Annotated in this window: 321 protein-coding genes, 1 tRNA gene and 6 pseudogenes (1 of these 328 only partly in view); 118 read left to right on the top strand and 210 right to left on the bottom strand. The window is 74.3% G+C overall.

Annotated features, from left to right (window positions below; genetic code table 11):
• Positions 1 to 579: pseudogene (locus NLX85_RS23935) on the top strand (hypothetical protein); the annotation flags it as partial.
• A gap of 80 nt (positions 580 to 659) precedes the next feature.
• Here the strand turns inward: NLX85_RS23935 and pulA are convergent.
• The 3 genes from pulA to NLX85_RS23920 all read right to left on the bottom strand — a co-directional run bounded on the left by pulA (position 660) and on the right by NLX85_RS23920 (position 7,751).
• The gene (gene pulA, locus NLX85_RS23930) at positions 660 to 6,158 is read right to left on the bottom strand and encodes a pullulanase-type alpha-1,6-glucosidase (protein WP_254338674.1); all 5,499 of its coding nucleotides are present in this window, start codon (positions 6,156 to 6,158) and stop codon (positions 660 to 662) included.
• 152 nt (positions 6,159 to 6,310) lie between these two features.
• Positions 6,311 to 6,997 carry a cellulose binding domain-containing protein gene (locus tag NLX85_RS23925; RefSeq protein WP_254338672.1) on the bottom strand — a complete coding sequence of 229 codons (687 nt, stop codon included), beginning with the start codon at positions 6,995 to 6,997 and terminating at the stop codon, positions 6,311 to 6,313.
• An 82-nt stretch (positions 6,998 to 7,079) separates the two neighbouring features.
• Positions 7,080 to 7,751 carry a cellulose binding domain-containing protein gene (locus NLX85_RS23920; protein ID WP_254338670.1) on the bottom strand — a complete coding sequence of 224 codons (672 nt, stop codon included), beginning with the start codon at positions 7,749 to 7,751 and terminating at the stop codon, positions 7,080 to 7,082.
• A gap of 336 nt (positions 7,752 to 8,087) precedes the next feature.
• Here NLX85_RS23920 and NLX85_RS23915 point away from each other — a divergent pair, with 336 nt between their 5' ends.
• The gene (locus tag NLX85_RS23915) at positions 8,088 to 9,548 is read left to right on the top strand and encodes an APC family permease (protein ID WP_254338668.1); all 1,461 of its coding nucleotides are present in this window, start codon (positions 8,088 to 8,090) and stop codon (positions 9,546 to 9,548) included.
• A gap of 56 nt (positions 9,549 to 9,604) precedes the next feature.
• On the opposite strand, the gene NLX85_RS23910 is transcribed toward NLX85_RS23915, so the two are convergent.
• Positions 9,605 to 10,951, bottom strand: coding sequence for a hypothetical protein (locus NLX85_RS23910; RefSeq protein WP_254338824.1), 1,347 nt, complete (start codon positions 10,949 to 10,951; stop codon positions 9,605 to 9,607).
• Positions 10,952 to 11,231: 280 nt separating this feature from the next.
• Here NLX85_RS23910 and NLX85_RS23905 point away from each other — a divergent pair, with 280 nt between their 5' ends.
• The gene (locus NLX85_RS23905) at positions 11,232 to 12,419 is read left to right on the top strand and encodes a histidine decarboxylase (protein ID WP_254338666.1); all 1,188 of its coding nucleotides are present in this window, start codon (positions 11,232 to 11,234) and stop codon (positions 12,417 to 12,419) included.
• A gap of 47 nt (positions 12,420 to 12,466) precedes the next feature.
• Here the strand turns inward: NLX85_RS23905 and NLX85_RS23900 are convergent, their stop codons facing one another.
• Together NLX85_RS23900 and NLX85_RS23895 are read right to left on the bottom strand one after the other, a co-directional pair.
• Positions 12,467 to 12,856 (bottom strand): hypothetical protein, encoded by a 390-nt coding sequence (locus tag NLX85_RS23900; RefSeq protein WP_254338665.1) that lies wholly within the window; start codon positions 12,854 to 12,856, stop codon positions 12,467 to 12,469.
• A 40-nt stretch (positions 12,857 to 12,896) separates the two neighbouring features.
• A complete protein-coding gene (locus NLX85_RS23895) occupies positions 12,897 to 13,559 on the bottom strand; it encodes a hypothetical protein (RefSeq protein ID WP_254338663.1) in 663 nt (220 codons plus the stop codon).
• A gap of 13 nt (positions 13,560 to 13,572) precedes the next feature.
• Between NLX85_RS23895 and NLX85_RS23890 the strand changes: the two genes are divergently transcribed.
• On the top strand, positions 13,573 to 13,752 hold the full coding sequence (locus NLX85_RS23890; RefSeq protein ID WP_091320855.1) for a hypothetical protein: 180 nt from the start codon (positions 13,573 to 13,575) through the stop codon (positions 13,750 to 13,752).
• Positions 13,753 to 13,765: 13 nt separating this feature from the next.
• On the opposite strand, the gene NLX85_RS23885 is transcribed toward NLX85_RS23890, so the two are convergent.
• Entirely contained in the window at positions 13,766 to 14,134 is a 369-nt protein-coding gene (locus NLX85_RS23885; protein WP_091320853.1) for an ArsC/Spx/MgsR family protein, read from the bottom strand.
• Between the two features lie 678 nt (positions 14,135 to 14,812).
• On the opposite strand from NLX85_RS23885, the gene NLX85_RS23880 reads away from it, so the two are divergent.
• Positions 14,813 to 15,466: a C39 family peptidase gene (locus tag NLX85_RS23880; protein WP_254338661.1), complete on the top strand. Its 654-nt coding sequence runs from the start codon at positions 14,813 to 14,815 to the stop codon at positions 15,464 to 15,466.
• Between the two features lie 76 nt (positions 15,467 to 15,542).
• On the opposite strand, the gene NLX85_RS23875 is transcribed toward NLX85_RS23880, so the two are convergent.
• Both NLX85_RS23875 and NLX85_RS23870 read right to left on the bottom strand, forming a co-directional pair.
• A complete protein-coding gene (locus NLX85_RS23875) occupies positions 15,543 to 16,199 on the bottom strand; it encodes a DedA family protein (RefSeq protein ID WP_254338659.1) in 657 nt (218 codons plus the stop codon).
• A gap of 23 nt (positions 16,200 to 16,222) precedes the next feature.
• On the bottom strand, positions 16,223 to 16,579 hold the full coding sequence (locus NLX85_RS23870) for a VOC family protein (RefSeq protein ID WP_254338657.1): 357 nt from the start codon (positions 16,577 to 16,579) through the stop codon (positions 16,223 to 16,225).
• Between the two features lie 156 nt (positions 16,580 to 16,735).
• On the opposite strand from NLX85_RS23870, the gene NLX85_RS23865 reads away from it, so the two are divergent.
• Positions 16,736 to 19,594: an aconitate hydratase gene (locus NLX85_RS23865; RefSeq protein WP_254338655.1), complete on the top strand. Its 2,859-nt coding sequence runs from the start codon at positions 16,736 to 16,738 to the stop codon at positions 19,592 to 19,594.
• A 78-nt stretch (positions 19,595 to 19,672) separates the two neighbouring features.
• Here the strand turns inward: NLX85_RS23865 and NLX85_RS23860 are convergent, their stop codons facing one another.
• Positions 19,673 to 20,104, bottom strand: coding sequence for a hypothetical protein (locus NLX85_RS23860; RefSeq protein ID WP_254338653.1), 432 nt, complete (start codon positions 20,102 to 20,104; stop codon positions 19,673 to 19,675).
• A gap of 113 nt (positions 20,105 to 20,217) precedes the next feature.
• On the opposite strand from NLX85_RS23860, the gene NLX85_RS23855 reads away from it, so the two are divergent.
• The 3 genes from NLX85_RS23855 to NLX85_RS23845 all read left to right on the top strand — a co-directional run bounded on the left by NLX85_RS23855 (position 20,218) and on the right by NLX85_RS23845 (position 21,858).
• Complete coding sequence (locus tag NLX85_RS23855) at positions 20,218 to 20,985, top strand: DUF5753 domain-containing protein (protein ID WP_254338651.1); 768 nt, start codon at positions 20,218 to 20,220, stop codon at positions 20,983 to 20,985.
• Positions 20,976 to 21,164, top strand: coding sequence for a DUF397 domain-containing protein (locus NLX85_RS23850; RefSeq protein ID WP_254338649.1), 189 nt, complete (start codon positions 20,976 to 20,978; stop codon positions 21,162 to 21,164). Before NLX85_RS23855 ends, NLX85_RS23850 begins: the two co-directional genes overlap by 10 nt.
• A 184-nt stretch (positions 21,165 to 21,348) precedes the next feature.
• Positions 21,349 to 21,858 carry a hypothetical protein gene (locus NLX85_RS23845; RefSeq protein ID WP_254338647.1) on the top strand — a complete coding sequence of 170 codons (510 nt, stop codon included), beginning with the start codon at positions 21,349 to 21,351 and terminating at the stop codon, positions 21,856 to 21,858.
• A gap of 30 nt (positions 21,859 to 21,888) precedes the next feature.
• Here NLX85_RS23845 and NLX85_RS23840 read toward each other — a convergent pair whose 3' ends face one another.
• The 9 genes from NLX85_RS23840 to NLX85_RS23800 form a co-directional block, all read right to left on the bottom strand.
• Complete coding sequence (locus NLX85_RS23840) at positions 21,889 to 22,293, bottom strand: SRPBCC family protein (RefSeq protein ID WP_254338645.1); 405 nt, start codon at positions 22,291 to 22,293, stop codon at positions 21,889 to 21,891.
• A 26-nt stretch (positions 22,294 to 22,319) separates the two neighbouring features.
• Positions 22,320 to 24,473 carry an RNA polymerase recycling motor ATPase HelR gene (gene helR, locus NLX85_RS23835; RefSeq protein WP_254338643.1) on the bottom strand — a complete coding sequence of 718 codons (2,154 nt, stop codon included), beginning with the start codon at positions 24,471 to 24,473 and terminating at the stop codon, positions 22,320 to 22,322.
• Positions 24,474 to 24,708: 235 nt separating this feature from the next.
• Positions 24,709 to 25,317 carry an ATP/GTP-binding protein gene (locus tag NLX85_RS23830; protein WP_254338641.1) on the bottom strand — a complete coding sequence of 203 codons (609 nt, stop codon included), beginning with the start codon at positions 25,315 to 25,317 and terminating at the stop codon, positions 24,709 to 24,711.
• On the bottom strand, positions 25,298 to 25,687 hold the full coding sequence (locus NLX85_RS23825; RefSeq protein WP_254338639.1) for a DUF742 domain-containing protein: 390 nt from the start codon (positions 25,685 to 25,687) through the stop codon (positions 25,298 to 25,300). The genes NLX85_RS23830 and NLX85_RS23825 overlap by 20 nt, the downstream gene beginning before the upstream one ends.
• Complete coding sequence (locus tag NLX85_RS23820) at positions 25,684 to 26,109, bottom strand: roadblock/LC7 domain-containing protein (protein WP_091320827.1); 426 nt, start codon at positions 26,107 to 26,109, stop codon at positions 25,684 to 25,686. The genes NLX85_RS23825 and NLX85_RS23820 overlap by 4 nt, the downstream gene beginning before the upstream one ends.
• A gap of 63 nt (positions 26,110 to 26,172) precedes the next feature.
• Positions 26,173 to 28,638, bottom strand: a complete 2,466-nt coding sequence (locus tag NLX85_RS23815) for a nitrate- and nitrite sensing domain-containing protein (protein ID WP_254338636.1) — start codon at positions 28,636 to 28,638, stop codon at positions 26,173 to 26,175.
• 94 nt (positions 28,639 to 28,732) lie between these two features.
• On the bottom strand, positions 28,733 to 30,286 hold the full coding sequence (locus NLX85_RS23810) for a terpene cyclase/mutase family protein (RefSeq protein WP_254338634.1): 1,554 nt from the start codon (positions 30,284 to 30,286) through the stop codon (positions 28,733 to 28,735).
• On the bottom strand, positions 30,283 to 31,158 hold the full coding sequence (locus tag NLX85_RS23805) for a terpene synthase family protein (protein WP_254338632.1): 876 nt from the start codon (positions 31,156 to 31,158) through the stop codon (positions 30,283 to 30,285). Before NLX85_RS23805 ends, NLX85_RS23810 begins: the two co-directional genes overlap by 4 nt.
• Positions 31,155 to 32,468, bottom strand: a complete 1,314-nt coding sequence (locus tag NLX85_RS23800; protein WP_254338816.1) for a cytochrome P450 — start codon at positions 32,466 to 32,468, stop codon at positions 31,155 to 31,157. Before NLX85_RS23800 ends, NLX85_RS23805 begins: the two co-directional genes overlap by 4 nt.
• 445 nt (positions 32,469 to 32,913) lie before the next feature.
• Here NLX85_RS23800 and NLX85_RS23795 point away from each other — a divergent pair, with 445 nt between their 5' ends.
• On the top strand, positions 32,914 to 33,162 hold the full coding sequence (locus tag NLX85_RS23795) for a DUF2630 family protein (RefSeq protein ID WP_254338630.1): 249 nt from the start codon (positions 32,914 to 32,916) through the stop codon (positions 33,160 to 33,162).
• 66 nt (positions 33,163 to 33,228) lie between these two features.
• On the opposite strand, the gene NLX85_RS23790 is transcribed toward NLX85_RS23795, so the two are convergent.
• The 3 genes from NLX85_RS23790 to NLX85_RS23780 all read right to left on the bottom strand — a co-directional run bounded on the left by NLX85_RS23790 (position 33,229) and on the right by NLX85_RS23780 (position 35,875).
• Positions 33,229 to 34,158 carry an RIO1 family regulatory kinase/ATPase gene (locus NLX85_RS23790; RefSeq protein ID WP_254338629.1) on the bottom strand — a complete coding sequence of 310 codons (930 nt, stop codon included), beginning with the start codon at positions 34,156 to 34,158 and terminating at the stop codon, positions 33,229 to 33,231.
• Between the two features lie 161 nt (positions 34,159 to 34,319).
• Positions 34,320 to 34,964 carry an HAD family hydrolase gene (locus tag NLX85_RS23785; protein WP_254338627.1) on the bottom strand — a complete coding sequence of 215 codons (645 nt, stop codon included), beginning with the start codon at positions 34,962 to 34,964 and terminating at the stop codon, positions 34,320 to 34,322.
• A gap of 56 nt (positions 34,965 to 35,020) precedes the next feature.
• Positions 35,021 to 35,875 carry a carbon-nitrogen hydrolase family protein gene (locus NLX85_RS23780; RefSeq protein ID WP_254338625.1) on the bottom strand — a complete coding sequence of 285 codons (855 nt, stop codon included), beginning with the start codon at positions 35,873 to 35,875 and terminating at the stop codon, positions 35,021 to 35,023.
• Between the two features lie 106 nt (positions 35,876 to 35,981).
• On the opposite strand from NLX85_RS23780, the gene NLX85_RS23775 reads away from it, so the two are divergent.
• The 8 genes from NLX85_RS23775 to NLX85_RS23740 all read left to right on the top strand — a co-directional run bounded on the left by NLX85_RS23775 (position 35,982) and on the right by NLX85_RS23740 (position 41,813).
• Positions 35,982 to 36,554: a TetR/AcrR family transcriptional regulator gene (locus NLX85_RS23775; protein ID WP_091320811.1), complete on the top strand. Its 573-nt coding sequence runs from the start codon at positions 35,982 to 35,984 to the stop codon at positions 36,552 to 36,554.
• A 100-nt stretch (positions 36,555 to 36,654) separates the two neighbouring features.
• Complete coding sequence (locus NLX85_RS23770) at positions 36,655 to 37,575, top strand: TIGR04222 domain-containing membrane protein (RefSeq protein WP_254338622.1); 921 nt, start codon at positions 36,655 to 36,657, stop codon at positions 37,573 to 37,575.
• On the top strand, positions 37,572 to 38,393 hold the full coding sequence (locus tag NLX85_RS23765; RefSeq protein WP_254338620.1) for a DUF692 domain-containing protein: 822 nt from the start codon (positions 37,572 to 37,574) through the stop codon (positions 38,391 to 38,393). Before NLX85_RS23770 ends, NLX85_RS23765 begins: the two co-directional genes overlap by 4 nt.
• Complete coding sequence (locus tag NLX85_RS23760) at positions 38,390 to 38,839, top strand: hypothetical protein (protein WP_254338618.1); 450 nt, start codon at positions 38,390 to 38,392, stop codon at positions 38,837 to 38,839. Before NLX85_RS23765 ends, NLX85_RS23760 begins: the two co-directional genes overlap by 4 nt.
• A gap of 43 nt (positions 38,840 to 38,882) precedes the next feature.
• A complete protein-coding gene (locus tag NLX85_RS23755; protein ID WP_189198409.1) occupies positions 38,883 to 39,644 on the top strand; it encodes an SDR family oxidoreductase in 762 nt (253 codons plus the stop codon).
• A 10-nt stretch (positions 39,645 to 39,654) separates the two neighbouring features.
• Positions 39,655 to 40,230 carry a G/U mismatch-specific DNA glycosylase gene (gene mug / locus NLX85_RS23750; RefSeq protein ID WP_254338616.1) on the top strand — a complete coding sequence of 192 codons (576 nt, stop codon included), beginning with the start codon at positions 39,655 to 39,657 and terminating at the stop codon, positions 40,228 to 40,230.
• A 136-nt stretch (positions 40,231 to 40,366) separates the two neighbouring features.
• Complete coding sequence (locus tag NLX85_RS23745) at positions 40,367 to 41,095, top strand: AraC family transcriptional regulator (protein ID WP_254338614.1); 729 nt, start codon at positions 40,367 to 40,369, stop codon at positions 41,093 to 41,095.
• 58 nt (positions 41,096 to 41,153) lie between these two features.
• Positions 41,154 to 41,813 (top strand): dihydrofolate reductase family protein, encoded by a 660-nt coding sequence (locus NLX85_RS23740; protein WP_254338612.1) that lies wholly within the window; start codon positions 41,154 to 41,156, stop codon positions 41,811 to 41,813.
• Between the two features lie 54 nt (positions 41,814 to 41,867).
• Here the strand turns inward: NLX85_RS23740 and NLX85_RS23735 are convergent, their stop codons facing one another.
• The 3 genes from NLX85_RS23735 to NLX85_RS23725 form a co-directional block, all read right to left on the bottom strand.
• Positions 41,868 to 43,850 carry an ABC transporter ATP-binding protein gene (locus NLX85_RS23735; RefSeq protein ID WP_254338814.1) on the bottom strand — a complete coding sequence of 661 codons (1,983 nt, stop codon included), beginning with the start codon at positions 43,848 to 43,850 and terminating at the stop codon, positions 41,868 to 41,870.
• Between the two features lie 114 nt (positions 43,851 to 43,964).
• The gene (locus NLX85_RS23730; protein WP_254338610.1) at positions 43,965 to 44,732 is read right to left on the bottom strand and encodes an enoyl-CoA hydratase/isomerase family protein; all 768 of its coding nucleotides are present in this window, start codon (positions 44,730 to 44,732) and stop codon (positions 43,965 to 43,967) included.
• A 46-nt stretch (positions 44,733 to 44,778) separates the two neighbouring features.
• The gene (locus tag NLX85_RS23725; RefSeq protein ID WP_007462679.1) at positions 44,779 to 45,006 is read right to left on the bottom strand and encodes a helix-turn-helix domain-containing protein; all 228 of its coding nucleotides are present in this window, start codon (positions 45,004 to 45,006) and stop codon (positions 44,779 to 44,781) included.
• A 213-nt stretch (positions 45,007 to 45,219) separates the two neighbouring features.
• Here NLX85_RS23725 and NLX85_RS23720 point away from each other — a divergent pair, with 213 nt between their 5' ends.
• Positions 45,220 to 45,825: a cadmium resistance transporter gene (locus tag NLX85_RS23720; RefSeq protein ID WP_254338609.1), complete on the top strand. Its 606-nt coding sequence runs from the start codon at positions 45,220 to 45,222 to the stop codon at positions 45,823 to 45,825.
• An 81-nt stretch (positions 45,826 to 45,906) separates the two neighbouring features.
• Here NLX85_RS23720 and NLX85_RS23715 read toward each other — a convergent pair whose 3' ends face one another.
• On the bottom strand, positions 45,907 to 47,514 hold the full coding sequence (locus tag NLX85_RS23715) for an ABC-F family ATP-binding cassette domain-containing protein (protein ID WP_254338607.1): 1,608 nt from the start codon (positions 47,512 to 47,514) through the stop codon (positions 45,907 to 45,909).
• A 248-nt stretch (positions 47,515 to 47,762) separates the two neighbouring features.
• On the opposite strand from NLX85_RS23715, the gene NLX85_RS23710 reads away from it, so the two are divergent.
• Complete coding sequence (locus NLX85_RS23710; RefSeq protein WP_254338812.1) at positions 47,763 to 48,677, top strand: neutral zinc metallopeptidase; 915 nt, start codon at positions 47,763 to 47,765, stop codon at positions 48,675 to 48,677.
• Positions 48,678 to 48,784: 107 nt separating this feature from the next.
• Here the strand turns inward: NLX85_RS23710 and NLX85_RS23705 are convergent, their stop codons facing one another.
• From NLX85_RS23705 to NLX85_RS23655, 11 genes are all read right to left on the bottom strand, one after another.
• Complete coding sequence (locus NLX85_RS23705) at positions 48,785 to 50,002, bottom strand: hypothetical protein (protein WP_254338605.1); 1,218 nt, start codon at positions 50,000 to 50,002, stop codon at positions 48,785 to 48,787.
• Positions 50,003 to 50,161: 159 nt separating this feature from the next.
• The gene (locus tag NLX85_RS23700; protein WP_254338603.1) at positions 50,162 to 50,800 is read right to left on the bottom strand and encodes an acVLRF1 family peptidyl-tRNA hydrolase; all 639 of its coding nucleotides are present in this window, start codon (positions 50,798 to 50,800) and stop codon (positions 50,162 to 50,164) included.
• 33 nt (positions 50,801 to 50,833) lie between these two features.
• Positions 50,834 to 51,466 (bottom strand): LysE family transporter, encoded by a 633-nt coding sequence (locus NLX85_RS23695; protein ID WP_254338601.1) that lies wholly within the window; start codon positions 51,464 to 51,466, stop codon positions 50,834 to 50,836.
• Between the two features lie 300 nt (positions 51,467 to 51,766).
• A complete protein-coding gene (locus NLX85_RS23690; RefSeq protein ID WP_254338599.1) occupies positions 51,767 to 52,198 on the bottom strand; it encodes a metal-sulfur cluster assembly factor in 432 nt (143 codons plus the stop codon).
• A complete protein-coding gene (gene sufU, locus NLX85_RS23685; RefSeq protein WP_254338597.1) occupies positions 52,195 to 52,668 on the bottom strand; it encodes a Fe-S cluster assembly sulfur transfer protein SufU in 474 nt (157 codons plus the stop codon). Before sufU ends, NLX85_RS23690 begins: the two co-directional genes overlap by 4 nt.
• The gene (locus NLX85_RS23680; protein ID WP_189198418.1) at positions 52,668 to 53,972 is read right to left on the bottom strand and encodes a cysteine desulfurase; all 1,305 of its coding nucleotides are present in this window, start codon (positions 53,970 to 53,972) and stop codon (positions 52,668 to 52,670) included. Before NLX85_RS23680 ends, sufU begins: the two co-directional genes overlap by 1 nt.
• A 6-nt stretch (positions 53,973 to 53,978) precedes the next feature.
• Positions 53,979 to 54,752, bottom strand: a complete 774-nt coding sequence (gene sufC, locus NLX85_RS23675; protein WP_254338595.1) for a Fe-S cluster assembly ATPase SufC — start codon at positions 54,750 to 54,752, stop codon at positions 53,979 to 53,981.
• Positions 54,752 to 55,078 carry a non-heme iron oxygenase ferredoxin subunit gene (locus tag NLX85_RS23670; protein ID WP_254338593.1) on the bottom strand — a complete coding sequence of 109 codons (327 nt, stop codon included), beginning with the start codon at positions 55,076 to 55,078 and terminating at the stop codon, positions 54,752 to 54,754. The genes sufC and NLX85_RS23670 overlap by 1 nt, the downstream gene beginning before the upstream one ends.
• Positions 55,078 to 56,220, bottom strand: a complete 1,143-nt coding sequence (sufD, locus tag NLX85_RS23665) for a Fe-S cluster assembly protein SufD (protein WP_254338591.1) — start codon at positions 56,218 to 56,220, stop codon at positions 55,078 to 55,080. The genes NLX85_RS23670 and sufD overlap by 1 nt, the downstream gene beginning before the upstream one ends.
• A 56-nt stretch (positions 56,221 to 56,276) precedes the next feature.
• Positions 56,277 to 57,707, bottom strand: coding sequence for a Fe-S cluster assembly protein SufB (gene sufB / locus NLX85_RS23660; RefSeq protein ID WP_107075697.1), 1,431 nt, complete (start codon positions 57,705 to 57,707; stop codon positions 56,277 to 56,279).
• Positions 57,704 to 58,456: a metalloregulator ArsR/SmtB family transcription factor gene (locus tag NLX85_RS23655; RefSeq protein ID WP_254338589.1), complete on the bottom strand. Its 753-nt coding sequence runs from the start codon at positions 58,454 to 58,456 to the stop codon at positions 57,704 to 57,706. Before NLX85_RS23655 ends, sufB begins: the two co-directional genes overlap by 4 nt.
• Before the next feature lie 98 nt (positions 58,457 to 58,554).
• On the opposite strand from NLX85_RS23655, the gene NLX85_RS23650 reads away from it, so the two are divergent.
• Positions 58,555 to 59,526 carry a heme A synthase gene (locus tag NLX85_RS23650; RefSeq protein ID WP_254338588.1) on the top strand — a complete coding sequence of 324 codons (972 nt, stop codon included), beginning with the start codon at positions 58,555 to 58,557 and terminating at the stop codon, positions 59,524 to 59,526.
• 112 nt (positions 59,527 to 59,638) lie between these two features.
• Positions 59,639 to 61,306 (top strand): right-handed parallel beta-helix repeat-containing protein, encoded by a 1,668-nt coding sequence (locus NLX85_RS23645; RefSeq protein ID WP_254338586.1) that lies wholly within the window; start codon positions 59,639 to 59,641, stop codon positions 61,304 to 61,306.
• A gap of 40 nt (positions 61,307 to 61,346) precedes the next feature.
• On the opposite strand, the gene NLX85_RS23640 is transcribed toward NLX85_RS23645, so the two are convergent.
• From NLX85_RS23640 to NLX85_RS23630, 3 genes are all read right to left on the bottom strand, one after another.
• Positions 61,347 to 62,267 carry a RimK family alpha-L-glutamate ligase gene (locus NLX85_RS23640; RefSeq protein ID WP_254338584.1) on the bottom strand — a complete coding sequence of 307 codons (921 nt, stop codon included), beginning with the start codon at positions 62,265 to 62,267 and terminating at the stop codon, positions 61,347 to 61,349.
• A gap of 6 nt (positions 62,268 to 62,273) precedes the next feature.
• Complete coding sequence (locus tag NLX85_RS23635) at positions 62,274 to 62,606, bottom strand: hypothetical protein (protein WP_254338582.1); 333 nt, start codon at positions 62,604 to 62,606, stop codon at positions 62,274 to 62,276.
• Between the two features lie 251 nt (positions 62,607 to 62,857).
• Positions 62,858 to 63,817 carry a heme o synthase gene (locus NLX85_RS23630; RefSeq protein WP_254338581.1) on the bottom strand — a complete coding sequence of 320 codons (960 nt, stop codon included), beginning with the start codon at positions 63,815 to 63,817 and terminating at the stop codon, positions 62,858 to 62,860.
• 265 nt (positions 63,818 to 64,082) lie between these two features.
• Between NLX85_RS23630 and tkt the strand changes: the two genes are divergently transcribed.
• The 6 genes from tkt (at position 64,083) to pgl (ending at position 72,659) form a co-directional block, all read left to right on the top strand.
• Complete coding sequence (gene tkt, locus NLX85_RS23625) at positions 64,083 to 66,221, top strand: transketolase (protein ID WP_254338578.1); 2,139 nt, start codon at positions 64,083 to 64,085, stop codon at positions 66,219 to 66,221.
• A gap of 15 nt (positions 66,222 to 66,236) precedes the next feature.
• Positions 66,237 to 67,415, top strand: coding sequence for a transaldolase (gene tal / locus NLX85_RS23620; protein WP_254338576.1), 1,179 nt, complete (start codon positions 66,237 to 66,239; stop codon positions 67,413 to 67,415).
• A gap of 93 nt (positions 67,416 to 67,508) precedes the next feature.
• Positions 67,509 to 69,149, top strand: coding sequence for a glucose-6-phosphate isomerase (locus NLX85_RS23615; RefSeq protein ID WP_254338575.1), 1,641 nt, complete (start codon positions 67,509 to 67,511; stop codon positions 69,147 to 69,149).
• 2 nt (positions 69,150 to 69,151) lie between these two features.
• A complete protein-coding gene (gene zwf / locus NLX85_RS23610) occupies positions 69,152 to 70,762 on the top strand; it encodes a glucose-6-phosphate dehydrogenase (RefSeq protein ID WP_254338573.1) in 1,611 nt (536 codons plus the stop codon).
• Positions 70,763 to 70,793: 31 nt separating this feature from the next.
• Positions 70,794 to 71,810 carry a glucose-6-phosphate dehydrogenase assembly protein OpcA gene (locus tag NLX85_RS23605; RefSeq protein WP_254338571.1) on the top strand — a complete coding sequence of 339 codons (1,017 nt, stop codon included), beginning with the start codon at positions 70,794 to 70,796 and terminating at the stop codon, positions 71,808 to 71,810.
• Between the two features lie 78 nt (positions 71,811 to 71,888).
• A complete protein-coding gene (gene pgl, locus NLX85_RS23600) occupies positions 71,889 to 72,659 on the top strand; it encodes a 6-phosphogluconolactonase (protein ID WP_254338569.1) in 771 nt (256 codons plus the stop codon).
• Positions 72,660 to 72,704: 45 nt separating this feature from the next.
• Here pgl and NLX85_RS23595 read toward each other — a convergent pair whose 3' ends face one another.
• The 8 genes from NLX85_RS23595 to rapZ all read right to left on the bottom strand — a co-directional run bounded on the left by NLX85_RS23595 (position 72,705) and on the right by rapZ (position 79,759).
• Positions 72,705 to 73,049: an RNA polymerase-binding protein RbpA gene (locus tag NLX85_RS23595; protein WP_254338567.1), complete on the bottom strand. Its 345-nt coding sequence runs from the start codon at positions 73,047 to 73,049 to the stop codon at positions 72,705 to 72,707.
• Positions 73,050 to 73,168: 119 nt separating this feature from the next.
• Positions 73,169 to 73,429 (bottom strand): preprotein translocase subunit SecG, encoded by a 261-nt coding sequence (gene secG, locus NLX85_RS23590; protein WP_254338811.1) that lies wholly within the window; start codon positions 73,427 to 73,429, stop codon positions 73,169 to 73,171.
• Positions 73,430 to 73,524: 95 nt separating this feature from the next.
• Entirely contained in the window at positions 73,525 to 74,316 is a 792-nt protein-coding gene (gene tpiA / locus NLX85_RS23585; protein WP_254338565.1) for a triose-phosphate isomerase, read from the bottom strand.
• Positions 74,317 to 75,516, bottom strand: a complete 1,200-nt coding sequence (gene pgk, locus NLX85_RS23580) for a phosphoglycerate kinase (RefSeq protein ID WP_254338563.1) — start codon at positions 75,514 to 75,516, stop codon at positions 74,317 to 74,319.
• Between the two features lie 52 nt (positions 75,517 to 75,568).
• Positions 75,569 to 76,573 carry a type I glyceraldehyde-3-phosphate dehydrogenase gene (gene gap / locus NLX85_RS23575; protein ID WP_254338561.1) on the bottom strand — a complete coding sequence of 335 codons (1,005 nt, stop codon included), beginning with the start codon at positions 76,571 to 76,573 and terminating at the stop codon, positions 75,569 to 75,571.
• Between the two features lie 263 nt (positions 76,574 to 76,836).
• Complete coding sequence (gene whiA / locus NLX85_RS23570) at positions 76,837 to 77,817, bottom strand: DNA-binding protein WhiA (RefSeq protein ID WP_088999356.1); 981 nt, start codon at positions 77,815 to 77,817, stop codon at positions 76,837 to 76,839.
• 56 nt (positions 77,818 to 77,873) lie between these two features.
• A complete protein-coding gene (gene yvcK, locus NLX85_RS23565) occupies positions 77,874 to 78,854 on the bottom strand; it encodes a uridine diphosphate-N-acetylglucosamine-binding protein YvcK (RefSeq protein WP_254338559.1) in 981 nt (326 codons plus the stop codon).
• Positions 78,851 to 79,759, bottom strand: coding sequence for an RNase adapter RapZ (gene rapZ / locus NLX85_RS23560; protein WP_091322417.1), 909 nt, complete (start codon positions 79,757 to 79,759; stop codon positions 78,851 to 78,853). The genes yvcK and rapZ overlap by 4 nt, the downstream gene beginning before the upstream one ends.
• A gap of 248 nt (positions 79,760 to 80,007) precedes the next feature.
• On the opposite strand from rapZ, the gene recQ reads away from it, so the two are divergent.
• Positions 80,008 to 81,849, top strand: a complete 1,842-nt coding sequence (recQ, locus tag NLX85_RS23555) for a DNA helicase RecQ (RefSeq protein WP_254338557.1) — start codon at positions 80,008 to 80,010, stop codon at positions 81,847 to 81,849.
• Positions 81,850 to 81,918: 69 nt separating this feature from the next.
• Here the strand turns inward: recQ and NLX85_RS23550 are convergent, their stop codons facing one another.
• From NLX85_RS23550 to rsgA, 5 genes are all read right to left on the bottom strand, one after another.
• On the bottom strand, positions 81,919 to 82,569 hold the full coding sequence (locus NLX85_RS23550) for a C39 family peptidase (RefSeq protein WP_254338555.1): 651 nt from the start codon (positions 82,567 to 82,569) through the stop codon (positions 81,919 to 81,921).
• 1,371 nt (positions 82,570 to 83,940) lie between these two features.
• Entirely contained in the window at positions 83,941 to 85,881 is a 1,941-nt protein-coding gene (gene uvrC, locus NLX85_RS23545; RefSeq protein WP_254338553.1) for an excinuclease ABC subunit UvrC, read from the bottom strand.
• Between the two features lie 92 nt (positions 85,882 to 85,973).
• Positions 85,974 to 86,462 carry a Rieske (2Fe-2S) protein gene (locus NLX85_RS23540; protein WP_254338551.1) on the bottom strand — a complete coding sequence of 163 codons (489 nt, stop codon included), beginning with the start codon at positions 86,460 to 86,462 and terminating at the stop codon, positions 85,974 to 85,976.
• 164 nt (positions 86,463 to 86,626) lie between these two features.
• Positions 86,627 to 89,572, bottom strand: coding sequence for an excinuclease ABC subunit UvrA (uvrA, locus tag NLX85_RS23535; RefSeq protein WP_254338549.1), 2,946 nt, complete (start codon positions 89,570 to 89,572; stop codon positions 86,627 to 86,629).
• A gap of 206 nt (positions 89,573 to 89,778) precedes the next feature.
• Positions 89,779 to 90,858, bottom strand: a complete 1,080-nt coding sequence (gene rsgA, locus NLX85_RS23530; RefSeq protein WP_254338547.1) for a ribosome small subunit-dependent GTPase A — start codon at positions 90,856 to 90,858, stop codon at positions 89,779 to 89,781.
• A 232-nt stretch (positions 90,859 to 91,090) separates the two neighbouring features.
• On the opposite strand from rsgA, the gene NLX85_RS23525 reads away from it, so the two are divergent.
• Both NLX85_RS23525 and NLX85_RS23520 read left to right on the top strand, forming a co-directional pair.
• Entirely contained in the window at positions 91,091 to 91,807 is a 717-nt protein-coding gene (locus tag NLX85_RS23525) for a maleylpyruvate isomerase family mycothiol-dependent enzyme (protein ID WP_254338545.1), read from the top strand.
• 8 nt (positions 91,808 to 91,815) lie between these two features.
• Positions 91,816 to 92,469, top strand: coding sequence for an MBL fold metallo-hydrolase (locus NLX85_RS23520; protein ID WP_254338543.1), 654 nt, complete (start codon positions 91,816 to 91,818; stop codon positions 92,467 to 92,469).
• On the opposite strand, the pseudogene NLX85_RS23515 reads toward NLX85_RS23520, so the two are convergent.
• Together NLX85_RS23515 and NLX85_RS23510 are read right to left on the bottom strand one after the other, a co-directional pair.
• A pseudogene (locus NLX85_RS23515) lies at positions 92,440 to 93,108 on the bottom strand (DedA family protein); the annotation flags it as partial. The gene NLX85_RS23520 and the pseudogene NLX85_RS23515 sit on opposite strands and share 30 nt — an antisense overlap.
• A 91-nt stretch (positions 93,109 to 93,199) precedes the next feature.
• Complete coding sequence (locus NLX85_RS23510; RefSeq protein WP_254338541.1) at positions 93,200 to 93,886, bottom strand: methyltransferase; 687 nt, start codon at positions 93,884 to 93,886, stop codon at positions 93,200 to 93,202.
• 165 nt (positions 93,887 to 94,051) lie between these two features.
• Between NLX85_RS23510 and NLX85_RS23505 the strand changes: the two genes are divergently transcribed.
• Positions 94,052 to 94,255, top strand: coding sequence for a cold-shock protein (locus NLX85_RS23505; protein ID WP_091059998.1), 204 nt, complete (start codon positions 94,052 to 94,054; stop codon positions 94,253 to 94,255).
• A gap of 51 nt (positions 94,256 to 94,306) precedes the next feature.
• Here the strand turns inward: NLX85_RS23505 and NLX85_RS23500 are convergent, their stop codons facing one another.
• The 5 genes from NLX85_RS23500 to NLX85_RS23480 all read right to left on the bottom strand — a co-directional run bounded on the left by NLX85_RS23500 (position 94,307) and on the right by NLX85_RS23480 (position 99,587).
• Positions 94,307 to 95,587 carry an MFS transporter gene (locus NLX85_RS23500; RefSeq protein ID WP_254338540.1) on the bottom strand — a complete coding sequence of 427 codons (1,281 nt, stop codon included), beginning with the start codon at positions 95,585 to 95,587 and terminating at the stop codon, positions 94,307 to 94,309.
• Between the two features lie 56 nt (positions 95,588 to 95,643).
• Positions 95,644 to 96,219, bottom strand: coding sequence for a helix-turn-helix transcriptional regulator (locus tag NLX85_RS23495; RefSeq protein ID WP_254338538.1), 576 nt, complete (start codon positions 96,217 to 96,219; stop codon positions 95,644 to 95,646).
• Positions 96,220 to 96,327: 108 nt separating this feature from the next.
• Positions 96,328 to 97,236 (bottom strand): hypothetical protein, encoded by a 909-nt coding sequence (locus NLX85_RS23490; protein WP_254338535.1) that lies wholly within the window; start codon positions 97,234 to 97,236, stop codon positions 96,328 to 96,330.
• Between the two features lie 165 nt (positions 97,237 to 97,401).
• Positions 97,402 to 99,057, bottom strand: a complete 1,656-nt coding sequence (locus tag NLX85_RS23485; protein WP_254338533.1) for a CocE/NonD family hydrolase — start codon at positions 99,055 to 99,057, stop codon at positions 97,402 to 97,404.
• A 2-nt stretch (positions 99,058 to 99,059) separates the two neighbouring features.
• Positions 99,060 to 99,587 carry a MarR family winged helix-turn-helix transcriptional regulator gene (locus tag NLX85_RS23480; protein ID WP_254338531.1) on the bottom strand — a complete coding sequence of 176 codons (528 nt, stop codon included), beginning with the start codon at positions 99,585 to 99,587 and terminating at the stop codon, positions 99,060 to 99,062.
• Positions 99,588 to 99,725: 138 nt separating this feature from the next.
• On the opposite strand from NLX85_RS23480, the gene NLX85_RS23475 reads away from it, so the two are divergent.
• Complete coding sequence (locus tag NLX85_RS23475; protein ID WP_254338529.1) at positions 99,726 to 101,861, top strand: MMPL family transporter; 2,136 nt, start codon at positions 99,726 to 99,728, stop codon at positions 101,859 to 101,861.
• Between the two features lie 49 nt (positions 101,862 to 101,910).
• Here NLX85_RS23475 and NLX85_RS23470 read toward each other — a convergent pair whose 3' ends face one another.
• On the bottom strand, positions 101,911 to 102,786 hold the full coding sequence (locus NLX85_RS23470; RefSeq protein WP_254338527.1) for a transglycosylase SLT domain-containing protein: 876 nt from the start codon (positions 102,784 to 102,786) through the stop codon (positions 101,911 to 101,913).
• A gap of 30 nt (positions 102,787 to 102,816) precedes the next feature.
• A complete protein-coding gene (locus NLX85_RS23465; protein ID WP_254338525.1) occupies positions 102,817 to 104,268 on the bottom strand; it encodes a DedA family protein in 1,452 nt (483 codons plus the stop codon).
• Positions 104,269 to 104,400: 132 nt separating this feature from the next.
• Between NLX85_RS23465 and typA the strand changes: the two genes are divergently transcribed.
• Positions 104,401 to 106,269, top strand: a complete 1,869-nt coding sequence (typA, locus tag NLX85_RS23460) for a translational GTPase TypA (protein ID WP_254338523.1) — start codon at positions 104,401 to 104,403, stop codon at positions 106,267 to 106,269.
• A gap of 72 nt (positions 106,270 to 106,341) precedes the next feature.
• On the opposite strand, the gene NLX85_RS23455 is transcribed toward typA, so the two are convergent.
• The gene (locus tag NLX85_RS23455) at positions 106,342 to 107,004 is read right to left on the bottom strand and encodes a class I SAM-dependent methyltransferase (RefSeq protein ID WP_254338521.1); all 663 of its coding nucleotides are present in this window, start codon (positions 107,002 to 107,004) and stop codon (positions 106,342 to 106,344) included.
• Positions 107,005 to 107,076: 72 nt separating this feature from the next.
• On the opposite strand from NLX85_RS23455, the gene NLX85_RS23450 reads away from it, so the two are divergent.
• Positions 107,077 to 107,943, top strand: coding sequence for a serine hydrolase (locus NLX85_RS23450; protein WP_254338519.1), 867 nt, complete (start codon positions 107,077 to 107,079; stop codon positions 107,941 to 107,943).
• A 4-nt stretch (positions 107,944 to 107,947) separates the two neighbouring features.
• On the opposite strand, the gene NLX85_RS23445 is transcribed toward NLX85_RS23450, so the two are convergent.
• Positions 107,948 to 108,745 carry a tyrosine-protein phosphatase gene (locus NLX85_RS23445; RefSeq protein WP_254338517.1) on the bottom strand — a complete coding sequence of 266 codons (798 nt, stop codon included), beginning with the start codon at positions 108,743 to 108,745 and terminating at the stop codon, positions 107,948 to 107,950.
• A 44-nt stretch (positions 108,746 to 108,789) separates the two neighbouring features.
• Between NLX85_RS23445 and NLX85_RS23440 the strand changes: the two genes are divergently transcribed.
• Together NLX85_RS23440 and NLX85_RS23435 are read left to right on the top strand one after the other, a co-directional pair.
• A complete protein-coding gene (locus NLX85_RS23440; protein ID WP_254338515.1) occupies positions 108,790 to 109,887 on the top strand; it encodes a mandelate racemase/muconate lactonizing enzyme family protein in 1,098 nt (365 codons plus the stop codon).
• A gap of 55 nt (positions 109,888 to 109,942) precedes the next feature.
• Positions 109,943 to 110,860 (top strand): NlpC/P60 family protein, encoded by a 918-nt coding sequence (locus tag NLX85_RS23435; RefSeq protein ID WP_254338513.1) that lies wholly within the window; start codon positions 109,943 to 109,945, stop codon positions 110,858 to 110,860.
• 61 nt (positions 110,861 to 110,921) lie between these two features.
• Here NLX85_RS23435 and NLX85_RS23430 read toward each other — a convergent pair whose 3' ends face one another.
• From NLX85_RS23430 to pnuC, 3 genes are all read right to left on the bottom strand, one after another.
• Entirely contained in the window at positions 110,922 to 111,920 is a 999-nt protein-coding gene (locus NLX85_RS23430; RefSeq protein WP_254338510.1) for a TerC family protein, read from the bottom strand.
• 315 nt (positions 111,921 to 112,235) lie between these two features.
• A complete protein-coding gene (locus NLX85_RS23425) occupies positions 112,236 to 113,366 on the bottom strand; it encodes an AAA family ATPase (RefSeq protein ID WP_254338508.1) in 1,131 nt (376 codons plus the stop codon).
• The gene (pnuC, locus tag NLX85_RS23420; protein WP_254338506.1) at positions 113,363 to 114,016 is read right to left on the bottom strand and encodes a nicotinamide riboside transporter PnuC; all 654 of its coding nucleotides are present in this window, start codon (positions 114,014 to 114,016) and stop codon (positions 113,363 to 113,365) included. The genes NLX85_RS23425 and pnuC overlap by 4 nt, the downstream gene beginning before the upstream one ends.
• 103 nt (positions 114,017 to 114,119) lie before the next feature.
• Between pnuC and NLX85_RS23415 the strand changes: the two genes are divergently transcribed.
• Positions 114,120 to 114,413: an antibiotic biosynthesis monooxygenase gene (locus NLX85_RS23415; protein WP_254338504.1), complete on the top strand. Its 294-nt coding sequence runs from the start codon at positions 114,120 to 114,122 to the stop codon at positions 114,411 to 114,413.
• A gap of 174 nt (positions 114,414 to 114,587) precedes the next feature.
• Here the strand turns inward: NLX85_RS23415 and NLX85_RS23410 are convergent, their stop codons facing one another.
• The 4 genes from NLX85_RS23410 to uvrB all read right to left on the bottom strand — a co-directional run bounded on the left by NLX85_RS23410 (position 114,588) and on the right by uvrB (position 118,940).
• Positions 114,588 to 115,478 (bottom strand): DUF5753 domain-containing protein, encoded by an 891-nt coding sequence (locus NLX85_RS23410; protein ID WP_254338502.1) that lies wholly within the window; start codon positions 115,476 to 115,478, stop codon positions 114,588 to 114,590.
• 80 nt (positions 115,479 to 115,558) lie between these two features.
• Positions 115,559 to 115,927 carry a VOC family protein gene (locus NLX85_RS23405; protein WP_254338500.1) on the bottom strand — a complete coding sequence of 123 codons (369 nt, stop codon included), beginning with the start codon at positions 115,925 to 115,927 and terminating at the stop codon, positions 115,559 to 115,561.
• Positions 115,928 to 115,952: 25 nt separating this feature from the next.
• Positions 115,953 to 116,807 carry an AraC family transcriptional regulator gene (locus NLX85_RS23400; protein ID WP_254338498.1) on the bottom strand — a complete coding sequence of 285 codons (855 nt, stop codon included), beginning with the start codon at positions 116,805 to 116,807 and terminating at the stop codon, positions 115,953 to 115,955.
• 24 nt (positions 116,808 to 116,831) lie between these two features.
• Complete coding sequence (gene uvrB / locus NLX85_RS23395; protein WP_254338496.1) at positions 116,832 to 118,940, bottom strand: excinuclease ABC subunit UvrB; 2,109 nt, start codon at positions 118,938 to 118,940, stop codon at positions 116,832 to 116,834.
• A 595-nt stretch (positions 118,941 to 119,535) separates the two neighbouring features.
• On the opposite strand from uvrB, the gene NLX85_RS23390 reads away from it, so the two are divergent.
• Positions 119,536 to 121,257 carry a hypothetical protein gene (locus NLX85_RS23390; RefSeq protein WP_254338494.1) on the top strand — a complete coding sequence of 574 codons (1,722 nt, stop codon included), beginning with the start codon at positions 119,536 to 119,538 and terminating at the stop codon, positions 121,255 to 121,257.
• Between the two features lie 6 nt (positions 121,258 to 121,263).
• On the opposite strand, the gene coaE is transcribed toward NLX85_RS23390, so the two are convergent.
• Both coaE and rpsA read right to left on the bottom strand, forming a co-directional pair.
• Complete coding sequence (coaE, locus tag NLX85_RS23385) at positions 121,264 to 122,442, bottom strand: dephospho-CoA kinase (RefSeq protein WP_254338809.1); 1,179 nt, start codon at positions 122,440 to 122,442, stop codon at positions 121,264 to 121,266.
• A 161-nt stretch (positions 122,443 to 122,603) separates the two neighbouring features.
• Complete coding sequence (gene rpsA / locus NLX85_RS23380) at positions 122,604 to 124,088, bottom strand: 30S ribosomal protein S1 (RefSeq protein WP_254338492.1); 1,485 nt, start codon at positions 124,086 to 124,088, stop codon at positions 122,604 to 122,606.
• A gap of 360 nt (positions 124,089 to 124,448) precedes the next feature.
• Between rpsA and NLX85_RS23375 the strand changes: the two genes are divergently transcribed.
• The 5 genes from NLX85_RS23375 (at position 124,449) to NLX85_RS23355 (ending at position 127,222) form a co-directional block, all read left to right on the top strand.
• On the top strand, positions 124,449 to 125,255 hold the full coding sequence (locus tag NLX85_RS23375) for a class I SAM-dependent methyltransferase (protein WP_254338490.1): 807 nt from the start codon (positions 124,449 to 124,451) through the stop codon (positions 125,253 to 125,255).
• A gap of 39 nt (positions 125,256 to 125,294) precedes the next feature.
• Complete coding sequence (locus tag NLX85_RS23370; RefSeq protein ID WP_254338488.1) at positions 125,295 to 125,516, top strand: DUF2945 domain-containing protein; 222 nt, start codon at positions 125,295 to 125,297, stop codon at positions 125,514 to 125,516.
• A complete protein-coding gene (locus tag NLX85_RS23365) occupies positions 125,503 to 125,931 on the top strand; it encodes a DUF3140 domain-containing protein (protein WP_254338485.1) in 429 nt (142 codons plus the stop codon). The genes NLX85_RS23370 and NLX85_RS23365 overlap by 14 nt, the downstream gene beginning before the upstream one ends.
• 104 nt (positions 125,932 to 126,035) lie before the next feature.
• Positions 126,036 to 126,785 (top strand): SDR family NAD(P)-dependent oxidoreductase, encoded by a 750-nt coding sequence (locus tag NLX85_RS23360; protein WP_254338483.1) that lies wholly within the window; start codon positions 126,036 to 126,038, stop codon positions 126,783 to 126,785.
• A 32-nt stretch (positions 126,786 to 126,817) separates the two neighbouring features.
• On the top strand, positions 126,818 to 127,222 hold the full coding sequence (locus tag NLX85_RS23355; protein ID WP_254338481.1) for a MerR family transcriptional regulator: 405 nt from the start codon (positions 126,818 to 126,820) through the stop codon (positions 127,220 to 127,222).
• Positions 127,223 to 127,290: 68 nt separating this feature from the next.
• Here the strand turns inward: NLX85_RS23355 and polA are convergent, their stop codons facing one another.
• The 8 genes from polA to NLX85_RS23315 form a co-directional block, all read right to left on the bottom strand.
• Positions 127,291 to 129,990, bottom strand: coding sequence for a DNA polymerase I (gene polA, locus NLX85_RS23350; protein WP_254338479.1), 2,700 nt, complete (start codon positions 129,988 to 129,990; stop codon positions 127,291 to 127,293).
• Positions 129,991 to 130,097: 107 nt separating this feature from the next.
• Complete coding sequence (locus tag NLX85_RS23345) at positions 130,098 to 130,808, bottom strand: ABC transporter ATP-binding protein (RefSeq protein ID WP_254338478.1); 711 nt, start codon at positions 130,806 to 130,808, stop codon at positions 130,098 to 130,100.
• Positions 130,798 to 131,718 carry an ABC transporter ATP-binding protein gene (locus tag NLX85_RS23340; RefSeq protein ID WP_254338476.1) on the bottom strand — a complete coding sequence of 307 codons (921 nt, stop codon included), beginning with the start codon at positions 131,716 to 131,718 and terminating at the stop codon, positions 130,798 to 130,800. Before NLX85_RS23340 ends, NLX85_RS23345 begins: the two co-directional genes overlap by 11 nt.
• Positions 131,711 to 132,865 carry a branched-chain amino acid ABC transporter permease gene (locus tag NLX85_RS23335; protein WP_254338474.1) on the bottom strand — a complete coding sequence of 385 codons (1,155 nt, stop codon included), beginning with the start codon at positions 132,863 to 132,865 and terminating at the stop codon, positions 131,711 to 131,713. Before NLX85_RS23335 ends, NLX85_RS23340 begins: the two co-directional genes overlap by 8 nt.
• The gene (locus NLX85_RS23330; RefSeq protein WP_254338472.1) at positions 132,862 to 133,812 is read right to left on the bottom strand and encodes a branched-chain amino acid ABC transporter permease; all 951 of its coding nucleotides are present in this window, start codon (positions 133,810 to 133,812) and stop codon (positions 132,862 to 132,864) included. Before NLX85_RS23330 ends, NLX85_RS23335 begins: the two co-directional genes overlap by 4 nt.
• Before the next feature lie 93 nt (positions 133,813 to 133,905).
• A complete protein-coding gene (locus NLX85_RS23325) occupies positions 133,906 to 135,069 on the bottom strand; it encodes a branched-chain amino acid ABC transporter substrate-binding protein (protein ID WP_254338470.1) in 1,164 nt (387 codons plus the stop codon).
• A gap of 262 nt (positions 135,070 to 135,331) precedes the next feature.
• Positions 135,332 to 136,495 (bottom strand): hypothetical protein, encoded by a 1,164-nt coding sequence (locus NLX85_RS23320; RefSeq protein WP_254338468.1) that lies wholly within the window; start codon positions 136,493 to 136,495, stop codon positions 135,332 to 135,334.
• Positions 136,496 to 136,662: 167 nt separating this feature from the next.
• On the bottom strand, positions 136,663 to 137,283 hold the full coding sequence (locus NLX85_RS23315) for an ANTAR domain-containing response regulator (RefSeq protein WP_091320605.1): 621 nt from the start codon (positions 137,281 to 137,283) through the stop codon (positions 136,663 to 136,665).
• Positions 137,284 to 137,378: 95 nt separating this feature from the next.
• Between NLX85_RS23315 and NLX85_RS23310 the strand changes: the two genes are divergently transcribed.
• Together NLX85_RS23310 and NLX85_RS23305 are read left to right on the top strand one after the other, a co-directional pair.
• Positions 137,379 to 137,462 (top strand) — tRNA-Leu (locus NLX85_RS23310).
• Positions 137,463 to 137,495: 33 nt separating this feature from the next.
• The gene (locus tag NLX85_RS23305) at positions 137,496 to 138,245 is read left to right on the top strand and encodes a transcriptional regulator (protein ID WP_254338466.1); all 750 of its coding nucleotides are present in this window, start codon (positions 137,496 to 137,498) and stop codon (positions 138,243 to 138,245) included.
• Positions 138,246 to 138,251: 6 nt separating this feature from the next.
• On the opposite strand, the gene NLX85_RS23300 is transcribed toward NLX85_RS23305, so the two are convergent.
• Positions 138,252 to 139,427, bottom strand: coding sequence for a PLP-dependent aspartate aminotransferase family protein (locus NLX85_RS23300; protein ID WP_254338464.1), 1,176 nt, complete (start codon positions 139,425 to 139,427; stop codon positions 138,252 to 138,254).
• Between the two features lie 83 nt (positions 139,428 to 139,510).
• Between NLX85_RS23300 and NLX85_RS23295 the strand changes: the two genes are divergently transcribed.
• Both NLX85_RS23295 and NLX85_RS23290 read left to right on the top strand, forming a co-directional pair.
• A complete protein-coding gene (locus NLX85_RS23295; RefSeq protein WP_254338462.1) occupies positions 139,511 to 139,990 on the top strand; it encodes an Lrp/AsnC family transcriptional regulator in 480 nt (159 codons plus the stop codon).
• Between the two features lie 45 nt (positions 139,991 to 140,035).
• On the top strand, positions 140,036 to 141,046 hold the full coding sequence (locus tag NLX85_RS23290) for an LLM class flavin-dependent oxidoreductase (protein ID WP_254338460.1): 1,011 nt from the start codon (positions 140,036 to 140,038) through the stop codon (positions 141,044 to 141,046).
• Between the two features lie 170 nt (positions 141,047 to 141,216).
• On the opposite strand, the gene NLX85_RS23285 is transcribed toward NLX85_RS23290, so the two are convergent.
• The 7 genes from NLX85_RS23285 to NLX85_RS23255 form a co-directional block, all read right to left on the bottom strand.
• A complete protein-coding gene (locus NLX85_RS23285; protein ID WP_254338458.1) occupies positions 141,217 to 143,463 on the bottom strand; it encodes a cellulose binding domain-containing protein in 2,247 nt (748 codons plus the stop codon).
• Positions 143,464 to 143,769: 306 nt separating this feature from the next.
• Entirely contained in the window at positions 143,770 to 144,771 is a 1,002-nt protein-coding gene (locus NLX85_RS23280) for a sulfite exporter TauE/SafE family protein (protein ID WP_254338457.1), read from the bottom strand.
• Between the two features lie 152 nt (positions 144,772 to 144,923).
• Positions 144,924 to 145,394 (bottom strand): Rrf2 family transcriptional regulator, encoded by a 471-nt coding sequence (locus tag NLX85_RS23275; protein WP_254338456.1) that lies wholly within the window; start codon positions 145,392 to 145,394, stop codon positions 144,924 to 144,926.
• Positions 145,395 to 145,465: 71 nt separating this feature from the next.
• Entirely contained in the window at positions 145,466 to 146,350 is an 885-nt protein-coding gene (locus NLX85_RS23270) for an acyl-CoA thioesterase II (protein WP_254338455.1), read from the bottom strand.
• Positions 146,347 to 147,795 (bottom strand): pyruvate kinase, encoded by a 1,449-nt coding sequence (gene pyk, locus NLX85_RS23265; RefSeq protein ID WP_254338454.1) that lies wholly within the window; start codon positions 147,793 to 147,795, stop codon positions 146,347 to 146,349. Before pyk ends, NLX85_RS23270 begins: the two co-directional genes overlap by 4 nt.
• Before the next feature lie 169 nt (positions 147,796 to 147,964).
• Entirely contained in the window at positions 147,965 to 149,413 is a 1,449-nt protein-coding gene (locus NLX85_RS23260) for an FAD-binding oxidoreductase (protein ID WP_254338453.1), read from the bottom strand.
• Between the two features lie 108 nt (positions 149,414 to 149,521).
• Entirely contained in the window at positions 149,522 to 149,887 is a 366-nt protein-coding gene (locus tag NLX85_RS23255) for a YciI family protein (protein ID WP_254338452.1), read from the bottom strand.
• Between the two features lie 256 nt (positions 149,888 to 150,143).
• Here NLX85_RS23255 and NLX85_RS23250 point away from each other — a divergent pair, with 256 nt between their 5' ends.
• Positions 150,144 to 151,010 (top strand): aldo/keto reductase, encoded by an 867-nt coding sequence (locus NLX85_RS23250; protein ID WP_254338451.1) that lies wholly within the window; start codon positions 150,144 to 150,146, stop codon positions 151,008 to 151,010.
• Positions 151,011 to 151,090: 80 nt separating this feature from the next.
• Complete coding sequence (locus NLX85_RS33515; RefSeq protein ID WP_254338450.1) at positions 151,091 to 152,650, top strand: GMC family oxidoreductase; 1,560 nt, start codon at positions 151,091 to 151,093, stop codon at positions 152,648 to 152,650.
• 82 nt (positions 152,651 to 152,732) lie between these two features.
• Here NLX85_RS33515 and NLX85_RS23240 read toward each other — a convergent pair whose 3' ends face one another.
• The gene (locus tag NLX85_RS23240; RefSeq protein ID WP_254338449.1) at positions 152,733 to 153,530 is read right to left on the bottom strand and encodes a triacylglycerol lipase; all 798 of its coding nucleotides are present in this window, start codon (positions 153,528 to 153,530) and stop codon (positions 152,733 to 152,735) included.
• Positions 153,531 to 153,731: 201 nt separating this feature from the next.
• Between NLX85_RS23240 and NLX85_RS33510 the strand changes: the two genes are divergently transcribed.
• Positions 153,732 to 155,078: a pentapeptide repeat-containing protein gene (locus NLX85_RS33510; protein WP_254338448.1), complete on the top strand. Its 1,347-nt coding sequence runs from the start codon at positions 153,732 to 153,734 to the stop codon at positions 155,076 to 155,078.
• Positions 155,079 to 155,110: 32 nt separating this feature from the next.
• On the opposite strand, the gene NLX85_RS23230 is transcribed toward NLX85_RS33510, so the two are convergent.
• Together NLX85_RS23230 and NLX85_RS23225 are read right to left on the bottom strand one after the other, a co-directional pair.
• A complete protein-coding gene (locus NLX85_RS23230; protein WP_254338446.1) occupies positions 155,111 to 155,374 on the bottom strand; it encodes a DUF6244 family protein in 264 nt (87 codons plus the stop codon).
• Between the two features lie 37 nt (positions 155,375 to 155,411).
• A complete protein-coding gene (locus NLX85_RS23225) occupies positions 155,412 to 155,630 on the bottom strand; it encodes a winged helix-turn-helix domain-containing protein (protein WP_254338444.1) in 219 nt (72 codons plus the stop codon).
• Between the two features lie 246 nt (positions 155,631 to 155,876).
• Here NLX85_RS23225 and NLX85_RS23220 point away from each other — a divergent pair, with 246 nt between their 5' ends.
• Positions 155,877 to 156,143 carry a hypothetical protein gene (locus NLX85_RS23220; protein WP_254338442.1) on the top strand — a complete coding sequence of 89 codons (267 nt, stop codon included), beginning with the start codon at positions 155,877 to 155,879 and terminating at the stop codon, positions 156,141 to 156,143.
• Here NLX85_RS23220 and NLX85_RS23215 read toward each other — a convergent pair whose 3' ends face one another.
• Both NLX85_RS23215 and NLX85_RS23210 read right to left on the bottom strand, forming a co-directional pair.
• Complete coding sequence (locus NLX85_RS23215) at positions 156,144 to 157,058, bottom strand: hypothetical protein (RefSeq protein ID WP_254338440.1); 915 nt, start codon at positions 157,056 to 157,058, stop codon at positions 156,144 to 156,146.
• Positions 157,055 to 159,622, bottom strand: a complete 2,568-nt coding sequence (locus NLX85_RS23210; RefSeq protein WP_254338438.1) for an FtsK/SpoIIIE domain-containing protein — start codon at positions 159,620 to 159,622, stop codon at positions 157,055 to 157,057. Before NLX85_RS23210 ends, NLX85_RS23215 begins: the two co-directional genes overlap by 4 nt.
• A 192-nt stretch (positions 159,623 to 159,814) precedes the next feature.
• On the opposite strand from NLX85_RS23210, the gene NLX85_RS23205 reads away from it, so the two are divergent.
• Complete coding sequence (locus NLX85_RS23205) at positions 159,815 to 161,236, top strand: alkaline phosphatase PhoX (RefSeq protein ID WP_254338436.1); 1,422 nt, start codon at positions 159,815 to 159,817, stop codon at positions 161,234 to 161,236.
• Between the two features lie 50 nt (positions 161,237 to 161,286).
• Here NLX85_RS23205 and NLX85_RS23200 read toward each other — a convergent pair whose 3' ends face one another.
• Together NLX85_RS23200 and NLX85_RS23195 are read right to left on the bottom strand one after the other, a co-directional pair.
• Positions 161,287 to 163,980, bottom strand: coding sequence for a hypothetical protein (locus NLX85_RS23200; protein WP_254338434.1), 2,694 nt, complete (start codon positions 163,978 to 163,980; stop codon positions 161,287 to 161,289).
• A gap of 133 nt (positions 163,981 to 164,113) precedes the next feature.
• A complete protein-coding gene (locus NLX85_RS23195) occupies positions 164,114 to 164,707 on the bottom strand; it encodes a TetR/AcrR family transcriptional regulator (protein WP_254338432.1) in 594 nt (197 codons plus the stop codon).
• 262 nt (positions 164,708 to 164,969) lie between these two features.
• Here NLX85_RS23195 and NLX85_RS23190 point away from each other — a divergent pair, with 262 nt between their 5' ends.
• The gene (locus tag NLX85_RS23190; RefSeq protein WP_254338431.1) at positions 164,970 to 166,430 is read left to right on the top strand and encodes an MFS transporter; all 1,461 of its coding nucleotides are present in this window, start codon (positions 164,970 to 164,972) and stop codon (positions 166,428 to 166,430) included.
• Positions 166,431 to 166,495: 65 nt separating this feature from the next.
• Here the strand turns inward: NLX85_RS23190 and NLX85_RS23185 are convergent, their stop codons facing one another.
• Positions 166,496 to 167,281, bottom strand: a complete 786-nt coding sequence (locus tag NLX85_RS23185; protein ID WP_254338429.1) for an SGNH/GDSL hydrolase family protein — start codon at positions 167,279 to 167,281, stop codon at positions 166,496 to 166,498.
• 200 nt (positions 167,282 to 167,481) lie between these two features.
• Between NLX85_RS23185 and NLX85_RS23180 the strand changes: the two genes are divergently transcribed.
• Positions 167,482 to 169,020, top strand: coding sequence for a M1 family metallopeptidase (locus NLX85_RS23180; RefSeq protein ID WP_254338427.1), 1,539 nt, complete (start codon positions 167,482 to 167,484; stop codon positions 169,018 to 169,020).
• Positions 169,021 to 169,071: 51 nt separating this feature from the next.
• Here the strand turns inward: NLX85_RS23180 and NLX85_RS23175 are convergent, their stop codons facing one another.
• The 4 genes from NLX85_RS23175 to gltB all read right to left on the bottom strand — a co-directional run bounded on the left by NLX85_RS23175 (position 169,072) and on the right by gltB (position 177,641).
• On the bottom strand, positions 169,072 to 169,584 hold the full coding sequence (locus NLX85_RS23175) for a hypothetical protein (protein WP_254338425.1): 513 nt from the start codon (positions 169,582 to 169,584) through the stop codon (positions 169,072 to 169,074).
• Between the two features lie 94 nt (positions 169,585 to 169,678).
• Complete coding sequence (locus NLX85_RS23170; RefSeq protein WP_254338423.1) at positions 169,679 to 171,271, bottom strand: MFS transporter; 1,593 nt, start codon at positions 171,269 to 171,271, stop codon at positions 169,679 to 169,681.
• A gap of 204 nt (positions 171,272 to 171,475) precedes the next feature.
• Positions 171,476 to 172,984 (bottom strand): glutamate synthase subunit beta, encoded by a 1,509-nt coding sequence (locus NLX85_RS23165; RefSeq protein ID WP_254338421.1) that lies wholly within the window; start codon positions 172,982 to 172,984, stop codon positions 171,476 to 171,478.
• Entirely contained in the window at positions 172,977 to 177,641 is a 4,665-nt protein-coding gene (gltB, locus tag NLX85_RS23160) for a glutamate synthase large subunit (protein ID WP_254338419.1), read from the bottom strand. The genes NLX85_RS23165 and gltB overlap by 8 nt, the downstream gene beginning before the upstream one ends.
• 146 nt (positions 177,642 to 177,787) lie before the next feature.
• Between gltB and NLX85_RS23155 the strand changes: the two genes are divergently transcribed.
• Positions 177,788 to 178,633 (top strand): GNAT family N-acetyltransferase, encoded by an 846-nt coding sequence (locus NLX85_RS23155; RefSeq protein WP_254338417.1) that lies wholly within the window; start codon positions 177,788 to 177,790, stop codon positions 178,631 to 178,633.
• 60 nt (positions 178,634 to 178,693) lie between these two features.
• On the opposite strand, the gene NLX85_RS23150 is transcribed toward NLX85_RS23155, so the two are convergent.
• Positions 178,694 to 179,881 carry an NAD(P)/FAD-dependent oxidoreductase gene (locus NLX85_RS23150; RefSeq protein ID WP_254338415.1) on the bottom strand — a complete coding sequence of 396 codons (1,188 nt, stop codon included), beginning with the start codon at positions 179,879 to 179,881 and terminating at the stop codon, positions 178,694 to 178,696.
• Between the two features lie 11 nt (positions 179,882 to 179,892).
• Positions 179,893 to 181,098, bottom strand: coding sequence for a prolipoprotein diacylglyceryl transferase (gene lgt / locus NLX85_RS23145; protein WP_254338413.1), 1,206 nt, complete (start codon positions 181,096 to 181,098; stop codon positions 179,893 to 179,895).
• A 102-nt stretch (positions 181,099 to 181,200) separates the two neighbouring features.
• Here lgt and NLX85_RS23140 point away from each other — a divergent pair, with 102 nt between their 5' ends.
• Positions 181,201 to 181,725: an NUDIX hydrolase gene (locus tag NLX85_RS23140; protein ID WP_254338411.1), complete on the top strand. Its 525-nt coding sequence runs from the start codon at positions 181,201 to 181,203 to the stop codon at positions 181,723 to 181,725.
• A gap of 35 nt (positions 181,726 to 181,760) precedes the next feature.
• Here NLX85_RS23140 and trpA read toward each other — a convergent pair whose 3' ends face one another.
• From trpA to trpC, 3 genes are read right to left on the bottom strand one after another with little or no spacing between them, the layout of a single operon-like run.
• Complete coding sequence (gene trpA, locus NLX85_RS23135) at positions 181,761 to 182,564, bottom strand: tryptophan synthase subunit alpha (protein WP_254338409.1); 804 nt, start codon at positions 182,562 to 182,564, stop codon at positions 181,761 to 181,763.
• 4 nt (positions 182,565 to 182,568) lie between these two features.
• On the bottom strand, positions 182,569 to 183,801 hold the full coding sequence (gene trpB / locus NLX85_RS23130; protein WP_254338408.1) for a tryptophan synthase subunit beta: 1,233 nt from the start codon (positions 183,799 to 183,801) through the stop codon (positions 182,569 to 182,571).
• 42 nt (positions 183,802 to 183,843) lie between these two features.
• Positions 183,844 to 184,647 carry an indole-3-glycerol phosphate synthase TrpC gene (gene trpC / locus NLX85_RS23125; protein WP_210406325.1) on the bottom strand — a complete coding sequence of 268 codons (804 nt, stop codon included), beginning with the start codon at positions 184,645 to 184,647 and terminating at the stop codon, positions 183,844 to 183,846.
• 489 nt (positions 184,648 to 185,136) lie between these two features.
• On the opposite strand from trpC, the gene NLX85_RS23120 reads away from it, so the two are divergent.
• Complete coding sequence (locus tag NLX85_RS23120) at positions 185,137 to 185,421, top strand: hypothetical protein (protein ID WP_091322413.1); 285 nt, start codon at positions 185,137 to 185,139, stop codon at positions 185,419 to 185,421.
• Between the two features lie 104 nt (positions 185,422 to 185,525).
• Here NLX85_RS23120 and NLX85_RS23115 read toward each other — a convergent pair whose 3' ends face one another.
• The 6 genes and pseudogenes from NLX85_RS23115 to NLX85_RS23090 form a co-directional block, all read right to left on the bottom strand.
• The gene (locus NLX85_RS23115) at positions 185,526 to 186,080 is read right to left on the bottom strand and encodes a Trp biosynthesis-associated membrane protein (protein WP_254338406.1); all 555 of its coding nucleotides are present in this window, start codon (positions 186,078 to 186,080) and stop codon (positions 185,526 to 185,528) included.
• Positions 186,077 to 187,630 (bottom strand): anthranilate synthase component I, encoded by a 1,554-nt coding sequence (locus tag NLX85_RS23110; protein ID WP_254338404.1) that lies wholly within the window; start codon positions 187,628 to 187,630, stop codon positions 186,077 to 186,079. Before NLX85_RS23110 ends, NLX85_RS23115 begins: the two co-directional genes overlap by 4 nt.
• Positions 187,627 to 188,061 (bottom strand): phosphoribosyl-AMP cyclohydrolase, encoded by a 435-nt coding sequence (hisI, locus tag NLX85_RS23105; protein WP_091322412.1) that lies wholly within the window; start codon positions 188,059 to 188,061, stop codon positions 187,627 to 187,629. The genes NLX85_RS23110 and hisI overlap by 4 nt, the downstream gene beginning before the upstream one ends.
• 180 nt (positions 188,062 to 188,241) lie before the next feature.
• A pseudogene (locus NLX85_RS23100) lies at positions 188,242 to 188,895 on the bottom strand (phosphoribosyl-AMP cyclohydrolase); the annotation flags it as partial.
• 215 nt (positions 188,896 to 189,110) lie between these two features.
• Positions 189,111 to 190,115: an aldo/keto reductase gene (locus tag NLX85_RS23095; protein WP_254338402.1), complete on the bottom strand. Its 1,005-nt coding sequence runs from the start codon at positions 190,113 to 190,115 to the stop codon at positions 189,111 to 189,113.
• Positions 190,112 to 190,501 (bottom strand): MerR family transcriptional regulator, encoded by a 390-nt coding sequence (locus tag NLX85_RS23090; RefSeq protein WP_254338400.1) that lies wholly within the window; start codon positions 190,499 to 190,501, stop codon positions 190,112 to 190,114. Before NLX85_RS23090 ends, NLX85_RS23095 begins: the two co-directional genes overlap by 4 nt.
• A gap of 104 nt (positions 190,502 to 190,605) precedes the next feature.
• On the opposite strand from NLX85_RS23090, the gene NLX85_RS23085 reads away from it, so the two are divergent.
• From NLX85_RS23085 to NLX85_RS23075, 3 genes are read left to right on the top strand one after another with little or no spacing between them, the layout of a single operon-like run.
• Positions 190,606 to 191,331, top strand: coding sequence for an ABC transporter ATP-binding protein (locus tag NLX85_RS23085; RefSeq protein ID WP_254338398.1), 726 nt, complete (start codon positions 190,606 to 190,608; stop codon positions 191,329 to 191,331).
• A complete protein-coding gene (locus NLX85_RS23080) occupies positions 191,328 to 192,083 on the top strand; it encodes an ABC transporter permease (protein ID WP_254338396.1) in 756 nt (251 codons plus the stop codon). The genes NLX85_RS23085 and NLX85_RS23080 overlap by 4 nt, the downstream gene beginning before the upstream one ends.
• Positions 192,083 to 192,676: a TetR family transcriptional regulator gene (locus tag NLX85_RS23075; protein WP_254338395.1), complete on the top strand. Its 594-nt coding sequence runs from the start codon at positions 192,083 to 192,085 to the stop codon at positions 192,674 to 192,676. The genes NLX85_RS23080 and NLX85_RS23075 overlap by 1 nt, the downstream gene beginning before the upstream one ends.
• Positions 192,677 to 192,691: 15 nt before the next feature.
• Here NLX85_RS23075 and NLX85_RS23070 read toward each other — a convergent pair whose 3' ends face one another.
• Both NLX85_RS23070 and NLX85_RS23065 read right to left on the bottom strand, forming a co-directional pair.
• Positions 192,692 to 194,479, bottom strand: a complete 1,788-nt coding sequence (locus NLX85_RS23070; RefSeq protein WP_254338393.1) for an ATP-binding cassette domain-containing protein — start codon at positions 194,477 to 194,479, stop codon at positions 192,692 to 192,694.
• 56 nt (positions 194,480 to 194,535) lie between these two features.
• The gene (locus NLX85_RS23065; protein ID WP_254338391.1) at positions 194,536 to 196,410 is read right to left on the bottom strand and encodes an ABC transporter ATP-binding protein; all 1,875 of its coding nucleotides are present in this window, start codon (positions 196,408 to 196,410) and stop codon (positions 194,536 to 194,538) included.
• 217 nt (positions 196,411 to 196,627) lie between these two features.
• Between NLX85_RS23065 and NLX85_RS23060 the strand changes: the two genes are divergently transcribed.
• From NLX85_RS23060 to NLX85_RS23050, 3 genes are all read left to right on the top strand, one after another.
• Positions 196,628 to 197,257 (top strand): TIGR03085 family metal-binding protein, encoded by a 630-nt coding sequence (locus tag NLX85_RS23060; protein ID WP_254338389.1) that lies wholly within the window; start codon positions 196,628 to 196,630, stop codon positions 197,255 to 197,257.
• 124 nt (positions 197,258 to 197,381) lie between these two features.
• On the top strand, positions 197,382 to 198,332 hold the full coding sequence (locus NLX85_RS23055; RefSeq protein ID WP_254338387.1) for a terpene synthase: 951 nt from the start codon (positions 197,382 to 197,384) through the stop codon (positions 198,330 to 198,332).
• 139 nt (positions 198,333 to 198,471) lie between these two features.
• Positions 198,472 to 200,298, top strand: a complete 1,827-nt coding sequence (locus NLX85_RS23050) for a long-chain fatty acid--CoA ligase (RefSeq protein WP_254338385.1) — start codon at positions 198,472 to 198,474, stop codon at positions 200,296 to 200,298.
• Positions 200,299 to 200,365: 67 nt separating this feature from the next.
• Here the strand turns inward: NLX85_RS23050 and NLX85_RS23045 are convergent, their stop codons facing one another.
• The 3 genes from NLX85_RS23045 to NLX85_RS23035 all read right to left on the bottom strand — a co-directional run bounded on the left by NLX85_RS23045 (position 200,366) and on the right by NLX85_RS23035 (position 204,543).
• Positions 200,366 to 201,673 carry a low temperature requirement protein A gene (locus NLX85_RS23045; protein ID WP_254338383.1) on the bottom strand — a complete coding sequence of 436 codons (1,308 nt, stop codon included), beginning with the start codon at positions 201,671 to 201,673 and terminating at the stop codon, positions 200,366 to 200,368.
• Positions 201,674 to 201,738: 65 nt separating this feature from the next.
• Complete coding sequence (locus NLX85_RS23040; protein ID WP_254338381.1) at positions 201,739 to 203,016, bottom strand: low temperature requirement protein A; 1,278 nt, start codon at positions 203,014 to 203,016, stop codon at positions 201,739 to 201,741.
• Between the two features lie 69 nt (positions 203,017 to 203,085).
• Positions 203,086 to 204,543 carry a PLP-dependent aminotransferase family protein gene (locus NLX85_RS23035; RefSeq protein WP_254338379.1) on the bottom strand — a complete coding sequence of 486 codons (1,458 nt, stop codon included), beginning with the start codon at positions 204,541 to 204,543 and terminating at the stop codon, positions 203,086 to 203,088.
• A gap of 58 nt (positions 204,544 to 204,601) precedes the next feature.
• On the opposite strand from NLX85_RS23035, the gene NLX85_RS23030 reads away from it, so the two are divergent.
• A complete protein-coding gene (locus NLX85_RS23030) occupies positions 204,602 to 205,267 on the top strand; it encodes a YitT family protein (RefSeq protein WP_254338376.1) in 666 nt (221 codons plus the stop codon).
• Between the two features lie 141 nt (positions 205,268 to 205,408).
• On the top strand, positions 205,409 to 205,870 hold the full coding sequence (locus NLX85_RS23025) for a hypothetical protein (protein ID WP_091320431.1): 462 nt from the start codon (positions 205,409 to 205,411) through the stop codon (positions 205,868 to 205,870).
• Positions 205,871 to 205,941: 71 nt separating this feature from the next.
• Here the strand turns inward: NLX85_RS23025 and hisF are convergent, their stop codons facing one another.
• The 12 genes from hisF to hisD all read right to left on the bottom strand — a co-directional run bounded on the left by hisF (position 205,942) and on the right by hisD (position 214,149).
• Complete coding sequence (gene hisF / locus NLX85_RS23020) at positions 205,942 to 206,709, bottom strand: imidazole glycerol phosphate synthase subunit HisF (RefSeq protein ID WP_254338375.1); 768 nt, start codon at positions 206,707 to 206,709, stop codon at positions 205,942 to 205,944.
• 73 nt (positions 206,710 to 206,782) lie between these two features.
• Complete coding sequence (locus tag NLX85_RS23015; protein ID WP_254338373.1) at positions 206,783 to 207,781, bottom strand: NADP-dependent oxidoreductase; 999 nt, start codon at positions 207,779 to 207,781, stop codon at positions 206,783 to 206,785.
• Positions 207,778 to 208,203, bottom strand: a complete 426-nt coding sequence (locus NLX85_RS23010) for an organic hydroperoxide resistance protein (protein WP_256567418.1) — start codon at positions 208,201 to 208,203, stop codon at positions 207,778 to 207,780. Before NLX85_RS23010 ends, NLX85_RS23015 begins: the two co-directional genes overlap by 4 nt.
• Positions 208,204 to 208,208: 5 nt before the next feature.
• Positions 208,209 to 208,655: a MarR family transcriptional regulator gene (locus tag NLX85_RS23005; RefSeq protein ID WP_254338369.1), complete on the bottom strand. Its 447-nt coding sequence runs from the start codon at positions 208,653 to 208,655 to the stop codon at positions 208,209 to 208,211.
• Between the two features lie 80 nt (positions 208,656 to 208,735).
• On the bottom strand, positions 208,736 to 209,170 hold the full coding sequence (locus NLX85_RS23000) for a RidA family protein (RefSeq protein ID WP_254338366.1): 435 nt from the start codon (positions 209,168 to 209,170) through the stop codon (positions 208,736 to 208,738).
• Positions 209,167 to 209,895, bottom strand: coding sequence for a bifunctional 1-(5-phosphoribosyl)-5-((5-phosphoribosylamino)methylideneamino)imidazole-4-carboxamide isomerase/phosphoribosylanthranilate isomerase PriA (gene priA / locus NLX85_RS22995; RefSeq protein WP_091320418.1), 729 nt, complete (start codon positions 209,893 to 209,895; stop codon positions 209,167 to 209,169). Before priA ends, NLX85_RS23000 begins: the two co-directional genes overlap by 4 nt.
• Positions 209,896 to 209,911: 16 nt before the next feature.
• On the bottom strand, positions 209,912 to 210,235 hold the full coding sequence (locus NLX85_RS22990) for a hypothetical protein (RefSeq protein WP_091320415.1): 324 nt from the start codon (positions 210,233 to 210,235) through the stop codon (positions 209,912 to 209,914).
• Between the two features lie 120 nt (positions 210,236 to 210,355).
• On the bottom strand, positions 210,356 to 210,979 hold the full coding sequence (gene hisH / locus NLX85_RS22985) for an imidazole glycerol phosphate synthase subunit HisH (RefSeq protein WP_254338364.1): 624 nt from the start codon (positions 210,977 to 210,979) through the stop codon (positions 210,356 to 210,358).
• Positions 210,976 to 211,149, bottom strand: coding sequence for a hypothetical protein (locus tag NLX85_RS22980; protein WP_167544604.1), 174 nt, complete (start codon positions 211,147 to 211,149; stop codon positions 210,976 to 210,978). Before NLX85_RS22980 ends, hisH begins: the two co-directional genes overlap by 4 nt.
• A complete protein-coding gene (hisB, locus tag NLX85_RS22975; protein WP_254338362.1) occupies positions 211,149 to 211,760 on the bottom strand; it encodes an imidazoleglycerol-phosphate dehydratase HisB in 612 nt (203 codons plus the stop codon). Before hisB ends, NLX85_RS22980 begins: the two co-directional genes overlap by 1 nt.
• Positions 211,757 to 212,830, bottom strand: coding sequence for a histidinol-phosphate transaminase (locus NLX85_RS22970; protein WP_254338360.1), 1,074 nt, complete (start codon positions 212,828 to 212,830; stop codon positions 211,757 to 211,759). Before NLX85_RS22970 ends, hisB begins: the two co-directional genes overlap by 4 nt.
• Entirely contained in the window at positions 212,827 to 214,149 is a 1,323-nt protein-coding gene (gene hisD / locus NLX85_RS22965) for a histidinol dehydrogenase (RefSeq protein ID WP_254338358.1), read from the bottom strand. Before hisD ends, NLX85_RS22970 begins: the two co-directional genes overlap by 4 nt.
• 107 nt (positions 214,150 to 214,256) lie before the next feature.
• Between hisD and NLX85_RS22960 the strand changes: the two genes are divergently transcribed.
• Positions 214,257 to 214,961 carry an LON peptidase substrate-binding domain-containing protein gene (locus NLX85_RS22960; RefSeq protein WP_254338356.1) on the top strand — a complete coding sequence of 235 codons (705 nt, stop codon included), beginning with the start codon at positions 214,257 to 214,259 and terminating at the stop codon, positions 214,959 to 214,961.
• Here the strand turns inward: NLX85_RS22960 and NLX85_RS22955 are convergent.
• The 25 genes from NLX85_RS22955 to mraZ all read right to left on the bottom strand — a co-directional run bounded on the left by NLX85_RS22955 (position 214,927) and on the right by mraZ (position 241,156).
• Entirely contained in the window at positions 214,927 to 215,826 is a 900-nt protein-coding gene (locus NLX85_RS22955; RefSeq protein ID WP_308210791.1) for a DUF2567 domain-containing protein, read from the bottom strand. The two genes, NLX85_RS22960 and NLX85_RS22955, sit on opposite strands and share 35 nt — an antisense overlap.
• Positions 215,827 to 215,873: 47 nt before the next feature.
• On the bottom strand, positions 215,874 to 217,313 hold the full coding sequence (locus NLX85_RS22950) for an AAA family ATPase (RefSeq protein WP_374628252.1): 1,440 nt from the start codon (positions 217,311 to 217,313) through the stop codon (positions 215,874 to 215,876).
• Between the two features lie 141 nt (positions 217,314 to 217,454).
• The gene (locus tag NLX85_RS22945; protein WP_254338352.1) at positions 217,455 to 218,315 is read right to left on the bottom strand and encodes a hypothetical protein; all 861 of its coding nucleotides are present in this window, start codon (positions 218,313 to 218,315) and stop codon (positions 217,455 to 217,457) included.
• Positions 218,316 to 218,322: 7 nt separating this feature from the next.
• Complete coding sequence (locus NLX85_RS22940) at positions 218,323 to 219,267, bottom strand: RluA family pseudouridine synthase (protein WP_254338351.1); 945 nt, start codon at positions 219,265 to 219,267, stop codon at positions 218,323 to 218,325.
• A complete protein-coding gene (gene lspA, locus NLX85_RS22935) occupies positions 219,264 to 219,866 on the bottom strand; it encodes a signal peptidase II (protein WP_254338349.1) in 603 nt (200 codons plus the stop codon). The genes NLX85_RS22940 and lspA overlap by 4 nt, the downstream gene beginning before the upstream one ends.
• Positions 219,867 to 219,933: 67 nt before the next feature.
• A complete protein-coding gene (locus tag NLX85_RS22930; RefSeq protein ID WP_091268039.1) occupies positions 219,934 to 220,353 on the bottom strand; it encodes a TraR/DksA C4-type zinc finger protein in 420 nt (139 codons plus the stop codon).
• Positions 220,354 to 220,575: 222 nt separating this feature from the next.
• Complete coding sequence (locus tag NLX85_RS22925) at positions 220,576 to 222,081, bottom strand: potassium/proton antiporter (RefSeq protein WP_254338347.1); 1,506 nt, start codon at positions 222,079 to 222,081, stop codon at positions 220,576 to 220,578.
• Between the two features lie 22 nt (positions 222,082 to 222,103).
• Positions 222,104 to 222,412, bottom strand: a complete 309-nt coding sequence (locus NLX85_RS22920; protein ID WP_374628248.1) for a DUF167 domain-containing protein — start codon at positions 222,410 to 222,412, stop codon at positions 222,104 to 222,106.
• Positions 222,413 to 222,414: 2 nt separating this feature from the next.
• A complete protein-coding gene (locus NLX85_RS22915; protein WP_254338345.1) occupies positions 222,415 to 223,122 on the bottom strand; it encodes a hypothetical protein in 708 nt (235 codons plus the stop codon).
• Between the two features lie 73 nt (positions 223,123 to 223,195).
• The gene (locus NLX85_RS22910) at positions 223,196 to 224,002 is read right to left on the bottom strand and encodes a DivIVA domain-containing protein (protein ID WP_254338344.1); all 807 of its coding nucleotides are present in this window, start codon (positions 224,000 to 224,002) and stop codon (positions 223,196 to 223,198) included.
• A gap of 41 nt (positions 224,003 to 224,043) precedes the next feature.
• On the bottom strand, positions 224,044 to 224,349 hold the full coding sequence (locus NLX85_RS22905; protein WP_091320368.1) for a YggT family protein: 306 nt from the start codon (positions 224,347 to 224,349) through the stop codon (positions 224,044 to 224,046).
• A 28-nt stretch (positions 224,350 to 224,377) separates the two neighbouring features.
• On the bottom strand, positions 224,378 to 225,073 hold the full coding sequence (locus NLX85_RS22900) for a cell division protein SepF (protein WP_254338343.1): 696 nt from the start codon (positions 225,071 to 225,073) through the stop codon (positions 224,378 to 224,380).
• 194 nt (positions 225,074 to 225,267) lie between these two features.
• Positions 225,268 to 226,014 (bottom strand): YggS family pyridoxal phosphate-dependent enzyme, encoded by a 747-nt coding sequence (locus NLX85_RS22895; RefSeq protein WP_254338342.1) that lies wholly within the window; start codon positions 226,012 to 226,014, stop codon positions 225,268 to 225,270.
• Positions 226,015 to 226,023: 9 nt separating this feature from the next.
• Positions 226,024 to 227,142 (bottom strand): cell division protein FtsZ, encoded by a 1,119-nt coding sequence (gene ftsZ, locus NLX85_RS22890; RefSeq protein ID WP_254338341.1) that lies wholly within the window; start codon positions 227,140 to 227,142, stop codon positions 226,024 to 226,026.
• Positions 227,143 to 227,380: 238 nt separating this feature from the next.
• Positions 227,381 to 228,199 carry a cell division protein FtsQ/DivIB gene (locus NLX85_RS22885; RefSeq protein ID WP_254338340.1) on the bottom strand — a complete coding sequence of 273 codons (819 nt, stop codon included), beginning with the start codon at positions 228,197 to 228,199 and terminating at the stop codon, positions 227,381 to 227,383.
• Entirely contained in the window at positions 228,196 to 229,677 is a 1,482-nt protein-coding gene (gene murC, locus NLX85_RS22880) for a UDP-N-acetylmuramate--L-alanine ligase (RefSeq protein ID WP_254338339.1), read from the bottom strand. The genes NLX85_RS22885 and murC overlap by 4 nt, the downstream gene beginning before the upstream one ends.
• Before the next feature lie 31 nt (positions 229,678 to 229,708).
• Positions 229,709 to 230,815 (bottom strand): undecaprenyldiphospho-muramoylpentapeptide beta-N-acetylglucosaminyltransferase, encoded by a 1,107-nt coding sequence (gene murG, locus NLX85_RS22875; RefSeq protein ID WP_254338338.1) that lies wholly within the window; start codon positions 230,813 to 230,815, stop codon positions 229,709 to 229,711.
• Positions 230,815 to 232,230 carry an FtsW/RodA/SpoVE family cell cycle protein gene (locus NLX85_RS22870; protein ID WP_254338805.1) on the bottom strand — a complete coding sequence of 472 codons (1,416 nt, stop codon included), beginning with the start codon at positions 232,228 to 232,230 and terminating at the stop codon, positions 230,815 to 230,817. The genes murG and NLX85_RS22870 overlap by 1 nt, the downstream gene beginning before the upstream one ends.
• A 242-nt stretch (positions 232,231 to 232,472) precedes the next feature.
• Positions 232,473 to 233,597, bottom strand: a complete 1,125-nt coding sequence (gene mraY, locus NLX85_RS22865; protein ID WP_254338336.1) for a phospho-N-acetylmuramoyl-pentapeptide-transferase — start codon at positions 233,595 to 233,597, stop codon at positions 232,473 to 232,475.
• Positions 233,594 to 234,991 carry a UDP-N-acetylmuramoyl-tripeptide--D-alanyl-D-alanine ligase gene (murF, locus tag NLX85_RS22860; RefSeq protein WP_254338334.1) on the bottom strand — a complete coding sequence of 466 codons (1,398 nt, stop codon included), beginning with the start codon at positions 234,989 to 234,991 and terminating at the stop codon, positions 233,594 to 233,596. The genes mraY and murF overlap by 4 nt, the downstream gene beginning before the upstream one ends.
• Entirely contained in the window at positions 234,988 to 236,550 is a 1,563-nt protein-coding gene (locus tag NLX85_RS22855) for a UDP-N-acetylmuramoyl-L-alanyl-D-glutamate--2,6-diaminopimelate ligase (RefSeq protein ID WP_254338332.1), read from the bottom strand. The genes murF and NLX85_RS22855 overlap by 4 nt, the downstream gene beginning before the upstream one ends.
• 52 nt (positions 236,551 to 236,602) lie before the next feature.
• On the bottom strand, positions 236,603 to 238,810 hold the full coding sequence (locus NLX85_RS22850; protein ID WP_254338330.1) for a penicillin-binding protein 2: 2,208 nt from the start codon (positions 238,808 to 238,810) through the stop codon (positions 236,603 to 236,605).
• Between the two features lie 3 nt (positions 238,811 to 238,813).
• Positions 238,814 to 239,413, bottom strand: a complete 600-nt coding sequence (locus NLX85_RS22845; RefSeq protein ID WP_254338328.1) for a hypothetical protein — start codon at positions 239,411 to 239,413, stop codon at positions 238,814 to 238,816.
• On the bottom strand, positions 239,410 to 240,519 hold the full coding sequence (gene rsmH / locus NLX85_RS22840) for a 16S rRNA (cytosine(1402)-N(4))-methyltransferase RsmH (protein WP_254338326.1): 1,110 nt from the start codon (positions 240,517 to 240,519) through the stop codon (positions 239,410 to 239,412). Before rsmH ends, NLX85_RS22845 begins: the two co-directional genes overlap by 4 nt.
• A 205-nt stretch (positions 240,520 to 240,724) precedes the next feature.
• A complete protein-coding gene (mraZ, locus tag NLX85_RS22835; RefSeq protein ID WP_073831045.1) occupies positions 240,725 to 241,156 on the bottom strand; it encodes a division/cell wall cluster transcriptional repressor MraZ in 432 nt (143 codons plus the stop codon).
• 355 nt (positions 241,157 to 241,511) lie between these two features.
• Here mraZ and NLX85_RS22830 point away from each other — a divergent pair, with 355 nt between their 5' ends.
• The 5 genes and pseudogenes from NLX85_RS22830 to NLX85_RS22815 all read left to right on the top strand — a co-directional run bounded on the left by NLX85_RS22830 (position 241,512) and on the right by NLX85_RS22815 (position 244,955).
• The gene (locus NLX85_RS22830) at positions 241,512 to 242,759 is read left to right on the top strand and encodes a MurT ligase domain-containing protein (protein WP_254338802.1); all 1,248 of its coding nucleotides are present in this window, start codon (positions 241,512 to 241,514) and stop codon (positions 242,757 to 242,759) included.
• A complete protein-coding gene (locus NLX85_RS22825) occupies positions 242,749 to 243,471 on the top strand; it encodes a type 1 glutamine amidotransferase (RefSeq protein ID WP_189195128.1) in 723 nt (240 codons plus the stop codon). The genes NLX85_RS22830 and NLX85_RS22825 overlap by 11 nt, the downstream gene beginning before the upstream one ends.
• Positions 243,468 to 244,181, top strand: a complete 714-nt coding sequence (locus tag NLX85_RS22820) for a TVP38/TMEM64 family protein (protein ID WP_254338324.1) — start codon at positions 243,468 to 243,470, stop codon at positions 244,179 to 244,181. The genes NLX85_RS22825 and NLX85_RS22820 overlap by 4 nt, the downstream gene beginning before the upstream one ends.
• 1 nt (position 244,182) lies before the next feature.
• A pseudogene (locus tag NLX85_RS33770) lies at positions 244,183 to 244,581 on the top strand (hypothetical protein); the annotation flags it as partial.
• 59 nt (positions 244,582 to 244,640) lie between these two features.
• A complete protein-coding gene (locus NLX85_RS22815) occupies positions 244,641 to 244,955 on the top strand; it encodes a hypothetical protein (RefSeq protein ID WP_254338322.1) in 315 nt (104 codons plus the stop codon).
• Positions 244,956 to 244,998: 43 nt separating this feature from the next.
• Here NLX85_RS22815 and leuS read toward each other — a convergent pair whose 3' ends face one another.
• Positions 244,999 to 247,839, bottom strand: a complete 2,841-nt coding sequence (leuS, locus tag NLX85_RS22810; RefSeq protein ID WP_254338320.1) for a leucine--tRNA ligase — start codon at positions 247,837 to 247,839, stop codon at positions 244,999 to 245,001.
• A gap of 219 nt (positions 247,840 to 248,058) precedes the next feature.
• The gene (locus NLX85_RS22805) at positions 248,059 to 248,238 is read right to left on the bottom strand and encodes a hypothetical protein (RefSeq protein ID WP_254338317.1); all 180 of its coding nucleotides are present in this window, start codon (positions 248,236 to 248,238) and stop codon (positions 248,059 to 248,061) included.
• A gap of 263 nt (positions 248,239 to 248,501) precedes the next feature.
• Here NLX85_RS22805 and NLX85_RS22800 point away from each other — a divergent pair, with 263 nt between their 5' ends.
• Genes NLX85_RS22800 through NLX85_RS22790 form a run of 3 tightly spaced genes read left to right on the top strand, consistent with a single transcriptional unit; the run spans position 248,502 to position 253,345 of the window.
• Positions 248,502 to 249,557, top strand: a complete 1,056-nt coding sequence (locus tag NLX85_RS22800) for a MoxR family ATPase (protein ID WP_254338315.1) — start codon at positions 248,502 to 248,504, stop codon at positions 249,555 to 249,557.
• A 1-nt stretch (position 249,558) separates the two neighbouring features.
• A complete protein-coding gene (locus NLX85_RS22795; protein ID WP_254338313.1) occupies positions 249,559 to 250,857 on the top strand; it encodes a DUF58 domain-containing protein in 1,299 nt (432 codons plus the stop codon).
• Between the two features lie 16 nt (positions 250,858 to 250,873).
• A complete protein-coding gene (locus tag NLX85_RS22790; RefSeq protein WP_254338311.1) occupies positions 250,874 to 253,345 on the top strand; it encodes a DUF3488 and transglutaminase-like domain-containing protein in 2,472 nt (823 codons plus the stop codon).
• A 346-nt stretch (positions 253,346 to 253,691) separates the two neighbouring features.
• Here the strand turns inward: NLX85_RS22790 and NLX85_RS22785 are convergent, their stop codons facing one another.
• The 10 genes and pseudogenes from NLX85_RS22785 to NLX85_RS22745 all read right to left on the bottom strand — a co-directional run bounded on the left by NLX85_RS22785 (position 253,692) and on the right by NLX85_RS22745 (position 264,398).
• Positions 253,692 to 254,087, bottom strand: a complete 396-nt coding sequence (locus tag NLX85_RS22785) for a DUF3040 domain-containing protein (RefSeq protein WP_254338309.1) — start codon at positions 254,085 to 254,087, stop codon at positions 253,692 to 253,694.
• 115 nt (positions 254,088 to 254,202) lie between these two features.
• Positions 254,203 to 255,462: a DNA polymerase IV gene (locus NLX85_RS22780; RefSeq protein ID WP_254338307.1), complete on the bottom strand. Its 1,260-nt coding sequence runs from the start codon at positions 255,460 to 255,462 to the stop codon at positions 254,203 to 254,205.
• A gap of 56 nt (positions 255,463 to 255,518) precedes the next feature.
• Positions 255,519 to 256,682 (bottom strand): alkaline phosphatase family protein, encoded by a 1,164-nt coding sequence (locus tag NLX85_RS22775; protein ID WP_254338305.1) that lies wholly within the window; start codon positions 256,680 to 256,682, stop codon positions 255,519 to 255,521.
• The gene (locus NLX85_RS22770) at positions 256,679 to 257,428 is read right to left on the bottom strand and encodes a methyltransferase domain-containing protein (RefSeq protein WP_254338303.1); all 750 of its coding nucleotides are present in this window, start codon (positions 257,426 to 257,428) and stop codon (positions 256,679 to 256,681) included. The genes NLX85_RS22775 and NLX85_RS22770 overlap by 4 nt, the downstream gene beginning before the upstream one ends.
• A gap of 14 nt (positions 257,429 to 257,442) precedes the next feature.
• Positions 257,443 to 257,622, bottom strand: coding sequence for a hypothetical protein (locus NLX85_RS22765; protein WP_254338301.1), 180 nt, complete (start codon positions 257,620 to 257,622; stop codon positions 257,443 to 257,445).
• Positions 257,623 to 257,720: 98 nt separating this feature from the next.
• Positions 257,721 to 261,098 (bottom strand): error-prone DNA polymerase, encoded by a 3,378-nt coding sequence (locus NLX85_RS22760; protein ID WP_254338299.1) that lies wholly within the window; start codon positions 261,096 to 261,098, stop codon positions 257,721 to 257,723.
• A gap of 138 nt (positions 261,099 to 261,236) precedes the next feature.
• Positions 261,237 to 261,563 (bottom strand): annotated as a pseudogene (locus tag NLX85_RS33765) (DNA polymerase Y family protein); the annotation flags it as partial.
• Positions 261,564 to 261,683: 120 nt separating this feature from the next.
• Positions 261,684 to 262,967: pseudogene (locus NLX85_RS22755) on the bottom strand (DNA polymerase Y family protein); the annotation flags it as partial.
• A complete protein-coding gene (locus NLX85_RS22750) occupies positions 262,964 to 263,728 on the bottom strand; it encodes a hypothetical protein (RefSeq protein WP_254338295.1) in 765 nt (254 codons plus the stop codon). The pseudogene NLX85_RS22755 and the gene NLX85_RS22750, both read right to left, overlap by 4 nt.
• A gap of 166 nt (positions 263,729 to 263,894) precedes the next feature.
• On the bottom strand, positions 263,895 to 264,398 hold the full coding sequence (locus NLX85_RS22745) for an SAV_6107 family HEPN domain-containing protein (RefSeq protein ID WP_254338293.1): 504 nt from the start codon (positions 264,396 to 264,398) through the stop codon (positions 263,895 to 263,897).
• A 514-nt stretch (positions 264,399 to 264,912) separates the two neighbouring features.
• On the opposite strand from NLX85_RS22745, the gene NLX85_RS22740 reads away from it, so the two are divergent.
• Genes NLX85_RS22740 through NLX85_RS22730 form a run of 3 tightly spaced genes read left to right on the top strand, consistent with a single transcriptional unit; the run spans position 264,913 to position 267,666 of the window.
• A complete protein-coding gene (locus NLX85_RS22740; RefSeq protein ID WP_254338291.1) occupies positions 264,913 to 266,310 on the top strand; it encodes a ferric reductase-like transmembrane domain-containing protein in 1,398 nt (465 codons plus the stop codon).
• Between the two features lie 20 nt (positions 266,311 to 266,330).
• Entirely contained in the window at positions 266,331 to 266,849 is a 519-nt protein-coding gene (locus NLX85_RS22735; RefSeq protein WP_254338289.1) for an FMN-binding protein, read from the top strand.
• 7 nt (positions 266,850 to 266,856) lie between these two features.
• Positions 266,857 to 267,666: an FAD:protein FMN transferase gene (locus NLX85_RS22730; RefSeq protein WP_254338287.1), complete on the top strand. Its 810-nt coding sequence runs from the start codon at positions 266,857 to 266,859 to the stop codon at positions 267,664 to 267,666.
• On the opposite strand, the gene NLX85_RS22725 is transcribed toward NLX85_RS22730, so the two are convergent.
• The gene (locus tag NLX85_RS22725) at positions 267,648 to 268,838 is read right to left on the bottom strand and encodes an FAD-dependent monooxygenase (protein WP_254338285.1); all 1,191 of its coding nucleotides are present in this window, start codon (positions 268,836 to 268,838) and stop codon (positions 267,648 to 267,650) included. The two genes, NLX85_RS22730 and NLX85_RS22725, sit on opposite strands and share 19 nt — an antisense overlap.
• A gap of 76 nt (positions 268,839 to 268,914) precedes the next feature.
• Here NLX85_RS22725 and NLX85_RS22720 point away from each other — a divergent pair, with 76 nt between their 5' ends.
• The 7 genes from NLX85_RS22720 to NLX85_RS22690 all read left to right on the top strand — a co-directional run bounded on the left by NLX85_RS22720 (position 268,915) and on the right by NLX85_RS22690 (position 274,995).
• The gene (locus tag NLX85_RS22720) at positions 268,915 to 269,640 is read left to right on the top strand and encodes a TetR/AcrR family transcriptional regulator (RefSeq protein WP_254338283.1); all 726 of its coding nucleotides are present in this window, start codon (positions 268,915 to 268,917) and stop codon (positions 269,638 to 269,640) included.
• Positions 269,641 to 269,745: 105 nt separating this feature from the next.
• The gene (locus NLX85_RS22715) at positions 269,746 to 270,234 is read left to right on the top strand and encodes a YbaK/EbsC family protein (protein WP_254338281.1); all 489 of its coding nucleotides are present in this window, start codon (positions 269,746 to 269,748) and stop codon (positions 270,232 to 270,234) included.
• Positions 270,231 to 270,962 carry a monooxygenase gene (locus NLX85_RS22710; protein ID WP_254338279.1) on the top strand — a complete coding sequence of 244 codons (732 nt, stop codon included), beginning with the start codon at positions 270,231 to 270,233 and terminating at the stop codon, positions 270,960 to 270,962. The genes NLX85_RS22715 and NLX85_RS22710 overlap by 4 nt, the downstream gene beginning before the upstream one ends.
• Positions 270,959 to 271,537: a GNAT family N-acetyltransferase gene (locus tag NLX85_RS22705; protein WP_254338277.1), complete on the top strand. Its 579-nt coding sequence runs from the start codon at positions 270,959 to 270,961 to the stop codon at positions 271,535 to 271,537. The genes NLX85_RS22710 and NLX85_RS22705 overlap by 4 nt, the downstream gene beginning before the upstream one ends.
• A 22-nt stretch (positions 271,538 to 271,559) precedes the next feature.
• Positions 271,560 to 272,372 carry a carotenoid biosynthesis protein gene (locus NLX85_RS22700; protein WP_254338275.1) on the top strand — a complete coding sequence of 271 codons (813 nt, stop codon included), beginning with the start codon at positions 271,560 to 271,562 and terminating at the stop codon, positions 272,370 to 272,372.
• Entirely contained in the window at positions 272,369 to 273,496 is a 1,128-nt protein-coding gene (locus NLX85_RS22695; RefSeq protein ID WP_254338274.1) for a glycosyltransferase family 2 protein, read from the top strand. Before NLX85_RS22700 ends, NLX85_RS22695 begins: the two co-directional genes overlap by 4 nt.
• 11 nt (positions 273,497 to 273,507) lie before the next feature.
• On the top strand, positions 273,508 to 274,995 hold the full coding sequence (locus NLX85_RS22690; RefSeq protein WP_254338271.1) for an NAD(P)/FAD-dependent oxidoreductase: 1,488 nt from the start codon (positions 273,508 to 273,510) through the stop codon (positions 274,993 to 274,995).
• 17 nt (positions 274,996 to 275,012) lie between these two features.
• Here NLX85_RS22690 and NLX85_RS22685 read toward each other — a convergent pair whose 3' ends face one another.
• A complete protein-coding gene (locus NLX85_RS22685) occupies positions 275,013 to 275,702 on the bottom strand; it encodes a CDP-alcohol phosphatidyltransferase family protein (protein ID WP_254338269.1) in 690 nt (229 codons plus the stop codon).
• Between the two features lie 45 nt (positions 275,703 to 275,747).
• Complete coding sequence (gene metF / locus NLX85_RS22680) at positions 275,748 to 276,665, bottom strand: methylenetetrahydrofolate reductase [NAD(P)H] (RefSeq protein ID WP_254338267.1); 918 nt, start codon at positions 276,663 to 276,665, stop codon at positions 275,748 to 275,750.
• A 225-nt stretch (positions 276,666 to 276,890) separates the two neighbouring features.
• On the opposite strand from metF, the gene NLX85_RS22675 reads away from it, so the two are divergent.
• Both NLX85_RS22675 and NLX85_RS22670 read left to right on the top strand, forming a co-directional pair.
• Positions 276,891 to 277,430 carry a helix-turn-helix domain-containing protein gene (locus tag NLX85_RS22675; protein ID WP_254338265.1) on the top strand — a complete coding sequence of 180 codons (540 nt, stop codon included), beginning with the start codon at positions 276,891 to 276,893 and terminating at the stop codon, positions 277,428 to 277,430.
• A 117-nt stretch (positions 277,431 to 277,547) separates the two neighbouring features.
• Positions 277,548 to 278,630, top strand: a complete 1,083-nt coding sequence (locus tag NLX85_RS22670) for a polyprenyl synthetase family protein (RefSeq protein WP_254338263.1) — start codon at positions 277,548 to 277,550, stop codon at positions 278,628 to 278,630.
• Positions 278,631 to 278,765: 135 nt separating this feature from the next.
• On the opposite strand, the gene NLX85_RS22665 is transcribed toward NLX85_RS22670, so the two are convergent.
• Positions 278,766 to 279,158: an Rv2175c family DNA-binding protein gene (locus NLX85_RS22665; protein WP_374628237.1), complete on the bottom strand. Its 393-nt coding sequence runs from the start codon at positions 279,156 to 279,158 to the stop codon at positions 278,766 to 278,768.
• A 144-nt stretch (positions 279,159 to 279,302) separates the two neighbouring features.
• Here NLX85_RS22665 and pknB point away from each other — a divergent pair, with 144 nt between their 5' ends.
• Together pknB and NLX85_RS22655 are read left to right on the top strand one after the other, a co-directional pair.
• Positions 279,303 to 281,285, top strand: coding sequence for a Stk1 family PASTA domain-containing Ser/Thr kinase (gene pknB / locus NLX85_RS22660; protein WP_254338261.1), 1,983 nt, complete (start codon positions 279,303 to 279,305; stop codon positions 281,283 to 281,285).
• The gene (locus NLX85_RS22655) at positions 281,282 to 282,142 is read left to right on the top strand and encodes a deoxyribonuclease IV (protein WP_254338258.1); all 861 of its coding nucleotides are present in this window, start codon (positions 281,282 to 281,284) and stop codon (positions 282,140 to 282,142) included. Before pknB ends, NLX85_RS22655 begins: the two co-directional genes overlap by 4 nt.
• A 109-nt stretch (positions 282,143 to 282,251) precedes the next feature.
• Here the strand turns inward: NLX85_RS22655 and NLX85_RS22650 are convergent, their stop codons facing one another.
• The 4 genes from NLX85_RS22650 to NLX85_RS22635 all read right to left on the bottom strand — a co-directional run bounded on the left by NLX85_RS22650 (position 282,252) and on the right by NLX85_RS22635 (position 287,299).
• Positions 282,252 to 283,226 carry a low specificity L-threonine aldolase gene (locus NLX85_RS22650; RefSeq protein WP_254338801.1) on the bottom strand — a complete coding sequence of 325 codons (975 nt, stop codon included), beginning with the start codon at positions 283,224 to 283,226 and terminating at the stop codon, positions 282,252 to 282,254.
• A gap of 162 nt (positions 283,227 to 283,388) precedes the next feature.
• Positions 283,389 to 284,795, bottom strand: a complete 1,407-nt coding sequence (locus NLX85_RS22645) for a class II 3-deoxy-7-phosphoheptulonate synthase (RefSeq protein ID WP_254338256.1) — start codon at positions 284,793 to 284,795, stop codon at positions 283,389 to 283,391.
• 114 nt (positions 284,796 to 284,909) lie between these two features.
• Positions 284,910 to 285,404 (bottom strand): hypothetical protein, encoded by a 495-nt coding sequence (locus NLX85_RS22640; RefSeq protein WP_254338254.1) that lies wholly within the window; start codon positions 285,402 to 285,404, stop codon positions 284,910 to 284,912.
• A gap of 248 nt (positions 285,405 to 285,652) precedes the next feature.
• Positions 285,653 to 287,299 (bottom strand): glycosyl hydrolase family 18 protein, encoded by a 1,647-nt coding sequence (locus NLX85_RS22635; protein ID WP_254338252.1) that lies wholly within the window; start codon positions 287,297 to 287,299, stop codon positions 285,653 to 285,655.
• Positions 287,300 to 287,442: 143 nt separating this feature from the next.
• Here NLX85_RS22635 and NLX85_RS22630 point away from each other — a divergent pair, with 143 nt between their 5' ends.
• Positions 287,443 to 287,931: a glutathione peroxidase gene (locus tag NLX85_RS22630; protein WP_254338250.1), complete on the top strand. Its 489-nt coding sequence runs from the start codon at positions 287,443 to 287,445 to the stop codon at positions 287,929 to 287,931.
• Positions 287,932 to 287,989: 58 nt separating this feature from the next.
• Here the strand turns inward: NLX85_RS22630 and NLX85_RS22625 are convergent, their stop codons facing one another.
• Together NLX85_RS22625 and NLX85_RS22620 are read right to left on the bottom strand one after the other, a co-directional pair.
• Positions 287,990 to 288,409 carry a DUF4259 domain-containing protein gene (locus NLX85_RS22625; protein WP_254338248.1) on the bottom strand — a complete coding sequence of 140 codons (420 nt, stop codon included), beginning with the start codon at positions 288,407 to 288,409 and terminating at the stop codon, positions 287,990 to 287,992.
• Positions 288,410 to 288,523: 114 nt separating this feature from the next.
• Positions 288,524 to 289,330, bottom strand: coding sequence for an SGNH/GDSL hydrolase family protein (locus tag NLX85_RS22620; RefSeq protein ID WP_254338246.1), 807 nt, complete (start codon positions 289,328 to 289,330; stop codon positions 288,524 to 288,526).
• A 177-nt stretch (positions 289,331 to 289,507) separates the two neighbouring features.
• On the opposite strand from NLX85_RS22620, the gene NLX85_RS22615 reads away from it, so the two are divergent.
• Entirely contained in the window at positions 289,508 to 290,455 is a 948-nt protein-coding gene (locus NLX85_RS22615; RefSeq protein ID WP_254338245.1) for a threonine/serine dehydratase, read from the top strand.
• A gap of 123 nt (positions 290,456 to 290,578) precedes the next feature.
• On the opposite strand, the gene NLX85_RS22610 is transcribed toward NLX85_RS22615, so the two are convergent.
• From NLX85_RS22610 to NLX85_RS22590, 5 genes are all read right to left on the bottom strand, one after another.
• On the bottom strand, positions 290,579 to 290,929 hold the full coding sequence (locus tag NLX85_RS22610; protein WP_254338243.1) for a DUF2203 domain-containing protein: 351 nt from the start codon (positions 290,927 to 290,929) through the stop codon (positions 290,579 to 290,581).
• A 45-nt stretch (positions 290,930 to 290,974) separates the two neighbouring features.
• Entirely contained in the window at positions 290,975 to 291,793 is an 819-nt protein-coding gene (proC, locus tag NLX85_RS22605) for a pyrroline-5-carboxylate reductase (RefSeq protein WP_254338241.1), read from the bottom strand.
• Between the two features lie 73 nt (positions 291,794 to 291,866).
• A complete protein-coding gene (locus NLX85_RS22600; RefSeq protein WP_107076612.1) occupies positions 291,867 to 292,895 on the bottom strand; it encodes a 6-phosphofructokinase in 1,029 nt (342 codons plus the stop codon).
• A gap of 179 nt (positions 292,896 to 293,074) precedes the next feature.
• Positions 293,075 to 293,578, bottom strand: coding sequence for a pyridoxamine 5'-phosphate oxidase family protein (locus NLX85_RS22595; RefSeq protein ID WP_254338239.1), 504 nt, complete (start codon positions 293,576 to 293,578; stop codon positions 293,075 to 293,077).
• Positions 293,579 to 293,648: 70 nt separating this feature from the next.
• Positions 293,649 to 294,146, bottom strand: a complete 498-nt coding sequence (locus NLX85_RS22590; RefSeq protein WP_254338237.1) for a polyadenylate-specific 3'-exoribonuclease AS — start codon at positions 294,144 to 294,146, stop codon at positions 293,649 to 293,651.
• 246 nt (positions 294,147 to 294,392) lie between these two features.
• Here NLX85_RS22590 and NLX85_RS22585 point away from each other — a divergent pair, with 246 nt between their 5' ends.
• Positions 294,393 to 295,085, top strand: a complete 693-nt coding sequence (locus tag NLX85_RS22585; protein ID WP_091268212.1) for a Crp/Fnr family transcriptional regulator — start codon at positions 294,393 to 294,395, stop codon at positions 295,083 to 295,085.
• A 501-nt stretch (positions 295,086 to 295,586) separates the two neighbouring features.
• Positions 295,587 to 296,801: an MFS transporter gene (locus tag NLX85_RS22580; RefSeq protein ID WP_254338235.1), complete on the top strand. Its 1,215-nt coding sequence runs from the start codon at positions 295,587 to 295,589 to the stop codon at positions 296,799 to 296,801.
• A gap of 57 nt (positions 296,802 to 296,858) precedes the next feature.
• Here the strand turns inward: NLX85_RS22580 and NLX85_RS22575 are convergent, their stop codons facing one another.
• Complete coding sequence (locus tag NLX85_RS22575; protein ID WP_091320164.1) at positions 296,859 to 297,095, bottom strand: hypothetical protein; 237 nt, start codon at positions 297,093 to 297,095, stop codon at positions 296,859 to 296,861.
• A gap of 52 nt (positions 297,096 to 297,147) precedes the next feature.
• Here NLX85_RS22575 and NLX85_RS22570 point away from each other — a divergent pair, with 52 nt between their 5' ends.
• Positions 297,148 to 300,711, top strand: coding sequence for an AAA family ATPase (locus tag NLX85_RS22570; RefSeq protein WP_374628313.1), 3,564 nt, complete (start codon positions 297,148 to 297,150; stop codon positions 300,709 to 300,711).
• 2 nt (positions 300,712 to 300,713) lie between these two features.
• On the opposite strand, the gene NLX85_RS22565 is transcribed toward NLX85_RS22570, so the two are convergent.
• On the bottom strand, positions 300,714 to 301,406 hold the full coding sequence (locus NLX85_RS22565) for a 1-acyl-sn-glycerol-3-phosphate acyltransferase (RefSeq protein WP_254338233.1): 693 nt from the start codon (positions 301,404 to 301,406) through the stop codon (positions 300,714 to 300,716).
• Between the two features lie 205 nt (positions 301,407 to 301,611).
• Between NLX85_RS22565 and NLX85_RS22560 the strand changes: the two genes are divergently transcribed.
• Positions 301,612 to 302,469 (top strand): DUF308 domain-containing protein, encoded by an 858-nt coding sequence (locus tag NLX85_RS22560; RefSeq protein ID WP_254338231.1) that lies wholly within the window; start codon positions 301,612 to 301,614, stop codon positions 302,467 to 302,469.
• A 176-nt stretch (positions 302,470 to 302,645) separates the two neighbouring features.
• Complete coding sequence (locus tag NLX85_RS22555) at positions 302,646 to 304,064, top strand: trehalose-6-phosphate synthase (RefSeq protein ID WP_254338229.1); 1,419 nt, start codon at positions 302,646 to 302,648, stop codon at positions 304,062 to 304,064.
• A 9-nt stretch (positions 304,065 to 304,073) separates the two neighbouring features.
• Here NLX85_RS22555 and NLX85_RS22550 read toward each other — a convergent pair whose 3' ends face one another.
• The 6 genes from NLX85_RS22550 to NLX85_RS22525 form a co-directional block, all read right to left on the bottom strand.
• On the bottom strand, positions 304,074 to 304,898 hold the full coding sequence (locus NLX85_RS22550; RefSeq protein WP_254338227.1) for an alpha/beta hydrolase: 825 nt from the start codon (positions 304,896 to 304,898) through the stop codon (positions 304,074 to 304,076).
• On the bottom strand, positions 304,895 to 306,298 hold the full coding sequence (locus NLX85_RS22545) for an NAD(P)/FAD-dependent oxidoreductase (RefSeq protein WP_254338225.1): 1,404 nt from the start codon (positions 306,296 to 306,298) through the stop codon (positions 304,895 to 304,897). The genes NLX85_RS22550 and NLX85_RS22545 overlap by 4 nt, the downstream gene beginning before the upstream one ends.
• Before the next feature lie 106 nt (positions 306,299 to 306,404).
• Positions 306,405 to 307,106, bottom strand: a complete 702-nt coding sequence (locus NLX85_RS22540; RefSeq protein ID WP_254338224.1) for an endonuclease/exonuclease/phosphatase family protein — start codon at positions 307,104 to 307,106, stop codon at positions 306,405 to 306,407.
• Between the two features lies 1 nt (position 307,107).
• Positions 307,108 to 308,055: an ROK family glucokinase gene (locus NLX85_RS22535; protein WP_254338222.1), complete on the bottom strand. Its 948-nt coding sequence runs from the start codon at positions 308,053 to 308,055 to the stop codon at positions 307,108 to 307,110.
• Positions 308,056 to 308,128: 73 nt separating this feature from the next.
• Positions 308,129 to 308,785, bottom strand: a complete 657-nt coding sequence (locus NLX85_RS22530) for a hypothetical protein (RefSeq protein ID WP_254338219.1) — start codon at positions 308,783 to 308,785, stop codon at positions 308,129 to 308,131.
• A gap of 41 nt (positions 308,786 to 308,826) precedes the next feature.
• Positions 308,827 to 309,282, bottom strand: coding sequence for an SRPBCC family protein (locus NLX85_RS22525; protein WP_254338217.1), 456 nt, complete (start codon positions 309,280 to 309,282; stop codon positions 308,827 to 308,829).
• A 179-nt stretch (positions 309,283 to 309,461) separates the two neighbouring features.
• On the opposite strand from NLX85_RS22525, the gene NLX85_RS22520 reads away from it, so the two are divergent.
• From NLX85_RS22520 to NLX85_RS22500, 5 genes are all read left to right on the top strand, one after another.
• Positions 309,462 to 311,267: a long-chain fatty acid--CoA ligase gene (locus NLX85_RS22520; protein ID WP_254338216.1), complete on the top strand. Its 1,806-nt coding sequence runs from the start codon at positions 309,462 to 309,464 to the stop codon at positions 311,265 to 311,267.
• Between the two features lie 14 nt (positions 311,268 to 311,281).
• A complete protein-coding gene (locus tag NLX85_RS22515) occupies positions 311,282 to 312,973 on the top strand; it encodes a GAF domain-containing sensor histidine kinase (RefSeq protein WP_254338214.1) in 1,692 nt (563 codons plus the stop codon).
• Between the two features lie 7 nt (positions 312,974 to 312,980).
• A complete protein-coding gene (locus NLX85_RS22510; protein ID WP_007072219.1) occupies positions 312,981 to 313,649 on the top strand; it encodes a response regulator transcription factor in 669 nt (222 codons plus the stop codon).
• 209 nt (positions 313,650 to 313,858) lie between these two features.
• Positions 313,859 to 314,671, top strand: a complete 813-nt coding sequence (locus NLX85_RS22505; protein WP_254338212.1) for an SAM-dependent methyltransferase — start codon at positions 313,859 to 313,861, stop codon at positions 314,669 to 314,671.
• Between the two features lie 88 nt (positions 314,672 to 314,759).
• A complete protein-coding gene (locus NLX85_RS22500) occupies positions 314,760 to 316,448 on the top strand; it encodes a bifunctional diguanylate cyclase/phosphodiesterase (protein WP_254338797.1) in 1,689 nt (562 codons plus the stop codon).
• 6 nt (positions 316,449 to 316,454) lie between these two features.
• Here NLX85_RS22500 and NLX85_RS22495 read toward each other — a convergent pair whose 3' ends face one another.
• Complete coding sequence (locus NLX85_RS22495) at positions 316,455 to 317,129, bottom strand: response regulator transcription factor (protein ID WP_091320122.1); 675 nt, start codon at positions 317,127 to 317,129, stop codon at positions 316,455 to 316,457.
• Positions 317,081 to 318,379, bottom strand: coding sequence for a histidine kinase (locus NLX85_RS22490; protein WP_254338210.1), 1,299 nt, complete (start codon positions 318,377 to 318,379; stop codon positions 317,081 to 317,083). The genes NLX85_RS22495 and NLX85_RS22490 overlap by 49 nt, the downstream gene beginning before the upstream one ends.
• A 151-nt stretch (positions 318,380 to 318,530) precedes the next feature.
• On the opposite strand from NLX85_RS22490, the gene NLX85_RS22485 reads away from it, so the two are divergent.
• Positions 318,531 to 320,639, top strand: coding sequence for an MMPL family transporter (locus NLX85_RS22485; RefSeq protein WP_254338208.1), 2,109 nt, complete (start codon positions 318,531 to 318,533; stop codon positions 320,637 to 320,639).
• 92 nt (positions 320,640 to 320,731) lie between these two features.
• On the opposite strand, the gene NLX85_RS22480 is transcribed toward NLX85_RS22485, so the two are convergent.
• The 4 genes from NLX85_RS22480 to NLX85_RS22465 all read right to left on the bottom strand — a co-directional run bounded on the left by NLX85_RS22480 (position 320,732) and on the right by NLX85_RS22465 (position 324,958).
• A complete protein-coding gene (locus tag NLX85_RS22480) occupies positions 320,732 to 321,856 on the bottom strand; it encodes a glycosyltransferase family 4 protein (protein ID WP_254338206.1) in 1,125 nt (374 codons plus the stop codon).
• The gene (locus NLX85_RS22475; protein WP_254338204.1) at positions 321,853 to 323,112 is read right to left on the bottom strand and encodes a M48 family metallopeptidase; all 1,260 of its coding nucleotides are present in this window, start codon (positions 323,110 to 323,112) and stop codon (positions 321,853 to 321,855) included. The genes NLX85_RS22480 and NLX85_RS22475 overlap by 4 nt, the downstream gene beginning before the upstream one ends.
• Before the next feature lie 99 nt (positions 323,113 to 323,211).
• Complete coding sequence (locus NLX85_RS22470; protein WP_091320108.1) at positions 323,212 to 323,424, bottom strand: hypothetical protein; 213 nt, start codon at positions 323,422 to 323,424, stop codon at positions 323,212 to 323,214.
• Positions 323,425 to 323,557: 133 nt separating this feature from the next.
• Positions 323,558 to 324,958, bottom strand: coding sequence for an NYN domain-containing protein (locus NLX85_RS22465; protein ID WP_254338202.1), 1,401 nt, complete (start codon positions 324,956 to 324,958; stop codon positions 323,558 to 323,560).
• Positions 324,959 to 325,085: 127 nt separating this feature from the next.
• Between NLX85_RS22465 and NLX85_RS22460 the strand changes: the two genes are divergently transcribed.
• From NLX85_RS22460 to NLX85_RS22440, 5 genes are all read left to right on the top strand, one after another.
• A complete protein-coding gene (locus tag NLX85_RS22460; RefSeq protein WP_254338200.1) occupies positions 325,086 to 326,843 on the top strand; it encodes a DEDD exonuclease domain-containing protein in 1,758 nt (585 codons plus the stop codon).
• 127 nt (positions 326,844 to 326,970) lie between these two features.
• On the top strand, positions 326,971 to 328,758 hold the full coding sequence (locus tag NLX85_RS22455) for a bifunctional (p)ppGpp synthetase/guanosine-3',5'-bis(diphosphate) 3'-pyrophosphohydrolase (RefSeq protein ID WP_254338198.1): 1,788 nt from the start codon (positions 326,971 to 326,973) through the stop codon (positions 328,756 to 328,758).
• Between the two features lie 48 nt (positions 328,759 to 328,806).
• Positions 328,807 to 329,346: an NUDIX hydrolase gene (locus NLX85_RS22450; RefSeq protein ID WP_189195069.1), complete on the top strand. Its 540-nt coding sequence runs from the start codon at positions 328,807 to 328,809 to the stop codon at positions 329,344 to 329,346.
• Positions 329,343 to 330,221 carry a sugar phosphate nucleotidyltransferase gene (locus NLX85_RS22445; RefSeq protein ID WP_254338196.1) on the top strand — a complete coding sequence of 293 codons (879 nt, stop codon included), beginning with the start codon at positions 329,343 to 329,345 and terminating at the stop codon, positions 330,219 to 330,221. Before NLX85_RS22450 ends, NLX85_RS22445 begins: the two co-directional genes overlap by 4 nt.
• A 52-nt stretch (positions 330,222 to 330,273) precedes the next feature.
• Positions 330,274 to 330,561 (top strand): Lrp/AsnC family transcriptional regulator, encoded by a 288-nt coding sequence (locus tag NLX85_RS22440; protein WP_091122500.1) that lies wholly within the window; start codon positions 330,274 to 330,276, stop codon positions 330,559 to 330,561.
• A 61-nt stretch (positions 330,562 to 330,622) separates the two neighbouring features.
• Here NLX85_RS22440 and NLX85_RS22435 read toward each other — a convergent pair whose 3' ends face one another.
• The 5 genes from NLX85_RS22435 to NLX85_RS22415 all read right to left on the bottom strand — a co-directional run bounded on the left by NLX85_RS22435 (position 330,623) and on the right by NLX85_RS22415 (position 335,809).
• Positions 330,623 to 331,309, bottom strand: coding sequence for a DUF4142 domain-containing protein (locus tag NLX85_RS22435; RefSeq protein ID WP_254338194.1), 687 nt, complete (start codon positions 331,307 to 331,309; stop codon positions 330,623 to 330,625).
• A gap of 210 nt (positions 331,310 to 331,519) precedes the next feature.
• Complete coding sequence (locus NLX85_RS22430) at positions 331,520 to 333,151, bottom strand: cytochrome b N-terminal domain-containing protein (protein WP_254338192.1); 1,632 nt, start codon at positions 333,149 to 333,151, stop codon at positions 331,520 to 331,522.
• Positions 333,148 to 334,236, bottom strand: coding sequence for a ubiquinol-cytochrome c reductase iron-sulfur subunit (locus NLX85_RS22425; protein WP_254338189.1), 1,089 nt, complete (start codon positions 334,234 to 334,236; stop codon positions 333,148 to 333,150). Before NLX85_RS22425 ends, NLX85_RS22430 begins: the two co-directional genes overlap by 4 nt.
• A gap of 67 nt (positions 334,237 to 334,303) precedes the next feature.
• Positions 334,304 to 335,137 (bottom strand): c-type cytochrome, encoded by an 834-nt coding sequence (locus NLX85_RS22420; protein ID WP_254338188.1) that lies wholly within the window; start codon positions 335,135 to 335,137, stop codon positions 334,304 to 334,306.
• A gap of 72 nt (positions 335,138 to 335,209) precedes the next feature.
• Entirely contained in the window at positions 335,210 to 335,809 is a 600-nt protein-coding gene (locus tag NLX85_RS22415) for a heme-copper oxidase subunit III (protein ID WP_091320077.1), read from the bottom strand.
• 108 nt (positions 335,810 to 335,917) lie between these two features.
• Here NLX85_RS22415 and NLX85_RS22410 point away from each other — a divergent pair, with 108 nt between their 5' ends.
• From NLX85_RS22410 to NLX85_RS22395, 4 genes are all read left to right on the top strand, one after another.
• The gene (locus NLX85_RS22410) at positions 335,918 to 336,871 is read left to right on the top strand and encodes a cytochrome c oxidase assembly protein (RefSeq protein ID WP_254338186.1); all 954 of its coding nucleotides are present in this window, start codon (positions 335,918 to 335,920) and stop codon (positions 336,869 to 336,871) included.
• Between the two features lie 134 nt (positions 336,872 to 337,005).
• Positions 337,006 to 337,404: a hypothetical protein gene (locus NLX85_RS22405; RefSeq protein WP_107077533.1), complete on the top strand. Its 399-nt coding sequence runs from the start codon at positions 337,006 to 337,008 to the stop codon at positions 337,402 to 337,404.
• Positions 337,405 to 337,649: 245 nt separating this feature from the next.
• A complete protein-coding gene (gene trpD / locus NLX85_RS22400) occupies positions 337,650 to 338,696 on the top strand; it encodes an anthranilate phosphoribosyltransferase (RefSeq protein ID WP_254338184.1) in 1,047 nt (348 codons plus the stop codon).
• Positions 338,697 to 338,814: 118 nt separating this feature from the next.
• On the top strand, positions 338,815 to 339,024 hold the full coding sequence (locus tag NLX85_RS22395; RefSeq protein WP_254338182.1) for a hypothetical protein: 210 nt from the start codon (positions 338,815 to 338,817) through the stop codon (positions 339,022 to 339,024).
• Between the two features lie 120 nt (positions 339,025 to 339,144).
• Here NLX85_RS22395 and NLX85_RS22390 read toward each other — a convergent pair whose 3' ends face one another.
• Together NLX85_RS22390 and coxB are read right to left on the bottom strand one after the other, a co-directional pair.
• Positions 339,145 to 339,570 (bottom strand): cytochrome c oxidase subunit 4, encoded by a 426-nt coding sequence (locus NLX85_RS22390; protein ID WP_254338180.1) that lies wholly within the window; start codon positions 339,568 to 339,570, stop codon positions 339,145 to 339,147.
• 10 nt (positions 339,571 to 339,580) lie between these two features.
• Positions 339,581 to 340,552 (bottom strand): cytochrome c oxidase subunit II, encoded by a 972-nt coding sequence (gene coxB / locus NLX85_RS22385; protein ID WP_254338178.1) that lies wholly within the window; start codon positions 340,550 to 340,552, stop codon positions 339,581 to 339,583.
• Between the two features lie 171 nt (positions 340,553 to 340,723).
• Between coxB and NLX85_RS22380 the strand changes: the two genes are divergently transcribed.
• Positions 340,724 to 341,875, top strand: a complete 1,152-nt coding sequence (locus NLX85_RS22380; RefSeq protein WP_254338176.1) for an aminotransferase class V-fold PLP-dependent enzyme — start codon at positions 340,724 to 340,726, stop codon at positions 341,873 to 341,875.
• A gap of 55 nt (positions 341,876 to 341,930) precedes the next feature.
• Entirely contained in the window at positions 341,931 to 342,158 is a 228-nt protein-coding gene (locus NLX85_RS22375; protein ID WP_254338174.1) for a sulfurtransferase TusA family protein, read from the top strand.
• 60 nt (positions 342,159 to 342,218) lie between these two features.
• Here the strand turns inward: NLX85_RS22375 and NLX85_RS22370 are convergent, their stop codons facing one another.
• The 3 genes from NLX85_RS22370 to NLX85_RS22360 form a co-directional block, all read right to left on the bottom strand.
• Positions 342,219 to 343,193, bottom strand: a complete 975-nt coding sequence (locus NLX85_RS22370) for a carbohydrate kinase family protein (protein WP_254338172.1) — start codon at positions 343,191 to 343,193, stop codon at positions 342,219 to 342,221.
• Positions 343,194 to 343,417: 224 nt separating this feature from the next.
• The gene (gene erpA, locus NLX85_RS22365) at positions 343,418 to 343,786 is read right to left on the bottom strand and encodes an iron-sulfur cluster insertion protein ErpA (RefSeq protein WP_107079767.1); all 369 of its coding nucleotides are present in this window, start codon (positions 343,784 to 343,786) and stop codon (positions 343,418 to 343,420) included.
• A 209-nt stretch (positions 343,787 to 343,995) separates the two neighbouring features.
• Positions 343,996 to 345,156: a glycerate kinase gene (locus NLX85_RS22360; protein ID WP_254338170.1), complete on the bottom strand. Its 1,161-nt coding sequence runs from the start codon at positions 345,154 to 345,156 to the stop codon at positions 343,996 to 343,998.
• Positions 345,157 to 345,200: 44 nt separating this feature from the next.
• Between NLX85_RS22360 and nadA the strand changes: the two genes are divergently transcribed.
• The 3 genes from nadA to NLX85_RS22345 all read left to right on the top strand — a co-directional run bounded on the left by nadA (position 345,201) and on the right by NLX85_RS22345 (position 348,675).
• Positions 345,201 to 346,376, top strand: a complete 1,176-nt coding sequence (gene nadA, locus NLX85_RS22355) for a quinolinate synthase NadA (RefSeq protein ID WP_254338168.1) — start codon at positions 345,201 to 345,203, stop codon at positions 346,374 to 346,376.
• A gap of 214 nt (positions 346,377 to 346,590) precedes the next feature.
• On the top strand, positions 346,591 to 347,946 hold the full coding sequence (murA, locus tag NLX85_RS22350) for a UDP-N-acetylglucosamine 1-carboxyvinyltransferase (protein WP_308210790.1): 1,356 nt from the start codon (positions 346,591 to 346,593) through the stop codon (positions 347,944 to 347,946).
• 129 nt (positions 347,947 to 348,075) lie between these two features.
• On the top strand, positions 348,076 to 348,675 hold the full coding sequence (locus NLX85_RS22345; RefSeq protein ID WP_254338165.1) for a DUF3043 domain-containing protein: 600 nt from the start codon (positions 348,076 to 348,078) through the stop codon (positions 348,673 to 348,675).
• Positions 348,676 to 348,747: 72 nt separating this feature from the next.
• Here NLX85_RS22345 and NLX85_RS22340 read toward each other — a convergent pair whose 3' ends face one another.
• Complete coding sequence (locus tag NLX85_RS22340; protein ID WP_254338163.1) at positions 348,748 to 349,056, bottom strand: AzlD domain-containing protein; 309 nt, start codon at positions 349,054 to 349,056, stop codon at positions 348,748 to 348,750.
• Positions 349,050 to 349,850: an AzlC family ABC transporter permease gene (locus tag NLX85_RS22335; RefSeq protein WP_254338161.1), complete on the bottom strand. Its 801-nt coding sequence runs from the start codon at positions 349,848 to 349,850 to the stop codon at positions 349,050 to 349,052. Before NLX85_RS22335 ends, NLX85_RS22340 begins: the two co-directional genes overlap by 7 nt.
• 68 nt (positions 349,851 to 349,918) lie before the next feature.
• Between NLX85_RS22335 and NLX85_RS22330 the strand changes: the two genes are divergently transcribed.
• The gene (locus NLX85_RS22330) at positions 349,919 to 350,479 is read left to right on the top strand and encodes a helix-turn-helix domain-containing protein (RefSeq protein WP_254338159.1); all 561 of its coding nucleotides are present in this window, start codon (positions 349,919 to 349,921) and stop codon (positions 350,477 to 350,479) included.
• A gap of 10 nt (positions 350,480 to 350,489) precedes the next feature.
• On the opposite strand, the gene NLX85_RS22325 is transcribed toward NLX85_RS22330, so the two are convergent.
• The 3 genes from NLX85_RS22325 to NLX85_RS22315 are packed head-to-tail and all read right to left on the bottom strand — an operon-like array spanning position 350,490 to position 353,114.
• Positions 350,490 to 351,458, bottom strand: a complete 969-nt coding sequence (locus NLX85_RS22325) for an ATP-binding cassette domain-containing protein (RefSeq protein ID WP_254338157.1) — start codon at positions 351,456 to 351,458, stop codon at positions 350,490 to 350,492.
• Complete coding sequence (locus NLX85_RS22320; RefSeq protein WP_254338155.1) at positions 351,455 to 352,270, bottom strand: ABC transporter permease; 816 nt, start codon at positions 352,268 to 352,270, stop codon at positions 351,455 to 351,457. Before NLX85_RS22320 ends, NLX85_RS22325 begins: the two co-directional genes overlap by 4 nt.
• Positions 352,263 to 353,114 (bottom strand): ABC-2 family transporter protein, encoded by an 852-nt coding sequence (locus NLX85_RS22315; RefSeq protein ID WP_308210789.1) that lies wholly within the window; start codon positions 353,112 to 353,114, stop codon positions 352,263 to 352,265. Before NLX85_RS22315 ends, NLX85_RS22320 begins: the two co-directional genes overlap by 8 nt.
• Positions 353,115 to 353,276: 162 nt before the next feature.
• Between NLX85_RS22315 and NLX85_RS33290 the strand changes: the two genes are divergently transcribed.
• Positions 353,277 to 357,159, top strand: partial view of a WG repeat-containing protein gene (locus tag NLX85_RS33290; protein ID WP_305885054.1) — the 5' portion only. It continues 1,898 nt past the right edge of the window; 3,883 of the gene's 5,781 nt are visible here — the first part of the coding sequence; the start codon lies at positions 353,277 to 353,279; its stop codon lies beyond the right edge, outside the window.

Raw genomic sequence — 357,159 nt, 5'->3', positions numbered from 1 at the left:
ACCATCAGCTTCACCGCCATCACCGGCAACACCGCCTGCGAGAACGGCGGCGGCATCTACGCCGAGAACACCGAACTTAAGCTCGACCACGTCCTCGTCGCCCGCAACCACGCCGACGGAAACGGCGGCGGCATCGTCAACACCGGCGGCAAGCACTGGGGCTACCCCAACGACAAGCAGGACGCCACCGCCACCATCTCCGACAGCACCATCGTCGAGAACACCGCCAACCGCTTCGGCGGCGGCATCTTCAACGGCGAATGGCTCGTCAAGGTCGAGGACGGCTTCACCGAGCACGACGGCAGGGACAAGGACGACAACGCCACCCTCACCCTGCGCGACACCGAAATCAAGAAGAACACCGCCCTCAACGGCGGCGGCATCTTCAACAACAAGGGCAAGGTCACCCTGACCAACACCCACGTCACCAAGAACACCGCCACCGACACCGCCAAGCTCCACCGCGTCGCCGGCGGCGTCCTCAACAACGAGGGCAAGGTCAAGCTCGACGACAAGTCCACCATCACCAACAACGACCCCACCAACTGCGCCAACACCGTCGAAGACTGCTTCAACTGAGCAACGGTCGACGTACGGCTCGACGCAAAGGGTCCGGCCCCCTGCCACTTCGTGGCAGGGGGCCGGACCGGCGTTCGGTGTCAGCTCTGGACGAAGACCGCCACGCTGCGCGCCGGCACGGTGAACGTGCCGCCGGCCCGGTCGAAGGACGCGGTCCGGAGCACCGGGTCGGCCGAGTTCCGCAGCACCGGGTGCAGCGCCACGTTCGCCCCGCGCAGGCCGCTGACGGTCTGCTTCGCGGTCTCCGGGGTGCCGTTGAAGACCACCGTGACCGACTTCCACTTCCCGTCCAGCCCGCGGGCGTCCAGGGTCATGGTGATCACGCCCGGGGTCTCCCGGTCGCCGGAGAGCGGGAAGGCGACCCGCTTCTGCACCTGGTCGGCGGTGGTCAGCCCGAAGACCGGCGAGGAGCGCCGGATGGTGAGCAGCTCCGCGTACCGGGCGTCGGCCAGGTCGATCGCCGCGCAGTCCGGCACCAGCTTCGGGTCGGCCAGCAGCGGCTTGGCGTACGGCCACTTGTCCTTGTTGTCCTGCTCCGGCGGGAGGCCGGCGCCGAAGCCGTTGCCCTGGGCGCAGTCCCAGCGGATCTGGTTGAACCAGTCACCGGAGTTGAACGAGTTGCGGTCCAGCGACTTCGAGCGCAGCCGCTCCGAGCCGGCCGTCACGAACCCGGTCCCCTGCCCCATCACCACGGTGCTGAGCGCGAGCACCTGCATCCGCGCCCGGTCCTGCGCCGAGGTGCCCTGCGGCAGCTTGTACGCCAGCGCGTCGTACAGGATCTCGTTGTCGTGCGCGTCGACGTACGTGACCGCCTCGCCGGGCGCCGCCGTGTAGCCGGCCGGCGAGCCGTTGTAGTCCACCTGCGCGCCGGTCACCGGCCGCCCCGACGAGTCGGTGAACCGGTAACCGCGCAGGTTGCCGGTGAGCCCCACCTTGATGAGGTCCTGCTGGTGCAACAGCCGGGCCTTCTGCTCGGCGGCCGAGCCGTTGACGTCGTCACCGTTCGGGTCGGTGAAGAGCCCGGACGCGAAGCCCTGGATCCGCGGGTTGCCGTCGAAGGGCCCGCCACCCCGGACCGCGTCGCGGAGCCGGTCGTTGAAGGTGCCGATGCCGGTGCCGGCCATGTTGGCCTGCGTGGCCTGCACGAACCGGGCGTCGTCGGCGACCTCGCCGAAGTTCCAGCCCTCGCCGTAGAGCAGGATCTTCTTCCCGTCCACGCCGTCGCGGGCCACGGTCAGCCCGTCCAGCGCGGCGCGGACGGCCAGGATGTTCGCCTTCGGGTGGTGGCCCATCAGGTCGAACCGGAACCCGTCCACCTTGTACGCCTTCGCCCAGGTGACCAGCGAGTCCACCACGAGCTTGCCCATCATGGCGTGCTCCGGGGCGGTGTTGGCGCAGCAGGTCGAGTTGGCCACGCTGCCGTCGGGCAGCAGCCGCTGGTAGTAGCCGGGCACCACCTGGTCGAGCACCGACTTCGGGTCGGTGCCGGCGGCCGAGGTGTGGTTGTAGACGACGTCCATCACCACGCGCAGGCCGGCCTGGTTGATCCCGGCGACCATCTGCCGGAACTCGGTGGTCCGCTTCGCCCCGGCCGGGTCGACGGCGTACCCGCCCTCCGGCACCGTGTAGTGCAGCGGGTCGTACCCCCAGTTGTAGCCGTCCTTGCCGGCCACCGCGGCGACGCACTTCTGCTGCTCGTCGGAGTCCGGGGGCAGCGCGGCCAGGTCGCAGGCGGGCTGCGCCTGGTCGGCTCGCTTCTCGGGGATGGTCGCGAAGTCGAACGCCGGCAGCAGGTGCAGGTAGTTGACCCCGGCGTCGCCGAGCGCCTTCAGGTGCTTCATCCCGGCGGTGCCCGGGTCGGTGAAGGCCAGGTAGGTGCCCCGCCGATCGGCCGGCACCGTGGTGTCGGCGATGGAGAAGTCGCGGACCGACACCTCCTGGATCTGGGCCTTCGCCGACGGCACGGCCTTCGGCTTGCGCAGGTTCGCCCAGCCGGCCGGGGCCAGCGCCGGGTCGGCCAGGTCGACGATCTGGCTGTGCGTCGAGTCCGGCGCGAGGGCCAGCGAGTACGGGTCGGTCACGGCGGCCGTGACCACCTTCTGCGCCGCCGGCTGCCACGCCTCGACCTGGTAGCGGTAGTACTTGCCGGTCCAGCCCTTCGTGCCGCGCACGGACCAGACGCCGGTGGTGTCGTTGCGGCTCATCGACACGCTCGTCGGCTCGGCCGCCGGAGAGTCGAAGAGCTGGAGCGAGACCTTCCGGGCGGTGGGCGCCCAGACGGCCAGGGTGGGCACCTTGCCGGCGAACGTCGGGCCGAGCTTCGCGCCGGTGGCGGCCCGGTAGACGTCGTCGAGGACACCCGGGATCTGCACGCCGGTGGCGCCGAGCAGGTGGCCCTCGGCGTCCCGCTCGGTCACCACGAGCTGGCCGCGCAGCGCCACGGGCACCTTGGCCAGGTCGGCGCGGTCCAGCGTGAACGCCCGGTAGGCCCAGAGCTGGGGGTACGCCTGCCGCTGGGCCTCGGTCAGCCCGTTGCGCCCCGCCCGCAGCGGCAGCGTGGTGTACGTCCCGGTCAGCTCGCCGTCGGCGATGCCGAGCCCGCCGGCGGGGGCGGCCACCAGGGCGTACCGCTTGCCGTCGGTCGGCCCGGTCTGCCACGCCACGGTGGACCGGTCGATCCACTGCGCGTTCTGCTTGGTGATGTCGAGGTCCTTCGCGACGCCGGACGAGGTCGGCGGCAGCAGCCGGCCCTTGACCCCGGCCAGCAGCCAGATCTCGTGCCCGGCGGTGGCGAAGTCCAGCCGCTGGTCGTCGGGCTGGTCCTTCTCGTCGCCGGAGTGCACGATGTAGTTCAACCCGGTGGCCCCGGCCGCGAGCGGCACCCGGAACACCGCGCCGTACGCGTCGATCTTCTCCGGCTTCAGCGGGTTGCCCCAGTCGGTCGGGTTGGCGGCGCCGTCCCACAGGTGCAGGCCCCAGCCGTCGTAGTTACCGTCCGCCTTGCGCCAGTGGATGACCGCGGTGCTCTGGTCGACCGGCGGGTCGGGCTCGCCGGTGGCGGCCTGCCGGGTCGGGTAGAGGGCGCTGTCGCCCTGCTTGACCCAGACCTCGCCGGTCTGCGTCACGTCGATGGTGCGGTCGTTCGCGACGTCCTTGTTCCCGTCCTTGTCGACCACGAGGAACCCGACCGACTTGGCGCCAGGCTTCAGCTTGACCCAGGCGAACCGGCCGTAGGAGTCCTCACCCGCGAACGGCTGCCCCTTGGGCCACTCCGTCTGGTAGGCGGGGTCGATGTCGCCCCAGGTGTAGAGGCCCCAGTCGGCGTACCCCCCGGCGGGACGCTGGTAGTGCACGACCGCCCAGTCCCGTGAGGCGCTCTGCGCCGGGGTGCCGACCACGCCGGTGGTGCGCGCGGCGGCCACGCGGCCCTTGCCGTCGCGGACCACCGCCTTGTACTCCACCTTCGTCCCGCCGGCCAGGCCGGTCAGGTCGTGGTGGACGGTGTACGGCGCCCGGTGCGCGCTGCCCAGCAGCGTCCACTTGCCGCCGGGGACCCGGGCGGCGAAGGTGACGGTCGCGAGGGGGTCGCCGGTGACCTGGGCGGTGACGGCGGCCTTGGTGGCGACCGGGGCGTCGCCCGGCTCGGTGAGGGTGATCGTCGGGGCCGCGCCGGCCTGCGGGATCGCCCGGTCGGCCTTGAGCACGACGGCCGACATGGCGGGCACGGTCACGCCCAGCTTGCCGTCCGCGCCGGCGCTCGCGGTGGTCGCGCCGCCGTACACGCCGGTGAAGGTGGCGCCGGCCGACCACGTGTCCACGGTGACGGTCTGCGCGGTCGCGGCGTTGTTCACCGCGACGACGTACTCGGTGCGGTCCTTCGGCAGGACGCGGGAGAAGGCGAAGACGCCGGGACCGTCGGCCGCGTACCGGGTGACCTGGACGCCGTCCCGCAGCGCGGGGTGGGCCTGCCGCAGCTCGCCCAGCTCGGCGATGGTCCGGTAGAGCGGGTGGGTGGTGTCGTACTGGTCGCTGGCGTGGGTGCGGGTGGTGCCGATCAGGTCGTCGTCGAGGTAGTCCGCCGTCCTGCTGGCGAACATGTCCTGCCGGGCGTCCTTGTCCCCGCCGGGCCCGGTGAAGCCCTGCTCGTCACCGGAGTAGACGACCGGCTGGCCGCGGGTGAGGAACATCAGCTGGTGGGCGAGCTGGTCGCGGCGGAGCTGGCTGGTGTCGTCCCCGCCGGCGGCCGCGATGAACGAGCCGATCCGGCCCATGTCGTGGTTGCCGAGGAAGGTGGTCAGCCGGTTGGCGTCGGTGTCCCGCGCGGCGTAGAGGTCGTCCTTGGCGTACAGGTCCGCGAGGGCCTTGGCCGAGCCGTCGGCGGCGGTGTAGCTCCGCGCGGCCTCCTGGAAGGAGAAGTCGAGGGTGGCCGGCAGGCCGCCCTGCCGCACGTAGGTCGACTCGATCTCCTGGTCGGCGCTGTAGACCTCGCCGAACATGAAGAAGTCCGGCTTGCCGGCCTTGGCCGCGGCGGCGTCGATGCCGCGGGTGAACTGCGGCCAGAAGTCCAGGTTGGCGTGCTTGACCGTGTCGAGGCGGAAGCCGTCGACGCCGGCCTTGCCGATCCACTGCGCGTAGATGTCGGTCATGCCGCGGACCACCTCGGGACGCTCGGTCCACAGGTCGTCGAGGCCGAAGAAGTCGCCGTACTCGCTGTTCTCACCGGCGAAGGTGGAGTCGCCCCGGTTGTGGTACATGGTCGGGTCGTTCAGCCACGCCGGCACCTTGACCTTGGCGTCGGCCGCGCTGGCGAAGGTCGGGGTGTACGGGAAGGACTCCTTGTTCACCTGCGGGAACGCCCGGGTGCCGTCGGCGTAGTTGCGGTCCTCGAAGGCCCGCCCCTGCGCGTCGGTGTAGGGGGACGTCTTCTTGTCGACGTAGCCGTACTTGTCCTCGGCGTAGCGGATGACGTCCGCGGTGTGGTTGACGATGATGTCCAGGTAGACCTTGATGCCCCGCTGGTGGGCGAGGCCGACCAGATTCTTCAGCTCGGCGTTGGTGCCGAAGTGCGGGTCGACCTGGGTGAAGTCGGTGATCCAGTAGCCGTGGTAGCCGGCGGACACGTCCGCGCCGGTGCCCTGCACGGGCCGGTTCTTGAAGATCGGGGCGAGCCAGATGGCCGTGGTGCCGAGGCCCTCGATGTAGTCCATCTTGTCGATGACCCCCTTGAGGTCACCGCCGTGGTAGAAGCCCTTGTCCGCGGGGTCCAGGCCGGTGCTGAGCCGGTCGCCGGCCAGCCCGCCGGTGTCGTTGCGCTTGTCGCCGTTGGCGAAGCGGTCCGGTAGGACGAAGTAGAACTGCTCGGCCTTCGCGCTGTTGCTGCCGGCCTTGAGCAGCGCCTCGGCGGACGGCTCCCGGCTCCACTGCGGGGCGCCCGCGGCGGCCAGCACGTCGGGGGTGGCGCGGCGGTCGCTGCCGTCGGCACCCAGCTGGTGGAGGGCCACCGGCACGCCGACGAGGGTGAGCACGAGGGAGGAGGCCAGGGCGGCCAGGGCCTTGCGGGATATCGGCGGGGGTTTCATCGACGGCCTTTCTCTGGTCGCTGATTCGCCCGCACGCTAGCTCCCGCCGAAACATTCTGCAATACCTTGCAAACGAAGTCGCAACAAAGCAGCCGTCTTGCGAAACACGGCAGCGCGTGGTGGTCGCCGAGGGTGACGCGGGAGGCCGGGGATCAGAGCCCGGAGCAGTCGGCGCCGTCGACCGCGCAGCTCGTCGGCCGGGTCGTCCCCGTCTGCTCGAAGTGGAACTGCAGCGCCACCGACGCGCCGGGCGCCAGGGCCACTCCGCTGCGGTAGGTGAAGACGCCGTCGGTGAAGTCGCCGCTGCCCTGCTCGGCGCCGCTCACCCAGGCGGTCACGAGACGACCCCGCGGAAAGGTCAGCCGCACGGTCCAGCCCCGCGCCGTGTCGGCGGCGTTGACCAGCCGCACCTCACCGATGAAGCCGCCGTCGAAGCTGTTCACCACCCCGTACCGGCCGGTCACCGGCGGGGCGGCCGGCGCGGGCGCGGGCGGGCCGCCGGGGCGGGCCGTGCCGGTGCCGGCCGGCGGGCTCGGCGTGGGCCGGGCGGGCAGCACAGTCGACCGGGGGGAGAGCCCGGGGACCACCGGACCGGCGGCGGACGTGGGCGGCCGGGCGGCCTGGCCGGAGGTGGTGGGGGTGGTGGTGGCCGCCAACTCGGGCAGCGACATCGTCGGGGCCGGCGGCGGGGACTCGGCGAACGTCCGCCGCCCGCGCACCGAGCCCAGCGCCACGACCAGCAGCACCACCATGACGATCACGCCGATCGACACGATGATCCAGGGCGAGGAGACGATTGCGGCGCCGGGTGACGGGCGTACGCGTCGTGTGCCGGACATGCCCCTCCCCTGTCGGTCCCCGTCGGGCGAGCGTAACGACCTCGAGCGTCGCCCGCCCGGGGGAGCCGCGGCCGGTGCCGCCTCAGGCGATCACGCAGTCCGCGCCGTTGACCGTGCACTGGCCCGGCTGGTCACCGGTGCCCGTGCGGCCGAACCGCATCCGCACCGTGGTGGTCTGCCCGGCCGGCAGCGGCCCGGTGCCGCGCAGCACGAACACCCCGCCGCCCTGGGTGCTGACCGACACCCCGGAGCTGGACGAGGCCTCGATGCTCTTCACGTTGCCGGTGAAGAGCAGCCGGACCTCCCAGCCCTGCCCGCCGCCGGAGCCGTTGACCACGGTCAGCCGGGCCTCGAACCCGTCCCGGTCGCTCGCGGTGGCCTCGTACCGCGCGGTCACCGCACCCTGGGTGGCCACCCGGGTCGAGGCGCTGGGCCGCGGCGTCGCCGACCGGGACGCTCCGGCCGAGGGCGAGGCGGTCGCGCTGGGCGACGGCGTCGCCGATCCGGTGGGCGTGCCGGTGGCACCGCCCGTCGGCGGCGCGGAGGTGGGGGGGTCCACGCCGAGGGTCGGCAGGTACATCGGCGGGGCGGGCGCCGGCACCGGCTGGCGTTCCTGCCCGCGCAGCGAGAACAGGGCGATCACCAGCAGGCCGACGATCAGACCGACGCCGAGCACCACCACGACCCACGGCACCGATGCGAGCACCCGCGGCGCCGCCGGCGCCTCGGCCGGCTCGGCTGGCCCGCCGCTCATCACATGCCCCCCTCGTGGTACCCGACGCGCCAGCGTAGCCATGGTGCGTCGCGTCCCGCAGCACGGGCGGGCCGATCCGACCGTCCGGGCACCCGCGACGCGCGGAACGGACGATCACGTGCGGCGGATCGGCCCCGTCGGCCGACCCACGAACACGACCTGCACGCAACACGTCGCACCGCGTCGTCGGCTACGCTGTCCGGGCTCAGCTATCGGAGCTCCTAAATGGCTCAGATCCGGGCAAGGACGCGCACATCCGCCCGCACTGTCCATCATGGAGAGCCGTTCCGACGGACACCCGCCCCGACAACCCCCTCCCCCACTCGGAGCAGCTCCATGCAGATTGCCAGCGCGCCAACCGGGCTCATCCGCAAGTCCCTCGGCACCGGCGCCCTGTTGGTGTTCAGCGCCACCGCCTCCTCCCCGATGGCCGTGCTCGCCGGCGCGATCGTCGCCACGTACGCCTCGACCGGCGTCACCGGCACACCGCTCGGCTTCCTCGTGATCGCGGCCGCCCTGCTCTTCTTCTCCGTCGGCTACCTGGCCATGGCTCGCTACGTCTCCAGCGCCGGCGTCTTCTACGCGGCCCTGGCGGCCGGCTTCGGGCGGTTCTGGGGCGTCGTCGCCGCGCCCGTCGTGCTGCTCGGCTACAACGCCATCCAGATCTGCCTGTACGGGCTGCTCGGCGCGGTCGTCAGCGGCAGCCTCGGCGGCGCCTGGTGGGCCTGGGCGCTGCTCGCCTGGGCCGGGGTCGCCCTGATCGGCGTGCTGAAGGCGCGGATCAGCGTCGGCCTGCTCGGCGCGGTGCTGGCCGTCGAGGTCGCGGTGATCCTGCTCTTCGTGCTCACCTCGTTCACCCACCCGGCCGGCGGTTCGGTGAGCTTCGCGCCGCTGGACCCCGGCAACCTGCTGGTCCCCGGCATCGGCGGCGTGGTCGCCTTCTGCGCGGCCTCGTTCGTGGGCTACGAGTCGGCCGCCGTCTACTCCGAGGAGTCCCGGTCGCCGGAGGCGGTGTCCCGGGCGGCCTACTCGGCGCTGATCCTGCTGGGCGTCCTCTACGCGCTCGCCGCCTGGGCCATGGCCGTGGCCGTGGGCCCGGACCAGGTGGTCGACCGGTCCCGCGACCCGAACGCCGGGCTGCCGTTCTCGATCCTGGAGGCGAACGCCAGTCCCGTGCTCGGCAGCGTCGCCACCATCCTGGTGGTGACCAGCGTCTTCGCCGCGATGATCAGCTTCCACAACTCGATCGCCCGGTACGCCTTCAGCCTCGGCCGGGAGCGGGTGCTGCCGGCGGTGTTCGAGCGGGTCGGCCGGGGCGGCGCGCCCGTCGCCGGGTCCGTGCTCCAGTCGGCGATCGCCCTGCCGGTCATCCTGGTCTTCGCGCTGACCGGCGCCGACCCGGTCGCCATCATGTTCAGCTGGCTCTCGGGCGTCGCGGCCATCGCGGTGCTGCTCATGATGGCGGTCACCTCCATCGCCACGATCGCCTTCTTCCGCCGGGGCGGCGGCGGCGACGAGAGCACGTGGCAGCGCGCGGTCGCGCCGGCCATCGGTGCGGCGCTGGTCGGCGCGGCCCTGCTCACCACGCTTGTCAACCTCTCCGCCGTGCTCGGGGCGCCACCGGAGTCCACCACGAAGTGGCTGGTCCCCGGCGCGGTGGCGGCCGCCGCGGCGGTGGGGCTGGTCTGGGCGGCGGTCATCCGGGCCACCCGCCCCGAGGTGCTGGAGAACGTCGGGCAGGGCCAGCCGCGCCCGCTCGCGGTCATCGAGCAGGACCTGGTCGGCCGCTCCCTGTAGGCGGCCCGGACACGCGACGGCCCGCCCCCGACAGCCGGGGCGGGCCGTCGGCCTGTTCAGCGCCGGCGCCGGCCGGCGACCGTCCCGGCCATCGCGGCCTTGCGTTCCTGCCCGGTCATCACCAGCTGGTTGAGGTGCTGCAACCAGCGCCAGGCCGGGTGGACCTGATGCTCCGGGCTGAGCGGGAGCCAGCTGCGGTACTCCACGCCCCCGCCGCTGTAGTGCGGGGAGGTGGAGTGCACCACGACCTGCTCGTGCGCCCGCGCCGGGCGTTCGACCACCAGCAGGTTGTCGTCGGACATGACCACCAGGTTGCGCCCGGGGATGCCCATTCCGCCGCTGCCGGGCTGCGCGGCGCCGGTCTCGTCGCCGGCGCCGAGCAGGGTCGACACGGAGACCCCGACGTAGCGCGCCTCGGCCGGCATCGGCTCGCCGGCCTGGGTCATCTGGGCCACCGGGTCGAAGACCCCGCCGCCGGCCAGGTAGCCCTCGGCGATCTCGCACAGCTCGGCGAGCAGCGCCGGCAGGTCCTGCACCTCGCTGCCGTCGCGGAACAGGCGGGAGGCCGCCTTGATCTCGTAGTAGGGCCGGCGCGGGTCGGCGAACCGGGGGTCCGGGCAGGCGTAGAGGAAGACCAGGGCGTGCGGCCCGACCGGCTTGGTCCGCCGCAGGTCCCAGTAGTGCGAGGCGTGCAGCGCGTTCGCGTACTGCACCCGGTGCACCACCGCCTGCCGGATCTGGTGGTAGACGGCCTGGTTCGAGTAGCCGTCGACGTTCGCCTCGGACGCGTCGGCCCCGGACCAGCTCGCCGGGGCCGGCCCGGCCGCGCCGTAGCCGGGGGCGCCCGGCGCGCCGTAGCCGCCCGGCGTTCCCGGTTGCGCCGAGGCGGGGGCGCCGTAGCCCGGCGTCGCGGGGGCCGCGTAGGCCGGCGTCGCGGGAACGCCGTAGCCCGGCGCCGCGGGGGCCTCGTAGGCCGGCGTCGCGGGAGCGCCGTAGCCCGGCGCCGCGGTGCCCAGCCCCGACCAGTGGGGGGCGGCGCCGTGGCCCGGGGGCTCCGGCGGGGCGAACCGGGGTGCGGAGGCCGGGGCGCCGTATGTGGGGCCGAAGCCGCCGCCACCGACCGGGTCGGGGTAGCCGGGAGCGGGAGGAGCACCGAAGCCGCCGGCGGCGCCCGGGACGCCGTAGCCGTGCGCCGGTGCGGCGGGAGCGCCGTGGGCCGGGCTCGCCGGGACGCCGTGGTCGGGCCCGCCCGGGGCCGGCGCGCCACCGGAGAGCCGGCGGCTCCCCCACCGGGCGGGCGGCCGGACCGGTGGTGCCGGCGGGTGCGCCGGCCGGTCGGGGCCGCCCCCGCGCAGGTCCTCATAGGACGGACGCGGCAGCGGCGACCGGTGTTCATGCGACACGTGGCAGCTCCTGGCTAGCGGGAATTCGCCCGGCCGATGATTTCACTGAGTGCACACGTTATCAACTGTCCGCGAGCATTCTCTGGGGCGTCCGACGCTGACTGCGCGCTCAGTCGGTAGCACCGGCCGGCGGCGGCAGGTGCCGGATGACCAGCGGTTATCACCCGACCAGTACGTCGATTATGGACAATTGGTGGCCAATTTCGTAACGCTTGCCCGCTCTCCGTGACTCATGGTCCACTCTGTGCGCTGTGCACCGTGACGACGAGGGAGCGCCGTGTTGTCAGCCGACCCAGGCCGTGACGGTTCCGTCACCCGCCCCGAGGAACTCCTCGCCGAACTCGCCGCGGTGCGCTCGGCCGCGGTGGCCGGGCGGGAGACGCACGTCGGTTTCCCCGTCGCCACCGACATCGACTACAGCCCGCTGGCGCCGCTGTTCGGCTCGTTGCTCAACAACATCGGTGACCCGTGGAGCGACCCGGCCGGCGCCAACCACACGAAGCGCTACGAGCGGGAGGTGCTCGACTGGTTCGCCGACCTGTTCCAGGCGCCTGTCGACGACCGCTGGGGCTACCTCACCTCCGGCGGCACCGAGGGCAACCTCTACGCGCTCTACCTGGCCCGGGCCCGCTTCCCCAAGGCGCTGGTCTACCACTCCGCCGACGCCCACTACTCGCTGCCCAAGTGCGTCGACATCCTCGGCCTGGACTCGGTGGTGGTCCGCACCGACGAGCGCGGCGAGATGGACTACGACGACCTGGCCCGGATGGTCGACCGGCACCGGGACCGGCCGGCCATCGTGGTGGCCACCTGCGGCACCACGATGACCGAGGCCGCCGACGACGTGCCGCGGATCCGGCGCCTGCTGGCCCGCACGCCGGTCCGCCACCACCTGCACGTCGACGGCGCGCTGGCCGGGGTCCCGCTGGCGCTGGCCGACGGGCGGACCACGCTGCGACTCGACGCCACCGTGGACAGCATCTCCATCTCCGGCTACAAGTTCCTCGGCACCCCGGTGCCGTGCGGGGTGGTGCTGACCCGCCGCACCCTCCAGCAGCAGCTCGCCCAGTCCCCCAACTACACCGGCACGGTGGACACCACGATCAGCGGCTCGCGCAGCGGCCACCCGGCGCTGCTGCTGTGGTACGCGATCCGCAGCCTCGGCCACGACGGCCTGCGGGAGCGTGCCGAGCGGGCCCGCGAGCTGGCCGCGTACGCGGTGGAGCGGCTCAACGAGGTGGGCTGGCCGGCCTGGCGGCACGAGCACGCCTTCACCGTGGTCTTCCCCACCCCGTCCCCGGCCGTGACGGCGAAGTGGGTGCTGGCCAGCAGCGCCGGCCACAGCCACCTGATCTGCATGCCCGGCGTCACCCGGGAGGCGGTCGACGCCTTCGTGGCCGACGTGGCGACCGGCGCGCTTGTCGACGCGCTGCCCCGGCAGCGGGAACGGCAGGCCCTGGTCCGCTGAGCCGCCGGCACCGGGCCGCCGGCGTGGGAGCGCGAGGAGACGCCCGGTCAGGCGGTGCGGATGACGGTGCAGATGGCCGGGCCGTCCTCGGTGGCCCGCAGCAGGTAGCGGTAACGCTCGCCGGGCACCGCCCGGCCCTGGCTGTCCAGGAACTCCCAGCGCACCGCCACCTCGGTGAGCAGCGCCGAGACCTGCTGCACGTCCTCGATCTGCGCGTTGGCCGCGACCAGCTCCCGCTCCTGGTAGTCGGGGGCCGCGCCGACGAAGCTGAGCGCCACGGCAGCCGGCGAGGTGAACGAGAAGCTGTACGTGTCGGCGACCACCAGCCCCGGCAGCGCGTAGCAGCCGGCGATGGCGGGCACGTCGGCGGTGGTCAGCGCCACGCCGTACCGGTCGAAGAAGTCGGTGAGCGTGTCGAGGTCCGTGGAAGCCGTCACGCCGCTCTCCATTACCGGACGGCGGGCGCGGCAAACCTGGTCAGCGGGGCGGGATGCTTACCTCGATCTCCGCTCCGAGCTGGGCGCCGCCGGTGAGGTCGAGGTCGTCGCCGCTCCAGAACCGGCCCGGGTCGTACCAGTTGGGGCGCCGGCCGGCGGGCAGCAACCCCATCGCCTCGTAGGTCACGGCCACCACCTCCGCGCAGTACGCGGTCTCCAGCGCCCGGTCCCGGACCGGCACACCGCCACCGTCGGCGATGGAGGGTCGACCCCGGCGCAGGTTCGGCACCCGCCCGCGTGCCCAGCGCCAGGCGAGCTGCGCCGTGGACGGGAACGGGGTGCCGTCGAGGCGCGCCACGGTTCGCAGCACCGCCTCCTCCATCGCGGTGTCCGCCGGCGGTTCGAGCTGGCGCAGCCAGGCCCGCTGGCCGTACCGGTTGGCCCAGATGCAGACCGCGTCCCGCAGGTCGTGCAGCTGCACGCCGCGCTGGTGGCTGCCGGTCCACATGTCCGGCAGCGAGCGGCCCAGCTCGGCGTGCCACATGAGCGGCGGCATGTCGTCGAGCACCACGGCCATGCCCACGTGGTTGACTGGGCTGTTGGTAGTGAGCTGGATGGCGCGGTCCGGCACGCTGCGCCCACGGAACACCCACAGGTCTCCGGTGCGGGTCAGCTCCACCGCCTCGTCCAGACTGATGCTCATGGAGGATCACCCTATGCCGAAGCGGCAACGGATGCGGTGGTGGAAGCTGCTCGGCCTGGCCGGCCTCGCCGGGGTCGCGGCGACCGGCGTGGTCGTGGCGCGGGCGGAGCGGCGGCGCCGGGCGTACACCCCGGAGGAGATCCGGGACCGGTTGCGCGAGCGGCACGCGAAGGCCGGCGACCGGCCCTCCTGAACCGGCCGCGGGCTCACCGGTCCGTGCGGCGCACCGCTTCGTCCAGGGCCTCGGGGGTACGCCCGACGAGCGCGCTGCCGTCGTCCAGCAGCAGGATCGGGCGCTGGATCAGCTCGGGGTGCGCGACCATCGCGGCGACCCAGCGCGGCTCCGTGGCGTCGTCGCGGGGCCAGTCCGCCATGCCCAGCTCGGTCGCGGCCGGCTCGCCGGTGCGGCAGATGTCCCACGCCCGCGCGTCCAGCCGGCGCAGCACCTCGGTCAACTCCTCCGCGCTCGGCGGCTCCGCCAGGTACGCCCGCAACCGGTAGGGCACCCGCGCCTCGTCCAGGGAGGCCCGGGCCGTGGCGCATTTCGAGCAGGACGGGTTGTGCCAGATCTCCATGCCCGACATGGTGGCACGCCCACTGTGGAACCCGACGGGACCGGTCGACCTCACCCACGGGTGGAACGCCATGGTGGTTTCCGCACACCGGAGACCTCCATGACGTTCCACCCACCACCGCCCGGTCCGAACGCCCACGGAGCCCACCTCGGCGAGATGTCCGTTATGCCCATCTGAGCGACCGTCGCCCAATCCTGGGGCCTCGGCCCACGCCTGTCCGGTTGCGGTGACGGGTTCAGGGTGCGGTGTCCGGTTTGGGTGGGTGGCCGGCGCCACCCTGGCAGCGGAATGCTGGCGGGGGTGGGGTCGTTGTACATGGCAGACCGCGCAGGACCCCGCCGAGAGCGAGGCCGCCGGTCGTTTCCACCCCGAGCACGATGCCGGGCTGGCCGTGGGAATGACCCCCGGGCCCCGGTCGTTACATCTCCCGGACCGCGCACCACCGGTCCGGAGCCGGTGAGCCAGGGAATGATCCCCGAGCCCCGGTCGTTACATCTCCCCGGGACATCGGATCAGGTCGAGGGAATCGCTACCCGCCGCCGATGGTTACATCCCCGGGCCGCCCGAGCAGGTCACCCCCCTTTGATCGCCGGGCACCCCACAGACTTCCCCCTTACAGCGGCATCGCATCCCCCTGCGCGTGCCGCTGGAACCCCCGAACGGAAGGCGTTGATCACCATGCGTACCAACACCATGCTGCGCAACACCGTCCTGACCGCTGCCGGTATCGCCGCCACCGCCGGTGGGATCGCCGGCCCCGCGATCGCCGCGCACGCCGCCCCCGCCGAGAACACCACCAAGGTCGCCGCCGACCGCAAGGGCCACGGCGAGCGGGAGCTGGACGTCCGCTACGAGGCCCAGCCCAACTTCTACTACTGCGGCCCCGCCGCCGCCCGCAACGCCATCAGCGTGCTCGGCAAGAACATCGACGTCGACGCCATGGCCAAGGAGATGGGCACCACCGAGAACGGCACCAACAGCATCAACGACATCACCCCCGTCCTGAACAAGGAGACCGGCAAGACCTACCGGTCGGTGGAGATCAAGGACGGCAAGGCCGACGACAAGCAGACCGACACCCTGCGCTCCGACATCGTCCGCACCGTCGACGACGGCCGCGCCGTGGTCGCCAACATCGCCGGCACCGCCACCGACACCGACGGCAACACCCACTCCTTCGAAGGCGGCCACTACATCAGCGTCGTCGGCTACCAGGACAACGGCAAGACCGTCACCATCGCCGACAGCGCCAACCCGAACACCGCCTCCTACCGCATCAGCGTCGACAACCTCGCCGACTGGATCGCCACCCGCGGCTACAGCGCCTCCTGACGATCCGCCCGGTAGCAGGACAGCAACACGAAAGGGCCCGACCCCACGAGGGGTCGGGCCCTTTCGGCGTCCCGGTCTAGCGGTCGCCGGCCGGCACGCGCTCGTCGGCCTCGTCGGGCACGTCGGCCGACTCCAGGTGCCGGGCACGGCGGCGCAGCCACCAGGTGCTGGCCAGGCCGGCGAGCACCGCGAGGGCCAGCCCGGCCCAGGAGATGTCCTTGAGCCAGTGCTCGGCCGCCCGGCCCACCGAGAAGAGCAGGTAGGTGGTGCCGAACGCCCAGACCAGGCCGCCGGCCGCGTTGGCCAGCAGGAACCGGCGGTACGGCACGTGCAGTGCCCCGGCGAGGGGGCCGGCGAGGATGCGGAGCAGGGCGACGAACCGCCCGAAGAAGACCGCCCAGACACCGTGCCGGGCGAAGCTCTGTTCGGCGCGGGCGAGCTGCGCCGGGCCGAGGTGCTTGGGGAACCGCCGGCCCAGCCGTTGGAGCAGCGGCCGCCCGCCGCGGCGGCCCACGGCGTATCCGACGGAGTCGCCGATGATGGCGCCGGCGGCGGCCGCGGTGGCCACCCACTCGGGCTCGACCACCCCGGTGGCGGCGAGCAGTGCGGAGCTGACCAGCACGATCTCGCCGGGGAGCGGGATGCCCATGCTCTCCACGCCGATGACCCCGGCGACGATCAGGTAGAGCACGCCCGGGGGCAGCGCGGAGAGCCAGTGCTGCACGTCGACCACCCCCGAACCCTACCCGCGGAGGCTCAGTCCACGGGGGCGAGGAACTCCAGACGGTTGCCGTGCGGGTCGTACGTGTGGAACCGCCGCATGCCGGGAATCTCGTCGTCGCCCCAGGTCACAGGGTGCCCGGCAGCGTCGAGCCGGGCGGCCAGCCCGTCCAGGTCGGGGCGGAGCAGGGCCGGGTGCGCCTTGCGGGCGGGCCGGAAGTCGTCCTCGACGCCGAGGTGCAGTTCGGCGCCGTACCCGGTGAACCAGCAACCACCGCGGGCGGCGAGGGCCGGCGGTTTGGGCTTCTCGACCAGGCCGAGCAGGCCGGCGTAGAACGCCCGCGAGGTTTCCTCGGAGCCGCGCGGGCAGGCGAGCAGGACGTGATGGATCATGGTGGCACCTCCTCGTCCCGAACCCTGGCACGAGGTTGCGCGAATAGCAAGACGGACGTACGGTTTTGTTGAGACCGACGCGGGTAAGTGTTGCCTAACCACGGCGGCGCCCCGGCCGGTGCGACAAACTGCTCAGGACTACTCACGGTCGCTGGTGTGAAGGAGTACGACGTGGCGAGCCTCGACACCTTCGGTGCGAAGACCCAGCTACGCGTCGGAGACGCGAGCTACGAGATTCTCAGGATCGACAAGGTGGAGGGCCACGACCGGCTGCCCTACAGCTTGAAGATCCTGCTGGAGAACCTGCTGCGGACCGAGGACGGCGCGAACATCACCGCCGACCACATCCAGCAGCTCGGCGCGTGGGACCCCACCGCCGACCCGAGCGTGGAGATCCAGTTCACCCCGGCCCGGGTGCTGATGCAGGACTTCACCGGCGTGCCCTGCGTCGTCGACCTGGCCACCATGCGCGAGGCCGTCCGCGACCTCGGCGGCGACGCCACCAAGGTGAACCCGCTCGCCCCGGCCGAGCTGGTCATCGACCACTCGGTCATCGCCGACCTGTTCGGCCGCGAGGACGCCTTCGAGCGCAACGTCGAGCTGGAGTACCAGCGCAACAAGGAGCGCTACCAGTTCCTGCGCTGGGGCCAGACCGCGTTCAACGAGTTCAAGGTCGTCCCGCCGGGCACCGGCATCGTGCACCAGGTCAACATCGAGTACCTGGCCCGCACGGTCATGGAGCGCAACGGCCAGGCGTACCCGGACACCGTGGTCGGCACCGACTCGCACACCACCATGGTCAACGGCCTGGGCGTGCTGGGCTGGGGCGTCGGCGGCATCGAGGCCGAGGCCGCGATGCTCGGCCAGCCGGTCAGCATGCTGATCCCGCGGGTCGTCGGCTTCAAGCTCTCCGGCGAGATGCCGGCCGGCACCACCGCCACCGACCTGGTGCTCACCATCACCGAGATGCTCCGCAAGCACGGCGTGGTCGGCAAGTTCGTCGAGTTCTACGGCCCGGGCGTGAGCGCGGTGCCGCTGGCCAACCGGGCCACCATCGGCAACATGTCCCCGGAGTACGGCTCCACCGTCGCGATCTTCCCGATCGACGCCGAGACCGTCCGCTACCTGGAGCTGACCGGCCGCGACCCGCAGCAGGTCGCGCTGGTCGAGGCGTACGCCAAGGAGCAGGGCCTCTGGCACGACCCGAACCATGAGCCGGAGTACTCGGAGCGGCTGGAGCTGGACCTCGGCACCATCGAGCCGTCCCTGGCCGGCCCGAAGCGCCCGCAGGACCGGGTGCCGCTGGGCTCCGCCAAGACGCTGTTCCGCTCGGCGCTCGCCGACTACGTGGCCGCCGACGACCTGGGCGGCGCGGAAAAGCAGATCAAGCCGGGCGTGGCCCGCGAGGAACTGCCCCGCGGCGCGAACGGCCCGGCCGACGAGGCCAGCGCCGAGTCCTTCCCGGCCAGCGACCCGCCGGCCAACGAGTTCAGCGACCCGGCCGACGAGCCGCGCGACCTGGAGACCGCCGCGGCGGGCGCCGGTGGCCGCGCCACCAACCCGGTCCGGGTGACCGGCGCCGACGGCGTCGAGTACGAGCTGGACCACGGCGCCGTGGTGATCGCCGCGATCACCTCCTGCACCAACACCTCGAACCCGCAGGTCATGATCGGTGCCGCGCTGCTGGCCCGGAACGCCGTGGACAAGGGCCTGGCCCGCAAGCCGTGGGTGAAGACCACCCTGGCCCCGGGCTCCAAGGTCGTCATGGACTACTACAACCGCGCCGGCCTCACGCCCTACCTGGAGAAGCTCGGCTTCAACCTGGTCGGCTACGGCTGCACCACCTGCATCGGCAACTCCGGCCCGCTGCCGGAGGAGGTCTCCGCCGCGGTCAACGACGGCGACCTGGCCGTCGTCTCGGTGCTCTCCGGCAACCGCAACTTCGAGGGCCGGATCAACCCGGACGTCAAGATGAACTACCTGGCGTCCCCGCCGCTGGTGGTCGCGTACGCACTCGCCGGCACCATGGACATCGACCTGGCCAACGAGCCGATCGGTGAGGACTCCGAGGGCAACCCGGTGTTCCTGCGGGAGATCTGGCCGAACAGCGCCGAGATCCAGGACGTCATCGCCTCGGCGATCGGCGCCACGGGCTTCAGCGCCGCCTACGCGGACGTGTTCGCCGGTGACGAGCGCTGGCAGTCGCTGCCGACCCCGACCGGCGACACCTTCGCCTGGGCCGGCGACTCCACCTACGTGCGCAAGCCCCCGTACTTCGAGGGCATGGCGAAGGACCCCCAGCCGGTGCAGGACATCGCCGGCGCCCGGGTGCTGGCCAAGCTGGGCGACTCGGTGACCACCGACCACATCTCCCCCGCCGGCTCGATCAAGGCGGACTCCCCGGCCGGCAAGTACCTGGCCGAGCACGGCGTGGCGCGGCACGAGTTCAACTCGTACGGCTCCCGCCGGGGCAACCACGAGGTGATGATCCGGGGCACCTTCGCCAACATCCGGCTGCGCAACCAGCTCGTCCCGGGTGTCGAGGGCGGCTTCACGGTCAACCACCTGACCGGCGAGCAGACCTCGATCTACGACGCCTCGATGGCGTACCAGGACGCGGGCGTCCCGCTGGTCATCCTGGCCGGCAAGGAGTACGGCTCCGGCTCGTCCCGCGACTGGGCGGCCAAGGGCACCATGCTCCTCGGGGTGAAGGCCGTCATCGCCGAGTCGTACGAGCGGATCCACCGCTCGAACCTGATCGGCATGGGCGTCCTGCCGCTGCAGTTCCCGGTCGACACCACCGCCGAGTCGCTGGGCCTGACCGGCACGGAGACCTTCTCGATCAGCGGCGTCACCGCGCTCAACGACGGCGACACCCCGCGCACCGTGAAGGTCACCACCGACACCGGCGTGGAGTTCGACGCCGTGGTCCGCATCGACACCCCCGGTGAGGCGGACTACTACCGGCACGGCGGCATCCTGCAGTACGTGCTGCGTCGCATGATCGCCAGCTGACGTCGTACAGCTGAGGAGGGCCCCTTCCCGCGAGCGCGGGGAGGGGCCCTCCGGCGTTTCCCGCTCCGGGCCCGACCCTCACCGCAGCCTCAGCGCGACCGCGCGGGCCTCCTCGTCGGTCAGCGGCAGGAACCAGAGGAACCGCCGGACGACGGCCACCGGGTCCGGGCCCCCGGGCCGGCCGCGGAGGTCGCGGATCGCCTGGCGGGTGATCCGGGAGTACTCGGGGATCAGCGTCGCGCGCCGGGCGGCGTCCGTCGGGGTCGCACGCAGCGCCGGACAGGGCCAGTCCCGACCGCATGCGTCGCACGTCCAGGACGGGCCGCGGGCGGTGTGCGCGACGCGCGGGCCGCACCGGGACCGCCAGCGCGTCGCGGGCGGGACGTTCGTCACCCGGCCGGGACCACGGTACGGAGGAAAGAGCGGCCCGATCGGTCCGGGCACGACCGGGCGGGCCGGCGGCCGGTCGTTCTTCGGCTCCGGTGCCGGCTTCGGCTTCTCCTCGGGCATCGCCATCCCTCCTCGGCGTCGTCTGCACAGCACCTTTCCGAGGGTTGCCGGACAATCACACAGCGTTGTCTAATCTCCTTCGGACGGTTGTTTTGTTCCTGAGAGGAACAGGGATGAACCACGCCTTTGTTGCCGCGCTGGCCGACGCGGGCCACACGGCCGAAAGCCTGGCGGGTCGCCTCGGTGTGCATCCGAAGACCGTCGCGCGGTGGGCAAACCCTGGGCACATCCCGCAGAGCCGGCACCGTGCCACCGTCGCAAACATGCTCGGCCGGCCTGTCGACGCGCTCTGGCCTGACGTGGTGAAGCGCCGCGAGCCCGTGTGGTTCCGGCCGTGGGTCGACATCGAGCGCGAGGCGGTCGCGCTGCGCTCATTCGAGCTGGCCTGGGTGCCGGGGCTGCTCCAGACGGAGGCATACGCCCGCGCCACGTTCATCGGTCAGCCCTTCACGCCGGCCGAGGTCGCCGATCTGGTCGCGGCGCGGCTGGACCGGCAGGCGATCCTGACCCGGGAGCGGGGGCCGCTGTTCGTCGCGGTGGTCGACGAGCAGGTCCTGCGCCGCCCCGCCGCCGGCGATCGACAGCTCATGGCCGCACAACTGTCCCACCTCGTGGCCTGCGCCGAGCTGCCCACCGTCCAGCTCCACATTGTTCCGCGTGACACCTCGACGTATCCCGGGCTGGACGGGCCCTTCACGCTGGCGGAACTGCCGGACGGGACGCGGGTCACCCACGTCGACAGCCAGGCCCGCGCGCAGATCATCGACCAGGCATCCGAGATTGCTACGCTTGAGCGTCGGTGGGAACGCATCCGGGGCGAGGCTCTTCCCCGCGGGCGGTCCCTGGATCTCCTGAGAGAAGCGGCGACAGCATGGACCTGATCGGTGCCCGGTGGCGCAAGAGCACCAGGAGCGGCGGCAACGGCGGCAACTGTGTCGAGGTCGCGGACAACCTCGCGGGCGTCGTCGCCGTACGTGACTCGAAGGACCCGGCCGGGCCGGTCCTCACCTTCGACCCGGCCGCCTGGACGCGGTTCGTGGCGACGGCCAAGCGCGGCTGACCCGTACCCCTGAAGGCCCTCGGCGACGCGCCGGGGGCCTTCGGTGTGTCTCCGGCGCGGACGGCGCCCGCTTGTGGCGTCACTCGGGCGGAGCGTGCGGCGGAAGCGGAAGCCGGCGAGATCCGGGCGCGATCACGGGCGATCGGGCCTGACACGCCGGCCGCGGACGGCGCACAATCTGAACGTGTTCAAAAACTCCTGGGCCGGCACCTGGCTGCTGATCGGTCTGGTCGGATCGGTGCTGCTTCGCGGCATCCTGTGGCTGCTCACGATCTTGAACTTCGGGCCACTCCTCGGGCCCGCCGACCTGATGCTCATCGACGCGACCGACCACACCGTCGGCACCGCGATCTGGCTCGGCGACATCGTCGCGTCGTTCCTGTGCGCCATCGCGACGGGCGTCGCCTGCGGGGGACTGCGCCGCGACCACGACTGGGCGTACCGGCTGGGACGGGGGCTGGCCCGGTTCTACGTGGCGGTGAACGCGGCGACCGCCACCGCATGTGGCGTACTGATGGCGACGGAAAGCCCGTCGGTGTGGAGCCTGACGGACTGGAGCTTCGTGGGCCTCCCGTTCGTGCTGTACGTCGTCTCGATCGTCGTCGCCGTCCTGGCGCTTCGCCAGCTCGCGGCGCCTCGCCCGTCCCAGCCGGCGCCGAGCCGGTCCGAGCTGGACCCGGTGCGGGACACCTGACGACGGGTGCTGGCCCGTCAGGACCGCTCCTCAGGCCGACGGGGTTCCCAGGATCTTCTTGAGCAGGGCGAGGTCGGCACTGACGAGCCCGGCGTCCCGGTCGAACTCGGCGTCGGTCATCCCCGGCGAGCGGCGCACCGTGAAGACCACCTCGCAGCCGTCGCCGTCCGCGATGGCCCGCAGCGGCACGTACACCGTCTCGCCGGAGGGCGTCACCACCTCGTGGTCGAGCACGCCGTACTCGTTGCGCGGGGCGAAGGTGAAGCGCGCCCGGCCCTCCGGTGTCTCGACGAACCACTCGCCGTCCTCGCGCACCACGGAGCTGCCCAGGCCGGGCGCCCAGCGGGACAGGTTGCGGGGGTCGGCGACGAACGCGTAGACCTCGGCGACCGGCCGGTCGATGTGCACGCTCAGGTGCCGCGATTCCGTGGACATCACCCCATCATGGCAGTGCGGCGTGGTCAGGCGCTCGTGAGAATGGCGAGTTGCCGGGTCGCGCGGGTCATCGCGACGTAGCGGTCGACCGCGCCCTCGATGCCGGTCCCGAACGCCTCCGGGTCGACGAGGACGACCAGGTCGAATTCGAGCCCCTTGGCCAGTTCCGGGGTCAGCGACCGGACCCGGGACGTCGCCGGGAAGGTGGGATCGCCGATGACGCAGGCCGTCCCCTCGGCGTGCGCGGCGAGCCAGGTGTCGAGGATCGAACCCAGTTCGGAGACCGACCCGTGTACGACGGGGACGTCGCCGCCGCGGATGGAGGTCGGCACGTTGGCGTCCGGCAGCACGGCCCGGATGACCGGCTCGGCTTCCGCCATGACCTCCTTCGGCGTCCGGTAGTTGACGGTCAGGGAGGCCAGGTCGATCCGGTCGAGCCCGATCCGCTCCAGCCGTTCCCGCCACGACTCGGTGAACCCGTGCCGGGCCTGGGCGCGGTCGCCCACGATGGTGAAGCTCCGGGACGGGCAGCGGAGCAGCAGCATCTGCCACTCGGCGTCGGTCAGTTCCTGGGCCTCGTCCACGACGATGTGCGCGAACGGGCCGGCGAGCTGGTCCGGGTCGGCGCTGGGCAGCGCGGCCTCGTCGACCAGGGCGTCCCGCAGGTCCTGCTGGCGCAGCATGGTCAGCAGGCCCTCACCGTCGTCGTAGACGTCGGCCGCGATGAGGTCGTCGACGACTGTGGCCATCCGGGCGCGTTCGGCGGCGACGGTGGCCTCGTGCCGGCGGTTGCGCCGTGACGTCTCCGGGTCGCCGAGCCGCTGCCGTGCCGCGTCCAGCAGCGGCAGGTCGGACACGGTCCAGGCCCGCGGATCGTCGCGCTGGAGCTTCCGGACCTCGTCAAGACTGAGCCAGGGGGCGCACCTGCGCAGGTACGCGGGGACCGACCACAGGTCCGCGACCACGTCGGTCGCTTCGAGCAGCGGCCAGGCGCGGTGGAGGGTCGTCCGCAGTTCCCGGTTCTGCTCCAGCGACCGGCGGACCAGGTCCTCCGGCTCGTCGCCGTCGTACCTCTCCAGCAGGATCGTGAGCAGTTCCGTCCAGATCTCGTCGCGCGCCTCGTTGTGCGGGGTGCCGGGTCCCGGCGCCGCGAACGCCTCGGCCCAGTCGTCGGCGCTGAGCCGGATGTCGGTGTCGCCCGCCGTGACGGTCGTCCCCTTGGCCGGCGGCTCCTCATAGAACCGGACGGCCGCCTCGATCGCCCCCACCAGGTCCGCGGACGACTTCAGGCGCGCCACCTCCGGGTCCGTCTCGGTGCCCGCCCCGGCTCCCTCGGGAACGAGGTCCCGCAGGGTGCAGGTCTGCACGTCCTCCTCGCCGAGGCTGGGCAGGACGTCGGCGACGTAGGCCAGGTAGGGCTGGTGCGGACCGACGAACAGCACGCCGCCCTGGCGGTGACCGAGGCGCGGGTCGGAGTAGAGCAGGTAGGCGGTGCGGTGCAGGGCGACGACGGTCTTCCCGGTGCCCGGTCCGCCGTCGACGACGAGAGCGCCCCGGGAGCCCGCCCGGATGATGGCGTCCTGGTCGGCCTGGATGGTGCCGAGCACGTCCCGCATCCGGTTCGACCGGCTGCCGCCCAGGCTGGCGATGAAGGCGGACTGGTCGTCGAGCGCGGCGTGCCCCTCCAGACCGTCCGGGGTGAACACCTCGTCCCAGTAGTCGATGACGCGGCCCCGGGTCCAGCGGTACCGGCGGCGGCTGGCCAGACCCATCGGGTTGGCGTGGGTCGCGCCGAAGAACGGCTCGGCCGCGGGGGAACGCCAGTCGACCAGCAGCCGCCGACCCGTGGTGTCCGTGAGGCCGTGCCGTCCGACGTACACGGGCTCGGGGTTGTCGGCACCGACCATGCGCCCGAGGCACAGGTCCAGGCCGAAGCGGCGCAGGGCGCGCAGGCGACCGGTCAGCCGGCGGATCTCCATGTCCCGGTCCGACGCCCGGCGGCCGATGCCGCCGGGCGCCCGGCGCTCGGCGTCGAGGCGGTCGGACAGGTCGGCGCGCAACTGCTCCAGGGTTTCCGCGATGGCCGCGAAGTGCTGCTCGTCGCCGGCGATCAAGGTCGGGTCGGCCTTGGCGGACAGGTGGTCGGGAAGGTCGAACGCGCTGGTGGTCTGAGAATTCAATTCATCAAATCCGATCTGAAGTCGCACGTCGCGACTCCCCCGATGTGCGCGGGCACTGGCCTCGGCCAGCGATTCTGCGTCACGAACCGGGTCTTGCCGCAAGACCCCCCTTGCGGTATACCTTGAAAGTGGAGGGGTTCATGCCTTCCTTCAGGCGTGATCGACACCGGCCCCAAAGGGGCGGGAGCCGCCGATCCGCCGTCGGATCCGGGCAGCTCCCGCCGATCCCGTGAGGTCAGTCGGTGGCGGCGCGCCGGCGCTCCTCGCGCAGCTTCATGGCGTACTCCAGCAGCGTGATCAGCACTTCCTTGACCGACTCCCGCTTCCGCGCGTCGCAGAGCACCACCGGCACCTCCGGGTCGAGGTCGAGCGCTCCCTGCACCTCGTCCAGCCGGTACTGCTTGGCGCCCTCGAAGCAGTTCACCGCCACCACGAAGGGCGTGCCCCGCCCCTCGAAGTAGTCGATCGAGGGGAAGCAGTCGGCCAGCCGCCGCGTGTCGGCCAGCACCACCGCCCCGATCGCGCCCAGCGCCAGCTCGTCCCAGACGAACCAGAACCGGTCCTGCCCGGGGGTGCCGAACAGGTAGAGCACCAGGTCGTCGCTGAGGGTGATCCGGCCGAAGTCCATCGCCACGGTGGTGGTGGTCTTCTCCTCCACCCCGGACAGGTCGTCGATGCCGATCCCGGTCTCGGTCAGCACCTCCTCCGTCCGCAGCGGTTTGGTCTCGCTGACCGCGCCGACCAGGGTGGTCTTGCCGACGCCGAAACCGCCGGCGATCAGGATCTTGATCGCGGTGGGCAGCGGCGCCGCTCCCGCCGGCCGCTCAGAGCGCCCGTAGTCCATTGATAACCGCCTCGAAAACACTGTCGTCGGGAAGGCCGGCGGGGGTCGCGCGCGGCTCACGGACCTGCACCAGGCTGCGGGCCGCCAGATCACCCAGGAGGACCCGTACGGTGCCCACCGGCAGGTCGAGATGGGCGGCGATCTCGGCGACGGACTGGATCCGCTGGCAGAGGCCGACGATCGCCACGTGCTCCGGGCCGAGCCCGGACTCCGACCCCACCTCGGCCCGGGTCGCCGTGACCAGGGAGATCAGGTCGAACGTGCCGGTCACCGGGCGGGCCCGGCCACCGGTCACCGCGTAGGGGCGCACCACCGGACCGGCGTGGTCGTCCACCCACTCGTGCTCCGCGGACTCCCCCCGGCCGCTCATCGCGCCGGATTCTCGCCGAGGGGCTGTTCCCGTGTCGGTGAGGCGACGAACCGGCCGACCCGGGTGACCAGCATGGCCATCTCGTACGCGATCAGGCCGACGTCGGCGTCCTCGGACGCCAGCACGGCCAGGCAGGCGTTGCGGCCGGCCGCGGTCACGAACAGGAACGACGACTGCATCTCGATGATGGTCTGCTGCACCTGACCACCGCCGAACCGCTTGCCCGCGCCCCGCGCCAGGCTCTGGATGCCCGCCGCCATCGCCGCCAGGTGCTCGCCGTCGTCCCGGCTCAACCCGCGCGACGAGGCCATCAGCAGTCCGTCGGTGGAGAGCGCCACGGCGTGTTCCGCCTGCTTGACCCGGCCGACCAGGTCGTCCAGCAACCACGTCAGGTCCGCGCTCGAAGCCGTCTTCTGCGCCACTCGTCGTCCTCTTCTCCCCCGGCTGGTGTGCCGTGCTCGTCCGGGACCGCGGATCGGCGGTCCCTAGGTCGCCTGACCGTCGCCGGTGTCCGGCGCGCCGGCCTCGTGCGCCCCGCCGAGCAGCCGGGCCGCGTCGGTCCGGCCGCGTCGGGTGCCGCTCTGGTAGGAGCTCATCATGCGGCGCACCTGCTCCGGCGGGCGCACCACGTCGTCGTCACCGTCGTCGTCCGGAGTGGACGAATCGTGCCGCAGCTCCGGCGCCAGGCTCGCCTGGCGGACCCGGACCGGCAGGCCGCCGTCGGTCCGGGCCGGCGCCGCGTCGTCGGCCGGCCGGCCGTCGGCGGGCGCGGCATCCACCGTCGACCCCACCGCGGCCTCCGCCGGCGCGGGCTGCCTCTTCCGGGTACGCGCCGGTAGCCCCGACGGGGTGAGCCGGGGCTCGGCCGGTTCGGCCTCCGGCGCCGGGGCGGGCTGGTCCACGCCGTCCTCGGCGGCCTCCGCCGTGCCGGTGCTCTCGGCCACCGCCACGGGGGCGGCGGGCCGCTCGCCGGAGGGCCGGGCCGCGCCGTCCGATCCGGCGGGGACGGGCGTGGCCGGGGCGGGCTGCCCGGTGCCGACCGGGAAGCCGCCGGAGGTGCTCGGGTCCGGCCCGTCCTGGGTGACCAGCTCGAGCGGGATCAGCACCACCGCCGTCGTCCCGCCGTACGCCGATTCCTTGAGCTGCACCTTCACCCCGTGCCGCTCGGTGAGCCGGCTGACCACGAAGAGGCCGAGCCGGGCGGCGTTGGCCAGGTTCAGCTCGGACCGGTCCACGATGCGCCGGTTCGCGGCGGCCAGCTCCTCGGCGCCCATGCCGAGGCCGCGGTCCTCGATCTCGATGGCGAAGCCGTTGGCCACCATCTGGCCGCGGACCTCGACGGTGGTGTGCGGCGGCGAGAAGGAGAGGCCGTTCTCGATCAGCTCGGCCAGCAGGTGGATGACGTCGCCGACGGCCCGGCCGGTCAGCGCGACCGGGCCGAGCGGCCGTACGGTCACCCGGGTGTAGTCCTCGACCTCGGCGACCGCGCCGCGCACCACGTCGACCATCGGCACGTTGCGCCGCCAGGCCCGGCCCGGCGTCGAGCCGGAGAGGACGATCAGGTTCTCCGCGTTGCGCCGCATCCGGGTGGCCAGGTGGTCGACGCGGAACAGGTCCTCCAGCTCCTCGGCGTCGTGCTCCCGGCGTTCCATGGCGTCGAGCAGGGTGAGCTGGCGGTGCACCAGCGCCTGGGTGCGCCGGGCCAGGCTGAGGAAGACCTCGCGGACGTTGCGGCGCAGCTCGGCCTGCTCGACGGCGGTCCGGATGGCGGTCTCCTGCACGGCGTTGAACGCCTTGCCGACCTGCCCGATCTCGTCGTCACCGGTCTGCAGCGGCGGCGCCTCGCGGGCGACGTCGACCTCCTCGCCGTGGCCCAACCGCTCCACCACGCTGGGCAGCCGCTCGTTCGCCAGCCGGAACGCCGCCTCGCGCAGCCGTTCGAGCTGCCGGACCAACGCCCGGGCGGTGGTGATGGACACGACGACGGACGCGATGACGGCGATCAGGCCGAGGCCGGCGGCGAGCACCAGCCGGACGATGACGCCGACGGCGACCGGGGTGGCCCGCGAGACGATGTCCTCACCGCCGGCGAGGATCACCCCGCGCAGGTCCTCCATCGACCGGCTGACGGCGGCCTGCCAGGCCGCCGCGGTGACCGGCGGCCGCACGTCGTTGCCCTTCGCGGCGAGCACCCGGTCCTGGAGGGCGCGCAGCTGCTGGAACGCCTCGCCCTCGGTCATCTGCTGGTAGCGGGCCCGGTCGGTCGGGGCGAGGTCGCGGGCGGTCCGGTCGGCGAGGAACCACTGGGCGCCGACCAGCCGGGCGAAGGCGGCCTGCTCGGACACGGTCATCCGGTTGGCCGCCACCGCGCCGGTCAGCAGCGCGTCCTGCTGGGACAGCAGCTCCCGGGCCCGGTTCAGGTCGATGAGCGCGGCCGTGTCGCGGGCGATCTCGTCGTCGTCCAGGCCGCCGAGCGCGTCGAAGACCCCGAAGATGGCGTCGACCGCCTCGTTGTACGCGGCCAGCGTCGCGGTCCGGTCGATGGTCTTGCGGCCCACCTCGGCGCGTACCTCGCCGAGCTGCCCGACCTGGGTCTTCAGCTCGGCGATCCGCTGCTCCAGCTCGGCGCTGGCCGGGATCTCGGTGCGCCAGTCCTGCGCGGAGCGCCACAGCGCCGCGGCGCTGTCGTCCGTGCGCTGGCGCTGCGCGACCAGCTCCTGCAACTGGTCCGGGTCGGACTGTCCCAGGTACAGCAGCGACAGCCGCCGCTCGTTCTGGAGCTGGAGCAGCAGCGGGTCGCTCGGCTCGAAGACCCGCGCGTTGAGCGCCTGCACACCGAGCAGGTTGAAGCCGTCGCGCACGGTCACCCAGGCCGCGAAGGCCCAGAGCGCGATCAGGGACGCCAGCAGCGCGATGATCTTCGTACGGAGATTCGTACTGCGGGAACCCATCACACCGTCCTGGCCCGGTATTCGATCAGTCCGAAATCCGATCGACTCCGGCGCACGCTAGCAGCCGTCGTGAACTCCATTCAAGCGATCCTGATCATGGTGTCGTCGCCCGGCTGGCCGTGGCGCCGGCCGACCACGACGCGGCCAGCACCGCGGCGCGCACGATCAGCGTCGGACGGTAGAGATCCTTGTCGTGCCACAGGGCGGGCCCGTCCGCGGATCCGTCCCACTCGGACAGTCGACGCCGTCCGCGTACCAGCGCGGCGGCCACCCGGAGGTCCCCCGGCCGCCCGGCGCCGGCCAGTGCGAGCACCGCGTACGCGGTCTCCTCGGCGGTGCCGCTCCACCGCCCCCAGGAGCCGTCCGCGCGCTGGGTCTCCAGCAACCAGCCGACCCCCCGGTCGACGGCGGCCCGCGCCGTGGCCCCGGGGGCGTGGTCGGCCAGTGCGAGCAGCACGCAGTACGTCGCGTAGTACGCCGACGCGTGCCAGCGGTCGCCCCACCGCCCGTCCGGCTCCTGCCGCTCGACCAGCCAGCCGGTGACCCGGTCCACGGTGGCCGCGACGCCGGGGTGGGCGGGGTGCTGTCCGAGGGCGTCGAGCACGTGCGCGTTCGTGGTCACCGACGCCCCGTCCTCCCCCGGCCAGGTGCAGAAGTGCCGCCCGGTGTCGTACGGGTCGAGCCGGGACACGTCGAGCGGCCGGCCCAGCCGGGCGAGCGCGTACAGGGTCACCGCGGTGGTGTCGGCGTCGGCGGGCAGCCCGGGCCCGGTGGCCGCGCCGGACACGCCCACGGCCGCCCGCAGCTCGGTCACGAGCGACCCCGGAACGGTCAGCGGCGCCCCGGCCCGGGCCAGGATGGCGAGCACCCAGGCCCGCTCGAAGACGGTGATGGGGCTGGCGCAGGGCACCGGGCCGCGCCGGCCGACCGCGTGCAGGTAGTCCAGGGCGGGGCCGGGTTCGGGGTGACCGAGCCAGGCGGCCGTCGCGGCGGGCGAGGCCCCGACCGCGCCCGCCTCGCCGGGCCGCACCCCGGCCGCCCGGCGGGCCCGGTCGCCGCCCACCTCCAGGGCGTGCGCCAGCTTCTCGGGGACCGGCCGGCCGGCGGCCAGCAGGCCGCGTACCCGGGTCAGCCGGCCCGGGTCGAGACCGGCCGGCAGCGGCAGGCGCCTCCCGGCCCAGCCGGCCAGCCCGGCCGGGGGCTGCGCGAGGTGCCGGTCGACGGCCTCCCGCAGCGCCGGCACGATCAGGTCGGTGGCGGGCAGGTCGGGCGGGGCCCCGGCGTCGAGGGCGCCGGCCAGGAAGGTCAGCCCCCGGTGCGCGGCGCCGGCCAGCCTTCCGGCCGGACCCCGGCCGCCCCGGCTCAGCACGGTCAGCAGGGCCTCCGTGGCGCTCAGCGTGGGCACCACGGCGTACCCGCCGGGGCCGCCCCAACCGCCGTCGCCGCGCTGCCGGTCGAGCAGCCAGGAGACGCGGACGTCGTGGCCGGGCAGCCAGGGCGCCAGGGCGACCAGCCGGCCGGTCTCGTAGACCGAGGCGGAGGTCTCCCCCGCCGGGTTGTCCACCATGGCCGCGACCAGGTCCCGGGCCTGCGCGGCGCGCGCGTCGCCGGGGTGGGTGACCGGCGCAGGCCCCGCGGTGAGGCTCACTGGGCGCCCCAGAAGTCGGTGAGCCGGTAGAAGCCGCTGGTGAAGCCGAGCTGCCGGGCGAGGAAGTCGGCCTGCCGGGGGCAGGCGGGGGCGAGGTCGGCCAGCAGCCGCCGGCAGTGGTCGACCTGCTCCGCCAGCCGCCGCTCGATCTCCGCGGGGTCGTCCACCAGCATCAGCGCGTTGAGGTCGCCCCACTCCCGGTCGCGCCGGTGGGTGCCGAGGTCGTTGACCAGCCGCAGGGCCCGCTGCACCTCGTCGCTCACCGCGACGAGCCGGGGCAGCGAGCGGTGCGTGCCGGCGTCCCCGGTGTGGATCCAGTGGGCCACGTTCACCACGGTGGCGGCGAGGTTGTCGGCGTTCGCCAGGTAGTCGGCGAGAGTGGGGCGGCCGGTCTGCTTCCATTCCCACTCGCGGGCCATCGCGTCGAGGGTGCGTTCCATCGCGTCCCGCCACGACCCGCGCAGCTCCGCGTAGGCGGGGGTGGCGGCCAGGTCGTCGCGCAGCTCGGCGAGGAACCGGCCCAGCGGGTCGTCGGGCACGCCGCCGTCGACCACGGTGAGACAGGTCTTGACGATCCGGTCGACCTCCGACCGGGACTGCGCCAGGTGGTCGACCTGCCAGTCGACCGCGAAGCCCCAGAGCACGGCCCGGTTGGTCAGCGCCAGCTCGTCGGCGGTGCACCAGGGCGCGCTGAACGCCATGGCGAGGGCGATGCTGCTGAACAGCGTCGCGTCGAACGGCCGGCCGGGGAACAGCTCGGCGTGCCCGGCGGCGCAGCGCGCCAGGTCACGCTGGCCCTTGGCGGCGAGCGCGCAGATCCGCCCCTGCTCCGCGGCCGCGGCGACCGGATCCGGCGCGTCCGCGCCGGTCATGCCGGTTCCGCCCGCCGGTCGGCGGCGAGCAGGGTCAGCTCGACCCGTCCCCGGGGCCGCAGCGCCGCGGCCAGCCGCAACCCGGGTACGCCGGGACGGCGCAGCCGGAAGCGGTAGCGGCTGAGCATCGTGGCGAGGATGAGCTGCGCCTCCAGGTAGAACAGGTACATCCCGAGACACTGGTGCGGGCCGCCGCCGAAGGGGAAGTGCGCGTACCGGTGCCGGGCGCGGACGCGCTCGGGCCGGAACCGTTCCGGGTCGAACTCGTCCGGCCGGTCCCAGAACTGCCGCATCCGCTGGGTGATCAGCGGGCTGGCCACCACGGTCGCCCCGGCCTCGATGGGCACTCCGTCGATGACGTCGGCGGCCACGGCGCGGCGCGGGATGATCCAGCCGATCGGGTAGAGCCGGAGCAGCTCGTCCAGGACCATCCGGGTGTAGGTCAGCTCGGCGAGGTGTTCGCGGCGTACCGGTTCGCCGCCCACCACCCGGTCGATCTCGGCGTAGAGCCGGTCGGCGATGTCGGGCCGCTGCTCCAGGTGGGGCCAGGCCCAGGTGAGCACGTTGATGGTGGTCTCGGTGGTGGCCGCGAACATGGCCACGGTGTCGTTGCGGACCTGCCGCTCGTCGAGCTGCCGGCCGTCGTCGGTGCGGGCCCGCCAGAGCGTGGAGATGATGTCGTCGCCCTGGTCGGCCACGGCCCGGGTCTCCCGGACGATCGGCACCAGCACCTCGTCGACGACGCGGACCGCGCGGCGGAACGGGCGGTCGCCCGGCATCGGCAGGGAGAGCGGGGCGAACGGCACGACGATCCGGGGGATCACCGCGGTGGCGATGACGTCCTGGGCGTCGATCACCCGCAGCGCGTCCGGCACGGAGATCTTGTCGGCGAAGAGCACGCGCATGATCGCCCGGCTGACGATCCGGGCCTGCTCGGTGCCGATGTCGACGGCACGCCCGGCGCGGAACGGCTCGTCCAGCTCGTCGACGGCGTCCCGGATGGCGTCGGCCATGCCGTCGATCAGCGCCTCCACCCGCTTGGCGGTGAACATCGGCTGGAGCATCCGGCGGCTGGCCGACCAGATCTGCCCCTCGCCGAGGATGCCCTCGCCGAACAGCCGCTTGACCGGGCGCCAGAACAGTCCGTCGCCGGCCCGCTCGTAGTTGTCCGCCCGGTCGCGGAGCACGTGCTGGACGTGCCGGGGGTGGGTGACCAGGTAGGGGCGGAACGATCCCAGGTTCAGCCGGACGAGGTCACCCCCGGTCCGGTTGCCCACGTCGATCAGCGCGCGGGCCGGGTCGCGGAGCATGCCGGGCAGGATCTGACGCAGGGGAACGGGGTGGGGCCGCCCGGTGGGCCGGGGCGCGATCGGCGACTCGTCCACGTGGATGGCTCCCTCAGTTCTACCCAGGGTCGCGACAACGTCATGACCCGTGACGTTGCCCGCGAGCATGCCATCCTGAACGACGGATAAAAAGGCGGACGGGAAAATATCTCACTGAACAACAGTCCCGCCGTCGACAATGGAGCGCGTGGGATATGCGCCGCGCCGGAAGGCTTCCGGCGCGGGCCGCTTTCCATCGTGGACAGTGCCGCCGGCCTCCGGCGCAGGTCCGGCCGGCACCGCCCGTCGAACCCGCCGGCCGCCGCCGGCCGAGCCGGCCCTGCCGCCCGGCGGCCGGCTCGATCAACTCCTGCCCGGCCGACTGGGGAGAACGCGGGCGCGTGCCCGCCCCCTGTGCCAAGCTTCGGGCATGGACGACAAGACCATCCTGAGCCGGATCTCCGAACTCGTCGACGAGGAGCACCGGCTGCGCGCGTCTGCGCAGGAGCACGAGGCCGGCACCGACGACGAGGCCAAGGAGCGGCTACGGGCCCTGGAGGAGTCCCTCGACCAGTGCTGGGACCTGCTCCGCCGCCGCCGGGCGGCCCGCCAGGCACACGGCGACCCGGATGCCCAGGGCCAGCGCCCGGTGACCGAGGTCGAGCGCTACATGCAGTGACGCCGGGCCGGCGGCCCACGTGCCGGCGTCCCGGGCGGGCATCGGCCCGCCCGGGACGCGACGCGCTCAGCGGAGGCCTGCCTCCCGCAGCAGCACCTCGGTCAGCGCCTCCGGGTCGGTGTCCGCGGCCGGCAGGCCCCGGGCGGTGAACCAGGCACCGACCACCCGGACGTCCCGGGCCAGGAACTCCGCACCCTGCGGGTTGGCCACCACGTCGACCACCTGCGGCAGGTCGATCATGACCAGGCGCCCGGCGTGCACCAGCAGGTTGTACGGCGACAGGTCGCCGTGGGCGTACCCGGCGCGGGCCAGCACCACGAGGGCGTCGACCAGCTGCTCCCAGAGGTCGCGCAGTTCGGCGCCCTCGGGGCGGAGCTGGGCCAGCCGGGGCGCGGCCTCGCCCGCCTCGGCGTCCCCCACGAACTCCAGCATCAACTCGGTGCCGAGCAGCTGCACCGGGTAGGGCACGGCGATCCGCCCGGAGGCGGCGCCGATCTCCCAGAGCCGGGCGAGCGCGGCGAACTCCGCCGCCGCCCACTGCCCGGCGATCATCTGCCGGCCGAACGAGGTCCGGCCGGCCATCGCCCGCATCTCCCGGGACCGGCGCACCCGGCGCCCCTCCAGGTAGCCGGCGTCGCGGTGGAAGAGGCGGTGCTGGGGGTCCCGGTAGCGCTTGGCGGCCAGCAGGCAGCCGCGGCCGGTGTCCCGCACGGCCCGGCGGACCAGGTGAACGTCCGCCTCCTTGCCGGTCTTCAGCACACCCAGCTCGGTGTCCTTCGCGGCCAGCTCGGTAACCAGCCAGTCCGGGTGGGGTTCAGGCCCGTGCACGGCCTGGTCCCAGGAGGACCAGCGGTCCTCCCCGTCCGGCTCGGCGTCGGGGTCGGCGAGAGCCGGCTCGGTGTGCCGGCCCCGCTTCAGGAAGTGGGACTCGTCGTCGTCGAAGCGGCTCTTGCCGCGGCCACGGCGCTGCGGCGCCGGGAAGTCGTGATCACGCACGGGTGGATCGGTCCTTCGATCGAGGCTGGTGGAGGCAGGTGGAACGACCCTGCAAAGACGGCCATGACCGACCTCCTCTCCTCGACCGGGACCCGCCCGGCTGCGCCCTCGCGCCGCACCATGGTCACGGGCGGCCCCGGACGGGTCAACCGAATTACCGCTCAGCCGGCCAGGACCGCGGCCACCGCGGCGATCAGCCCGTCCGCCGTGCGGGTGGGCGCGAACCGCGTGTCCGACCAGCGGCGGCCGCGGTGCAGCCAGACGCTGGGCAGCCCGACGGCGGTCGCGCCGCCGATGTCCGCCTCCGGGCTGTCGCCGATCACCCAGGCGCCGCGCAGCGGCATCCGGGCCCGCTGGGCGGCCAGCGCGAAGATGCGCGGGTTGGGCTTGCTGACCCCGGCCTCCTCGGAGATCACCCAGTCCGCGACGTACCGGTCCAGCCCGGTCTGCCGGATCTTGGCGTCCTGCTGCCGGGACGTGCCGTTGGTGACCACCACCGGCACCCAGCCGGCGTCGTCCGCGATCCGCAGCGCGCAGGCGACCAGCGGGTCCAGCCGGGTGAACGCCACCACCCCGTCGTGCAGCTCCTCGACCAGGTCGATGGAGGGGACGCGCAGCCCGTACCGGTCCCGGATGGCGTCCGCGACGTCCCACCGGTCGGTCAGGCCGTCGGCGTCGACGGAGAGCAACCAGTCGATGTCGGTGGGCGGAGCGCCGATGCTGTCCAGGAACCGCTCACCCCAGGCGCGGAACGGCACCTCGCGGTCGAGCAGGGTGTTGTCCAGATCGAGCAGGAGCAACGGCACTCGGGCACCCTACGGGACCGGGGTGCGCCACCGACAGGCCCGAGGGCACCAGGCCCTCAGCCGACGAGCGTCGTCCGGGCGAGCCCCTGGTCGGGCAGGCGGTCGGTGAGCATGGTGTGCGCCGCCCGGGTGGCGCCGAGGGCCGCCGGGTCGAGGGTTGCCACCAGCACGTCCTCGCCGGTGTCCGCGCCCCGGACCAGCGCCCGGCCCTCCGGCTCGTAGACCGCCGCCCCGCCGTTGAACCGCCACGGGTCGGCGCCGTCGACGGAGTTGGCGAAGACCACGTACATGGTGTTGTCCAGGGCGCGCGCGGCGTAGTACAGGTCGCGGCGGTGCTCGGAGCCGGCCAGGTAGCCGCTCGGGCAGAGGTAGCCGTGCGCGCCGTCGTCGGCGGCCGCCCGGCCGTGCTCGGGGAAGCAGCCGTCGTAGCAGATGCCGAGGCCGAACCGCCAGTCGTCGACCAGCAGCGTGGCGCCCCGCGGGCCGGGCACGAACAGCTCGCGCTCGCCGCTCCAGAGCTGCTGCTTGTCGTAGCCGACGGTGACCGCGCCGGTCGGGTCGACCACCAGCGAGGAGATGGTGCGCCGCCGGTCCGGGTGGCGGACGGCCGCGCCGATCACCACGCTCGTCGCGCCGTCGCGGGCGGCCGCGCGCAGCGGGTCCAGCCGCGGGTCGCCGACCCGGCCGTCGACGTCGGCGGCCACGTCGGTGCCGGCCGGGTCGGCGCCCAGGATCGGCGGGTGGTACGCGGGCAGGAACAGCTCCGGCAGCACCACCACCCGGGCGCCGGCGGCCCGGCCGACGAGGCGGGCGGCGGTGGTGGCGTTGCCGGCGACGTCACCGGGGACGGGCTCGGCCTGCACGGTGGCCACGGTCAGCGGGCGGGTGGGGAGGGGCACGGCCTGGGTCACCGGAGGATGGTAACCGGCGGGGCCGACCGGGCGGATCATGCGAAAACCGCATCTCAAGCCGTACGTACGGTTTGCATCGGCCGGGTCCACCTGCAACGATCGTGACGTGCCCAGAGTAAGCCAGGACCAGCTCGACGCGCGCCGGCAGGAGATCCTCGGCGCCGCGCGGGCGTGTTTCGCCCGGCACGGCTACGAGGGTGCCACCGTCCGCCGGCTGGAGGAGGCCACCGGGCTGTCCCGGGGCGCGATCTTCCACCACTTCCGGGACAAGGACTCGCTCTTCCTCGCCGTGGCCGAGGACGACGCCGCCGTCATGGTGGAGACCGTGGCCCGCAACGGCCTGGTCCAGGTGATGCGGGACCTGCTCGCCCGGGCCATCTCCCCGGACACCACCGGCTGGCTCGGCAGCCAGCTCGAGGTCTCCCGGCGGCTGCGCACCGACCCGGCGTTCGCCAAGCGCTGGGCGGAACGCTCGGCGGCGATCGCCGAGGCCACCCGGGAACGCCTGCTGCGCCAGCGGGAGGCCGGGGTGCTCCGCGACGACGTGCCGATCGACGTGCTGGCCCAGTTCCTGGAGCTGGCGTACGACGGGCTCGTGCTGCACCTGGCGATGGGCCGTCCCGCCGGTGACCTGGGCCGGGTGCTCGACCTGGTCGAGGAGGCCGTCCGCCGGCACTGACCGGCCCGGGTCTCGGTCCGGTAACTCGACCCGCCGGGAAGATCACCGCTGGCGCACCTGCTCCACAATGAGCCGCGACCCCTCGCGACAGGAGCAGAGCATGACCGTCCTCGCGGGCGACACCTGGGGCATCCCCGGCCCCGTCTTCCTCCGCTGGTACCTCGTGGCGGCCGTCGTGCTGGTCGCCGGTGCCCTGGTGTACCGCCGGCGCGCGCTGGCCGGCACCCCCGTGCAGGGGGACGGGCCGCTCGGGCCGCAGCAGGCCGCGTACCTGAACGGGGGCGAGCAGCTCGCCGTCTGGACCGCGCTCGGCGGGCTGCGCCGCGCCGGCGCGGTCGGCGTGCGCCCCGACCGGCGGCTCACCACCGGCGGCCCGCTGCCCGCCGGGGTCACCCCCCTGGACCAGGCGATCCACCACGCGGCGAGCCGGGGCCTGCGCTCCCGGGAGCTGGGCCGTGACGAGTGGGTCCGGCGCGCCCTCGACGAGCTGCGCGACGGTCTCGTGCGCCGGGGCCTGGCGCTGGACAAGGAGCGGCGGGCGACGCTGCGCCGCGGCGCGCTGCTGGTCGGCGCACTGCTGCCGCTCGGCCTCGTCCGGGCCTTCGCCGGCATCTCCAACGGCCGGCCCGCCGGCTGGCTGCTGCTCACCATGGTGCCGCTCTTCATCGCGTTCCTGCTGCTCAACCGGGTTCCGTGGCGCACCCGGGCGGCCAACCAGGCGCTGCGCGAGCTGCGCCGCCAGCACACCTGGCTGCGCCCCTCCGCCGCACCGGCGTACGCCACCTACGGCCCGTCCGACACGGCGATGGGTGTGGCGCTGTTCGGCACCGCCACCCTCTGGAGCATGGACCCGGGCTTCGCCGAGCAGGCCGAGATCCAGCGCCACGCGATGGGGGCGAGCGGCAGCTCGGGCAGCTCGTGCGGCGGCGGCAGCTCCTGCGGGGGCGGCAGCTCCTGCGGCGGGGGCAGCTCCTGCGGGGGCGGTGGCGGCTGCGGCGGCGGTGGCGGGTGCGGCGGATGACCACCGGCCCGTCCGGAGTGGGCATCGGGTGGCGGCCGGAGATCGCCGGCTTCGTGGCCGGCCTGCCCGGGCTCCGCTTCGTCGAGGTGGTCGCGGAGACGGTCGCCCCGGCCGGGCCACTCCCCGACGGCCTGGCCGAGCTGCGGGGGCGCGGCGTCACCGTCGTACCCCACGGCGTGAAGCTCTCCCTCGGCGGCGCGGAACCGGTGGACCCGGCCCGGGTGGCGCACCTGGCCGGTGTGGCCGCGGCGCTGGACGCGCCGCTGGTGAGCGAACACATCGCGTTCGTCCGGGCCGGCGGCCTGGAGGCCGGTCACCTGCTGCCGCTGCCGCGCAGCCGGGAGGCCGTGGCCGCCGTGGTGGCCAACGTCCGGCGGGCGCAGGCGGAGCTGCCGGTGCCGCTGGCCCTGGAGCCGATCGCCGCCCTCTTCGACTGGCCGGACGACGAGCTGGACGAGGCCGACTTCCTCACCGAGATCCTCGACGCCACCGGGGCGCTGCTGCTGCTCGACGTCGCCAACGTGCACGCCAACGCCCGCAACCGGGGCGGCGACCCGGCCGCCCTGCTGGACCGGCTGCCGCTGGACCGGATCGCCTACGTGCACGTGGCCGGCGGCGCCGAGCGGGGCGGCTTCTACCACGACACGCACACCGACCCGGTCCCCGCCGAGGTGCTCGACCTGGTCCGCGAGCTGTGCGGCCGGCGCCGGCCCCCGGCGCTGCTGCTGGAACGCGACGGCCACTACCCGCCCGCCGCCGAGCTGCGCGGCGAGCTGGACGCCCTGGCCGCCGCCTCCGGGTACCCGGTGGTCACGTGAGCGGCGGGGACCTGGCCGCGCGCCAGGCGGAGCTGGTGGCGGCGCTGGTGGCCGGCGGGCCGCTGCCGGCCGGGTTCGCCCCCGCGCCGGTCGAGGCGGCCCGGCGGGCGCTGCTGCGCAAGCGGGCCGGCGACGTGGCCCGGCACTGGCCGCTGCTGGCGGCCGGCCTCGGCGACGCGTGGCCGGCCACCTTCGCCGGCTGGGCGGCCGGCCGGCCCACCAACGGCTCGCTGCGCGACGGCTGGGACCTGGCCCGGGAGCTGCGCGACCGGGGCACGCTGCCGCCGCTGGGCGCCGAGGAGCTGGCCGCCCGCGAGGCGGCCACCCGCTACGACGGCCGCTCGGCCCCCCGGCCGCGCCGGCTGCCGGCCGTCGTCCGGGCCGGCGGCGCCGTCGCGGCCCAGCTCGCCGGCCGGGTACGCCTGCTCCGACCGGCGTCGCGCTGAGAGCGGGTGGCAGGCCCACCCGGGGTACGGCAGGATCGGCCTCATGGATCTCGGACTCGCCGACCGGGTGTACGTGCTGACCGGCGCCTCGGACGGCCTCGGCTTCGCCACCGCCGAGCAGCTCGTGGCCGACGGCGCCCGGGTGGTGATCTCGTCCCGCGCCCCCGAGCGGGTGGCCGCCGCTGTCGAGGCGCTCGGCGGGCCGGAGCGCGCGATCGGGCTGACCGCCGACCTCACCGACCCGGGCACCCCGGAGCGCCTGGTCGCGGCGGCGCGCGAGCAGTTCGGCCGGCTCGACGGGGCGCTGATCTCGGTGGGCGGCCCGCCCCGGGGCACCGCCGCCCAGATCACCGACGAGCAGTGGCGGGAGTCCTTCGAGACGGTCTTCCTGGGCAGCGTCCGCACCGCGCGCACGGTGGCCGCCGCGCTCACCGGTGGCGGCGCCATCGGGCTGGTGCTCTCCACCTCGGTCCGCGGCCCGCTGCCCGGGCTCGGCATCTCCAACGGTCTGCGCCCCGGCCTGGCCGGCGTGGCCAAGGACCTGGCCGACGAGTACGGCCCGCGCGGCGTACGGGTGGTCAGCCTCCTGCCGGGGCGGATCATGACCGCCCGGAACCGGGAACTCCTGGCCGCCGCCGGCGACCCGGAACGGGCCCGGGCCGAGGCCGAGGCGTCGATCCCGCTGGGCCGGATCGGTGACCCCGCCGAGTTCGGCCGGGTGGCCGCCTTCCTGCTCTCCCCCGCCGCCGGCTACGTCACCGGAGTGACCGTGCCGGTCGACGGCGGCGCGCTGCGCGGCCTGTGACGGCGAGCCGGTGACGGGGCGAAGCCGGCCCGGGGGGCGGTATCCCCGGCCGACGAAGGAGCAGCTCGCGGCGGCGGCCGACAAGCTGCTGCCGGACGTGATCGCCCCGGGGCTGGACGTGCTCTTCGTCGGGATCAACCCCGGCCTGTGGTCGGCGGCCACCGGCTGGCACTTCGCCCGCCCGGGCAACCGGTTCTGGCCGGCGCTGCACCGGGGCGGCTTCACCCCGCGCCAGTTGCACCCCAGCGAGCAGGACGAGCTGCCCGGCCTGGGGCTGGGCATCACCAACATGGTGGCGCGGGCCAGCGCCCGCGCCGACGAGCTGACCGCCGAGGAACTGGTCGAGGGCGCGCGGGAGCTGGCCGCCAAGGTGGCGCGCTACCGGCCGCGCTGGGTGGCGGTGGTCGGGGTGACCGCGTACCGGATCGGGTTCGCCCGGCCGAAGGCCGCCTTCGGGCCGCAGCCGGAACCGCTCGCGGCGGCCCGGCTCTGGGTGCTGCCCAACCCGAGCGGGCTGAACGCCCACTTCACCCCGGAGACGCTCGGCGCGGCCTTCGGCGAGCTGCGGGCCGCGGTCGCCGGTTAGCCGGTCAGCCGGCTTCGGCACGGCGACACCGACGGCGTTGAGATGGGCCCCCGTTGCGCTGTGGACGTGTCGGTCGTGCTCGTCGACGTCGCTACCCTCGGGAGGGAACCTCGGCAGATTGGCGAAGGGGCAGGTCATGGCCTTGCGTTTCGAGCATCGCGACACCGAGATCGACGTGAGCCTCGTCGACCGCGTGTGGCGCACCCGCTCCGACGCGGAGGAGACGATGACCTCCGCGGCACGCACCTCCTGGCATCTGATCCTCTCGCGGGCGCCGGGACGCCTGCTCGCCGGCCTGCGCGGGCCGGAGACGAGGGCGACGACGGCGCCGGTCCCGCCGGGCACCGAGTTCCTGGGGGTCCGGTTCGCATTCGGCGCGGTTCTCCGGCCGCATCCCGCAGCCTCGATCGTCGATGGGTACGTGCCGTTCCCGGTGACGGAATCGGGCCGGATCGTCATCGGCGGCGAGAGCTGGGAGGCGCCGACGTTCGAGAACGTCGAGCACTTCGTCCGGCGGTTGCAGCAGGCGGATCTGCTGGTGCGATCGCAGCTCGGGGACGAGGAGCGGGTGCCCGGGCATCGCGAGGCCAGCCCGACCGAGCGAACCCGGCAGCGTCGCCACCGCGCGATCGTCGGACTGTCGCAGACCGCCGTGAGGCAGATCGACCGCGCGAACGCCGCAGCCACGATGCTGCTCGACGGCCTTGACTGGCGCACGGTCGTCGAGACGTTGGGGTACTTCGACCAGGCCCACCTCGCGCATGCGCTGCGTCGCTACGTCGGGCGCACCGCACGGGAGCTGCGGGCGGGCCACGTCGCCGCGATGTCGTTCCTGTACAAGACCCACCCCGGGCCCGGCAGCTAGCGTCCGCCTGCCAGCCAAACCTGGCCGGCCGTCCGCGACCCGAGTTCCGAGGAGAACCGTGCTGCTCAGCGTCAACACCTTCGTCAGTCTCGACGGCGTCATGCAGGGACCCGGAAACCCCGACGAGGACCGCTCCGGCGGCTTCGACCGCGGCGGGTGGCTCGTTCCGCACGCCTCGACGCACACCAACGAGGTCGTCGAGAGCTGGTTCCGTGCGGCCGACGCGTTCCTGTTCGGCCGCACCAGCTTCGGCCTGCTCGGCGGGTACTGGCCGAAGGTCACCGAACCTGACGACCTGATCGCCACCAAGCTCAACACGCTGCCGAAGTATGTCGTCAGCTCCACGCTGACCGACGATCAAGCCGATTGGAGCCCGACGACGGTCCTCCGCGGTGACCTGGCCGACGAGGTACGCCGCCTCAAGGAGCTTCCCGGCCGGGAACTCCAGGTTCACGGAAGCTGGAAACTCGTCCAGGCGCTGCACCAGGCAGGACTCGTCGATGTCTACCGGCTGCTCCAGTACCCGGTCATCGTCGGCACGGGGAAGCGCCTGTTCCCGGACGGATCGACGCCCGCGACGTTCGCAGCCGTCGAGGAGAACTCGCGGGTGCTGCCCGGCGGCGTCGTCTCGCTGACCCTCCAGCCCACGAGCCTCGGCGCGATCTCCGCGGGCGCGTACACGGTGGACGAAGGGCGCTCGGCGACGGTCCTCGACTGACACCGGCGCCCGACCGGCGTCGAAGCGGCCTCTGTCCCGGCTCAGCAGGCCGCCCTAGTTGGCGGCGGCCGGGGGCAGCGCCTCCTGGGCCACGTAGGTGCCGACGGGCACCGTGGTGACCACCGGCTCCGGCTGCTCCTGCTCCGCGTACGGGGCCGGCGAGTCGGTGACGGCGAACTGGGTGCGGTAGAGCTCGGCGTAGAGGCCGCCCACCGCGACCAGCTCGTCGTGCCGGCCGCGCTCGACGATCCGCCCCTCGTCGAGGACGAGGATCTGGTCGGCGTCGCGGACGGTGGAGAGCCGGTGCGCGATCACCAGCGCGGTACGCCCGGTCAGCGCCACCGACAGCGCCCGCTGCACCGCCGCCTCGCTCTCCGAGTCGAGGTGCGCGGTGGCCTCGTCGAGGATCACGATCGACGGCGCCTTGAGCAGCAGCCGGGCGATGGCGATGCGCTGCTTCTCGCCGCCGGAGAAGCGGTAGCCGCGCTCGCCGACCGTCGTGTCCAGCCCGTCGGGCAGGGCGCGGACCAGGTCGGCGACCTGCGCGCCGGCCAGCGCTGCCCAGATCTCGTCGTCGGTGGCGTCCGGCTTGGCGTAGCGCAGGTTCTCCCGGATGGTCTCGTGGAACAGGTGGGAGTCCTGGGTGACCACGCCGACCTCGTCGCGCAGCGAGGCGAGCGTGGCGTCGCGGACGTCGACGCCGCCGACCAGCACCTGGCCGTCGCTCACGTCGTAGATCCGGGAGATCAGCATGGAGAGCGTCGACTTGCCGGCGCCGGAGGGACCGACCAGGGCCACCATCTGGCCCGGCTCGACGGCGAACGAGACGCCCTTGAGCACCGGCTCGTTGACCGTCCGGTCGAGGGCGGCGACCTCCTCCAGGGAGGCCAGCGAGACCTCGGCGGCGCTCGGGTAGCGGAACCGCACGTCGCGGAACTCGACCCGGCCGTTGCCCCGGGGCACCGGCACGGCGTCGGGCTTCTCCTCGATGCCGGGGCGCAGGTCGAGCACCTCGAAGACCCGGTCGAAGGAGACCAGCGCGCTCATCACGTCGACCCGGACGTTGGAGAGCGCGGTGAGGGGGCCGTAGAGGCGGGTGAGCAGCAGGGCCAGCTTGACCACGGTGCCCGCGCTGACCGCACCGGCGACGGCGAGCCAGCCGCCCAGACCGTAGGTGAGTGCCTGGGCGAGGGAGGCGACCAGCAGCATGGCCACGAAGAAGGTGCGCGAGTACATGGCCGACTGGATGCCGATGTCGCGGACCCGCTCGGCCCGGCCGGCGAACCGCGTCGCCTCCACCTCGGGCGAGCCGAAGAGCTTGACCAGCAGGGCGCCCGAGACGTTGAACCGCTCGGTCATCGTCGCGTTCATCTTGGCGTCGAGGTTGTAGGACTCGCGGGTGATCTCGGCCAGTCGCCGCCCGACCCGGCGGGCCGGGATGATGAAGATCGGTAGCAGCACCAGCGCCAGCACGGTGATCTGCCAGGACAGCACGAGCATCGCCCCGGCCGTGAGCACGAGCTGGATGACGTTGCTGACCACGCCGGACAGCGTCGAGGTGAACGCCCGCTGGGCGCCCAGCACGTCGTTGTTGAGCCGGCTGACCAGCGCGCCGGTCTGGGTCCGGGTGAAGAACTGCAGCGGCATCCGCTGGACGTGGTCGTAGACCCGGGTCCGCAGGTCGAGGATGATGCCCTCGCCGATCCGCGCCGAATACCAGCGCTGGGCCAGCGAGAAGAGCGCGTCGGCCACGGCCAGCACGGCGATGATCAGGGCGAGCCGGACCACCGTCGCGCCCGCGTCGGAGCCGCCGCCGGCGATCGCGTCGATCACGTCACCGGCGAGCAGCGGGGTGGCCACCCCGATCACCGCGGCGATCACCACGGTGATCAGGAAGACGATGATGTCCCGCCGGTAGGGCTGGGCGAACGCGACGATCCGCTTGGCGGTGCCGCGCTTGAGCTGGTGGGTGGAGATCTCGTCGCGGTTGCGCATCGACCGGAGCATGCTCCAGCCGCCCATGCCGCCACCGGCCATCGGGTTGGACACTCGTCACCTCCGGGTCGTCGGCAGCCGTGGACCGTCGGGGTCAATTCTCCCGACGACTACGACAACCTCGCGAGTAACCCGGATCTTCCCGAACGGTCCTTACTATTCGCCCCGGCCGGCCAGGTCGCGGATCCGCCGGGTCTGCGCCTCCCGCTCCGCCCGCTGCTGCTCGGCGTGGGTACGCCCGCCGGCCCCGGCGAGCAGCGCCTTGATCTCCACGATCGCGTCCCGGTTGTTGGCCAGCAGGCCCGCGGTCAGGTCGCGCACCGCGCCGTCCAGCTCGGCGCCCGGCACGACCAGGGTGGCCAGGCCGATCCGGTCCGCCTCGGCGGCGTCCATCCGGCGGCCGGTGGCGCAGATCTCCAGCGCTCGGGAGTAGCCGACCAGTTCGGCGAGGCGCTTGGTGCCGGCCAGGTCGGGGACCAGGCCGAGCGTCACCTCGGCCATGGAGAGCCTGGCGTCCTCGGCGAGCACCCGCAGGTCGCAGGCGAGGGCGAGTTGGAAGCCGGCGCCGATGGCGTGGCCCTGCACGGCGGCGATCGAGATCACGTCCGGCCGGTGCAGCCAGGTGAAGCCGCCCTGGTATTCGGCGATCCGGTCGGCGCACTCCTGCTCGGGCAGGGTGGACAGCTCGGCGAAGGAACCCGGGCCGGAGGAGCCGGCGACCGACAGGTCGAGGCCGGCGGAGAAGGCCCGCCCCTCACCGCGCACCACGACGACGCGGACGTCGCCGGGCAGATCCCGGGAGAAGTCGCTCATCGCGCGCCACATCGCCGGGGTTTGGGCGTTGAGCACGTCGGGCCGGCACAACGTCACCGTCGCGACCGGCCCGTCGCAGTCGAGTCGCACTCCGGTCGTCTCGGCGGTCACCGGACCACCCGGAGCACGGCGCTGATGGACGACGCTGGGGGGCGGGTCACGCCTTCTTCCGGCGCCGGGCGCCGCCGCGCTGCCGCAGCTGCACCCCGGACTCGGTGAGCACCCGGTGGATGAACCCGTAGGAACGGCCGGTCGAGGCCGCGAGCGCACGGATGCTCTCACCCGAGGTGTACCGCTTTACCAGGTCCTTGGCGAGCGTCTGGCGCTCGGCCCCGACGATCCGGCGACCCTTCTCAGTGCTGGTGGCTGTGCCGGTGGCTGCCATGCTGATTCCTCACGTCCCAGACTGTGCGGTTCGGATACGGTCCCACCTATTAGACCGCCTCGGACGATCATGCGCCAGATATCAACTATTCGCCAACCGACACGCTATGCAATGTCAGCTTCCCGATAGAGTGATCCTTCTGACCGGTCGGTCGGCGCCGTCCGGCTGGATCATGAGGGGCGGCCCGCCCGGCCGACCCGTACGCTGCCTCGCGTGATCGACCTGCTCGCCCCGGCGGCGGCCGCCGCCGGGGTCTTCGCCGCCACCAACATCGACGACATCGTCGTGCTCACCGTGTTCTTCGTGGCGGCCCGCGGCACCGGCCGGCCCCGCCCCTGGCAGATCGTCGCCGGCCAGTACGCCGGCATCGGCGCCCTGGTCGCGGTCGCGGTGGTGGTCGCCGCCGGGCTGCTCGTGGTGCCCGACCCGTGGACCGGCCTGCTCGGGCTGCTGCCCATCGCGCTGGGCGTCCGCGCCCTGCTGGCCCGCGACGGCGACGACGACGAGCCCCCGGCCGTGGTCGGCACCCTGCTCGGCGTCGCCGGGGTGACGGTGGCCAACGGCGCCGACAACATCGCCGTCTACGTGCCGGTGTTCCGCTCGCTCGACCCGGCCGCCGGCCTGGTCTGGCTGCTGGTCTTCGCCGCCCTGGTGGCGCTCTGGTGCGCGGTCGCCGCCGCGCTGGGCGGCCACCCCCGGGTGGTCGCCCTGGTCGGCCGCGCCGGCCACTGGCTGGTCCCGACCGTCTTCATCGCCCTCGGCCTGGTCATCCTGACCACCTCCGGCGTCCTCCCCCACCTGGCCGCCCTCCTGCCTTGATCATGAAGTTGTCGCCGCGACACGCCGTGTCCGGCGGCAACAACTTCATGATCGACCCGCGCGGGGCCGGGGCCTGGGCGGTCAGGCCAGTTCGACCAGTTCCAGGAGGTCGTCGGACCAGGCGTCCTCGTCGCCGTCGGGGAGGAGGATGGCACGGTCGGGCTTCAGCGCCAGCACGGCTCCCGGGTCGTGGGTGACCAGGACGATGGCGCCCGGGTAGCGGGCGATCGCGTCGAGCACCTGCTCGCGGCTGACCGGGTCGAGGTTGTTCGTCGGCTCGTCCAGCAGCAGCACGTTCGCGCCGGAGCACACCAGGGTGGCCAGCGCCAGCCGGGTCTTCTCGCCGCCGGAGAGCACCCCGGCCGGCTTGTCCACGTCCTCGCCGGAGAAGAGGAACGCGCCGAGGATCTTGCGCAGGTCGGTGTCGGTCTGATCCGCCGCGGCGCTGCGCATGTGCTCCAGGATGGTCCGCTCCACGTCCAGCGTCTCGTGCTCCTGGGCGTAGTAGCCGAGCCGCAGGCCGTGCCCGGGGCGCACCTCGCCGGTGTCCGGCTCCAACAGGCCGCCGAGCATCCGCAGCAGGGTGGTCTTGCCGGCGCCGTTGAGGCCCAGGATGGCCACCCGGGAGCCGCGGTCCACCGCCACGTCGACGTCGGTGAAGATCTCCAGCGACCCGTACGACTTGGACAGGCCGGAGGCGGTGAGCGGCGTCTTGCCGCACGGCGCCGGGGTGGGGAAGCGCACCTTCGCCACCTTGTCGGCGACCCGGACGTCCTCCAGGCCGGACAGCAGTTTCTCGGCCCGGCGGGCCATGTTCTGCGCGGCGACGGTCTTGGTGGCCTTGGCCCGCATCTTGTCCGCCTGTGCCTTCAGCGCGCCGGCCTTCTTCTCGGCGTTGGCGCGCTCCCGGCGGCGGCGCCGCTCGTCGGTCTCCCGCGCCTCCAGGTACGCCTTCCAACCCAGGTTGTAGACGTCGACCACGGAACGGGTGGCGTCCAGGAACCAGACCTTGTTCACGACCGCCTCCAGCAGGGACGCGTCGTGGGAGATCACGATCAGGCCGCCCTTGTGGTTGCCGAGGAAGCCGCGCAGCCAGGTGATCGAGTCGGCGTCGAGGTGGTTGGTCGGCTCGTCGAGCAGCAGGATGCCGCCGCCGTTCTCGCCGGCGTCGCGGAACAGGATCCGGGCCAGCTCGATGCGGCGGCGCTGGCCGCCGGAGAGGGTGCCGATGGTCTGCGCCAGGGCCCGGTCGGGCAGGCCCAGGTTGGCGCAGATCCGGGCCGCCTCGGCCTCGGCCGCGTAGCCGCCGAGGGAGGCGAACTGGTCCTCCAGCGCGCCGTAGCGGCGGACCAGCTTCTCGTCGTCGGCGCCCTCGGCGAGCTTCGCCTCCAGCTCCGTCATCTGCGCCATGAGCACGTCCAGCCCACGGGCGGAGAGCACCCGGTCCCGCCCGGTCACCTCCAGGTCGCCGGTCCGCGGGTCCTGCGGCAGGTAGCCGATGGCGCTGCGCCGGTCGATCTGCCCGCCGTACGGCTGCCCCTCCCCCGCCAGCACCTTGAGGGTGGTGGTCTTGCCGGCGCCGTTGCGGCCGACCAGGCCGATCCGGTCACCGGGCTGCACCCGCAGCGTGGTGTCGGACAGCAGGATCCGGGAACCGGCGCGCAGCTCCAGGCCGGTGGCAGTGATCATTTCGAGGTACTCGCTCTCGGGGTTCGGCGAAGGCTGACTCAGGGCACGCGAAAGCGCCGGCGGGTCATCACTTCCCGTCGGCGCGGGGCCGTTCAGCCTTCGCAGCGCAGCACGGGCCAAGTGTACCGGGCGGCTCCCGGACGGCCCGCCGGATTACCGCGCAAGATCATCGGGTACCGGAAACCTCGTCCGGACCCGGTCCGGTACCGCAACCACCACATACGGATTATTCGGTGATCGGGGTCAACATGGAGCTGAACGAGAACGCGCGGGTCGACACCAGCCAGGTGGAGGATCGGCGAGGGTCCGGCGGAGGCGGCGGGATGGGCATACCGATCCCGATCGGCGGCGGCCGGGGCGGCATCGTGGGCATCATCATCGCCGTCCTGATCGCCCTGGTGGGCGGCGGCTTCGGGCTGAACGCGGCCACCAACGGCGGCGGCTCCGAGCAGGGCGACAACACCTCGCTGGACCAGAAGTGCTCGGCGCAGGACGCGCTGAAGCAGCTCGACTGCCGCAACACCCTCTACGTCAACTCGATCCAGGCGTACTGGCGGACCGCCATGCCGGAGGTGTTCGGCGAGCAGTACAAGCCGTCGAAGACGGTGTTCTTCAGCCAGAACGTCAGCACCGGCTGCGGCGCCGCCGACTCCGGCGTGGGCCCGTTCTACTGCCCCGCGGACGACCTGGTCTACATCGACCTCACCTTCTACCGCCTGCTCGCCGACCAGCTCGGCGCCGAGGGCGAGTTCGCCCAGCCGTACGTGCTGGCCCACGAGTACGGGCACCACGTGCAGGACCTGCTCGGCACCGAGGCGCAGATGCGCCGCCAGCAGCAGCGCGACCCGCAGAACGCCAACGCGCTGTCGGTGAAGCTGGAACTCCAGGCCGACTGCTACGCGGGCGCCTGGGCGAAGAACGCCACCGGCACCTCCGACGAGCAGGGCCAGAAGATCTTCAAGAGCATCACCGACCAGGACATCCAGCAGGCGATCGACACCGCCGAGAAGATCGGCGACGACGCGATCCAGCAGCGCTCCGGCCGGCCGGTGAACCCGGACGAGTTCACCCACGGCACCTCCGAGCAGCGCAAGCAGTGGTTCACGAAGGGCTTCTCCACGGGCGACCCGAAGGCCTGCGACACCTTCGGCGGCCAGCAGTGAGCGCGGACGCCGGCTGACCGGCTCCACGACACCGGGCCGCCGGCCTGGACCCCTGGCACCCGCCAGCGGTCAGGCCGGCGGCCCGTGTCGTGCTCGGTGCCGCCGGTTCAGCCCAGCAGGGTCACCTGGGCCGGGGTGGACCGCTGGGTGGTGGTGCCGTCGCCCAACTGCCCCCCGCTGTTGTCGCCCCAGCACCAGAGGCTGCCATCGGTGCGTACGTCGCAGTTGTGGTCGGTGACGTCGACGCCGCCGGTCCAGACGGTGGCGGCGCCGACCCGGGTGGGCGTGAACCGGTGGGTGGTGGTGCCGTCCCCCACCTGCCCCGTCGTGTTCCTGCCCCAGCACCACAGGCTGCCGTCGGTCCGGACCGCGCACGACGTGTCGCCGCTCCCGCCGACCCCGCTCCAGGTGGTGGTCGCGTCGACCTGGACCGGCGTGGTCCGGAAGCTGCCGCTCACGCCCAACTGCCCGTACCCGTTCTCACCCCAGCACCACAGGGTGCCGGACCGGACCCCGCAGGTGTGGGCGTACCCGGCCGTCACGCCGGTCCAGGTGGTCGCGGTGCCGACCTGCGCCGGTGTGGTCTGAGAGCCCAGGGCGCCGAGACCGAGCTGCCCGTCGGAGCTGTAGCCCCAGCACCAGAGCGTCCCATCGGTGCGGACACCGCAGGTGTGCGCGAAGCCGGTCGTGACGCTCGCCCAGTTGGTCGCCGTGCCGACCTGCAGCGGGGTGGTCGCGACATAGGGCGAAGAGCCGACGCCCAACTGGGAGGTCCGGTTGAAGCCCCAGCACCAGAGGGTGCCGTCGGTCCGCACGGCGCAGGTGTGCGCGGGGCCGGCGCTGACCCGGGCCCAGGTGGTGGCGGTGCCGACCCGCACCGGGGTCCTCCGGCTCGTGGTGGTGCCGTCACCGAGCTGGCCCCGGTAGTTCGAGCCCCAGCACCACAGCGTCCCGTCCGTCTGCACCCCGCAGGTGTGGCCGGAGCCGGCGTCGACATCGAGCCAGGTGGCGGTGCCGACCCGCGCCGGGGTGCTCCGGTTCGTCGTGGTCCCGTCACCGAGCTGGCCGCTGTAGTTCGAACCCCAGCACCACAGCCCCCCGTCGGCGAGGACCGCACAGGTGTGTGCGCCGCCCGCGGTGACGCTGCTGACCGCCGGGGCGGCCAGCGCGGCGCGCTGGGCGGGGCTGACGCCGGCGGCCGCGGAGCCCGTCGTCAGTACGACGGCGAGTCCGGCGCTTCCGGTCACCATCGCCGCCGCCGCGGCGAGGAGCCGCGTCGCACGGCGCCACCGGGTCCGCAGCCGGCCGTCCTGATATCCGCTCATGTACTGCTTTCTCCCAACCTTGTCGATGCCATGACGGAGGCGGCGCTGCCCGATGGGTCGCCCGGAAGACCCAGCGCTCGACAGCGAGCCTATGCATCGGTTTCCTTCGATGCACAATCGACGGGTTGGATTGACCGTCTTGATGGGGATCTTTCCCCCTCAACGGACCAGGATGTGGACCGCTCGGGCGGCGGAGACGGCGGCGACCAGAACGGCTTGCCGGGGTTCGGGCACGTCGAGGAGGCGACCGGCGCGCAACGCGGCGAGCGGGGCCAGCCGGCGGTCGGCCAGCACGGTGTCCACCGCCTTCCGGTCCCCGCCGCAAACCAGGGCCGTGAGGGTGGACGCCGCGGGCAACAGCAGGCGTACGGCCAGTTCGGCCGCGTCGCCCAGCGCCGCCTTCGCCTGGTTGTCCCGCCGCCGGGCGAAGCGCTGCTGGGACCAGCCGCCGGCGGCGGTGCGCCCCTGCACGTACCGGGTGTCCACCTTGGAGACGACCAGGTCGGGGCCGTCGGCGACACCGACCGCCACGGCGCCCTTGCGGGCCAGCAGCAGGCCCAGCCGACGACGCGCGCCGGCCGCGGCCACGAACCCGGGCACGTCGGCGGTGGCCGGGGCGCCCGGCGGCGTGTGCAGCTGGGCGGTGGCGCCGTCCGGGGCGGTGAGCAGCAGCCCGTACCCCTCGACGGTCGTGGTGGGCGGGCCGTGCCGGTCGGCGAAGCCCTCGACCCAGCGGGCGACGCGGCCCGGGTCGACCTCGACCCACCGGCCGCCCCCGGCTGCGGGTCGGCTGGTCACCGCCCGACCGTACGACACCGGCCCCGGCGTCGCTCAGTCGGGCAGCAGGGTGGCGACGGCCAGGGCGGCGATCAGGGCGCTGGAGACCAGACCGGTGATCAGGCGGCCGCGCGGCCCGGCCAGGGCCCGACCGACCATGGTGCCGCCCCCGGCGACGACCAGTTGCCAGCTCGCCGACGCCAGGAACGCGCCGGCCACGAAGAGCGCGGCGGTCGCGCCGTCCGGGTCGGCGGTGTCCTGACGGCCGAGCACCAGCGCGGCGAAGTAGAGCACCGTGGCCGGGTTCAGCAGGGTGAGGCCGAGCAGCGCCGCGTACGCCCGCCCCGGGGTGTCCAGCCCGCGCCCGACCGGTGCCGCCGCGACCTCCCGGGTCCGCCGGGCGGACCAGGTGCGCCACAGCCCGTGACCGGCGAGCCCGAGCAGGACCAGGGCGGCCACCACCCGCAACGGCCCGGCGACCGGCGCGATGATCCCGGCCAGGCCGGCGCCGCCGAGGGCGGCCACCGCCGCGTAGAGCCCGTCGGCGGTGGCCACGGCGAGCGCCGCGGCCGCGCCGACCCGGAACGAGGTACGGGCGCTGAGCCCGAGGATGAGGATCGCGATCGCGCCGACCGGGACGGCGACGCCGTAGCCGGCCACCAGACCGGCGAGGAACGCCCCGGTCACGACGGTGGGCGGCGGGTCGATGCGGCCGGCGGCAGGGTGCGCTGTCGGCGCGCGACGGTGGCCGCACGGACAGGAACCTGCTTCGGGTACGCCTCGATCACGCGCCCATCCTGCACTCCACTCCCCCACCCCGCCACCCGATTTCCGCGGAGCGGATCTCCGGTGCGACCCCTACAAGATCTTGGACGGAAATGGCCCCTACAGGGGCCGTTTGCGACCAAGATCTACTGCGGCAGGCTTCTGAGACGAATCGAGCGCGGCACCCGACGGGTGCCGCGCTCGACCGGGACCGCGGAGCGGTCAGACGTTGAAGCCGAGGGAGCGGAGCTGGTCCCGGCCCTCGTCGGTGATCTTGTCGGGGCCCCACGGCGGCAGCCAGACCCAGTTGATCCGGATGTCGTCGACCAGGCCGCCGCCCGGGCCGGTGGTCAGCGCCTGCCGGGCCTGGTCCTCGATCACGTCGGTGAGGGGGCACGCCGCCGAGGTCAGCGTCATGTCCAGGGTGGCGACGTTCTGGTCGTCGACGTGGATGCCGTACACCAGGCCGAGGTCGACCACGTTGATGCCCAGCTCCGGGTCGACGACGTCCTTCATCGCCTCCTCGATGTCGTCGATGGCGGCCTTGCCGCCGGCCGCACCGGCACCGTTGGCCGGAGCGTCGCCGGCCGGGGCCGCGCCGTCGGTCGCCACCGCGCCGGTCTCCGGCGTCGAGGTGGTCTCTTCGCTGCTCATGCCTTCACCTCCGGGCTCACGCCCACCCCGGCGCGTGCCGCGGCGTCCTTGAACGCCATCCACGACAGCAGCGCGCATTTCACCCGGGCCGGGTAGCGCGCGACACCCGCGAACGCCACCCCGTCTCCGAGCACGTCCTCGTCCGGCGTGACCTGGCCACGCCCGGACATCAACTCGACGAACGCCTCGTGCACCGCGGCGGCGTCGTCGGCGGCCCGGCCGCGCAGCAGCTCGTGCAGCACGCTGGCCGACGCCTGGCTGATCGAGCAGCCCATCCCGTCGTACGAGATGTCGGTGAACACCTTGCCGTCGGTGGACACCCGCACGGTGATCTCGTCGCCGCAGGTCGGGTTGACGTGGTGCGCCTCGCCGACCCGGGCGGCCGGGTCCGTCGCGTCCCGCAGGCCACGGCCGTGCGGGTGCTTGTAGTGGTCCAGGATGATCTCCTGGTAGAGCTGGTCGAGCTGCATCAGTCGAACACCTTCCGCACCTGCTCGAGACCGGCCACCAACGCGTCGATCTCCTCGGTCGTGGTGTACAGGTAGAACGAGGCCCGGGTCATGGCCGGCACGCCGAACCGGGTGCACACCGGCTTGGCGCAGTGGTGCCCCACCCGGACCTGCACGCCGAGCGAGTCGAGCACCTGCCCGACGTCGTGCGGGTGCACGTCGCCGAGCGCGAAGGAGATGGTGCCGCCCCTGCCGACCGGCACGTTCGGGCCGAAGATCCGCAGGCCCGGCACGGTGGCGAGGGCGTCCAGCGCGTACGCCGTCAGCTCCTTCTCGTGCCACTGGATGGCCCGCATGCCGATCCCGGTGAGGTAGTCGACCGCCGCGCCGAGCGCGACCGCCTCGGCGATCGGCGGGGTGCCCGCCTCGAACCGGGCCGGCGGCGCGGCGAACGTGGAGCGCGCCATCGACACGGTCTCGATCATCGAGCCGCCGCCGAGCACCGGGGGCATCGCGGCGAGCAGTTCGCCCCGGCCCCAGAGCACGCCGATGCCGGTCGGGCCGCACATCTTGTGCCCGGTGAAGACGATGAAGTCGGCGTCGTAGTCGACCACGTCCATGGGCATGTGCGGCACCGACTGCGAGCAGTCGAGCAGCAGCAGGGCGCCCACCTCGCGGACCCGCTGGGTGATCCGCGCGGTGGCGTTGACCGTGCCCAGGATGTTGGACATGTGCACCAGCGAGACGATCTTCGTCCGCTCGGTGACCAGGTCGTCCAGCCCGGACTCGTCGAGCCGGCCGTGGTCGGTGACCGGGAACCAGCGCAGGGTCGCGCCGGTGCGCTCGGCGAGGAGCTGCCACGGGACGATGTTCGAGTGGTGCTCCATCTCGGAGATGACGATCTCGTCACCGGGCCCGATCCGGAAGCGCGGGTCGGCGTCCGGGCGCAGCGAGGCGTTGGAGAAGGCGTACGCCACCAGGTTGATCGCCTCGGTGGAGTTCTTGGTGAACACCACCTCGTCCACGCTGGGCGCGTTGATGAAGGCGGCGATCTTCGCCCGGGCCCCCTCGTACGCCTCGGTCGCCTCGGTGCCCAGCGTGTGCACCGAGCGCGACACGTTGGCGTTGTGCATCGCGTAGTGCTCGGCGAGCACGTCGAGCACCTGCCGCGGCTTGTGCGAGGTGTTGGCGCTGTCGAGGTAGACCAGCGGGTGCCCGTTGACCTCCCGGTCCAGGATCGGGAAGTCGGCCCGCACCCGCGCCACGTCGAAGCGGGGCACGTCGTCGTACTGCGGCATGCCCGACGGGATCGCGATGGAGGTCATCGGAGGTCAGGCCCGCGCCGAACCGGCCCCGGCGACGTACCGCTCGTAGCCCTCTTCCTCGAGCTTGTCGGCCAGCTCCGGGCCGCCCTGCTCGACGATCCGGCCGGCCACGAAGACGTGCACGAAGTCGGGCTTGATGTAGCGCAGGATCCGCGTGTAGTGGGTGATCAGCAGCAGGCCGGTGTCACCGGTGTCGCGCACCCGGTTGACGCCCTCGCTGACCACGCGCAGCGCGTCCACGTCGAGGCCGGAGTCGGTCTCGTCGAGGATGGCAATCCGCGGCTTGAGCAGCTCCAGCTGCACGATCTCGTGCCGCTTCTTCTCGCCGCCGGAGAAGCCCTCGTTGACGTTGCGCTGGGCGAACGCCGGGTCCATCTGGAGCTTCTCCATGGCGCCGCGCAGCTCGCCGGCCCAGGTGCGCAGCTTCGGCGCCTCGCCGTCGATGGCGGTCTTGGCGGTGCGCAGGAAGTTGGCCACCGAGACGCCGGGGACCTCGACCGGGTACTGCATGGCCAGGAAGAGGCCGGCGCGGGCCCGCTCGTCGACGGACATGGCCAGCACGTCCTCGCCGTCGAGGGTCACCGAGCCGCCGGTGATCTCGTACTTGGGGTGACCGGCGATCGAGTACGCCAGGGTCGACTTGCCGGAGCCGTTGGGGCCCATGATGGCGTGGGTCTCGCCCGACTTCACGGTCAGGTCGACACCGGCCAGGATCGGCTTGAGCTCACCCTCGGGCAGCTTGACCGACACCTTCAGGTCGCGGATCTCCAGGGTGCTCATTATCGGGTCACTCCATTGCTCGGCGTCAGGCTGACGTAGATGTCGCCGTCGCGGACTTCGACGGGGTAGACGGGAACGGGTTCGGTCGCGGGCAGCCCGGTGGGCTCGCCGGTCCGTAGGTCGAAACGGGATCCGTGCAGCCAGCATTCCAGCGTGCAGCCGTCGACCTCGCCCTCGGAGAGGGCCACCGCGGCGTGCGAGCACTCGTCGTACACGGCGTAGAAGTTGTCGTCCTCGCCGTGCACGACGGCGATCTGCGTGCCGTCGACGTCGGCGCTGATCGCGGTGCCCTTCGACACGTCCTCGGTGGAGCAGATCCTGATCATCAGGCGCCGGCCTTGGTGAGGCGGGCCTCGATCGCGTCGCCGAGCCGCTCGCGCAGCTCCTCGACCGGGATCTTGTTGATCAGCTCGGCGAAGAAGCCGCGGACCACCAGGCGGCGGGCCTCGCCCTCCGGGATGCCCCGGGCCATCAGGTAGAAGAGCTGCTCGTCGTCGAACCGCCCGGTCGCGCTCGCGTGCCCGGCGCCGGCGATCTCGCCGGTCTCGATCTCCAGGTTCGGCACCGAGTCCGCCCGGGCCCCGTCGGTGAGCAGCAGGTTCCGGTTGATCTCGTAGGTGTCGGTGCCGGTCGCCTCGGCCCGGATCAGCACGTCACCCACCCAGATGGTGTGCGCGCTCTCGCCCTGGAGGGCGCCCCGGTAGCCGACGTAGCTGCGGCAGTCCGGCACCGTGTGGTCGACCAGCTGGCGGTGCTCCAGGTGCTGCCCGGAGTCGGCGAAGTAGACGCCGTACAGCTCGGCCTCGCCGCCGCGCTGGGTGTACTCCACCGAGGTGTACTGCCGGACCAGGTCGCCGCCGAGGCTCACCTGGACGTGCACCACCTTGGCGTCGCGGCCCAGCTTCACCCTGAGGTGCTGCGCCTGCACCGCGTCGTCGGCCCAGTCGGCGACCGTGACCAGGGTCAGCTTCGCGCCGTCGGCCACCGCCACCTCGACGTTGTCGGCCAGGGTGGCGGACCCGACGTGCTCCAGCACCAGGGTCACCTCGGCGAACCGGCCCACCTCGACGAAGGTGTGGGCCAGGGCGAGCGCGTCCGCGCCCTGACCGACCACCCGCAGGCTCACCGGGGCCCCGACAACGGCGTCCCGGGCGACCTGCACCAGCAGGGCCTCGTCGACCCCGCCGTACGCCAGCGCGCTGACCCGGTCGAACGGGGTGAGCACGCTGCCCACCCGCGGGTCGTCCTTGCCGATCCGGCCGACGGTGACGCCCTCGGGCAGGTCGCCGTGCTCGTGGCGGACCGTGCCGGTGGCGGCCTGCGCGCCACCGGCCAGGCCACGGAGGCGCTTGAGCGGGGTGAAGCGCCACTCCTCCTCCAGGCCCGTGAGGGCCGGGAAGTCGGCGACGTCGTACGAGCGGAGCGCCTGCGACTTGGTCGCGGGCGGCGCGGAAGCCTGGGTAGTCATCTCTTCCTTGGTCTGTTCTGACGACGTTGTCTGATGCTGGGCGAGCGGCCGGCGGATCAGCCGACCGCGCCCTCCATCTGGAGCTCGATCAGGCGGTTGAGCTCCAGGGCGTACTCCATCGGGAGCTCCTTGGCGATCGGCTCGATGAAGCCGCGCACGATCATCGCCATCGCCTCGTCCTCGCTCAGGCCCCGGCTCATCAGGTAGAAGAGCTGGTCGTCGCTGATCTTGGAGACGGTCGCCTCGTGCCCCATCGACACGTCGTCCTCGCGGATGTCGACGTAGGGGTAGGTGTCGGAACGGGAGATGGTGTCGACCAGCAGCGCGTCGCACTTGACCGTGCTGCGGCTGCTGTGCGAGCCCTCCAGCACCTGCACCAGGCCCCGGTAGGAGGTGCGGCCGCCGCCCCGGGCGATCGACTTCGACACGATGGTCGAGGAGGTGTGCGGCGCGGCGTGCACCATCTTGGCGCCCGCGTCCTGGTGCTGCCCCTCGCCGGCCATGGCCACCGAGAGCACCTCGCCCTTGGCGTGCTCGCCGGTCATGTAGACCGCCGGGTACTTCATGGTCACCTTGGAGCCGATGTTGCCGTCGACCCACTCCATGGTCGCGCCCTCGTGGCAGACGGCGCGCTTGGTGACCAGGTTGTAGACGTTGTTCGACCAGTTCTGGATGGTCGTGTAGCGGCACCGGGCGTTCTTCTTGACGATGATCTCCACGACCGCGCTGTGCAGCGAGTCCGAGGAGTAGAGGGGCGCGGTGCAGCCCTCGACGTAGTGCACGTACGCGCCCTCGTCGACGATGATCAGCGTCCGCTCGAACTGGCCCATGTTCTCCGTGTTGATCCGGAAGTAGGCCTGCAGCGGGATCTCCACGTGCACGCCCTTCGGCACGTAGATGAACGAGCCACCGGACCAGACGGAGGTGTTCAGCGCGGCGAACTTGTTGTCGCCGACCGGGATCACCGTGCCGAAGTACTCCTTGAAGATGTCCTCGTGCTCGCGCAGCGCGGTGTCGGTGTCCAGGAAGATGACACCCTGCTCCTCGAGGTCCTCACGGATCTTGTGGTAGACGACCTCGGACTCGTACTGCGCCGCGACACCGGCGACCAGCCGCTGCTTCTCCGCCTCGGGGATGCCCAGCCGGTCGTAGGTGTTCTTGATGTCCTCGGGCAGGTCCTCCCAGCTGGTGGCCTGCTTCTCGGTGGACCGCACGAAGTACTTGATGTTGTCGAAGTCGATCCCGGTGAGGTCCGCGCCCCAGGCCGGCATCGGCTTGCGGCCGAACAGCCGCAGGCCCTTCAGGCGCAGGTCGAGCATCCAGGCCGGCTCGTTCTTCTTGGCCGAGATGTCCCGCACCACCGCCTCGTTGAGGCCGCGCTGGGCGGCCGCCCCCGCGACGTCGGGGTCGGCCCAGCCGTACTCGTAGCGACCGAGGGCGGCGAGCTGCTCCTCCTGGGTCAGGGGCTGGACGATCTGCTCGGTCATCTATCTGTCCTCACAGTGGTGACGGTGTTACCGGACTGGGCACGCGGCTGGGTGGGGATGTGCGTGGTGCACACCCCGTCGCCGTGCGCGATGGTGGCCAGGCGCTGCACGTGGGTGCCGACCAGACGGGAGATCACCGCGGTCTCGGCCTCGCACAGCTGGGGGAACTCGGCGGCCACGTGCGCCACCGGGCAGTGGTGCTGGCACAGCTGGCCGCCGGAGGCGATCGTGGACGCGTTGGCAGCGTAACCCTCGGCCGTCAGCGCCCCCGCGAGCGCCTCCGCCCGGGCGAGGGGGTCGTCGCCGGCGTCCTCCATGGCGGCGCGGCAGCGCTCCTCCAGGGCGGTCACCTGCTCGGTGGCGAACGCCTCGACGGCGTGCGAGCCGCCGGTGCGGGCGATCCAGCGCAGCGCGGCCGTGGCGATGTTGTCGTAGTGGTGGGTGCCGCAGCGGACGCGGGCCGCCTCGGTGAGCACGAAGACCTTGGCCGGTCGGCCCCGGCCCCGGCTGCCCCGGACTACCTGCTCGCGGGCCTCCACGTCGCCGTCGGCGAGCATCGCGTCGAGGTGCCGGCGGATCGCGGCCGGGCTGAGCCCGAGCGCCGAGCCGAGCTGGGCCGCGGTGGTCGCGCCCCGCTCCAGCAGCAGCTGGGTGACCCGGTCGCGGGTGGAAAGATCGGTGGACGCGGAAGCGCCGACAGCCGGGCCGGCCGCCGGCTGGTGCCCGGAGAGCGCCGCCGCGTTTTTCACAACGCCAACGTTACGTAATTCGCCGGAGGGCCGCAAACCCGGGGTCCGGTGATCCCGACCACCGGTGCGGCGGAGTCACCCGATCGGGATCCACTACGGTGCGTAGGATTCGCTCCGTGAAGGCTTCCGTCCGGTTCCCGGTCTCCCCCACGCTGCTGCGTCGCCTCGCGTACACCTCGATCATCGCGAACGTGGCGATCGTGGTCACCGGCGGGGCCGTCCGGCTCACCGCGTCCGGTCTCGGCTGCCCCACCTGGCCCCGGTGCACCGACGAGTCGTACCACACGACGGCCGAGATGGGCGTGCACGGGGTGATCGAGTTCGGCAACCGGCTGCTCACCTTCGCGGTGGGGATCATCGCGCTGGCCGTGGTGCTCGCCGTGCTGGCCCAGCGGACCCGCGCGCGCGGGCTGCTGCCCCTGGCGATCGGCGTGCTGTTCGGCATCCCCGCCCAGGCCGTGATCGGCGGCGTCACCGTGCTCACCAACCTCAACCCGTGGGTGGTCGGGCTGCACTTCCTCGCCTCGATGGTGGTGATCGCCGCCGCGTACGCCCTCTGGCGGCGCACCGTCGAGCCGGACGGGCCGGTCCACCCGACCGTGCCGGCGCCGCTGCGTACCCTCGCGCTGCTCACCACCGTGGTCAGCGCGGCCGTGCTCGTGGTCGGCACCTGGGTGACCGGCAGCGGGCCGCACGCCGGCGACCAGGGCGCGGCCCGCAACGGCCTGGACCCGGAGGCGATCTCCCAGGTGCACGCCGACGGGGTGTTCCTGCTCATCGGCCTCTCGGTGGCGCTGCTCTTCGCGTTCCGCGCGGTGGGCGCCGCCCGGCCCGCCCGGGCGGCCGGGGTGCTGGTCGCGGTCGAGCTGGGCCAGGGCCTGATCGGCTTCGTGCAGTACTTCACCCACCTGCCCGCGGTGCTGGTCGCCGCGCACATGCTCGGCTCCTGCCTGGTGCTGCTGGCCACCCTGGGCGTGCTCTGGGCCACCCGGGAGCGGCGTCCGGCCGCCCCGCCGGCCCCGGCCACCGCCACCACCCCGGCCGACCAGCCGGTCACCGCCGCCGCCTGAGGCCCGGTCGGGCGGGCCGGTAGCCGGCCCCCGAGGCGCGACCGGCGTTATGCCTCGCCGGCAGCGGGAAAGCAGTCCGGGCCACGGACCGTCCGCCCGAGGGGAGCCGCCGGTGTCGCGCAAGGGCCTGGCCACGACCGTCCCGCAGCGGCTCACGCCGGTGGCCGGCGCGCCGCTGTGGTGCGACGCCCACGAGTTCGGGCTCACCGGCGACGGCGTGACCAACGACCAGCCGGCGCTGGCCGCCCTGGTGGACCGGCTGGGTGAGGGGTACGACGCCGACGGCCGGGCGCGGGTGATCTACTGCCCGCCCGGCATCTACTCGATCCGGGACGCCGGCACCGTCTGGCGCAGCGGCGTCTCGCTGATCGGTGCGGGATCGGCGGCGACCCGGTTCCTGCTCAGCAACGAGGGCAACCGGGACGATCCCGTCCCGCTGGCGTACTGGACCACCGTGCAGCACGGCGCGGACCGGGACCGGCACATCGCCGACTGCACCTTCGCCGACTTCGAGATCGACGGTTCCGGCGTCGGCATGGCCCGGTACAACTACCTCGCCAAGGGCCTCGGACTCCAGTACGTGGTGCGCGGCGTGTTCCGCAACCTGTACATCCACCACACCGGGGCGACCGGTCTGGGCTGCGACTTCCTCCAGGACAGCCTGATCGACGGGGTGGTCGTGGTGGGCTGCGGCCGGCTGGACAACGGCGAGCAGATGGGCGGCGCGGGCATCGGCGTCGGCATCGGCGGCTGGGGCGACGTGGAGCGGCTCACCATCGCCAACTGCACCACCCTCGGCAACGGGACCAACGGGATCTTCCTGGAGCTGCAGAAGGACTACTGGGCCCCGCCGCGCGGCTTCCGCATCGTCGGGTGCCACAGCCAGGCCAACCGGTTCGGCATCTCCGACTGGGGCGCCGACGGGCTGGTCGTCTCGGCCTGCACGCTGACGAACAACTTGGAGGCGGGCTTCGACGTCTCGGCCAACGGCACGGCCGGGGTCGCCGGGCGCGGCGGGCTGCTCACCGACTGCGTGATCGACCGCAACGTGGGCGACGGGATCAGCATGGGCAACACCCCCGGCCCGTACGCGATCCGGGGCAACCGGATCAGCCGCAACGGCGGCTACGGCCACCACGAGCACGACCTGGGCCACGGGTACCGGGGCGCGGCGGCGGACGTGGTGATCGAGGGCAACGACATCTGGGAGAACGCGCTGGACGGGATCCGAATCGACCGGCCGATGATCGACGCCGCGGTGGTGGGCAACCGGATCCGGGACAACGGGCGCCGGTCCGCGCCGGAATGCCGCGGTTCCGGCGCGACCGTGCGGTACGCCCCGCGCCGGGTCACCGACGGGGCGGCGGACTGGCCGCCCGGCGGCCACCGGGGCAAGGTCGTGCACGTCGACTCGCGGACCGCGGTGGTGGCCGACAACACCGGCACGGAGCTGTCCCTGGCCGAGGTGCGGCCCGACGGCGCCACCGGCTGGAACGAGGCCACCCCGGCGCCCGGCACGCCGTACGAGCTGCCGGCCGGGCCGCCGGAGCGCGCCGGGATCGCGGTCAACGCCCCGTTCGACTCGGCCACCCTGCGGGGCAACCGCATCTGGCACCGGGACGAGCACACCCAGACCTACGGGTTCTGGGTCACCGGCGCGGGCAGTTGCGTCTCGTGCCGGGTGGAGGACAACGACTTCGCCGGGAACGAGGCCGCCGTACGGCTGGACACCCCGCCGATCGGCGGCCGCTGGGACCGCAACCACCACGACGGGGAGTGACACCGGCTCCGGCCCGCTCGGGCGCGGGCCGGAGCGCGGGTCAGGACCGCCGGGCCAGGTGGGTGGTGACCGCCTCGGCGAGCCGGTCCGGGGCGCCGTCGGCGTGCCCGACGAAGAGGCTCGGCTCGGTCAGCTCCAGCTCGACCAGGACGGGCGCCCCGTCCGGGCCGGGGATGACGTCCACCCGGGCGTAGAGCAGCCGGTCGGTGCCGCCGGGCACGACCGCCAGGGTCTTCTCCGCCGTGTCGAGCTGCTCCGGGGTGGCCGTCCGGGCGTCGATCCGCTCCTCCTTGTAGAGCTCGGCCACGCCGCGGTCGGGGCCGGTCAGCATCGGCCCCTTGCGGATCGCGTGGCTGAACGCCAGGCCGTCGGGCCCGGCCAGGAAGAGCAGCGCGGTCTCCCCGTCGCTGTCCACCCCGCGGAGGTACGGCTGCACCATGGTGACCCGGCCGGCGGCGGAGAGCCGCCGGACGTGCGCCACGGCCAGCTCCCGGTGCTCCGGGTCGGCCAGGTCGTACCGGCCGGTGTCCTGGCTGCCGGCGCTGACCGCCGGCTTGATCACGTACTCGCCGGTGTCGACGGGCGGGCGCCAGTCCGCGCCCGGCTCGACCCAGGCGGTCGGCACCGTGGGCACGCCGGCCGCGGACAGCTCGGCCAGGTAGCGCTTGTCGGTGTTCCAGGCGACCACGTCGGCCGGGTTGACCAGGGTCGGCACGGTGCGCGCCCAGGCGACGAACTCGTCGCGGCGCAACGCGTAGTCCCAGGGCGAGCGGAGCACGACCAGGTCGTAGCCGGACCAGTCCACGGCCGGGTCGTCCCAGACCACCGCCTCGGCGGCGACGCCGCGGGCGGCGAGCGGGGCGAGCGCGAGCCGGTCGTCCGGGTCGAGGTCGGGCAGGGCCGTGCAGGTGACGAGAGCGACCCGGGGTTCCCCCCGGGTCGGCTGGTGGTGGTTGGTCAATTTATGTCAACGGGCCATCGTGCGCCGGGCCATCGACCGCCAGAGGTCGTTGCTCGGACGCATCTGGTCCATCAGCTCACGCTCCCAGGCGTTCTCGACGTCGACCCCTGCGGTGGCGCAGGCCTGCCGCGCGACGTCGGTGCCGTCGGCGAACTGGTCGGCCCACGCCCCGTCGGAACCCACGAGGACGATGCGTGCGCCGCGCTTGCCGACGTACTCGATGACCGCCTTGGCCCCGCCGTGTCCGGCGGCGAACGACTTGATGCCGGCGACCAGGCCGTTGGGGGCCTGCTCGGAGGTCTTGTCAGCCGTGAGCGTCGTATCGGAACCATCTGCCATGACGCGAAGCCTAAGCAGACATCCACCCGGATGTGCGAGAACGATGAACTGAATGTGATGCCAATTACCTACTGGTTTAAGGAAGACCACAGGTAATTTGCCCGGACATATCGCCTATGCACGGGCAAACCGGGCGGGGAAGATCGTCACAGTCTGTCCGGGTTGAGCCCGTCCGACTCAGGCCGAAAAAAATTCTGATGAAATCCCGCACAGGCGGGAAAGCATCCACTCCGGTCAGTGCCGATCACGCACTAGAGCAGGGCGTCGAGGGCGACGGCCGCGAAGAGGATCGTGAGGTAGGTGGTGGACCAGTGGAACAGCCGCATCGGCTTGACCGCCTCACCCCGCGCCGCCCGCCGGCAGAGCTTGTGCGCCTCGACGACGAAGATGCCGCCGACCACCAGCGCGGTGACCCCGTAGATGGGGCTCATCCCGAGCGGCCACACGGCCAGCGACGAGAGCAGGGTCAGCCAGGAGAAGAGGATGATCTCCGCGTTGACCCGGCGGACCGAGGCCACCACCGGCAGCATCGGGATGCCGGCCCGGGCGTAGTCGGCCTTGTACTTGATGGCCAACGCGTAGAAGTGCGGCATCTGCCAGAAGAACACCACCGCGAACAGGCCCCACGCGGCCGGAGCGAGGGAGCCGGTGACCGCCGCCCAGCCGATCAGCACCGGCGCGGCCCCGCAGGCGCCGCCCCAGAAGGTGTTGGCGGCCGTGGTGCGCTTCAGCCAGAGCGTGTAGACCAGGTCGTAGTAGGCGATCGCGGCCAGTGTCAGCCCGGCCGCCAGCCAGTTGGTGGTGACGGCCATCAGCGCCACCGAGACCGCGGCGAGGACCAGGCCGAAGACCAGCGCGCTGCGCGGCGACACGGTGTGCGCCGGCAGCGGCCGGCGCTTGGTGCGCCGCATCAACTGGTCGATGTCCCGGTCGATGTAGCAGTTGAGCACGCTGGCCGCGCCGGCGGCGAGCGAGCCGCCGACCAGCACCACGGCCACCAGCCAGAGCGACGGCAGGCCGCCGTCGGCCAGCATCATCGCCGGCACGGTGGTGACCAGCAGCAGCTCGACGATCCGGGGCTTGGTGAGCGCCACGTACGCGGCCACCACGGCCCGTACGTCCCGCCGACCGGTCGCCGACACCTCCGTCACCGTGCGCACCGGCGGCTGCCCGGCAGAGTCGCTGACGGGGCGCTCGGTGATCATGCTCACGGATTGCCACCTTCCGGCTTCGGCAGGGGAGGTCGGGGTCGGCCCGGACCCCTCGGGGTCCACACACCGCCCCACACACTACGCGTCGTCGTTTTGGCTGCCCCGGAGACCCGGCAACGGTGCGGGCCGTCACATCCCGAGGTGAACGACCGATCCCGTCGGACACGTACAGAAGAGCATGCAGAGATCCCCGGGCGGACGTTTAGGGCCGCTCGATAGGGTCATCAGTGAGGGTTCCGCCCATCTGCCGAGGAGCACAACCATCGTGGCTGCCAACCGACCCGAGCTTCCCGCTCTCAACTGGTCCGACCTCGACCGCAGGGCCGTCGACACGGTCCGCGTGCTGGCCATGGACGCCGTGGAGAAATCCGGCAACGGCCACCCGGGCACGGCCATGAGCCTCGCCCCGGCGGCGTACCTGCTCTTCAACCGGGTCATGCGCCACAACCCGGCCGACCCGAACTGGCCCGGCCGGGACCGGTTCGTGCTGTCCGCCGGGCACTCCAGCCTGACCCTCTACATCCAGCTCTTCCTCTCCGGCTACCCGCTGGCCCTGGACGACCTCAAGGCGCTGCGCCAGTGGGACTCGCTCACCCCGGGCCACCCGGAGCACGGCCACACCCCGGGCGTGGAGACCACCACCGGCCCCCTCGGCCAGGGCCTCGGCAACGCGGTCGGCATGGCGATGGCGGCGCGCCGCGAGCGCGGCCTGTTCGACCCGGAGCCGGACCGCGCCGACTCCCCGTTCCGCCACGACATCTGGTGCATCGCCTCGGACGGTGACATCGAGGAGGGCATCAGCCACGAGGTGAGCTCCCTCGCCGGCCACCAGCAGCTCGGCAACCTCTGCGTGATCTACGACGACAACGAGATCTCGATCGAGGACGACACCCGGATCGCCAAGAGCGAGGACGTGGCCGCCCGCTACGAGGCGTACGGCTGGCACGTCCAGACGGTCGACTGGCGCCGCGGCGACGCCGACCAGGGCGACTACCACGAGGACGTGGAAGCCCTCTACGAGGCGCTGCTGGCCGCCCGGGCGGAGACCGCCCGTCCCTCCTTCATCGCGCTGCGCACCATCATCGGCTGGCCCGCCCCGAACAAGCAGAACACCGGCAAGATCCACGGCTCGGCGCTCGGCGGCGACGAGGTGAAGGCCACCAAGCGGATCCTCGGCTTCGACCCGGAGCGCACCTTCGAGGTCGACGACGAGGTGCTCAAGCACGCCCGCCAGGTCATGGATCGGGGCGCCGAGGCGCAGGCGGCGTGGACCACCACGTTCGACGCGTGGGCGAAGGCCAACCCGGAGCGCAAGGCGCTGTGGGAGCGGATGTCGACCCGCACCCTGCCGACGGGCTGGACCGACGCGCTGCCGACCTTCCCGGCCGACGCCAAGGGCGTGGCCACCCGGGCCGCCTCCGGCAAGGTCCTGGAGGCCCTCGCCCCGGTGCTGCCCGAGCTGTGGGGCGGCTCCGCCGACCTCGCGGAGAGCAACAACACGACCATGAAGGGCGAGCCGTCCTTCGTCCCGGCCGAGCACGCCACCAAGGACTTCCCGGGCGACGAGTACGGCCGCACCCTGCACTTCGGCATCCGCGAGCACGCCATGGGCGCGATCCTCAACGGCATCGCCCTGCACGGCGGCACCCGCCCGTACGGCGGCACGTTCCTGGTGTTCAGCGACTACATGCGCCCCTCCGTCCGGCTCGCCGCGCTGATGAAGCTCCCGGTGGTCTACGTCTGGACGCACGACTCGATCGGCCTCGGCGAGGACGGCCCCACCCACCAGCCGGTGGAGCACCTGACCGCGCTGCGCGCCATCCCCGGCCTGGACGTGGTCCGCCCGGCCGACGCCAACGAGACCGCCTGGGCCTGGCGGCAGGCCCTGGAGCACACCGACCGGCCCACCGCGCTGGCGCTCAGCCGGCAGGCGCTGCCGACCCTCGACCGCACCGACCTGGCCGGCGCCGAGGGCACCGCGAAGGGCGGCTACGTGCTGGCCGAGGCGTCCGGCGGCAAGCCGCAGGTGATCATCGTGGGCACCGGCTCCGAGGTGCAGCTCTGCCTCACCGCCCGGGAGCGGCTGGAGGCCGACGGCACCCCCACCCGGGTCGTCTCCATGCCCTGCCAGGAATGGTTCTTCGCGCAGGACGAGGCGTACCGGGAGTCGGTCCTGCCGCGCGGGGTAAAGGCACGGGTGAGCGTGGAGGCGGGCATCGGCATGTCCTGGCGGGCGATCGTCGGCGACAGCGGCGAGAGCGTGAGCCTGGAGCACTACGGGGCGAGCGCGCCGCACTCCGTGCTCTTCGAGCAGTTCGGGTTCACCCCCGACCGGATCGTGGCCGCCGCGCACGCGGCGCTGACCCGGGTGGGCGACATCACCGGTTTCACGACCGGCAACTGAGGGGAGCGGGACGGCATGACGGACAGGCTGAGCGAGCTCCAGGCCGCTGGTGTGGCGATCTGGCTCGACGATCTTTCCCGGGTGCGACTCAGCTCCGGCGGGCTGGACAAGCTCCGCCGGGAGCAGCACGTGGCCGGTGTGACCACCAACCCGACGATCTTCGCGAAGGCGCTGAGCGACGCCGACGAGTACAACTGGCAGCTGCGTGACCTCGCCACCCGCGGCCTGGAGTTCGAAGAGGCGGTCCGCATGCTCACCACGTACGACGTGCGGTGGGCCTGCGACGTGATGCGCCCGTCGTACGACAAGAGCGCCGGGGTGGACGGCCGGGTGTCGATCGAGGTCGACCCGCGGCTGGCCCACGAGTCCGACCGGACCGTCGCCGAGGCCAAGGCGCTCTGGTGGCTGGTCGACCGGCCGAACCTGTTCATCAAGATCCCCGCCACCGAGGCGGGCCTGCCGGCGATCACCGCGACCCTGGCCGAGGGGATCAGCGTGAACGTCACGCTGATCTTCGGCCTGGACCGGTACTCGCAGGTCATGGAGGCGTTCCTGGCCGGTCTGGAGCAGGCGAAGGCGAACGGGCACGACCTGTCGAAGATCGGCTCGGTCGCCTCGTTCTTCGTCTCCCGGGTCGACACCGAGGTGGACAAGCGGCTGGACAAGCTCGGCTCCGACGAGGCCAAGGCGCTGCGCGGCAAGGCGGCCGTCGCCAACGCCCAGCTGGCGTACGAGCGGTACAGCGAGGTCTTCGGCTCCGACCGGTGGAAGAAGCTGGCCGACGCGGGCGCCCACCCGCAGCGCCCGCTGTGGGCCTCCACCTCGACCAAGAACCCGGACTACCGGGACGTCATCTACGTCGAGGAGCTGATCGCGCCCGGCACGGTCAACACCATGCCGGAGGCGGTCATCCACGCCTACGCCGACCACGGTGAGACCCGCAAGGACACCATCACCGGCTCGTACGACGCGGCCCGCAAGGTGTTCACCGACCTGGAGGCGGTCGGCGTGGACATGGCCGACGTGATCGACACCCTCGAGCGGGAGGGCGTGGAGAAGTTCGAGGCGAGCTGGCTCGAGCTGCTCGACGGGGTCAAGAAGTCCCTCGCCGAGGCGGGCAAGGGCACCGGGCAGCCCAACCGGGCCGCGAAGGGCAACGCGCAGGCCGCCGAACAGGCCGGGGGCAACGCGTGACGGACGGCGCCGGACGCGTCCCGGGGCGGCGCCTCGGGACGCGCCACGCCACGCGTCCCGGGACCGGGCACGCCACGAGGACGGGGTGGTGAGGTGAGCGACCTGCTGGCCGGCCGGGCGGACATCGCCGCCGGGCTGGCCGTGCACGGCGCGGACGCGGTCGACGGGTCCGCACCCGCGTCCGTGCGGGCCGCGCTGGTCGCCGCGGACCTCCCCGCCCGGCTCGCCGCCAAGGACCCGACCCTGTGGGGGCCGGACGCCGAGGCGACGGCGCGCACCCGGCTGGGCTGGCTGGACACCCACGCGCGCAGCCGCGAACTGCTCCCCCAGCTCGCCGAGCTGGCCGAGGAGCTGGCCGACCTGGACCACGTGGTGCTGGCCGGCATGGGCGGCTCCTCGCTCGCCCCGGAGGTGCTCGCCCGGACCCTCGGCCGGCCGCTGACCGTGCTGGACACCACCGACCCCGGCCAGCTCCGCGCGGCCCTGGCCGACCGGCTGGAGCGCACCGTGGTGGTGGTCGCCAGCAAGTCGGGCGACACGGTGGAGACCGACAGCGTCCGGCGGGCGTACCTCCAGGCGTTCCTGGACGCCGGGTTGACCGAGGCGGAGGCCGCCCGGCACTTCGTCGTGGTCACCGACCCGGGCTCGCCGCTGGAGGCGGTCGCCGACGAGATGGGCGTGGTGGTGATCCAGTCCGACCCGGAGGTCGGCGGCCGCTACGCGGCGCTCACCGCGTTCGGGCTGACCCCCGCGGCGCTGGCCGGCGTGCCGGTCGCCGACCTGCTGGACGACGCCGAGGCCCTCGCCGGCGCGCTCGGCCGGGACCGGGACAACCCGGGCCTGGCCCTCGGGGCGGCGCTCGGCGCGGCGGCGACCAGCGGCCGGGCCACCGTCGCGCTGGTGTCCGACGGCACCGGGCTCGACGGGCTGGGCGACTGGGTCGAGCAACTGCTCGCCGAGTCCACCGGCAAGGCCGGCCGGGGCATCCTGCCGGTGGTGGTGGAGTCCCCGGACGCACCCGGCGCCACCGGCCCGGGCGTGCTGACCGTGAGCTACGGCGGCGCCCTCGGCCCGGGCGTCGCGCCCGGCCCCGCCGACGTGGCGGTCAACGGCCCGCTCGGCGCACAGTTCCTGACCTGGGAGTACGCCACCGCTGCCGCCGCCGCGGTGCTCGACGTCGACCCGTTCGACCAGCCGGACGTGGCCGGGAGCAAGGAGCACACCGCCCGGCTGCTCGCCGCCGGCCCGCCGGCGGAGTCGCCCTCGGCCACCGAGGGCGCCGTCGAGGTGTACGCCCCGGCCGGCGCCCCCGCCGACCTGGCCGGCGCGCTGCGCTGGCTGCTCGACGGGCTGGGCGACGACGGCTACCTGGCGGTGTCCGCGTACCTCGACCGGTGGGCCGACGCGGCGGTGGCCGGGCTGCGCCCGCTGCTGGCGCGGGCCACCCCGCGACCGGTCACCTTCGGGTGGGGGCCGCGTCACCTGCACTCGACCGGGCAGTACCACAAGGGCGGCCCGCGGGCCGGCAGCCACCTCCAGGTGACCGGCGCGGTCACCGACGACCTGCCGGTGCCCGGCCGCCCGTACACCTTCGGAGACCTTCAGGCGGCCCAGGCCGCTGGCGACCGGCGGGCCCTCGCCGATCGCGGGCGGCCGGTGCTGCGCCTGCACCTGACCGAGCGGGCGGCGGGCGTCGCCCAGCTACTGGATGCGGCCGGACGGACACTGACGTGACGATGAATGACGTGACATCGGCGGAGCGAGGAGGCACCGTGAGCGCGAGGAGTGAGCCGGTCCTGCGAGCCCCGCAGTCGCGAACCGAGGACGGCGCAGGGAACCCGCTGCGCGATCCTCAGGACCGCCGGCTGCCACGGATCCCGGAGCCGTGCGCTCTGGTGATCTTCGGCGTGACCGGCGACCTGGCCCGCAAGAAGCTCCTGCCGGCGGTCTACGACCTGGCGAACCGGGGGCTGCTGCCGCCCGGTTTCGTGGTCCTGGGCTTCGCCCGGCGGGACTGGGGCGACGGCGACTTCGAGGGGCTGGCCCACGACGCGGCCAAGAAGCACGCCCGCACCCCGTGGCGGGAGGAGGTCTGGGCCCGGCTCGCCGGCAACATCAAGTTCGTCGGCGGCTCGTTCGACGACGACGCCGCCTTCGACCACCTCGCCGCCACCCTCGACGAGCTGCGCGGCACCCACGGCATCCCCGGCAACGCCGCCTTCTACTTCTCCATCCCCCCGGCGGCCTTCCCCGTGGTGCTCAAGCAGCTCGCCCGCACCGGCATGGCCGACAACGCCAAGTCCGGCGGCTGGCGCCGCGTGGTGGTGGAGAAGCCGTTCGGCAACGACCTGCCCTCGGCGAAGTCGCTCAACGACCTGGTCGACGACGTCTTCACCCGGCAGGACGTGTTCCGGATCGACCACTACCTGGGCAAGGAGACGGTCCAGAACATCCTGGCCCTGCGGTTCGCCAACAACCTGTTCGAGCCGCTGTGGAACTCCAAGTACGTCGACTCGGTGCAGATCACCATGGCCGAGGACGTCGGCATCGGCAGCCGGGCCGCCTTCTACGACTCGGTCGGCACCGCCCGGGACGTGCTCCAGAACCACCTGCTCCAGCTGCTCGCCCTGGTGGCCATGGAGGAGCCGACCAGCTTCGACGCCGACGAGATCCGCACCGAGAAGCTCAAGGTGCTCAAGGCCATCACGGTGCCGCACGACGTCGTCCAGGACACCGTCCGCGGCCAGTACCTGCCCGGCTGGGTGGGTGGCGAGCGCGCCGTCGGCTACCTCGACGAGGAGGGCGTCCCGCCGGACTCCACCACCGAGACGTACGTGGCGGTGAAGCTCGGCATCCAGAACCGGCGCTGGGCCGGGGTGCCGTTCTACATCCGGGCCGGCAAGCGGCTGCCCCGGCGGGTCACCGAGGTCGCCATCGTGTTCAAGAAGGCGCCGCACCTGCCGTTCGACCAGGCCGACATGGAGTCGCTCGGCCCCAACCAGCTCGTCATCCGGGTCCAGCCGGACGAGGGCGTGGTGCTGAAGTTCGGCTCCAAGGTGCCGGGCACCACCATGGAGGTCCGCGACATCGCGATGGACTTCCAGTACGGCGAGGCGTTCACCGAGTCCAGCCCCGAGGCGTACGAGCGGCTCGTGCTGGACGTGCTGATCGGCGACCGGACGCTGTTCCCGGACGCCGCCGAGGTCGAGCAGAGCTGGCAGGTGGTGGACCCGCTGGAGCACGCCTGGGCGGGCACGAAGCCGGAGCCGTACCGGGCCGGCGAGTGGGGCCCCCGGGCCGCCGACGAGATGCTGGCCCGCGAGGGCCGGTCCTGGCGGAGAGCGTGAGCGAGCACTGCGAGCGAACCAGGAGGTTCCGTTGATCGGCTTGTGGGACACCACCGGCAACGAGGTGGTCAAGGCGCTCGCCGCCGAGCGGCGCAGCGCGGGCGGGGTGGCCAGCGGCATGGCGCTCACGCTGATCGTGGTGGTCGACGAGAAGCGGGTCCGGGAGGCCGAGGCGGCGGCGACCATCGCGGCCGCCGCCCACCCGTGCCGGCTGCTCGTGGTGGTCCGCTCCGACGTCGAACGGGAGCGCAACCGGCTGGACGCGGAGATCGTCGTCGGCGGCCGGCTCGGCCCGTGCGAGGCCGTGGTGACCCGGATGTACGGCCGGCTCGCGCTGCACGCCGAGTCGGTGGTCATGCCGCTGCTGGTGCCGGACGTGCCGGTGGTGACCTGGTGGCACGGCGAGCCGCCGGAGGAGATCGCCACCGACTTCCTCGGCGTGGTGGCCGACCGGCGGATCACCGACTCGGCGCAGGCCGCCGACCCGATCGCCGCGCTGCGGCAGCGGGCCGCAGACTACGCCCCGGGCGACACCGACCTGGCCTGGACCCGGATCACCCCGTGGCGCACCCTGGTCGCCGGGGCGTTCGACACCACCCAGGCCCGGGTCACCGAGGCGACCGTGGTGGCGCCGCGGACCGACCCGACGGCGGCGCTCATGCGCGGCTGGCTGGCCGCCCGGCTCGGCATCGACCCGGTGTGGGAGCACACCGGCGAGTTCCCCCGGATGCGCGAGGTGCAGCTGCGCTGCGCCAACGGCGACCGGCTGACGCTGACCCGGGACGACAGCGTGGCCATCTTCCGGCGTACCGGGCAGGAGGACCGGACGCTGCCGCTGGTCCGCCGGCCGCTCGGCGACGAGCTGGCCGAGGAGCTACGCCGGCTCGACGCCGACCAGGTCTACGCCGAGACGCTCGGCGCGACCGCCGGGCTGACGGGGCTCGACCAGCGGCCCGCCCAGCGGGTGCACGTGTGGAAGGATCCGGCGACCGCCCAGCGGGCCGAGGCCGGGGTCACCGCGCACGCCGGCGCGACCGCCAACGAGTGAGTCGAGCGCACGGACCGCTCGGCGGTCGGACAGCACAGGTGACCGCCGTGGGGCGGTCGGAACACGAAGGCGCGATGGATGAGTGAGGCGAGTGTCGCCGTACACGCCGACCCCGACCTGCTGGCGCAGGCGGTGGCGGCCCGGCTGGTGGTGAAGCTGCTCGACGCGCAGGCCGAGCGGGGCCAGGCGTCGGTGGTGCTGACCGGCGGGCGGATCGCCGCGGCGGTCTACCGGGCGGTGGCCCAGCTGCCGGCCCGCGACGCCGTCGACTGGTCCCGGGTCGACGTCTGGTGGGGCGACGAGCGGTTCCTGCCCGCCGGTGACCCGGAGCGCAACGAGACCCAGGCCCGTGCGGCGCTGCTGGACGTGGTCCCGCTGGACCCGGCCCGCATCCACCCGATGCCGGCCTCGGACGGGCCGGCCGGCAACGACCCGGAGGCGGCCGCCGCCGGGTACGCGCAGGAGCTGGCCCGGGCCGCCCGGCCGGGGACCGCCGCCCTCCCCCACTTCGACGTGCTGATGCTCGGTGTCGGCGAGGACGGGCACGTGGCCTCGGTCTTCCCCGAGCACCCGGTGCACCATGACAACCGCCCGGTCAGCGCGGTGCGCGGCAGCCCCAAGCCGCCACCCGTGCGGACCACGCTGACCCTGCCGGCGATCAACACGGCCGAGGAGGTCTGGCTGGTGGCCGCCGGGGCGGACAAGGCGCGGGCGGTGGGGATGGCCCTCGCCGGGGCCGGGCCGGTGCAGCTGCCGGCGGCCGGGGTGCGCGGGGTGTCCCGTACCCTCTGGCTGCTGGACCGGGCGGCGGCGGCCGACGTGCCGCCCCGCCTGCGCAGCCTGCGCTGAACGACGGCGGAGCCCCGGCCCGGGCGGGTCGGGGCTCCCGCGTGTTCAGGCCCGCCCGCGCCGCCGGCGCAGCGTCTCCAGGGCCTCCGCGAGCAGCGCCTCGCCCTGCTCCGGGGTGCGCCGCTCCTGCACGTAAGCCAGGTGGGTCTTGTAGGGCTCGGCCCGGGCCCGGCCGGGCGGGTTGCCCGGGTCGGGGCCGGCCGGCTCGCCGCAGCGCGGGCAGTCCCAGGTCTCCGGGGCCTCCGCCTCGGCGGCGATGAGGAACTGGACGCGGTGGGCGTTGACACACCAGTAGGTGACCGGCCGGCGGGGCGCCGGCTCGACGCGCTGGTCGAAGCGCTCGGGGGCGGACCCGATCCGGGTGCCGCGGATGACGTTGCCACTGGACACGGCTGCTCGCTCCTGTCGTCGGAGGGGACCGCCGCCTGGGCGGCGGGCGACGCGTGGAGAAACAAACTGCGCGCGGTCCGTGACGGACCGCGCGCAGATTGTACGACTCGGAGCGCCGCTCAGGCGCCGCTGCCCATCTGGAGCCGGAGCCAGAGCCCGATCCCGACGATGCACGCGAACCAGATGATCCCGACCAGAACCGTGTAGCGGTCGAGGTTCTTCTCGGCCACCGAGGAGCCGGCCAGGCTGGAGCTGACGCCGCCGCCGAACATGCTCGACAACCCGCCACCCTTACCACGGTGCAGGAGGATCAGCAGGGTGAGCAGGATGCTCGTGATGACCAGCAACACGATCATCGTGTAGGCGAACCAGATCGGCATGGCGGGGGTCAGTCCTCTCGTTGCGAACACTGCCCGGTCCTGTCGGGCACGGCGGCACCGACCGGTGGGCGGGCAGCGTCAAGGATAGCGAGCGATCAGCGGGCGATGTGCTCCGGGAACCGGCAGATCTGCGCGAATTCCTCGGCGTCCAGGCTGGCGCCGCCGACCAGGGCCCCGTCCACGTCCGGCTGGGCCATGATCGCGGCGACGTTCGACGACTTCACCGACCCGCCGTAGAGGATCCGGACCTGGTCCGCGGTGCCCTGGCCGAAGGTCTCCACGAGGCGCTTGCGCACCTCGCCGCAGACCTCCTGGGCGTCGTCCGGGGTCGCCGTCTTGCCGGTGCCGATCGCCCAGACCGGCTCGTACGCCACGACGACCTTGGTGACCTGCTCCGGGGTGAGCCCCCGCAGCGCGCCGTCGAGCTGGTCGCAGCAGTGCGGCACGTGCCTGAGCTGCTCGCGGATCTCCAGCCCCTCGCCGATGCAGAGGATCGGGGTGAGCCCGTTCGCCAGCGCGGCGGCCACCTTGGCATTGACCAGCGCGTCGTCCTCGTGGTGGTACTGCCGCCGCTCGGAGTGGCCGACCACCACGTAGGTGCAGCCCAGCTTGGCGAGCATCGGCCCGGCGATGTCCCCGGTGTACGCGCCCGACTGGTACGGCGACAGGTCCTGCGCGCCGTAGCCGATCAGCAGCTTGTCGCCGTCCACCGCGGTCTGCACGGTGCGCAGGTCGGTGAAGGGCGGCAGGACCACCGTCTCGACCTCGGTGAGCTGCTTCTCGTTGAGGCTCGCGGCCAGCTTCTGCACCAGCAGGTTCGCCTCGAGGTGGTTCAGGTTCATCTTCCAGTTGCCGGCCATCAGCGGCCGGCGGGTGGTGCTCGCCATTCAGTTCTCCAGGGCCGCGATGCCGGGGAGGGTCTTGCCCTCGAGGTATTCCAGGGAGGCGCCGCCGCCCGTGGAGATGTGGCCGAAGGACGACTCGTCCAGCCCGAGCGCCCGCACCGCGGCGGCGGAGTCACCGCCACCGACCACGCTGAACGCGTCGGCCTTGGTGATCGCCTCGGCGACGCCCCGGGTGCCGGCCGCGAAGGCGGCCATCTCGAACACGCCCATGGGGCCGTTCCAGAAGATGGTCTTCGCCTGCGACAGCGCGGCGGCGAAGCCGGCCACCGTCTCCGGGCCGATGTCCAGGCCCAGGCGGTGGCTCGGGATGCCGTCGGCGGGCACCACGTCGTGCGCGGCGTCCGGCGCGAACGCGTCCGCCGCCACCACGTCGACCGGCAGCATGATCTTGCCCCCGGAGCGCTCCAGGAGGTTGCCGCAGGTCTCGACCATCTCCTTCTCGAGCAGCGACGTGCCCACCTCGTGGCCCTGGGCCTTGAGGAAGGTGAAGCACATGCCACCGCCGATGAGCAGTCGGTCGACCTTCGGCAGCAGGGCCTCGATCACGGCCAGCTTGTCGGAGACCTTGGAGCCGCCCAGCACCACCACGTACGGCCGCTCCGGGTCGCCGGTCAGCTTGCCGAGCACCTCCACCTCGCGCAGCACGAGGCGGCCGGCCACGTGCGGCAGCCGGGCCGGCACGTCGTGGACGCTGGCGTGCTTGCGGTGCACGGCGCCGAAGGCGTCGTCGACGTACGCGTCGCCGAAGGCGGCGAGCTGGTCGGCGAAGGCGCCCCGCTCGGCGTCGTCCTTGCTGGTCTCACCCTTGTTGAAGCGCAGGTTCTCCAGCAGGGCCACCTGGCCGTCGGCCAGTCCCTCCACGGTGGAGCGGGCCGGGTCGCCGACGGTGTCCTCGGCGAAGTGCACCGGCGCGCCGAGCAGCTCACCGAGCCGCCCGGCGACCGGGCGGAGGCTGAACTGCGGGTCCGGCGCGCCCTTCGGGCGGCCCAGGTGCGAGCAGACGACCACCTTGGCGCCGGCCTGGACCAGCGCGCTGAGGGTCGGCAGCACGGCGCGGATGCGGCCGTCGTCGGTGATCTCACCGCTCTGCTTGTCGAGCGGGACGTTCAGGTCGGCGCGCACCAGCACGCGCCGACCCGACACCCCCTCGGCGAGCAGGTCGTCGAGGTTGCGGATGCTCACAGAGCTAGCCCTCCGTTCGTGACTGCGGGGCTCGCAAGCTCACTCCTCGCACTCACAGGGAGCTGCCCACCAGCTTCACGAGGTCGACGAGGCGGTTCGAGTAGCCCCACTCGTTGTCGTACCAGCCGACGACCTTGACCTGGTTGCCGATCACCTTGGTCAGCGGCGCGTCGAAGATGCAGGACGACGGGTCGGTGACGATGTCGGCGGAGACGATCGGGTCCTCGTTGTAGGTGAGGATGCCCCGCAGCGGGCCCTCGGCGGCGGCCTTCAGTGCGGCGTTGACCTCGTCCACGGTGGTCTCCCGGCCGACCTCGACGGTCAGGTCGGTGGCCGAGCCGGTCGGGATCGGCACCCGCAGCGCGTACCCGTCGAGCTTGCCCTTCAGCTCCGGCAGCACCAGGCCGATCGCCTTCGCGGCGCCGGTGGAGGTCGGCACGATGTTCAGCGCGGCGGCACGGGCCCGGCGCAGGTCCTTGTGCGGCGCGTCCTGCAGGTTCTGGTCCTGCGTGTACGCGTGGATGGTGGTCATCAGACCCTTGGTGATGCCGAACGTGTCCTGCAGGACCTTCGCCATCGGGGCGAGGCAGTTGGTGGTGCAGGACGCGTTCGAGATGATGTTGTGCTTGGCCGGGTCGTACTGGTCCTGGTTGACGCCCATGACCACGGTGACGTCCTCGTTCTTCGCCGGAGCGGAGATGATGACCTTCTTGGCCCCGCCGTCGATGTGCGCCTTCGCCTTGGTGGCGTCGGTGAAGAACCCGGTGGACTCGATGACGACGTCGACGCCGACCTCACCCCAGGGCAGCTTGCCGGGGTCCTTCTCCTCGAACACCCGGATGGCCTTGCCGCCCACGGTGATCTCGTCGGCGCTCGCCTTCACCTCGTGCGGCAGGCGGCCCAGGATGCTGTCGTACTTGACAAGGTGGGCGAGCGTCGCGTTGTCGGTCAGGTCGTTGACCGCCACGACCTCGATGTCAGCGCCGGACGCCAGCACTGCCCGGAAGAAGTTGCGGCCGATCCGGCCGAAGCCGTTGATGCCAACCCGGATGGTCACAGGTCCCATCTCCTCGCGTTCTGGTCCGCCGGCGTCAGACCCGGCCGGCGGAGATTGTTCGCCGACCGGTGGAGCCGGCCGTTGACGGTTCATCTCGGCCACCCCGCCGCGGTCCCAGGAGACCAGACCGCCCGAGGCGGTGAGCACGGCTAGGGGTGCCTTTGCCGGCCCCCTTGCCGTACGCAGCGACCTTATCCGAGCGCGCGCCGCCGCGCTGCGGCGGGTGGTGATCCCCCTCGCAGCTCGACGCCTCACTGGTCCTATCAGACCACGAGCATGTCGGGCGTGACGGCCGCTTCGGTATCAGGGATGCCCAGGTCGCGGGCCCGCTTGTCGGCCAGCGCGAGCAGCCGGCGGATCCGGCCGGCGATGGCGTCCTTGGTCAGCGGCGGGTCGGCCAACGCGCCGAGTTCCTCCAGCGAGGCCTGCCGGTGCTCCAGCCGCAGCCGTCCCGCCGAGGTCAGGTGGTTGGGGGCGTCCTCGGCGAGGATCTCCAGCGCCCGGGTGACCCGGGCGGCGGCGGCCACCGCGGCGCGGGCCGAGCGGCGCAGGTTGGCGTCGTCGAAGTTGGCCAGGCGGTTCGCGGTGGCCCGGACCTCGCGGCGCACCCGCCGCTCCTCCCAGGCGAGCACACTGGAGTGGGCGCCGATGCGGGTGAGCAGCGCGGCGATCGCGTCGCCGTCCTTGACCACCACCCGGTCCACCCCGCGCACCTCGCGGTTCTTGGCGGTGATGCCGATCCGGCGGGCCGCGCCCACCAGGGCCAGCGCGGACTCCGGACCCGGGCAGGTGATCTCCAGGGCGCTGGAGCGGCCCGGCTCGGTCAGCGAGCCGTGCGCCATGAACGCGCCCCGCCAGGCGGAGACCGCGCAGCAGACGTTGGCGGCCACGACGTGCGGCGGCAGGCCACGCACCGGGCGGCCCCGGACGTCCAGCAGGCCGGTCTGCCGGGCGAGGGCCTCGCCGTCCTTGACCACCCGCACGATGAAGTGGCTGCCCTTGCGCAGGCCGCCGGAGGCGAGCACGTGGATCTCGCTCGGGTAGCCGTAGACCTCGGCGATCTCCCGGCGAAGCCGCCGGGCCACCGCGCCGGTGTCCAGCTCCGCCTCGACCACGACGCGACCCGACACGATGTGCAGCCCGCCCGCGAACCGGAGCAGGGCGGCCATCTCCGCCCGCCGGCAGCAGGGCTTGGGCACGTCGACCCGACTCAGCTCGTCCTTGACCGCAGCCGTCATCGCCATGTTGCGCGCCCCCTCACGGACCGGTTCCGGCGTGTCGCCGGTGATTACGTACGTGTCTAACGATCGGCGCCCAGGACAGGCACCAGCGCGGCGCCCAGGGCGGCCGGATCATGACGGGGCGTGCCGTCGGTGACGGCGACGGGCGCGAGGACCAGCCGGGCACCCAGCGATTCTGCCGCACGTTCCACCGCCACGGGATCACCCACCGCCTTGGAGTCGGCCAACACCATGTCCACCTTCAACTCAGGCAGATAGCGCCGGAGGGTGTCCAGATGGTCGGGAAGGGAGAGCCCGAGGGTCTCCTTCTCCGCCACGAGGTTGAGGGTCACCAGCCGACGCGCCGGGCTGGAGACGATCGCATCGGCCAGGCCCGGCACCAGAAGGTGCGGCAGCACGCTGGTGTACCAGCTGCCCGGCCCGAAGATCAGCCAGTCGGCCGCGCGCACCGCGGTCACCGCCTCCGCGCAGGCGGCCGGCGCCGCCGGGGTCAGCCGCAGCGACTCGACGGTGCCGGAGGTGACCGCCACCTGGTGCTGGCCGCGCACCGTGCGGACCTCGTCGGGGCGGTCGGGGTCGGCGCCGCGTACCCGGGCCTCGATGCCGACCGGCTGCCGGGACATGGGCAGCACCCGGCCGACCGCGCCGAGCATCGCGCCGGCGTGGTCGAGCGCGACCACCGGGTCGCCGAGCAGCTCGGTCAGCCCGTGCAGCAGCAGGTTGCCGACCGCGTGGCCGGCGAGCGGATCGGCTCCTCCCCCGCTCCGCTCCGCCACCGCGGCGAAGCGGTGCTGGAAGAGCGCCGCGCTGCGCCGGGTGGCCGGGTGGTCGCCGGCCAGGGCGACGAGCGCCTGCCGCAGGTCGCCCGGGGGCAGGCCGCCGCGCTCCGCGCGCAGCCGCCCGCTGGAGCCGCCATCGTCGCCGACGGTGACCACCGCGGTGATGTCCAGGTCCAGTCCGGGTACGCAGTGCCGCAGCGCCCGCAGCGACGCCGACAGCCCGTGCCCGCCGCCGAAGGCGACCACCCTGGTCGGGGTCATTCCCGCCCCAGGTCCCGGTGCTGGGCGTTGGCGGCGATGCCGGAGCGGCGCAGCCGGGCGGCCAGCTCCTCGGCGATCGCCACGCTCCGGTGCTTGCCCCCGGTGCAGCCGACGGCCACGGTCAGGTAGCGCTTGCCCTCCCGCTCGAAACCGGCGGTGGTGGCGTTGACCAGGTCCGCGTACCCGGCCACGAAGGCGTCCGCGCCCTCCTGGCCCAGCACGTACGCGCTGACCGCCTCCTCGCGCCCGGTGTGCTCGCGCAGCTCCGGCACCCAGTACGGGTTCGGCAGGAACCGGGCGTCCATCACGAAGTCGGCGTCCGGCGGGAGGCCGTACTTGAAGCCGAAGGAGAGCACGGTGATCCGCAGCCGGCGGGAGTCCTCCCCGCCGAACAGCTCCTCGACCCGGCGCCGGAGCTGGTTCACGTTGAGGTGGCTGGTGTCGATGATCACGTCGGCCTGGTCGCGGGCCTCCTCCAGCAGGGCCCGCTCCACGGCGATCCCGTCGGCCAGCCGCCCGTCGCCCTGCAACGGGTGCGAGCGGCGCACGCTCTCGAAGCGGCGGATCAGCACCTCGTCGTCGGCGTCGACGAAGACCACCCGGGGCTGGAAGCCGCGCTCGCGCAGCTCCCGGATCGCCCCGGCCAGGTCGGTGGAGAAGGCCCGCGAGCGGACGTCCAGCACCATGGCCGTGCGCCGGGCCGCGCCGCCGGCCTTGAACGCCAGCTCGGCCATGTCCAGCATGAGCGCCTGGGGCAGGTTGTCCACCACGTAGTAGCCGACGTTCTCCAGCGCCCGGGCCACCGTGCTGCGGCCACCGCCGGACAGGCCGGTCACCACCACGAGGGTGGTGTCCGCCTCGGCCGGCGCCGGCCGCCCGAGAGCTGTCTCCGCGTTGGTCGGCACCAGGTCTCCCGCCGTCCGCGCCTCGCTCACCCGCTACCCCCAGCCGTGGCGCCGCGGCCGGTCGGCCGCGCATGGTCAGTCAGCGACTCTAACGGCTGCGACCCCGCCCGGGATTCCACGGGGTGACGACCGGAACAGGTGCTTGTCCGTTTTGTCGAGGTCCGGTTGCCCCTCCGCGGAGGTCCCGGTTCCCGCCACGCGCCCCTTCGGGGCGGGGCGCTGTCGGCGGGCGCTCGTAGACTGCGCGGATGGTCTCCCCCACCGATGAGCGGACCGAGGACGCCCTGCGGGTGCTCCGCCGGGTGTTCGGCTACGACGCCTTCCGCGGCTTCCAGCACGAGGTCGTCGAGCACGTGGTGGCCGGCGGCGACGCGCTGGTGCTGATGCCGACCGGGGGCGGCAAGTCGCTCTGCTACCAGATCCCGGCGCTGGTCCGCGACGGCGTGGCGGTGGTCGTCTCGCCGTTGATCGCGCTCATGCAGGACCAGGTCGACGCGCTCACCGCGGTCGGCGTCCGGGCCGGGTTCCTCAACTCGACCCAGGACCTGACCGAGCGGCGGCGGGTCGAGGCGGCGTTCCTCGCCGGCGAGCTGGACCTGCTCTACCTCGCCCCGGAGGGGCTGGCGACGCGCTCCACGGTCGCGCTGCTGGAACGCGGGCGGATCGCGCTCTTCGCGATCGACGAGGCGCACTGCGTCTCGCAGTGGGGGCACGACTTCCGCCCCGACTACCTCAACCTGTCGATGCTGCACGAGCGCTGGCCCGGGGTGCCGCGGATCGCGCTGACCGCGACCGCCACCGCGGCCACCCGCACGGAGATCGCCACCCGGCTCAAGCTCACCGACGCCCGGCACTTCGTGGCCAGCTTCGACCGGCCCAACATCCAGTACCGGATCGTGCCCAAGCGGGAGCCGCGCAAGCAACTGCTCGCCCTGCTGCGCGACGAGCACCCGGGCGACGCCGGCATCGTCTACTGCCTCTCCCGCGCCTCCGTGGAGAAGACCGCCGAGTTCCTGGTCGCCAACGGCATCCCGGCGCTGCCCTACCACGCCGGGCTGGACGCCGCGACCCGAGCCGCCAACCAGCAGCGCTTCCTGCGCGAGGACGGGCTCGTCATGGTCGCCACCATCGCCTTCGGCATGGGCATCGACAAGCCCGACGTCCGCTTCGTCGCCCACCTCGACCTGCCCAAGTCGGTCGAGGGCTACTACCAGGAGACCGGGCGCGCCGGGCGGGACGGGCTGCCGTCGACGGCCTGGCTGGCGTACGGGCTCCAGGACGTGGTGCAGCAGCGCAAGATGATCGAGACGTCGGAGGGCGACCTGGCCCACCGGCGCAACCTGGCCGCCCACCTCGACGCCATGCTGGCGCTCTGCGAGACGGTCCGCTGCCGCCGCGCGCAACTCCTCGAATACTTCGGCGAGGGCGGCACCGCCAACTGCGGCAACTGCGACACCTGCCTGGAGCCGCCGGAGTCCTGGGACGGCACGGTCGCCGCGCAGAAACTGCTCTCCACCGTCTACCGCCTCGACCGCGAACGCAACCAGCGGTTCGGCGCCGGGCACTGCGTGGACATCCTGCTCGGCAGGCACACCGACAAGATCGACCAGCACGGTCACGACTCGCTGAGCACCTTCGGCATCGGCAGCGACCTGCGCGAGACCGAGTGGCGGGGCGTGGTGCGGCAACTGCTCGCCGAGGGCCTGCTCGCCGTCGAGGGCGACTACGGCACGCTGGCCCTGACCGAGGCGAGCGCCGAGGTGCTGGGCCGCCGGCGGACCGTCACCATGCGGCGGGAGCCGGAACGGCCCGCGTCCGGCCGGTCCGCCAAGCCGCGGGGCTCGGCCACCGTGGTGGCCGACCTCGCCCCGGCCGCCGTCCCGGTGTTCGAGCGGCTCCGCGCCTGGCGGGCGGCCACCGCCAAGGAACAGGGCGTCCCGGCGTACGTGGTCTTCCACGACGCCACCCTGCGGCAGATCGCCACCGAGGCGCCGACCTCGCTTGCCGAGCTGTCCCGGATCAGCGGCGTCGGCGACAACAAGCTGACCAAGTACGGCGAGGGGATCCTCGCCGTGCTCACCGAGTCCTGAGACACGACGAAGGGCCGGCCCCTTGTGGGGGCCGGCCCTTCGTGCTCGCTCCTGTCAGCGGATGGCCGGTCAGGAGGCGCTGTAGCCGCGGGTGGCGATCCAGTCGGCGAGGTTGTCGACGCTGATGCGGTAGGAGGCGGTGTTCGGGTTGGCGCTGTCGGCGATGGTGACGGTCTTGCCGTTGTCCTGGTAGCCGACGACGCTGATGTAGTGGCCGCCTTCGAAGGAGTGGGTGTTGCCGTCGGTGTCGGTGGCGGTGCCGGCGATGTTAGCGACCACGGCGCGGCCGTCGTCGACGGTGCGGACGATGTCGGAGCGCAGGGTGTCGGTCTGCTTGTCGTCGGCCTTGCCGTCCTTGATCTCCACCGACCGGTAGGTCTTGCCGGTCTCCTTGTTCAGGACGGGGGTGATGTCGTTGATGCTGTTGGTGCCGTTCTCGGTGGTGCCCATCTCCTTGGCCATGGCGTCGACGTCGATGTTCTTGCCGAGCACGCTGATGGCGTTGCGGGCGGCGGCGGGGCCGCAGTAGTAGAAGTTGGGCTGGGCCTCGTAGCGGACGTCCAGCTCCCGCTCGCCGTGGCCCTTGCGGTCGGTGCTGACCTGGGTCTTGTTGGCGGGGGCGGCGTGCGCGGCGATCGCGGGGCCGGCGATCCCACCGGCGGTGGCGGCGATACCGGCAGCGGTCAGGACGGTGTTGCGCAGCATGGTGTTGGTACGCATGGTGATCAACGCCTTCCGTTCGGGGGTTCAGCGGCACGCGCAGGGGGATGCGATGCCGCTGTAAGGGGGGAAGTCTGTGGGGTGCCCGGCGATCAAAGGGGGGTGACCTGCTCGGGCGGCCCGGGGATGTAACCATCGGCGGCGGGTAGCGATTCCCTCGACCTGATCCGATGTCCCGGGGAGATGTAACGACCGGGGCCGGGACGTCATTCCCACGGCTGACCGGCTCCGGACCGGTGGTGCGCGGTCCGGGAGATGTAACGACCGGGGCCCGGGGGTCATTCCCTGGCTCACCGGCTCCGGACCGGTGGTGCGCGGTCCGGGAGATATAACGACCGGGGCCCGGGGGTCATTCCCACGGCCAGCCCGGCGGTGACGCTGGGGTGGATCGACCGGGCGGAGCCGGTCATTCCGACCGGCGGCCTCGCTCTCGGCGGGGTCCTGCGCGGTCTGCCATGTACAACGACCCCACCCCCGCCGGCATTCCGCCGCCGGGGTGGCGCCGGCCACGACACACTGTGGTCGAAACCGGACACCGGCCCCAGACCGGGCCGCATGAAAGCCGACATTCACCCCAGGGCGCGCCGGCTCGCCCAACCCGCCGGAGCGCAGGGGCCGCGGGGCAGCGTCGGTGGAACGCTGTGGAGGTCACCGGTGCCCGGAAACCTACCTGCCGTTCCACTGGAGCCTGCCCGTCGCCGCGATCACGTCCCCGTGGTGGCGCTCGGGAGGAGAGTCGCCGGAAACGGACACACGCCACGGGCAGGCCTCGAACCGAACGCCACCCACAGGCGGCCCGCCGGCATCATCACCCCCCGGCCTCGGGCGCTCGGCATCACGCAGTCGGAGCAAGCACCACGCGTCCGGGACATTCCGGATCCGCACCCGTCCGCCGCACGCCAAGGCACCGGGCGTTCCGCATCGCACATTAAGGATCTTGGCGAGTTCCCGTTCGCAGCGAACGGTAAGTCTCCAAGATCTGCGCAGGGGCCGGCATGGTGATCCTCGTCGGCGGCTCCGCAAAGGGGAAGCAAGCGGGCATTCCGCCCAGCAGCGCCCAGCAGCGCTCGGCCGCGCGGACGGGAACCACTGGTGAGTGGAACGTCATGGGTGTCTCGGCGGCCCGGAGACACCCATGGCGTTCCATCGAGCCCACGCCCGCAGCGGCGGGCGCCGAGCGGTGGCGGGCGCCGAGCGGTGGCGGGCGCCGAGCGGTGGCGGGCGCCGAGCGGTGGCGGTTGGCCGAAAGCGGGTGGAACGCGCTGGCCACCGGGCTGGTCCGCGTTCACCAGTGCGGTGACCGCCACGACCCTGGAAGCCCCTACCGCTCCGGCCGACGGCAAGGTGCGCGGTCAGGCGCACGGTGCGCGGTCAGGCGCTCGGGGTGCGTTGGGCGCCTTCGTCGAGGGCGGCCAGGATCGCCTCGGCGGTCCGCTTGCCCACCCCCGGCACCTCGGTGATCTCCTCCACGGTCGCGGCGGACAGCCGCTTCAGCGAGCCGAAGTGCCGCAGGAGCGCCTTGCGGCGTACCTCGCCGAGGCCGGGGATGTTGTCCAGCGCCGACTCGGTCATCCGCTTGGAGCGCCGCTGGCGGTGGAAGGTGATGGCGAAGCGGTGCGCCTCGTCGCGTACCCGCTGGAGCAGGTAGAGCGCCTCGGAGGTGCGCGGGAGGATGACCGGGAACTCGTCGTCGGGCAGCCAGACCTCCTCCAGCCGCTTGGCCAGCCCGCAGAGCGCCACGTCGTCGATGCCCAGCTCGGCGAGGGCCTGCGCGGCGGCCGCCACCTGCGGCGGGCCGCCGTCGACCACGACGAGCTGCGGCGGGTAGGCGAACTTGCGCGGCCGCCCGGTGGTCGGGTCGATGCCGGGCCGGTCCGGGTCGCCGGCGGTCTCCTCGCCGATCTCACCGGTCTCGGCGCGGGCGTCGAGGTAGCGGGCGAAGCGCCGGCGCAGCACCTCGGACATGGCGGAGAGGTCGTCGGTGGCGCCCCGCACGATGAACCGGCGGTACTCGCTCTTGCGGGGCAGGCCGTCCTCGAAAACGACCATGCTGGCCACCACGTCGGTGCCCTGGATCTGGGAGACGTCGAAGCACTCGATGCGCAGCGGGGAGGTGCGCATGCCGAGCGCGTCGGCGATCTCGTCGAGGGCCTGGCTGCGGGTGGTGAGGTCGCCGGCCCGCTTGAGCTTGTGCCGGGCGAGGGCGTCCTTGGCGTTGCGCTCGACGGTCTCCAGCAGCGACCGCTTGTCGCCGCGCTGCGGCACGCGCAGCGACACCCGGCTGCCGCGCCGGGCGGAGAGCCAGTCGGCGAGCGCGTCGACGTCGCCGGGAAGCTCGGGGACGAGCAGCTCACGCGGGACGTCGGCCTCGCCCTGCTCGCCGCCGTAGACCTGGGTGCAGAAGTGGTGCACCAGGTCGCCGGTGGTCAGCTCCTCGGTCTTCTCCACCACCCAGCCGCGCTGGCCGCGGACCCGGCCGTCGCGGACGTGGAAGACCTGGACCGCGGCCTCCAGGGGGTCGTCGGCGAAGGCCACCACGTCGGCGTCGGTGCCGTCGCCGAGCACCACGGTCTGCTTCTCCATGGCCCGGCGCAGCGCCGCCACGTCGTCGCGCAGCCGCGCGGCCCGCTCGAACTCGAGCTGCTCGCTGGCCTCCAGCATCTCCTTCTCGAGCCGACGGACCATGGTGTCGGTGCGGCCCGCCATGAAGTCGCAGAAGCCGTTGACGATCTCCCGGTGCCCCTCGGCCGTGACGCTGCCGACGCAGGGCGCGGAGCACTTGCCGATGTAGCCGAGCAGGCAGGGCCGGCCGACCTGGCCGGCCCGCTTGAACACCCCGGAGGAGCAGGTCCGCGCCGGGAAGACGCGGAGCAGCAGGTCCAGCGTCTCGCGGATGGCCCAGGCGTGCGAGTACGGCCCGAAGTAGCGCACCCCCTTGCGCTTCGCGCCGCGCATCACCTGCAGCCGCGGGTATTCCTCGTCGAGGGTGACCGCCAGGTAGGGGTAGGACTTGTCGTCGCGGTAGCGGACGTTGAACCGGGGGTCGTACTGCTTGATCCAGGTGTATTCCTGCTGGAGCGCCTCGACCTCGGTGGCGACGGTGATCCAGTCCACCGACTCGGCGGTGAAGACCATCTGCCGGGTGCGCTGGTGCAAATTGACCGGGTCGGCGAAGTAGGAGTTGAGCCGGCTGCGCAGGTTGCGCGCCTTGCCGACGTAGATCACCCGGCCGGTGCCGTCGCGGAAGCGGTAGACCCCTGGCGACTCCGGGATGGTGCCAGGTGCGGGACGGTAGGTCGAGGGGTCAGCCACGCGCCAAGCCTAGTCCGCACCCCCGACACCCGGCCGTCGCCGCGCGTCCCCCGCCGCCGGGGCGGGGGCGGGGGACGCACGCGCCGGGACGGTCAGGCCAGGGCGATCTGCTCGCCGGTGACCTTGATGTTCTTCGGCGCGAGCGGCTTGGTGGCCGGGCCCTGCTTCACCGAGCCGTCGGTGATCGAGAACCGGCTGTTGTGGCAGGTGCAGTTGATGGTGCCGCCGTCGACGTTCGACACCGGGCAGCCCTGGTGGGTGCAGATCGGGTCGAACGCCTTGAACTGGCCGGCCTCGGGCTGGGTGATCACGACGCCCTTGCTGGCGAAGACCGCCCCGCCGCCGACCGGGATGTCGGTGGTCCGGGCGAGCGGACCGGTGCTGTCCCGGTTGCCGCCCTCGGCGTCGCCGGCGCCTGTCGCGCCCGGGCCACCGCTGGTCGGCGCCGGGGCTCCCGAGCCGGTTTCGTCGTCGCCGCCGCAGCCCGCCAGCACCACGGCCGCGCCGACCGCGCCGGCGCCCGCGAGCAGGGCGCGGCGCGTCTGCGTACCCGGCCCGGTCAGCACCTGATCATCACTCATGTCCGGCCTCCCTCTCGCCTGTCGCCACCCCGTCATGATCCGTGGCCACTCTTCGAAACACGGACCAGGGTGCCGCACGGTTCATACTGGCGCGTCACCAATCGGATATCTGGACAGAGAACGGGCGGACCGGGTCACCCCGGCCCGCCCGTCGTACACCTCGCTCAGCGCGCCCCGGCCGGCACCTTGCGGGTGCGCGACTTCACCGCGCTTCCGTTGGCCTTGGCCGCCCGGGTGGTGGCCGCCTTGGCGCCCTTCGCCGCGCCGTCGAGCTTGAGGATCGGCCGCAGGAACTGGCCGGTGTGGCTCTCCGGCACCTCGGCGACCTCCTCCGGCGTGCCGGTGGCGAGCACCGTGCCGCCCCGGTGGCCACCCTCGGGGCCCATGTCGATGATCCAGTCGGCGGACTTGATCACGTCGAGGTTGTGCTCGATGGTGATCACCGTGTTGCCCTTCTCGACCAGGCCTTCGAGCACCATGAGCAGCTTGCGGATGTCCTCGAAGTGCAGGCCTGTGGTGGGCTCGTCGAGCACGTAGACCGTGCGGCCGGTGGAGCGCTTCTGCAACTCGGAGGCGAGCTTGACGCGCTGCGCCTCGCCGCCGGACAGCGTCGGCGCGGGCTGGCCGAGACGCACGTAGCCGAGGCCGACGTCGACGAGGGTCTTGAGGTGCCGGTGGATGGCCGGGATCGCGGAGAAGAACTCGGCCGCCTCCTCGATCGGCATGTCCAGGACCTCGGCGACCGTCCTGCCCTTGTAGTGCACCTCCAGGGTCTCCCGGTTGTAGCGGGCGCCCTTGCAGACCTCGCAGGGGACGTAGACGTCCGGGAGGAAGTTCATCTCGATCTTGATGGTGCCGTCGCCGGAGCACGCCTCGCAGCGCCCGCCCTTGACGTTGAACGAGAACCGGCCCGGCCCGTACCCCCGGACCTTGGCCTCGGTGGTCTCGGCGAAGAGCTTGCGGATGTGGTCCCAGACCCCGGTGTAGGTGGCCGGGTTGGAGCGCGGGGTACGCCCGATCGGCGACTGGTCGACGCCGACCACCTTGTCGACGTGCTCCAGCCCGGTGACCCGGGTGTGCCGGCCGGGGACCAGCCGGGCGCCGTTGATCTGGTTGGCCAGCACGGCGTGCAGGATGTCGTTGACAAGCGTCGACTTGCCGGACCCGCTGACCCCGGTGACCGCGATGAGCTGGCCGAGCGGGAAGCCCACGGTGAGGTTGCGCAGGTTGTGCTCGCGCGCCCCGTGCACCACCAGCTCGCGGCCGGGGGTCTGCGGCCGGCGCAGGACCGGCGTCGGGATCGACTTGCGCCCCGACAGGTACGCCCCGGTGACCGACTCCTCGTTCTCCAGCAGGGCCGGCACCGACCCGCTGTGCACGATCTTGCCGCCGTGCTCGCCGGCGCCCGGGCCGATGTCGACGATCCAGTCGGCGACCCGGATGGTGTCCTCGTCGTGCTCGACCACGATCAGGGTGTTGCCGAGCCCGCGCAGCCGCAGCAGGGTCTCGATGAGCCGGTGGTTGTCCCGCTGGTGCAGGCCGATGGAGGGCTCGTCCAGCACGTAGAGCACGCCGACCAGACCGGAGCCGATCTGGGTGGCGAGCCGGATGCGCTGCGCCTCGCCGCCGGAGAGGGTGCCCGCCGGGCGGTCCAGGGAGAGGTAGTCGAGCCCGACGTCGAGCAGGAACTTCAGCCGGGCGTTGATCTCCTTGAGCACCCGCTCGGCGATCATCTTCTGCCGGTCGGTCAGCTCGATGCCGGCGAGCAGGTCGGCGGCCTCGCCCACGGAGAGGTTGCAGACCTCGGCGATGCTCTTGCCGGCCAGGGTGACCGCGAGCACCTCGGGCTTGAGCCGGGTGCCGCCGCAGGCCGCGCAGGGCACGTCCCGCATGTAGCCCTCGTACTTGTCCCGCGACCACTCCGACTCGGTGTCGGTGTGCCGGCGCTCGATCCACTGCACCACGCCCTCGAAGCCGGTGTAGTAGGAGCGCTCGCGGCCGTACTTGTTGCGGTAGCGGACGTGCACCTGGTCGTCGGAGCCGTGCAGGATCGTCTTCTGCGCCCGGGACGGCAGCGCCCGCCACGGGGTGTCGACGTCGAAGTGCTGGGCCTCGCCGAGCGCCTCCAGCAGGCGCAGGAAGTATTCGAGGTTGTGCCCGGTGGCCCAGGGCTGGATGGCGCCCTCCCGCAGGGTGCGCTCCGGGTCCGGGATGACCAGCTCCGGGTCGACCTCCTTCTTGGTGCCCAGGCCGGTGCACTCCGGGCAGGCGCCGTAGGGCGCGTTGAAGGAGAAGACCCGGGGCTCCAGGTCCTCGATGGCGAGAGGGTGGTCGTTGGGGCAGGCCAGGTGCTCGGAGTAGCGCCGCTCCCGGGCCGGGTCGTCCTCGGCGAGGTCGACGAAGTCGAGCAGCACCAGGCCGCCGGAGAGGCCGAGCGCCGCCTCGACCGAGTCGGTCAGCCGCTGCTTGGCGCTGGGCTTGACGCTGAGCCGGTCGATGACCACCTCGATGGTGTGCTTTTCCTGCTTCTTGAGCTTGGGCGGCTCGGTCAGCGGGTGCACCACGCCGTCGACCCGGGCCCGGGCGTAGCCCTTGGCCTGGAGCTCGGCGAAGAGGTCGACGTATTCGCCCTTGCGGCCGCGCACCACCGGGGCGAGCACCATGAACCGGGTGCCCTCGGCCATGGCCAGCACCCGGTCGACGATCTGCTGCGGGCTCTGCTTGGAGATCCGCTCGCCGCAGATCGGGCAGTGCGGCTCGCCGATGCGGGCGAAGAGCAGGCGGAGGTAGTCGTAGACCTCGGTGATGGTGCCGACGGTCGAGCGCGGGTTGCGCGAGGTGGACTTCTGGTCGATGGAGACCGCGGGGCTGAGGCCCTCGATGAAGTCGACGTCGGGCTTGTCCATCTGGCCGAGGAACTGCCGGGCGTACGACGACAGCGACTCGACGTAGCGGCGCTGGCCCTCGGCGAAGATGGTGTCGAACGCCAGGCTCGACTTGCCCGAACCGGAGAGCCCGGTGAAGACGATCAGGGCGTCCCGGGGCAGGTCGAGACTGACGTCACGCAGGTTGTGCTCGCGCGCGCCACGGATGATCAGTCGGTCGGCCACGGTGCGTGTGCTCCCGGAAGAAGAATGTGAGGCGGATCTGTCCGCCCGACGCGGGGTCCGGGCGGTTTTCGAGGGTTGTCGAGGCGCAGGGAAGACGCCTCGGCAACTTTAGCCCCGAGGTATGACAAGTTCCGTCGCGCGGACATTCCTCCAGCTCAGCACGGTCGGGCGGGAAGCCACGCAGCCCGCCCGACCGCCCGGCACCCCTAGAGTGCCCCGGGTCCGGGCGGGGTCGCCGGACGCCCGGTCCGCCGCCGGCCGCCACGCCAGCCGCCCCGGCGCTCGGAGGCCAGCCGGACCTCCCGGCGCCGGCTCTCGAACGCCACCTCGCGCTGGAGCCGGCGCCAGTTCTCCCAGCGCCGGACGGGCAGCTCGCCGCTGTCCAGCGCCGCCCGCACCGCGCAGGCCGGCTCGGCCTCGTGGGCGCAGTCGGCGTACCGGCAGCCGGCGGCGAGCTCGGCGATGTCGGCGAACGCCAGGTCCAGGCCGGCCGAACCGTCCAGCAGGCCGACCGCCCGCACGCCGGGGGTGTCCAGCACCGCTCCCCCGCCGGGGATCGGCACCAGCGCCCGCCAGGTGGTGGTGTGCCGGCCCTTGCCGTCGGACCGGCGGATCGCCTGGGTGCGCATCACGTCGGCCCCGGCCAGGGCGTTGACCAGGCTCGACTTGCCCGCGCCGGAGGGCCCGAGCAGGCCGAGGGTGCGCCCCGGGGCGACGTACCGGCGCAGCGGCTCCAGCCCGGCGCCGCGCTCGGCGCTGACCGGCAGCACCGGCACCCCGGGCGCGAGAGCGGCGAGCTGCCGGGCCACCGCCGCCGGGTCGGGGGCCAGGTCGGCCTTGGTGAGCACGACGAGCGGCTCGGCGCCGGACTCGTGCGCCAGGGAGAGCAGCCGCTCGATGCGGGCGGCGTCCGGCGCGGGGTGCACCGGCTCGACCACCGCGGCGGCGTCGAGGTTGGCGGCCAGCACCTGGCCGCTGGCGTCCTTGCCGGCGGTGCGCCGGATCAGCGCGGTGCGGCGGGGCAGCACGGTCTCCACCGTGACCGGTCCGTCCGGCCAGGTGGCCAGCAGCACCCAGTCGCCGGCGCAGGGCAGCGCGGTCAGGTCGCGGGCCGCGGCGGCCAGCACCCCGCCGCCCAGGCTGGCCCGGACGGGCCCCTCGGGGCGGAGCACGGTGCAGACGCCGCGGTCGACGCGGGCCACCCGGCCCGGCCGGTGGTCGCCGCGTGGATTCAGGTACGCCGCCCGGTCGGCGTCCCAGCCGAGGGCGGTCAGATCGATGGTCATGATGTCCTATCGGTGTCGATGGGGGTGGTGGCGGAACACGCGTGCTGCGACCGGCATGCTCACCACCTCCGCTCCGACTCCCGGTGCCCGCGTCCTGCGACGGCGTCGGCCCGGCGGGTCTGACACCGCGCCGTTACCTGAAGCCGTCGGCCCCGACGGTAGGGGTCGCGCCGACGCGCCGAAAGCGATTTCCGCGGCGACGCGGCGGCGGCGTACCGCTAGGGTCCAAGGCGTGACGAGCGATCCCCTCCTGCTGACCGGCGAGCTGGACGAGGCGACCGCGCGGCTGCTGCGTACCGTGGCGGCCCTGGGCGCCGACGACGTCGCCGCGCCGTCCCTGCTGCCGGGCTGGACCCGCGGCCACGTCCTGACCCACCTGGCCCGCAACGCCGACGGGTTCGTGAACCTGCTCACCTCCGCCCGCACGGGCGAGGACATCCCGATGTACGCCAGCCCCGAGGCGCGGTCCGCCGACATCGAGGCCGGGGCCGGCCGGGGGCCGGCGGACCTCGTGGACGACCTGCGCCGCAGCGCGCAGCGGTTCACCGCGGCGGTCGCCGAGATGCCGGTCGAGGCGTGGGGTGCCACCGTGCAGACCCGGCGCGGCCCGTGGCCGGCGGCGATGCTGGTCTGGGGCCGGCTGCGCGAGGTCGAGGTGCACCACGTCGACCTGGGCGCCGGCTACCGGCCCGCCGACTGGCCGGACGCGTTCGCCCAGCGGCTGCTGCACGAGGTGGCGGCCGGCCTGGCCGGCAACCCCGCGGCGCCGGCCATGGTGCTGCGCTTCGACGGCGTCCGGCACGAACTCGTCGTGGGTGATCCCGAGGGGGCGCCCATGGTCACCGGCCCCGCGCCGGAACTCGCCGCCTGGCTGACCGGCCGCAGCGCGGGCGAGGTGCTCACCGTCACTCCCGACGGTCCCCTGCCGACTCCACCGGAATGGATCTGAACGCCGTCATGACCTACAGCGGAGATGTCACGCCCGGCGGTGCGCCGGCCGTGCGCGAGCTCGACCGGCTCACCATCAGCAAGGTGTCGGTGGGCCCCATGGACAACAACGCCTACCTGCTGCGCTGCCGGGAGACCGGCGAGCAGGTGCTGATCGACGCGGCGAACGAGGCGCCCCGCCTGCTCGACCTGATCGGCGACGGCGGGCTGGCCGCGGTCGTCACGACCCACCGGCACATGGACCACTGGGTCGCCCTGGAGGAGGTGGTCGCCAAGACCGGGGCCCGCCCGCTGGTGCACGCCGACGACGCCGAGGGCCTGCCCATCGACGCCGAGCCGCTGCGCGAGGGCGACACCGTGCCGGTCGGCGACTGCGCGCTGGAGGTGATCCACCTCAAGGGGCACACCCCGGGTTCGATCGCGCTGCTCTACCGCGACCCGTCCGGCGTGCCGCACCTGTTCACCGGGGATTCGCTCTTCCCCGGCGGGGTCGGCAACACGGAGCAGGACCCGGAGCGGTTCGGCCAGCTCATCGACGACGTGGAGCGGAAGCTCTTCGACGGGCTGCCGGACGAGACCTGGTTCTACCCGGGTCACGGCAAGGACAGCACGCTCGGCGCCGAGCGACCCGCGCTGCCGCAGTGGCGGGCCCGCGGCTGGTGAGCGCGGCGGGCCGGCCGGCTCGCCGGCGTTCGCGCCGGTCACCGCGCGCAGCCGGTGCCGGGTGCCGAGCAGCACCGGGCCGGCGAGCAGCAGGCCGACCGCCATGGTGAGCACGGTCGGGTTCAGCGCGCCGGGCAGCAGCCCGCTCAGCGCCCGCGCCGTGATGCCGAGGGCCACGTAGAGGCCGGCCCAGAGCGTGGCGCCGAGCGCCGCGCAGGCCACGAACCGCCGGTAGGACATCCGCAGCCCGCCGGCGGCCAGCGGCAGCAGCGCGTTGAACACCGGCAGGAACGGAGCCACCAGCACCATCCGCCCGCCGCCGCGGCGCAGCAGCGCCTCGGCGGCGGCCCAGCGCGGCTCGCCGATCCAGCCACCCAGGCGGCTGTGCCGCAGCCGCTCGCCCCAGCGCCGCCCGGCCAGGAAGCTCAGCGACCAGCCGGCGAGGCAGCCGGCCACCACCGCCACGACGGTCGCCAGGCCGGTGGCCGGCCGGCCCGCGCCGACCGCGGCGAGGACCGCGGCGTCGCCGGGCACCAGCACCCCGAGCAGGGGTACGGCGTCGGCGAGCATGACCATGCCCAGCATCCCCATCAGGAGGGTGGTGGGCAGCTCCCCGACCTGGGCCAGCAGATCCGTCATGCTCCGTACGCTAGGGCCCCGGGGCGACCCACCACATCGGGCATGATCCCCCACCGGTCCCCTAGTGCGGCTCCGGATGATCCCTGAGGGGTCAGCGGGGACGGAGGACCTGGACCCGGCGGACCGGGGAGTCGACCGAGGGCTCCGTGACGGGCACCGGGTACGCCGCCACCAGCTCCAGCCGGTCCGACGGCAGGTGCCCCCGGTCCGGGTCGCCGACCAGCACCTGCACGCCCCGGTCGGCGGCCCGTTGCAGGTACGGCAGCACCCGTGCGGCCAGCGCGGCGTCGTAGAGGACGTCACCGGCCAGCACGAGATCGGCGCTGGCGGTGCCGTCGAGCAGGTCGTCCCCGGTGGCGGCCACGGTCACCCGGTTGGCCCGGGCGTTGACCGTCACGGCCGCCACCGCCCAGGGGTCGACGTCGTTGGCGACGACCCGGTCGGCGCCGGCGAGCGCGGCGGCGATGGCGACCAGCCCGGATCCGGCGGCCAGGTCGAGCACCCGCCGCCCGGCGGCCAGGTCGGGGTGGTCGAGCAGGTGACGGGCGAGCGCCTGCCCGCCGGCCCAGACGGAGGCCCAGTACGGCGGCGGCAGCGACCGGCCGGCCGCGGCCTCCATCCGGGCCCACCAGAGGATGGCGTCCTCGGCGAGGTGCAGGCGGACCTCCGGCACGAACGGCGCGTCGACCAGCCGGAGCCGGTCCAGGCCGTTGCCGGGCGCCGTGATCTCCCGTTCCAGGTCGGCCAGCGGCGTCTGTGTCCTCACCGGGGCAAGCATGCCCCCCGACACGCCGGGCCGGAGGGATTTTCTCGCTGACGGCGTATTCGTGAGCCACGCCGGCACTTCCGGCAGCGAATCGCGGTTCGGGCGGTTACTGTCGGGAAGGTACAGGGGGATCACCGGCCGCGACCGGTGCTTCCCGCATTGAACAGGGAGAGACGCATGGCAACCGGCACGGTCAAGTGGTTCAACTCGGAAAAGGGCTTCGGCTTCATCGAGCAGGACGGCGGAGGCCCGGACGTGTTCGTCCACTACTCGGCAATCCAATCCGGCGGCTACCGCGAGCTGAACGAGGGCCAGAAGGTCGAGTTCGAGGTGACCCAGGGGCAGAAGGGCCCGCAGGCGGACAACGTCCGTCCGATGTAGCTTCGTGCCGGTGGCGGCGGTCGGTGGTCCGACCGCCGCCGCAGCGCATTCTCACACCGGGGCAGCCGGCAGGTCCCGGCGCCGCCGCAGCGGCCCGGCCAGCAGGATGAGCGGGGTCAGCGCGAGCCAGGCGGTCATCGCCCGGATCGCCCCGGCCGGCCCCCACGCGGCGCCCAGCGCCCCGGCCAGCAGGGCGGCGAGCGGGATGGTGCCGTAGTTCAGCAGGTGCATGCTCACGGTCACGCGCCCGAGCAGCCGGTGCGGCGTGTACGTCTGCCGGAAGCTCGCCTTCACCACGTTGCCCACCGCGACGCCGAGGCTGACCAGCGCGCCGCCGAGCACCAGCCAGGCCACCCGGCCGCCCGGGCCGGCCAGCGGGATGAGCAGCGCCGGCGGGCCGGCGAGCGCGCCCGCGACGAGCAGGGCACGGGCCGAGCCGAGCCGCCGGGCGAGCCCGGCGGCCAGGGCGGCGCCGATGAGCCCGCCGACGCTGGCCAGTCCGATGAGGAGCCCGACCAGCCCGGCCGGCAGGCCGGCGGAGCGGACCAGGAAGACCACCAGCAGCGCCTGGTAGCCGGTGAGCCCGATGTTGCTGGCCGCGCCGAAGACCGTGAGCACCCGCAGGTACGGGTCCCGGACCACGAAGCGCAGCCCGTCGGCGACCTCCCGGCGGAGTGAGGGCGACCCGGCGGGGCGACCCGGCCGGGGCTCGACGGCCCGGATGCGGCTCAGGCACGCGGCGGAGACCAGGAAGCTCACCGCGTCGAGCAGGACCGCGGTGACCGCACCGGCCAGCTGGGCGATCAGGCCGGCCAGGCCGGGCCCGACGAGGTAACTGGCGGTCTGCGTGGCGTGCAGCTTGGCGTTGCCCTCCGGCACCTGTTCGGGCCGTAGCAGGGTGGGCAGGTAGACCTGGTCGGCGGTCTCGAAGAACACCCGGGCCAGGCCGGCGCCGAGGGCGACGACCAGGAGCTGACCGACCGTGAGCAGGTCGAGCAGGGCGGCCACCGGGACGGTGGCGAACAGCGCCGCCGAGACCAGGTCCGCGGCGATCATCACGGGGCGCCGGCGGGCCCGGTCGACCCACGCTCCGGCGGGCAGGCCGGCCAGCAGCCAGGGCAGCCAGGCCGCGGCGGTGAGCACCGCCACCTGGAACGTGGTCGCGTCGAGCACGGCCACCGCGACCAGGGGCAGCGCCACGGCGGTCACGTTGCTGCCGACGGCGCTGACCGTCTGCCCGGCCCAGAGCAGCCGGAAGTCCCGGTGCCGGAGCAGTCCCCCGGGCGGCCGGGACGCGGTGGCCGGGTCGGCGGTGCGGACCGGGGCGGTCACTGTGCCAAGGTTCGTTCGCGACTGCGGGGCTCGCAAACCCGGCTCACTCCCCGCGCTCACGGCTGGCCCGGAACGCCGTGCGCGAACAGGAAGACCGGCTCGCGTCGCTGTCCGTCGTCGGGGGCGGGACGGTCGGCCCAGCGGGCGAAGAGGTCGGTGACCTCACGGCTGAGCTGGGCCAGCTCAGCCGGGGTCAGGTGCAGCCACTTGTCGGTGCTGAACGGGCCGTCCCCCCAGGCGGCGTGGGCCTCGTCGGGGGCGGCGTGCCAGGCCCGGACCAGGGCGACGTGCCGGTCCAGGTTCAGCGAGCTGGCCGCGTCGGCCACCGCCCGGGCGGCGGGGTCGGCGTCGAAGTCGGTGTTGGACCAGCGCACCGCCGGGTCCCGCAGTCGCCACCAGCGCTCCCGGCGGTCCCGGGCCAGTTCGGGCGCCTCCAGCACCAGGTCGGCGGCGGCCAGCACCTTGAGGTGGTGGCTGACGTTGGCCGGGGCCTGGCCGGTGCGCTCGGCGAGCAGGCCGACGGGGCACGGCCCGTACACCTTGAGGACGTCCATGAGGCGGCGGCGCAGCGGATGGGCGAGCGCGGCCAGGACGCGGGAGTCGGTGACGTGCCGGACGGTGGGCTTCTCCATGGGGAGAGCCTGACATCCGCAAGACGTGTTGCGCAATACTTGTTGCCGGCTTTCCCGTCGTCTCGGGCCCGGGCCGCGGCGCGGCACTCGCCGCGGGACCGGGCCCGGTCAGGCGGTCAGTCGCCGGGACAACTCGTCGGCCACGTCCCGGGCGATCTGCGGCGGGATCGCCTCGGCGATCTTCTCCGGCGGCAGTCCGGCGAGCACCCCGGTGACGATCTGCTGCTCGTCCGTGAAGTCCCTGCCGGACAGCGCGGTCACCTGCGCGACGAGCGCCGGCCAGGCCCGCGCCATGTCCAACATCTGCTGCAGCGGCGAGTTCGCCGGGGGCGGGCCGACCACTCCGGTGGTGGTGCCCGGCGAGTAGAGCCAGTTGCGCAGGTTCGCCAGGTCGGCCAGGACGTCGCCGACGGTCCGGGTGGGGGATCCGGTGTTCTTGATGAGCTTGTCGGTCTGTTCCATGTCGGTCTCCGGTTTCGGTGGGGCGATCAGGCCGATCGCGGTGAGGTAGCGACGGAACAGCGGGGTCTGGTCCCGGCCCGCCTTGGTGGAGTCACGGAAGAAGCTGAAGTGGGTGTGGAACAGGTGGCTGCTGTCCCCGCTGGTGCGCTTGCCCAACCGGTCCCAGCGCCGCACCGTCGTGCCGTCCGGGGAGTAGATGATCTCCCGGATGTCCCTGGCGTCCCCGGCGCCCGCGGCGCACTGCGACACGCACCAGGTCGAGAAGGTGCGCAGGTTGTGGGTGACGCCGCCGGAGGAGACGGAGAACAGTCCGACGTCCAGCGCGGACGCGTGCAGGGTCAGCCCCGAGGAGTCCCGGGTGGACTCCACCACCGAGTAGTCGTTGGGCACCACGCGGTCGGATCCGCAGTGGTAACCGCCCCTGTGGTTGGGGTCGCCGACGATGCCGACCTCGGCCGGCTCCAGGTCCTGACTCCGTACGGTGTCCTTGTCGACGTTGAGGTAGGTGAGCAACAGGTTGCGGACGGCCAACAGGTTCGCCGGAGCCGACGTCATGGGATCTCCCCTCCGGATCGGTTGCCGACGGGGCACGACAATCACCACGCGTGAAGGCGCCTGATCCGGGGACGCACCCCGCCGGATAGCTGCACGGCACCGGGCACTTGCCCCGAGGATATCCACGCGGGGAAGTGAATTCCCAGCTCAGAGCACTATCTGGAACTATGGGGCGGCGGTGGACGGCGCCGGGACGACGGGCAGCACCAGAGCCGAAGGATGCTCGGGATCGTGCAGGATCTCGCGCCACCCAGCACGAAGAGTGACGGCGGTGCCGAGCGGCTCGCCGGTGCCCGGGTTCCGCGCGTAGCGCGGGTGGGCACCGCCGGAGACCTGCACGCGGAGCCGGTGCCCGGGCGCGAAGCGGTGCGCGGCCGGCCAGAGGGTGACCGGCACCCGGACCACACCGGACGGATCGCGCGGGAAGCGCCCGGGGGCGACCCGGACCAGGCCGTCGCAGACGTTCCAGGACCGCCCGCGCCGGTCGACGTCGCAGAGCCGCACGAAGACGTCCAGGTAGGACAGCTCGCTGCGGACGTGTATCTCCGCGCGTACCGGGCCGACCACCTCGACCGCCCCGGCCAGCGGCGCGCTGGTGTACGTGAGCACGTCCGGCCGGGCCTCCACCGGCCGGTTGTCCACGGCGCCGGCCCGCTGGGCGACCAGCAGCGGGCCGCCGAGCGACGGCGTGGGGTCGGCCGGGTCGTAGCGGAAACGGTCGGGCGCGGAGCCGGCCGGCGGCGCGGGGGCGAGCGCCCGGCCGGCGTGCAGGTGCCAGCGGGCCGGCTCGGCCGGCGGGGGCCAGTCGGGCAGGTCACGCCAGCCGCCGCCGGCGCCGCCGACGTGCACCCGGACCGGCGCGCGCCCCGGCGCCGGGCGCCCGGCCAGGTGCGTGTCGAGCCAGTCGAGCCCCTCGCGCAGGGCCGCCACGAGCAGCCCGGGGCTGCCGTGGGTCCACGGACCGACGGTCAGCCGGGGGCGGGCGCCGGTCGCCCGGAGCCGGACGTAGTCGTCGAGCTGGGCGGGGAGGAAGATGTCCTGCCAGCCGCTGACCATCGCCACCGGCGCGCGGACCTCGGCGATCCGGTCGCCGAAGATCCGGGTCCGCCAGTAGTCGGCGTCCGGGGTGTGGTGGCGCAGCCACTCCTGGAAGAACGGCACGGTCACCCCGGTGGCGACCTCGTCCGCCTCGACCAGCGGCAGGTGGGCCAGCGCCCGGGTGAGCCGGGGCTGCCCGCGCTTGAGCTCCCACTGCCGGGCCAGCCAGGGCACGGTCTGCGCCTGGAGCAGCTCCGCCCAGGTGAGCACCGTGTCCAGGGCGAACGACTCCCCCGCGTACGTCGAGTCCCGGGTGGCCGACGCGGTGACCACGGCGACCATGGCGCGCAGCTCGTCGGCGGCCTCGGCGGCGACCGCCCACTGGACGAACCCCTGGTAGCTGGCGCCGAACATGCCGAACGCGCCGGTCCACCAGGGCTGCCGGCGCAGCCAGTCGAGGGTGTCCAGGCCGTCGTCGCGCTCGTGCACGAGCGGGGCGAACTCGCCGCCGGAGCCGTACGTGCCCCGGCAGGACTGGATGACCACGTGGTAGCCGCGCTCGGCGAGGAGGCGGCCGAGCACCCGGACCGGACCGCCCCGCCCGTACGGGGTGCGGATCAGCACACAGGGCGCCCCGGGCAGGTCCGGGGCGTAGTGGTCGGTGCGCAGGGTCACCCCGTCGCGGACCCGGACCGGGAGGTGCCGGGTGACCGTGATGCGCCGGGTCCGGGCGGCGGGCAGCCGCAGCGCCGCCGCGGCGAGCCGGGTGACCAGCGGCTGCACGCTCAGTCCGCGGCGCGTTCCGTCGCGCCGCGGCGCGGCTCGCCCCGGGCGGCGCGCACGGCGTCGCGGTGCTCGCGCATCGAGACCACCATCTCGGCCATGAACCGGTGCACGACGGCCAGCTCGTCGTCGCTGAACCGGCCCATCACGTCGTCGGTGCGCCGGCCGAGGGGGCCGAAGAAGTCGCGGGCCAGGGTGGCGCCCCGGTCGGCGTAGTGCAGGAACACCTTGCGCCGGTCGGCGGTGTCCCGGTCGCGCCGGATGTGCCCGCCCCGTTCGAGGCGGTCGACGAGCGCGGTCACCGAGCCGGAGGAGAGGTTGAGCACCTCCCCCAGCCGCCCGGGGGTGATCGGGTCACCGACCAGTTCGGCGTCCATCACCGCGATGAGCGCGTGCAGGTCGGTGGCGTTGAGCCCGTGCAGGCCGGCGAACGCGTGCCCGACGTGCTGCGCCTCCGTCGAGTAGCGGCGCAGGTCGTTGGTGATGTCCGCGACCATCTGCCCGCGCCGGTCGTCCCGCCGCCGGTACATGCCCTGCGCTCCCACGTCTCGCCGCCACCCCCCGTCCGAACCGTCCGGTTGCAGCATAGAGCCTCTGCCGATAATCTCGCTTATCAAGATACTTGTTTTGCGAGACTCATCATCGACACGATTTCGCGAGGCTTCCCGATGTCACTGTTCACCCGCGTCGCCCGGGGCCGGCTGGCCGCCTGGCTCACCGTGGTAGCCGCACTCGTCGTCGGCGCGGTCGTCTTCGGCCTACCCCGGCCCGACAACCCCGCTCCCGTCTCCGCCACCGGCCTGTCCGTGCAGTGGCAGTCGACGCAGGTCGAACGCCTCCAGGACCAGCTCCCCGACAGCGACGTGCAGCCCGCCGTCGTGGTGGTCAGCCGCGCCGACCGGGCCCCGCTGGCCGAACCCGACCGGGCCGCCCTCGACGGCGTGTCCGCCGCGCTGGGCCGGCTCGCCGCCGGCGGCCGGGTCGCGCCGGCCCAGTTCTCCCCCGACGGCACGGTGGCGCTTGTCGCCGTGCCGCTGTCCACCGCCGGCGGCCAGGAGGCCGTCGTGGACGAGGTGGCCGGCCTCCGCGCGGCGCTGGCCGACCTGCCCGACGCGCTGACCGTCGAGGTGACCGGCGCGCCCGCGTTCACCGCCGACCTCACCAAGGTCTTCGACGGCGCGGACATCACCCTGCTCGCGGTCACCGCCGGCGTCGTGGCGCTGCTGCTGCTCATCACCTACCGCAGCCCGTTCCTGTGGATCGTGCCGCTTCTGGTGGTCGCCGCGGCCGAGCAGCTCACCCTGCGCGCCGTCGACACGATCGTGCCCGCGCTCGGCATCCACCTCCAGGAGGGCCAGGTCACCGGCATCGCCAGCGTGCTGGTCTTCGGCGCCGCGACCGACTACGCGCTGCTGCTGATCGCCCGCTACCGGGAGGAGCTGCGCCGCGAGGAGAACCGGTTCGCCGCCATGCGGGCCGCGCTGCGCCGGACCGCCGAGCCGATCCTCGCCAGCGGCGGCACCGTGGTGCTCGGCGTGCTCACCCTGCTGCTGTCCGAGCAGGAGACCAACCGGGCGCTCGCGGTGGCCTGCGCCACCGGCGTCGTCCTCGCCATGGCGTCCGCGCTCTTCGTGCTCCCGGCCGTCCTGGTGCTCTTCGGCCGAGGGCTGTTCTGGCCGTTCGTGCCGCGGGTCGGTGCCGCGGCGCGGGAGGGCCGCCTCTGGGGCCGGCTCGGCGCCGCCGTCGAACGCCGGCCGCTGCCGGTCGCGGTCCTGGCCACCCTGCTCCTCGCCGCCCTCGCCCTGGGCGGCCTGGGCATCCGCACCGGCCTGTCGGAGACCGAGCAGTTCCGGGTGAAGCCCGAGGCGGTGGCCGGCGCGGAGACCCTGGCCCGCGCCTTCCCCGCCGGCACCACCCAGCCGGTCGCCGTGCTCACCAACCCGGGCGCGGCCCCGGCGGTGCTGGCCGCCGCCGGCGCGGTCGACGGGGTCGCCTCCGCCCGCCCCGGCGCGGCCGGCGACCGGGTCGCCCAGGTCGACGTGGTGCTGGCGGCCGAGCCGGGCACCGCCGCCTCGGACCGCGCCGTCGAGGCGCTGCGCGACGCCGTCGCCGCCGTGCCGGACTCCGCGCCGCCCGCGGTCGCCGGCGCCGACGCCGCCGAGGGCGCGCTGGTCGGCGGCACGGTGGCCGCCACCTACGACTCGGACCGGGCGAACACGAAGGACCTGTGGCTGATCTTGCCGATCATCCTGCTGCTGGTCGGGGCGGTGCTGGTCCTGCTGCTGCGGGGCCTGCTGGCCCCTGTGCTGCTGGTGCTGACGGTCATCGCCTCGTTCTTCGCCAGCCTCGGCGCGGCCTGGCTGCTCTTCGACCACGTGCTGGACTTCCCGGCGCTGGACAGCGGGGTGTTGCTGCTCGCCTTCGTGTTCCTGGTGGCGCTCGGCGTGGACTACAACATCTTCCTGGTCACCCGGGCCAGGGAGGACGCCCGCCGGCTCGGCACCCGGGACGGGATGCTGTCCGCGCTGCGGGTCACCGGCGGGGTCATCACCAGCGCGGGCGTGCTGCTCGCGGCCGTCTTCGCCGTGCTCGGCGTGCTGCCGCTGATCACCCTCACCCAGATCGGGATCATCGTCTGCGTCGGCGTCCTGCTGGACACGCTGCTGGTCCGCACGGTGCTGGTGCCGGCGCTGGCGTTCCTGCTCGGCGACCGGTTCTGGTGGCCGGGGCGGATCGCCCGTGAACCCGACGCCACGGCGGAGACGTCGCCGGCACCCGTCGCGCCGGCCGGCGCGCGGGACTGAGACGGGCGGGGCCCCGGCGGTCGTCCGCCGGGGCCCCGCACTCGTCGGCTCAGTAGCTGAGGCAGACGCACTCGGTCATCAGCGCCCGCACGTTGCGCACGTACTGCGGGTTCGGGATGGCCAGGGGCTCGCCCTCCCGCGCCACCGCGCCGTGCCCGTAGTTGTACGCCGCGATCACGGCGTTGAGCAGGCAGGAGTTCAGCTCCGAGGTGCAGAGCGCGGCGTCCAGCCGGTAGTCCGACTCGAAGTACATGTCGCCGATGTACTTGGTGAGCCAGGCCAGGTAGGTGCCGCCCAGGTAGGCGTTGTCCTGGTAGTCGTCGATGTCGTACGACTGGCCGAACCGCTGGTTCATCCAGTCCGCGGTGGCGGGCATGACCTGCATGAGCCCGATGCCGCCGTCGCAGGCCACGATGTTCGACTGCCAGCCGCTCTCCTGCCAGGCGGTCGCCTTCATGAGGGTCAGCGGGATCTTGATGTCGGGTGCGGAGGTCGGCCAGTAGGTCCGCGCCGCGGCGTCGGACAGCGCCGACTTCACCTGGCTGCGGGTCGCCTGGGTGCCGCGGTAGCTGGGCGTGCAGCCGCTCGGAGCCGGCTTCGGCGGGGGCGGCGGCACCTGCGTCTCGGTGGGCGGCTTCGGCGTGGCGAGCGGCGCCGTGGTGGTGCGGGTCGGCTTGGGCTTCGGCTTCGGCGACGCGCTCGCGCTCGGCTTGGCGCCGGGCTTCGCGCCCATGGCCGCGACCGCCGGAGGCTCGTCGCTGGGCAGGTCGGCGGGGCCGTCCGCGGGCGCCTCGACGGGCACCTCGCCGGTCGCCTCCACCGCCACCTCGCGGGTCGGCTCCTCGGTGCCGCACCCGGTGACCGCGCCCGCCGCCAGCAGCGCGGCGACCGCCGCCGTGGCCCAGCGGCCCACTCCTCGACGCATCTGACCTCCCCCGTGGTCGTCCGCCGCACCCTAGCAGGGACCGACGGGGCCGCGGGGTACCCGCGAAGCCGCCCCGGAGGCCCGCGGCCGCGGCGGTCCGTCCCCTGTGGCCGGTCCACCCGGGCCCGGCGGGTCGTCGCCGCCCACCGCGTGGTCCCGGGTGGCCCAGGCGACCACGAACACAGTGACCCAGGCCGCACCGAGCAGCACCGACGTGGCGGTGCCGCTGGCCGTGCTCCAGCCCAGGTAGAGCCGCGCGCCGGTGACGGCGACCACGCCGGCCAGCGCGCCCGTCCAGACCGCCACCGCCACCGGCCAGCGGGCGCCCCGGGACAGCAGCCACGCGAGGGTGCCGAAGCTCGCCGTGACCACCGCGTTCTGGGTGGGCAGCAGGTCCGGGGCCCCGTCCGGGCCGCCCGGCCCGGTCAGGCCGGCGACCGCCACCAGCACCACGAGCGGCACGAACGCCCCCACGGTGCCGAGCACGCTGAGCAGGTCGGTCCGCCAGGGCCGGTTCCGCCAGGCCACCACCGCCGCCACCAGGGCCACCGCGGCGATCAGCACCCAGCCGCGCAGCACCGAGACCGCGGCCAGCGCCGGGTCGACCACCCCGGGGGTACGCCGGGCGGCGAACCAGTCCGCGACCAGCCCGTCGACCACGCCGAGCCCGCTGTGCCGGACCACCGCCTCCAGCACCGCCGCGACGGCCAGCCCGGCGGCGAAGAGCAGCAGCAGGCCGGCCCCGAGGTTGATCAGCAGCGTGCCGGCCGGCCCGAACCGCATGGCGACCAGGAAGAACAGCACTCCGTAGCGGGCGCGCAGCCAGCGCAGCGGAGGCAGGGCGGCGGCCCGGGCGGCCAGCGCCCGCACCGGGTCCGGGTTGCGGCCCAGCCAGCGGCCGGCCAGCACCACCCCGACCAGGCAGACCAGCAGCACGAGCACCGCACCGGTGGCCCGGCCCAGGAGCTTGGACACCCGCTCGTACGACTCGCCGGCGGCGTAGCCGGCCAGCACGGAGGCGCCCACCCAGCTCGCCACCCCGGCCGCGTTCCACGGAGCGAACCGCCGGTAGGGCAGCCCGGCCGCCCCGGCCAGGCGGGGCGCCAAGGTGCGGGCGAAGGCCACCCAGCGGGCGGCCAGCACGCCCCGGCCGCCGAGCCGGTCGAGCAGCGAGTCGGCGCGCCGCCACCGGTGCGGCCCGATCCGGGCACCGAGGCCGGAGGCACGCAGTTTCGGCCCGTACCGCCGGCCGGCCCGGTAGGCGAGTGTGTCTCCGATCACGGCGGCCGCCGTCATGGCCAGCAGCGCCGGAATAATCCGCAGCGTCCCCGCGTAGGCTAAGAAGCCGACCAGCAACAGGGTCGCCTCGCCCGGCACCAGCAGTCCGAAGATCACCGCGGTCTCGCCCGCGACGATCGTCGCGGCGACCAGGTAGATCAGCAGGGGCGGCAGCCCCTGCAGCCAGTTCAGCAGGTCAGGCATCCGGTCCCCCGCACGGGAGCCAGCATGCCAGTCGCTGGAACGGTCGGGACAGCACTTTCCGCAGAGATCCGGGCGATCTCGGGGTGACCCCCGAGGCGTGCCCCGGCAACCGCAGACAGGAGTATGGAGGGTATGCAGCTACGCACCGACCTCCGCAACGTCGCCATCATCGCCCACGTCGACCACGGCAAGACGACCCTGGTCGACGCCATGTTGCGGCAGGCCGGCGCCTACGGCGCCCGTGGTGAGACCACCGAGCGGGTCATGGACTCGATGGACCTCGAGCGGGAAAAGGGCATCACCATCCTCGCCAAGAACACCGGCGTGCGGTACCTGCCGGCGGACGGCTCCGACCCGGTCACCATCAACATCATCGACACCCCCGGCCACGCCGACTTCGGTGGTGAGGTCGAGCGCGGCCTGACCATGGTCGACGGGGTGGTGCTGCTGGTCGACGCCAGCGAGGGACCGCTGCCGCAGACCCGCTTCGTGCTCCGCAAGGCCCTCAAGGCCCGGATGCCGATCATCCTGGTGATCAACAAGGTGGACCGGCCGGACGCCCGGATCAAGGAGGTCGTGGACGACACCTACGAGCTCTTCCTCGACCTGGACGCCGACGAGGAGCAGATCGACTTCCCGATCGTCTACGCCTGCGCCCGTGACGGCATCGCCTCGCTGACCCAGCCCGCCGACGGCTCGGTGCCCGACGACAGCCACAGCCTGGAGCCGCTGTTCCGCACCCTGCTGGACACCATCCCGGCCCCCGCGTACGACGAGGACGCGCCGCTGCAGGCGCACGTCACGAACCTCGACGCCTCGCCGTTCCTCGGCCGCCTCGCGCTGTGCCGGGTCCGGCAGGGCACCATCCGCAAGGGCGAAACGGTCGCCTGGTGCCGCACCGACGGCAGCACCCAGCGGGTCCGCATCTCCGAGCTGCTGATGACCGAGGGCCTGGAGCGCAAGCCGGCCGACTCGGCGGGCCCCGGCGACATCATCGCGGTCGCCGGCATCCCGGAGATCATGATCGGCGAGACCCTGGCCGACGCGGAAAACCCCCTGCCGCTGCCGCTGATCACTGTCGACGAGCCGGCCATCTCGATGACCATCGGCACCAACACCTCGCCGCTGGTCGGCCGGGTCAAGGGCGCCAAGGTCACCGCGCGGATGGTCAAGGACCGGCTCGACAAGGAGCTGGTCGGCAACGTCTCGCTGCGGGTGCTGCCCACCGAGCGGCCGGACGCCTGGGAGGTGCAGGGCCGCGGCGAGCTGGCCCTGGCCATCCTGGTGGAGCAGATGCGCCGCGAGTCCTACGAGCTGACCGTCGGCAAGCCGCAGGTGGTCACCAAGGAGATCGACGGGAAGACCTGCGAGCCGGTCGAGCGACTGACCATCGACGCCCCGGAGGAGTACCTGGGCGCGATCACCCAGCTCCTCGCCACCCGCAAGGGCCGGATGGAGCAGCTGGTCAACCACGGCACCGGCTGGATCCGGATGGAGTGGCTGGTCCCGGCGCGCGGCCTGATCGGCTTCCGCACCGAGTTCCTCACCGACACCCGCGGCACCGGCATCCTGCACCACGTCTTCGAGTCGTACGAGCCGTGGTTCGGCGAGCTGCGCACCCGCCAGAACGGCTCCCTGGTCGCCGACCGGGCCGGCGCGGTGACCTCGTTCGCCATGATCAATCTGCAGGAGCGCGGCCAGCTCTTCGTCGAGCCGACCACTGAGGTGTACGAGGGCATGATCGTCGGGGAGAACTCCCGCTCCGACGACATGGACGTCAACATCACCAAGGAGAAGAAGCTCACCAACATGCGCGCGTCGACCTCGGACGAGACCGAGAAGCTGATCCCGCCGCGCAAGCTGTCGCTGGAGCAGGCCCTCGAGTTCTGCCGCGAGGACGAGTGCGTCGAGGTGACCCCGGCCGCGGTGCGCATCCGCAAGGTGGTGCTGGACCAGACCCAGCGCGGCCGGATGGCCGCCCGCCGCAAGCACGCCGGCTGACCTGGTAACCCGTCCGGAGCCCGGGCCGCCCATCGGCGGCCCGGGCTCCGCCGTTTCCGAGGCCGTGCGGGGTCAGGGTTTGACGGCCGTCAGGGCCAGGATGTCGGGGACGGGGCCGGAGCCGGATTCCCGGACGGCGGTCAGCGTCAGGCCGGCGGCGGTGACCGCGTTGAGCAGGTCGGCCAGCGGCAGGTGCCAGGCGCCGACGCGGGCCCGCACGCCGACCGTGTTCCAGGAGCGGAAGCTGCGCTCCCGCTCGGCGTACCCGCCGTCGATGACGGCCCGGCCCGGCTCGGAACGGTCGGCGAACGCCCCGACGAAACAGGGGTGCACGCCGACGTGGACGAGCCGCCCGCCGGGCGCCAGCACCCGCGCCGCCTCCGCGATCGCCGCCGGGTAGTCCGGCATGTCCGTGTGCGCCAGTACGCAGGCCACGGCCGGCACCGCGCCGTCCGGCAGGGGCAGCGCGGTGGCGTCGGCCCGCGCCACCGGCAGCCGCGCCCCGGCATGGCGCAGCTGCCCCGCGGACAGGTCCACCCCGACCGGCCGCCACCCCAGCCGGCGCAGCTCAGCGGCGTGCGCCCCGGTGCCGCAGCACAGGTCCAGGCAGCGCCCGCGTCCCGCACCGAGCAGCTCGGCCAGCACCGACCGGACCCGCTCGCTGTAGTCGGTTGCCGTCGTCGTGACGTACTCGTCGTACCAGTCGGCGATGGCGTCGTACGCGGCGGTCGTCATCCCCGCACGCTAGACCCGGCACCGGCCGGGCCGCAGCCCCGCGCGCCGCGAAGATCCGCTACGGTCACCGGCATGACGTGGGAGGATCTCGACGCGCACCTGGACAAGGTTCCCGGCACCGTCTCGGCGTACGTGGGGCGGCTGGACGCCCCGCCCACCTGGACCCGGGAGGCCGACGCCACCCACTACGCGGCCAGCACCATGAAGGTGGCCGTGCTGGTGGCGCTGCACCGCGCCGCCGAGGCCGGCCGGCTCGACCTGGACGGCCCGATCCCGGTGCGCAACGCGTTCGACTCCGCCCTGCCCGGCGCGCCCCGGTTCGCCAACGCCCAGCACTACGACAACGACGACGACGTCTGGGCGCGGGTGGGCGGCGAGGCGCCGCTGCGCTGGCTCGCCGAACGGATGATCGTCCGCTCCAGCAACCTGGCCACCAACATCTGCATCGGCCAGGTCGGGCTGCCCGCCGTGGCCGAGGCGTGGAGCCTCGCCGGTGCCCGGCACAGCGTCACCGGCCGGGGCATCGAGGACTTCGCGGCCCGCGACGCCGGCATCGACAACCTGGTCACCGCCGCCGACCTGGCCGCCCTGCTCGGCGGGCTGGCGCTCGGCGCGCGCCGGCCCGGCCCGCTCGCCTCGCCGGCCGGCTGCGCGGCCATGTTGGACACGCTGTTCGCCCAGGAGCACCGCGAGGACCTCGCCGCCGGGCTGCCCGAGGGGACCCGGATCGCGCACAAGAACGGCTGGGTACGCGGCGTCCGGCACGGCGCCGGGGTGGTCTTCCCCACCGACGCGCCGCCCTACGCCGTCGTCGTCTGCACCACCACCGACCTGGCCGACGGTGGCCCGAGCGGCGAGGAGGTCGAGGACGACGCCTGCCGCCTGATCGCGCACGTCTCCGAGCGGGTCTGGGCGGCCCGGCACGACCTGGCCGGGTGACCGTTCACTCCAGCAGGTTCGCCCGCAGCGCCGCGAGGGTCCCGTCGGTCACCCCCAGGCCGTCGCGCAGGTACGCGTCGAACGAGCCGTGCACCCGGCGCACCTCGTCGTAGGCGGCGTCCAGGTACTCCGGCCGCACCTCCAGCAGTGGCCGGGCGACGGTCGGGTCCAGGTCCGGCCGGCGGCGGGTCATGGCGGCCAGCAGCACCTCGCGCAGGCTCTCGGTCAGCTCGTTGTGCCGCAGGTAGTCGGCCCGGATCGCCGGCTCCTCCACACCGAGCGCGGTGAGCAGCACCACCGACAGCCAGCCGGTGCGGTCCTTGCCGGCCGAGCAGTGGAACAGCAGCGGCAGGCTCCCCGCGTCGGCGGCCAGCCGCACCGCCGCCCCGAACCCCGCCCGCGCCGACTCGCCGGTGACGAACCAGCGGTAGATCGCCGCCATCGCCCCCGGCATGCCCTCTCGGGCCAGCTCCTCGTACGCGTCCAGGTCGTGGCCGAGCAGCACCGCCGAGACGTAGGTGAACACCGGGTGGGCCGCGTCGTAGACCGGCAGGTGCACCAGCCGGGGCTCGCCGACCAGGCGGTCCGGCGGGGCGACCGCCTGCTCGGTGGCGTGCCGCAGGTCCACCACGCAGGCCGGGGCCAGCTTGCCCAGCACCGGCAGGTCCTCGTCGGCGAGCCGCCCGAGCGCGGCGGTGCGGATGAGCCGGCCGGCGCGTACCCGCCGGCCGTCGAAGGTCGGCATCCCGCCCAGGTCACGGGCGTTCGGCGCGCCCACCAGCTCCCAGTCCCGCCTGGTCATCGGCCCTCCCCTGATCGCCGCCAGCTCCATATAGGGTGCCCCACATGACGATCGCCGCGGTACGCACCCACCGGCTCTCGGCCCCCTTACACACCCCGTTCGTCACCGCGCTGCGCCGCACCACCACCGTGGACACCCTGGTCGTGGAGGTGGTGGACACCGACGGGCGGTCGGGTTTCGGCGAGGCCCCGCAGGTCTGGCAGGTGACCGGCGCGTCGATCGCCGGCGCCGAGGCATGCGTCCAGCAGCTGCTCGGGCCGCTGCTGACCGGGCGGGACGCCGACGACCTCCAGGCCCGCTGCGCCGAGGTACGCCGCGCGGTGGCGGGCAACGAGTCGGCCCGGGCCGCCGTCGACGTGGCCCTGCACGACCTGGCCGCGCGGCGCCTCGGCGTACCCCTGGTGCGGTTGCTCGGCGGCACCACGCTGCGCGTCCCGACGGACGTCACCCTGGCCGCCGGCGACGCGGTGGACCTCGCCGCGGCGGCCACCCGGCGCCGGGCCGAGGGCTTCACCGTGCTGAAGCTCAAGGTCGGCACCGACGCGCGGGGCGACCTGGACCGGGTCCGCGCGGTCCGCGCCGCGGTGGGGCCGGACGTGCGGATCCGGCTGGACGCCAACCAGGGCTGGACGCCGCGCGAGGCGGTGCGGGTGATCCGCGGCATCGAGGACGCCGGGCTCGACGTCGAGCTGGTCGAGCAGCCGGTGCACCGCCGGGACCTGGACGGGCTGGCCTGGGTCAGCGACCGGGTGGAGCTGCCGATCCTCGCCGACGAGTCGGTCTTCGACCTGCGCGACCTGGTCGAGGTGATCCGCCGCCGGGCGGCCGACATGGTCAACGTCAAGCTGGCCAAGTGCGGCGGCCTGCACACCGCCCGGTCGCTGCTCGACCTGGCGGCCGCGCACGGCATGGGCACGATCGTCGGCTCGATGATGGAGAGCCAGGTCGGCCTGGGCGCGGCCGCGAGCCTGGTCGCCGCCTGCGGCACCACGGCCGTGTCGGACCTCGACGCCGCCTGGTGGCTGGCCTGGTCGCCGGTCGCCGGGGGCATCCGGTACGACGGCGCCACCGTCGTGCTGCCGGACGCTCCGGGGCTCGGCATCGCGAACGTGAGTGAAGTAAAGATTCAGTCGCGCGGTTGAGTGCCGTTGGAATTTTTCATAGGGTCGCCCGAAGAGGCGCGACGTGGGGGTGGACGTGGAGCTGCAAACGGGCCGCGAGGCCGTCGTCCGGGTCCCGGTGGCGACCCTCTGGACCGCGCCCGACGCGGTCCGTCCGGTCGACCGACCCGCGCTGTCCGACACGCCTGACACCGCCGCCTGGATCGCCGGCATGGACCGCGACCAGCAGGTCGGCGACTGCGTCCTGACCCAACTGCTGCTCGGCGAGCGGGTGCTGGTCACCGAGCTCCGCGCGGACGGCTGGGCGCACGTGGTCGCCCTCGCGCAGCCCGCCGCCAAGCTCGACGTCCGCGGCTATCCCGGCTGGCTGCCCACCGCCCAGCTCACCGCCCCGGCGGAGCCCGGCCCGCCGGCCACCCCGCTCGTGGTGGACGCCGGCCACACGACGCTGCGCGCCACCCCCGACGGTCCCCCGGCCGTGACCGGCGTGGTCCTCGGCACCCTCCTCGCCCCCGCCGGGCGGCCGGTGGACGGCTGGCGGCCGGTCCTCGCGCCCGGCCGGGCCGACCCGCTCTGGGCGCCCGAGGGCGACCTGGTCCCGCTGCCGGCCGAACGGCCGGAGGCCAAGGAGGTGCTGGCCGTCGCCGAGCGGCTGCGCGACCTCGTCTACGTCTGGGGCGGGCTGTCCACCTACGGCATCGACTGCTCGGGCCTGGTGCACCTGGCCTGGCGCCGGTACGGCATCACGCTGCCCCGGGACGCCGACGACCAGGCCGAGGCCACCACTCCCCTGGCGCTCGACCAGGAACGCCCCGGCGACCTCTACTTCTTCGCCCGGCCCGGCCGGCGGATCCACCACGTCGGCATCGTCAGCACCGAGCCGCACGGCGGGACACGGCGGATGCTGCACGCCTGCTACGTGAAACGCCGGGTCGTGGAGGAGCAGCTCCCCCCGGAGCGGGAGGCCACCCTGGTCGGCGCGCACCGGATCTGACCCGCGTACGCCGAAAGGGGCGCTCCCGACCGCGGGAGCGCCCCTTTTCCGACGGGTCCGGTCAGCGGCGGGCCTCCGCCAGCTCGCGGCGCCGGTCGCGGGACGACTTGAAAAGGCTGGCCGCGGTGGCCGCGGCGAGGGTGCCCAGGATGACCGTGAGCGACAGCCAGATCGGGATGTGCGGGGCCCAGGCCACGTGCTCGCCGCCGTTGATGAACGGCAGGTTGTTGTCGGCGAGGGCCTCCAGGACCAGCTTGACCCCGATGAAGCCGAGCACCACGGCCAGGCCGTAGCTGAGGTATATCAGCCGGTCCAGCAGGCCGCCCAGCAGGAAGTAGAGCTGTCGGAGCCCCATCAGCGCGAACACGTTCGCGGTGAAGACCAGGTAGGGCTCCTGGGTGATGCCGAAGATCGCCGGGATCGAGTCGAGGGCGAAGATCAGGTCGGTGGTGCCGATCGCGATCATCACGATCAGCATCGGGGTGAACAACCGCCGGCCGTTCTCGTGGGTGGTCATCCGCGCCCCGTCGAAGGTGCGGGACAGCGGCAGCGCCTTGCGGCTCCACCGGATCAGCAGGTTCTCGCTGAACTCGTCCTCGTCCGGCTCGCCCTGGCGGGCCAGGTTGACCGCCGTGTAGATCAGGAACGCGCCGAAGATGTAGAAGACCCAGGAGAACTGGGCGATCAGCGCGGCGCCGGCGGCGATGAAACCGCCGCGCATGACCAGCGCCAGCAGGATGCCGATGAGCAGCACCTTCTGCTGGTACTGCCGGGGCACCCCGAACCGGGCCATGATGATCACGAAGACGAAGAGGTTGTCCACCGAGAGGCTGTACTCGGTGAGCCACCCGGTGTAGAACTGGCCGGCCACGCTGGGGCCTGAGGTGAGCCACAGCCCTGCCCCGAAGAGCAGGGCCAGTGCCACGTAGAAGCCGACCCACAGGCTCGACTCGCGGACGCTGGGTTCGTGGGGGCGGCGACCGATGATGAACAGGTCGACCAACAGGACCGCGGTCATCGCGACCAGGGTCCCCGCCCACACCACTCCGGACACGTTCAAATCCATCCTCCGGCAGACACACAGCGTCGGGCACACCGTACGCCGGGTGAGGGGCCGGGGTGCGTCGACGCTGACTCTGGTGACTGTCGGAGGTCTCTTCCGCCACCGACCCGGAAACGGGTCACTGACCGACGGAGCCGGGTCGTGCGACCGGGGGGCCGGCGCTCTTCCGTGCTGACGACTCCGTCACGGGGGAATACTCCCCTCCTCGGCCGCCATTGTTCACCATCAGGCCCGGTCGGCGCATCTTCGGGGGCGTCGTTTGCCAGGGTCGTCACGTTCCGGTGTGCGACAGGTCTCCTCGCGTAGGGCGTCCTAGGAGGCTAGGTGCCCGATTGCCGGGCTCCCGCTGGCCCCTGGGACCAGCGGCTCGGCGAAGGACCAGCCCGCCGCCAGCAGGGCGTCGCAGGCGGCGACGGCGACCGCCAGCCGCTCCTCGTGCGACCCCCGCAGCTCGACCACCGGCGCCCCGCAGCCGGCCAGCTCCGCCCGGAACCGCCCGGTCATCCAGGCCCGCAGGTGCTCCCCGTCCCGCAGGCCGTCGTCGGCGAACGGCACCCCGTCGTGGTCGGTCAGCAGGTACAGCGCCGGCCGGCGGGCCGCCGCCCGGACCGCCTCCGACGACGACCCGAGATAACGCTCCTCCCAGATCGCGGTGGCCCGAGCGTCGGTGTCGCAGAACAGCAGCGGACCGCTGACCCGGGCCGCCGCGTCCTCGGCGGCCTGCTGCTCGCGGACCACCCCCAGGAAGTCGTCCCGGTCCCACGTCACGTCGAAGACCGTCGCGTCCGGTCGGACACCCCGCAGCCCGGCGAGCTTGCGCTCGGTCAGCTCGCGGCCGTACTCCGGGACCCAGGCGGTGCCGTAGTGGGCGGCGAGCGCCTCCGCCATCGTCGTGGTGCCGGTGGACTCCGCCCCGACCACCACGACCCGGCGGACCAGCCAGGCCCGCACCGGCGGGCCCAGCCGACGCCAGTGCGCCGCCGGGTCCGCGCGCACGGCGGTGCCGGAAACCGGGACGGCACGCCGGTCCGGGTCCACGCAGACCGCGACCGCGTCGAAACGACGGGCCAACTCCTCGCCGTACGCCTCCGAGGAGAACACCGCGTCCACCGGCTCCCCGCCGAGCGCGTCGGCGAACACCGCGCAGTGCAGGTCCCAGACCGCCGGGTCGGCGTAGTCGACCGGGTGGTCGTCGTACCGGCCGACGAACCGCACCCACGGCGTGGCGGCGTGCGCCTCCCGCAGCCAGGCGACCCGCAGGTCCAGCGGGATCGACTCCCGCCGGGACGGGGCGACCACCACGGTGACCGCCGCGCAGCGGGCGGCGGCCGCCTCGATGAGCGCGTGGTGCCCGGCGTGCGGCGGGTAGAACTTGCCCACCACCAGGCCGTGCCGGAACTCCCGGCTCCGACTCTCGACCCCGGGCGCCAGCGCGGCGCTCACGCGGCGACCGGGGCCGGGCCGGGCGGCACCGGGGTCGCCGCCGCGCGCCGACGCAGGTCCGCCCGCCATTCCCGCAGCCCCACCACGCAGAGCGCCAGGAAGATGAGGTAGAGGCCGCCGGTCAGCCACAGTCCCTTGTACGCGTACAGCGGGATGTAGACGAGGTCGGCCGCGATCCACAGCCACCAGCTCTCCACCAGCTTGCGCGTCTGGCCGTAGGTGGCGAGCAGCGACAGCGCGGTGGTGACCGCGTCGGCCAGCGGCACCGTGGAATCGGTGGCCCGGTCCAGCAGCGCCCAGAGCCCGACGGTGAGCACCACCCCGGCCACGCCGAGCGCCCACCACTCCGGCCGGCTGGTCCGGGCCACGGTCAGCCGGCTGCGCCGCTCCCCGCCGAACAGCCAGTGCCACCAGCCGTAGAGCCCGAGGAGCACGTAGACGACCTGGAGGCCGGCGTCCGCGTACAGGCCGGCGGTCCAGAACAGCAGCATCAGCAGCAGCACGTTGGCGATGCCGATCGGCCAGTTGGCGATGTGCTGCCGGGCCACCAGCCAGACGTTGACCACACCGGTGGCGAAGCCGAGCAGCTCCGCCCAGGTGGTGCCGGCGCCCAGCACGGTGAACGCCGTGGCGGTGAGCCAGTCGAGCATGTGTTCCTCCCCCGTTCCCGAGCGCCCACCCTAGAGGCGGGTGTGGCGCGCGGAACAGCCCCCGGGGCGTACCGGACGGCGGCCGGCGTGCGAGGCTTCCGGCATGGTTCTTGAGGTCGCGCTGATCGACGTGACGCCCGGACACGAGGACGACTTCGCCGCCGCCTACGCGAAGGCGCGCCCGATCCTCGCCGGCACCGAGGGCTGCCGCTCGGTGCGGATGACCCGCGGCATCGAGTCGCCGTCCCGGTTCGTGCTGCTGGTGGAGTGGGACTCCGTCGAGGCGCACGACGTCAACTTCCGGCAGAGCGAGCGCTTCGGGCAGTGGCGGGAGCTCATCGGGCCGCACTTCGCCGGCCCGCCGCTGGTCGAGCACTTCCTCGACGTGCCGGCCTGAGCTGTCGTACCCCTGCCATAGCCTGCGCTCGACGCGCCGGCCACCGATCCCGACGGACATCGGGGGCGCCGGGCCCGGTGGCCGCGCGCCGAACGCCGCGCCGGGCAGAACAACCGGCCCCGACGGACATCGGAGCGCCGGGCCCGGTGGCCGCGCGCCGAACGAGCGGCCCGCTCAGTCGGGCTCGCGCGGCCGTGGCACCGGCGCGGGGCCGAGCCGCCGGCCCAGCAGCTCCACCGTCTCCTCCTCCGGCAACGCCGCGGCCAGCAGCCAGTCGACCAGCCGCTCATAGCGGGCCACGTCCGCCTCGGCGACCAGCCGCAGGTCGGTGGTGAGCGTCTCCACCAGCACGGTGCGCGGGTCGTCCGGGTCCGGATACGCGTAGTACGAGAACGGCGCGAGTGGGTGCAGGTCGCCGTAGGGGGAGGCGCTCCGGGGCAGCAGCCGGATGGTGACGTGCGGCCGTTCGGCGAGGACGACCAGGTGCCGGAGCTGGTCCCGCCAGACCTCGGCGGGAAGGCCGGCCGGGTCGCAGGCCCGCTCGTCGATCAGCGCGGTGTAGTGCGGAGGCTCGGGCCGGCACAGCACCTCCTGGCGCACCGCGCGGGCGCGCACGTCGGCCTCGACGTCCACGTCGTCGGCGAGCATCGCGCCGGCCGACACCCGCAGCCGGGCGTACTCGGGGATCTGGAGCAGCCCGGGCACCAGCACCGGCTGGTAGTCCACGATGCGGACCGCGCCCGCCTCCAGTTCCGCGTACGCCCGCTGCCGCTCCCCCATCTCGCCCAGCGCCTTGGACCAGCCGCGGCCGGTGGCGGCGTCCCGGGCGATGACGATCAGCTCGTCCCGCTGGTGGGGCGGCACCGCGTAGACGTCGAGCAGGTCGAGCACGTCGGCCAGGTCGGGCCGGCTCTGCCCCAGCTCGATGCGGGACAGCTTCGATGTGGACGCCCAGCCGAGCCGGCCGCAGACCTGCTCCAGGGTGAGCGACTCCCGGCGGCGCAGCCGGCGCAGCTCCGCGCCGAGCCGCACCCGCCGGACCACAGGACTTGCTGACAACGGCATGCGCGCCTCCCCACCGAGGGAGAGTACGCATGACCATCACGCAGGGCAATACCTTGCTCGCGCAGAGCTATCGCCGGGCGTCAGGGGCGGTAGGTGCCGAAGGACCAGACAAGGCCGGCCAGATCGCGGGCGGCGTAGTCACGGGAGCCGTAGTCGGTGTCGAAGGGCGGCCGGACGATCTCCGCCCCGGCCGCCCGGGCCCGCTCGTGGTGCGCGTCGACGTCGTCGACGGCCACGTAGACGCGGTAGTCGTCGTCGGCCGGCCGGCTCGCCGGGGCCGACCCCGGGCCGAGCATGACGAGGTCGTCGCCGTAGCCCAGCTGGGCGTGCCGCACCGTGCCGTCGGGTCCCTCGTGCACCTCGTGGACGGTGAGGCCGAACGCGGACCGGAGGAAGTCGATGGCGGCGCGGGCGTCGGGGTACCGGAGGACCGGGTAGATGCTTCGCATGGCTCCGAGTCTGCCGGTGGGCGGGTCAGCCGGGATTGGACGGATGCGATCCGGGCCGGGCCAGCGTCGCGGGTGTGGCCCCGGCGAACTCGCGGAATTCCCGGATCAGGTGCGACTGGTCGTAGTAGCCGCACCGCGCCGCCAGCTCCGCCCATCCGCCGCCGCCCGGGCCGGCCGCCGGGTGCGCGTCGCCGACCGGCGGGGTGACCAGAGTGCGGCCCACCATGGCGTACGCCCGTTGGAAGCGGAGCAGCCGGGCGACGGTCTTCGGCGGCAGGCCGAACTCCCGCCGGAACCGGACCGCCAGGTGGCGACGGCTCCAGCCGACCTCCTCGGCCAGCGCGCCGACGCCCAGCCCGCCGCCGCTGCCGTCGAGCAGCCGCCAGGCCCGCAGCAGGCGCGCGTCGACCGGCCCGGTCACCGCCAGCCGGGCCGCGAGGGCGGCGTCGAGCCGGGCGAACCGGCCCGCCCAGTCGGGCAGACCGGCCAGCTCGTCGCGGAGCCGGGCCAACCAGCCGCCGAGCCGGTCGACCGGGACCGCCCGGTTGGCCAGCTCACCCAGAGGCAGCCCGAGCAGCCGGCGAGCGGCCGGGGCGGTCAGCAGCACCTGCACACCGGCGCCCTCGCCGGCGGTACGCGTCGCGCACCAGCCGTCGAACGGCCCCGCCAGGAAGGCGTTCGTCGCGTGCGCGCCCCGGTCGGCGGCGCGCGGATCGGTCACGTCCAGCCCGGCGCCCCAGCCGAGGATCAGCACCACGAAGGCGCCGGCCGCCTCCCGGCGCACCAGCGGGGCGGCCGCCCGCTCCCGGTAGCCGAGGTAGCGGTCGACGTAGCGGCGCAGCCGGGGGTCGGGGAGCCCGAACACGGCCTCGGTCAGCACGGCGCCTCCCCCGACCCCGGTGCGTCACTTCACCCCGGCGGCGTCCATCCCGCGGAGTTCCTTCTTCAGGTCGGCGACCTCGTCGCGGATCCGGGCGGCCAGCTCGAACTGCAGCTCCCGCGCGGCGGCGAGCATCTGGTCGTTGAGCTCCTGGATGAGGTTGGCCAGGTCGGCTCGGGCCATCCCCTCCCGCGACGGCGTCGCCGCGCCGCCCCGGCCCCGGCTGCGGGTCTCCTTGACCGGCGCCTTGCCCCGGGACAGCTGCCGGACGGCCCCGCCGACCCGACTGTTCTCGGTGTCCTCCGCCTCGCGGTAGATGTCGTCGAGGATGTCGTGGATCTTCTTACGCAGCGGCTCCGGGCTGATCCCGTTGGCCTCGTTGTGCGCGATCTGCTTGGCCCGGCGCCGGTTGGTCTCCTCGATCGCCTGGGCCATCGACGGGGTGATCTTGTCGGCGTACATGTGGACCTGGCCCGAGACGTTACGGGCCGCGCGGCCGATGGTCTGGATCAGCGACCGGCCGCTGCGCAGGAAGCCCTCCTTGTCGGCGTCGAGGATCGCCACCAGGGAGACCTCGGGCAGGTCGAGGCCCTCGCGGAGCAGGTTGATGCCGACCAGCACGTCGTAGTCGCCCTTGCGCAGCTCGCGCAGCAGCTCCACCCGGCGCAGCGTGTCGACCTCGGAGTGCAGGTAGCGCACCCGGATGCCGTTCTCCAGCAGGTAGTCGGAGAGATCCTCGGCCATCTTCTTGGTCAGCGTGGTGACCAGGACCCGCTCGTCCCGCTCGGTCCGCAGCTTGATCTCGTGCATCAGGTCGTCGATCTGGCCCTTCGTGGGCTTCACGACGACCTCGGGGTCGATCAGGCCGGTGGGGCGGATCACCTGCTCGACGAACTCGCCCTGAGCCTGCTCCAGCTCCCACGGACCGGGGGTGGCGGAGAGGAAGACCATCTGGCCGACCCGCTCCAGGTACTCGTCGAAGCGCAGCGGCCGGTTGTCGGCCGCGCTGGGCAGCCGGAAGCCGTGGTCGATCAGCATCCGCTTGCGGGAGGCGTCGCCCTCGTACATGCCGCCGATCTGCGGAATCGTCACGTGCGACTCGTCGACCACGGTCAGGAAGTCGTCGGGGAAGTAGTCGAGCAGGCAGTGCGGCGGGCTGCCGGGCAGCCGGCCGTCGATGTGCATCGAGTAGTTCTCGATGCCGGAGCAGAAGCCGACCTGGCGCATCATCTCGATGTCGTAGGTGGTGCGCATCCGCAGCCGCTGCGCCTCCAGCAGCTTGCCCTGCCGCTCCAGCTCGGCCAGCCGCTCGCCCAGCTCGACCTCGATGTCGCGGATCGCCCGCTCCATCCGCTCCGGCCCGGCCGCGTAGTGCGTGGCCGGGAAGATCATCAGGCTGTCGACCTCGCGGACCACGTCGCCGGTCAGCGGGTTGAGGTAGTAGAGCTTCTCGATCTCGTCGCCGAACAGCTCGATCCGGACGGCCAGCTCCTCGTAGGCCGGGATGATCTCCAGCGTGTCGCCCCGGACCCGGAAGGTGCCCCGCTGGAAGGCCATGTCGTTGCGGGTGTACTGGATGTCGACCAGCCGGCGCAGCAGCTGGTCGCGGTCGAGCTCCTGCCCGACGGCGACCCGGACGGCCCGGTCCAGGTATTCCTCCGGGGTGCCCAGGCCGTAGATCGCCGACACCGTGGCCACCACGATCACGTCGCGCCGGGTGAGCAGCGACATGGTCGCCGAGTGCCGCAGCCGCTCGACCTCCTCGTTGATCGAGGAGTCCTTCTCGATGTAGGTGTCGGTCTGCGGGATGTAGGCCTCGGGCTGGTAGTAGTCGTAGTAGGAGACGAAGTATTCGACCGCGTTCTGCGGCAGCAGCTCGCTGAACTCCTTGGCGAGCTGGGCGGCGAGGGTCTTGTTGGGCGCGAGCACCAGGGTCGGCCGCTGGAGCCGCTCGACCAGCCACGCCGTGGTGGCGCTCTTGCCGGTGCCGGTCGCGCCGAGCAGCACCGTGTTACGGTCGCCACGTCGCACACGACGCTCAAGCTCGTCGATGGCTGCCGGCTGGTCGCCGGCCGGCTTGAACTCGCTGACGACCTGGAAACGGCCGTCGAGCCGGGGAATGTCGAGCGCCATGACATCAACGGTACGCCCGAGGTCCGACACTTCCGGGCCGAGCACGCACCGTCCCTGATCGGCTTCGATATTCCCATTGTGTGGCTCATCTCACCGGACTACCCTCGTACCGTAGGCCGCTCGCGGCGGCCGACCGGGCCGGTGGCCGCCCCTCCGGGGCCCGGCCGCCCCCGGCACCGGGGGTCGCAGCACCCGAGAAACCGGCGTGCGCACCCGAGGTGGTCGCGCTCGAGGCGCTGACCGGCCGCCGCGAGCGCCCCTGCTCGTCACCGAAACCCGGCAGCCGCGTTGTGCACTCGTGGAGACCTCTCCCGGACGCCGGCCGCGACGCGCTCGCACCCGCGACACCGGCCCGCTCCCCGCCGACGAAGCCCGCCCCTCCCCACCCGAGCCCCGCCCACCCGCCGCCCCGCAGGCGGGCGAGCCCACCGCGACCGACGCAGACGGAGGACCCGGCGGACCGGGCCCTGCCGGCCGGGCAGAAAGTGCTGTCCCGCCTCCGGGCGAACCGCCCACGGCAGCCGACCGGAACGGCCTCACCGCTTCCCGCCCGGCTTCGCCCGCCGAGGCCAACCCCGAGCCGGCCGCCCACGCTGTGCCCGCCGCTTCCGAGCCGACAGCCCGCCCCACGGGCTCCCGCCCCGCTTCGCCCGCTGACGCCACCGCCCCCGAGCCAGCCGCGGATCTTGGCGACTCACCGTCCGCTCCCAACGACAACTCGCCAAGATCACGGAGGTGGCGGCGCGGAGCGGTCCACGCCACCGACATCCCCACGGCCACCGACCCCGGTGCCACGGCCCTCCCCCGCGAGCCGGGCCGCGGCCACCACCGCGCCGCCACGACCGCGAGCCGACCCGTCGGCGACGCCGCCCGCCGCCCGCGCGTCGATCCGCCGGTCGGCCGACGCCCGGCCGCCCCGGTCGGGCCGCCCGGCGGCCCCGAGCTGGACGGGACGGACGACCCACCCGAGCAACCGACCCACCGCCGCGCCGCCCTGGTCGCGCTCGCGGCGGCCGCCACGGCCTCGGCGGCCGCCCTGGTCGCCGGCCTGCTGAGCTGGTCGCCCGAGCCGGCCGACCCCGCCGAGACAGCCCGTCCGCTCACCGCCGCCGAGGCCGAGCGGCTGGCCGCCCTGCGGGTAACCAACCAGCGGGACGTCCGCGCCGGCGTACGGGTCACCCTGGGTGCGGGCGGCGGCCGTACCGAGCTTGTCGGGTGGGTCGACTGGGCCAGGCCACTGGTCTACCTGGACGTGGGCGGTCCCGGCGCGGGCGCCGAGCGGGGGCTGGTCCAGGGGACCGCGTCGGCGCTGCTGGTCCGGCCCGATCCCGCCGCGACGCCCACCCCGGCGCCGCCGCCGCTGGTGCCGCCGGACGACCGGTGGCGGCTGCGGGAGCTGCCGGCCGGGCGCGGCCTGCCCGCGGTGCGGGACCTGCTGCTCGGGCTTGGCACGGCCCGGGTGGACCCGCCCCGCCCCGAGGCGCGCTGGCTGCGCCGGGAGACCGTCGACGGCGTCCCGGTGGACGTGCTCCAGGCCCCTCTTCCCGCGCTCGAAAGTGCCGGGTCGGCGCCGGACCGGCGGCCCCGGCTCTGGGTGGACCGGGACGCCCGGCTGCACCGGCTGGCCGGCTGGCTGCCGGACGGCACCCCGGTCACCGTCGAGCTGGCCCGCAGCGACCGCCCCACGCTGCGGCCGGTGGACGCGCTCGGCGGGCGTCCGGGGCTGCCCCGGGCGCTCTCCGACGCCGAGGCGGACCGGTTGGCCCGGCTGCCCGCCCGGCTGCGCGCGGCCGGCGGCGCCACGCTGACCGTGACCGCCCCGTCCGCCGACCTGCGCGGCAGCGGCTGGGTGAGCTGGGCGGGCTCCGCGGCGTACCTCTCGATCGTGGCGGCCGACGACGCCGGACGGCGCACGCTGGTGCGGGCGCGGCCGGGCAGCGTGGCCCGGCTCGTGGTGCCGGCGGAGGGCGCGGCGGCCCCGCCGCTGCCGGCGCCGGCCGGGCTGGTCCGGGCGGTCGGGCGGCCGCCGGGCGACGACGTGGAGCGGCTTGTCGACGCGGCGCTGCGGGGCACCGCCAGCGCCGTGCCGGCCGCCGCGGCGGTCCGGATCCGCGACGACCGGGTGGCGGACCGGACCGTGGACGTCATCGAGGTACGCGGCCGGCTGCGCTGGTGGATCGACCGGAGCGGGCTGCCGCGCCGGCTGGAGCTGCGGACCGCGCGGGGCGTCTGGGTTCAGCTGGACCTCGCCCCCGGGCGGGTGCCGGTGCTACCCGGCGCCGAGCGTCCCGTCAGGAAGCCGGCGAAACGCCGCTGAGCGGGCTCACGGCCGCCACCCGGTCTGCGCGGCCCACTCCTCGGCCCGCAGGTGCTCCTCGTCGAACCAGGGGTCCTTCAGCGTCCCGTACGTGGCGCTGTCCGGCGCGGACGCGGCCAGCTCCCGCTTCAGCTGCAGGTACGCGGACCGCTGCCCCGGGTCGGCGCGCAGGTGGTCGCGCGTCAGCAGGGCGTAGCGCCAGCCGGGCGAGTCGGCCACCCGCAGGTGCAGGTGCACGGGGCGGCCCGGGTCTGCGCTGCCGTGCAGCCGCTTCTCCCAGTGCCGGCTGCCGGGCGGGCGGGGGGTGTCCCGCCAGTCGCCGGGCAGCCGGGGGAAGCCCGCCTCGGCGAGCCGGTCGGCGAGCGGCCCGTCCGCGTCGGCCAGGGACGGCACGGTGAGCTGGATGTCGATGACGTCCTTGGCGGCCAGTCCGGGCACCGCCGTCGAGCCGATGTGGTCGACCCGCAGGTCGGCGCCGGCCGCGTGGCGGATCCGGGCGGCCAGCCGGGCGTACTGCTGGGGCCAGGTCGGGTCGGGTTCGGTGAGCACCACCTGCTCGGGCCGGACCGCGCGGCGTTCGCGGACGTTGCGCTCGTAGGGCCGCAGGCGCTCGTGCCAGAGGGCGTCCACGGCGGCGTGCAGGTCGGCCAGCGTGCCGTCGTTGCCGAGCAGGACGTCCGCCGCGGCCTGCCGGCGGGCGTCGTCGGCCTGCGCGGCGATCCGCCGCTCGGCCTCCGCCCGGTCCATGCCGCGGTCGCGGGCCAGCCGCTCCAGCCGGGTGGCCACCGCCGCCTGCACCACGAGCACCAGGTGGTACGTGGGCGCGAGCCCCACCTCGACCAGCAGCGGCACATCGTTGACCACGACGGCGTCGGGGGGCGCCGCGGCGACCAGCGCGGCGGTGCGGGCGCGGACCCGCGGGTGGGTGATCGACTCCAGCCGCCGGCGGGCGCCCTCGTCACCGAAGACCACGGCCCCCAGGGCGGCCCGGTCCAGCGCCCCGTCGGCGTCGAGGACCCGGTCGGAGAAGGCCGCGACGATCTCGGCGAGGCCCTCGCTGCCCGGCGCGACCACCTCGCGGGCGATCCGGTCCGCGTCGACGATCACCGCGCCGAGCGCGGCCAGCCGGCTGGACACCGCGCTCTTGCCCGACCCGATCCCGCCGGTCAACCCCACCTTCAGCACCGGAACAGTCAACCCGATCATCGTTTCCGGCGCCAACTTGCCCCGGACACGGCGAAGGCCCCGCCCCCGGCGACCCGGTGGTGCCGGATCGCGGGGACGGGGCCCCTCGTCGTCAGCGACTACGTCAGCGTCGGCCTCGCCGAGCTGGACTCGTCACCGGGTCACTTGCCGCCGGCGAGCTTCTCCCGCAGAGCGGCGAGCGCCTCGTCGGTGGCCAGCGTGCCGGCCGGCTCCTCGGCCTGACGGCTCGGGGCCGTCGTCGAGGTGGTGGTGCCGGTGACGGCCGGAGCCGGGTTGGCAGCGGCCTCGGCGTCGGCGGCCCGGGAGGTCTGCACCTGCTTGGTGTGGGCCTCCCAGCGCTGGCGCGCCTCGGCGTACTGCTGCTCCCAGGTCTCGCGCTGCTTGTCGTAGCCCTCGAGCCACTCGCCCGTCTCCGGGTCGAAGCCCTCCGGGTAGATGTAGTTGCCCTGATCGTCGTAGGTCGCGGCCATGCCGTAGAGGGTCGGGTCGAAGTGCTCCTCGCCCTCGACGAAGCCCTCGTTGGCCTGCTTGAGCGACAGCGAGATCCGGCGCCGCTCCAGGTCGATGTCGATGACCTTGACCATGACCTCGGAGCCGACCTGCACGACCTGCTCCGGGATCTCCACGTGGCGCTCGGCCAGCTCGGAGATGTGGACCAGGCCCTCGATGCCGTCGTCCACCCGGACGAAGGCGCCGAACGGCACGAGCTTCGTGACCTTACCCGGCACGATCTGCTGGATCGCGTGGGTGCGGGCGAACTGCCGCCACGGGTCCTCCTGGGTCGCCTTCAGCGACAGCGAGACCCGCTCGCGGTCCAGGTCGACGTCCAGGACCTCGACCTCGACCTCCTGGCCCACCTCGACGACCTCGGACGGGTGGTCGATGTGCTTCCAGGAGAGCTCGGAGACGTGCACCAGGCCGTCCACGCCGCCCAGGTCGACGAACGCGCCGAAGTTGACGATCGAGGACACGACGCCCTTGCGGACCTGGCCCTTCTGCAGCTTGTTGAGGAACTCGGTGCGCACCTCGGACTGCGTCTGCTCCAGCCAGGCCCGGCGGGACAGCACCACGTTGTTGCGGTTCTTGTCCAGCTCGATGATCTTGGCCTCGAGCTCGCGACCGACGTACGGCTGCAGGTCACGCACCCGCCGCATCTCGACCAGCGACGCGGGCAGGAAGCCGCGCAGGCCGATGTCGAGGATGAGACCACCCTTGACGACCTCGATGACCGAGCCGCGGACGACGCCGTCCTCGTCCTTGATCTTCTCGATCGTGCCCCAGGCCCGCTCGTACTGCGCCCGCTTCTTGGAGAGGATCAGACGCCCCTCCTTGTCCTCCTTCTGGAGGACAAGGGCCTCGATGTGGTCACCGACCGAGACGACCTCGGCGGGGTCCACGTCGTGCTTGATCGACAACTCCCGAGAGGGGATGACGCCCTCGGTCTTGTAGCCGATGTCGAGCAGGACCTCGTCCCGATCGACCTTGACGACGGTGCCTTCGACAATGTCGCCGTCGTTGAAGTACTTGATGGTCTCGTCGATCGCGGCGAGGAAAGCCTCCTCGGAACCGAGATCGTCGTGCGTGACCTTGTTGGCGCTCGAGGGGGCCTCGATGCTGCTCGTCATGTGGGCGGTTGCTCCGGTCGGATGGGTTGTCACAGCAGGCGTGGCGTCGCAGTGACCTGTCCGCGCCAGCGGATCCGTCGCCGGGCACACCGAACGATCGCCATGAGAAGATCATTAGTGGCTCCGGTGACCGCACACCTGCTCCCTGCCGAGGCACACGATCCGCGAGCGCATCGTCTAGCCTACCCGCTGCATTACCACAGCGTGCAAGCCCTCCCAGGTCTCCTCGGGCGCGTCAGCTGCGAAAGCGGAGATTTCGCGCGGTAAGGTGCCACAGCTGTCTCATCCGTCACACCTGCCCCACCCGCCACACGGCCGCCCGGCCGTCGTGCGCGGCACCCGGGGGCCTAGCGTGAGCGGGTGGACGACGACAGGGTGACCCGGCGCCGGGTGGGCGCGGCCGAGGTCCGCCGGGCCAACCGGGGCTGGTGGGACACCGACGCCGACGCCTACCAGGCCGAGCACGGCGCGTTCCTCGGCGAGGTGGACTTCGTCTGGTGTCCCGAAGGGCTGCGCGAGGCCGACGCCCGGCTGCTCGGCGAGGTGGCCGGCCGCCGGATCCTGGAACTCGGCTGCGGCGCGGCCGCCGCCGCCCGCTGGCTCGCCGCGCAGGGCGCCCGGCCGGTCGCCCTGGACCTCTCCGCCGGCATGTTGCGGCACGCCGCCGAGGCCGCCGCCCGGACCGGCGTACGCGTGCCGCTCGTGCAGGCCGACGCGCTCGCCCTGCCGTTCGCCGACGCGGCCTTCGACACGGTCTGCACGGCGTTCGGCGCGATCCCGTTCGTGGACGACTCGGCGGCGGCCATGCGGGAGGTGGCCCGGGTGCTGCGCCCCGGCGGCCGGTGGGTCTTCTCGGTCACCCACCCCATGCGCTGGATCTTCCTGGACGACCCGGGCGAGGGCGGGCTCACCGCCGTGCACTCGTACTTCGACCGCTCCCCCTACGTCGAGCAGGACGAGCACGGGATGGCCACGTACGTCGAACAGCACCGCACCCTCGGCGACCGGATCCGGGAGCTGGTCGGCGCCGGGTTCCGGCTGGTGGACCTCGTGGAGCCGGAGTGGCCGGCGGGACACGAGGGGATCTGGGGGCAGTGGAGCCCGCTGCGCGGCCGGCTCTTCCCCGGCACCGCCATCTTCGTCGCGGAGAAGCCGGCCGCCGGCTGACGCGTCGTTTCCGGCCGGCGGCCCCGGGTAACCGCGCGCATGGCCGAGAAGGAGGAGTTCCGCCGGGGCGACCACGTCTCCTGGGCCAGCCACAGCGGCCGGGCGTACGGCGTCGTCAAGGAGAAGCTGATCGACCGGACGCACATCCGCGGGCACGCCGTGAACGCCACGCCGGAGGAGCCCCAGTACCGGATCCGCAACGACGACTCGGGCCGGGACGTCGCCCACCGACCGGAGGTGCTGCGTCATGAGCCGAAGTGACGATCCGCAGCAGACGTACCGGGAGTTCACCGACGCGGTGAACATGAAGCCGGGCGAACTCCAGAAGTGGCTGGAGACCGACGAGTCCAAGCACGTGGGCTGGCGGAAGGGCACCCCGGGCGGCGAGTCGGTGGGCCACGAGTCGGGCCGGAGGATCATCGACCTGCTGCGCCGCAAGCGCGACCAGCTCACCGCCGCCGACTACAAGCACATGCGCAAGGTCGTCGGGTACGTCCGGCGGCACATGGCCCAGCGGCCGAGCGGCGACGTGCGCCGCACCCGCTGGCGGTACTCGCTGATGAACTGGGGCCACGACCCGGTCAAGGCGCCGCTCCCGCCGCCGGGCGGCCCGTCCCGCAAAGCCCTGCAGCGGCACGGCGCCCCGCCGAAGGAACGCCGCGGGCCGGGCCGCTGAACAGGGGGGACGGCGGCCCGCCGCGGCAGCGGGTTCGCCGCGGCGAGGAGGCCGACCCGCGCGCTTGACCCTGCCGCTGACGGCAGGGTCGGACGATCGGCGGCATGAACGACGAACAGCAGCGGACCGTGGTGGTCACCGGCGCGGGCACCGGCATCGGCCGGGCCACCGCCCGCGCCTTCGCCACCGCCGGCGCCCGCGTCCTCGCCGTCGGCCGGCGCGCCACGCCACTGGCGGAGACGGCCACCGGTCACCCCCTGATCACCCCGGTCGTCGCCGACGTGACCGACGCCGACGCGCCGGCCCGGGTGGTCGGCGCCGCCCTTGCGAAGTACGGCCGGCTCGACGTCCTGGTCAACAACGCCGGGATCGCCGGCGGCGGCCCCCTGGCCGGGTTGGACGAGCCGGCGGCCCGTCGTCAGCTCGACACGAACCTGCTCGCGCCGATCCGGCTGGCGCACGCCGCGGTCGAGCCGCTGACCGCGAGCCGCGGCGTGATCGTCAACGTCACCACCACCGTCGGCCAGCGCGCCTGGCCGGGCAGCTCGGTGTACGCGGCCGGCAAGGCCGCCCTCGACTCGCTGACCCGCAGCTGGGCGGTGGAGCTGGCCCCGCGCGGCGTCCGGGTCGTGGCGGTGGCCCCCGGCGCGATCGACACGCCCATCGGCGAACACCAGGGCCTCTCCCCCGACCAGCGCGCCGCGGTACGCCGCTGGCAGCTCGACCACACTCCCCTGGGGCGGATCGGCCGGCCCGAGGACATAGCCTGGGCCATCCTGCGGCTCAGCGACCCGGCGGCGGCCTTCGTCACGGGTGTGGTGCTGCCGGTCGACGGCGGAGCGCTGGTCGCCTGACGGCCGGGTCGACACGGGACGGAGGCACGCGGGTGCGGATCGGCGAGTTGGCACGGGTGACCGGCTGCACGCCGCGTGCCCTGCGGCACTACGAGGAGCAGGGCCTGATCGCGGCGACGCGGGCGGCGAACGGCTACCGCGAGTACGACGGCTCGACGGTCGCCCGGGTCCGCAACATCCGGCATCTGCTCGGCGCCGGGCTGACGCTGGACGACGTCCAGGTCTTCCTGCCCTGCCTGGACGGGGACGTGGCTGCCGCGCCGCCGTCACCGGCCGGGCTGCGCGTCGGGCGGGAGCGGCTGGCCGTGCTGGAGGCCCGGATCGCCGCCCAGCTCGCGGTCCGGGACCGGCTCGCCGCCGCCCTGCGCGACGCCGCCGCGGCCCTCGGCGGCGGGGACAACCGGCCCCGAGCCTCGTCGACCAGCCCGGCGCGCTAGCAGTCTCGGAACAGGTGCCGTTGGCGCCGAACGGCAACGGTCCGAGATTGCGGGTCCCGCCGGGTCGGTCAGTGGTCGGCGCTGTTCCAGTCGCGGCCCTCGCCGACGGAGACCTCCAGCGGCACCGAGAGCGGGTACGCCTCACCCATCTCCTTGCGGACCAGCGCCTCCAGGGCCTCCCGCTCGCCGGGGGCGACCTCGAAGACCAGCTCGTCGTGCACCTGGAGCAGCATCCGGGAGCGCAGCCCGGCGTCGCGCAGCGCGGAGTCGACGTGCAGCATGGCGACCTTGATGATGTCGGCCGCGGAGCCCTGGATCGGGGCGTTGAGCGCCATCCGCTCGGCCATCTCCCGGCGCTGCCGGTTGTCGCTGACCAGGTCGGGCAGGTAGCGGCGGCGGCCCAGGATGGTGGAGGTGTAGCCGTCCTGCCGGGCCCGGGCCACCACCTCCTGGAGGTAGTCGCGCACCCCGCCGAAGCCGGCGAAGTAGTTCTCCATCAGGCCGCGGGCCTCCTCGGCGGTGATCCCGAGCTGCTGGGACAGGCCGAACGCGCTGAGCCCGTACGCCAGGCCGTAGTTCATCGCCTTGATCTTGCGGCGCTGGTCGGCGGTGACCTGGTCCACCTCGACGGTGAAGACCGAGGAGGCGGTGGCGGCGTGGAAGTCGTGCCCGGAGTTGAACGCCTCGATCAGCGCGTCGTCGGAGGACAGGTGCGCCATGATCCGCATCTCGATCTGGCTGTAGTCGGCGGTGAGCAGGCACTCGTAGCCCTCGCCGACCACGAAGGCCCGCCGGATCCGCCGCCCCTCCTCGGTGCGGATCGGGATGTTCTGCAGGTTGGGCTCGGTCGAGGAGAGCCGGCCGGTGGCGGCCACCGTCTGGTTGAACGTGGTGTGGATCCGGCCGTCGTCGGAGACCGACTTGAGCAGCCCGTCGACGGTCATCTTGAGCTTGGCGACGTCGCGGTGGCGCAGCAGGTGTTCGAGCACCGGGTGCGGGTTCTGGGCGTAGAGCCACTGGAGGGCGTCGGCGTCGGTGGTGTAGCCGGTCTTGATCTTCTTGGTCTTGGGCAGGCCCAGCTCACCGAAGAGGATCTCCTGGAGCTGCTTGGGCGAACCCAGGTTGAACTCCCGCCCGACCGCCGCGTAGGCGCCCTGGGCGGCGGCCTTCACCTCGGCGGCGAAGTGCGCCTCCAGCTCGGACAGGTAGTGGGTGTCGGCGGCGATGCCGGTGCGCTCCATGGTGGCCAGCACCCGCATGAGCGGCAGCTCGACGCCGGCCATCAGCCGGGCGGACTGCTCGCCGTCGCGGGACAGCTCGGCGTCGATCGCGTCGGCCAGGTCGAGGGTGGCCCGGGCCTGGAGCATCAGGTTCTGCTCGGCCGCGCCGTCGTCGCCGAGCCCGTCGAGGGTGAGCTGGCCGCTCTCCGGCGCGTCGACCCGCAGCTCCCGGTGCAGGTAGCGCAGCGCCAGGTCGGTGAGGTCGTAGGAGCGCTGGTCGGGGCGGGCCAGGTAGGCGGCGATCTGCGTGTCGCGGGAGATGCCCTGCAGGTCCCAGCCGTGGGCGGCGAACGCGAGCACGGCGGGCTTGCTGTCGTGCAGCACCTTGGGGCGGGCCTCGTCGGCCAGCCAGCCGGCCAGCGCGCCCTCGTCCTCGGGGTCGAGCGTGGCCGGATCGAACCAGGCGCCCGCGCCGCCGGCGGTGGCCAGCGCCATCCCGGTCACGGCGGCGGTGTGCCGCCGGTTGGGGCCGGTGTCGAGCTTCGCCGCCACGCCGACCGGGGCGCCGGCCGGGGCGTGCTCGGCCAGCCAGCCGGCGAGCGCGCCGGGCTCGGTGAGCACCTGCCCGGCCAGCTCGAAGCCGGCCTCGGCCTCCGGCTCGACGGCCTCCAGGTACTGGTAGAGCCGGTCGCGCAGGATGCGGAACTGGAGGGTGTCGAAGACCTGGTGCACGGCCTCCCGGTCCCAGCCCTGCCAGCGGGCGTCCTCCGGGCGCACCGGCAGCTCCAGGTCGGTGACCAGGCAGTTGATCTCGTAGTTGCGGATCACGTCGGCGAGCCGCTCGCGCAGGCTGTCGCCGGCCTTGCCCTTGATCTCGTCGGCCCGGGCCACGACGCCCTCGACGCCCTCGTAGAGGTTGATCCACTTGGCGGCGGTCTTCGGGCCGACGCCGGGCACGCCGGGCAGGTTGTCGCTGGTCTCGCCGACCAGGGCGGCCAGGTCGCGGTAGCGGCCGGGACCGACGCCGTACTTCGCCTCGACGGCGGCCGGGTCCATCCGGGCCAGGTCGGAGACGCCCTTGCGCGGGTAGAGCACGGTGACCTGGTCGCCGACGAGCTGGAACGCGTCCCGGTCGCCGGTGGTGATCAGCACGTCCATGCCCTGGTCGCGCGCCTGGCAGGCGAGGGTGGCGATGACGTCGTCGGCCTCGTAGCCCTCCTTCTCCACGACCGGGATGCGCAGCGCCGCGAGGACCTCCTTGACGAGGCTGACCTGGCCTTTGAAGTCGGTCGGGGTCTCGCTGCGGCCGGCCTTGTACTCCGCGTACTTCTCGGTGCGGAAGGAGCGGCGGGAGACGTCGAAGGCGACCACGATGTGGCTGGGCTGCTCGTCGCGGAGCACGTTGATCAGCATCGAGGTGAAGCCGTAGACGGCGTTGGTCGGCTGCCCCGTGGTGGTGGAGAAGTTCTCCACCGGCAGGGCGAAGAACGCCCGGTATGCCAGGGAGTGTCCGTCGACGAGGAGCAGGCGCGGCGTCGTAGCTGTCACGGCAGCGACTCTAGCCCGTGGGCCCGACAACCCGGCGGACGGCGGCACCGCGAAAAGCGGCGGCCGGCCGCCCCGGGTGGGGACGGCCGGCCGCCGGCGGGTACGACTCAGGCGACGCCGAGGTACGCCTCCTTGACCGCCGGGTCGTGCAGCAGGTCCCGGCCGGTGCCCTCCTTGACGATCCGGCCGGTCTCCAGCACGTAGCCCCGGTGGGCCCGGGAGAGCGCCTGCTGGGCGTTCTGCTCCACCAGCAGGATGGTGGTGCCCTGCTCGTTGATCCGGGTGATGATCTCGAAGATCTGCTGGATCAGCATCGGCGCGAGCCCCATCGAGGGCTCGTCGAGCAGCAGCAGCTTCGGGCGGGCCATCAGGGCCCGGCCCACCGCCAGCATCTGCTGCTCGCCGCCGGAGAGCGTGCCACCGGCCTGCTTGCGCCGCTCGTGCAGCCGGGGGAAGAGGTCCAGGACCATCTTCATGTCCTCGGCGATGCCCGACCGGTCCCGGCGGGTGTACGCGCCCATCTCCAGGTTCTCCACGACGGTCATCCCGGGGAACACGCCCCGGCCCTCGGGCGCCTGCCCGATGCCCCGGACCACCCGCAGGTCGGCCCGCATCCGGGTGACGTCGGTCCCGTCGAAGACGATCGAGCCGGAGGCCACCGGGCGCAGCCCGGAGATCGCCCGCATCGTGGTGGTCTTGCCGGCGCCGTTCGCGCCGATCAGAGCCACCACCTCACCCTCGTCGACGTGCAGGCTGATCCCGTGCAGCGCCTGGATCCGCCCGTACAGCAGGGTCAGGTCGTTGATCTCAAGCAGCATCGGTCGGCACCCCCAGGTACGCGGCGATCACCTTCGGGTCCTCCCGGACCTCGGCCGGCAGGCCCTCGGCGATCTTCTTGCCGAACTCCAGCACCACGATGCGGTCGGTCACGCCCATGACGAGTCGCATGTCGTGCTCGATCAGAAGGATCGTCGTGCCATTGTCGCGGATCTTCCGGATCAGGCCGTTCAGTTCCTCCTTCTCCGCCGGGGTGAAGCCGGCGGCCGGCTCGTCCAGGCAGAGCAGGGTCGGATCCGTGGCCAGGGCCCGGGCGATCTCCAGCCGGCGCTGCTCGCCGTACGAGAGGTTGCGGGCCAGGTCCCCGGCGCGGCGCTCGATGCCGACGAAGCGCAGCAGCTCGTACGCCCTCTCGCGGCCCTGCCGCTCCTCCCGCCAGTGCCGCGGCAGCCGCAGCATCGCGGAGATCACGCTGGTCTTGTGGTGGGCGTCGGCGCCCACCATCACGTTCTCCAGCGCGGTCATCTCCGGGAAGAGCCGGATGTTCTGGAACGTCCGGGCGATGCCGGCCTTGGTGATCCAGCTCCGGCGCTTGCCGTTGATCCGCTGCCCGGCGAACCGGATCTCGCCCTCGGTGGGCCGGTAGACGCCCGTCATCGCGTTGAAGCAGGTCGTCTTGCCGGCGCCGTTCGGGCCGATCAGGCCGAGGATCTCACCCTTGTACAGGGTGAAGGCGACGTCGTTGAGGGCGACCACACCGCCGAAGCGGAGGGTGACGTGGTCGACCTCCAGCAGCGGCTCCCGCCCGGCCGGGGCGGTGTCGCCCGGCGTGGGCTCGACCGGCGTGTCCGCGCCCTTCTCGGGCGGGGTGCCGACCGTGCTGCGACCGTCGTCGGCGATGTCCCGCTCGCTGGTCTGGTCGCGCTCGCTGTGCATCTGCGGCTCACTCATTGGGCACCGTCTCCTGGGGAACCGCTTCCTTGCGCCGGTCGGCGAACTCCGCCGCCCGCCGCCGGTTGGGCACGAGACCCTGCGGCCGGAAGATCATCATGACGATGACGACCAGGCCGAAGACCAGGATCCGGTACTCGGCGGCGTCGAACTCCACCCCGATGAGGTCGCCGACGCCGCGCAGCCACTCCGGCAGGTACCAGGTGACCGCGCCGCCGACGATGGCGCCCTTGATGTTGCCGGCGCCGCCGAGGATCACCGCGGCGAGCACCAGGATAGAGCTCTCCAGCACGAACTGGTCGGAGTTGATGAACGTCTGCTTGCCGGCGAAGACCGCGCCGGTCAGGCCGGCCACGGCCGCGCCGATGGCGAACGCCCACAGCTTGTACTTGAACGTCGGCACGCCCATGATCTCGGCGGCGTCCTCGTCCTCGCGGATCGCCACCCAGGCCCGGCCGACCCGGCTGTTGGCCAGGTTCCGGATCAGCAGCAGCACGACGAGGATCAGCGTCAGCATCAGCCAGTAGTACGGCCGGGCGTCGACCACCCCGAACAGCGGCTTGCCGTCCGTGCCGGTGCCCGGCGGGTGCGGGATCGCGGGGATGCCCCGCTGGCCCTGGAGGAGACCGTCCTGGCGGGCGGCGTAGAGCCGGATCATCTCGGCGAAGCCGAGGGTCACGATCGCCAGGTAGTCACCGCGCAGGCGCAGCGTCGGGCCACCGAGGATCACGCCGGAGACCATCGCCACCATCACGGCGAGGGGCACCGCCGCCAGCCACGGCCAGTTCGTGCCGAACCGGCTCTCCGGCGAGGTGAGCAACGCGACCGTGTACGCGCCGAGCGCGTAGAAGCCGAAGTAGCCCAGGTCGAGCAGGCCGGCGAAGCCGACCACCACGTTGAGCCCGACGGCCAGCAGCACGAACACCGCGGTGTCGAAGAGCACGCCCGCGAAGTCCGAGCGGGTCGTGTAGAAGGCGAAGTAGTCGCTGCCGATCGGGAAGCCGAGGTACTCGTAGAACCACTTGTTGGGCAGGATGTAGAGCAGGACGATCAGCGCGGCGATCGCCGCCCAGCGCACCTGCTTGGGCATCGCCGCCCAGCGGCTCTTGAAGCCCGCGGTCCGCTTCTTGTCCACGGTGGCGGTCATGCGCGCGCCCTCCCGAGAGATTCGCCGAGCAGACCGGTCGGGCGGAACATCAGCAGCACGATCAGCAGCACGAAGCCGGTGAAGTCCTTCCAGTCGCCGCCGAAGAGGCCGGCCGCGTAGTTCTCCACCACCCCGAGCAGCAGGCCGCCGAGCAGCGCGCCGCGCAGGTTGCCGATGCCGCCGAGCACCGCGGCCGAGAACGCCTTGAGCCCGATCAGGAAGCCGACGTTGAACTTGGTGTAGCCGAACCGGATGTCCCACAGCAGGGCGCCCACACCGGCCATCAGGCCGCCGAGCACGAAGACCAGGAGGATGACCCGGTTCTTGTTGACGCCCATGAGCGCGGCGGTGTCCGCGTCCTGGGCGACGGCCCGGATGCCGCGGCCCAGGCGGCTGCGGTTCACGAACTGGTCCAGCGCGATCATCATGATCAGCGTGACGGCGAGGATGAGCAGCTGGACGTTGGTCACCGCGGCGCCGAAGAGGGTGAAGACCGTCTTCTGCGGGAGCAGGTCCGGCATGCCGAACGGGGCCCGGTTGGTGCCGATGCCGAACGACTCGGCGAGCACGAACGAGGCGCCGATCGCGGTGATGAGGAAGGCCAGCGGCGGCGCGTTGCGGCGGCGCAGCGGCCGGTAGGCGACCAGTTCGACCGTGACCGCGGTGACCGCCGAGGCGGCCATGGCCACCACGAGACCGGCGACGATCGCCAGGATCAGCGGGCCGATGGCCGGGGCGGCCGAGTTCTGGTCGTAGCCGAGGGCCTGCCAGGTCCACAGGGCGGTGAAGGTACCGACCATGAAGACCTCGGAGTGAGCAAAGTTGATCAGGCGCAGAACGCCGTACACCAGGGTGTAGCCGAGGGCGATCAGCGCGTAGATCGCGCCCTGCTCCAGGCCGGTGATGGTCAGCGCCGGGAAATTCCCGAAGAGCTCATCGAAGTTCAAGTGGGGGCTCCAACTGTGCGGCCAAGCGGTGCGGCCGGGAGGAAATCTCCCGGCCGCACGCCTGGTGTCCCTTGCCGGGACCGGACGAACCGGTCAGGACTTGGGGATCTCGATGTCGGGGACGACCTTGCCCGCGTTCACCTTGAACGCCCAGACCAGCACCTGAGCGGGGTCAAGCTCGCCGTTGGACTCGAACTTGTAGGTGACGCCGGTGGCGCCGCCGGTGCCGTTGTAGGAGTTCACGAAGCTGAGCAGGTCGGCCCGCGAGGACTTACCGCTCTTGATGCCCTCGAGGAAGATCTTCGTGATGTCGTACGACACGTCGGCGTAGGTGCCCGGCTCGGCGTTGTCGAACGCCGCCTTGTAGTCGGTCACGAAGGTGCCCTTGGCCGCGGTGGCCGGGGCGCACGGGCAGGTCAGGATCGTGCCCTCGGCGACCTGCTCGCCGGCGACCTTGATGAAGTTGGCGTCGTTGACACCGTCACCGGCGACCATCGTGCCCTTCCAGCCCGCGCCCTTGAGCTGCTTGAGCAGCAGGCCGGCCTCGGTGTAGTAGCCACCGAAGAAGAGGACGTTCGCGCCGCTGCTCTGGATCTTGGTGACCACGGCGGAGAAGTTGGTCTGCTTGACCTGGATCTTGTCCTCGCCCGCGACCGAGCCGAGAACCTTCTTCACCTCGTCGACCAGGCCCTGGCCGTACGCCGACTGGTCGTCGACCACGTAGACCTTGTCGGCCTTCAGGACGTTCTTGATGTACCGGCCGGCGGCCGGGCCCTGCGAGGTGTCGTTACCGACGCCCCGGTGGAAGATCTTCCAGTTCTTGGTGCTCAGGCTCGGACGGGTCGCCGACGGGGTGATGGCGGGCAGGCCGGCCTCGTCGAAGATCGGGTTGCCCACCTCGGACTCACCCGAGAAGGCCGGGCCGATGATGCCGACGACCTTGGTGTCGCCGACCGCCTTCTGCGCCAGGGCGGGCGCCTTGGCCGGGTCGCCCTGGGAGTCGTACTCCTCCAGGTTGACCTTGCAGTCCGCGTTGTCCTTGTTGTACTGGTCGATGGCCAGCTTGGTGCCGTTGCGCATGTGGATACCGAGACCCGCGGCGTCACCGGTCAGCGGGCCGAAGAAGCCGATCTTCAGGTCGCAGGCGGCCTTGCTGCCACCCGCATCACTACCACTGTCAGCCTTGCAGGCCGCGCCACTGAAAACGAGCGCGCCGATGGCCACGCCACCCAGCACCCGTGCGAGCTTCTGCCTCACGGCTCGTACCCTCCTCCGTCCGATGGCCCGGAAACCACCCACCGCGAATTGGACCTTGCAGGGGGCGGGCCGGACCGACCGCGATCCCGGTCTGGGCCGGGACGTTATCCCACCAGCAGGGGGCGAAGGTAGACCTGGGAAGCGGGGTTGACCTAACCGTTACGTTGAGTGGCCGGATTCACAGAAGTGCTGTAACACACGGGGCCGCGTGTCGAGAAAATCGGACATCCGACACGGACCGGAAACACGCTGGTGGGAAGGCTCAAACGGGCCGCCACGGCCCCCGCGCCGCCCACACCCCGGCTCGCGTGCCGTCGTCCACCAACAGCAGCGCCACCTCACCCGCTGCGGTCACGGCCACCGTCCGCTCACTACCCGCCGGCACGGCCACCGGCAGCGCCACCGGCGACCACCGCACACCGTCCGCCGAGAACCAGCCCGCGCGCTCCGCCGACCCGGCCACCACGGCCCACACGCCGTCGCCCCGCGCGGCCAGCCCCCACACCCGGCCCGGCCGGTCCGTGCCGGCGCCGCCCAGGCCCCCGCCCGGCCGCCACGCGTCGCCCTCACCGAGCCAGGCGCCCAGACCCTCGCCGCGCCGGCCGACCGCCACCGTCCGGTCCCCCGCCCGCACCACCCGCTGAAGGTCCTCGTCCGCGCCACCGGCCGGCAGCACCGCGCGCCGCCAGGCCGACCCGTCCGCCGAGGTCCACACCACGGCCCGGGATCCGGTACGCCCCGACGCCAGCACCGAGCCCACCATGAGCCAGCCCGACGCCGTCGCCGCGCCGTCCGCCACCCAGGGCCGGCCCGTCGCGTCCGCGGCCAGCCCCGGCACCGCGCTCACCAGCCGGAACTCCGACCCGTCCGGGGACACCCAGGCCGCCGCGCCGGTCGCCCGGTTGCCGGAGAGCAGCCAGCCGCGCGGACCGCCCGCGATCCGGCCCACGTTCACCGCGTCGGCGCCACCGAACACCTCGAACTCGGCCGGCACCTCGACCAGCGAACCGTCCGCCACCTGCCGCCAGGTGCTGATCCGCGGATTGCCGTGCACCCCGCCGCTCTTGCCGCCCACCGCGCCCAGCCGGCCGTCCCGGCAGCCCGCCGCCGTCAACACGTTCTCCACGCCGTACGGGCTGCGCGGCACCGGCCGCAGCGCAGTCCAGGTGGCCGCGTCGGCGCTCGACCAGGCCGCCGGGTGCGTCACCCCGGCGGCGTCCACCACCGCGCCCACCACGAACCAGCGGCCGGCGCAGGAGGCCACGTCGCGCAGCGCCAACCGGCCGGACAGGCCGGACGGCATCGGCAGGCTGACCGGCTGCCAGGCCGGCCGCAGCGGCTCGGGCGCGGGCTCGGCCCGGCCGGACGAACGGCAGGCAGCGAGCAGCACCACGAGCAGGCCGAGCACCGCCAGCGGACGCCGCATGGCGGCGATCGTATCGACCGGACCCGACACCGGGAACCCGGCGAGCCGCGTGCCGCGCGATGTCCCGGGCCCCCTGGGCGGCGTTCCGCTCCGGCGTGCCCGTCGGCTCACGGGGACGTGCGGGGGCGGCCCGACCAGGCGGCGGCGGGCGGTCGGCGGGTCGGGGATCAGGAGGCCGGCTGCGCCACCTCGCCGCCGGCGGTCTCGGCGAGGATCCGCTCGGCGACCTCCTTCATGGTCATCCGGTGGTCCATGGCGGTGCGCTGGATCCACTTGAACGCCTGCGGCTCGGTCATCCCGTACGTCGTCATGAGCGCGCCCTTGGCCCGCTCGACGGTCTTGCGAATCTCCAGCCGGTCGGTGAGGCCCGCGACCTCCGCCTCGAGCGCCGCGATCTCCGAGTAGCGGGACAGCGCGATCTCCACGGCCGGCACCAGGTCGCTCTTCTGGAACGGCTTGACGAGGTAGGCCATCGCACCCGCCGCGCGGGCACGCTCCACCAGGTCGCGCTGGCTGAACGCGGTCAGGATGATGACCGGGGCGATCCGGGCGCCGGCGATCCGCTCGGCGGCGGCCAGCCCGTCCATGATCGGCATCTTGATGTCGAGGATGACCAGGTCGGGCTTCAGCTCCTCGGCGAGCTTGACGGCGGTCTCGCCGTCACCGGCCTCGCCGACCACCTCGTAGCCCTCTTCCACGAGCATCTCGGCCAGGTCCAGCCGGATGAGCGCCTCGTCCTCGGCGATCAGAACGCGCTTGCGCTCGGCATCCGTCTGCATCTCGGCCACGAGCCACTCCCACCATCGATCTCGGCACGGTCACCACCCATGCTCCCGCATGAGACTAGTCGGGTACAGTGAGCCACACCCTCCGCAGGGGTGACGCCGGGATGGAGGAATCGGCAGACTCGGATGCCTCAAAAGCATCTGCCCGAAAGGGCGTGCGGGTTCAAGTCCCGCTCCCGGCACTTTCTGTCATACACCTGTTCGATGATGCTGGTGTGCATCCTCCCGAAATGCGGGCGCGGGCCCGCGCTCTCCGCGCCCGGGGCCACAACATCCGGTCGGTAGCCCGCAGTCTCTCCCTGCCCTACACCACCGTCTGGCACTGGTGCGTCGACCGGCCCGAGCCGGCGATGCCCGGCAGCGCCGTCCGGTGCTTCCGCTGCCGCCCCGACCCGGAAAATCCGCCCGATCCGGCGGCCTACGCCTACCTGCTCGGGCTGTATCTGGGCGACGGACATCTGGTCACGACCGACCGGGTGCCGGTCCTCCGCGTCTACTGCGCCGATGCCTGGCCGGACCTGATCGACCTGTGCGACGCGGCCATGCGGGCGGTCCTCGCGAACAAGGTCCAGCGGATCCAGAAGCGCGGCTGCGTCGCCGTGCAGAGCACCGCCCGCCACTGGCCCTGCCTGTTCCCCCAGCACGGCCCGGGCAGGAAGCACGAGCGGCCGATCGTGCTCGCGGACTGGCAGCGGGAGATCCTGACCGCGAACGCGGGCCACTTCCTGCGGGGCCTGTTCCACTCCGACGGCAGCCGGTTCGCCAACCGGGTCACCGTCCGCGGCCGGCACTACGTCTATCCCCGCTACATGTTCTCCAACCGGTCCGCCGACATCATGGCGCTCTGCCAGTGGGCCCTCGACCTGCTCGGCATCGCCTGGCGGATGAACTCGCGCTGGTCACTGTCGGTGGCGCGGCGGGACGCCGTGGCGGCGCTGGACCGCCACGTCGGCCCGAAGGCCTGACCCTCCTCAGAGCACCGCGAGCGCCTGCGCCAGGTCGGCGCGCAGGTCCTCCGGGTCCTCCAGCCCGACGGACAGGCGCAGCAGCCCGCCGCACGGCTTGGCGTCGCCCTCGACCGGCCGGTGGGTGAGCGAGGCCGGGTGCTGGATCAGCGTGTCGACGCCGCCGAGCGACACGGCGTGCGTGATGAGCCGGCAGGCCCCGGCGACGGCGGCCGCGGCGGGGGCGCCGCCGCGTACCTCGAAGGCGAGCAGGCTGCCGGGGCCGGCCATCTGCCGGCCGACGAGCCCGGTCGGGTCGCCGACGCTGGGGTGGTGCACCCGGGCGACGGCAGGGTGGTCGGAGAGCCAGGCGGCGATCTTCTCGGCGCCGGCCTGCTGGGCGCGGACCCGCAGCGGCAGGGTCTGGAGGCCGCGGTGCAGGAGGTAGGCGCCGAGCGGGTGCAGGACGGCGCCGGTGACGGCGCGGACCTGGCGCAGCCGGGCGGCCCAGTCGGGGGCGCAGGCGACGACGCCGGCGAGGACGTCGCCGTGGCCGCCGATGCTCTTGGTGGCGCTGTGCAGCACGAGGGCGGCGCCGTGCCGGGCGGGCTGCTGGAGCACCGGGGTGGCGACGGTGTTGTCGACGAGCAGCGGGGCGTCGCCGGCGGCGGTGGCGAGGGCGGCGATGTCGACCAGGTCGAGGGTGGGGTTGGCCGGGGTCTCGACGACGACCAGGGCGGTGTCGGGGCGGATCGCGGCGGCGACCTCGTCGGGGCGGGCCCAGGTGACCTCGGTGCCGAGCAGGCCGGTGGCGAGCACGTGGTCGGTGCCGCCGTAGAGGGGGCGGACGGCGACGACGTGCCGCTTGCCGTCGCGGGTGGCGGCGAGCAGGGTGGCCGTGAGGGCGGCCATGCCGCTGGCGAAGGCGACGGCCTCGGCGGTGCCCTCGAGCTGGGCGAGGGCGGTCTCGAAGCGGGCCACGGTGGGGTTCCAGAGCCGCTGGTAGACGGCGCTGCCGCCGGCCGGGAGGGTGCCACCGGTGGCGAGGGTCTCGTAGGCGTCGCCGCCGCCGGCCACGGAGGGCAGCGGGTTGGTGGTGGAGAAGTCGATGGGCGGCACGTGGACGCCGAGAGCCGCGAGGTCCTCGCGTCCCGCGTGCACGGCTGCGGTGTCCACGGCGGTCATGCCGGAAGCGTCGAACATGAGCGTGCCATCCGGCAAGAGAAGCGAAGATGATTCTGCACCGACCCCTTCCGGGCGGGGGAAGTTCGGGGAAGGATGCTCACATGCCTGTCGCACCGAATGATGTACGGCCCTTCGCGGCGCTGGACGAGACCGACCGCGCGATCCTGGCCGAGCTGGCGGCGGACGGCCGGCTGCCGAACAACGCCCTCGCCGAGCGGGTGGGGGTGGCGCCGTCGACGTGCCTGACGCGGACCCGGGCCCTACGCGAGTGCGGGGCGATCCGCGGGTTCCACGCGGAGGTGGACCCGGCGGCCGTGGGGCTGCCCTTGCAGGCGCTGGTGTCGGTGCGGCTGGCGGCGCACGAGCGGGCGGCCGTGGACGCGTTCCGGGCCCGGTCGGTGCGGCTGCCGGGGGTGGTGTCGGTGTTCCACGTGGCCGGCGCGGAGGACTACGTGCTGCACGTGCGGGCGGCGTCGGGGGACGCGCTGCGGGACTTCGTGCTGGACCATCTGGCGGTGGATCCGGCGGTGCAGCACACCCAGACGAGTCTGATCTTCGAGCAGGCGCGCGGTATGGGCTGACCCACCGGGGGAACAAATCCGGCGCGCGACGGGTTGATCAATGTCGTGATCGACGTACCTATGTCTGTTCTTGATCTTGCCCCGGTGGCCGCCACCGGCAGCGCTGGCGAGGCGCTGCGGCACACGACCGAGCTGGCGCGCCGCACCGAGGAGCTGGGCTACCGCCGGTTCTGGGTGGCCGAGCACCACAACATGCCGGCGATCGCCAGTTCCGCGCCGGCGGTGCTGCTGGCGCACCTGGCCGCGCACACCTCGACGATCCGGCTGGGCTCCGGCGGCGTGATGCTGCCCAACCACGCGCCGCTGGTGGTGGCGGAGCAGTTCGGCACCCTGGAGGCGCTGCACCCGGGCCGGATCGACCTGGGCATCGGCCGCGCGCCCGGCACCGACCAGGTGACCGCCCTCGCGCTGCGCCGGACCATGGAGGGGCTGTCGGCGGAGCACTTCCCGCGCGAGCTGGCCGACCTCATGAACTACTTCAGTGGCGCGGAGCCGGGCCCGATCACCGCGACACCGGGCCGGGGGCAGTCGCCGGCGGTGTGGCTGCTCGGGTCGAGCGGCTTCAGCGCCCAGCTGGCCGGGCTGCTCGGGCTGCCGTTCTCGTTCGCGCACCACTTCAGCGCGCAGAACACCATCCCCGCGCTCCAGCTCTACCGGCAGAGCTTCCGGCCGTCGCAGTGGCTGGAGCAGCCGTACGCCATGGTGGCGGTCAACGCGGTGTGCGCGGAGACCGACGAGCGGGCCGAGTGGCTCGCCGGCCCCGCCGGGTTGTCCTTCCTGAAGCTGCGGTCGGGGCGGCCGGAGCCGCTGGTCAGCCCCGAGGAGGCGGCGGCCTACCCGTACTCGGAGTTCGAGCGCGAGTTCGTGGCGCAGCGCCGGGAGGGCCAGGCGACCGGGTCGCCGGAGACGGTGGCCCGGCAGCTCGGCGCGCTGCTGGAGCGCACCGGCGCCGACGAGCTGATGCTGACCACGATGGTCTACGACGTGGCCGACCGGGTCCGCTCGTTCGAGCTGATCGCCGAGACGGTGGCCGGTGGCCTGCGCCGGAAGGGCTGAAACACGCTCTTCATAGCCACGTCACCCCACCGTCGCGCGGACCGCCTAACTTTGGTTCCGGTGGTGGTACGGCATTCCCGGTCGGGACGGGTCGGGAGTGCCGCGGTGTGGTGCACCGGGTCGCCGGCGGAGCGGGTTCCGCGGCCGGCGACCCGGTGCCTTACCACCGGTCAGCGCAGGTAGATGTTCGGCGCGGGCGGGGAGCTCATGCCGTCGCCCAGGTGGAAGCCCGGGTGCGGCGGCTGGTTGTAGGCGGTGTTCTGCCAGGCGACGGCGACCCGGTACTGCGGGTCGTGCATGAGGGTCGGCAGGCGCAGGCTCGTCGTTGTGGGCGTGCTGTAGATGCGCAACGCCGTGCTGTCGGCGGTCCGCCAGACCACCTCCTCCCGCCAGTCGCCGAGGATGTCGCCGGAGAGCGCCGGGGTGGACTTGGTGCCGTTGTTCGACGCGATGCCGCTGCCGGTGAGCAGCCGGGTGTCGCCGCCGGTGCCGTACTTGTCGATCCGGGTGCCGTCGAGCAGTTCGCGCACCGGGTCGCCGTCCCACCAGGCGAGGAAGTTCGCCGAGGAGGGCTTGCGGCCGACGTTCTGGCCCCGGGTGTTGAGCAGACCGTCGACGGCGGAGGACCACGACTCGGCGCCGGGGCTGCCGGCCCACACGTCGTCGGAGACGCCGCGGCCGTTGTCGCCGTTCGGGGCGGTCTGCCAGAGCAGCTGGCCGGTGCGCGCGTCGGCCATCCAGGAGCTGGGCTTGCTGCCGTCCTCGTCGACCTTGAAGACCTCCAGCCCGGCGCGGCCCGGGTCGAGGTCGCCGACGTGCATCGCGTCGCCGTGGCCGTTGCCGGTGGACCAGAGCAGCCGGCCGTTGTCGTCGATGGCGGCGGCGCCGTACACGATCTCCTGGCGGCCGTCGCCGTCCACGTCGGCCACCGAGAGGTTGTGGTTGCCCTGGCCGGCGGCGGCGCCGTTGCCGCTGGTGTTCGAGTCGAAGGTCCACCGCTTGCGCAGGGTGCCGTCGCGGAAGTCCCAGGCGGCGATCACCGCGCGGGTGTAGTAGCCGCGGGCCATGACCAGCGAGGGGCGCTGCCCGTCCAGGTAGGCGGTGGCGGCGAGGAACCGGTCGACGCGGTTGCCGTAGGAGTCGCCCCACGAGGAGACGGTGCCGCGCGGCGGGTCGTAGTCGACTGTGGACAGGGCGGCGCCGGTGCGGCCGTCGAACATGGTCAGGTACTCGGGTCCGGCGAGCACGTAGCCGCTGGAGTTGCGGTGGTCGGCCGACGACGAGCCGATCACCTGGCCGGTGCCGGAGCGGGTGCCGTCGGCGGTCTTCGCGGCCACCTCGGCGTCGCCGTCGCCGTCGTAGTCGTACACCTGGAACTGGGTGTAGTGGGCGCCCGCGCGGATGTTGCGACCCAGGTCGACGCGCCACAGCCGGGCGCCGGTGAGGGTGTAGGCGTCGAGGTAGACGTTGCCGGTGTAGCCGGACTGGGAGTTGTCCTTGCTGTTGGACGGGTCCCACTTGAGCACGAACTCGTAGCGGCCGTCGCCGTCGAGGTCGCCGACGCTGGCGTCGTTCGCCGAGTAGGTGTAGGCCTCCCCGGTCGGGGTGGTGCCGCCGGGCGGGGCCTGGATCGGCACGTCCAGGTAGCCGTTCGGGAACTGGAGCGCCGGGGCGGACGCCGCCTGCTCGGCGCCGTTCACCACGGCCCGCACCGTGTACGCCGACCCGACGGCCGCGCCGCTGTCGAGCCAACTGGTGGCGCCGGTGATCGGGGTGCTGTTGACCCGGGTGCCGCCGCGGTAGAGGTTGAACGTCACGCCGGAGGTCTCGGTGCCGAGCAGCCGCCAGGAGACCAGGTTCCCGCTGCCCGAGCGGACGCTGACCAGGCCCCGGTCGAGCTTCTCCATCTGCTTCGCGCCGGTGGGCGGGGTGGTGGTCGTCGGCGTCGGGGTCGGGCTCGCCGAGGTGGGCGGCGGCGCGCTGGTGGGGGTGGTCGCGCCGGTGCAGGTGGCGCCGTTGAGCGCGAAGCTGGTCGGGGCCGGGTTGCTGGTGTCGTTCCAGGAGGCGTTGAAGCCGAAGGTGGCGGTGCCGCCGGCGCCGATGGCGGCGTTGTAACCGGTGTCCCGGGCGGTGACCTGGGCGCCGGACTGGCTGACCGTGGCGTTCCAGAACTGGGTGACCTGCTGCCCGGCGGCGTAGCTCCAGGTGAGCGTCCAGCCGTTCACCGGGTCGCCGAGGTTCGTGACGGTGACGTCGGCGCCGAAGCCGCCGCCCCACTGGTTGGTGATGCGGTAGTCGACGCGGCAGCCGGCGGCCGCCGCGGCGGCGGTCACCGTGGTGAGCGCGCCGGCGAGGAGGGTGGCCACCGAGGCCGCGGCGAGCAGCGCGGTCCGGCGACGCGGGATGAAGGGGTGCACGGGGATGCCTTTCGCGGAGGTCAGGCACGCGACGGCCGCGCCGGCCTGCCCGGACCGGCGGAGAGGGGTACGCCGCGCTGACGTGAAGATCGACGTCGGTGACTGGCTCCGCGCCCCGTCAGACTAGGACAACGCTTTCCCGCCGCACAACCGCCTCCCCCGCTCCTGACGACGGGGACGGGGTGGGCCGGCGCCCGCCTCCCCAGCGATCCTGCCGTTGCTGCCCTGGCGAACGGGGTGACAGCCTCGGCACACGGGCACAACGTGCAAGATCGCGAGTTGGGGGCCGGGCGGGCCGGCGGGGCGTCAGCCCTCGACGGCGGCGGCGAGCCGGCGGGGCTCCTCCGGCGCGGTGGCCGGGGCGGCCGGGGCGGCCGGGTTGGTGGGCGGCGCGGTGACCGTGGTCTCGGTGGACTGGGCGGCGAGAGCGGCCTCGGCGACGGCGCGGGCCCGGCGGGTGCGGCGCAGCGCCCGCGCCGCCAGCACCAGGGCGACCAGCCAGCCGGCGCCGAGCACCGCGTAGGCGAGGGCGGGGACCGGGCCGCCCAGCTCGCCGGCGCGCAGCAGGGTGCGGGTGTTGGTCAGCACGATCACCCCGCCGATGACGGCGCCGAGCAGCTGGGCGGGGACGATGCGGACGAGCCAGGCGGCGATCGGCGCGGCGATCAGGCCGCCGACCAGCAGCGCGGCCACGGTGGGCAGCAGGAAGCCGTCGGAGCCGAGGCCGATCAGGAAGCCGAGGCTGGCCGCGCCGGCCACCAGGAACTCGGAGGTGTCCACCGAGCCGATCACCTTGCGCGGCTCCATCCGGCCGGAGACCAGCAGCGCCGGGGTGGCGACCGGACCCCAGCCGCCCCCGCCGGTGGCGTCGACGAAGCCGGCGAACAGGCCGAGCGGGGCCAGGAAGCGGCTGCGCAGCCGGCCGCCGGCCCGGTTGGCGCGCAGCGGCCGGGAGAACCGGACCAGCAGGTAGGCGCCGAGGCTGAACAGGATGGCGGCCATCCACGGGGCGGCCGACTCGGTGGAGATGGAGCTGAGGAAGGTGGCGCCGGCGAAGGAGCCGACCGCGCCGGGCAGCGCGATCCGGCCCACCACCCGCCAGTCGACGTTGCCGAACCGCCAGTGCGAGACGCCGGCGGCGAGGGTGGTGCCGATCTCGGCCAGGTGCACCGAGGCGGACGCGGCGGCCGGCGCCACCCCGGCGAAGAGCAGCAGGGTCGAGGAGGTCAGCCCGTACGCCATGCCGAGCGCGCCGTCGACCAGTTGCGCGGCGAGCCCGACGAGGGCGAGGACCAGCAGCTTGCGCACGAGCGCCCCCTGACTTTTCGGTATCTCCTATCGACTTGGTCGACAATGCGGCACGGAGGCGCTCCAGGTCAAGTCCTCCATCCGGTTGATGGGACGCGCCGGACGGCGCGGCGGGCGCGCGGGACGGCGGCCCCGGGACACCGAGGGGAGCGTCAGGTCCAGGCCCGCGGGTCGGCGGCCAGCTCGTTGACCCGGCCGGGCAGGCTGCCGCCGGCCACGTCGGCGATCGTGACCAGTTCGAGGATCTCCCGCTCGCTGGCCCGCAGCGCGATCCACACGTCCTGAAGGGCGCGGGCGGCGCCCTGGTAGCCGAGCTGCTCCGGGCGCTGGCCGCGCACGTGGGCGAGGGGGCCGTCGATCACCCGGATGACCTCGGCCAGGGAGATCTCCGACGCGGGCCGGGCCAGCCAGTAGCCGCCCTCGGGACCACGCTGGGCGTGCACGATGCCACCCCGGCGCAGCTGGAGCAGGATGCTCTCCAGGAACTTCGGCGGGATCTCCTGGGCGCGGGCGATCTGCTCGGCGGTCACCGGCCGGCTCCGCCCGGCTGTCGCGCCGTCGGCGACCGAGGCCAGTTCGGCGGCCGCGCGGAGGGCGTAGTCGACCCGGGCGGAGAGGCGCATGCCGGCAAGGTTAGTCGCCTGGTCAGCCGCCCGGACTCCCGACCCTCGGCCGAACGGTCACGGTTGCCCGGTCACGCGCCGACGCGGCGCAGCAGACCCTCCTGCACGGCGCTGGCGATGTGCCGGCCGTCGGTGGTGAACATCCGGCCGGTGGCCAGGCCCCGGGCGCCGGACGCGGACGGGCTCCAGCAGTCGTAGAGGAACCACTCGTCGGCGCGGAACGACCGGTGGAACCACAGCGCGTGGTCGAGGCTGGCGCCCACCACTCCCCCGGGCCCCCACACCTCGCCGTGCACCGACAGCACCGAGTCGAGCAGCGTCAGGTCGGAGGCGTACGCGAGGGCGCAGGCGTGCAGCAGCGGATCGTCGGGGAGCTTGCCGTCGAGGCGCATCCAGACCCGCTGGTGCGGCTCGGCGGGACGGTCGCCGGGGCGCACCCAGCCGGGCTCGCCGACGTAGCGGACGTCGATGGGGCGCGGGATCTGGCCCCAGATGCCGAGCCGCTCCGGGTAGCGGGAGAGCCGGTCGGTCATGGTCGGGACCTGCTCCGGGGCGGGCACGTCGGGCGGGACCGGCGCATGGTGGTCCAGGCCCTCCTCCTGCCGCTGGAACGAGGCCGACATGAAGAAGATCGGCTTGTCGTGCTGGAGCGCCACGGACCGGCGGACCGAGAACGAGCGGCCGTCCCGGACGTTCTCCACCTGGTATTCGATCGGCTCGGCGGGGTCGCCGGGGCGGACGAAGTAGCCGTGCAGGGAGTGCACGAAACGCTCCGGGTCGACGGTGCGCCCGGCGGCGACCAGGGCCTGGCCGGCGACCTGGCCGCCGTACACCCGCTGCGGACCCACCGGCGGGCTCATCCCGCGGAAGGTCATCTCGCCGGTGTGGTCGAGGTCCAGCACCTCCAGGAGCTGGTCGACCGCGGCCTGCCCGGTCGCCGCCGGACTCCCGCTCATTGAAGAGCCCGGGCCGAGGCCGCGTCGACCAGCGACCCGAGCTGGTGCACGCGCAGGGTGTTGGTGGAGCCGGGGGTGCCGGGCGGGCTGCCCGCCACGATCACCACGTAGTCGCCCGGGTTGGCCCGGTTGAGGCCGAGCAGCGCCTGGTCGACCTGGCGGAACATGTCGTCGGTGTGCTCCACGAACGGCATGAGGAAGGTCTCCACGCCCCAGGAGAGGGCCAGCTGGTTACGCACCTCGGGCACCGGGGTGAAGGCCAGCAGCGGGAGGTCGCAGTGCAGCCGGGCCAGCCGCTTGACGGTGTCGCCGGTCTGCGAGAAGGCGACCATGGCCTTGGCGCCGATGGCCCGGGCGATCGAGGAGGCGGCCACGGTGAGCGCGCCACCGTGCGTACGCGGGTCGTGCTGCAGCCGCGGCACGCCGATCGAGCCGGCCTCGGTGGTGGTGATGATCTTCGCCATGGTGCTGACCGTGAGCACCGGGTACTTGCCGACGCTGGTCTCGCCGGAGAGCATCACCGCGTCCGCGCCGTCGAGCACCGCGTTGGCCACGTCGGAGGCCTCGGCGCGGGTGGGGCGCGAGTTCTCGATCATGGAGTCGAGCATCTGGGTGGCCACGATGACCGGCTTGGCGTTCTCCCGGCAGAGCTGCACGGCGCGCTTCTGCACCAGGGGCACCTGGTCCAGCGGCAGTTCGACGCCGAGGTCGCCGCGGGCCACCATGACCCCGTCGAAGGAGAGCACGATGGCCTCGAGGTGGTCGACCGCCTCGGGCTTCTCCACCTTGGCCAGCACCGGGCGGACGACGCCCTCCTCGGCCATGATCGAGTGGACGAGCTTGATGTCCTCGGGCGAGCGGACGAAGGAGAGCGCGATGAGGTCGACGCCCAGGCCGAGGGCGAAGCGCAGGTCGTCGGCGTCCTTGTCCGACAGGGCCGGGACGCTGACCGCCACGTTCGGCAGCGAGACGCCCTTGTTGTTGGAGACCGGCCCGCCCTCGGTGACCAGGACGCGGATGTCGTTGCCGGTGACGTCGCTGACCTCGACCGCCACCCGGCCGTCGTCGATCAGCAGCCGGTCGCCCGGCTTCACCTCCTGCGGCAGCTTGCGGTAGGTGCAGGAGACCCGCTCCTTGGTGCCGACGATGTCGTCGCCGGTGATGACCACCGAGTCGCCGGTGCGCCACTCGTGCGGGCCGTCGGCGAACTTGCCGAGGCGGATCTTGGGACCCTGGAGGTCGGCGAGCACGGCGACCGGCTGCCCGGCCGCGTCGGCCGCCTCACGGACCAGCCGGTAGACCGATTCGTGGTCCTCGTGACTGCCGTGGCTGAAGTTGAGCCTCGCCACGTTCATGCCCGCCTCGACAAGGCCCCGGATGCGCTCGGGGGACGAGGTGGCGGGGCCGAGAGTGCAGACGATCTTCGCGCGGCGTGTCACGCCCATCAGGCTAGTCTCTCCTCCGGGTCGACCTGCCGGCCGACCCCTTTCGGACTGCGGAACAGTTGTCCAACGACGCGCGATACCCGCGCCGGCGGGCGGTGTGGCACCGCACCGGGGACGTCGTGTGTGGCGGGCATCGGCGACCGCGCGGCGGAAATCGTACCGCTCGCGTTCATCCCTCGGCGGAGCGCTCCCGGAGATCGACCGGCGCCACCCCGGCGCCGGCGTCCGCCGCCGGGACCCGGGGCGCGGGCGGCGTGGCCGGGGGCAGGGTCGGCACCGCGGAGAACGTCCCGCGCGGGTCGTAGCGGAGCTTGGCCCGGCGCAGCCGGTCCCAGTTGCTGCCGTAGGCGAGGCGGACCCGGTCGGTCTCCTCCGGGGCGAGAAGGTTCGGGTAGCCACCGGGAAGCGCGTGCGGGGCGAGCGCGGCGGAGGTCCGCTCGGCCCACGCCCGGTGCGGCGCCGGGTCCTCGCCGGGCGTCCAGACCGCGATGATCTCGGCCAGCAGGTGCGCGTCGCGCAGCCCGAAGGCGGTCTCCGCGACACCGACCCGGGTCGCCGCGCCGTGGAAGTGGTGCAGGGCGATCGCCGAGTACGGCGAGGTGACGGCCCGGGCCGCCGCCACCAGCTCGGCCACCACCGGCCCGGACACCCCGGGCAGCCAGCGGGTGCGCAGCAGGTAGTGGTTGCCGTCGGCCATCCCGCCGTCGAACATCCGCAGCACGTCCTCGTACGGCAGCGGGGCGACCTGGTCGACCAGCGGGGTGCCGAGCGCCCGCAGCCGGTCCACCGCCGGGCGGCCCGCGTCCGGGTCGTCGCCGGTGAAGACCGGGGCGAGGAAGACCACCGGCTCCCCCGCCGGGCCGGGCAGGAACCCGGCCATCACGGTCAGCTCGTCCGGCGCCTCGCGCACCGCCGCGCCGTAGCCACCCAGCACCGCCGCCGCCTGGTCGAGCGGGAAGAGCAGCATGCCGGCCAGCGCCGCGGGCAGCCGGTGGGTGCGGAAACGCAGCGCGGTGACCACACCGAAGTTGCCGCCGCCGCCGCGCAGCGCCCAGAACAGCTCGGCCTCGTGCGCCGGGTCGGCGGTGACCCGCCGCCCGTCGGCGAGCACCACCTCCGCGCCGAGCAGGTTGTCCAGCGCCAGCCCGCGCCGGCCGCAGAGCGGGCCGTACCCGCCGGCCAGGGTCAGCCCGGCCAGCCCGACGGCGCGCACCACGCCGGTGGCCACCACCCGGTCGTACGGTCGCAGGGCCGCCAGCACGTCGGCGGCCGTCGCCCCGCCGCCCACGGTGACCACCCCGGTGCCGGGGTCGAGGTCGACCTGGCGCAGGGCGGTGAGGTCGACGACCAGCCCGCCGTCGCGCAGCGCCCGGCCGGCCCAGTCGTGGCCGCCGGCGCGGACCGACAGCGGCAGCCGGCAGCGCCCGGCGACCCGGACCGCGAGGGCGACCTCGCCGGCGTCCCGGACGCGGGCGACGAGCGCGGGCCTGCCGGCGGGCGCGCCGTTCCAGAGCCGGACGGCGGCGGGGAACCCGGTGTCGGCCGGGGTGAGCAGGCGGTCGCCCAGCGCCTCGCGGAGCAGGCCGGTGGCGCGCGGCAGGTCGGGGTCGGCGGTCATGGCGACTCCTCGTCGGCCCCGGGCCGGCGGCGCCGGCCGCGCCGGGGTCCTCACTTGCGCGGGACCGTAGCACCGCGCGGGGCGGCCGCGCGGTCGCCCGGACGACAGTCAGCTCTGCGCCTTGACGAGGGGGAACTCCAGCGAGCCGGCCGGGCAGAGGAAGGTGAGCACCTCGACCCGGTAGAGCCCCGCCTGCACGGCCGGGTCGGCCTCCATCACGCTGCGGACGTCGTCGACCGAGCCGGTGCGGGCCAGCCCGAACCCGATCGGCGGGTCCGGCTCGCGGGCCGGGCCGTCCACCGACCCGTCGACCAGGACGATGCCCCGCCGTTGCAGCGCCTGCATGTGCTGGATGTGCTCGGCCTGGAGCCGTTGCACGGTCTCCTCGGGCAGGGCCCGGCCCGACGGTCCCGGGTAGAGCACGATGCACTCGTACGTGTCAAGCGCGAAGTCGAGCCGTGGCGTCGCGGCCATGCGCACCTCCAGACCACCGTCCCGCCCAGCGTCGCACGGCGGTCGGCGCCGCCGGGGCCGCTCGCCGCAACTGCCGGCCCGGCCGGCCGGGTTGCCGACCCGCTGGGCCGTTCGTCCCGTGCCGGGAGAGCCGGCGCCGCCGAACCGGTGGGGGCCGAAACACACGACCCGGGACGTTGGCGACGGCGATTCCCGGGAAAGAGTTCCGGTCGCGGGCGGCGACCGCCGCCGACGACGACGCAACAGGAGGACCGCCATGACGACCAGCACCCGGCCCGCGAAGGCCTCGGGCACCTACCGGATCGGCGGGGACCTCCAGGTCGACCGGCTCGGCTACGGGGCCATGCAGCTCACCGGCCCCGGGGTCTGGGGTGATCCCAAGGACCCGGCCGAGGCGGTCCGGGTGCTGCGCCGGGCGTACGAGCTGGGCGTGACCTTCATCGACACCGCCGACTCCTACGGCCCCTTCGTCAGCGAGCTGCTGATCAAGGAGGCGCTGCACCCGTACGCCGACGACCTGGTGATCGCGACCAAGGCCGGGCTGACCCGCTCCGGTCCGGGCGACTGGCGGCCGGTGGGCCGCCCCGAGTACCTGCGCCAGCAGTGCGAGCTGAGCCTGCGCCACCTGGGCCTGGACTGCATCCCGCTCTACCAGCTGCACCGGATCGACGAGAAGGTGCCGCTGGAGGACCAGCTCGGCGAGCTGGCGCTGCTCAAGCAGGAGGGGAAGGTGCGGCACATCGGGCTCTCCGAGGTGACCGTGGAGCAGATCGAGGCGGCGCGGCGGATCACCCCGATCGTCTCGGTGCAGAACCTCTACAACCTGGCCGACCGCAGCGCCGAGGAGGTGCTGGACCACTGCGAGCGCAACGACCTGGCGTTCATCCCGTGGTTCCCGATCGCCACCGGCAACCTGGCCCGGCCGGGCGGCCCGCTGGACGCGATCTCCACCGAGCACGGCGCGACGCCCGCGCAGCTCGCCCTCGCCTGGCTGTTGCGGCGGTCGCCGGTCATGCTCCCCATTCCGGGTACGTCCTCCGTGGCGCACCTGGAGGAGAACGTCGCCGCGGCCGAGGTGGGGCTCAGCGACGACGAGTTCGAGGCGCTCGCCAAGGCCGCCTGAGCCGGCCCACCCTTTCCGTAGGGTGATCGAACCGCTACCGTCAGAGGGATTCTCACGCCCGGGACGAGTGGGGGTCCGGAGTGGACGGTTTCGACTACGTCGTCGTCGGTGCCGGTGCGGCCGGGTGCGTGCTGGCCAACCGGCTCACCGAGGACCCGGGCACCCGGGTGCTGCTCATCGAGGCGGGCGGCTGGGACCGCAGCCCGTACGTCCGCGTACCCAAGGCGTTCTCCCGGCTGATGGACGACCCGCGCACCGCCTGGCACTACCCGGCGGCCATCGGGCCGGGGCGGCGCGAGACCTGGCAGCGCGGCCGGATGGTCGGCGGCTCGACCTCGATCAACGGCATGATCTGGAGTCGCGGCGCGGCGGCGGACTGGGACGCGCTGGCGCACCTCGGCTGGGGCTGGTCCACCATGGGGCCGGTCGTCGCGCGACTGGCGGAGCACCCGGTGCGCCTGTCCGTCGCCACCGGCACCGACCCGCTCTGTGAGGAGATGGTCGAGACCGGGGCGGAGCTGGGCTGGCGCCGGGTCGACGACCTCGACGCCGGCGACGGCGAGCGGATCGGCTACGTCACGGCCACCATCCACGCCGGGCGCCGGGTCACCGCCGCCGACGCCTTCCTGCATCCGGTGCGCGACCGGCCGAACCTGACCGTCGCCGTCGACACCGTCGCGCTGCGCGTGCTGGTCGAGGACGGCCGGGCGGTCGGCGTACGGGTCGCGCACCGGGGCCGGGAGGCCGAGCACCGGGCGGCCGCCGAGGTGATCCTCGCGGCGGGCGCCCTGGCCACCCCGCAACTGCTGCAGGTCTCCGGCATCGGGCCGGCCGACACCCTGCGCGCCGCCGGCGTCCGGGTGCTGCTCGACCGGCCCCGGGTGGGCGCGGGCCTGCGGGAACACCGGCCGATCCCGCTGCAGTACCGGCTCACCGGGCCGGGCGGCTACAACGCCGCGCTGGGCAGCCCGCTGGGGCAGGCCCGCGCCGCCCTGCGCTACCTGCTCACCCGCCGGGGCCCGCTGGCCCTGCCGGTGATGGACGTCGCGGCCCACGTGAAGTCCCGTCCGGAGCTGGACCGCCCGGACGTGCACCTGCTGATGGCGCCCTTCTCGGCCGCGCCGGCACGCCCCGGCCGGGCCCTGGAACTGGAGCGGGAGCCGGGCCTCATCTGCCTGGGCACGGTGACCCGCCCCGACAGCGAGGGCAGCCTCGCCATCACCGGCCCGGACCCCCGCACGCCGCCTGCGATCGTGGCGAACTACTTCGCCACGGCGCACGACCGCCGGGTGGCGGTGGACGCGTTCCGCCGGATGCGGGAGCTCTTCGCCACCGGGCCGATCGCCAAGCGGATCGCGGCGGAGACCCTGCCGGGGGCGGCCGTCCAGACCGACGAGGAGATCGTCGAGGCGGCCCGGACGCACGGCTACTGCGGCTACCACGCCATCGGCACCTGCGCCCTGGGCCCCGACGAGGAGCACGTCGTCGACCCGCAACTGCGGGTACGCGGGGTGACCGGGCTGCGGGTGGTCGACGCCTCGGTGCTGCCCGTGATGGTGTCGGGCTGGACCAGCGCGCCGGTGACCGCGCTGGCCTGGCGGGCGGCCGACCTGATCCTCGGCCGGACCACCACGGCCTGACCGGCGGGCGGCACCCGGCGCGCCCGGTGCACGGTCAGGGGCTCGACGGCCGCACGCGCGACCGCCGAGCCCGGACACGGGTTCAGACGGCGAAGCAGTTGGGCCGGATCGCGGCGCCGGCGAGCACCTGCCGCACGACGCTGTAGGTGGTGCCGTCGAGGACCAGGCCCAGGTGGCCGACGATCCGCAGCGGGCACCACGCCTGCACCAGGACGTTTGTCGCGCCGTCGGCGAGGGCGGCGTTGTCCACCGGGCGGACCAGCTCGTCCTGCCAGGTGCGGACGGTGGTCCAGCGGACCGCGCCCGGGGTGTCGTCGCCGGCGTTGAGATCGGTCAGGAAGCCGGAGCCGATGGACATCTGCTGGCAGGCCACGATGCCCGCGCAGCTGCCCAGCCCCAGGAAGTTGATGATGTTGGCGACGTAGGTGCCCTGCTGCGGACTGCCCAGGCTCACGTAGCGGTCGACCTTGTCGGCGCCGCCGAGGAACTTCACGTACCAGCGGGAGACCAGGCCGCCCTCGGAGTGGGTGACGAGGTCCACCTTGGCCGCGCCGGTGGCGGCACGGACCTGGTCCACGTAGGACGACAGGGCGCGGGCGGACTCGCGGATGTCGCCGAAGCCGAGGTTCGGCAACTGGTAGATGGAGACCCGGTAGCCGTCGGCGCGCAGCCGGGCGGCGATCGGCTCGTACGCGATGGAGATTCCGATCAGGCCGCCGACCACGATGACCGGGTTGGCCCCGGCGGCGGCTTCGGCCGTGGTGGCCTCGGCCGCGCTGGTGGTGGCTGCGGTGGTGGTGGGCCCGGCGTGGGCGGCGGTGGCCGGGACCAGCAGGGCGGTGACGGCGGCGGTGGCGGCCAGGATCGTTCGGAGCAGCATGGGCTGCACCTCCGGTGGGAGGCCCCGGCGAACCGGGAGGACGGGTGGGGGGATCCGATCGATCGTGGGAACGATGATGCGTGTCCGATTTCACACACGTCAATGGAAAGTTACGCGCGGGTAACCAGTTGTTCCACTGGGAGCACAAATCGGCGTATCGGACAACGGCCACGGTGGTCGAGGGATGGCATGCTGGGCGCCGTGTCCGCCCCATCGCCGCCGGAGAAGCCGCTCCGGGTGATGCCCTGGTGGCTGGCGCTGCTCGGGCTGCTGGTCGCCGTCCTGCTCGGCTGGCTGGTGCTGGACCTGCTGCTCGCCGAGGCCGACCGCGCCACCCAACCCGACACCCGCGCCACGCTGCGCGTCGACGCCATCCGCACCGGTCTCACCGTGGTCGCCGGCACCGGCGGCGGGCTGGCGCTGCTGCTCGCCGCCCGTCGACAGTGGATCAACGAGCGGGGACAGCGGCACCAGGAGGCCGTCGCCGCCCGCGACCAGGCGCACCGCGACCGGGTGCAGGAACACGCCGAGGCGGTCGCCGACGCCGGTCAGCGGCACCAGGAGCGGCAGGCCGCGGCCGCCGAGCACGACGCCGCCGAGCGGCGGCTCACCGAGCTGTACGTCCGGGCCATCGAACTGGTCGGCAGCGACAACCCCGCGGTACGCCTCGGCGGGCTGCACGCCCTGGAACGGCTCGGCCAGGACAACCCGGGGCAGCGGCCGACCATCGTGGCGGTGCTCTGCGCGTACCTCCGGATGCCCGCCCCCGGCGACCCGCGCGAGACGGAGGTGCGCCGCACCGCGCAGCGGATGCTCACCCGGCACCTGCGCGCGGACCGGGACGGCTGGTGGCCCGGCATCGCGCTGGACCTGACCGGGGCCCGGCTGGACGACTTCGACGCCGCCGGCTGCACCCTCGTGGACCTGGACCTCACCGGCGCGGTCTGCACCGGCACCACCAGCTTCGCCGGGGCGGTCGCGCACGGGCGGCTGCGGCTGGCCGCCGAGTTCGCGGACGTGGTGTTCGACGACCTCACCGGCGACGCGGAGGTCGTGCTGGACGACGCCCGCTGCACGGGCCGGGTGAGCTTCGACCGCGCCGACCTCGGCGCGCTGTCCTGCCGGGGGGCCAGCTTCGCGGAGGCCTCCTTCCACGGCGCCACACTGCGGCAGCCGAGCAGCTTCGACCGGGCCCGCTTCGCCGGCAGCGCCACCTTCCGGGAGGCGGAGTTCCTGGGTGGGCTGTCCATGGAGCACACCACCTTCGAGGGCTACGCGGGCTTCCGCCGCACCCGGTTCGCCGACATGGCGCTGTTCCGCTGGACCGAGTTCGGCGCGGAGGCCTGGTTCGAGGGGGCCCGCTTCGAGGGGGCGGCCAACTTCGGGCGGGCCGTGTTCCACGGCCGGGTCCGCTTCGAGGGGGCGACGCTGGCCCGCCGGCCGCTTGTCGACCAGGCCCGTGCGTCAGCGTCCGTGACGCACGTCTGGCCGCCGGACGTCACCGTCGGCCGGCGCGACGACGACTGGCTCGTCCTCACCGACCCCTGACAGCCCGACCCGGTGACCCGGCTCGCGCCACCTCAGCTGCCCAGCGCCTGGACCCTGGCGATCGTCTCCTGCACGTGCTGGCGGGCCGGCTCGCCGCCCTGGGCGGCCTGGCTGAGCGCCTGCCGGTAGGCGTCGATCATGTTGAGCAACGGCCCGGCCGCCACACCCTCCAGCGCGCCGGCGACGAGGGCCCGGGCCTCGGCGGCGTCCTGTGCCGCGGCGGCCGTCCGGGCCTTCGCCTCGTCCAGCTTCTGCGCGGCCGCCGCCAGCCTCGCGATGATGTCCGCCGCGCTCACGCGCCCTCCCCACGTCGCCGGGCCCGACCGGTCGGCATCAGCGCTCCGCCACGAACACACCGAGACCGTGTACGCCCTGCACCCATCCCTGCGTCTGCAGGACCAGGATCGCCTGGCGCACGACCGTCGCTGACACGCCGTGCTGTGCCTTGAGCTGCGCCGTGGACGGCAACTGATCGCCGGGCGCAAGGTCACCGGACTCGATCTGGCTTCGGATGTTATCCGCGAGCTGTTCCCACTTGGGTTTGACGGGCATCTGTACTCCCAGGTCTGCACCGTCATTCGATCACGGGCCACTTCTCATGACAAGTAAGGTGATGTCGCGCTTGCTTTAAGTGACTAGTTGTGTAAAGTTCGAATCGACCGGCTCCCAGGTCTGCAAACCCGAGTTGGTCGTTCCCACCGCGCAGAGCGCCCGGTCGGCCGGTCCCCCTGGACGGCCGGGCGTGCCCGCAGTCACCCATCGCGCCTGGCCCCTTCCCGACCCGGCAAGGAGACCATCATGGACAACCCCGAAGATCCGCCGGCGCTCGGTGGAACGCCATGGGTGTCACACGGCCCGGGAGACACCCATGGTGTTCCACCCACCGGCCAGGCGGGCCGGACCTTCGTGTCCCGGCGGGATCTGGAGGACGCCGACGACATCCTCTTCGCGCATCCGCCCCGGAAGGTGACCCGCTGGCTGTGCGGCTGCGGCGAGGACTACCCGTGCCCGGACGTGCGCTTCGCCCAACTGGTCCGCCACGCGAGCGTCCGCGCCGCCCCCTGATCAGCCCAACAGCCGGAACAGCACCAGGTAGACGCAGAACAGCGACGGCGCGACCAGCGCGCAGATCACGAAGCCGAGCGGCACGTACCGCCCCGGCGGGGTCTCGCCGCCGATCACCGGACGGCCCCAGCGCCCCAGCACCAGCTGTCCGGCCAGGAAGGACAGCAGCGGCACGCCGGCGCAGGAGACGGCGGCCACCAGGTCCAGCCCGGTGGCCGGCAGCGGCGAGCCGATCAGCGCCACCAGCATGAGCAGGGAGCCGGCCAGCGCGCAGGCGGTGTAGACGGCGACCGCCCGGGCCGGCGCCGACCAGGCGGGCAGCAGCACGGGCCGCTGCGCCAGCGCCTCGGCCTGCTGCCCGTGCCGGTCGGCCTCGTCGGCAAGCTGCCCGGCCGTGGCCAGCTCCGCCGCCGGGTCACCCACCCGGGGCCCCGGCACGGTCCCCTCGGGATACGCCCCGACCCCCGGCCGCCCCGGCGCGGCGGCTGCGCCGCCGGTCACCCCGCCCCCGGTTCCGGGCGCCTCCGCGCCGGCCGGCACCGGCGCGCCCGTTCCGCCGGCGGCCGCGCTCGATCCAGGGGCGGGCGCGGTCGATCTCGGGGCGGGCGCGGTCGATCCCGGGGCGGGCGCGACCGATCCCGGGGCGGGCGCGGTCGATCCTGCTGCCGGCGGGGCGCCCACCGGGACCGCCGGGGCGCTCGGGGCCTCGGCCGGGACCGACCGCATCGGCAGGTTGATGGCCTGGCCGAGCTGGTCGAGGCGCTGCCCCTGGGCGGCGAGCCGCCGGCCGAGCTGGTCCACCGTGGACTGGAGGGCACGCCGGCGTTCCGCCTCGGCGGCGACCGCCCGCTCCCCGCCCCGCTGCCGGGTGGACAGCTCCCGGAGCAGGGCCGCGTACTCGTCGAATCCGGTCACGACTCGTCCCCGTCGCCGACGAAGGGCACGACCAGCGCGGTGCGGTGCTCGTGCCGGTCGACCAGCAGGGCCCGGCCGTCGCGCGGGGCGTAGGCGAGGTCGTGCACGCCCAGGTGCAGCCCGAGGTCGGCGGCCGGCACGTTCAGCGCCACCAGGCAGGCCACGTCGTCGCGGTTCTGGCTGCCGCCGATGTCCTCCGTGAGCCGGCGCAGCCCGCGCCACCAGCCGAGCAGGTGCACCCCGTGCCCGGGACCGTGGCGCAGCACCGCCCGCAGGTCGTCGTGTCCGGAGCGGAACGTGTCCGGGTCGCTCGCGGTGAGCGCCCCGGCGGCGGCGTCCATCCCGAACACCACCAGGTAGGTGCGGGCGGGGGCCGGAGCGGACACATTGGCCAGCTCGGCGAGGTGGGCGCGCAGTGCTGCGGCGTCGAGGCGGCGGACCGGGTGGCCTGCGGCCGCGAGGGTCATGGCCAGGTCGTCGGCGGTCTCCGTGGTCCCGGGCGCCAGCGGGACGAACAGGAAGCGGGCCGTGCCGGGGGCGTGCTGCCGGGCCAGGCTGAGGGCGGCCGACCGGAGCACGTCCACGCCGCTCGCGGCGGTGCCGACCACGGCCAGGTGCCGGCCCGGGCTGTCGTCGAGGCGGAACCCGGCCGGGCTGCCGGCCACGTCGACGGTGCGGCCGACGAGGGCGAGCGGCGGATCGGCGCCCCGGGCCAGGCCGGCCCAGGCGGGGTCGTCGCCCAGCCGCGGGGTCTCGTACCCCCGGAAGACCGCGGGTGGGCGGGCGGCGGCGGGGCGGGCGGCGAACAGCTCGTGGCGCAGGGCGGCGAGGTCGGCCGCGGCGGCGTGCGCGTCGGGGAAGCGGACCTCGGTGTCCGCGCCGGCCGTGCCGCCGGCGGTGTTGACCACGGCCGTGCCCACGGTCAGCGCCTTCGCGGCGTCGTTGAGCGGATCCAGCACCCCGCCCCCGCCGGGCAGCGCGACCCGGAGCGGGAACTGGCCGAAGATCGCCTCGGCCCGGCCGTAGAGTGCCTCGATGCCTGTGGTGCTCTGGCTGGCCAGCACCAGGTGCAGGCCGTACGAGCGGCCCTTGCGGGCCAGCTCCTCGATGAGGTCGACGGCCTGCCGGGCGAGCGGGTCGTTGCCGGCGAACAGCACGTGGAACTCGTCGACCACCGTGACGATCCGGGGCGGCCGGGCGTTCGGCGGCAGGTCGGCCAGCTTGCTGACGCCGTGCCGCTTGAGCAGGTCGGCCCGGCGGGTCAGTTCGGCGCGCAGCTCGCGCAGCACGGCCACGCCGTACTCGCGGTCGGACTCGATGCCGACGGCGCGGGCGTGCGGCAGCCAGGACGGGTCCCGCTCGGTGGGCACGAACTCGGTGAAGCTGACCCCCTCCTTGAAGTCGAGCAGGAGGAGCTGGAGTTCGGCCGGCGAGTAGCGGGCGGCCAGCCCGTAGAGCACGTCGAGCAGGAAGACGGTCTTGCCGGCGCCGGTGCGTCCGCCGACCAGCCAGTGCGGGGTGGCGTCGTCGAAGGCCACGGTGACCGGCTCCCGGCCGGGGGCTCCGCCGGCGGCGTCGGACGCGCCGAGCCGGACCCCTCGCACGGCACGGCCGAGCACGGTACGCAGCCCGGCCCCGGACGACTCGGCCCACCGCCGGGCCGGCAGCAGGTCGGCGAAGGTGACCGCGGTGGCCCGCCGGGTGGCCCGGGCGAGCTGCCCGGCCAGCGCGGTCACGGTGGCGTGGGACGGGTCGCCGTCGAGCACCACGGGGGCGGCCAGCCCGCTGCCGTCGGCGCTGAACGGGCGGCCGGGCGGGTCGCCGACCAGGGCGTACCGCTCGTTGAGCCGGAGCTGGGTGGTGGCGCCCAGCGGCGGGGCCTCGCCCGGACCGGCCGCCGGGTGGCCGGCCAGCAGCACGCAGACCGCCGCGGCGGGTCCGGCGTGGGTGAGCGCGGCGAGCCGGGCCAGCTCCCGCGGCGGCGGGGCGGACGCGGCGACCACCAGCAGCAGCTCCCGGTCCTCGGGCGCGGCCCCCTGGGCGTCGCGGGCGTGCCGTTCCGCCGCGTCCAGCACGGCGGCCGTCTCCGCGACCGTGGTGGCCGCCGGGGCCAGCACGCCGGCGTCGTGCAGCGGGCGCAGCGGCAGGAAGGTGGCGCCGAAGGCGGCCGGGTCGATGCCGGCCACCCGGACCGTGCCGGCCGGCGCGGCGGCCAGCAGCCGCACCACGAGCGCCCGCAGCAGCTCGCCGACCCGGGTGTCCCGGGCGTCGGTGTCGACCGCGAGGTGGGCGCCCGCACCCAGCGGCACCAGCACCGGGAAGCCGCCGTCCACGGTGGTCGCCTCGCCGAGGCGTACCGGAACGGGGTGGGTGGCGGCGCGGGCGGTGCCGGGCACCGGGCCGGCCAGCTCGCCGCCGAGCCGGGCCAGCCGCGCGACCAGCTCGGGGCTGCCGACGGGCGCCGGGCCGGCGGCGGCCAGCGCGCGCCGGGCGGCCTCCCAGCGGCGCAGGGCCTCCCGGTGCAGGGCGACCGCCTGCCGGTACGCCGTCGCGAGCCTGCCCACCGTCCGCCCTCCGACGCCGCCGTACCCGATCGAGGGGAACCCTAACGGACGCGCGCGGGCCGGGCACAGTACGCGGCGCGCACCCGACGTTGGCCCACTGTTCATCCCGCGGTGGCCGTTCCCGCCGGACGCCGTTCCCCCGGCCCGACTTGCCTCTGCCCTGAGCAACGCTGTGAACAGGAAGGCGACGACGTGACCTCCTCCCCCATCTCCCGACGGGCCCTGCTGCACGGTGGCGCGGCCGCCGGCCTCGGCATCGTGGTGGCCGGCAACCTGGAAGCCATCGCCGGCCCGGCGGCGGCCCGGGCCGCGACCCGCCCCGCCGTCGGCTACGGCGACCTCGTCCCGGACCCGGCCGGCCTGCTGGCCCTGCCGCCCGGCTTCTCGTACACCATCGTCGCCCAGGCGGGCGTGACCCTGCTGGAGTCCGGGCAGGCCACGCCGAGCGACGCGGACGGCACCGGCTGCTTCCTCGGCCCGAACGGGTCGGTGCTGGTGAACAACCATGAGATCGGCGGCAGCGAGCCGTTCCCGGTGCCGGCGCTGGCCGGCCTGACCTACGACGCCGGCGCCCGCGGCGGCACCACCACCATCGAGGTGGACCGGCAGGGCCGGCGGCTGCGCGAGTACGTGAGCGTGGCCGGCACGCACAACAACTGCGCGGGCGGCATCACCCCGTGGGGCACCTGGCTGACCTGCGAGGAGACCGAGCAGAAGGCCGGCGGGCAGTACCTGAAGGACCACGGGTACGTCTTCGAGGTGGACCCGCACGACCGGGCCGCCAACCAGAACCCGGTGGCGCTGAAGTTCCTCGGCCGCTACTCCCACGAGGCGGTGGCCGTGGACCCGTACACCCACGCCATCTACCTGACCGAGGACGCGGGCGGCCCGAACGGCCTCTACTTCCGCTGGACCCCGCCGGCCGGCTTCCGGGCCGGCAAGGGCGCGCTGCGGGCGCTCGCCCAGCGGCCCGACGGCGACACCGCCGGCCGCCTCCAGGCGATGACCTGCTTCCGGGGCAGCCAGCACGTGGCCGACCTCTCCGAGGCCACCACCCCGGGCACCCGCTACAAGGTGGAGTGGGTGGACGTGCCGGACCGGGACGCCCGGACCGTCTCGGTGCGCAAGCAGTTCACCGACGCCGAGGTGACCCGCAGCCGCAAGCTGGAGGGCGCCTGGTGGGCCGACGGGGGCGCGTACTTCGTGGCCAGCTTCGCCCGGCACGACGACGGCAGCGTCAACGAGCACGACGGCCAGGTCTGGTTCTACGACCCGCGCACCGAGACCGTGACGCTGAAGACCATCTTCGGGGTGAACCGCGACCCGGAGGCGGACAACGGCAACTACGACGGTCCGGACAACATCACCGTCTCCCCGTACGGCGGGGTGATCCTGGCCGAGGACGGCGAGGGCGTGTCGCACCTGGTCGGGGTGACGGCGCAGGGCAAGGCGTACCCGCTGGCCCGCAACGAGCTCAACGACAGCGAGTTCACCGGCCCGACGTTCAGCGCGGACGGGAAGATCCTGTTCGCCAACATCCAGTCGCCGGGCTACGTCTTCGCGATCACCGGCCCGTGGGGCCGGCCGAGCAACGCGGACGTCGACGCGTCCTGACCCGACGGTGACGGCCGGCGGCGCCACGGGGGCCGCCGGCCGTCCCGCCGTCAGCGGGGGCGGCAGCCCGGGTCCGGGCCGCCGTCGGCCACCCCACACGCGAACACCTCGACCGGCGGGGCGGCCACGTCGGGCACCCGGGCCACGGTGAGCAGCGCCAGCCGCTTGGCGACCGGCTCGCCGGAGTCCGGGGCGTACCGGACCAGGCCGCCGACCCCCGGGTAGCCGCCGGCGGCGTTCTGCCGCAGCACCTCGGCGTGCACCCCGACGGGGTTGACCGAGCGCGGGTCCCAGCGCCGGCCGGTGTCGGCGTGCCGGAGCCGGGCCGCGAGGCTCTCCAGCGCGCGCACCATCATCATCGAGGCGTCGTAGGCGAGGCTGACCCGCTCGCCGACCGGCGGACCGGCCCCGTCGCGGCAGCGCGGCGGGTCGAGCAGGTCGTCCGCGCCGATCCAGGTGAGGAAGCTGCCCCGGGCGTCGTCCCGCCGGGCCTGCGCGGCCCGCAGCGCGGCGCAGGTGGCCAGGGCGGCCTTCGACACGTACGTCACCGGCAGGTTGCCCGGTGCGCTGGCCCGCAGCCCGGGATTGGCCATGTAGCGGTTCACCGAGTCGTCGGCGACCAGGTGGCGGGGCGGGTCGGCGCCGCACTCCTTGAGCGCCCGCAGGAACCCGTCGAACTCCGACCAGCGCCCGGCGAAGAAGAGCATCCCGGAGTAGCCGCACTCCTGGGTCATCCGCCGCCCGCTGCGCCACTCGTCGAGCCGGGTGAGCCGGCTGCCGAACCGCTCGCGCAGCCCGTCGACCAGGGTGGCGACGTAGAGGTCCTCGGCCAGCGAACTGCCCTCGCCGGTGGTCCAGTAGACGTGCGCCTCACCCACCCGCAGCACCTGCCGGGCGTACGCCTCGACCATCCGCACCTGCTCCCGGTTGGGCGCCGACATGGCCAGGTAGAGGCTGGAGTTGGCGTCCATCCGGTCGGCCGACAGGGTGGGCGCCAGCACGGGCAGGCCGACCCGGTTGAGTTCCCGCAGCGCCGAGGCGGTGCTGGTGCGGCTGTCCACGAGCCCGACCACGCCGAGCACCGTCGGGTCGTCGCGGGCCAGCCCCTCCAGGAGCCGGACCGCCTCGCCGGCGTGCCGCATCTGCCGGCCGGCGTTGGCCACCACGATGTGCAGCAGCGCCGCGTCGTCCGCCGCGGCCGACTCCTTGAGCAGCGCGTACTGGGCGGTCGCCATGCCCTCCAGTTCCTCGCGCTCGGAGACGTAGGACTCCTCGTCCGCGCGGGTCCGGTTGCCGGTGAGGCTGCCCAGGTAGACGAGGGTCAGGTAGGGCCGCCGGTGGTCGCTGCGCCGCCACACCTCCTCGGCGGCCCGGTTCTGCGCGAAGATCCGCCGCTGCACGGCGCGGAGCCGGTCCTGGCCGGGCTCGCTGTTGAAGACCTGGCCGGCGGTGTCGCTGTAGCCGACGCACTCGCCGCCGACCAGCCGCACGGTCACCCGGTCGATCGGCCAGGGGCGGCAGTCCGGCGCCCACCGCCCGGTGGCCCACACGCCCACCCCGGCCAGCAGCACGAGGGCCACGGCGGCCGGCAGGAACCGCCGCGACCACCAGGGCGGGTCGGGGGCGACAAGCGCCGGCGGGACGACGCCCGCCGGGGCGCCGAGGTCGTCGCCGTCGATCCGCAGCACCACGACCCAGGCGCCGGGGCGGCGCAGCCGCCGGATCTCCGGCAGCGCCTCGGCCCACTCCTCGTACGCCTCCTCGGCCTGCGCCACCGGGCGGGCCGCGGCCGGCTCCGGCGGCGGGCCGGCGGCGACGGCCACCACCAGCAGCGGGTCGTTGCGGCCGGTCTCGTTGCGCACCTCGTCGAGCAGCCGGACCACTGTGTGCCCGACGTTGTCGGTGGCCACCCCGTCAAGCAGCAGCACCGGGTACGCGGTGCGCCGCCAGTCCCCCGGCCGCCAGAACCGCCGCCGGTACGCCTGCCGCAGGTCCTCCAGGAAGGCGTGCAGCAGCAGCTTCTCCACCTGGACCGGGTGCTCGCCGTCGCGCCAGCCGGCGGTGAGCCGCTCGGCGAAGCCCAGGAAGGTCACCGACTGCCGGGGCGCCAGGTACTGCTGGCGCATGAACCAGCGGTACTGCCGCCCGAACACCGGCACCCGGCCGGAGACGGCGATCCGGAAGACCACGCTCGGCACGGCCCGGCGCAGCAGCCAGAGCAGGACCTGGAGCGCGGTGCCCACGGCGGACCCGCCGCCCACCTGGGGATCGTCGCCGGCCCGCCGGCCCCGCCAGTCGCGCAGCCGGCGGACCAGCGCGGCCCGGCCGCTGTCCGCGGCGTCCACCCCGACAGCCAGGCTCTGGTGCATCAGCCAATCGGCGAGCGGGTAGTGCCGGAACCGCAGCCGGGCCGCCCCGAACGCCTCCACGGAGAGCTGCCGGTGCAGCTCGCGCAGCACCCCCGCGACGTCGTCAGGCCCGGGGCGGGCGGCGCCGGCCGCCGGGCGGGCGGTCAGGTCCAGCACGGCGTGCGGGACGCGGCGCCGGGTGCCCTGGCCGACGAAGCGGCGCAGCAGGGCGCCCGCCGCGCCGTCGCCCGCCGGCCGGACCAGCCAGAGCAGCGGCAGCCGCCGGTCGCCGCGGCGGGGCCGCCGGAGCAGCCGGGCCAGGAGGTGGAGCAGTTCGAGGCCGCCCGCCGGAAGCTTCTCCCGTGCGGGCCGGGACCGGATCGCCGGTTCGCGCATCGTCACCTCCGGGTCACGGCGGGTGTCGCACCATTGTCGACACCCGGCGCAACGCCGGGGAGCCCGACCGTCCGGCGTGGACCGCCGGGTGGCGACGCTCAGCCGGTCGGGGCCGGCGCGGCCGACCGGAGCGTCAGCGGTACGCCGCCGGGTGGCGCAGGCCGTCCAGGGCGATGGTCAGCACCCGCTGGCGCTGGGCCGGCTCCATGAACTGGTAGGCCATGATGCCGCTGACAAGCCGCACCACGTCTTCGAAGCTGGCGTCCGGCCGGGCCGCACCGGCCTCCTGGGCGCGGTGCAGCAACGGTTCGCCCGCGGCGTAGATCTCGGTGCGGCAGCTGCGGAACACCTCCGAGTCGTGCACCAGCTCCTCGGCGAGGGCCCGCTTGGTGCCGACGTAGTCGACGAACCGGTGCAGCCAGGCGACCAGCGCGTCCCACGGGGGCACGTCCGCCAGATCGGCGGCGGAGGCGCTGAGCGCGCGGACCTCCTCGACGTAGACCGCCTCGAACAGGTCGCTGCGCTTCGGGAAGTTCCGGTAGAGCGTCCCGATGCCGACCCCGGCCCGCCGGGCGATCTCCTCGAGCGAGGCGCCCGCGCCGAACTCACCGAACACCTCCCGGGCGGCGGCGATCAGCGCGTCGTAGTTCCGCCGGGCATCCGCCCGCTTCGGGCGGCGGGCGAAGACCTCCCCGACCTGGTCGGCGCTGGCCATGACGGGCGTCACCCCTCTCCCCTTGCAAGCGGAGGCATCCCTCCGCTACGTTAGTGGAGGCACCCCTCCGGAACTGACCGGAGCCTTGCCTCCGGATAGCTTACTCCGGCCTTCCCCGCCGATCCCACCCACCGCGGTCGGCGAACCAGACATCGGACCCGGGAGGTCCCACCATGCCCGCGAACCGCTGAGACACCCCCTGGGCCGCCACCGTCGCCGATCCGCGCGAGCGGCCCGCCCGGAACACCTCGCCCCACGAACGGGAGTCATTTCCGTGATCGACACCGTCCGGCGCGACTCGCGCCGGTTGACCTTCCTCGTCCTCGCGGCCGGCGCCGGCTTCTTCGCGATGCTCCAGTCGCTGATCACCCCGGTGCTGCCCACCATCCAGCACGACCTGCACACCTCGCAGAACACCGTGACCTGGGTCCTGACCGCCTACCTGCTGTCCGCGTCGATCTTCACGCCGGTCCTCGGCCGGATCGGCGACATGGTCGGCAAGGAGCGGACCCTGGTCGTCTCCCTCGCCGCGCTCGCGCTGGGCTGCCTGCTGGCCGCCGTCGCGCCCAACATCGGCATGCTCATCGCCGCCCGGGTCGTCCAGGGCATCGGCGGCGCCGTCTTCCCGCTCTCGTTCGGCATCATCCGCGACGAGTTCCCCGCCGCCCGGGTCAGTTCGGCCGTCGCGGCCATTTCGGCGATCGTCGCCGCCGGCGGCGGCCTCGGCGTCGTGCTGGCCGGCCCCATCGTCGCCACCCTGGGCTACCGCTGGCTGTTCTGGATCCCGATGGTCGTCGTCGGCCTCACCGCGCTCGCGGCGCACCGGTTCGTGCCGGAGTCGCCGGTGCGCACCCCCGGCCGCGTCAACTGGGCGGCCACCCTGCTCCTCTCCGGCTGGCTCGTGGCGCTGCTGCTGCCGGTCAGCAAGGGCGCGGCCTGGGGCTGGACCTCCGGCCGGGTGACCGGCCTGCTGGTGCTCGCCGCCGTGCTCCTGGCCGGCTGGCTGGTGGCCGAGGCCCGCTCGGCGAACCCGCTCATCGACATGCGGATGATGCGCCTGCCGGCGGTCTGGACGACAAACCTGGTCGCCCTGCTCTACGGCGCCTCGATGTTCGCCGTCTACGCCTTCCTGCCGCAGTTCGTGCAGATCCCGACCAGCGCCGGGTACGGCTTCGGCGCGAGCATCACCCAGGCCGGCCTGCTCATGCTGCCCATGCTTGTCGGCATGTTCGTCGCCGGTCTCGTCGCCGGCCGGCTGGCGGCCCGGTTCAGCGCCAAGGCGCAACTGGCCACGGGCGCCGTGTTCAACGTGCTCGCCGCCGCCATGCTGACCGTCGCGCACGACACCCGCTGGGAGATCGGCGTGGCCGGCGGCCTCGTGGGCCTCGGCATCGGGCTGGCCTTCGCCTCGATGGCCAACCTCATCGTGGCCAACGTGCCGGCCCGGCAGACCGGCGTGGCGACCGGCATGAACGCCAACATCCGCACCATCGGCGGCGCGATCGGCGCCGCGGTGGCCAGCACCGTGATCACCGCCCACCCGCAGGCGAGCGGGCTGCCCCGCGAGGCCGGGTTCACCATGGGCTTCCTGCTGCTCACCGGCATCTCCCTCGCCGCCGCCCTGGCCGCCCTGGCCGTGCCCTCCGGCCGCCGGGCGGCGCGGGGACGGCACACCGAGCCGACGGTGCGCGGCACCGAGCCGGACCTGACCGGCGAGCTGGTGCCGGCGCGCTGACCGGCGGACGGCAGCGGCAGGCGGCCGGCGGTCCATCGCGGACCGCCGGCCGCCGTCGCGTCGGGTCAGCCGATGGCGGCCGTCAGCGCGGCCAGGTAGCCGTAGCGGTAGCCGTCGGCGTCCGGGTGGTACGCCTCGACGAGCCCGCTCACGTCGTTGATCCACGGGTCGGCGGCGCAGACGCCGTGGCCGGCGAAGAACGGCCGGGCGTCGACGAAGGTGGCCCCGGCCGCCCGCGCCCGGTCCGCGATCACCGTGGCGAGCAGGTCGGCGGCCTGGTTGAGGATGGTCCGCTTGTAGGTGCTCATGGCCAGCAGGCCGCAGTAGTTCGTCTCGAACAGCCGCGGGTAGCCGAGCACCACCAGCCGGGCGTTGGGCGCCCGGTTCCGGATGGCGGCGTAGGTGTTGTCGAGCCGGCCGGGCAGGGTGGCGGTGGCGAAGGCCCGGGAGTCGTTGACGGCGCTCTCGCAGGACGAGGTGCTGCCGAACCGGCAACTGGTGATGACGTCGGCGAAGCCGGCGTCGTTGCCGCCGATGGTGACGGTGACCAGGGTGGTGCCGGTGCTCAGCGAGTTCACCTGGCTGTTGATGACGTCGGCGGTGACCGCGCCGCCGCAGGCCGGGAACCTGAAGCTGGTGACCGCGTGCGCGGCGGCCCAGAGCGGGGCGTACGACTTCTGGCTGCGCAGGCAGGTCGAGAGGTCGTACGGGCCGGCCCCGACGCCGGAGGAGTAGGAGTCGCCGAGGGCGACGTAGTTGACGGTTGCCGCCTTGGCGACGCCGGGGGTGAGCACGGCGCCGAGGACGGCCGCGAGCAGGGCGGCCAGGGCGGTGCGGGCGCGACGGGACATCACAGGACCTCCACGGGACAGGGGTGGTGGAGCCCGTTGACCGCGCGCGTGGCCAGAGGGTGGGGCTTGTTACTAGTCGGTAATCCTATCGAAACATTGCCATAAATTGAATAGCGCTCGCTCACGATCGGGGGCAGACGCGTTCACAACCGTCGATTAGGTTGGCGGTGCGTACACCCCCGATGGAGGGAGTCCACCCCGTGCGACGCGCTCTCACGGCGGCCATCGCCGCCCTGACCGTCACCACCGCCGGCACCGTCGTGACCGGTGCCCCCGGCCAGGCCGCCCTACCGGGCTGGGGCCGGCCGAAGAAGCCCGCGGCGGCCACCCCGACCCCGGGCAGCCCCGGGCTCGGCGACAGCTACTTCCCCGACTACGGCAACGGCGGCTACGACGTCGGCCACTACGACATCCGGCTGCGCTACGAGCCGGCCACCGACCGGCTCAGCGGCACCACCACGGTCCTGGCCACCGCCACCCAGGACCTGTCCCGGTTCAACCTCGACTTCGCCCTCGACGTCGAGTCGGTCCGGGTCAACGGCTGGTCGGCCGGCTTCGCCCGGGAGGGCGCGCACGAGCTGGTGGTCACCGCGCCCCGGCCGATCCTCAAGGGACAGCAGCTCACCGTCGTGGTGAAATACGCCGGCGTCCCGTCGGAGACCCTGGTCCAGGGCTACACGGGCTGGACCCGGGTCGCCGACGGCGCGCTCGCCGTCAACGAGCCCGAGTCGGCCTGGTGGTGGTACCCGAGCAACGACCACCCGACCGACAAGGCCACCTGGGACATCTCCGTCTCGGTGCCGACCGGCGTCGAGGTGGTCAGCAACGGGGTGCAACCCCGCGCCCCGCTGCCCGAGGCCGGCAACCGCACCCGGTGGAGCTGGCGCAGCGTCAAGCCGGGCGCCACCTACCAGGCGTTCCTGGCCATCGGGCAGTACGACATCGTCACCGACACCGCGCCGAACGGGCAGCCGGTGGTGAACGCGTACAGCACCACGCTGGGCGAGCGCGAGCCGGCCGCCCGGGCCAGCATCGAGCGCACCGCCGAGGTGGTCGACTGGGAGAGCGGCGTGTTCGGGCCGTACCCGTTCGAGGCGCAGGGCGGCGTGGCCGGCCCGATCGACGGCTTCGGCTTCGCCCTGGAGACGCAGGGCCGTCCGGTCTACGGCCCCGGCTTCTGGCGGCGCGGCTCGAACACGTACGTCGTGGTGCACGAGAACGCCCACCAGTGGTTCGGCGACTCGGTCTCGGTGGCCGACTGGCGCCACATCTGGCTGAACGAGGGCTTCGCCTCGTACGCCGAGTGGCTCTGGTCGGAGGAGCAGGGCGAGGGCACCGCCCAGGAGCTGTTCGACTTCACCTACGCCTCCTACCCGGCCGACTCGGACTTCTGGCAGGTCCTTCCCGGTGACCCGGGCGCCGGCGACATCTTCGCCGACGCCGTCTACGACCGGGGCGCCATGGCGCTGCACCAGATCCGGCTGGCCGTCGGCGACGAGGCGTTCTTCCGGATCCTGCCGGCGTGGACCGCCGAGCACCGCTACGGCAACGGCACCATCGCCCAGTTCCAGGCGCTCGCCGAGCGGATCTCCGGCCGGGACCTCGACGCGGTCTTCACCACCTGGCTGTTCACCGCTGGGCGCCCGGAGCCGGCCGCCGCCGCACGGGTCGCGGTGGCCCCGGCCCAACCGAAGTCGTGGGCCGCGATCCGCGCCGCCCACCAGCTGCTGGACCGCTGACCGGCGCCGGCCGGGGCCCGCTCCACCACCCGGGGAGCGGGCCCCGGCCGGTCAGGCAGCCACCGGGGCGGCCGGGGCCGGTGCCGCCGCCTCGATCGCCCGGATGTGCCGGTACGCGAGCCACAGCGGCGGGAACGCGCCCACCGCGAAGGACAGGTCGACAAGCGTCCAGAACCAGGGGATGTCCCGCACCGGCCCGCAGATCAGCGCCAGCGGCACGATCCCGGCGCAGGCGATCATGCCGACCTGCACCACCCAGACGTTGCGCACCGGGTCGCGCAGCGGCCCCCAGAACGCCACCGCGAGCACCAGGTGCGCGAAGGCGAGCCAGTCGGTGCCGTAGAGCATGAACGGATAGCGCTCGCCGGTCTCGACCAGGCCGGTGTGGACCCGCTCGATCCACTCCACGAGCGCCGGGAACTGCCCGGCGAGCGGGTCGAGCGCCCGGAGCAGCCAGCGCACCTCAGGCTCCAGCGGGAACGCGGTCACCCCGCTGATGAACAGACCCACCACCACGATCCAGAGCCACCGGCGGATGCGCCGGAGGCGTACCTCGACGTCCATGCCCGCAGCGTAGTGACGATCTTCGCGCCGTCGGGCCCCGCGCGGCCCGGCGGCGGCATGACCTCGCTCACCCCGCCGGGCACCGCAGGCCGGGTCAGGCGGCGGGGCAGCCGTCGCGGTGCGCGAACGGCGACCGCAGCCCGGTCCACCGGGAGCGGTGACGGCCCCGGTGGGGCGCGCAGCCCGCGCAGTCCTGGGCCGCGCGGGCGGCCCGGCTCGACCGGACCCGGCCCGCGCCGCGACGCGCGCCCGGGAGCGCCACCGGTGACGCGCCCGCCGGCACGGCCGGCCGGGGCAGCGTCGCGGCGGCGAGCCCGGCGCCGGCCGGGCGGACGACCCGGGCGGCGCCGGCGGTCGCGGCAACCAGACCCGCGCCGGCCGGGCGGACGACCCGGGCGGCGGTGGCGGCGACCCGGCGGACCGGGCGGGCGGCGGGCACCGCCAGCACCCGGGTGAGCCGGTGCGCCAGCCTGCGCTCGCGGAGCCGGTCCAGGGCCACGCCGGCCGCCGCGGTGGCGACGGCGGTGACCGTGCCGGCCAGCACCAGGGTCTGCCGGGGGCCGACGTGCTCGGCGAGCCAGCCGAGCAGCGGCGCGCCCACGGCCGCCGACACCGAGCCGGTGACCGCCAGGGCGGCCAGCACCCGCCCGCGCATCGCGTAGTCGGTGTCGAGCTGGGCCCGGGCGCCGACCGTGGTGTCGATGACCACCGCCGCGGCCGCCACCGGCAGGATCACCGCGGCGAAGCTCAGCGTGCCCGGGGCCAGCCCGGCGACGATCTGCAGCCCGCTGGCCAGCAGGCCGGCCCCGACCAGCACCGCGTAGCCGAGTTCCGCGCGGCGGGCCGCGAACAGGGCGCCGAGCACCGTGCCGACCGCGAAGACGGTGGAGAGGAGCCCGTAGCCGGAGGCGCCGCCGTGCAGCGGCCCGTCGCTCATCGCGGCCATGGTGACCTGGTAGTTGCGGCCCAGACTGCCCAGCACGAAGGAGAGGGCCAGGGCCACCAGCACCACGGGCTGGCCCAGCAGGTAGCGGAAGCCGGCCCGGATGCCGCCGTCGGCCGGGGCCGCGTCGGCCGTCGCGGCCGCACCACCGTGCCGCTCCCCCTCGCGTACCGCGAACAGCGCCACGACGACCGCCACGAAGCTGGCGGCGTTCGCGGCGAAGAGCAGCGCGGGGCCGACGGCGGCGACCACGACGGCGCCGAGGCTCATGCCGAGGATCCGCCCGGCGGAGTTGGTGAGCGAGCCGAGCGCGAGGGCGTTGCCGAGGCTCTCCCGGTCGACGAGCGTGGAGGCCCAGCGGCCCATCACCGGCCCCTCGATCGCCGACACGGCCCCGGTGGCCAGCGAGATCGCGTAGATGGCCGGGAGGCCGCCGGCGCCCGTGACGGCGACCACGGCCAGCCCGGCGGCGAGAAGCGCGTGGGCGGCCTGGGCGCCGATCAGCAGCGGCTTGGCGGGCACGCGGTCGGCCAGCGCGCCACCCCAGACGCTCAGCACCAGCGTGGGCAGGGCCTGGAGCAGGACGGTGAACCCCATCGAGGTGGCCGATCCGGTCTCGGCCAGCACGAACCAGTTGACGCCGAGGACCTGCATCCAGGTCCCGATGACCGACACGAATCCGGCCGCGGCCCAGATCCGGTAGTTGCGGTGGCGCAGCGCGGCGAACGTGGCGCCGAGGGCCATGAGTGTTTCCCCGTCCAGACGGTGACACGACGAAGCCGGACCCCGCGGGTCCGGCCAGCGCACAAGTCTGGCGGCGGTCAAACCTCCCGACGACAGTTGGTGAGAGGGTTCACCAGCACGGTCGGGCGCCCGGGCCGCGCCGGGCACGAACCGGACGCCACGACACCCCGGTCCGCCGGGGACCGGGGTGTCGTGACGCGCGGGTCAGCGGGCGGCGAGCGGCTGCCGGGCCGGATCGACAGGCGCGGGCAGCGTCCCGACCCCGCCCAGGTACGCGTGGATGGCCGCGGCGGCGGCCCGGCCCTCCGCGATCGCCCAGACGATCAGCGAGGCGCCCCGGTGCATGTCCCCGGCCACGAACACGCCGTCGGCGCCGGCCTGCCAGTCGGGGCGGGCGTCGATTGCGCCCCGGCCGTTGCGGGTCACCCCGAACTGGGCCAGCATCGGCTGTTCCTCGGTGCCCTCGAAGCCGATGGCGAGCAGCACCAGGTCGGCCGGGATGTCCCGCTCCGAGCCGGGCAGGGCCGTGACGATCCGGCGGCCGTCGACCTTCTCGACGGTCACCTCGGCGATCCGGACCGCCCGGACCTGGCCGGTGCCGTCGTCGACGAACTCCTGCACCGCCACGGCGAAGACCCGCGCGCCGCCCTCCTCGTGCGCCGGGTAGCTGCGCAGCACCCACGGCCAGGTGGGCCACGGGTCGCGGGCGGCGTCCCGGTCGGCCGGCGGCTCCGGGTAGAGGTCGAGCTGGTGCACGCCGGCCGCGCCCTGCCGGTGGGCCACACCGAGGCAGTCGGCGGCCGTGTCGCCACCGCCGATGATCACCACGTGCTTGCCGGCCGCGTCGATCGGCGTGCCGTCGGGAAGCGTGGCCAGGGCCGGCCTGCCCTCACCCGCCGCGGCCACCACCTTGTTGGCGGCCACCAGGTGCGCCATGGCCTGGTGTACGCCGCGCAGCGCCCGCCCCGGCGTCTCCGGGGTGTCCCGGCCCTGCAGCGCGCCGCAGGCGAGCAGCACCGCGTCGTGCTCGGCGCGCAACTGCTCGGCGGTGACGTCGACGCCGACGTTCACCCCGGTGCGGAAGCGCACCCCCTCGGCGGCGAGCTGCGCCAGCCGCCGGTCGATGTGCCGCTTCTCCAGCTTGAAGTCGGGGATGCCGTAGCGGAGCAGGCCGCCGAGCGCGTCGTCCCGCTCGTACACGGTGACGGCGTGGCCGGCCCGGGCGAGCTGCTGTGCGGCGGCGAGACCGGCGGGGCCGGAGCCGACCACGGCGACGGACCGCCCGGTCGGGGCCGGCGCGGGCTGCGGGCGGAGCCCGCCCCGGGCCACCGCGGCGTCGGCGATCTCCACCTCGACCTGCTTGATGGTGACCGGCTGCTGGCCGCCCAGCCCGAGCACGCAGGCCGCCTCGCAGGGCGCCGGGCAGAGCCGGCCCGTGAACTCGGGGAAGTTGTTGGTGGCGTGCAGCGACTCCACCGCCGAGTCCCAGCCGCCGGTGCGGACCAGGTCGTTCCAGTCCGGGATCCGGTTGCCGAGCGGGCAGCCGTCGTGGCAGAACGGGATGCCGCAGTCCATACAGCGGGTGGCCTGCTCGCGGATCAGCTCCTCGCCGGCCGGCGGGTAGACCTCCCGCCAGTCCATGATCCGCACCGGGACCGGGCGGCGGGCGGGCAGCCGCCGGTCGTAGCGCAGGAAACCGTTCGGGTCAGGCACGAGCCACCTCCTGGGCGACCGCCCGCGGGGCGGGAGCCACCGGTGCGGCGGATGGCGCAAGCGCGCTCATCACCGCGTCGTCGACGTCACGGCCGGCGGCTTCGGCGGCCCGCATGATCTCCAGCACCCGGCGGTAGTCCCGGGGCACCACGGCGGTGAACTCCTCCACCGCCTCCGGCCAGCGCTTGAGCAGCTCCTCGGCGACCGCCGAGTCGGTCTCGGCGAAGTGCCGCTGGACCAGCTCGTGCAGGCGCTCCCGCTCCTCCTCGCGCAACGGCGACAGGTCGACCAGCTCGGCGTTGACGAGCCGCCGGTCCAGCCGGTGCACGAACGCCGTGCCGCCGGACATGCCGGCCGCGAAGTTGCGCCCGGTCGGCCCGAGCACCACCACCGTGCCGCCGGTCATGTACTCGCAGCCGTGGTCGCCGACGCCCTCGACGACGGCCACCGCGCCGGAGTTGCGCACCGCGAACCGCTCGCCGACCCGGCCGCGCAGGAAGACCTCGCCGCCGGTGGCGCCGTACAGGATCGTGTTGCCGGCAATGATCTGGTCCTCCGCGCGCCGGCCCGGGTCGGCGTCCGCGCCGACGAACGGCGCGGCGGCGTCCGGGCGGACGACCAGCCGCCCGCCGGAGAGGCCCTTGCCGACGTAGTCGTTGGCGTCGCCGTGCAGGCGCAGCGTGACGCCGCGCGGCAGGAACGCGCCGAACGACTGGCCGGCGGTGCCGTGCAGCAGGAACTCGACGGTGTCGTCGGGCAGCCCGGCGCCGCCGAAGCGGCGGGTCACCTCGCCGCCGAGCATCGCGCCCACGCTGCGGTGCTCGTTGCGGACCGCCACCTCGACCCGGACCGGGGTGCCGTCGCGCAGCGCCGGCTCGGCCAGGGCGATGAGCTGGTTGTCCAGCGCCAGCTCCAGGCCGTGGTCCTGGGCCCGGATCCCGCGCCGGGCGGCGCCCTCGGGCAGCTCGGGCAGGGCCAGCACCCGGCTGACGTCGAGCCCGTGGCCCTTCCAGTGGTCGATGGCGGGGGTGACGTCGAGCAGCTCGGTGTGCCCGATCGCCTCCTCGACGCTGCGGAAGCCCAGCTCGGCCAGGTAGCCGCGGACCTCCTCGGCCAGGAAGAGGAAGAAGTTCTCCACGAACTCCGGCTTGCCGGTGAAGCGCTCGCGCAGCACCGGGTTCTGCGTGGCGATGCCGACCGGGCAGGTGTCCAGGTGGCAGACCCGCATCATCACGCAGCCCTCGACGATCAGCGGCGCCGTGGCGAAGCCGAACTCCTCGGCGCCCAGCAGCGCCGCGACCAGCACGTCCCGGCCGGTCTTGAGCTGGCCGTCGACCTGCACGGTGACCCGGTCGCGGAGCTTGTTGAGCAGCAGCGTCTGCTGCGCCTCGGCCAGGCCCAGCTCCCAGGGGGTGCCGGCGTGCTTGAGCGAGTTGAGCGGGGACGCGCCGGTGCCGCCGTCGTGGCCGGAGATCAGGATGACGTCGGCCTTGAGCTTGGCCACGCCGGCGGCCACGGTGCCCACCCCGACCTCGCTGACCAGCTTGACGTGCACCCGGGCGGCCGGGTTGACGCACTTCAGGTCGTGGACGAGCTGGGCCAGGTCCTCGATCGAGTAGATGTCGTGGTGCGGCGGCGGGGAGATCAGGCCGACGCCCGGGGTGGCGTGCCGGGTCCGGGCGATCCACGGCCACACCTTGTTGCCGGGCAGCTGGCCGCCCTCGCCGGGCTTCGCGCCCTGGGCCATCTTGATCTGGAGGTCGTCGGCGTTGACCAGGTATTCGCTGGTCACGCCGAACCGGCCGCTGGCGATCTGCTTGACCGCCGAGCGGCGCCGCGGGTCGCGCAGCCGGTCGACGTCCTCGCCGCCCTCGCCGGTGTTCGACTTGCCGCCGAGGCGGTTCATGGCGATGGCCAGGGTCTCGTGCGCCTCCGCCGAGATCGACCCGTACGACATGGCGCCCGTGGCGAACCGCTTGACGATCTCAATCGCCGGCTCGACCTCGTCCAGCGGCACCGGCGGGCGCACCCCGGTACGCAGGGTGAACAGCCCGCGCAGCGAGCCGCCCCGCGCGGCCAGCTCGTCGACCTTCGCGGTGTACTGCCGGAAGACGTCGTACTGGCGGCTGCGGGTGGCGTGCTGGAGCAGGAAGACCGTCTCCGGGTTGAACAGGTGCAGCTCGCCCTCGCGGCGCCACTGGTACTCGCCGCCGACCTCCAGCCGGTCGGTGGCCCGCCCGCCCGGGGCCGGCCAGGCCAGGGCGTGCCGGGCGGCCACCTCGGCGTGGATCTCGGCCAGCCCGATGCCGCTGATCGTGCTCGGGGTGCCCCGGAAGTAGCGCTGGACCAGGCGGGTGTCCAGGCCGACCGCCTCGAAGACCTGCGCGCCGCAGTACGACGAGACCGTCGAGATGCCCATCTTCGACATGATCTTCAGGACGCCCTTGCCGAGCGCCTTGACGTAGTTGCGGATCGCCTTGCCGGGGTCCACGCCGACAAGCGCGCCCGTGGAGACCATGTCCTCGACCGACTCGAAGGCCAGGTACGGGTTGACCGCCGCCGCGCCGTAGCCGATCAGCACGGCCGCGTGGTGCACCTCGCGGCAGTCGCCGGACTCGACGATGAGCGCCACCTGCGTACGGGTCTGCTCCCGGACCAGGTGCTGGTGCACGGCGGCGGTGAGCAGCAGCGACGGGATCGGGGCCAGGTCGGCGTTGGAGTCCCGGTCGGAGAGCACCAGGATGCGGACGCCGTCCTCGATCGCCTCGGAGACGTGCCGGCAGATCTCGGTGAGCCGCGCCTTGATGCCGGCGCCGCCGTCGCGGACGCGGTAGAGCCCGGAGACCCGGACCGCCTTGAAGCCGGGCAGGTCGCCGTCCTCGTCGATCGAGAGGATCTTGGCCAGCTCGTCGTTGTCGATCACCGGGTAGGGCAGCACGATCTGCCGGCAGCTCGCCGGGCCCGGGTCGAGCAGGTTGCCCTCCGGCCCGATGGTGGACGCCAGGCTGGTCACCAGCTCCTCCCGGATGGCGTCCAGCGGCGGGTTGGTGACCTGCGCGAAGAGCTGGTGGAAGTAGTCGTAGAGCAGCCGCGGCCGGGTCGACAGCGGGGCGATCGGGGTGTCCGTGCCCATCGAGCCGATCGGCTCCGCGCCGCCTCGGGCCATCGGGGCGAGCAGGATCTTCAGCTCCTCCTCGGTGTAGCCGAAGGTCTGCTGCCGGCGGCGTACCGAGTCGTGGGTGTAGACGATGTGCTCGCGCGGCGGCAGCTCGTCCAGCCCGATGAGGCCGGCGTGCAGCCACTCCCCGTACGGGCGGGCGGCGGCCAGCTCGGTCTTGATCTCGTCGTCGGAGACGATCCGGCCGTTGACCGTGTCGACCAGGAACATCCGGCCGGGCTGGAGCCGGCCCTTGGCGACCACGGTGGCCGGGTCGAGGTCGAGCACGCCCGCCTCGCTGCCCAGCACCACCAGGCCGTCGGCGGTGTGCCACCAGCGGCCCGGGCGCAGCCCGTTGCGGTCCAGCACCGCGCCGACGATCTCGCCGTCGGTGAAGGCGACCGAGGCGGGGCCGTCCCACGGCTCCATGAGGCTGGCGTGGAACCGGTAGAAGTCGCGCTTGTCGGCGCGCATCTCCGGGTCGTTCTCCCACGCCTCGGGGATCATCATGAGCACCGCGTGCGGCAGGCTCCGCCCGGCCAGGTGCAGCAGTTCGAGGACCTCGTCGAAGTTGGCCGAGTCGGAGGCCGCCGGGGTGCAGACCGGGAAGACCCGCCGGATGTTGCCGGGCAGGTTGGGGCTGCGCAGCAGCGCCTCCCGCGCCTGCATCCAGTTCCGGTTGCCGCGGATCGTGTTGATCTCGCCGTTGTGCGCGATGAACCGGTACGGGTGGGCCAGCGGCCAGGACGGGAACGTGTTGGTGGAGAACCGGGAGTGCACCAGCGCGATGGCACTGACCACCCGCTCGTCGGTCAGCTCCGGGTAGAACGCCGGGAGCTGGTCCGGGGTGAGCATGCCCTTCCAGACCATGGTCCGGCCGCTCAGCGACGGGAAGTAGGCCGGCACGCCCCGCTCGGCGGTCTCCCGCTCGACCTGCTTGCGCAGGCAGAACGCCACCCGGTCCAGGTCGAGCCCGGTCAGCGGGGAGCCGGCCGGCCCGGCGGGCGCGCCGGTGAGCCGGTGCGCGGCCAGGAAGAGCTGCCGGACCCGGGGCATCGCCGCGAGGGCGGTCTCGCCGAGGCCGGACGGGTCGGTGGGCACCTCGCGCCAGCCGAGGATGTCGGCCCCCTCGACCAGGGCGTACTTCTCCACCACCTGGCGGGCCCGGGCCTCGGCCGCGTCGTCGTCGGGCAGGAAGACCAGGCCGGTGGCGTACTGGCCCACGGGCGGCAGCGGGAAGTCGACGACCGCACGCAGGAACGCGTCCGGCACCTGGATCATGATGCCCGCGCCGTCACCGGTGTTGTGCTCCGCGCCCCGGGCGCCCCGGTGGTCCAGCCGGCAGAGCGCCCCGAGGCCGTTCGCGACGACCTCGTGGGAGCGGCGCCCGTGCAGGTCGGCCACGAAGGCCACACCGCAGGCGTCGTGCTCGTGCGCGGGGTCGTAGAGCCCCGTCGTCCGCGGGGCCGGCTGGGGGCTGTGAGGGTACGGAAAGGCCACCGGGCCTCCTGTCGTCACTCAGGTTGGAACATGGTGGGGACGACGTCGGCCCTCGGGGGTTTTATTGAGTCTACGTTAGGGCTTCCGGCGCAAGGCCAGTTCAGATTGATCACACTTCCAGAATCTGGGACGTGTAGTCTCGCGCGGTGGATTTCGTACGCGCTGACGCGCTCGACCGGTTGGAGCGCTTCTACGACGCGGTGCCCCGGGACGGGGCGCGGGCGGAGGAACACGGCGCCCTCGTGCTGTTCGTCCGGGACGGTGCCGGATGGCCGTTCTACGCCCGCCCCCGGCTGGACGCCACCGAGGCGCCCTCGCTGGCCGACGTGACCGCCGTCCGGGCCCGGCAGCGGGAACTGGGCCTGCCGGAGGCGTTCGAGTGGGTGCACGAGGTCACCCCGGACCTGCTGGCGGTGGCCCGCTCGGCCGGGCTGAGCGTGCTGGAGGCGCCGCTCATGGTGCTGGAGCCGGAGCAACTGCCCGACCCGGCGACGCTCAGCGACGTACCGGTGCGGGTCCTCGACCCCGCCGACCCCGGCTTCGCGGCGGACGTGGCGCTGCGCCGGGCCGTCGCCGCGGTCGGCTTCTCGCACGGCGGCACCGCGCGCGGCGAGGCCGGCCCGGCCGAGCGGGACGCCGCGATCTCCCGGCTGGACGTGGCCGCGCTGGACGAGGAGGCGGTCCGCATCGTCGACGGCCGGCGCATCTCGGTGCTCGCCGAGGCCCCCGACGAGGGGGCGCTGGCCAGCGGCATGGCCATGCGGGTCGACGACGTGGCGGAGATCGCCGGGGTGGCCACCCTGCCGGCCGCCCGCCGGCGGGGTCTCGGCGCGGCGGTGACCGCCACCCTCGCCCACCGGCTGCGCGCCGCCGGCACCGACCTGGTCTTCCTCTCCGCCGGCAGCGAGGAGATCGCCCGGGTCTACCTGCGGGTCGGCTTCCGCCGCGTCGGGACCGCCTGCATCGCCGAACCCACCGCCGTGATCGGCTGACCCCGCCCGCCCCGCCGGGGAGGCCGTGCCCAGCAGGCGCGGTCAGGCCGGCGGGTGCGGTCAGGCCGGCGGGTGCCAGGAGGCGGCCGCGGTCGCCGCCGTGTTGCGCAGCCGCGGGCTGATCGTGCCCAGCGCGGCGTCGCGGGCGCGCAACGCCAGCCGGCCCCGCGTCTGCAGGACGGCCGACATCCTCCGGGTCTGCCGCACCATGGTCGCCGCGCGCGGCCGGCGCAGCCGGTCGTAGGCGGTCACCGCGTCGGGGAGGCGGGACTCCCGCAGCAGGGCCGACAGGGTGGCCGCGTCCTCGAAGGCGAGGCAGGCGCCCTGCCCGAGGTGCGGCGGCATGGCGTGCGCGGCGTCGCCGAGCAGCACCACCCCGCCCGGCCCGGCCGGGAACCCGTACGCCCGGGGCAGCGGGCGCAGCTCGCGGATCTCCTGCTGCACCACGTCGGCCGGGTCGGTGGCGTCCAGCAGCGTGGCGATCGGTGCGGGCCAGCCCGCGTACCAGCGCTTGAGCAGGGCGAGCTGGGTCTCCGGCGGCTCGGGCCGGGGCGCCCCGGCCGCGGTGGCCACCCAGTAGATGCCGCCCCGGCGGGAGGCGCCCGCCGTGCCCCGGTCGCCGAGCGAGGCGGCCACGAAGCGGTAGCCCGCGCCCAGCGTCTCGCCGTGCACCGGCTGGTCGTCGGGGAGCTGCGGGGCCCGGTACCAGGGGATGACGGCCCGCCAGGCGGCGCAGCCGGAACTCACCACCGCCGTCTCCGGGGCGAGGTGCCGGCGGATCTCGCTGTCCGTGCCGTCGGCCGCGACCACCAGGTCCGCCTCGACGGTGTGCCGGCCGTCGCCGACCGCGGGACGCTCGCCGGGCGCCGCCCGCACGGTCTGCACGGTCACCCCGGTGCGCAGCTCCACCTGGTCGCCCAGCCCGGCGATCAGGGCGTCGTGCAGGTCCTCCCGGTGCACGACCACCGGCATCCGCTCGGCCGGGGTGGGTCGGGGCTGCACCAGCCAGTGCCCGTCGGGGCGGCGTACCCCGCCGTCGGGCAGCGGGGTGGCGATCGCGTCCAGCCCGGCGCCGAGGCCGAGGGCGCGCAGCGCGCGTACCCCGTTGGGCCAGAGCACCACGGCGGTCGTCTCGGGACGGACCCGGTCGGCCCGTTCGAGGAGGGTGACCCGCCAGCCGGACCGGGCCAGCGCTCCGGCCGTCGCCAGGCCGCCGAGGCCGGCGCCGACCACCACCGCGCTCCGCATGACTCCCCCGCTCAGCTGTCCCGGTCGGCGGGGCGGGCGCCGCCGGCGCCGGCCCGGTCCTCGTCCGTCCGGTCCGGGTCGGGTCGGGTCTCGTCCGCCGGCTCGCGCTCCGCGACGTCCGCCTCGGTGGCGGCCTCCTCGGACCCGGCCTCGTCGGCCTCGTCCCGGTCGGCCTCGCCGGTCGCCGCCGGCTCCTCGGCGGGGACCGCGCCGGTCTCCCGGTACGTGCGGAACTGCTCCTCGGTCACGACCCGGTAGCCCTCCGGCGCGACGGGCCGCGCCCCGGCCTCCCGCGCGGAGAGGTCGACCTGCGACACGTCGCCGCCCGCGGGCGGGACCGCCGGGCCCGGCTCACCGACCGGGATCAGGTATTCGCGGGGCCCGCGCACCCGCAGGAAGTAGACGAGCGCGCCGAGGAAGACCAGCGCGGCGGTCCACACGTTGAGCCGTACGCCGAGGATGTGGTTGGCCTCGTCGGTGCGCATCAGCTCGATCCAGAAGCGGCCCGCCGTGTAGCCCATGACGTAGAGCGCGAAGGCCCGGCCCCGGCCCAGCCGCAGCTTCCGGTCGAGGACCAGGACCAGCGCGGCGACGCCGATGTTCCAGAGCGCCTCGTAGAGGAAGGTCGGGTGGTAGAGCCCCGGCTGGAGGACCGGGTTGCCGGCGTCGTCGCGCAGCGCGCGCCCCGGGTTGTCCGGGTCCATCACGTGGACCTCCAGACCCCAGGGCAGGCTCGTGCGCCCGCCGTAGAGCTCGTTGTTGAACCAGTTGCCGAGCCGGCCGACCGCCTGGGCCAGCGGCAGCCCCGGCGCCAGCGCGTCGGCCACCACGGCGAACGGGATGCCCAGCTGCCGGGCGGCGAACCAGGCGCCGACCGCGCCACCGGCCACCGCGCCCCAGATGCCGAGGCCGCCCTCCCAGATGGCGAACGCCTTGAGCGGCTGGCCGTCAGCGCCGAAGTATTTCTCCGGCGAGGTGATCACGTGGTAGATCCGGGCGCCGATGATGCCCGCGGGCACCGCCCAGACGGCGATGTCGAGCACGGCGCCCGGAGCGACGCCGCGGCGGCGCAGCCGGTACTCGGTGACCACGCAGGCCACCACGATGCCGACGATGATGCAGAGCGCGTACGCCCGGATCGGAACCGGGCCGAGCTGCCAGACGGCGGTGCTGGGGCTGGGCAGGGCCGCCAGTGGGGTCATCGGGGCGAGGGTCACGGGTGCACACGGTACCGGGACGGACCGTGCTCGCGGCACCCCGGTCCGGCCGGTTCGCGGGTCGGCTGACTTCTGGTTTGCGCGGTCGTAGGCTCTTTGTCCATGAGCGCGCTCACCTGGGCGGTCGCCGCGGTCGTCACCGACCGGTCCGGCCGGGTGCTGCTCTGCCGGCAGTCCGGCGGCGGCCGGCGCTGGGCGTTGCCCGGCGGGCGGCTGCGCCGCGACGAGAGCCCCGCCGCCGCCACGCGCCGGGAGATCCGCGCCGAGACCGGCTGGGAGGTCGACCTGGTCGACCTGGTCGGCCTCTACCGGCTCGGCGACCCGGCCGCTCCCCCGCCCCCGGCCGGCCGCTGCGGCGCCCTGCCGGGCGTGCTGGTGCACGTGTTCCGGGCCCGGGTGGCCGCCGACGCGCCGGCCGGCGACCCGGCGGACGGCTGCCAGCTCGACTGGCACCCGCCGGACGCGCTGCCCGAGGCGCTGACCCCGACCACCCGCGCCGCCGTCGCCGACGCCCTCGCCGGCCGCTCCGGCGTCCTGTGCGAGACGACGCGCGGCGACGCCGGGCCGGCCGGTGCGGCGGCCCCGCCCGGACAGCGTGCCGGGGGTGAGCTGGGCACCCCGCGGTGAGACCCGGCCGGGCGGCCCGACGACACGGGCGGCCGTCAGCGGGCCGGGTTGCGGACGCCTTCGGCGAGTTCGGCGCTGAGGGCGCGCAGGGCGGTGAGGCCGGCGGCCTGGTCGGGCGCGTCGAGCACGCAGCGCACCAGCGCGCTGCCCACGATCACCGCGTCGGCGTACCCGGCCACCGTGGCGGCCTGGGCGCCGGTGCCCACACCCAGCCCGACGCCGACCGGCAGGTCGGTCACCTCACGCAGCCGGGACACCAGGACCGGGGCCGCCTCGGAGGTCCGCGACCGGGCGCCCGTGACGCCCATGATCGCGGTGGCGTAGACGAAGCCGCGGCAGTGCCCGGCGGTCATCGCCAGCCGGACGTCGGTGGAGGACGGGGAGACCAGGAACGTCCGGTCCAGGCCGTGCGCCTCGGACGCGGCCAGCCACTCGCCGGCCTCCTCCGGGATCAGGTCCGGCGTGATCAGGCCGGTGCCCCCGGCCGCGGCCAGGTCGCGGGCGAACGCGTCGACGCCGTACTGCTCGATCGGGTTCCAGTAGGTCATGGTGACCACCGGCGCGCCGGTCGCGGCGACCGCCTCGATGATGCGCAGCGTGTCCGCGGTGCGTACGCCGCCGGCCAGGGCGATGTCGCTGGCCTTCTGGATGACCGGGCCGTCCATCACCGGGTCGGAGTAGGGGATCTCCACCTCGATGACGTCGACGCCGGCCTCGACCATGGCGGTCATGGCGGCGATGCTGCCCTCGACGGTCGGGAAGCCGGCCGGCATGCAGCCCACCAGCACCGCCCGCCCGTCGGCCCGGGCCTTGTCGAAGGCGACCCCGATCCGGCTCACGCTCTCACTCCTTGTCGAGGATGCCGAAGTAGGCACCGGCGGTGTGCACGTCCTTGTCGCCCCGGCCGGAGAGGTTGACCACGATGACCGGCTCCCGGCCCAGCTCGGCGGCGAGCCGCGGGGCGATCCTGCGGGCGCCGGCGAGCGCGTGCGAGCTCTCGATCGCCGGGATGATGCCCTCGGTGCGGCAGAGCAGCTCGAAGGCGGCCATCGCCTCGTCGTCGTCGACGGGCAGGTAGGTGGCCCGGCCGCTGTCGTGCAGCCAGGCGTGCTCCGGCCCGACGCCCGGGTAGTCCAGGCCGGCCGAGATCGAGTGCGACTCGATCGTCTGGCCGTCCTCGTTCTGCAACACGTACGTCCGGGTGCCGTGCAGGACGCCCGCCGAGCCGCCGGTGATGCTGGCCGCGTGCCGGCCGGTCGCCACACCCTCGCCGCCGGCCTCGAAGCCGTAGAGCCGCACGCCGGTGTCGGGCACGAAGGCGTGGAAGATGCCCAGCGCGTTGGAGCCGCCGCCCACGCAGGCCGCGACGGCGTCCGGCAGCGCGCCGGTGAGGTCGAGGCACTGCTGGCGGGCCTCCACGCCGATGCCGCGCACGAAGTCCCGGACCATCTCGGGGAACGGGTGCGGGCCGGCGGCGGTGCCGATCAGGTAGTGGGTGGTGTCGACGTTGGCGACCCAGTCCCGCATCGCCTCGTTCATCGCGTCCTTGAGGGTCCGCGAGCCGGTGGTGACCGGGACGACGGTGGCGCCGAGCATCCGCATCCGGGCCACGTTGAGCGCCTGCCGCTCGGTGTCCACCTCGCCCATGTAAACCACGCACTCGAGGTCGAACAGGGCGGCCGCCGTGGCGGTGGCGACGCCGTGCTGGCCGGCGCCGGTCTCCGCGATCACCCGCTGCTTGCCCATCCGCTTCGTGAGCAGCGCCTGGCCGAGCACGTTGCGGACCTTGTGCGCGCCGGTGTGGTTGAGGTCCTCCCGCTTGAGCAGGACCCGGGCCCCGATCTCGGCGGAGAGCCGGCGGGCCTCGTAGAGCAGCGAGGGGGTGCCGGCGTAGTCGCGCAGCAGGGCGTCGAACTCGGCGAGGAAGCTCTCGTCGGTCATCGCCTTCCGGTACGCCGCGTCCAGCTCGTCGAGCGCGGCGACGAGGGCCTCGGGGACGAACCGGCCGCCGAACCGGCCGAAGTGACCGGCGGCGTCGGGGAGCCGGCCGGCCGGGGCCGCGGCGTCAGTGCTCATCGCGGGAGTCCTCTCGAGACGTGTCAGGGACCCGGCGCGGGGTCAGCGCACCGGGCGGGGCGTGGCCGGGTGGTTGCCTGCGTTGACCAGTTCGGCGACCGCCTCGCGGGGGCTCTTCTGGGTGACCAGGCCCTCGCCGACCAGGACCGCGTCGGCGCCGGCCGAGGCGTAGCGGATCAGGTCGTGCGGGCCGCGCACGCCGGACTCGGCGATCTTGACGACGCTGCTGGGCAGGCCGGGCGCGATCCGCTCGAACACCGAGCGGTCGACCTCCAGGGTACGCAGGTCACGGGCGTTGACCCCGATCACCTGCGCGCCCGCCTCCATGGCCCGGTCGGCCTCCTCCTCGGTGTGCACCTCGACGAGCGCGCACATGCCCAGCGACTCGATCCGCTCCAGCAGCCCGACCAGGACGTTCTGCTCCAGCGCGGCGACGATCAGCAGCACCAGGTCGGCGCCGTGCGCGCGGGCCTCGTGCACCTGGTAGCTGGAGACCACGAAGTCCTTGCGCAGCACCGGCACGTTCACCGCGGCGCGGACCGCGGCCAGGTCGTCCAGCGACCCGCCGAACCAGCGGCCCTCGGTGAGTACGCTGATCGCCCGGGCGCCGCCGGCGGCGTAGTCGCCGGCCAGGTCGGCCGGGTCGGCGATCTCGGCCAGCCGCCCCTTGGACGGCGACGAGCGCTTCACCTCGGCGATCACGGCCACGCCGGGCCGGCGCAGCGCCGCGTACGCGTCCAGCGGCGGCGGCGCGGCGGCGGCCAGCTCGCGGATCCGCTCCAGCGGAACCTGCTCCTGTCGCCGGGCCACGTCCTCGCGCACGCCGGCCAGGATCTCGTCGAGCACGCTTGCGGACGCCGCCGATCCGGCCTCGTCCCCCTCCGCGTGCGCATGCTCAGCAGTCACCAACGGACTCCCCTCTCCGGGTGTCATGGGCCGATGCTAGGGGGCGCCACCTGGCGACAAGTGCCGGGGGTATGGCGCTCCTCACGAAATGGGCTGTGGCATGATGACCGACTTCCGGTGAACGCGGTGTCACGCAGCGCCACCGCGCCCATCGACCGGCGTCACCCGGGCGCGTCCCGCGCCCCCGGCCGCCACATCGACCGCCGCCCATGACCCATCTCACCATGGCGGCCCGCCCCCCGCAGTCCAGTGGCGTTCGTCGATGCTGTGAGCAAGCTCAAGGACGAACGGCCCTGCCCAGGTCGGACCGGCTGCCGCAGAGTTGACCTGCGTTTCACGGACGCGAAACGTGAGCCCGGCAGCATCTCCCTCGGGCAGACTCGATGAGGCGGCTGCCGACCGTCGCCAACGATCTCGTGCGGGGTGACCATGAGCGCCAACGGTCCGAACCAGACCCTCGGATTCACCACCATCTCCCGGAACGTCGCGGCGCTCGCCGTCGGCGTCGTCCACACCCTCGAAGCCATGGCCGGCGACGGGCGGACGCGCACCGCCCGGGGCAACGCCTGGGAGGCCGTCTGCGCCGACCGGGCCCGGGCCGCGCAGCGCCGGGAACTGGACCGCCTGGTGGCCGAGCTGGCCGCGGCCCGCGCCGCGGCCGGGGCTGCGGTCCGGGAACGCCGCGACGCGCGCGACGCCCAGCCGGTGCGCTGACCCCGGGAGCGCCGCGACCCGGGGACCCTCCCGACGCCCAGCCGGTGCGCTGACCCGCGATCCGCGGACCCTCGGGACGTTCGGCCGGCGCGCTGACCCGCCGGTCAGCGCACGGTCGGGTCCTCGCCCCGGTCGAGCGCCTCCCAGGCGTCCCGGGTGCCGCGCTCGACCGCCGGCCCGTCCGCGCCGGAGGGTTCGGCCCGCCGCCGCTCGTAGCGGGCGCCCATCGCCGGCCAGCCGCCGCCGCGCAGCGCGGTGAACAGCCCGCCGGCCGCCAGGACCAGCCCACCCAGCAGCACGAGCGCCGGCCACTGCCGGCTCACCCCGCCCTCGGTCAGGCCGTAGCCGCCGCCGGCCGCCACGGCCAGGCCGAGCAGGGCCAGCAGGCCGCCCAGCAGCCGCCGTACCCGCCCCCGGGTGGCCAGCACCGCGCCGCCGCCGGCCAGCCCGACCAGGGCCAGCGCCGACACCCAGGGCAGCAGGTCCGTCCCGGTGCGGGCGTGCCGGGTGGGCGGCAGCGAGCCCCGAGCGGTCAGCTCGACCGACCAGGTGCGGGTCACGGCCCAGAACGCCAGGCCCGCGCCGGCCAGGCAGAGCAGCACGGCGTACGTCAGCTCGCGCCGGCCCCGGGCGGCGGGCGCGCCGGTCGACGCGCTCATCGGGCCGGCCGCAGCGTCTCGGCGGCGGCGATCGCGGCGAGCACCGCGGCGGCCTTGTTGCGGGTCTCCTGGTCCTCGGCGGCGGGATCGGAATCGGCCACCACCCCGGCCCCGGCCTGCACGTAGGCGCGGCCCTCGCGGATCAGCGCGGTGCGGATGGCGATCGCCATGTCCAGGTCCCCGCCGAAGCCGAAGTAGCCGACGGTGCCCCCGTAGACGCCGCGCCGCACCGGCTCCAGCTCCTCGATGATCTCCATGGCCCGCACCTTCGGCGCGCCGGAGAGCGTGCCGGCCGGGAAGGTCGCGGCGAGCGCGTCGAAGGCCGTGCGGTCGGCCCGCAGCTCGCCGACGACAGTGGAGACGATGTGCATGACGTGGCTGTACCGCTCGATGGTGGCGAACTCCGGCACCTCCACCGTGCCCGGCCGGCAGACCCGGCCCAGGTCGTTGCGGCCCAGGTCGACAAGCATGACGTGCTCGGCGCGCTCCTTCGGGTCGGCGAGCAGCTCGGCGGCGAGCCGGGCGTCCGCCGCCGGGGAGCCGCCGCGCGGCCGGGTGCCGGCGATCGGGTGCAGCAGCGCGCGGCGCCGCCCGTCCGCCGTGGTGCTCACCTTGAGGTGCGCCTCCGGCGAGGAGCCGACGATGTCGAAGCCGTCGAAGCGCAGCAGGTACATGTACGGGCTGGGGTTGGTGGTGCGCAGCACCCGGTAGACGTCGAGCGGGTCGGCGTGCGTGGGGCGCTCGAAGCGCTGGCTGAGCACGATCTGGAAGCACTCGCCGGCCCGGATCGCCTCCTTGGCCGCCTCCACCGCCTTGGGGTAGCCGCCCTCCGGCGTCCGGCTGAGCACCTCGCCCACGCCGGGCCGGGCGACCGTCGAGATCATGGGCGGAATCGGTCGGGACAGCGCCGTGGTCATGGCGTCCAGCCGGCCCACCGCGTGGTGGTACGCGGCCGCCACCAGGGGGTCCCGGTCGGGCGCGTCGAGCGGGGGCAGCACCGCGTTGGCGACCAGGATGGCCGAACCGTCGTAGTGGTCGAGCACCACGAGGTCGGTGGCGAGCATCATGCCCAGCTCGGGCACGTCGAGCTCGTCCTCGGTCAGCTCGGGCAGCCGCTCGAAGCGGCGGACCAGGTCGTAACCGAGGTAGCCGACCATGCCGCCGGTGAGCGGCGGCATGCCGCTGGCCGGGTCCCAGGCGGGGCCGGCCAGCGCGGCGACGGTCTCCTGGAGCGCGGTCACCGGGTCGCCTGCCGTCGGCACCCCGGCGGGCGGGTCGCCGGCCCAGACCGCCGTGCCGTCCCGCTCGGTCAGCGTGGCGCTGCTGCGCACCCCGATGAAGGAGTAGCGCGACCAGGCCATCCCGGCCGAGCCGACGCCCTGCTCGGCGGATTCCAGCAGGAACGTGCCGGGGCCCCCGGCGAGCTTGCGGTAGACACCGACCGGGGTCTCCGCGTCGGCGAGCAGCCGGCGGGTGACCGGCACGACCCGCCAGCGGGCCGCCAGGTCGGCGAAGGTGCCCTGGTCCGGGCTGACCGTGCCGTCGGTCATGAGGTCGCCTCCGGTGAGCTGACCGGCAGCTCAGTGAAGAAGCAGGTGCGGTGCCCGGTGTGGCAGGCCGCGCCGACCTGGTCGACGCTGACCAGCAGCGCGTCGCCGTCGCAGTCCAGCGCGACCGAGCGGACGTGCTGGTGGTGGCCGGAGGTGGCCCCCTTGACCCAGTACTCCTGGCGGCTGCGCGACCAGTAGGTGGCCCGGCCGGTGGTCAGGGTGCGGTGCAGCGCCTCGTCGTCCATCCAGGCGACCATCAGCACCTCGCCCGAGTCGTGCGCGCGGACCACGGCGGCCACCAGGCCGTCGGGGGTGCGGCGCAGCCGGGCCGCGATGGCGGGGTCGAGCCGGGAGGGGCGGGCCGGGCCGGGGGCCGCGGCGCCGCCGGAGCTGGCGGGGGCGCCGGTCACGGGCGCGTCAGAGGCGGGCACGGTTGACCATTCTCCCGCACGGGGCCCCGGCACCGCCGACGTGTCCCGGGGGCCGGGCGCGGTGCGGTCCAGGGCCCGGGTCAGCTGGCCGAGGTAACGGTCCAGCCGGCCGTCCACCAGGGCCTCGGCCAGGTCGGCGCCGCCGACCGCGGCGATCTCCGCGGCGTACGGGCGGACGAGCGGGACGATCCCGGTCACCAGCCGGCCGGCGGCGGCGCCGACCTCGGCGGTGTCCCCGGGGCGCAGCCCGAGGCAGCGCAGCATGTCCTCGCGGTAGCCGGGCGGCGCGACCGGCAGGTCCAGCGCGGCGGCCAGGGCGGCCCGGCGGGACGCCACCCGGACGGACGGGTTGGCCAGCCGCAGCACCGACGGGCAGAGCCGGGCCAGGTCGGCGGCGGCGAGCCGGACCCCCACCGGGTCGCCGGCCCAGCGGGCGCCGGCCACCTTGCCGAGGGTGGCGATCAGCTCCTCCAGGCGGGGCTCGTCGGCGGGCTGGCAGAGCACCGGCAGGTCGATGCGGCGTCGCCACTCCGGGGCCGCCCAGAGCAGCCGGGCCGGCGCGGTGACCGGCAGCCCGAACGCCCAGTCGGCGGGCTGGCCGAGCCGGTGCACCCAGGAGCGGACGTCCCGGGCGGCCACCGAGACGTGCACGAGCCGGCCGCCGAACTCGGCGAGGTACGCCCGGCGGGCCGCGTACGGGGCGCCGGGGCGGGCCGGCCCCGCCGACCCGGGAACCGGGGCGGCGGGGCGCTCGTCGTCGGCGGCGACCAGCACGTCCACGTCGACGTCGCTGTGCTCGGTGGCGGCCCGCCGGGCATGGCTGCCCCGCAGCATGATCCCGACGACGGGACGGTCGGCGGCCTGCCGGAGGCGGGCGGCCCAGTCGTCGAGGAATTCCGACAACTCCGGCTCGGCGCGTCCGGGGCCGCGCTGCGACCTGGAGCCGCCGCCGGTCTCGGGGAACGGAGCGGGACGCACCGCGCCATCGTGCCGGACGCCCGATCTTCGGCGCAATGACCGATGGCGGACGCCGTGTCCGATGCGAGGGGCTAGTGACCGACCGTTCGCATTCCTGCCGCGGTATACCTTTCCCCGGCGACGGACCCGGCCGGCACGGCGGCACGCAGCCGGGCCTGCTGTTCCGGGGTCAGCCGGAGGTCGGCCGCCGCCGCGTTCTCGGTCAGGTAGCGGACCCGCCTGGTGCCGGGGATCGGCAGGATGTCCCCGCCCTGGGCGAGCAGCCAGGCCAGCGCGGCCCGGGCCGGGGTGCAGCCGATCTCGGCGGCCACCTCGCGGACCGCCTCGGCGAGCCGCACGTTGGCGTCGAGGTTGCCGTCGGCGAAGCGCGGCACGGTCCGCCGCCAGTCGTCGTCGGCGAGCTGCTCGCGGCTGGTGATGGCCCCGGTGAGCAGCCCGCGCCCGACCGGCGAGTACGCCACGAGGGACACCCCCAGCTCCCGGCAGGTGGCCAGCATCTCGTCCTCGACGTCCCGGGTGAACAGGGAGTACTCCATCTGGACCGCCGAGACGGGGTGCACCGCGTGCGCCGCCCGCAGGGTCGCCGGGCTGACCTCGGAGAGGCCGATGAGCCGCACCTTGCCGGCCTGGACGAGCTCGGCCAGCGCGCCGACGGTCTCCTCGATCGGGGTCCGCGGGTCGCGCCGGTGCAGGTAGTACAGGTCGATGGTGTCGATGCCGAGCCGCTCCAGCGAGGCGTCGCAGGCCTGCTTCGCCCAGGCGGCGCTGCTGTCCACGTAGGCGCCCGGGCTGCCGGTGCCGCCGAAGCTGTCGCCGCTGGTGCGGTTGCCGAACTTGGTGGCCAGGAAGACCTCGTCCCGGCGCGCCCGGACCACCGGGCCGAGCAGCCGCTCGTTCGCCCCGAAGCCGTACATGTCGGCGGTGTCGAGGTGGTTGACGCCGAGGTCGAGGGCCCGGTGCAGGGTCCGGGTCGACTCGGCGTCGTCGGCGGCGCCGTAGGCGAAGCTCATGCCCATGCAGCCCAGCCCGATCGCCGACACCTCCGGGCCGGTCGCGCCCACCCGTCGCTTGATCATGCCAGTTCCTCCTCGGCCCGCCGGTACGCGTCGATCTTGTGGTCGAGGACCTTGAGGTCCTCCTCCAGCTCGGCCATCCGGGCCAGCACCCGGGTGCGGTGCGCCTCGAAGAGCGCCCGCCGGGCGCCGAGCGTGCGGTCGCCCTGCCGGGCCAGTTCGGCGTAGCGCCGCATGTCCCGCACCGGCATGCCGGTGCGGCGCAGCCGGGTGAGCAGGAACAGCCAGTTGACGTCGGACTCGGTGTAGCGCCGGCGGCCCCCGGAGTCCCGGCCGACCGGGGCGACCAGCCCCTCCTGCTCGTACCAGCGAAGTGTGTAGGTGGTGAGGCCGACCCGTTCCGCCGCCTCACCGACGGTGAGGCTCATCTCCCGCGTGCTGATGTCCACGCACCAAGGCTTCCAGTTCGAGGGCACTCGAAGTCAACCTTGCGCGCGGGCCGGTAACTCATCTAGCGTTGAGTTCAACAGTTGATGAGTTTTTGGAGGCGGGCATGGACGACGCGGTGTCGGTCCGTGACCTGGTGGTCGAGCGGGGCCGGCGGCGGGTGCTCCAGGGCATCTCCTGCGCGGTCCCCCGCGGCACGGTCACCGGGCTGCTCGGGCCGAGCGGCAGCGGCAAGACGACCCTGATGCGGGCGATCGTCGGGGTGCAGACGGTCGGCTCGGGCACGGTCACCGTGCTGGGCCGGCCCGCCGGGGCGGCGGAGCTGCGCCGCCGGGTCGGCTACCTGACCCAGGCGCCCAGCGTCTACGCGGACCTGACCGTCCGGGAGAACGCCCGGTACTTCGCCGCCCTCCACGGGCGGGACCACGCCCACGCCGACCAGACGGTCGCCGACGTCGGGCTGGCCGGGTCGGCCACCCAACTGGTCGGCAACCTCTCCGGTGGCCAGCGCAGCCGCGCCTCGCTGGCCTGCGCCCTGGTCGGCGACCCCGACCTGGTCATCCTCGACGAGCCCACCGTGGGCCAGGACCCGGTGCTCCGGGCCGACCTGTGGGCCCGGTTCCACGCCATGGCGGCCGCCGGCACCACGCTGCTGGTGTCCAGCCACGTGATGGACGAGGCGGGCCGGTGCGACCGCCTGCTGCTCATCCGGGACGGCCGGCTGGTCGCCGACGACACCCCGGACGCGGTCCGCGCCGCCACCGGCGTGCACGACCTGGAAGAGGCGTTCCTCCGGTTGATCAAGGCGAACGAGCAGGAGGGCTCGGCATGAACCCGCACATCCTCGCCGCCACCACCGGGCGGATCCTGCGCCAGCTACGGCACGACAAGCGGACCGTGGCGCTGCTCGTCGTGGTCCCCGCCGTGCTGCTCACGCTCGTCTACTTCATGTACGTCGACCAGCCCACCCCGCCGGGGCAGCCCACGCTCTTCGACCGGGTCGCCCTGATCATGCTGGGCTTCTTCCCGTTCATCATCATGTTCCTGGTGACCAGCATCGCCATGCTGCGGGAGCGCACCACCGGCACGCTGGAACGGCTGCTCACCACCCCGCTGGCCAAGCTCGACCTGCTCTTCGGCTACGGCATCGCGTTCGGCCTGGCCGGCGTGGTCCAGGCCACCGTCGCCTCGGCCGTGGCGTACTGGGTGTTCGACCTGACCACCGCCGGCAGCATCGGACTCGTGATCATGATCGCCGCCGTCAACGCCGTGCTGGCCGTCGCGCTCGGGCTGTTCTGCAGCGCCTTCGCCCGCACCGAGTTCCAGGCCGTGCAGTTCATGCCCGTGGTGGTGCTGCCGCAGCTGCTGCTCTGCGGGCTCTTCGTGCCGCGCGGCGAGATGGCCGGCTGGCTCCAGGCGATCAGCGACGTGCTGCCCCTGTCGTACGCCGTCGAGGCGCTCCAGGAGGTCGGCGCCCACGCCGACCCGACCGGGACGATGTGGCGGGACGTGGCGATCGTCGCCGGGGCGGCGGTCGCGGCGCTGGTGCTGGCCGCCGCGACGCTGCGGCGGCGCAGCGGGTGATGGCCCGGCGCACCGGCCGGCGGCCGGGCAACCCGGACACCCGGGAGGCCATCCTCACGGCCGCCCGGGCGGCGTTCGCCGACCGCGGCTTCGACGCCGCCTCGATCCGGGCGATCGCGACCGCCGCGGGGGTGGACCCGGCGCTGGTGCACCACTACTTCGGCACCAAGGAGGAGCTGTTCCGGGCCACCGTGGCGATTCCCGTCGACCCGGCGGAACTCGTGCCGCGGGTGCTGGCCGGTGGCCGGGACGAGGTCGGCGAGCGGCTGGTCCGCACCTTCCTGGCCGTCTGGGACTCCCCGGTCGGCACCGCCGCGGTGGCCCTGCTCCGCTCGGCGATGAGCAACCAGTGGACCGCCCGCATGCTGCGCGAGTTCCTGGTCACCCAGGTGCTGCGCCGGGTCGTCGAGCAGCTCGACCTCGACCCGGCCGAGGTGCCGCTGCGGGGCGCGCTGGTGGCCAGCCAGATCGCCGGCCTGGCCATGATGCGGTACGTGATCCGTCTCGAACCGGTCGCCTCCGCGTCCCCGGACACACTGGCCGCCACGATCGGCCCCACCGTCCAGCGCTACCTCACCGGCGACCTGGACTGACCGGAGCCGACCGCGCTAGCGGGTCTGCTCCAGCCAGGAGGCGAAGAGCAGGGCGTAGACCGACTCCGGGTCCCGCAGCAACTCTTCGTGCGGGCCGCGCTGCACGATCCGCCCCCGGTCCACCACGATCACCTCGTCCGCGGACTGCGCGGTGGAGAGCCGGTGGGCGATGGCCAGCGTGGTCCGGCCCCGGGTGACCGCGTCCAGGGTGCGCTGGAGGCGCACCTCGGTGGCCGGGTCGACCGCGCTCGTCGCCTCGTCCAGCACCAGCAGATCGGGGTCGGCCACGTACGCCCGGGCCAGCGCGACGAGCTGCCGCTCGCCGACGCTGAGCGCCTCCCCGCGCTCGCCGACCGGGGTGTCCAGCCCGGCCGGCAGCCCGTCCAGCCAGTCGGCCAGGCCCAGCTCGGAGAAGGCGGCCGTGAGCTGGGCGTCGGTCAGGTCCGGGCGGGCGAAGCGGACGTTCTCCCCCACGGTGGCGTCGAAGAGGAAGCCGTCCTGCGGCACCATCACCACCCGGGAGCGCAGCGACTCGAAGCGCACCTCGCGCAGCGAGACGCCGGAGAGCAGCACCGCACCCTCGGTGGGGTCCATGAGCCGGGTGAGCAGCTTGGCGAAGGTGGTCTTGCCGCTGCCGGTCTCCCCGACCACGGCCACCCGGCTCTTCGCCGGGATCTCCAGCGTCACGTCGTGCAGCACCGGCGGCCCGCCCGGGTAGGCGAAGGTCACCCCGGCGAAGCGGATGTCCAGCGGGCCGGACGGCAGCTCCCGACCCTGCTCCCCCGGGTCGGCCACGTCGGGCGCGACGTCCAGCACGTCGAGCACCCGGCGCCAGCCGGCGATCGCGTTCTGCGCCTCGTTGAGCACCTCGGTGGCGATCTGCACCGGCTGGATGAAGAGCGTCACCAGGAACAGGAAGGCGGTGAGCTGGCCGATGGACAGGGTGCGGTCGACGCCGAGGTTCACACCGACCACCACCACGCCCGCGAGGGCCAGGCCGGCCGCCAGCTCGCCGACGGAGCTGCCCAGGATGCTGATCCGGATGGCCTTCTGCTGGGCCTGCCGCTGCCCCTCGATCGCCGTGTCCAGCCGCCGGGCGGTGCGCCCGGCGATCCCGTACGCCCGGATCACCGGGGCGCCCACCACGCTCTCGCCGATGGTGCCGAGCAGCGTGCCCGTCCGCTGCCGGACCACCCCGTACGCGCCGGCCAGCCGGCGCTGGAGCAGCCGGATGACCAGCACCGCGGGCGCGAAGGCCACGAGCACCACGAGGGTCAACTGCCAGGAGTACGCGAGCATCACGGCCGTGGTCACCACGAGCTGGCCCAGGTTGACGATGAGGATCACGCCGCCCCACTGGAGGAACTGGGTGATCTGGTCGACGTCGCTGGTGACCCGGGAGACCAGCGAGCCGCGCCGCTCGGACTGCTGGTGCAGCATGGACAGGTCGTGCACGTGCCGGAACGCCCGGGTGCGCACCCCGGCCAGCGCGGTCTCGCTGACCGTGAACAGCCGGCGCATCATCAGGTAGCCGCAGGTGGTGGTGACCACCAGCACGGCGGCGGTGACCGCCACGGTCAGCGTGACGACGTCCAGGTCGAGCCCGCCGATGATGCCGTGGTCGATGCCGCGCTGCACGGCCACCGGCACGGCGACCCGGCCGACCATGTAGACCAGGGCCAGCGCCACGGTGCCGGCCAGCCCGGTCTTCAGCTCCGGGGAGAGCGACAGCCCGCGTCGCAGCGTCCGCCAGGTTGACTCGGTCGCCTCGGCTGGCCGCTCGGCCTCAACAGTCGCGCTCACCGTGCCGGTCTCCGTTCGCGACTGCGGGGCTCGCAGGCCCGGCTCACTCCTCGCGCTCACCGGTCAACCTCGACTTCCAGGCCGGAGGTCAACGGGGTGACCTCGTCGTACGTGCGGGTCTGCTCGCGTTCGTGCTCCGCCTGCTCGTAGGCGGTGACCAGGTCGGTGTAGCCGGGGACGGTGGCGAGCAGGTCGGTGTGCGTGCCGCGGGCCACCACCCGGCCGTGCTCGACGTAGATCACCTCGTCGGCGAGCGCGATGGTGGCCCGCCGGTAGGCGACCACCAGGATCGAGGCCGGCGCCCCGCCGTCGGTCGGCGCGCGCAGCCCGGCCAGGATGGCCGCCTCCACCCGCGGGTCGACGGCGCTGGTGGCGTCGTCGAGCACCAGCAGCCGGGGCCGGCCGGCGAGCGCCCGGGCCAGGGTGAGCCGCTGCCGCTGCCCGCCGGAGAGCGAGGTGCCCCGCTCGCCGACCATGGTGTCCAGCCCCTCGGGCAGCGCGGCCACGAAGCCGTCCGCCTCGGCCAGCCGCAGCGCCGCCCAGACCTCCTCGTCGCCGATGCCGGCGCGGTCCAGGGCGATGTTGGCCCGCACCGTGTCGTCGAAGACGAACGGCACCTGGGCGACCAGGGCCACGGTCGAGGCCAGCGAGGCGGCCGTCAGCTCCCGCACGTCGACCCCGTCCAGGGTGACCGTGCCGGAATGCGGGTCGACCAGCCGCACGGCCAGCGAGGCGATGGTGGACTTGCCGGCGCCGGTCGGCCCGACCAGGGCGACCGTCTTCCCGGCCGGCACGGTGAAGGTGACCTCGCCGAGCACCTCGGTGCCGGGCAGGTGCGCCTCGGCCGGCTCGTACCCGAAGTGCACGTCGTGGAAGGCGAGGGTGGCCGGCGCCGGCGTGGCCGGGTCGAGCGTCACCTCGCCGTACGGCATCTCGCCGGTGGCGTCGAGGACCCGGCGGACGCGGTCCCAGCCGGCGACGCTGCGCGGCAGCTCGGCCAGCACCCAGCCGATGGCCCGGACCGGGAAGGCCAGCACGGTGAAGAGGAAGGCCACGCTGACCAGCTCGGTCACGGTGATGGCGCCCTGCCGGAGCCGGACCGCACCGACCACCAGCACGGCGAGCGTGCCGAGGCTGGGCAGCGTCTCCAGCATGGGGTCGAAGACGCCGCGGAGCTTGCCCACGGAGATCAGCGCGTCGCGCAGGTCGCCGGCCCGGGCGGCGAACCGCACGGTCTCCTGGGCCTCCCGGCCCATCGTCTTGACCACCAGGGCGCCGTCGAAGCTCTCGTGGGCGATGCCGCTGACCTCGGCGCGCAGCCGCTGGGCACGGGCCTGGCGGGGCGCCATCCGGCGGGAGTAGACCACGTTGAGCGCGAACAGCGCCGGGAAGACGGCGAGGCCGACCAGCGCGAGGGCCCAGTCGGTGAGGAAGAGCGAGACCACGGCGCCGACCAGCATGACCAGGGTGCCGACGGCGAAGGGCAGCGGCGCGATCGGGTACCAGGCGGCCTCGACGTCCGAGTTGGCGTTGGAGAGCAGCGTGCCGGTGGCGTTGCGGTGGTGCCAGGCCAGCGGCAGGTCGAGGTACCGGCGGGTGACCCGGCGGCGGTAGGCGGCCTGGAGCCGGTACTGCATGTAGCCGGCGCCGAGCCGGCGGCCGAAGATGCCGACCACCCGCAGCACGCTGATGCCGAACAGCGCGGCCGCGGCGAGCGCCAGGGCGCCGTCGGTCACCGAGCCGCGGGCGACCGCCGGGACCACCACCTTGCCGACCACCGCGCCGACGACGTACGCGCTGGCGATCACCATGAGGCCGAAGAGCACGCTGCCGGTCACCGCCACCGCGAAGATGCGCGGCTGCTCCCGGATGGCCCGGCCGAGCACCCGTAGCCCTCTGCCGACGACGTCCCGACTTGTCCCGCTCGCCACGCTGTCCCCCGCCGTAAGCCGCAGTTTTCCCTCCTCATCCTTACCGCTCGACCCCGACTCCGCCGACCCGGCCCCGATATGTCGACCGTCACTCCTTCCCCGCGGGCCCCGCCCACCAGGGCGGACGCCCGCGCGACGGGCCGCCCCCCGGCGAGGGACACCGGCTCCGGGCCGCGCCGGGCGCGCCGACCGGGCCCGCCGGGCCTACGATCAGGCCATGCCGCGGTACGCCCGGGCGGAGCGCGAGGCGCTCGCCGACCTGATGCTGGAGCTGGGACCGGACGCGCCGACGGTCAACGAGGGGTGGACCACCCGCGACCTGGCGGCGCACCTGCTGGTGCGGGAGCGCCGGCCCGACGCGGCCGGCGGCATCCTGCTGCCGCCGCTGCGCGGGCACGGCGAGGCGGTCCGCCGGCGGGTGGCCGCCGGCCCGTACGCGGACCTGGTGGCCCGGGTCCGCCGCCCGCCGCTGTGGAGCCCGGTGAGCAACCCGCTCACCGACGAACTCGTCAACGGCCTGGAGTTCTTCATCCACCACGAGGACGTGCGCCGGGCCCGGCCGGGCTGGCTCCCCCGCGACCTGCCGGCCCGCCAGCAGGCGGCGCTCTGGAAGCGGGCCGCCGTGCTGGCCCGGGTGGCGTTGCGACGCTTCCCGGCCGACCTGCTGATCCAGGCCCCCGGCTACGGCGAGCGCGGCGTCGGCCGCGGCGGCGAACGGCTGCGCGTGGTGGGCGCCCCGGGCGAGCTGGTGCTGTTCATCTCCGGCCGGCAGCGGGTCGCCCGGGTCCAGGTGGACGGCCCCGCCGAGCCGGCGGAGCGGTTGCGGGCGGCCAGCCTGGGCTTCTGACCCGGTGCACCGAACCGGTCACCGGGACCGGTGGAACAGCTTCGGCCCAGCGACGAAGGCCGATCCGCGCTGCCGTACGCTCCTGACCCGCCGCCCACCCCGAGGCGGCGGACAGGGGAGACGGATGCGAGGCTTCGCGCTCTCGGCACTGCACGAACCCCCCTTCCCGGCGCGCCGGCACGCCGCCGTCGAACTCGTCGCCGGACAGAGCGCCGGGTGGGTACGCGACCTGGGCCTGATCGACACCCCGGGCGGGCTGCGCCGGCTGGGCGGCGCGCACCCGGTGGAACTGGCCGGGCGGGCCTGCCCGGACGCCTCGGTCGACGGCCTGCGGCTGCTCGCCGACCTGATCAGCTGGCTGTTCGTGATGGACGACGCCTGCGACGAGGACGGCCTGGGGGCCAGCCCGACCCGGCTCGCGCCGACCGTGGCGGGCCTGCTGGAGGTGCTCGACCGGCACGGTGACCCGGCCGCGCCGGTCCCGGTCGAGGCCGGTCCGCTCGCCGTGGCGCTGGACGACCTGTGCCGGCGGGTCCGTGACCGGCAGCGGCCGGCGCTGCTGCTGCGCCTGGTCAGCCAGTTGCGCGAGTACCTGCTGGCGCTGCTCTGGGAGGCGGCCAACCGGGAGCACCGCCGGGTGCCCGGGGTGGCCGAGTACGTGCAGATGCGCCGGCACACCGGCGGCGCCCGGCCCAGCTTCACGCTGACCGACCTGGCGCACCCGGACCTGCCCGGCCCGGGCCGGCGGGCGGATCCCGCGCTGGCCGCCCTGGACGCGCTCGCCGCCGACCTGGTCTGCTGGTGCAACGACCTGTTCTCCTACGACAAGGAACGGGCGACCGGGCCGGACGCGCACAACCTGGTCACGACGATCGCCGGCGAGACCGGGCAGGGCGAGGAGCCGGCGTTGCGCGCGGCGGCCACCCGGTTCAACGAGGGCCTGGCCGCGTACGCCGAGCGGGACGCGGCACTGGCCGCCACGGGGGACGACGGGGTGCGGGCCTTCCTCGCCACCCGGCGGAACTGGATCCGGGCCACCTACGACTGGTCCCGCGCCGCCACCCGGTACGCCTGAGCCGGTTCCACCTCCCGGGACGGCGGTCGCCGCAGGTGACGAGGGCTAGCCGGTGGCCGGGTGCAGGCAATACTCTTCGGTAACCGCAGAATGGCGTGACCCCCGTCACGTCCCTCCACCCTTGAAGGCGGCTACAGCGATGGCTCTCGATGTACCGTACCGTTCCGTACCCGACATGTTCCTCAAGCGTGTGGCGGACTCCCCCGACCGCCACGCGTTCGCCCATCCCGCCCCGGACGACTCGGGCCCGGTCTGGCTGACGTGGGAGCAGGTCGGGCAGCGCGCCAAGGCGATCGCCGCCGGCCTGCACGGGCTCGGCGTCGGCCTGGAGGACCCGGTGGCGATCCTGGCGAACACCCGCCTCGACTGGGTGCTCGCCGACTTCGGGATCATGTGTGCCGGCGGGGCCACCACCACCGTCTACCCGACCACCGAGCCGGAGGACGCGACCTACATCATCGCCGACTCCGGGTCGAAGGTGCTCTTCGCCGAGAATCCGGCCCAGGCCGCGAAGATCGCCGGCGGCGCGGTGCCGGCGCTGACCCACGTGGTGCTCTTCGACGGCGCGCCCGACCCGGCCGCCACCGTCCCGCAGCTCACCCTGGCGGAGCTGGAGGAGCGGGGGGCCCGGGCGCTGGAGAACGAGCCCGACCTCATCGACATGCTGGTCGCCGGGATCGGACCCGACCACCTGGCCACCCTCATCTACACCTCGGGCACCACCGGCCGGCCCAAGGGCGTCGAGCTGCTGCACGGCGGCTGGTGCTGGGAGGGCGTGGCGCAGGCCGAGCTGGGCCTGCTGCGCGTCGACGACCTGCAGTACCTGTGGCTGCCGCTGTCCCACTCGTTCGGCAAGACGCTGCTCTGCGGCGCCACCCACGTCGGCCTGCCCACCTACGTCGACGGCCGGGTGGACAAGCTGGTCGACCTGCTCGGGGTGGTCCGGCCGACGCTCATGTGCGGGGCGCCCCGGGTCTTCGAGAAGGTCTACAACAAGGCGGTCACCACGGCCCAGGGCGCCGGCGGCGCGAAGGCGAAGATCTTCGCCTGGGGCGTCGCGGTGGGCAAGGAGAAGGTCGCGCTGGAGCAGGCCGGCAAGCCGGTCCCGGCCGGCCTGAAGCTGAAGTACGCGGTGGCCGAGAAGTTGGTGTTCAGCAAGCTCCAGGCCCGCCTCGGCGGCCGGATGCGGGTGCTGGTCTCCGGCGCGGCGCCGCTCAGCAAGGAGATCGGCACCTTCTTCGCCGCGGCCAACCTGCCCATCTCCGAGGGGTACGGGCTCACCGAGACCAGCGCGGGCGCGTTCGTGAACCCGCCCGGCGGGCTGAAGATCGGCAGCGTGGGCCGGGCCATGGGCGACCTGGAGTGCCGGATCGACACCGACGGCGAGATCCTGGTCCGGGGCAAGCCGGTCATGCGCGGCTACCACAACCTGCCGGAGGAGACCGCCGCCGCGTTCACCGAGGACGGCTTCTTCCGCACCGGCGACATCGGGACCCTCGACGACGACGGCTACCTGTGCATCACCGACCGGAAGAAGGACCTGGTCAAGACCTCCGGCGGCAAGTACATCGCGCCGTCGCACATCGAGGGCATGTTCAAGGCCGTCTGCCCGTACACCTCGCAGGCGGTGGTGATCGGGCAGGCCCGCAACTACTGCACCATGCTGGTCACGCTCGACCCGGACGCGATCACGGCGTGGGCCGCCGGCACGCCGCTGGAGGGCCGCGACTACACCGCGATCGTCACCTCGCCGGAGGCGCAGGCCATGGTCGAGGGCTACGTGGCCGAGCTGAACGGCAAGCTGAACCGCTGGGAGACGATCAAGAAGGTGACCATCCTCCCCCGGGACCTCACCATCGAGGACGGCGAGGTCACCCCGTCGCTGAAGATCAAGCGCCGGAGCGTGGAGACCAACTTCGCCGGCGAGATCGACAAGATGTACGCGGGCACCCTCGCCGAGCTGTAGCGAGACCCGCACCGGCCGGCGGCCGTGCCCCTCCGTCCCGGGGCACGGCCGCCGCCGTGCTCACCGGTCAGAGGTGCTCCTGGCGCCAGTGGCTCTGGTCCGCCTCCGCGGCGAGCTGCTCCTCCAGCGCGAGCTGCCGGATCCGGCGCCGCCGGCCGTTCTCCTGGAACGTCTCCGCGGCCACCCCGGCGGTGACGAGCACCGCCAGCACCATGAGCGACGCCAGCTCCGGGATCGGGGCGACGACGGGGGCGACGACGGCGAGCGCCACGACCGTGATCACCAGCGGCCAGTGCACCTCCCGCAGCGCCACCAGCGCGCAGGCGACGAGGCTCAGCAGGTAGAGGCCCACCCCGCCGAACATGATCGTGACCCAGAAGCCGCCCAGCGGCGGCCCCCACGTGGGGGTGTCCGGGCTGGCCGCGTCGGCCAGCAGGTCCTTGAGGCCCAGGGCGAAGAGGATGGTCCCGGCCACCAGCGGCAGGTGCAGGAACGTGTAGACGTCCCGGCAGAGCCGGAGCCGGGCGGCCGGGTCGCGGGCGTGGTGCAGCGCCTGCTCCAGCGCGTAGGCCAGGGTGTCGAAGTACGCCCACCAGAGCACCGCCACGACGAGGACGCCGAGCAGCGCGGCCACCGCCACGGGGCCGGTGAGCGGCAGCCCGGTCTTCGGGCCGAGCCCCAGCGCGATGATCGACTCACCGAGCGCGATCAGCACCATGAGGGCGTGCCGTTCCGCCCAGTGGCCCGCGGAGACCACCACCCACCGCGCCGAGGCGAGGAGCACCCCACCGACGTACTCGACCAGCAGCGCCACGGTCCAGAGCAGCAGTTGCAGCGCCACGGCGTACGGCCGGTCGGCGAGCCGCTGGGGGACCGTGCCGGCGACCACCAGCAGGACGGTGGCCACGGTCGGCAGCATCGCGCGCAGCAGGAGCCGCCGGCGCTGGAGCGGATCCGACCGGTCCAGCCAGGCGAAGACCACGAGCTGGGCCATCCGGATCGCGAAGTAACAGCCCGCGAAGACCAGCGGGCCGTTCAGCCCGCCGGGACGGTCGGCGAACGCGCTCGGCACGCTGAGCACCAGCAGGAAGGTGGCGGCGACCGTGATGACGCCGACCACCGGCAGCACGCCCTGGTCGGCGCGGACCGCGTTGCCGAGCCGGGCGAAGCCGGTCCACGACCACCAGAGCAGCGCCAGCACCAGCAGGCAGCGGTAGAGGTTGGCCGGGCTGAGCAGGCTGGCGGTCAGCGTGGTGACGTTGATGAACGCGAAGACGAAGACCAGGTCGTAGAAGAGTTCCAGGCGGGTGGTCCGGGAGCCCGGTGCGCCGGGTCGCACGACCCGCGACCACCGGGTGCCTCCGCCGTTCCCCACCCGGGCAGTCTCCGCAATCGCGCGGCCGGCGCGGTGCCGATCGGACGATCCGTACCGGAACGGGCCTACCGGCCGGGCGCGCCGCCGGCGCCGTGCTCGGTGAGGAACTCGTCGCGCAGGGCGCGGCGGGCCGTGCCGAAGAGCACCACCTCGGCCCCCACCATGCCGGCGCAGACCACGGCGAGCAGCCCCAGCGCGGCCAGCGCCGGCAGGTGGTCGGCGACCGGCAGGAGCAGCACGAGCAGCACGGTGGTGGCGATCCGCGGCCAGTTGACCGAGCGCATGTTGCGCAGCCGGAAGCCCACGTGCCCGAGCAGGTAGAGGATCACGCCGCCGTAGAGGGCGAGCAGGCCCAGCCCGTGCAGCGGGTCGGTGAGCCGGTGGTGGGTGCCGTCCCCGACGTACGCCAGGACCTTCTTGAAGCCGAGGGCGAGCAGGATGATCCCGGCGACCATCGGCAGGTGCAGGTAGGTGTAGGAGTCCCGGCCCAGCGCGGCCCGTTCGGCGCCGCGCGCCCGCGCCAGCACCCGCTCGGCGGCGATCGACACCACGTCGAAGTACGCCCACCACAGCGCCGCCGCCACCGTGACGCCGAGGAACGCGGCCACGATGATCGGCCAGGAGATCGGCAGCGCGGTGATCCCGACGCCGATGGCGACGAGGGACTCCCCCAGCGCCACGATGATGATGAGGCCGTGCCGCTCCGTCCAGTGGGCGGCCGAGAAGATCTGCCAGCCCGCCGCGCCGATGGCCATGATGCCGCCGTAGTCCACGGCGAGGGCGCACACCCAGAGCAGGGTGCGCAGCGTGACGACCCGCGCCGGGTCGTCGGTGAGGTACGGCGGCAGCAGCGCGGCGGTGAACAGCAGCAGCGCCCCGCCCAGCATCGGCAGGGCGGCGCGCACGAGCTGCCGGCGCAGCCCGCCGTCGCCCCGGGCCGCGTACCAGTAGAGGGTCAGGTGCAGCACCCGGACGGCCAGGTAGCAGGCGGCGAAGACGACCGGGCCGGAGAGCCCGCCGGGCAGGTCGACGAAGGCCTCGGGGATGGTCGCGGCGACCACGAACATGGTGGCGATCACCGCGAAGAGGACCACCCGGACCACGCCCTCGTCGGCCCGGACGGTGTTGCCGAGCCAGGCGTAGCAGCACCAGCACCACCAGAGCAGGGCCAGCAGCAGCAGGCCCCGCCCCATGCCGGCCCAGGTCAGGTCGGTCGCCATGAGCGCGGTCACCTGGGTGAGCGCGTAGACGAAGACCAGGTCGAAGAAGAGCTCCAGCGGGGTGACCGAGGCGCCCTCGGTCATCACCCGCATCCGTGGCCCGCGCCGCGTTCCGTCCGTCACGGCGGACAGTCTGGCAGCCGGGCGGACGGGACGCTGTCCCCCGGGACGCCCGGCGCGCCCTCGGGCGGCTCAGGCGATGACGGAGGGCTCCCGCCACTGCGGGCGGCCGGTCCGGTCCAGGTCGTAGCGGACCGCGGCGAGCCGGCCGACGGCCTCCTCCAGGTCCGCGGTGGGCAGGGTGAAGGGCAGCCGGAGGAACCGCTCCAGCGTGCCGTCCAGGCCGAACCGCGGTCCGGGCGCCAGGCGTACGCCGACCTCCTCGGCGGCCCGGGCCAGCGCGCTGGAGATCGGGCCGTCCAGCTCCACCCAGAGCGTCACCCCGCCGAGCGGCACGGTGACCCGCCAGTCGGGCAGGCGGTCGGCCATCGCCTTGACAAGGGCGTCCCGCTGGGCGGCGAGCTGGATCCGCCGGGCGGCCACGATGCTGGGTCCCTGGGCCAGCAGGTGCACTGCGACGAGCTGGTCGAGCACCGGGCTGGCCATGTCCACGCCGACCCGGGCGGCGGCCAGCCGCTGCACCTGCGGGGCGGACGCCCGCACCCAGCCGATCCGCAGGCCACCCCAGTACGGCTTGCTCATCCCGCCGATGCTGATGACCCGGGAGTGCCGGTCGAAGGTGGCCACCGGCGGCGGCAGCGGGGTGCCGTCCAGCGGCAGGTCCACGAACGACTCGTCCACCACGAGGTCGGTGCCGGCGGCGTGCGCCGCGCCGACCAGCCGCTCGCGCAGGTCGGTCGCCATGAGGTGGCCGGTCGGGTTGTGGAACTCGGGGATCACGTACGCCAGCTTCGGCCGGGTCTGCCGGATGCTGCCCAGCAGCAGGTCGGCGTCCCAGCCGTCGCCGTCGGCGGCGAGACCGTGGGTGGTGATCCGGGCCCGCCGGGCGGACAGCGCGGCGAGGGCGTTGGGGTAGGTCGGGGACTCCACCAGCACCCCGCCGCCGGGCGACAGGGCCAGCCGCAGCACCAGGTCCAGCGCGTGCTGGGTGCCGCTGGTGACCATGATCTGTTCCGGGCTGGTCGGCAGCCCCCGGTCGGTGTACGCGCGGGCCACCGCCTCGCGCAGCTCGATGATGCCGGTCGGGTGGTAGCCGGCCCCGCCGAGGTAGCGGGGCAGGTCCTCGGCGGCGGCCCGGGCCGCGGGCACGAGCTGCGCCGGGGCGGAGAGCGCGGCCACCCCCAGGTCGATCATGTCCCGGTCGTCGAGCGGGGTCCAGAGACCGGTGCTGGCCACCCGGTGCGTGCCCGGGAGCATGGTCCAGCTCCCGGCGCCCCGCCGGCTGGCCAGGTGGCCGGTCTCCCGCAGCTCCCGGTAGGCGGCGGTGACCGTGGTGCGGCTGATCCGCAGCGCCTCGGCCAGGTCGCGCTCGGCCGGCAGGCGTACCCCGAGGGGCAGCCGGCCGTCGGCGAGCAGCCCGCGGACCGCGGCGGCGAGCGCGGCGTAGTCCGGGCTGCGCCGGCGGCCCGGGAGGGCATGCCACTGCCCGAGAAGCCGAGCCAATTGGACGCCACGCACCTGACTCGTCATGGCCACCCCTCCTGAATTGGCTCTGTCGCGGGCAGGATTGGACCCTAGGGTGGCATGCATGGCACCAATTGGCAATCTCCGGCACCGGCCCACCCGGCGGCTCGTCCAGCTCTACGCCGGGCTGGCCCTCTACGGGATCAGCATGGCGCTGATGATCCGGTCCGGCCTCGGGCTCGACCCGTGGGACGTGTTCCACCAGGGCCTCGCCCGGCAGACGCACCTCTCCTTCGGCACGGTCACCATCGCGGTCGGCGCGCTCGTGCTGCTGCTCTGGATCCCGCTGCGGCAGCGCCCCGGCCTCGGCACCATCAGCAACGTCGTGGTGATCGGCCTGGTGGTCGACGCCACCCTGGCCCTGCTGCCGCCGGGCGACGGCCTGCCGGTCCGCGCCACCCTGCTGGTCGCCGGGATCGTGGCCAACGGCGCCGCCACCGGCCTCTACCTGGGCGCGGGGCTCGGCCCCGGCCCGCGTGACGGCCTGATGACCGGCTTCACGGCCCGCCGGCCCCGCTACTCAGTACGGCTGGTCCGGACCGTCATCGAGGTGACCGTGCTGAGCCTGGGCTGGCTGCTCGGCGGCACCGTGGGCCTCGGCACCGTGGCGTACGCGCTGGCCATCGGGCCGCTCGCCCAGTTCTTCATCCCGATCTTCGCGGTGCCGGCCCGGCCGGCCGACGAGCCGGTGGTCGCCTGCGCGCCGAGGACGGCCGGCGAGGCGGCCTGAACCGCCCTTCGACCACGCAGCGTCACCCCCGCCGCGCCGACCGCAGCGGAACGGGACGCGCCGGACGTCGCTGAGCTGCGGCGACGTCCGGGCGCGAAACCGGGTGTTTTCTCCGCCGCCGTCGCCGGGCATCATTCGTGCATGGGGGAGAACGGTTGGCGTTGGAGCGACGCCTGGATCTTCGTCTCACTGGTCATCGCGAGCGGCGCCGGTCGGCACCGCCGGGCCGCCGACACCCGGCGCCCGGAGGGCGTGCGCCTCGCCGACGTCCTCTCCACGGCCGACCACCTCAACCAGGCCATCCCCGAGCGGCACGAGGTGGAGGGCGCGGTCCGCCGGCTCGTCGACGCGGGCCTGGTCAGCGTCACCGACGGCTGGTTCCGGGTGACCCCGGACGGCGAGCGGCTCTGGCGCAGCCGGCCCAGCGCCGGGCTGGGCACCACCGTCGACACCGTGCAGGGCGTGCTGAGCCGCGGCCCCGTGCCCGGCGAGTCCGACTGGCGGCTGGACGAGGACGACCACGCCGCCGCCGTGCAGGAGTACGTGGTCCGCTCGATCCCGATGCCCCGCCGCTCCCCCGAGGGCCACTCCGGCCGCCCCTGACCGGCGGCGGCTCCCCGCCAGCCCGCCGGGCCGGCCCGACCGCCCCCGCCGAGCCGGCGGACGGGCGGGCGTCAGCGGACCGGGTGGCCCGCGCCGCGCAGGGCGTCCTTGACCTCGCCGACGGTCAGCTCACCGAAGTGGAAGACGCTCGCCGCGAGCACCGCGTCGGCGCCCGCGCCGATGGCCGGCGGGAAGTGGGCGACCTCGCCGGCCCCGCCGCTGGCGATCACCGGCACGTCGACGACCGCGCGGACGGCCTCGATCAGCGGCAGGTCGAAGCCGGCCTTGGTGCCGTCGGCGTCCATCGAGTTGAGCAGGATCTCCCCCGCGCCCAGCTCGGCGCCGCGCGCCGCCCACTCGACCGCGTCGAGGCCGGTGCCCCGGCGCCCGCCGTGCGTGGTCACCTCGAAGCCGCTCGGCGTGACCCCTGCCGGCGCCCGGCGTACGTCGAGGGAGAGCACCAGCACCTGCCGGCCGAACCGGTCGGCGATCTCGGCGATCAGCTCGGGGCGGGCGATGGCCGCGGTGTTCACCCCGACCTTGTCCGCGCCGGCGCGGAGCAGGGTGTCGACGTCGGCGACCTGGCGGACACCACCGCCGACGGTCAGCGGGATGAAGACCGACTCGGCGGTGCGCCGCACCACGTCGAGCATGGTGCCGCGGTCGCTGCTGGAGGCGGTGACGTCGAGGAAGGTCAGCTCGTCGGCGCCGGCCCGGTCGTACGCGGCCGCCAGCTCGACCGGGTCGCCGGCGTCGCGCAGGTCGAGGAAGTTGACCCCCTTGACCACACGCCCGGCGTCCACGTCCAGACACGGGATCACCCGTACCGCCACCGTCATGCCGTGAGCCTATCCAACCGGCACGGCACGGCGGCCGGCCCGACCGGGCCGACCGCCGTGAACGAGTGCGGCGTCACAGACGGACGAGCATCTTGCCCAGGTTCTCGCCGCGCAGCAGGCCGAGGAACGCCTCCGGGGCCCGCTCGATGCCGTCGACCACCGTCTCGTCGTAGGAGATCCGGCCGTCCCGCAGCCAGCCGGCCATCTCCTGGACGAACTGCTCGCGCAGGTGCCCGTGGTCGCCGACCAGGAAGCCGCGCAGGGTGAGCCGCTTGCCGATGAGCAGCGCCAGGTTGCGCGGGGCGGCGGGCGGCTCGGTGGCGTTGTACTGCGCGATCATGCCGCAGATGGCGGCCCGGCCGTGCAGGTTCATGGCGCCGATGGCGGCCTCCAGGTGCTCGCCGCCGACGTTGTCGAAGTAGACGTCGACGCCGTCCGGCGCGGCGGCCCTGAGCTGGTCGCGGACCGGGCCGTCGTGGTAGTCGAACGCGGCGTCGAAGCCGAGCGCCCGGAGCCGCTCGACCTTGGCCGGCGAGCCGGCGCTGCCGACCACCCGGGCCGCGCCGCGCAGCTTGGCGATCTGCCCGACCATGCTGCCGACCGCGCCGGCCGCGCCGGAGACGAAGACCGTCTCGCCCGGCTTCATGGCGGCCACGTCGAGCAGCCCGGCGTACGCGGTCAGCCCGGTCATGCCGAGCACGCTCAGGTAGGCGCTGACCGGGGCCAGGTCGGGGTCGACCTTCCGGGCGCCCCGGGCGTCGACGAGCGCGTACTCCCGCCAGCCCAGGCCGTGCAGCACGACGTCGCCGGGCGCGAAGCCCTCGGCCCCGCTCGCCACCACCTCGCCGACCGCGCCGCCGTCGAGCGGGGCGTCGAGCGCGAACGGCGGCACGTACGACTTGACGTCGTTCATCCGCCCGCGCATGTACGGGTCCACCGACATGAACCGGTTGCGGACCACGAGCTGGCCGGGCCCCGGGGTGGGCACCTCGGTCTCGACCAGCCGGAAGTTGTCGGCGGTGGGCCAGCCCTGCGGACGGGACGCCAGGTGGATCTCCCGGTTGGTCGTCATCGGGCCTCCCGGACGGTGAGGGTGACCTCGATGTTGCCCCGGGTCGCGTTGGAGTACGGGCAGACCTGGTGGGCCGCCTCGACGAGCTGCTGAGCGGCGGACCGCTCGACCGCGGGCAGGTCGACCACCAGGGTGACGGCCAGGCCGTAGCCCCCGCTGCCGTTCGGACCGATGCCCACCTCGGCCTCGACGACCGAGTTCGAGACGTCCGCCCGGGCCTTGCGGGCGACCACGCGCAGCGCCGAGTGGAAGCAGGCGGCGTAGCCGGCCGCGAAGAGCTGCTCCGGGTTGGTCGCGCCGCCGGCGCCGCCCATCTCCTTCGGGATGGCCAGGTCCAGGTCGAGGCCGCCGTCGGAGGTGCGGACGTGGCCGTCCCGGCCGTCGCCGGTGGCCTGCGCGGACGCGGTGTAGAGCACCTGCATGGTGGTCACTGCTCCTTCTGTCGGTGGATCGTCTCGGTGACCCGGGTGAGGGTGTCGCGGAGGGCGACCAGCTCGGCCTCGGTGAGGCCGGTGGCGCGGGCCACCCGACGCGGCACCTCGTCCATCCGCTCCCGCAGGGCCCGGCCCTGCGCGGTGAGGCCCACCTCGACCCGGCGCTCGTCGGCCGCCGAGCGGGTACGCACCACCAGGCCGGCCGCCTCCAGCCGCTTGAGCAGCGGCGAGAGGGTGCCGGAGTCGAGCCGGAGCCGCGCGCCGAGCTCGGAGACCGTGGGGGCGTCGTCGCCGCGCTCCCAGAGGACCAGCAGCACCAGGTACTGCGGGTAGGTCAGGCCGTGCTCGTCGAGGATGGGCCGGTAGACGTCGGTGAGGGCGCGCGACGCCGCGTAGAGGGCGAAGCACACCTGCCGGCGCAGCACCAGATCATCGGTCACCCCGAAAACGTAGCCCCCAATTGAGTTGTGCACAACCTAATGGGCCGCGGAGTGGCCGCCCCCACATCCAGGGACGGCCGTCAGCGGTCGCCGAGCCAGGCCTCCAGCTCGACCTCGACCAGGTGCTCCGGGTCGATCAGCCCGGCCACCACGACCATGGTGGCCACCGGGCGGACCGCGCCGAACACCGCGTTGTGCGCCCGGCCCACCTCGTCGGCGTACATCCGGTCGGTCACGTACATCCGGGTGCGCACCACGTCGGCCGGCTCGGCGCCGACCTCGGCGAGCGCGTCCAGGCCGATCCGGATCGCCTGGGCCGTCTGCGCCGCCGCGTCGCCCACGTGGGCCACCCGGCCGTCCACCGTCGAGGTGCAGCCGGCGGTGATCGCCAGCTGCCCGGCGCGGACCACCCGGCAGTAGCCGTAGAGCGCCTCCCACGGGCCGCCCGAGCCCAGCCGGGTGACCGCCGGCGCGTCCGGCGCCGGCCGGGCGCCGTCACCCGCGACGGCCGTCACGCGCCGGCCCGCAGGGTGGCCAACGCCTCGGCGACGGTGAACGCGCCCGCGTAGAGCGCCTTGCCGGCGATCACACCCTCCACGCCCACCGGCTCCAGGGTGGCCAGCGCGCGCAGGTCGTCCAGGGTGGACACGCCACCGGAGGCGATCACCGGGGCGTCGGTGCGGGAGCAGACCTCGCGCAGCAGGTCCAGGTTGGGCCCGCGCATGGTGCCGTCCTTGGTGATGTCCGTGACCACGTAGCGGGAGGCGCCGGCCTTGTCCAGCCGGGCCAGCACCTCGTAGAGGTCACCGCCGTCGCGGGTCCAGCCGCGCGCCGAGAGGGTACGGCCGCGCACGTCCAGCCCGATGGCCACCCGGTCGCCGTACTCGCCGCAGACCCGGTCGCACCACTCCGGGTCCTCCAGCGCGGCGGTGCCGATGTTGACCCGGGCCGCACCGGTGCCCAGGGCGGCCTGCAACGACTCGTCGTCCCGGATGCCGCCGGAGAGCTCGACCTTCACGTCGAGCTGCCGGACCACCTCGGCCAGCAGGTGGGCGTTGGTGCCCCGGCCGAACGCGGCGTCCAGGTCGACCAGGTGGATCCACTCCGCGCCGTCGGCCTGCCAGGCGAGGGCGGCCTCCAGCGGATCGCCGTACGCGGTCTCGCTGCCGGCGGCGCCCTGGACGAGCCGGACGGCCTGGCCGTCGGCGACGTCCACGGCGGGCAACAGGGTGAGGCTCAACGCTCTACTCCTCGCATCAGGAACGACGGTCCAGGGCGATCACCACGACCGCGGGCAGGACCAGCAGCAACAACACGACAAGCGCCAGCCGCAGCGCCAGGTCGTCGACGAAACTCCAGATACCGGCCACCGCCGCGCCGGTGAGCAGCACGATGGCCGCCCGCTCACCACGGCTGTGCCGGCGCAGCCGGCCGGTGCGGCCCCGCCGCAGCTTCGGCGTGAACCGGCGGGCGACCACGCGCCGCCGCTCCCGCCGCGCCACCCGGCGGGCACGCGCGGCGCGTTCCCGTTCCAGCTCGGCCTGGCGGGCCTCCCGGCGGCGGGCCCGCTCCTTACTCACACCGCGCCACCGTTCGTTCGCGACTGCGGGGCTCGCAACCCCGGCTCACTCCTCGCGCTCACACCGCGCCACCGTTCGTTCGCGACTGCGGGGCTCGCAACCCCGGCTCACTCCTCGCGCTCACAGTGTGCCGAGCCAGTTGCGCAGCAGCGCCGCCCCGGTGTCGGCCGACTTCTCCGGGTGGAACTGGGCCGCCGACAGCGCGCCGCGCTCGACCCCGGCGACGAAGTCGGTGCCGTGGTGGGCGGTGGTGACGGTGGCCCCCGCGGCGGCCAGCGCCGCCGGTGCGGTCACCCCGTAGGAGTGGACGAAGTAGAACCGGGCGTCCGCCGGCAGGCCGGCGAAGAGCACCGAGCCGGCCGGCGCGTGCACCGTGTTCCAGCCCATGTGCGGCAGCCGCGGCGCGGGCAGCTTGGTCACCCCGCCGGGCAGCAGCCCGAGCCCCTTCGTGACCACGCCGTGCTCGTCGCCGTGCTCGAAGAGCACCTGCATGCCCACGCAGATGCCGAGCACCGGGCGGCCGGCGGCCACCCGCTCGGCGATGACCGGCCCCGCGCCCAGCTCCTCGATCCCGGCCATGCACGCCGCGAACGCGCCGACACCCGGCACCACCAGGCCCTCGGCCTCGGCGGCGGCGGTCAGGTCGGCCGTGACGGTGACGTCGGCGCCGGCCCGCTCCAGGGCACGCTCGGCCGAGCGCAGGTTGCCCGAGCCGTAGTCGAGCACCACGACACGCCTGCTCACGAACCCTCCCCCGGCAGCAGCCAGAGCAGCCCGCCGGCGGTGGCCAGCACGGCCAGCAGCCCGGTGACCACCACCGCGGGGCGGGCGGCGCCCTGCTTGTAGAGCGACCAGGTCCCACCGACCAGCACCCCGGCCAGGATCAGCAGCAGCGTCGGCAGCGCCCGCCCCATCAGAGGGCACCCTTCGTGCTCGGGATCGCGCCGGCCGACCGCGGGTCGATCGACGTGGCCTCGCGCAGCGCCCGGGAGACCGCCTTGAACTGGGCCTCGACGACGTGGTGGGCGTCCGGGTTGCCGCCGGGCCGGGCCGCCCGCAGCACGTCCACGTGCAGGGTGACCCGGGCGGACTGGCCGAACGACTCCCAGATGTGCCGCGTCATGCTGGTCGGGTAGACCGGCCCGATGTACGGCGCGAGCACCGGCTCGTCGTGCACCACGTACGGCCGGCCGGAGAGGTCGACGGCGGCCCGGACCAGCACCTCGTCCATGGGGACGGTGGCCGAGCCGTACCGCCGGATGCCGGCCTTGTCCCCCAGCGCCTGGTCGAACGCGGCGCCCAGGGCCAGCGCGGTGTCCTCCATGGTGTGGTGGGCGTCGATCTCCAGGTCGCCGACGGTGTGCACGGTCAGGTCGAAGCCGCCGTGCCGGGCGATCTGGTTCAGCATGTGGTCGTAGAAGCCGACGCCGGTCTCGATGTCGGCCTTGCCGGTGCCGTCGAGGTCGATCTCGACGAGGACCTTGGTCTCCTTGGTGATCCGCTCCACCCGGGCGGTCCGGCTCATGACAACTTCTCCATTGCAGACAAAAAGGCGTCGGTCTCGGCGGGAGTGCCGGCGGTGACCCGCAGCCAGCCGGGCAGGCCGACGTCGCGGACCAGCACGCCGGCGTCGAGCAGGGTGCGCCACGCGGCGGCCTGGTCGCCGCCGACCTCGAAGAGCACGAAGTTGGCGTCGCTGTCGGCCACCCGGCGCCCGCGGGCGCGCAGCTCGGCGACGATCCGGTCGCGCTGCTCCATGATCGCGGCGACCGTGCCGAGCAGGGCGTCGCGGTGGGCCAGCGCCGCGCGGGCGGCGACCTGGGTCAGCGCCGAGAGGTGGTACGGCAGCCGGACCAGCTGCACGGCCCGCACCACGGCCGGGTCGGCGGCCAGGTAGCCGAGCCGGCCACCGGCGAAGCCGAACGCCTTGCTCATGGTCCGCGTCACCACCAGCCGGGGGTGCCCGGGCAGCACGGCCAGCGCGCTCACCGTGCCGGGCCGGGCGAACTCGGCGTACGCCTCGTCCACGACCACCATGCCGGGCGCCTCGGCCAGCACGGCGGCCACCACGGCCGGGTCGAGCGCGGTGCCGGTCGGGTTGTTCGGCGAGCAGAGGAAGACCACGTCGGGCCGGTGCGCCCGGACCTGGGCGACCGCGTCGGCGGCGGTCAGCCCGAAGTCCGCGTCGCGGGCGGCCGGGATCCAGCCGGTGCCGGTGCCGAGCGCCAGCAGCGGGTGCATCGAGTACGCCGGGGTGAAGCCGAGCGCGGTGCGCCCGGGGCCGCCGAACGCCTGGAGCAGCTGCTGCTGGATCTCGTTGGAGCCGTTGGCCGCCCACACCTGGTCGACGGTGAGCCCGTGGCCCAGGTATTCCGCGAGGTCGGCGCGGAGCGCCACGGCGTCCCGGTCGGGGTAGCGGTTGAGGTCGCGCAGCTCGGCGGAGAGGGCCTTGCCGATCGCCTCCACCACCGGCTCGGGCACCGGGTAGGAGTTCTCGTTGGTGTTCAGCCGCACCGGCACGTCGAGCTGCGGCGCCCCGTACGGCGTCAGACCCCGCAGGTCGTCGCGGATCGGCAGGTCGTCGAGGGTGGTCACGAGGTCGCCCCCGGGAACCGCACGCTGACCGCCTGGCCGTGCGCCGGCAGGTCCTCGACGCCGGACAGGGTGACCACGTGCGGGGCCACCTCGCGCAGCGCGTCCCGCGTGTACTCCACGAGGTGGACGCCGCGCAGGAAGGACTGCACCGACAGGCCGGAGGAGTGCCGGGCGCAGCCGCCGGTGGGCAGCACGTGGTTGGAGCCGGCGCAGTAGTCGCCGAGCGACACCGGCGACCAGGCGCCCACGAAGATGGCACCGGCGTTGCGCACCCGCAGCGCCCACTCGCGGGCGTCGACGGTCTGGATCTCCAGGTGCTCGGCCGCGTACGCGTCGACCACCCGCAGCCCGGCCTCGAGGTCGTCGACGAGGACGACGCCGCTCTGCTCGCCGCGCAGGGCGGTGCCGATCCGCTCGGCGTGCTTGGCCGCCGGCACCTGCCGGGCCAGTTCGGCGTCGACCGCGTCGGCGAGCGCCACCGACGGGGTGACCAGCACGCTGGCCGCGAGGGGGTCGTGCTCGGCCTGGCTGATCAGGTCGGCGGCGACGTGCGCCGGGTCGGCCGTGTCGTCGGCCAGGATGGCGATCTCGGTGGGGCCGGCCTCGGCGTCGATGCCGACCACGCCGCGCAGCAGCCGCTTCGCGGCGGTCACCCAGATGTTGCCGGGGCCGGTGATCATGTCGACGGGCTCGCAGCGCTCGGCGCCCTCGGGGTCGACGGTCGCGCCGTACGCCAGCATGGCCACGGCCTGCGCGCCGCCGACGGCGTAGACCTCGTCGACGCCGAGCAGGGCGCAGGCGGCGAGGACCCGCTGGTCGGGCAGACCGCCGTTGTCCTTCTGCGGCGGGCTGACCACCACCAGCGAGCGGACCCCGGCCGCCTGGGCGGGGACCACGTTCATCACCACGGTCGACGGGTACATGGCCAGGCCGCCGGGGACGTAGAGGCCCACCCGGTCGACCGGCACCCAGCGCTCGGTCACCGTGCCGCCCGGCACCACCTGGGTGGTGTGGTCGACGCGGCGCTGGTCGGCGTGGACCTTGCGGGCCCGCGTGATCGACTCCAGCAGCGCGGCGCGGACCTGCGGGTCGAGGGTGTCCTCGGCGGCGCGGATCACCTCGACCGGCACCCGCAGGCGCTCGGGAGAGACCCCGTCGAACCGTTCGCTCGCCTCCCGGATCGCCGGGTACCCATGCTCCCGGACCGCCTCCACGAGCGGGCGGATCCTCTCGACGGCCACGGAGACGTCGAGCTGGGCACGGGGCAGCAGGCGGCGCGGGTCGCGCGCGCCGCCGCGCAGGTCGATCCGATTCAACACGCTTGCGAGTCTAGGCTGCCCGCCCGCGCGCCGACCGGAGCCGCCCGTACGCCGGGACGGTGAGCCGGGACACGCCGCCGCGGCGCGCTCGGGATACTCTCGATCACGTGACCGCACGGCTGCCGGTTTTCCCGCTCGGGACGGTCCTCTTCCCGGGGCTGGTCCTCCCGCTGCACATCTTCGAGGAGCGCTACCGGGCGCTGGTGCGCCACCTCGTCGGGCTGCCCGAGGGCGCGCCGCGCGAGTTCGGGGTGGTGGCCATCCGGGCCGGCTGGGAGGTCGCGCCGGCCGGGCCGCCGGGCCGCTCCGACCCCGCCGGCGGCGAGGTCACCCTGCACGAGGTGGGCTGCACCGCCGAGCTGCGGCAGGTCACCGAGCTGGCGGACGGCGGGTTCGACATCGTCACCGTGGGCCGGCGGCGGTTCCGCGTCGCCGAGGTCGACGACGCCGCCGCGCCGTACCTGACCGCCGAGGTGGAGTGGCTGCCCGAGCCGGCCGGCGCCGACGAGGTGGCCGACCTGCTGGCCGCCCGGGTGATCTCGGTCTTCCGGCAGTACCTGAACCTGGTGCGGCCGGACCCGCAGGAGATCTCCGAGCAGCTGCCGGAGGACCCCACGGTGCTGTCGCACCTGGTCGCCGCCACCGCGGCGCTGACCGTCGACGACCGGCAGCGGCTGCTCGCCATCGACGACACCGCCGGCCGGCTCCGGGCCGAGCTGCGGCTGCTGCACCGGGAGACCACCCTGCTGCGCGAGGTCCGTGCGGTCCCGGTGCCGCTCAGCGAGCTGGCTGGTCCCCCGGCTCCGAACTGATCCCCGGGCCGCCGGGCGCCCAGCCGCCGTCCCACTGCGGCTCCGGCCGCAGCGACGGCCACCGCGACCAGCCGGCCAGCAGGGTGTACGTCACGGCCGCGCCGAACGCCGCCAGCAGCAGGTTGCCGTGCGGGACGGGCAGCGGCCCGTACCAGTCGATCCCGCCGGCGCGCAGGTCGGCGGGCTTGGTGAAGTCGGTACCGGGCGGGGCGGTGTCCAGCAGCCGCTGGAAGGTGCCGAGCCCGATCCGGCGGCCGACCTGCCAGGCCACGACCGCCGCGCCGAGCCCGCCGAGCGTCCCGGCGACCAGGCCGGCCGGGCCACGCCGGCGGCGCAGCACCACCCAGAGGGTGATCGCGGCGAGCACCCCGAAGCCGAGCCCGAGCAGGCTGAACCAGCCGTCCGCGGCGATCGGCTGCTCCGGTTGCGGGGTGGCGTAGACGGCGCCCTCGGCGGTCATCCGCACCGGCGTGCCGGGGGCCACCAGCGCCCAGAGCAGGCCCAGGGGCGCCCCGAGCACGGCCAGCAGCAGCGCCGCGCCGAGCGCGACGGCGGTGGCCCGGCCGCCGGCCCGCCGGGTGGCGGCCGGCGCGCCGGGCACGGCCCCGGCCACGCCGGGCCAGCCGGCGAGCGGGTCCGCGCCGGGCGCGGTCACCGGGGTGCCGGCGGGCACCGGCAGGCCGCCGGGCCAGCCGGGGGGCTCGCCCTCGCCCGGGGACCGGCCGGGCGGGTGGCCCTCCGTGCCGGTCGGGGCGCTTCCCGTGTCGTCGGTCGGAACGTTCTCCGCGCCGGCCGGCGGGCGGGCGGCGCCGGGCGCGCCGGGACCGTCGGCGACCCGCTCGGGATCAGGGGTGTCCGGACTCACCCGGTGATCCTCTCAGGCGGCGGGGCGGCGCGGGGCGGCGGTGGCGGTCACCGGGCGAACGGTTCCAGCATCACCGAGGCGGCCTTGAGCCAGCCCTGCCGGGTCTCCGCCTGGAGCTGGTGGTACTCGATCGAGGAGCCGGTCTCCAGCGCCGGGTCGTAGGGCACCACGGCCACCGCCCGCGTGCGGGTGGCGAAGTGCCGCTCCAGGTCGTCCTGCAGCGGGGTGCGACCGGGGGTGGGGCAGGAGATGAGGGTGACCGCGTTGTCGGCCAGCTCGCCCATGCCCTCCTCGTGCAGCAGGTCGAGCATCCAGTCGGCGCTGAACGCGGCGTCCTCGCGGGGCACGGTGGTCACCACGAGCTGGTCGGCCGCCTGCATGACGGTGCGCCAGTTGGGGCTCTCCACGTTGTTGCCGGTGTCGACGCAGACCACGTCGTGGGTGCGGCGCAGCAGCTCCAGCACCCGCTTGACGGTGAACTGGTCCAGGCGCTGGGCGAAGCGCGGGCTCTCCTCGCCGGCCAGCACGTCGTACGAGCCGTCGGACGCGTGCCGGAGGTAGTCGTCGAGGTGCTCCAGCAGGGTGGCGCCCTCCAGGATCTCGATCTGCGCGAGGTCGTGGATCAGGTGCCGGATGGTGCGGGCATGTCGGGCGCTGCCGGCGCGCAGGCCGAGGGTGCCGCGCAGCTCGTTGTCGTCCCAGGCGAGCACCCCGCGCCCGCGGACGCTGCCCACCGTGGCCGCGGCGAGCACGGTGGCGGTGGTCTTGTGCACGCCGCCCTTGGGGTTGGCGAAGGCGAGCACCCGGGGCCCGCCCAGCTCGCGGCGGAGCACCCCGGCCGCGCGCTCCAGCTCGGTCTCCGGCTCCGGGGCGCGCCACTCCACCCGCGCCGGCTCGATCCGGGGCGGTTCGATGCGGGCCGGCTCGGGGGCCGGCTGGGCCTCCGGGCGGTAGCGGCCCCGGTCCAGCAGCGCGTAGCGGGACTCCGCCGGGGGCGGGTCGGGCTGGTAGCCGCCGTCGAGCAGGGCGTACCGGGACTCGACCGAGGCGGTGCCGCGGCCGCGTGGCGGGGGCTCGGGGTAGCCCGGCTCCGGCGGGCGGACCGGCTCGGCCCGCCAGGACGGCTCGGCGCGCGGCTCCGGCTCGGCGCGGTAGGCGGGCTCCGCCTGGTACGCCGGCTCGCCGCCGTAGCGCGGGTCGACCCGGTAGGCCGGCTCCACCCGGTAGGTCGCCTCGACCCGGTAGGCCGGTTCGGCGCCGAAGGACGGGTCGGCGGGGCGGGCGACGGCCTGCGCCCGGCCCGTCCAACCGGTGCCGGCGGCGCGCCGGGGCAGCGTCTCCGGGGGCGGCGCCGGGTTCTCCTCGGCGCGGTGGTCGACGTCGTGGTGCTCCGCGCCGCGACCGGCGAGCCGGGCCCGGTCGAGCAGCGCCCGCCACCGTGGTGCCGGCTCAGCCTGCCGACCCCAACCGGTCTCGCTGCCGTCCAAGGCCTCGCCCCTCCCCCAGCCCATCGATCTCCGCCTGACAGGCTACGAACGAAACCCTATTCGGACCACACCCCGGTTCGCACATCCCCCGGTGGCCCTCCTCACCGCCGCCCGGGGCCCGAGGCCGCCCACCAGCATGTCTCAGGAGGTGGGAGCGGGATTGGGCGGTCCCGCTCCGGTGGCGGGCCGGCCGGCGGCCGGTGAGGATCCGGTCACCGTCGGTGCGGCTTCCGACGAATCGCCCATACCGGCGCTCGGCGCGAGCCCGGTGTCGGCCGGCGGCCGGGCCACGTCCCGCTGCTCCGGCAGCGGCGGGGTGAACACCGTCCGGTCCAACCGGATCACCTCCGGGGCGGGGTCGACCGCGCGGACGCCGGGTCGGGCGGCCAGCGCCCGCAGGGCGTCCGGGGCGTCCCGGACCACGGCGGCGTAGACGCACGCGCAGCCGGCCCGGTAGCCGGCCGCCTCCCGCGCCGCCACCGCGGCCCCGGTGTCGTACACCCGGCGCAGCTCGGGATCGGCGGTGGCCGCCGGGGCGGCGGCGCGCGCCCGGTAGTCGGCGGCCTCCCGGTCCTTGCGCCCGGCCACCTCGGCCATCCCGGCGACCACGTCGTCGGGCAGGTGCAGCGCGGCGATCCGGACGATCTCGGTCTGCCGCCCGGGCACCGGCACCCGGGCCACCACCGCCGAGACCGGGGCGCCGCCCAGCGCGGTCGCCACCTGCGCCGGCGTCAGGTACGCGGCGAACGAGACCAGGGCGTAGCTGCCCGGCGCCGGGGCGTCGAGCCGGGCCAGCTCGTCGGCGGCGGCGCGCAGGTAGGCCGGGACCGCGTCGCCATCGGCCACCCCGACCCGGGTCACCTCGCCCACCGTGCGGTCCCCCACCGGCCGGTCCCCCCGCTGCGCGACGGCGACCACCAGCACCACGAGCGCGCAGGCCAGGGCGAGCCAGGTGAGCGTGCCGGAGCGCGACCGGCGCGGCGGCTCGGTGTCGGTCGTCATCGGCGGGTCAGTCGCGCAGGATCTCCAGCGCCCGGGCCAGGTCGTCCGGGTACTCGCTGACGAACGTGACCTCGTCGCCGGTGCGCGGGTGCAGGAAGCTCAGCGAGTGCGCGTGCAGCCACTGCCGGCTCAGGCCGAGCCGGGCGGACAGGGTCGGGTCGGCGCCGTAGGTGAGGTCGCCCACGCAGGGGTGCCGCAGCGTGGAGAAGTGCACCCGGATCTGGTGGGTACGCCCGGTCTCCAGCCGCACGTCGAGCAGGCTGGCCGAGGGAAACGCCTCGAGGGTGTCGTAGTGGGTGATGCTCGGCTTGCCGCCGGAGACCACCGCCCAGCGGTAGTCGTGGTGCGGGTGCCTGTCGATCGGCGCGTCGATGGTGCCGCGCAGCGGGTCCGGGTGGCCCTGCACCACGGCGTGGTAGCGCTTCTCCACCTCGCGGTACTTGAACGCCCGCTTCAACGCGGTGTACGCCTGCTCGCTCTTGGCCACCACCATGACGCCGGTGGTGCCCACGTCGAGCCGGTGCACCACGCCCTGCCGCTCGGCGGCCCCGCTCGTGGAGATCCGGTGGCCGATGCCGGCCAGCCCGCCGATCACGGTCGGGCCGGTCCAGCCGGGGCTGGGGTGGGCGGCCACCCCGACCGGCTTGTCCACCACCACGATGTCGTCGTCGGCGTAGACCACGGTGAGGCCGGGCACGGCCTGCGGCACCACGGTCGGCGGGGCGGCCGGCGCGGGCAGCGTGACCTCCAGCCAGGAGCCCGCCTTGACCTTGTGCGAGTTGGGCCGGGCCGCGCCGTCGACGAGCGCGTCCCCGGCGTCGACGAGCGCCGCCGCGGCCGTGCGGGACAGCCCGAAGAGCCGGGACACGGCCTGGTCCAGCCGCATGCCGTCGAGCCCGTCGGGGACGGGCAGGGACCGGTGGTCGCCGCCGGCGGCGAACGCGGAGGTCACGCGCGCTCCCGCTGCTCGGCGGGGGTCTCGTCGGCGGACCGCTCGGCGGTGGCCCGGGAGCCGTCCCGCTGCCGGCCGGTCAGCTCCAGGAACACCGCCAGCAGCACGCCGCAGACCAGCGAGCTGTCGGCCAGGTTGAACACCGGCCAGACCTGCCCGTACGGGTCGAAGAGGCTGACCATGTCGACCACGTGCCCGACGAAGTGCCCGGGGGCGCGGAAGATCCGGTCGGTGAGGTTGCCCAGCGCCCCGCCCAGCACCAGCCCGAGCGACACGGCCCAGGGCAGCGACCGCAGCCGCAGCGCCATCCAGGCGATCCAGGCGACCACGCCGATGGTGATCAGCGGGAAGACCCAGGTGTGGTCGGAGCCGATGCTCCACGCGGCGCCGCTGTTGCGGGTCAGGCTGAGGTAGACCGCGCCGCCGAGCAGCGACACCGGCCCCCGCCCCGTCAGCTCCGAGAGCGCGAGCTGCTTGGTGACCAGGTCGGCGACGAGCGAGGTCAGGGCCACGCCGAGCAGCAGGCCGGTCGCCTTGCGGCGGGGCGTGCCGGTGCCCGGGTCGGCCGTGCCGGACCCGGCGGGCGGTGCTGCGGTCATCTGCTCCCCATCGACGCTCGCGACGGTGGCGGTCACCGTCTGCCGTACGGCCGCCGGGGAACGGATGTCAGCGCCGCTCCTCCAGCTGCTTGCAGCTCACGCAGAGAGTGGCCGACGGGAAGGCGGCGAGCCGCTCCACCGGGATCGGGTTGCCGCACCGCTCGCACCAGCCGTAGCCACCCTCGTCGAGCCGCTCCAGCGCGCGCTCGACCTGCGTGATCCGCTCCTTGATGCTGTTGGCGAGTGAGATCTCCTGCTCGCGCTCGAACGTCTTGGTGCCGGTGTCGGCCTGGTCGTCCCCGGCCGAGTCGGTCAGCCGGTCGCGCTGCAGCTCGGTGATCTCGCTCAGCGTCTGATCGTACTCGGCGTTGAGCTCGTCCCGCCGTGCCGCCAGGGCGGCCCGGATCTTCTCGGTCTCCGCGGCGCTGCGGGTGGCCTTCGCCACCGGCTTGCGGCCGGCGGTCCTGGTGTCGGCTGGCTTCGCCATCGTCAGCTCCCTCAGCCGCGTGCCGCGGCGGTCAGCGTGCCTGGGCGGGGACCGCCGGCGTCGGCGTCCCCCATGTACAGAACGGGCGCGCGGCGACAGGGCCGCGCACTCCGGAGGGTGGCAAGAATACGGAACGTACAGGCGTCCGACAACGTGCCGCACCGTCGCACCGCGATTCAGCCCCGAACAGCCACCAATTGGGGCAAAGGGAACGCTAGCAGATCAGGTCGTCCGGTCCTCGCCGTACTCGCCAAACCACCGGGCCAGCCGACCCCGCCGGCTCACCGCCCGCAGTCGCCGCTCCGCCTCGTCCCGCACCTCCGCGGTGGCCACGATGAGCAGGCTGTCGCCGACCTTCAACCGGGTGTCCGGGCCGGGCACGAAACCCACCCCGTCGCGCAGCACCAGGGTCACCGAGGCGCCCACCGGCAGCCGCAGCTCGTCCACGTGCACCCCGCCCAGCCGGGAGCCCGGCGGCACCTCCAACTGGAGCAGGTCGGCCCGCATCCGCTCCAGCGGGGCCGTCTCCAGCAGGATCTCCGCCGCCTCGGCCGGCGCGGTCACCCCGAGCCGGCGGGCCGCCGGCGCGAGGGTCCCGGCCTGGAGCAGCGTGAAGATCACCACCAGCACGAAGACCGCGTCGAAGAGCCGGTCGGCGCCCGGCACCCGCAGCGAGAGCGGGATGGTGGCCAGCACGATCGGCACCGCCCCGCGCAGCCCGGCCCAGGACAGGAAGAGCTGCTCGCGCACCCGGAACCGGAACGGCAACGCGGAGACCGCCACCGACAGCGGCCGGGCGAGCAGCAGCAGGGCCAGCCCGGTCACCACGGCCGGCAGCACCGCGGCGGCCAGCCGGCCCGGTGAGACCAGCAGGCCGAGCAGCACGAACAGGCCGATCTGGGCCAGCCAGGCCAGCCCGTCGGCGAAACCCAGGATGGCCTGCCGGTGCGGCAGCCGGGCGTTGCCGAGCAGGACCCCGGCCACGTAGACGGCCAGGAAGCCCGAGGCGTGCAGCACCGAGCCGGCCGCGTACGCCAGCACCGTGAAGCCGACCACCGCGATCGGGTAGAGGCCGGCGGACGGCAGGGCGGCCCGGCGCAGCGCGTACCGGCCGGCGATCCCGGCGGTCACCCCGACCGCCGCGCCGGCGCCCAGCTCGTAGCCGACCAGGAGCACCTCCTGCCACCACGGGTGGGCGGCCTCCACCCCGGCCCGGGACAGCAGCAGGACCAGGATGACCACCGGGGCGTCGTTGATCCCGGACTCGGCCTCCAGGGTGGCCACCAGGCGGGGCGGCAGGCGCAGCCGGCGCAGGGTGGCGAAGACGGCCGCCGCGTCGGTGGACGAGAGCACCGCGCCGTAGAGCAGCGCCAGCCGCCAGTCGAGGCCGAGCAGCAGGTGCACCACCGCGCCGACGACCAGGATGCTCACCACCACGCCGACCGTGGAGAGCGCGGCGGCCAGGCCGAGCACCGGCCGCAGGGTGCTCCACCGGGCGCTCAGCCCGCCCTCCGCGATGATCACGATGAGCGCGCAGAAGCCGAGCACCCGGGTCAGCTCGACGTCGTCGAAGCGGATGCCCAGGCCGGCCTCGCCGATGGCCACCCCGAGCGCCAGGTAGACCAGGAGACTCGGCACGCCGAGCCGGGTGGAGAAGCGCACCGCCCCCACGGCGACGAGCAGGACGCCCGCACCCACCAGGAGCGCGACGTCGAGCCCCGGCGTCATGCGGGGCCGGTCCGGAGGGTCCTCACCCGGCCGATCCGTCGCGCAGACGCCGGACCACGTCGGGCAGCCCGGGGGCCGGGTGCTCGACCAGGAAGAGCTTGTCCCGGCTGGCCGCGCCGGCCCGCAGGGAGACCGCCGCCGGCCGGACGCCGAGCGCGTCGGCCAGCGCGCGGCGGGCCGCCTCGGTGGCCCGGCCGTCCACCGCGGGCGCGTTCACGGCGATGACCAGGGCCGGCCCGTGCGGGCCGTCGAACCGGCCGCCGACCCGGGCACGGGAGGCGCCGGGCTTCACCCGTACGGCGACGGTGAGCGTGTCGTCCATGGTCACCATGATCAGTGCGGCCGGGCCTCGGCGAGCAGGGTGGTGGCCGGTGCGCAGCCGGCACACGGGGTGAAGCCCAGATCGACCGCCTCGGCGACCGGCAGCGGCTCGTCGACCCGGCCCACCAGGTGGGGGCAGCCGGGCAGGTGGAAGCGGGGGTGGCCGTCGACCACCCGGACCTCGCCGTCGAGCCGGACCAGCCGGGCGACCTCCCCGGCGGAGAGGAACTCGGCCGGCGGGTCCCCCTCGAACGGGCCGTCCGGCACCGGTGAGGTGGGCGCCGGGGCGTCGAACGCCGTCTCGGCGCCCGACGGGCCACGCGGTGCGGGGGGCGAGTAGGGCTGGGCCAGCGGGTCGAACGGGTCGGCCGGCGGGTCGAACCCGGCGGTCGCCGGCGGGTCGAACGGGTCGGCTGCCGGTGGCTCGGGTGGTTGCCGCCACCCGGGTCCACCGGCGCCGACCGTCGACGAAACGTGCGGGACCGGGGTTTCCGACTCGTCGGGGGACGGGCCGGTCGGCGCGGTCCGGCGGCGCGGCCCGGTCTCCCGGCCCGCCGTGGCTTTGGCGGCGGCCGCCTGGCGGGCGAACGCCACGAGGGCGACGGCGGCCAGCAGGCTGGCCGCGATCGAGGTGATCAGCAGCGGGCTGGACCCACCGGCCAGCCCGGCCACCAGGAGCACGACCGCGACGAGGATGAGCAGGATGCTGGCGGCTATCACGGCTCACCCCCGGCCGCGTCGTGTCGGTCTGCGCGGTCGGTGGCCGCCCCGGGGACGGCCACCGACGGCGGGATCAGCGGCCGGACTCGAGCGAGCCCGCGCGGCCGCCACCGTAGGAGCCGGCGAGGCCGGCTGCGGCGAGGCCGTTGCTGCCGCCCGCGGCGCGGTTGCCCTCGGAGCGGGTCATCTCGGCCTCGAGGCCCTGGCCGCGACCGTCGAGGTCACGCAGCTGGCTCTCCAGGTACGCCTTGAGGCGGGTGCGGTACTCGCGCTCGAACTGCTTGAGCTCCTCGATGTGCTTCTGCAGCGCGGTGCGCTTGGCGTCCAGGCCGCCCATGGCCTCCTGGTGCCGCTGGCGGGCGTCCCGCTCCAGGGCGTCGGCCTTGGCGCGGGCCTCGCGGGTGACCTCCTCGGCCTTGGAACGGGCCTCGGAGAGCAGCTGGTCGGCCTCGCGGCGGGCGTCGGACACGTGGTCGTCGGCGGTGCGCTGGGCCATCATGAGCACCCGCAGCGCCTGCTGCTCGCCGTCGGCGGCGGAGGTCGCCGGGCCACCCTGGGCGCGGACCTGCTCCAGCTCGGCCTGCATCGCCCGGGCCGCCTGCTCGGCGGCCGCCTTGTCGCGCTGCACCCGGTCGAGCTGGGCCTTGACGTCGTTGAGCTCCGCCGCGAGCCGGGGGTCGCCGCCGGGGCCGGAGGGAGCGCCGCCCCGACCGCCGCGCTCCACCTGGGCGCGCAGCTCGTTGTTCTCCTCGATCAGACGGGCGAGCTCGCGCTCGACCTCGTCCAGGAAGGCGTCGACCTCCTCCTCGTCATACCCCCGCTTGCCGATCGGCGGCTTTTTGAAGGCGACGTTGTGGACGTCAGCCGGGGTCAGCGGCATCGAAACTCCTCGGGTCAGTTGCGGCCGCGAAAGCAGTCTGGTCAGGCGAAAGCTCTGATCAGTTGCCCTAACACGAACTCCATCAGCACGAACAGGATAACCAGGAGCACAAGGGAGGCCAGGTCGATGCTCACGGTACCAATTCGCAGCGGTGGGATCACACGCCTCAACGCGCGCAGGGGCGGATCAGTGACGCTCCACACGACTTCCAGTCCCGCCGATGCTCCCCGGCCCGGTTGCCAGCGGCGACCATAGGCCAGAACGGCGCCGAGGACAAATCGGGCCAACAGGATGAGCAGGAAGAAATACAGGAGCAGATAGAGCACCTGGAACAGGATCGACAACACGGCAGGCGACGTCCCTCGGTCGTGCGGGCTAGCTCAGGCTGAAGAAGCCGCCCTCAGCGATCTTGGCCTTGTCCTCCGCGGTGACCTGGACGTTGGCCGGTGAGAGCAGGAACACCCGGTTGGTCACGCGCTCGATCGTACCCCGCAGGCCGAACGCGAGTCCGGCGGCGAAGTCGACCAGCCGGCGGGCGTCCGCCTCGTCCATCTCGGTGAGGTTGATGATCACCGGTACGCCGTCACGGAAGTGCTCACCGATGGTGCGCGCCTCCCGGTAGGTGGTCGGGTGCAGGGTGGTGATCTGGTAGCGCTGCTCGTCCTCGGGCACCACCGCCCGCTCGCGCGGCTGGGCCTGCGGCGCCAGGGCGAGGTTGTCGCGGGTGTGGTAGGTCAGCGCGCCGGAGGTCTCCCCCGCCCCGGAGCGGGTGATCGACCGGACACTGGACCGCTCGGTCCGCTCCGGCCGCTCCACCTCGGCCCGGTCGCTCTCGACGGCGCGGCTCGACGCGCGCTCGCTCAGCCGGCCACGGTCGCCGACCCGGCCACGGGTCGCCGGCGGCTCCTCGGACTCGTCGTCCTCGTCGTCGGCGAACTCCTCCGAGTAACGGCTCGACCGGTAGCGCGACTCGCGGTAGCCACCCTTGTCGTAGCCACCGTCCTCGTACGCCCGCTCATCGTCCTCCTCGACGAGACCGAGCCAGACCCCCGCCTTGCGCAGTGCACCCATCCCCGCGCCCTTCCGTCCGCCGTGCGGCACGCGCCCCCGTGCCGTGTCGCTTGATCACGAGTGGACAACGATGCCCACCGGACCGGATCGGCAATCCCCCGGCGAGCGATTCGCGGTCCGCTCGCCACGGCCCCCGGCTACGGGAACGCCGTTCCTGAACAACACTGATGTAATTTGCTTCTTTCGCGGTCAGGCTACCGCAGCGTGGAGCGCATTCCGAGCAACGCGCTGCCGACGCGGACATGTGTCGCGCCGTATTCGATCGCGATTTCCAGATCCCCGCTCATACCCGCCGAGAGCACCGTCGCCTCGGGATGGTCGACACGGAATCGCTCCACCACCTCGGCCAGCCGGGCGAACGCCCGGTCCGGCTCCCAGCCCAGCGGGGCGACCGCCATGAGACCGGCGAGTCGCAACCCGCCGGCGCCGGCCACGGCCGCCGCCACCGCACCGAGCCCCCGGTCCGGGTCGGCCGCGTCCGGCAGCGCCCCGCCCCGGGCCGGGTCGCCGTCGACGCTCACCTGCACCAGCACGTCCAGCGGCCGGTCCCGGGCGGCGGCCGCGGCGCCGTCCAGGGCCACGGCCAGCCGCACGCTGTCGACCGACTGGACCACGTCGGCGTAGCGGACCACCGAACGGGCCTTGTTGCGCTGCAGCTGGCCGATGAAGTGCCAGCGCGGCGTGGCGCCGGCGGCCGCCGCCTCGGCGGCCTTCGGGGCCGCCTCCTGGTCGCGGTTCTCCCCCACGTCGGTCACACCGAGCCCAGCCAGCGCGACCACGTCGGCGGCCGGATACGTCTTGGTCACCGCGACCAGGGTGACCTCGCCCCGGTCCCGGCCGGCCACCGCGCAGGCGTCGGCGATGCGGGCCCGGACCCGGGCGAGGCCGGCCGCGAGCTCGGCGCGACGGTCGGGTCGCACCGTGGTCGGTGAATCGGTCATCGGCGCGGCTCAGGACCCGTTCTTGAGGAAGTCCGGCACGTCGACGTCGTCGAACAGCACCCGGCGCGGCGACTGCTGCGGGGCCGCCGGCACGGCGGCCGGCGGCGTGACCGGCGGGTTCGGCGGCGCAGGCTGGTTCTGGTTGCTCTTGCGGGGCGCGTCCGCGGCCTTGTACGCCGGCATGCCACCGTCGAAGCCCGCCGCGATCACGGTCACCCGCACCTCGTCGCCGAGCGCGTCGTCGATGACCGCACCGAAGATGATGTTGGCGTCCGGGTGGGCCGCGTCGGTGACCAGCTGGGCGGCGTCGTTGATCTCGAACAGGCCCAGGTCGGAGCCGCCGGCGATGGAGAGCAGCACGCCCCGCGCGCCGTCCATGCTCTGCTCCAGCAGCGGGCTGGAGATGGCCGCCTCGGCCGCCTCGACGGCGCGGTTCTCGCCGCGGGCGCTGCCGATGCCCATGAGCGCGCTGCCGGCGCCGCTCATGACGCTCTTCACGTCGGCGAAGTCCAGGTTGATCAGACCCGGCGTGGTGATCAGGTCGGTGATGCCCTGGACACCGGAGAGGAGCACCTGGTCCGCGGTGCGGAAGGCGTCCATCATGGAGATGTTCCGGTCGCCGAGCGCGAGCAGCCGGTCGTTCGGGATCACGATGAGCGTGTCGCACTGGTTGCGCAGCTCCTCGATGCCCGACTCGGCCTGCACCTGGCGGCGCTTGCCCTCGAAGGAGAACGGCCGGGTGACCACGCCGATGGTGAGCGCGCCGAGCTTGCGGGCGATGTTCGCCACCACCGGCGCGCCGCCGGTGCCGGTGCCGCCGCCCTCGCCGCAGGTCACGAAGACCATGTCGGCGCCCTTGAGCACCTCCTCGATCTCGTCGCGGTGGTCCTCGGCGGCGTTCTTCCCGACGTCCGGATTGGCGCCGGCGCCCAGCCCGCGGGTCAGCTCCCGGCCGACGTCGAGCTTGACGTCGGCGTCGCTCATCAGCAGCGCCTGCGCATCGGTGTTGATCGCGATGAACTCGACGCCCTTGAGCCCAACCTCGATCATCCGGTTGACGGCGTTCACGCCACCGCCCCCGATGCCGACGACCTTGATGACCGCCAGGTAGTTGTGCGGAGGTGTCATCTCCGGTCCTTTCCCTTCGAGATTGGCATGGGCCGACCCCACACGGCTTGGCCAGACCAGCGGCGGAGCATTCCCCAGCGATTCCTACGGCTGAAACCCTCACCCTCTACTAGAGGCTTAGAGCTATGTCAACCACTGATCTCTTCGGGGCAACGTATGCGCCGCCGCGCGCTGAGCCAAGGACCTTTCCGGCGTGTCGCGGGCGGAGCGGGCGGGCTCACGTCCGCTGACCGGCGGATCACCGGAGGGTGACCACGTCCGGGGCGCTGACGTCGATCGTGTCGGCCTTCCGACCGAGCAGGGCGGTGGCCACCGTGGACTTGTCCGGGCTGCGGGTCGCGTCGCCCCAGACCACCTTCCGGTCGGCGCGCAGCAGCAGGGTGATCCGGGCCAGCCCGGCCACGTCCACGGCGACCAGTTCGGCGCGCAGCTTCGGGCTGAGCGCGGCGAGCACGTCCAGGCCGGCGCGGGTGCCCGGGTCGTCGGGGGCCGGCCTGCCGACCTGGATGACCGGCAGCCCGCCGGGGGCCCGGTCCAGGTTCCGGAAGACCACGCCCGCGCGGTCGACGACGACCCACCGGTCGCCCTGCGGCACCGCGGCCACCGGGGTCCGCTCCACCACCCGGATCACCAGGGCGCCCGGCCAGTCCCGCTCCACGGTGGCCCGCTCCACCGGGGCGAGCAGGCCGACCCGGCGGGCGGTGGCGGCCAGGTCGACCCGGGCCAGTGGAGCCTCGTCGGGCACGGCCGCGGCGTCGCGTACCTCGACCGGGGTGACCAGCTCGGCGCCGACCACCCGCACCTCCCGCACGCCGAACAGGCCGGTGCCCAGCACGGTCCAGGCGACCAGCCCGGCGACGGCCAGCACGGCGACGGTGACCGCCCAGGGCAGCGCCGCGCGCATCCGCCGCTGGCGGGCCCGGGCCATGAAGCGCCGCGTGGACGGGGGTACGGCATCCGCGCCGGCCCGGACCAGCTGCCACCGCCGGGCCGGGTTGCGCCGGCCGGCCCCGCCGTCCTGGCCGGGGGTGCGGCCGCGGGCCGGGCCGGGACTCATCCGGCCGTGGCCGCCGCGCCGTCCGGGTCGACGCCGGTGCCGATCGCCGCGGTGTCGCCGGACCGGGCCAGCAGGGCGTCGAGCAGCTGGTCGCCCATGAGGGAGATCGGCGGCGCGCCCATGGTCACCACCACGTCGCCCGGCCGGGCCCGGCGGGCCACCTCGGCCGGCACGTCGTCCCACGCCTCGACGAAGACCTTCCGGTCCGCCGGCAGCGGCACCACCGACAGCAGCGCGGCCGAGCCCTCGCCGGGCTGGCGCAGCTCGCCGGGGCCGAAGACCTCCAGCAGCACCAGCTCGTCGGCGATGCCGAGGGCGGCGGCGATCTCCGCCTGGAGGTCGCGGGTGCGGTAGAGGCGGTAGGGCTGGAAGACCACGATGAGCCGGCCCTCGCCGGCCACCTCGCGCAGCGTCTGCAGGGCCAGCGTCATCGAGGTCGGGTGGTAGGCGTACTCGTCGTAGACCAGCACGCCGTCCGCGACGCCCTTGCGCTCGAAGCGCCGCCGCACGCCGGGGAACGCGCCGAGCGCGGCCTCCGCCGCCGCGACCGGCAGCTCCAGCAGGTACGCGGCGAGCACCGCGGCGGCGCTGTTCAGCCCCATGTGCCGCCCCGGCACCGGGAGCCGGATCTCGCCCAGCGACCGGCCCTCGATCTCGGCCAGGTAGCGCACGCCCTGCGCGGAGGAGGCCATCCCGCTGAGCCTCAGGTCGGCGTCGGCGGACTCGCCGTACGTCCACACCCGGCGCCCCTCGGCCCGCAGCGTCTCGGCCAGCCGCCGGCCACCCGGGTCGTCGGCGCAGGTGATGATGAAGCCCTCGGGGTCGGTGAGCCGGGCGAACTCGGCGAAGGTCGCCTCCAGGTTCGCCAGGTCGCCGTAGGTGTTGAGGTGGTCCGCCTCGATGTTCGTGATGATCGACACGTACGGGCGGTAGATGAGGAAGGACCGGTCGCTCTCGTCCGCCTCGACCACGAAGTGCTCGCCGGTGCCGTGGTGCGCGCCGGAGCCGACCTCGGAGATCTCGCCGCCGATCACGAAGGACGGGTCGGCGCCGGCCTGCTGGAGCACCATGGTGACCATCGAGGTGGTGGTGGTCTTGCCGTGGGTGCCGGCGACCGCCACGGTCCGGCGGCCGGTCATCGCGGCGGCCAGGGCCTCGGAGCGGTGCAGAACCCGCAGGCCGCGTTGACGCGCCTCGACCATCTCCAGGTGGTCCTGCGGAATGGCCGAGGAGTAGACGACCGTGTCCACCCCGTCGAGGTTGCTCGCCTCGTGGCTCATGTGGATGGTGCCGCCGAGCGCCCGCAGGCCGGCCAGCGAGGGCCACTCCCGCAGCTCACTGCCGGAGACCGGCAGGCCCCGGGTGAGGAAGAGCCGGGCCAGGCCGCTCATGCCGACCCCGCCCACCCCGATCAGGTGGATCCGGCCCAGGTCCTCCGCGGTCATCGTGCCGGCGGGGGTGAACTGCGCGGTGTTCATGCGACGTACCTTCCGGTCGCGGCGGCCGCCATCAGCGGGACACCGCCTCGTAGACGAAGTTCAGCAGTGCGACGTCGCCGTCGCGCCGGCCGTACGCGGCCGCCGCCGTGCCCATCGCGGCGAGTCGCTGCGGGTCCCGGATCAGCGGGATCACCGTGCGCTCCACCCAGGCCGGGGTCACCTCGGCGTCGTCGACGAGCAGCCCGCCGCCGGCCTCCACCACGGGCAGCGCGTTGCGCTTCTGCTCCTGGTTGCTGTGCGGGTACGGCACGTAGACGGTGGGCAGGCCGATGGCGGCCACCTCGGCACAGGTCATGGCGCCGCCGCGGCCCAGCATCAGGTCGGCGGCCGCGTAGCCCAGCTCCATCTCGGACAGGTAGGGCAGCGTCACGTACGGCACCGGCAGGTCGGTGGGGACGGACACCGGCTCGTTGCGGGCGCCGATCACGTGCAGCACCTGCACGCCGTTGCGGGCCAGCTCCTTGGCCGCCCCGGAGACCGCCAGGTTGATCGAGCGGGCGCCCTGCGAGCCGCCGGCCACGAAGAGCACCGGCAGGTCGGGACGGAGTCCGAAGTGGGCGCGCGCGGCGTTGCGCACGGCGGCCCGGTCCAGCCCGGCGATGCCCCGGCGCAGCGGCACGCCGACCACCCGGGCGTCGCGCAGCGACTCGGCCTGCGCCGGCTGGTGCGGGAAGCCGACCGCGACGTTCCTGGTGAACTTCATGCCGAGCCGGTTGGCCACGCCCGGCGGCACGTTCACCTCGTGGATGACGATGGGCAGCTCGCGTCGCCACGCGGCCAGGTAGCCGGGGACCGAGACGTACCCGCCGAAGCCGATCACGACGTCGGCCCGTACCTCGTCGAGGATCTTGCCGGCCGCCCGGGCCGCCTTCCACATCCGGTCCGGGGTGCGCACCAGGCTCATGTTGACCGAGCGGGGCAGCTGGTAGGCCGGGATCTGGCGCAGGTCGTAGCCGGCCGGCGGGATCAGCTCGTTCTCCAGCCCCTTGGGTGTGCCGAGGCAGGTGATCCGGACGCTCGGGTCGTGTCGGCGCAGGCAGTCGGCGAAGGCGAGCAGCGGGTAGATGTGCCCACCCGTACCGCCTCCGCAGAGCACCACCGAACGCAGCGGACCCATCAGCGTCTCCTCTCGCTCGCCGTGCCGGCACGCGCCCGGTCGGACCGGGCGCCGCGGGCCGCGGCCTGGTCGTCCTGCCGCCGCGAACGCGACCGGGGCACGGACCCTCGGTCCGCCGGTGGCGACGCCGGTCGGCGGCGCCGGCCGGGAAGCGGCGGCAACGGGGCCCACACTAGTCGGACCCACCGGGCCGGCGGACGGGCATGCAGGGCTCGGGCCGCGTCGGGCTCGGCGCGCGCGAAGGAGGCGAGCATCCCGACCGCGGCCAGGGTCACCACCAGGGCGCTGCCGCCGTCGGAGATGAACGGCAGGGGTACGCCGGTCAGCGGCAGCAGCCCTGTGACGCCGCCGATGTTGATGACGGCCTGGCCGACCAGCCAGGCGGTGACCCCGGCGGCGGCGAGCCGGCGGAACGGGTCCTCCACGCGGCGGGCGATCCGCAGCCCGGAGTACGCCAGGACGGCGAAGAGCACCAGCACCACCGTGCAGCCGACCACCCCCAGCTCCTCGGCGATGATGGCGAAGATGAAGTCGTTGTGCGCCTCGGGCAGCCAGCCGAACTTGGCGCTGCTCTTGCCCAGCCCGACGCCGAACCAGCCGCCGTTCTCCACCGCGAAGCGGGCCTGGACGAGCTGGTAGCAGTTGGGCAGTTCCAGCTCGAAGCAGGTCTTCGGGTCGGGCGGGTCGAGCCACATGGTGAGCCGCCCGAGCCGGTAGTTGTCGGCGTCCCGCGACCCGGAGCCGGCGCCGAGGGACGCGGCGGCGACCAGCAGGCCGATCCCGGCCAGGCCGATCGCGGAGAGGGTGGCGAAGACGCGCTTGCGCACCCCGGCCGCCCAGAGCATCCCGACCACCAGCGCGAGCAGGCAGAGCATGCTGCCCAGGTCGTTGTAGCCGACCAGCACGAACAGCAGGCCGACCACCGGGAACAGCGGGGTGGCCAGCTCCTTCCACCAGCCGAGCGCGGCGCCCTTGCGGGCCAGCACGTGCGCGCCCCAGAGCACCAGCGCGAACTTCGCCACCTCGACCGGCTGCACCGAGATCGGCCCGAGGTAGAGCCAGAGCAGCTGGGCCTTGAGCGGGCCGACCGACTTCACCCGGAACAGCGCCTCCAGCGCCACCAGCAGGTTGAGCACCAGCAGGAGCGCCACGGCCACCCCGAGGAAGGGCCGGGACACCGCCCGGAACGTCCGCGCGGGCAGCCGCTGGCACGCCCAGAAGGCGACGATCCCGATCACCGCGAAGATCGCCTGCTTGACCAGGGACGCGGTCGCGTCCCCCTCCTCGGCGAAGTCCTTCACGCTGGTGGCGGAGAAGACCATGGTGAGGCCGATCAGCAGCAGCAGGCCGGCGCTGGAGAGCAGCAGGTAGTAGGAGGCCAGCGGCCGGGCCAGCAGGCCGCGCAGCGCGGCCAGCCCGCCGGCCGCGTCCAGCCCGAGCAGCGGCGCCGGCGGGTCGGCCGGGCGGCTCGCGGCGGGCGGACGTCTGGCCTGCGTGTCGGTCGTGCCCTCGGTGTCTCTTCCCTCCCCCACCCGCCCATCATGGCGGCTCGACCCGCCCGCCCGTGGCGCAACCGCCCGGTCGGCGTGTCGGAACGCGAAACGGCGGGACCCCTGGTAACACCGGGGGGTCCCGCCGTGACGCAGCGGCAGCGGAGTCAGCTCACCGCGGCGAGGAACTCGCTGTAGAACAGGCCCAGCGCGATGGCCACACCGATGCCGGCGATGATCCAGAACCGGACCACGATGTTGACCTCGCTCCAGCCGGCCAGCTCGAAGTGGTGCTGGAGCGGCGACATCCGGAACACCCGCTTACCGGTGGTCCGGAACGAGATGATCTGGATCACGACGGACATCGTGATGATCACGAAGAGGCCGCCGATGATCGGCAGCAGCAGGATGGTCCGGGTGGACATCGCCATGCCGGCGATCAGGCCGCCCAGGCCCAGCGCGCCGGTGTCGCCCATGAAGATCCGGGCCGGCGAGGTGTTCCACCAGAGGAAGCCGACGCAGGCGCCGGCCGCCGCGCCGGCGATCAGCGCGATCTCCAGCGGGTCCCGGACCGAGTAGCAGTACGCCTCGGTGTAGTTCGGGTCGGCGCACCAGTGCCGGTACTGCCAGAACGCGATCAGCGCGTACGCGGCGAGCACCATCACCGAGGCGCCGGTGGCCAGGCCGTCCAGGCCGTCGGTGAGGTTCACCCCGTTGGTCGCCGCCATCACCACCAGGATGATGACGATCACCGCGCCGATCTTGCCGATCTCCAGGGCCGGGATGTCCCGGATGAAGCTCAGCATGGTGCTGCCGACGGTCTCGGTGTTTGTCGCGTTGCCGCTCACGTCGGTCATGCTGCTCGGGAAGTAGAGCGCCACGATCCCGAAGATCGCGCCGACCACGATCTGGCCGGCGAGCTTGCCGCGCTTGTTCAGGCCGCCGCTGTGCCGCTTGCGGACCTTCAGGAAGTCGTCGATGAAGCCGACCGCGCCGGAGAACACCATCAGCCCCAGCAGCACCAGCGCCGTGATGGTCGGCTCGACCTGGGCGATCTGCGCGTCCGGCAGGGTGGTCAGGGCCAGGTGGCCGGCGACGTACGCGATCACCGTGGCCAGGATGAAGACCACGCCGCCCATGGTCGGCGTGCCCTTCTTACCCTGGTGCATGGCCGGGCCCTCGGCCCGGATCGGCTGCCCGGCCTTGAGCCGGGTGAACACCTTGATCGCGATCGGGGTGCAGAAGAGCGAGACCAGGAAGGCGACCCCGATGGCGACGATCACCGCCCTCATGCGGCCGGTCCCTTCGTGGCGTCCGCGCGCAGCGCGTCCGCCACCTCCCAGGTGCGGTACCGGGAGCCCTTCACCAGCACCACGTCACCCGGACGTAGCTCGCTCCGCAGCACCTCGACGGCCGCCGCCTGATCGGTGAGCAGCACCGACTCTCCTCCCCAGTTGCCTACCGCTGTCGCGCCTTCGTGGATCGGCGCCGCCGGCTCGCCCACCACGAGCAGCCGGTCGACCCCCAGCTCGGCCGCGAGCCGGCCGACCTGCTGGTGTCCCTCCCGTTCGAAGTCGCCCAACTCGGCCATGTAGCCGAGCACCGCGACGGTACGCCCCGTCCCCCGCATGCTGGCCAGCGCCCGCAGCGCCACGCCGGTGGAGGCCGGATTGGCGTTGTACGAGTCGTCGATCACGGTCACCCCGTCGGGGCGTTCGAACACGTCCATCCGGCGGGTGGAGACCAGGCCCAGCTCGCCCAGGGCCACCGCCAGGTCGGCCAGGGGCAGCCCCAGCTCCCGGGCGACCGCCGCGGCGGCCAGCGAGTTGGACACCTGGTGCCGACCGGTCAGGCCGAGCCGCACCGGCGCGCTCCCCTCCGGCGTGACGAGGGTGTACGACGGCCGGCCCCGCCCGTCCACCGTCACGTCCACCGCGCGCACGTCGGCCCGCTCGGACTCGCCGTACCGGACCACGCGGGCCTCGGTGCGCGCCGCCATGGCGTCGACCCGCGGGTCGTCGGCGTTGAGCACGGCCAGGCCGTCGGCGGGCAGCGCCTCGACCAGCTCGCCCTTGGCCAGCGCGATGGTCTCCACCGAGCCGAACTCGCCGAGGTGCGCCACCCCGACGTTGAGCACCACGGAGATCCGCGGCGGCACCACGTCGCAGAGGTAGCGGATGTGCCCCACCCCGCGGGCGCCCTTCTCCATCACGAGGTAGCGGGTCTCCGGGCCGGCCTGCAACGCCGTGTACGGGTGCCCCAGCTCGTTGTTGAACGAGCCGGGCGGCGCGACGGTCGGGCCGAGCCGGACGGCGAGCTGGGCGATCAGGTCCTTGGTGGTGGTCTTGCCGGAGGAGCCGGTCAGCCCGATCACGGTCAGCCCGGGCAGCCGGTCGACCACGGCGCGGGCCAGCCGCCCCATGGCGTCGAGCGCGTCGCCGACCAGCACCATGGGCACGCCGGGCACCTCGCGGGTGCCGAGCACGGCCACCGCGCCGGCCCCGACCGCGCCGGCCGCGTAGTCGTGCCCGTCCACCTTCTCACCGGGGAAGGCGACGAAGAGGCCACCGGGGGTGACCTTGCGGGAGTCGAACTCCACCGAGCCGGTCACCCGGGCGTCCGGGTCGGCGGCGACCAGCCGGCCGCCGACCGCGGCGGCCACCTCGGCCAGGGTCAGCGGGATCATCGCTGCCCCACCAGGTCGCCGAAGCGGGCGCGCAGCGCCCCCGCCAGCTCCACCCGGTCATCGAACGGCAGCACCTCGCCGTTGACCTCCTGGCCGCGTTCCTGCCCCTTGCCCAGCAGCGCCACGATGTCCCCCGGTTCGGCCACCCGGACCGCCTCCTCGATGGCGGCCCGCCGGCCGGGCGCCTCGATGATCCGCGCGCCGGCGCCCGCCGCGTACGCGCCGGCCAGCACCTCGGCCCGGATCGCGGCCGGGTCCTCGGTGCGCGGGTTGTCGTCGGTCACCAGCACCACGTCGGCGCCCCGCGCGGCGGCGGCGCCCATCACCGGCCGCTTGCCCCGGTCCCGGTCGCCGCCGGCGCCCAGCACGCAGATCAGCCGGCCGTCGGTCAGGTCCCGCAGCGCCACGAGGACCGCCTCGATGGCGTTCGCCTTGTGCGCGTAGTCGACCACCCCGCGCACCGGGGCGTCCCCGCTGACCAGTTCCAGCCGGCCGGGCACCCCGCCGCAGGCGGCCACCCCGCGGGCCGCCGTGGCCGGGTCGACCCCGACGGCGACCAGGATGGCGACGGCCAGCAGGGCGTTGGCCACGTTGTGCCGGCCGGGCAGCGCCACCCCGGTGGGCAGGGTCACCCCGTCCGGGCCGTGGACGGTGAAGTGCTGCGCGTAGCCCTCGCCGCCGATCCCGTCGGCCCACCAGGTGGCGCCCGGGTCGCCGGCCGCCGAGTAGGTCACCGTCGCCGGCTTGCGCAGGGGCCGCAGCGCCGGGTCGTCGTGGTTGAGCACCTCGACCCGGCAGCGCCCGTCGAACAGCTTCGCCTTGGCGGCGAAGTAGTCCGCCTCGTCGGCGTGGAAGTCCAGGTGGTCGGAGCCGAAGTTGGTGTAGCCGCCCACGTCGAACCGGACCCCGCCGACCCGGCCCATGGCCAGGGCGTGGCTGGACACCTCCATGACCACGGTGTCCACCCCGCGCTCGCGGGCCACCGCCAGCATGGCGTGCAGGTCGGTCGCCTCCGGGGTGGTCCGGACGCTGTCGATGACCAGGTCGCCGAGGCGGGTCTCCACCGTGCCGATGAGGCCCGTGGTGTGTCCGGCGGCGCGCAGCCCGGACTCGATGAGGTAGCTCGTGGAGGTCTTGCCGGCGGTGCCGGTCACGCCGATCATGGTCAGCCCGGCGGTCGGGTCGCCGTAGACGGTGGCGGCGACCTCGCCGAGCACCGCCCGGGGGTCGTCGACGACCAGCACGGGCAGGCCCGCGTCGGCGGCCAGCGCGACGCCGGCCGGGTCGGTCAACAGGGCCACGGCGCCCGCTCCGGCGGCCGCGGCGGCGAACTCCGCGCCGTGCCGGCGGGCCCCGGGCAGGGCCGCGTACAGGTCGCCGGGGCGGACCTCCTGGCTGGCGTGGGTCACCCCGGTGACGGCCACCTCGGCGGCCCCCTCCGGCGGCGCGACGGCCAGCCGGGCGGCGAGATCGCCGAGCCGGACGGGATTCACGGTGGCGGGACGTGGATTGCCGGGCACGGCGTCAGACCCTACCCGGTCGTCCGGTTCCGACCGCACAGCCGCCCCGGTGGTTCGTCGCCACCCACCGATGATGTCCCGCCCTGCCCGCTCAGTGCGGAAAGACCTCGAACTTCGGGGACCTGTCGGTCGCGGAGGGCGGCACCCGGTAGTGCCGGAGGGTGAAGCCCATCATCTCCCGGAAGGCCGGTGCGGCCACCGCCCCACCCTCGCCGCCGGGGCTCCAGACGAAGACCGCCACCACGTACCGCGGCTTCTCCGCCGGGGCCATCCCGATGAACGAGCCGACCTCGCCGGGCTGGAGCTTGCCGTTGTCGTAGCGCAGGCCGGTGCCGGTCTTGCCGGCCACCCGGTAGCCGGGCACCGCGGCGGCCAGGCCGGTGGCCCGCCCGTCCTGCGGGTCGTCGACCGTGGTGACCGCCTCCAGCATGCGGCGCAGCGCGGCCGCGTTGGCCGGGCTGAGCACCGACCGGGTGACCGGGGCGGCCCCGGGCGTCTTCTTCCCGTCCGGGCCGATCACGTTCCTGATCAGGTGTGGCTGGACGTACGTGCCGTCGTTGGCGATGGCGGCGTACGCGGCGGCCATCTGCAACGGGGTGGCGTCCACGCTGTGCCCGATCGGCACCGACCCGTGCGACGAGTCGCTCCACTGGTCGGCCGGGAGCAGCCGGCCCGCGGCCTCCCCGGGCATGCCCTCGCCGGTGGGCTGGCCCAGCCCGAACCGCTTCTGGTAGTCGATCAGCCGGTCGGGGCCCAGCTTGTCGGCGATCTCGATGGTGCCGACGTTGGACGAGAAGGCGAGCATCCCCGGGATGCTCATCTTCCGCCCGTCGGCCGGGTGGGTGTCCCGGAAGGTGGTGTCGCCCTTCTGGATGCTGTTGGCCACCGGGAAGGCGGTGTCCGGCGTGATCACGCCCTCCTGGAGGGCGGCGCCGTAGGTGATCGCCTTGTGGATCGAGCCCGGGTCGACGATGAAGCTGGTGGCCGCGTCCTCGCGGTCGGCCGGGGAGTTGACCTTGGTGGGGTCGGCGGCGTTGTAGGTGGGGAAGCTGGCCTGGGCCAGCACGTCGCCGGTGCCGATCTCGATGACGACCGCGGCGCCGACGCTGCCCCGGGTCCGGGCCATCCCGTCGGAGAGGATCCGCTGCGTCTTGAACTGGAGGTCGCGGTCGATCGTCAGCTCCAGGGAGCTGCCCGGTTGGGCCGGGGTGGTCTGGCTGTAGCCGCCCGGGATGGGCGCGGCCAGGTCACCCTGGCCCACCTCGTACCGCTTCCGGCCGGCCTTGCCCTCGAGCACCTCGTCGTACTTGGCCTCCAGCCCTTCGAGGCCGTTCATGTCCTGGCTGACGAAGCCGATGAGGTTGGCGGCCAGGTCGCCTCCGGGCACCTCGCGCCGCTCGTCGCGGTGCACCCCGATGCCGGCCAGGTCCGCCGCCACGATCTGCTTGGCCCGGTCGATGTCGACGCCGCGGGCCAGGTACTCGAACTGCGACCAGCCGCCGCCGGGCAGCTTGCGGGGCTTCATCTTCCCGGCCAGCTCCGAGGCGGGCACGCCGAGCAGCGGGGAGAGCACCCGGGCGGTGGCGACCGGGTCCTTGACCTGGGTGGGGTCGGCGAAGACGTACCGCGCCTCGACGCTGTGCGCCAGCGGGGCGCCGGTGCGGTCGTAGATCGCCCCGCGCGGGGCGGGCAGCTCGACCACGGCGAGCCGGTTGGCGAGCCCGCCGTCGGCGTACGCCGGGGTGCTCACGGTCTGGAGGAAGACCAGCCGGATGCCGATGCTGGTGAAGAGCGCCAGCACGAGCAGCGTGCCGAGGCGCAGCCGGCGGCGCGGGTCGGCGAGCTTCGGCGGGCGGCGCGGCTTGCGGACCGGCCGCCGGGCGGCGGCCGGCCGCGCGGGGCGCCGGGGCCCGGGCCGGCGGCGCGGGGCCGGCGCCTCGTCGTCGTCGAACGGCTCGCGCACCGGCCGGGTGGACACGGTCCGCACCACGCCGGCCCGGCCGCCGGCGGCGCTCTCCCGGCGGCCGGCGCGGGTCGCCCCGGTCCGGCCGCCGTCGAGCACCTGGAGCGCCGGCCGGAACGGGTCACCGGAGCGGCTGCTGCGCGGGGTACGCCGCTGCTCGGCGCCGCCACCCGTCCGGGCCGCGCCGCCGCCCTCGCGGATGGTCCGGCCCCGCGGCGTGTACGCCCGGGCGTCGGAGATCCCGCCGACGCCCGGCTCCCGGGGCTCCGTCCCCCGGGACGAGCCGCGCCGGGAGCCCGTGGCGTCCCGGCGCGGTTCATCCGATCTCGGCGGCACTGCTCAGCCTCCGTTGCCCTGCTGGCTGGTGATCGCCGGCGCGCCCTCGACGGGGTGCGGAACGCCGATCACCTTCCCGTCCGGCAGCCGGATGTAGGCCAGCTCGTCCGAGTCGACCAAGCCCAGCTTGCGGGCGTTGGCGGTCAGGTTGCCCGGCGCCTTCTGGTCGGCGATCTCCTTCTCCAGCTGCTGCTGGTCGACGTCGAGCTTGGCCTGCTGCTGCTGGAGCTTCTCCAGCTTGAAGGCGTTCTCGTTGATCTTGGTGTTGACCGCCAGGATGCCGAGCACCCCGCCGACCACGAGCACCAGGATGAGCCCGACGAACGGCGCCCGCGGCACGCGGACCGGCGGCGGCGGGGCGACCCGCAGCCGCGGCGAGGTCGTGCCGGTGGCCTTCGTGCGCTCGGCCGGCCGCAGCGCGGCGCTGCCCTGGGTGGGGAACTCGCGCGCCCCCCGGGCGCGAGTCTCCCCCCGGCGGTCGGGCCGGTCGGCCGCCACCGTCGACGTGGTGCGCGGGGCACGCTGCGCCGCGGTCCGGCCCCCCGACCGCGGTGCGCGCTGCCCGATGCCGGTGTCCCGGCCGTCGCGCTGGTTGACGTTCATGTCCCCTCCCCCTCTTCGTCCGTCCCGTTCCCGTCCCCCGGCGCCGACCGCGGGTCCGTCGCGGACCCCGGTGACCCCGTCCCCGGTTGGTGCATCGCCTTCACCCGGCGGCGGTACCGTTCGCGGTCGGTACGCCCCTGCCGGGCCGCCTCCGGGTCGAGCCGTTCCGCGGCCCGCAGCCGCACCGAGGCGGCGCGCGGGTTCGCGACGACCTCGGCCTCCCCGGGCAGCTCCGCGCCCCGGCTGAGCAGCCGGAACGTCGGACCCGACCCGGGCAGTTCGACCGGGAGGTCGACCGGGCCCTTGCTGCGGACCCGGTCGGCGAGCGCCTGCTTGGTGAGCCGGTCCTCCAGCGAGTGGTAGGACAGGACCACCATGCGGCCGCCCACGGTGAGCTTGTCGAGAGCGGCCGGCAGCGCCGTCTCCAGCGCTGCCAGCTCCCTGTTTACCTCGATCCGTAAAGCCTGAAACGTTCTCTTTGCCGGGTGTCCCCCGGTTCGTCGGGCTGGTGCCGGAATGCTCTCCCTGACCAGCTCGGCCAGTCGCGCCGACGACGTGATCGGCGCGCGCTCGCGCTCGCGGATGATCGCCGAGGCGATCCTCCCGGCGAACTTCTCCTCGCCGTACACCCGCAGCACCCGGGCCAGGTCCGGGTGGGAGTAGGTGTTGACCACCTCCTCGGCGGTCACCCCCCGGGTCTGGTCCATCCGCATGTCCAGCGGCGCGTCCTGCGCGTAGGCGAACCCACGGTCGGGCGCGTCCAGTTGCAGGGACGAGACGCCGAGGTCGAACAGGATCCCGTCGATCGCCGGGTAGCCGAGCCGGTCGAGCACCTCGGGCAGCTCGTCGTAGACGGCGTGCTCCAGGTGGATCCGGTCGGCGAACCGGGCAAGCCGGACCCGCGCGTGGGCGAGGGCCTCGGTGTCCCGGTCCAGGCCGATCAGCACGGTGTCCGGGTGCGCCTCGAGCACCGCCTCGGCGTGCCCGGCCAGGCCGAGCGTGGCGTCGACGTGGACGGTGCGGCCGGGCCGGCCCAGTGCGGGGGCCAGCAACTCGAGACACCGCTCAAGCAGCACCGGCACGTGCGTGCCGCGTAGCTCCCCCATCTCGACCCCCACTGGTTGAAACCCGTATCCGTCCCTGTGTCCGTCGTCGCCACGACGCCTCGCCATACCGCCAGATCCCCATCCGCTCCCCGCCCGCCGGAGGCCGCGGCCCTCCGTATCGGATCGTGCGCCTGGCACCGGGGAAGGGGTGCCAGGAACTCGAAAGCGGCTGGAGATCTCGCAGTACGTCGGGCGCCGTCACGCCCTACAGACCGCCGGGCAGCACCCCCTCCTCGATGTCGGCGAAGTCGTCTTCGCTCTCCGCGAGGTAGGCCTCCCAGGCCGCCCTGTCCCAGATCTCCACCCGGGTGCTCGCCCCGATCACGACCAGGTCGCGGTCGAGAGCGGCGTACGACCGGAGGTGCCCGGGGATGGTGACCCGTCCCTGCTTGTCCGGCACCTCGTCGTGCGCGCTGGCGAAGAAGACCCGGCTGTAGGCCCGGGCCGCCTTGCTCGTCATCGGCTGCGCGCGCAACTGGTCGGCGATCCGCTGGAACTCGGGCATCGGGAAGACGTAGAGGCAGCGCTCCTGCCCTTTGGTGATCACGACACCCCCCGCCAGCTCGTCCCGGAACTTCGCCGGAAGGATCAACCGGCCTTTGTCGTCCAGGCGCGGAGTGTGGGTGCCGAGGAACATCGGCCCAACCCCCTCGCCCTGAGCGGCGTTCGCGGCGCCGCTGACCCCCCGGGCCGGTGCGGCCCTCCCGGCCTCACCATCGCGCCCCACTCTACTCCACTTCCCTCCACCTGCAACCGGAAACGCCCGCGCGGCGCGGCGTTTCCGCGCGCAAAACAGCACGTCAACGGGGGTGGGGCGGAGTGGAGGGGTCCGGCGCGCCCCGCCGGCGGTCCGCTTCCCGACATAGATCGACTCCGTCCGGCCGAACCCGCGCTGACCGTCCGCCGGCCGTCCCCGGCCGAACGGATCGCCGTCGGCGGCGATCTGGTGGGCCCGGTGGTCCGGTAACCTCGCTCGGGTGACGGACGCGAAGATGCCCCTGCGGGCAAAGGTGGCCAGCTCCGTGTCGCGGACCGCCGCGGCGCTGTCGCGCGCCGCGGGCCGTGGCGACGGCTCCGTGATCGGCGGCTGGATCGGCCTCAAGATCGACCCGGACCTGCTGGCGCACCTCTCGACCGGCCGCGCCATCGCCCTGGTGTCCGGCACCAACGGCAAGACCACCACCACCCGGCTCACCACCGCCGCCGTCGGGGTGCTCGGCCGGGTCGCCACCAACTCCTTCGGCGCCAACATGCCCACCGGGCACACCTCGGCGCTGGCCAAGGCCGGCAGCACCCCCTACGCGGTGCTCGAGGTGGACGAGCACTACCTCGCCCAGGTGCTGGACGCCACCGAGCCGCACGTGGTGGCGCTGCTCAACCTCTCCCGCGACCAGCTCGACCGGGCCAAGGAGGTCGCCATGATGGCGCAGCTCTGGCGCGCCGCGCTGGTCCGGCACCCCGACCTGCGGGTGGTCGCCAACGCCGACGACCCCATGGTGGTCTGGGCCGCCACCCCGCCCGCCGACCCGTCCCGCGGCCACGTCCCGCCGCACGTCACCTGGTTCAGCGCCGGCCAGCGGTGGCACGACGACTCCTGGGTCTGCCCCGAGTGCGGCTCCACCATCCAGCGCTCAGGCGAGCAGTGGTGGTGCACCGGCTGCCCGCTGCGCCGCCCCCAGCCGCAGTGGACGGTCGAGGACGACGGGGTGCTCGACCCCACCGGCGCCTGGCACAAGGTGCAGCTCCAGCTCCCCGGCAAGGTCAACCTCGGCAACGCGGCCACCGCCCTGGCGGTCGCCGCCGAGTTCGGGGTACGTCCCGTGGACGCCGTCTCCCGGCTCGGCGCGGTCACCTCGGTGGCCGGCCGCTACGCCCAGGTCGACCGGGACGGGCGCAACATCCGGCTGCTGCTGGCCAAGAACCCGGCCAGCTGGCTGGAGGCGTTCGACATGGCCGACGTCGCGCCCACACTGCTCTCCATCAACGCGCGCGACCCCGACGGGCTGGACACCTCCTGGCTCTTCGACGTCGACTTCTCGCCGCTGCGCGGCCGGCAGGTGCTGATCACCGGCGACCGGGCGTACGACCTCGCCGTCCGGCTCGACGTCAACGGCGTGCCGTTCCAGCACGTGCGGACCTTCGACGACGCGGTCCGGGCGGTGCCGCCGGGCCGGCTGGAGGTCATCGCCAACTACACCGCATTCCAGGACATCCGAGCGGAGCTGGACCGTGTCAACTGAGAGCCTGCGCATCGTCTGGATCTACCCGGACCTGCTGTCCACCTACGGCGACCGGGGCAACGCGCTGATCCTGGCCCGCCGCGCCCAGCTGCGCGGCATGCCGGTCGAGGTGCTGGAGGTCCGCTCCGACCAGCGGCTGCCCGCCACCGCCGACATCTACCTCATCGGCGGCGGCGAGGACGGCCCGCAGGCGCTGGGCGCCCAGCGGCTGATCGCCGACGGCGGCCTGCACCGCGCGGTGGCCCAGGGCTCGGTGGTGTTCGGCGTCTGCGCCGGCTACCAGCTGCTCGGCACCTCCTTCTTCGCCAAGGGCACCCGCTGCACGGGGCTGGAGCTGCTGGACATCTCCTCCGACCGGGGTCCCACCCGGGCGGTCGGCGAGCTGGCCGGCGAGGTCGACCCGCGGCTGGGCATCCCGTACCTGACCGGGTTCGAGAACCACGGCGGGCGGACCCACCTCGGCCCCGGCGTGTCGCCGGTGGCCCGGGTGACCACCGGGGTCGGCAACGACGGGACCACCGAGGGCGCCTGGCGGGGCAAGCTGCTCGGCACCTACTCGCACGGCCCCGCGCTGGCCCGCAACCCCGCCCTCGCCGACCTCCTGCTGCGCTGGGCGACCGGCATCCACCAGCTCCCCCCGCTCGACGACACCTGGGCCGACCGGCTCCGGTCCGAGCGCCGCACCGCCGTGGCCGCCGCCGCGAGGGCATGACCGGCGCCGCCCGGCCGTGGCGGCGACGATCCCGCCGGTTCGCCCGGTTGCTCCGGCAGCCGTCGGCGCGCCGGTTCGCGCTGCTGCTCCTGCTGCTCGCCGGGTTCGGCGTCACGTTGCTGCTGGTCCCCCACCCGGACCCGCGCGACCTGCCCCGGCTGGCGCACTCGCTCGGCGGGTACGCCCCGGCCGTCGCCGTGGTGGGCGGCGCGCTGCTGCTCGTGGCCCTGGTCCCGCGTACCTTCGTCACGCTGGCCGCCGGCGCGATCTTCGGCCCGGCGCAGGGCGCCGCGTACGCCCTCGGCGCGGCGCTGCTCGCCGCGGCCATCGGCTTCGCGGTCGGTCGCCTGCTCGGCCGGCAGTTCGTCGCCGAGCGGGTCCGCGGCCGGCTGGCCCGGCTGGACGGCTGGTTCGCGCGGCAGAGCGTGCTCGGCGTGATCACCGTCCGGCTGCTGCCGATCGCCGGGTTCGGACTGGTCAGCTACGGCTACGGCACCACCGGGGCGCGCGTGCTGCCGTTCCTGGCCGGCAGCGTGATCGCCTCCGCCCCCACCGCGATCGGCTACGCGGCCATCGGCGCGGCGGTCAGCTCCCCCGGCTCGGTCAACTGGTACGCGGCCGCCCCGGCCAGCCTCGGCCTGATCGCCAGCGTGCTCATCATCCACCGCTGGTGGCGGGCGGAGCGGCAGCGCCGGCTGGGCCCGAGCTGAGATGGCCGCCGCGGAGGAGCGGCTGCCCGGCGGCTTCGTCACCGAGGTGGTCCGGATCGGCGACACGGTACGCCGCACTCCCCCGACCCGCGCCGAGTTCGGGGTGGCGCTGCTGCGGCACCTGGCCGCCGCCGCGCCGGGCCTGGCGCCCGGCTACCTCGGGGTGGACGAGCGGGGCCGGCAGGTGCTGACCCACCTCGACGGGCGGGTGCCCTGGCGGGACCGGGAGGATCCGGCCTTCTTCGCCGACCCCGCGCTCACCCGGCTGGCCGGCCTCATCCGGGCGTTGCACGACGCCTGCGCCGGCAGCCCGCTGGCCGGCGACGCGGAGACGGTCTGCCACCGGGACCTGTCGCCGAAGAACACGGTCTACCGGGACTCGCCGGCCGGGCCGGTGCCGGTGGCCTTCCTGGACTGGGACCTGGCCGGGCCGGGCCGGCGGATCGAGGACGTGGCGACGTGGCGTTCGCCGGCTGGCACTGGGCCGCGCTGGGTGGGGACGCCGACCCGGCCGAGCTGGCCCGGCGCTGCCGGCTGCTCTGCGACGCCTACGAGGCGGCCGGCTCCGCGGTGTCCCTGCCCCGGGGCGAGCTGGTCGCCGTCATGCTCGACCAGCTCGACGGCACCTGGCGGGGCATCGACGCCGGCGCGGACCGGGACGAGCCGGGCATGCGCCGGCTCCGCGCGGCGGGTGCTGTCGACGCGGTACGCGGCTGGCACGGATGGCTGCTCCGGCACCGCGCGACGGTCGAGGCGGTGCTGCACGCCGGCTGAGGCGCGCCCCCGGGCAGGGGACGCGCCTCAGTGAGCGGGCGGGTCAGGCGACGACCGAGACCATCCGGCCCTTCACCACGATGACCTTGCGCGGCTCCTTGCCGGCCAGCGCGCCGGCGACCGCCTCCAGCGCGGCCGACCGCACGTCGTCCTCGGACGCGTCGGCGGCCACCTCGACCCGGCCCCGGACCTTGCCGTTGACCTGCACCGGGTAGGTCACCGTGTCGGCGACCAGCAGCGCCGGATCGGCGGTCGGGAAGTCCGCGTACGCCAGCGAGGTGTCGTGGCCCAGCCGCCGCCACAGCTCCTCGGCGATGTGCGGGGCGAACGGCGCCACCATCAGCACCAGCGGCTCGGCCACCTCGCGCGGGGTCTCCGCCAGCCGGGTCAGCCCGTTGGTCAGCTCGATCAGCTTGGCGATCGCGGTGTTGAACCGGATCCCCTCCATGTCCGCGCGGACCCCGTCGATGACCTTGTGCAGCAGCCGCCGGGTGGCCTCGTCGGCCGGCGCGTCGGTGACCCGCAGCGCGCCGGTCTGCTCGTCGACGACCGCCCGCCAGACCCGCTGCAGGAACCGGTACGAGCCGACCACCGCCCGGGTCTCCCAGGGGCGGGACACCTCCAGCGGGCCCATCGACATCTCGTAGACCCGGAAGGTGTCCGCGCCGTAGGCCGCGCACATGTCGTCCGGGGTGACGACGTTCTTCAGGGACTTGCCCATCTTGCCGTACTCGCGCGTGACCTCGGTGTCGCCGTGGAACCACCGGCCGTCGACCTCGACGACCTCCTCGGCGGGCACGTAGGCGCCGCGCGGGTCGGTGAACGCGTACGCCTGGATCATGCCCTGGTTGAACAGCCGGCGGAACGGCTCGAACGAGGAGACGTGGCCCAGGTCGTACAGCACCTTGTGCCAGAAGCGGGCGTACAGCAGGTGCAGCACGGCGTGCTCGGCGCCGCCCACGTACAGGTCGGTGCCCCCGCAGTCGCCGGCCGCGCGCGGGCCCATCCAGTACGCCTCGTTCTCCGGCTCGGCGAACCGCGCCGAGTCGGTCGGGTCCAGGTAGCGCAGCTCGTACCAGCAGGAGCCGGCCCACTGCGGCATCACGTTGGTCTCCCGGGTGTAGCGCTTCGGCCCGTCACCCAGGTCCAGCTCCACCTCCACCCAGTCGCGCCGCCGGGACAGCGGGGTCTCCGGGTTGCTGCCGGCGTCCTCCGGGTCGAACGTCTTCGGCGAGAAGTCCTCGACCTCGGGCAGCTCGACCGGCAGCATCGACTCGGGCAGCGCGATCGGCGCCCCGGTCTCGTCGTAGACGATCGGGAAGGGCTCGCCCCAGTAGCGCTGCCGGGAGAACAGCCAGTCCCGCAGCCGCCAGGTGACCGCGCCGGCGCCGTGCCCGTTGGCCTCCAGCCACTCGATGATCCGGGCCTTGGCGTCGGCGACCCCCAGGCCGTTCAGATCCAGGCCGCGGTCGGGTGCCGCGCTGTTGATCGCCGGGCCGTCCCCGGTCCACGCCTTGCCGGCGAAGCCCTCCGCCGGCTGCACGGTGCGCACGATCGGCAGGTCGAAGACCTCGGCGAACTCCCAGTCCCGCTCGTCCTGGGCCGGCACCGCCATGATCGCGCCGGTGCCGTAGCCGGCCAGCACGTAGTCGGCGATGAAGATCGGGACCTGCCCGCCGGTGACCGGGTTGGTCGCCCAGGCGCCGACGAAGACGCCGGTCTTCTCCTTGGTGTCCGCCTGCCGCTCCACGTCCGTCTTGGCCGCGGCGGCCTTCCGGTACGCCTCGACGGCGGCCCGCGGGCTGGCGTGCCCGCCGGTCCAGGCGTCCTTCGTCCCGGCCGGCCAGGTGGCCGGCACCAGCACGTCGACCAGCTCGTGCTCGGGGGCCAGCACCATGTAGGTGGCGCCGAAGACGGTGTCCGGCCGGGTCGTGAACACCCGGACCGGGCCGCGCTCGGTCGGGAAGTCGATGTGCGCGCCGGTCGACCGGCCGATCCAGTTGCGCTGCTGCAGCTTGATCGGCTCGGGCCAGTCCAGCGTGTCCAGGTCCGCCAGCAGCCGGTCACCGTACGCGGTGATCCGCATCATCCACTGCTTCAGGTTGCGCTTGAAGACCGGGAAGTTGCCCCGCTCGGAGCGGCCGTCGGCGGTGACCTCCTCGTTGGCCAGCACGGTGCCCAGCCCCGGGCACCAGTTCACCGGCGCCTCCGACACGTACGCCAGCCGGTGGTCGTCGACGATCCTCCGCCGCTCGCCCACGGTCAGCTCGGCCCACGGCCGGCCGTCCGGGGTGGGGCGGGTGCCCCCCTCGAACTCGGCGATCAGCTCGGCGACCGGGCGGGCCTTGCGCGCGTCCGCGTCGTACCAGGAGTTGAAGATCTGCAGGAAGATCCACTGGGTCCAGCGGTAGAAGTCGGTCTCGATGGTGGCGACCGAGCGCCGCTCGTCGTGGCCCAGCCCCAGCCGGCGCAGCTGCGCCTTGTACCGCTCGATGTTGGCCTCGGTGGTGGTCCGCGGGTGGGTGCCGGTCTGCACCGCGTACTGCTCGGCGGGCAGGCCGAACGCGTCGAAGCCCATCGCGTGCAGCACGTTGCGCCCCGCCATCCGCTGGTAGCGGGCGTAGCAGTCGGTGCCGATGTAGCCCAGCGGGTGGCCGACGTGCAGGCCGGCGCCGGACGGGTAGGGGAACATGTCCAGCACGTACAGCTTCTCGGCGCCCGCCCGCGGGTGGCCCGGGTCGGCCAGCGGACCGGCCGGGTTCGGCGCGTGGAAGGTGCCCTCCCGTTCCCAGGTGTCCTGCCAGCGGTGCTCGATCTCCTCGGCCAGGGCGGCGGTGTACCGGAACGGGGGGATGTCGGTCGCCGGTGCGGCTGCCTCACTCATGGCGTCTCCTCGGCGCGGGTCATGTCGGATATGGGCGGTCTGCTGCGGGCACAAAAAAGCCCCTCGCGCAGGAGGGGCCGCCGTGCTGTCGCGCGCTCAGCGCATCAGCACGGCTCGGTAAGAAGCAGGAAGACTCCGGCCATGACCGGCAGTGTACCCCGCCGGGCGGTCGCGCCTCGCGCCCGTTGCCGCCAGGTGGGACGGCGCGGCCCGGCGGGGTCACCTCGACGGGTACGGCGCGGGCCTGGCGAACCGCTCGGTGTCGGTGACGAACCCCCAGCACTGCTTGGCGTTGAAGATCACCGCCTCCTTGCAGTAGTCCGGGCTGGAGGTCGCGCCGCCGCCGAGCCGGACCCCGCCGTCACCGGTGTCGCCGTAGATCTTCCGATCCTGCCGCACGGCCCACCTCCCCTTCCCGGCGCCCTCGCGACAGGAACCGGGACGCGGCTACCCGCCCGCGAGCCGGTCACGCGTCCCCCGGTCCGGCGAATATTCCGGGCGTAACCGGCCGACCGCCTGCGGGGGTCGGCGACAACGAGAAACATGGTTAGCCTGAGAGGCCAGTGAGATTTTTGCGGCAGACGAGGCTCGGCGTCGCGAACCCAACGGCGGGTCCAGGTGCTCTATACAGAGCTGCCGTTCCGGCGACGAGGAGGAGGCCCGTGACACAACAGACCTGGGACGAGGTGGGCGGTCTGCTGCCGCACGACGAGTTCCGCGCCGCCAGCGAGGCCATCGTGGCCAACATCGAGCAGGTCATCGAGGGCAAGACGGCCACCGTCCGGCTCGCCCTCGCGGTGCTGCTCGCCGAGGGCCACCTGCTGATCGAGGACGTCCCCGGCGTCGGCAAGACCAAGCTGGCCAAGGCCATGGCGCGGTCGATCGACTGTTCCGTGCGCCGGATCCAGTTCACCCCGGACCTGCTGCCCAGCGACGTCACCGGGGTCAGCGTCTACAACCAGGAGACGCACGACTTCGAGTTCCGCCCGGGCGCGGTCTTCGCCAACCTGGTGGTCGGCGACGAGATCAACCGGGCCTCGCCGAAGACCCAGTCGGCGCTGCTGGAGTGCATGGAGGAGCGGCAGGTCACCGTCGACGGCGTGACCTACCAGCTGCAGACCCCGTTCATGGTGGTCGCGACGCAGAACCCGATCGAGATGGAGGGGACCTACCCGCTGCCGGAGGCGCAGCGCGACCGGTTCACCGCCCGGATCGCGATGGGCTACCCCGACCCGAACGCCGAGCTGGCCATGCTGGACGGCCACGGCGGCACCGACCCGCTGAACGAGCTGCGGCCGGTCTCCGACGCGGCCATCGTCCGCCGGCTGATCGGCCACGTCCGGCAGGTGCACGTCGCCGACGCCGTGAAGCAGTACGCGATCGACCTGGTGACCGCCACCCGCGAGGCCCCCGACCTGCGGCTCGGCGCGTCCCCGCGGGCCACCCTCCAGCTGCTGCGCACCGCCCGCGCGGTGGCGGCCCTGGAGGGCCGTGACTACGTCCTCCCGGACGACCTCCAGGCCCTCGCGGTGCCGGTGCTGGCGCACCGCATCATCCCGACCGCCGACGCGCAGCTGGCCCGGCGCACCACCGACGCGATCGTCGCCGAGCTGGTGCACCGCCTCCCGCTCCCGCACGACCGCAAGCGCTCCCCGTACGACACCCGGCCCGGCGGCACGGGCAACGGTCGCGGGCCGTACGAGCCGCGGAGGCCGTGAGGTGCGCGACGGGCTGCGAGGGCTGACCACCCGCGGCCGCTCGTTCCTGGCGGCCGCGGTCGCCGCCGCGATCTCCGCCGCCATCCTGGGCGAGAAGGACCTGCTCCGGGTGGCCGTCCTGCTCGCCATCCTGCCGCTGCTCGCGGCCGCCTACGTCGGGCGCAGCCGCTACAAGCTCGCCTGCAACCGGTCGCTGGAGCCGCACCGGGTGCCGGTCGGGGCCAGCTCCCGGGTGGTGCTGCGGCTGCAGAACCTGTCCCGGCTGCCCACCGGCACCCTGCTGCTGGAGGACCGGCTGCCCTACGCGCTCGGCAGCCGGCCGCGGGTGGTGCTGGAGCGCCTTGGCGCCCACCAGGCCAGCTCGGTGGCCTACACGGTCCGCGCCGACGTGCGCGGCCGCTACGAGGTCGGCCCGCTGGTGATCCGGCTGACCGACCCGTTCGGACTGTGCGAGCTGAGCCGGGCCTTCCCCAGCACCGACCACCTCACGGTGATCCCGCAGGTCACCCCGCTGCCCTCGGTCCGCCTCCCCGGCGAGTACGCGGGCAGCGGCGACAGCCGGGCCCGGTCGGTGGCGGTGCACGGCGAGGACGACGCGGCCACCCGGGAGTACCGGATGGGCGACGACCTGCGGCGGGTGCACTGGAAGTCGACGGCCCGCACCGGCGAGCTCATGGTGCGCCGGGAGGAGCAGCCCTGGGAGAGCCGGGCCACCGTGGTGCTGGACACCCGCGCCGCCGCGCACCGGGGCGAGGGGCCCACGTCGAGCTTCGAGTGGGCCGTCTCCACCGCCGCCAGCGTCGCCGTGCACCTGCGCCAGGCCGGCTACAAGCTGCGGCTGGTCACCGGCTCCGGCGCGGACGTGGACGCCACCGAGGCCGGCGGCGAGGGCGTGCTCCTGGACCACCTCGCCGAGGTGCACCTGGACAGGCGCGGCGAGCTCACCACGCTGGTGCAGCAGGTCCGGCAGCGGGCCGACGGCGGCCTGATCATCGCGCTGCTCGGCACGTTGAGCACCGCCGAGGCGGAGCTGCTGGCCGGGCTGCGCACCAGCGGCGCGACCTGCGTCGGCTTCCTGCTCGACAGCAACACCTGGCTGAACCTGCCGCCGAAGGCCCGGGCCGAGGCGGAGCACGCGCACGGCGCCGCCGCGCTCGCCCTGCTCCAGAGCGGCTGGCGGGTGATCGGGGTGGAACACGGCAACCGGCTGCCGGTGCTCTGGCCGCAGGCGGCCCGCGGTTCGCAGGGGTTCGCGCTGCGGGCGGCGCTGGCCGAGACGGTGGCCGGAGGCGTGCGATGACCCGAAGGGTGGACCCGTGACCGCGCACCGCAACCTCGGCTTCGTCGCCGCGGCGGCGACCCTGCTGGCGGCGGCACCGCTGTCGGCGATCTTCGAGCGCTGGACCTGGCTCATCCAGGCGGCCATCGTGGTGGCCGTGGTGGCCGGCGCGGCCGCGCTGAGCCGGTTGGCCCGGGCGCCGCTGTGGGGCCAGGTGCTGGCCATGCTGACCGGTCTGACGCTCGCCCTGACCTGGGTCTTCCCGGGCGGCACCGAGTTCTTCGCGTTCGTGCCCACCCCGGCCACGTTCGCCCACTTCGGCGACCTGCTGAACGCCTCGCTGCCCGACATGCGCTCGTACGGCGTGCAGGTGCCCGACGTCGACTCGCTGCTCTTCCTCGCCGTGCTGGGCATCGGCGCGGTGGCCATCGTGGTGGACGTGCTCTCCGTCGGGCTGCGCCGGCCGGCGCTGGCCGGGCTGCCCATGCTGGCCATCTACTCGGTGCCGGTGGCGGTCTACGTGGACAGCGTCCCCGCCACCCCGTTCGTGGTGGGCGCCTGCGGCTACCTGTGGCTGCTGGTCACCGACAACGTCGACCGCGTACGCCGGTTCGGCCGCCGGTTCACCGGCGAGGGGCGCGACGTCGACGTCTGGGAGGCGTCGCCGCTGGCCGCGGCGGGCCGGCGGCTGGCCGTGGTCGGGGTGGCCCTCGCGGTGGCCCTGCCGCTGGTCGTACCCGGGATGACCGGCGGGCTGATGAGCGCCGTCGGCAACGGCACGGGCACCGGCAACGGCCGGCCGGGCCAGGGCGGCAGCCCCGGCCGGATCGACCTGTTCGCCGCGCTCAGCGGCCAGCTCAACCAGACCGAGGTGACCGAGCTGGTCAAGGTCACCACCAACGAGCCGGCGCCGTTCTACCTGCGCTTCGGGGTCGCCGACGAGCTGCGGCCGGACGGCTTCCGGGTGCGGGTGCCCACCGGCAAGCCGGCCAACCGCAACCTGCCCGACCCGACGGAGGACGGCGGGCGGGGCGTGGAGCAGCAGCGCTACCGGGCCACCGTCGAGGTGAGCAAGAACCTCAACATGCCGCTGCTGCCGATCTACGCCGAGCCGGTGAAGACCCAGGACCTCGGCGGCAACTGGCTCTACGACTCGAACCTCCAGATCGTCTTCTCCAACCGGGAGAACTCCCGGGGCAAGCGCTACTCGTTCGACTACGTCCGCTCGACGTTCAGCCCGGCGGCGCTGCGCGCGGCGCCGTCCCTGCCGGCCGACGACGCGGTGCTGCGGCAGCAGACCGTCACGCCCTCCGTCCTGGCCGTCGACCGGCTGGTCGACAAACTGGTCAAGGGCCGGACGAACGACTACGACAAGGTCCGGGCGATCTACGACTACTTCTCGGTGGAGAACGGGTTCACCTACTCGCTGTCCACCCGGGGCGGCACCAGCGGGGACGACATCACCGACTTCCTCGCCACCAAGGTGGGCTTCTGCCAGCAGTACGCTGCGGCGATGGCCTGGCTGGTCCGGTCGGCCGGCATCCCGGCCCGGGTGGCGTTCGGCTTCAGCAACGGCAGCAACTCCGGCGGCGGCACGTACGTGCTGACCAACCGGAACCTGCACGCCTGGACCGAGGTCTTCTTCGGCGGGGATATCGGCTGGGTGCCGTTCGACGCCACCCCGGCGGCGAGCGTCGTGGGGTCGGTCCGCTCGGCCTGGGCGCCGGACACCGACGCCCCCGAGGAGGTCACCCCCCTGCCGGGGAGCACCGCCGCGCCCGGCGGGGCCGACCCCTCGGCCGGCCCGGAGGACCCGGACCGCCTCGACAAGGACGCCGACCAGGGCCTCGCCGTCGGCGACAACGGCCCGACCCGGCAGAACCCGGTCTGGCCGTGGTGGGTGGCCGGGGCGCTCGCCCTGCTGGCGCTGCTCGCCGTGCCGGCCCTGCGCCGCTCCGCGCTGCGCCGGCGCCGACGCGCCCGGGCGACCGTGCCCGTGGCCACCACCCTGGCCGCCGTGCCCGGACAGCGGGGCGAGGCGCGCGAGGTCGTGGTCGGCGTGGACGCCGACCGGGCCCGCGCTGACGCGCACGCCGCCTGGGACGAGCTGATCGACACTCTTGTCGACTTCCACGTCCGGGTGGACCGGACGGAGACACCCCGCACGACCGCCGAGCGGCTGGCCCGGGAGGCGTTGGGCGAGGACGCCGGGGCGGTCACCGGGGTCCGGCTGCTGGGCCGGGCGGAGGAGCGGGCCCGCTACGCCCGCGACCCGCTGACCGGCGAGGAGCTGCACCCGGCCCTGCGGTCGGTGCGCGGCGCCCTCGCGGCCCGGGCGGACCGGCGTACCCGGCTGCTGGCGGCCCTGCTGCCGCCGTCGGTGCTGCTGCGCTGGCGGACCGCCCTGGCCGACCGCTCGACCCGACTGGTCACCACGACCGGGGAGGTGCGGCAGCGACTGCTGCGCTGGAACCCGCGTCGTCTCCTGGCGGGCCGACCGGCCCGCTGACCCGGTTCCGCCCGCCGGCGCTCCCCCGCCGACGGGCCGGACCGGGTCCCAACCCCGTCCCCGCGCGCCGGCACCGGCTCCAAGGGCGCGTCGATCAAGAGGTTTGCGTCAGGAACCCGGCCCGTGCCGACGCAAACTTCTTGATCGACGCCGCGGTGGGGCGTGCGAGCGCGGCATGGGCCGGCGGGCGCGGTGGGATGTGCGAGCGCCGCGCGGGCGCGGCGTGGGGGCCGGCGGGCGCGGCGTGGATCGGGGAGGATCAGGGCGCGCGGAAGCGGCCACGGTCGCCGGGCGGTGCCCGGCGATTCGCCGTCGCGAGGGTCCACCCGTCAGGGGCGGGAGGTGCTCAGCGGTGGCCCTCCGGGCGCTGCCGCCAGCGGTCCTCCATCCGGTCGAGGAAGGAGCCCCGGCGGCCGCTGCGGCCACGGGGACGACGACGGCTCGTCGTGCCGCCGACCACGTGCAGGTCGGGCGACTGGGATCGGCGGTGCGACTGCACCGCGTAGCCCAACGAGGCCAGCATGACGACGAAGCCCGCCACGGCCAGCGGGGGCGTCTTGATCACGGCACCGTAGATCAACAGGGCCAGACCAACGATGACCACGCCGGCAGCGACGAGCACGCGACGCCGCGCGTGGAAACGCGGGTCGCTGGCGCGCACGGCCGAGGCGAATTTGGGGTCCTCGGCAAGCGACCGCTCGATCTGCTCGAACAGCCGCTGCTCGTGCTCCGAGAGCGGCACGGCACTCCTCCCCGGTCACGTTGGTCGGCCCGGTCGGGCCGACAGACCGTGGCAGCCATCCGGCTGCTTACCCGCAAGTCTACGAGGGGGCTCGCGCGTCGGAAAGCGGGACGACCTACGGCCGGGTCGGTTTTTCGTCGCGCCGGGCATCACGCCTGGCGAGAAGACTGGCCGGACCTATGACGGACCGCCCGAATCGGGCGGCCGCCGCGTCGGCCGCCGCCTCCGCCTCCCGCCAGCCGCGCTCCGGCGCGCCCAGGGTGAGCTGCTGCGGCGTCTCCTCCGCCGCGGCGAGCCCCTCCATCCGGACGCCGACCAGACGGACCGGGTCGCCGGGGGCCAGGGCGGTCCAGAGCGCCCAGGCCGTGTCGAACATCTCCCGGGCGGTGTCGGTGGGCACGCCGAGGGTGCGGGAGCGGCTGACCGTGCGGAAGTCGGCCAACCGCACCTTGAGCGACACGGTCCGCCCCACCTGACCCGCCGCGCGCAGCCGGGCGCCGGCCTTCTCGGCGAGGGCGAGCAGCGCGCGGCGGATCTCCGTCGGGTCGGTGACGTCGGTGTCGAAGGTGACCTCCGCGCCGATCGACTTCTCCACGTGCTCCGGTGAGACCCGGCGCGGGTCCCGCCCCCAGGCCAGCTCGTGCAGGTGGCCGGCGGACGCCTCCCCCACCGCCCGCCGGAGCAGGCCCGGCGGCGCCTCGGCCAGGTCGCCCACGGTGCGCAGGCCGAGCCGTTGCAGCGCCTCGGCGGACCGCTCCCCCACGCCCCACAGTGCCGCCACCGGCAGCGGGTGCAGGAACTCCAGCACCCGGGCGGCGGGCACCACGAGCAGCCCGTCCGGCTTGGCGCGGGTGGAGCCGAGCTTGGCCACGAACTTGCTCGACGCCACCCCGACCGAGCAGGTCAGCTCCTGCTCCTCGGCGACCCGGCGGCGGATCAGCCGGGCGATCTCGGTGGGGGCGCCGAACAGCCGCCGGGCGCCGGCCACGTCGAGGAACGCCTCGTCCATGGAGAGCGGCTCGACCAGCGGGGTGACGTCGCGGAAGATCCGCATCACGGCCCGCGAGGCGGCCGAGTAGGCGGTGAAGTCCGGCGGCAGGTAGACCGCCTGCGGGCAGAGCGCCCGGGCCCGGGCCGTGGGCATGGCGCTGCGGACGCCGTAGCGGCGGGCCTCGTAGCTGGCCGAGCTGACCACCCCGCGCGGACCGATCCCGCCCACCACGACCGGCTGGCCGCGCAGCTCGGGGCGGCGGCGCACCTCCACCGAGGCGAAGAAGGCGTCCATGTCGACGTGCAGGATGTGACAGCCGGTGTCGTCGGCGTCCGGCCCGAAGCGCGGATCACCGCCCCGGGGCAACGACTGGCTGCGGCCCATCCCCGCAGGCTAGCCGCCCGGTCCGACAGTCCCGCCGCCCGACCGGCCGGGTCGGGTCAGCCGCGGACCACCAGCAGCGGGATGGTCATCTCCGCGGCGGTGTCCGCGCCGTGGTACGCGACCAGCCGCGACTCCATCGGCTTCTCCGAGCGGGTGGCGACCACCGCGTACGTGCCGCGGCAGACCACCACCACGTCGCCGATCCGGCCCAGGTGCGCCTCCGGCACCGGCCCGAACCAGCCGGTCGCCACCGCCTCCGCCCGGGTCAGCACCCGGGCGGCGCCGTCCAGCACCGCCGACCAGGCGGCCACCACGTCGGCGGTGGCGCCCGGCTCCACGTGCAGGTAGCGGACCCGGGGCTCGCCGGCCACCACCCGGACGCCGGCCCGCAGCCGGGGGTCGGTGTCGAGGTCGACCCGGTGCTCGTCGGGCACGTTGAGCTGCCCGTGGTCCGCCGTGACCAGCAGCGCGGCGTCCGGCGGCAGCCCGTCGACCAGCCGGGCGAGCAGGCGGTCCACCTCGGCGGCGGCCAGCCGCCAGGGGACGGAGTCCACGCCGGTGAGGTGCCCGTGCCGATCCAGGTCGGGGTGGTAGCCGGAGACCAGGGTCGGCCCCGGACCGGCCGACAGGGCGGCGAGCATCCGCTCGGCGACCGCGTCGACACCGACCGCGCCCCGGTAGTCGCCGCCCCGGTTCGCGGCCAGGGTGAGGCCGCTGCCGCCGTACTCCGGGCGGCTGACCACGGTCACCGCCACCCCGGCGGCGCGGGCGCGCTCGTACCAGGTGGCGACGGGCTGCCAGCGCAGCGGCTCCGGGTCGCCGGCCCACTCGATGTGGCTGAGCACCCGGTCGGTGCCGGGCACCCGGACCTTGAAGCCGAGCACCCCGTGCGGGCCGGACGGCGTGCCGGTGCCGAGGCTGACCAGGCTGGTCGGGGTGGTGGAGGGGAAGCCCGAGGTGATCGGGACGCCGACCGTGGCGGCCAGCCCGGCAAGGGTCGGCGCGTACGGGGCCGCGGTGGGGATCTGGTGCCAGCCGAGCCCGTCGACCAGCAGCACGGCGACCCGGCGCACCCCGGCCAGCCGGGGCGCCAGGCCGAGCAGGTCGGCGGCGCCGGGCACGCCGAACAGTGCCAGCGCGCTGGGCAGCACGTCGACCAGGCTGCCGCCGCCGTAGCGGGGCGCGACCCGGTCGAGCGGACCCACCGGCGGGCCGGTCATGCCGGGCGGCGGGCGAACAGGTGCAGCTGGGCGGCGAGGTCGCGGTACGGCGGCCGGGCGGCGAGGGCCCGTTCCAGCTCCACCAGGGCGGCCGACTGGCCGTCCGCCACGGCGGCCGGGAGCAGGTCGGCGAGCACGCGTACGCCGTGGATCTCCTCGACGGCGAGCCCGGCGGCGGCGAGCAGGGCGGTGGCGCCGTCGGCGTCGTAGCGGCGGCGCAGGGTGTCCCGGGGGCCGGCGGCGCCGGCCGGGTCGGCGGCGAGCGCGGCGGCCACGTCCAGGTGGCCGTTCATGGCCCGGGCCAGCACGGCGGCGGCCCGGCCGGCGACCAGCACGCTGGCCGCGCCACCGGGGCGCAGGGCGGCGGCCAGCGCGGCGACCACCGGGGCGGGATCGTCCACCACCTCCAGCACCGAGTGGCAGAGCACCAGGTCGACGGTGGCCGGCTCGACCAGCCCGGCGAGCGCGTCGCCGTCGCCCTGCACGGCGCGTACCCGCTCGGCGACCCCGGCCTCGGCGGCCCGGCGGGTCAGCGCGGCGAGCGCGTCGGGACTGGCGTCGACCACGGTGACCCGGTGGCCGGCGTCGGCGAGCGGGACGGCGAAGCCGCCGGTCCCGCCGCCGACGTCGAGCACGGTGAGCCGCTCGCCGGCCCGCCGGTCCAGCTCGGCCCGGAGCACCGCCCAGATCACGGCGGTGCGGGGGGTCAGGGTTCGGGTGCGCTCCACGCCGCCGAGCCTAGTCACCCCCGGGCCCGGGGTCAGGACTCGCCACCGCCGGCGGGGTCCTCCTCGGCGCGGGACCGCTGGGCGTTGGCCACCGGCCCGTCGGTCACCTGGTATTCCCGGGGCTCCACCTCGTGGGTGGGCGCCCAGCCGGCGCCCAGCCGGGTCCGCCGGACGTTCGCCACGCCACCGGGGTACGTGCTGTGAAAGGTCATCGGTTCATCCCCCATTACGCGGGTGGGCCACTCTGCCCATCCGTGCTCGGGAGTCTCCCGCGTCCGGGGCCGGGAAACCGTAATGTGGATCACTGATCTCAACGGAAATCCCGGGACGCCGGCGTGACGGGGGGCTCGATCGCGTCCAGCCGGTCCGCGGTGAGGCTGATGACGCCCTCGTGCCGCTGCAACCGGCCCCGCACCACCAGTGCACCGCTGGTGCGGGCGACTCGACGGTAGCGCTGCCAGAGCCCCGGGGAGCAAGTGACATTCAGCATGCCGGTCTCGTCCTCCAGGTTGAGGAAGGTGACCCCGCCGGCGGTCGCCGGGCGCTGCCGGTGGGTGACGATCCCGCCGACCCGGATCCGCTGCCCCGGCTCCACCCGGCCCAGCCGGGCGATCGGCACCGCGCCCAGGGCGTCCAGCCGGTCCCGGATGAACCGGGCCGGGTGGCTCTCCGGGGACAGGCCGGTGGCCCAGACGTCGGCGACCAGGCGGTCCACCGCCTCCATCCCGGGCAGGGTGGGCGGGGTCGTGCCGGTCACCGTGCCGGGCAGCCGGCCCGGCCGGTCCTGGGCCGCCGCGCCGGCGGCCCAGAGGGCCTGCCGCCGGGTCAGCCCGAAACAGGCGAAGGCGTCGGCGGTGGCCAGCGCCTCCAGGTGCGCCGCCGTCAGGCCGGCCCGGCGGGCCAGGTCCGGCATGTCCCGGTACGGCCCGTGGGCGGTCCGCTCCGCCTCGATCCGCTCGGCCACGTCGTCGCCGAGGGTACGCACGCTGCCCAGCCCCAGCCGGACCGCCGGGCCGCCCAGCCCCCAGGCGTGCGGCGGCTCGCCCGGCTGGCTCCCCCACCGGGTCTCCGGGGTGGATTCCAGCACCGCCTTCGCGCCGCTGGCGTTGATGTCCGGCCGGCGGACCTCGACGCCGTGCCGGCGGGCGTCGTCGACCAGGGTCTGCGGCGAGTAGAAGCCCATCGGCTGGGCGTTGAGCAGCGCGGCCAGGAACGGCCCCGGGTGGTAGCGCTTCAGCCAGGAGCTGGCGTACACCAGGTAGGCGAAGCTCATGGCGTGGCTCTCCGGGAAGCCGTAGCTGGCGAACGCGGTGAGCTTGCGGTAGACGTCGTCGGCCAGCTCGCCGGTGATGCCCCGCTCGGCCATCCCGGCGTACAGCCGGTCGGCGATCTGCGCCATCCGCTCCACCGAGCGCTTCGCCCCCATGGCCCGGCGCAGCTGGTCGGCCCCGGCCGCGTCGAAGCCGGCCAGGTCGATGGCGAGCTGCATGAGCTGCTCCTGGAACAACGGCACGCCGAGGGTCTTCTCCAGCGCGTTGCGCATCAGCGGGTGCGCGAAGGTCACCGGCTCCTGGCCGTTCTTGCGCCGGATGTACGGGTGCACCGAGCCGCCCTGGATGGGGCCGGGCCGGATCAACGCCACCTCCACGACCAGGTCGTAGAACTCGCGGGGCTTGAGCCGGGGCAGGGTGGCCATCTGGGCGCGGCTCTCCACCTGGAACACCCCGACCGAGTCGGCCCGGCAGAGCATGTCGTAGACCTCGGGGTCGTCCAGGGTCATGTCGCCCAGGTCCAGACTCATCCCGATCAGGTCGTAGCCGTAGTGCAGCGCGGAGAGCATGCCGAGGCCGAGCAGGTCGAACTTGACCAGGCCGACGGCGGCGCAGTCGTCCTTGTCCCACTGGAGCACGCTGCGGCCGGGCATCCGCCCCCACTCCACCGGGCAGACCTCGATCACCGGCCGGTCGCAGATCACCATGCCGCCGGAGTGGATGCCCAGGTGCCGGGGGAACGTCTGCAGCTCGTTGGCGTACGCCACCACCTGCTCGGGGATGTCCTCGACGTCGACCGCCGCGACCGAGCCCCAGCGGTCGATCTGCTTGCTCCAGGCGTCCTGCTGCCCGGGCGAGAAGCCGAACGCCTTGGCCACGTCCCGCACCGCCGAGCGCGGCCGGTAGGAGATGACGTTGGCGACCTGGGCGGTGTGCTCCCGGCCGTACCGGGCGTAGACGTGCTGGATCACCTCCTCCCGGCGGTCGGACTCGATGTCCACGTCGATGTCGGGCGGGCCGTCCCGCTCCGGCGCGAGGAACCGCTCGAAGAGCAGCCGGTGGCGCACCGCGTCCACGTTGGTGATCCGCAGCGCGTAACAGACCGCCGAGTTGGCCGCCGAGCCCCGGCCCTGGCAGTAGATGTCCTGCTCGCGGCAGAACGCGACGATGTCGTAGACCACCAGGAAGTAGCCCGGGAAGCCCAGGTCCTCGATCATGCGCAGCTCGTGCTCCAGCTGCGCGTACGCCTCCGGGTGCGCCCCGGGCGGGCCGTAGCGCTCCCGAGCGCCGGCCATGGTGAGATGGCGCAGCCAGCTCATCTCGGTGTGCCCCGGCGGCACCGGGTACGCCGGCAGCTGCGGCGCCACCAGTTGCAGGTCGAAGGCGAGTTCCGCGCCGAACTCGGCGGCCCGGGCCACCGCACCCGGGTACGCGGCGAACCGCGCCGCCATCTCCGCGCCGCTGCGCAGGTGGGCGGTCGCGGCGGCGGGCAGCCAGCCGTCGATCTCGTCCAGGCTGCGCCGGGCCCGCACCGCCGCCACGGTGGTGGCCAGCCGGCGCCGCCCCGGGGTGGCGTAGTGCACGTTGTTGGTGGCCACCGTGGGCAGCCCCGCCGCGGCGGCCAACTCGGCCAGCGCGTCGTTGCGGTCGGCGTCGAGCGGGTGGCCGTGGTCGGTCAGCTCCACCGCCACCGTCTCGGCGCCGAAGAGCGCGGTGAGCCGGTCCAGCTCCCGGGCCGCCGCGTCGACGCCCTCGGTGAGCAGCGCGCCGGGCACGTGCCCCTTGCGGCAGCCGGTGAGCACCAACGCGTGATCGCGCAGCTCGGCGGCGACCTCCTCCAGCTCGCCGTAGACCGGGCGGCCCTTCTCCCCGCCGCGCAGCTGGGCCCGGGCGATGGTGGCGGCGAGCCGGGCGTACCCCTCGTGGCCGTGGGCCAGCACCAGCAGGTGCGCGCCGTGCGGGTCCGGCTCGCCGTTCTGCGGGCCGGGCAGCCCGAGGGAGAGCTCCGCGCCGAAGACCGTCGGCAGGTGCAGCGCGCGGGCCGCCTCGGCGAAGCGCACCACGCCGTAGAAGCCGTCGTGGTCGGTGACGGCGAGCGCGGTGAGCCCCAGCCGGGCGGCCTCCTCGGCCAGCTCCTCGGGGTGGCTGGCGCCGTCGAGGAAGCTGAAGTTGGAGTGCGCGTGCAGCTCCGCGTAGGGCACGGTGCCGTCCGGGCGGTCCAGCTCCGGCGGCTGGTAGTCCTGGCGTTTGCGGCTCCACGCCGGGGAGTCGCCGCCGTCGGCGTCGACCGCGAGCGGGTCCACCACGTGCAGGTGCCGCTCGCCCCGCGACCGCCCCTTGCCGGACCGCCCGTCGGACCGCCCGGAGAGCACCTGCTCCAGCTCCGACCAGGGCATCTTCGGGTTGTGGAAGCTCACCGGCGGTCTCCCCGCCGGTTCCGCGTCGAGATCTTGGAACCTCGCGGCCCCTGGAGGGGCCGAATTCCTCCAAGATCTGATTCCGCCCTCGCCGGGAAGCGCGGCGCGCCAGCATGCCGCGCGGCCGGGGCATGGCGCTCAGTCATAGATCGCCTCCACCAGCCACTGGCCGCCCTCGACGGCGAGCAGCAGGGCGGCCCCGTCGGCCAGGCAGACCTGGAACCGGGCCCGGCGGCGTGCCTCGGCCGGCGCCCACCAGCGCTCGTCCACCGGCCACGGGCCGGCCCAGCCGGCGATCTCGGCGGGTCGGCCGGCGCCGACGGTCACCCGGGCCGGCGCGGCGCTGACCGCCAACCGGGCGCTGACCACGACGGGCTCGCCGGCGGCGTCGTGCACGGCTGCCGGCAGCGGGGTGGGCAGCACCACGGCCGGCGCGGGCGGCGGGATCCGCCCCGGCCACGGCGGCACCGGCGCCGCCCCGCCCGACCGCGCCGCCCCGCTGCGCCGGCCGGACCGCGCCACCGCACCGGCCCCGGCGGGCGGCGCCACCGCGCCGGCACGGACCACGCCGGCCTGCCCGGCCGGCGCCGCCGGCTCGGTCGGGCGGGCCTGCTCGGTGGTCGGCAGGGGTGGTGGGCCGGGGCGGGCGGGCAGGCGCTCGTCGCCCCACGGGACCAGGCGCACCTGGTCGGCCGGGGAACGCCCGCCGCCGAGCACGGCGGTGACCACCGCTTCGGGGCCGAGGATGCCCTGCACCCGGCTCAACGCGCGGTGCGCCCGTTCCCGCTCCTCGCCGGTCTCCCCCCACAGGCCGGGTTGCAGGCCGGCCTGGGCGAGCACCCCGTCCGGCACCAGCCGCAGCCGGATGATCCCGGCGGTGGGGCGGGCCGGGCGCGCGCCGCCCCGGCCGTTGCTGCCGGAGAGCCAGCCGTCGAGCTGCCAGCGGACCCGGTCGGCGATGGCCGCGGCGGTGAGCAGGCCGTCGTGCCGCCATACCCGGTGCAGCTCCTGGCCGTGCGCGGTCACCGCCTCGATGCCGAGCCGGGTGCAGGCCAGCCCGTGCGCGGCGAGCCGCTCGTGCAGCTGCTCGGCCAGCGTGCGGGCGGCGAACGCCGCGGCGTCGACCCGGTCGATCGGCTCGTCGTGGTCGGCGGTGACGGTCAGGTCGGCGGGCGGCTGCCGGACCGCGAGCGGCCGGTGGTCCCGGCCGGCGGCGAGCCGGTGGGCCAGCGACCCGTCGAAGCCGAACCGGGCCAGCACGTCCCCGGCGGGCAGCGCGGCGAAGTCGCCGAGGGTGCGTACGCCCAGCCGGCGCAGCAGGTCGGTCAGGGTGGGCCGGCCGAGCGCCTCGACGGGCAGGCCGGCCAGGAACTCCGGGGTCCCGCCGGGGGGCACGATCCGCCCGTCCCGGGCGGCCAGCCCGGCCGCGAAGACCCCGTCGGCGATGCCGACCTGGCTCTCCACCGCGCAGGTCTGTGCGACGTGCTCGACGATCCGCTCGGCCGCCGCCTCCTCGCCGCCGAGGTAGCGGCTGGGGCCCCGGGCGGCCAGCGCGCAGGCCCCGGGACGGATCACCTCGACCCCGGCGACCACCTCCTCGACGGCGGCCACCACCGGCTCGAACGCCCGGGCGTCCCGGGCGGGATCGTGGTCGACGACGGTGAGCTGCGGGCAGCGCCCCTGCGCCTCCCGCCGGCGCAGCCCCCGGCGGACGCCCTCGGCGCGGGCCCGCTCGGAGCAGGCGACCACCCGGTTGGCGTGCAGCACCGCGACCGGGTCGGTGGCCGGCACCCCGTCGACGATCTCGGCGGCGAGAACCGGCCAGTCCGGGCACCAGAGCAGCAGGGTCCGCGCCGGCGCGCCGCTCATGCGGACCCCACCACGGTGAGCGGCCGGACGGCGGCCGGGGCCACCACGCGGAGCCGACGGGGCGCGGCGGCGCGGACGGCGCCGGCGGCGGTCGACCGGGGGATCACCCGGGTCAGCTCGTCGCCGGGCAGCCAGACCTTGATCTCCTTGGGGCGGGCGGCCGCGCCCCGGCCGCGGGCCGAGACGGTCACCTCCCGGCGGCGCAGCCGGCCCCGGCCCGGCCCGAGCCCCTCCCAGACCCCGCGGACCACCTGGAGTGTCACGTCCGCGCCGTCCCACCGGCCGTACGGGACGAGCACGCTGCCGCGCTGCCGGGCCCGGGCGGCCAGTCGGGTGGCGACCGAGGCGGAGACCGTGGTCGGCACGGCGGTGACCACCACGTCGACCCCGTCGATGAGCGCGGCGACGACGGTGGGCCACTCCGGTCCGGGGTTGGGCACGAGGGCGAGCCGGTCCAGGGCGATGCCCGCCTCGGCCGCCGCGCCGGCCCCGAAGGTGGGTACGCCCACCACAGCGCACCACGAGCCGGCCCGGGACGCCTCGGCGAGCAGGGCGAGGATCAGGGAGGTGGCGCCGCTGCGCCGGGGCTGGCCGGCGCCGACCGCGATGGTGCTGCCGCGCCGCAGACCGCGGTTGGGCAGCAGCCCGGTCAGCTCGGGCCGGACGGGGAGCACCCGGTGGCCGCCGGCCGGGTCGGGCGCGCTCGCCGGGCGTACCAGCTCGGCCAGGGCGGCGGAACCGACCACCATGCGGCCCGCCATCGGACCAACCCCCCGTCGTGTGTTCACCACGGGCGCGGCCCGTGGATGGTGCTTGGATCGTGCGGTGCGGGACGCGCTCAGCGGTCCGGCGGCGGCGTGCTCGCCGTCGCCGGGGTGCGGCGCCCGGCCACCCGGGGTCCCGCCGGTGGTGGCCGGGCGCCGCGGCTCAGGCGGCGGCCGCTCCGGGTCGGGACGTGGCGTCGGACATGCCGAGCCGGGTGGGCTGTTGCAGCCCGTCGAGCGCCGGTTGGTGTGCCAGGCCGAGCGCGGTCTCCACCACGGTCACGAACTCCTCGGCGGCGCGGAGCAGGTCGTCGGCCTCCCGGGCGGTGACCACCCGGGGGATGCCGGCCTCGGCGGCGGCCCGCTTGCCGGCGCCGGCGGCGAAGTAGGCCGCCCACTCGTCCAGCTCGGGGGCGACGGCGGCGAGCAGCACCCAGACGCTGGTGATCCGGTTGCGCCGGGTGGGTGCGGGGCGGGCGCGGGCGGCGAGCAGGGCGGCGGCGGCGCGCAGCGCGGCGAGGTGGGCGGCGGCGTACCGGAGACCGTCGGGGCGGGTCCGGGCGGCCTCGGCCAGCCCGTGGCGGGCCACCACGAGCAGTTGGGCGGGGGTGCGGTGCGGCAGCACGTGCGCGGGCACCGTGGGCGCCTGGGCCGGACTGGTCGACATGGTCTCTCCTCCGCGTGGGCCGGGGCGGGGCGGCCGCGCGACGGGGAACCGTCGCCCGGGACGCCCGGAACGGGCGGTGCGGAGGAAGACGCACCAGGTGGGGGCCGCCGGCCGGGTGTGGATGCTTCCCCACACCGCACCCGGCCGGCGTACCGGCGGGTCCGTCGCCCGCCGCCCGGGGGTCGTGGGCGGCGGGCGACGATCCTGCCTGACGGGTCCGGACTCGCGACTGTCCGGAGCCCGGTGCGGTCCGCGGAACCGCACCTCCCGGGAGCCGGAGCCGCGAAACACCGCTCCCGGACGTTGGAACGAGCGTACGAGTGAATCGAACACTCGTTCTAACTGCTCTGACAGTACACCCCCCCTCCGACGAAAATGCAACGTGTGACGCACCGGCGCGTCGATGCGCCGGCGGTGGATTCTCAGGGCGCGCACAGCCTCGGCAAAGGAACCGCCGAGTTCCGGCCCGCAGGGTTGACGACATGAACGTCAGCCGTACCGAGAAGACCTCCCGGTGAGCGCCGCCGTCGCTGGCCGGCGGACCCCGCGCCGGACCCTGCCGGCCGCCCCGGCCTGGTGGGCCGACGTGGCCGGCGGCGCCGCGGTGCTCAGCCTGCTGGCGGTCACCGCGCTCTGGACCGCCGACCGCGGCGTGCAGGAGTTGCTGAACGGCGCGGCCACCGGCCTCACCTCGCTCGGCCGGCTCGCCGGCCTGGTCAGCGCCGACCTCATGCTGGTCCAGGTGGTGCTCATGGCCCGGGTGCCGCTGATCGAGCGGCGCTTCGGCCAGGACCGGATCGCCCGCTGGCACCGGCTCACCGGCTTCACCTCGTTCCACCTGCTCCTGGCGCACGTGCTGCTGACCGTCCTCGGGTACGCCGGCACCGCCCGCCGGGGCGTGCTCGCCGAGACCTGGGACCTTGTCGTCACGTACCCGGGGATGCTGCTGGCCACCGCGGCGCTGGCCCTGCTGGTGCTGGTGGTGGTGACCTCGGTCCGCGCGGCCCGGCGCCGGCTGCGCTACGAGTCCTGGCACCTGCTGCACCTGTACGCGTACCTGGGCGTCGCGCTGGCGCTGCCGCACCAGCTCTGGACCGGCGCCGACCTCGTCGCCTCGCCGCTCGCCCGCGCCTACTGGTGGACCGTCTACCTGCTGGCGCTGGCCAGCGTGCTGGTCTGGCGGCTCGGGCTGCCCGCCTGGCGCTCGCTGCGGCACCGGATCGAGGTGGCCGCCGTGGTCACCGAGGCGCCCGGGGTCACCTCGGTCTGGCTGCGCGGGCGCGCCCTGCACCGGCTGCCCGTCCGGGCCGGGCAGTTCCTGCTCTGGCGGTTCCTGGACGGCCCCGGCTGGTCCCGGGCCCACCCGTACTCGCTGTCCGCGCCGCCGAACGGCGACCTCATGCGGATCACGGTCAAGGACCTGGGCGACGGCAGCACCCGGGTGGCCGCCCTGCGTCCCGGCACGCGGGTGCTCGTCGAGGGGCCGTACGGACGGCTCACCGGGGAGCGCTGGCGCGGCGGCGGGATCACCATGCTGGCCTGCGGTGTCGGCATCACCCCGCTGCTGGCGCTGCTCTGGGAGCTGCCGTACGCGCCCGGCCAGGCGGTGCTGCTCTACCGCGCGCGTACCCCCGAGGACCTGGCCTTCCGCGCGGAGCTGGACCGGCTCGCCGCGGAGCGCGGGCTGGTCGTGCACCACCTGATCGGCCCCCGGGCGGCCCGCCCGTCCTGGCTGCCGGCCTACGCCGAGGGGCTCTCCGACGCGGAGGCGCTGCGCCGGCTCTCCCCCGGCGTCGCCGCCCACGACGTCTTCCTCTGCGGACCCGACGGCTGGGTCGACGCCGCGCGCGCCGCGATCCGCGCGGCGGGGGTCCCCGAGGCGCGCACCCATCACGAACGCTTCGCCTGGTGACAGGCGCGAAGGGAGGATCCGTGCGACGGATCACCATCTGGCTGCTCTCCACGGTGGCCGCGCTGGTGCTGCTGTTCAGCTACAAGACCAGCACCATGGGCGCGGGTGGGGGGACCAGCGCGATCGCCTCCGGTTCGGACGGCCCGGCCGGCAGCGGCAGCTCCTGGACCGGCACGGACGACGGGTCGGGCTCGTCGAACGGCGACACGTCGAGCGGCGGCACGTCGAGCGGGGGCAGCGGCACGTCGAGCGGCAGCGGCAGCGGCACGGCCACCGGGTCGGTGGCCCAGACCCGGTGGGGGCCGGTGCAGGTGCGGATCACCGTCTCCGGCGGGAAGATCACCGACGTCACCGTGGTGCAGGTCCCGGACGGCAACCACCGGGACCAGGAGATCAACGACTACGCGGTGCCGATCCTGCGGCAGGAGGCCCTCGCGGCGCAGAGCGCCCGGGTCGACACCGTCTCGGGGGCCACCGTGACCAGCGACGGCTACCGCGAGTCCCTCCAGTCCGCGATCGACGCGGCGCACCTGAAGTGAGGACGCCATGAACCTGACCAGGGAACCCGACCGGCGCGCCTGGGTGGTCCAGGTGATGGGGCTGCCGGTCAGCGTGCACCTGCGCGGCCCCGAGGTGCGCACCGACGCGGTGGCCGAGCGGGTGGAGCGGGTCTTCGCCGAGCTGCGCACGGTGGACGCGACGTTCAGCACGTACCGGCCGGACAGCGTGCTGGGCCGGCTCGGCGGGGCGATGCCCGACCCGGCCACCGCGGAGCCGCTGGTGCGCGAGGTGGTCGAGCGCTGCGAGGCGGCCCGTGTCCGCACCGGCGGGTGGTTCGACGCCCGGCGGTTGCCGCTGCCCGGCGGGGGCACCGGCTTCGACCCGTCCGGCCTGGTCAAGGGGTGGGCGGTGGAGCGGGCCGCGCGCTGGTTGGCGCTGCCCGACCACGACCTGTGCCTCAACGCCGGCGGGGACGTGCTGCTGCGCACCGCGCCGGACCGGCCGGCCTGGCGGGTCGGGATCGAGGACCCGGGCCACCCCGAGCGACTGCTCGACGTCGTCACCCGCGCGCACGGCGCGGTCGCCACGTCGGGCACCGCGCGGCGCGGCGCGCACATCACCGACCCGCACGCCGGCCGGCCGGCCGAGGCCGTCCGGTCGGTCACCGTGGTCGGCCCCGAACTGCTCTGGGCCGACGTGTACGCCACCGCGGCCGTCGCCCGCGGCGCGGACGCGCTGGACTGGCTGGCCGCCCTGGACGGGTACGCGGCCCTGCTGGTGGACGCCGCCGGCCGGGTCCGGGCCACCCCGAACTGGCCCGGCTCCCGGGCGGCGGCTCAGACGCGCGCCGCGTAGTCGGGCAGGTCGGCCTCGGTGGCCAGCGACCCGGTGCTCCGCACCAGCAGCGACTGGACCGGGCGGGCGGCCAGCAGCCGGTCGCGCAGCCACAGCCCCCAGCCGGTGGCCGGGGCGAGGAACCGGCCAGGGCTGGCGCCGCGCTGCCAGCGGCCGGCGTAGGCCCGCATCCGCCGCTCGTACGCGGGCAGCGCCACCCGGTGGTCGCCGCCGGCCAGGGCCAGCTCGCCGGCGAGCACGTACGCCCCGACCAGGCCGGCGCCCACCCCCATCCCGCCGAGAGTCACTCCCCAGGCCGCGTCGCCGAGCAGCACGGCCCGGCCGGCGTGCCAGTGGGGCACGCGGACCCGGGCGATCGCGTCGAAGTAGAGCTCGGGCGCGTCCCGCAGGCCGGCCAGCAGCCGGGGCACGTGCCAGCCCAGCCCGGCGAAGGCGTCGGCGACCAGCGCCTTCTGCCGGTCGAGGCCGAGCCGGTCGTGGTCCTGCCGGGGCGAGGCGAACACCACCAGGGCCGTGGCCCGGTCCGGCTCGCGCTGGTCGGCGGCCACGCTGGCCATCCGGCCGGGCACGTTGTACTGCCGCGGGACCGGGCCCGCCCCGAGGTCGTTGGGCAGGTCCCAGCCGGCCAGGTGATAGCCGAGGTGGGTGACGTACGCCGACTCCGGCCCGAACGCCAGCCGGCGCACCCCGGAGTGCAGCCCGTCCGCACCGACCACCAGGTCGACGGTGCGGGAGGCGCCCCGGGCGAGGTCGACCCGCACCCCGTCGGCGGTCTCGGTGAGCGCCGTGATCCGGTCGCCGAACAGGTATTCGACCCGGTCGGCGCCGTGCTCGTGGAGGATCCGGGACAGGTCCCGGCGGCGGACCTCCAGCTCGCCGCCGGCGAACTCGGCGGGCAGCCGGAAGATCTCCCGGTCGTGCTCGTCCACCCGGCTCATCGCGCCGGCGTGGGTCTGCACCGCGCGCAACTCGTCGAGCACGCCCATGGCGGCGAGCACGCCGAGGTGGGTGGGCCCGCGGAAGTCGACCGCGAAGCCGCTGATCCGCAGCGCGGGAGCGGCCTCGACGACGGTGACCTCGGCGCCGTGCCGGGCCAGCCACCAGGCGACCGCCGGGCCGGCCACCCCGGCGCCGGAGACGAGCACGCGGAAACCGCGCAGTGGAGTGTGCATGTCCTCCCCCGTTCCAAAACTGTGTCCCTTGGATACAGAGTACTCTAGACACAGTTTCGACCCGAGGACAAGAGAGGTGACCGTGGAGACCGGTGGCGTCGACCAACGCCGGCTGTACGAGCTGCTGTGGGGCACCCCGACCGGCCCCCGGCGCGGGCCGCGCCCCACCCTCACCCTCGCCGCGATCGCCCGGGCCGGCATCACCATCGCCGACGCCGACGGGCTCGACGGGCTGACCATGCAACGCGTCGCCGAGTCGCTGGACGTCACCAAGATGGCGCTCTACCGCTACGTGCCCGGCCGCGCCGAACTGGTGGCGCTCATGCTGGAGGCGGCGGTCGGCGAGCCGCCCGCACCGCCGCCCGGCGCCGACTGGCGCGGCCGGCTCGACGACTGGGCCCGGCAAATGTTCGACCGGTTCCGCCGGCACCCGTGGGTCCAGGCGGCCACCGTCGGCCCCCGGCTGCCCGGCCCGAACGAGCTGGCCTGGCTGGAACAGGTGGTCGCCGCCCTCGCCGGCACCGGGCTGACCGGCGGCGAACAGCTCGACGTCGCGGTGCTCCTGGTCGGGCACGCCCGCAACCTGGCCCAGCACGCCGCGCCGGACGACGCGCCCGGCGGGAGCCGGGAGGCCGCCTTCGGCATCCTGGTCTGCGGCCGGGAGGAGCGGTTCCCGGCCCTCGACGCGGCCCTGCGCGGCATCGACCCGGACACCCCCGACCAGGCCCTCGACTTCGGCCTGGCCCGGATCCTCGACGGCGTCGAGGCGCTCATCACGGCCCGCTCGGCCCGTCGATCATGAAGTTGTCGCGCCCGCCGTCGGCGTGTCGCGACAACAACTTCCTGATCGACGCACCGGGGGCGGGGCGGGGGGCGTGGGACCGGGCGCGGTAGGGAGAATGAGGGCATGCAGCCACACCCGAACGTGCAGGCGGTGCAGCGGGCGCTCGACGACGCGGGCGCGCGGGACTCCTCCGGCGGGCCGAGCCAGGTCCGCCTGCTGCCCGAGGCCGTCCACACCGCCGCCGCGGCGGCCGAGGCGCTCGACGTCGAGGTCGGCGCCATCGCCAACTCGCTCGTCTTCGACGCCGACGACGCGCCGCTGCTGGTGCTCACCTCCGGCGCGCACCGGGTGGACATTGCCGAGCTGGCCGCGTCCCTCGGCGTAACCCACCTGCGCCGGGCCACCCCGGACTTCGTGAAGCGGCACACCGGGCAGGTGATCGGCGGGGTCGCCCCGGTCGGCCACCCGCAGCCGCTGCGCACCCTCGTGGACACCGCGCTGGCGGCGTACGACGAGGTGTGGGCGGCCGGCGGCGTGCCCCGGGCGGTCTTCCCCACCACGTACGCGGAGCTGCTGCGGCTCACCTCCGGCGCACCGACCGAGGTGGCGTGACTCCCGAACTCGTCACGCTGCACGTGTGGCGGATCCCCCGGACGGCCGTCCCCCGGGCGCTGGCCCGGATGGCGACCCACCCGGCGCGGCTGCGCCGGATGCCCGGCGTCCGGTTCGCCAAGCTGCTCGGCACCGGGACCGGCACCGGCTTCGGTCCCGGCGACACCGACCTGACCCGGTGGGCCGCCCTCGTGGTGTGGGACTCCCCCGCCGCGGCGGCCGGCTTCGACGCCTCCCCGGTCGGCCGCTCCTGGGCCCGGCTGGCCCGGGCCGGCGTCCGGGTGGAGCTGCGCCCGCTGACCAGCCGGGGCGAGTGGTCCGGCCGCCGGCCGTTCGGCGAGCCGTCCGGCGGGCGGGTCACCGGACCGGTGCTGGCGCTGACCCGGGCCCGGCTGCGGGCCCGCCGGGCGGTCACCTTCTGGCGGGCGATCCCGCCGGTCGCCGCCGCCCTGCACGACGCGCCCGGGCTGCTCGCCCGGTTCGGCGTCGGCGAGGCCCCGCTGGGCTGGCAGGGCACGGTGAGCGTGTGGCGCGACGCGGCGGACCTGGTCGCGTTCGCGTACCGTCACCCGGAGCACCGCGCCGCGATCACCCGTACCCCCACGGAGGGCTGGTACGCGGAGGAACTGTTCGCGCGGTTCGCGGTGGGCGACGTGGTCGGCGACCGCACGGTGCTGGGGTGGGCCGCCCCCGCAGGCGACCCGGAAACGGCGAGAGGGAACGCATGAGGTTGGTGCGGTGGACGCCGGACGATCTGGTCCGGCGGCTGGACGACGTGGTGGCCGTCTACGGCGAGGCGATGGGCTACCGCGCCGACCTGCTGGAGGCCCGGCGCGGCTACATCGCCACCCACGTCCGCCGGCCCGGCTTCCGCGCCGTCGCCAGCCTCACCACCGAGGGCCACCTGGCCGGCTTCGGCTACGGCTACCTCGGCGCCGCCGGCCAGTGGTGGCACGACCAGGTGCACCGGGCGCTCGACGGCGAGGCCCGGCAGCGCTGGCTGACCCACTGCTTCGAGGTGGTCGAGCTGCACGTCCGCCCGCCCGCGCAGGGCCACGGCCTGGGCGCCGGCCAGCTGCGCGCCCTGCTCACCATGGCCGAGGGCAGCACCACCCTGCTCTCCACGCCGGAGGCCGACGAGCAGAAGTCCCGGGCCTGGCGGCTCTACCGCCGGTTCGGCTTCGTCGACATCCTGCGCCACTTCCACTTCCCCGGCGACGAGCGGCCGTTCGGCGTGCTCGGCCGGGACCTGCCGCTGCCCCCGCCCGGCCCCGGCGGCGCGCCGGCCCCGGACACGCCGTGAGCGCGAGGCCTGAGGTGGCGCTGTGAGTCGGGGCCGGCTGCCCTGGGCGCTGCTGGCCGTCCTGGTCCTGGCCCAGATCTGCTACCCGCTCACCGGCGGCGCGACCCGGGCCGGGCTGACCGTGGCCACCGTCGTGCTCGGCTGGCTGCTCTCCGTGGGGCACGCCCTGCTCAGCCGGGGCACGCGCACCGCGCTCGCCCTGGTCGCCGTGGCCACCGGCGGCGGCTTCGCCATCGAGGCGCTCGGCGTGGCCACCGGCTTCCCGTTCGGCAGCTACGACTACTCCGGCGAGCTGGGCCCGAAGCTGGCCGGGGTGCCGCTGATCATCCCGCTGGCCTGGACCTGGATGGCCTGGCCGGCCTGGCTCACCGCGGTCCGGCTCACCGGCTCCCGCCCGGCCCGGATCGCCGTCGCCGCGGTCGGCCTGGCCGCCTGGGACCTCTTCCTCGACCCGCAGATGGTGGCCGAGGGCTACTGGCGCTGGCGGGACGCCACCCCGGCCCTGCCCGGCCTGCCCGGCATCCCGGTCAGCAACTACCTGGGCTGGCTGCTCTTCGCGGTGCTGCTGATGACCGCGCTGCGCCCGCTCGCCGGGCCGGCCGTCGACCGCGCCGACGGGCGGGACGCCCCGATGTTCGCGCTCTACCTCTGGACGTACGCCTCCAGCGTGCTGGCGCACGCGGTCTTCCTCCGGCTGCCCGCCTCGGCGCTCTGGGGCGCGGCCGGGATGGCGGTGGCCGCCGTGCCGCTGGCGGTGACGCTGCTGCGCGCCCGCCGGGACGGGGCCGGTCGCGGGGCGGCGCAACCGGCGCCCCGCGTCGACGCGCCGGCATGATCCCCGCGCTCGTCCTGGTCGCGGCCGTCGCCGCGCTCACCGCGCACACGCTGGTCAACGCCACCGCCTGGCTGCGCCGCCCCGGCGCCGGCCCGGTCGAGGTCACCGAGGCGGTGGCCGTGCTGCTGCCGCTGCGCGACGAGGCCGACCGGGTCACCCCGTGCCTGCGGGCGCTGCTCGCCCAGCGCGGTGTGCCGAACCTGCGGATCGTGGTGCTCGACGACGGCTCGACCGACGGCACCGCCGGGGTGGTCCGCGCGGTGGCCGGCGCCGACCCGAGGGTCACCCTGCTCACCGGTGTCACCCCGCCGCCCGGCTGGCTGGGCAAGCCGCACGCCTGCTGGCAGCTCGCCACCCGCACCGGCCCGGCCCCGACCGTGCTGGCCTTCGTCGACGCCGACGTGGTGCTCACCCCGTACGCGGTCGCGGCGGCGGTCACCGAACTGCGCGCGGCGGGCGCGACGCTGCTGTCGCCGTACCCCCGGATCGTGGTGCGGACGGCGGCCGACCGGCTCGTGCAGCCGCTGCTGCAGTGGTTGTGGCTGACCTTCCTGCCGCTGCGCGCCATGGAACGCTCGCCGCGGCCGTCGCTCGCGGCGGCGGGCGGGCAGTTCCTGGTCGTGGACCGGGCCGGCTACCTGCGGGCCGGCGGGCACGCGGCGGTCGCCGACCGGGTCCTGGAGGACATCGAGCTGGCCCGGGCCGTGAAGCGGTCCGGCGGCCGGATCGCCCTCGCCGACGGCTCCCGGCTGGCCGCCTGCCGGATGTACGACAGCTGGCCGCAGCTGCGCGACGGCTACACCAAGTCGCTCTGGGCCTCGTTCGGGCACCCGGCCGCCGCCGCGGTGGTGGTGGCCCTGCTGCTTCTGCTCTACACCGCTCCCCCGCTGGTCGCGGTCGGTGCCCTGGTGGCCGGTGCGCCGGTCACGGCCGGGCTCGCGCTGGCCGGCTACCTGCTCGGCGTCGCCGGGCGGGCGGTCAGCGCCCGGGCCACCGGCGGGCGGGCCTGGCCCGACGCGCTGGCACACCCCGTGTCGGTCGTGGTCCTCGGTTGGCTGACCCTGCGGTCGTACCATCTGCGGAAGCGACGCCGGCTCACCTGGCGGGGTCGCCCGGTCAGCTAGGAGGGGGCGGCATGGCGCGGATCGTGGTCATCGGCGCCGGCGTGGGCGGTCTGGCCACCGCCGCCCGGCTGGCGGTCACCGGGCACGAGGTCACCGTCCTGGAACGGGCCGACACCGTCGGCGGGAAGCTCGGCCGGCACCTGCACGACACCCCCGAGGGGGCGTGGCGCTTCGACACCGGGCCGAGCCTGGTCACCCTGCCGCAGGTGTTCCACGACCTGTTCGAGGCGACCGGCGCGAAGCTCGACGAATACCTGGACCTGGTCCCGCTGGACCCGATCGTCCGGCACGTCTTCCCCGACGGCGGCCCCACCCTGGACTCCTGCGCCGACCCGGCCGAGTTCACCGCCCGCATCGGCGCGGCGCTCGGCGACCGGGCCGCCGCCGACTGGCAGCGGCTCTGGCAGCGGGCCGGCCGGGTGTGGGCGGCCTCCCACCGGGACGTGCTGCGCCGCACGGTCGACTCCCCGCGCGACCTGGCCGCGCTGGCCTGGCGGCTGGGCGACCTCGCCGCCATCGGCCCCGGCCGCAGCCTGCGCGGGCTGGGCCGCCGGCACCTGTCCGACCCGCGGCTGCGGATGCTGCTCGACCGGTACGCCACCTACACCGGCGCCGACCCGCGCCGCGCGCCGGCCGCGCTGGTCGCCGTCCCCTACGCCGAACTGGCGTACGGCGGCTGGTACCTGCGCGGCGGGCTGGGCACCCTGGCCGACGCGCTGCTGTCGCGCTGCCTGGACCTCGGCGTGGTGGTGCGCACCGGCGCCACGGTCACCCGCATCGACGCGGCCGGCGGCCGGGTGCACGGGGTCCGCCTGGCCGGAACGGCCGCTCCCGTCCCCGCCGACGTGGTGGTGGCCAACGTCGACGCGCTGACCGTCTACCGGGACCTGCTGCCCACCCCGCGCCGGCTGGCCGCGCTCACCGACCGCAGCCTGGCCGGATTCGTGCTGCTGCTGGGCGTCCGCGGCGACACCGGGCTGGCCCACCACACCGTCTTCTTCCCGCGCGACAACGACGCCGAGTTCGACGCCGTCTTCGGCGACCCCGGGCGGGGCGTCCGGGCCCGGCCGGCGCACGACCCGACCGTCTTCGTCACGGTCGCCGACGACCCGGCGGTCCGCCCGGAGGGGCACGAGGCATGGTTCGTGCTGGTCAACGCGGCCCGGCACGGCACGGCCGCGGGCGCGGTCGACTGGCGGCGGCCGGGGCTGGCCGAGGCGTACGCCGACCGGATCCTCGACGTCCTCGCCGAGCGGGGCGTGGACGTGCGGGACCGCCTGGTGTTCCGGGAGATCCGCACCCCGGCCGACCTGGACGCGGCGACCGGCGCGCCGGGCGGGGCGATCTACGGCACCGCGGGCGGGCTGCTCCGCCCGGCCAACCGGGGGCCGGCCGCCGGGCTCTGGCTGGTCGGCGGCTCCAGCCACCCGGGCGGCGGCCTCCCCATGGTCACCCTGTCGGCGGAGATCGTCGCCGACGCCATCGGCCCGGCCTGGTAGGCCGGGCCGGCCAGGGGTCAGCCGGCGTCGATGAGGGCACGGCGGACGGCGGAGAGCAGCTGGCCGAGACCGAAACCGGCCAGCAGCACCCAGACCGTGGTGGCCATCGTGATGGTGCCGGCGGTCAGGTCGGCGTCGAGCAGCCCCGCGAGCCCGGCGACCAGCAGCCCGAACAGGGCCACGCAGACCCGGGTGGGGCGCTCCCCCACGGTCACCGCGCCGATCTCCCGCATCCCGGCGGAGACCGCCCGGGCCCGCACGTACTCGTGCAGCCAGGACAGGCCACCGGCCGCGGCGACCAGCGCGCCGGGCGCGCCGAGCAGCCAGAACGCGGTCAGCCAGGCGGCCTCGCCGAGCCGGTCGGCCACCGAGTCGTAGACGTAGCCCAGCCGGGTGGTGCGGTCGGTGGCCACCGCCACCGCGCCGTCGACGCTGTCCGCCACCGCGGCCAGCAGCACGAACAGGGCGCCCAGGAACGGCCCGTCGCCGGCCCGCCCCACCAGCAGGGGTACGCAGAAACAGAACAGGACGCCGACCACGGTCACCGGGGTCGGGCCGATCCGCAGCCGGCCCAGGATGTAGCCCACGTGGTAGGCGAAGCGCAGCCAGGCGCGGACCACCGGCGCGGCCACCCGGGGATCGAAGCCGCCGTGCAGTCGCGCCCACGCGGTCGCGTACTGGTCCCAGTTCAGCTGTGTGCCCACCACGGGATCAACCGTAGAAGGCCGGCGCGGGTGTCGCGGGCCGGGTGGTCACACCCGCGCGTCGGCCCGCAGCCGCTGCCAGACCTCCCGGGTCGCCGTGGACCGGTTGAGGGTGATGAAGTGGATCCCCGGCACGCCCTCGTCCAGCAGCTTCGCGCACATCTCGCTGGCCTGCTCGATGCCGAGCCGGCGGACCGCCTCCGCGTCGTCGGCCACCTCGGCGAACCGCTCGGCGAGGGCCGGCGGGAACGGCGCCCCGGAGAGCTGCACCGACCGCTCGATGGTGGCCAGCTGGGTCACCGGCATCACCCCGGCCAGGATCGGGGTGTCGCAGCCGGCGGCCGCCACCCGGTCACGCAGCCGCAGGTAGTCGTCGGCGTCGAAGAACATCTGGGTGATCGCGAACTCGGCCCCGGCCCGGCACTTGCGGACGAAGTGCGCGGTGTCGCTGGCCACGTCGGGCGAGCGCGGGTGCTTGTACGGGAAGGCGGCCACCCCCACGCTGAAGTCACCGGCGTCCCGGACCAGCCGGACCAGCTCCTCGGCGTACCGCACGCCCTCCGGGTGCTCGATCCACTCACCGCCCGGGTTGCCCGGCGGGTCGCCGCGCACGGCCAGCACGTTGCGCACCCCGACCGACGCGAGCCGGCCGATCACGTGCCGCAGCTCGGCGACCGAGTGGTCGACCGCGGTGAGGTGCGCCATCGGCAGCAGGGTCGTCTCGGTGGCGATCCGCTCGGTCACCGCGACCGTGGTGTCCCGGGTCGAGCCGCCCGCGCCGTAGGTGATCGAGACGAACGAGGGCCGCAGCGACTCCAGCTCGCGGATGGCCTGCCAGAGCAGGCGCTCCCCCTGCGGCGTCTTGGGCGGGAAGAACTCGAAGGAGAAGGTGGGCCGGCCGTCGCGGATCAGCTCGCCGATGGCCGGCTGGGGGTTGGGGAGGACCGAGGGAAGACCGAGCGCCACGGACCGACTGTAACCGGCGGGCACGGTCCGACCCAGGATCTTCCCAGCCCGCGAGCACGAGCGCGGCGGAGCGTCGTACCCCGGGGGTAGGAAGGGGGCAGCGCGGTGGGGCCGGCCGGTGGCCGCTCCGGGGGGCCGCGCGGGGGTCGCCACGATCGGCGGCGCGCCGGTCCGGCACCGCCGGGCATCCGCGCCGCCGCCCGCGCCGTCGCCTCCGGAGGACCGATGACCCCGCCCCCGCCACCCGGGCCACGCCCTCCCGACCCGCGGCCTCCGGACCCGCCGCCTCCGGACCCGCCGCCTCCCGACCCGCCGCCTCCCGACCCGCCGCCTCCCGACCCGCGGCGTCCGGACCCGCGGCCTCCCGGCCCGCGTCCGCTCGGGCCGCTGCTGGCCGAGCTGCGGGCAGCCCGCGGCTGGAGCCAGCAGCGGGTCGCCGCCGAGCTGTGCGCCGCCGCCGGCGTGCCGACCCTGACCCGGCACGAGGTGTCCCGGTGGGAGCGGCAGCGCCGGCTTCCCGGCGACTTCTGGTCCGGCTGGCTGGCCGTGGTCCTCGGGGTGCCGGGGGACCTGCTCGCCGAAGCCGCCGCGCGCAGCCGCCGGCTCGCCCCGGGCGGCCGGCCGGCTCTCCGGGGTGTGCCGCCGGCCGGCCGCGCACCCGCCCGGTCCAGCCGGCCGGCACCGCGCGGGACGGTTCGCGGCGACCCGCCCGCACCGACCGGTCGCGCCCGTGGGCGTGCCCGCGGCGGCACGGGCGCGGCCTGAGGCGGCACGGGCGGCGGCCAGAGGCGGCACGGGCGCGGCGGCCGGGGGCGACGCCGCGCGCGGCACGCCGGGACGGCGATAGGGCGCGACCGGCGGCGACCGGCTAGCGTCGTCGGCGTGACCCACGCTGCTCCCGTGTCCCCCGTCGACCGCGCCGGCCTCCGCCAGCGGATCGACAAGGCCCTCACCGAGTTCCTCGCCGGCCAGCGCGGCTGGCTGACCGCCGTCGACGACGGCCTGGCGCCGGTCGCCGAGACGATCGAGGCGTTCGTGCTGGGCGGCGGGAAGCGGCTGCGCCCGGCCTTCGGCTACTGGGGCTACCGGGGCGCCGGCGGGGTCGACTCCGACCAGGTGGTCGCGGCCCTGGCCGCGCTGGAGTTCGTGCAGGCCAGCGCCCTGATCCACGACGACCTGATGGACCGCTCGGACACCCGCCGGGGCGAGCCGGCGGTGCACCGGCGGTTCGCCGCCCGGCACCGCGCGGCCGGCTGGAGCGGCGACCCGGACGGGTTCGGCGACGCCGCGGCGATCCTGCTGGGCGATCTGTGCCTGGTCTGGTCCGACGAGGTGCTGCACTCCGCCGGGCTGGACCCGCGCACGGTGGCCCGGGCCCGGCCGGTCTTCGACGAGATGCGCACCGAGGTGACCGTCGGGCAGTACCTGGACGTGCTGACCCAGGCGACCGGGGACACCTCCCTGGAGCGGGCCGGCAAGGTGGCCCGCTACAAGTCGGCGAAGTACACCGTCGAGCGGCCGCTGCTGCTGGGCGCCGCGCTGGCCGACGCCCCGGCCGAGGTGCACGCGGCCTACTCGGCGTACGGGCTGCCGCTGGGCGAGGCGTTCCAGCTCCGCGACGACGTGCTGGGGGTGTTCGGCGACCCGGAGCGCACCGGCAAGCCGGCCGGGGACGACCTGCGGGAGGGCAAGCGGACGTACCTGGTGGCGGCGGCCCTCGAGGCGCTCGACGACGCGGGCCGCGAGCTGCTGCTCGGCGGTCTCGGCGACCCGGACCTGGACCCTGCCGGCGTGGCCCGCCTCCGCGAGCTGATCACGACGAGCGGCGCCATGGACCGCACCGAACGCCGGATCACCGCCCTCACCGAGAGCGCCCTGGCCGCCCTGACGACGGTCGACCTGGACACGGAAGCCCGCCAGTCCCTGGTCGACCTGGCCATCGCCGCCACCCGCCGCACCGACTGACCCCGTCCCGGGGCGCCACCCCCGCCCCCAGCCCGGTCGATCATGAAGTTATCGCCCGTTTGTCCGGCGTGTCGTGGCAACAACTTCATGATCAGCGGGGGCAGCCGCCGGGCGGGCGGCGGTGGGGTGGGGTGGTCAGAAGCCGAGGGCTTGGGCGCGGCGCTTGACCTCGCGGGCCTGGTCGCCGGCGAGGGCGGCGGCCGGCGTGGTGCCGGGGAGGGTGGGGTCGGGCTCGTAGAGCCAGCGCAGCGCCTCCTCGTCGTCGTACCCGGCGTCGGCGAGCAGGTTGAGCACGCCGGGCAGGTGCTTGAGCACGGTGTGGTTGGCCACCAGGTCGGCCGGGATCCGGCGGACGCCGTCGCGGCGCACCGCGAGCAGTTCCCGGTCGCGGATCATCTGGTGCACCTTGCTGATCGACAGGTCGAGGCGCTCGGCCACGTCCGGCAGGGTCAGCCAGCCGGCCGGGTCGGTCGGTCCGGGCAGGTCGGCGCCGGTGGCGGCGGCCTGGGCGGGTACGGAATCGGTCACCCGACCACCCTGCCACGTGCCCGCCGGGGCCGGTCGGCGGCACCCCGTACCCCGCCCGGCGCGTGCGCCGGTCCACCCCCCGTCGCACCCCGGCTGTAGCATCCTGTTCAACCTTCACCCTCCCGACACATAGACTGCCTGCCGATGGACACACAGGTCGCCGACACGTTGCTGGGCTCGCTGATCGACGGGCGCTACCGCATTCGCGGTCGCGTGGCCCGTGGCGGCATGGCGACCGTGTACACCGCCACCGACGAGCGCCTGGAGCGCACCGTGGCGGTCAAGATCATTCACCCGACGCAGGCGCCCGAGGCCCGGGCCCGCATGGCCGGCTTCGTCGCACGCTTCACCGACGAGGCGAAGACCATCGCCCGGCTCACCCACCCCAACGTGGTGGCGGTCTACGACCAGGGCAGCCACGCCGGCCTCCCCTACCTCGTGATGGAGTACGTGCGCGGCCGCACCCTGCGCGACGTGCTCGCCGAGCGGCGCCGGCTCAGCCCGGACGAGGCGCTGGCCATCGCCGAGCAGATGCTCGCCGCGATCGCCGCCGCGCACCGGGCCGGCCTCGTGCACCGCGACGTCAAGCCGGAGAACGTGCTGGTCGCCGAGGCGCCCACCGGCGGCACCACCGGCCTGGTGGACAGCGTGGTCAAGGTGGCCGACTTCGGGCTGGCCCGCGCGGTCGAGGCCAGCGCCGAGGAGGAGAACGGCAACCAGCTCATGGCCACCGTCGCGTACGTGGCCCCGGAGCTGGTCACCCACGGCCACGCGGACCCGCGCACCGACGTCTACTCCGCCGGCATCGTGCTGTTCGAGATGCTCACCGGCCGGGTGCCCTACGACGGCGACCGTCCGGTCGAGGTCGCCTGGCAGCACGTCGACCGCGACGTGCCGGCCCCGTCGACCCTGGTGCCGGCGCTGCCCCCGGTCCTCGACGCGCTTGTCGCCCGGGCCACCCGGCGCGACCCGGCCGCCCGGCCGGCCGACGCCGGCGCGCTGCTGACCGAGGTGCAGGCCGCCCGGGACGAGCTGCACGACGCCAACTCGCACACCGCGGTGCTGCGGCAGGTGAGCGACGAGACGGCCGTCATCGCGCAGCCCACCATGGTGGTGGCGGCGGTCCGCCCGGCCGAGCGCCCCGCCTGGGCCCGGCTGCCCGAGGGCGGCGGCCAGCGCCCGCACCGCCGCCGGGCCGTCTCCGACGAGGGTCTGGGCGCCGGGCTCGCCGGGCTGCGTACCCGGGTCATGGGCTCGCCGCGCGGCCGGCTGGCGGTCGTCGCGGCGGCCGTGGTGCTCGGCCTCGTGGCCGCCGTGGGCGGCTGGTGGTTCGGGGTGGGCCGCTACACGGTCGCCCCGCAGCTGGTGAGCCTGAGCAAGGCCGACGCGGAGGCGCAGGCCACCCGGGGTGGCTTCATCCTGCGCTACGCCGAGCCCCGTTACGACGAGAAGATCCCCAAGGACACGGTGCTGGGCCAGGATCCGGTCTCCGCCACCCGGATCGTCAAGGGCGGCACCATCACCCTGACCCTGTCGCTCGGCCCGGAGCGGCTGCCGGTGCCGGACGTGGTGGGCAAGGACTTCGAGCTGGCCCGCGCCGAGCTGGCCGACGCCAAGCTGGCGCCGGTCAAGGGCAGCTCCCGCTACGACGACGCGCTGCCGGCCGGGGTGGTGCTGGCCACCGACCCGAAGGTGGGCACGGTGGTCAAACCGGGCACGAAGGTGACGGTGGTCCTGAGCAAGGGCCGCGCACCGGTGAGCGTGCCGAACCTGGTGGGCAAGAGCCTCACCGACGCCCGCGGCATCCTGGGCCGGCTCGGGTTGACCCCGGTGGAGACGTACAAGGACTCCGACAAGCCGAAGGACGAGATCCTCGGCCAGAGCCCGGCGGACGGCACCGGCGTGGAGAAGGGCACCCAGGTCAAGCTGGAGGTCAGCAAGGGCCCCGCCCTGGTGCCCGTGCCCCGCGTCGTCGACCTGCCGTGCCAGCAGGCCAAGCAGGTGCTGGAGAGCCAGGGCTTCCCGGTCAACATCCAGCTCAACCCCAACGGGGTGGCCCGCTTCCAGAACCCGGGCGAGAACACCCCGGTGCCGCCGAACACCCCGGTCACGGTGACCTGCCTGTGAGCGTGCGGCGGCGGGTCGGCTCGCACACTCCCACCTCCGGCGGCCTGGCCAAGGCGGCGCTGCCCTACGTCGACGCGGCCGCCTCCGAGGCCGTGCAGGTCTACGTCTCCAACTCCCGGGGTTGGGCGCTGCCGGCGGGTGACCCGAAGCAGGACGTGCTGTTCCGGGACGGCTGCGGCGAGCGCGGCCTGCCGGTGTTCATCCACGCGTCGCTGCTGGTCAACCTCGGCTCCCCCACCCCGGCCACGGTCGAGCGGTCGGCGGAGACCCTGGCGCACGCGCTGCGCCGGGGCCGGGCCATCGGCGCCGAGGCCGTGGTGTTCCACGCCGGCAGCGCCGTCGACACGGGCCACGCCGAGGCGGCCATGCGGCAGGTCCGCGAGGCCCTGCTCCCGCTGCTCGACGAGACCGCGGCCACCGGCGGGCCGATGCTGCTGGTCGAGCCGAGCGCCGGGGGTGGCCGGTCGCTGGCCTCCCGGGTCGAGCACCTGGGCCCCTACCTGGACGCGGTGGACCGGCACCCGATGATGGGCGTCTGCTTCGACACCTGCCACGCCTGGGCGGCCGGGCACGACCTGGCCACCGAGGGCGGGATGACCGCCACGCTGGACGCGCTGGTCGCCGCGGTCGGCTCCGACCGGCTCAAGCTGGTGCACGCGAACGACTCGAAGGACCTGTGCGGCTCCACCCGGGACCGGCACGAGAGCATCGGCAAGGGCAGCATCGGCGAGCCCGCGTTCGCCGAGCTGATGCGCCACCCCGCCACGGCCGGCGTCCCCGTCCTGGTGGAGACACCGACGGAGAAGCACGTAGGCCACGCCGCCGACATCGCCACCCTGAAGCGCCTCCACCCCTGAGCCCCCACCCGGGCGCCCCCGGGCGTTGATCAAGAAGTTTGCGTCGGGATCCGCGCCGCGGGCGACGCGAACTTCTTGATCAACGAGGCGAGGGGGCGGTGAGGGCGGGTCAGGCGCGCAGGAGGGTGGTCAGGGTTTCGGCGGCCTGGTCGATCTGGTCGTTCGACACGTCCATGTGGGTGACCAGGCGCGCCGTGCGCGGGCCGAGCACCGAGAGCAGCAGGCCCCGCTCCCGGGCGGCGGCCGCCAGGGCGGGCGCGTCGAGCGGGTGCTTGGCCAGGTCGAGCGGGACGATGTTGGTCCGCACCACGGTCGCGAGCACCCCGTACGGGGCGACCGCCTCGGCCAGCCGGGCGGCCTTCGCGTGGTCCTCGGCGAGCCGCTCGACGTGGTTGGCCAGCGCGTACCGGCCGGCGGCGGCCAGGATGCCGACCTGCCGCATGCCGCCGCCCATCCGCTTCCGGACGAACCGCGCGCGGGCGATCTTCTCGGCGCTGCCGACCACCAGCGAGCCGACCGGGGCGCCGAGGCCCTTGGAGAGGCAGACCGAGAGGGTGTCGAACAAGGCGCCGTACTCGGCCAGCGGCACCCCGTCGGCGACGTGCGCGTGCCAGATCCGGGCGCCGTCGCAGTGCAGGGCGAGCCGGTGCTCGTCGGCGACCCGGCGCAGCTCGCGCAGGGTCGCCAGCGGGATCACACCGCCGCCGCCCCGGTTGTGGGTCTGCTCGACGGCGATGGCCCGGGTCGGCACCGCGAAGTAGCCGTCCGGCCGGACCATCCCGGCCACCACCTCGGGGTCGACCTCCGCGCCCACCGCCGGCCAGGTCCGCGAGGAGATCCCGCCGTACGCGGCCGCCGCGCCGATCTCGTACGTGACCACGTGCGCGTCGGCGTCGCAGAGCAGCTCGTCGCCGGGCGGGACGACGAGCTGGAGGGCGATCTGGTTGGCCATCGAGCCGGTCGGGGCGAACAGCGCCGCCTCGTGCCCGAAGAGCGCGGCGACCTCGGCCTCCAGCGCGGTCACCGTGGGGTCCTCGGCGTAGACGTCGTCGCCCACCTCGGCGGTGGCCATGGCCTCCCGCATCCCGGCCGTGGGCCGGGTCACGGTGTCCGAACGAAGATCGATGAACTCAGCCACTGTGATCCTTTCGGCTGCCGACTGCGGGGCTCGCAAGCTCACTCCTCGCGTCAGCCACTGTTATGCCTTCGGCTGCCGACTGCGGGGCTCGCAAGCTCACTCCTCGCGTCAGCCACGGAGCATCTCCGCAACGAGGAAGGCCAGCTCCAGCGACTGCTGGGTGTTCAGTCGCGGGTCGCAGGCGGTTTCGTACCGGTCTGGCAGGTCGAGGTCCTCGATGCCCTGGGCGCCGCCGAGGCACTCGGTGACGTCCTCGCCGGTCAGCTCGACGTGCAGGCCGCCCGGGTGGGTCTCCAGGCCGCGGTGCACCTCGAAGTAGCCGAGCACCTCGTCGACGATCCGGTCGAAGTGCCGGGTCTTGTAGCCGTTCGAGGACTCGTGGGTGTTGCCGTGCATCGGGTCGCACTGCCAGACCACCTTCGCGCCGGCGGCGGTGACCTTGGCGACGATCGGGGGCAGGGCGTCCCGGACCCGGTGGTTGCCCATCCGGCTGATCAGGGTGAGCCGGCCGGGAATGTTGTCCGGGTTGAGCTTCTCGCAGAGCTCGATGGCCTCGTCCGGGGTGGTGGTCGGGCCTAGCTTGACCCCGATCGGGTTGGCGATGCGGGAGATGAAGTCGATGTGTGCGCCGTCGAGCTGCCGGGTCCGCTCGCCGATCCAGAGGAAGTGCCCGGACAGGCCGTACGCCCGGCTGCCGGAGATCCGGGTGAGGGCCCGGTCGTACTCCAGCGCCAGCGCCTCGTGGGAGCAGTAGAGGGTGACCGTGCGCAGCGCCTCGTCGTCGGTCATCCCGCAGGCCCGGATGAACGCCAGCGCCCGGTCGATCTCCCGGGCGATGGCCTCGTAGCGCTCGCCGGCCGGGGACTGCTTCACGAAGCCCTTGTTCCAGTCGTGCACCGCGTGCAGGTCGGCCAGCCCACCGGCCAGGTACGCCCGGAGCATGTTCATGGCGGCGGCCGAGTTGGCGTACGCCCGGATCATGCGCTGCGGGTCGGCGACCCGCGCCTCCGGCGTGGCCTCCAGCGAGTTGATCATGTCGCCGCGGTAGGCCGGCAGGCCGCGCGCGTCGGTCGGCAGCGACCGGGGCTTGGTGTACTGGCCGGCGACCCGGGCCACCTTGACCACCGGCAGCGACGCGCCGTAGGTCAGCACGATCGCCATCTGGAGCAGGGTGCGGGCGTTGGCCAGCAGGTGGCTCTCGGTGTTGTCGGCGAAGGTCTCCGCGCAGTCGCCGCCCTGGAGCAGGAACGCCTTGCCCTCGCAGACCAGGGCGAGCCGCTGCCGGAGCTGGTCGACCTCGTAGGGGGCGACCACGGACGGCACCGTGTCCAGGACCTTGCAGACCTCGGCGACCTGATCGAGGTCCGGCCAGGGCGGGGTCTGCGCGCGCGGGAGCTCCCGCCAGCGGTCCAGGCCGAGGGCCGCGTCCTCGGCGGAGTCGGCGGTCGGACGACTGGTCTGGAGTCCCGGGCTGCCCACCGCGGGGTGACTCAGCTGATGCCACTCATGGCGCATGGGGGAAAGCGTACGGCGACCGCCGGGGCGCCCCGCCGCCGAGGGGGACGGTTCCGGTGGTTGGGAGATCACCGACACACTCCGGAACCGCCGCAGGTCGGGGCGGGTGCGGGGTCAGGGCGTGATCCCCGGCTTCGGGATGTTGCCGCCCGGCGCCTCGCCGGCGATGCACCAGTCGGCGCCGGTGCGGGTGACCGTGAACAGCAGCGACCGGGTGGCCTTACGGGCCCCGACGGCCACGGTGATCGACGTGCTCACCTCCTCGCCCTGCGGGCCGGACCGGACGTCGGTGATGGTGGCCTGCGGGACGGTGAAGTGATCGGCGAAGTCGCCGTTGGGGCCGGTGGCGGCGGCGTCGAAGGCGGCCTGCGTGGGTGCGCAGAGCTGGCTACGCCCGGCGTCGACGTCCTTGGCCGCCATCGCGTCCAGGTACGCCTGGACGCGCTCCCGGCTCTTGGCCGCCGCCTCCTCGGCCGGCGCCCGCTGTGACTGGGTGGCCGGGCCGGCGGGGGCGTCGTCCCCGCCGCCGAGGCCGCAGCCGGCCAGCGTGACCGGCAGGAGCGCGAGCAGGGCCGCGCCGGCCACCGCCCGGGGGTGCGTCAGGCCCATCGGTCCCCTTCCATCGGCGCGGACATCGGGACATGCCGAGCGGCGAGTCTGTCACATCGACGTCCTCGCATGCCGCCCGGCGGCGGCTGCCACCGGCCCTCGACGACCTCCCCATCCTCGCCCGGACCGCCCCCGGCCGGCCAGCACGGCGCGCGATGCGGGTCGGCATCAGCGCCGGAACGGACACCGTGCGGGGAGGGGCCGGTGCGGCCCCTCCCCGCCGGGTGGGTGGTGCGTCGGCCCTCGGCTCAGCCGAGACCGCCCTTGATGGCGCCGATCAGCTCACCGTTGCTGGTGTCACCGGAGAGCTCCCAGAAGAACGCGCCACCGAGGCCCTGGTTCTTCGCGTAGGTCATCTTGCCGCCGATGGTCGCCGGGGTGTCGTAGCTCCACCAGTTGCTGCCGCACTTGGCGTAGGCGGTGCCGGCGATCGTGCCGGTGGCCGGGCAGGTGTTCTTGAGCACCTTGTAGTCCTCGATGCCCTGCTCGTAGGTGCCGGGCGCCGGGCCGGTGGCGGTGCCGCCGGGTGCCGTCTGGGTCACGCCGGTCCAGCCGCGGCCGTAGAAGCCGATGCCGAGCAGGAGCTTGTCGGACGGGACGCCCTTGGACTTGAGCTTCTGGATCGCCGCGTCGGACCAGAAGCCCTGCTGCGGGATGCCGGTGTACGAGGTGAGCGGCGAGTGCGGGGCGGTCGGGCCCTGGGCCGCCCAGGCGCCGAAGTAGTCGTACGTCATCGGCATCAGCCAGTTGAGGTTCGGCGCCGCGCCGGCGTAGTCGGTCGCGTCGATCTTGCCGCCGGTGCTGCCGTCCGCCGTGATCGCCGCGGTGACCAGGAAGCTGGAGCCGAACTTGCTCCGCAGCGCGCTGATCACGTTCTTGAAGGCGTTCGGGCCGCTGGTGTCGCACTGGAGGCCGCAGGCGTTCGGGTACTCCCAGTCGATGTCGATGCCGTCGAAGACGTCCGCCCAGCGCGGGTCCTTGATCAGCGAGTAGCAGGAGTCGGCGAACGCGGCCGGGTTCTGCGCGGCCTGGGTGAAGCCGGCCGACCAGGTCCAGCCACCGAAGGACCAGATCACCTTGAGGTTCGGGTACATCTTCTTCAGCTTGCGAAGCTGGTTGAAGTTGCCCCGCAGCGGCTGGTCCCAGGTGTCGGCCACGCCGTCGACGCTGTCCGCCGCGGTGTACGCCTTGTCGTAGTCGGCGTAGCTGTCGCCGATGCTGCACCGCCCGCCGGTGGTGTTGCCGAAGGCGTACAGCAGGTGGGTGAGCTTGGCGGCCGACCCGCTGGTGTGCACGTTCTTCACGTGGTAGTTGCGGCCGTAGACGCCCCACTCGGTGAAGTAGCCGACCACCTTCTTGCCCCCGCTCGGCGGGGTCGTGGTGGGCGGCGGCGTCGTCGGCGGCGGGGTGGTCGTCGGCGGGGCGGTGGTGGGCGGGGCGGTCGTCGGCGGCGGGGTCGTGGTCGGCGGGGCCGTCGTGGGGGTGGTGCCGCCGCCGGAGCAGGACGCGCCGTTGACCGTGCAGTTCAGCGGCGCCTTGTACGCCCCGGTGCCGTTGTAGCCCCAGCTGAAGCTGGCGCCCGCGGCGAGCGGGCCGGCCCAGCTCTTCTTGACCGCCACGTAGTGGTTCCCGCTGCTGGTGACGTCGGCGTCCCAGAAGCTGCTGATGGTGGTGCCCGCGGGCAGGTCGAACTCGATGCGCCAGGAGTCCACGCTGGCGCTGGTGCCGTTGGTGACGGTCACCTTCGCCTCGTGACCGGTCCCCCAGTCCTGCACCTTCGTGAACGTGGCGGTGACGCTGCCCGCGGCGGAGGCGGTCGTCATCGGCACCGCCGCGACCGCGAGCGCGACCACGGCGCCGGTGGCCCAGAGGGCCCGGCGGAGCGATCTCTTCATACGGCGTCTCCCCAAACAGTTAGGAAACTTTCCAGATTGGATGCTGAGACGCTACTCACGCGTCACCACTTCGTCAAGATGTAGATGCATCGATTCGTTGGGTCCGCCGCCGGACGGGACGGTCAACGCCGTAGCCTCGTGCCATGACCGTTTTCGACGTGCAGATCGACGCCCTCGCCGGCGGCTCGGCCGACCTCGGGCGCTACCGCGGCCGCGCCCTGCTGGTGGTCAACGTCGCCTCCCGGTGCGGCCTCACCCCGCAGTACGCCGGCCTCCAGGCCCTCGCCGACGAGTACGCGGACCGCGGCCTGACCGTGCTGGGTGTGCCGTGCAACCAGTTCGCCGGCCAGGAGCCCGGCACGGCCGCGGAGATCGAGGATTTCTGCCAGGTCAACTACGGCGTGACGTTCCCGCTGACCGAGAAGGTCGACGTCAACGGGCCGCACCGGCACCCGCTCTACGCCGAGCTGGTGTCCACCCCGGACGCCGAGGGGCACACCGGCGACGTGCGGTGGAACTTCGAGAAGTTCCTCGTCGCGCCGGACGGCACGGTGGCCGCCCGGTTCGCCCCGACGGTGACCCCGGACTCCCCCGAGCTGCGCGCCACCGTCGAGAAGGTGCTGCCGGCCTGAGGGCCGCCGGGGCGCTCAAACCGGCGCGGTGACGGCGGCCTGAGGGCCGCCGGGGCGCTCAGACCGGCGCGGTGAGGGCGGCCCGGAGCCGGGCCACCTCGGCCAGGAACTCGTTCGGCTCCCCCGCCTCGGCCCACAGCTCGGCCAGCTCGGAGTCGTCGGCGACCACCCGGTCCAGCGCGCGCACGGCCAGCGGTCGCAGCCGCTCGGGCAGGTCGAGCCGGGCGCCGGCGGTCAGGAAGTCCGGCGCGTAGGGCGAGTCGACGGGGAACGCGCCGGGCAGGTGGGCCACGACCACCGCGGCCGCGGCCACCGCCTCGACGCCGAGGTCCGAGTCGAGGTGGTCCGGTTCGTCGAGGACCGTCCGCAGGGCCCGCTCCACGAGGGCCGGGCGCTCCTCGGGCACGGCGTCGTCGAGGTCGCCGGACCAGTCCGCCGCCGTGTCGTTGTCGAACGGCCCCGCCGCCCAGGTCCCCATCGGTCCTCCGCTCCCCGGTCCACTTCGACCAGACCGCAGGTTAGCCGCGGGGTGCGACAACGACGGGTGTCCGGGACGGGCCGTGGCCCGCCCCGGACGTGTGACCGTGCCGGATCAGCCCGCGGCGGAGCGGAAGACCGGGTAGTAGCCGCCGGACTGCCCCGCGGCCGTCGGGTGGTAGGAGACGGTGAGGTTCAGGTAGTTCAACGCGTGCAGCCACTTCTCGCCGTAGCTGCACAGCTGGTGGCCGACGAAGATCGACCGGACGTCGGCGAACGTGAAGCCGGCCGAGGTGGCGGCCGTGCGGGTGATGTCGTCGACCAGGTTGATCCCCTCGTTGATCTTGGCCCGCGAGGTGGCGCTGAGCCCGACGCAGATGGTGCCGAGCTGGTAGAAGACCGGGTAGCCGACCACCACGACCCGGGCCGAGGGGGCCCGGCTCCTGATGCCGTTGTAGACGTTGGCCAGCTTGCCGGGCAGCTGGGTGCGGGCCTTGTCCTCGGCGGCCTGGACGGCGGCCACGCACTGGGTCTCGCCTTGGAGCACGCAGGTGCTCATGATGCTGGCGAAGCCGACGTCGTTGCCGCCGATCGTCACGCTGACCAGCGTGGTGGTCGAGGAGAGCGCGGAGAGCTGGTTGTTGATGACGTCCGTGGTGGTCGCGCCGGAGCAGGCGACCGAGCGGTACGAGGCGGGCCTGATGTTGGTGTTGTAGAGCGCCGGGTAGGCGTTGGTGCTGCGCAGGCAGGACCCGCTCTCGGAGGTGTAGCTGTCGGCGCCGACGCCGGAGGCGTACGAGTCGCCGAGAGCGACGTAGCGGTCGGTGGCGGCCGCCTGGGCGGGGGCGGCGCCCAGCGTCAGCGTGACGCCGAGCGAGGCGGCCAGGGTCAGGGCGAGGGTGGCAAGACGGGATCTCCGCACGTCGCACTCCTGGGGGTGGGAAGTGGTGGTGGGAGATAGATATCAATAGATTGGATGCCTGCGGAAGATCAACAATTTGCGCCGGTCGCCCATAGACCCTTATTGCTACAAATCGTTGACGGCGGCGTATCCGTTTATGAAGGTTTTCGCCAGCGGCGGATGGGCTAGGCTCGCCGGGTGCGGTTGATCACCGGGGACGACATCACGGCGGCCGGGAAGCGGCTCGACGGCCGGGTGGTCCGCACGCCGCTGCTGGACGCGCCGGTCCTCGGCGCCGATCTGGGCCTGCGGGTGGCCGTGAAGGCCGAGAACCTCCAGCACACCGGCAGCTTCAAGGTCCGCGGCGCGACGAACGCGCTGCTCGCCCACTCCGAGCGCGCCGGCACGCCGGCCGGGCTGGTGGCGTTCTCCGCCGGCAACCACGCGATCGCGGTGGCCCACGTGGCCCGCGCGTCCGGGCTGCCCGCCGTGGTCTGCATGCCGCCGCACGCGGTGCCCGCCAAGCTGGCCACGGTCCGCCGGCTCGGCGCCGAGGCGGTGCTCACCGACGACCTGCTGGCCACCGCCGAGGCGGTCGCGGCGGAGCGCGGCTTCCACCTGCTCGCGCCCTTCGACGATCCGGACGTGATCGCCGGTCAGGCCACCGTGGGGCGCGAGATCCTGGCCGACGGCCCGCGCCCCGACCTCGTGCTCGTGCCGGTGGGCGGCGGCGGGCTGATCAGCGGGATCGCCGCGGCCGTCCGGGCGGCATCACCGACGACCCGGATCGTCGGGGTGGAGCCGGACGGGGCCAACGCCATGTCACACGCGCTGCGGACCGGGACGCACACCCTGCCGGGCCGCCCGGCCTCGGTCGCCGACGGCCTGGCCGCCCCGTTCGCCGGGCGGCACACCCTGGCGCACGTCCGGGCGCTGGTCGACGCGGTCGTGGAGGTGCCGGAGGCGGCCATCCTGCCCGCCTGGGCGGACCTCGTCGAGGCCACGAAGCTGCTGGTCGAGCCGGCCGCCGCGGTCACCCTGGCGGCGCTGCGGGCGGGGCTGGTCGAGGTGGCGCCCGGCGAGCGGACCGTCCTGGTGCTCAGCGGCGGCAACGTCGCGCCGGCCGTGCTGGCCACCCTCGGCTGACGCCCACACCGGGCGCCGGCCGGCTCTGGCGGCTCACACCGGCCCGTGGCCGGCTCTGGCGGCTCACACCGGCCCGTGGCCGGTTCTGACGGTCCCACCGGCCGCCGGCCGGCTCCCGGCGGTTCAGACCGGGCGGCGGCCGGCGAAGCCGCACTCCACCCGGTGGTACCAGCGGACGTCGGTGTCGCCCTCCAGCCAGCACCAGAGCACCGCCCGGCCGTCCCGCTCGCCGGGGAAGTCGAGCAGCACCGGGGCGATCCCCTTGACCTGGATGCCGTGCTGGTGGAACTCCTCCACGACGGCGTGCAGCCGGGCCTCCAGGGCCTTCACCTCGGCCAGCCCACCGAGGGCGCTGGCCCCGTGGTCGGCCAGGTCGATCCGGAGTTCGGCGAGGTCGGCGCGGTGCCGGATCAGCTCGTCGACGCGCGGCCGCAGGGTGGCCACCAGGTGTCGCGCCTGGGCGAGAGTGAACACCGCGCCAGTATGGGGCACCTTCCCCTCCGAGCTGGGTGGGGCGGCTCAGTCGGCCTGGGCGGCGAGTTCCCGGGCCCGGTCGCGGGCCGCTTCGAGGGCCGCCAGCATGGCCGCGCGGACGCCGTGGTTCTCCAACTCGCGGATGGCGGAGATGGTGGTGCCGGCCGGCGAGGTGACCGCCTCGCGGAGCTTCACCGGGTGCTCGCCGGAGTCGCGCAGCATCACGGCCGAGCCGATGGCGGTCTGCACGATCAGCTCGTGCGCCACCTGGCGCGGCAGGCCGAGCAGGATGCCCGCGTCGATCATTGCCTCGACCAGCAGGTAGAAGTAGGCCGGGCCGGAGCCGGACAGGGCGGTCACTGCGTCCTGCTGGGACTCGGGCACCCGGAGGGTGGCGCCGAGCGGCTTGAACATCTCCTCGGCCAGCGCCAGGTGCGCGCCGGTGGCGTGCGCGCCGGGCGAGATGGCGCTCATCGCCTCGTCGACGAGGGCCGGGGTGTTGGTCATGACCCGGACCACCGGGGTGCCCTCGGGCAGCCGGCGGTTGAAGAAGGCGGTCGGCAGGCCGGCGCAGAGCGAGATGACCAGCTTGTCGGCGGGCACCTTGGGCCCGATCTCGTCCAGCAGCGCGGCCGCGTCCTGCGGCTTGACCGAGACGGCGAGCACCTCGGCCTCGTCCACCGCGGTGAGGTTGTCCACCACCCGGACGCCGTACCGGGCGGTCAGTTCCTCGGCGCGGGCGGGCCGCCGGGCGGTGGCGATCAGCCGCTCGACCGGCCAGCCGGAGCGGAGCAGCCCGGAGAGCATCAGCTCGCCGATCTTGCCCGCGCCGATCACCGCGACCGTGTGCACCTCGGGTGCCATGAGCCGTACCCCTCTCGGTGGAGGTGCGGCGCGGCGGGCCCGTCGGAGGACCCGCCGCGCCGCCCGCCGTCGGTCAGCTGCCGAAGAAGACCTCGGCCTCGGCGTACCGCTCCAGCGGCACGGTCTTCAGCTCCCGGGTGGCCTCGGCGAGGGGGACGCGGACGATGTCCGTGCTCTGCATCGCGACCATCTTGCCCCAGTCGCCCTCGTTCGCCGCGTCGATCGCGTGCAGGCCGAGCCGGGTGGCGAGCACCCGGTCGAACGCGGTCGGGGTGCCGCCGCGCTGGATGTGGCCGAGCACCACGGTGCGGGCCTCCTTGCCGGTCTTCGCCTCCAGCTGCTCGGCGAGCCACTGGCCGATGCCGCCGAGGCGGACGTGGCCGAACGCGTCGAGCTCCTGGTTGTGCAGCACCATCTGGCCGTCCAGCGGCTGGGCGCCCTCGGCGACCACGACGATCGGGGCGTACTGGTGCTGGAAGCGCTTCTCGACGTAGCCGGCGACCTGCTCGACGTCGAACTGCCGCTCCGGCAGCAGGATCACGTTGGCGCCGCCGGCGAGGCCCGCGTGCAGGGCGATCCAGCCGGCGTGCCGGCCCATCACCTCGACGACCAGGGTGCGGTGGTGGCTCTCCGCGGTGGTGTGCAGCCGGTCGATCGCCTCCATGGCGATGTTCACGGCGGTGTCGAAGCCGAAGGTGTAGTCGGTGGCGCCGAGGTCGTTGTCGATCGTCTTCGGCACGCCGATGACGTGGACGCCCAGCTCGTGCAGCTTGGTGGCGACGCCGAGGGTGTCCTCGCCGCCGATCGCGATCAGCGCGTCCACGCCCTGCGCGGCCAGGTTGTCCTTGATCCGCTCCACGCCGCCGTCGATCTTGAACGGGTTGGTCCGGGACGAGCCGAGGATGGTGCCGCCACGAGGCAGGATGCCGCGCACATCCGCGATGCCCAGCGGCTTGGACAGGCCCTCCAGCGGGCCCTTCCAGCCGTCCCGGAAGCCCACGAACTCGTGACCGTAGGTGGCGACGCCCTTGCGGACCACCGCCCGAATCACCGCATTGAGACCTGGGCAGTCGCCGCCGCCGGTGAGCACGCCGATACGCATGATCTGCTCATCCTCCTGGAGCATCAGGTGAAGCCCGGAATAAGCCCCAGGATATGTGTCAGATCAGACCATCGGCGCCGTTGCCGGCCCGGGGCGGGCCGTCAGTGCGCACTGTAGTCGGCGTGCGGGCCCGCCGACACCGCGCCCCGGCCCGTCCCGAGCCCCGGACCGGCTACCGGTCAGTAGCTGACCTCGTGGTTCTCCCCCGCCTTCGGCGGCTGCCCGGTGACCGCCGCCCGGGCGAAGCCGAGCAGGTTCACCACCGTGCTGCCCGGCGCGTCCCAGTACTCGGCCGAGCCGGCGTGCACCTTGATCAACGTGAGGCCCTGGGTGTCCAGCCCGTCCGGGAACCAGGTCTTCAGCAGCGGGTGCCAGAGCCGCTCGGCCCGGGCCCGGTCCCACTCCTCGGCGGCGGTGCCGGCCACCGACACCCAGGCGTGGTGCCGCTGGTCGGCGAAACCCACGTTGACCTGGGGGTTGACCCGGATCTGGCGGACCTTCGCCGAGTCCGCGTACGCGAAGAACCAGAGGTCGCCGTCGAACTCCGCCTCCTGGAGCCCCATCGGGCGGCTGACCAGCCGCCCGTCGACGGCGGTGGTGGTCAGCAGGCAGATGCGCGCGTCCCGGATCAGCTCGGTGACCCGGCGGCGGCCATCCTCGGCGTCGGTCGGCTGCTTGTCCATGCGGCCCTCCCTCGGATCGACTCGATGTCGAACCGTGCCCGGGACAGAACCGGTCAAACCTGTCGACAGCTCACCGGATGGTCATGGCCCGCCAGCGGGCCAGGTTGTGCCGGGCGTCGACCAGCGCGTCGTGCCGGCCCGCCTCGGCCTCCGGCAGCCGCGGCCGGCCCCGGTCGTCCCAGAGCTGGCGCAGTTCCTTGGTGAACCGCGGGATCTCCCGGGGCAGCGCCGGCATCGCCCCCCAGAGCTGGGCCAGCACCACGTGGTCGTAGGCCGCGTACCAGGCCCAGAGCTCCAGCTGCTCGCCGGGCCGGTCCCGGACCGGCGCCATGAGGAACTCGTAGAGGTCGTCGCGGATCCGCTCCCGGGAGCGCCAGGCCCGGTCGGCCGGCGAGGGGAGCTTGTCCAGCACGTTGCGGCGCACCCAGGGCACCGCCCGGGAGTCGTCGAACTCGGTGGAGACCGCGTAGAACTCGCGGCCGTACTCATCGACGACGCCGATCGACACCAGGTCGACGATCCGGCCGTCCTCGATGAACTCACAGTCGTAGAAGTAGCGGTAGGCCATCCCCACCATCCTCGCCCACCGCCGCCGGCCGCCGGTCGCCGGGGCGTCCGCCGAGGTCGGCGGCCCGCCGCCCCAGCTGGACGACGGTCACGGAAGTGTCTCCAGGGGTGTACAGCACGCGACCGGGCCGTCATGATCTGATGTGTACCGCTACCGGACGCCGAACCGGTTGAGATGCCTCGTGCCGGGGTTGACAGGTTCACCCGGTGTGCGAGCTGTGGTCCTTGACCGGGGAGGGGTTGGGCCGTGGAGATGCGCCTGCCGGAGCCGGGTGACGCGCTCACGGGCGTGGAGATGTTCGCCGGGCTGGAGCCGGAGGTGCGGCAGCGGGTCATCGCCGCGGCCGTGCCGCGCACGTACCGCAAGGGTCAGTTGCTCTTCGTCGAGAACGACCCCGGCGAGTCGCTGATCGTGCTGCGCCGCGGCGCGGTGGCGGTCTTCCGCACGGCCCCCACCGGCGAGCGCGCCGTGCTGTCGGTCATCCGACCGCCGGACGTGCTGGGCGAGGTCTCCCTGCTGGACGCCTCGACCCGGTCGGCGTCGGCCGAGGCAATCGAGGACTGCGCCGCGCTGGCGCTGTCCCGGCCGGCCTTCATGGAGCTGGTGCACTCCAACCCGCGCATCCTCGACGCGGTGATGCGCTCCCTCGGCCAGCTGATCCGCCGGCTCACCGAGCAGAACGCGGACCACGTCTTCCTCGACCTGCCCGGCCGGGTGGCCAAGACGCTGGTCCGGCTGGCCGGCGAGAGCCAGGCCCCGATGATCACCATCGAGCTCAACCAGAGCCAGCTCGCCGAGATGGCCGGCGGCTCGCGGCAGAGCGTCAACCAGGCCATCGGCTCCTTCGCCAGCCGGGGCTGGCTGCGCACCGAGGGGCGCCGGATCGTGGTCACCGACGTGGCCGCGCTGCGCCGCCGCGCCGGCATGAACGACCGCTGACCGGCCGACCCGACCGCCGGACCACGCTGACCCGACCCGACCCGACCGCCGGGCCGCGCGGACGTCCGCGTCCCGGTGGCGTCCCGTCCCCACGCACGGCTGCGCCGGCTGCCTCGGCAGCCGGCGTGACCGCGATGCGGTTCAGCGGGTCGGACCCGCCCAGTAGCCGGGACCAGCCCAGCGACGGGTCGGGCCGGCCCACCCGCGGCCGGGACCGGCCCAGAAACCCGGACCCACCCAGTAACCCGGTCCGGCCCAGCCGGTCGTCGTGTCGGCGTTGGCGTTCGTCGAGGTGGACATCGTGCCTCCCTGGTTGTCGTGTCGGTTGCTGGCGCAGCACCGACGCTACGGGAGGGACGATCGGTACAAAATAGACATATATACACTAATCACTGCCCGAAGGGCCGTTGTCCTTCGTCGACGCTCACTGCCAGCGTTGTCCGGCACGCCCCCGCGCGGGGCCCCACCGGACAGATCTGCCGGAGCGAGGAGTTGACGGGCATGTCACTGATCCGCGGCAATATCGCCTTTCGTCGTTACTGGTCGGCGCGCCTGGTCTCGTACGCCGGCGACCAGCTCGCCCGTACCGCGCTGCTGATCGCGGCCTACGACGCGTACGGGGGAACGGCCGTCGCCCTGCTGCTGCTGGCCACCACCGCGCCGCGACTGCTCGGGCCGCTGCTCGGCGCGCTCGCCGACCGGTTCGACCAGCGCCGGCTGATCGTCTGCTGCGACGTCGCCCAGGCGCTGCTCTACCTGGCCGTGGCGCTGGTCATGCCGCCGCTGCCGGTGCTGCTCGCGGCCGTCACGGCCGCCACCGTGGCGGCCACCGCCTTCACCCCGGCCGGTCGCAGCCTGCTGCCCCGGCTCGTCGAGCCCGACCGGCTGCCGGCAGCCAACGCGCAACTCGCGGTCGGCATGAACATCGGGTTCGCGGCCGGCCCGGCCATCGGCGGCCTGCTCCTGGCCACGGTGGGGCTGACCGCCACGCTGCTCGTCGACGCGGCCACCTTCGTCCTGTCCGCGCTGCTGATCGGCGGGGTGCGGACGCTGTCGGCGCCGGCGGCATCCCGGACCGAGCCGTTCCGCCAGGTGCTCGGCGCCGGGCTGCGGGTCGTACGCGGCAGCGGCGTGGTCCGCGCGGTCTCGATCGGGTTCCTGGTGCTGGTGACGTTCGCGGCCCTGGACAACCTCGCGGTGGTGCCCCTGGCCCGGAGCGAGCTCGCGGCCACCGAGGTGATGATCGGCCTGCTCGGCACCGCGTACGGCGTCGGCATGGTGGCCGGACCGGCGCTGCTCACCCGGACCGGCCGTCGCACCAGGATGGACCTGGTGCTGTATTCGGCGCTGCTCGCACTCGGCGTGGGGACGCTGGCCACCGGCGTGAGCCCGGCGATCGGGGTCGCCCTGCTCGGGCAGGCCCTGGCCGGTGCGGGGGCCGGTTGGCACCACGTGGCGGCGGACACCCTGATCCAGCAGAACGTGCCGGCCGAACGGCTGGGCGTGGTCTTCGGGACGGTCTACATGTTCCCGTACGCGGCCGAGGTGCTCGCGTACCTCACCGGGGCCTCGCTGCTCGGGGCGATCGGGCCCCGCTGGCTGCTGGTCGTCTCCGGGGTCGGCATCCTGGCCACGCTGGGGCTGGTCGTACCCCTGCTCTCCCGCGCCCTCGGCGCCGGCGCGCGGCGGCGGCCCGCCGTGGCGGCGGTCGCCTGAGCCGCACGGTGGAGGGTCGGCGGGGCCGGCGGGACTACCGCCGGCCCCACCGTGCGGTCACTTCTCCGTGGTGTCGGCCGGCGGCGAGCTCGGGCCGGGACCGATCTTCTGCGGGTCGGTCTCCTTGGTCGTGGTGGTCGTCGTGGTCTTGGTCGACTCAGCGCCCACGGGCTGCTCTACCATGCCTTTTTCCTCCAGTTCGGCGAGAGTGACGGCGTCGACGTCGACCGTGTCGCCCGAGGCCCACACCGTCCCTCGTGGATCGGTCCAGGAGGCCGCCAGTCGGACGTGCACGGCACTCTCCCTGTCGACGGAACTTCCTGGTACGGAAGACTAGACCCGGCCGATCGGCCTTGACGTCCCGCCGACCCGTCGGGTACCCGACTGCCCGGCCGCGCGGGACGATGGGGATCTCACGCGTACGGAGCTGGACATCGACCTCACCTGTGGACACTGCTCCCGGACCGCCGGCCCGGACGACCGCTTCTGCGGCGGATGCGGCCGGTCCCTCGCGGCGACCTGTCCGGGCTGCGGTCACGCCAACAACGCCGAGGCGAACTTCTGCACCAACTGCGGGCAGCCGTTGCGCGACCACGCCGTCGCGGTGCAGGAGGACCGCCGGCAGGTCAGCGTGCTCTTCATCGACATCGTGGACTTCACGACGTACGCCGAACGGGCCGACCCGGAGCAGGCCCGCGGGCTCCAGCAGGCGTACTTCGCGACGGTGCGCCGGCTGGTGCACCAGTACGGCGGCGTCGTGGAGAAGTACATCGGCGACGCGGTGATGGCGCTGTTCGGGGCGCCCGTGGCGACGGACAACGACGCGCTGCGCTGCGTGCGGGCGGGGCTGGAGCTGCAACGCAGCCTGGCCCGGCAGCCGACCGGCCCGCACCCGCCGCTCGGCTTCCGGGTCGGCATCGCCACCGGTGAGGCCCTGGTCGACCTCGCCGCCGCCCGCGACGGCGGCCAGGCTTTCGTCACCGGTGACGTGGTCAACACCGCGTCCCGGTTGCAGGGGCTCGCCCCCGCCGGCGGCGTGGTGGTCGACGAGAGCACCTGGGCGGCCACCCGGCACGAGATGGAGTACGCCGACCAGCCACCCGTCACGCTGCGGGGGCGGTCGGCGGTGAGCCGGATCTGGCTGGCCGTCCGCGCCCGCCCCCGCCGCGACGGGCACACCGCCGAACTGGCCCCGATGGTCGACCGGGACCACGAGCGGGGACTGCTGGTCAGCGCGCTGCACCGCACCGTCACCGAGCGCACCTCGCAACTGCTGACCGTCTTCGGCCCGGCGGGGGTGGGCAAGAGCCGGCTGCTGCGCGAGCTGGCCCGGCACGCGGCGAACCTGCCCGGCGCGCGGGTGACCTGGCTGATCGGCCATTGCCCGCCGTTCGGGGAGAACGTCACCTACGCCGCCCTGGCCGACATCGTCCGGAGCTGGCTGGGGCTGCCCGACTCCGACGACCCGGCCGCCATGCGGGAGCGCCTGCGGGACCGGCTGGGCCGGCTGGCCGACCCGCACGCGGTGCGGCTGGCCGAGGCGCTGGGCCCCCTGGTCGGCGTGCCCGGCGAGCGGCTCACCTCCGCCGAGACCGAGGCGGCCTGGCGGCGGTTCCTGCTCACGCTGGCCGCGACCGGCCCCACGGTGCTCGTCTTCGAGGACATGCACTGGGCGGACGAGACCATGCTGTCCTTCGTCGAGCAGCTCGGCGCGGCCGCCCGCAACGTGCCGCTGCTGGTGATCGCGACCGCCCGCCCGGAGCTGCGCGAGCGGCACCCGGCGTGGACGGGCACCATCAGCGGCGCCATGTCCATCTCGGTGCCGCCCATGCACGACGGCGACATCGACACCCTCTACTCGCTGCTGCTCGGCCGCGCCACCCTGCCGGAGGAGGCCCGCGGGCCGCTGATCGAGTTCGCCGACGGCAACCCGCTGTACGCCCAGGAGTACGCGCGGATGCTGCTCGACGGCGGGCTCGTCGAGCGGAAGACGACCCTCCCGCCGCTGGATCCGGCCGGGGGGTCGGGCATGCCGCGTACCGTCCAGGCGGTCATCGCCAACCGGCTGGACCTGCTCGACCCGGCCGACCGGGCGGTGCTCCAGGCGGCCTCGGTGGTGGGCGTGCAGTTCTGGGCGGCGCCGGTGGCCCTGGCCCTGGGCCGGCCGGCCGAGTGGGTGGAGCGGGCGCTGCACCGCCTCCAGCGCCGCGACCTCGTCTACGAGCTGCCCGCCTCGACCATGCCGGGCCAGCCCGAGTACCGGTTCCGGCACATCCTGGTCCGGGACGTCTGCTACCAGCGGCTGCCCCGGGCGGAACGGGTCACCCGGCACCAGCGCACCGCCGACTGGCTGGAACAGCTCGCCGACGGCCGGCAGCACGACCTGGCCGAGGTGCTGGCCAACCACCGGTGGGCGGCGCACGAGATCGCCCGCACGGTCGGACTCGACCCGTCCCCGTACGCCGTGGCCACCCGGACCGCGCTGCACCGGGCCGCGCGCCGGGCGTACGCGCTGCACGCCCTGGACACCGCGGCCACGCTTGTCGGCCGCGCGCTGGCGGTCGACTGCGGACCGGACCCCTCCCTGGACCTGTTCCAGGCGGAGCTGGCGTTCTACCGGGACCGCGACGGGTTCCTGGTGGGCGGCGGCACGGAGACGCTCACCTCGCTGGCCGACCGGCTGGCGGCGGCGGGCGACCTGCCGGGCGCGGCGAAGGCGTGGCGGCTGCTGGCCACCGCGGCCTGGGCCCGGGCCGACCGGTCGGAGACGCTACGCTGCCTGGACCGGGCGATCCGGCTGCACGCCGGGCTGCCGGACAGCGAGGACAAGGTCGGCGCGCTGCTGGAGCTGGCGCGGACGCACATGCTCGACGCGGAGGCGGAGCCCGCCTGCGCCGCCGCCCGGGCCGCCGCCGAACTGGCCGAGCGGCTGGAGCTGCGGGAGGCGCGGGCGAACGCGCGGATCACCCTGGCCGTGGCGCGCTACCAGGCCGGTGTCGAGGAGGCGTACGCCGAGCTGGCCGAGGTGACCGAGGAGTGCCGGGTGGAGCGGCTGACCAGCCGCCGGCGCGCGGTGCACAACCTGGCCTGGGCGTTGCAGGAGGAGGGCGACCTGACCGGTTCGGCTCGCCTGGTCGACGAGCAGAGCTCGCTGGACCTGGGCGGCGAGCACGGCCTGACGGTCAGCTTCGCCGACCAGTGGACCCGGTCGTACTACAGCGGCGACTGGACGGCGGCGTTACGGATGGCCGAGGGGTCGATCCGACGGCCGACCGACGAGTGGGACCTGCACATCGTGGCGGTGTCCGGCTGGATCCGCGCGCTCGGCGACGCGCCGCCCGACGGCGGCACGGAGGGCGACGGCGCCGACCTGGTGGACCAGGCGCTGGTCGCGGCCCGGCGCAGCGGCTTCCACCGAGTGCTGCGGTCCACCGTGGCGCACGCCGCGTTGTGCCGGGCCGTGCAGGGCCGCCGGGACGAGGCGCTGGCGCTGCTCGCCGAACTCGACGCCGACTGGCGGCGGACCCGGATGATCCCGTTCGCGGAGTGGGTGCCGGCGGTCGGGCACGTGGCGGGGGTGCTCGGTGGTGAGGCGGCGCTCCTGGTCCGCGACCTGCTGGCCCGCGCGCCACGGACGACGCGCTGGGCGCGGGCGGCCGGCCGGTCCGCCGACGCGGCGCTGGCCCGGCGCGACGGGGACGCCAAGCGGGCGGCCGACCTGTTCGGCGCGGCGGCGGCGAGCTACGCCGAGATGACCGACCTCACCGACCACGTCATCGCGTCAGCCCTCGCGGTGGGGCCGCTGAACGAGGCGGATCCGGCGGCCGCGGCGGAGACGCTCGCCGGGGTGCGCGCCTTCGCCGAGCGGCACGCCGCCGCCGGCCTGCTCCGGATCGCCGGGGTCGGCTGACGTCAGGCGGGTACGGGCTGCCGGGGCTGGGCCTTCGCCTTCTGCGCGTACATGTCGACGTACTCGCGGCCGGACAGTTCCATCAGCTCGTACATGATCTCGTCGGTGACGGCGCGCTCGACGAACCGGTCGCCGGGCATCCCGGCGTAGCGGGAGAAGTCGAGCGGGGCGCCGAAGCGGATCCGCACCCGGCCGAGGTTGGGGACGATCTGCCCGGTGGGCTGGATCGCGTCGGAGTTGAGCATGGCCATCGGCACCACGGGGGCGCCGCTCTCCAGGGCGAGTCGGGCCACCCCGGTCTTGCCCCGGTAGAGCCGGCCGTCGGGCGAGCGGGTGCCCTCCGGGTAGATGCCCGCGATGCCGCCGGACCGCAGCACCCTGAGCTGGGTGTCCAGGGCGGCGCGGGCGGCCCGGCCGCCGGAGCGGTCGACCGGGATGGTGCCGGAGCCGACGAAGAACATCTTGGTCAGCCAGCCCTTGAGACCCTTACCGGTGAAATATTCGGCTTTCGCAATGAATGTCACTTTTCGCTTGACGATCAGCGGGGTGAAGATCGAGTCCGAGAAGGAGAGGTGGTTGCTGGCCAGGATCACCGGGCCGGACTCCGGGACGTTCTCCAGCCCCTCGACCTGCGGGCGGAAGATCAACCTCAGCAGCGGGCCGAGGATGATGTACTTCAGCAGCCAGTACAGCACCGGGGTCCTTCCAGGCGGGAGCGGTGACGGGCCGGTCGCCGGGGTGCGGCGGGGGCCGCCGGGACCGCGCCCGGGGCGCCGTCGGCGAGCGGGACTGTCGGGGAAGAGCGTACGAACAGGGAGCGGCACGCCACAACGCACTCCCGGAACCGGGTCCCGGCGTGTCAGGATTCAGGGCACGACGGTGCGGCGAAGGGGGTGTCCGGTGTCAGGGGGCGGGCCCCGCCGGGGACGGCGGGACAACGGGCTCGACGCGGCCGAGTACGCGGTCGCGGGCGACGTCGATCCGCGCGTCGGGGAGCACCTGCTCGACGTGCTCGCCGCCGGCGGCATCGCCGCCTACCTCCAGCCCTCGGCCGACCTCAACCCGGTGACCCGCACCACCACCGTCCCGTCCCGCCCGATCGACCGGCTCTACGTCGACCGCTCCCACCTGACCACCGCCCGCGATTACCTCACCCAGCTCAGCGACGAGGGGGGCCGCGAGCCGGCCCGCGACGACGAGCCGGACATCGAGGCCGAGTGGGCGAAGATCGTGGCCGGCTTCCACACCGCGCCGAGCGCCGGCAGCCACCCCTGGCCGGCCGCCGAGGACGTCGACGACCCGGTGGACGACCCGGTCGACCCGGCCACCCCGGGCGGCGGCGCTCCGGGCCGCGCCGAGGAGACCGCCGGCCCCACCGCCACCGACGTGCGGCGGCTGCCCTACGCCGCGGACGTCTCCGGCATCTCGCTGAGCCGGGGGCGGCAGGACGAGCCCTCGCTCCTGGACGGCCTGGACACCTTCGGCGCCGACCTGCCCGGCGACGGGGACGAGGAGCACTACACCCCGCCACCGCCGCCCCCGCTGCCGCGCTTCTCGAAGTACGCGGTGGTCGGCGTGCTCTGCATCGTGCTGGGCTTCCTGCTCTTCCTCTCCCCCACCCTGCTGTCGACGGTCGACCCGTCGGTGGTGACCCTGTTCGGCTTCACCGGCATCCTGGCCGGCTTCGTGATGCTGATCTGGCGGCTGCGCCCCGGCGACTCCGACGAGCACGACCCGGACGACGGCGCGGTGGTCTGACCGGAGCGGGCGCCGACCCGCCCGGATGGCGGGACACCGCACGGCCCCGGCCGGTCATGTAACAGGGGTGTAACTTACTGTCAGTAGGAATACCGCTGTACGTCACATCCCGCACCGGCTGTCCGGGTTGGGCCCCTCCTCCGGTGGTCGGTCCCCTGCAGATCGGAATGCCCGAGATGCGACAGAGCCCCCTCGTGGTAGTGGCCAACCGCCTCCCCATCGACGACAGTGTGGCGCCGGACGGCGCCTTCGAGTGGCGCCGCAGCCCCGGCGGCCTGATGAACGCCCTGCACCCCCTGCTCCGGCACACCCCGGCGACCTGGGTGGGCTGGGCCGGGGGCACCGGCCCGGCGCCGCACCTGCCCGACGTGGACGGGGTCCGGATGCGCGCCGTCCCGCTCGACGGCGACGACTTCCGCGACCACTACGAGGGCTTCGCCAACGCCACCCTCTGGCCGCTCTACCACGACGCCGTCGAGCAGCCCGAGTACCACAGGCGCTGGTGGGAGGCGTACCAGCGGGTCAACCAGCGGTTCGCCGAGGCCGCCGCCGAGGCGGCCGAGCCCGGCGGGCTGGTCTGGGTGCAGGACTACCATCTCCAGCTCGTGCCGGGGCTGCTCCGCGACCTGCGCCCCGACCTGCGGATCGGGTTCTTCCTGCACGTGCCGTTCCCGCCGCCGGAGCTGTTCATGCAGCTCCCCCGCCGGGCTGAACTGCTGCGCGGGATGCTCGGCGCCGACCTCATCGGCTTCCAGCGGGCCCAGGCCGCGCACAACTTCGCCCAGCTCGCGACGAAGGTGCTCGACCTGCCGGCCACCGACCGGCGGATCGGCGTCGGCGACCGGGTGGTGCGGATCGGCGCCTTCCCGGTCTCCATCGACACCGCCGAGATGTCCGCGCTCGCCGCCCGGCCCGACGTCGCCGACCGCGCCCGGCGGCTGCGGCAGGACCTCGGCGACCCGGAGCGCGTCATCCTGAGCGTCGACCGGATGGACTACACGAAGGGCATCGAGCAGCGGCTCAAGGCCTACCACGAGCTGCTGGCCAGCGGTGACGTCAAGGTCCACGACACCGTGCTGGTCCAGGTGGTGGTGCCCAGCCGGGACCGGGTGGCCCAGTACCAGATCCTCCGCGACCGGGTGGAGCACCAGGTCGGCCGGATCAACGGCGAGTTCGGCCGGGTCGGCGAGCCGGCGATCCACTACCTCAGCCAGCCCTTCGACCGCACCGAGCTGGTCGCCCTCTACCGGGTCGCCGACGTGATGGCGGTGACCCCGCTGCGGGACGGGATGAACCTGGTGGCCAAGGAGTACGTGGCCGCCCGGGTCGACGGCACCGGCGCGCTGCTGCTCAGCGAGTTCGCCGGGGCGGCCGCCGAGCTGGCCGAGGCGTACCTGGTCAACCCGCACGACCTCGACGGGCTGAAGGCGGCGCTGCTGGCCGCGCTGCGCGCCGCGCCGGAGGACGTGGCGGCCCGGATGCGGGCGATGCGGGAGCACCTGGGCCGCAACGACATCCACGCCTGGGCGGGGTCCTACCTGAGCGCGCTGGAGGAGACCACGTCCCCGACCGGCCGGCGCACCACGGGCCGCTGACGCCGGCGCTCAGCCGACGGCGGGGGTCGGGTCCTTCTCCAGCCAGTCGAGGATCGCGTCGATCGGCTCCCGCCAGCGGGCGTCGAGCATCAGGTCGTGGCCCATCCCCGGGAAGAGCAGCGGGGCCGAGGCGTAGCGGCGGGCCGCCCCGGTCAGCGCCGCCGCCGGCACCACCCGGTCGTCGGGGCTGCCCAGCACCAGCACGGGCGGGCGCCCCACCGCCGGCTCCGGCTGCCGCCCGGTGAGCAGCTGCCACTGCGCCCGGCGGCCGGCCCGGCCGAGCCGGGAGACGTGCCGGCGGGCCTCGGCGTCGGGCAGTTCCCGGCTGAACAGCTGCCGGCGGTTCAGCCGCAGGCCGGCGCCGAACACCGCGGGCAGGGTGCCGGCGGGGTTGCGGCGCAACGCCGTGCCGAAGGTGCCCCAGCCGCCGAGCACCGGCGCCACCAGCACCGCCGCCCGGGCCGGGTAGCGGGCCAGGGCGTGCGCGACCACCCGGGCGCCGGCGCCGTGCCCCACGAGCACCGCCTGCCGGGGCAGGCCCGCCACCGCCTGGACCACGTCATGGGTGTACGACCGCAGCGTCGCCTCCGGCGCCGGCTCGCTGCCGCCGTGCCCGCGCAGGCTCAGCGCGTACGCCGGGAAGCCGCGGCCGGCGGCGTGCCCCAGCCAGTGCTCGGCGAACGCCCACGCCCCGTGCCCGAACCCGGGCACGAACAGCAGCGGCGGTTTCGCCTGGTCCAGTTCGGGCAGCGCGGCGAGCACCTCGCGGCGGGCCGGCCGCTCGGGACGGGCCCACTCCCACCCTCGCACCACCCGGACACGTTCGCTGGTCACTTGCCCTCCAGGTCGTGGAGCGCCCGCTGGAGCGCGCGCAGGTAGTCGGCGTGCCCCACCTCGAACCAGTGCCGGGTGCTGTCCTTGACCTTCGCCGAGTACCGCTCGCCGAGGCCGGCGGCGACCCGGCGGCCGAACGCGGCGGCCCGGTCCGGGTGGGTGGCGCGCAGGGTGAGCAGCCGGGCGAAGAGCACGCTCTGCCAGTGCGAGATGGGGAAGATGCCGGAGTCCGGCTGCACCAGGCCGACCACGGCCAGGGTGGGGTGGCCGGCGGTGAACGCGTTGAGCCAGAGCCGGGGCCGGCCGGAGCCGTCCGCGTCGCCGAGCACCCTGCCCTCGAGGAACTCGAAGCGCGGCAGGTAGCCGGTGGCGAAGACGACCAGCTCGGGGTCGATCTCGCGGCCGTCGGTCAGCTCGACGGTGCGGTCGTTGAACCGCGCGATGTCCGGCACCGGGGTGATCTCCCCGTGGCCGACGTAGTAGACGAGCTGGCTGTTGGCGATCGGGTGCGTCTCGTAGACCCGGTGGTCGGGCTTGGGCAGGCCGAACCGGGTCAGGTCGCCGACGGTCAGCCGCAGCGTCCAGTGGTAGAGCCATTGCCGCACCCGCAGCGGCACCCGCAGCGCGAGCAGGGTGTCGTTGACCTGGTCGGCGGGGCGGCCGAGGACGTACTTCGGGGCGTACCAGTAGCCGCGGCGGGTGGCGTGCCAGCAGCGGGACGCCTGCTGGGCCGCCTCGACCGCGATGTCGCAGCCGGTGTTGCCGGCCCCGACCACCAGCACCCGCTTGCCGCGCAGCTGGGCCGGGTCCTTGTAGGACGAGGCGTGCATGACCTCGCCGCGGAACTGCTCCAGCCCCTCGTAGCGGGGCAGCTTCGGCGACCAGTTGTGCCCGTTGGCCAGCACCACGGCCGCGTACCGGGAGGTGCGCTCCGGGCCGTATCCGCCGGTGCTGCGGGTGGTGACGTCCCAGCGGTCCCCCTCGACCGGCTCGACCCGGACCACCTCGGTGCCGAACCAGACGTGCTGGCGCAGGTCGAAGTGGTCGGCGTAGCGCTCGAAGTAGGACAGCAGCTGGGCGTGGTGGGGGTAGTCCGGCCAGTCGTCCGGCATGGGGAAGTCAGGGAACTGGGTGAACGGCCGGGACGAGATGAGGTGCGTGCTGGCGTACACCGGGCTGCGGTCGTGCCGCCAGTTCCACGCCCCGCCGACGCCGGTCTCCCGCTCGTAGCAGTCCACGCCGAAGCCGGCCTCGCGGAGGTTCTTCACGGCGGTGAGGCCGCTGGCGCCGGCGCCGATGACGCAGACGGTGTCGCCGCGGTCGGAGACCGGGCGGCCGTCCCGGGTCGGGGCGACCGTCGGGTCCGGGTCGGGGCGGCCGAGGTCGGTGGAGGAGGACACCGGGAATCTCCTTTTGTGCGGCACGAGTGCCGGGTCGGTGCGAAATCCTGCCGACAATGCCCGCCGTTGTCCAGCCCCCGCGGCTACGGGGAGGGCGGGTGAGGGCTCAGTCGCCGGCGGGCAGCAGCAGGTCCACCAGGACCGGGAAGTGGTCGCTGGCCTGCCGGGTCCGCGGGGTGTCCACCACGTCGTAGTCGACGACCTCGACGCGCGGGTCCACGAAGAGGGCGTCGATGCGCCGGCGCGGGTTCGCGCAGGAGTAGGTGTGCCGGTCGGCCCGGTCCATCGCGACCGCCGCGTCGGTCAGGCCCTCGGCGACCGTCCGCCACGCCGGCCCGTCCGGCCCCTCGTTGAGGTCCGCGCCGGCGACCACCGGCAGCGTCGCGGCGGCCAGCTCCCGCTTGAACGCCGCCGCCTGCGCCGGCCGCTCGGCCGGGTCGGTGGAGAGGTGGGAACCGGCCAGCAGGAACCGGCTCCCACCCACCAGGCATTCGGCGTACGCGGCCCCGCGCAGGTGCCGGCCGGGGGTGAGCGGGTAGCGCTGGCAGCGGGTCGCCGTCACCCGGACCCGGAGGCTGGTCAGCAGCAGGTTGCCCAACGAGGGCAGGCCGCCGGCCGCCACCACCAGGCCGAACGAGTCGGCGAGGGTGGCGCACCTCTGCCGCCACCGGAACCGCCGCGGCCCCTCCTGGACGATCACCACGTCCGGCTCGGCCGCCCGGACCACCTCGGCCAGCGCGGCGGTGTCGTCCCGCTGGCTGTGGATGTTGTAGGAGACCACCCGCAGCGGCACGCCTGCTGCCGGCACGTCAGATCCGCCGCGCCAGGTCGGCGGCGCCGATGACACCGGCGGTGTTGCCCAGCTCGGCGGGGCGCACCTCGGCGACGGGCAGGCGGCTGCGCTGGGCCAGGGCGTCGGTGAACGACCGGCGGGTCGGGCCGAGCAGCAGGTCGCCGGCGTCGATCACGCCGCCGCCGACCACCAGCACCTGCGGGTCGAGGATCTGCGCCATGTCCGCGAGGCTGGTGCCGAGCCAGCGGCCGACCTGGGCGAACGCCTCGGCGGAGACCGGGTCGCCGCCCTTCGCGGCGGCGGTCACCATCGGTCCGGTGATCCCCTCGGCCTCGCCGCCGGCCAGCTCCAGCAGGGCGGTGGCCCGGTGCGGCTCCTGGCGGGCGGCGGCGCGGGCGAAGCGGACCAGGGCGCTGCCGCTGGCGTACTGCTCGATGCAGCCCAGCCGGCCGCAGCCGCACTGGTGGCCGTCCGGCACGGTGAGCATGTGGCCCAGCTCGGCCGCGATGCCGTTGGCCCCCCGGACCAGGTCGCCGCCGAGCACGATGCCGCCGCCCACGCCGGTGCCGATGGTGAACATCACCATCGAGTCGTCGGCGTCCCGGGCCGCGCCGTAGCGGAACTCCGCCCACGCCGCGACGTTGCCGTCGTTCTCCACGATCACCGGCAGGCCGGTGGCGTTGCTGACGTACTCGCGCAGCGGCTCGTCCCGCCAGGCCAGGTTGGGGGCGAAGAGCACGGTGGAGCGGGAGGCGTCGATCCAGCCGGCCGCGCCGATGCCGACCGCGTCGACGGTGTGGCCGGTGGCCAGCTCGGTGACCAGCTCGATGATGACGTCGCGGGTCTTGGCCACGTCGTCGGCGGGGGTGTCCCGTCGGGCCTGCACGAGAACCTTGCCGGTGTCGTCCACGACACCGCCGGCCACCTTCGTGCCACCGACGTCGACTCCGATGGTCAGCGTCACCGCTGCCACTCCCCTCTGCTGTGCTGCCCGGCCCCGGCCGAACCGGCCGTGCGATCCCGGGATGTCCGGTGGGTCAGGCCCCGTCGCCTGGTACGTCCTCGCCCACCTCGCCGGACGCCCGCGACGCGGGCACCACGGGACGGCCGGCCGGCGGCCGGCTCGGCGCCGGCACGTCCGGCCCGGCGGCATCGGCGGGCGGCTCGGAGGCACCCGCGTCGGCCGCGCCCTCCCCCCGGGTGGCGGCGGACCACACGTCCTGCTCGGGTGCCGGCTGAGAATCATGCCCGGTACGGGTCGCCTCGCGCCACACGTGGTCCCCCGCCGCCGCCCCGGCGGACCCGCCGGTCGCGGTCGGACCGCCCGGCTCGGCCGGGGCGAAGGCGCGCAGCAGGCTGGCCACCCCGGCGGCCAGGTCGCCGGCGCCGGTGGCGAGCCGCTCGGCGAATTCGGGACTCGGGTCGCGCAACGCGGCGATACCTCGACAGACCGGGCAGACGCAGCATTCCGGCGATCCGGTGGCGAAGCCCGCGCCGGTGCCGGACCGGTCGGAGGCGCCGTCGCCCGCGCCCGTGCCGCCGGGGCTGTGACCGAGGACACCCGACAGGATCCCACCGAGCGGACCCCAGGGACCGGCCCCGGGCGTGGCGGCGGCCAGCTTCGCCGTGGCCAGCAGCATGGCGACGAGGCGCTCGGCCTCTTCCCGGGCCGAACCCGGATCAGTGGTGCCCATGGTTCGGCTCCTCCAGCGTGACAACCGGGACGACAGTCGGGTCAGTTGGCCGCACCGAGTGCTTCTACCCGGCGCTTGAGCTGCTTCAACGCCGCGTCCATGATCATTTTCTCGGCCTTGCGGCGAAACATGCCGAGCATCCCCACGGAGAGCTCCACCTCGAGGGTGTAGGTCACCGTGGTCGTTCCGTCCGGGTTGCCGACCAGGTCGTACGACCCGCGCTGGGACTTCTGCATCTTCGAGGGCGCCACCAGGTGCCACTCGATGCGCGAGATGTCCTCGGCGTACTCGTAGGCCAGCACGTACTCGTCGGCCATCACGCCCGCGTCGATGGTGAACCGGACCTGGCTGGCGTAGCCGTCCTCGTACTCCTCGATCACCTCGGCCGCCCGCACCGCCTCGGTCCACTCCGGGTAGCGGGGGAAGTCGCAGATGACGGCCGCCACCCGGTCCGGTGACGCGCCGACGACGATCGACTGGGTGGAGGTGTCCGCCATGGGGGGAGGCTACCCGGCGACGGACGGGCGCGCGCCGCTCCACCCCCGCCCGTCGCGGCGCGCCGGTGTCCCACCTGCCGGGCAGGCAACCTCCCTACCTCATCCCCGGGGGCGGCCGGGTAGGTTTCGACTGAGCCGACCACGGCCGGCCCGGCCAGTGCGAGCACGAGGGAGTGCAGGTGCGCGAGTTCTCCGTTCCGCCGATCGTCACCGTCGGCGACGCGGCCAACCTGACCGACCCGGTCTGGGACAATGCCGAGGTCGCCCCCGACGCCGTGCAGTTCGTCCGGCGCGCCGCGGGGACGGGCGGCGCCTGGATCGACGTGACCTGCCGCCAGTTCCGCGACGAGGTCGTCGCGGTGGCCCGGGGCCTGGTCGCGGCCGGCGTGTCCCCCGGTGACCGGGTCGGCCTGATGAGCCGCACCCGCTACGAGTGGACGCTGCTCGACTACGCGATCTGGGCGGCCGGCGCGGTCACCGTGCCGATCTACGAGACCTCCAGCGCCGAACAGGCCGCCTGGATCCTCTCCGACTCCGGCGCGGTCGCCGTCGTAGTGGAGAGCACCGGGCACGCCACCCTCGTCGCCGGGGTCCGCGACCGGCTGCCCGAGCTGCGCGAGGTCTGGCAGATCGACCTCGGCGCGGTCGACGAGCTGGTCGCCGCCGGCGCGTCGGTCGACCTCGCCGAGGTGGAGGTGCGCCGCTCCACCCTGAAGGCCGACGACGTCGCCACCATCATCTACACCAGTGGCACCACCGGCCGTCCCAAGGGCTGCGTGCTGACCCACCGCAACATCTACGCCGACATCGCCAACGCCGTGCCGGTGCTGCCGAACCTGTTCCGCGAGGGCGCCTCCACCCTGCTCTTCCTGCCGCTGGCGCACGCCTTCGCCCGGCTCATCCAGGTCGGCGTGGTGCAGGCCCGGGCCACCATGGCGCACTGCTCGGACACCAAGAACCTGGTCGGCGAGCTGCAGGAGTTCAAGCCGACCTTCGTGCTCTCCGTACCCCGGGTCTTCGAGAAGGTCTACAACGGCGCGCGGCAGAAGGCCGAGGCCGAGGGCAAGGGCAAGATCTTCGACCGGGCCGAGAAGGTCGCCATCGCGTACAGCGAGGCGCTGGAGACCCCCGACGGGCCGGGCCTGGGCCTGCGCGCCCAGCACGCGCTCTTCGACAAGCTGGTCTACCGCAAGCTGCGCGCGGCGATGGGCGGCCGGTGCCGCGACGCGATCTCCGGCGGCGCCCCGCTCGGCGCCCGGCTCGGGCACTTCTTCCGCGGCATCGGGGTGACCATCTGCGAGGGCTACGGCCTCACCGAGACCGCGCCGGCCGCCGCCGCGAACCTGCCCGGGCACACCCGGATCGGCACGGTCGGCCGGCCGCTGCCCGGCGTCACCATCCGGATCGACGACGACGGCGAGGTCCTGATCTCCGGGGAGATCGTCTTCCAGGGCTACTGGCACAACGAGGCGGCCACCGCCGAGGCGGTGAGCGCCGACGGCTGGTTCCGCACCGGCGACCTGGGCCACCTCGACGAGGACGGCTACCTCTCCATCACCGGCCGCAAGAAGGAGATCATCGTGACCGCCGGCGGCAAGAACGTCGCCCCGGCGGTGCTGGAGGACCAAGTCCGGGCGCACCCCCTGATCAGCCAGTGCGTGGTGGTCGGCGACCGGCAGCCGTTCATCGCGGCGCTGGTCACCGTCGACGAGGAGGCGCTGCCGAAGTGGCTGGCCGCGCACGGCCGCCCGGAGGCCACCAGCGTCGCCGAGCTGCGCGAGGACGAGACGCTGCGGGCCGAGGTGCAGGCGGCGGTCGACCAGGCCAACCAGGCGGTCTCCAAGGCCGAGGCGATCAAGGTGTTCCGGATCCTGCCGCAGGACTTCACCGAGGCGACCGGCGAGCTGACCCCCTCGCTCAAGGTCAAGCGCCAGGTCGTGCACAAGACGTACGCGGCGGAGATCGCCGATATCTACCGAGGCTGACTACCATCCGTCAGGTGCCCGCCTCGACACCCAGCCAGCCGCCGACCCAGCCCCTGGCGGCCGCGGCGCGCGTGGTCATCCTCGCGCTGGTCGCCGCCCTGACCCTGTTCGCCACCCGCGACGCCGCCCAGCTGTGGTGGATCGCCCTGCTCGGCGTCGCCGGGCTGCCCGCCGTGCTGGCCCCGCAGCACCGGCTGCTCGCCCCGATCAGCCGCTTCGCCGAGGTGATGGTCCTCGGGCTGGCCGCCAGCCAGGTCGCCGCCGACACCCACCTCACCGGGGTGACCGGCGGGCTGGGCGCCTCGGCGGTGCTGCCGTACCTCGCCGTGCCGGTCACCGTGACCGCGCTGCGCCGCCGGTTCCGCGAGGGCGCGGCCCTGCTCGTGGTGGCGGCGGCCACCCTGCTGGTCAGCGCGGCCTTCACCGAGGTCGCCGGTGAGCCGCAGCTCGGCCAGCTCGGCTACCTGGCGGTCTGCGCGCAGTGGCTGATCCTGGCCGGCCTCGGCCTCTACACGGCCGGCACGCTCCAGCGGGTGATGCGGGTCCGCGGCGAGGGCAAGCCCCAGCCGTACGCGGAGGCGACCCGGCTGCTCACCCAGCTCCGCACGGTCGCCCGCCAGCTTCCGGGCGCCACCCTGGACCCGGGCGGCATCTCCGAGCACCTGCTGGAGGAGCTGCGGGTGGTGGCCAAGACCGACCGGGGCGCGGTGCTGTCGGCCAGCGGCGGCGGCCGGCTCGTGGTGCTCGCCCAGATCGGCGCGGACCGGGTCGACTGGGAGACCACGCTCGACGCCGACTCCGCCATCGCCGACGCCTGGGCCAGCCAGCAGCCGACCACCTCGGCCCGCTCGCAGGCCCGCTCCCGGGCCTCGGGCGAGGTCTCGGCGCTGATCGTGCCGCTGGTCGCCGGGGTGCGCACGGTCGGCCTGGTGGTCGTCGAGGCGGACACCGCGCACGCGTACCCGCCGCCGGTGGTGTCCCGGGTGACCGCGCTGACCGGCCCGGCCGCGCTGCGCCTGGAGGCCGCGCTGCTCTTCGACGAGGTGCGGTCGCTGGCCACCAACGAGGAGCGGCAGCGGCTGGCCCGGGAGATCCACGACGGGGTCGCCCAGGAGCTGGTGATGGTCGGCTACGGCATCGACAACGCCCTGGCCACGGTGCACGACGACGCCGAGGAGACCGCCGACTCGCTGCGCACCCTGCGCCAGGAGGTCACCCGGGTGATCACCGAGCTGCGGCTGAGCCTGTTCGAGCTGCGCAGCGAGGTGGACCGGCACGGCGGCCTGGCCGCCGCCATCGCCGAGTACGCCCGCACCGTCGGCGCCTCCGGCGGCCTGCGGGTGCACCTGTCCCTGGACGAGTCCACCGCCCGGCTGCCCGCCGCCACCGAGGCCGAACTTCTGCGCATCGCGCAGGAGGCGGTGACCAACGCCCGCAAGCACGCCGGGGCCGCGAATCTGTGGGTCACGTGTGAGGTGGACCCCCCGTACGCCCAGATCGAAGTGTCGGATGACGGTCACGGCATCGGTGAGCAGCGCCCCGACGGGCACTACGGTCTTGCGATCATGGCCGAGAGGGCGGAACGTATCCGGGGCCGGTTGGAGATCAGGCCGCGGCAACCCAGCGGCACGACCGTGGCGGTGGTACTCGGCTCCTCGCCCCGGCGCGGTAGGGTGCGCGGCAGCGAAGCAGGAGAAGGGGAGTAACCCGAGGATGACCACTAGCCCGACACCGGCCACCCGGACCAAGGTTCTCCTTGTGGACGATCACGATCTGATCCGCAAGGGTCTGCGGCACGCCTTCGAGCGGGACCGGCAGTTCGAGGTCGTGGGCGAGGCCGCCACGGCCGCGGAGGGTGTGCGCCAGGCCGGCGCGCTCCAGCCGGACGTGGTGATCATGGACCTGCGGCTGCCCGACGGCAGCGGCCTGGAGGCCACCCGCGCCCTGCGCAAGTCCAGCGCGTCCATGGGCATCGTGGTGCTCACCATGTACGCCGGCGACGACCAGCTCTTCGGCGCCCTGGAGGCGGGGGCGAGCGCGTTCGTGCCGAAGACCGCCCCGGCCGACGAGGTGGTGGCTGCCGCCCGGCACGCCGCCTCCTCCCCCAGCGCGTTCACCGCGGCCGACCTGGCCGAGGCCATGAAGCGCCGCCTGGCCCCGTCCGGCCCGCAGCTGTCCCCCCGCGAGGGTCAGGTGCTGCGGCTGCTCGCCGACGGCATGAGCGTCGCCGGCATCGCCAAGCAGCTGTTCGTCAGCGAGTCGACCGCCAAGACGCACATCTCGAAGCTCTACGAGAAGCTCGGCGCCGCCAACCGCGCCCAGGCGCTGATGACCGCGCTGCGGCTGGGGCTGCTGGAGGCCCCGGACGCCCCGAAGTTCTGACGGCGTCCCACCAGCTCGACGCCGGAGAGGCCCCGTCCGCACCCCGGACGCGGGCCTCTCCGGCATTCCGGGCGCTCCTGACCGCGTACGGTGAGGGGCCGGACGCGTAGCGACGGCGGTCTTTGCACGGCGACGCCGGGCGGGCAGAATACCCGGGTGATCCGCGCGGCGGTGACCCCCGCGCGTCGCCGACACAAAGGGGCAAGCGCATGCAGCGGCCGGACTGGGCACCCGAGACCATCGACATCGAGCGCCCCAGCGTGGCCCGCATGTACGACTACTACCTCGGCGGCTCGCACAACTTCGCGGCCGACCGGGCCGCGGCCCGGGCCATGGTGGAGGCGGTGCCGGAGGCCCCGCTGATGGCCCAGGCCAACCGGGCCTTCCTCCGGCGGGCGGTGCAGTTCCTCGCCGACTCCGGGGTACGTCAGTTCCTCGACATCGGCTCCGGCATCCCGACCGTGGGCAACGTGCACGAGATCGCCCAGCGGATCGACCCGGAGTCCCGGGTGGTCTACGTCGACGTCGACCCGGTCGCCGTGGCGCACAGCCAGGAGATCCTGGCCGGCAACGACCGGGCCGCGGTGGTCCAGGAGGACCTGCGCCGGCCGGAGGCGATCCTCCGCCATCCCGACGTCCTGAAGCTGCTGGACTTCTCCCAGCCGGTCGCCGTGATGATCGTGGCGGTGCTGCACTTCATCCCCGACGCGGACCGCCCGGAGGAGTTCCTGCGGACGCTGCGCGCGGCGCTGGCCCCCGGCAGCTACCTGGTGCTGTCGCAGGCCAGCGACGACGGCCGGGCCGGCACCGGTGAGCGGGCCGAGGCCGAGCGGGTCTACCGGCGCACCGACAACCAGCTCTTCATCCGCAGCCGGGCCGAGCTGACCGCGCTGTTCGCCGGCTTCGACCTGGTCGAGCCGGGCGTGGTCTGGGTGCCGGAGTGGCGGCCGGACGCCCCCGAGCAGGCGGAGAACGCCGCGCAGGCGGTCTTCATGGGTGGCGTCGGGCGGCTCGGTGGGTGACGACGGGGCCACCGCCACCACCCGCTCCCGGCCCGGCGCCTTCGCCCGGGCCTGGGCCAAGGCGGTCTCCGGTACCAGCTACCTGCCGATGACCCAGGCCCAGCTGGAGGCGCTGCTCCAGCGGCTCACCGAGCGGCTGGCCCTGGCGCTGCGCGCCGACCCGTTCGACCTGCGGATCGGCCAGCAGGTCGGCGCCGAGCTGGTGCAGGCGCACATCGCCTCCGCCGAGGGGCTCGGCCGCACCATCGAGGTGATCCAGCTCCGCCTGGTCCGGGACCTCGACCTTGCCGTCGACGACGTCGAGGACCGGATGGCCCGGCTGCTCGCCACGGTCGCCACCGGTTACGCCCGCGCCCTGCGCGACCGCACGCTCGACGAGCAGGAGGCCATCCGGCGGGCCGCCATGATGGCGCGGGCGCAGGCCGAACGGGCCCTGCGGGAGAGCGAGGCCCGGTTCCGGCACCAGGCCACCCACGACCCGCTGACCGACCTGCCCAACCGCACCCTGTTCACCGAGCGGCTCACCACCGCGATCACCGCGCCCGGGCGGGGCGCCGACCGGATCGGGGTCTGCTTCCTCGACCTGGACCGGTTCAAAGTCGTCAACGACTCCCTCGGCCACCAGGTCGGCGACTCGCTGCTGGTCTCGGTGGCGCGGCGGCTGCGGCGGGTGCTCGGCGAGCACCTGGTGGCCCGGCTCGGCGGCGACGAGTTCGTCATCCTGGTCGAGCGCACCGGGTGCACCGAGGACGTGGTCAAGGTGGCCGAGGCGGCCCTGGCGGCGGTGAGCGAGCCCGCGCTCGTCGACGGGCACGAGCTGACCGTGTCGGCCAGCGTCGGCATCGTGGAGCGGCAGGTGGCCGGCACCTCACCCATCGAGCTGATGCGCGCGGCGGACAGCACCCTGCACTGGGCCAAGGCGGCCGGCGGGGCCCGCTGGTCGATCTTCGACGCCGACCGCAACCGCCGCGAGCTGGCCCGCTACGCCCTCTCCGCGGCGATCCCCGCGGCGCTGGACCGGAGCGAGTTCTATCTCGACTACCAGCCGCTGACCGGGCTGCGCGACGGCCGGGTGGTCGGCATGGAGGCGCTGGTCCGCTGGCGCCACCCGGAGCTGGGCGTGCTCCGCCCGGACAGCTTCATCCCGCTCGCCGAGGAGACCGGCCTGATCGTCCGGCTCGGCAGCTGGGTGCTCGCCGAGGCGTGCCGCGAGGCGGGGACCTGGGCGGCCGGGGCGGCCGACGCCCCGTTCGTCAGCGTCAACCTGGCCGTGCGCCAGCTGCACCGGCCCGGGCTGGTGCAGGAGGTGCAGGGCGTGCTGGGGCGCACCGGCCTGCCCCCGGAGCGACTGCAGCTGGAGGTCACCGAGAGCACCATGATGAGCGCCGTCGCGGAGCCGGTCCGTGCCCTGCGGGTGCTGGCCGACCTCGGCGTCCGGGTCGCCATCGACGACTTCGGCACCGGCTACTGCAACCTGGCGTACCTGCGGGACCTGCCGGTGAGCGAGCTGAAGGTGGCCGGCGAGTTCGTGGCCGGGCTGCGTGCCCCGGCCGACGACCCGGGCAGCCGCACCGACGAGCGGATCCTCGCCTCGCTGGTCTCCCTGGCGCACGCCCTCGGCCTGACCGTCACCGCCGAGGGGGTGGAGACCGCCGACCAGGCGGACCGGCTGCGCGCGATCGGCTGCGACGCCGGGCAGGGCTGGCACTTCGGCCGCCCCGGACCGGCCGTGCCCCACCTGGACCGCTCCCCCGCCCTGACCGACACCGCCTCCTGAGCCGGATCAGGCCGGGGTACGCGGCCGGCGGCCGTCCTCACCGTGCAGGTATGCCAGCACGGCCAGCACCCGCCGGTTGTCGTCACCGGACGGCGGCATCCGCAGCTTGCTGAAGATGTTGTTGATGTGCTTGTTGACCGCCTTCTCGGTGACGAAGAGCCGGGCGGCGACCGCCGCGTTGGACCGGCCCTCGGCCATCAGGCCGAGCACCTCCCGCTCCCGGGCGGTCAGCTCGTCGAGCGGCCCCGCCCCGGACCGGCTGGCCAGCAGCTGGGCGACCACCTCCGGGTCCATCACCGTGCCGCCGGCGGCCACCCGGCGCACCGCGTCGACGAACTGGTCCACGTGGGACACCCGGTCCTTGAGCAGGTAGCCCACCCCGCCGAGCCGGTCGGAGAGCAGCTCCCGGGCGTAGAGCTGCTCGACGTGCTGGGACAGCACGAGGATCGGCAGCCCGGGGATCTCGGCGCGGGCCCGGATGGCGGCCTGCAACCCCTCGTCGGTGAAGGTGGGTGGCAGCCGCACGTCGAGGACCGCGACGTCCGGGCGGTGCGCGGTCAGCGCGGGCAGCACCGACGGTCCGTTGTCGACGGCCGCGACCACCTGGCAGCCGAACGCCTCCAGGATGCGGATCAGCCCGTCCCGGAGGAGGGCGAGATCCTCGGCGATGACAACTCGCACGGCAGCTCCATGCTGATGACGGTGGGCCCACCGGCCGGACTGGTCACCACCATCGTCCCATCGAACGCGGCCAGACGACGCCCCATCCCCGCCAGGCCGCCGCCCGCCGCCGCGTCGGCCCCGCCCCGCCCGTCGTCACCGACCACGATGGTCAGCCGCCCGTCGGTGTGCCCCAGCTCGACCCAGGCCCGGGACGCCCCGCTGTGCTTGCTCACGTTCGCCAGCCCCTCGGCCACCGCGAAGTACGCGGCGGACTCCACCGGGGCGGCCGGCCGGCCCGGCAGGTCGACGGTCACCGCCACCGGCAGCGGCACGGCCAGCGCCAGCGCGCGTACGGCGCCCGCCAGGCCGCGCTCGGCGAGCACCGGCGGGTGGATGCCGCGCACCAGCCCGCGCAGCTCGGCCAGCGCCTGCCCGCTGGTCTCCCGGGCCTCGGCGAGCAGCCGCCGCACCGCCTCCGGGTCGTCCCCCACGAGCTGCTCGGCCAGGCCGATGCTCATGCTCAGCGCGACGATCCGGGCCTGCGCCCCGTCGTGCAGGTCCCGCTCGATCCGCCGCAGCTCGGCCGCCTGCGCGTCCACCGTCTCGGCCCGGGTGACGGTGAGCTGGCGGACCCGCAGCGCCAGCTCGGCCGTGCGGGTCGGCGGCAGGAAGAACCGGGCGAAGGCCAGGTGCAGCCAGACCAGCCAGCGCCCCGCCGCCAGCCCTCCGACCAGGAACAGCGCGCCCAGCGGGAAGCAGAGCAGCGCCTCGAAGAGGTTGTCGATCGGCCAGAACGGGCCGTAGCCGAAGCCGACGGTCAGGTGCAGCACCAGCGGGACCCCGAGCATCCCCTCCAGGCCGTACACCGGCAGGGCGAAGGCGGCCAGGCACACCGCGCCGGTGACCGCGCCGGGCAGCAGCCAGGACAGGTCCCGCCAGGTGGCCGGGTCACTCACGACCCAGCGGAACCGCCGCCACGTGCCGAACTGGGCCCCCGGCGGAGCCGGCAGGTAGGGCGTGGCCATCTCCACCCCGCCCCACCGGGCCAGCCGGCGGTGCAGCCCGACGCAGAGCCGCACCAGCGCGGTGACCACCGGGAAGAGGGCGAACCCCACGCCGAACACCGGGATGAGCAGCAGCGACACCAGGGACAGCACGAAGAGCGCGACGTGCGTGGTCAACGACAGCAGGGCGATCAGCAGCCCCTGCGCGGCGGTGACCGCGCCGGGCCGGACCCAGGTGCGGAGCAGTCCGCGTACGTCGTCCACGGGCCCATTCTGCGGCACCGGCCGCGCCGGATCGGTGGTGCTGGCACCACCCGGGGCGGCGCGCTGGCACCCCTGACCCGCGCCGGTCCGGACCGAAGGATCGGAGGAAGGGGTCGCCGACCCCGCAACCGTGACGACGAAAGGGAATCGGATGTCCCCGCAACGCCTGGCCGGCCTGCCCGCCGGCCGCCGCGGCAAGTACGCGGTCCTCCTGCTCTGGCTGGCGCTGCTCGTGGCGGCCGGCCCGCTCGCCGTCAAGCTCGGCGAGGTCCAGGACAACTCGACGCTCGGCGCGCTGCCGGCCGGCGCCGAGAGCAGCCGGGCAGTGCAGCGCGCCGAGACGGCCTTCCCCGGCTCGCGGCACCCGCTCGCCATCGCCGTCTACGTCCGCGACACCGGGCTCACCCCGGCCGACCGGGCCCGGGTCGACGCCGACCGCGCCACCTTCGGCGCGTACGCCGACGGCGGCGTGGTGTCCCCGCCGGTGGCCGCCGCCGACGGCCGGGCGCTGCTGCTCTCCCTGCCGGTCAGCCTCGACGACGAGCGGCGCGCCGAGGCGGTGGGCGCGCTCAAGGACCGGCTGGCCGACGGCGCGCCACCCGGCCTGCGGACCGCGCTGACCGGAGAGGCCGCCGCCGAGCACGACGTCTTCGACGCGTTCTCCGGGATGGACGGCGCGCTGCTGCTGGCCACCGCGCTCACCGTCGCCCTGCTCCTGCTGGTCACCTACCGCAGCCCGGTGCTGTGGCTGATCCCGCTCGTCGCGGTGGCCGTTGCCAACCAGCTCGCCGGGGCGGTGGTCTACCTGCTGGCCCGGCACGCCGGGCTGGCCGTCGACTTCCAGAGCCAGACCATCCTCACGGTGCTGGTCTTCGGCGTCGGCGTGGACTACGCCCTGCTGCTCATCGCCCGCTACCGGGAGGAGCTGCGCCGGCACGCCGACCGGCACGCCGCCATGGCGGTCGCGCTGCGCCGCTCGGCCGGCGCGGTCTGCGCCTCGGCGGCGACCGTCGCGATCGGACTGCTCTGCCTGCTCGCGGCCGACCTGCCGGCCACCCGCGGCCTGGGTCCGGTCGGCGCGGTCGGCATCGCGGCGGCGCTGCTGGCCATGACCACCCTGCTGCCGGCCGTGCTGGTGCTGTGCGGCCGGTGGCTGTTCTGGCCGTTCGTGCCCCGGTACACCCCCGGCGCCGACACCCGGGACCGCGCCGCCGACCACGGGGTGTGGCGGCGGATCGCCGGCCTGGTCGCCGGCCGGCCCCGGGCGGTCTGGCTCGGCACGGCCGCCGCCCTGGCCGCGCTGACCCTGGGCATCGGCAACCTCGGCCTGGGCCTGCCCGACGACGAGTCGTTCACCACCGAGGTCGGCTCGGTCGCCGGCCAGCGGCTGATCGCCGCCCACTACCCGGGCGGCTCGGCCGCGCCCGCCGAGATCCTGGCCTCCGCCGGCACGGCCGACCGGGTGGTGGCCGCCGCCCGCGCGGTGACCGGCGTCGCCGAGGTGGGCGTGCCGGAGCGCTCGGCGGACGGCCGGTGGGTCCGGGTGCCGGCCGTGCTCGCCGGTGCGCCGGACAGCGACGCGGCCCGGGACACGGTGACCCGGCTGCGGGCCGCGGTGCACGCGGTGCCCGACGCGCGGGCACTGGTCGGCGGGCGGACCGCCACGGTGCTCGACGAGGAGCGCACGGTCAACCGGGACAACCGGGTGGTCATCCCGCTGGTGCTCGCGGTCGTCCTGGTCATCCTCGTGCTGCTGCTCCGCGCGCTGGTGGCGCCGCTGCTGCTGATGGCCAGCGTGGTGCTGTCGTACGCGGCCGCCATGGGTGCGGCGGGGCTGGTGCTCGACGCCCTGGGCCACCCCCGGCTCTTCGTCGGCGTCCCGTTGCAGGCGTTCCTGTTCCTGGTGGCGCTCGGTGTCGACTACACGATCTTCCTCATGACCCGGGCCCGCGAGGAGGTCGCCCGGATCGGGCACCGGCCGGGCGTGCTGCGCGCGCTCACCGTCACCGGCGGCGTGATCACCAGCGCGGGCGTGGTGCTGGCCGCCACCTTCGGCGCGCTGCTGGTGCTGCCGCTGGTGCCGTCGGTGCAGATGGGCGTCATCGTGGCGCTCGGCATCCTGCTCGACACCCTGCTGGTGCGCAGCCTGCTGATCCCGGCGCTGACCCTGGACCTCGGCACGCGCACCTGGTGGCCGGGGCGGCTCGCCCGCCGGTCGCCGCGACCGGCACCGCCGGAGCCGGCCCTGGCCCGCACCTGACCACCCGTTTCTCACGCGGCGGCCCCGGCACGACGCCGGGGCCGCCGGGTTCGGACCTGAACCGCCGCTCCGGCCTGCCGGCCGCCCGTGGGTCAGCCGGCGAGCAGGGCGGCCATCCGCTCGGCCTGGGTCTCCCAGCGCCACTCGCGCTCCACCCAGGCCCGGCCGGCCGCGCCGAACTGGCGGGCCAGGTCCCGGTCGGCGAGCAGGGTGGCCACCCGGTCGGCGAGCTGGGCCACGTCCCGGCCGCGGACCACGTAACCGGTCTCGCCCTCGCGGACCGCGTCCGGCGCGCCGCCGGAGTCGCCCGCCACCACCGGCAGCCCGGTCGCGCTGGCCTCCAGGTAGACGATCCCCAGGCCCTCGACGTCCAGGCCGCGGTTGCGGGTGCGGCAGGGCATCGCGTAGACGTCGCCGGCCGCGTAGTGGGCGGGCAGCTCGGCCGAGGGCACCGACCCGGTGAACACCACGTCGCGTTCCACCCCTATCTGCCGGGCCAGCTTCTCCAGCGTCGCCCGGTAGGGGCCGCCGCCGACGACCAGCAGCGCGGCGTCCGGCACCCGGCGGCGGATCTCCGGCATCGCCCGGATGAGCATGTCCTGCCCCTTGCGCGGCACCAGGCGCGACACGCACACCACCACCGGCCGGTCGGCCAGCCCCAGCCGCACCCGCACCCGCTCGCCGTCGACACCCGGGTGGTAGGTGTCCACGTCGACGCCGGGAGCGAGCCGGCGCAGCTCGGTCACCCCGTCGAGCACCCGGGCCAGCCGGACCCGGGTGTACTCGCCGAGATAGGTGGTGACGTCCACGCCCCGGCCGATCCGGCGCAACGCCGACCGGGCGCCGGGCAGCGCGGCCCAGCCGGCCTCGTGCCCGTGGGTGAGCGCCACCGCCCGGCGGATCCCGGCCCGCCGGCGCAGCCCCGCCGCGAGCAGCCCCAGCGGGGCCGCCGCGCCGAACCACACCGTGTCGCAGTCGTACGCCCGCGCCAGCCGCGCCGCCCGGCGGGCCACCAGCGGGGTGGGCAGCAGCACCTTGGTGCGCTCCCGGACCACCTCGAACGGCTGGTCGGCGTCGAACTTGGCGGCGCCGCGCCAGCTCGACGCGTAGACCACCACGGAGCCCGGTGGCTGGCGCACCGCCAGGTTGTGCACGAACGACTGGATGCCGCCGGGGCGGGGCGGGAAGTCGTTGGTGATCAGCAAGGTGCGGCTCATCGGCCGGACTCCCTGGCGTAGGCGCGGGCGGCGGCCATCCGCTCCACGGTGGACGGGTGGGACGCCGACCAGAGGTGTTCCCAGCGCGGCGGGTCGGGGTCGGCCAGGTTCACCCCGGCCAGCCGGCGCTGCATCGCCTCGAAGGTCACCGGGTCGCCGGTGAGCGCCAGCGCGTGCGCGTCGGCGCGGGCCTCCACCCGCCGGGAGACCAGCGCCTGCACCGGCGTGGCCACCAGGCCGGCCACCGTGACCAACGCGATCAGCAGCGGGAACGCCCGGGGCTGGGCGATCGAGTCGACGCCGGCCAGCCGCAGCAGCGGCGTCCAGGAGCCGATCAGGTAGAGCGCCACCACCGCGGCGGCGGCGCCCAGCGCCCCGATGAGGGTGCCGGTCCAGACGTCCCGGTCCTTGGCGTGCCCCAGCTCGTGGGCGACCACGCTGGTCACCTCCGCCGGGTCGGCCTCGCGCAGCAGGGTGTCGTAGACGACCACCCGCCGGGTCGGCCCCAACCCGGAGACGTACGCGTTGACCGCCCGGGTCCGCCGCGAGGCGTCGGCGACCAGGACGTCGCGTACCGGCACCCCGTCCCGGGCCGCCAGGCTGGTCAGCTCGGTGCGCAGCGGGCCCGGCTCCATGGGGGTGAACCGGTTGAACACCGGCTCGACCAGCACCGGCAGCACGAACGACAGCAGCACCACCAGGACGGCGGCCCCGGCCGCGCCGAACGCCCACCACCAGCGCGGGGCGAGCCGGGTCACCGTGTAGAAGCCGAGCAGGACGAGCGCGCCGATGACCGCGCTGACCGCGTACGACTTGAGCAGGTCGACGGTCCAGCCGCCCCAGCCCTGGGTGCTCAGCCCGTAGCGGGTCAGCACGGTCTGCCGCCAGGCGGCGAAGGGCAGGGTGAGCAGGTCGGCGAGGAACATCACGGCCAGCCCGCCCAGCACCGCCTGGGCCACCCAGTGGCCGCCGAAGGGCCGGCCGGCCAGCTCGACCAGGCGGCCGCCGAGCGGGGTGAGCCCGAGCACCAGGGCCACCACCAGGCCGACGGCGAGCGCCGACCAGCCGGCCGGGCGCAGCGCGCCGTGGAAGGCCCGGCCCCGGGCCACCTGGTCGACGGGGAGCGCGCGCAGCGCCGCGAGCTGGTCGGCACGGGGCGCCGGCGGCCGGCTCCACGGCACCAGCAGCGCCGCGGCGACGAGCAGCGCCACGGCCAGCCCGGCCAGGGTCAGCACCGCCCAGCCGCGCGGGGTCACCGCCCCACCCGCCGTACCCGCGTCATGCCGCTCCCCTCCCGCCGTGAGGGCCCATCCTAAGGCCCGGCGCGGGCCGGGTGGCCGCGGTGCCGAGGGGGATCAGGCGACCCGGCGGCGGCGGACCGGCTTCCGGGGAGCGGGCGGGGCGGGCAGCACCTGCACCTCGAACCCGGCCCGGGCGAACACCTCGATCGCCCGGTGCTCGGCGGGGCCCAGGTCGGCCGCCGCGGCGCCGGTGTCGAGCAGCGCGGTCACCAGGCAGCCGGAGCACCCGGCGCCGCGGATCCCGCAGGTGTCGCAGTCGATGAGCATCAACGCCTCCTGACGCGTGGCCGGTGGCGGACAGGAGACCTGGCCACCACCGTCGGTCACCACGAGGCTAGGCCGGGGGTATGACAGAACCGGACAACGAGGCAGCACCCACCCCGAATCCGATCATCGGGCCTCAGGACCGGGCGAGCCGCCGCAGCAGCGAGTCGGCGCCGAGCGGGTAGGCGCCGTGCCGGCGTACCCCGTCGGCGACCTCGCGGTCGGAGGAGACCACCACCACCGGCCGGCCGGCCGGCTCGGCGCGGACCAGACGGCGGATCAGCTCGTCCGCCGTCTCCCCCTTGCGGGAGAAGAGCACCCGCACCCCGCGCGGCGTGGGCGGCAGCCCGTGGATGCGCTCGGCGCCGTCGAAGACCACCGTCACCTCGTCGCCGGTCTGCGCGGCGATCCCGCCCAGGCCGCTGATCAGCCGCTTGCGCTGCTGCTCCAGCGACATCTCCCCGAAGCCCCGCTTGGTGACGTTGTAACCGTCCACCACCAGGTGCGCCTTGGGCAGGGCGAGCAGCTGGTCGAGCCGGGCCGGGTCGTCGGTGTCCCGCGCCCGGGCCGCGGCCCCGGCCGGCGTGGCCGCCGACTGGTCGGCGAACGCGTCGGCCACGAAGTCGGCGGGCAGCTTCTCCACCGGATCCAGGGCCAGCTCGCGGCGGAGCCCGACGGCGGCCTGGCCGATCGTCTCCAGCAGCAGCCACAGCTTCGCCTCGTCGACCGAGCGGGCCTCCTTGGCGCTGACCCGGGCCACCCCGGCCGCGGCCTCCGCCTCGGCCAGCCGGGCCCGGGCGCGGCGCAGCTCCGCGTCCGCGTCGGCCGCCGCGCGGGCCGCCCGGCCCCGCTCGGTGGCCAGCATCTCGGTGGCCTTGCGCTCCCGGGCCTGGGTCTCCCGGAGGGTACGGGCGAGCTGCCGGGCCTCCTCGCGGAGCTGGCCCAGCTCCTCGCGGACCCGGGCGAGCTCGTCGCGGAGCTTCTCCGCCTCCACCCGGGCCACCGCCCGGTCGTGCTCGGCGCGGGTGGCCCGCTGCTCGGCCTCGCGGACCAGCTCGGCCACCACCGCGCTGTCCGCCTCGGCGCGCACCGCGGCGCCGCTGGCGTCGATCAGCTCCCGCCAGCCCCGGGGCCGGGCCAGGTAGGCCAGGGCGGCCACCTCGACCGGGTCGGCCGCCGCCGGGGCGGTCCCCTCCACCACGGCCGCGCCGAGGTCGCCGGCGTCGGCGAGCACCCGGGCGGTGACCCGCTGCCGGAACAGCGGGTCGGCGGTGAGCTGGGCGGCGATGGCCGGGGCGCCGAGCCGGGCGCGCCGGTTGGGGGCGAACTTGGCCACCCGGCGCAGCGGCACAGGCACCTCGTCGGCGGCCAGCCCGGGCAGCACCGCGGCGGTGAGCGCCACGATCCGCTGCCGGACCGGCTCGGGCAGGGTGGGCTCCGGCTCCAGCGGGACCGACGGGCTCTCACCGGTGTCGTGCGCGCCGACCACCGGCTCCTCCGCGGAGGAGTGGTCGTCGTGCGGCTCGGTGAGGGGCATGTGGCAAGTCTCCCACCCCGAACGGGCCCACCGCCGGGTGAGTGAGCCGATCTCTCATCCTACCGCCGTGGTAGCGATTGGTACTGGTGGGACGGGAGTGTCGGACCCCGCCGCTAGCGTGCCGCGGGTGACGCGACCGGAGTACGTCCAGGAGGCGCTGGCCGGCCTGGACCGGGCGGCGGGCACGGGTGTCGACCCCGCGCTGCCGCTCTACGCGACCACCTTCGTGGTGGTCGACCTGGAGACCACCGGCGGCGCGCCGGACGGCGGCGGGATCACCGAGATCGGCGCCGTCAAGGTGCGCGGCGGTGAGGAGCTGGGCGTGCTCGCCACCCTGGTCAACCCGGGGGTGCCGATCCCGCCGTTCATCACCGTGCTGACCGGCATCACCCAGGCCATGCTGCTCCCCGCCCCGCCGATCGAGCAGGTGCTGCCGAGCTTCCTGGAGTTCATCGCCGACGCCGTGCTGGTGGCCCACAACGCCCCCTACGACGTGGGCTTCCTCAAGGCCGCCTGCGCCCGGCACGGCTACCCGTGGCCCAACCCGCGGGTGCTGGACACCGCCGCGCTGGCCCGCCGGGTGCTCACCCGCGACGAGGTGCCCAACCGCAAGCTGGGCACCCTGGCGGCCTACTTCCGCACCGCCACCCAGCCGACCCACCGGGCGCTCGACGACGCCAAGGCCACCGTCGACGTGCTGCACGGGCTGATCGGCCGGCTCGGCGGGCACCGGGTCGACACCGTCGGCGAGGCCATCGAGTTCGCCCGCGCGGTCACCCCGACCCAGCGCCGCAAGCGGCACCTCGCCGAGGGGCTGCCGAAGGTGCCCGGGGTCTACATCTTCCGGGCCGCCGACGACCGGCCGCTCTACGTCGGCACCTCCGGCGACATCGCCACCCGGGTGCGCAGCTACTTCACCGCCGGCGAGAAGCGCGCCCGGATCTCGGAGATGCTGGCCGCCGCCGAACGGGTGGAGGCGGTCGAGTGCGCCCACTCGCTGGAGGCCGAGGTGCGCGAGCTGCGGCTGATCGCCGCGCACGCGCCGCCGTACAACCGGCGGTCGAAGTACCCGGAGCGGCAGGTCTGGCTGAAGCTGACCGACGAGGCGTACCCCCGGTTGTCGATCGTGCGCGAGCTGGCCCCCACCGACTCGGCCTACCTCGGCCCGTTCCGCTCCAAGCAGGCCGCCGAGCTGGCCGCCGCCGGGTTCCACGACGCGGTGCCGCTGCGGCAGTGCACCCACCGGCTGTCCCGGCGCACCACCATGCCGGCCTGCGCGCTGGCCGAGCTGGGCCGGTGCCCGGCGCCCTGCGAGCACCGGATCACCCCGGAGGACTACGACGACCACGCCGCCGTTCCGTTCCGCACCGCCACCCGGAACGACCCGCAGGTGGTGGTGGACGCCCTGCTGGCCCGGATCGAGGTGCTCTCCGACGCCCGGCGCTACGAGGAGGCCGCGGTGGTCCGCAGCCGGCTGGCCGCGGTGCTGCGCGCGGCGGTCCGGATGCAGCGGCTGGCCGCGCTGACCGGCATCGCCGAGCTGGCCGCCGCCCGCCCGGCCGCCCGGGGCGGCTGGGAGCTGGCCCTGGTCCGGCACGGCCGGCTGGCCGGGGCCGGGGTGTCCCCACCGGGCGTCCACCCGCGACCGACCATCAGCGCGATCCGGGCCACCGCCGAGACGGTCCTGCCCGGGCACGGCCCGGTGCCGGCCGCCACCGCCGAGGAGACCGAGCGGATCCTGTCCTGGTTGGAGCGACCGGAGACCCGGCTGGTCGAGACCTCGGCCGGGTGGGCCTCGCCGGTCGCCGGCGCGGGCCGGTTCCGCGACCTGTTGACCAAGGCGGAAAACGGCGCGTCCCACCAACTCTCGACCGAACGCTCATGACCAAGTGTCCGATCGGACTACGTCAACTCCCTTAGGCTGTTAGAGAAGTGCAGTCCTGCCCGATTCGCGGGCCTGCTCCCGGTTGCCGGCTTCGGCGACCCGGGGCCGGGGTGAGGAGGTGTCCCAGGTGGACGTCGACGCCGGACACGGCGCCGCCCTGGGCGGCGCCCTCCCGACCCAGCCCGGCGAGCTGCCGCTCTCCCGCCGGCTGCGCTCCCTGCTCACCTGGCCCACCACCGACGGCGACCCGGTCACCGCGTTGGTCCGCGTCCATCGCGGCATCCATGCCAGCGCCGAGGCGTCGGTGCTGCGGCGGGCCTACACGATCGCCGAGAACATGCACCGCGGCCAGTTCCGCAAGAGCGGCGAGCCGTACATCACGCACCCGCTCGCGGTCGCCCAGATCTGCGCGGACCTCGGGATGGACACCACCACCCTGGTCGCCGCCCTGCTGCACGACACCGTCGAGGACACCCGCTACACCCTCCAGGCGCTCCAGGAGGACTTCGGCCGCCAGGTGGCCCACCTGGTCGACGGGGTGACCAAGTTCGACAAGGCCTTCTACGGCAAGGTCGCCGAGGCGGAGACCGTCCGGAAGATGATCGTGGCGGCCGGCAAGGACGTCCGGGTGCTGATCATCAAGCTGGCCGACCGGCTGCACAACATGCGCACCCTCGGGGTCCGTTCGGCGGCCTCGCGGGAGCGGATCGCCCGCAAGACCCAGGAGGTGCTCGTCCCGCTCTGCGACCGGCTGGGCATCCAGACCCTCAAACGCGAGCTGGACGACGTGGTGCTGCTGCACCTGCGGCCGGAGGAGCACGCGCGGATCGCCCGCTTCGTGCACGACCGGCCGGGCTGGGACGCCTACCTGGACGACGTGGTGGCGAAGACGCGGGTGGCGCTGCGCCGCAGCCGGGTGGACGCCGAGGTCGGTCCCCGCCCCCGGCACCTCTACTCGATCTGGAAGGACACGGTGGCCGGCGACCACGCCGCGCCGTACGACCTGCCCCGCATCGCCATCGTGGTGGACGGCCCGGCCACCGACTGCTACGCCGCGCTAGGCGCGGTGCACGGGCTCTGGCGGCCGGTGCCGGGCCGCTTCAAGGACTTCATCGCCTCGCCGAAGAACAACCTCTACCGCTCCCTGCACACCAGCGTGTGCGGCCCGCAGGACCGGACCGTCGAGGTGCTGATCCGCACCGAGGAGATGCACCGCTCCGCGGAGTACGGCGTCGCCGCCCACTACCGCTTCCCGCGCACCGGCCGGGCGGGCGACCGGGCGGACGAGCTGGCCTGGCTGCGCCGGGTGCTCGACTGGGAGCAGGAGACGGTCGACCCCACCCAGTTCATGGAGTCGCTGCGCTGCGACCTGGCCGAGGCGCAGGTCCAGGTGGTCGCCGACGGGCGGCAGGTGGTGCTGCCGGCCGGAGCCACCCCGGTCGACCTCGCCTACGAGCTGGGCACCGAGCGGGGCGACCACTGCCTCGCCGCGCGGATCAACGGCCGGCTGGCCCCGCTCTCCTCCGAACTGGAGGAGGGCGACGTGGTGGAGATCTTCACCGAGGGCGACGCGGAGAGCGGCTTCGAGGCCGACGTGGCGCCGCGCGGGCCGCGCCGCGAGTGGCTCGGCTTCGTCAAGTCCCCGCACGCCCAGATGCAGATCAACCGCTGGTTCGCCGAGCACACCGAGCCCGGCATCTCGATCGCCGACAAGGTACGCCTCGGCCGGGCCACCATCGGCCTGGCGCTGCGCAAGCACGACCGGGGCCTGGCCAGCGACCTGCCGCTGCTGCGGCTCTCCGAGGAGCTGGGCTACCCCGACCTGGAGACCCTGCTCGTGGCGGTCTTCGACCGCACCGTCGAGCCGGACACGGTGGTCCGGCAGCTGATCGATCTGGTCGACCACCGGCAGTAGGCGAGCTCCGCTCAGCCACGGGCGCGCCCGGCCACTAGCCTTACAGACATGATCCCCCGCGCGCGTGCCACCGGACGGGCCCTCGGCTACCAGATCTTCTACCGGCTCCCGGTGCCGCTGCGGCGCCGGCTGGTCCGGCTCGCCGTGCCGAAGTACATCGTCGGCGCGGTCACGCTGGTCCGGGACACCGAGGCCGAGGGGGCGGGCCGGATCCTGCTGCTGCGCCAGCCGCCCGGCCACAGCTGGACCCTCCCGGCCGGGCTGCTGCAACGCGGCGAGGCGCCGGTGGTCGGGGCGGCCCGCGAGCTGTACGAGGAGTCCGGCATCCGGCTCTCCCCCGAGCGGCTCCGCCCGGCCGTGCCGAACGCCGTGGTGCACGCCAAGGGCTGGGTGGACGTGGTCTTCGAGGCCGAGGTGCCGGCCTCCCGCACGGAGCTGGCGGTGGACGGCGCCGAGGTCTTCGAGGCCGCCTGGCACCCGTTGGACGACCTGCCCCGGCTGAGCCGGGCCACCGCCAACCTGCTCCGCTACTACGGCATCGGCCCGCGTGCGGGTGAGGTCCCGCCGGCGGCGCCACCCGCCGCGTGACCGCTCCCGCGACCGGGCCCGGCTGGCGGGCCGCCGTGGACGTCTGCGCGGTGGTGCTCGCCGCCGGCGAGGGCACCCGGCTGCGCCCGCTCACCGCGCACCTGCCGAAGGCGCTCTGCCCGGTCGGCAACGTGCCGCTGCTCGACCGGGCGCTGGACCGGCTGGCCGGGCTGGGCCTGACCGGGCCGGACCGGGTCGCGGTGAACGCCTGCTACCTGGGCGGGCAGGTGGTGGCGCACGTGGGCGCCCGCGCGCACCTGTCGGTCGAGCCGGGCGACCCGCTCGGCACCGCCGGCGGGCTGGGCAACCTGCGCGACTGGATCGCCGGGCGGGGGGTGCTGGTCGGCAACGCCGACGCGTACCTCGCCGACCCGGACGCCCCGCCGGGGCCGGACGTGGCGGCGCTGCTCGACGGCTGGGACGGGCGGAGCGTACGCCTGCTCGGCCAGCCGGCCGACGACCCGGCCGCCCCCGGCACCTTCGACGGCCACCGGTTCGTGGGGTTCTCGCTGCTGCCCTGGCGGCTGGTCCGGGAGCTGCCGGCGGCCTTCGGCGACCTGGTGCGGGCGGTCTGGCGGCCGGCGGAGGCGGCCGGAGCGCTCACCGTGCTCCCCTGGCGGGGCACCTTCTACGACACCGGCACCCCGGCCGACTACCTGGCCGCCAACCTGCACGCGGCCGGCCCCGACGGCCTGGTCGACCCGTCCGCCACGGTCGACGGGCCGGTGACCCGCTCGGTGGTCGGGGCGGGCGCCGTGGTGCGTGGCGCGGTGGACCGGTCGGTCGTCTGGCCCGGCGCGACGGTCACCGCGGGGGAACGCCTCAGCGAGGTGATCCGGGCCGGCAGCGACCTCACCGTCCCCGCGGCCCGATGACCCGCGGAGCCTCTAGCATGGGCCTCGACGCCGACGAACGGAGAAATGTCCCGTGATCACCGCGATCGTGCTGATCGACTGCGCCACCGACTCCATTCCCGAGGTGGCCGAGACGCTGGCCAACCTGCCCGGCGTCAGCGAGGTCTACTCGGTGGCCGGGCACGTCGACCTGATCGCCATGGTCCGGGTCCGCGAGTTCGAGCAGATCGCCCAGGTCATCGCCGGCAGCATCTCCAAGGTGCCCGGGGTGATCAACACCGAGTCGCACATCGCGTTCCGCGCCTACTCCCAGCACGACCTGGAGGAGGCGTTCGCGATCGGGCTGGCCAACGCCGACTGACCGCACGCGGGTGGCCGGCCCGCCCCCGTGGGGCGGACCGGCCACCGTCGGGCCGTACGCGTCAGCTCTGGCCGGGCGCCGGGGTCTCCGTGGTGCCCGGAGCGGGCGCCTCGGTGCCGGTGCCACCCGGAGCCGGCGACTCGGTGCCGGTACCGCCCGGAGCCGGCGACTCGGTGCCGGTGCCGCCCGGGCTGGGCGTGCCGCTGCCGCTGGTCTGCGGGACCGGGACACCCAGGGTCTGAGCCAGGGCCACCAGCGCGTCGTAGTGCGCCTGGAGGACCGGCAGGGCGTCCTGGGCGATCTGGACCACCGACTGCTCGGAACCCTGCGAGATCTCGGTCTGGGTCGCCTGGATGGCCTGGACGTGGCCGGCCAACTGGGCGGTCACCCACGCCTTGTCGAACTCCGCGCCGCTCAGGTTGTTCAGCCGGTCCAGGACCTTCTGCTGATCGGCGGTCGGGTCGGACGGCAGCTGGACGTTGAGCTGCTGGGCGGTGGACTGCACCGTCTGGTCCAGCTGGGTGTGGTCCGTGACGAACATCTTGCCCAGGTCCTTGACCTGCTGGTTCTGGCCCTTCTGCTGCGCCAGGTTACCCGCCGTGATCTCGAACAGGTTCACCTGGTGCACCGCCTGCAGGTACTGGGTGTCCTGCGTCGACGGCTGCGCCGCGGCCTGGGCCGCCGCGGCCGGCGCCAGTCCCACGAGCACCAGCGCGGCCAGCAGGCCCAGGCGTTTGATTCCCAACATGCTTTCCCCCCCTTGAGACGTTGGACCGCACGGATACCCGGCTGACCGGGGTTATTCCTGCGATTCCGCCCGTCCGTGTCAGGGGGTGGCGGGGCACCGGACCGGGGCCGACGGGCGTCCGGCGGACGGTACGGGACGGCAGGGTGGAAAACGGCCGTGGCGCCCGCCGGAAGATCCGGCGGGCGCCACGGTCAGTCGTACCCGGGCGGGTCAGCGGCGGCTCTCGCCGCTGCCGATCTCCTCCCGCTCCGGTCGGGGCTCGACCGGCGGGTGCCCCGGCGAGACCGGCGCCTCGGCCGGCTTCTCGATCGGGTAGAAGAAGCCCCGGATGGCCGGGCCGAGGGCCCCGAGCCGGTTCATCTTCTTCGGCACCACCCAGCCGACGTAGTCCAGCGCGGGGCCGTGGCCGTCGTGCCCGTCGGTCGGGGTGAGCGGCTGGTGGACCTCGACGAACCGGCCGTCGGGCAGCCGCTTGATGATGCCGGTCTCCACGCCGTGGGCCAGCACCTCCCGGTCGTGCTGCTGGAGACCCAGGCAGATCCGGTAGGTGACGTAGTAGGCCAGCGGCGGGAGGACCAGCAGACCGATACGGCCGGCCCAGGTCATCGCGTTCAGGCTGATGTGGAACTTGTCGGCGATGACGTCGTTGCCGCCCGAGAGGGTCAGCACGATGTAGAAGGCGACCGCCATGGCGCCCACCGCGGTCCGGGCCGGCACGTCCCGGGGCCGCTGGAGCAGGTTGTGGTGCTTGTAGTCCTTGAGGCGGCGCGCCTCCAGGAACGGGTACATCGTCGACAGGCCCACCAGGATGCCGGGGAGCACGACCGTCGGCCAGAACAGCGGCGGGATGACGTACCCGTCGCCGATCGGGATGCTGATCTCCCAGCCCGGCATGAGTCGGGTCGAGCCGTCGAGGAACATGACGTACCAGTCGGGCTGGCTGGCGGCCGAGACCACCCACGCCTCGTACGGGCCGAAGTACCAGATCGGGTTGATCTGGAACAGGCCACCCATGAGCGCGATCACGCCGAAGACGACCATGAAGAAGCCGCCCTGCTTGAGCGCGTAGCGCGGGAACATCCGCTCGCCGACCACGTTCTCGTTGGTCCGGCCGGGGCCGGGCCACTGGGTGTGCTTCTGCTTGAAGACCAGGCCCAGGTGGGCGCTGATCAGCGCCACCAGCAGACCCGGGATGAGCAGCACGTGGGCGATGAAGAACCGGCTGATGATGATGGTGCCCGGGAACTCACCGCCGAAGATCGACGAGCTGACCCAGGAGCCGATCACCGGGATCGACAGGATGATGCCGGAGGCGATCCGCAGGCCGGTGCCGGAGAGGCCGTCGTCCGGCAGCGAGTAGCCGGTGAAGCCGGCCAGGAAGCCGACCCAGAACAGCAACGAGCCGATGATCCAGTTGGTCTCACGCGGCTTGCGGAACGCGCCGGTGAAGAACACCCGGAGCATGTGCACCACGATCGCGGCCATGAACAGCAGGGCCGCCCAGTGGTGCATCTGCCGCATGATCAGACCGCCCCGGACGTCGAACGACAGGTCCAGGCTGGAGGCGTAGGCGGCCGACATCGGGGTGCCCCGCAGCGGGGCGTAGCTGCCGTCGTAGACCACCTCGGTCATCGCCGGCTCGTAGAAGAACGTCAGGAAGACGCCGGTCAGCAGCAGGACGATGAACGAGAACAGCGCGATCTCGCCCAGCAGGAAGGACCAGTGGTCGGGGAAGACCTTGTTCAGCAGCTTGCGCAGCGGGGTCGCCACCTGGAAGCGGTCGTCCACCGCCCCGGCGCTCTTGGCCGGCAGCGCGGCCGCATCAAACTTTCGGCGCTTCATGGCCGCTCCCAGAAGTCGGGACCGATGGTTTCGGTGTAGTCGGACTTCGCCACGAAGAAGCCCTCCTCGTCGACCTCGATCGGCAGCTGGGGCAGCGGCCGGTTCGCCGGGCCGAAGACCGGCATGGCGTTGTCGGTGATGAGGAACTGCGACTGGTGGCAGGGGCAGAGCAGCCGGTTGGTCTGCTGCTCGTAGAGGCTGGCCGGGCAACCGGCGTGCGTGCAGATCTTGGAGAACGCGACGTAGTTGCCCCACATGTAGCCGCCGTGACCCTTGCGCTCGTTGGCGGCGCGCGACTTCTGCGCGTCGTCCTCGCGCAGGTGGATCAGCAGGGTCGGCGAGTCGGCGTGCTTGTTGCTGACGCCGCCCTCGATGCCCGGGAACACGGTGAGCTGGCCGCCGACGCTGACGTCCGCCGGGCGGATCGGCCGGCCGTCCTCGCGGATCAGCCGGATCCGCTTGCCGTCCGAGGCCGGCTTGAAGCCGGTGGTGAACATCTGGTTGTTCTTGTGCGGCTGCGAGATCAGGCCACCGACCAGCGGCGCCGCGACGACCGCGCCGACCGGCGCCAGGCCGGCGAGCAGCGAGATGCCGAGCAGCGGCCGGCGCTTCACGCCGAGCTCGTCGGCCATGTAGAGCATCGTCTCGCCGGTGATCCGGCGCTCCTCCGGGGAGCCCGGCTGGTCGTGCCGGTCCTGGATCGAGACCTCCTTGGGCAGCAGCTTCTTGCCCCAGGTGAGGATGCCGAAGCCGACGCCGAGGAGCGCGATGCCCAGGGTCACGCCGAGCAGCGGGGTGTAGAACTTGTCGCCCCCGCGGCCGGCCTCCCACTGCCACGGCCACCAGATGTAGATGACGAGGAAGGCGGTGGCCGCGAGGCCGGTCAGCAGGAACATCGTGGCGACCGTGCGGGTCAGCCGGCGCTCCGCCTTGCTGCCCGGGACCACCTGCTGCTCGTAGTGGACGATCTCGATGTCGTCCCGCCGCGCGCCCTCCTGGACGATGTCGAACCGGGAGAGCCGGGGGTCGTTCACGTCGAGCGGCTCCCGGCCCTGCGGGGCCTGGTGCTCGGTGTGGGTGCTCATGCCGTCACCTCGCTACGGGTGACGCCGGGGGTCGGCGCCACAGCACTGAAACGAATGATCCGCTCGGTCACGACTTGCCCGCAATCCACAGGCTCGCGAAGACCAGCGCGACGATGCCGACCAGGAAGATCGCGAGACCCTCGGTCGACGGGCCGTACCGGCCCAGGTTGAAACCGCCCTGGTCCTGGTCGTGCTTCAGGGTCTCCTGGATGTAGGCGATGATGTCCGCCTTCTGCTCCGGAGAGATCTGGTTGTCGCCGAACACCGGCATGTTCTGCGGGCCGCTCAGCATGGCGGCGTAGATCTGCCGGTCGCTGGCCGGCTTGAGGCTCGGCGCGTACTTGCCCGAGGAGAGGGCACCGCCGCCGGCGCCGAAGGCGTGGCACTGCGAGCAGTTGATCCGGAACAGCTCGCCACCGGTGGAGAGGTTCGCGCCCTCGCGCAGGTCGCCCTGCGGCACCTGCGGGCCGCCGCCGAGCTCCTGGATGTACTGGCCGAGCTGGCGCACCTGCTCGTCGGTGAACGCCGGGGGCTTGCGCATGGCCTGGGCTTCCTGCCGGGCCATCGGCATGCGACCGCTGCTGACCTGGAACTCGACCGAGGCCGACCCGACGCCGATCAGGCTCGGGCCGCGTCCCTCGACGCCCTGGGCGTTGCGACCGTGACAGGTCACACAGCTCACGTCGAACAGCGCCTTGCCCTCGTTGGCGGCGGCGCTCAGGGGCGGGTTGTCCTGCGCCTGCACGCCGGGGGCGAAGACGGTGTAGGCGCCGCCGGCCAGCATCAGCGCGGCGGCCAGCCGGACCGCGGCACCCAGCCGGCGGCGGCCCCTGCTGCGCGCTACGGGCCGCCCGCGCAGGCGCGCGAGCAGACCGCGTCGGCGGTCGTTGTCAGAAGTCATGACCTGTGTCCTTAACCGGTTGGACCTTGTCTCAGGGGACGGAGCAGCGGCGCGGTACGTGACGCGCCAAGATCACTGGAGCCAGTAGATCATGGCGTAGAGCCCGATCCACACGACGTCGACGAAGTGCCAGTAGTAGGACACGACGATCGCCGAGGTCGCCTGCGCCGGGGTGAACCGGCCCATGGTGGTGCGGATCATGAAGATGACGAACGCGACCAGACCGCCGGTCACGTGCAGGCCGTGGAAGCCGGTCGTCAGGTAGAACATCGACCCGTAACCGTCTTCGTTGATCTTGACGCCCTCGTGCACCAGGTTGCGGTACTCGTTCGCCTGGCCGAGGACGAAGATCAAGCCCATCACGAAGGTGATCGTGAACCACCGACGGAGGGCGTGGACGTCGCCCTTCTCGGCCGCGAAGACACCGAGCTGGCAGGTCACCGAGGACAGCACCAGGATCACCGTGAAGGTGGTCGCATAGGGGATGTTCAGGATCTCGGTGTGCTTCTCCCACTGCTCCGGCGCCGCCGCGCGGATCGAGAAGTACATCGCGAACAGCGCCGCGAAGAACATGAGTTCGCTGGAGAGCCACACGATCGTCCCGACGCTGACCATGTTCGGTCGGGTCAGGGAGTGGATCCGGCTCTTGTCAATGGCTGGGGCCGCAGTCACGCGGTCATTATTGCCCTTGACCGGGACCGACGATCAGCGGGGTGCCAAACCTGTGCCATCAGTGGCCCGATCGGGGTCGTCCGCTTCGCCTGACCTACCCTGAAAAGCGTGCTGCACGTCGATCCGATCTTCGCCGCCACCTCGGTGGCCCCGGCGACACTCGCGGCGGGGGGCGAGGCGGTCCCGCCGCCGTTCACCGTGGCCCGGGTCCTGACCGAGACCCGGCTGGACAGTTGGCTCGCCCTCGGCCTGGTGCTGGCCGCGGGTCTCTACCTCTACGGGGTGTACCGGCTGCGGCTGCGCGGCGACCGCTGGCCGGTGGTCCGTACCGTCTGCTTCCTCATCCCGGGCCTGGGCGGCATCGCCGCGGTCACGGTCAGCGGGCTGGGCGCCTACGACACCGCCCTACTGTCGGTGCACATGGTCCAGCACATGGTGCTGTCCATGATCGCGCCGATCTTCCTGGCGCTCGGCGCCCCGGTGACGCTCGCCCTGCGCACCCTGCCGGTGCGCCCGCGCAAGCGGCTGCTGGCGATCGTGCACAGCCGGATCGCCCGGGTCTACAGCTTCCCCCTGGTGGCGTTCGCCATCTTCGTGGTGAACCCGTTCGCCCTCTACTTCACCGGCCTGTACGAGATCACCCTCCGGCACGAGTGGGCGCACGAGCTGGTGCACGCTCACTTCATCATGACCGGCTGCGTGTTCTTCTGGCCGCTGCTCGGCCTGGACCCGCTGCCCGGGCGCTGGCCGTACCCGGCCCGCGCGCTGCTCATGCTGCTCTCCGTGCCGTTCCACACCGTGCTCGGGCTCACCATCATGCAGAGCACCATCCTGCTCGGCGGCGACTGGTACCCGTCGCTGCACCTGAGCTGGTCCGACCCGTGGAACGACCAGGTGGTCGCCGGTGGCGTGCTCTGGGCCGGCGGCGAGTTCGTCAGCGTCACCATGCTGGCCGTGCTGGTCGTGCAGTGGATCAAGCAGTCCGAGCGGGAGGCCCGCCGCCTGGACCGCGAGCTCGACCGCCAGGAGGCCCGCCAGCGCGCCGCGGAGGCGAGCGCCTGACCCCTACGACGGCTCCAGCTCGTGCGCGTCCGACGCCGCGCCGCGACCCGGAGCCGCCGCCAGGGCGGGGCGACAGGCCGGATGTGACGCCCGCTACGATCAGCGGGCAGCTACGAAGTGGGAGCCACGTCACGATGAGCGATCGTCTTTGCACCGTCCTGCTCTACAGCGACGACCCGAAGGTCCGTGACCGGATGCGACTCGCCGTGGGCACCCGGCCCGCGCCCGGGCTCGAGATCGAGTTCGTCGAGGCCGCCGACTACGCCGGCTGCGTCCGGCTGGTCGACGACTACGAGATCGACCTGCTCCTGCTCGACGGCGAGGCGAGCCCCGGCGGCGGCCTCGGCATCGCCCGCCAGATCAAGGACGACCGGGACGACGCCCCGCCGACCTGCGTGGTGCTGGCCCGCGCCGCCGACCGCTGGCTGGCCGCGTACGCCGAGGTCGACGCCACGCTGACCCACCCCCTCGACCCGGTGACCGCCGGCACCACCGTCGCCGAGCTGCTGCGGCGCACGCACGCCGCGGCCTGAGCCACCCGGCGACGACTCCAGCGTCCGGCGCGTCCGACGCCGCGCCGCGAACGGGAGCCGTCGTCCCGGCGCCACGGCGACGCGGCCGTGGCGCCGACCTCGGCCGCGATCCGGCCCAGGCCGGACGGCGCCGACGGACGGATGACGGCCACCGGCCATGATCCGGCCCGCCGGGCCGCCCGTCGGCGCCACGGACCGGATGACGACCGCCACACCCGCTCACACCCCCGCTCGGGAGGCCCGCCATGGGCGAACGGACCTGGCCGCTTCTGCTCAACGCGCTGCTGCGCGGTGAGGAGCTCTCCACCGCCGACACCGCCTGGGCGATGGGCGAGATCATGGCCGGCTCGGCCACCCCGGCCCAGATCGCCGGCTTCGCCGTGGCCCTGCGCACCAAGGGCGAGACGCCGGCCGAGCTGGGCGGTCTGGTCGAGGCCATGCTGACCCGGGCCGTCCCCGTGACGCTGCCGGAGGAGATCCGGGCCGGCGCGCTGGACGTGGTGGGCACCGGCGGCGACCTCGCCCACACGGTGAACATCTCCACCATGGCCGCGCTGGTGGTCGCCGGCGCCGGCGTCCGTGTGGTCAAGCACGGCAACCGGGCCGCCTCGTCCTCGTGCGGCACCGCGGACGTGCTGGAGTACCTCGGCGTCCCGCTGGACCTGGACCCGGAGCAGGTGGCCCGCTGCGTGACCGAGGCCGGCATCGGCTTCTGCTTCGCCGCCCGGTTCCACCCCGGCATGCGCCACACCGGCCCGGTCCGCCGCGAGATCGGCGTGCCCACCGCGTTCAACTTCCTCGGCCCGCTGACCAACCCGGCCCGCCCGCGGGCCGGCGCCGTCGGCTGCTTCGACCCGCGGATGGCCCCGGTGATGGCGGCCGTCTTCGCCGCCCGGGGCGACTCGGTCGTCGTGGTGCGCGGCGAGGACGGGCTGGACGAGTTCAGCACCGGCGCGCCGACCCGCGTCTGGGTGGCCCAGCAGGGCGCCGTCAGGGAGGCGCTGCTGGACGCGACGGAACTCGGGGTACCCCGGGCCACCCTGGCCGACCTGCGCGGCGGTGACGCGGCGTACAACGCCGGCGTGGTCCGGCGGCTGCTGGCCGGCGAGACGGGCCCGGTCCGCGACGCGGTGCTGGTGAACGCCGCGGTCGCGCTGGCCACCCAGGGCCCGCTCGACGGCGACCTGCACGAGGCGCTGCGCGCCGGCCTGGTCCGGGCGACCGAGTCGGTCGACTCCGGCGCGGCCGCCGGCGCCCTGGAGCGCTGGCTCGAGGTGGCCGGCACGCTCTGAGCCCGGGTGCCGTCCGGTTTTGTCGGACCCGCGTGCCAAACTACACGGGAGTAATTTTCCGTTTTCCGCCGATGGCGCCACCGCCGGCCGGCGGGCACCGGAGCGAGAGGAGACGCCCGTGTCGGACCGCGAGCTCTACTGCGACGGCTGCGAGGGCGTCGTGCTCTTCGAGGCGCCCCCCTGCGTCGACGGGCACGACGCCGACTGCCCGGAGCTGGTCTGCACCGGCTGCGGCGCGGCTGTGCTCATCGCCACCTTCGCCTTCCCCGCCCCGCGGCTGCACCACCGCCGCCGCGCCACCAGCACCCCCCACCGCCGCGCCGCCTGACCCCGCGTCGAAGCCGGCCAGGATCACCTCCGGCCCAACGGCGCCGAGCCTCGGCGCGGAGGAAACGCGGAAGGCCCGCGACCCCCGAGGGGGCGCGGGCCTTGCCGGTGGTGGGTCAGGTCAGTGCTCGGCGGTGCGGCGGGTGCCCGAGTAGTACTCGAAGAGCAGGCCGCAGGCGGCGAAGACGACCGTCACGAGGCCCAGGCCGATCAGCCAGAACTGCCAGAAGACCAGGCCGAGACCGGCGATCGCGGCGGCCAGGGCCAGGCCGAACGGCCAGTAGCTGCCCGGGCTGAAGAAGCCGATCTCGCCGGCGCCGTCGGCGATCTCGCCGTCCGGCCGGTCCTCGGGGCGCAGGTCGATGCGGCGCGAGACGAACCAGAAGAAGCCGCCGCACATGGCGCAGAGCAGGAAGGACAGCAGCAGCGCCACGGTGCCGATCCACTCGACCCGGCCGCTGTCACCGTAGGTCCACGCGCCGTAGAGGATCGCCGCGCCGAGGAGGAACGTCGCGATGGTGAGGAAGATCTTCCACTCGGTCTTCATGCCGGACCCCTCAGCTTCCCGCGCCGGCCGTCGCGTCGGACGGGTTGAAGTTGGCGGTGTTGCGCCGCGTCTTGAACGGGACGGTTTCGGTGGCGAACTCGGGCTCGCCGATCGCCTTGAGCGCCTCCTGCGTCGACTTGCCGTCCTTCTTGGCAGCCAGGAACTGCTCGTACTTCTCCGGCGAGACGACCCGCAGCTCGAAGTTCATGAAGGCGTGGTAGCTGCCGCACAGCTCGGCGCAGCGGCCGACGAACGCGCCCTCCTGGTCGATGCTGGAGACCTCGAAGGTGTTCCGGATGCTGCCCGGCATGACGTCGCGCTTGAACAGCAGCTCCGGCACCCAGAAGGAGTGGATGACGTCGCGGCTCTGCTCCTCGAACCGGATCGACTTGCCGCTCGGCAGGACCAGCACCGGGATGACCTCGCTGGTGCCCAGCACCGAGGCGACGGTGTTGGCGTCGCGGCCCTTGCCGTCGCGGTAGTTGAACTGCCAGTTCCACTTGAAGGCGACGACCTCGACGGTGACGTCGGGGTTCTTCGACTCCTTCACCACGTCGGTCTGCACCACGGCGGTGTAGTAGAAGAGCACGGAGACCACGAGGATCGGCGCGATGGTGTAGAGGAACTCCATCGGCAGGTTGTAGCGGGTCTGCACCGGCAGCGCGTTGCCACGCTTCCGGTAGCGGATCACGCACCAGAAGATCAGGCCCCAGACGAACACGCCGACCGCGAGGGCCGCGATGCAGGATGCGATCCAGAGGTCGTACATCCGGTGCGACTCGGGCGTGATGCCGCCCTGCGGCCACCCGAAGCCGCCGAACGTCTTGCCGACGTCGCAGCCGGTGAGCAGAACCAGCAGCGCGGCTCCGCCGAGACCGAGCCCGGCGAGTCGACCGGCACCACGCCGCCGGCGCCCACCGGCCCCCGAGGAAGCGCTGTGCCGTACGGCCGACGGCCGTACCTCCGAACTCCTTGCGACCACCTGGTCCTGCCTCCCTAGCGCGCCGCGGTGATTGTTTCGCTCGACACCGACGGCAAAGGCGTCACCGACGGTCGCAGATTACTCGACCATGACGGGCCTGACCGTCTTGGGGTCACTGTCCGCCCCCATCGGGGGGATCTTGGGCGTACCGGCGCGATAGCGTGGAGCTTCGTGAGCGCAAACCCGGTCTACCTGGACGCGGCCACCGCCGCCCCGCTGCACCCGGTCGCGCGGCAGGCGCTGCTGGCCGCGCTGGACGACGGCTGGGCCGACCCGGCCCGGCTCTACGGCCAGGCCCGCCGGGCCCGCCAGCTCCTCGACGCCGCCCGCGAGGCCGCCGCGCAGACCCTCGGCGTCCGCGCCGACGAGCTCTCCTTCACCCCCAGCGGTACGACGGCAGCGCACGCCGCCGTGCTCGGTGGCCTGTCGGGGCGGCGCCGGGCCGGTGCGGCGCTGGTGCACTCCGCGATCGAGCACTCGGCGGTGCTGCACGCCGCGGAGCGGCACGTGGCCGGCGGGGGCGACGCGGTGTCCGTACCCGTGGATCGGCTCGGCCGGGTGGACCTGGACGCCTGGGCGGCGGCGGTGGCCGCGCCCGGGGTGGCCCTGGCCGCCCTGATCGGGGCGAGTCACGAGGTGGGCACGGTGCAGCCGGTGCCCGCGGCGGCGGAGCTGTGCGCCGAGGCGGGGGTGCCGCTGTACGTCGACGCGGCGCAGCTGGCCGGGCGGGCGCCGCTGCCGGCCGGCTGGTCGGTGCTGAGCGCCAGCGCGCACAAGTGGGGCGGGCCGCCCGGCGTCGGGGTGCTGGTGGTGCGCAAGGGCACCCGGTGGGAGTCGCCGTTCCCGGCCGACGAGCGGGAGTCGGGGCGTACCCCCGGGGTGGTGAACCTGCCGGCGGTGGTGGCCGCGGCGGCGAGCCTGCGCGCGGCGGCGGCCGACGCGGCGGCCGAGGCGGCCCGGCTGGCGCCGCTGGTGGACCGGATCCGGGCCCGGGTGGCCGCCGAGGTGCCGGACGTGGAGGTGGTCGGCGACCCGGTGGACCGCCTCCCCCACCTGGTCACCTTCTCCTGCCTGTACGTGGACGGCGAGGCGCTGCTGCACGCGCTGGACCGGCGGGGCTTCGCGGTCTCCTCCGGCTCGTCGTGCACCTCGTCGACGTTGCGGCCGTCACACGTGCTGGAGGCGATGGGGGTGCTGTCGCACGGCAACGTCCGGGTGTCGCTGCACCGGGAGACCACTGAGGCCGACGTCGACCGGTTCCTGGCCGAGCTGCCCGGGATCGTCGCGGGCCTGCGGGCCGAGGCGGGGGTGGCCGGGCTGTGAGCGCGAGGAGTGAGCCGCCCCTGCGAGCCCCGCAGTCGCGAACGGAGGCAACGCTGTGAGTGGGGCGGACGAGGTGCTCGACTGCCGGGGCCAGCGCTGCCCGCTACCGGTGATCAATCTCGCCCGGCGACTGCCCGAGCTGCCGGTAGGCGCGGTGGTCCGGGTGCTCGCCGACGACCCGGCCGCGGCCGTGGACATCCCGGCCTGGTGCCGGATGCGCGGCCAGGAGTTCGTGGCCGCACATCCGGAGGGTCCGGGGTACGACGTGCGCCGCACCCACTGACCGGTCAGCGGAGGCGGGCGCGTCGGGTGGTTCAGATGCGGCCGGGCGTCCGCGGGCCGGTCACTGCAGGTGCGGGCGGACGTCCTCGGCGGCCGCGTCGCCGTAGGACTCGGCGAGCCGCTTGACGAACAGGTCCCGGCGGACCTCGTACTCCTGGCCGCCGAAGTTCTCCAGCACCAGGGTGGCGAGCAGGCAGCCGACCTGCGCGGCGCGCTCCGGGCTGACGCCCCAGTTGAGCGCGGCGAAGAAGCCGGCCCGGAAGCCGTCGCCGACACCGGTCGGGTCGACGGCCTGGATCTCGCGGGCGATCGGCACGTGGATGGTCCCGACGTCCCGGCCGGCGATCTCCACGCCCTGCTTGCCGAGCGTGGTGACCCGCACCTTGACCCGGTCCAGCAGCTGGGCGTCGGTCAGCCCGGCCTTGCTCTGCAGCAGCGACTTCTCGTACTCGTTGGTCATCAGGTAGTCGGCGCCCTCGACCAGGCCGAGCACGTCCGCGCCGTCCATCCGGGCGAGCTGCTGCGACGGGTCGGCCACGAAGGCGTACCCGCGCTCGCGGCACTCGGCGGAGTGGCGGATCATCGCGGCCGGGTCGTTGGCGCTGACCAGCACCAGGTCGAGGCCACCGAGCCGCTGCGCCACGGGGGCCAGCTCGATGTTGCGGGCCTCGCTCATCGCGCCCGCGTAGAACGAGGCGATCTGGCACATGTCGGTGTCGGTGGTGCAGACGAAGCGGGCCGTGTGGGCGATCTCGCTGACGTGCACCGAGTCGCAGTCGACGCCGTGCCGCTCCAGCCAGGACCGGTAGTCGGCGAAGTCCGCCCCGACCGCGCCGAGCAGCACCGGGCGGAGGCCGAGCTGGGCCATGCCGAAGGCGATGTTCGCGGCGGTGCCGCCGCGCCGGAGCACCAGCTCGTCGACGAGGAAGGAGAGCGAGACCTTGTCCAGCTGGTCGGCGAGGAGCTGGTCGGCGAACCGGCCGGGGAAGCTCATCAGGTGGTCGGTCGCGATCGAGCCGGTCACGGCGATCTTCATGTCAACCCTCGTGGTCGGGAGCACGGCGCGGGTCAGCCTACCGGTCGCCCCGCCCGCTCGGACGGGGTCGGTCGACAACCGGCCGTCCCCCGCACATCCGGGCGTCACGGTCCGGACACCCGCCGGACGGTCCCGTCAGGGCCCGGGGGGAGACGACAAACGGCGGGACCAGCCCGTGAGGGATGGTCCCGCCGTTCACGGCAGGCGTCGTGGGCCCGGTCGACTCAGCTGAACGAGTCGCCGCAGGCGCAGGAGCTGCCGGCGTTCGGGTTGTCGATGGTGAAGCCCTGGGCGTCGATCCGGTCGGCGAAGTCGATGGTGGCGCCGGCCAGGTAGGGGGCGCTCATCCGGTCGACGACGACCTCGACACCGCCGAAGTCGGTGACGACGTCACCGTCGAGCGACCGCTCGTCGAAGAACAGCTGGTACCGCAGGCCGGAGCAGCCGCCCGGCTGCACGGCGACCCGGAGCCGCAGGTCGTCACGGCCCTCCTGCTCGATCAGGGCCTTGACCTTCTGCGCCGCGACGTCGGTGAGGACGACGGTGCTGGGGGCCTTGGCCTCGGTCGACTCGGTCTGCGCTGGCGTGGTCACGTGGAAGTCTCCCTGCGCGGTATTGGGTCCGGACGCACTGGCCAACGCCGTACGTCCGCCAGTGATTCCCGGTGTGGTCCAGATCCGATCGTACGCCGCTCCCACCGAGGTCACCCGGCGGCGTGATGACGGACTCGCCCCGGTCGGCGGCGGGCGCCCGGCGGTGAACGAATCCACCTCGACCGTAGGGCGGGGTCGTCCGGGTGCGCTCAGCGGCTCCACTGGCCGGCGAGCCGGGCGCCGAGCGCACGCAGGCCTTCGGCCGGGCGGCTCATCGCCGCCTCCACTCCCCCGCGCTCCTCGCCGCCGAAGTGCTCCACCAGGCTGTGCGCCTCGGTGACACCGGCGGCGGCCGCCTCCCGCCGCCCGGTGCTCACCCGGCCGGCCAGCACCACGCAGGGCACCCCGCGGTCCCGGGCGGCCCCGGCCACCCCGGCGACCACCTTGCCGCGCAGCGACTGGTGGTCGAAGGAGCCCTCGCCGGTGATCACCAGGTCGGCGGTGTCCAGCGCGGCGTCCAGGCCGATGGCCCGGGTGACCAGGCCGATGCCGGACTCGGACCGGCCGCCGAGCGCGAGGACCGCCGCGCCGAGCCCGCCGGCCGCGCCGCCACCGGGCAGCGCGCCGAGCCCCGCCGGGCAGCCCGGCAGGTCCCTCTCCAGCACGGCCGCCCAGCGCTCCAGCGCGGCGTCGAGCAGCAGCACGTCGGCGCGGGTGGCGCCCTTCTGCGGGCCGTACACGCTGCTCGCGCCGTGCAGCCCGAGCAGCGGGTTGTCGACGTCGGTGGCGGCGACCAGCGCCGCGCCGCGCAGCCGGGGCGCGCCGTCCAGCGCGGCCACCGCGGCGAGGGCCGCCCCGCCGTACGGGAGGGCCCGGCCGCCCTCGTCCAGCGGGGTGACCCCGAGCGGGGTGAGCATGCCGGCGCCGCCGTCGTTGGTGGCCGAGCCGCCCAGCCCGACCACCACGGTCCGCGCTCCCGCCTCGACCGCCGCGGCGACCAGCAGGCCCAGCCCGTAGGAGGTGGTCTTCTTCGGGTCCCGCTCAGCGGCGGAGAGCAGGTGCAGCCCGCACGCCTGGGCGCTCTCCAGGTACGCCACGCCGTCGTCGGTGAGCAGGATCTCACCGGCGGCGGGCCGGCCCAGCGGGTCGACCGTGGGCACCGGCAGCAGCCGGCCGCCGAGCGCCTCGGCGAGCACGGCGACGAACCCGGGACCGCCGTCGGCCAGCGGCCGGACCAGCAGCTCGTCGGCGGGGGCGACCGCCCGCCAGCCGTCGGCCACCGCGGCGGCCACCTCCTGGGCCGGCAGCGTGCCGGCGAACTTGTCCGGGCAGAGCAGCACGCGCATGCCGAGCAGTGTGGCAGGCCACATCCGTGACGGCTGCGCGGCCGTCCCGCTGTGGGACCATGGGTGACGTGACTTCGACCTGGGTTGAGCCCTCAAACACCGCCACTGCGCTGCTGCTCCTCGGCCGCGGCAGCGACCCCGCCACCGAGCGTGGCGTGGAGTGTCCGGGTGACCTCCCCGCGCCGAGCGACCCTGACCTGGTGGCCCGGGCGGCCGCGGCGAAGGCCGCGCTCGGCACGAAGGTCTTCGTGCTGGGCCACCACTACCAGCGCGACGAGGTGATCCAGTTCGCCGACGTGACCGGCGACTCGTTCAAGCTGGCCCGGGAGGCGGCGGCCCGCCCCGACGCGGAGTACATCGTCTTCTGCGGCGTGCACTTCATGGCCGAGAGCGCCGACATCCTCACCTCGGACCGCCAGAAGGTCATCCTGCCCGACCTCGCCGCCGGCTGCTCGATGGCCGACATGGCGGTGCTGTCGCAGGTCGAGACCGCCTGGGACGTGCTGACCGAGCTGGGCATCGCCGCGGACACCGTCCCGGTCACGTACATGAACTCCTCGGCGGACATCAAGGGCTTCGTCGGCCGGCACGGCGGCGTGGTCTGCACCTCGTCGAACGCGAAGCGGGCGCTGGACTGGGCGTTCGAGCAGGGGCAGAAGGTGCTCTTCCTCCCCGACCAGCACCTGGGCCGCAACACCGCCGTCCTGGAGATGGGCTTCTCGCTCGACGACTGCGTGCTCTACGACCCGCACAAGCCGAACGGCGGGCTCACCCCGGAGCAGCTGCGCGACGCCAAGATGATCCTGTGGCGCGGGCACTGCTCGGTGCACGGCCGCTTCACCCTCGACAGCGTCAACGACGTGCGCCAGCGGGTGCCGGGGGTCAACGTGCTGGTCCACCCGGAGTGCCGGCACGAGGTCGTCAACGCCGCCGACCAGGTGGGCTCGACGGAATACATCATCAGGACCATCGAGGCGGCCCCGGCCGGCTCGGCGTGGGCCGTCGGCACCGAGCTGAACCTGGTTCGCCGGCTGGCGCTGGCCCACCCGGACAAGCAGATCATGTTCCTCGACCGGGCGGTCTGCTACTGCTCGACGATGAACCGGATCGACCTGCCGCACCTGGTCTGGGCCCTGGAGGAGCTGGTCGCCGGCCGGGTGGTCAACCAGATCACCGTGGACCCGGACACCGCCCGGCACGCCCGGGCCGCGCTGGACCAGATGCTCGCTCTCCCGGGCGCCTGATCACCCTCGGTCACGTCACTGGTACGGAAACGCGCCGGAATCCCCGGTTCGTGCCCTCGCTGGTGATGTGACCGATTCCATTTTCGTCACGGAGGGCTATGCTGCCGGGGCGACGATGCACGCGGACCGTTTTCATCGGGCCGCCTTCCGGGTAGCGATGCAGATCGTGGGCCCCACTCATCTACACGGCAGCACCAACGCGCTGGAGGTTGCGTTGACCGACGACGTCCTGGTCGTACACGGAGGCACTCCGCTCGAAGGGCGGATCCGCGTGCGCGGCGCGAAGAACCTCGTGTCCAAGGCGATGGTCGCCGCCCTGCTGGGCGACACGCCCAGCCGGCTGTTCGACGTGCCGCGGATCCGGGACGTCGAGGTCGTGCGCGGGCTGCTGGGCCTGCACGGCGTCAAGGTCAGCGACGGCGAGGAGGACGGCGAGCTGGTCTTCGACCCGTCCAACGTCGAGAGCGCCAGCACCGACCAGATCAACGTGCACGCCGGTTCCAGCCGCATCCCGATCCTGTTCTGCGGCCCGCTGCTGCACCGGCTCGGCCACGCCTTCATCCCGGACCTCGGCGGCTGCCACATCGGCCCGCGCCCGATCGACTTCCACCTCCAGGCGCTGCGCGAGTTCGGCGCGACCGTGGACAAGACCCCGGAGGGGCTGCACCTGTCGGCGCCGAACGGGCTGCACGGCACCAAGTTCGCCCTGCCGTACCCGAGCGTGGGCGCCACCGAGCAGGTGCTGCTCACCGCGGTGATGGCCGAGGGTGTCACCGAGCTGCGCAACGCGGCGGTCGAGCCCGAGATCATCGACCTGATCTGCGTGCTGCAGAAGATGGGCGCGATCATCAAGGTCCACACCGACCGGGTGATCGAGATCCAGGGCGTGAAGCGGCTCTCCGGCTACACCCACCGGCCGATCCCGGACCGGATCGAGGCCGCGAGCTGGGCGGCGGCCGCGCTGGCCACCCGGGGTCACGTCGAGGTGCTGGGCGCCCAGCAGGCCGACATGATGACCTTCCTGAACATCTTCCGCTCGGTCGGCGGCGAGTACGAGGTGACCGACCTGCGCCCGCCGCGCGGCGGCGGGCCGGGCCAGGAGGGCGGCATCCGGTTCTGGCACCCGGGCGGCGAGTTGAACGCCGTGGCGCTGGAGACCGACGTGCACCCGGGCTTCATGACCGACTGGCAGCAGCCGCTCGTGGTGGCGCTCACCCAGGCCCGTGGCCTGTCGATCGTGCACGAGACCGTCTACGAGCAGCGGCTCGGCTACACCGAGGCGCTGAACACGATGGGCGCCAACATCCAGGTCTACCGGGACTGCCTGGGCGGCACCCCCTGCCGCTTCGGCCGGCGCAACTTCAAGCACTCCGCGGTGATCGCCGGCCCCAGCAAGCTCCACGCGGCCGACCTGGTCATCCCGGACCTGCGGGCCGGTTTCAGCCACCTCATCGCGGCGCTGGCCGCCGAGGGCACCTCCCGGGTGTACGGCGTCGACCTGATCAACCGGGGCTACGAGGACTTCGAGGCCAAGCTGGCGGACCTGGGCGCGCACGTCGAGCGTCCCTGACGTCACACCGCTCCGCCCGCTGCGACGACTCCAGCTCGGCGCGTCTCCAGCCGCGCCGCGACCGGGGGCCGTCGGCCCGGTGCACCCGCGATGTGCACCGGGCGCCGCCGGTTGGCTACCCTTGCCGGCGTGCCGTCGCTGTTTCGCCGTAAGCCCACCGACCTGGTCGAGGAGTCCGTCACCCCGGTGACGACCGACGAGGCGTCCTCCGCTGCCCGGTCCCGGGGCTACACGCCCGCCAAGGGACGAGAGACCCCGAAGCGGCCGACCGCCGGTCGCCGCCCGGCCGCCCCGGCCCGCCCCCTGACGAAGGAGGAGGCCCGGGAGCAGCGCCGCGCGGCGCGCGCCGAGTCGGCGGCCGAGTTCCGGCGCGAGGGCGGCCCGCGCGACCGGGGCCCGGAGCGGCTGCTGGCCCGCAACGTGGTCGACTCCCGGCGCACGGTGGGCACCTGGTTCTTCGGCGGCGCGCTGATCGTGCTGGTCGGCTCCAACCAGGCCATGCCGCCGATCGTCCGGCTGCTGTCGAACGTGCTCTGGGGCGCCCTGGCGCTCGGCGTGGTGATCGACTCGGTGCTGATCTCGCGGAAGATCAAGAAGCTGGTCCGCGAGCGCTACCCCAAGAGCACCGAGCGGCTCGGCTCGCTCTACTTCTACGCGATCATGCGGTCGATCACCTTCCGCAAGATGCGCGCCCCGGCGCCGCAGGTGAACATCGGCGACAAGATCTGACCGGGCGCGCCCGGACTGCTCGACCTGGAACCGGCCCCTTCCCGCTCCGGCGGGGAGGGGCCGGTGTCGTACTCAGGCCACCCCGAGCAGGCGCAGCAGCGCGGTCGTGCCCGCAGCCGCGACCACGACCAGCACGAAGGGCGCCCGTCGCGCGGCGAGCAGCAGGCCGACCAGCACCCCCGCGGGCCGGGCGTAGCCGGCGAAGCCGCCGGCCTCGGTCAGCGCCGCGGTGGCGGCGAGGGCGGCCAGCAGCGCCGCGGCACCGACCGGCAGCAGTTGGCGGGACCACTCCGGCAGCGCCAGCCGGTCGCGCAGCAGCACCCCGGCGACGCGGAAGCCGTAGGTGCCGGCGGCCAGGGCGAGGATCACCGCGATCAGCACGACGCCTCCCCGGCCCGCACGGCCCGTCCCGACGCGTCGCCGTCCGCCGACCGCCCGCCCGGCTCGTCCGGGGCGGCGTCGGGGGTGTCCCGGCCGGCGCCCGGGGTGTCCGGTCCGGCGGTCGCCCGGCGGCGGGCCAGCAGCGGCAGGACCAGGGCGGCGAGCGCGAGCAGCACCGGCAGTCCGGCCGGCAGCAGCGGGGTGGCCAGCACGGCCAGTCCGGCGCCGGTGAGCGCCACCCGGCGGGTCTCCCGGTCGCGCAGGCTGGGCAGCAGCAGGGCGGCCAGCCCGGCCGGGAAGGCGGCGTCGAGTCCCAGGGCGGCCGGGTCGCCGACCGCGCCGCCAGCCAGCACGCCGAGCCCGGTGCCGGCGTTCCAGGCCAGGAAGAGCAGCACCCCGGCGAGCCAGAACGCCCGCCGTCGCCCGGGCCCCGCCGGGCGGGCCAGCGCGAACGCGGTCGCCTCGTCGGTCATGAGATGGCTGCCGAGCAGCCGCTGCCGGCGCCGGGGGCCCAGGGCGCCGCCGAGGGCCAGGCCGAACGGCAGGTGCCGGGCATTCAGCAGCAGGCCGGCGAGGACCGCCGCGAGCGGGCTGCCGGCCGCGATCAGGCCCACGGCCATGAACTGGGCGCCGCCCGCGTAGACCAGCACCGACATGGCCAGGGTGGCCCAGGCGGGCAGGCCGGCGGCCACCGCCACGGCGCCGAACGAGGCGCCCACGGCGAACATTGCCGCGCCGATGGCGGCGACGTCGCGGAGCACGCGGGCGTCGCCCGTTCGATATGCCGTACGCATGGTCCGATATCCTGAACGCAAGGACCCGCGTTCGTCAAACCGAACAGATCGACCGATGGAGCGAACAGATGGCGACCGACCCCGCTCCCCCGCTCGCCACCATCGCGGCCGCCCTGCGCCGGGAGCGCGACCGGGCGGGGCTGTCGCTGACCGAGCTGGCCCGGCGCGCCGGCATCGCCAAGTCCACCCTGTCCCAGCTGGAGTCGGGCGTCGGCAATCCCAGCGTGGAGACGCTCTGGGCCCTCGGGGTGGCGCTGGGCGTGCCGTTCAGCCGCCTGGTCGAACCCCCCACCGCCGCCGTCCGGGTGGTCCGGGCCGGCGAGGGGCCGCGGATCCGCTCCGAGCACGCCGACTTCTCGGCCACCCTGCTCGCCGCCGGCGCGCCCCACACCCGGCGCGACGTCTACGTGATGGAGCTGGAGCCCGGGGCCGTACGGCTCGCCGAGGCCCACACCCCGCGCAGCGTCGAGCACGTCGTGGTCGCGGCCGGGCGGATGCGCGTCGGCCCGGAGACCGACCTGGTCGAGCTGGGACCGGGCGACTACGCCACGTTCCCCGGCGACACCCCGCACCGGTACGAGGCGCTGGCCCCCGGCACCTTCGCCGTGCTGGTGATGGAGCACCCGTGAGGGCCGCCGCTCAGCCCACCTCGGCCGGGGCGCGGTAGAGCCGGGCCACGACCTCCTCGATGTCCGGCTCCACGATCGAGATGTCCCGCAGCGTGGCCAGACCGGCCAGCCCGGCCACCACCTCGGCGACGCTCGCCGACTCCAGCGCGAAGACCAGCCGGCGCCCCTCCGCCTCCACCCGCTGCACCGGCGCGCCCGGCAGCACCGGCGGCGCGGGCAGGGCGGCGTCCAGCTCGGCCACCACCATCCGGCGGGAACCGTACCGGCTGTGCAGTGCGGCGATCGAGCCGTCGTGCACCACCCGCCCGTGGTCGATCACCACCAGGCGCCGGCACAGCCGCTCGATGTCGGCCAGGTCGTGGGTGGTGAGCACCAGGGTGGTGTCGCCGGCCCGGCCCAGCTCCGCCAGGAAGCCGCGGACCGCCTGCTTGCTGACCACGTCCAACCCGATGGTCGGCTCGTCCAGGAAGAGCACCTCGGGGCCGTGCAGCAGGGCGGCGGTCAGCTCGCCGCGCATCCGCTGGCCCAGGGAGAGCTGCCGGACCGGGGTGTCCAGGAACTCGTCGAGGTCGAGCAGGCTCCGGCAGCGGGCCAGCCGGGCCGCGTGCTCGCCGGCCGGCACCCGGTAGACGTGCCGCAGCAGCGCGAACGAGTCCCGCAGCGGCAGGTCCCACCAGAGCTGCGAGCGCTGCCCGAACACCACGCCGATGCGCAGCGCCAGCCGGGTCCGGTCCGGCACCGGCCGCAGCCCGCAGACCCGGGCCCGGCCCGCCGACGGCATCAGCACGCCGGTGAGCATCTTCAGCGTGGTCGACTTGCCCGCGCCGTTCGGACCGATGTAGCCGAGCATCTCGCCCCGCTCCACCCGCAGGTCCACCCCGTCGACCGCGGTGACCGTCCGCTTCTCCCGGCGCAGCCGCCCGGCCTTCACCCGGACGGTGAACTCCTTGCGCAGCCCGTCCATCTCGATGACGTTCACGATCCCGTACTCCGGTAGTGGCGGATCCCGACGCGCCAGGCCAGGGCGGCGACCGCCGCCGCGACCAGCGCCACGCCGGGCGAGGCCCAGCCGACCCAGGGCGGCAGGCCCAGCGGGTCGGCCCGGCCGAGGAGCGCCAGCGCCGGGTGGTAGCTGACAAAGGCGAAACCCAGCCCGTACGCGAAGATCGTGCGGAACCAGCCGCCGTAGACGGTGACCGGGTACGACGTGAAGTCGCGCCCGCCGTAGGTGACCGAGTTGGCCATCTCCCCCGAGTCGACCCAGTAGAACGAGACGGTGGCGGTGGTGACGAAGACCGCCGCGAAGAAGACCGCCGCGGCGATCGGGGCGACCACCGCCAGCGCCACCCGGCCCGGTGTCCACGCGATGCCGGCCGAGACGAGCGCGAACAGCAGCACGGCCAGCCCGAAGACCGCCCGGGAGACCTTGCGCAGCGGCAGGTCCATGAGCAGCAGCTGGGGCAGCGCGGCCAGCGGCCGGACCAGCACGGCGTCGAACAGGCCGGTACGCACGTACCGGGGCAGCCGCTCGATGTTGCCCACCAGCAGGTCGGCGGTGGCGAACGCGAACGACGACAGGCCGACGACGACAAGCGTCTCGCGCAACGTGAAGCCGCCCAGTTCCCGGGTGACCCCGAAGAGCACCAGCACGGTCACCACGTCGAACACCGTGGCGCCCATGTTCCCGACCAGGTCCACCACGAACGAGGTGCGGTACGCCGCCTGCGACCGGGCCTGCGCACCGAGCAGCGCCCGGTACGCCCGCAGTGCCCCGGTCCCCGGCTCAGCCACCCTGCACCACCAGCCGGTGCTCGGCCCGGCGCTGCACCAGCCGGCAGAGCGCCAGCAGCAGGACCGCCCAACCGAACTGGAGCCCGACCAGGCCCAGCTCCGTGGGCACCGGCTCCCGCTCGACCAGCACGTCGAGCGGCACCTGCAACAGGCTGGGGAACGGGGTGGCGTACCGCAGGGTGGCCTCCAGCCAGCCCGGGAGGAAGCCCAGCGGGAAGTAGAGGCCGGCCAGCACGCCGGAGCCCAGCGTCCAGAGGATCATCGGCCCGCGGACGTCCTGTAACCAGTACGCGGTGGCGTTGACCAGGTAGCGGCAGGCGAAGCAGACCAGCACGGCGAGCAGCACGGAGAGCGCGAAGAGCGGCGGGGTGGCCCAGTGCCGGGGCAGGTAGACCTCGAAGAAGAACGGGCCGATCACCACCGGCGGCAGCAACCGGGCCAGCGAGGCGAACCCGGCCCGGCCCAGGTCGGTGGCGAGGTAGCTGGTCACCGGGTGCACCGGGCGGAGCAGGTCGGCGGCGATCTCCCCCGTCCGGATCCGGTCGGCCAGCTCGGTCCAGCCCCAGATCGCGATCACCGCGAGCAGCCCCTGCCCCGCCCAGACGAAGGTGCCGAGCTGGGCGCGGTCGTAGCCGGCCACCGTGCCGGCCGCGCCGGCCACCGCGAGAAAGATGTAGCAGCGGAGAAAGCCGAAGACGGTGTTCGTGACCACCCCCGCCACGGCTGCCTGCCGGTAGGTGGCGTGCCGCCGGAAGCCGGAGGCCACTATCGCGCCAAATGTCCGAAACCATCGGGTAACGTTTGGATCCGTGGGCGGTGCCACAGTGGCGGTGACCGAGCCCACGCCGCTACCCTCCTTCCGCAGCCACGAGGTGCTGGACCGGGCGACTCTACCGGCACGTCGGGGTGCCCAGCGCGACAATTTCCAACGAGGTGACATCGCCGTGAGCGAGCGACGCGAGCCGGCCCCGGGGCCGCGCCGCGCGGGCGGCGACAGGGTCCCCCGATGAGCGGCTGGGACCGCTGGCGTGAGCTGGCCGAACCGTCCTGGGCGGCCGAACCCACCCACGAGTGGCGTCCACAGTTCCCCGGGCAGCGCTATCCGGGCGACATCGGCCTCGAATACCTGACCCCGCCCGCGCCCCGCGGCCGCTCCGCCGTCGTCGGCCGGGCCGAGGTGCAGCCCGTCAGCCCCGCGCCCGGGGGCGAGGACGCGCACCCCGTCAGCCCGGCCGGACCGGACGACCTGGACGGGCGGCGCGGGGCGTACCCAGCCGGGCCGGACGATCTGGACGGGCGGCGCGGCGCGTACCCGGTCAGCCCCGCCGGACCGGAGCACCTCGACCGGCGCCGCGGCACGTACCCGGTCAGCCCCGCCGGACCCGACGACCTCGACCGGCGCCGCGGCACGTACCCCGTCAGCCCCGCCGGGCCCGACGATCTGGACCGGCGGCGCGGCACGTACCCCGTCAGCCCCGCCGGGCCCGACGACCTCGACCGGCGGCGCGGCACGTACCCCGTCAGCCCCGCCGGACCCGACGATCTGGACCGACGGCGTGGCGCGTACCCCGCCGGGCCCGACGACCTCGACGGGCGGCGCGGTGGGCGGCCGGGCGGCGACGGGCGGCGGCCCGAGGACGGTCCTCGGCGCGGTGCGCCGGGCGACCGGTACGACCAGCGGTGGGTGCGCCCGGAGCCGGCGCGTGGGACGGCGCCGCACCGGCCGGTCTCCCCCGACCCTGAGCCGGGGTGGCTTCCCGAGCCGGGCGAACACCCGCACCACGCGCCGCCGCGTTCGGGCGCACCGGGTCAGCGCCGTGGGCCGGCGACTCCTCCGCCCGGCGGACCGGCGGAGCGGCGCGAGGCGGCGTTCGACGGGACACGGGACCGGACCTTCGACAGCGGGCGGGGCCCGGCTTTCGACGACCGGCGGGGCCCGGCGTTCGACGGACGGCGGGATCCGGCCTTGGACGACCGGAGGGATCCGGCGTTCGACGGACGGCGGGGTCCGGCGTTCGGTGATCGCCGGGATGCGGCGTTCGGTGGTGGGCGCGAGGTGGCCTTCGAGCGGCGGGATCCGGCCTTCGACGGGCGGTCGAACCGGCGAGCGGCCGACCCCGGGCGTCCGGCGGACCGGCGCGACCAGGACCTGCCCGCTCGGCGGGACCAGGGCTACGACGGCCGGCGCGACGCCGGAGTGGCTCGCCCGATGGACCGGCGGGACCAGGACCTCGGCCGCCCGGGCGACCGGGGTTTCGACGGGGCGCCGCGCCGCGAGCCGGACCGGGGCTACGAGGGGTCGCCGCGCCGAGAGCCGGACCGGGGCTACGACGGCCCGCCGCGCCGGGAGCCGGACCGCGGGTTCGACGGCCCGCCGATGCGGGAGGCCGCCGCGCGCGCCGAGACGTACCGGGAGGCGCCCGAGGCCGGGCGCCGGCCGGTGGACCCCTACCGCGCCGAGCCGGGCCGGTACGCCGAGCCGCGTCCCGCCGCGTTCCGGCCCGAGGAGCGGTGGGACGGTCAGCGTCCGCCGGGCGACCGTGCCCGCCCGCACCAGGAGGAGTGGCCGGTCGTCGAGCGGCGGCGCACCGAGCCGGCCGCGTACCGGCCCGATGAGGGGCACCGGCCGCCGGTCGACCGGCTTGGCCCCGACGGCCGCCCCGGGCGGCCGATGGACGACGAGGTCCGCTACGAGGGTCGTCGCCCCGACCCGGCCGGCCCGCGGCCGGAATCGGGGCGTCCCCGGCCGGAACCCGTGGACAGCCGGACGGAGCAGGTCCGTCCCCGGCCCGAGTTCAACGGCTCGCGGCCGGAGGTCGGTCCGCGGCCGGAGTCCGTCGGTCCGCGCCCCGAGTTCAACGGCCCGCGCCCCGAGTCGGTCGGTCCGCGGCCGGAGTCCGTTGGTCTGCGGCCGGAGTTCCGGGGGCGGCCGGACGGGTGGCAGGGGCGGCCGGGCGAGCCCGGGCCGGACCGCCCGGGCGACGGCTGGCGGCCGCCGGTCGAGCCGGCCGCGCGTACCCGCCCCGACGAGCTGCGGGACCGGCCGGCGCGCTCGGACGAGGTCCGGCAGCAGCCCCCGACCGGCGCGCGCCCGGACCAGGAACGGGAGGCGGCCATGCCGGCCGCCCCGAGCCGTCCCGGGGAACGGCAGGACCGGCCGATGGCGCCGCCTCCGCCGCGCACCGACGACGCCGAGCGGCGGCTCGTGCCGCCTGCACGGCAGGACGAGCGGCCCGCGCCCCTGGCGCCCCAGGACGAGCGGCCCGCGCCCATGACACGGCCGGACGAGGGGCCCACGCGGCCGGACGAGCGACGGCAGCCGACGATGCCGGCACCGGAGACCCGGCCGGACGAGGTCCGACGCCCGCCGATGCAGCCGGAGGCGCGGCCCGACGAGGTCCGACGCCCGCCGATGCAGCCGGAGGCGCGGCCCGACGAGGTCCGACGCCCGTCGATGCAGCCGGAGACCCGGCCCGAGCCGCGCCCGGCGGTGCCCACCTCCGGCGCGCCGGTGCCGGCCATGCCGGTGTCTGGCGCACCGGTCGCCGACGTGCCCGCCTCCGGCATGCCCGTGCCGGGGGCACCCGTCTCCGGGCCGCCGGTCTTCGGCGCACCGGTTCCCGGCCGGCCTCTGTCCGGTGCCCCCGTCTCCGGGGCACCCGCCTCCGGCGCTCCCGTTTCGGGTCCGCCCACCTCTGGCACGCCCGTTTCGGGTCCGCCCGCTTCCGACGCTCCCGTTTCGGGTCCGCCTGTGTCGGGTCCGCCCGTCCAGTCCGGCGACCGACCAGTGCCGGGCGATCCGTCGGGCCGGCTGGCGAGACCGGAGGCGGCGAGCACGCCGACCTACCCCACCGAGCGGCCAACGGCGGACGAGCGCCCCGAGGGCCGCACCCCACCGAGGGTTCCGGCCGACGCGCCGCCCGCCGCCAACCTGCGCGTCGAGTTCCTGCCCAGCCCGGCCGGCTCCCCGCCGCTGCCCGACCGCCCGGCTCCGGCCGAACGCGCCGAGCCGGCAACGCCGACCACGCATGGCCAGGAGGTCCGGCCGGGCCCGGCACCGCAGGCGGGACCCTCCGACGCTCCCACCCCGGCCCGACCCGCGCCGCCCGCCTACCCCGGCCCGGAAGCCGCCCGGCCCGAGCACACCGTCGTGCCGACCGCGCCCGCCGACAGGCCCCGCGCGGTCAGCACACCGCACGCCGAGGACACCCGACCGGGCGACAACCCGAGCCCGACCACGCCCGGCGAGGACCGCCGGCCGGGCAGTACCGCCGGCCCGACCACGGCCGCCCAGGCCGACCAACCGACGGACGACAGTCGCGCGACCACCCCGCACGGCCCGGCTTGGCCGAGGGCGGGCGACCGCGTGTCCGCCCCGGCCACCGCCGACGGGCACGAAGGGGTGCCCACACCGGTCACCCCCAACGGGCACGGAGGCGTGTCCGCACCGGTCACCACCGACCGGCACGAAGCGATGTCCGCACCGGTCACCGCCGCCGGCCATGGACGGAGCGCCGAGGTCGCCGACCGGCCGGAGGAGGCGGCGTCCGCGCGGCGCGCCGAGCCGGCGGGCGGTGGCGCGGACGCCTGGTTCCGGCCGAATGCCCCGGGGTCGCCGGACGCTCCGACGGAGACGTCCGCCCCGGTGCACGCCCCGCAGAACGGCCCGGAACCCGACGCGACCGGGACCCAGCCGGAGGCGGAGCTGGCCGGTCCGGAGACAGCCGCACCGGGCCCGGAACGGTCCGCCTCGACCGCTGACGTCCAGGCCGGGTCGGGCCCGGATGCTCTGGGTGCGTTTCTTGTTGCCCCAGCGACAACAACCGCACCCGAAACCCGCGCCACCGGCTCGCCGGCACCGGCTCGGCCCGCCGAGATCGACCCGGGTC

Origin of the sequence: Micromonospora sp. A3M-1-15 (genome assembly GCF_024213425.1) — a bacterium.
GTDB classification, from domain to species: Bacteria; Actinomycetota; Actinomycetes; order Mycobacteriales; family Micromonosporaceae; genus Micromonospora; species Micromonospora chersina.
This window is presented reverse-complemented; position numbering and strand designations above follow the sequence as displayed.

Coding starts and splice junctions, on each gene's coding strand:
- pulA (WP_254338674.1), bottom strand. CDS start 6,158: ATGAAACCCCCGCCGATATCCCGCAAGGCCCTGGCCGCCCTGGCCTCC.
- NLX85_RS23925 (WP_254338672.1), bottom strand. CDS start 6,997: ATGTCCGGCACACGACGCGTACGCCCGTCACCCGGCGCCGCAATCGTC.
- NLX85_RS23920 (WP_254338670.1), bottom strand. CDS start 7,751: ATGAGCGGCGGGCCAGCCGAGCCGGCCGAGGCGCCGGCGGCGCCGCGG.
- NLX85_RS23915 (WP_254338668.1), top strand. CDS start 8,088: ATGCAGATTGCCAGCGCGCCAACCGGGCTCATCCGCAAGTCCCTCGGC.
- NLX85_RS23895 (WP_254338663.1), bottom strand. CDS start 13,559: ATGAGCATCAGTCTGGACGAGGCGGTGGAGCTGACCCGCACCGGAGAC.
- NLX85_RS23890 (WP_091320855.1), top strand. CDS start 13,573: ATGCCGAAGCGGCAACGGATGCGGTGGTGGAAGCTGCTCGGCCTGGCC.
- NLX85_RS23885 (WP_091320853.1), bottom strand. CDS start 14,134: ATGGAGATCTGGCACAACCCGTCCTGCTCGAAATGCGCCACGGCCCGG.
- NLX85_RS23880 (WP_254338661.1), top strand. CDS start 14,813: ATGCGTACCAACACCATGCTGCGCAACACCGTCCTGACCGCTGCCGGT.
- NLX85_RS23870 (WP_254338657.1), bottom strand. CDS start 16,579: ATGATCCATCACGTCCTGCTCGCCTGCCCGCGCGGCTCCGAGGAAACC.
- NLX85_RS23860 (WP_254338653.1), bottom strand. CDS start 20,104: ATGCCCGAGGAGAAGCCGAAGCCGGCACCGGAGCCGAAGAACGACCGG.
- NLX85_RS23855 (WP_254338651.1), top strand. CDS start 20,218: ATGAACCACGCCTTTGTTGCCGCGCTGGCCGACGCGGGCCACACGGCC.
- NLX85_RS23850 (WP_254338649.1), top strand. CDS start 20,976: ATGGACCTGATCGGTGCCCGGTGGCGCAAGAGCACCAGGAGCGGCGGC.
- NLX85_RS23840 (WP_254338645.1), bottom strand. CDS start 22,293: ATGTCCACGGAATCGCGGCACCTGAGCGTGCACATCGACCGGCCGGTC.
- NLX85_RS23830 (WP_254338641.1), bottom strand. CDS start 25,317: ATGGACTACGGGCGCTCTGAGCGGCCGGCGGGAGCGGCGCCGCTGCCC.
- NLX85_RS23825 (WP_254338639.1), bottom strand. CDS start 25,687: ATGAGCGGCCGGGGGGAGTCCGCGGAGCACGAGTGGGTGGACGACCAC.
- NLX85_RS23815 (WP_254338636.1), bottom strand. CDS start 28,638: ATGGGTTCCCGCAGTACGAATCTCCGTACGAAGATCATCGCGCTGCTG.
- NLX85_RS23805 (WP_254338632.1), bottom strand. CDS start 31,158: ATGACCGGCGCGGACGCGCCGGATCCGGTCGCCGCGGCCGCGGAGCAG.
- NLX85_RS23800 (WP_254338816.1), bottom strand. CDS start 32,468: ATGCTCCGCGACCCGGCCCGCGCGCTGATCGACGTGGGCAACCGGACC.
- NLX85_RS23795 (WP_254338630.1), top strand. CDS start 32,914: ATGGACGACAAGACCATCCTGAGCCGGATCTCCGAACTCGTCGACGAG.
- NLX85_RS23770 (WP_254338622.1), top strand. CDS start 36,655: ATGACCGTCCTCGCGGGCGACACCTGGGGCATCCCCGGCCCCGTCTTC.
- NLX85_RS23765 (WP_254338620.1), top strand. CDS start 37,572: ATGACCACCGGCCCGTCCGGAGTGGGCATCGGGTGGCGGCCGGAGATC.
- NLX85_RS23755 (WP_189198409.1), top strand. CDS start 38,883: ATGGATCTCGGACTCGCCGACCGGGTGTACGTGCTGACCGGCGCCTCG.
- NLX85_RS23745 (WP_254338614.1), top strand. CDS start 40,367: ATGGCCTTGCGTTTCGAGCATCGCGACACCGAGATCGACGTGAGCCTC.
- NLX85_RS23735 (WP_254338814.1), bottom strand. CDS start 43,850: ATGGCCGGTGGCGGCATGGGCGGCTGGAGCATGCTCCGGTCGATGCGC.
- NLX85_RS23725 (WP_007462679.1), bottom strand. CDS start 45,006: ATGGCAGCCACCGGCACAGCCACCAGCACTGAGAAGGGTCGCCGGATC.
- NLX85_RS23715 (WP_254338607.1), bottom strand. CDS start 47,514: ATGATCACTGCCACCGGCCTGGAGCTGCGCGCCGGTTCCCGGATCCTG.
- NLX85_RS23710 (WP_254338812.1), top strand. CDS start 47,763: ATGGAGCTGAACGAGAACGCGCGGGTCGACACCAGCCAGGTGGAGGAT.
- NLX85_RS23705 (WP_254338605.1), bottom strand. CDS start 50,002: ATGAGCGGATATCAGGACGGCCGGCTGCGGACCCGGTGGCGCCGTGCG.
- NLX85_RS23690 (WP_254338599.1), bottom strand. CDS start 52,198: ATGAGCAGCGAAGAGACCACCTCGACGCCGGAGACCGGCGCGGTGGCG.
- sufU (WP_254338597.1), bottom strand. CDS start 52,668: ATGCAGCTCGACCAGCTCTACCAGGAGATCATCCTGGACCACTACAAG.
- NLX85_RS23680 (WP_189198418.1), bottom strand. CDS start 53,972: ATGACCTCCATCGCGATCCCGTCGGGCATGCCGCAGTACGACGACGTG.
- sufC (WP_254338595.1), bottom strand. CDS start 54,752: ATGAGCACCCTGGAGATCCGCGACCTGAAGGTGTCGGTCAAGCTGCCC.
- NLX85_RS23670 (WP_254338593.1), bottom strand. CDS start 55,078: ATGATCAGGATCTGCTCCACCGAGGACGTGTCGAAGGGCACCGCGATC.
- sufD (WP_254338591.1), bottom strand. CDS start 56,220: ATGACTACCCAGGCTTCCGCGCCGCCCGCGACCAAGTCGCAGGCGCTC.
- sufB (WP_107075697.1), bottom strand. CDS start 57,707: ATGACCGAGCAGATCGTCCAGCCCCTGACCCAGGAGGAGCAGCTCGCC.
- NLX85_RS23635 (WP_254338582.1), bottom strand. CDS start 62,606: ATGGCAGATGGTTCCGATACGACGCTCACGGCTGACAAGACCTCCGAG.
- tal (WP_254338576.1), top strand. CDS start 66,237: ATGACGGACAGGCTGAGCGAGCTCCAGGCCGCTGGTGTGGCGATCTGG.
- zwf (WP_254338573.1), top strand. CDS start 69,152: ATGAATGACGTGACATCGGCGGAGCGAGGAGGCACCGTGAGCGCGAGG.
- pgl (WP_254338569.1), top strand. CDS start 71,889: ATGAGTGAGGCGAGTGTCGCCGTACACGCCGACCCCGACCTGCTGGCG.
- secG (WP_254338811.1), bottom strand. CDS start 73,429: ATGCCGATCTGGTTCGCCTACACGATGATCGTGTTGCTGGTCATCACG.
- tpiA (WP_254338565.1), bottom strand. CDS start 74,316: ATGGCGAGCACCACCCGCCGGCCGCTGATGGCCGGCAACTGGAAGATG.
- whiA (WP_088999356.1), bottom strand. CDS start 77,817: ATGGCGATGACGGCTGCGGTCAAGGACGAGCTGAGTCGGGTCGACGTG.
- yvcK (WP_254338559.1), bottom strand. CDS start 78,854: ATGACCCCGACCAGGGTGGTCGCCTTCGGCGGCGGGCACGGGCTGTCG.
- recQ (WP_254338557.1), top strand. CDS start 80,008: ATGGTCTCCCCCACCGATGAGCGGACCGAGGACGCCCTGCGGGTGCTC.
- NLX85_RS23550 (WP_254338555.1), bottom strand. CDS start 82,569: ATGCGTACCAACACCATGCTGCGCAACACCGTCCTGACCGCTGCCGGT.
- NLX85_RS23540 (WP_254338551.1), bottom strand. CDS start 86,462: ATGAGTGATGATCAGGTGCTGACCGGGCCGGGTACGCAGACGCGCCGC.
- rsgA (WP_254338547.1), bottom strand. CDS start 90,858: ATGACCATCGATCTGACCGCCCTCGGCTGGGACGCCGACCGGGCGGCG.
- NLX85_RS23520 (WP_254338543.1), top strand. CDS start 91,816: ATGACCTACAGCGGAGATGTCACGCCCGGCGGTGCGCCGGCCGTGCGC.
- NLX85_RS23510 (WP_254338541.1), bottom strand. CDS start 93,886: ATGCTTGCCCCGGTGAGGACACAGACGCCGCTGGCCGACCTGGAACGG.
- NLX85_RS23505 (WP_091059998.1), top strand. CDS start 94,052: ATGGCAACCGGCACGGTCAAGTGGTTCAACTCGGAAAAGGGCTTCGGC.
- NLX85_RS23495 (WP_254338538.1), bottom strand. CDS start 96,219: ATGGAGAAGCCCACCGTCCGGCACGTCACCGACTCCCGCGTCCTGGCC.
- NLX85_RS23490 (WP_254338535.1), bottom strand. CDS start 97,236: ATGACGTCGGCTCCGGCGAACCTGTTGGCCGTCCGCAACCTGTTGCTC.
- NLX85_RS23480 (WP_254338531.1), bottom strand. CDS start 99,587: ATGTACCGGCGGCGGGACGACCGGCGCGGGCAGATGGTCGCGGACATC.
- NLX85_RS23475 (WP_254338529.1), top strand. CDS start 99,726: ATGTCACTGTTCACCCGCGTCGCCCGGGGCCGGCTGGCCGCCTGGCTC.
- NLX85_RS23470 (WP_254338527.1), bottom strand. CDS start 102,786: ATGCGTCGAGGAGTGGGCCGCTGGGCCACGGCGGCGGTCGCCGCGCTG.
- NLX85_RS23465 (WP_254338525.1), bottom strand. CDS start 104,268: ATGCCTGACCTGCTGAACTGGCTGCAGGGGCTGCCGCCCCTGCTGATC.
- typA (WP_254338523.1), top strand. CDS start 104,401: ATGCAGCTACGCACCGACCTCCGCAACGTCGCCATCATCGCCCACGTC.
- NLX85_RS23455 (WP_254338521.1), bottom strand. CDS start 107,004: ATGACGACCGCCGCGTACGACGCCATCGCCGACTGGTACGACGAGTAC.
- NLX85_RS23450 (WP_254338519.1), top strand. CDS start 107,077: ATGACGTGGGAGGATCTCGACGCGCACCTGGACAAGGTTCCCGGCACC.
- NLX85_RS23445 (WP_254338517.1), bottom strand. CDS start 108,745: ATGACCAGGCGGGACTGGGAGCTGGTGGGCGCGCCGAACGCCCGTGAC.
- NLX85_RS23440 (WP_254338515.1), top strand. CDS start 108,790: ATGACGATCGCCGCGGTACGCACCCACCGGCTCTCGGCCCCCTTACAC.
- pnuC (WP_254338506.1), bottom strand. CDS start 114,016: ATGCTCGACTGGCTCACCGCCACGGCGTTCACCGTGCTGGGCGCCGGC.
- NLX85_RS23415 (WP_254338504.1), top strand. CDS start 114,120: ATGGTTCTTGAGGTCGCGCTGATCGACGTGACGCCCGGACACGAGGAC.
- NLX85_RS23410 (WP_254338502.1), bottom strand. CDS start 115,478: ATGCCGTTGTCAGCAAGTCCTGTGGTCCGGCGGGTGCGGCTCGGCGCG.
- NLX85_RS23405 (WP_254338500.1), bottom strand. CDS start 115,927: ATGCGAAGCATCTACCCGGTCCTCCGGTACCCCGACGCCCGCGCCGCC.
- uvrB (WP_254338496.1), bottom strand. CDS start 118,940: ATGGCGCTCGACATTCCCCGGCTCGACGGCCGTTTCCAGGTCGTCAGC.
- rpsA (WP_254338492.1), bottom strand. CDS start 124,088: ATGACGAGCAGCATCGAGGCCCCCTCGAGCGCCAACAAGGTCACGCAC.
- NLX85_RS23370 (WP_254338488.1), top strand. CDS start 125,295: ATGGCCGAGAAGGAGGAGTTCCGCCGGGGCGACCACGTCTCCTGGGCC.
- NLX85_RS23365 (WP_254338485.1), top strand. CDS start 125,503: ATGAGCCGAAGTGACGATCCGCAGCAGACGTACCGGGAGTTCACCGAC.
- NLX85_RS23360 (WP_254338483.1), top strand. CDS start 126,036: ATGAACGACGAACAGCAGCGGACCGTGGTGGTCACCGGCGCGGGCACC.
- NLX85_RS23345 (WP_254338478.1), bottom strand. CDS start 130,808: ATGCTGCTTGAGATCAACGACCTGACCCTGCTGTACGGGCGGATCCAG.
- NLX85_RS23340 (WP_254338476.1), bottom strand. CDS start 131,718: ATGAGTGAGCCGCAGATGCACAGCGAGCGCGACCAGACCAGCGAGCGG.
- NLX85_RS23335 (WP_254338474.1), bottom strand. CDS start 132,865: ATGACCGCCACCGTGGACAAGAAGCGGACCGCGGGCTTCAAGAGCCGC.
- NLX85_RS23320 (WP_254338468.1), bottom strand. CDS start 136,495: ATGCGGCGTCCGCTGGCGGTGCTCGGCCTGCTCGTGGTGCTGCTCGCT.
- NLX85_RS23300 (WP_254338464.1), bottom strand. CDS start 139,427: ATGTTCGACGCTTCCGGCATGACCGCCGTGGACACCGCAGCCGTGCAC.
- NLX85_RS23295 (WP_254338462.1), top strand. CDS start 139,511: ATGCCTGTCGCACCGAATGATGTACGGCCCTTCGCGGCGCTGGACGAG.
- NLX85_RS23275 (WP_254338456.1), bottom strand. CDS start 145,394: ATGCGCCTCTCCGCCCGGGTCGACTACGCCCTCCGCGCGGCCGCCGAA.
- NLX85_RS23270 (WP_254338455.1), bottom strand. CDS start 146,350: ATGAGCGGGAGTCCGGCGGCGACCGGGCAGGCCGCGGTCGACCAGCTC.
- pyk (WP_254338454.1), bottom strand. CDS start 147,795: ATGGGCGTGACACGCCGCGCGAAGATCGTCTGCACTCTCGGCCCCGCC.
- NLX85_RS23260 (WP_254338453.1), bottom strand. CDS start 149,413: ATGACCGCCGACCCCGACCTGCCGCGCGCCACCGGCCTGCTCCGCGAG.
- NLX85_RS23255 (WP_254338452.1), bottom strand. CDS start 149,887: ATGGCCGCGACGCCACGGCTCGACTTCGCGCTTGACACGTACGAGTGC.
- NLX85_RS23250 (WP_254338451.1), top strand. CDS start 150,144: ATGACGACCAGCACCCGGCCCGCGAAGGCCTCGGGCACCTACCGGATC.
- NLX85_RS23240 (WP_254338449.1), bottom strand. CDS start 153,530: ATGCTGCTCCGAACGATCCTGGCCGCCACCGCCGCCGTCACCGCCCTG.
- NLX85_RS23225 (WP_254338444.1), bottom strand. CDS start 155,630: ATGCCCGTCAAACCCAAGTGGGAACAGCTCGCGGATAACATCCGAAGC.
- NLX85_RS23220 (WP_254338442.1), top strand. CDS start 155,877: ATGGACAACCCCGAAGATCCGCCGGCGCTCGGTGGAACGCCATGGGTG.
- NLX85_RS23200 (WP_254338434.1), bottom strand. CDS start 163,980: ATGCGCGAACCGGCGATCCGGTCCCGGCCCGCACGGGAGAAGCTTCCG.
- NLX85_RS23185 (WP_254338429.1), bottom strand. CDS start 167,281: ATGTCCCGTCGCGCCCGCACCGCCCTGGCCGCCCTGCTCGCGGCCGTC.
- NLX85_RS23175 (WP_254338425.1), bottom strand. CDS start 169,584: ATGGACGTCGAGGTACGCCTCCGGCGCATCCGCCGGTGGCTCTGGATC.
- NLX85_RS23170 (WP_254338423.1), bottom strand. CDS start 171,271: ATGGCCCTCGGCGCCACGTTCGCCGCGCTGCGCCACCGCAACTACCGG.
- NLX85_RS23150 (WP_254338415.1), bottom strand. CDS start 179,881: ATGCGGAGCGCGGTGGTGGTCGGCGCCGGCCTCGGCGGCCTGGCGACG.
- NLX85_RS23140 (WP_254338411.1), top strand. CDS start 181,201: ATGAGCGCGCTCACCTGGGCGGTCGCCGCGGTCGTCACCGACCGGTCC.
- trpB (WP_254338408.1), bottom strand. CDS start 183,801: ATGAGCACTGACGCCGCGGCCCCGGCCGGCCGGCTCCCCGACGCCGCC.
- NLX85_RS23120 (WP_091322413.1), top strand. CDS start 185,137: ATGAGCGCCAACGGTCCGAACCAGACCCTCGGATTCACCACCATCTCC.
- NLX85_RS23115 (WP_254338406.1), bottom strand. CDS start 186,080: ATGAGCGCGTCGACCGGCGCGCCCGCCGCCCGGGGCCGGCGCGAGCTG.
- NLX85_RS23110 (WP_254338404.1), bottom strand. CDS start 187,630: ATGACCGACGGCACGGTCAGCCCGGACCAGGGCACCTTCGCCGACCTG.
- NLX85_RS23095 (WP_254338402.1), bottom strand. CDS start 190,115: ATGATCAAGCGACGGGTGGGCGCGACCGGCCCGGAGGTGTCGGCGATC.
- NLX85_RS23085 (WP_254338398.1), top strand. CDS start 190,606: ATGGACGACGCGGTGTCGGTCCGTGACCTGGTGGTCGAGCGGGGCCGG.
- NLX85_RS23080 (WP_254338396.1), top strand. CDS start 191,328: ATGAACCCGCACATCCTCGCCGCCACCACCGGGCGGATCCTGCGCCAG.
- NLX85_RS23075 (WP_254338395.1), top strand. CDS start 192,083: ATGGCCCGGCGCACCGGCCGGCGGCCGGGCAACCCGGACACCCGGGAG.
- NLX85_RS23060 (WP_254338389.1), top strand. CDS start 196,628: ATGCCGCGGTACGCCCGGGCGGAGCGCGAGGCGCTCGCCGACCTGATG.
- NLX85_RS23055 (WP_254338387.1), top strand. CDS start 197,382: ATGCGAGGCTTCGCGCTCTCGGCACTGCACGAACCCCCCTTCCCGGCG.
- NLX85_RS23050 (WP_254338385.1), top strand. CDS start 198,472: ATGGCTCTCGATGTACCGTACCGTTCCGTACCCGACATGTTCCTCAAG.
- NLX85_RS23035 (WP_254338379.1), bottom strand. CDS start 204,543: ATGACGAGTCAGGTGCGTGGCGTCCAATTGGCTCGGCTTCTCGGGCAG.
- NLX85_RS23030 (WP_254338376.1), top strand. CDS start 204,602: ATGGCACCAATTGGCAATCTCCGGCACCGGCCCACCCGGCGGCTCGTC.
- NLX85_RS23025 (WP_091320431.1), top strand. CDS start 205,409: ATGGGGGAGAACGGTTGGCGTTGGAGCGACGCCTGGATCTTCGTCTCA.
- hisF (WP_254338375.1), bottom strand. CDS start 206,709: ATGACGGTGGCGGTACGGGTGATCCCGTGTCTGGACGTGGACGCCGGG.
- NLX85_RS23015 (WP_254338373.1), bottom strand. CDS start 207,781: ATGACGACCAACCGGGAGATCCACCTGGCGTCCCGTCCGCAGGGCTGG.
- NLX85_RS23010 (WP_256567418.1), bottom strand. CDS start 208,203: ATGCAGGTGCTCTACACCGCGTCCGCGCAGGCCACCGGCGACGGCCGG.
- NLX85_RS22980 (WP_167544604.1), bottom strand. CDS start 211,149: ATGGGGCGGGCGCTGCCGACGCTGCTGCTGATCCTGGCCGGGGTGCTG.
- hisB (WP_254338362.1), bottom strand. CDS start 211,760: ATGAGCCGGACCGCCCGGGTGGAGCGGATCACCAAGGAGACCAAGGTC.
- NLX85_RS22945 (WP_254338352.1), bottom strand. CDS start 218,315: ATGACGACCGACACCGAGCCGCCGCGCCGGTCGCGCTCCGGCACGCTC.
- lspA (WP_254338349.1), bottom strand. CDS start 219,866: ATGACCGCAGCACCGCCCGCCGGGTCCGGCACGGCCGACCCGGGCACC.
- NLX85_RS22930 (WP_091268039.1), bottom strand. CDS start 220,353: ATGGCGAAGCCAGCCGACACCAGGACCGCCGGCCGCAAGCCGGTGGCG.
- NLX85_RS22925 (WP_254338347.1), bottom strand. CDS start 222,081: ATGACGCCGGGGCTCGACGTCGCGCTCCTGGTGGGTGCGGGCGTCCTG.
- NLX85_RS22920 (WP_374628248.1), bottom strand. CDS start 222,412: ATGGTGACCATGGACGACACGCTCACCGTCGCCGTACGGGTGAAGCCC.
- NLX85_RS22910 (WP_254338344.1), bottom strand. CDS start 224,002: ATGCCGCTGACCCCGGCTGACGTCCACAACGTCGCCTTCAAAAAGCCG.
- NLX85_RS22900 (WP_254338343.1), bottom strand. CDS start 225,073: ATGGGTGCACTGCGCAAGGCGGGGGTCTGGCTCGGTCTCGTCGAGGAG.
- NLX85_RS22895 (WP_254338342.1), bottom strand. CDS start 226,014: ATGACCGATTCACCGACCACGGTGCGACCCGACCGTCGCGCCGAGCTC.
- ftsZ (WP_254338341.1), bottom strand. CDS start 227,142: ATGACACCTCCGCACAACTACCTGGCGGTCATCAAGGTCGTCGGCATC.
- NLX85_RS22885 (WP_254338340.1), bottom strand. CDS start 228,199: ATGAGTCCCGGCCCGGCCCGCGGCCGCACCCCCGGCCAGGACGGCGGG.
- murC (WP_254338339.1), bottom strand. CDS start 229,677: ATGAACACCGCGCAGTTCACCCCCGCCGGCACGATGACCGCGGAGGAC.
- murG (WP_254338338.1), bottom strand. CDS start 230,815: ATGGGTCCGCTGCGTTCGGTGGTGCTCTGCGGAGGCGGTACGGGTGGG.
- mraY (WP_254338336.1), bottom strand. CDS start 233,597: ATGAGGGCGGTGATCGTCGCCATCGGGGTCGCCTTCCTGGTCTCGCTC.
- murF (WP_254338334.1), bottom strand. CDS start 234,991: ATGATCCCGCTGACCCTGGCCGAGGTGGCCGCCGCGGTCGGCGGCCGG.
- NLX85_RS22845 (WP_254338328.1), bottom strand. CDS start 239,413: ATGAACGTCAACCAGCGCGACGGCCGGGACACCGGCATCGGGCAGCGC.
- rsmH (WP_254338326.1), bottom strand. CDS start 240,519: ATGGGGGAGCTACGCGGCACGCACGTGCCGGTGCTGCTTGAGCGGTGT.
- mraZ (WP_073831045.1), bottom strand. CDS start 241,156: ATGTTCCTCGGCACCCACACTCCGCGCCTGGACGACAAAGGCCGGTTG.
- NLX85_RS22830 (WP_254338802.1), top strand. CDS start 241,512: ATGCCCCTGCGGGCAAAGGTGGCCAGCTCCGTGTCGCGGACCGCCGCG.
- NLX85_RS22820 (WP_254338324.1), top strand. CDS start 243,468: ATGACCGGCGCCGCCCGGCCGTGGCGGCGACGATCCCGCCGGTTCGCC.
- leuS (WP_254338320.1), bottom strand. CDS start 247,839: ATGAGTGAGGCAGCCGCACCGGCGACCGACATCCCCCCGTTCCGGTAC.
- NLX85_RS22780 (WP_254338307.1), bottom strand. CDS start 255,462: ATGGGCCGCAGCCAGTCGTTGCCCCGGGGCGGTGATCCGCGCTTCGGG.
- NLX85_RS22775 (WP_254338305.1), bottom strand. CDS start 256,682: ATGACCGGCCCGCCGGTGGGTCCGCTCGACCGGGTCGCGCCCCGCTAC.
- NLX85_RS22765 (WP_254338301.1), bottom strand. CDS start 257,622: ATGACCTTTCACAGCACGTACCCCGGTGGCGTGGCGAACGTCCGGCGG.
- NLX85_RS22750 (WP_254338295.1), bottom strand. CDS start 263,728: ATGGCGGGCCGCATGGTGGTCGGTTCCGCCGCCCTGGCCGAGCTGGTA.
- NLX85_RS22745 (WP_254338293.1), bottom strand. CDS start 264,398: ATGTCGACCAGTCCGGCCCAGGCGCCCACGGTGCCCGCGCACGTGCTG.
- NLX85_RS22730 (WP_254338287.1), top strand. CDS start 266,857: ATGAACCTGACCAGGGAACCCGACCGGCGCGCCTGGGTGGTCCAGGTG.
- NLX85_RS22725 (WP_254338285.1), bottom strand. CDS start 268,838: ATGCACACTCCACTGCGCGGTTTCCGCGTGCTCGTCTCCGGCGCCGGG.
- NLX85_RS22715 (WP_254338281.1), top strand. CDS start 269,746: ATGCAGCCACACCCGAACGTGCAGGCGGTGCAGCGGGCGCTCGACGAC.
- NLX85_RS22705 (WP_254338277.1), top strand. CDS start 270,959: ATGAGGTTGGTGCGGTGGACGCCGGACGATCTGGTCCGGCGGCTGGAC.
- NLX85_RS22695 (WP_254338274.1), top strand. CDS start 272,369: ATGATCCCCGCGCTCGTCCTGGTCGCGGCCGTCGCCGCGCTCACCGCG.
- NLX85_RS22690 (WP_254338271.1), top strand. CDS start 273,508: ATGGCGCGGATCGTGGTCATCGGCGCCGGCGTGGGCGGTCTGGCCACC.
- NLX85_RS22675 (WP_254338265.1), top strand. CDS start 276,891: ATGACCCCGCCCCCGCCACCCGGGCCACGCCCTCCCGACCCGCGGCCT.
- pknB (WP_254338261.1), top strand. CDS start 279,303: ATGGACACACAGGTCGCCGACACGTTGCTGGGCTCGCTGATCGACGGG.
- NLX85_RS22650 (WP_254338801.1), bottom strand. CDS start 283,226: ATGCGGGAGGCCATGGCCACCGCCGAGGTGGGCGACGACGTCTACGCC.
- NLX85_RS22645 (WP_254338256.1), bottom strand. CDS start 284,795: ATGCGCCATGAGTGGCATCAGCTGAGTCACCCCGCGGTGGGCAGCCCG.
- NLX85_RS22640 (WP_254338254.1), bottom strand. CDS start 285,404: ATGGGCCTGACGCACCCCCGGGCGGTGGCCGGCGCGGCCCTGCTCGCG.
- NLX85_RS22635 (WP_254338252.1), bottom strand. CDS start 287,299: ATGAAGAGATCGCTCCGCCGGGCCCTCTGGGCCACCGGCGCCGTGGTC.
- NLX85_RS22630 (WP_254338250.1), top strand. CDS start 287,443: ATGACCGTTTTCGACGTGCAGATCGACGCCCTCGCCGGCGGCTCGGCC.
- NLX85_RS22625 (WP_254338248.1), bottom strand. CDS start 288,409: ATGGGGACCTGGGCGGCGGGGCCGTTCGACAACGACACGGCGGCGGAC.
- proC (WP_254338241.1), bottom strand. CDS start 291,793: ATGGCACCCGAGGTGCACACGGTCGCGGTGATCGGCGCGGGCAAGATC.
- NLX85_RS22600 (WP_107076612.1), bottom strand. CDS start 292,895: ATGCGTATCGGCGTGCTCACCGGCGGCGGCGACTGCCCAGGTCTCAAT.
- NLX85_RS22595 (WP_254338239.1), bottom strand. CDS start 293,578: ATGGACAAGCAGCCGACCGACGCCGAGGATGGCCGCCGCCGGGTCACC.
- NLX85_RS22590 (WP_254338237.1), bottom strand. CDS start 294,146: ATGGCCTACCGCTACTTCTACGACTGTGAGTTCATCGAGGACGGCCGG.
- NLX85_RS22580 (WP_254338235.1), top strand. CDS start 295,587: ATGTCACTGATCCGCGGCAATATCGCCTTTCGTCGTTACTGGTCGGCG.
- NLX85_RS22555 (WP_254338229.1), top strand. CDS start 302,646: ATGCGACAGAGCCCCCTCGTGGTAGTGGCCAACCGCCTCCCCATCGAC.
- NLX85_RS22530 (WP_254338219.1), bottom strand. CDS start 308,785: ATGGGCACCACTGATCCGGGTTCGGCCCGGGAAGAGGCCGAGCGCCTC.
- NLX85_RS22525 (WP_254338217.1), bottom strand. CDS start 309,282: ATGGCGGACACCTCCACCCAGTCGATCGTCGTCGGCGCGTCACCGGAC.
- NLX85_RS22510 (WP_007072219.1), top strand. CDS start 312,981: ATGACCACTAGCCCGACACCGGCCACCCGGACCAAGGTTCTCCTTGTG.
- NLX85_RS22505 (WP_254338212.1), top strand. CDS start 313,859: ATGCAGCGGCCGGACTGGGCACCCGAGACCATCGACATCGAGCGCCCC.
- NLX85_RS22500 (WP_254338797.1), top strand. CDS start 314,760: ATGACCCAGGCCCAGCTGGAGGCGCTGCTCCAGCGGCTCACCGAGCGG.
- NLX85_RS22485 (WP_254338208.1), top strand. CDS start 318,531: ATGTCCCCGCAACGCCTGGCCGGCCTGCCCGCCGGCCGCCGCGGCAAG.
- NLX85_RS22480 (WP_254338206.1), bottom strand. CDS start 321,856: ATGAGCCGCACCTTGCTGATCACCAACGACTTCCCGCCCCGCCCCGGC.
- NLX85_RS22470 (WP_091320108.1), bottom strand. CDS start 323,424: ATGCTCATCGACTGCGACACCTGCGGGATCCGCGGCGCCGGGTGCTCC.
- NLX85_RS22465 (WP_254338202.1), bottom strand. CDS start 324,958: ATGCCCCTCACCGAGCCGCACGACGACCACTCCTCCGCGGAGGAGCCG.
- NLX85_RS22450 (WP_189195069.1), top strand. CDS start 328,807: ATGATCCCCCGCGCGCGTGCCACCGGACGGGCCCTCGGCTACCAGATC.
- NLX85_RS22435 (WP_254338194.1), bottom strand. CDS start 331,309: ATGTTGGGAATCAAACGCCTGGGCCTGCTGGCCGCGCTGGTGCTCGTG.
- NLX85_RS22430 (WP_254338192.1), bottom strand. CDS start 333,151: ATGAAGCGCCGAAAGTTTGATGCGGCCGCGCTGCCGGCCAAGAGCGCC.
- NLX85_RS22425 (WP_254338189.1), bottom strand. CDS start 334,236: ATGAGCACCCACACCGAGCACCAGGCCCCGCAGGGCCGGGAGCCGCTC.
- NLX85_RS22420 (WP_254338188.1), bottom strand. CDS start 335,137: ATGACTTCTGACAACGACCGCCGACGCGGTCTGCTCGCGCGCCTGCGC.
- NLX85_RS22405 (WP_107077533.1), top strand. CDS start 337,006: ATGAGCGATCGTCTTTGCACCGTCCTGCTCTACAGCGACGACCCGAAG.
- trpD (WP_254338184.1), top strand. CDS start 337,650: ATGGGCGAACGGACCTGGCCGCTTCTGCTCAACGCGCTGCTGCGCGGT.
- NLX85_RS22390 (WP_254338180.1), bottom strand. CDS start 339,570: ATGAAGACCGAGTGGAAGATCTTCCTCACCATCGCGACGTTCCTCCTC.
- NLX85_RS22370 (WP_254338172.1), bottom strand. CDS start 343,193: ATGAAGATCGCCGTGACCGGCTCGATCGCGACCGACCACCTGATGAGC.
- NLX85_RS22360 (WP_254338170.1), bottom strand. CDS start 345,156: ATGTGGCCTGCCACACTGCTCGGCATGCGCGTGCTGCTCTGCCCGGAC.
- NLX85_RS22335 (WP_254338161.1), bottom strand. CDS start 349,850: ATGCGTACGGCATATCGAACGGGCGACGCCCGCGTGCTCCGCGACGTC.
- NLX85_RS22330 (WP_254338159.1), top strand. CDS start 349,919: ATGGCGACCGACCCCGCTCCCCCGCTCGCCACCATCGCGGCCGCCCTG.